General features: G+C 40.1%; 393 protein-coding genes, 5 tRNA genes, 8 pseudogenes, 3 riboswitches and 1 other annotated feature (2 of these 410 running past the window's edge). Of the genes and pseudogenes, 232 read left to right on the forward strand and 174 right to left on the reverse strand.

Annotation, left to right across the window (positions count from 1 at the left end; genetic code table 11):
• The 4 genes from AYR53_RS02185 to AYR53_RS02200 form a co-directional block, all read left to right on the forward strand.
• A protein-coding gene (locus tag AYR53_RS02185) for a glycerate kinase family protein (protein ID WP_068226064.1) crosses the window boundary here: on the forward strand, positions 1 to 218 show its 3' portion. Its footprint begins 901 nt before the window's first position; 218 of the gene's 1,119 nt are visible here — the last part of the coding sequence; its start codon lies beyond the left edge, outside the window; the stop codon is at positions 216 to 218.
• An 87-nt stretch (positions 219 to 305) separates the two neighbouring features.
• The gene (locus AYR53_RS02190) at positions 306 to 764 is read left to right on the forward strand and encodes a MarR family winged helix-turn-helix transcriptional regulator (protein ID WP_068226063.1); all 459 of its coding nucleotides are present in this window, start codon (positions 306 to 308) and stop codon (positions 762 to 764) included.
• 114 nt (positions 765 to 878) lie between these two features.
• Entirely contained in the window at positions 879 to 1,724 is an 846-nt protein-coding gene (locus AYR53_RS02195) for an alpha/beta hydrolase (RefSeq protein ID WP_068226062.1), read from the forward strand.
• Positions 1,725 to 1,968: 244 nt separating this feature from the next.
• A complete protein-coding gene (locus AYR53_RS02200; protein ID WP_068226061.1) occupies positions 1,969 to 2,460 on the forward strand; it encodes a hypothetical protein in 492 nt (163 codons plus the stop codon).
• 285 nt (positions 2,461 to 2,745) lie between these two features.
• On the opposite strand, the gene AYR53_RS02205 is transcribed toward AYR53_RS02200, so the two are convergent.
• From AYR53_RS02205 to AYR53_RS02220, 4 genes are all read right to left on the reverse strand, one after another.
• Positions 2,746 to 3,042: a cupin domain-containing protein gene (locus AYR53_RS02205; protein WP_068279610.1), complete on the reverse strand. Its 297-nt coding sequence runs from the start codon at positions 3,040 to 3,042 to the stop codon at positions 2,746 to 2,748.
• Between the two features lie 397 nt (positions 3,043 to 3,439).
• Positions 3,440 to 3,664 carry a hypothetical protein gene (locus AYR53_RS02210; protein ID WP_068226059.1) on the reverse strand — a complete coding sequence of 75 codons (225 nt, stop codon included), beginning with the start codon at positions 3,662 to 3,664 and terminating at the stop codon, positions 3,440 to 3,442.
• Positions 3,665 to 3,840: 176 nt separating this feature from the next.
• Positions 3,841 to 4,185, reverse strand: a complete 345-nt coding sequence (locus AYR53_RS02215; RefSeq protein WP_068226058.1) for a DMT family transporter — start codon at positions 4,183 to 4,185, stop codon at positions 3,841 to 3,843.
• Positions 4,186 to 4,200: 15 nt separating this feature from the next.
• Positions 4,201 to 4,515: a DMT family transporter gene (locus AYR53_RS02220; RefSeq protein WP_068226057.1), complete on the reverse strand. Its 315-nt coding sequence runs from the start codon at positions 4,513 to 4,515 to the stop codon at positions 4,201 to 4,203.
• 159 nt (positions 4,516 to 4,674) lie between these two features.
• On the opposite strand from AYR53_RS02220, the gene AYR53_RS02225 reads away from it, so the two are divergent.
• A complete protein-coding gene (locus AYR53_RS02225; RefSeq protein WP_068279608.1) occupies positions 4,675 to 5,169 on the forward strand; it encodes a GNAT family N-acetyltransferase in 495 nt (164 codons plus the stop codon).
• 193 nt (positions 5,170 to 5,362) lie between these two features.
• Positions 5,363 to 5,839 (forward strand): universal stress protein, encoded by a 477-nt coding sequence (locus AYR53_RS02230; RefSeq protein ID WP_068279605.1) that lies wholly within the window; start codon positions 5,363 to 5,365, stop codon positions 5,837 to 5,839.
• 107 nt (positions 5,840 to 5,946) lie between these two features.
• On the opposite strand, the gene AYR53_RS02235 is transcribed toward AYR53_RS02230, so the two are convergent.
• From AYR53_RS02235 to AYR53_RS02245, 3 genes are all read right to left on the reverse strand, one after another.
• Positions 5,947 to 6,837, reverse strand: coding sequence for an alpha/beta fold hydrolase (locus tag AYR53_RS02235; RefSeq protein ID WP_068226053.1), 891 nt, complete (start codon positions 6,835 to 6,837; stop codon positions 5,947 to 5,949).
• 341 nt (positions 6,838 to 7,178) lie between these two features.
• A complete protein-coding gene (locus AYR53_RS02240) occupies positions 7,179 to 8,489 on the reverse strand; it encodes an IS1380 family transposase (RefSeq protein ID WP_068279064.1) in 1,311 nt (436 codons plus the stop codon).
• 78 nt (positions 8,490 to 8,567) lie between these two features.
• Positions 8,568 to 9,527, reverse strand: a complete 960-nt coding sequence (locus AYR53_RS02245; protein ID WP_068477231.1) for an acyltransferase family protein — start codon at positions 9,525 to 9,527, stop codon at positions 8,568 to 8,570.
• Between the two features lie 868 nt (positions 9,528 to 10,395).
• Between AYR53_RS02245 and AYR53_RS02250 the strand changes: the two genes are divergently transcribed.
• Both AYR53_RS02250 and AYR53_RS02255 read left to right on the forward strand, forming a co-directional pair.
• Positions 10,396 to 11,706 carry an IS1380 family transposase gene (locus AYR53_RS02250; RefSeq protein ID WP_068279601.1) on the forward strand — a complete coding sequence of 437 codons (1,311 nt, stop codon included), beginning with the start codon at positions 10,396 to 10,398 and terminating at the stop codon, positions 11,704 to 11,706.
• Positions 11,707 to 11,894: 188 nt separating this feature from the next.
• Positions 11,895 to 12,893 carry a ketopantoate reductase family protein gene (locus AYR53_RS02255; RefSeq protein WP_068281254.1) on the forward strand — a complete coding sequence of 333 codons (999 nt, stop codon included), beginning with the start codon at positions 11,895 to 11,897 and terminating at the stop codon, positions 12,891 to 12,893.
• A 99-nt stretch (positions 12,894 to 12,992) separates the two neighbouring features.
• Here the strand turns inward: AYR53_RS02255 and AYR53_RS02260 are convergent, their stop codons facing one another.
• Both AYR53_RS02260 and AYR53_RS02265 read right to left on the reverse strand, forming a co-directional pair.
• Entirely contained in the window at positions 12,993 to 13,754 is a 762-nt protein-coding gene (locus AYR53_RS02260; protein WP_068226050.1) for an alpha/beta hydrolase, read from the reverse strand.
• Positions 13,755 to 13,789: 35 nt separating this feature from the next.
• Complete coding sequence (locus tag AYR53_RS02265) at positions 13,790 to 14,383, reverse strand: hypothetical protein (RefSeq protein ID WP_068226049.1); 594 nt, start codon at positions 14,381 to 14,383, stop codon at positions 13,790 to 13,792.
• Between the two features lie 684 nt (positions 14,384 to 15,067).
• Here AYR53_RS02265 and AYR53_RS02270 point away from each other — a divergent pair.
• From AYR53_RS02270 to AYR53_RS02285, 4 genes and pseudogenes are all read left to right on the forward strand, one after another.
• Positions 15,068 to 15,986: pseudogene (locus AYR53_RS02270) on the forward strand (metal ABC transporter solute-binding protein).
• On the forward strand, positions 15,958 to 16,653 hold the full coding sequence (locus AYR53_RS02275) for a metal ABC transporter ATP-binding protein (RefSeq protein ID WP_068226048.1): 696 nt from the start codon (positions 15,958 to 15,960) through the stop codon (positions 16,651 to 16,653). Before AYR53_RS02270 ends, AYR53_RS02275 begins: the two are co-directional and overlap by 29 nt.
• Entirely contained in the window at positions 16,646 to 17,437 is a 792-nt protein-coding gene (locus AYR53_RS02280) for a metal ABC transporter permease (protein ID WP_068226047.1), read from the forward strand. The genes AYR53_RS02275 and AYR53_RS02280 overlap by 8 nt, the downstream gene beginning before the upstream one ends.
• Positions 17,438 to 17,533: 96 nt before the next feature.
• Positions 17,534 to 18,724: a multidrug effflux MFS transporter gene (locus tag AYR53_RS02285; protein ID WP_068279598.1), complete on the forward strand. Its 1,191-nt coding sequence runs from the start codon at positions 17,534 to 17,536 to the stop codon at positions 18,722 to 18,724.
• Positions 18,725 to 18,844: 120 nt separating this feature from the next.
• Here AYR53_RS02285 and AYR53_RS02290 read toward each other — a convergent pair whose 3' ends face one another.
• From AYR53_RS02290 to AYR53_RS02300, 3 genes are all read right to left on the reverse strand, one after another.
• Positions 18,845 to 19,225 carry a DUF1694 domain-containing protein gene (locus AYR53_RS02290; RefSeq protein ID WP_068226045.1) on the reverse strand — a complete coding sequence of 127 codons (381 nt, stop codon included), beginning with the start codon at positions 19,223 to 19,225 and terminating at the stop codon, positions 18,845 to 18,847.
• Between the two features lie 170 nt (positions 19,226 to 19,395).
• On the reverse strand, positions 19,396 to 23,367 hold the full coding sequence (locus AYR53_RS02295) for an MMPL family transporter (RefSeq protein WP_068226044.1): 3,972 nt from the start codon (positions 23,365 to 23,367) through the stop codon (positions 19,396 to 19,398).
• A 28-nt stretch (positions 23,368 to 23,395) separates the two neighbouring features.
• The gene (locus AYR53_RS02300; protein WP_068226043.1) at positions 23,396 to 23,980 is read right to left on the reverse strand and encodes a TetR/AcrR family transcriptional regulator; all 585 of its coding nucleotides are present in this window, start codon (positions 23,978 to 23,980) and stop codon (positions 23,396 to 23,398) included.
• Positions 23,981 to 24,980: 1,000 nt separating this feature from the next.
• Here AYR53_RS02300 and hflX point away from each other — a divergent pair.
• Entirely contained in the window at positions 24,981 to 26,258 is a 1,278-nt protein-coding gene (hflX, locus tag AYR53_RS02305) for a GTPase HflX (RefSeq protein ID WP_068279596.1), read from the forward strand.
• Between the two features lie 512 nt (positions 26,259 to 26,770).
• On the opposite strand, the gene AYR53_RS02310 is transcribed toward hflX, so the two are convergent.
• From AYR53_RS02310 to AYR53_RS02325, 4 genes are all read right to left on the reverse strand, one after another.
• The gene (locus AYR53_RS02310; protein WP_068226041.1) at positions 26,771 to 27,295 is read right to left on the reverse strand and encodes a shikimate kinase; all 525 of its coding nucleotides are present in this window, start codon (positions 27,293 to 27,295) and stop codon (positions 26,771 to 26,773) included.
• 15 nt (positions 27,296 to 27,310) lie between these two features.
• Positions 27,311 to 28,408 carry a prephenate dehydrogenase gene (locus AYR53_RS02315; protein ID WP_068226040.1) on the reverse strand — a complete coding sequence of 366 codons (1,098 nt, stop codon included), beginning with the start codon at positions 28,406 to 28,408 and terminating at the stop codon, positions 27,311 to 27,313.
• Between the two features lie 482 nt (positions 28,409 to 28,890).
• A complete protein-coding gene (locus AYR53_RS02320) occupies positions 28,891 to 31,668 on the reverse strand; it encodes a cation-translocating P-type ATPase (protein ID WP_404802799.1) in 2,778 nt (925 codons plus the stop codon).
• Between the two features lie 531 nt (positions 31,669 to 32,199).
• A complete protein-coding gene (locus tag AYR53_RS02325) occupies positions 32,200 to 32,541 on the reverse strand; it encodes a hypothetical protein (RefSeq protein WP_068226038.1) in 342 nt (113 codons plus the stop codon).
• Positions 32,542 to 32,758: 217 nt separating this feature from the next.
• Here AYR53_RS02325 and AYR53_RS02330 point away from each other — a divergent pair, with 217 nt between their 5' ends.
• Complete coding sequence (locus AYR53_RS02330; RefSeq protein WP_068226037.1) at positions 32,759 to 33,040, forward strand: hypothetical protein; 282 nt, start codon at positions 32,759 to 32,761, stop codon at positions 33,038 to 33,040.
• A 146-nt stretch (positions 33,041 to 33,186) separates the two neighbouring features.
• Here the strand turns inward: AYR53_RS02330 and AYR53_RS02335 are convergent, their stop codons facing one another.
• From AYR53_RS02335 to AYR53_RS02360, 6 genes are all read right to left on the reverse strand, one after another.
• Positions 33,187 to 34,104: a YihY/virulence factor BrkB family protein gene (locus AYR53_RS02335; protein WP_082920423.1), complete on the reverse strand. Its 918-nt coding sequence runs from the start codon at positions 34,102 to 34,104 to the stop codon at positions 33,187 to 33,189.
• A 204-nt stretch (positions 34,105 to 34,308) separates the two neighbouring features.
• Positions 34,309 to 35,343 carry an SMI1/KNR4 family protein gene (locus AYR53_RS02340; protein WP_068279587.1) on the reverse strand — a complete coding sequence of 345 codons (1,035 nt, stop codon included), beginning with the start codon at positions 35,341 to 35,343 and terminating at the stop codon, positions 34,309 to 34,311.
• A 279-nt stretch (positions 35,344 to 35,622) separates the two neighbouring features.
• Positions 35,623 to 37,110, reverse strand: coding sequence for an IMP dehydrogenase (guaB, locus tag AYR53_RS02345; protein ID WP_068226034.1), 1,488 nt, complete (start codon positions 37,108 to 37,110; stop codon positions 35,623 to 35,625).
• Between the two features lie 257 nt (positions 37,111 to 37,367).
• Positions 37,368 to 37,997, reverse strand: a complete 630-nt coding sequence (locus tag AYR53_RS02350; protein ID WP_068226033.1) for a pentapeptide repeat-containing protein — start codon at positions 37,995 to 37,997, stop codon at positions 37,368 to 37,370.
• Between the two features lie 149 nt (positions 37,998 to 38,146).
• Positions 38,147 to 38,527, reverse strand: coding sequence for an iron-sulfur cluster biosynthesis family protein (locus AYR53_RS02355; protein ID WP_068226032.1), 381 nt, complete (start codon positions 38,525 to 38,527; stop codon positions 38,147 to 38,149).
• Between the two features lie 85 nt (positions 38,528 to 38,612).
• Complete coding sequence (locus AYR53_RS02360) at positions 38,613 to 40,133, reverse strand: glycosyltransferase (RefSeq protein ID WP_068279583.1); 1,521 nt, start codon at positions 40,131 to 40,133, stop codon at positions 38,613 to 38,615.
• A gap of 354 nt (positions 40,134 to 40,487) precedes the next feature.
• Here AYR53_RS02360 and AYR53_RS02365 point away from each other — a divergent pair, with 354 nt between their 5' ends.
• Positions 40,488 to 41,711, forward strand: a complete 1,224-nt coding sequence (locus AYR53_RS02365) for an IS110 family RNA-guided transposase (RefSeq protein WP_068222268.1) — start codon at positions 40,488 to 40,490, stop codon at positions 41,709 to 41,711.
• 110 nt (positions 41,712 to 41,821) lie between these two features.
• On the opposite strand, the gene AYR53_RS02370 is transcribed toward AYR53_RS02365, so the two are convergent.
• The gene (locus tag AYR53_RS02370) at positions 41,822 to 43,378 is read right to left on the reverse strand and encodes a glycosyltransferase (protein ID WP_068279580.1); all 1,557 of its coding nucleotides are present in this window, start codon (positions 43,376 to 43,378) and stop codon (positions 41,822 to 41,824) included.
• Positions 43,379 to 43,834: 456 nt separating this feature from the next.
• On the opposite strand from AYR53_RS02370, the gene AYR53_RS02375 reads away from it, so the two are divergent.
• From AYR53_RS02375 to AYR53_RS02385, 3 genes are all read left to right on the forward strand, one after another.
• The gene (locus AYR53_RS02375) at positions 43,835 to 44,530 is read left to right on the forward strand and encodes a type 1 glutamine amidotransferase (RefSeq protein ID WP_068226029.1); all 696 of its coding nucleotides are present in this window, start codon (positions 43,835 to 43,837) and stop codon (positions 44,528 to 44,530) included.
• 195 nt (positions 44,531 to 44,725) lie between these two features.
• Positions 44,726 to 45,142 (forward strand): zinc ribbon domain-containing protein, encoded by a 417-nt coding sequence (locus tag AYR53_RS02380; protein WP_068226028.1) that lies wholly within the window; start codon positions 44,726 to 44,728, stop codon positions 45,140 to 45,142.
• Between the two features lie 321 nt (positions 45,143 to 45,463).
• The gene (locus tag AYR53_RS02385; protein WP_068279578.1) at positions 45,464 to 46,177 is read left to right on the forward strand and encodes a zinc metallopeptidase; all 714 of its coding nucleotides are present in this window, start codon (positions 45,464 to 45,466) and stop codon (positions 46,175 to 46,177) included.
• A gap of 355 nt (positions 46,178 to 46,532) precedes the next feature.
• Here the strand turns inward: AYR53_RS02385 and AYR53_RS02390 are convergent, their stop codons facing one another.
• From AYR53_RS02390 to AYR53_RS02400, 3 genes are all read right to left on the reverse strand, one after another.
• Positions 46,533 to 46,949, reverse strand: coding sequence for a helix-turn-helix domain-containing protein (locus AYR53_RS02390; RefSeq protein WP_068226026.1), 417 nt, complete (start codon positions 46,947 to 46,949; stop codon positions 46,533 to 46,535).
• Between the two features lie 381 nt (positions 46,950 to 47,330).
• Positions 47,331 to 48,653, reverse strand: a complete 1,323-nt coding sequence (locus AYR53_RS02395; protein WP_068226290.1) for a replication-associated recombination protein A — start codon at positions 48,651 to 48,653, stop codon at positions 47,331 to 47,333.
• A 228-nt stretch (positions 48,654 to 48,881) separates the two neighbouring features.
• Positions 48,882 to 49,901 carry a YeiH family protein gene (locus AYR53_RS02400; RefSeq protein WP_068226025.1) on the reverse strand — a complete coding sequence of 340 codons (1,020 nt, stop codon included), beginning with the start codon at positions 49,899 to 49,901 and terminating at the stop codon, positions 48,882 to 48,884.
• 126 nt (positions 49,902 to 50,027) lie between these two features.
• Here AYR53_RS02400 and AYR53_RS02405 point away from each other — a divergent pair, with 126 nt between their 5' ends.
• On the forward strand, positions 50,028 to 50,900 hold the full coding sequence (locus AYR53_RS02405; protein ID WP_068226024.1) for a LysR family transcriptional regulator: 873 nt from the start codon (positions 50,028 to 50,030) through the stop codon (positions 50,898 to 50,900).
• A gap of 171 nt (positions 50,901 to 51,071) precedes the next feature.
• On the opposite strand, the gene spx is transcribed toward AYR53_RS02405, so the two are convergent.
• The gene (gene spx, locus AYR53_RS02410) at positions 51,072 to 51,473 is read right to left on the reverse strand and encodes a transcriptional regulator Spx (RefSeq protein ID WP_068226023.1); all 402 of its coding nucleotides are present in this window, start codon (positions 51,471 to 51,473) and stop codon (positions 51,072 to 51,074) included.
• Positions 51,474 to 51,912: 439 nt separating this feature from the next.
• Between spx and AYR53_RS02415 the strand changes: the two genes are divergently transcribed.
• From AYR53_RS02415 to AYR53_RS13750, 4 genes and pseudogenes are all read left to right on the forward strand, one after another.
• A complete protein-coding gene (locus AYR53_RS02415) occupies positions 51,913 to 52,497 on the forward strand; it encodes a TetR/AcrR family transcriptional regulator (RefSeq protein WP_068226022.1) in 585 nt (194 codons plus the stop codon).
• Positions 52,498 to 52,934: 437 nt separating this feature from the next.
• Complete coding sequence (locus AYR53_RS02420) at positions 52,935 to 53,813, forward strand: LicD family protein (RefSeq protein WP_068279575.1); 879 nt, start codon at positions 52,935 to 52,937, stop codon at positions 53,811 to 53,813.
• 15 nt (positions 53,814 to 53,828) lie between these two features.
• Positions 53,829 to 55,259 carry an oligosaccharide flippase family protein gene (locus AYR53_RS02425; RefSeq protein ID WP_068226019.1) on the forward strand — a complete coding sequence of 477 codons (1,431 nt, stop codon included), beginning with the start codon at positions 53,829 to 53,831 and terminating at the stop codon, positions 55,257 to 55,259.
• 93 nt (positions 55,260 to 55,352) lie between these two features.
• Positions 55,353 to 55,478, forward strand: a riboswitch (FMN riboswitch).
• A gap of 142 nt (positions 55,479 to 55,620) precedes the next feature.
• Positions 55,621 to 55,875 (forward strand): annotated as a pseudogene (locus AYR53_RS13750) (ECF transporter S component); the annotation flags it as partial.
• Between the two features lie 271 nt (positions 55,876 to 56,146).
• On the opposite strand, the gene AYR53_RS02430 reads toward AYR53_RS13750, so the two are convergent.
• From AYR53_RS02430 to AYR53_RS02445, 3 genes are all read right to left on the reverse strand, one after another.
• Complete coding sequence (locus tag AYR53_RS02430) at positions 56,147 to 57,457, reverse strand: IS1380 family transposase (protein ID WP_068279064.1); 1,311 nt, start codon at positions 57,455 to 57,457, stop codon at positions 56,147 to 56,149.
• A gap of 722 nt (positions 57,458 to 58,179) precedes the next feature.
• Positions 58,180 to 58,683 (reverse strand): methylated-DNA--[protein]-cysteine S-methyltransferase, encoded by a 504-nt coding sequence (locus AYR53_RS02440; RefSeq protein ID WP_068226017.1) that lies wholly within the window; start codon positions 58,681 to 58,683, stop codon positions 58,180 to 58,182.
• A gap of 221 nt (positions 58,684 to 58,904) precedes the next feature.
• Complete coding sequence (locus AYR53_RS02445) at positions 58,905 to 60,128, reverse strand: IS110 family RNA-guided transposase (RefSeq protein ID WP_068222268.1); 1,224 nt, start codon at positions 60,126 to 60,128, stop codon at positions 58,905 to 58,907.
• Between the two features lie 354 nt (positions 60,129 to 60,482).
• Between AYR53_RS02445 and AYR53_RS02450 the strand changes: the two genes are divergently transcribed.
• Positions 60,483 to 61,343, forward strand: coding sequence for an aldo/keto reductase (locus tag AYR53_RS02450; RefSeq protein ID WP_068279574.1), 861 nt, complete (start codon positions 60,483 to 60,485; stop codon positions 61,341 to 61,343).
• Between the two features lie 84 nt (positions 61,344 to 61,427).
• Here the strand turns inward: AYR53_RS02450 and AYR53_RS02455 are convergent, their stop codons facing one another.
• From AYR53_RS02455 to AYR53_RS02475, 5 genes are all read right to left on the reverse strand, one after another.
• A complete protein-coding gene (locus AYR53_RS02455) occupies positions 61,428 to 61,718 on the reverse strand; it encodes an LSm family protein (protein ID WP_068226015.1) in 291 nt (96 codons plus the stop codon).
• Between the two features lie 107 nt (positions 61,719 to 61,825).
• Positions 61,826 to 62,206, reverse strand: coding sequence for a hypothetical protein (locus tag AYR53_RS02460; protein WP_068226014.1), 381 nt, complete (start codon positions 62,204 to 62,206; stop codon positions 61,826 to 61,828).
• Positions 62,203 to 62,538 (reverse strand): hypothetical protein, encoded by a 336-nt coding sequence (locus AYR53_RS02465; RefSeq protein ID WP_068226013.1) that lies wholly within the window; start codon positions 62,536 to 62,538, stop codon positions 62,203 to 62,205. The genes AYR53_RS02460 and AYR53_RS02465 overlap by 4 nt, the downstream gene beginning before the upstream one ends.
• Positions 62,531 to 63,829, reverse strand: coding sequence for a Y-family DNA polymerase (locus AYR53_RS02470; RefSeq protein WP_068226012.1), 1,299 nt, complete (start codon positions 63,827 to 63,829; stop codon positions 62,531 to 62,533). Before AYR53_RS02470 ends, AYR53_RS02465 begins: the two co-directional genes overlap by 8 nt.
• Positions 63,830 to 64,181: 352 nt before the next feature.
• Positions 64,182 to 64,721, reverse strand: coding sequence for a GNAT family N-acetyltransferase (locus tag AYR53_RS02475; protein ID WP_068279572.1), 540 nt, complete (start codon positions 64,719 to 64,721; stop codon positions 64,182 to 64,184).
• 311 nt (positions 64,722 to 65,032) lie between these two features.
• Here AYR53_RS02475 and AYR53_RS02480 point away from each other — a divergent pair, with 311 nt between their 5' ends.
• Both AYR53_RS02480 and tpx read left to right on the forward strand, forming a co-directional pair.
• Positions 65,033 to 65,623 (forward strand): hypothetical protein, encoded by a 591-nt coding sequence (locus AYR53_RS02480; protein WP_068226010.1) that lies wholly within the window; start codon positions 65,033 to 65,035, stop codon positions 65,621 to 65,623.
• A 114-nt stretch (positions 65,624 to 65,737) separates the two neighbouring features.
• Entirely contained in the window at positions 65,738 to 66,223 is a 486-nt protein-coding gene (tpx, locus tag AYR53_RS02485) for a thiol peroxidase (RefSeq protein WP_068226009.1), read from the forward strand.
• Between the two features lie 76 nt (positions 66,224 to 66,299).
• Here tpx and AYR53_RS02490 read toward each other — a convergent pair whose 3' ends face one another.
• The 9 genes from AYR53_RS02490 to AYR53_RS02525 form a co-directional block, all read right to left on the reverse strand.
• A complete protein-coding gene (locus AYR53_RS02490) occupies positions 66,300 to 67,370 on the reverse strand; it encodes an LCP family protein (protein WP_068226008.1) in 1,071 nt (356 codons plus the stop codon).
• 207 nt (positions 67,371 to 67,577) lie between these two features.
• Positions 67,578 to 67,739, reverse strand: a complete 162-nt coding sequence (locus AYR53_RS13490; protein ID WP_156520006.1) for a hypothetical protein — start codon at positions 67,737 to 67,739, stop codon at positions 67,578 to 67,580.
• Between the two features lie 291 nt (positions 67,740 to 68,030).
• Positions 68,031 to 68,909: a ribonuclease H family protein gene (locus AYR53_RS02495; RefSeq protein WP_068226007.1), complete on the reverse strand. Its 879-nt coding sequence runs from the start codon at positions 68,907 to 68,909 to the stop codon at positions 68,031 to 68,033.
• A 251-nt stretch (positions 68,910 to 69,160) separates the two neighbouring features.
• Complete coding sequence (locus AYR53_RS02500; RefSeq protein WP_068226006.1) at positions 69,161 to 69,799, reverse strand: CBS domain-containing protein; 639 nt, start codon at positions 69,797 to 69,799, stop codon at positions 69,161 to 69,163.
• Between the two features lie 4 nt (positions 69,800 to 69,803).
• Positions 69,804 to 70,511 (reverse strand): ABC transporter ATP-binding protein, encoded by a 708-nt coding sequence (locus tag AYR53_RS02505; protein WP_068279568.1) that lies wholly within the window; start codon positions 70,509 to 70,511, stop codon positions 69,804 to 69,806.
• Positions 70,511 to 71,287, reverse strand: coding sequence for an ABC transporter ATP-binding protein (locus AYR53_RS02510; protein ID WP_068226004.1), 777 nt, complete (start codon positions 71,285 to 71,287; stop codon positions 70,511 to 70,513). Before AYR53_RS02510 ends, AYR53_RS02505 begins: the two co-directional genes overlap by 1 nt.
• 1 nt (position 71,288) lies before the next feature.
• Positions 71,289 to 72,242 (reverse strand): branched-chain amino acid ABC transporter permease, encoded by a 954-nt coding sequence (locus tag AYR53_RS02515; RefSeq protein ID WP_068279566.1) that lies wholly within the window; start codon positions 72,240 to 72,242, stop codon positions 71,289 to 71,291.
• A gap of 9 nt (positions 72,243 to 72,251) precedes the next feature.
• On the reverse strand, positions 72,252 to 73,130 hold the full coding sequence (locus AYR53_RS02520; RefSeq protein WP_068226003.1) for a branched-chain amino acid ABC transporter permease: 879 nt from the start codon (positions 73,128 to 73,130) through the stop codon (positions 72,252 to 72,254).
• A 281-nt stretch (positions 73,131 to 73,411) separates the two neighbouring features.
• The gene (locus tag AYR53_RS02525) at positions 73,412 to 74,599 is read right to left on the reverse strand and encodes an ABC transporter substrate-binding protein (RefSeq protein WP_068226002.1); all 1,188 of its coding nucleotides are present in this window, start codon (positions 74,597 to 74,599) and stop codon (positions 73,412 to 73,414) included.
• A 707-nt stretch (positions 74,600 to 75,306) separates the two neighbouring features.
• Between AYR53_RS02525 and AYR53_RS02530 the strand changes: the two genes are divergently transcribed.
• Entirely contained in the window at positions 75,307 to 75,822 is a 516-nt protein-coding gene (locus tag AYR53_RS02530; RefSeq protein WP_068226001.1) for a peroxiredoxin, read from the forward strand.
• A 141-nt stretch (positions 75,823 to 75,963) separates the two neighbouring features.
• Here AYR53_RS02530 and AYR53_RS02535 read toward each other — a convergent pair whose 3' ends face one another.
• From AYR53_RS02535 to AYR53_RS02545, 3 genes are read right to left on the reverse strand one after another with little or no spacing between them, the layout of a single operon-like run.
• Complete coding sequence (locus AYR53_RS02535) at positions 75,964 to 78,051, reverse strand: glycosyltransferase family 39 protein (protein ID WP_156520033.1); 2,088 nt, start codon at positions 78,049 to 78,051, stop codon at positions 75,964 to 75,966.
• 4 nt (positions 78,052 to 78,055) lie between these two features.
• Positions 78,056 to 79,171 (reverse strand): acyltransferase, encoded by a 1,116-nt coding sequence (locus tag AYR53_RS02540; protein ID WP_068279550.1) that lies wholly within the window; start codon positions 79,169 to 79,171, stop codon positions 78,056 to 78,058.
• Positions 79,168 to 80,421 carry a glycosyltransferase 87 family protein gene (locus tag AYR53_RS02545; RefSeq protein ID WP_068279548.1) on the reverse strand — a complete coding sequence of 418 codons (1,254 nt, stop codon included), beginning with the start codon at positions 80,419 to 80,421 and terminating at the stop codon, positions 79,168 to 79,170. The genes AYR53_RS02540 and AYR53_RS02545 overlap by 4 nt, the downstream gene beginning before the upstream one ends.
• Positions 80,422 to 80,659: 238 nt before the next feature.
• Between AYR53_RS02545 and AYR53_RS02550 the strand changes: the two genes are divergently transcribed.
• Positions 80,660 to 82,708, forward strand: coding sequence for a glycosyltransferase family protein (locus AYR53_RS02550; protein ID WP_068279545.1), 2,049 nt, complete (start codon positions 80,660 to 80,662; stop codon positions 82,706 to 82,708).
• Positions 82,709 to 82,821: 113 nt separating this feature from the next.
• Here AYR53_RS02550 and AYR53_RS02555 read toward each other — a convergent pair whose 3' ends face one another.
• The 16 genes from AYR53_RS02555 to AYR53_RS02630 form a co-directional block, all read right to left on the reverse strand.
• Positions 82,822 to 83,271: a hypothetical protein gene (locus AYR53_RS02555; protein WP_068279542.1), complete on the reverse strand. Its 450-nt coding sequence runs from the start codon at positions 83,269 to 83,271 to the stop codon at positions 82,822 to 82,824.
• A gap of 462 nt (positions 83,272 to 83,733) precedes the next feature.
• Entirely contained in the window at positions 83,734 to 84,990 is a 1,257-nt protein-coding gene (purD, locus tag AYR53_RS02560) for a phosphoribosylamine--glycine ligase (protein ID WP_068281253.1), read from the reverse strand.
• Positions 84,991 to 85,007: 17 nt separating this feature from the next.
• Complete coding sequence (gene purH / locus AYR53_RS02565; protein ID WP_068279540.1) at positions 85,008 to 86,537, reverse strand: bifunctional phosphoribosylaminoimidazolecarboxamide formyltransferase/IMP cyclohydrolase; 1,530 nt, start codon at positions 86,535 to 86,537, stop codon at positions 85,008 to 85,010.
• A 1-nt stretch (position 86,538) separates the two neighbouring features.
• On the reverse strand, positions 86,539 to 87,126 hold the full coding sequence (purN, locus tag AYR53_RS02570; RefSeq protein ID WP_068279536.1) for a phosphoribosylglycinamide formyltransferase: 588 nt from the start codon (positions 87,124 to 87,126) through the stop codon (positions 86,539 to 86,541).
• The gene (gene purM / locus AYR53_RS02575; RefSeq protein WP_068279533.1) at positions 87,127 to 88,140 is read right to left on the reverse strand and encodes a phosphoribosylformylglycinamidine cyclo-ligase; all 1,014 of its coding nucleotides are present in this window, start codon (positions 88,138 to 88,140) and stop codon (positions 87,127 to 87,129) included.
• Positions 88,127 to 89,587 (reverse strand): amidophosphoribosyltransferase, encoded by a 1,461-nt coding sequence (gene purF, locus AYR53_RS02580; protein WP_068281252.1) that lies wholly within the window; start codon positions 89,585 to 89,587, stop codon positions 88,127 to 88,129. Before purF ends, purM begins: the two co-directional genes overlap by 14 nt.
• Positions 89,572 to 91,791 (reverse strand): phosphoribosylformylglycinamidine synthase subunit PurL, encoded by a 2,220-nt coding sequence (purL, locus tag AYR53_RS02585; protein ID WP_068279530.1) that lies wholly within the window; start codon positions 91,789 to 91,791, stop codon positions 89,572 to 89,574. Before purL ends, purF begins: the two co-directional genes overlap by 16 nt.
• Complete coding sequence (gene purQ / locus AYR53_RS02590; RefSeq protein WP_068279528.1) at positions 91,784 to 92,467, reverse strand: phosphoribosylformylglycinamidine synthase subunit PurQ; 684 nt, start codon at positions 92,465 to 92,467, stop codon at positions 91,784 to 91,786. Before purQ ends, purL begins: the two co-directional genes overlap by 8 nt.
• Complete coding sequence (gene purS / locus AYR53_RS02595; RefSeq protein ID WP_068279526.1) at positions 92,464 to 92,727, reverse strand: phosphoribosylformylglycinamidine synthase subunit PurS; 264 nt, start codon at positions 92,725 to 92,727, stop codon at positions 92,464 to 92,466. The genes purQ and purS overlap by 4 nt, the downstream gene beginning before the upstream one ends.
• Positions 92,727 to 93,458: a phosphoribosylaminoimidazolesuccinocarboxamide synthase gene (gene purC / locus AYR53_RS02600; protein ID WP_068279523.1), complete on the reverse strand. Its 732-nt coding sequence runs from the start codon at positions 93,456 to 93,458 to the stop codon at positions 92,727 to 92,729. Before purC ends, purS begins: the two co-directional genes overlap by 1 nt.
• A gap of 1 nt (position 93,459) precedes the next feature.
• On the reverse strand, positions 93,460 to 94,593 hold the full coding sequence (gene purK, locus AYR53_RS02605) for a 5-(carboxyamino)imidazole ribonucleotide synthase (protein WP_068279519.1): 1,134 nt from the start codon (positions 94,591 to 94,593) through the stop codon (positions 93,460 to 93,462).
• Positions 94,574 to 95,062: a 5-(carboxyamino)imidazole ribonucleotide mutase gene (gene purE, locus AYR53_RS02610; RefSeq protein ID WP_068279516.1), complete on the reverse strand. Its 489-nt coding sequence runs from the start codon at positions 95,060 to 95,062 to the stop codon at positions 94,574 to 94,576. Before purE ends, purK begins: the two co-directional genes overlap by 20 nt.
• A 713-nt stretch (positions 95,063 to 95,775) precedes the next feature.
• Positions 95,776 to 96,438, reverse strand: a complete 663-nt coding sequence (locus tag AYR53_RS02615; RefSeq protein WP_068279514.1) for an ABC transporter permease — start codon at positions 96,436 to 96,438, stop codon at positions 95,776 to 95,778.
• Entirely contained in the window at positions 96,438 to 97,373 is a 936-nt protein-coding gene (locus tag AYR53_RS02620) for an osmoprotectant ABC transporter substrate-binding protein (protein WP_068225984.1), read from the reverse strand. Before AYR53_RS02620 ends, AYR53_RS02615 begins: the two co-directional genes overlap by 1 nt.
• A 1-nt stretch (position 97,374) precedes the next feature.
• Complete coding sequence (locus AYR53_RS02625; RefSeq protein WP_068225983.1) at positions 97,375 to 98,007, reverse strand: ABC transporter permease; 633 nt, start codon at positions 98,005 to 98,007, stop codon at positions 97,375 to 97,377.
• Positions 98,004 to 99,242 carry a betaine/proline/choline family ABC transporter ATP-binding protein gene (locus tag AYR53_RS02630; RefSeq protein ID WP_068281251.1) on the reverse strand — a complete coding sequence of 413 codons (1,239 nt, stop codon included), beginning with the start codon at positions 99,240 to 99,242 and terminating at the stop codon, positions 98,004 to 98,006. Before AYR53_RS02630 ends, AYR53_RS02625 begins: the two co-directional genes overlap by 4 nt.
• Positions 99,243 to 99,783: 541 nt before the next feature.
• On the opposite strand from AYR53_RS02630, the gene AYR53_RS02635 reads away from it, so the two are divergent.
• Positions 99,784 to 100,230: an Hsp20/alpha crystallin family protein gene (locus tag AYR53_RS02635; RefSeq protein WP_068225982.1), complete on the forward strand. Its 447-nt coding sequence runs from the start codon at positions 99,784 to 99,786 to the stop codon at positions 100,228 to 100,230.
• Between the two features lie 98 nt (positions 100,231 to 100,328).
• On the opposite strand, the gene AYR53_RS02640 is transcribed toward AYR53_RS02635, so the two are convergent.
• The 5 genes from AYR53_RS02640 to AYR53_RS02660 all read right to left on the reverse strand — a co-directional run bounded on the left by AYR53_RS02640 (position 100,329) and on the right by AYR53_RS02660 (position 105,167).
• Complete coding sequence (locus AYR53_RS02640; RefSeq protein WP_068225981.1) at positions 100,329 to 101,321, reverse strand: aldo/keto reductase; 993 nt, start codon at positions 101,319 to 101,321, stop codon at positions 100,329 to 100,331.
• Between the two features lie 605 nt (positions 101,322 to 101,926).
• Complete coding sequence (locus tag AYR53_RS02645) at positions 101,927 to 102,325, reverse strand: Spx/MgsR family RNA polymerase-binding regulatory protein (protein ID WP_068225980.1); 399 nt, start codon at positions 102,323 to 102,325, stop codon at positions 101,927 to 101,929.
• A gap of 494 nt (positions 102,326 to 102,819) precedes the next feature.
• Positions 102,820 to 103,152, reverse strand: coding sequence for a PTS lactose/cellobiose transporter subunit IIA (locus AYR53_RS02650; RefSeq protein ID WP_068225979.1), 333 nt, complete (start codon positions 103,150 to 103,152; stop codon positions 102,820 to 102,822).
• A gap of 307 nt (positions 103,153 to 103,459) precedes the next feature.
• On the reverse strand, positions 103,460 to 104,074 hold the full coding sequence (locus AYR53_RS02655) for a histidine phosphatase family protein (protein WP_068225978.1): 615 nt from the start codon (positions 104,072 to 104,074) through the stop codon (positions 103,460 to 103,462).
• Positions 104,075 to 104,153: 79 nt separating this feature from the next.
• Positions 104,154 to 105,167, reverse strand: coding sequence for a lipoate--protein ligase (locus AYR53_RS02660; RefSeq protein ID WP_068225977.1), 1,014 nt, complete (start codon positions 105,165 to 105,167; stop codon positions 104,154 to 104,156).
• Positions 105,168 to 105,789: 622 nt separating this feature from the next.
• Between AYR53_RS02660 and AYR53_RS02665 the strand changes: the two genes are divergently transcribed.
• Positions 105,790 to 112,560 (forward strand): MBG domain-containing protein, encoded by a 6,771-nt coding sequence (locus AYR53_RS02665; protein WP_068279511.1) that lies wholly within the window; start codon positions 105,790 to 105,792, stop codon positions 112,558 to 112,560.
• A gap of 459 nt (positions 112,561 to 113,019) precedes the next feature.
• On the opposite strand, the gene AYR53_RS02670 is transcribed toward AYR53_RS02665, so the two are convergent.
• A complete protein-coding gene (locus AYR53_RS02670) occupies positions 113,020 to 113,421 on the reverse strand; it encodes an organic hydroperoxide resistance protein (RefSeq protein WP_068279509.1) in 402 nt (133 codons plus the stop codon).
• 103 nt (positions 113,422 to 113,524) lie between these two features.
• Here AYR53_RS02670 and lpdA point away from each other — a divergent pair, with 103 nt between their 5' ends.
• Together lpdA and AYR53_RS02680 are read left to right on the forward strand one after the other, a co-directional pair.
• A complete protein-coding gene (gene lpdA / locus AYR53_RS02675) occupies positions 113,525 to 115,417 on the forward strand; it encodes a dihydrolipoyl dehydrogenase (RefSeq protein ID WP_082918555.1) in 1,893 nt (630 codons plus the stop codon).
• A gap of 72 nt (positions 115,418 to 115,489) precedes the next feature.
• Positions 115,490 to 116,017 carry a GNAT family N-acetyltransferase gene (locus AYR53_RS02680; protein WP_068225974.1) on the forward strand — a complete coding sequence of 176 codons (528 nt, stop codon included), beginning with the start codon at positions 115,490 to 115,492 and terminating at the stop codon, positions 116,015 to 116,017.
• Here AYR53_RS02680 and hemH read toward each other — a convergent pair.
• Together hemH and AYR53_RS02690 are read right to left on the reverse strand one after the other, a co-directional pair.
• On the reverse strand, positions 115,959 to 116,921 hold the full coding sequence (gene hemH / locus AYR53_RS02685) for a ferrochelatase (RefSeq protein ID WP_068279506.1): 963 nt from the start codon (positions 116,919 to 116,921) through the stop codon (positions 115,959 to 115,961). The two genes, AYR53_RS02680 and hemH, sit on opposite strands and share 59 nt — an antisense overlap.
• Before the next feature lie 312 nt (positions 116,922 to 117,233).
• Positions 117,234 to 118,913, reverse strand: coding sequence for an oleate hydratase (locus tag AYR53_RS02690; RefSeq protein ID WP_068279503.1), 1,680 nt, complete (start codon positions 118,911 to 118,913; stop codon positions 117,234 to 117,236).
• A 498-nt stretch (positions 118,914 to 119,411) separates the two neighbouring features.
• On the opposite strand from AYR53_RS02690, the gene AYR53_RS02695 reads away from it, so the two are divergent.
• The 4 genes from AYR53_RS02695 (at position 119,412) to AYR53_RS02710 (ending at position 123,921) form a co-directional block, all read left to right on the forward strand.
• On the forward strand, positions 119,412 to 120,473 hold the full coding sequence (locus tag AYR53_RS02695; RefSeq protein ID WP_075168962.1) for an aspartate-semialdehyde dehydrogenase: 1,062 nt from the start codon (positions 119,412 to 119,414) through the stop codon (positions 120,471 to 120,473).
• A 518-nt stretch (positions 120,474 to 120,991) separates the two neighbouring features.
• Positions 120,992 to 121,972 carry a FecCD family ABC transporter permease gene (locus AYR53_RS02700; protein ID WP_068225972.1) on the forward strand — a complete coding sequence of 327 codons (981 nt, stop codon included), beginning with the start codon at positions 120,992 to 120,994 and terminating at the stop codon, positions 121,970 to 121,972.
• Complete coding sequence (locus tag AYR53_RS02705) at positions 121,969 to 122,970, forward strand: FecCD family ABC transporter permease (RefSeq protein ID WP_068225971.1); 1,002 nt, start codon at positions 121,969 to 121,971, stop codon at positions 122,968 to 122,970. The genes AYR53_RS02700 and AYR53_RS02705 overlap by 4 nt, the downstream gene beginning before the upstream one ends.
• A 27-nt stretch (positions 122,971 to 122,997) precedes the next feature.
• Positions 122,998 to 123,921 carry an ABC transporter substrate-binding protein gene (locus tag AYR53_RS02710; protein ID WP_075168963.1) on the forward strand — a complete coding sequence of 308 codons (924 nt, stop codon included), beginning with the start codon at positions 122,998 to 123,000 and terminating at the stop codon, positions 123,919 to 123,921.
• A gap of 633 nt (positions 123,922 to 124,554) precedes the next feature.
• On the opposite strand, the gene AYR53_RS02715 is transcribed toward AYR53_RS02710, so the two are convergent.
• From AYR53_RS02715 to AYR53_RS02745, 7 genes are all read right to left on the reverse strand, one after another.
• Entirely contained in the window at positions 124,555 to 125,643 is a 1,089-nt protein-coding gene (locus AYR53_RS02715) for a DUF871 domain-containing protein (protein ID WP_068225969.1), read from the reverse strand.
• Positions 125,644 to 126,008: 365 nt separating this feature from the next.
• Entirely contained in the window at positions 126,009 to 126,383 is a 375-nt protein-coding gene (locus tag AYR53_RS02720) for a hypothetical protein (protein WP_068225968.1), read from the reverse strand.
• Between the two features lie 231 nt (positions 126,384 to 126,614).
• Positions 126,615 to 127,385: a YibE/F family protein gene (locus tag AYR53_RS02725; RefSeq protein ID WP_068279500.1), complete on the reverse strand. Its 771-nt coding sequence runs from the start codon at positions 127,383 to 127,385 to the stop codon at positions 126,615 to 126,617.
• Positions 127,382 to 128,482, reverse strand: coding sequence for a YibE/F family protein (locus tag AYR53_RS02730; RefSeq protein ID WP_068225966.1), 1,101 nt, complete (start codon positions 128,480 to 128,482; stop codon positions 127,382 to 127,384). The genes AYR53_RS02725 and AYR53_RS02730 overlap by 4 nt, the downstream gene beginning before the upstream one ends.
• 131 nt (positions 128,483 to 128,613) lie before the next feature.
• A complete protein-coding gene (locus AYR53_RS02735) occupies positions 128,614 to 129,309 on the reverse strand; it encodes a YczE/YyaS/YitT family protein (protein ID WP_178378345.1) in 696 nt (231 codons plus the stop codon).
• Position 129,310: 1 nt separating this feature from the next.
• On the reverse strand, positions 129,311 to 129,733 hold the full coding sequence (locus tag AYR53_RS02740) for a MarR family winged helix-turn-helix transcriptional regulator (RefSeq protein WP_068225965.1): 423 nt from the start codon (positions 129,731 to 129,733) through the stop codon (positions 129,311 to 129,313).
• A gap of 298 nt (positions 129,734 to 130,031) precedes the next feature.
• A complete protein-coding gene (locus AYR53_RS02745; RefSeq protein ID WP_068225964.1) occupies positions 130,032 to 130,556 on the reverse strand; it encodes a GNAT family N-acetyltransferase in 525 nt (174 codons plus the stop codon).
• Between the two features lie 506 nt (positions 130,557 to 131,062).
• Here AYR53_RS02745 and AYR53_RS02750 point away from each other — a divergent pair.
• From AYR53_RS02750 to pgmB, 4 genes are all read left to right on the forward strand, one after another.
• Complete coding sequence (locus AYR53_RS02750) at positions 131,063 to 131,953, forward strand: alpha/beta hydrolase (RefSeq protein ID WP_068225963.1); 891 nt, start codon at positions 131,063 to 131,065, stop codon at positions 131,951 to 131,953.
• 160 nt (positions 131,954 to 132,113) lie between these two features.
• Positions 132,114 to 134,426: a glycoside hydrolase family 65 protein gene (locus AYR53_RS02755; protein WP_068225962.1), complete on the forward strand. Its 2,313-nt coding sequence runs from the start codon at positions 132,114 to 132,116 to the stop codon at positions 134,424 to 134,426.
• A gap of 192 nt (positions 134,427 to 134,618) precedes the next feature.
• Complete coding sequence (locus tag AYR53_RS02760; RefSeq protein ID WP_068279495.1) at positions 134,619 to 137,348, forward strand: glycoside hydrolase family 65 protein; 2,730 nt, start codon at positions 134,619 to 134,621, stop codon at positions 137,346 to 137,348.
• 40 nt (positions 137,349 to 137,388) lie between these two features.
• Positions 137,389 to 138,057, forward strand: coding sequence for a beta-phosphoglucomutase (gene pgmB, locus AYR53_RS02765; RefSeq protein ID WP_068225960.1), 669 nt, complete (start codon positions 137,389 to 137,391; stop codon positions 138,055 to 138,057).
• Positions 138,058 to 138,447: 390 nt separating this feature from the next.
• Here pgmB and nagE read toward each other — a convergent pair whose 3' ends face one another.
• Positions 138,448 to 140,433, reverse strand: a complete 1,986-nt coding sequence (gene nagE / locus AYR53_RS02770) for an N-acetylglucosamine-specific PTS transporter subunit IIBC (protein WP_068279492.1) — start codon at positions 140,431 to 140,433, stop codon at positions 138,448 to 138,450.
• A 641-nt stretch (positions 140,434 to 141,074) separates the two neighbouring features.
• Here nagE and AYR53_RS02775 point away from each other — a divergent pair.
• Both AYR53_RS02775 and AYR53_RS02780 read left to right on the forward strand, forming a co-directional pair.
• The gene (locus AYR53_RS02775) at positions 141,075 to 142,385 is read left to right on the forward strand and encodes an IS1380 family transposase (RefSeq protein ID WP_068279064.1); all 1,311 of its coding nucleotides are present in this window, start codon (positions 141,075 to 141,077) and stop codon (positions 142,383 to 142,385) included.
• A gap of 215 nt (positions 142,386 to 142,600) precedes the next feature.
• A pseudogene (locus tag AYR53_RS02780) lies at positions 142,601 to 143,558 on the forward strand (aldo/keto reductase).
• Positions 143,559 to 143,639: 81 nt separating this feature from the next.
• Here AYR53_RS02780 and AYR53_RS02785 read toward each other — a convergent pair.
• Complete coding sequence (locus AYR53_RS02785) at positions 143,640 to 144,416, reverse strand: Cof-type HAD-IIB family hydrolase (RefSeq protein ID WP_068225958.1); 777 nt, start codon at positions 144,414 to 144,416, stop codon at positions 143,640 to 143,642.
• A gap of 406 nt (positions 144,417 to 144,822) precedes the next feature.
• Positions 144,823 to 145,070 (forward strand) — a binding site (T-box leader).
• Between the two features lie 200 nt (positions 145,071 to 145,270).
• Between AYR53_RS02785 and brnQ the strand changes: the two are divergent.
• Positions 145,271 to 146,667: pseudogene (gene brnQ / locus AYR53_RS02790) on the forward strand (branched-chain amino acid transport system II carrier protein).
• Positions 146,668 to 146,920: 253 nt separating this feature from the next.
• The gene (locus AYR53_RS02795; protein WP_068225956.1) at positions 146,921 to 147,451 is read left to right on the forward strand and encodes a hypothetical protein; all 531 of its coding nucleotides are present in this window, start codon (positions 146,921 to 146,923) and stop codon (positions 147,449 to 147,451) included.
• A gap of 266 nt (positions 147,452 to 147,717) precedes the next feature.
• Here AYR53_RS02795 and AYR53_RS02800 read toward each other — a convergent pair whose 3' ends face one another.
• Positions 147,718 to 149,028, reverse strand: coding sequence for an IS1380 family transposase (locus tag AYR53_RS02800; RefSeq protein ID WP_068279064.1), 1,311 nt, complete (start codon positions 149,026 to 149,028; stop codon positions 147,718 to 147,720).
• A gap of 321 nt (positions 149,029 to 149,349) precedes the next feature.
• Between AYR53_RS02800 and AYR53_RS02805 the strand changes: the two genes are divergently transcribed.
• The 9 genes from AYR53_RS02805 (at position 149,350) to AYR53_RS02845 (ending at position 159,552) form a co-directional block, all read left to right on the forward strand.
• Positions 149,350 to 150,048 (forward strand): response regulator transcription factor, encoded by a 699-nt coding sequence (locus tag AYR53_RS02805; protein WP_068225955.1) that lies wholly within the window; start codon positions 149,350 to 149,352, stop codon positions 150,046 to 150,048.
• Positions 150,049 to 150,063: 15 nt separating this feature from the next.
• Complete coding sequence (locus tag AYR53_RS02810) at positions 150,064 to 151,413, forward strand: sensor histidine kinase (RefSeq protein WP_068225954.1); 1,350 nt, start codon at positions 150,064 to 150,066, stop codon at positions 151,411 to 151,413.
• Positions 151,414 to 151,805: 392 nt separating this feature from the next.
• Entirely contained in the window at positions 151,806 to 152,459 is a 654-nt protein-coding gene (locus tag AYR53_RS02815) for a VTT domain-containing protein (protein ID WP_082918554.1), read from the forward strand.
• Between the two features lie 191 nt (positions 152,460 to 152,650).
• A complete protein-coding gene (locus AYR53_RS02820) occupies positions 152,651 to 154,009 on the forward strand; it encodes an IS4 family transposase (protein WP_056973869.1) in 1,359 nt (452 codons plus the stop codon).
• A 90-nt stretch (positions 154,010 to 154,099) separates the two neighbouring features.
• Positions 154,100 to 154,687: a phosphatase PAP2 family protein gene (locus AYR53_RS02825; RefSeq protein WP_068225953.1), complete on the forward strand. Its 588-nt coding sequence runs from the start codon at positions 154,100 to 154,102 to the stop codon at positions 154,685 to 154,687.
• A 1-nt stretch (position 154,688) separates the two neighbouring features.
• Positions 154,689 to 155,633: a glycosyltransferase family 2 protein gene (locus AYR53_RS02830; RefSeq protein ID WP_068225952.1), complete on the forward strand. Its 945-nt coding sequence runs from the start codon at positions 154,689 to 154,691 to the stop codon at positions 155,631 to 155,633.
• A gap of 2 nt (positions 155,634 to 155,635) precedes the next feature.
• Positions 155,636 to 157,606: a hypothetical protein gene (locus AYR53_RS02835; RefSeq protein WP_082918553.1), complete on the forward strand. Its 1,971-nt coding sequence runs from the start codon at positions 155,636 to 155,638 to the stop codon at positions 157,604 to 157,606.
• Positions 157,607 to 157,691: 85 nt separating this feature from the next.
• Positions 157,692 to 158,081: a GtrA family protein gene (locus AYR53_RS02840; protein ID WP_068477238.1), complete on the forward strand. Its 390-nt coding sequence runs from the start codon at positions 157,692 to 157,694 to the stop codon at positions 158,079 to 158,081.
• Between the two features lie 160 nt (positions 158,082 to 158,241).
• Positions 158,242 to 159,552: an IS1380 family transposase gene (locus tag AYR53_RS02845; RefSeq protein WP_068279064.1), complete on the forward strand. Its 1,311-nt coding sequence runs from the start codon at positions 158,242 to 158,244 to the stop codon at positions 159,550 to 159,552.
• Positions 159,553 to 160,126: 574 nt separating this feature from the next.
• Here AYR53_RS02845 and AYR53_RS02850 read toward each other — a convergent pair.
• The 11 genes from AYR53_RS02850 to ribD all read right to left on the reverse strand — a co-directional run bounded on the left by AYR53_RS02850 (position 160,127) and on the right by ribD (position 171,929).
• A complete protein-coding gene (locus AYR53_RS02850; RefSeq protein ID WP_082920425.1) occupies positions 160,127 to 161,329 on the reverse strand; it encodes an MFS transporter in 1,203 nt (400 codons plus the stop codon).
• A 162-nt stretch (positions 161,330 to 161,491) separates the two neighbouring features.
• Positions 161,492 to 162,835, reverse strand: a complete 1,344-nt coding sequence (locus tag AYR53_RS02855) for a PFL family protein (protein ID WP_068225950.1) — start codon at positions 162,833 to 162,835, stop codon at positions 161,492 to 161,494.
• A gap of 15 nt (positions 162,836 to 162,850) precedes the next feature.
• Positions 162,851 to 163,117: an ACT domain-containing protein gene (locus tag AYR53_RS02860; protein WP_068226280.1), complete on the reverse strand. Its 267-nt coding sequence runs from the start codon at positions 163,115 to 163,117 to the stop codon at positions 162,851 to 162,853.
• Positions 163,118 to 163,391: 274 nt separating this feature from the next.
• Positions 163,392 to 164,375, reverse strand: a complete 984-nt coding sequence (locus tag AYR53_RS02865; protein WP_068225949.1) for a ribose-phosphate diphosphokinase — start codon at positions 164,373 to 164,375, stop codon at positions 163,392 to 163,394.
• 431 nt (positions 164,376 to 164,806) lie between these two features.
• A complete protein-coding gene (locus AYR53_RS02870; RefSeq protein WP_416361154.1) occupies positions 164,807 to 166,222 on the reverse strand; it encodes an MFS transporter in 1,416 nt (471 codons plus the stop codon).
• Between the two features lie 56 nt (positions 166,223 to 166,278).
• Positions 166,279 to 167,256, reverse strand: coding sequence for a Gfo/Idh/MocA family protein (locus AYR53_RS02875; protein WP_068225947.1), 978 nt, complete (start codon positions 167,254 to 167,256; stop codon positions 166,279 to 166,281).
• A 259-nt stretch (positions 167,257 to 167,515) separates the two neighbouring features.
• The gene (locus AYR53_RS02880) at positions 167,516 to 168,151 is read right to left on the reverse strand and encodes an LVIS_2131 family protein (RefSeq protein ID WP_068225946.1); all 636 of its coding nucleotides are present in this window, start codon (positions 168,149 to 168,151) and stop codon (positions 167,516 to 167,518) included.
• Positions 168,152 to 168,459: 308 nt separating this feature from the next.
• Entirely contained in the window at positions 168,460 to 168,936 is a 477-nt protein-coding gene (gene ribH / locus AYR53_RS02885) for a 6,7-dimethyl-8-ribityllumazine synthase (protein ID WP_068225945.1), read from the reverse strand.
• 31 nt (positions 168,937 to 168,967) lie between these two features.
• Entirely contained in the window at positions 168,968 to 170,173 is a 1,206-nt protein-coding gene (locus AYR53_RS02890) for a bifunctional 3,4-dihydroxy-2-butanone-4-phosphate synthase/GTP cyclohydrolase II (protein ID WP_068225944.1), read from the reverse strand.
• A 67-nt stretch (positions 170,174 to 170,240) separates the two neighbouring features.
• Positions 170,241 to 170,861, reverse strand: a complete 621-nt coding sequence (locus AYR53_RS02895) for a riboflavin synthase (protein ID WP_068225943.1) — start codon at positions 170,859 to 170,861, stop codon at positions 170,241 to 170,243.
• The gene (gene ribD / locus AYR53_RS02900) at positions 170,862 to 171,929 is read right to left on the reverse strand and encodes a bifunctional diaminohydroxyphosphoribosylaminopyrimidine deaminase/5-amino-6-(5-phosphoribosylamino)uracil reductase RibD (protein ID WP_125636171.1); all 1,068 of its coding nucleotides are present in this window, start codon (positions 171,927 to 171,929) and stop codon (positions 170,862 to 170,864) included. It lies immediately after the preceding gene.
• Between the two features lie 203 nt (positions 171,930 to 172,132).
• Positions 172,133 to 172,268, reverse strand: a riboswitch (FMN riboswitch).
• Positions 172,269 to 172,440: 172 nt separating this feature from the next.
• On the opposite strand from ribD, the gene AYR53_RS02905 reads away from it, so the two are divergent.
• Positions 172,441 to 172,920, forward strand: coding sequence for a GtrA family protein (locus AYR53_RS02905; RefSeq protein ID WP_068225941.1), 480 nt, complete (start codon positions 172,441 to 172,443; stop codon positions 172,918 to 172,920).
• 354 nt (positions 172,921 to 173,274) lie between these two features.
• On the opposite strand, the gene AYR53_RS02910 is transcribed toward AYR53_RS02905, so the two are convergent.
• From AYR53_RS02910 to AYR53_RS02975, 14 genes are all read right to left on the reverse strand, one after another.
• A complete protein-coding gene (locus tag AYR53_RS02910; protein ID WP_068225940.1) occupies positions 173,275 to 174,228 on the reverse strand; it encodes an aldo/keto reductase in 954 nt (317 codons plus the stop codon).
• Between the two features lie 147 nt (positions 174,229 to 174,375).
• A complete protein-coding gene (gene gloA2 / locus AYR53_RS02915; protein ID WP_068225939.1) occupies positions 174,376 to 174,750 on the reverse strand; it encodes an SMU1112c/YaeR family gloxylase I-like metalloprotein in 375 nt (124 codons plus the stop codon).
• 104 nt (positions 174,751 to 174,854) lie between these two features.
• On the reverse strand, positions 174,855 to 176,159 hold the full coding sequence (locus AYR53_RS02920; RefSeq protein ID WP_068225938.1) for an ammonium transporter: 1,305 nt from the start codon (positions 176,157 to 176,159) through the stop codon (positions 174,855 to 174,857).
• A 408-nt stretch (positions 176,160 to 176,567) separates the two neighbouring features.
• Entirely contained in the window at positions 176,568 to 177,776 is a 1,209-nt protein-coding gene (locus AYR53_RS02925; RefSeq protein ID WP_068279491.1) for an acetate/propionate family kinase, read from the reverse strand.
• A gap of 205 nt (positions 177,777 to 177,981) precedes the next feature.
• Positions 177,982 to 179,370, reverse strand: coding sequence for a C69 family dipeptidase (locus tag AYR53_RS02930; RefSeq protein WP_068226279.1), 1,389 nt, complete (start codon positions 179,368 to 179,370; stop codon positions 177,982 to 177,984).
• A gap of 283 nt (positions 179,371 to 179,653) precedes the next feature.
• Complete coding sequence (locus AYR53_RS02935) at positions 179,654 to 179,908, reverse strand: hypothetical protein (protein ID WP_068225936.1); 255 nt, start codon at positions 179,906 to 179,908, stop codon at positions 179,654 to 179,656.
• A 151-nt stretch (positions 179,909 to 180,059) separates the two neighbouring features.
• The gene (locus AYR53_RS02940) at positions 180,060 to 180,887 is read right to left on the reverse strand and encodes an undecaprenyl-diphosphate phosphatase (protein ID WP_068225935.1); all 828 of its coding nucleotides are present in this window, start codon (positions 180,885 to 180,887) and stop codon (positions 180,060 to 180,062) included.
• Between the two features lie 98 nt (positions 180,888 to 180,985).
• On the reverse strand, positions 180,986 to 182,140 hold the full coding sequence (locus AYR53_RS02945) for a hypothetical protein (protein ID WP_068279489.1): 1,155 nt from the start codon (positions 182,138 to 182,140) through the stop codon (positions 180,986 to 180,988).
• 119 nt (positions 182,141 to 182,259) lie between these two features.
• Positions 182,260 to 184,635, reverse strand: coding sequence for an ATP-dependent DNA helicase (locus AYR53_RS02950; RefSeq protein WP_068225933.1), 2,376 nt, complete (start codon positions 184,633 to 184,635; stop codon positions 182,260 to 182,262).
• Between the two features lie 222 nt (positions 184,636 to 184,857).
• The gene (locus AYR53_RS02955; RefSeq protein ID WP_068225932.1) at positions 184,858 to 185,586 is read right to left on the reverse strand and encodes an MIP/aquaporin family protein; all 729 of its coding nucleotides are present in this window, start codon (positions 185,584 to 185,586) and stop codon (positions 184,858 to 184,860) included.
• 4 nt (positions 185,587 to 185,590) lie between these two features.
• A complete protein-coding gene (gene glpO, locus AYR53_RS02960) occupies positions 185,591 to 187,423 on the reverse strand; it encodes a type 1 glycerol-3-phosphate oxidase (protein WP_068279487.1) in 1,833 nt (610 codons plus the stop codon).
• A 22-nt stretch (positions 187,424 to 187,445) separates the two neighbouring features.
• Positions 187,446 to 188,969 (reverse strand): glycerol kinase GlpK, encoded by a 1,524-nt coding sequence (gene glpK / locus AYR53_RS02965; protein ID WP_263850799.1) that lies wholly within the window; start codon positions 188,967 to 188,969, stop codon positions 187,446 to 187,448.
• Positions 188,970 to 189,333: 364 nt separating this feature from the next.
• Entirely contained in the window at positions 189,334 to 190,056 is a 723-nt protein-coding gene (locus AYR53_RS02970) for a DUF4811 domain-containing protein (protein ID WP_068279486.1), read from the reverse strand.
• Entirely contained in the window at positions 190,056 to 191,525 is a 1,470-nt protein-coding gene (locus AYR53_RS02975; RefSeq protein ID WP_068279484.1) for an MDR family MFS transporter, read from the reverse strand. Before AYR53_RS02975 ends, AYR53_RS02970 begins: the two co-directional genes overlap by 1 nt.
• A 184-nt stretch (positions 191,526 to 191,709) precedes the next feature.
• On the opposite strand from AYR53_RS02975, the gene AYR53_RS02980 reads away from it, so the two are divergent.
• Entirely contained in the window at positions 191,710 to 192,165 is a 456-nt protein-coding gene (locus tag AYR53_RS02980; RefSeq protein ID WP_068225928.1) for a MerR family transcriptional regulator, read from the forward strand.
• A 147-nt stretch (positions 192,166 to 192,312) separates the two neighbouring features.
• Here the strand turns inward: AYR53_RS02980 and mnmG are convergent, their stop codons facing one another.
• The 6 genes from mnmG to rpmH all read right to left on the reverse strand — a co-directional run bounded on the left by mnmG (position 192,313) and on the right by rpmH (position 198,524).
• The gene (gene mnmG, locus AYR53_RS02985; RefSeq protein WP_068279483.1) at positions 192,313 to 194,220 is read right to left on the reverse strand and encodes a tRNA uridine-5-carboxymethylaminomethyl(34) synthesis enzyme MnmG; all 1,908 of its coding nucleotides are present in this window, start codon (positions 194,218 to 194,220) and stop codon (positions 192,313 to 192,315) included.
• Between the two features lie 152 nt (positions 194,221 to 194,372).
• Complete coding sequence (mnmE, locus tag AYR53_RS02990; protein WP_068279482.1) at positions 194,373 to 195,764, reverse strand: tRNA uridine-5-carboxymethylaminomethyl(34) synthesis GTPase MnmE; 1,392 nt, start codon at positions 195,762 to 195,764, stop codon at positions 194,373 to 194,375.
• Positions 195,765 to 196,017: 253 nt separating this feature from the next.
• The gene (gene jag / locus AYR53_RS02995) at positions 196,018 to 196,815 is read right to left on the reverse strand and encodes an RNA-binding cell elongation regulator Jag/EloR (protein WP_068225925.1); all 798 of its coding nucleotides are present in this window, start codon (positions 196,813 to 196,815) and stop codon (positions 196,018 to 196,020) included.
• A 247-nt stretch (positions 196,816 to 197,062) separates the two neighbouring features.
• On the reverse strand, positions 197,063 to 197,893 hold the full coding sequence (gene yidC, locus AYR53_RS03000) for a membrane protein insertase YidC (RefSeq protein WP_068279477.1): 831 nt from the start codon (positions 197,891 to 197,893) through the stop codon (positions 197,063 to 197,065).
• A gap of 3 nt (positions 197,894 to 197,896) precedes the next feature.
• On the reverse strand, positions 197,897 to 198,250 hold the full coding sequence (gene rnpA / locus AYR53_RS03005; protein ID WP_068225923.1) for a ribonuclease P protein component: 354 nt from the start codon (positions 198,248 to 198,250) through the stop codon (positions 197,897 to 197,899).
• Positions 198,251 to 198,383: 133 nt separating this feature from the next.
• Positions 198,384 to 198,524: a 50S ribosomal protein L34 gene (rpmH, locus tag AYR53_RS13260; protein WP_075168934.1), complete on the reverse strand. Its 141-nt coding sequence runs from the start codon at positions 198,522 to 198,524 to the stop codon at positions 198,384 to 198,386.
• A 529-nt stretch (positions 198,525 to 199,053) separates the two neighbouring features.
• Here rpmH and dnaA point away from each other — a divergent pair.
• The 18 genes from dnaA to cytX all read left to right on the forward strand — a co-directional run bounded on the left by dnaA (position 199,054) and on the right by cytX (position 219,968).
• On the forward strand, positions 199,054 to 200,418 hold the full coding sequence (gene dnaA, locus AYR53_RS03010; RefSeq protein WP_068279475.1) for a chromosomal replication initiator protein DnaA: 1,365 nt from the start codon (positions 199,054 to 199,056) through the stop codon (positions 200,416 to 200,418).
• Positions 200,419 to 200,588: 170 nt separating this feature from the next.
• The gene (dnaN, locus tag AYR53_RS03015; protein ID WP_068225921.1) at positions 200,589 to 201,728 is read left to right on the forward strand and encodes a DNA polymerase III subunit beta; all 1,140 of its coding nucleotides are present in this window, start codon (positions 200,589 to 200,591) and stop codon (positions 201,726 to 201,728) included.
• A gap of 296 nt (positions 201,729 to 202,024) precedes the next feature.
• Complete coding sequence (gene yaaA, locus AYR53_RS03020) at positions 202,025 to 202,261, forward strand: S4 domain-containing protein YaaA (protein WP_068226277.1); 237 nt, start codon at positions 202,025 to 202,027, stop codon at positions 202,259 to 202,261.
• Positions 202,261 to 203,385 (forward strand): DNA replication/repair protein RecF, encoded by a 1,125-nt coding sequence (recF, locus tag AYR53_RS03025; protein WP_068225920.1) that lies wholly within the window; start codon positions 202,261 to 202,263, stop codon positions 203,383 to 203,385. Before yaaA ends, recF begins: the two co-directional genes overlap by 1 nt.
• A 30-nt stretch (positions 203,386 to 203,415) precedes the next feature.
• Entirely contained in the window at positions 203,416 to 205,368 is a 1,953-nt protein-coding gene (gene gyrB, locus AYR53_RS03030) for a DNA topoisomerase (ATP-hydrolyzing) subunit B (RefSeq protein WP_068225919.1), read from the forward strand.
• A gap of 54 nt (positions 205,369 to 205,422) precedes the next feature.
• Positions 205,423 to 207,897 (forward strand): DNA gyrase subunit A, encoded by a 2,475-nt coding sequence (gyrA, locus tag AYR53_RS03035; protein ID WP_068279473.1) that lies wholly within the window; start codon positions 205,423 to 205,425, stop codon positions 207,895 to 207,897.
• Between the two features lie 242 nt (positions 207,898 to 208,139).
• A complete protein-coding gene (rpsF, locus tag AYR53_RS03040) occupies positions 208,140 to 208,439 on the forward strand; it encodes a 30S ribosomal protein S6 (RefSeq protein WP_068225917.1) in 300 nt (99 codons plus the stop codon).
• Positions 208,440 to 208,517: 78 nt separating this feature from the next.
• Entirely contained in the window at positions 208,518 to 209,069 is a 552-nt protein-coding gene (ssb, locus tag AYR53_RS03045) for a single-stranded DNA-binding protein (RefSeq protein ID WP_068225916.1), read from the forward strand.
• 48 nt (positions 209,070 to 209,117) lie between these two features.
• Entirely contained in the window at positions 209,118 to 209,357 is a 240-nt protein-coding gene (rpsR, locus tag AYR53_RS03050) for a 30S ribosomal protein S18 (RefSeq protein ID WP_068225915.1), read from the forward strand.
• Between the two features lie 276 nt (positions 209,358 to 209,633).
• Positions 209,634 to 211,667, forward strand: a complete 2,034-nt coding sequence (locus AYR53_RS03055; RefSeq protein WP_068225914.1) for a DHH family phosphoesterase — start codon at positions 209,634 to 209,636, stop codon at positions 211,665 to 211,667.
• 48 nt (positions 211,668 to 211,715) lie between these two features.
• A complete protein-coding gene (gene rplI / locus AYR53_RS03060; RefSeq protein ID WP_068225913.1) occupies positions 211,716 to 212,168 on the forward strand; it encodes a 50S ribosomal protein L9 in 453 nt (150 codons plus the stop codon).
• A 266-nt stretch (positions 212,169 to 212,434) separates the two neighbouring features.
• Positions 212,435 to 213,844 carry a replicative DNA helicase gene (dnaB, locus tag AYR53_RS03065; RefSeq protein WP_068225912.1) on the forward strand — a complete coding sequence of 470 codons (1,410 nt, stop codon included), beginning with the start codon at positions 212,435 to 212,437 and terminating at the stop codon, positions 213,842 to 213,844.
• Positions 213,845 to 214,093: 249 nt separating this feature from the next.
• Positions 214,094 to 214,477 carry a hypothetical protein gene (locus AYR53_RS03070; RefSeq protein WP_068225911.1) on the forward strand — a complete coding sequence of 128 codons (384 nt, stop codon included), beginning with the start codon at positions 214,094 to 214,096 and terminating at the stop codon, positions 214,475 to 214,477.
• A 515-nt stretch (positions 214,478 to 214,992) separates the two neighbouring features.
• The gene (locus AYR53_RS03075; RefSeq protein WP_068225910.1) at positions 214,993 to 216,285 is read left to right on the forward strand and encodes an adenylosuccinate synthase; all 1,293 of its coding nucleotides are present in this window, start codon (positions 214,993 to 214,995) and stop codon (positions 216,283 to 216,285) included.
• Between the two features lie 41 nt (positions 216,286 to 216,326).
• Positions 216,327 to 216,431: riboswitch (TPP riboswitch) on the forward strand.
• Between the two features lie 75 nt (positions 216,432 to 216,506).
• A complete protein-coding gene (gene thiM, locus AYR53_RS03080; protein ID WP_068225909.1) occupies positions 216,507 to 217,313 on the forward strand; it encodes a hydroxyethylthiazole kinase in 807 nt (268 codons plus the stop codon).
• A 16-nt stretch (positions 217,314 to 217,329) separates the two neighbouring features.
• Positions 217,330 to 218,154, forward strand: a complete 825-nt coding sequence (gene thiD, locus AYR53_RS03085) for a bifunctional hydroxymethylpyrimidine kinase/phosphomethylpyrimidine kinase (RefSeq protein ID WP_068225908.1) — start codon at positions 217,330 to 217,332, stop codon at positions 218,152 to 218,154.
• Entirely contained in the window at positions 218,141 to 218,806 is a 666-nt protein-coding gene (gene thiE / locus AYR53_RS03090) for a thiamine phosphate synthase (RefSeq protein WP_068225907.1), read from the forward strand. The genes thiD and thiE overlap by 14 nt, the downstream gene beginning before the upstream one ends.
• Positions 218,793 to 219,968, forward strand: coding sequence for a putative hydroxymethylpyrimidine transporter CytX (gene cytX, locus AYR53_RS03095; RefSeq protein WP_068225906.1), 1,176 nt, complete (start codon positions 218,793 to 218,795; stop codon positions 219,966 to 219,968). The genes thiE and cytX overlap by 14 nt, the downstream gene beginning before the upstream one ends.
• An 82-nt stretch (positions 219,969 to 220,050) precedes the next feature.
• Here cytX and AYR53_RS03100 read toward each other — a convergent pair whose 3' ends face one another.
• Entirely contained in the window at positions 220,051 to 220,815 is a 765-nt protein-coding gene (locus AYR53_RS03100) for a gamma-glutamyl-gamma-aminobutyrate hydrolase family protein (RefSeq protein WP_068225905.1), read from the reverse strand.
• 403 nt (positions 220,816 to 221,218) lie between these two features.
• On the opposite strand from AYR53_RS03100, the gene AYR53_RS03105 reads away from it, so the two are divergent.
• On the forward strand, positions 221,219 to 222,490 hold the full coding sequence (locus AYR53_RS03105; protein WP_068279055.1) for an ISL3 family transposase: 1,272 nt from the start codon (positions 221,219 to 221,221) through the stop codon (positions 222,488 to 222,490).
• 95 nt (positions 222,491 to 222,585) lie between these two features.
• On the opposite strand, the gene AYR53_RS03110 is transcribed toward AYR53_RS03105, so the two are convergent.
• A tRNA-Lys gene (locus tag AYR53_RS03110) sits at positions 222,586 to 222,658 on the reverse strand.
• A gap of 256 nt (positions 222,659 to 222,914) precedes the next feature.
• Here AYR53_RS03110 and yycF point away from each other — a divergent pair.
• From yycF to AYR53_RS03155, 9 genes are all read left to right on the forward strand, one after another.
• Positions 222,915 to 223,628: a response regulator YycF gene (gene yycF / locus AYR53_RS03115; RefSeq protein ID WP_068279467.1), complete on the forward strand. Its 714-nt coding sequence runs from the start codon at positions 222,915 to 222,917 to the stop codon at positions 223,626 to 223,628.
• A gap of 191 nt (positions 223,629 to 223,819) precedes the next feature.
• A complete protein-coding gene (walK, locus tag AYR53_RS03120; protein ID WP_068225903.1) occupies positions 223,820 to 225,712 on the forward strand; it encodes a cell wall metabolism sensor histidine kinase WalK in 1,893 nt (630 codons plus the stop codon).
• Positions 225,702 to 227,030 carry a YycH family regulatory protein gene (locus AYR53_RS03125; protein ID WP_068279461.1) on the forward strand — a complete coding sequence of 443 codons (1,329 nt, stop codon included), beginning with the start codon at positions 225,702 to 225,704 and terminating at the stop codon, positions 227,028 to 227,030. Before walK ends, AYR53_RS03125 begins: the two co-directional genes overlap by 11 nt.
• Complete coding sequence (locus tag AYR53_RS03130) at positions 227,031 to 227,858, forward strand: two-component system regulatory protein YycI (protein ID WP_068279459.1); 828 nt, start codon at positions 227,031 to 227,033, stop codon at positions 227,856 to 227,858.
• Positions 227,859 to 227,948: 90 nt separating this feature from the next.
• On the forward strand, positions 227,949 to 228,761 hold the full coding sequence (locus AYR53_RS03135; RefSeq protein WP_068225900.1) for an MBL fold metallo-hydrolase: 813 nt from the start codon (positions 227,949 to 227,951) through the stop codon (positions 228,759 to 228,761).
• Between the two features lie 302 nt (positions 228,762 to 229,063).
• Positions 229,064 to 230,341, forward strand: coding sequence for a S1C family serine protease (locus tag AYR53_RS03140; RefSeq protein ID WP_068279457.1), 1,278 nt, complete (start codon positions 229,064 to 229,066; stop codon positions 230,339 to 230,341).
• A gap of 1,313 nt (positions 230,342 to 231,654) precedes the next feature.
• Positions 231,655 to 232,134 (forward strand): 23S rRNA (pseudouridine(1915)-N(3))-methyltransferase RlmH, encoded by a 480-nt coding sequence (rlmH, locus tag AYR53_RS03145; RefSeq protein WP_068279454.1) that lies wholly within the window; start codon positions 231,655 to 231,657, stop codon positions 232,132 to 232,134.
• Between the two features lie 70 nt (positions 232,135 to 232,204).
• Positions 232,205 to 233,443, forward strand: coding sequence for an AAA family ATPase (locus AYR53_RS03150; protein ID WP_068279451.1), 1,239 nt, complete (start codon positions 232,205 to 232,207; stop codon positions 233,441 to 233,443).
• Positions 233,419 to 234,534, forward strand: coding sequence for a hypothetical protein (locus AYR53_RS03155; RefSeq protein WP_068279448.1), 1,116 nt, complete (start codon positions 233,419 to 233,421; stop codon positions 234,532 to 234,534). The genes AYR53_RS03150 and AYR53_RS03155 overlap by 25 nt, the downstream gene beginning before the upstream one ends.
• Positions 234,535 to 234,615: 81 nt before the next feature.
• Here AYR53_RS03155 and AYR53_RS13495 read toward each other — a convergent pair whose 3' ends face one another.
• The 5 genes and pseudogenes from AYR53_RS13495 to AYR53_RS03175 all read right to left on the reverse strand — a co-directional run.
• A complete protein-coding gene (locus AYR53_RS13495) occupies positions 234,616 to 234,753 on the reverse strand; it encodes a hypothetical protein (RefSeq protein ID WP_156520034.1) in 138 nt (45 codons plus the stop codon).
• A gap of 9 nt (positions 234,754 to 234,762) precedes the next feature.
• Positions 234,763 to 235,484, reverse strand: a pseudogene (locus tag AYR53_RS03160) (IS256 family transposase).
• A gap of 139 nt (positions 235,485 to 235,623) precedes the next feature.
• Positions 235,624 to 236,373, reverse strand: a complete 750-nt coding sequence (istB, locus tag AYR53_RS03165) for an IS21-like element helper ATPase IstB (protein WP_068279444.1) — start codon at positions 236,371 to 236,373, stop codon at positions 235,624 to 235,626.
• The gene (gene istA / locus AYR53_RS03170; RefSeq protein ID WP_068279442.1) at positions 236,360 to 237,925 is read right to left on the reverse strand and encodes an IS21 family transposase; all 1,566 of its coding nucleotides are present in this window, start codon (positions 237,923 to 237,925) and stop codon (positions 236,360 to 236,362) included. Before istA ends, istB begins: the two co-directional genes overlap by 14 nt.
• Positions 237,926 to 238,063: 138 nt before the next feature.
• Positions 238,064 to 238,354, reverse strand: a pseudogene (locus AYR53_RS03175) (transposase); the annotation flags it as partial.
• A gap of 130 nt (positions 238,355 to 238,484) precedes the next feature.
• Between AYR53_RS03175 and AYR53_RS13930 the strand changes: the two are divergent.
• The 5 genes from AYR53_RS13930 (at position 238,485) to AYR53_RS03200 (ending at position 246,312) form a co-directional block, all read left to right on the forward strand.
• Entirely contained in the window at positions 238,485 to 238,694 is a 210-nt protein-coding gene (locus AYR53_RS13930; protein WP_068279438.1) for an LbetaH domain-containing protein, read from the forward strand.
• Between the two features lie 598 nt (positions 238,695 to 239,292).
• Positions 239,293 to 240,864 carry a hypothetical protein gene (locus AYR53_RS03185; RefSeq protein ID WP_068279436.1) on the forward strand — a complete coding sequence of 524 codons (1,572 nt, stop codon included), beginning with the start codon at positions 239,293 to 239,295 and terminating at the stop codon, positions 240,862 to 240,864.
• Between the two features lie 592 nt (positions 240,865 to 241,456).
• Positions 241,457 to 242,512: a DUF6933 domain-containing protein gene (locus AYR53_RS03190; RefSeq protein ID WP_068279434.1), complete on the forward strand. Its 1,056-nt coding sequence runs from the start codon at positions 241,457 to 241,459 to the stop codon at positions 242,510 to 242,512.
• A gap of 233 nt (positions 242,513 to 242,745) precedes the next feature.
• Complete coding sequence (locus AYR53_RS03195; protein ID WP_068279432.1) at positions 242,746 to 243,699, forward strand: aldo/keto reductase; 954 nt, start codon at positions 242,746 to 242,748, stop codon at positions 243,697 to 243,699.
• A gap of 624 nt (positions 243,700 to 244,323) precedes the next feature.
• The gene (locus tag AYR53_RS03200; protein WP_068225892.1) at positions 244,324 to 246,312 is read left to right on the forward strand and encodes an elongation factor G; all 1,989 of its coding nucleotides are present in this window, start codon (positions 244,324 to 244,326) and stop codon (positions 246,310 to 246,312) included.
• 274 nt (positions 246,313 to 246,586) lie between these two features.
• Here AYR53_RS03200 and AYR53_RS03205 read toward each other — a convergent pair whose 3' ends face one another.
• Positions 246,587 to 247,426 carry an SDR family NAD(P)-dependent oxidoreductase gene (locus AYR53_RS03205; RefSeq protein WP_068225891.1) on the reverse strand — a complete coding sequence of 280 codons (840 nt, stop codon included), beginning with the start codon at positions 247,424 to 247,426 and terminating at the stop codon, positions 246,587 to 246,589.
• 143 nt (positions 247,427 to 247,569) lie between these two features.
• Between AYR53_RS03205 and AYR53_RS03210 the strand changes: the two genes are divergently transcribed.
• The 4 genes from AYR53_RS03210 (at position 247,570) to AYR53_RS03225 (ending at position 250,544) form a co-directional block, all read left to right on the forward strand.
• Positions 247,570 to 248,103 carry a TetR/AcrR family transcriptional regulator gene (locus AYR53_RS03210; protein WP_068279429.1) on the forward strand — a complete coding sequence of 178 codons (534 nt, stop codon included), beginning with the start codon at positions 247,570 to 247,572 and terminating at the stop codon, positions 248,101 to 248,103.
• Between the two features lie 117 nt (positions 248,104 to 248,220).
• Complete coding sequence (locus tag AYR53_RS03215; RefSeq protein ID WP_068225889.1) at positions 248,221 to 248,835, forward strand: TetR/AcrR family transcriptional regulator C-terminal domain-containing protein; 615 nt, start codon at positions 248,221 to 248,223, stop codon at positions 248,833 to 248,835.
• A 129-nt stretch (positions 248,836 to 248,964) separates the two neighbouring features.
• Complete coding sequence (locus AYR53_RS03220; RefSeq protein ID WP_068225888.1) at positions 248,965 to 249,858, forward strand: SDR family NAD(P)-dependent oxidoreductase; 894 nt, start codon at positions 248,965 to 248,967, stop codon at positions 249,856 to 249,858.
• Positions 249,859 to 249,878: 20 nt separating this feature from the next.
• Positions 249,879 to 250,544: a nitroreductase family protein gene (locus AYR53_RS03225; RefSeq protein ID WP_068225887.1), complete on the forward strand. Its 666-nt coding sequence runs from the start codon at positions 249,879 to 249,881 to the stop codon at positions 250,542 to 250,544.
• A 280-nt stretch (positions 250,545 to 250,824) separates the two neighbouring features.
• Here the strand turns inward: AYR53_RS03225 and AYR53_RS03230 are convergent, their stop codons facing one another.
• Positions 250,825 to 251,196, reverse strand: a complete 372-nt coding sequence (locus AYR53_RS03230) for an FMN-binding protein (RefSeq protein WP_068225886.1) — start codon at positions 251,194 to 251,196, stop codon at positions 250,825 to 250,827.
• 240 nt (positions 251,197 to 251,436) lie between these two features.
• Between AYR53_RS03230 and AYR53_RS03235 the strand changes: the two genes are divergently transcribed.
• Positions 251,437 to 252,909 (forward strand): MFS transporter, encoded by a 1,473-nt coding sequence (locus tag AYR53_RS03235; RefSeq protein WP_075168935.1) that lies wholly within the window; start codon positions 251,437 to 251,439, stop codon positions 252,907 to 252,909.
• A gap of 155 nt (positions 252,910 to 253,064) precedes the next feature.
• Positions 253,065 to 253,655 carry a uracil-DNA glycosylase family protein gene (locus tag AYR53_RS03240; RefSeq protein WP_068226275.1) on the forward strand — a complete coding sequence of 197 codons (591 nt, stop codon included), beginning with the start codon at positions 253,065 to 253,067 and terminating at the stop codon, positions 253,653 to 253,655.
• 20 nt (positions 253,656 to 253,675) lie between these two features.
• Here the strand turns inward: AYR53_RS03240 and AYR53_RS03245 are convergent, their stop codons facing one another.
• A complete protein-coding gene (locus tag AYR53_RS03245; protein WP_068225885.1) occupies positions 253,676 to 254,395 on the reverse strand; it encodes a MerR family transcriptional regulator in 720 nt (239 codons plus the stop codon).
• Positions 254,396 to 254,630: 235 nt separating this feature from the next.
• Between AYR53_RS03245 and AYR53_RS03250 the strand changes: the two genes are divergently transcribed.
• Positions 254,631 to 255,596, forward strand: a complete 966-nt coding sequence (locus AYR53_RS03250) for a zinc ribbon domain-containing protein (protein ID WP_082918548.1) — start codon at positions 254,631 to 254,633, stop codon at positions 255,594 to 255,596.
• A gap of 393 nt (positions 255,597 to 255,989) precedes the next feature.
• On the opposite strand, the gene AYR53_RS03255 is transcribed toward AYR53_RS03250, so the two are convergent.
• Entirely contained in the window at positions 255,990 to 256,442 is a 453-nt protein-coding gene (locus tag AYR53_RS03255) for a DUF2188 domain-containing protein (protein WP_068225884.1), read from the reverse strand.
• A gap of 169 nt (positions 256,443 to 256,611) precedes the next feature.
• On the opposite strand from AYR53_RS03255, the gene AYR53_RS03260 reads away from it, so the two are divergent.
• Positions 256,612 to 257,343 carry a sulfite exporter TauE/SafE family protein gene (locus AYR53_RS03260; RefSeq protein ID WP_068225883.1) on the forward strand — a complete coding sequence of 244 codons (732 nt, stop codon included), beginning with the start codon at positions 256,612 to 256,614 and terminating at the stop codon, positions 257,341 to 257,343.
• A gap of 60 nt (positions 257,344 to 257,403) precedes the next feature.
• On the opposite strand, the gene nrdG is transcribed toward AYR53_RS03260, so the two are convergent.
• The 4 genes from nrdG to AYR53_RS03280 form a co-directional block, all read right to left on the reverse strand.
• Complete coding sequence (nrdG, locus tag AYR53_RS03265) at positions 257,404 to 257,982, reverse strand: anaerobic ribonucleoside-triphosphate reductase activating protein (RefSeq protein WP_068225882.1); 579 nt, start codon at positions 257,980 to 257,982, stop codon at positions 257,404 to 257,406.
• Positions 257,983 to 257,998: 16 nt separating this feature from the next.
• Positions 257,999 to 260,194, reverse strand: a complete 2,196-nt coding sequence (gene nrdD / locus AYR53_RS03270) for an anaerobic ribonucleoside-triphosphate reductase (RefSeq protein WP_068225881.1) — start codon at positions 260,192 to 260,194, stop codon at positions 257,999 to 258,001.
• Positions 260,195 to 260,547: 353 nt separating this feature from the next.
• Complete coding sequence (locus AYR53_RS03275; protein ID WP_068226273.1) at positions 260,548 to 261,927, reverse strand: MDR family MFS transporter; 1,380 nt, start codon at positions 261,925 to 261,927, stop codon at positions 260,548 to 260,550.
• A 35-nt stretch (positions 261,928 to 261,962) separates the two neighbouring features.
• On the reverse strand, positions 261,963 to 262,400 hold the full coding sequence (locus AYR53_RS03280; protein WP_068225880.1) for a MarR family winged helix-turn-helix transcriptional regulator: 438 nt from the start codon (positions 262,398 to 262,400) through the stop codon (positions 261,963 to 261,965).
• Between the two features lie 325 nt (positions 262,401 to 262,725).
• On the opposite strand from AYR53_RS03280, the gene rbsK reads away from it, so the two are divergent.
• On the forward strand, positions 262,726 to 263,652 hold the full coding sequence (gene rbsK / locus AYR53_RS03285) for a ribokinase (protein ID WP_068225879.1): 927 nt from the start codon (positions 262,726 to 262,728) through the stop codon (positions 263,650 to 263,652).
• Positions 263,653 to 263,836: 184 nt separating this feature from the next.
• The gene (locus AYR53_RS03290) at positions 263,837 to 265,309 is read left to right on the forward strand and encodes an ABC transporter substrate-binding protein/permease (protein WP_068225878.1); all 1,473 of its coding nucleotides are present in this window, start codon (positions 263,837 to 263,839) and stop codon (positions 265,307 to 265,309) included.
• A gap of 132 nt (positions 265,310 to 265,441) precedes the next feature.
• On the opposite strand, the gene AYR53_RS03295 is transcribed toward AYR53_RS03290, so the two are convergent.
• Together AYR53_RS03295 and AYR53_RS03300 are read right to left on the reverse strand one after the other, a co-directional pair.
• Positions 265,442 to 266,470: an amidohydrolase family protein gene (locus AYR53_RS03295; RefSeq protein WP_068279426.1), complete on the reverse strand. Its 1,029-nt coding sequence runs from the start codon at positions 266,468 to 266,470 to the stop codon at positions 265,442 to 265,444.
• 84 nt (positions 266,471 to 266,554) lie between these two features.
• Positions 266,555 to 267,088 carry a TetR/AcrR family transcriptional regulator gene (locus AYR53_RS03300; RefSeq protein ID WP_068225875.1) on the reverse strand — a complete coding sequence of 178 codons (534 nt, stop codon included), beginning with the start codon at positions 267,086 to 267,088 and terminating at the stop codon, positions 266,555 to 266,557.
• Positions 267,089 to 267,427: 339 nt separating this feature from the next.
• Between AYR53_RS03300 and AYR53_RS03305 the strand changes: the two genes are divergently transcribed.
• Positions 267,428 to 268,084, forward strand: a complete 657-nt coding sequence (locus AYR53_RS03305; RefSeq protein WP_068279423.1) for a DUF6198 family protein — start codon at positions 267,428 to 267,430, stop codon at positions 268,082 to 268,084.
• Positions 268,085 to 268,226: 142 nt separating this feature from the next.
• Here the strand turns inward: AYR53_RS03305 and AYR53_RS03310 are convergent, their stop codons facing one another.
• From AYR53_RS03310 to AYR53_RS03330, 5 genes and pseudogenes are all read right to left on the reverse strand, one after another.
• Positions 268,227 to 268,463 carry a hypothetical protein gene (locus AYR53_RS03310; RefSeq protein WP_068225873.1) on the reverse strand — a complete coding sequence of 79 codons (237 nt, stop codon included), beginning with the start codon at positions 268,461 to 268,463 and terminating at the stop codon, positions 268,227 to 268,229.
• A gap of 23 nt (positions 268,464 to 268,486) precedes the next feature.
• A complete protein-coding gene (locus AYR53_RS03315; protein ID WP_068225872.1) occupies positions 268,487 to 269,212 on the reverse strand; it encodes an energy-coupling factor ABC transporter ATP-binding protein in 726 nt (241 codons plus the stop codon).
• A gap of 5 nt (positions 269,213 to 269,217) precedes the next feature.
• Positions 269,218 to 270,039, reverse strand: coding sequence for an energy-coupling factor transporter transmembrane component T (locus AYR53_RS03320; protein WP_068279420.1), 822 nt, complete (start codon positions 270,037 to 270,039; stop codon positions 269,218 to 269,220).
• Positions 270,017 to 270,999, reverse strand: a pseudogene (cbiM, locus tag AYR53_RS03325) (cobalt transporter CbiM). Before cbiM ends, AYR53_RS03320 begins: the two are co-directional and overlap by 23 nt.
• Positions 271,000 to 271,032: 33 nt before the next feature.
• The gene (locus tag AYR53_RS03330) at positions 271,033 to 271,698 is read right to left on the reverse strand and encodes a Crp/Fnr family transcriptional regulator (protein ID WP_068225869.1); all 666 of its coding nucleotides are present in this window, start codon (positions 271,696 to 271,698) and stop codon (positions 271,033 to 271,035) included.
• Positions 271,699 to 271,933: 235 nt separating this feature from the next.
• Here AYR53_RS03330 and larA point away from each other — a divergent pair, with 235 nt between their 5' ends.
• From larA to AYR53_RS03405, 15 genes are all read left to right on the forward strand, one after another.
• Positions 271,934 to 273,208 (forward strand): nickel-dependent lactate racemase, encoded by a 1,275-nt coding sequence (larA, locus tag AYR53_RS03335; protein ID WP_068225868.1) that lies wholly within the window; start codon positions 271,934 to 271,936, stop codon positions 273,206 to 273,208.
• Positions 273,209 to 273,219: 11 nt separating this feature from the next.
• Entirely contained in the window at positions 273,220 to 273,963 is a 744-nt protein-coding gene (gene larB, locus AYR53_RS03340; protein ID WP_068225867.1) for a nickel pincer cofactor biosynthesis protein LarB, read from the forward strand.
• A gap of 15 nt (positions 273,964 to 273,978) precedes the next feature.
• The gene (gene larC, locus AYR53_RS13845) at positions 273,979 to 274,755 is read left to right on the forward strand and encodes a nickel pincer cofactor biosynthesis protein LarC (protein ID WP_068279418.1); all 777 of its coding nucleotides are present in this window, start codon (positions 273,979 to 273,981) and stop codon (positions 274,753 to 274,755) included.
• A 41-nt stretch (positions 274,756 to 274,796) separates the two neighbouring features.
• Positions 274,797 to 275,207, forward strand: a complete 411-nt coding sequence (larC2, locus tag AYR53_RS13850; protein WP_272481867.1) for a nickel pincer cofactor biosynthesis protein LarC2 — start codon at positions 274,797 to 274,799, stop codon at positions 275,205 to 275,207.
• Positions 275,208 to 275,389: 182 nt separating this feature from the next.
• Positions 275,390 to 276,106: a D/L-lactic acid transporter LarD gene (larD, locus tag AYR53_RS03355; RefSeq protein ID WP_068225864.1), complete on the forward strand. Its 717-nt coding sequence runs from the start codon at positions 275,390 to 275,392 to the stop codon at positions 276,104 to 276,106.
• 24 nt (positions 276,107 to 276,130) lie between these two features.
• Entirely contained in the window at positions 276,131 to 276,961 is an 831-nt protein-coding gene (gene larE, locus AYR53_RS03360; protein WP_068279415.1) for an ATP-dependent sacrificial sulfur transferase LarE, read from the forward strand.
• A 317-nt stretch (positions 276,962 to 277,278) separates the two neighbouring features.
• Positions 277,279 to 278,190, forward strand: coding sequence for a PLP-dependent cysteine synthase family protein (locus tag AYR53_RS03365; protein WP_068477241.1), 912 nt, complete (start codon positions 277,279 to 277,281; stop codon positions 278,188 to 278,190).
• 19 nt (positions 278,191 to 278,209) lie between these two features.
• Positions 278,210 to 279,349, forward strand: coding sequence for a trans-sulfuration enzyme family protein (locus AYR53_RS03370; RefSeq protein ID WP_068225862.1), 1,140 nt, complete (start codon positions 278,210 to 278,212; stop codon positions 279,347 to 279,349).
• Positions 279,350 to 279,364: 15 nt separating this feature from the next.
• Positions 279,365 to 279,892 carry a serine O-acetyltransferase EpsC gene (gene epsC, locus AYR53_RS03375; protein WP_068225861.1) on the forward strand — a complete coding sequence of 176 codons (528 nt, stop codon included), beginning with the start codon at positions 279,365 to 279,367 and terminating at the stop codon, positions 279,890 to 279,892.
• Between the two features lie 522 nt (positions 279,893 to 280,414).
• Positions 280,415 to 281,218 (forward strand): SDR family oxidoreductase, encoded by an 804-nt coding sequence (locus tag AYR53_RS03380; RefSeq protein WP_068225860.1) that lies wholly within the window; start codon positions 280,415 to 280,417, stop codon positions 281,216 to 281,218.
• 21 nt (positions 281,219 to 281,239) lie between these two features.
• Positions 281,240 to 283,090: a BglG family transcription antiterminator gene (locus AYR53_RS03385; protein WP_068225859.1), complete on the forward strand. Its 1,851-nt coding sequence runs from the start codon at positions 281,240 to 281,242 to the stop codon at positions 283,088 to 283,090.
• Positions 283,091 to 283,594, forward strand: coding sequence for a transcriptional regulator GutM (locus AYR53_RS03390; RefSeq protein WP_068225858.1), 504 nt, complete (start codon positions 283,091 to 283,093; stop codon positions 283,592 to 283,594).
• Positions 283,591 to 284,169 (forward strand): PTS glucitol/sorbitol transporter subunit IIC, encoded by a 579-nt coding sequence (gene srlA, locus AYR53_RS03395; RefSeq protein ID WP_068225857.1) that lies wholly within the window; start codon positions 283,591 to 283,593, stop codon positions 284,167 to 284,169. Before AYR53_RS03390 ends, srlA begins: the two co-directional genes overlap by 4 nt.
• A gap of 33 nt (positions 284,170 to 284,202) precedes the next feature.
• Positions 284,203 to 285,216, forward strand: a complete 1,014-nt coding sequence (srlE, locus tag AYR53_RS03400; RefSeq protein WP_068225856.1) for a PTS glucitol/sorbitol transporter subunit IIB — start codon at positions 284,203 to 284,205, stop codon at positions 285,214 to 285,216.
• Positions 285,217 to 285,232: 16 nt separating this feature from the next.
• Complete coding sequence (locus AYR53_RS03405) at positions 285,233 to 285,607, forward strand: PTS glucitol/sorbitol transporter subunit IIA (protein WP_068279412.1); 375 nt, start codon at positions 285,233 to 285,235, stop codon at positions 285,605 to 285,607.
• A gap of 317 nt (positions 285,608 to 285,924) precedes the next feature.
• On the opposite strand, the gene AYR53_RS03410 is transcribed toward AYR53_RS03405, so the two are convergent.
• Positions 285,925 to 287,073, reverse strand: a complete 1,149-nt coding sequence (locus AYR53_RS03410; protein ID WP_068279410.1) for a helix-turn-helix domain-containing protein — start codon at positions 287,071 to 287,073, stop codon at positions 285,925 to 285,927.
• A 211-nt stretch (positions 287,074 to 287,284) separates the two neighbouring features.
• On the opposite strand from AYR53_RS03410, the gene AYR53_RS03415 reads away from it, so the two are divergent.
• Positions 287,285 to 287,707: an ArsC/Spx/MgsR family protein gene (locus AYR53_RS03415; protein ID WP_068225853.1), complete on the forward strand. Its 423-nt coding sequence runs from the start codon at positions 287,285 to 287,287 to the stop codon at positions 287,705 to 287,707.
• 99 nt (positions 287,708 to 287,806) lie between these two features.
• On the opposite strand, the gene AYR53_RS03420 is transcribed toward AYR53_RS03415, so the two are convergent.
• Positions 287,807 to 290,203: an NAD(P)H-dependent oxidoreductase gene (locus AYR53_RS03420; RefSeq protein WP_068279407.1), complete on the reverse strand. Its 2,397-nt coding sequence runs from the start codon at positions 290,201 to 290,203 to the stop codon at positions 287,807 to 287,809.
• Between the two features lie 209 nt (positions 290,204 to 290,412).
• Here AYR53_RS03420 and AYR53_RS03425 point away from each other — a divergent pair, with 209 nt between their 5' ends.
• From AYR53_RS03425 to AYR53_RS03435, 3 genes are all read left to right on the forward strand, one after another.
• Positions 290,413 to 291,351, forward strand: a complete 939-nt coding sequence (locus tag AYR53_RS03425) for a LysR family transcriptional regulator (RefSeq protein ID WP_068279404.1) — start codon at positions 290,413 to 290,415, stop codon at positions 291,349 to 291,351.
• A 106-nt stretch (positions 291,352 to 291,457) separates the two neighbouring features.
• Positions 291,458 to 292,636 carry an MFS transporter gene (locus AYR53_RS03430; RefSeq protein WP_068225850.1) on the forward strand — a complete coding sequence of 393 codons (1,179 nt, stop codon included), beginning with the start codon at positions 291,458 to 291,460 and terminating at the stop codon, positions 292,634 to 292,636.
• A gap of 498 nt (positions 292,637 to 293,134) precedes the next feature.
• Positions 293,135 to 294,001, forward strand: a complete 867-nt coding sequence (locus tag AYR53_RS03435; protein ID WP_082920426.1) for a glycosyltransferase — start codon at positions 293,135 to 293,137, stop codon at positions 293,999 to 294,001.
• Here AYR53_RS03435 and AYR53_RS03440 read toward each other — a convergent pair.
• On the reverse strand, positions 293,959 to 295,728 hold the full coding sequence (locus AYR53_RS03440) for an ABC transporter ATP-binding protein (RefSeq protein WP_068279398.1): 1,770 nt from the start codon (positions 295,726 to 295,728) through the stop codon (positions 293,959 to 293,961). The two genes, AYR53_RS03435 and AYR53_RS03440, sit on opposite strands and share 43 nt — an antisense overlap.
• Positions 295,729 to 295,898: 170 nt before the next feature.
• A complete protein-coding gene (locus AYR53_RS03445; protein WP_068279396.1) occupies positions 295,899 to 297,092 on the reverse strand; it encodes an MFS transporter in 1,194 nt (397 codons plus the stop codon).
• Positions 297,093 to 297,354: 262 nt separating this feature from the next.
• On the opposite strand from AYR53_RS03445, the gene AYR53_RS03450 reads away from it, so the two are divergent.
• From AYR53_RS03450 to AYR53_RS03465, 4 genes are all read left to right on the forward strand, one after another.
• Complete coding sequence (locus AYR53_RS03450; protein WP_068279393.1) at positions 297,355 to 297,921, forward strand: hypothetical protein; 567 nt, start codon at positions 297,355 to 297,357, stop codon at positions 297,919 to 297,921.
• 495 nt (positions 297,922 to 298,416) lie between these two features.
• A complete protein-coding gene (locus AYR53_RS03455) occupies positions 298,417 to 298,959 on the forward strand; it encodes a TetR/AcrR family transcriptional regulator (RefSeq protein ID WP_068279390.1) in 543 nt (180 codons plus the stop codon).
• Positions 298,960 to 298,994: 35 nt separating this feature from the next.
• Positions 298,995 to 299,612, forward strand: coding sequence for a TetR/AcrR family transcriptional regulator (locus tag AYR53_RS03460; RefSeq protein WP_068279386.1), 618 nt, complete (start codon positions 298,995 to 298,997; stop codon positions 299,610 to 299,612).
• Positions 299,605 to 302,613, forward strand: a complete 3,009-nt coding sequence (locus tag AYR53_RS03465; RefSeq protein WP_068281248.1) for a YhgE/Pip domain-containing protein — start codon at positions 299,605 to 299,607, stop codon at positions 302,611 to 302,613. The genes AYR53_RS03460 and AYR53_RS03465 overlap by 8 nt, the downstream gene beginning before the upstream one ends.
• Positions 302,614 to 302,710: 97 nt before the next feature.
• Here AYR53_RS03465 and AYR53_RS03470 read toward each other — a convergent pair whose 3' ends face one another.
• Positions 302,711 to 304,051 carry an amino acid permease gene (locus AYR53_RS03470; protein ID WP_068279383.1) on the reverse strand — a complete coding sequence of 447 codons (1,341 nt, stop codon included), beginning with the start codon at positions 304,049 to 304,051 and terminating at the stop codon, positions 302,711 to 302,713.
• 491 nt (positions 304,052 to 304,542) lie between these two features.
• On the opposite strand from AYR53_RS03470, the gene AYR53_RS03475 reads away from it, so the two are divergent.
• Positions 304,543 to 304,893 carry a hypothetical protein gene (locus AYR53_RS03475; RefSeq protein WP_068279380.1) on the forward strand — a complete coding sequence of 117 codons (351 nt, stop codon included), beginning with the start codon at positions 304,543 to 304,545 and terminating at the stop codon, positions 304,891 to 304,893.
• 209 nt (positions 304,894 to 305,102) lie between these two features.
• On the opposite strand, the gene greA is transcribed toward AYR53_RS03475, so the two are convergent.
• Entirely contained in the window at positions 305,103 to 305,579 is a 477-nt protein-coding gene (gene greA / locus AYR53_RS03480; RefSeq protein ID WP_068279378.1) for a transcription elongation factor GreA, read from the reverse strand.
• 315 nt (positions 305,580 to 305,894) lie between these two features.
• Here greA and AYR53_RS03485 point away from each other — a divergent pair, with 315 nt between their 5' ends.
• The 3 genes from AYR53_RS03485 (at position 305,895) to AYR53_RS03490 (ending at position 307,711) form a co-directional block, all read left to right on the forward strand.
• Positions 305,895 to 306,569: an NAD(P)H-dependent oxidoreductase gene (locus AYR53_RS03485; RefSeq protein ID WP_068225838.1), complete on the forward strand. Its 675-nt coding sequence runs from the start codon at positions 305,895 to 305,897 to the stop codon at positions 306,567 to 306,569.
• A complete protein-coding gene (locus tag AYR53_RS13625) occupies positions 306,556 to 306,732 on the forward strand; it encodes a hypothetical protein (protein WP_167574655.1) in 177 nt (58 codons plus the stop codon). The genes AYR53_RS03485 and AYR53_RS13625 overlap by 14 nt, the downstream gene beginning before the upstream one ends.
• A gap of 181 nt (positions 306,733 to 306,913) precedes the next feature.
• Positions 306,914 to 307,711 carry a C39 family peptidase gene (locus AYR53_RS03490; protein ID WP_100077727.1) on the forward strand — a complete coding sequence of 266 codons (798 nt, stop codon included), beginning with the start codon at positions 306,914 to 306,916 and terminating at the stop codon, positions 307,709 to 307,711.
• Between the two features lie 189 nt (positions 307,712 to 307,900).
• Here AYR53_RS03490 and AYR53_RS03495 read toward each other — a convergent pair whose 3' ends face one another.
• Positions 307,901 to 308,866: a glycosyltransferase gene (locus AYR53_RS03495; RefSeq protein WP_068225809.1), complete on the reverse strand. Its 966-nt coding sequence runs from the start codon at positions 308,864 to 308,866 to the stop codon at positions 307,901 to 307,903.
• A 301-nt stretch (positions 308,867 to 309,167) separates the two neighbouring features.
• Between AYR53_RS03495 and AYR53_RS03500 the strand changes: the two genes are divergently transcribed.
• Complete coding sequence (locus AYR53_RS03500) at positions 309,168 to 309,878, forward strand: N-acetylmannosamine-6-phosphate 2-epimerase (protein WP_068225810.1); 711 nt, start codon at positions 309,168 to 309,170, stop codon at positions 309,876 to 309,878.
• Between the two features lie 129 nt (positions 309,879 to 310,007).
• A complete protein-coding gene (locus AYR53_RS03505) occupies positions 310,008 to 310,403 on the forward strand; it encodes a Spx/MgsR family RNA polymerase-binding regulatory protein (protein WP_068225811.1) in 396 nt (131 codons plus the stop codon).
• 105 nt (positions 310,404 to 310,508) lie between these two features.
• On the opposite strand, the gene AYR53_RS03510 is transcribed toward AYR53_RS03505, so the two are convergent.
• Entirely contained in the window at positions 310,509 to 311,153 is a 645-nt protein-coding gene (locus AYR53_RS03510; protein WP_068225812.1) for an endonuclease III domain-containing protein, read from the reverse strand.
• A gap of 288 nt (positions 311,154 to 311,441) precedes the next feature.
• Between AYR53_RS03510 and AYR53_RS03515 the strand changes: the two genes are divergently transcribed.
• On the forward strand, positions 311,442 to 312,632 hold the full coding sequence (locus AYR53_RS03515) for an MFS transporter (RefSeq protein WP_068225813.1): 1,191 nt from the start codon (positions 311,442 to 311,444) through the stop codon (positions 312,630 to 312,632).
• Positions 312,633 to 313,106: 474 nt separating this feature from the next.
• Positions 313,107 to 315,440 carry an HAD-IC family P-type ATPase gene (locus tag AYR53_RS03520; RefSeq protein ID WP_068279375.1) on the forward strand — a complete coding sequence of 778 codons (2,334 nt, stop codon included), beginning with the start codon at positions 313,107 to 313,109 and terminating at the stop codon, positions 315,438 to 315,440.
• 27 nt (positions 315,441 to 315,467) lie between these two features.
• Here the strand turns inward: AYR53_RS03520 and AYR53_RS13270 are convergent.
• Positions 315,468 to 316,846, reverse strand: a protein-coding gene (locus AYR53_RS13270) for an IS3 family transposase (RefSeq protein ID WP_156520035.1) whose coding sequence is annotated in 2 segments (ribosomal slippage) — positions 315,468 to 316,357 and positions 316,357 to 316,846 — 1,380 coding nt in all. Because the reading frame shifts where the segments join, the coding sequence is not laid out codon by codon here.
• A 102-nt stretch (positions 316,847 to 316,948) separates the two neighbouring features.
• Between AYR53_RS13270 and AYR53_RS03535 the strand changes: the two genes are divergently transcribed.
• From AYR53_RS03535 to abc-f, 13 genes are all read left to right on the forward strand, one after another.
• Positions 316,949 to 317,608 carry a histidine phosphatase family protein gene (locus AYR53_RS03535; protein WP_068279366.1) on the forward strand — a complete coding sequence of 220 codons (660 nt, stop codon included), beginning with the start codon at positions 316,949 to 316,951 and terminating at the stop codon, positions 317,606 to 317,608.
• A gap of 597 nt (positions 317,609 to 318,205) precedes the next feature.
• Positions 318,206 to 319,573, forward strand: a complete 1,368-nt coding sequence (locus AYR53_RS03540; protein ID WP_068279363.1) for an IS4 family transposase — start codon at positions 318,206 to 318,208, stop codon at positions 319,571 to 319,573.
• A 209-nt stretch (positions 319,574 to 319,782) separates the two neighbouring features.
• Positions 319,783 to 321,141, forward strand: coding sequence for an IS4 family transposase (locus tag AYR53_RS03545; protein WP_056973869.1), 1,359 nt, complete (start codon positions 319,783 to 319,785; stop codon positions 321,139 to 321,141).
• A gap of 154 nt (positions 321,142 to 321,295) precedes the next feature.
• A complete protein-coding gene (locus tag AYR53_RS03550) occupies positions 321,296 to 322,426 on the forward strand; it encodes a glycosyltransferase family 2 protein (protein WP_068225816.1) in 1,131 nt (376 codons plus the stop codon).
• 485 nt (positions 322,427 to 322,911) lie between these two features.
• A complete protein-coding gene (locus tag AYR53_RS03555) occupies positions 322,912 to 324,036 on the forward strand; it encodes a DegT/DnrJ/EryC1/StrS family aminotransferase (protein WP_068279360.1) in 1,125 nt (374 codons plus the stop codon).
• 12 nt (positions 324,037 to 324,048) lie between these two features.
• Complete coding sequence (locus AYR53_RS03560; protein ID WP_068225818.1) at positions 324,049 to 325,560, forward strand: lipopolysaccharide biosynthesis protein; 1,512 nt, start codon at positions 324,049 to 324,051, stop codon at positions 325,558 to 325,560.
• Positions 325,544 to 326,143, forward strand: coding sequence for a YveK family protein (locus AYR53_RS03565; protein ID WP_068279356.1), 600 nt, complete (start codon positions 325,544 to 325,546; stop codon positions 326,141 to 326,143). The genes AYR53_RS03560 and AYR53_RS03565 overlap by 17 nt, the downstream gene beginning before the upstream one ends.
• 45 nt (positions 326,144 to 326,188) lie before the next feature.
• Positions 326,189 to 326,884, forward strand: a complete 696-nt coding sequence (locus AYR53_RS03570) for a sugar transferase (RefSeq protein WP_082918546.1) — start codon at positions 326,189 to 326,191, stop codon at positions 326,882 to 326,884.
• Positions 326,885 to 326,951: 67 nt separating this feature from the next.
• On the forward strand, positions 326,952 to 328,016 hold the full coding sequence (locus AYR53_RS03575; protein ID WP_167574656.1) for a glycosyltransferase: 1,065 nt from the start codon (positions 326,952 to 326,954) through the stop codon (positions 328,014 to 328,016).
• Positions 328,017 to 328,037: 21 nt separating this feature from the next.
• A complete protein-coding gene (locus AYR53_RS03580; RefSeq protein ID WP_068279353.1) occupies positions 328,038 to 329,171 on the forward strand; it encodes a glycosyltransferase in 1,134 nt (377 codons plus the stop codon).
• Between the two features lie 17 nt (positions 329,172 to 329,188).
• Positions 329,189 to 330,154, forward strand: a complete 966-nt coding sequence (locus tag AYR53_RS03585; protein WP_068225822.1) for a glycosyltransferase family 2 protein — start codon at positions 329,189 to 329,191, stop codon at positions 330,152 to 330,154.
• Positions 330,147 to 331,511, forward strand: a complete 1,365-nt coding sequence (locus AYR53_RS03590) for a hypothetical protein (RefSeq protein WP_068225823.1) — start codon at positions 330,147 to 330,149, stop codon at positions 331,509 to 331,511. The genes AYR53_RS03585 and AYR53_RS03590 overlap by 8 nt, the downstream gene beginning before the upstream one ends.
• A gap of 673 nt (positions 331,512 to 332,184) precedes the next feature.
• Complete coding sequence (abc-f, locus tag AYR53_RS03595) at positions 332,185 to 333,687, forward strand: ribosomal protection-like ABC-F family protein (RefSeq protein WP_068279350.1); 1,503 nt, start codon at positions 332,185 to 332,187, stop codon at positions 333,685 to 333,687.
• Positions 333,688 to 333,837: 150 nt separating this feature from the next.
• Here abc-f and AYR53_RS03600 read toward each other — a convergent pair whose 3' ends face one another.
• The 3 genes from AYR53_RS03600 to AYR53_RS03610 form a co-directional block, all read right to left on the reverse strand.
• The gene (locus tag AYR53_RS03600; protein ID WP_068279347.1) at positions 333,838 to 334,254 is read right to left on the reverse strand and encodes a hypothetical protein; all 417 of its coding nucleotides are present in this window, start codon (positions 334,252 to 334,254) and stop codon (positions 333,838 to 333,840) included.
• A gap of 81 nt (positions 334,255 to 334,335) precedes the next feature.
• The gene (locus AYR53_RS03605) at positions 334,336 to 334,998 is read right to left on the reverse strand and encodes a potassium channel family protein (RefSeq protein ID WP_068279345.1); all 663 of its coding nucleotides are present in this window, start codon (positions 334,996 to 334,998) and stop codon (positions 334,336 to 334,338) included.
• A 112-nt stretch (positions 334,999 to 335,110) separates the two neighbouring features.
• Complete coding sequence (locus AYR53_RS03610) at positions 335,111 to 336,460, reverse strand: TrkH family potassium uptake protein (RefSeq protein WP_068279342.1); 1,350 nt, start codon at positions 336,458 to 336,460, stop codon at positions 335,111 to 335,113.
• A gap of 547 nt (positions 336,461 to 337,007) precedes the next feature.
• Here AYR53_RS03610 and AYR53_RS03615 point away from each other — a divergent pair.
• From AYR53_RS03615 to pbp4, 3 genes are all read left to right on the forward strand, one after another.
• Positions 337,008 to 340,574, forward strand: coding sequence for a YhgE/Pip family protein (locus AYR53_RS03615; RefSeq protein WP_068279340.1), 3,567 nt, complete (start codon positions 337,008 to 337,010; stop codon positions 340,572 to 340,574).
• A gap of 45 nt (positions 340,575 to 340,619) precedes the next feature.
• Positions 340,620 to 341,078, forward strand: a complete 459-nt coding sequence (locus tag AYR53_RS03620) for a MarR family winged helix-turn-helix transcriptional regulator (protein ID WP_068279337.1) — start codon at positions 340,620 to 340,622, stop codon at positions 341,076 to 341,078.
• Between the two features lie 574 nt (positions 341,079 to 341,652).
• Positions 341,653 to 343,629: a penicillin-binding protein PBP4(5) gene (gene pbp4, locus AYR53_RS03625; protein WP_068279335.1), complete on the forward strand. Its 1,977-nt coding sequence runs from the start codon at positions 341,653 to 341,655 to the stop codon at positions 343,627 to 343,629.
• A gap of 279 nt (positions 343,630 to 343,908) precedes the next feature.
• Here the strand turns inward: pbp4 and AYR53_RS03630 are convergent, their stop codons facing one another.
• Positions 343,909 to 344,352 (reverse strand): nucleoside 2-deoxyribosyltransferase, encoded by a 444-nt coding sequence (locus tag AYR53_RS03630; protein WP_068279332.1) that lies wholly within the window; start codon positions 344,350 to 344,352, stop codon positions 343,909 to 343,911.
• Positions 344,353 to 344,765: 413 nt separating this feature from the next.
• Here AYR53_RS03630 and AYR53_RS03635 point away from each other — a divergent pair, with 413 nt between their 5' ends.
• The gene (locus AYR53_RS03635) at positions 344,766 to 346,241 is read left to right on the forward strand and encodes a UbiD family decarboxylase (protein WP_068279329.1); all 1,476 of its coding nucleotides are present in this window, start codon (positions 344,766 to 344,768) and stop codon (positions 346,239 to 346,241) included.
• Positions 346,242 to 346,366: 125 nt separating this feature from the next.
• Here the strand turns inward: AYR53_RS03635 and lpdD are convergent, their stop codons facing one another.
• The gene (lpdD, locus tag AYR53_RS03640; RefSeq protein ID WP_068279326.1) at positions 346,367 to 346,777 is read right to left on the reverse strand and encodes a prenylated flavin chaperone LpdD; all 411 of its coding nucleotides are present in this window, start codon (positions 346,775 to 346,777) and stop codon (positions 346,367 to 346,369) included.
• Positions 346,778 to 346,816: 39 nt separating this feature from the next.
• On the reverse strand, positions 346,817 to 347,380 hold the full coding sequence (locus AYR53_RS03645) for a UbiX family flavin prenyltransferase (RefSeq protein ID WP_068279323.1): 564 nt from the start codon (positions 347,378 to 347,380) through the stop codon (positions 346,817 to 346,819).
• A 118-nt stretch (positions 347,381 to 347,498) separates the two neighbouring features.
• Here AYR53_RS03645 and AYR53_RS03650 point away from each other — a divergent pair, with 118 nt between their 5' ends.
• Positions 347,499 to 348,371 carry a LysR family transcriptional regulator gene (locus tag AYR53_RS03650; RefSeq protein ID WP_068279320.1) on the forward strand — a complete coding sequence of 291 codons (873 nt, stop codon included), beginning with the start codon at positions 347,499 to 347,501 and terminating at the stop codon, positions 348,369 to 348,371.
• Here AYR53_RS03650 and AYR53_RS03655 read toward each other — a convergent pair.
• Positions 348,363 to 349,274 (reverse strand): LysR family transcriptional regulator, encoded by a 912-nt coding sequence (locus AYR53_RS03655; RefSeq protein WP_068279317.1) that lies wholly within the window; start codon positions 349,272 to 349,274, stop codon positions 348,363 to 348,365. The two genes, AYR53_RS03650 and AYR53_RS03655, sit on opposite strands and share 9 nt — an antisense overlap.
• A 197-nt stretch (positions 349,275 to 349,471) precedes the next feature.
• Between AYR53_RS03655 and AYR53_RS03660 the strand changes: the two genes are divergently transcribed.
• Positions 349,472 to 351,877, forward strand: a complete 2,406-nt coding sequence (locus tag AYR53_RS03660) for an NAD(P)H-dependent oxidoreductase (RefSeq protein WP_068279314.1) — start codon at positions 349,472 to 349,474, stop codon at positions 351,875 to 351,877.
• A 440-nt stretch (positions 351,878 to 352,317) separates the two neighbouring features.
• Here AYR53_RS03660 and AYR53_RS03665 read toward each other — a convergent pair whose 3' ends face one another.
• Positions 352,318 to 353,493, reverse strand: coding sequence for an IS256 family transposase (locus AYR53_RS03665; RefSeq protein WP_068223443.1), 1,176 nt, complete (start codon positions 353,491 to 353,493; stop codon positions 352,318 to 352,320).
• A 142-nt stretch (positions 353,494 to 353,635) separates the two neighbouring features.
• Between AYR53_RS03665 and AYR53_RS03670 the strand changes: the two genes are divergently transcribed.
• From AYR53_RS03670 to AYR53_RS03685, 4 genes are all read left to right on the forward strand, one after another.
• Positions 353,636 to 354,082 (forward strand): PTS fructose transporter subunit IIA, encoded by a 447-nt coding sequence (locus AYR53_RS03670; RefSeq protein ID WP_068279311.1) that lies wholly within the window; start codon positions 353,636 to 353,638, stop codon positions 354,080 to 354,082.
• Positions 354,083 to 354,100: 18 nt separating this feature from the next.
• Entirely contained in the window at positions 354,101 to 355,645 is a 1,545-nt protein-coding gene (locus AYR53_RS03675; protein WP_082918544.1) for a PTS fructose-like transporter subunit IIBC, read from the forward strand.
• A 75-nt stretch (positions 355,646 to 355,720) separates the two neighbouring features.
• Positions 355,721 to 356,884, forward strand: coding sequence for a MalY/PatB family protein (locus AYR53_RS03680; protein WP_068279308.1), 1,164 nt, complete (start codon positions 355,721 to 355,723; stop codon positions 356,882 to 356,884).
• A gap of 17 nt (positions 356,885 to 356,901) precedes the next feature.
• On the forward strand, positions 356,902 to 358,662 hold the full coding sequence (locus AYR53_RS03685; RefSeq protein WP_068279305.1) for an HTH domain-containing protein: 1,761 nt from the start codon (positions 356,902 to 356,904) through the stop codon (positions 358,660 to 358,662).
• Between the two features lie 154 nt (positions 358,663 to 358,816).
• On the opposite strand, the gene AYR53_RS03690 is transcribed toward AYR53_RS03685, so the two are convergent.
• Positions 358,817 to 359,698 (reverse strand): LysR family transcriptional regulator, encoded by an 882-nt coding sequence (locus AYR53_RS03690; protein ID WP_068279302.1) that lies wholly within the window; start codon positions 359,696 to 359,698, stop codon positions 358,817 to 358,819.
• 505 nt (positions 359,699 to 360,203) lie between these two features.
• Between AYR53_RS03690 and AYR53_RS03695 the strand changes: the two genes are divergently transcribed.
• The 8 genes and pseudogenes from AYR53_RS03695 to AYR53_RS03730 all read left to right on the forward strand — a co-directional run bounded on the left by AYR53_RS03695 (position 360,204) and on the right by AYR53_RS03730 (position 369,248).
• Positions 360,204 to 361,040, forward strand: coding sequence for a sugar phosphate isomerase/epimerase family protein (locus AYR53_RS03695; RefSeq protein ID WP_068279299.1), 837 nt, complete (start codon positions 360,204 to 360,206; stop codon positions 361,038 to 361,040).
• Positions 361,041 to 361,103: 63 nt separating this feature from the next.
• Positions 361,104 to 361,943: an SDR family NAD(P)-dependent oxidoreductase gene (locus AYR53_RS03700; RefSeq protein ID WP_068279295.1), complete on the forward strand. Its 840-nt coding sequence runs from the start codon at positions 361,104 to 361,106 to the stop codon at positions 361,941 to 361,943.
• A gap of 135 nt (positions 361,944 to 362,078) precedes the next feature.
• Positions 362,079 to 362,963, forward strand: coding sequence for a shikimate dehydrogenase (locus AYR53_RS03705; RefSeq protein ID WP_068279292.1), 885 nt, complete (start codon positions 362,079 to 362,081; stop codon positions 362,961 to 362,963).
• Between the two features lie 36 nt (positions 362,964 to 362,999).
• The gene (gene aroE / locus AYR53_RS03710; protein ID WP_068279289.1) at positions 363,000 to 363,875 is read left to right on the forward strand and encodes a shikimate dehydrogenase; all 876 of its coding nucleotides are present in this window, start codon (positions 363,000 to 363,002) and stop codon (positions 363,873 to 363,875) included.
• Between the two features lie 5 nt (positions 363,876 to 363,880).
• Entirely contained in the window at positions 363,881 to 365,101 is a 1,221-nt protein-coding gene (locus AYR53_RS03715) for an MFS transporter (protein ID WP_068279285.1), read from the forward strand.
• 42 nt (positions 365,102 to 365,143) lie between these two features.
• Positions 365,144 to 366,337, forward strand: coding sequence for an MFS transporter (locus AYR53_RS03720; protein ID WP_068279282.1), 1,194 nt, complete (start codon positions 365,144 to 365,146; stop codon positions 366,335 to 366,337).
• 283 nt (positions 366,338 to 366,620) lie between these two features.
• Complete coding sequence (locus AYR53_RS03725) at positions 366,621 to 367,520, forward strand: FAD:protein FMN transferase (protein WP_068279279.1); 900 nt, start codon at positions 366,621 to 366,623, stop codon at positions 367,518 to 367,520.
• Between the two features lie 60 nt (positions 367,521 to 367,580).
• A pseudogene (locus tag AYR53_RS03730) lies at positions 367,581 to 369,248 on the forward strand (FAD-dependent oxidoreductase).
• Between the two features lie 208 nt (positions 369,249 to 369,456).
• Here AYR53_RS03730 and AYR53_RS03735 read toward each other — a convergent pair.
• Complete coding sequence (locus tag AYR53_RS03735) at positions 369,457 to 370,107, reverse strand: SAP domain-containing protein (protein ID WP_068279275.1); 651 nt, start codon at positions 370,105 to 370,107, stop codon at positions 369,457 to 369,459.
• A 103-nt stretch (positions 370,108 to 370,210) separates the two neighbouring features.
• A complete protein-coding gene (locus AYR53_RS03740; RefSeq protein ID WP_068279271.1) occupies positions 370,211 to 371,140 on the reverse strand; it encodes a LysR family transcriptional regulator in 930 nt (309 codons plus the stop codon).
• 174 nt (positions 371,141 to 371,314) lie between these two features.
• Here AYR53_RS03740 and AYR53_RS03745 point away from each other — a divergent pair, with 174 nt between their 5' ends.
• The 3 genes from AYR53_RS03745 to AYR53_RS03755 all read left to right on the forward strand — a co-directional run bounded on the left by AYR53_RS03745 (position 371,315) and on the right by AYR53_RS03755 (position 374,757).
• On the forward strand, positions 371,315 to 372,196 hold the full coding sequence (locus AYR53_RS03745; protein WP_068279268.1) for a shikimate dehydrogenase: 882 nt from the start codon (positions 371,315 to 371,317) through the stop codon (positions 372,194 to 372,196).
• A 144-nt stretch (positions 372,197 to 372,340) separates the two neighbouring features.
• Positions 372,341 to 373,102, forward strand: coding sequence for a type I 3-dehydroquinate dehydratase (gene aroD, locus AYR53_RS03750; RefSeq protein ID WP_068279265.1), 762 nt, complete (start codon positions 372,341 to 372,343; stop codon positions 373,100 to 373,102).
• 383 nt (positions 373,103 to 373,485) lie between these two features.
• Positions 373,486 to 374,757 carry an ISL3 family transposase gene (locus tag AYR53_RS03755; protein WP_068279055.1) on the forward strand — a complete coding sequence of 424 codons (1,272 nt, stop codon included), beginning with the start codon at positions 373,486 to 373,488 and terminating at the stop codon, positions 374,755 to 374,757.
• A gap of 176 nt (positions 374,758 to 374,933) precedes the next feature.
• Here the strand turns inward: AYR53_RS03755 and AYR53_RS03760 are convergent, their stop codons facing one another.
• Together AYR53_RS03760 and AYR53_RS03765 are read right to left on the reverse strand one after the other, a co-directional pair.
• On the reverse strand, positions 374,934 to 376,376 hold the full coding sequence (locus AYR53_RS03760) for a C69 family dipeptidase (protein ID WP_068279262.1): 1,443 nt from the start codon (positions 376,374 to 376,376) through the stop codon (positions 374,934 to 374,936).
• Positions 376,377 to 376,455: 79 nt separating this feature from the next.
• On the reverse strand, positions 376,456 to 377,526 hold the full coding sequence (locus AYR53_RS03765) for a M24 family metallopeptidase (RefSeq protein ID WP_068279259.1): 1,071 nt from the start codon (positions 377,524 to 377,526) through the stop codon (positions 376,456 to 376,458).
• A gap of 675 nt (positions 377,527 to 378,201) precedes the next feature.
• Here AYR53_RS03765 and AYR53_RS03770 point away from each other — a divergent pair.
• The 8 genes from AYR53_RS03770 (at position 378,202) to AYR53_RS03800 (ending at position 386,239) form a co-directional block, all read left to right on the forward strand.
• Complete coding sequence (locus tag AYR53_RS03770) at positions 378,202 to 379,566, forward strand: peptide MFS transporter (protein WP_068279256.1); 1,365 nt, start codon at positions 378,202 to 378,204, stop codon at positions 379,564 to 379,566.
• 335 nt (positions 379,567 to 379,901) lie between these two features.
• Entirely contained in the window at positions 379,902 to 381,242 is a 1,341-nt protein-coding gene (prdC, locus tag AYR53_RS03775; RefSeq protein ID WP_239691369.1) for a proline reductase-associated electron transfer protein PrdC, read from the forward strand.
• Positions 381,243 to 381,605: 363 nt separating this feature from the next.
• Positions 381,606 to 383,066, forward strand: coding sequence for a peptide MFS transporter (locus AYR53_RS03780; protein ID WP_068279253.1), 1,461 nt, complete (start codon positions 381,606 to 381,608; stop codon positions 383,064 to 383,066).
• Positions 383,067 to 383,109: 43 nt separating this feature from the next.
• A tRNA-Sec gene (locus AYR53_RS13500) sits at positions 383,110 to 383,206 on the forward strand.
• A gap of 343 nt (positions 383,207 to 383,549) precedes the next feature.
• A complete protein-coding gene (locus tag AYR53_RS03785) occupies positions 383,550 to 384,308 on the forward strand; it encodes a threonine/serine exporter family protein (RefSeq protein ID WP_068279249.1) in 759 nt (252 codons plus the stop codon).
• Between the two features lie 29 nt (positions 384,309 to 384,337).
• Positions 384,338 to 384,781 carry a threonine/serine exporter family protein gene (locus AYR53_RS03790; RefSeq protein ID WP_271290861.1) on the forward strand — a complete coding sequence of 148 codons (444 nt, stop codon included), beginning with the start codon at positions 384,338 to 384,340 and terminating at the stop codon, positions 384,779 to 384,781.
• A 69-nt stretch (positions 384,782 to 384,850) separates the two neighbouring features.
• The gene (gene pepI, locus AYR53_RS03795) at positions 384,851 to 385,732 is read left to right on the forward strand and encodes a proline iminopeptidase (protein ID WP_068279243.1); all 882 of its coding nucleotides are present in this window, start codon (positions 384,851 to 384,853) and stop codon (positions 385,730 to 385,732) included.
• A 279-nt stretch (positions 385,733 to 386,011) separates the two neighbouring features.
• Positions 386,012 to 386,239 (forward strand): hypothetical protein, encoded by a 228-nt coding sequence (locus AYR53_RS03800; protein ID WP_068279240.1) that lies wholly within the window; start codon positions 386,012 to 386,014, stop codon positions 386,237 to 386,239.
• On the opposite strand, the gene AYR53_RS03805 is transcribed toward AYR53_RS03800, so the two are convergent.
• On the reverse strand, positions 386,240 to 387,511 hold the full coding sequence (locus AYR53_RS03805; RefSeq protein WP_068279055.1) for an ISL3 family transposase: 1,272 nt from the start codon (positions 387,509 to 387,511) through the stop codon (positions 386,240 to 386,242).
• A gap of 189 nt (positions 387,512 to 387,700) precedes the next feature.
• Here AYR53_RS03805 and AYR53_RS03810 point away from each other — a divergent pair, with 189 nt between their 5' ends.
• The 37 genes from AYR53_RS03810 (at position 387,701) to AYR53_RS13505 (ending at position 419,542) form a co-directional block, all read left to right on the forward strand.
• Positions 387,701 to 388,531, forward strand: coding sequence for a sulfurtransferase (locus tag AYR53_RS03810; RefSeq protein ID WP_272481868.1), 831 nt, complete (start codon positions 387,701 to 387,703; stop codon positions 388,529 to 388,531).
• A gap of 117 nt (positions 388,532 to 388,648) precedes the next feature.
• Entirely contained in the window at positions 388,649 to 389,128 is a 480-nt protein-coding gene (locus AYR53_RS03815; protein WP_068279237.1) for a CD3072 family TudS-related putative desulfidase, read from the forward strand.
• Between the two features lies 1 nt (position 389,129).
• Positions 389,130 to 389,681 carry a CD3073 family putative ECF transporter S component gene (locus tag AYR53_RS03820; RefSeq protein WP_068279236.1) on the forward strand — a complete coding sequence of 184 codons (552 nt, stop codon included), beginning with the start codon at positions 389,130 to 389,132 and terminating at the stop codon, positions 389,679 to 389,681.
• Positions 389,682 to 390,123: 442 nt separating this feature from the next.
• Positions 390,124 to 392,040 carry a D-proline reductase (dithiol) proprotein PrdA gene (prdA, locus tag AYR53_RS03825; RefSeq protein ID WP_068279234.1) on the forward strand — a complete coding sequence of 639 codons (1,917 nt, stop codon included), beginning with the start codon at positions 390,124 to 390,126 and terminating at the stop codon, positions 392,038 to 392,040.
• Positions 392,040 to 392,381 carry a CBO2463/CBO2479 domain-containing protein gene (locus AYR53_RS03830; protein WP_068279232.1) on the forward strand — a complete coding sequence of 114 codons (342 nt, stop codon included), beginning with the start codon at positions 392,040 to 392,042 and terminating at the stop codon, positions 392,379 to 392,381. Before prdA ends, AYR53_RS03830 begins: the two co-directional genes overlap by 1 nt.
• Positions 392,378 to 392,830, forward strand: coding sequence for a glycine/sarcosine/betaine reductase selenoprotein B family protein (locus tag AYR53_RS13990; RefSeq protein ID WP_068279229.1), 453 nt, complete (start codon positions 392,378 to 392,380; stop codon positions 392,828 to 392,830). The genes AYR53_RS03830 and AYR53_RS13990 overlap by 4 nt, the downstream gene beginning before the upstream one ends.
• Positions 392,831 to 392,857: 27 nt before the next feature.
• Positions 392,858 to 393,103 carry a hypothetical protein gene (locus AYR53_RS13995; protein WP_239690510.1) on the forward strand — a complete coding sequence of 82 codons (246 nt, stop codon included), beginning with the start codon at positions 392,858 to 392,860 and terminating at the stop codon, positions 393,101 to 393,103.
• Positions 393,104 to 393,176: 73 nt separating this feature from the next.
• On the forward strand, positions 393,177 to 393,917 hold the full coding sequence (prdD, locus tag AYR53_RS03845; protein WP_068279223.1) for a proline reductase cluster protein PrdD: 741 nt from the start codon (positions 393,177 to 393,179) through the stop codon (positions 393,915 to 393,917).
• A 22-nt stretch (positions 393,918 to 393,939) separates the two neighbouring features.
• Positions 393,940 to 394,416, forward strand: a complete 477-nt coding sequence (locus AYR53_RS03850; protein ID WP_068279220.1) for a glycine/sarcosine/betaine reductase component B subunit — start codon at positions 393,940 to 393,942, stop codon at positions 394,414 to 394,416.
• Between the two features lie 46 nt (positions 394,417 to 394,462).
• Entirely contained in the window at positions 394,463 to 395,479 is a 1,017-nt protein-coding gene (locus AYR53_RS03855; protein ID WP_068279217.1) for a proline racemase family protein, read from the forward strand.
• 15 nt (positions 395,480 to 395,494) lie between these two features.
• Positions 395,495 to 396,397, forward strand: coding sequence for a sulfite exporter TauE/SafE family protein (locus AYR53_RS03860; RefSeq protein WP_068279215.1), 903 nt, complete (start codon positions 395,495 to 395,497; stop codon positions 396,395 to 396,397).
• A gap of 121 nt (positions 396,398 to 396,518) precedes the next feature.
• Positions 396,519 to 397,166: a YdjY domain-containing protein gene (locus AYR53_RS03865; RefSeq protein ID WP_068279212.1), complete on the forward strand. Its 648-nt coding sequence runs from the start codon at positions 396,519 to 396,521 to the stop codon at positions 397,164 to 397,166.
• A gap of 27 nt (positions 397,167 to 397,193) precedes the next feature.
• Complete coding sequence (locus AYR53_RS13775; RefSeq protein ID WP_239690509.1) at positions 397,194 to 398,345, forward strand: TVP38/TMEM64 family protein; 1,152 nt, start codon at positions 397,194 to 397,196, stop codon at positions 398,343 to 398,345.
• Positions 398,332 to 398,697, forward strand: a complete 366-nt coding sequence (locus AYR53_RS03875; RefSeq protein ID WP_225418559.1) for a 4Fe-4S dicluster domain-containing protein — start codon at positions 398,332 to 398,334, stop codon at positions 398,695 to 398,697. The genes AYR53_RS13775 and AYR53_RS03875 overlap by 14 nt, the downstream gene beginning before the upstream one ends.
• Positions 398,698 to 398,702: 5 nt before the next feature.
• Positions 398,703 to 399,458: a heterodisulfide reductase-related iron-sulfur binding cluster gene (locus AYR53_RS03880; protein ID WP_068279209.1), complete on the forward strand. Its 756-nt coding sequence runs from the start codon at positions 398,703 to 398,705 to the stop codon at positions 399,456 to 399,458.
• A 36-nt stretch (positions 399,459 to 399,494) separates the two neighbouring features.
• Complete coding sequence (locus AYR53_RS03885) at positions 399,495 to 400,148, forward strand: TVP38/TMEM64 family protein (RefSeq protein WP_068279206.1); 654 nt, start codon at positions 399,495 to 399,497, stop codon at positions 400,146 to 400,148.
• A 15-nt stretch (positions 400,149 to 400,163) separates the two neighbouring features.
• Positions 400,164 to 401,411 (forward strand): ABC transporter substrate-binding protein, encoded by a 1,248-nt coding sequence (locus AYR53_RS03890; RefSeq protein ID WP_068279203.1) that lies wholly within the window; start codon positions 400,164 to 400,166, stop codon positions 401,409 to 401,411.
• The gene (locus AYR53_RS03895; protein ID WP_068279200.1) at positions 401,401 to 402,279 is read left to right on the forward strand and encodes an ABC transporter permease; all 879 of its coding nucleotides are present in this window, start codon (positions 401,401 to 401,403) and stop codon (positions 402,277 to 402,279) included. Before AYR53_RS03890 ends, AYR53_RS03895 begins: the two co-directional genes overlap by 11 nt.
• Positions 402,276 to 403,070: an ABC transporter permease gene (locus AYR53_RS03900; protein ID WP_068279197.1), complete on the forward strand. Its 795-nt coding sequence runs from the start codon at positions 402,276 to 402,278 to the stop codon at positions 403,068 to 403,070. Before AYR53_RS03895 ends, AYR53_RS03900 begins: the two co-directional genes overlap by 4 nt.
• Positions 403,067 to 404,065 (forward strand): ABC transporter ATP-binding protein, encoded by a 999-nt coding sequence (locus tag AYR53_RS03905; RefSeq protein ID WP_068279194.1) that lies wholly within the window; start codon positions 403,067 to 403,069, stop codon positions 404,063 to 404,065. Before AYR53_RS03900 ends, AYR53_RS03905 begins: the two co-directional genes overlap by 4 nt.
• On the forward strand, positions 404,066 to 404,740 hold the full coding sequence (locus tag AYR53_RS03910; RefSeq protein ID WP_068279191.1) for a TIGR04283 family arsenosugar biosynthesis glycosyltransferase: 675 nt from the start codon (positions 404,066 to 404,068) through the stop codon (positions 404,738 to 404,740).
• 4 nt (positions 404,741 to 404,744) lie between these two features.
• On the forward strand, positions 404,745 to 405,746 hold the full coding sequence (locus AYR53_RS03915; protein WP_082918541.1) for a phosphotransferase family protein: 1,002 nt from the start codon (positions 404,745 to 404,747) through the stop codon (positions 405,744 to 405,746).
• Positions 405,743 to 406,369 carry a TIGR04282 family arsenosugar biosynthesis glycosyltransferase gene (locus AYR53_RS03920; protein WP_068279188.1) on the forward strand — a complete coding sequence of 209 codons (627 nt, stop codon included), beginning with the start codon at positions 405,743 to 405,745 and terminating at the stop codon, positions 406,367 to 406,369. The genes AYR53_RS03915 and AYR53_RS03920 overlap by 4 nt, the downstream gene beginning before the upstream one ends.
• A 2-nt stretch (positions 406,370 to 406,371) precedes the next feature.
• Positions 406,372 to 407,238 carry a nucleoside hydrolase gene (locus tag AYR53_RS03925; protein WP_068279185.1) on the forward strand — a complete coding sequence of 289 codons (867 nt, stop codon included), beginning with the start codon at positions 406,372 to 406,374 and terminating at the stop codon, positions 407,236 to 407,238.
• A 20-nt stretch (positions 407,239 to 407,258) separates the two neighbouring features.
• On the forward strand, positions 407,259 to 408,302 hold the full coding sequence (selD, locus tag AYR53_RS03930; protein WP_068279182.1) for a selenide, water dikinase SelD: 1,044 nt from the start codon (positions 407,259 to 407,261) through the stop codon (positions 408,300 to 408,302).
• A 21-nt stretch (positions 408,303 to 408,323) separates the two neighbouring features.
• Entirely contained in the window at positions 408,324 to 408,983 is a 660-nt protein-coding gene (gene yedF, locus AYR53_RS03935) for a sulfurtransferase-like selenium metabolism protein YedF (protein ID WP_068279177.1), read from the forward strand.
• Between the two features lie 16 nt (positions 408,984 to 408,999).
• On the forward strand, positions 409,000 to 409,278 hold the full coding sequence (locus AYR53_RS03940) for a putative Se/S carrier protein (RefSeq protein WP_068279174.1): 279 nt from the start codon (positions 409,000 to 409,002) through the stop codon (positions 409,276 to 409,278).
• Between the two features lie 8 nt (positions 409,279 to 409,286).
• The gene (gene selB, locus AYR53_RS03945) at positions 409,287 to 411,164 is read left to right on the forward strand and encodes a selenocysteine-specific translation elongation factor (protein ID WP_068279171.1); all 1,878 of its coding nucleotides are present in this window, start codon (positions 409,287 to 409,289) and stop codon (positions 411,162 to 411,164) included.
• 9 nt (positions 411,165 to 411,173) lie between these two features.
• Complete coding sequence (locus AYR53_RS03950) at positions 411,174 to 412,322, forward strand: aminotransferase class V-fold PLP-dependent enzyme (RefSeq protein WP_068279168.1); 1,149 nt, start codon at positions 411,174 to 411,176, stop codon at positions 412,320 to 412,322.
• A 5-nt stretch (positions 412,323 to 412,327) separates the two neighbouring features.
• The gene (gene selA / locus AYR53_RS03955) at positions 412,328 to 413,710 is read left to right on the forward strand and encodes an L-seryl-tRNA(Sec) selenium transferase (protein ID WP_068279165.1); all 1,383 of its coding nucleotides are present in this window, start codon (positions 412,328 to 412,330) and stop codon (positions 413,708 to 413,710) included.
• Positions 413,707 to 414,108, forward strand: a complete 402-nt coding sequence (locus AYR53_RS03960) for a hypothetical protein (protein WP_068279162.1) — start codon at positions 413,707 to 413,709, stop codon at positions 414,106 to 414,108. The genes selA and AYR53_RS03960 overlap by 4 nt, the downstream gene beginning before the upstream one ends.
• Positions 414,109 to 414,132: 24 nt before the next feature.
• The gene (locus AYR53_RS03965) at positions 414,133 to 414,441 is read left to right on the forward strand and encodes a rhodanese-like domain-containing protein (RefSeq protein WP_068279159.1); all 309 of its coding nucleotides are present in this window, start codon (positions 414,133 to 414,135) and stop codon (positions 414,439 to 414,441) included.
• A gap of 30 nt (positions 414,442 to 414,471) precedes the next feature.
• The gene (gene proS / locus AYR53_RS03970; protein WP_068279156.1) at positions 414,472 to 415,905 is read left to right on the forward strand and encodes a proline--tRNA ligase; all 1,434 of its coding nucleotides are present in this window, start codon (positions 414,472 to 414,474) and stop codon (positions 415,903 to 415,905) included.
• 310 nt (positions 415,906 to 416,215) lie between these two features.
• The gene (locus AYR53_RS03975; RefSeq protein ID WP_068279153.1) at positions 416,216 to 417,919 is read left to right on the forward strand and encodes an FAD-dependent oxidoreductase; all 1,704 of its coding nucleotides are present in this window, start codon (positions 416,216 to 416,218) and stop codon (positions 417,917 to 417,919) included.
• A gap of 249 nt (positions 417,920 to 418,168) precedes the next feature.
• Complete coding sequence (locus tag AYR53_RS03980) at positions 418,169 to 418,984, forward strand: MurR/RpiR family transcriptional regulator (protein ID WP_100077729.1); 816 nt, start codon at positions 418,169 to 418,171, stop codon at positions 418,982 to 418,984.
• A gap of 54 nt (positions 418,985 to 419,038) precedes the next feature.
• On the forward strand, positions 419,039 to 419,257 hold the full coding sequence (locus AYR53_RS03985) for a hypothetical protein (protein ID WP_068225824.1): 219 nt from the start codon (positions 419,039 to 419,041) through the stop codon (positions 419,255 to 419,257).
• Between the two features lie 108 nt (positions 419,258 to 419,365).
• Entirely contained in the window at positions 419,366 to 419,542 is a 177-nt protein-coding gene (locus tag AYR53_RS13505; protein ID WP_156520002.1) for a hypothetical protein, read from the forward strand.
• Positions 419,543 to 419,942: 400 nt separating this feature from the next.
• Here the strand turns inward: AYR53_RS13505 and AYR53_RS03990 are convergent.
• The 3 genes from AYR53_RS03990 to AYR53_RS04000 all read right to left on the reverse strand — a co-directional run bounded on the left by AYR53_RS03990 (position 419,943) and on the right by AYR53_RS04000 (position 423,273).
• Positions 419,943 to 420,015, reverse strand: a tRNA-Ala gene (locus AYR53_RS03990).
• An 80-nt stretch (positions 420,016 to 420,095) separates the two neighbouring features.
• Positions 420,096 to 420,608 carry a hypothetical protein gene (locus tag AYR53_RS03995; protein WP_068279147.1) on the reverse strand — a complete coding sequence of 171 codons (513 nt, stop codon included), beginning with the start codon at positions 420,606 to 420,608 and terminating at the stop codon, positions 420,096 to 420,098.
• A 244-nt stretch (positions 420,609 to 420,852) separates the two neighbouring features.
• Entirely contained in the window at positions 420,853 to 423,273 is a 2,421-nt protein-coding gene (locus AYR53_RS04000; protein WP_068279136.1) for a LysM peptidoglycan-binding domain-containing protein, read from the reverse strand.
• A gap of 423 nt (positions 423,274 to 423,696) precedes the next feature.
• Here AYR53_RS04000 and AYR53_RS04005 point away from each other — a divergent pair.
• The 3 genes from AYR53_RS04005 (at position 423,697) to AYR53_RS04015 (ending at position 427,292) form a co-directional block, all read left to right on the forward strand.
• A tRNA-Val gene (locus tag AYR53_RS04005) sits at positions 423,697 to 423,768 on the forward strand.
• 403 nt (positions 423,769 to 424,171) lie between these two features.
• Positions 424,172 to 425,023 (forward strand): glycosyltransferase family 8 protein, encoded by an 852-nt coding sequence (locus AYR53_RS04010; RefSeq protein WP_068225827.1) that lies wholly within the window; start codon positions 424,172 to 424,174, stop codon positions 425,021 to 425,023.
• Entirely contained in the window at positions 424,998 to 427,292 is a 2,295-nt protein-coding gene (locus tag AYR53_RS04015; protein ID WP_225359772.1) for a glycoside hydrolase family 31 protein, read from the forward strand. The genes AYR53_RS04010 and AYR53_RS04015 overlap by 26 nt, the downstream gene beginning before the upstream one ends.
• Before the next feature lie 57 nt (positions 427,293 to 427,349).
• On the opposite strand, the gene AYR53_RS04020 is transcribed toward AYR53_RS04015, so the two are convergent.
• The 3 genes from AYR53_RS04020 to AYR53_RS04030 all read right to left on the reverse strand — a co-directional run bounded on the left by AYR53_RS04020 (position 427,350) and on the right by AYR53_RS04030 (position 429,611).
• A complete protein-coding gene (locus AYR53_RS04020) occupies positions 427,350 to 427,994 on the reverse strand; it encodes a VTT domain-containing protein (RefSeq protein ID WP_068279133.1) in 645 nt (214 codons plus the stop codon).
• A 227-nt stretch (positions 427,995 to 428,221) separates the two neighbouring features.
• Positions 428,222 to 429,082, reverse strand: coding sequence for a DegV family protein (locus AYR53_RS04025; RefSeq protein ID WP_068225829.1), 861 nt, complete (start codon positions 429,080 to 429,082; stop codon positions 428,222 to 428,224).
• On the reverse strand, positions 429,066 to 429,611 hold the full coding sequence (locus tag AYR53_RS04030) for a DUF1836 domain-containing protein (RefSeq protein ID WP_068225830.1): 546 nt from the start codon (positions 429,609 to 429,611) through the stop codon (positions 429,066 to 429,068). The genes AYR53_RS04025 and AYR53_RS04030 overlap by 17 nt, the downstream gene beginning before the upstream one ends.
• 669 nt (positions 429,612 to 430,280) lie before the next feature.
• On the opposite strand from AYR53_RS04030, the gene AYR53_RS04035 reads away from it, so the two are divergent.
• The 5 genes from AYR53_RS04035 (at position 430,281) to AYR53_RS04055 (ending at position 435,515) form a co-directional block, all read left to right on the forward strand.
• Positions 430,281 to 431,054 (forward strand): MetQ/NlpA family ABC transporter substrate-binding protein, encoded by a 774-nt coding sequence (locus AYR53_RS04035; RefSeq protein WP_100077728.1) that lies wholly within the window; start codon positions 430,281 to 430,283, stop codon positions 431,052 to 431,054.
• Between the two features lie 85 nt (positions 431,055 to 431,139).
• Positions 431,140 to 432,180 (forward strand): methionine ABC transporter ATP-binding protein, encoded by a 1,041-nt coding sequence (locus tag AYR53_RS04040; protein ID WP_082920431.1) that lies wholly within the window; start codon positions 431,140 to 431,142, stop codon positions 432,178 to 432,180.
• Entirely contained in the window at positions 432,174 to 432,854 is a 681-nt protein-coding gene (locus AYR53_RS04045) for a methionine ABC transporter permease (RefSeq protein ID WP_404802827.1), read from the forward strand. Before AYR53_RS04040 ends, AYR53_RS04045 begins: the two co-directional genes overlap by 7 nt.
• Positions 432,855 to 433,009: 155 nt before the next feature.
• Positions 433,010 to 434,158 (forward strand): amidohydrolase, encoded by a 1,149-nt coding sequence (locus AYR53_RS04050; RefSeq protein WP_068225833.1) that lies wholly within the window; start codon positions 433,010 to 433,012, stop codon positions 434,156 to 434,158.
• Positions 434,159 to 434,216: 58 nt separating this feature from the next.
• On the forward strand, positions 434,217 to 435,515 hold the full coding sequence (locus AYR53_RS04055; protein ID WP_068225834.1) for an O-acetylhomoserine aminocarboxypropyltransferase/cysteine synthase family protein: 1,299 nt from the start codon (positions 434,217 to 434,219) through the stop codon (positions 435,513 to 435,515).
• A 377-nt stretch (positions 435,516 to 435,892) separates the two neighbouring features.
• On the opposite strand, the gene AYR53_RS04060 is transcribed toward AYR53_RS04055, so the two are convergent.
• The 3 genes from AYR53_RS04060 to thrC all read right to left on the reverse strand — a co-directional run bounded on the left by AYR53_RS04060 (position 435,893) and on the right by thrC (position 439,025).
• Entirely contained in the window at positions 435,893 to 436,144 is a 252-nt protein-coding gene (locus tag AYR53_RS04060) for a hypothetical protein (RefSeq protein ID WP_068225835.1), read from the reverse strand.
• Positions 436,145 to 436,409: 265 nt separating this feature from the next.
• Entirely contained in the window at positions 436,410 to 437,348 is a 939-nt protein-coding gene (locus tag AYR53_RS04065; RefSeq protein ID WP_068279126.1) for an alpha/beta hydrolase, read from the reverse strand.
• Positions 437,349 to 437,534: 186 nt separating this feature from the next.
• Positions 437,535 to 439,025 (reverse strand): threonine synthase, encoded by a 1,491-nt coding sequence (gene thrC / locus AYR53_RS04070; protein WP_068225808.1) that lies wholly within the window; start codon positions 439,023 to 439,025, stop codon positions 437,535 to 437,537.
• 724 nt (positions 439,026 to 439,749) lie between these two features.
• Here thrC and AYR53_RS04075 point away from each other — a divergent pair.
• From AYR53_RS04075 to AYR53_RS04100, 6 genes are all read left to right on the forward strand, one after another.
• A complete protein-coding gene (locus AYR53_RS04075) occupies positions 439,750 to 440,946 on the forward strand; it encodes a 2-isopropylmalate synthase (RefSeq protein ID WP_068279123.1) in 1,197 nt (398 codons plus the stop codon).
• Complete coding sequence (gene leuB / locus AYR53_RS04080; protein ID WP_068225806.1) at positions 440,943 to 441,983, forward strand: 3-isopropylmalate dehydrogenase; 1,041 nt, start codon at positions 440,943 to 440,945, stop codon at positions 441,981 to 441,983. Before AYR53_RS04075 ends, leuB begins: the two co-directional genes overlap by 4 nt.
• A gap of 19 nt (positions 441,984 to 442,002) precedes the next feature.
• Positions 442,003 to 443,382, forward strand: coding sequence for a 3-isopropylmalate dehydratase large subunit (leuC, locus tag AYR53_RS04085; RefSeq protein WP_068279119.1), 1,380 nt, complete (start codon positions 442,003 to 442,005; stop codon positions 443,380 to 443,382).
• Between the two features lie 20 nt (positions 443,383 to 443,402).
• A complete protein-coding gene (gene leuD, locus AYR53_RS04090; protein WP_068225804.1) occupies positions 443,403 to 443,987 on the forward strand; it encodes a 3-isopropylmalate dehydratase small subunit in 585 nt (194 codons plus the stop codon).
• 151 nt (positions 443,988 to 444,138) lie between these two features.
• Positions 444,139 to 445,431, forward strand: a complete 1,293-nt coding sequence (locus AYR53_RS04095; protein WP_068279118.1) for an MFS transporter — start codon at positions 444,139 to 444,141, stop codon at positions 445,429 to 445,431.
• A gap of 227 nt (positions 445,432 to 445,658) precedes the next feature.
• Complete coding sequence (locus AYR53_RS04100) at positions 445,659 to 446,369, forward strand: class I SAM-dependent methyltransferase (protein WP_225359724.1); 711 nt, start codon at positions 445,659 to 445,661, stop codon at positions 446,367 to 446,369.
• 97 nt (positions 446,370 to 446,466) lie between these two features.
• Here AYR53_RS04100 and AYR53_RS04105 read toward each other — a convergent pair whose 3' ends face one another.
• Both AYR53_RS04105 and AYR53_RS04110 read right to left on the reverse strand, forming a co-directional pair.
• The gene (locus tag AYR53_RS04105) at positions 446,467 to 447,414 is read right to left on the reverse strand and encodes an SPFH domain-containing protein (protein ID WP_068225802.1); all 948 of its coding nucleotides are present in this window, start codon (positions 447,412 to 447,414) and stop codon (positions 446,467 to 446,469) included.
• A gap of 591 nt (positions 447,415 to 448,005) precedes the next feature.
• Complete coding sequence (locus tag AYR53_RS04110) at positions 448,006 to 448,200, reverse strand: hypothetical protein (RefSeq protein WP_068225801.1); 195 nt, start codon at positions 448,198 to 448,200, stop codon at positions 448,006 to 448,008.
• Between the two features lie 209 nt (positions 448,201 to 448,409).
• Between AYR53_RS04110 and AYR53_RS04115 the strand changes: the two genes are divergently transcribed.
• Positions 448,410 to 449,753, forward strand: coding sequence for an FAD-dependent oxidoreductase (locus AYR53_RS04115; RefSeq protein WP_082918537.1), 1,344 nt, complete (start codon positions 448,410 to 448,412; stop codon positions 449,751 to 449,753).
• Between the two features lie 119 nt (positions 449,754 to 449,872).
• Here AYR53_RS04115 and AYR53_RS04120 read toward each other — a convergent pair whose 3' ends face one another.
• Complete coding sequence (locus tag AYR53_RS04120; RefSeq protein WP_082918536.1) at positions 449,873 to 450,478, reverse strand: DNA-3-methyladenine glycosylase I; 606 nt, start codon at positions 450,476 to 450,478, stop codon at positions 449,873 to 449,875.
• Positions 450,479 to 450,596: 118 nt separating this feature from the next.
• Between AYR53_RS04120 and AYR53_RS04125 the strand changes: the two genes are divergently transcribed.
• From AYR53_RS04125 to AYR53_RS04135, 3 genes are all read left to right on the forward strand, one after another.
• Positions 450,597 to 450,668: transfer RNA gene (locus tag AYR53_RS04125), tRNA-Arg, on the forward strand.
• A gap of 213 nt (positions 450,669 to 450,881) precedes the next feature.
• A complete protein-coding gene (locus AYR53_RS04130) occupies positions 450,882 to 451,778 on the forward strand; it encodes an ABC transporter ATP-binding protein (protein WP_068225800.1) in 897 nt (298 codons plus the stop codon).
• The gene (locus tag AYR53_RS04135) at positions 451,771 to 452,991 is read left to right on the forward strand and encodes an ABC transporter permease (RefSeq protein ID WP_068279115.1); all 1,221 of its coding nucleotides are present in this window, start codon (positions 451,771 to 451,773) and stop codon (positions 452,989 to 452,991) included. The genes AYR53_RS04130 and AYR53_RS04135 overlap by 8 nt, the downstream gene beginning before the upstream one ends.
• Before the next feature lie 27 nt (positions 452,992 to 453,018).
• Here the strand turns inward: AYR53_RS04135 and AYR53_RS04140 are convergent, their stop codons facing one another.
• Positions 453,019 to 453,486, reverse strand: coding sequence for a GNAT family N-acetyltransferase (locus tag AYR53_RS04140; RefSeq protein ID WP_068225798.1), 468 nt, complete (start codon positions 453,484 to 453,486; stop codon positions 453,019 to 453,021).
• Between the two features lie 131 nt (positions 453,487 to 453,617).
• Here AYR53_RS04140 and AYR53_RS04145 point away from each other — a divergent pair, with 131 nt between their 5' ends.
• Positions 453,618 to 453,881 carry a YdeI/OmpD-associated family protein gene (locus AYR53_RS04145; protein ID WP_068225797.1) on the forward strand — a complete coding sequence of 88 codons (264 nt, stop codon included), beginning with the start codon at positions 453,618 to 453,620 and terminating at the stop codon, positions 453,879 to 453,881.
• Positions 453,882 to 454,437: 556 nt separating this feature from the next.
• Here AYR53_RS04145 and AYR53_RS04150 read toward each other — a convergent pair.
• The 3 genes from AYR53_RS04150 to map all read right to left on the reverse strand — a co-directional run bounded on the left by AYR53_RS04150 (position 454,438) and on the right by map (position 457,025).
• A complete protein-coding gene (locus AYR53_RS04150; RefSeq protein ID WP_068225796.1) occupies positions 454,438 to 455,652 on the reverse strand; it encodes a DUF2075 domain-containing protein in 1,215 nt (404 codons plus the stop codon).
• Positions 455,653 to 455,737: 85 nt separating this feature from the next.
• Positions 455,738 to 455,992: a hypothetical protein gene (locus AYR53_RS04155; protein ID WP_068225795.1), complete on the reverse strand. Its 255-nt coding sequence runs from the start codon at positions 455,990 to 455,992 to the stop codon at positions 455,738 to 455,740.
• 241 nt (positions 455,993 to 456,233) lie between these two features.
• On the reverse strand, positions 456,234 to 457,025 hold the full coding sequence (gene map / locus AYR53_RS04160; protein WP_068225794.1) for a type I methionyl aminopeptidase: 792 nt from the start codon (positions 457,023 to 457,025) through the stop codon (positions 456,234 to 456,236).
• 371 nt (positions 457,026 to 457,396) lie between these two features.
• Here map and AYR53_RS04165 point away from each other — a divergent pair, with 371 nt between their 5' ends.
• The gene (locus AYR53_RS04165) at positions 457,397 to 457,753 is read left to right on the forward strand and encodes a DUF1827 family protein (protein ID WP_068225793.1); all 357 of its coding nucleotides are present in this window, start codon (positions 457,397 to 457,399) and stop codon (positions 457,751 to 457,753) included.
• 219 nt (positions 457,754 to 457,972) lie between these two features.
• On the opposite strand, the gene AYR53_RS04170 is transcribed toward AYR53_RS04165, so the two are convergent.
• Positions 457,973 to 459,283, reverse strand: coding sequence for an NCS2 family permease (locus tag AYR53_RS04170; RefSeq protein ID WP_068225792.1), 1,311 nt, complete (start codon positions 459,281 to 459,283; stop codon positions 457,973 to 457,975).
• Between the two features lie 245 nt (positions 459,284 to 459,528).
• Between AYR53_RS04170 and AYR53_RS04175 the strand changes: the two genes are divergently transcribed.
• From AYR53_RS04175 to AYR53_RS04185, 3 genes are all read left to right on the forward strand, one after another.
• Positions 459,529 to 460,218 (forward strand): carbonic anhydrase family protein, encoded by a 690-nt coding sequence (locus AYR53_RS04175; RefSeq protein WP_225359725.1) that lies wholly within the window; start codon positions 459,529 to 459,531, stop codon positions 460,216 to 460,218.
• A gap of 168 nt (positions 460,219 to 460,386) precedes the next feature.
• Positions 460,387 to 460,716, forward strand: coding sequence for a hypothetical protein (locus AYR53_RS04180; RefSeq protein ID WP_068225791.1), 330 nt, complete (start codon positions 460,387 to 460,389; stop codon positions 460,714 to 460,716).
• 321 nt (positions 460,717 to 461,037) lie between these two features.
• On the forward strand, positions 461,038 to 461,373 hold the 5' end (the start) of the coding sequence (locus AYR53_RS04185; RefSeq protein WP_068225790.1) for a glutamate--cysteine ligase. It continues 1,029 nt past the right edge of the window; the window shows 336 of its 1,365 coding nt (coding positions 1-336); it begins with the start codon at positions 461,038 to 461,040; its stop codon lies beyond the right edge, outside the window.

Genomic DNA, 461,373 nt, shown 5'->3' on the forward strand with positions numbered 1-461,373 from the left:
AGTTACCACTAATTGTTAGTCAAATCGCTAAAGAGTTCCAAAAGCCAGTCATCGCAATTGTCGGTAGTCGTGCGTTCGACCTCAAACAACCAACAACCATTGATTTGATCATTAGCACTGTTATTGAACCACAAAGCTTAGAAAAAACGATTGCGCAAACAAAGTCGCTTGTGACTTTGGCCGGTGAAAACGCCTGGCGTGCTTTTAATCTTAAGTAACATCTTTAGGTTAATTTACTTGAACTCACAATTAAATTGTGTAAAATTGACTTTAAGTATAATTTATTTAAAAAGGAGCTTCGGCTAATGACTGAACCAATCTTGCTTGATGAACAACTGTGCTTTGCTGTTTACCGAGCCCAAAAACAATTCAATAAATATTACACGTTCGCGTTGGCTCCATTTCAGTTAACTTACCCCCAGTACATTGTGCTACTAACACTTTGGGAGCATAAAACGTTAACGGTTAACGATCTTGGCCACTACCTTCATCTTGATAGTGGTACACTAACGCCACTTCTAAAACGTTTAGAAAAGGATGGTTGGGTCAACCGCAAACGTGATAAAGTTGATGAACGGCGGGTTATTATCACGTTAACTGCTAAGGCGCAACAACAACGTAATGTTATTTTTGACCGTGTTAATAGCTGCCAAGAAAAATTAGGCTTTAGTTACGATGAATATAAACAACTCATGACTGCTGCTAACCAAATTACCGAGCACTTGACTAACTTCACTAATAAGGCGACAACTTTACAGCATTAAATTTAATCAAATACGGGATAGCCAATGGAACAAGCCATTGCTGTCCCGTATTTGAATTACTTGCCGTGTTACATTTTAAGATGCTTATATTCGTTTCACCAAAGAAGGCCGATTATGTTCAAAAAAATTTTTGCCGGGCTGTTTATTGTTTGCTTATTAACCTTGACGGGCTACTCACTTTACGTTGATCATACAGCGACCAACCAACCGCAAACACCAACCACGATTAATAAGGACTTCCAAGCATCCGCAACCCCCACGCTTTTCGTTCACGGCTGGTTAGGTGGTGGCTTCACCTTTAATCCAATGATCAACCAATTGGCCGCCAAGCATGCTGGTGGTAAAGTCATGACTGTAACTGTTAGTACAACCGGCCCAATTAATTATTACGGTCATTTAAATAAAAAAATGGCTAACCCAATTATTCAGATCGTTTTTAAGCGCAATTCCAGCTTCTACCGTCAAGAAGCACATTGGCTGCAGCAAATCCTTGTGACGTTACACAAACGCTATGGTGTCACTAGCTATAATGCTGTTGGCCATTCTTGGGGTGGCAACGCACTTGTCAACCAGCTTTTATTGGATTCCAACGCAAGTACACCAAAATTGCACACCTTAGTTTTACTTGGTGCACCAATTGATGGCGCCATGCACGAAGGGACTCCTTTCGCAACCAATAATCGGCCAACGCGCCAATCCAAAAACTACCGCCGTTTAGTGGCTCGCAAATCCGTGTTGAAACGTAATCGAGCAATTCGGATTTTCAACGTTTACAGTACTTTAGACGGTAAATTAACAGATGGTGCCGGTGCCAATACTCAAGCTCAAGCAATGCGCTATCTCGTGCAAGGCCAGGTTGAACACTATCAAGAACAAAAGTTAGCCGATCTAACCCACAGTCAGTTGCACTCAAAAGGTACCGTGACCAATCTTATTGCTCACGACTTGTGGCAGCATTGATCAACGTCGTAAAAATTAATTAACTTGTAAAATCTAAATAACTACATTAAGTGTGCCTGCAGCTGTAAAATCTGGGCACTTTATTTTGGTACGCGCTAGTCTACTGCTGTAATATTCGGCCGCCAATTCGTAAAGTAGGCCGTTATTTTTCGCATTAATTTAACAATTAATCCAAAATCAGGTAAACTATTAGAAAAGCCGAACTTAAAAGGCTAAAAATAAACATAAAAATGAGGTGGCAAAGGTGGCAGAATTAACGATCAGCCAACTAGCAGATTATTTAGAAGAAAACAGTGACGCAATCAAGGCCGGTGATGAGTCATTTAACGCCGCACAAATTTATCAAGCAATTGATAGTCTTGCTATTTTACAAAAACCCATTCAAGATTATTTTGCAATGAGCGAAGATAGTTATTACGACAGTGAATCCGACCACTTATTAACCTTACAAAATGGGCAACAACCATTAGGTGACTTAAGTGATCGCGTTATCGTAACCCATACAGATGGCGCAGTAACAGACGGTGAATTGAACTATACGTACGCACACGAAAATGTGGTTGCAACTGACTACGATGTTCAAACCGACTTGCACATTTTAACTTACGGCTTTGAAGTTGTTGGTGCAACTGATCAGTTAGATCATAAGTTAGTTCAAAAAACTTTGGCTAAAGATGCTGTTTTAAGTTTTGGTCTTGCTGCTCACGCCATTGAAAAATGGGCGGCTACTAAATAAGTGTTCATTTCTAGTGAAAATAAAAAATGAGGGGTTACCGACAAGTTGATTGTCCGTGGCCCCTCATTTTAATTTTACGGATACTAAAAAATCTAAGCCGACTTGAACCAAACTGCTCTAATGGGAGTAGGGCCAAAGTCGGTTTTAAGTTTACTGCGTAACGTAAGCTAATTTAATAACTGTACTATAAATTAGCTGTAGTTAGGCACGTGAACCCAGACTTTTGGCCCATGTTCTAGAGTAATGATCAAAAATAATAAGAGACCAGGATTTTTATCCCGGCCTCTATTCTGCCAATTTATAATGAATCATGATTACATCACTATCTTCTAAAGCCTCTAAGCGGTGGGCCTCATTAGGTAACATGACAACAACTTTTCCAGGGTAAATTTCAGTTTTATCGTTGGCCGTCGCAAAGACCACCCGCCCGTGAACAGGAACAACCGTCACAGTCATAGCCGATTTTTGCATTGGGATAACTGTTTGCCCTGCCAAGTGTAAGTGAGTAATCACCTGCTTTTTCTCTTTTAATAAAGGTTCTGCTTGCGTGTCTAACCGGTCATTTGCCAGTAAGATTTTCATGATGCTAGGCTCCTCGTTAATTGATTTAAAAGCTATCTTCATTTATTTAGAATGAAATCACCCTTATCATACGCTTTCAAAACATAATTTTCACCTTTAGTTTTAAAAGCACGGGCCAAAAATTATTGTTGCAAATACCTTCATACAACTGCAAAATATTAATCAACTAGAAAGTTATCCGTAAATTAACTTTTACTAATATTTTCTGATTACTTTGGCCTAAATGTGCTTGAAAAAGCAATCTTTCAACCATTCTCTAGCCTTACTTAAGCTTACTTTATTGAAGAACGGCATAAACTTATTTTTCTGGTAAACCTTTGGTAACCTATAAGCACCCTTATAAAATAGAATTAGAACACTTTTTCGAACCGTACCCGGTCACTTTTTTGGTATTAAATTAAGAAACGCCTACACGCTCTAATAAATGTTTGGTTTTCAAAAATAAGCGTTTAATTCGAATCGCTATCTGCAGTAGAAGAGTCAGAAAATTACCAATAAATGTGATTATGATCCCACCTAAAAAAATAATAGCAGAAATAAACCATTCAAATAAAATACCCGCCGAAACGTAAACTACTCCGGCTGCTATAAGAATCAATAGTACAAGTGCAATCGTATCCATTTTAAGTTGACCCCCTATCTGCATTAACAAATTCAGTATAACGCGAAATTAACTAATAGTAACATAAAGCGCTTATTCTGACTACTACCTCTAATCTAAAACTAATCAGAATAACGTGTGATCAGTAAGAATTTTTAATTGTAAAGTAGCATTTAACCACTTTTTTCAAACGTACATTAACTACTTTTAACTGGCTTTTTAACTAGCGGTCGTAAGTTTAAAACGACAACACCTGCAATCACTAACAAAAAGCCAGCCAACTTAATTAAGGTCACTGATTCATGAAGAAACACAACGCCAATAATGGCAGTTAAGGCCGTCCCGCCGCCGGACCAAATTGCATAACCAGTGCTTAAGGCAATTTTTTCCAAGGCTAGCGATAAACTATAAAGTGAAATAAAATAAGCTACGATGCCAAGGACAGAAGGCACCAATACTGTAAATCCCTGTGCATATTTCATCATGGCCGTTCCAAAGATTTCGCCAAAAATAGAAACAACTAAAGCCAAATAAGAGCGCACTTAAATCACCCCTTTTTATAAATTAAGAAGTATGGCACCAGCAATAATTAAAAGAACACCGATAATTTTATTGCGTGTTACTGCTTCTTTGTAAAGAACAACGCCTAATACTGAAGTAAACAGTGTGCCAATGCCGGCCCATAACGCGTAAGCCACACCCAATTGCAATTGCTCTAGCGCAACTGATAACAAGAAAAAGGTTATCCCGTAACCAACAATAACTATTAGAGTTGGCCCTAACCGTTTAAAACCATCCGTCATTTTCAAAAGTGAGCTACTCACAATCTCAGCCAAAATGGCAACGGCCAAATAACCGTATGCTAAAAGCATTAAGCCACCTCCCAACATAAATTTGGCTCACTCATCGTTTGGTCAATAAATTTACCCAATGTCTGGTATACCACAAAATAATCCCAATACTCAAGCTTGTCACCACTAAACTTAATGATCATAATAGTGATACAAAACAAAAAGGAATGACACAATATAATGCAAATTAATTTTCGAATTGCCCAACAAAAAGATCTCCCTTTTATTGTACAAACTTACAATCAAACAATTCCTGGACGCCAGGCCACCGCAGATGTTGAACCCGTTACCGTGGAAGAACGGCAAACTTGGTTTGATAGCTACAATGAGCGGCGACCAATTTGGCTAATAGAAAGTAATTCTCAACCTGCTGGCTGGATTGCACTTGAGGATTTTTATGGTCGTCCGGCTTACCGACACACAGTTGAACTAAGCCTTTACATTGCCGATGGGTTTCGCGGCCAGCACTTAGGCCAAAAATCCCTAGAATTTGTGGAAGGCCAATGTCCCGCATTAAAGATTAACACGATTGTTACTTTCATTTTTGGGCACAACAAACCAAGTTTGAGCCTTTTTAAGAAAAACGGTTTCGTTACTTGGGGGCACTTACCGCGCGTTGCTGAGATGGATAAGATTGAGCGCGATTTGGATATTCTTGGCAAACGAATTTACTAGTCACTAAAATGGCGACCTAAAAACTATTCATTGTACGCGTTCTGTAACAAAATTAGTTTTAAACGTGCTACAAATTACACATCTTCATAGATAATCGCGGACTACTAATCATTAAATTGAATTATTTTAAAGAAATAAGTTATAATTAGATCGTAAGTTAGATGAATTCGATCCAGAAAGTGAGGTTTTCATGATGCTACAAGAATATCAAAATATCTTGGTTCCAGTCGATGGTTCAACTGAGGCCGAGTTGGCCCTCGACAAGGCAGTCGCCGTTGCTCAACGAAATAACGCACACTTGGATCTTTTAAATGTGCTTGATACTAAACAGTACAGCTATAACTACGCTGGGCTTGTTGACGGTGATGTTATTTACAGAATGTCAGAGGACGCACAAAATTATTTAAAGAAATTAACTGACAAGATTAGCACCGACCAGCACTTTGATGACATTGATATTCACGTTCGTTTTGGTAATCCTAAAAATGTTATTTCAAAGGATTTTCCGGAAGAACACCATAATGATCTCATTATGATTGGTGCTACAGGCCTCAATGCAGTCGAACGAATGCTGGTGGGCTCAGTAACTGAGTACGTTAATCGCAATGCACTGACTGACGTTTTAGTCGTTAAAACGAAGCTAGATAATGTCACTGCACTCGAAAAGTAATAAATAAAGGCGGCTGAAATCTGAAAGTAATACTCAGATTCCAGACGCCTTTTTGCCGCACATTAATTAATGCGACCTAATCACCGTTGAACTAGTTAATTATTTTATCAATTGGATTTACCCCACAAAAATTTTAATAGTGCTTGATCAACTACCGGATTATCTTCGTGTAATCGACTGTGTTCCGCCTGTGGCCCCGTAACTCGTTTTGTTTGGTAGCTGGCCGCACGTGCTTTAATGAGGTGTGCTAGCGACGTTGCAGAGACCACGGTCACTACTTTGTCCGAGTGACTACCATCTTTTAGATCGCCATAGATATTAAGTACTTTAGTTTGTTTAGGAAAATGATTAGCCAAGCGCTCTAAACGTAGGTACTCCGGGTGGATAATTAATGGCTGGCCACCTTCTAGAAAATGATTAACGTTTGGGCGATCAGTCCAAGTCGTGCCATCACGTGGGTGAAATTTTTCAGTATGCCCAACAATCCCATCGAAGGGTCCAGCAATCGTCACCAACTTTTTTAACCGCGGCACATCCGCCTGATTACCATGATTCATGGCGTAATAAGTTGCGGCGTAAGCGCCCATCGAATGCCCAACAATATTAACCGTCTTAATCCCGTAACGTTTTTTTAGTTGCTGCATTAAAATGGTCAACCATTTTTCGTATTGTACTTCCCCAGCACGATTCCCCGTAAAAATAACCTGAATCAGAGGATTTTTCCGCCGATTTGACCAATAGCCACTGTAGCTAAACTGCCCACTAGGACTTACCGTAACGGTCAGACGCTTACGACCGACGTGGGCGCTTTCAATCGCGGCAATCATTTGGTTACTGGAATAGGCACTACCACGCCAACCGTGAACAAAAACGGTTGGTGTCGTTGTGTAATTATAAATAGAACGTGTTTGTTGGCGCTGCTGTACGTAGCCGAAAACCCCTAAAATAACCAATAAACTCCCAATTAACGAAATACCCCAAAGCCATTTTTGTTTCATTATCCTCCATCAATTCCTTAAATAGAATGTGGCACCAAAAATAACCGTCGTCCAAGTGCCTTAACTCTTCGACCAACAAACATCAAAGCAATTGGTATTATGATACCAGCAAAACTTAGGATCAACCACCCATTAATATCCCGAATTATTCATACGAGGTTTAATATCGGCATACCGCACAATTTTGGACCAATTCTCGTGCTGCTATGGCGTAGTCAAACCAAGATGTACTGTTTTTGCTAAAGGCTACCAAATTATGGGGCTGGATAAATTTTTGATCCTCAATTTTGAGCATACTTGCCCCTTGGCCGAACCGACTTTTTTTGATTTTTTGCACCAGTTTAGCCCCACTGTAGCGCTTGGATTCGAGCTAACAGTTGATAAAACAAATCCTGATAGACGTGGTGGCGGCTTAATTTTAGATAAAGTTGCCGGCCGCTGGTCACCAGCTTACCCGCTACTTTAAACAGCCATAAGCGCAAGGTTGTAACCTGTAATCGCTGATGTTGTACAGGCAACAATTGGCGCATCAAGCTGACTAAATTATAAGCGAGGACACTGAGCATCATGCGGGCATAATTTGGTATAAATTGCGAGCTAGTCATTTTATCCAGGTAAAAGCCAGCCTTGGCTTCCTTGATATAGTTTTCCATTTGACCCCGTTGGTGATAGGCGTGAAATGCATCTTCGGCGACAAAACTCGTTAAATTGGACACGAGGTATTCATGTTGAAATAACAATTCACCAGCTGGTCGAGTTGATTTAATATAGATCTGGCGCGGCTTAGACCATGATCGGGCTTGATAAGACGCGCGATAATAATGGACCTCGGTCTCAGTCCAATTCTGCTCATCACTGATCTGAACAAAACGTTCAGCCAGTTGGTTCAGCCGCCGATTGGCTTTCAGGCGGATCAAGTAAAAAGTGTCGTTGGCTTCACAAGTTTCGTATAATTCTGGAGTCGCAAAGCCACTATCCCCGCGGACCAAGATATCAGCGTTCGGTTTGACTTGATGATAGTGCTGTAGTAGTGGTGTGATAAAGGGGGCAATATCCGTACTGGTATAAACATTACCTGGGCGCAATTGAGCCTTTAAACAGTGGCCCGTTTGCCCGTCAAAAGCGACCAGCGGATGGTAACCCGTGGTACCGTAATGCGCATTAAAGGCCGTTTTTTCCTGATGACCATGAGTATCGGCGTGAGTCGAGTCAATATCGAGGATCAGCTGTTGTTGCTTGGCGCCAGTCCACGCTTGGTCAAGCAATGCTTGATTCAACGTTTGTAATGAGGTGATGGTCTGCTCGTCACAGCGTTGCCAAAAACGGGATAATGACGGTTGTGAGGCCAATTGCGGTTGTGCCAATAGTAATTTAAATGTGGGGTCATTGCGCAAACTGGTGGCAGCTAGATCGGCCGGGTAACCGGCGATCAACTGCAGCACGACCTGTTCTAGTAGACTAACGTTGCTGTAACGAGCGTAATGGCGCTGGTCATCAAAATGGACTAATTGATACGCTAAGGTCGTGAAATTGAGTTGCGCCATTAATTCTTTGACCAACACTAGCCCAGCATCAGTGGAAAGTTCACCACCAGTGTGCGAAATATGTAATTTAGGATTGAAATTAACTCGTTTTCCCGGTAAAGTTGCCATGAGAAGGACCTCTTTCTTTGGGTGGATAGCTGACTTGTGGTGAATCAACTATACCAAATCGGAGGTTCTTTTTCTGCACTAAAAAGGTGAAAAATAAAAAACACAGTACCGCCCATGATACCGGGGTGACACTGTACTTGGAGAACTTATGGTGAATAATTCAGGAATATGAATTTGTTCTAAAATTGCGAAAACCAATTTGTGGGCGTACATAATAGTTAGCGTATGGCGGCCAATTAAAAGAAACAGATGCAATGCTGGTGTATATTGCAGCCAGTAAGCAAACATGAAGATCAATAAACAAAAGACTAACGGCACAGCAATCGTTAACCATTTTTCAGTAATTGTGTGTGACTTTAAATAGAATTTAAAATCAAAAATTCCTTGTTGCTGGGCAATGATAAGCCCGCTGGCAAGAGTTGCAACCCCAATTAACAAGGGCCGATTGCTAATCCTTCGCTTAAGCAGTCGAAAACCACGATAACCAACGTAAGTGTAAAGCAAGGCGCATAACGCAACGTCGGCATCACCTGGTAAAGGAAAGCCAAAAACTGCCTGCGCATTTTTATAGGTTACACCAATTACAAAAATGATTATTACAAGCAACCATTGCTGCCAACCAGTTTTAATAAACGAAATAATCGCCACCGCGGCTGCAACTGCTAGTAAGTAAACTGTCATGTACCAAAAAGCACTCAGCGTCCCATTCAGTAACGTACCACCATAAAATAGATCACCAATTGCTTGTAAGAAATTATTGACTGACATTTGTTCCATTACAGCATTAATAAGTGTTAATACAAAACCCACGAATAGGTATTGCAGGTATAAGGGCAATAACTTCTCTTTCAAGAAGTTTAAATAATCTTTTTTAGCAACTGGTTTTAAAAAGAAGCCAGCCATAACGAAAAATAACGGCATGTGCCACCAGTACAAAACCTTAAAGAAAGTACCGTGAACTGGCGCAGCGTGACCGATGACTACTGCGATGATTCCTAATGCCTTTGCGATATCAATCCAATCAATCCTTCGCCGCATAATCCATCTCCTTCACCGTTTGACTTCTACTTTTAAGCCTAAACGGGAAATGTGAAGATAAAGTGGTTAAACTTTTGGTGTTTTCCGAAAATGTTGCTGTAAAATGCGACAGTTTCATTTCAAGCGCGCCAAATAACGCGCTTAATTTAATTTTACGTCACATTTAATCGTCTATTTTAAACAAATACTAACTTGTCTTTCGTTATCAATTGAGCAACTAAAACGCCATACACTACAGATTAGTATGTTTAAACATAGCTTGCTAAAATATGACTAAATTATTTCAGAAAAGGTATTGACGTTGTCCAAATTTACGTGTAAAGTGAGAAACATTAAATATAAATGATAAAAGCACATAACAATTTAATCGGAATTAGCAAGCGTGTTTATCAACAGAAAATACCACCGCTGAGAAGGTATTAGGCCACTTGCAAAAAGGATAGATTGGTGTTACTTCTTGGCTTCAAGAAGTAGGTGTGGTCCGCCTTAACGGCTACGTTTATTGGTGTAGCGTCTGCTGCGTCCGGAATCAATAAACGAACTGAGGCTATTGTTGTGAAACAGTAGCGAAATTTAGGTGGTAACACGTGAAAACGTCCTACAGAGTATTTGCTCTGCAGGGCGTTTTTTATTTTTATCATTAATATCACATTTATTTTTAATTAAAACTGAAAGGATGATTTTTTATGAAATATACAATTATCCTGAATTATTCACCATAAGTTCTCCAAGTACAGTGTCACCCCGGTATCATGGGCGGTACTGTGTTTTTTATTTTTCACCTTTTTAGTGCAGAAAAAGAACCTCCGATTTGGTATAGTTGATTCACCACAAGTCAGCTATCCACCCAAAGAAAGAGGTCCTTCTCATGGCAACTTTACCGGGAAAACGAGTTAATTTCAATCCTAAATTACATATTTCGCACACTGGTGGTGAACTTTCCACTGATGCTGGGCTAGTGTTGGTCAAAGAATTAATGGCGCAACTCAATTTCACGACCTTAGCGTATCAATTAGTCCATTTTGATGACCAGCGCCATTACGCTCGTTACAGCAACGTTAGTCTACTAGAACAGGTCGTGCTGCAGTTGATCGCCGGTTACCCGGCCGATCTAGCTGCCACCAGTTTGCGCAATGACCCCACATTTAAATTACTATTGGCACAACCGCAATTGGCCTCACAACCGTCATTATCCCGTTTTTGGCAACGCTGTGACGAGCAGACCATCACCTCATTACAAACGTTGAATCAAGCATTGCTTGACCAAGCGTGGACTGGCGCCAAGCAACAACAGCTGATCCCCGATATTGACTCGACTCACGCCGATACTCATGGTCATCAGGAAAAAACGGCCTTTAATGCGCATTACGGTACCACGGGTTACCATCCGCTGGTCGCTTTTGACGGGCAAACGGGCCACTGTTTAAAGGCTCAATTGCGCCCAGGTAATGTTTATACCAGTACGGATATTGCCCCCTTTATCACACCACTACTACAGCACTATCATCAAGTCAAACCGAACGCTGATATCTTGGTCCGCGGGGATAGTGGCTTTGCGACTCCAGAATTATACGAAACTTGTGAAGCCAACGACACTTTTTACTTGATCCGCCTGAAAGCCAATCGGCGGCTGAACCAACTGGCTGAACGTTTTGTTCAGATCAGTGATGAGCAGAATTGGACTGAGACCGAGGTCCATTATTATCGCGCGTCTTATCAAGCCCGATCATGGTCTAAGCCGCGCCAGATCTATATTAAATCAACTCGACCAGCTGGTGAATTGTTATTTCAACATGAATACCTCGTGTCCAATTTAACGAGTTTTGTCGCCGAAGATGCATTTCACGCCTATCACCAACGGGGTCAAATGGAAAACTATATCAAGGAAGCCAAGGCTGGCTTTTACCTGGATAAAATGACTAGCTCGCAATTTATACCAAATTATGCCCGCATGATGCTCAGTGTCCTCGCTTATAATTTAGTCAGCTTGATGCGCCAATTGTTGCCTGTACAACATCAGCGATTACAGGTTACAACCTTGCGCTTATGGCTGTTTAAAGTAGCGGGTAAGCTGGTGACCAGCGGCCGGCAACTTTATCTAAAATTAAGCCGCCACCACGTCTATCAGGATTTGTTTTATCAACTGTTAGCTCGAATCCAAGCGCTACAGTGGGGCTAAACTGGTGCAAAAAATCAAAAAAAGTCGGTTCGGCCAAGGGGCAAGTATGCTCAAAATTGAGGATCAAAAATTTATCCAGCCCCATAATTTGGTAGCCTTTAGCAAAAACAGTACATCTTGGTTTGACTACGCCATAGCAGCACGAGAATTGGTCCAAAATTGTGCGGTATGCCGATATTAAACCTCGTATGAATAATTCGGGAATTATTGGTGCAGGCGCTATGGGGTATCGTTATGGTGTTTTATTACAAGAAAACGCTGGGGTTGATGTTGATTTTATCGATACTTGGCAACCGAATGTTGAAAAAGTTCGCGAGCAAGGCGGCGTAACAGTTTCCCGGAATCATCAAAATCGACATATTGTCCCAATTAACATTTATTACCCTGAAGAATATCAAGGCAAACCTGATGTTTGGATCGTTTTCATGAAACAAATGCAGCTTGCTGACATGTTAAAACGTTGTGCCCCTCTATTTAACGATCACCAAATCGTCTTTTCCGCGATGAACGGTATGGGCCATATCGATAAATTACGCAACTACTTTAATGATGATCAAATCATTGGTGGTACCGCTATGATTGCGACTGTCCTTAACGGGCCAGCTGATGTTGACTTCATGGGTGAGTCTGGCGCCGGTGAAATGCATATGGCTAACTACACTGAAGAAATCAACGATAACATCAAAGCCGTCGAAAAGGATTTCAAAGCGGCCAATCTAAATCCGATCATTACAACAAACTTTATGGGAACATTAATGTCGAAAGTGGTTTTCAACGCTGTCGTCAACACACTTTGCACGATGTTTGAACTTACAATGGGCCAATTCATCGAATATCCTGGTGCTAAGGAAATGTCCACCCAATTGATGAACGAATCTTATGATGCTTGTGAGCGCGCTGGAATTCAAATGATTGAAACCCGGCAACAAGAAATTGAATCCGTAGATTACGTTAGTCGTGTTAGTAACCCACTGCATTACCCGTCTATGTACCAGGACTTTTCTAAAGGACGGCCAACAGAAGTGGATTACATCAATGGTTATATTGCCAAAATAGGCCGTGAACATGATTATATTTGCCGAACACATGAATTTATCACCCACGAAGTACATTTGGCCGAAATGATGCGTAAATATAAACAGGCACCTGCTAAGCAGATGGCCACTGAGGAAAATAGTATCGCTTAAAACAATTAACTTACTTTTGTAGCAATAAATAAACTAAAAAACACAATCTAAGCCCGCTCACTGAACAAATCAGTCGTGTTGGACCTAAATTGTGCTTTTTTATTGGTATAAATAGTTTGCAATTAATTTATCAACATCTGGATTTTCGTGCAGCATACTATGAAAAGTATGCAAAATATTACCGTGAATGGTCCGTGCCTGATAACTAGCCACGTATGGCTCAACTAACTTACCCATCGCTAAATCATCGGCCACCGAAACGGCACCATCTGAGTGGTAATGATCAATTTCACCAGCAATATTCAAAATCTTTAAATTGGCGGGCAACTGTTTAGCCTGTTGTTTCCGATTAGGATAGGTTGTCGCGATACTAACAAATTTTTCCGGTGTTGGTAAATCTGGCCGCCCGTTGGTAGCGGTTAGATAATCAAAAATGATATTACCACCACTAGAATGACCAACTAAATTAATTTTTTGAATATGGTAATCACGTTTTAGTGTTTGCATAACAGCCACTAACTGTTTGGCCTCTTTTTTGGGTTCGGCGTCAGCACTAAAGAGAATTTTAATCGTTGGATTATCCTTTAGCGGTGCCAGCTTATGAACCTTGATCTTTCCCTTTTTACTGACATTTACCGTTAGCGCGTGCTGTGCAATGTCGTAATGATTTAAACGGTGGATCATTCCCGTAAAAGAATAACGCCCATGTAAACCCGGCACAAAAATAGTGGCCGTTTGTTCTTGTTTAACTGAAACACCCTTTAAGACCTGTGCCCGTTGGTTGAAATAAACGTTCCAGCTTAACACACCAACAAAAATAACCGCCAAAACGCTGACAATAGCCTTACTAATCTTACGCATTTTTACCCACCAGATCTCCTTTAAACACAACTACCTCAACGCTTTTTATTAGTTGAATTACTGCGTAACGCTATCCAAGCATTCGTTGCCAAACCCATTGCAAAACCTAATATTAGTCCAAGTAACAGCATAATCCAAAAAATCATCCCTACAACTTGATCCTCATACCAAATTTCACCAAAGATTCCTAAAATTCCACCAATAACAAGGCCAAACAGCATTCGACTTAAATAAAGTAACCAGATTGCCTGCTTGGTTTGATTATCAATTTCGCGATAATAAGCCTGCCACTGATTGTAGCGCTCGTCGACAACTAATGGATTATCTGGACTATGTCGGGTAAAAACCTTTTTTGCCTGCTCCAGCGCAGCCTGCTCGGTCATCTGTTTCTTTTCCACACAATCCTGAACATAATCAGTCATGTAGCCAGCCAGCTCCTCCGCCTCTTCCAAGTGCGCTTGTGGTGCAATCCGCAAACCGCCAATTTGGTGATGGTGTCGGTTAATTTCAACGTTAGCCCGCTCGCCCATTCGCTCAAAATAGGTAGGCTCATCAGCGGTTAATGGTAATTTGGTGCACACTTTCGCGTATTTTTGAATTTGCGCCTGTATTTGTTTACTGACAGTCAATTTAGTTCACATCCTACTAAACGTTTTATGATTTTTATGATTAACTTCCCTTAATCTGGTAAAAGTTAGCGCGCCAAAAATCTGGTCCACGTGCCACGAGTGTTTGAAAAAGTGGTCAGATTTTACTCTACAATTGGGGATTATTACTGGCCTCGCTGACGCTGTCGATCGGACTAAGTTCACCTCGATCACCACAGGAAACTGCTTTTTCAAGCACAACTTCAGCTAATCCAAAATCGGCCTTTGTTCCACTCCCTAACTAATTTAGTGGAAACGTGTTTGGTAGCCAAGCATCTTTTAAACACGCCTGTATTAGCGCCCATTAACTCAAAAGGAGCGCATCAAGTAACCAATTTTCAGAAATTTTCTTGACAAAATAAAATACACCGGTAAACTGGGTGAAGTGATCTAAATAGTAATAGCTACTTTTTAGATCACTTTACTGACAACATCTAATTTTCAGTATAACAATCTTAGTGTACACTTGAAATAATTTTGAGTGAAGCCGCAATATTACTAAATCCAAATAACATTATTTAAAGTATGCTTGCTATTTTACGCTAAAACATGTTTGAAAATTGAATCTCTGGCTAAGTTTACGCCAGTACAGTCAGTAATACTTAGAATTCAAATTTTTTAATACTTCCTATACTAACACTTGATTTTCCGGAGGCTCTTATTCAAATGAAGAAACGAAATTTAGGCTTATTATTTTTAATAACGGTACTTTTCTTAGCCGGCTGTCAGGCAACGCAGCCAGTTAAACAAAAGGGGATCACTGTGATTAGCTCGCTTGATTTTTATGGTGAAATTGCAAAGGCAGTCCTTGGCAACCATGGTCACGTACAATCAATCATTACAAACCCAGCAATTTGATCCCCATGACTTTGAACCGACAACACAAACAGCTAAAGACGTTGCTAAGGGCCAAATCATTCTATCAAATGGTCTTGGCTATGATAGCTGGATGCAAAAGCTCGTTGAGGCCAACAATCAGAAAGGAGTGACCGATCTCCGTGTTGGCGAGGATATCATGAAAAAACAAGACGGCGATAATGAACATCTCTGGTATAATAAAAAAACGGTGCCCAAATTGGCTAATCGTCTAGCCGCTTTATACGCCAAACGTGATCCAAAGCATAAAGCGGCTTACCATAAGAATGCCCAACGTTACATAAAATCATTAGCAACGCTTGATAATAAAATCACGACAATCCGCCAACACAGTAACGGTGAAAAAGTAGATGTTAGCGAGCCAGTGTTTGATTATGCATTAGCCGAAACTGGCTACAAGGTTAATAATACTCATTTTGCCAAATCAGTAGAGGATGGCACGGATCCTTCACCAGCGGATATAAAGGCCATGCAGGCAGACATTAAAGGCCATAAGATTGCATTTTTTGTTGAAAACACGCAAGCCAACGACAAAATTATTAATAATCTTATTAAGTTAGCTAAAGATAATAACGTCCCCATTTTAAAAGTCACTGAGACTTTGCCTAAGGGACTGACCTATAAAGAATGGATGCTAAAGCAGTACAATCAACTTGAAACTATTCAAAAGGGGCTAAACAATGACCGATCCAATTCTACGCGTAAATAACTTAAAAGTAGCTTTTCCCAATCACCGTGTTTTTGAAAATTTAAACTTTAGTCTTCATAAAGGTGAATTTCTAAGTGTTGTTGGTGAAAATGGTGTTGGTAAAACGACTTTAATTCGAACAATTCTACAACAACTAAAGCCTGCCGCAGGTAACGTGCAGTTCTTTCCTAATCGCAAAGCAGTCACGTTTGGTTATGTTCCGCAGTTTCGCAACATTGATGAGGAATACCCCTTATCAATTCGCGATTTCATCAGCCTTAATTTAAGTGGCATTAAGTTGCCGTGGTTATCCCGTAAGGAACGGCAGCAAGTTGACCAGATTATTGCACAAACTAATCTCCAAAGAATCCAGAATCGGCCATTAGGAATGGCCTCTGGCGGTGAAAAGCAAAAGGCCTATCTTGCTCAAGCCTTAGTTGAACAACCTAATCTGTTAATCTTGGATGAATCAACGGCTAGTTTAGATAACGTTATGAAATATGAATTGTTGGACCTGGTTAAACATTTCAACCAAGTAACGCAACTAAGTGTTATCTTTGTTACCCATGATTTACCATTAGCACAAAAATACGCGGATAATTTTTTACTTTTACGGCCGACTAGTTTTAAGTACGGTCCGATTGGTGAATTAAGTGAGGCTGATGTCAAGGAGGTCAGTGATGTTTAGTTTAGAGTTTATGCGCAATGCCTTTGTCGCCAGCACCTTTATCGCAATCATTAGCGGCATTATTGGCGTCTTCGTCAGTGCACGAAATATGTCTTTTTTAACCCATACTTTATCCGAAATTGGTTTTTCCGGTGCAGCATTTGGTGTCTTCATGAGCTGGCCACCGCTAAATGGTATGCTTTTATTTACCATGGTTAGTTCGGTCATTGTAGGCCAACTAAGTGTTAAACAAGCCCGCCGTGAAGCATCAATTAGCGCGATTTCGAGTCTTTTCTTAGGTCTTGGTATTTTATTTCTTTCCTTATCCAATAAAAATGCTAGCTATGCCACCAATATTTTATTCGGCAGTATCATTGGTATCAATCACACAAACGTGATTCAAGTAATCGAGTTGTCAGCCTTAGTCTTAATTATTATTGCCTTTGTTTACCGCGATTTAAAGTTTGATTCTTTTGACGCAATTGGCGCTCAGGTTAAGGGACTTTGGACCAACGCTTTATCAATTATTTTCCTAGTCCTACTAGCACTTTCTGTCAGTGTTGCTGCCCAAATCGTCGGCTCACTTCTAATCTTTGTTTTATTAACCTTACCAGCTGCCAGTGCAAAATACTTTGTGCACACGGTTAGTGGAATGATGGTTGTCGCTATCCTAATGGCTCTGGTCGGCGTTTGGGGCGGTCTTTGCCTCGGTTACATTACCAACTGGCCAGTAAGTTTCTTCATTGCTTCGATTGAATGCTTGTTTTATTTTGCGGCTCTGAGTTATAATCGTTTGCGCCAGTAAATGGTTGGCAAGGCCAGAGATGTTTGGAAAAGCGCCCAGGCTCCTTACCTCAGAATTTAAGCGCTAGTCAGTCCACTTTAACTTGGAGGCAATAAGATGTCGAAACGGCGGGAAATTTGGTTAATCGTTTTATTGGGAACTTTGAGCGCTTTTGGACCCTTGTCCATGGATATGTACTTGCCATCGTTACCCGAATTACAGCAACAATTGCACACTACAACGTCATTAACCCAGTTATCAATCACTACTTGTTTAATCGGTTTAGCCATTGGGCAGATTTTTATCGGTCCTTACAGTGACAAGGTTGGCCGTAAAAAACCAACTTTAATGGGCCTCATTTTTTTCACGTTGGCCTCACTCTTGGCCAGTCTTGCAACTAATATTTGGTGGCTAATCATTCTACGTTTTATTCAAGGTTTGGCCGGTTCTGCGGGTTTAGTAACCTCACGGGCAATTGCCAGCGATCTTTTTTCCGGAAAAAAGCTGACCAAATTTTACGCACTGCTTATGGCAGTTAACGGTATTTTCCCGGTGATTGCCCCGATTATTGGCGGTTTTGTTTTAACGTTCACCAATTGGCGTGGTATTTTTTACATCTTAACGGCCATTGGGATTGGCCTTTTTTTTCTCGTATTATTTGGCTTGCAAGAAACATTACCCGCACCAACCACTAACGAACGGACTAAAACTGGTCTCGTCTTAAAACAGCTTCTGCACGATAAAATATTCATGGGTTACACGTTAGTTAATGGTCTTGTTTCTGGTGGCCTATTTGCTTATATATCTGGCTCTAGTTTTATGTTACAAAATATTTTTGGCCTTTCATCACAAGGCTTTAGCCTACTCTACGCAGTAAACGGCCTCGGTATCGTCGTAATGTCCCAGCTTGCTGGCAGCTTAGCAACTCGTTATGATGAACGTCACGTACTAAAAGGTGGCGTTTTGGTCGCGTTATTAGGCGCAATTTTATTATTTATAACGCTATTTTTGCCCCATCACTTAAGTTATGTCGTTGCACCATTATTCTTAATCGTCTCGATGGTTGGCATTGTCAGTACAGTTGCGTCATCACTAGCTATGCAACATGAGAAAAAGAATTCCGGTAGCGCCTCGGCCGTATTGGGGCTTAGTCAGAATTTAATTGGTGGCCTACTATCGCCCTTTGTCGGTATCATGGGAAGAGATACTTATTTACCAATGGCGGCCTTAATTCTAATGTGTGAAGTTGCAGCCCTCATGACTTATCAGCTAACCATCGGCAAAACGGACCACCCAACTACTAAATAATCAGAGATTTAGTAATAGCTTCAAACAGTAAAAGGCCGGGACAAAAGTCCTGGCCTCTTATTGTTTCCGATCATTATTCTAGAACGTGCACCAAAACCGACCTTTGTCTCACTCCGCTGGCTACAACACCACTGGCCGCTTAATCTTGCCATCTGGAGAGGCAATCACTAGACCAAAATCACGATCCGTTACGTCACGCTGAACGCGGACACCCATTTGCGCTAAGATCGTGAACGGATAATCCAACGCGACTGCTAGCCGCATATAGCGGTTAATCAACGTTTTCCCCATTCGGCCGTTGAGATATATTCGGTACTGCGGATAACGCGTGAGTACCGTTTTAATAACGGACTCGGCCTTGGGCGTACGTAGTTGACCAACAGTTACCGCCATTGCCACTCGTTCGCGAAAGTTGCCTAGAAAGGCCCGCTTTTCATCTGGCTTTAACTGTGGTGTTCCAAACAAATGTGTTCTAAGGTATTCTTGCATTTCGTTAGCCATTTTTATTCACCTAACCTGTCTCTTACTACTGTTTAAACTTTCGGGTAATTTTCCAACTAAGCGTAGCACGAAAACAAATTTTTAGCACTCAATTAAAACAACCCAAATTCTACTGAATACACAAAAAAGGTACTACACCATAAAAAACATGGTCTAGTACCTTTTTTACACTACTTACGCTTCTTTTCATTTTCATTCAACTTATCCGAAATTGGGTAAGTCAAACGAATTAAACTTGAAATAACGACTGGAATCATGAATACCAAGATTACGAGTCCAATGATAACGGCTAACGCAACCTGAATTAAGGTTAAGACACCAGACGGCATTAAGGCCGCAAACGTACCACTCAAGATAATTGCAGCCGATAAGACAACTGCTCCAATAATTCCGGAAGCCGAAACAATTCGCGTACTTGGTGTACCACCTTCAAGTCCAAATTCACGGTACTTCATCATTAAGAAGATACTGTAGTCAACACCTAAAGCGATTAACATAACGAAGGAGAAGAATGGTGTGTTCCAAGTCAGCATACTCTGACCTAAGAATACATTACTAACCCACCGTGTTAGGCCTAAGGAGGTAACATAGGCTAACAGTAACGTGCCCAAGATGTAGAATGGTTGTAAAACAGAGCGCGTAATGAACATCAAGGCTATCAGAATACCACCTAACATAATTGCTGCCGTCCGAACAAAGTCCTGACTAGCAATCTTATGCGTATCTGAAGTTACGGCAGTTTGCCCGCCAATTGCAACTTTGGCGTTTGCTAAAGGTGTCCCTTTCAATTCATTTTGAACCTCTGTTTGTAAATGATCAATCCGTGCCATTGAAGTTGCTGAGCTTGGATTAGTGTTCAAAACAATTGTAAACTTAGTTGCCTTATTATCCGCAGACATATAAGTATTAATTGATTGTTTAAACGTCTTCCCCTTCAAAGCACTCTTCGGAATATAGAACGTCTTAGCAGCTTCTGACTTCTGCAAACCAGTCAAGTAACTATCCGCCGAACCAACACCCTTATTAATGGTGTGGATTCCATTACCAGCAGTAACTAGGCCGTCATGTAAGGTTTGCATCTGTCCAACTAAGCCTTGCAACGTCGTGTACATCGTCTTTTGTCCATTATTTACCTGGATTAAGCCAGCCGTTAATTGCGGTGCATTTTGACCTAATTGATTTGCCCCGCTGGCCAACTGATTAGCACCAGACTGCAGTGTACTTGAGTTACCCGTTAATTGTTGAGCACCACTATTTAGTTGACTGATACCACTAGTCAACTGTGGTACTTGGCCATTTAATTGACCTAGGCCACCAGCTAACTGATTAGCACCGCTAGTCAAAGCTGTCGAATTAGCAGTTAACTGATTAGCACCTGTTGCTGCCTGGTTAACGGCGCCAGTGTATTGCTGCAAACCAGAAGATAACTGACTCACTTGACTTAACATCGTAGAATTACCAATCGTTGCCGCGATAGTATTGGCATCAGTTGTATCCACACCAGCACCGTTAACTCCTGTGTTGAGTTGATCAGCAATTTGCTTCGAACTCTGGGCCGTGGTTTCTAATTGGCCAAGTCCATTAGTTAATTTCGTCATCTGACTCGATAAACCTTGTAAGCTTGCCGCTGAAGGAATTTTATTAGTTTCATTTAATAAGTTTTGTGCATCAGTGGTCATCTTAGTTAACCCTGAAAGTGAGTTATTTAATTGATTCAAGGTGTCTGCATCAGGCATTGATTTAGTCAAATTAGATAACGAATCCAGACTGGAATTAAGTTGGCTTAACGTTGTCATTTCTTTGCCAACAGATTGGACTGTTGTTACGTTTTTACCGGCTGATGATTCAATTTGGCCTAATTTAGCCTGGTCATCACTAGACAACTTTGTTTTATCAATTGAACCGGCTAGGCTGGCAATCGTACCGTCGTTTTGACCAACCGTATTTAATTGGCCACTAACTTGCGTTTGTAGACTACCTAATTGATTAGCACTTTGTTGCAACGCCGTAATTTGTTGTTGGGCGCTTTGCATTGATTTAATCATTGGCTGTAACTGATTTAGGGTTCCTTCCAACTGCTTTAACTGATTTAATTCAGTTTGAACAGTGGCCGCTTGACTCTTAATCGTGCCAAGGCTGTTGGCAGCCGTTGATAATTGCTGTAATTGACCCTGTTGTTGCCCAAGTGTGTTATTTATTTTTGTAATACCTGAATAAACACCATTGTTGTACGCAGTTAATCCAGCGACAGCCTGTGGTAATTGCTGCGTTTGACTAACTAACTGACTAACACCGGAATTAACCGTACCCGATGAAGCGGATAATTGGTTCAGGCCATTACTCAATGTGCCAACACCATTCGTATACTGACCTAAGCCACCATCAAGCGTATAAGCACCACTAGTTAATTGACTAACACCACCTGCTAGGGTACCTGTACTGCTATTTAGCTGCGAAATACCACTGCCTAGTGCTGCGACACCAGTTGTATACTGACCGATACCGCCACTCAAGGTATTGGCCCCTGTAGCAAGTTGGCCCGCACCGCTAGCCAATTGTTGACTGCCATCGGTTAGCTTACCGGTGCCATCAATTAATTGCTGAACGCTAGATAATCCGCTAGTCATGTTGCTAGAACCGAGCTGATCACTAGCCGAAGTAAGTCCTTTGTTGATCTTAGTTAGACCCTTACCGGCGGATTTCATACCCTTAGTAACTGTTCCAACCTGATTATCAACGTATAATTCATTAATCGCTGAACCACCTGGTTGCGTGACGGAGGCTACGGTTTTAACGCCTTTAGCCTTCTGCAACTTTTTGGTTACTTGATCGATTAATTTAAGTGACTGTTCATTGTTTAATTTTTTGTCTGATTTAATGTACAGTGTTGAAGGCTCCGCGGTTCCCTTTGAAAAATGATCCTGAACGACGTGGAAGCCCTCTTTTGCCGGTAAACTATCGCTTAATTCATCTAAGTTATCGTAATCTAAATGATTATTGTACGTAAACAAAAACGGTAACGTAACGACTAAAACAATTCCCAACGCAATAAATGGGTGTAAAACGGAACGGCTGGATAAACCGTGCCAAAGCTTACTGGTACTATGACCATCAAAGTTTTTGGTTGGCCAAAACATCCGCTTGCCGAGAACCGACATAAAGAATGGATTTAACGTCAATAAAACTGCGAGTAAGACCGCAACCCCAATGGCAACACCCACTGCCGACTGATAGATTGAAAATTTAGCTAAGCCTAACGCTGTAAATCCAATTAAAACGGAAGTCCCACTAAATAAAATCGTCCGTCCAGCCACTTTTCGGGCAGCCATCGTCGCTTTTTCATTGGAAACACCACGACTGAGTTCTTCCTTAAACTGATCGAACAGTAGAATATTATAATCCGTCCCAATCCCAAAGAGCACAACCACCATGAAAACTTCAGTGAAGTTAGATAGCGGAAAGTTGAAACGAGAAACCAAGTTCATAACGATACTTAAAGACGTAATGAACGACACGCCAACCGTTAGTAATGAAATCAACGGAACGATCGGTGAGCGGAAGACAATGACTAAAACAATGAAAATGAAGATTGCCGCAATCACTTCAGTTTTCTTGAGGCCTTCTTCAGTAGCCTGCGTAAAGTCATCGTTTAAAATATCACTACCAGTAACATAGCTCTTAACTCCTGGCGTTTTGGCACCTTTAGTGATTTTTGCGTTCATATCACGAACGGTTGCCTTCTTAGAAACCATAAACTGAACCAACTCAGTAGATTTATCTTTTGAAATCAACTGTTTTTTTGCTTCGGCATTATCACTGGCAGCAGTTACTGCCTTAATACCGTAATGTTTTTTATTATCACGAAAATTTTTAATGGTTTGGTCAATATTATCTTTCTGATTGGCCGTTAACTTCTTATTACCATTATTAAAAACAACAACTACTTGTCGCGTATTTCCTTGTCCCCGTCCCCAATGATTCTGAATTACATTGGCAACTTGACTCTGTGCAGAAGCCGGAATTTTGGTTTGCCCCTTATCCCGTACTAACTGTGAAGTGTTCGGCAAAGCCACAATTGCAATAATGACAATAACTATCCAAGCAATCAGTGCGCCAATATGCCGATCAACAAATCGTTTCATTTTACAAGTCATCTCTTTCTACCCAAATTTATTTCTTTGCAAATGCATCCCAGCAGCTTTCCTGCAGTTCAGCAAAAATTTTTTCTAGATCTACATTTTTGAGTTGGCGGGTACTTAGTAAAAACTCAATTGTGAAGATTAGCGAACCATACAAAATTGATATTAGAACGTCAGGATCACTTTTTTTAAATGTCCCATCGGCCTGCCCATCTAAAATAAATTGACGAATAAAATGGGCTAGGTCCTCCCTAGCAGTAACACTCGTTTGATCAAGGGCGTCATTAAAAACGTGATTGTTAATGAAGTAAACTTCTTGCACGTGGTGGCGAATAAGGCGAATGCCAGTCGTATAAATAGCGTCAAAGCGCATTTTGGCCGTACCATCAACTGGATAATATTTTCGCAAGGCCAACGTTAAAGTTGTAATAATGTTTTGATATAATTCATTAAAAATTGCATTCTTACTTTTAAAATAGCGATAAATCGTTCCTACACCAACATCCGCCGCCGTCGCAATTTCAGGAACAGTTGTGACTTCATATCCTTTTTTGGCAAATAATGTTAATGCTCTTTTCAAAATCAAACGGCGTTTTTCAAGCGGTTTTGCCGTCACAACTTCACCTTCTTCATAGTTTCTGTTTTTTGCTTAACTGTTTTTTCCAACCAAAACAACATAACGTAATTGGAAAACCACTTATGTAAGTAGCAAATTTATCGATCGAAATCCGTTTAGGAATGAACGTTCATTCCGTTATTTACAAAAGTATATCCTACTCGCATTTTTTAGAATGTCAAGGATAGAATATATCCATAATGGAGCTTTGATACCGATAAGTTTGGCCAACACTAACTAATCGATTTCAGAAGTCTGCTTTAAGCGCGCTTAATGTTGCGCTCGATCATTGCCAAACGCTTAATTGGCAAACAATCGGCAACATGGTACAATTCAGTTGTTAGTAAATCGGCTTAAAATAACGGCAGCAATCGTGCCAGTTATTTTTTTAAAGGAGTATCCCAACCATGAAATATAGTGCATTTTATATTAAGTAATCTCCCTAGTGTGTGTTTGAAAATAATTACTTCTACTAATTTTTTCTGACCACTTTGGCCTAATTTTGCTTAAAGGCGGCCTTCTGTGCTTTTCCAAACACTCCCTAGATCGCTTTTGGCAAATACCTTTACTAGTATTTACCTAACTTATTTGGTGTAAACGTCTTTGAAAAGGCAGATTCCTGCGGTTGCCATGTTTCAACTTGGCGGTTTTTGCCGTAGTTGAATGGACAACGGATGAAGCATCTAGATTATTAGCGTTTTGTGCTAATAATCCTCAATTGCGGAATAGCAGCTACAACGGCCAAATCACCTTTTTCAAAGGTAATTCGTCTGTTTAGGCTGCGATTCGGACTTTGGTTCATCTTAGTCCGATCGACATCGTTAGTAATCCTCAGAATCTAACCACCTTTTCAAACACCCCTAAACGTAAATTTTGCTTAGATAATTAAGCAGCAAATTACCTATGACTTGTTATTAAGTTCAATCATTTTTAATAAAGTCACACTTTAATTTGTGGGCAATGAGATTTCGAACAATGAGAAATTTCAGGAAGGAATTTTATGCAAGAAATGAATTTGACTAAAGTCATTGTTGGTGGTGTTAGCCAACAACAGGATAGTTTTGATTACGACATGGCGGAACTCACGGAATTGGCTAAGGCCAACAACATGACCGTTGTTGCCACAGTGAACCAAAATCTTGATAAGCCAATCGCTGCAACGTATTTTGGTATTGGTAAAATTGATGAAATCCGTCAACTTGCTGAAGAAAATGAGGCAACCGTTCTCGTATTAAATGATGAATTGACCCCCTCTCAGATTCGTAATTTAGAAAAGGGATTAGGTAAATTAATCCTTATGGATCGGACGCGGCTAATTTTGGCTATTTTCGCCAATCGGGCAAAATCCAAAGAAGCCAAAATGCAGGTGCAGATCGCTCGTCTACGCTATGAGTTGCCGCGCTTACGAGCTGGTGAACAAGCTAACCTCATGCAGCAAGGTGGTGGCCCAGGCTTCGCTAACCGTGGTAGTGGTGAAACTAAACTGGAATTAAACCAACGAACAATTAAGAATCAAATTACGCACCTCAATCACGAATTAAAAACGATGGAAACCGCGCAACAAACAATGCGCAAACAACGGGATAAAACAACGATTCCAACGGTTGCGCTTGTTGGCTACACTAACGCTGGTAAGTCGACTACCTTAAATGGTTTACTTCGCTTGTTTGACGAACAAGAAACCAAACAAGTTTTTGAAAAGGACATGCTTTTTGCTACTCTGGACACTAGTGTTCGTGAAATCAATCTGCCAGACAAAAAGAAGTTTCTCTTGAGCGATACAGTTGGTTTCATTAATAAATTACCAACTCAGTTAATCAAGGCCTTTCGTTCAACGTTGGCTGAGGCCGCTCAGGCTGATTTGCTCATTCAGGTCATCGATTTTTCTGATCCTCACTATGAAGAAATGATCAAAGTAACTGAAAAAAACCTGAATGAAATGGGTGTCACTGATATTCCAATGATCTACGCCTACAATAAGGCCGATTTACGAAAGGATACGCGCTACCCACTGCAAAATGGTGAACATAACCTAGTTTACGCGGCAAATGATCCAGCTTCCTTAAAATTATTGACTAAGATGATCACTGCCACCCTCTTTGCTGATATGCAGCAAGTCACGTTTTTAATTCCATTTGCTGCCGGTAAATGGGTCGACTACCTTAATGAGAATACTAGTATCGTTGAACAAACCTACACTGAAACAGGTACAAAAATTAAGGCCAATGTTCTACCAATTGATCATGAACGCCTATCACAGTTTGAAATTACCGACTAGTACTACTATATTTAAAAAATTCAAAAAGCAAGCGGCTAGGACAAAAATCCTAGCCGCTTGCTTTTCTCTGGGCGTTACTCTAGAACGTGCTTCAAATTCGACTTTTGTCCTAGCCTCTCATTGTTTCTGAACGTTACTCTAGAACGTGCGCCAAAAGTCTGGGTTCACGTGCCTAACGGAAGTGTTTGAAAAAACGATTAGATTCTGAGGATTAGCCTAAACAGACGAATTACCTTTGAAAAAGGTGATTTGGCCGTTGTAGCTACTATTCCGCAATTGAGGATTATTAGCACAAAACGCTAATAATCTAGATGCTTCATCCGTTGTCCATTCAACTACGGCAAAAACCGCCAAGTTGAAACATGGCAACCGCAGGAATCTGTTTTTTCAAACACGACTACAGCCAATTCAATAACCATAGTACGGTTATTGAATTGGCTTACGTTACGCAGTAAACCCAAAAGCGACTTTTGTCCCATTCCTCCTCCTTTTTATGGTGTCGATAAAATCACTTAGTTCACTGCCGACTTCTGTACAAGGAAAGTTTCAATTCTTTCACTAACTTCTTCAGGTGTAAGCTCATCGGTTAATATTGTTAAATCAGAAATACGTTCATATAATGGTTCACGTTTTTTCCATAGCCTAGTCAATCCGGCTGGCCCTAATTGCCCTACAAGTGGGCGAACGGCCGCATCTTCACCGGTTAATCGTTCAAGAATTACAGTTGGTAAAGTTTTAAGAAAAATAATTGGAATTTCAGTTGCCTCGAGAACGGCCCGATTAGTCTCCGATTCAATCACACCGCCACCTGTTGATAAAATTCCGTTACGCTTGAACGCTGTTTTTAAAACCGTTGTTTCTAATTGACGAAAAGCAGCTTCGCCATCTTCGGCAAAAACTTGCTTAATTGATTTTCCCGCGGCCGAAACAATCTCGTCATCTAAATCAATCTGTTGTTGTTGCGTGTTAATTGCTAAAACATTCCCCACTGTTGTTTTCCCCGTACCCATGAAACCAATTAAAATTGCTGTTAACATTATTTTCGCTCCCCTTTACGCTCGGACTTCCGCAATCGAAATTGCTGCCAAAATTATTGTCGCTTTTTCTTTTGCCGCTTCACTTGCAAAGGTTAATTGTAAAATACCATTAATCTCTTCACGCGTTTCTAAAATTTGTAAGTTAACTAATTGCAGTCCACCTGCCGCTAGCTGCCCAGTTACTTGTGCAATGGCACCGGCGCGATCAGGAATATTAACAAATAAGTCGTAAAAACCTGGAATTGCTCCTGCCCTTTGTGGTGTTATTGAATCACGCGTCACTTTTGCCGCTTGAAAATAAGTTAATAAGGCCGCTTTGTCCTGAACTGCAATTGCCTGATCCAATTGTTTTAGCCGCATTACGTAATCGGCCAATAAATCACGCACCGTTTGATCGTTCGTCAGCAAGATATCAGACCACATTTCAGGATCCGACGAGGCAATTCGCGTCATGTCCTTAAAGCCACCAGCTGCTAAGCGTAAGGCGGTCGGTGAATCCTTAAACTGACTAGTTGTTTCGTTAACCAAGGTTGCCGCCAGCATATGCGGTAAATGACTTAGCACTCCAACAACATGATCGTGCTCGGCCGGGGTAATTTGAAGAAATTTAGCGTGTGTCGGCGCCAATATTTTTTTTAAGTATTGCAGTGGCACTTCAAGATTTGCACGTGCCGGAACTAAAAAATAATAGGCGCTACGGAATAAATCCCGGTCGGCCGCTCTAACACCAGATTTATGTGAACCAGCCATCGGATGTCCACCAATCACAGTTACTCCCTGCTCGCAAAGGACCTCCGCCGCCTGGATAACCTGCAGCTTAGTACTACCTGTATCAGTAACAATGACCCCTGATTTTAATTGACACTTGGCCAAGATTTTAAACGCGGCTTCAATTGCAGTTACTGGCGTGGCCAAAATAATAACATCAGCACGTGGCGCGTCCGTGGCCAAATCCGTTCCAATTTCATCAATCACGCCAGTATTTTTGGCGTAGGTTAGACTTGTCTGATTTTTATCCAAACCAATTAGATAGGCCCCCGCCACCCCTTCTTTAATATTTAACGCAAGCGAACCGCCGATAAGTCCTAAACCGCTAATAACGATCGTTACCACAACTGTCACCCCTTTCTAAAATTTAGCTAAGTTGCCCACTTAAATAGTTTTGAAAAAAATCCGCAATACTTTCTAAACCACTAGTTAAACTAAAAAGCGTCCCCATTATCAATTACGATAACAGGGACGCTTTTGCGTGGTACCACCCAATTTCAACAAAATAACTTGCTGCACTCAAACTATTAATGACTAAAAGCCAATTGATTCTGAACGTATAATTCACAAAGTTACCCTGCTTGACTTGCACCATTCGTCAATTCTCTAAACACCGAGATAAATTGCTACTAACCTAATCACGTTCACATCAGATATTATTAAATTATGATGAGAATAGCATAGATTAAGGTAACCGTCAATTATTTTCTGTAAAATGGTAAAAAATCATGTACGTTTAATCGTTAATTGATACAGCACAAGCCACAGCCTTAAGCGCATTAAAATGTGCTAACTAGCAGTAAATAGGCTCCTTTTACCTTCCTAAATCATGCTCTAGCCCTTCGACGACGTACCACCCATTTACGAATTTCCTCAACTAAAATTAACGGTATTGGAATGATAACCAAGAAAATCCATTCATGTACTTGTAATGGCGCTGTATTAAAAATACCTTGTAAAAATGGTACGTAAATTAAGCAAGCTAATAGGACAATCTCAAAAACAATCCCAAAAAGCACCCGGTGATTACTAAAGATTCCAACCTTAAAGACTGATTCGTTGATTGTTCGACAATTAATTGCCGCCGCAATCTGGCAGAAAACAATTGCCGCTAACGTCATGGTAGTCGCTTCTTGATAAACAACACCGTGAGTTGCCAAATTGGTCAGACTATAACCATAAGCAAAATTAACGTATAGGTAGGCCCCAAAAGAAATAATTGCGGCAACTAAGCCGTACCAGAAGAATGCCTTAAAAATAATTCCCTTGTTAAGTAGCTTCTCGTTCTGCGAGCGTGGCGGCTGATCCATTATACCGGATTCAGCTTGTTCAGTCCCAAGACCCAACGCCGGTAACATATCCGTGCCTAAATCGACGGACAAAATCTGCATAACCGTTAACGGCAGCGGAATTCCACCACGAGAAAATAGAAAGACAGCGGATGGCGTTGCTTCTGGCATATTGCTGTTTAAAATATACAATAAAAACTTCTTGATATTATTGAAGACTGTCCGTCCTTCTTCAATTGCACGAACAATTGATGCAAAATTATCATCGGTTAAAATCATATCCGCTGCTTCTTTAGCAACGTCAGTACCAGTCACACCCATTGCAATCCCGATATCAGCCTTCTTCAAAGCCGGTGCATCGTTAACGCCATCACCGGTTACGGCAACAATTTTGTTCATTGTTTGTAACATTGAAACTACCCGGAATTTTTGTTCAGGCGCCATTCGGGCAAAAATGATTTGGCCACTTAAGGCCTTTTTCAACTCTTGGTCGGTCATCGTTTTTAACTCTTGGCCAGTCACAACACGAACATCATCCCCCTGGACAATGCCAATTTTCTGAGCAATGCTTTTGGCAGTTAATCCATAGTCACCTGTGACCATGATAATTTGAATATTTGCCCGGTGACATTCTTCAACGGCCGCCTTAACCTCTGGTCGTGGCGGATCAAGCATCACGGTCAAGCCAACAAAAGTTAAATCCTTTTCAACAGTTTCAATCGTGGCAGCATCTAAATCTTGATCGGCAGGTAAATCACTATAAGCAATTGCTAGAACACGTAACCCTTCTTTAGCATAATTGTCATTTGCCTGCATAATCCTTTCACGATCTTCTGCCGTTAACGGAACAACCTTGCCGTTAACTTGCATTTTCTGACACAAGGCAACAACTTCATTAGGTGCACCCTTTGTGTAAGTTAAATCTTGGGCCCCATTACTATGAATGGTCGTCATTCGTTTTCGAACTGAATCAAAGGGTAATTCCTTTATTCGGGGCGTCTTTTTTGCTTCCATGGTCAGATCCAGCCCTGCCTTTTCAGCAACAACCGTCAAACAAGCTTCTGTAGGGTCCCCTAAAACCGTATAATTATCGTTTTTTGGTGACGGCGGCACTACACGTGCATTACTTGCTAGAGCCGCACCACGTAAAAGTTGCTGTGCATCTGGATCTTTTGTTGCATCAAATTGTGCATCTGACTTAGAAATAATCTTACCTTTTGGCGCGTACCCAAGCCCAGTAACTTCCAGTTCTTCTTTAGGCAACCACAAATGGCTAACCGTCATCTGATTTTGCGTTAGCGTACCAGTTTTATCTGAACAAATTACCGAAGTCTCACCCAATGTTTCAACACTAGACAATTGTTTAACCAATGCGTGCTTCTTAGCCATTCGGTTAACCGCCATCGCTAACGACAAGGTAACAGTAGGCAGCAGCCCCTCAGGAATAAAGGCAACAATCATTCCAAGTGCAAATATAAATGCTTGCGCCCACGGATAATGAACAAAAAAGACGGCCGCAATGAAGAAAAAGACCCCTAACGAAATTGCAATGAGTGAGATTTGCCGCGTTAAACGATCTAGTTCCTTTTCCAATGGGCTTTCAACATTACCCACTGACTGAGTTAAACGAGCAATTTTACCAAAATCGGTTTTCATTCCCGTGGAAAGGACAACGGCTGTAGCGCTGCCGCTAGAGACTGAAGTCCCGGCAAAAATCATATTACTTAATTCTGCGTGACCAACATTTAATTTACTAACGGAATCAGCGCGCTTGGAAACTGCTGCTGATTCGCCCGTTAAGGTTGATTGGTCAACTTTCATATTGGTTGTTTGAATTAAGCGCGCATCAGCGGAGATATTATCGCCCTCTTCAACGTAGATCGTATCGCCCGGGACCAAATCTTCCGCCAAAATTTCACTTTGTTTGCCATCACGCAAAACACGAGCGTGCGCCGGTAGCATTTGGCTTAAGGCCTCCGTTGCTTTGCCGGCCTGAAATTCTTGCCAAAAGCTAAAAACACCATTGATTACATTAACTAACCAAATAGCAATTCCAAGCTCAAGCATATGGGCAATAATTGCAATGAAACCACCCACCCACAGTAAAATGGCCATTACGCTAGTAAAATTACTCAAAAAGATTTTTATCAATGGTTCCTTCGCGGATTTTTCAATTAAATTTTTACCGTATTTTTGTTGTCGCTTGGTCGCCGCCGCACTAGTTAAACCAGTTTGATCAACACCCAGTTTCTTATAAACAGCGCTTGGCTCAACGGCCGCCAATTGATTCATCGTGTCTGGCGCTGTCGTTTTAATCTCTTTTGCCATATTTCCCAGATCCCTCTATTACGAACGCCTTTAAAATTTTATTCGCACACGCTCTTAATTAAACACCAAAAAAGCCATATCGAAACAGAAAGTATTCTCAAGACACCAACTACTGAAACACATTTTTACTAACTTACTAGTAAAAAAAGGTTCAAAATAGTTTGAAATACAATCTAATCAAAATGAACTATTTGTCATCAATATAGCGCTTTTGTAGAACAAGTCAATCTCTTCTTAAACGTTCCTGTGAACCCAGTTGAACTGAAAGATTGGATCGTTAAAAAATACCAATTAGTGAGTTGATTTTAAACCATCTTAAGGACCGTTTTAAAGAATAATTCGAATTTTGAACAATAATTCTGGAAAAGTCCCCAGACTTCTAGCATCGACCTACTGTTTGCATAGCAGAGGGCCTTTTGATCATAATCAAACACAAAAATTGGTTTTTTGAGTACAACTTATTCAACAATTTAAACATTAATATCAGGTAGTCACTCGCCATTGACGAGTAAATGGTATCTATTTTGTTTTTTTATTCTGCTTATTTGCTTCACTAATCGTCATCGAAATTGTTTTAGCTTTATCGCTGACGATTAAGATTGTTCCCTTACCCAGAAAATCTTTATTACCCGAATAATCTAGTTTTACTTCTTCGGCCAACCCAGCATTATTTTGTAAAATAAGGATGTAGATGGTTGTTGCATCAAAATCATCGCTAAAGGCAACGGCCAAGGGAGATTGTACTAACTTCTTTTGTTTACGAAAATCACTTAACGTATTCCAAATTAAATTAATAACCTCTTTAGGTAATAATTCCGCTACTTCCTTTGCTGTTCGATGCTTTTTTGTTGGTTCAAACATAGTAATCCCCTTTTCCAATTCGTTAATAATATCGTTACCTTAACATAATTTAATGCTGGAACAAAATTGATCACTAACAGGATTAGGAAATTCGTTTTTAATCTAATTTTGTTAATAAGATTTGACTTTTAAATTAATTCTTAAATTTTAAGTAAAATGCTCGTCTAAAGTGATTGATAAGGGTTACAATAGAGTTAAAGAAAGCGAGGTCTTGATAATGATGACGCAATGTACAAGTTTGGTGACTGGCGGTTTTGGGCATATGATGAGTAATGGTACGGGTGCTTTCGGCTGGCTCACACTTTTGGTAGTGCTTGGCGCCATCATCACTGTCATCGCCTTCAATCGTAAACGTGAAACTGTTCGCCAAGAAATTCACCAAGAACGGCCAACAACGGCCCGTGAAATTCTTGAGCAGGAATTTGCTGCTGGCCATATTTCCCAACAAGAATATTTTCAACGCCTAGAAGTTCTGCAAGAAACACAAAAACGTTACTAAAAATAGATTGACGATAGCTTATTAATGAAACTAGAGTGTGATTCGAAATCATTTTTTTAAGTATTCTACCACTAACTAGTCTGCATATATTTGAAAAAGTTTTGAAACACACTCTAATTTTAGATTAAAAATAAAAGATTCTGCCATTAATCATTAGCTGATGGCTTAGAATCTTTTTTTTGTTGCCTATTTTCAATAAAATCACGTACTTTTCCTTTACTAGGTTTAATTTCGCCATAGAAATGTTCTTCCGTTAAACGGTTAACAAACGAACTAAGTAGTAAAATCTCTGCAATAAAATCTAACCAAAACATCAGAATAATAAAGGCCCCAATTGCACCATAACTAGTAACTGAACTTGCAAAGTAGCGCACATAAATGGCGAAAACCTGCGCCAAAATTAACCAGCCGGCAGCAGTCAAGATTGCCCCTGGCAAAATACAGCGAAAATGTAATTTAGCGTTTGGTATCATGTATAAAAGTAACATCAACAGAATTAATAACATTATTCCTGCTACAGGTAACCTTAACTGTGCAAAAAGTTGCAAAATCAATGGCGGTAACTGCAAACGTGGGACTACATAATTTAAAATATCCTGACCAAAACCAAAGGCCAAAACAAGTGCCATCATGATCAAAATAAAAACTAACGTTAATAAAACAGAAATTATTCGACTAATTAAAGCATTTTGTGGTGTTTTAATTCCGTAAACATCATTAACACTTTTCCGTAAATTAACGATTCCCTTACTGGCAGACCATAATGTCACCAGTGCACCAATCGACAACAAGCCACCATTACCGTTCGTCAAAAAAGATTTAATTAGGGGTAATAAATTATGGTAGATGCTAGCTGGCACCAACACTTTGATGTACTTCAGGACATCATCAACTTTGAGATCAAGTAAGGGCAATAAATTACCCAAAAAAATCATCAAGGGAAAAATAGATAGTAAGGCATAATACGCAACAACAACAGCATTACGACTAATGTTAGCTGCTTGATATTGTTCAATTATGGGTTGTAACTTAGTTTGCCAACGTTTTATTTTTTTCTTATTAATAGCACTCGCCTCCCATCTATTTCAGTATACCAAGCGGCAGTTAACGGAGGTAGCTATAACCTTTGGCCAATCCTAATTAGCACACACTAGTCAGATAATTGGCCCATTTTAGTTTTAAAACTAGGTCGTGTTTGAAAAACACATAAAAAGCAGCCTCAATAAAAATTAATCAGACTTTTATTGCTACTGCTTCTATCTTAAAAATCATTTTTCCAACATTTGTGTTAATAGATCATTGAAATCAATCGCCACTTGCCGTAGCTCCGGGCCAGAACCGGCAACAATAATGGGTTCACCGGCAATCTCCTCACGATAATCATACGCTAAAAATCCTTGTTCACTGGCTGCAAAAACCAATAAGCGCGGAGCCGTTGCTTCTGGTAACAAACTATTTGCCACCGCCTTGTTTAAATAAGTAAGATCGGCCGCTGGGTTTGTACTTTTTCCGGCAAAGAAATAGCCAAATGCGTCAACTGCGCCAAATTCAGTCAAAAATTGCTGATAACTTTTAGGTAACCTATGGGGTAAATTTTGGTTCAAATCTACTAATAAAGCAGGGGTAATTGGCAACTGAGGTAAGCGTGTAATTTCTCCCTGTACAAGCCATTGTTGTAACTGTTGAGTGATCATTTCCCAGTAAATACCCCTTCTATTTCCCTTTTTGTCCATAATTTTCTCGCTAGTTTTAGCCTGGGCCGTTAAATCAACTGGCTCAGATTCAGTGTTTGATACCTGATTGGCCGGTTCATTTACTGTCCTTTCAGCCACTAGATTAGATGTTGCTGGATCTGCGGTGGAAGCCACTTGAGGACTTTTAACTAAATCCGCCGCTTGCCCTGCCGATTTTAATAACGTTGCTGTAGCAGTTGGTTTCGCAGCAACTATTGGCGTAATCACTTTTTGCTCTTCTTTGATTACTTTTGGTACTGTTTTAACTGATTGCGAAACCTCTTTCTCAGATTCTTGAGTCACATGGGTGGAGGTTTCTGTATCCGCTATAGGTACCTTTGAATTTGAGTTTACTCTATCGGCAGCTAAACTAGTGTTTGTTGTGGTGTGTGAGTCTATTGGCTGGCTAGGCTCATCCTCATCTGACAGCAATGCAAGATTCTTTGCCATCGCCTGTTGTTGCTCTTCAATCTGTGCTTTAGCTTTGGCCTGTTGCTTGTGTTCACTAACCTGCTGCAAATGTTTTAATTTATTTTTTAACAATTTTTGTCGATTAGGTCGTTTTGCCAATAGGCTCACCTTCTTCTATTTATTTATTTTTTACATACCTGAAAAACACCCTAGTGGCATTTATTTTTCTCTCTAATAAGAATTGTCATCTAAAGTGTACATTTTTGCTTCAAAAATGTACATTCCTGATCAATTATAGTTTTTTTAATCACTGAATTTCTATGCCATTTAATTCAAAAAAGGCCGGGACAAAAGTCCCAGCCTCTTACTATTTCTGATCATTACTCTAGAACGTACGCCAAAAACCGACTTTTGTCCCACGCTTAATTATCATTTCAATTATTGGACTGAATAATTCGGCGCCTCTTTAGTAATTTGAACATCATGGGGGTGTGATTCCCGTAAACCAGCACCAGAGATTCGAACAAATTGGGCGTCATCAGCCAAATGCTGTAAATTGGACGCACCAACGTAGCCCATCCCAGCACGTAAGCCACCAACCATTTGGTAAACAATATCGGCCAAACTACCTTTATAGGCAACCCGACCCTCAATACCCTCAGGGACTAACTTATTGGCCTCATTAACGTCCCCTTGGAAATAGCGGTCAGATGACCCATGAGTACTGTCCATTGCGGCCATACTACCCATGCCACGATAAGTTTTAAAGCGGCGACCCTGATAAATTTCAAATTCGCCGGGTGCTTCATCAGTGCCGGCTAACATTGAACCTAACATAACCGCATTACCGCCTGCCGCCAAGGCCTTAACGATGTCACCGGAATATTTAATTCCACCATCCGCGATGATTGTCTTTCCATACTCACGAGCAACACTTGCAGCATCATAAATGGCAGTTAATTGTGGAACACCGACGCCAGCAACGATTCGCGTTGTACAAATCGATCCTGGGCCAATTCCTACTTTAACGACATCGACACCAACGTCATAAAGTGCTCGTGTAGCTTCTGCAGTGGCGACATTTCCAGCAATCAAAGTTACATCAGGAAATTGTTCACGAATCTCTTTAATCTTACGAATAACACCAGCAGAATGACCGTGGGCTGTATCAATGATAATCGCATCAACCCCTGCATCTAATAAGGCCTGAGCACGGTCAAAGGTATCACTAGTTACACCCACTGCTGCAGCGACTAGCAAACGACCTTGTTTATCCTTTGCTGCGTTAGGAAACTCCACTACTTTTTCAATATCTTTAATCGTAATCAAACCACTTAGACGACCATCTTCGTCAACTAATGGTAATTTTTCAACTTTATGTTCTTGTAAAATTTGTTCCGCTGCAGCTAGTGGCGTTCCTTCTGGTGCAGTCACTAACTGTTGCTTGGTCATAACACTGTCAATCCGTCCAGTATAATCCGTCACAAAACGAATATCCCGGAAAGTAATAATACCAACTAAATGCCGCGCTTCCATCGAATCAACAATCGGCACCCCACTAATATGATAACGTTGCATCAGGTTTTCGGCATCTTGAATGGGCCGATCAGGCGTTAAGAAGAACGGATCAACAATAACCCCACTCTCGGATCGCTTAACCTTCCGAACCTCATCCGCCTGACGCTCAATTGTCATATTTTTATGAATAACCCCAAGTCCACCTTGACGTGCCATGGCAATTGCCATTTTAGATTCTGTAACAGTATCCATACTGGCACTCATAATTGGTACATTAAGCTTCAAATTCTTTGCTAATTGAACGCTCACATCGACATCGTGTGGTAAAACGTGACTTTCAGCTGGAATTAATAGTACATCATCAAATGTGTAGCCCTGTTTAGCAAACTTTGTGTCCCAATTAGACATAATGGTTATCCACTCCTTATAATTTTATTACCGACTAACTTAACAGATAAAAGTTGATCCGTCAATTGCTTTTTAGCGAATTTTCATAAACAAAAGTGAATGTTACTTAATTTAAGTTCGGATTATCCGGATCGTTATATTAATATATTCTTTAATTGATCGTTTTTTGCTATGTTTTCAAAAAAGCTATTCTTTGCTATTCGGACCAACGTAAGCTCATCATTAACTCCTAGTTAAAAACTAGTTGCCTGCGGAATTCAATCCACTTTAACTCCAATCGCCAGCAACAAATCAACTGCTTGTTCTGGCGCCACAATCAGACCCGCCAACGACTGCGCCGTTACCTTAACGCTATCAATTTGATTCGATTTGAGCTTCAGTTTAGTAAGTCGCGTTGATAAAAAATTAGCCGCCATTAACTGACAGTCAGTAAATTCTAGCTGCTGCCAATTTAGAAAACTAAAATCAGCACTCATCAAATTACTGCTCAGGAAGTTTAGTCGTTTAAACTTTGCACCAGAAAAGCTTGTGTAGTCGGCCTTACAGTTATCGAAAAGGCAATCCTGCAAAACACTGTCGGCAAAATTACTGCCCGTTAATTTACAGTTTTGAAACTCAACCCGCTGCATTCCTGCACCAATCAATTCACTATTCAGTAGCTCACAGTGATCAAAGATAACGTTGTGCAAACTCAAGCGAACAAAATTGATTTCGTTAAAAACACAATTTTTAAAAATAACTTCCTTAAAGTAACTTCCTACAAATTCTTCTTGCTCTAATTGCTGCGTATCAAAGCATTGATTTTGACTGAAGGCCTCTTCTGGTTCTATCTGATTCAATTGTGCATCGGTTTCATTAACGGTTACGTTTGCTGGCATTCGCTTCATTTTGTCACCTTTTCAAATTTTTTTAGTGACTCTATTATAGTATTTTAAAAGGTGAATACACCAGCAGTTAATAAAAAAACAGTTTACCGTTGGCTTCATAATTAAAGCTTTCAACGACAAACTGGCTTTCACTGTTTAAATTATAGTAATTAACGTGCTGGATTCTTTTTTACCCCATCAGCAGTTGTAAAATCAATAAAGCCCATATTATCATCGATTGAACCAATATCGCCAGACAATAACATGGTATCCAGCGTTTGATTCAAATGTACCGCCATATTTTCATCCAAACTATCCATTGAATAGCCTTTAACTAAAATGTCGCCTAAATTGCTACTAATCGTTTGGTCATAGCCCTCTGTCGCCATACCCTCACTAATAACGTTTAACGTGAACTGAACCTGCATATGAATCATCGCGTGCTGTGAATAGGGCCCGACACCATCTTCAAAAGTTAATAATAACTTCTTCCCTGTTCCCAAATGTGGTTGAAGTTTAGTCAATGAAGCTTCGTCAAACTTAATCTGCATAACAAGCACCTCCAGTTGATTGGTTAATCCTAATTTCACAGTTATCATGCTTTCAAAACACAAAAAATGCAACAATTTTTACTTATTATTTAGAAATAAATTGCCACTTGGCCATGACGTTAGTTTCAGTATAGGCAGCCATGCTAATATAAGCATTATGACTCAGTGTTTGCCAACGTGAATCATCCGTTAATACATGTAACATCTGCTGGGCCAACTTAGAAATATCATCATTTTCGATTAAATAACCATTAACACCATTTTGAATTAAATCCGCGGGCCCATAATTAAATCGATAAGCAATTGCCGGTACGCCGTGACTTAAAGCCTCACCCAATGCTAGTGGTTGCGAGTCACCACTAGAAGTATTGATATAAAGCCAGGCCTGGTCATAAACTTGCCGTAAATCTGGTTGATAGCCCTTTAAAAAAACAACATCTTCCAGACCAGCCTGTTTAATTTGTTCAGTTAGTGCTTTTTGCTGATCACCATAACCGTAAATCAATAATCGTGCGTCAGGTACTAGCTCATAAATTTGTTGAAATGCCGTTATAACCTGATCAGTTTGCCGTTCTTTAGTTAAATGGCCAACAACAATAACCTCATGGTAGTGCCGCTTAGCCAGTAGTACCGGTGCTGCCTGCGCAATCTGATCCGGCACCACAATTTGCGAAATAACAAACACCGACACCGGTGAATGTTTGCCCCCAAACCAACTGAGTAAATCTTGTTTTTGCGCCTCCGTGGCTACAATTATCCCAGTTAGCTGATTAACCTGTTTAACTAGTGCATTGGCATAAATTCCGGCCAAATCAGCACTGACTTGGTCCTTTGGATTGACCGTGTGGGTGGTTGGAATACTAACGTACTTGGGCGCCTTAGTTTGCATCGCCAAAACAGCATCGTAAGCAATCCCTGGCCGATCCGCAATAAATGCTGCCTGATCACCACCTTGACGATTAAGCTCGTCCAAAAAGAAACTAAATAACGAAGTATGGCTAGTAAAATAAAGCGTCTGCTGCCGATAATTCACTAACTGAAGTGAACTTAGATAAAGTTGATTATCTTTATTAAGCGCAAAATACTCTTCAACTATTCGTTTTCCAGCCGGATTATACGTAATTCGGCCAACTAGATCACCATTTCCACTATAGAATTCTTCCCGTGATTTAAAACCGCGATAATCCCAAAGTACCCGCAATACTTTTTTCCCAAACTGATCAAAAAGATCCACGTACCCCAATTGACCAACCGTTCCGTCTATAAAGTGAACGTCCATCACCAAGCGATCACCATCATAAACACGGCTCACATTATTGCCTGGTAGAACATTGTAATCGGCGGCCAAATTCAGCGTTGCAATCGTTGGTCGTTTATTGGCCTTAGGTATTAAATCAACTATTCCTTGAAAATAATCATACATATTAATGACTTGATCTTGACTTAGTCCAAAGCGCATTTTATTGGCGTACTGCATTGAATTATAACTTTGGGTAACAATTTTGGCCGCGATCCCTTGGTGTTTAAATAATTGAGCGCGCTTGATTTCTGCGTGCTCAATTCCTGAATTTAGAGCAACAAAATAATCATTAACAAAATAAAGCACACTCACGCCTCCTCGTATTATTAAAAATGTATTCAAGTATTGACCAGCTTCGCTGTTTGGATGCTGTGTGATATTCTCTAATTGTTCATTGGATTCGGATCCAACTGGTATAGGCTTTCGCCTCCTGTAGTTTATCTACATTTTAAGAATGCCGCCCAGATGAATTGTTTAAGTTCAAACCACAAGCTGTAGTGTTAGCTGATGATTTTGATAGCTCGCGTTCTATCAAGCAGCTAGTCATTGGATGACTTGTCTACTCATAAATTGCGAGGATGTTCTGAAGATTCATAATTAGGGAGTATCACACAGCACCCAAGCCTATCCAAAATAAGAACGGAAAGGAGGTCTGAATCAATGAACTTGAATGTTGGTATTGATGTTTCAAAATTGAAGCTTGATTATTGTGGAATGGATTCAAATAAGCAAGTGTGTTTCCAAGGTGAAGTAACAAACACCCCGAAGGGGGCCGGTCATATTCGTGATGAGATTTTAAAGCGGTCTCAGCAAGCTGACCAAATTATTATCGGCATGGAAGCAACCTCAGTTTATAATTTCCACCCAACCTTGTTCTTTGAACAAGATGATCGCCTTAATCAGTTAAACGTGACTGTGGTCACCTTGAATCCTAAAGTGACGCACCGTTACAGTAAGTTATTTGATGATGATAAGACCGATACCGTTGATGCCTTTCACATTGCCGATTTCTTACGGATCGGCCGGTATCAAGTTCCGGTTACCCGCGATGAAAAGCACATCGCTTTACAACGCTTGACCCGGGAACGATACCACTTAGTCCATCAGATCAATGATTGTAAAAATCACTTTTTAAATAACCTGTACTACAAGGTGAACACCATCGATACGGTCTTGCCTACCTCAGTCTTTGGGTCAACCATGCTTAGCATTCTGAGTGATGAGAAGTATTCCCTAGATGACCTGGTTCAGATACCCTTGTCAGCCTTAACTGATGAGCTAAATCATTTATCTCATGGCCGGTTTGGCGATGCCAAAAGTGTTGCCAAAGCACTGAAGAAAGCCATTAGAAGTTCTTATCGGCTTAGCAAGACGGTTGCCGATTCCGTTGATCAAGTATTGGCCATGTACGCTAATCAGTTGCGGATGCTTAATCAACAGCTAAAGCTGTTAAATAAAAGCATTTCTGATCTGTGCTCGGTCATTTCAGGTGCAGACTCACTCCAAAGTATTCCGGGAATTGGACCAGTGTATGCGGCCGGATTACTGGCTGAAATCGGCCAAATTGACCGTTTCCCCAATGATGCTAGTCTCGCCGGCTACGCTGGCTTATCATGGCAACGCAGTCAATCAGGAAATCATGAGCGACAATTAACGCCGCGAACCAAAAGTGGTAACCAATACCTACGTTATTACTTAGTTGAAGCTGCCAACTCAGTAAGGCGCTATGATCCCACTTATGCCAGGTACTACCAGAAGAAGTTCCGGGAGGTACCAAAGTATCAACATCGTCGAGCTTGTGTGTTGACCGCTAGGAAGCTGGTTCGGTTAATTATTAATCTACTAACTGAACATAAACTGTACACGCCTCCTAAATTGGTCTAGCGCGACGAACATCGCTAACATTGCAAGTTTCTAACCAGTGAATTTTTGTACTTCACTGGGCTGGGGGAAGTATACTCTCCTCACAATTAGAACTATCAATATTTTACGTATCACCTACTTGACTTCTGACCACAAGTCTTGTAGAATCGTTGAACCGCTTGAAAAACAACCTGCCATTTTGTCCAAACGGTATCTTCAGAAAAACGTTTTGCTGCCAAATAGGCGTTATGACTAAATTGTTGCATTTTATCATCGTCATTAAGTAATCTAACCACGGTATTCGCCAGCGCGCTAATGTCATTAACTGGCACTAAATAGCCATCAACCCCATCGCTAATTAAATCCTGCGGTCCATACTTTGCAGCAAAAGAAACGCAAGGTAAGCCGTGGGACTGTGCCTCTAATATTGCCAATGAAAAGCCTTCCGAACGGGATGCTAAAACTAAAATCTGCGCTTGATTATAAACCGCAGCAATATCACGCGTATAATCGTGGAAGGTTACTAAATTACGAAGCTTTTTTTTCGTCACTAATTTTTTTAAACGTGTTCCTTCTTGGCCGTTGGCGTATCCCCAAAATGCTAAGCGCGCTTGAGGTGCGCGCTGGTGAATCTGTTCAAAGGCCGCAATAACCTTTTCTTGCTGTTTTTCCGGTGATAGTCGCGCTACCATAATAATTTGGCCAACGTGGCGTGTGTTCCAAGGTACTGGTGGTGCCGCTAACGTTTGCCGACTAACAACGCCAACCGGCAAAGTGTAAATTGGCACTTGGTCACCCCAACGTGTGATGAGATCCTCCCGTTGCTGTTGCGTGGGCACAATGATTCCCTGCCAACTATGTCGATTTTTAATCGCGTACTCGTAATTATAATTTAGATTAGCAGTCACGGGATTATTGGGGTTATTTAAGTGATTAGCGTGTAAATGTAATAGTTTAAAGGCCCGCGTTTTCATATTTAGCAGTGACCAAGATAGCTCAAAGGCACGGTCGGCCACAAAAACGTTTTTCTGCCGGTTGGCTTTATTCAACTCGTCCAAGAAAAAACGCATTAGCGCCTGTTCTCCAGTGAAGGAATACTCATGACCGTGCCAATCATTAATCCGGTATAACGAATTTACCAGTTTACCGTGCTGATCCTTAGTGTGAAATGTTTGGTAAATTTGCTTACCACTAGGCGCAAATACCAGCTCAACCGTAACTTGACCATCAACGTCATACCATTGTTCTAACGCCATAAAACCACGCCAATCCCACCACTGTGATTTAACCAATTTATTGTAGCGGTCAAAGGTCCAAATGGTTTCAACGTCCGTGTACTCTGGGGCCCGCAGCCGAATACGCTGCACAAGCCGGGCGCCATCCTTGACGAGGTAACTATGACCATCATCATTAGGTATAACCTGTAAATTAGCATTAAGTGCAAGGTCGGCAAGCTTAAACGAACGCTTTTTAAAAGTTAAGCTATCCTGAAAAAAATCAAACAAGTTAACCATGTCTGTATCTACTAATCCAGCATCTTGCAGTGTTTTGTGGAGGGTCAACGAAAAAAAACGCGTAACAATTTGCGCGGCGGCACCATGATTCTTAAACAAGGCCAATCGCTTCATTTGTGCGTGTTCAATTCCTGATTTTTTTTGATTAAAGCTTGTGTTGATAAAATAATACATTAATTTTCTCCAAACTAACTCGCTTATTTAGATTCATTTTACCCCACTTAGCAGTTAAACAGGAAAAAGCTTTCGGACAAATTAATTAGTGCCTGAAAAAGCACTTAGCTTCTACTCTGCGATTGAGAGTTATTGCCAGCTACGTACTAGACCAAAATTTGTAGGCTCGTGGTGCAACTAGAAAGGTTATTTGTGCGTCTTACAAATAATTCACAACTAACATAAAATAATAGTTCAATTAACAACGTGAGGTGCACTATAACGCTTCTAGAAAGAAGTAATTTGCAAACACCCTCAAAGTGACATTCAAAAATCCACCATTTAAAACACGTTAAGACTGTGCCACTGATAAAAAGCACGTTCAGATTATGGTCATCACTTCACTAATCACGTGACTAGGAGCGGCCCTATGTGCTATGATTTTAGCAGGTTAGATAATTGGAATAAGGTGAAAAAATGACTGAAAATATTAATAAAGAAGCAATTAAAATTGCCTATCTTTATGAAGATCTCATGAATACGTATGGTGATTCTGGTGATGTTAAGGTCTTACGTTACTTACTCAATCAACAAGGTTTTAATGTCCAAGTAGATAATGTTAGTATCGATACCAAGACCTTTGACGCCAAAAATTATGATTTTCTGTTTTTTGGCGGCGGTCAGGACTTTGAACAAACCGTTGTTGCTAAGGACTTACCTCGCCACGGTGAAACAATTCGTAATTACATTGAAGCCGGCAAACCAATGTTGGCTATTTGTGGCGGCTACCAGCTACTCGGTGACTACTATAAAACCAGTGATGGAACGACCATCAAGGGGTTAGGTATCCTACCGCTGCATACTGTTTTCAAGGCCGATGCACGCATGATTGGTGACACTAAATACGAGACTGAGTGGGGAACCGTTGCGGCCTTTGAAAATCACAGCGGCCGAACTTACTTTGACGATAAAAATAAGTTAAAGCCACTTGGTAAAATGATCGAAGGCTTTGGTAACAATCCAGAAGATCACGTTGAGGGAATGCGGTATAAAAATACGATTGGCAGTTACTCTCACGGCCCAATTTTAAAAAATATCAATGTTGCTGACGCAATCGCTAAAATGATTATTCAGAATTATCAAGCAAGAACACAAGTAACAATGACTGAATAATAGTGTTCAATGAAACATTGAGTTAACTATCTATGCTAACGGTGCGAAAACTGATCACTATCTTCATCAGCTTTTAAGGTTGTTACAAAATAATCCCAGTTACCATTTTTCCCACTCTCCTTCTTTCGCCCGATGACTTTTCAATTTTTATTTGGCATAGTGTCACTATTAAGCAAAAAGGGGAGGCTGATTATATTGAAACAACCACCAAAATGGCTCTACAAAGTCGCTCAATTTATGCGCGGTCGTTACGGTATTATGGATAGTTTGAATAAATTTTTAATTGCTTGTGGTCTGATATTAATTCTATTGACCATGTTTGTTCACACAATTTGGCTGAACTTGCTTGGCCTTTTAGTGCTGATTGTCGCCTATTGGCGGATTTTCTCACGCAATATTTATAAGCGCGCTCATGAAAACACTAAATTTCAACAACGAACGGCTTGGTTAACCAAACCAACTCGCCGGCGCTACCACGAATGGCAACAACGCAAGCAATACCGCTTTTTCACTTGTAAAAATTGCCACCAGAGAATTCGCGTTCCCCGGGGCAAAGGTAAAATTAAGATAACTTGTCCCAAGTGTCGCAACCAGTTTCGCGCGCGAACGTAAACTAGATTATATTTAGAAAATACTTTTACTAGTATTTTCTTGAGTAATTTAGTGTAAACGTGCTTGAAAAAGCAGTTTTCTGCGGTGACCAAGACGGACTTAGTCACGGGCAGTTATGAAACTTGTCCCTGTGCTCCCTTGCTAATTTTGCCGTAGTCAAATGGAAACCGGATGGTGCATCAGGATACTTAGCGGTCTAGGTTGCAATTACTTCGGATTATCCTAGTTCAATCGACAGCGGCAGCGAAGCTAGTAATTATCCGCAATTGCAAAGTAGAGGCTGAACGCTTTTTCAAACACACCCTAATAACTGATTAACGAATGGAGCTGATTAGATGTTTCCTTTTTTTTTGGGACCCAACCCACTTTTTAGTAATTATTGGCCTTATCATTTCAATGGTCGCTTCGAGCTACGTTAACCGAACCTTTAAACATTATGATCAATATCGCAGTCAAAGTGGCGTTACCGGTACTGATGCCGCTAACTATATCCTACAACAATCAGGTATTAGTGACGTCGGTGTCCAAAAAATCAGTGGTAATTTAACCGATAATTATAATGGTAAAACTAAGGTACTCAGCCTTTCCGAAGCAACCGCCGATTCAACCTCAGTCGCCGCGATTGGCGTTGCGGCCCATGAATGTGGTCATGCTGTCCAAGATAAGAAAAATTATTGGCCAATGCGCATTAGAACTGCAATTGTCCCGTTGGCCAATATTGGTTCAACGGCTGCATTCCCAATTATTTTAATTGGCGTTTTACTGAGTTGGAACCAAACACTGATTAATCTAGGTATTGCAGCTTTTTCTTTAGCATTGCTCTTTCAATTAGTGACGTTACCAGTTGAATTTAACGCTTCCCATCGTGCTTTGACCATTCTTTCTGAAGGTGGCGTTCTATCCAGTGAGGAAGTCCCAATGGTTCGGAAGGTCCTTACAGCTGCAGCATTGACTTATGTGGCGGCTGCACTATCGACCTTCCTCCAATTATTACGTTTGGTTCTATTGTTTGGCGGTAACCGCAACGATAATTAACCTATCTTTAAACACATCTAGTGGGAGTGGGACAAAAGTCAGTTTTGGGTTCACGTGCGTAATGTAAGCCCAGACTTTTGACGCACGTTCTAGAGTAATGTTCGGAAACAAAAGAGGCTAGGATTTTTGTCCCAGCCTTTTTTTGTTCTAATATTTTTCAAAACATTGTTAATTTAACTTTTTATATAGCGATAAATTCCACCACCTATAAAGAGTGGCCAAAAACTTTTATTTTTTCTGGTACTGAAAGACCAATTAAACTAACGTGCTGAAGGATTATTTATCTTCAAAATAATTGGATTCACCAGCGTAATTATTTCGAAAGGTGTTGAATACCCATCGAATCTCGCTCAACTTACCGCATGGCCTTGAAAACTTCGCGCACAATTATCGGGAGAAACCAAGTTAACCAACCACCAATCGCAAAAATCACCCACCAATAACTGGCCATAAATTCCCAAAAATTAGTTGGTCGCTTATGTTTATAAACACCAGTAGTCGGATTAACAACGTAATCATTATTACTGGCCTCAACTTTCTCTGAATTCACGTTCTTTTTGGATTGTTCTTGTCCCAAAATTAATTCATCTAATCCAACATCTAAGATATCGGCCAACAAAACTAAATTGGTTAAATCAGGTGTGGCATCCTTACTCTCCCAGCGTGAAACTGCTTGCCGAGAAATATAGAGCTTTGCCGCAATATTATCCTGTGATAGTCCCTTTTCTTTCCGTAACTTTCTAAGCTGTTGCGCAAATACGACTGTTGTCATAAGATCCTCCCTGCCTTCTTTGAATTACATTTAGTATGCCAACAGAATTCACCAATAACAAGAAAATATTCCGTGCTTTAGGGCAACTAGAAACTGGAAATTGCGCAATTATTAGTTGCGTTTCCTGTTATAACAGTGTTCTTAACTGATCACTAAAGGGTAAATTATGTAGGCCATTAAACTAGATCACTAAAATGAGTCCACTTTAAAACACAAAAAACTGGAAACAAAAAATTCTGTCTCCAGTAGTTGGCCTATTCTAAATAGATATTTAGTAACAATGAATGACATAACTAGGCCGTGTTTGGGAAATACTTTTAGTAGTATTACTAATTTAATGTAAACGCGCCTAGCCACTGCCATTCAATATTAAATTACGCTTTATTCATCATGTTCGGCGTGCCAAGCCTTAATTTGTTCTAGGCGCTGTTTTACTTTTGCCTCAGAACCCTCGGTCGTCGGCTGATAATAATGGCGATCACGCAATGAATCAGGCATTGTACGCATAGTGGTTAATTTATCCTTGGCATCATGGGCGTACTGATAACCGGCGCCATAATCCAGGTCTTTCATGAGCTTCGTTGGTGCATTCCGAATTTGTAGCGGCACCGGCTCACTTAAATGATGTAAAGCATCGTCCTTTGCGGCCTCATACGCCGTGTACAGTGCATTCGATTTCGGCGCTAGTGCTAAATAAGTAACAGCATGGGTTAAATGAACTGTACATTCAGGCATTCCAATAAACTGGCACGCCTGAAAGGCCGCAACAGTGATCTCTAAGGCCCGACTATCAGCCATCCCTACATCTTCACTAGCAAACCGAACTAGCCGTCTTGCAACGTATAATGGATCTTCACCGGCTTCCAACATTCGAGCCAGCCAGTAAATTGCTGCGTCAACATCACTATTGCGCATTGACTTATGCAAGGCTGAAATTAAATTATAGTGTTCCTCGCCATGTTTATCGTAAAGTAACGATTTTTTGGCAGTAATCTGCACAACGGCCTCTTTAGTCAGTACAATTTTATCATCAGTTTGCTCACCGTTTAGAACGGCCATTTCCAAAGTATTCAGTGCCATTCGGGCATCGCCGTTAGCAAAATCCGCAATCATTGTCAGCACTTCATCACTAAGTTCAATCTGCTGTTTGCCAAAACCACGAGGATCATTAAGTGCATTTTGCAATAGCTGCTTAATATCGGCTGTCGTCAAAGCTTTTAGCACAAAAACTTTCGTGCGCGACAGCAAGGCCGAATTAATTTCAAATGACGGATTTTCTGTTGTGGCACCAATTAAAGTGATGCTCCCCTTTTCAACGTAAGGTAAAAAAGCGTCCTGCTGCGCCTTATTAAAACGGTGAATTTCATCTAAGAATAAGATTGTCTTTTCGCCGTATTGCTGGTTTTCGTCTGCCTGTTTCATCACTTTTTTTATATCCTTAATGCCGGTTGTCACTGCACTAAAAGTAATAAAAGTGGCTTTGGTCCGCCGCGCAATAATTCGTGCCAACGTCGTTTTTCCAACACCTGGTGGTCCCCAAAAAATCATTGAGGTCACTTGATCATGGTCAATCAACTGGCGAAGAACCTTCCCTGGGCCAAGCAATTGCTGCTGACCAACAAAGTTATCTAAATTAGTCGGTCGGACACGATTAGCTAGCGGTTGATTTTTTTCATTTTGATTAAATAATGATTCTTGTTCGATCTTGCTCAGATCCTTTCTCACTTTTACCAGTCAACCTAACTATTAACGAACAAATCACGATCACCCTTATCATACCAACTATTGGCCGCGACAGATAGTCATAGGTAGCGTAGCCGAAAAATAGGTATAAAAAATAAGCTACTCGGCCCTGGGCATAGCAACAGTATTCGAAAGACAAATAAAGGCCGCAACATAAATTACCTACGTTACGGCTTGAAATAATATTATTTAAAATAGTGACTTACTGACAACAATCATGAGGGTTAACAAAATAACGGAAGTGCACGTAGCCGAAATTAGTGCGTTGCGACCACGATGTAAGATGACGTTGAAATTAACACTCATTCCCAGAGCAGCCATTGCCATTCCTAAAACTAGATAGGCCAGTTTAACCAACCAGGCCAATGCAGTTGCACCAAGTGGTACGAAAGTTCCAAGCACACTAGCGATAATAAAACCAAGCATAAACCACGGAATAGGTAATTTTTGAGAGCCCGAATTTTGGCGCCGATTAATCTTTTTTTGATACCAAATTCCGATAATTAATGCCGCTGGAGCTAACATTAGCACCCGTGATAACTTGGTAATAATTGCCGTGTCCAAACTAACTGGACCATTAGACCCACCCGCTGCAACTGCATGGGCAATCTCATGTAGTGAACCGCCTGTCAACACACCAAATTGAGTTGGCGTCATCTGGAGCAATGGTCGAATACCGATTTCAATTAAAGTGAAGACTGTTCCCAAGATAGCAACGATCGCTACTGCTAAAACTTCATCTTCTCGTTTCTTTTCTTCTTGACCGGCCGGAACTTGAATTTGTGGTGAGATTCCCATTATTGCGGCCGCTCCACAGATGCCAGTCCCACTGGCCGCTAAGATTGCAAGTTGCGGTTCAACGCCCATCTTACGAGCAATATTATAACCGATGGTGATGGTACAAGTCACAATAATGGCTGCTAATAAAATAGTTTTGACTCCTGCATGTGCCAAGTCAATTAGGTTTAATTTAAACCCTAACAAAATAATACCAAGTCGTAAAAATTTATTTGAAATAAAACCAATTCCCGACTTGGCCCGGATGATCGTCGGTTGATGAAGCTGCATTAACATTCCCAAAATTAATGCGATCACTAACGCACCAATCACATTTAAGTAAGGCAATCCACCTAATAGCGTTCCCAAAATTGAACAGATCAACGTTAATAACGCCGCTAAATAAAAACTACGTGTTTTCAATATAGTCATTTTTCTCTCCCCCTGATGTCGTCGTTTGTGCGTTATTAGCGTATCATGCTAATCAGATAAGTAAAAATTAGTATTTATTGTTGTTAGATAAATTTTACTTATAATAAACGCAGGGGGAATTTTAATATGCTTGATCGCCGTTATAAAACACTGGCCGTTTTGGCCAAAACGCTTTCCTATACTAAAACAGCACAACACCTATTTATTACCCAACCGGCCGTCTCACAGCAAATCAGCAATTTAGAACAAGAATTAGAAGTTAAATTGGTTGCCAAAAATGGCGTCCATATTCATTTAACCAGCGCCGGTGAACAATTAGTTCAATATGTTGATAGAATTTTGCTGGAAAATGAACACGTCTTGCAGCAGATTAGGACTAACTCTGAAGAACCAATAATCAAAATTGGCGCGACGTATTCCCTCAGCACGTTCTTGTTGCCACGACTGATTAAAAATTTACTGCCCACAACGACAAAAATTCACACACTGATTGATAATACTGCTGAAATTCTAACTGCCTTGCGCCAAGGTGAGGTTGAGTTGGGTCTTGTTGAGGGTAATTTTGATAAAAACGAGTTTGATGCAATTACTATTCAAAACGAAGAATTTATCGGTGTTACCAGTCAAAAGAATCCACTCTTGGATAAAACGACAATCACAATCGCCGACTTATTACCTGAAGTACTTTTAATTAGAGAAAGTGGTTCCGGCACAAGAGCCATTTTTGCTAATTGGCTGGCAACCCAAAATTATCAAATTAATGAGTTTAATCAACAGATTGAGATTGCCAATCCAACAACAATCATTGAGTTACTAAAAAGTGACGTTGGGATTAGTTTTATGTACAAATCGCTTATCAAGTCAGAATTAGATAAAAGCACACTGGTGGAATTACCCCTAGACGGTTTTAAAATTACTCATCCAATTAATTTAATCTTTTTAAAAGAGAGCTATTTTGCAAAATATTATACGGAAATTGCAAAAAAATTAAGTAACTAACATTAAGCACTTACCCAACGAATCTCGGCACGTTAACGACTTAATATTCCAATAAAAAAAGTGGGCTAAAAGGTAGCAACTTGTCAGAAGCACTCCGCTCACCAAATCAATCAACGATCTGGTCAGTGTGTCATTCATAAAGTCTACCTTTTAGCCCGCTTTTGGTTTGTTTTAAATCGCCAAGCGTGAACGTACTTTTAACATTTCCATTTTTCGGGTTTCCCGCGGTAAGAACCGACGAATTTCTTCATCATTATAGCCAACTTGCAATCGTTTCTCATCAAACATAATCGGCCGTTTGAGTAAATCCGGGTGCTGCGAAATGAGCTCAATCAACTTACTAGTTGAGATCTCATCTAGATCAACGTTAAGTTTCTTGAAGATCTTAGCACGTGTTGATACAATATCTTCCGACCCATTTTCGGTCAGACGCAGCAGACGTTTCACTTCATCCTGAGTTAACGGTTGCGCAATAATATTACGTTCCGTAAAAGGAATCTTGTGATCAGTAAACCATGCACGCGCTTTACGGCTAGATGCATTGCTTGATGACGTATAAAGTTGAACAGTCATTTTAAACGCCCCTTTGTCAGTTTAGATTAACAAACTAAAACTACTTTATGAATTAGATAAAGCCTGTTTTAGCCTGCTTACTATATGTAAGTATAACATTTACTTACTAAAAAGCAATAGATTTCGGTAAGTTTGTTTTTAATTTTTCATTAAATAACTTATTTTGAAAGTGGCCCTAATTATTGTGCCAAGCCGACATTATAATTTTACTTCAGGATAAATAAAAACGATACCGGCCTGACCCGCTGGTTATTTCTCAACAACAAATAAGCGATATAACCTTAAATAGTTTGTTCGTGCTCCTGGCAATCTGGCCTGCAGAACAAGGTCCGTATGAACACTAAATGAAACAACTCTCATTTAAATTTGACTTAAAAATGTCATCAGCTTACTATTTTAGCAGTTGGGTTTCGAATAAAAATAATTATGGGGGAAACAAATGGGTTTACGTGAACGGAAAAAGGCAGAAAAGCGACAAGAAATCGCAGAGAATGGCCTAAAATTATTTAAAGAAAACGGCTTTGCCAACGTTACAGTGGCGCAAATTGCTGCAACGGCTAGTATTGCACCAAAAACACTTTTTACCTATTTTAAGACCAAGGACGACATCGTTTTTTATAATGAGGACGAATTGCTTTCACTAATCAGACACCTTATTCAGCAGCAAACCTCAATTGGTAATATTTGGCCGGCCTACCAAACGACGCTGATCCATCTAGCATCTCAAGGTGATCTTTGGCGTGATATGAACCAACTAATTAAATTAGTGGTAACCAATGAAACCTTGCAAGGACGCCTACTTAAAATGTGGTCAGCTTATGAACAAACTATCGCTGATACTATTTTGGCCAAACACTTAACTGACCACGTTACTGCCTATATTTTTGCCAATCAGCTCGTTATGCCGCTGCGGTTTTTATTTACGCAGGACATCCCCACCGCTCAAGAATGGCAAACATCAACTATTCAACTACTAAACAACATTAATCATACCCAATCGTTGTTAGTTAACGAATTTAACTAGGAAATATTTGGGAAAGAATAAAGGAAGAAGGGAGTGGACAAAAGTCTGTTTTGGGGTTCACTGTGTAACGCAAGCCAATCCAATACCCGTACTATGGTTATTGGATTGGCGGTAGTAGTTAGGCATGTGAACTCAGACTTTTGGCGCACGTTCTAGAATAACGTTCGGAAACAATAAGAGGCTAGGACTTTTGTCCCGGCTTTTTCCTTTATTTTATGGTCGAATAATTTACATAACTATTTACGGATACTCCCCTTGTGTACTTAATTTCATTAAATAGTTTAACGCAATACTGGATTGTAAACCCTTTATTTTTCAGATAAATATAAAATAAGAATATATCGGTCTTGTTCGACTACAATGTGTAGCCGAACGTACTGTTTGGTGCTAAAATATAAAATAAAGTAGTAAGAGTAGACAAGAAGATTGAGGGATTAATGTTGGATTTAAAATTATTACATCAACGTGAGCTAAACTTGTTGCGTCAGATTATAGATATTTGTGAAGAAGAAAACATAGATTATTGGTTATCCGGCGGCTCGCTCCTTGGTGCCGTTAAGTATCATGGAATAATTCCTTGGGATGATGATGTTGATGTTGCAATGAAACGACCTGAGTATGATCGCTTTATTGCTGCCGCAACGAATCGATTTAACGCGGACGGCCAATACGGTATTATTAATGACCATTTAGACCCTGATTATGGTGTCACTTGGAGTAAGGTCATTGATAAGGAAACTGAGATTAAAGAAGATTTTACGTTTAGTAGCCAGACTGTTTTTGTCGATATTATTCCGTTCGATAAATTGGCCAATAATTCACTACTACGACTTTGGGATAAGTATGCTTTTCATTTAATTGATCAAATAGTTCGTGAGCGTTATTACCACATCTACCATTCATGGTTTGGTAAGATTGCTTATGCGCCAATTCACTTTGTAACCCGCTGGTTTTCACTCAAATCATTAAAGCAGATTCGCTATCGCGTAATGACTAGACGCCAAAACAATCAGGCAGCCACCGTTACTAATTACGCTTCTTGGTATTGGTTTGGCCGCGAATGGGCTTCAGCTGAAGAGGTTCAGGCAGTAAGACCCACAAAATTTAGCGGTTTACAGGCGAAAATCCCCGTTGGAACTACAACTATTTTAGAACGAATGTACGGTGATATTACTAAAACTCCTGCGGCTTCGGAGCAATACCCTAGTCACGTTAAATCCTTTCACGTTGTTCCGGCCAATGGTAAGCAAAAATCTTGTACTTCTGAAAGAACAAAAATGACGCCTGAACAAATTGCAATTTTAGCGCACAACTAGAAAGGCGCCCGTACAATGAAGGTTATCCGGAATTATTTTTATAATATGTCCTATCAGCTACTAGTGTTGATTGCCCCATTAATAACAGTACCGTACGTAGCACGTGTAATTGGTCCAGTTGGTGCTGGGATTAATGCCTATACAAACTCAATAGTGGCTTATTTTTATTTAGTTGGCTCTTTAGGCATTACTTTATACGGAAATCGGGAAATTGCCTTCCACCGGGATAATCTGGAGGAACGCTCACGTATTTTCTGGGAAGTTGAACTATTACAAATTATCACTATCTTTGCTGCCTACCTAGCATTTCTCGTTTTTTTACACTTTGATCATCACTACCGGCTCTTCTTTTTGATGCAGTCATTAAGTTTAATCGCCGGTGCTATTGATATCTCTTGGTATTTTATGGGCCTAGAAGATTTTAAAAAAACGACTTTGCGTAACTCGGTCGTTCGTATAATTACGATTATTATGATTTTTACTTTTATCCATCAACCTAGTGATCTATGGTTATACATTATGATTTTATCCGCCAGTTCTTTAGTTGGTAACGCAATGCTTTGGCCCTACCTACCAAAATTAGTAAAGAAAGTGCCGTTTTCTTCTTTGCATATTTGGCGTCACGTTGGACCTTCATTCATTCTGTTTATTCCGACCATTTCAATGCAACTTTATATTATGGTTAATAAAACTATGTTAAAGGCCATGGTTTCCGTTCAGGCTGCTGGTTATATGGATTATTCTGACAAGTTTATTAATATGGCAATGGTTGCCGTTACCTCACTAAGTGTCGTTTTGTTACCGCATATTGCTAATCTTTTTGCAAATAATAAGCTTGAGGCCGTGCACCGTAGTCTATACCGTTCTTTTCAATTTGTGACGGCGCTGGCGATTCCTTTAATGTTTGGTATGTCGGCCATTGCACCTAAATTCATTGTTTGGTTCTTATCACCAAAATTTACGACTACCGGTATCCTGTTGATTATTCAGACACCAATAATTCTGCTGATAGCCTGGAACAACACAATTGGTCGGCAGTACTTGCTGCCAGTTAAGCGTGTTCGTGACTATACCTTATCAGTTTCAATTGGCGCTGGTGTTAACATTATTGCGAATTACATTTGTATTAAACTTTTTAGTGTTTATGGTGCCGCCGTTGCAACGGTAATTACCGAAATTTTTGTGACTGGCTACCAGATAATTGTTGTTCGAAAGAATTTAGACCTTAAACAAATGTTCCATGACTTGTGGAAATTTTTTGTTGCCGGTGGAATTATGGGTATTATTGTTTGGCAAGTTGCGAGCCACCTACCGAGCCATTTGATTTGGTTCCTTATCGAAATTGCCCTTGGCGCACTTATTTATGTGGTCGTTGCCTTACTGCTCAAAACCGATATTTTCTTAGAGGCTCTAGGCTACCTTAAACACAAGCCAAAGAAAAATTAAATTAATACGTGAATATCCAAATAATTTTAAAGCATACTGGTTGCGTTTACAAAAATATGTGTTACAATTACCATTGTAAATTGAATATTAGTTATGTGTCTTCAGAGGCAGGGTGTAATTCCCGACCGGTGGTTATAGTCCACGACCCATTAGTTATTAATGGCTGAAGCGGTGAAACCCCGCTACCGATAGTTAAAGTCTAGATAAAAGAAGATTGGGCTTATTTATTTGTGACTATAAAATAAAGCGCACACTATTCTTGTCTCTGTTTGACATGGGTGGTGTGTTTTTTAGTGTTTAAAAAGGAGAGGTTTTCAATATGGAAAGAACAAACGTCCGTAAGCTTGTTATGATCGCAATGATGTCGGCTATCTCATATTTACTACTTTTAATTGCTTTTCCAATTTTACCAGCTTTTTCGTATTTAAAAGTAGATTTTAGTAACTTACCAGTCTTCATCACAATGTTCTTATATGGCCCTGCTGCTGGGATTGCAACGGCCTTCATCAGTGGTGTATTAGATTTTCTAACCCATGGTGGCGTTCCTTACTTAATTGGTGATGTTGCTTACTTTTTTGCCACCTTGTGTTTCACTTTACCCGTTTATTATTTCTTCAAACGAGGTCAAAAGCACAACACCCTAGCTAGACCAAGCACCGGCAATATGTTGGCTGGTTTTACTTCTCCCGAATTATTCATACGAGGTTTAATATCGGCATACCGCACAATTTTGGACCAATTCTCGTGCTGCTATGGCGTAGTCAAACCAAGATGTACTGTTTTTGCTAAAGGCTACCAAATTATGGGGCTGGATAAATTTTTGATCCTCAATTTTGAGCATACTTGCCCCTTGGCCGAACCGACTTTTTTTGATTTTTTGCACCAGTTTAGCCCCACTGTAGCGCTTGGATTCGAGCTAACAGTTGATAAAACAAATCCTGATAGACGTGGTGGCGGCTTAATTTTAGATAAAGTTGCCGGCCGCTGGTCACCAGCTTACCCGCTACTTTAAACAGCCATAAGCGCAAGGTTGTAACCTGTAATCGCTGATGTTGTACAGGCAACAATTGGCGCATCAAGCTGACTAAATTATAAGCGAGGACACTGAGCATCATGCGGGCATAATTTGGTATAAATTGCGAGCTAGTCATTTTATCCAGGTAAAAGCCAGCCTTGGCTTCCTTGATATAGTTTTCCATTTGACCCCGTTGGTGATAGGCGTGAAATGCATCTTCGGCGACAAAACTCGTTAAATTGGACACGAGGTATTCATGTTGAAATAACAATTCACCAGCTGGTCGAGTTGATTTAATATAGATCTGGCGCGGCTTAGACCATGATCGGGCTTGATAAGACGCGCGATAATAATGGACCTCGGTCTCAGTCCAATTCTGCTCATCACTGATCTGAACAAAACGTTCAGCCAGTTGGTTCAGCCGCCGATTGGCTTTCAGGCGGATCAAGTAAAAAGTGTCGTTGGCTTCACAAGTTTCGTATAATTCTGGAGTCGCAAAGCCACTATCCCCGCGGACCAAGATATCAGCGTTCGGTTTGACTTGATGATAGTGCTGTAGTAGTGGTGTGATAAAGGGGGCAATATCCGTACTGGTATAAACATTACCTGGGCGCAATTGAGCCTTTAAACAGTGGCCCGTTTGCCCGTCAAAAGCGACCAGCGGATGGTAACCCGTGGTACCGTAATGCGCATTAAAGGCCGTTTTTTCCTGATGACCATGAGTATCGGCGTGAGTCGAGTCAATATCGAGGATCAGCTGTTGTTGCTTGGCGCCAGTCCACGCTTGGTCAAGCAATGCTTGATTCAACGTTTGTAATGAGGTGATGGTCTGCTCGTCACAGCGTTGCCAAAAACGGGATAATGACGGTTGTGAGGCCAATTGCGGTTGTGCCAATAGTAATTTAAATGTGGGGTCATTGCGCAAACTGGTGGCAGCTAGATCGGCCGGGTAACCGGCGATCAACTGCAGCACGACCTGTTCTAGTAGACTAACGTTGCTGTAACGAGCGTAATGGCGCTGGTCATCAAAATGGACTAATTGATACGCTAAGGTCGTGAAATTGAGTTGCGCCATTAATTCTTTGACCAACACTAGCCCAGCATCAGTGGAAAGTTCACCACCAGTGTGCGAAATATGTAATTTAGGATTGAAATTAACTCGTTTTCCCGGTAAAGTTGCCATGAGAAGGACCTCTTTCTTTGGGTGGATAGCTGACTTGTGGTGAATCAACTATACCAAATCGGAGGTTCTTTTTCTGCACTAAAAAGGTGAAAAATAAAAAACACAGTACCGCCCATGATACCGGGGTGACACTGTACTTGGAGAACTTATGGTGAATAATTCAGGCTTCTGGTATCTTATTGCTAACTGTCTTCATGTGCTTCGCCAATTTATTTGTCCTACTACCAATGTACTTTAAATTCTCAGGCATTAAATTTACTGCTCCGGTCATGCAAATGGTCTTTGCTGGAATTTTACCTTTTAATTTAATTAAGGGTGTTATTGTTAGTATTGTCTTCATGATCGCCTATGCTAAGTTACTACCTTGGTTATCGCGTAAGGTAGTGACGCCCGTAGCCAAAAGTTAGAGTAACAAATAGGCGCTGTTTCTGGCTAGCGAGTGCGTGAAAGGGTACAGGAACCTGCTTTTTCAAACACGTTTACACCAAATTAGTCAAAAAGTGGGCCAAAAGTTGGTTCTAGCTTACTTACTTTAAAATAGTAGTGGGCTAGATTTTTGTCCTAGCTCCAAACATGACTTAGTTTGGACTAAACGCGTATAAAATTTATTGTGACAAGTCAGGAGAGGCCGGGACAAAAGTCCTGGTCTCTTATTGTTTCCGATTACGATAGAACGTGGGCCAAAAGTTTAGTATAAGAGCGACATTATTACCGCACTCTTTTTAGCACCGTTGTGCCTCTAGCGATAACAGCTGCTGTTTCATTGCTAAACCACCACGATAGCCGCCAAGCCTTCCGTCCTTACGTATCACTCGATGACAAGGAATCACAACTAATAGTGGATTGGCCCCCACCGCGCTAGCAACCGCACGAACTGCCGTAGGATAACCACTAGCAGTGGCCAATTCGGTGTAGGACCACGTCTGTCCGTATGGTATTTTTAATAGTGTTTGCCAAACCTGTTGTTGTAATTTTGTGCCCCTTCGAATATCAAGTGGAATGTTCAACAACGAGCGTTTACCGGTAAAATAGTCATTCAATTGTTGCTTATAGTTTGCCAAGGATTTCTCTTTGGCGTTCGCTACTTCAGAATTTGGCAAATAGTGTTTGGCCTCATCAATTGAAGCATCTGGACTACCAACAAAAACTAAACCCTGATCGGAAGCCAACAAGTAGTAATGTTTGCCCTGACAATTTAGAGTTGCTCGGTATAACTGATTATCCATAATACAATCACTCACTTTCACTTAGCTAAACGCTTGACAATTCACTAATATTAATCGATTCTTACTATGTAGTAAATTATTAAGACTTGTGGTCAGAAGTCAAGTAGGTGATACGTAAAATATTGATAGTTCTAATTGTGAGGAGAGTATACTTCCCCCAGCCCAGTGAAGTACAAAAATTCACTGGTTAGAAACTTGCAATGTTAGCGATGTTCGTCGCGCTAGACCAATTTAGGAGGCGTGTACAGTTTATGTTCAGTTAGTAGATTAATAATTAACCGAACCAGCTTCCTAGCGGTCAACACACAAGCTCGACGATGTTGATACTTTGGTACCTCCCGGAACTTCTTCTGGTAGTACCTGGCATAAGTGGGATCATAGCGCCTTACTGAGTTGGCAGCTTCAACTAAGTAATAACGTAGGTATTGGTTACCACTTTTGGTTCGCGGCGTTAATTGTCGCTCATGATTTCCTGATTGACTGCGTTGCCATGATAAGCCAGCGTAGCCGGCGAGACTAGCATCATTGGGGAAACGGTCAATTTGGCCGATTTCAGCCAGTAATCCGGCCGCATACACTGGTCCAATTCCCGGAATACTTTGGAGTGAGTCTGCACCTGAAATGACCGAGCACAGATCAGAAATGCTTTTATTTAACAGCTTTAGCTGTTGATTAAGCATCCGCAACTGATTAGCGTACATGGCCAATACTTGATCAACGGAATCGGCAACCGTCTTGCTAAGCCGATAAGAACTTCTAATGGCTTTCTTCAGTGCTTTGGCAACACTTTTGGCATCGCCAAACCGGCCATGAGATAAATGATTTAGCTCATCAGTTAAGGCTGACAAGGGTATCTGAACCAGGTCATCTAGGGAATACTTCTCATCACTCAGAATGCTAAGCATGGTTGACCCAAAGACTGAGGTAGGCAAGACCGTATCGATGGTGTTCACCTTGTAGTACAGGTTATTTAAAAAGTGATTTTTACAATCATTGATCTGATGGACTAAGTGGTATCGTTCCCGGGTCAAGCGTTGTAAAGCGATGTGCTTTTCATCGCGGGTAACCGGAACTTGATACCGGCCGATCCGTAAGAAATCGGCAATGTGAAAGGCATCAACGGTATCGGTCTTATCATCATCAAATAACTTACTGTAACGGTGCGTCACTTTAGGATTCAAGGTGACCACAGTCACGTTTAACTGATTAAGGCGATCATCTTGTTCAAAGAACAAGGTTGGGTGGAAATTATAAACTGAGGTTGCTTCCATGCCGATAATAATTTGGTCAGCTTGCTGAGACCGCTTTAAAATCTCATCACGAATATGACCGGCCCCCTTCGGGGTGTTTGTTACTTCACCTTGGAAACACACTTGCTTATTTGAATCCATTCCACAATAATCAAGCTTCAATTTTGAAACATCAATACCAACATTCAAGTTCATTGATTCAGACCTCCTTTCCGTTCTTATTTTGGATAGGCTTGGGTGCTGTGTGATACTCCCTAATTATGAATCTTCAGAACATCCTCGCAATTTATGAGTAGACAAGTCATCCAATGACTAGCTGCTTGATAGAACGCGAGCTATCAAAATCATCAGCTAACACTACAGCTTGTGGTTTGAACTTAAACAATTCATCTGGGCGGCATTCTTAAAATGTAGATAAACTACAGGAGGCGAAAGCCTATACCAGTTGGATCCGAATCCAATGAACAATTAGAGAATATCACACAGCATCCAAACAGCGAAGCTGGTCAATACTTGAATACATTTTTAATAATACGAGGAGGCTTTTTTATGACAACAACTACTGCTGCTGGTACTCTAACACTTGGCGATAAGACGTTTAATCGCCTCGGCTACGGTACAATGCAATTACCTGGTTCTGGTGTTTGGGGACCATCTGCAGACCCAGAAAATGCGCGCCGCGTTTTGGCTAAAGCGGTCGACCTAGGAATCAACTTTTTTGATACCGCTGATGCCTACGGTCCTTTCACCTCTAACTTGCTTATGCGTGACACGTTTGCACCTTACCAAGGTAACTATAAAAATATTTTCATTTCGACTAAAGTTGGTCAAACTCGGCAAGGTCCAAATCTCTGGACCCCTGATGGTCGACCAGATTATTTACGCCAACAAGTTGAACTTAACTTACGTACTTTAGGTGTTGATAGCATCGATCTTCTTTTTCTGCACCGAATTGATCCTAAGATTCCGCTAGAAGATCAATTAGGTGAACTGAAAAAAATGCAAGATGAAGGAAAAATTAAGCACCTTGGTTTAAGTCAAGTTAAAATTCCTGAACTACAGGCCGCAGAAAAGATCGCTCACACTGATGCTGTGCAAAATTTGTACAACGTTACAGATCGCAGTGATGAGGACGTTTTGGATTACGCTGAACAACACAAAATTGTCTTTGTACCTTGGTTCCCATTAGCAACTGGTAAATTAGCTAATGAAGGTAGCGTGCTTAAAAAAATTGCGGATAAATATCAGGCAAGTCCCGCACAAATCGCCCTTGCTTGGTTACTAAAACGCTCACCAATGATGTTGCCAATTCCGGGAACTGCTAACTTAGATCACCTAGCCCAAAACGTTGCCGCAACTGCAATCAAATTATCTGATAATGACTTTCAAGCAATTGCCAATCTAAAATAATCAAAAAATAGTCGCTGGATTAATCGGTAAATAGTCGTATTTATCAAGTAATCCTCAGGCTATTTTTTATTGAAAAATTTGCAATCAATAAGCTAATCGCCATTGTCTATTAACTGGTCGAACGTAATTCATCGCCTTAAATGGCAATTGAATTTGCTTACCAGCCCGTTCAATAATCAAAAATCCTTGTGAATCAAAATCAACTAGGTATCCTTGACACTTTTTTCCGGACCAGGCGGCCGACAACCATACTGTCACCAAATAGTGTTCTTCCATTGCCTGTTCTAGTATCGCTATTGATTCATTTGAACTTTGTTTTGGCACAATATTATAAAACCAATTAAAAAAATCTCCCGGTACAACTTTTATTTGCATTACCCTACTCCTTTACCCCATACCTAACACTAACAAAGTATACGAACATACGTTTCTAAAAACAAGCGAACAAGACACTAAATTTTTTTAGCGTGGCCCAGAATTCTTTACGGTCGAAATGATACGTTTCTGATATCCATAACTGCCACTGTCTGTGTCGACTGACCAATTTTCAAGAAAATATTGGCTTCATCATAGCCGACAACAACGCCAACCACATCGGGTAGATAAGTCCCATTTTGCACAACTTTTTGTTGGATATAGATTAAACACTGCTTGCACCAGCCTTTTTCAAGCCGACTAGCTATTTCAGCAGGCAATTGTTCAGGCTTAGGTTGAATTTCTCGCTCGGCAAGGGCCAGACGTTTAAGCGCCTTGGTATGATCAGATAGAAAAAATCCCCCCCACTTAAGCATGCCCCGATCATGGTAGTCGAAATCAAAGAAGTGTTGCACGACCTTATCTGAAAACTGATAATTTACTCTCATTCGGCTTGATTCCTTCTTTTTTGAATTGGCCGCTGCGCATTAGGCCATAAGAAATGATAAAAACCTTCATATTCAATGTTGAATTCCGTTAATCGTTGAATTTCCTGAATCAATAATTCCAACCACTGCAGATCAGATTCGGTAATTGTTCGCACTGGCACTGATCGTTCAACCTGGTGTAAGCGCTGATAATTAAAGAAGAAATTATACGTATGATCATAGTGGTCATTGACAACTTTTATCCAGTAATGCGTTTGTCGCTTCTGCTTAAATTGATCCTGACAGCGCTGAACAATTAATTTTGCTTCCCGCTTTAAAATTTGTTCATTCAAAGCTATTACCTCCATTATGGCCGCCTACCAATGCGCTTCGCCGAATAAGTGTCCCCCCTTGCAACAAACTACTAGCCATAACAAGCGATGTTGTTCCAAACTTGGCTCTAACCTGATCAACCACGTGGTTAAATTGTTGTTGCTTTATTTGCCGGCAAAGGGGCGTGAATAAATCTAACTGTTCCCCTGTGTTGGCACATAATTGGGAACAATAAACAGCAATATTTCGAACCGCCTCACCCTGCCAAAACTGGCGAAATAAGCGTAATAACTGACTGGTAATTAGGCGACTATCATCTGTTGGTTCCAATTTACACTCATGGGAAAACCCACTGCGTTTAGCAGCAGCACTTGCGGCATAGGCAAAACCAATACTCAAACTAAGACAACTTGTTAATTGGTGGTGGTGTCGAACCCGAGCGGCCACTTGCTGACCAATCTCCTTAATCACTAATTCAATCTCGATCTGTTGACTGTAATCACGCGGCAAAACTTGCGAGTTGCCCAGACTTTTATCCTTAGGTTTAATTCGTTGGGAAAGCTTGCTTCGATCAATTCCCCAAGCTAACGCAAATAACTGAGCACCAATAACACCCATTTCTTGTACCAGCATGTACGGATTGCTATGAGCCAATTCAAATAAATTCGTAATCCCAAGTCGCGTTAGATGATGGGCCGTTCTTTTACCAATACTCCAAACATCGACTAAATTTGAAATTGTCCAAAGTTTCGTTGGTACCGTTGCATAAGTAATTTGACCGATAAAATTCTGATCATGCTTAGCATAAACATCTAGTGCAATCTTTGCCTGCAGTGGATTTTCACCAATGCCAACGGTCAGTCGTAAACCCAGCTCTTTATGGACGGTGTCCTGAATTAGTTGGGCCACTTGTTGCGGCGATGAACCAAACAGGCGCCATGAATGTGTTAGATCGAGAATTGATTCATCAATTGAATAGGGATAAAGATCTTCATCAGCAACAAAACGCTGAAAGATTGTATTAATTTGTAAATTTTTTTTAATGTATAAGTTCATTCGTGGAGGCACAATTATTAAACGGGGATCATCAGGTAGATCACGCCTGCGACTAACGTTAGTAATATGAAATAGTTGTTTGGCCATAGGCGATGTCGCTAAAATCAAACCACCATTTGTATTATCGGTTTCTGACATCACAACAAGGCAGGTTTTAAGTGGCTCTAATCCGCGACTAACGCACTCAACACTAGCGTAGAAAGACTTATTATCAATTAAAAAATAAACACCATGCGGTTCACGTGAATAATCCACTTTCTCCACCACCCTTAAAACTAAAAACGCTTAAGTCGCTAGGGAACATATGTTCTAATTGCATTCATCATACGCTGAACAAGTATTAAGTGCAAGTCAAAATAAAAAAATCAAACGGTATGTTAGTAAAATACACTAAAATATCGTTTGATTCATCACTGACTGAGTAGAGTTTCACGTGAAACCAGACAGCATTTAAATTTACCGCAAATAAATTTTGCTTTAAACTATTAACAAAATGTACTTGATACTCGACTTACCAATATTAATCTGCCTAGTCCCAAGCCGTTTTAGTAGCTACGCCCACCTCGTCAATAAAAATGGTACGCCTAGGCACCTTTTAAACTATGCTTTAGCCCAGCGCACTCAATTGTTCGGCCTGCCACTGCTCTTTAGTCAAATCGTAAGCCTTGACACTGATAATTTCACCAGTCTGCGAACGAAAATCTTGTATTTTTCCACGATCAATCATCCCTAATTTTGCCATCACGCGCGCCGATTTATGATTTATCGCTGCATAATGAGCCTCTAAGCGTTGAAAATTTAACGTTTCAAATCCATAACGTACTAACGCCTGGCCGGCCTCGGGAACGATTCCCTTACCCCAATCGGCCTGTGCCAACGCATAAGTTAGAATACCGCTATTTCCATTCGGATGAAATTCAAAAAAAACAACTAGTCTGTTACTGGATTTTAGTTCAATTCCAAAAACTGTACTAGTATCACGACCAAAGTGCTCCGTAATTTCCTGTTGGATAGCAGCCAAATCAGTTGCCTGTTGATAACGTAAATACCTAACAACATCTGCATCCCGCAATACTTGGAATAGATCAACTGCGTCCGCCTGAGCGATCGGACGTAACCGCAAACGCGAGGTTTCGATAACTGCCATAACAAAATCACTCCATTTCAATTCAATAATGACTAGATTAGGCGTCGTCACGTCAGATTGCAAGCGACTTGCTTGTCAGTTTTTTGGCCAAACAGGGTTTAATTATTATAAGATTATCGTCAACTTTTAAAGATTGTCTGAATTTCCTAAATTTAAACTAAGTAAAAGATAAATTTAAAATTTATTCAACTAAGCATGGTAAACTAAGTGTTTAGAAACAGACTTCACTATTTCGCAAAAAAGGTGTTATTCCAAATATAAACTATCATCGTTATTACAGTATTTGATCAAGCAGTAAGGGAGTTTTTGTTATGAAAAATCCAAATGAACCAAATAGTCGAATGGCCCGCCGCCACGCTAACCGCAGTGACCAGCGTAAGCAAGAAAAGAAACCAGCTAAACCAAACAAAAGAGTGCCTCAAAAACAGCCTGGTGGACCTTCATTCTTTTCACGAAACAAGTGGTGGTTGGTTGTCATTGTCATCCTGATCGTCATTTTTGGTATTTACGCTGAATTTTCTAGTATTACGACTGAAAACAACGCTGATTCCACAACAACCAGTACAAGTAGTTCCAGTCAAAATACAAGTAGTCGCTCCTCTGAGCCCAAAAAGGCAACCACTAAATCCGAAACAACTGATAATACCAGTGATACAACTAGCGACACTACCGCTAATGATGACACTGCTGATTCACAATCAGCAGCAGCCGCTAGTCAGGCCACCGCTGAAAGCAACTCGGCGGCTAGCAGCGATACTAGTTCAACAGGTACAAGTAGTGGCCAAACTTTTTCTAACGTTACTGATGCCGTTAATTGGGCACGACAAAACATGGGCAATTTCAGTAACTTCCACGTCTCGTCAGATGGCCAAGGTCAATACGTCGTTGAGTTTACTAAATAAACTGGCCTGTTTGGAAAATTAATTTGGACTAAACGTGTTCGAGTAATATTATTTCCCACATTAACCATTTTCTATTAGTATAAAGATAGACTAAATTTTATGAGGTGAACTTTAATGGAAATTACACGTCACGGTAACACACTATTAACTAACGGACAGCCACCAAAGATTGGTGCTAAGCTGCCAACATTTGTCGTTCAAGATAAAAATAACCGCACAGTGACCAATACTGATTTAACTGGCCAGACAACTCTTATTAGCATTGTGCCGGATATCAATACTCGCGTTTGTAGTATTCAAACAAAACACTTTAACGCTGATGCCGACAAAATTCCTAACATTCGTTTCGTCACAGTTTCAACTAATACACCAGCACAACAAGCTACTTGGTGCGCTGCAGCAGGTGTTACCCGGATGGAAATGTTGGCCGATGAAAAACACGTTTTAGGGGATGCTTTTGGTATCTATGTCGCTAGCAATAATACCTTAGCGCGCTCAATCTTTATTATTGACGCCGCGGGAACGATTCAATACTCTGAAATTGTTACAGAACAGACCAACGAGCCCAATTATCAGGCAGCCTTAGATTTTCTTAATTAACTAGTTTATTATTTAATTGCGCGTAAAAATGCTCCGCACGATAACCATCGTGCGGAGCATTTTTAGATACCGAATTTTAATAGGTATTATACGTATAGTAGACGGTATCGAGCCCAAAAGTATTATAGGTTTGATTACTTGTGCCATTAAAGGTTGGATTCAAAGCGTTTAAGCGCGTTTCATCATTATCAAGTTGCTTTTTTGGTAAAGCCATTTCTGCACGCATTTTGTTCGAAGCCTTGGTTAATTGACTAGTTGACGCGATCTGGTAGGAACTACCATTAATCCACGCGGACTGTCCCTGTAAATGCTGTGAAGAAATATGATCAGCGTTTTTGTGGTATTTAAGCCCCAACCGAATAATATTATTAAACGGTAAATCCGTGCGTACGTTAGGTTGCAGTGATTTTAAAAGGGCATCATAATGACTAATTCCCTTAGGTGAAGCCAACTTTTTCATAACTGCCCGAATAACCTCTTGTTGCCGCATTTGGCGGCCATAATCACCACGGGGATCCTCATAACGCATTCGTGCGTAGGTTAGCGCCTGCTTACCATTCAAATGCTGTTTGCCCTTTGGAATCGTTATGCCGTTAAGGGAAACCACCATTGGGCTGTTAACCGTCACGCCACCAACGGCATCCACGACTTTTTGCAGACCACCCATATTAACGGTCACGTAATAATCAATCGGGATACCTAATAGCCTGCTAACGGTCTTTTTGGCCATCGTTGAACTTCCAATATTGTAAGCCGCGTTAATTTTTTGCATATTACGCTTCTTATCACCGGACATTTCAGCAAGTGTGTCTCGAGGAATACTGTACATCATTGTTTTGTGAGTCTTCGGGTTCAAAGTTGCCACGATCAAAGTATCCGAGTTTCCCCGGTCAACTCGCCCATCGGCACCAGTATCAACCCCTAAAAATAGAATTGAAACCGGCTTGCCCTGTTCAATTGCCTGGGGCGCCTTTGTCGTTGCTGGCGAATACATTTTATCAAACGATGCTTGTGTTTTGTGCAGGATGCTGTAGGCAAAGCCGCCGCCAGCAAGAAGTAAAACTACTAATACTCCCAACAGTGTCCATAAAATCCAATGATGCTTTTTACGCGTTGGTCTCTGCTGTCGTCGTGATGTCCCATTCATAAAAATTGAGCTCCTCCAAAAAATATTTACGTCTTTTAGCGTACCACAAAAATAAATACTCTCCCGGTAAATTCAATGAACTTAACGATAAATTTACAACTTAACTATTAAATCCACTTTTAAAAAATGTCCAGTTCCTACTGTAAAATATCGGTGTACCCCACTAATATTTATAACACCCCAAACGGATGGCCCTTGTACCACTTTTCATTTTTTTCGCCTATTTTGAAAATAGACCCCTAACTGGCGACTAAACAGCATTAAGCCGATACAAATTAACGTCCAAAACCAGCCACCGTAACGAAATAGGCTCCCCGCAATAACAAATAAAACCAGTAAATAAAGACCACTCTGAAGAAGCCGCTTCATTAATTTACCCCCTTAGCCAAAGATTGATCGCAATTCCGAGCACTAAGATGGCCAACACAATGTATAACCCGCATAGAAAATACCGACTGATTCTCAATGCTCGAAGCGCGAATAAAACAAAAACCAACGCCCCAGCTATTCCTAAAGACAATTCTAATGGTTGATGATAAACACTAAAGAAACGCCACATATTAACCACATCCTGATCTTTTCTTCAGTATAGCAGGAGCTTGGATCAAGAAGACAGCATTAACCACCCCTCTTTTATTCACCAATAGTGGCCGGCAAAATTTAATTATTCTCTGATTCACTTTTATGTTGTAGATAACCCATTTCTTTCAGTGTTTTACGAATTGACGCCATTGACTCCGGTGAAGGTCGTTGCGATTTGGCAACTGACTTAACTGGTTTGGCCGATTTAGCTATTTGTTCACCAGACACACTCTCTTGCCGACCACTTGGGTTATTAGCTGCCATAGCGTCCATCGTTTGATTGAGTGCATGATCAACAAAAACGTTGCCATGATTGGTGGCATGACCTTTAGTCCAACGATAACTAATTTGACTAAAACGCGGCAACAGTTGTGCTAGGGCCTGCCATAATTCTTTATTGGCCAATGGTTTACCTGGTCCCCGCGTCCACCCTTTTCGCTGCCAACCTGCCAGCCAGTGCTTAGTAATGGCATTAAGGACGTATTGTGAGTCGGCTATGACAACGATCGGTGTTGTCACTGGCCAAGTTTGCGCTATATAACGCAATCCTTCTAGCAGCGCCGTAATTTCCATTTTATTATTTGTTGCCCCAAATTCACCAGCCGAATCACTCATCTCTTGATCATTATACTGAATCAAGTAGGCCCAGGCCGCCTTGTCTCCGACTTTGACGTGCTGGCCGTTAACGTTTCCTGTGTTACGCGAACCGCCGTCCGTGTACAAATAAATGGTATCCGCTTGATGCCGGACTGGCGCCGTTGAGCTAGTTTTAGCACCCGTTTTTGGCCTCGTCGTTTGCTGCTCCGCTAACCATGCCTGGGCCTCCGTTTGACTTTTGAAACCCTTATAGCGAGCACCATTAAAGCCTTCAACCAGCGTCTTTGCCTGTGCCCAGGTTGTTTTAAACACGCCTTGTTTACGCCCGCGGGCAATTGCATAGAATTTTTCTGCTGCCAAGATCAACACTCCATTCCGTTAAAAAGCTATCTACTAATTTTAGCATAGCGCGTGCCCTTTTAAACACATTCCACTTGTATGGCTCAACAACATAAAAATGGATTAAAGCACACCTTGCAAGCAGTGTGCTTTAATCCATTAATTTAAATCAGATTTAGAAAATACTTTTATGCTTATTTTTCTGACTAATTTAGGGTAAGCGTGTTTAAAAAAGTAACGTCCTGTATTTTTCTAAACATTCCCTAAGCCTTTTAAGCCGAAGTGACGGCCGTAACGTCAAAGTTAGCGTCCTGCAAAACCTTAGTCACGCTAGCAGCGTCCTTAGTATCAACGTGTAACTCCACTTCTTTTTCGTTATCTCGGCTAGTCACCATTAAAGTAAGGATATTGTAATTCTTAGTGGCTAACGCGTTGCCCACACGCGCGAGAAAGCCCGCTTCATCCTTAGCAACTCGCACCGAAACACTGGTACCACCCTCGTTATACCCAGCAACATTCAAGAAGGCATCGAAAATATCGTTATTCGTAATAATACCCACTAAAGCACCGTCATCAACAACTGGCAACACGCCTACGTTATGTTTACGCATTGTGTAGATTGCGTCTTCTAAAACAACATTGGACGGCGTCGTCAATACATCCTTTTCCATAATATCAGCGACAGTTGTTTTAGTCAGTAAGTAGTTAACCTCATAAACTGATAAACTAGTTGCTTGTGATGGCAACGCCCGCTGAATAATTCCTTCAGTGACAAGCCCAACTAGTTTGCCACCGTCAAGTACCGGTAAACGGTGAATATCGTGCTCTTTCATTAGATCAACGGCATCATTAATTCGCGTCGTTGGTTGTGCCGTAATTAACTTTTTTGTCATAAAATCTGCAACACTCATACTTTTATCCCCCTAAATATGCTTTCTGGACTTCATCATTGGCTAATAATTCCTTACCAGTTCCGGACAAGATAATATTACCCGTGGATAAAACGTAGCCACGATCAGCAATGGATAAGGCTTTAGAAGCATTCTGTTCAATTAATAATACTGTGGTCCCTTGTTTTTTGATTGCCTGAATAATATCAAAGATTTCATTGATAAAAATTGGTGCTAGGCCCATTGAAGGTTCGTCCATCAACAACAACTTCGGTTTGGCCATTAACGCACGGCCCATGGCTAACATTTGCTGCTCACCACCAGATAGCGTTGCGGCGTCCTGATCACGGCGCTCCTTTAGAACAGGGAAACGTTCAAAAACCATAGCGTAATCCGCCTTGACTCCATCGCGATCTTTTCGTAAAAAGGCGCCCATTTGTAAGTTTTCTAAAACGGATAATCCTGGGAAAATATGGCGGCCTTCAGGGACTTGTGAAATTCCATCGGCCACAATTTTTTGTGACTTTTTGTTTTGAATTTCTTTACCTTCATAGATTATTTTACCGCTGGCTGGGCGCATTAAACCAGAGATTGTTTTTAAAATCGTTGTTTTACCAGCACCATTAGCACCGATCAGTGAAACGATTTCGCCTTCATTAACGTCAAAGCTGACGCCCTTAACTGCGTGAATAACGCCATAATTAACGGCCAAATCGCTAACTTGTAGCAGCATTACGCTTCACCTCCCAAGTATGCCTTGATAACCTTTGGATCCTTCTGTACCTCTTCTGGTGTCCCTTCAGCGATCAATTGGCCGTATTCCAAAACGTAAATTCGTTCGGCAACGTTCATAACCAATGACATATCGTGTTCAATTAGTAAAATAGTGATGTGGAATTCTTCTTGAATTTGGCGAATTAGACGCGTTAGGTCCGCAGTTTCCTCAGGATTCATCCCGGCAGCAGGTTCGTCTAAAAAGAGAATCTTCGGCTTGGTTGCTAGTGCACGGACAATTTCCAACCGTCGTTGTGCACCATAAGGCAAGTTTTTTGCTAATTTATCAGCGTCATCTTGCATATCAAAAATTTTCAACAAATCTAACACTTGTTGGTGTAACTCGTCTTCCTTTTTATAGAAAGAAGGCAGGCGAAAGATACTTTCGAAAAAACCCTCTTTATTTTTACTGGTCATGGCAATCAACACGTTATCTTCAACTGACAAACCCTTGAATAAGCGAATATTTTGAAAAGTCCGCGCTAATCCTGCTTGCGCGATCGTATAAGGCTTCTTTTTATTCAAAACCTCTAGCCCAGAATCGGCCTGTAAGGTTACGGTTCCTTCAGTGGGGACAATAACACCAGTTAATAAATTAAACAGCGTCGTTTTACCGGCACCATTTGGTCCAATTAGAGCAACTAACTCGTTATCATCCAAATGCAACGAAACATCGGAGACAGCCGTCAAGCCACCGAAACTTTTCGTTAAGCCCTTAACATCTAGTAAAGTCATTTTAAGCGTCCCCCTTTGCCTTAAGTTTCGTAAAGATGCGGCGAACTGAGAACTCCCACGTACCTAACAATCCAGAAGGCTTAAAGACCATGATTAAAATCAAGGCTAACGAATAAAGTACCATTCTTAAAGTCCCAAAATTTTGTAAAACCATGTCCAATAATCCTAAAACGATCGCGGCTACATAGGTTCCGGTAATACTACCAATACCACCCATAACAACAATGATTAAAATGTTAATTGACTCCATAATACCGAAATCATTAGGTGCAATTGTTTGGATATAGCTGGCGTGTAAGGCACCACCAATTGCGGCAGTTGCTGCACCAAGAACAAAGGCAATAACTTTCCATTTGGTAATATTAACGCCCATGGATTCAGCGGCAATTTCATCTTCACGGACGGACATTACCGCACGACCATCACGACTATGGATAAAGTTAACAATCAGAATTGTCGTTAAACAAACAAAGAGGTAAACTACTGACCAGTTGGCCAGTTGGGGAATGTTGTACAAACCCGCTGGCCCATTTGTGATCTTCAAGTTATTCATAATAATCCGAATAATTTCGGCAACTCCCATTGTTGCAATCGCCAAATAGTCCCCATTTAAACGTAACGTTGGAATCCCAACGATAAGGGCAACTAAGGCGGAAAGTGCCATTCCGGCGATTAAGCCAAGTACCATGCCCCCACTATTTGGTATTGCCTGCGTGATTAGTGCCGATGTATAAGCACCAATCGCCATAAAACCAGCGTGACCTAATGAAAATTGCCCCGAAAAACCAATAATCAAATTAAGGCCAGTCGCCAAAATAATATTAATGCCGATTAAAACTAAAGTAGTTTCAGCAAATTGATCAATGACACCTACCAATTCAAGGACATCAATTAAAATGTAGCCGACAACCATGATGGCAAGCCAGGTCAAATTATATTTCAAATTTTTCTTCATGTTCGGCACCTACACTTTCTCTTTGACGTTCTTGCCCAAAATACCAGCTGGTCGAACTAATAGAATTAAAATCAGAACGGCGTACACAACTGCATCTTTAAAGGCAGAGAACCCAAGTGCTTGAACAGCAGTTTCAATTAAGCCAATTACAAAACCACCAAGAGCAGCACCAGGAATTAGACCAATCCCACCAAGAACTGCGGCAACAAAGGCCTTGATCCCAGGTGTCATGCCCATCAACGGATCAATAGAATTGTAATATAAACCAATCAAAACACCTGCGGCACCAGCCAAGGCTGAACCTAAAGCAAAGGTAAAGGAGATTGTCCGGTCAATATTAATTCCAATTAATTGAGCAGCGTCAGCGTCAACAGAAACGGCGCGCATTGCTTTGCCCATCTTGGTTTCCTTAATAATTAACTGTAATAAAATCATTAAAACAATTGAAACAACCAAAATTAATAACTGAATGTTTGAAATCGTTACTGAACCTAGATGGTACTGTTTAACCGCAATGACTTGCGGAAAACTACGTACATTTGAACTAAATAAGTACGACATTCCATTTTCCAATAAGAATGACACCCCAATTGCAGTGATCAATGCCGCAATTCGTGGTGAATTTCGTAGTGGTCGGTAGGCCAAATATTCAATGATAACCCCTGCTAACGCACAGAATACCATCGCTGAAATTAACGCCGGCCAAAAACTAAAGTGCCACTGATTAATCACGTAATAGCCCCAAAAGGCCCCTAACATATAAATATCGCCATGAGCAAAGTTAATTAACTTGATAATCCCATAAACCATGGTGTAACCAAGTGCTAACAGTGCATAGATACTACCCAGCGATAATCCATTAACTAATTGTTGCAAAACTGTATGCACAGCGCTTCACTTCCATTTCTTTATACTTCCAAAACTAACATAACTTTTAAATTGAGAATGGGCCAAAAGGAGGTTAAATTTCGAGCTTAATTCAACTACTAACTTGGTTATCAAGTAACTAAATTAGCAGTTGAGGTTAAACGGGAAATTTGCCTTTTGGCCCACATCTCAAAGGAAAATTTCAGTACTTTGTTACACTGAACAATCGAATCGTTATTGCTGTATAAAACCAAAACTCAAGTTATTTCTATTTGAAACCTAAACTATCTTTACGCTCCGCTTTATTTAACGGAGGTAGCCTGAACTTCTTCACCATTTTCAACTTTTGCAATGATAACTGGCTTTTGTGGATTATGTTTCTTATCCATCGTAATCGTGCCCGTAACACCCTTAAAGTTCTTTAAGTTAGATAATCCAGTGGCAATCTTCGTCGAATCAGCTGACTTTTCATTTTCAATTGCATCTTTAATCATGTAAGTTGCATCGTAAGCTAAAGCATCAAATGTACCGGCCTGTTCATTATACTTAGCCTTGTATGCTTTCATATAAGCCGTTGCTTTAGCATTATTGGTAGCCTTAGGATCAAAATGTGTTGTGTAGTAAATATTGCTTGCATTCTTCTTACCCGCAATTTGAACTAATTTAGGATCGGCGAAACCATCAGCACCAACAATTGGTTGAGTGATTCCCATTTGCCGAGCCTGTTTAACAATTAAACCAGCTTCAGAGTAATAACCTGGAACGAACAATGCATCAAACTTCTTACCCTTCAGCTTAGTCAACAAGGTATTGAAATCTTTGTCACCGGCCTGATAATACTGAACTTGAACAACTTGGCCCTTAAATTCTTTCTTGAAGGCCTTCGTTAATCCCTGAGCGTAATCAGTCGACTTATCGGCTAAAATGGCAACTCGCTTTAATTTCATATTACTGTAAACGTATTTAGCTAATGCCTTACCTTGATAACTATCCTCGAAACATGAACGGAACATATACGGTTGGACTTTGCCGTTCTTTTGGACTGTCAAGGAGTCTTGCGTACCACCTGGTGTAATTAACGGAACCTTTGCCTTAGTGTAATTAGGTAAGGCAGCCAAATCGGCACCGGAAGTGATCGGGCCAACTGAGGCAACCACTTTACTTTGTGTTGCCAGATTGGAAGCAACTGACGCAACTTGCGAATTATCGGACTTATTATCCTTTTGAACTAATTGAAGTTTTAACTTTTTACCGTTAACTTTGACCCCACCATCTTTGTTAATCTGTGAGACGGCAAGTTCGGTCCCACGCTGCATTGCTTGCCCATAAGCCGCAGCAGCGCCAGAAAGCTCAAAGTTACCACCAATCTTAATTGTATTACCGGACTGTTTGTTGCCACCATTAGTGGCGCTACTGCTACATCCGGCCAATAATAATGACCCAGCCAACATGACTGTTCCCAGTACAGTTGCTAATTTCTTCCCGCGCATAAGCCCATCTCCTAAGTAAATTTAATTCTAATCTGTTTTTAATAAACTAACATAACAAATTAGAGGCGTCAACGTTTTCTAGGCAAAAAAGCGGCCTGGTAACGGATACATTTAGCTGTAAATGCTATTATTACAGGACTTATTATAGCAATCGAGGCCGGCATAACAGTAATCTGTTGTTTACAAAATAAGAATTTACACTTTTTTCACATTTTAAACTCATTTAAAACTAATTTAATTCCAATTTTGCGTTTTCCCTTGTTCTTAATTATTTTTAAGCCAAGCTTATTAATTGCTCATTTTATTTCGAATAGGCTATGCTTGCGTAAAAGGTTTAATAACTATCGAGTTTTAGAAAGGCGGTTAGATTCTATTCCGCAATTGAGGATTATTACTGACTTCGCTGACGATCGGACTAAGATGAACCAAAATCCGAATTGCAGCCAAGTACGCAAATAGGCCTAATGCGCCATCCGTTGACCATTCAACTGCTAATTCGCAATTATGGTTAATTATTTGTCAAGTACGCAAATAATTTTTGCTGCTGCGAATGTTGTCCGTGCTTGTGGCAAAAAGTTAAGGATCCCAGTTATGAAGCCCGTAACGCAATTCGTCTCGGTCTCCGCAAGTAGCTGCTTTTCAACCATGTTTATACTAAATTAGCCAGGTAAAGGTATTTTCCAAATACGAACTTAGGAGGGCTTACAATGCAAATTAACCGTTACGGCAAACCCTATGCTACTATTGGGACACCACCAGAAGTGGGTGAGCCACTACCAAACTTCACGTTAAAAAGTGCAAACGAAAAAACGCGGATAACGACAAAGGATTTATTGGGAAAACCATTACTAATAAGCGTGGTCCCAAATATTAATACCCGGGTTTGTACAACACAAACCATCCAATTTAATCGTGCCAGTGATCTAGTCACGGCGGCACGCTTTGTCACTATCTCAACAAACACTTGTGCCGAACAACTTGATTGGTGCGGAATTAAGGGCGTTACTAGTATGGAAATGCTGTCTGATGCTGATGCTTCGTTTGGCGAGGCAATGGCACTTTACATGCCCACCAACGCAACGCTTGCACGTGCCGTCTTCATCGTTGCTCCTAGTGGAAAAATTATCTACCGTGAATTTATGACCGAACAAACTAACGAACCAGACTATTTGGCGGCGTTAAATTTCATTCGCAAATTTTGCGCGCTTAATCATTTAAGGTAAAAAATAACGACCTAAGGCTTTTGCTAGCCTTTAGATCGTTATTTTTTAGGTCGAATTTGGAAACTATTTTTACTAAGGGAGTGAGACAAAAATCGATTTTGGATTTAATGCGTAACGTAAGCTAGTAATAATCCTTAAAATCTAATCTTTTTTTCGATTACTTTTAGGTAACCAGATAAAGCTAACATCTACCAATGTAATTAAAATAATTAATAGCGCTAATTTTTTTGCGCTGAAAAGTGGTTGTTGCCATTTATTTTCTGCCTTAAACAGCAAGTACTGGTGATGCCACTTATTTTGATTAAGTGGTTTGGCAGCGGGCACCGCATTATAGCTACGACTATCTAAAATTGCTAATTTAATTGTTTTGTGACTGCGATTGTATAAAGTTAGTTTATAAGTACCTGCCTTAAACTTGTGTTGACTGCTCCAGCTAGTTGCTTTGGCCTTAAGTCGCCAACTAGTTGTCCCGCGAGCCACGTGAGCACTGATATTTTTAGTGCCATTTTTACGCGGATTTTGAATACTAATTGCATTAGCCGCCTTAGATAGCCAAATCCGTTGTGTCACTTGGTGCCCCGGCTTAAGAACATAATTACCGTAATCTTTTGTTTGCTGAACTACCGGCTCACTCTGTGTTACTGGCGCTTCGACGAATCGGCGCGCACTTAACATACCGATTGCCGCAACCGCAACGAGTAAGAGGCTTAAACCTGTTTTAAATAATCTCTTCTGCCGAATAAGTTTCGGTCCAACCAAATCTTCAAACGACAATGCTGCTAATTGTTTCAAGCCGAAGGTAGCCAGCACTAGTAATAACGGGAAAACTAGTAAGACATAGCGAGCCTCGGCCTCCCAAAACAATAAATGAAAACTAAATACACCCAAAATAGTTAGAATAATAAATTTCATTTCTAAATCTAATTGTTTGGGTAGCACACTAAAACCAATAACAGCAATCACGCTGAGTCCTAAAATAGCAACGTAAATAACTTGGTTTAACGAACTAATTAATAGCTTATTAGAGCCGTACAGATACTGGAATAATTTGCTGTAGGAGTGGGCCTGATTAATTGTCTCGGTGGCATCCAAATTGCCATCTGACCACATCAAATTAAGTTTATTTAGTAAGTGACCGGCAAGTCCGGCTACCCCTTTACTCCGGACACGCGCTTTAATTGTTGTCACTGCTAATGTCTGCTTCTTGGCGTACGTTGACTGTTTTTGAATCATCCCTGTATCAGCATGGCTACTTGAGCCCTGTGTCCCGTAATTCAGGCCCATCATTGTCCAAGTGAGTAAAGGCATTTTTTTGCTTTGTGGCTGCTCATAGCCAACGCTGGCCTCCAAATGTGGTGTTGCCACAACGCCAACGCCAAAAAGAACTAAAAGTAGCGCAATGGCGGCAAAAGTTTTTCGCCAGCCTTGTCGATAATGATCACCAAGTAAGACTAAGAGCGTTGCAATAAGTAACACACCATTATTACCTTTTAACCAAAACCCAAGCCAAAGTTCAATTCCTAATATAATCAGTAAAATCCAACCACGCTTATCCGCTTTAAAATAACGCTCCAAAAGCCATAAGGTTAATACTGGAAATAAAAGAGCAACCCCATCTGTATAGAAAAATAACGCGTAACCATAAAATGGAAAATACATTGCCGCAAGTACTAATAAAATTAGTGCATAGGTCTGACCCCACCGGTGGCTAACCCACGACCAAAGTAAACCAATTGTCAGATCAATCCAGGCAAACATTACTAAATTCAACCCAAGCCAACCATTAATATGTAACACCTTAAATACTGCTAATAAACCATGTTCCACCATTGTAATTGGCACATTATTTTGAGCCAACTCATGAAAATAGGGAATCCAGTGGCGTGAACCATTAAGTAGATTAACTGCCTGGAAGCGAATATCCATGCCATCATAGATATTGTCACCAATAATCCGAAAGGCCAAAAAGAGCTGCACACCAATGCTAATTAATACCACAAACCAACCAATCAACTGAATTAGTCGTTGATTTTGCTGGTTTAGCCACCGAATTAATCGAACCAAAACACCAATCAATGCCACTACACTTAACAAAATTAACAGTGGTCCAAAACGCAGCACGTGATGGAACGCATCAGGGATTTCCGCTAAGGCAACTACACTAATCATGGTGAGCAAAAATCCAGTTAAACCTAACAAAAATGGCCAAACTATTTTTTTATCTTTCAATTTTTCACCGTCCCAACAATAACCACCGATCAACAAAGCTCAATTTACTTAAAAGATACGTCAATAAATAACTGATAACGATTAGACAACCCCAAAGAGCAAACGTCTGTTGTGTTAACGTCATACCAGCAAACCAACCTAACTTTTCAATCACTAATTGGACCATTCGGTGAATCAGAAAGACGCCTAGAGAAAGCTGTGCCGTTGTGTAAAAACAGCGCCGCAACCAAATTGGTGCGATTTTCCAGCGACTACCCCAAGCAACTATAGCAGCAGCACACGGCAACAAAAGAATGTATTCATAGGGCATGTTTAGCTGACCACCATTAAAGCGGGTATAATCCGTAAATTGAAAAGCATACTGCGTATACATAATTAACCCAGTCGTTATTACCGTAAAGAGTCCTAGCAGACTAGTTCGCCATTTTTGAAATGCACCAGTACGGATCAAATAACCGGCAAAAAAATAGGTTGCGCTACGAGCGCCAAAATAGGAAAGATCAAGCTGCGATGCAGAGAATCCCACCTTACCAGCCGCATTTAAAAATAAGTTAATTGTTGGAATCAACATTGTCTGACTGATTACTAACAAATAAATTGCCCACAGTCCCCGCCGCGGAAATTGATGAATTGCCCGGGAAATAAATGGGATTGCCAAGTATAACCCAAGAATTGCCGGCATAAACCAAGCATTCCACATGAAATTACCTAAATTATTAGGATTACCATTTTGCCGGAAAATGAACGTTAAATCTTCCAACACTTGCAGAATACCTGTTGGTCGTTTCAGTAAAAGTTTGAGAAATACATCATAGATCAACACCCAAGCAGTAAAGGCAATAGCCATCGGCAACACTTTTTGGCGGTAGAATCGCTGAATAGCTTGCTTATCTGAGTAAGTTCGGTCTAACAACAAATAACCCGATAAAATGAAGAAAATTGGCACACCAATATGCCCTAACGCAACTAACATTGAATTAATTATTTGTCCCGTTGGTGAAAAACGTTGAAACGAAATATGTGCGGGAACTGCGTGACTAAAAACGGCCAACAATATTGCTAAGGTACGCACGGCATCCAGACCTGGATTACGTTTTAAAATTTTTGCTTCGGTTATCACGCTAACCGCCTCTTTTCGCCGTCACGATATTCTTTAAAGCAAAACAAACCTACCATAAGTAAGAAAATTAACGTGTTAATAATACCACCTAATCGGATAAGATGAACGTAACGAAGCGGTTGCATATTCAAATAAACAGCTAAGTAAAAGCCAGCCTGATTAATAAACGTCGCTAACGTCAAAACAGCGTACCAACTTAAATCTCGATTCGTCAAAGTCGCCTTATTCGCTGAAGTTAGTAAAAGTAAAATAATAAAGGCCAACATGCTTAATTGGTAGCGTTCATGCTGCAACATGGTGAAAAAGAAAATTAGACCACTATAAATTGCACCTACATACTCTAGGCCAATTGCACGAACACGCTTTGTTGCCACTAGCCAATACCAAACACATAAAGCAAGTACAATCAAAACAAGAATTAGCGTATTTAGATGGCCGTACGTTAACCAACCAACAAGGTGGTCAGTTGTTCGTAACTGCTTATTCCAAATTCGCGCCTTTAACGCCCCTGCCCAAAAATTAAAGCCATTTTCCACAATATCTGCATACTGTGTTGTACCGCTGCCAAATACCTTCAACGGTAAAAAGATCGTTTTCATATTAATCATAAAAGGTAGCCAGCCAACTAAATTAATTCCGATAATAGTGCCAACTAATTTTAAAACTTTCTGCCACTTAACATGACTTAGAAGTTCTAATCCAAAAATTGGAACTAAGTAGATAAATTGAAGCTTTGTTAGGCAGCCTAGCGCAAACCAGATACTAGCCAAATAATAACGTTCCTGTTTTAAATAATAGAAACTAACGACAATAAAAAAGATCAACGCAGAATCCAGCTGCCCCCAAAAAGCAGCATTAAACCACATGCTAGGATTTAATAAGATTAAACCACTTAAAAGTAAGCCCCAAACTGGCCGCTTACTTTTCCAGTAAATAAAACCAGCGGTCAACCACTGAAACAGCATTCCCAATCCTTTAATCAATAAAAAGGATATTGCTAAACGCAAACTGGATCCGGCCGAGATACTCAGGCCAAAATGATTGATCAGCTTACCCACTGGCCATAGCAGAGTTGGCATTAATGGCGGGTAGTTAACCTGATAGGTACCCGCAAACTGTGGCCGGTACATTCCCGCCCACTGATGTGCCGAAATTTGTGCCCAAGGAAAGTTATACGTTAAAATATCCAGCTTGCCCCAAAACACCGCCGCACAAACTGACTCAATAATAATTGCGCTAAACAACATCATAATAAATATCGCGTTAGCGTGAGTTTTTTACGTTCCACAACTATGTACCTCACTTCACAACAATTTTTATCAAGCATACCACAATCACACTATTGATAGAATTTCATTAACAAATTAATTTGGCCATAGATTGATAAATAATTTCATTCACGCGTATAATAAATTTTATTAAGTGTTAACCACTTTTTTCTGCTTAAGCACCTTTACTTAACCATTAAACTATAAGAAGGATCATCCTATGCAACTTACGCTACGTCGTTGTGTCGCCGGTATTACAACACTTTCACTTATTATAATAATAGTTACTGCTCTAACTTCGCCAATCGACCGGCAGGTACACTTGACCTGGCTACCAGCCTTAGCGTTACTCATTTTAACGTTAAGTTTGGGGCTACTTTTTCTGGCTTATTTAAAATTGAATCTAGTTAGGCCCCGAATAATCCATATTTTATTAATCGTTAGTACATTGATTGCACTGCTAATCCAGGTCTGGTTAAGCTTACACATTGTGGCCATGGGGTCGTTGGATCCGGCAGCAATTCGTTTACAGGCCGCCGCTCTTGCACAAGGTGGGCAGCACTGGTTCCGCTATTTTTCTTGGTACCCCAATAACGTCAATATTACTTTAATTTTGGCCGATTTAATGAAATTAGCTGGCCAAGTTCAAGGTAATGGATTTGGTCATTTTTTAAATTTGATCGGTTTCATTCACATCGATGGCACAATTCTATTAATCTGGTGGTTCTTAAAGCGCCACCGTGGTCAGCTTTCTGCCAACACGTTTCTGGCGCTCAGTCTTCTTTTCGTTCCTTTTTATTGGTACGCCTTAGACTTTTATACAGATATTATTGTCATTATCTACCCGGCACTACTGTTAACTTGCGTAGACTTGGCCGCTAGCAGTCGAACAAAAAAACGACAGCTTATTTGGCTGGCTTTAGGACTTCTTTTCTTTACCATCGGTTACTTAATTAAGGGCAACACCATTGTTTTCGGTCTTGCCGCTTTGTTTGCTTGGGGACTCAGCCGACCAACTAGTCGCCGTCTAATTGGTCAATTGATTTTAACGGCACTTATTGGCGGCTTACTTTTAATCGCTGGTGGCCGTGTTAGCCAGCAATTGGCCAAAACAATGGGTTACGCGCCAAATCCGGCTAGTGAATTTCCAACCACTTCATGGACTTTAATGGGTTTGAATCCACAATCCTTTGGTGCTTATTCACAAACAGATATTGATCAAACAACCAGACTTGGTTCTGCATCTGCAAATCAGCGGGCAGTTAATCAGGCGCTTAAAGCGCGCTTGAAACAATTAGGCTTTGTTGGTCTAGTCAAACAATTTCGCCAAAAAATAATCACGATGTGGTCTACAGGTACCGTGGGCGCTTTTCTTTGGCCAGATCATTTTAAGCAGGTCCCGAAAACTTACCTTAAACATCAGGCCGCCTTTCAAACGCTAGTCGCTAATTTCACACAAGTATTGTACCTATTTAGTTTAACTACTGCTTTGATTGCGACACTGTTGGAAATCCGTAATCCCCACTTTGATCAACTACTATTACAGTTAGGCTTCCTCAGCATACTTTTTCTCCACCTTTTCTTCTGGGAAGTTGAAGCGCGCTACGCTTTACTAGTCATTCCATTTTTGCTGGCATTGGCGGCCAGCGGCGCACCAAAATTGGTTACCCAAGTTGCACTGCTTAAACCACAAAAGAAAGTTACTTTTAGTTTGCTTATTTTCCTGCTGGTCGCTAATCTTGGGCCATTCTTAGTAACTCGATCGTGGTCACGGCCACAATCGATCAGCACTCCCGTTACCAACCAATCAGTACCAGGTTATTTTCAAATGAGCCAACTTACACTAAAACCCGGGCAACACCTAACGCAGCCACTGCAGATTCCAGAACGTTTTAATACCATTAACTGCTCTGATATTGCCAAAACAGGCACGAAAGTCCGGTTAACCTTAATCAAAAATTCACACGAAGTTGGCCAAGCGCGCTATCCGGGATTAATCACTAGTCCTGCGTACTTGGCAGCTGGACAGTATCAACTAAAACTAAAGAATATCAGTCAACAATCAGTAACCGTGTCAGTGGCTCACAGCCCAATTATTCGTTTGACCACTAATCCAATAGAACAGGCGCCCAATTATTACTTTAAGTTCTCAGTGACTTCACAGCAAAATCAGCCGCTAATCAATCGTTCAGCGCGCTTAATTATTTTATTAACTATAGAAATTTTGTTGATCGGTTCTGGCTACTACTTATATTATTCAAAAAAATAGAACCCTAAAATAGGGATTACGCCAAAATTCAAATTTTGACGTAATCCCTATTTAGACTTAGAACTATTTTAATGATCACGATAATTTCTTCCGGTCAATTATAGCCTGATCCTTTATTCCAAAACAAACATTTGGTCAATCAAGTGTTTGAGTTCTTTTTTAATAAAACCGGCATCCTTGTATGAAAGCTGGAATAAAGTAGCATCAGGTTGCTCCCCTGACCCAAATTCTTTTTGTAGTTCAACGGCATTTCGGTATTCATTTTCAATCATTTGCTGTTGTGCTTCCAGCTTGGCCGGAACCAAGTCATTCATGTGTTCTGCATCAAAGCCCACAATCAAATTGCCCTTGCTGTAACTAACATATGTCACCCCACCATGAACGTCAAAATTAGCCCAGTCGGCCAACCGCGATTTTTCGTAGTGACTATTGGTTTCCAGAATCGTGACGTAGCCGTACATGGCACCTAATTTATTTTGGCGAATTGTGGCCTTATAACCGTGATAGATAAATGTTTTTTCTTTTGGTTGCTGATTCCAGATTCCTTCAGGCAATTTTGGCATAACTCATCCTCCTCATCCAAGTGACAAAAAGAACCGCGAACCAGATCGATTCGCGGATTGATAATTGCGGAAGACTGCTTCCGAGACCAATTTTATAGTGTAATCCTTACTACACAAAACTTTCGGAACAACCTAGTTCTGCAACTAGCGCCGTTACACTACCTCAAGTAGTACGATACGTTTGTTATTCCTATTCGCCAGAGCTAACTTGAGCACAACGCTGATCGTTACTAACCTACCAATCTCACGTTGGCGCCTTGAAGTGATGATAATCATCACCGTTAATTAGTCTCTCCGTCTTCCTTAACTGTAATATAGCACGCATTGGAACCGGATACAACTAATATGCTACCACAAATTTTATTAAAGCTTAGAGTCCAATAATAACTAATAAATTAGCCAATTAATGAGATGGGCCTACCTCAATTATCGTTGGAACTGTCACACCACAATGCTCCTCACTTATTTACCAAGTAAACTCTGAGCAGTTCTCAAGCCTCTAAATCCGATATCTTTGCGGTAGTAAAATTTAGCTAGCTTTAACTGTTCAAGTTGGTGGTAGGCCTTTTCTTGGGCGCTTGCTAAATTTTTTCCGTGCACCACTAATGTAAAAATACGGCCACCCGCATTATATAATTGGCCGTCTTTAGCCGTTACATTTGCGTAATAGCCATTTTGGGGTAATGGTGGCAACATTAACCCCACTTGTGGTTTGTGTGGGTAACCTGGTGCGGCAACAACCACACCTAAATAGGTTTCTGATTTTTGCCACTCAATCTGAGGTGTCCTACCAGCAATTAAGGCCATAATTAATTGATAAAAATCACTGCGTAATTGCGGCAAAATGACCTGGGTTTCAGGATCACCTAACCGTAAATTATATTCAATTACTTTGGGCCCTTCAGCAGTGACCACGCAGCCAATATAAATTACCCCCGCAAAGGTCAGTTTTTTTGCTACTAAACCGGCCATCGTTGGTTGCACAATTTGCGCTAATGCCTGCTGATACACTGTGCTTGTCATCTGCGGCAGTGGTGAGTACGCCCCCATACCACCAGTGTTGGGCCCTTCATCACCTGCACAAAGTTTCTTATGGTCCTGGGAAAGCGGTAAGAGAACCATTTGGGTGCCACCGACAAGTAGCATTAACGAAAACTCTTCCCCGCTTAAATAATCCTCAATTAATATTTCGGTGGCGTGTTGTAACCCCTCATGGATAACCGCGGCAAGGTCAGCACTAGCCCTAACAATTGTTACCCCTTTACCACCGGCCAAACCATTTTCCTTAACCACTAACGGCAGCGAACGGTCTTGCGCATAACTTAACGCCTGTGCTTCATCATTAAAGGCACGGTAATTTGCCGTTGGAATCTGTTGTTGCTGCATAAATTGTTTCGCAAACTTTTTTGAACTTTCCAATTGAGCCGCGGCCTTGTGTGGACCAAAGATAGTTAATTGGTGCGTCTGAAAATAATCAACAATCCCAGCGGCCAATGGTTCTTCTGACCCAACAAACGTTAAATGAATCGCCTGCGTTTTTGCAAACTGTGCCAAATTGGCGAAGGCAAGCATTGCAATGTTGACACAGTTAATACCATCCCGCTGCATTCCAGGATTGCCCGGTGCACAGTAAACCGCCGTCACCTGCGAACTCTTTAGAAAGGCCACACAAACTGCGTGTTCCCGCGCTCCCGAACCAATCACAAGTACCTTTGCCATCTGCATCCCCGCCTTTACTAATGTCTAAAGTGCCGAATGCCAGTCGTTACTAAAACAATTCCCCATTTATCGGCCATATCAATTGAATCTTGATCACGAATACTGCCACCTGGCTGAACAATCGCCTTTATACCATGTTTGGCAGCGTATGCCACACAGTCATCCATTGGGAAAAAGGCGTCAGAGGCCATAATTGCGTTTTCATAACCAGCCTTAGACATTGCCTTTTGAACAGCAATTTTAGTGGAATCAATTCGGTTTGGTTGCCCAGAACCAATGCCTAAAGTTTGCGTGTCCGTGGTCACAACAATGGCGTTACTTTTAACGTGTTTCACAATGTGTTGTCCAAAGGCCAAGGCCGCCAACTGTTGTTTAGTTGGTTGCTTTTTGCTAACAACCGTGAAATCGGCTGGGGTATCAACCTTTTTATCAACTTCTTGCATTAAAAGACCACCGCTAACGGAAATAGTTTCAAATTGATCGGCTTGGTCCTTGCGACTAAAATCGGCCTGCAATAAACGAACATTTTTCTTTTTGGCTAAAATAGCGTAGGCTTCATCGCTAAATGAAGGCGCAATAATGATTTCCAAAAAGAGTTCGTGCATTTTGCTAGCAGTTGCTGCGTCTACTTCACGATTAACTGCAATAATTCCGCCAAAAATCGACATAGTATCCGATTCATAGGCCTTATCCCAGGCCACACTCAATGTAGCGGCAACACCAACACCACAGGGATTCATGTGCTTCATCGCAACCACGGTCGGCTGTTCAAACTCACGAATCATTTTCATTGCTGCATCGGCGTCTTTAATATTGTTGTAGGATAATTCTTTACCGTGAAGCTGCTTAGTAACCACTGAATAGGCCGACGGAATAGCATTTTGATAAAAGGCGGCCTTTTGATGACTGTTCTCACCGTAACGTAATGCCTGCTGTTTTTCGTACGTCAGCGTCAGTTGTTGGGGAAACTCTTCAGTTGTGAGGTAATTAGCGATTAACGCATCGTAGGCCGCAGTATGGCGAAAAACTTTGGCCGCTAACTGTTTACGGAAATCCTGGTCAACAACTCCTGCTTGTAAAGCCGCAATGACTTTAGTGTAATCGGTCGGATCAACGACGGGGATAACGCCAGCAAAGTTTTTTGCCGCGGCTCGCAACATTGATGGTCCACCGATATCAATTTGTTCAATTGCCTGCGCCTGAGTTGTTGTTGGTTTTTCAATTGTTGCTTTAAATGGGTAAAGGTTAACAACAACGAGGTCAATTGGCACAATCTGTGCTTCTTTTAATTGTTGCATGTGGCTGGCGTTATCACGTTTGGCCAAAATACCAGCGTGAATGTTGGGGTGCAATGTTTTTACCCGCCCATCTAACATTTCGGGGAAGCCCGTTACGGTTTCAACGCCGGTAACCACGATTTCGGCCGCTTCTAGCACTTTTTTAGTGCCCCCAGTTGAAACTAATTCATAGCCTAACTGTTGTAACTGCTTAGCAAAATCCACCAAACCTGTTTTATCCGAAACACTTAAAAGAGCTCTCTTCGTCAATTTAAATCTCTCCTTCATTCAATAATTGTTCAACCACTTGCGGGTATAGCCGGTGCTCAGTTGCGTGAATTCGTTTAGCCAACGAGGCAAGATCATCTTGGGGTAAAATCGTAACGGTTCGTTGGGCAATAATCTTACCAGTATCAATTCCAGAATCAACCCAGTGAATTGTCACCCCAGTTGTTGCAACGCCTGCAGCAAAAGCATCTTCAATGCCATGACGCCCAGAAAAGTGCGGTAATAAGGCGGGATGAATATTGATGATTTTATGTGGGTAGGCGGCAAGCAAGGTGGGGCCAATAATCCGCATATATCCGGCTAACAAAATAAAATCGATCTGTTTAGCCTGTAATTGTTTAATGATTTGCTGCTCAGCGACCGCCTTGTTTGGGTACGCTTTAAAATCAACCACCAAACTAGGGACTTTTTCTTCTGCTGCTCGGCGTAAGACGTTAACTGCTGGGTGGTCACAAATAAGTAATTTAACCTTTAAGGGCAAGTTTTGCTGGCGAAAAGCCGTTACTAAAGCCGTAAAATTAGTACCTTCACCAGATGCAAAAATTGCAATATTTTTTTCTTCTTGTCCCATTTACTTTTGCTCCTGTAAGATAACCTTTTGCTGCCCGGTGGTAACTTGCCCAATCTGTAAAACTGGCTGTTGTCGTTCCGCTAGTGCCTGCTTAACTTGTCCCAAATTTTTAGGGTGAACGGCTAACACCATTCCAATTCCTAAGTTAAAAGTATTAGCAAGATCGGTAAATGAAAGTTGACCCAAACTAGCTAAGTCCTGCATAATTCCAGGAAGTGTCCAGGTTGAGCAATCAATCACTGCATCAAGGTCAGTCGGTAAAATACGCGCAACGTTTTCCAACAAACCACCCCCAGTAATGTGGGCAATGCCACTGACTAAGTTTTGTTGAACTAAGGGTAATAACGCCTTAACGTAAATTTTAGTGGGCCGTAATAATTCGTGGGCTAAATCCATTTTGCAGTGCGGTAATTGGGCACTCAGTTCAAAGTGATGTTGCTTAAATAAAATCTGCCGAACGAGACTAAATCCATTTGAATGAAGCCCCTGGGCCGGCAAGCCTAGCAAAATATCACCTAATGCCATTTTTTCAGGCTGCATCAATTGTTGCGCCTCGGCGATTCCCACCGCAAAACCGGCTAGATCATAATGGCCAGCTTGGTACATGTCGGGCATCTCGGCGGTTTCGCCACCAACTAACTGAACTTGTGCGTCTTGGCAACCAGCAACAATTCCCTTTAAAATCGCCTGGGTTTGTGCCCGCTGCAAATGACCAACACCCAAGTAGTCTAAGAAAAATAGTGGTTGCGCACCCTGGGCCACAATATCATTCACACACATTGCAACTAAATCAATCCCAATCGTGGCGTGTTCTTGGGCCTTTTGGGCAACTAATAATTTAGTCCCCACCCCATCCGCACCGGAAACCAAAACCGGCCGTTTGTACCCAGCCAAGTCTAATGGAAAAAGTCCGCCGAATGAACCTAGTGCTTGATTGCCAGATAATTTTTTTAAATCGGTGACAACTTGATTGCCTGCCGCAATATCAACGCCGGCCTTTTTATACGCATCCATTGAGTTCACCTCGTTCGTGTGCCAATTGTTGTTGTTCCGTATCGTATTCTTCTTGATAATCGTAAAGTGGTGTTGGGTAATCACCGTTAAAATAGGCAACGCACAAACCATGATAGGGCGCAGCAGACTTTAAATTAATCGCCTTGATTAAATTGGCGGTACTTAAGAAGGCTAAAGAGTCACAACCAAAGGTGGCGGCCATTTCGGCAACACTTTGATTGGCGGCAATTAATTCACGCGCACTTTGAATATCAATTCCGTAAAAACAGGGAAAGCGTAACGGTGGTGATGCAATTCGCAAATGAACTTCCTTGGCGCCGGCATCCTTTAATAATTTCACAATTCGGCGGCTAGTTGTTCCCCGAACAATCGAATCATCTACCAGCACAACTCGTTTTCCGGCAACAACTCCTTTAACCGCGGATAACTTTAAAAAAACACCCTGTTCGCGTAATTCTTGCGTTGGTTCAATGAAAGTTCGGGCCGAATATTGATTCTTAACCAAACCAATTTCATAGGGCAGGCCACTTTCCTCAGAGTAACCACTGGCCGCTGAAAGGGATGAGTTCGGGACGCCGATAACCATATCCGCATCTGCTGGGTGCTCGCGAGCTAACAATTTACCCATTCGCTTACGGGCGGAATGAACGTTAACCCCGTAGATTTCCGAATCGGGACGAGCAAAATAAATGAATTCCATTGAACAAATGGCCAGCTTCGTTTTATTAGTGTACTGTTCAATTCTCAAGCCAGCCGCGTCAATAATTAAGAGCTCACCAGGATGAACATCACACTTAAACGTGGCACCCACAACGTTCAGCGCACAAGTTTCGCTGCAAACAACGTAGGCGCCATTGGCCAATTGACCAACGACTAACGGCCGAAAGCCATTGGGATCAAGTGCTGCGTATAACCGATCCTTCGTGAGTAACAAGTAGGCAAAACCACCTTTAATTTTACGTAAGGCAGCCTTGACCTGTTCATCTAAAGTAGCCGCCTTACTACAGCGAATTAGGTGCATCAAAATCTCACTATCTGAACTAGAATGAAAAATTGCCCCACTTGCCTCAAGGTCTTTTCTTAAAGAAATTGCGTTAGTCAAATTACCATTGTGTGCCAGGGCAAACTGTGTATCACTAAAGTTAAACGGCAACGGTTGAACATTTTCCAATGTGTTGGCCCCTGCAGTCGAGTAACGGACATGGCCAATGGCGGCAGTCCCGCGCAAATCGTTAAGCTTTTGCTGTGACGAAAACACATCCGTTAACAAACCTAAGCCACGTTCAGTCCGTAGCCTTCCTTGCTCATTAACGGTAATACCCGCACCTTCTTGACCACGATGTTGTAGTGCAAACAGGCCAAAATAGGTTAATTTAGCCGCATCCGGCGTTCCCCAGATACCAAAAACGCCACACTCTTCATTAAGGCTCTTCACTTCAGACTGCATGCCAAAGCTCCTTCCCATAATCTTTTGGCCTCAGGAAGTGCCAGCTTAAATTCGCCATCAAATGCTGCAACTAAAAGTTGCTGCTGGTTGGTTACCTTTCCTAGAAGTGTTGCGTCACGGCCCATTAGTTGTTCAAAAATCAATTGGTTTTCTGGTTTAACTGAAATTAAGAAGCGACCTTGTGTCTCGGCAAAAAACTGTGCCGTAGTTAACGTACTGCTTAATGCCACACCTAAATCTTTACCAAAACAGCTTTCAGCAACCGCCACAATCAGACCACCCTCAGAAATATCGTGGGCACTAGCAATTAAGCCTTGCCGGTTTGCGCGTAGAATTAATTGCTGAATTCGCTGTTCTTCAGCTAAATTGAAAGAAAAAAGTTTTCCACCAATTTTACCAGTCAGTAATTTTTGAATTTCCGTACCATTAAAATCATTACCAGTTTGACCAACAACGTAAACTTTATCGTTGATCTGTTTAAAATCCTGGGTCGTAATCTGGTTTAATCCTTTGATTAGACCAACCATGCCAACCATCGGCGTTGGGTAAATAGCAACATCATTAAATTCATTATTTAACGAAACATTCCCGGAAATAACTGGGGTATTAAACACTTTACAGGCGGCCGTCATCCCCATAACTGCTTCATCTAATTCATAGAATTGATCAGGTTTTGTTGGATTACCAAAATTTAGACAATCAGTAATGCCCAACGGAACGCCACCAGTCGCCACAATATTACGTGCAGCTTCAGCAACCGCCATTTCACCGCCCACATACGGATCTAAGTAAAGGTAACGCCCGTTAACATCGGTGGTCATTGCCAAGGCCTTGTCAGTGTGGCGAATTCGCACCACCGCTGCATCAGAACCTGGCCGAACAACTGTATTCGTTTGAACCTGAGTATCATAAGTTTCGTAAATCATTTTTTTAGACGCAATCGTCAGTTGTTGGAGCATTTGCTTTAAAATTTGTGTTGGTTCTGTAATCTTTGGTGAAAACTGAGTGGTTGCTTGCCGTAAAATATGCTCCGGAACGGCCTTTTCACGGTGGTAAACTGGCGCCGCGGTTGCCGGTGAGTCCACTGGTACATCCGCTACTATTTGGCCGTGGTGACTCAATTGGTATTGATGGCCCGTTGTGACCTGCCCAATAACGGCAGCAGTAAGTCCGTAGTCAGTAAATAGATCTAAAATTTCATTTTCACTACCGGCATTGATACAAAGCAGCATCCGTTCCTGTGATTCAGACAACATTAATTCAAAAGCAGTCATATTAGCTTCACGTTGTGGGACTAAATCTAGGTTTAAGGTCATACCACTACCGGCCTTGGAAGCCATTTCGGCGGATGAAGAAACTAGTCCGGCAGCACCCATGTCTTGAATACCAACTAATGTATCCTGATGCTTATGAATAACGTCCAAACAAGCTTCCATCACCAATTTTTCCGTAAACGGATCACCCACTTGAACGGCGGAACGTTGGCTTTTATGTTTAGAATCAAATTGCGCCGAAGCAAAGGAGGCCCCGTTAATCCCGTCACGACCAGTTTTTGCGCCAACGTAGATAATACTGTTACCTACGCCGGTTGCTTGGCCTTTTTCACGATTAGTTAAATCCATTAAGCCCACACACATAACGTTTACTAAGGGATTGGTGGCGTAGGTCGCATCAAAGGCTGTATCACCCCCAACCGTTGGTACCCCAATACAATTTCCGTAGGCAGCGATTCCGGCAACAATCTGGTTAATCAGATATTTATCGTGAGCGGTTTTAGGCTCACTGAAACGCAAGCTATCCAACAAAGCAATTGGCCGAGCCCCCATTGAAAAGATATCTCGTAAAATACCACCAACGCCAGTAGTTGCACCCTGAAATGGTTCAACTGCCGAAGGATGATTGTGACTTTCGGCCTTGAATACAATTCCCTGATTGTCACCAATATCAATAATTCCTGCGCCTTCACCAGGTCCTTCAACCACTTGTTTAGCCTTAGTCCAAAATTTCTTCAAAACTGGTTTTGAATTTTTATAAGAGCAGTGTTCACTCCACATTCCAGAATACAAACCAATTTCAGTGTAAGTTGGTAAGCGTTGTAAAATTTTCGTCGTAATTAATTGATATTCAGCATCCGTCAGACCTAAACCCTGATAATACTTCGTGGTCTGAATTGTTTCTGGTGTAAGTTCTGCTGTTTCACTCATGAATTAGCCCACGCTTTCTTACCGAATTGACTAACGAACTGAAAAGTTCGCGGCCTGAAGTTGAACCAAGAATTGCTTCTACCGCACGCTCTGGATGGGGCATCATGCCCAAAACATTGCCCTGTCGATTGGAAATTCCAGCAATAGCAGCAACACTGCCGTTGGGATTATTTTGATAGGTGAAAATAATCTGGTTATTTTTTCTTAATTCCGCCAAAGTGATCGGATCACAATAATAATTACCATCGCCGTGCGCAATCGGTAGTTGAATTGTTTGTTGTGCCTGATAATTAGTTGTAAACAGCGTTTGATTATTCGTAACGACTAAGTCGGCGACCTTACAAACAAACTTAGATTCCTGATTCCGTTGTAAACTACCAGGTAGTAACCTGGCCTCAGTTAGTATCTGGAAACCGTTGCAAATACCCAAAACAGGTTTCCCGGCGGCCGCAAATCTTTTAACGGCCGGCATAATCGGCGCCAACTGCGCAATTGCCCCACTACGTAGATAATCGCCGTATGAAAACCCACCGGGAAGCAATACAGCACTGTAGTCATTCAAATAGGTGGCAGTAGATGGAACTAATTCTGCTTGTTCCTTAACCACGTCCTCGATTGCGTAAACTAAATCCATTTCGCAATTGGAACCTGGGAAGGCAACAACTGCGAATTTCATTCTGCCACCACCAATTCTTCAAGTTGATAGTAGTAGCTTTCCATGTTCACATTAGCGAGTAGTCGATCGCAAATTTCGTCTACTTCCTTTGCAGCCTGTTCCTTGGATTGCGCATTGGTCAGTTTCAATTCAAAGTACTTACCCAACTTGACGGAGGCAACATCCTGATAACCTAAACGCAACAAAGCCGTTTGAACTGCCTGTGCCTCAGGATTCAAGATTGAACGCTTATAATTAACGTGGATTTTCGCTAAATACATTAGTTATGGCCCTCCACTTTCTGCAGACGTTGCAAAACGGTTTTATAAACGGGAACCAATTCACCTAGCCCTTTACGAAAAACGTCTTTGTCTAAAGATTCTTTGGTTTTTTGATCGACTAAACGACAACTATCTGGCGAAATTTCATCCGCTAAAATGATTTCACCAGTTTGATCTAAACCAAATTCAACTTTAAAATCAATTAACTCAATTTGCATTGCGGCAAAGATAGTTCGTAAACGCTGGTTAATTTTAAGTGCCAAGTCGCGCATTTGGTCTAATTGTTGCTGTGTCGCAATATTTAGTGCCTTAATTTGCGAATCATTAATAAATGGATCATCTAATTTATCACTTTTATAGAAGAATTCTTTGACCGGTTGTTCAAATTTCAGCAAATGATCAACCGCAAATTTGCGTTCGAAACTGCTAGAAGCAAAATTGCGAATGACTACTTCTAGCGGAATTATTTGTACTTTTTTGACTAGTTGATTATTGGCGTCAATTTGTTTGATGAAGTCATTGGGGATACCATTTGCCGTTAGATCAGAGAAAATCAAACTGGAAATTTGGTTATTCGTTGTCCCTTTATCAGTCATTTGGACTTTCTTTTTACCATTTAAAGCCGTAACTTGATCCATGTAATGGACCCAAACAACATCCGAAACGTTCGTGGCAAACATTTCTTTGGCCTTACCGCGATACAACAATTCCTTTTTCTCGTAATCTACCATATTAATCGTCTCCCTTTAATGCCTGCGTACTTGCCAACAATTGTTCAACGTTATCGCCTAAAACAGTGATGTGACCTAATTTTCGTTGTGGCCGAACCGCATCTTTACCGTAATCGTGAAAGTGCCATTCAGGGTGATCGACCAAAAGTTGCCGGGCCTTGGTCAAATCAGACCCCAAAAGGTTAGTCATTACGGCCGTTTTTTCTTGTTTAATAGCCGGAATAGGTAGCCCACAAATGCTACGAATATGGGCCTCAAACTGAGAAATATTACAAGCTTCAATACTGTAGTGCCCAGAATTATGGGGGCGTGGCGCCAACTCATTAATTAACAGATGTTGCTCATCAAGAATGAAAAATTCGATGCCTAGAACGCCACGTAAATTTAATTCGGCCGCAATCTTAACCGCAGCCGCCTTGGCCAGTTCCTCGATGGTCCCACCAAATCGTGCTGGAGCAATCGTAGTGTGTAAAATATGGTGCTTATGGAAATCTTCTACCAGTGGAAAAGTAATAATTTTACCGGCCGCAGTTCGCGTGACCATCATGGCCGCTTCACCAATAAACTTTTGCCGCGCTTCAAGAATACAGCCCGCTTGTTGATAAAGCTTTGCAGCAGCAGGTAAATTCGCGGCTCCATTAAGATCAAGCTGGCCGTGGCCATCGTAGCCACCTGCGGCCGTTTTTAAAATTGCTGGATAACCAATTTGATTAATGGCGGCCGTCAAACTTGCGCTATCAGTGACGGCGGCAAAATTAGTTACCGGTAAACCGGCCGAACGTAGAAAATTTTTCTCATTCAATCGATCACCGGTGATATGTAATAATTCAGTTCCTTGTGGCAGTTCGGTTACCGTTTGGGCCCTAATTAAAGCCTGTTCATCAACATTTTCAAATTCATAAGTTAAGACTGCACTGCGTTGTGCCAATTCCATTAGAGCAGTTGTATCAGTATAAGCCGCAGTAATTTGAAAATCGGCTACCTGACCGGCTGGTGCGTGGGGAGTTGGATCGAGGACACCAACTTTATAGCCCATTGTCTTGGCACTTAAAGCCATCATCTGGCCTAATTGACCGCCACCAACAATTCCGATCGTAGCTGGCGGTAAAATTACTTTAGTTGAATTGTTGCTCACTGGTAATCGCCTCCTGCCGCTGCTGCTCCTTAAATGCCATCAATTTGGCCGTTAGCTTGGAATCATTGATCGCTAAAATTTGTATGGCTAACAAGGCCGCATTTTTGGCCCCCGCTTCACCAATACTGACAGTTGCAACTGGAGCACCAAATGGCATCTGAACAATTGATAATAACGAATCAACACCATTTAATGTTCGTGTTTTTATTGGAACGCCAATTACCGGTAATGTTGTATTTGCCGCTAACATACCTGGTAAGTGGGCGGCGCCACCTGCTCCAGCAACGATAACCTTTAGGCCCTTAGTTACGGCATTACTACCGTAAGTGTACAGTTCATTTGGCATTCGATGAGCAGAAATAACGTGCTTTTCGTAGCTAATTCCAAACTTATCCAACCAATCGCAGGTCAATTTCATCGTTGGCCAGTCCGAAATCGATCCCATAATAACACCAACATTATTCGCCATTAGTTTATCTTCCTTTCTAACTAAAAGCCCTAACAGTTTTATAGTTCAAATAATACTTAACATTTTTACTTTGTCAACGCTAAATTGTTCGTATTTTACAAATTGTGATTTTATTTATTATAAAGCAATTCAAATTCACCTAGTTAGACGTTGAATTAGGCCCTAATCCGAACATTAGGATAATGAAAAATTTATTTTTTTATATTAGCTAATCTACTTTCAATATCAAAACAACTTTATATCGAACCCAAAAAGAGGCCAGGACAAAAGTCCTGGCCTCTTACTATTTTCGATCATTACTCTAGAACGTGCGCCAAAAGTTTGGGTTCACGTGCCTAACGGAAGTGTTTGAAAAAACGATTAGATTCTGAGGATTACTGACGTTGTCGATCGGACTAGGATAAAACAAAGTCCGAGTCGCAGCCTGAACAGACGAATTACCTTTGAAAAAGGTGATTTGGCTGTTGTAGCTACTATTCCGCAATTGAGGATTATTAGCACAAAACGCTAATAATCTAGATGCTTCATCCGTTGTCCATTCAACTACGGCAAAAACCGCCAAGTTGAAACATGGCAACCGCAGGAATCTGTTTTTTCAAACACGACTACAGCCAATCCAATAACCATAGTACGGTTATTGGATTGGCTTACGTTACGCAGTAAACCCAAAACCGACTTTTGGACCACTCCCTTAAATTTAAACATTCATTCATTTATTGACTAGTTTTGTTTGTTGGATCAAATTTCCGTTCAAAAAATCCAAGCACACTATCGGAAATAATCGCCATTAATGCAGTTGGTAACGCACCTGCTAAAATAATTGCACCACCATTTGTAGCGTTCGTTCCACGAATAATAATATCACCTAACCCACCAGCACCAACGAAGGAACCAATGGCCGTAATCCCAATGGCTAATACTAACGCATTTCGAATGCCAGCCATGATAACTGATAAAGATAGCGGTATTTCAATTAATCGTAAAATCTGAACCCGAGTCATGCCCATACCTTTACCGGCGTCTAAAACATCAGCGTTGACGTTTAACATACCCGTATAAGTATTTTTGATAATCGGCAATAATGCGTAGAGGAAGACCGTCACGATAACTGTATTAACCCCAAGGCCAAGTGCCAGCATTATGAGCGACAACATTGCTAACGACGGCACGGTTTGAATCACGTTAGCAATTCCAATCACCCAACCACTGAGTTTACGGTGTTTAGCAATAAAAATACCAATTGGAATACCAACAATCGCCGCAAAAACAACCCCATAAATTGAGATTAAAAAGTGCCGATCAAATTGACTGAGGACGTACATACCGTTATGGGCAAAGTAATAGAATAGTTGTTGAACAATATTCATATTTTGCATTAATTTTGTCCCCCTTCAAAATAATTGTTGTCTTTCAAGAACTTATTGGCCACTGTTGCTGGTTCCTGTAAATTATTATCAACTTGATAATTTAAACGTTGCATTGTCTTCAACGGAATTTTACCGTCTAAGCGTTTTAAAATTGGTCGTAATTGTGGATTTCGCTTTAACGCTTTATCGTTGGCAACTACACTAGCTTGATAAGGTGGGAAAAATTGTTTATCGTCTTTTAACAACTTCAAATTATAGCTACCAATTCGACCATCCGTAGAATAACCTAAGATAGCATCCATCTTATTGCTGGCCAAAGCATTGTAAACCAACCCAATTTGCATGGGGTAGACATGACCAAAACTGAAGCCATACGTCTTTTGGAAAGCACCGTAACCATCAGCCTTACGATTCATCCAAATCTGATCAATCCCAACTTGCATTTGTGGTGCAGTCTTTTTCAGATCACTAACAGTATTTAGATTATGCTCTTTAGCGTACTTTTGCGTCACCATAAATTGATAAGTATCCGCAAAACCATAACTTGGGAAATAAGTCATGTGGTACTTCTTTTGAAAATCTCGTTTTACAGTAGCCGCGATTACCTTAGGATCTTTAGTTGCCGATTTTTTCAAAATTGTCTGGTAATCTGTCCCGTTAAATCGAATCGCAGTTAAATCGGCCTCATCATTTTTCTGAGCCTGAAAGCTTACGGTAGCTGAACCAAGGTTATTAATAACGGTTGTATCCAAATTAGAATAGTGTTTAATCATCCCTTGAATAATTGCCGCCATAATTTGTTGCTCCGTTGTATTTTGAGCAGCAATCCGCACCGTATCATCAGAGGTACCACCTAAACCAGGCAAACTACAGCCACTGAGGGTAACCACTAAGGCCACGAGGGGTAAAAATAGCTTGATAACACGTTTCATTTTCTTTGTCATCTTAACCCTCCTCTGTTGTTTTTGGCGTTAGTAACAGCTCCAAACGGCCTAATAGAAAGTCAACGATTAAGGCCAAAATGATAACTGGAATTGAACCACCAAGAATTAGATCAGAACGGTATAGATTTAAACCATTAAAAATGAAATCCCCAAGGCCACCAGCACCAATATAAGAAGCCAACGCTGTCCACGCTATAACGTAGGTTGCTGATAAGCGAACACCTGCCATGATCACCGGCGCGGCTAAAGGCAACTCAACGCGCATAATTGACTGAAAGTTACTCATTCCCATTCCCTTAGCGGCGTCCCGTAAAGTTGGATCAACATTCTCCATCCCTAAATAAGTATTCCGTAGAATTGGTAATAATGAATAAATAAACAGCGCAACGATCGCTGGTTTGGCACCAATCCCAAAGATAGGGATCATCATCGCTAGTAGTGCCATTGCAGGAATTGTCTGCAAAACACTAGCCAAGCCAATAACAAAACCAGAGATTCGTTTGTAACGCGTTAAAATAACCCCTAATGGAATTGCAACAATCACACCAAGGCCCAATGAGATTCCTGAAATGTAGATATGCTGCCAAGTCTTAAATACAAGTTGACCACCAAATTCATTAAAGAAGTTGATCATTTCTGATCACCATCCTCCGTTGTTTGCGTTACCTCAGCCTGTGGTTTACCTGTTTCTTTATCCGTAGTATCTTTTGTTTCTTTTGCTTGGCCACTATCGTTAGAGCTACTCTTATCAGCCTCGCCCCATAAAGCATCGTAAACTATATCCACTAAAGTGGCTCGCGTTACAATTCCGATTAATTTCCCGTCATCATCGATAACTGGAACATTGCGGAAACCACGTTTCAAAATCCGGTCAACAGTATCGCGAATAACGGAATCCTTCCTAACATAAAAAACATTGCTATCCATGATGTCACCAATTCGTTTACCGGAACCATAGTAATGGTTCAAGCGTTCAATACCAACAAATCCAGTCAGCTTGCCCTCATTATTAGTCACTAACAAGGTATCAACACGTTTCGTATGCATTTCACCTAAGGCTTGCTTCAAGGTTTGATCTTCCCGCGCAGAAATAGCCTTTGTGGCCACCTGACCAACCGTCGTGATACTTGGCCGTGCCTGAATTAAACGATCCTGACCAATTAAATCGGCAACAAATTTATTGGCTGGATGCCGCAAAATGTTGTCCGGCGTATCTACCTGAACTTGCTTACCATAAGACATAATTACAACTCTCGTTGCCAAACTTAGTGCCTCATCCATGTCATGGGTTACAAAAATAAAAGTTTTACCTGATTTTTCTTGCAAATCCTTAACTAAATCTTGTAGTGATTCACGCGTAATCGGGTCTAAGGCACCAAATGGTTCATCCATTAAAATAATGTCCTGATCAGCCGCTAAAGCACGTATAACACCAATCCGCTGTTGTTGTCCACCAGATAATTCGGAAGGATAACGATCCAAGAATTCTTCTGGTAATTCAACGAGCTTAATCATCTCTTTAGCACGTTCATTCCGCTTTTCAACGGGCCATTTAAGTAGTTTTGGAACTAACGTAATGTTGTCTTGAATGGTCATGTGGGGCATCAGACCAACGTTCTGAATAACGTATCCAATTTTACGCCGTAATTTAACTGGGTTCATTTGTGCAATATCTTCACCATTAATTTTAATTGTGCCCGAAGATTGTTCCAGCATTCGATTAATCATTCGCATCGTTGTTGTTTTACCTGAACCGGAAGTCCCAATAAAACAAATAAACTCTCCCTTTTCGACCTCAAGATTGAAATCGTCAACGGCAGTTTTGCCACCCGAATAAACTTTAGTTAAGTGTTCCATTGATAGTAACATACCTTTACCATCGCCTTCGCTTAGAATTTGAATCATGTTTAAATGCTAACAATAGTAGACCCTTTATTGCAAAAGAATATGAAGATCACATGAGAATTACACTATAAAATTGTCTAATTATCTAGCGCGTATCCTATGGCCTTTTTAAACCTACTACATAAAAAGTTACCTAAACGTGCTTAAAAAAGAATTCCCTACTATTTTCCCGCAACTAGATGAAAAAGTACAATACTCATTAAATAGTCTACCACTATAATAAATTCATATAAGCTATTAACTATAATACCCATGACAATTTAATTCAAATAGAAAAATTGTGTTATCACTTAATATTTTTTGTGCTAACTAGTTTACATTTGACCAATACTGACTATAATAGAATTTGTAAGCTGATAAGGAAAACAACAGCTTAACAGTAGGCGGCGTGGGACAAAAGTCGGTTTTGGGTTTACGTTCTAGAGTAATGTTCGAGAACAATCAGAAGCTAGGCCATTTGTTTCAGCCTCCGCATAATCAAATTTTGAAAAGGGGAGTCTTTTTTATGGCAAATGATATGATGGATCGTCAGTATGATTTAATGGATACAGGTGCAGATCGTTTCTTCGATCGTTTGGCGCATAACTTCTTTGGCAACGCACTTTCATTTCCAAGCGAAGCGGCCAACGCTATGAAAACAGATATCGCTGAAACTCCAAAGGCCTACACAGTCACAATTGATTTACCTGGCCTAAAGAAAGAGAATATCAATATTAATTATGATCATGACGTCTTAACCGTAAGTGGCAAATTAGAACATGGCAAGGACGACACTGACAAAGACGGTGCTATTATTCGCAGCGAACGTCAATATGGTCAATCCAGTCGCCAATACCGCTTACCAAATATTGATCAAAAAAAGATCACTGCTAACTACGATGGTGGTGTTTTAAAGATTAACTTACCAAAATCTAGTGATCAAAACAGCGAACACAAAATCGAAATTAATTAGCAGGTGTCTCAAAAAACGTTTAGGTTCTGAATATTAACTAAAAAATCGGTACGGCGAAAATAAAAATTTCGTCGTACCGATTTTTTTGTCTAAAACAGTTAAGCCCGTAAAATTCGTTCAATTTCTGCTAGTTCATCTGCCGAAAAATCTAGATGTTTTGCAGCAGCCAGATTAGCGGCCAAATGCTCTTCACTGGTTGTGCCAATAATAACACTCGTCACTGTCTTGTGCCGTAGTAACCAAGCTAAAGCCATCTGGGACAAGGTTTGGTCACGATTTTTAGCCAAATTGTTTAGTGCGTTCAGCTTTTTAACGACAACATCTTTTCCTTGGGCCAAAGTTGCCTTATTAGTTGGATGAATCGCAAAATCATTAGGAATACCATTTAGATAACGCTGACTAAGTAAGCCTTCTGATAATGGCCCGTAAGCTACCAGACCGGCACCGTCTTTCTCAAGCTCCGTTAACAAACCACTAGTTTCGACTGTCCGGTTAAACAAATTGTAAGAAGCCTGGTTAACCGTAAACGGCGTACCCATATCCTTGAATAACTTAACCATCGTCGCAGTTTGTTTTGGATCATAGTTAGAGATTCCAATGTAAAGTGCCTTGCCTTCGCGGACAACTTGATCAAGAGCCTGTGCAGTTTCTTGCATGTCAGTTTCAGGATCAACTCGGTGTGCGTAATAGATATCAACGTAATCTGTTCCTAAACGCTGTAAGCTGGCATCAATACCCTGCAAAATTGCCTTACGAGACAACATCTCACCATATGGACCAGCAAACATCTTGTAGCCCACTTTAGTTGCGATAACTAATTCATGCCGGTAAGGTTTTAAATCAGATTGCAAAATACTGCCGAGCAATTCTTCCGCGGAACCAAAATCTGGTGCACCGTAATGGTCAGCAACATCAAAACTGAAAACACCTGAATCAAAAGCCTTCAGTAATACTTTTTTACGATCCGCAATTGGGTCTGTACTACTGTAGTGATGCCAAAGCCCTAAAGTAATAATTGGTAATTGTAAACCAGTCCGCCCTACACGACGAGAAGGTAATTGTGTGTAGCGCTCATTATTTGCTAAATACACGTTATTTTCCCCTTTCAAGAAATCACTTACATTTCAATTCTAGAAAAAGAGACTGCTTTGGTCAAGCCATTCGGCCAATTTAGTGAAATATTTAGCAATCTTACAACAGGTAAATATTTGGCGACTGCTTTTATTAGTGTTTTTTTTGACTAATTTAGTGTAAACGTGCTTGAAAAAGCAGATTATTGCGATGACCGAGACGAACTGAGTCGCGAGCAGTTATGGACTTTATAACTGTGCTCCTTAGCCTTTGCCACAAGAATGGCCATCGTTCGTAGCATCAAGATTATTAGTGTACTTGGCCGCGACTCGGACTTTGGTTCATCCTAGTCCGTGTTTGGTAAATGCCATTACTAGTATTTACCTGACTAATTTAGTGTAAACGTGCTTGGAAAAGCAGATTATTGCGTATAGCTACGCCAGTCGAACGATCAGCTGCGCGTCTCTTTTCGCCTAGCTGCCATGTTTCTTGCGGCAAGGTTTTCGCCACAAGAATGGACAACGTTCGTAGCATCAAAGAATATTAGTGTTTTTTTCTAATATTCCTTCTGCATTGCGGAGTAGTAGGCTATACTCCATAATCTAACCGCTTTTCAAGCACTCTCTTACATTCCACTATTCAACAGTGCAACCATTCGATCAAAATGACGACGTTCCCGCGGGATAAATGTACGAATTGCGTCTGAATTGTAGCCAATATTAACTTTTCGTTCACTTAATATAATTGGTCGTCTGAGTAATTCAGGTTCTTCATGAAGTCGTTGAAAAATTTGACTAGTTGTCATTTCTCCCATCTCACGCGCAAAGGCCGGATACCCTTTATAACGTGTCGCTAGGATATCATCAATCCCGTTATCAACGTATTGCATGATTTGTTTAATTTCGTTGACTGTTGGCGGTGCCTTCTTGATGTAACGCTTAACAAAGGGAATTTGTTGTTGTTCCAGCCATTTTAAGGCCTTCCGTGATGATGTGCAGTTTGAGCTGTAGAATAATGTAATCATAAATTTACTCCTCCTAAAATTTCTTTGTGTATTTTTAAACTTAGTAACTTGTTTTTGTCGATGAATTCAATATATCACCATAATCTTATGTGATCCATAACTTATACAGAATTTACCTTTTTTCTTCAATCTTATTTCACAATTAGAACTGATTGGAGCGGCCCACTTCCCATAAAGCGCCTTTTATTAGGCTTCTTACGCGATAATATATTTGAAAAGCAGCTTTACTATCATTCTTGTGCCTAATTCGGCCTAAATATATTTAGAAAAACACCGCTGCTTGGACTCACAAACACTATCCTGGCCAGTAGCAAAATTCAGGCGTTCCAAATAAGAAATGCTTCCCAATTGTTAATTGAACTAACACTCAAGGCCTAAACACTTCCTATATTTTCTGAATTTGAGCAACAAAAAAACGACATTTCCAATCGTCAGGTGAGAAAATAAATAAATTTATCTCACACTAACGACTATTAATGTCGTTTACTATAATTTTACTTGGTCTCAGCTAAACGCCGGTATAAGTCAATAATTTCACTTGCTAACTCTCGATAAGTTGACACACTCATAATATGATCCTGCGCGTGCACTAGTAGTAAGGTCACTTGAACTTTCTGGCCGGCTGCTTCTTGGGATAACAAATGCGTTTGGATTTCATGGGCCGCTATTAATTTTTTATCGGCTTCTTCTAATTTTGTTGTGGCAGCGGTAAACTGACTTTTCTTTGCATCTTCAATTGCCGCTAGAATAATAGTCTTAATTGTTGCCGCGTCATTAATTAATGCCATTACGCTCTCAATGACACTATTTTTCTTAGTCTCCATCATTACAAACCCCAACCTTTTTTAGATAACTACAACAGTCAGTACGCCACGTTCATTAAGTAGCATACCCGGATAATGTTAACCTGACAAGCCATTATACCACTCACCGAAATGAAGTGGCCATTGTTGCTCACTCTAGAATCGTTACTTAAAAATTATCCCCATCCGGTAAAAATATCGGCGTAATTAAAAAGCATAATTTCTATTGTTGCTAAAAATTATGCCGTAAGTAATTATCAGTACTAATGTACAAACACGGGAGTGGGACAAAAGTCGGTTTTGGCGCACGCCAGTTCCAATTCAAATCACGTTAAAAAAGACGGTTATAGTAAATTAACGCTAATTGTTTCGTTTTTGCGTCACCAGTTATTTTGGTCACACTAGCATTGTCCGGTTCAAGGATTGCCAGTGGATCGCTGGCCTGAACAGCATTGTAGGCAAAACTGCGAACGGTAAATCCATGCGTAACAATAATAAGGCGTTGCGTTGGATAACGCGTCGCCATTTCCGCCATAAAGTCCGCCGTCCGCTGCTCAACCGCCGCAAACGTCTCACCATTGGCAAGAACGGCATAACTAGGTAAAACATCTCCGGTGGCCAAAGAAAAGGCTGCTGGAAACTGTTTTTGTAAAGTGGCATTCGGCAGGCCATCCCATTCACCGTAGGAAATTTCCGTCAAGCGTTCATCATAACTCACCGGTAATTTGGCTGTAGCGTTTAAAATTGCTGCGGTTTGCTTAGTCCGTTCTAACGGGCTACTAAGCAAACGATCGGCAAAACTAATATCAAAATGTTCGTGCAGCCTCGTTACTTGGGCCTTCCCCGTTTTGTTCAAATAAGTCGCCGGTGTATTTGTGGTGCCCTGCTTCACACCTTGCGTATTAGCAAGCGTTTGGCCGTGGCGAATAAAATAAAATTCAGTCAAGATGAACCTCCTATAAAAAGCGATCGTATCCGTTTAACTTTAGGTTTCAATATACCACATAACACCAGTTAAAAAAGCCCTATTGCGCTAATAAATCAATAATCGCCGCTGGTTTAATTCCTTTGAAGTAGTTTGCTAAATCTAGCTTGGCAAGGACCTGACTAATATGTTGGCGATCATAAATAACACCGTTTAAAACGGTCGCAACAGCTTTAACATCTTCTGAACCAAAGAAATCACCGTAGAAAGTCACTTCATTAATCCTACCCTGTTGAATTAACAAGCGTGCATCAATTGTGCCCATTGTAAAATGTTGTCTTTTTTGCAACGTAAAGTCCGGTGATTTACCATAAATCCAATTCCAATTATTATAAGTACTTGTATAAATTTGGTTAATTTGTTTTTGATCTGCGGCCGTAATTTGATATTCTTTTTCCTTTATTGCAGCCAAGTTTGGCGCGGCAAACAATTGAAGTAACAGTTTATCGCGAAATTCCTCAGTGGTTAAATCTTGAAATTCTGGCGCTAAATAAGGACGTAAATTAGTGACCCGACTACGAATTGACTTGATGCCCTTTGACGCAATTTTATCGGCCGGTACATTCAACGCGTGCGTGACCACATTTAGGTCAACGTTTAACATTAAAGTTCCGTGGGAAAATATTTTGCCATTTTTAGTGTACATTGCACTACCAGAGAATTTTTTCCCAGCAACTAAAATATCATTTCGCCCAGAAACCTCAATATCTTGCACCCCCATTTTTTGCAAGGCCGTTACAATTGGTTGCGTAAAAGTTTTAAAATCACCAAATTTTTCGTCGGCAGCATCGACCACAAAACTAAAACAAAGATTCCCTAGGTCATGGTAAACAGCCCCACCACCTGACAGCCGCCGCGTCACCACAATTTTCTGTTCCGCAACATATTTCTGGTTGATCTCCGCCAACGTATTTTGATTGCGTCCAACAATAATTGATGGCCCTTCACTATAAAAAAGCACCAGTGGCTCAGTAAAGTTTTTCTGATTCATTAAATACTGCTCAGTTGCCAAATTTTGGCGAATATCGTGAGATTTCATTAAAACGTAATACATAGAATCGCCCTTTTCTACAAAAGATAGCTACTTACATTCAAACAACATAGCATTTTCGAAATCACACCCAAGTGAACTATAAAGTCACCTTAATTTTGATAAAAGTCATTAAATAAATCATGTGGACCCCAATCTTGATTATATTTTAACCTGCAAATGACGGCAAAAATTAAATGACATAGTGAAATAGCGGTTAAAAATTGACATAAAAAATATCTATTTTTAATAAAATTTCTTTGATATTTGACTTTTTTATTTATTTAATTATCGTTAATATAACATAATATATAAATTATAAGTAAGAGTTTATACTGCTTACAGGTGCTGCTAATTATTCAGGTTGAATAATATTAAAGTATTTAACGTTAATACTTAATTATAGTGCCCGCAAAGCCGGCTTGACACGATTTTATTAATTTAGTATAAGTAAGTTGTGATTAGATTCATATGCTAATTTGATGAGTTTATTTTAATGAAAGCTTCTAATGTGCTTTATTGCTGCGGAAGCAAGTAAATTTAAGCCGCTTATTTCAAGTTTTCCGTCCACTATATAAACGACCCGTAATGAATAACATCTCATTAAGTTGGAATTTGGGTAGATTAATATTTGGAGGGATTTTTATTGAATAATAAATTTAGTCAATTAGACACTAAACAACATTACAAAATGTACAAGGCGGGGAAACGCTGGTTAGTTGCCGGCATTTCTGTAGTTGCTTTAGGATCATTTTTAGCAGTCGATCAGGTTAACGCGGCTACGACTGATGCTGCAACGGCGGCCACAACGAGTAACGCTACGGCAACATTGCAACCAGCAAGTACAGTTTTGCCTGTTGCTAAATCCACGGCAACTAGTGCAAGTACAGCAAATTCCAATGCTAATTCGCTGGCTAAGACCAGTACCGCAAGTGCCGCTAGTACCACTGCAAGTTCAGCCGCTACTGCGAGTCAGGCCAGTAGTGCAGCTACCAGTACCACTGCAGCAACTAGTAACACAACCAATAAGTCAACAGCGGTTAGCAGCACAGCGACCGCAACGGCTTCCAACGATATTTCCTCGACAAGCACCGCAGCAACTGGTAATACAACGACAACTAGTACTGCTAGCACCACAGTTAGTGCCAGTAGTAATACTTCAACAACGGCCAGTTCGGCTAGCACAGACACTGCTTCAACTGCAACAACTGATTCAGTGCCCGCCACCACTAGCACGGCCGCAACTAACACACCAAATAAAATTAGCACTAATCCTTCAGCTAGTGCCACTACAAATCCACAAAAAACTGCAGCAAATACTTCAACCGCAGCAACTAACATTGATAGCAAAATAACGGCTAACGTTAATGCCGCTGCCACTTACGCAACAACAATTCAAAATAAATTGCCAGCCGGCGTCAACGTCACAACCAGTGATAATCAGTTAGTCGTTAATTTAAATAGCGGCGTTTCTGAGGAAGAATTACAGCGATTAGAAACCTTGCTTTCCACTTCACCAGTGGCCGTTACGCTGAATGCTACTTCCGCAACCGCACCAACAACTAATCTGGCCAGCACTAGTGCCGTCGGAATTACGCTCAATGGCAGCAGTACCAGCGCGGCAATTAACTTACTAACTAGTGATACAGCTAATGGTGAGGCGCACATTGTTATCTCTGGTCACGTAGCAGCCGGTGATTCCTTCCAGCTTGTCCTACCCTATGGCCTACACGTCGTCGGTTATGATCATAATCTATTTACAGTAACGCCATCTGGTAGTGCTACTAGTAAAACCAATCCAGAAACACTAACTTTTACCGCCACTGATTCGTCTGGTAGTTTTGGCCTTAACGTTTTCGTTGAAGCCGCAAATGATTACCTCCAAATTGCTGACCAATCACAGGCCAGCCTAAATCTAGTCAGCGGCGCAACAACATTAGCTACCATTCCAATTACGTTTACTAATCCAACGGCCTATACAACAACTCAAGAAATTACGCGAGTACAACCAACTACTTCTGATACACCAACCGTAACTACTGGTGAAGAATATGGCTATCAGGTTCGCTTTTCCGCCGGCACTTACAACATTAACGGAGGTGAATCTAATGACAGCTATCGAACCCAGCTAGCCAACATTGTCGTAACAATTCCAGTACCAGCTGGCTTCCAGTTAGATGCGGCTAATTCAACCTTGTTAACAACTAACGGACTTTCTGATACAGACAATAAGGCAACCTTCACGCAGGATGGCGTTGGGAGTGATGTGATTGTAACTTATCCGGCTACGACATTGAAAAGTGATATCTTCGTTAAAATTTTAGGCTCATACGTTACTGGTACCCCTACTGATGGTGATATCGAGGCGGCCAGCACACCTAGTGTTACTGGCACTTTTCTAGGCACACCACTAACCGTGACGGCTACGACACCTTTGACTGACAACTTAACTGAACCAACGTATAGTTCATATTTTAGTATCTTAAACTCTAACGAAAGTAATTCTCTGTTATTAGGTCAAACTGCTTATGCTAACCACGATAAAGAGCAAACTGGTAAGGACAACAACCTGCTTTTCATGACCAATTTTAAGAATCTAAGTAATCACACCGTCACCAACGATACATTAGTGACGGTGCCAAACGGCCTGTACGTTACAAGTATGCGCACACCAACTACTGGCAACAACTCAGACAGCTATCCTGCTGGGACAACCTTTACCATTACTGCAATTGCTTGGGATGGCACTCCAGAAACAAAAACAATTGGTTTAGGTGAGCTATTTAAACCCGACTTTGCAGCCAATCAAGGTGTGGCTAGTTTTGAAGTCAAGACTAATCTAGCACCGGGTATTGGCTATACTGGGACCTATGTTAGCAGCAACGATGGCACTCAAAATTTCCATTATTATGGCTATGTAATTCAAAATTATCAAAATGGCACGGCAGTTACTTCTGGCACCAAGTTAGTGATCAATGAAAAGGATCTGACCTCAGGAGCTACGGCTAAGGGTACAGTTACAGCCACCGATGTTCCAGTTTCTGCAATTAGTAATGTAAATACCTATACGGCGCAGAATAATGATAGTGTCATAAATACTGGTGATACAATTACGGCTCTCTATAATTCGGTCACTAATGTCGCTGACACGTACGAAGGCCCAGAAAATGAGACTTTACCGTTTGAACCAATTGTCTACATTGTGGCCCCGGCAGGTACTTCTTTCGCTGGTAATGGCGATTTATCCAAAGCACTTACTATGAGTACCGCTGATTTACAGGCCGCCAAAGTAACACAATTGGCGGATACTGCCGATGGACGGCAGGTAATCGAACTTAATTGGACTGGTACAGGCATTTCACCAGTAATCAATGGTAATTTAAAAGCAAATTTTGTTGTTAACGCGGATGAGCTACCTGGCGATAAGATCACAGTTAGCAGTGATAATGATGGTGGCACATTCTTCATCACCTCAAAGATGAATTTAATCCAATATACGTACAACGGTCATGACTATGCGATCAACGTGGCCGGTAATGCTGACTCACAAGTGGTTGGTAGTGATTGGACCGTTGAAAACAATCAGTTATACATGGACAATAATGACTTTACTTGGTTAATCAGTGCACCATCTGAATTAGTAACTCAAGATGGATTAAAAAATACTACAGATACTCCCTATAGCGTATACGATACCGCTGATCCAACCAATACATCGGCTACCTTTACTTTAGGTGGCTCAACCACTGGTGATTACCGTTTTACTTTATATAACGGAACGGATAATGCCTTGGCCACTGCCGCAGAATATGTCGCCTTACCTAGCACTGCAAACGGTGATGCCTACGGGCTTGAATTAACTGGTCCCGTAACCACACCTGCCAGTGGCGAGACGGTTCTTTATAGTACTGGTTATGGTGACAGTACGACGGATAATATTGATAGTGCCGGCTACCTTCCTGCTAGTTCAATTAAAAATTGGTCACAAGTACGTTCATTTATTATAACGACGACTAATCTTGGTGCCAAAGATATGATTGAGTTATATGCGCCAATGCAAGTAGCCACTGATGCAACACCAGCCGATGTAGGTGAAATTGACTTAACCCAGACCAACACAGTAGCAACCGATAGTACAGGCAACAAAATTACAGCGACAAACACGATTGGTGCCCAACTTGCCTTGGCAACAGAAAATTTACCGGTTAACTATTATTTAGTTGGCACTACAACTAAATTAGCTGCCAGTACAACTTTGACTGGTAACTACAGCACAGCCTATACGGCTACTGCTGCCGATATTGCCAACTATACTTTAGTCGGTGCCGCTACACAAAAGGGTACCTTCGCTCCTAATGGGGTCGTTAATTTCTACTATCAATTAAACGCAACTGGTAATGTTCCAAATAACACAAAAGTTTACGCTAATACGCCAGTTTTCACCACCGCACCAGTTTTGACATTAACCGCCGCAGATGGGACTACTACAACCTATCAGTTGCAGACTGGCGACTATGTCTTCACACAACCAGGACAATCTAAAGTAACCCCAATTACAGTGGGTACCTATACATTGGCCTTAACTGCACAAGGATTGAAGCACCTTGCTGCCGCTGAACCAACACTGAATTTACAAAATGCAACGGCATTGGAAAGTAATGCGGCAACAGACACTATTACGCCAGCGAAGGCTAGTTTAACGGCGGACTCGGCCAGTTACGTTTACGATGGTCAGGCGCATAGCCTGACCATCACACCGAATGGCCTGCTCAATGGCGATACATTAACTTATAGTGTTACGGGCAATAGTCGAACCAACGCTGGTAGTAATGCTGTTACTTTGACGTTGGCCGAAAATAACACGACCAATAGTAACTACACTGTTACTTTACAGAATGGGACTTTAACCGTCACACCGTTAACCTTAACTACACCGGCCAACCCAAATGATCCAAGTGCACCGATTAATCCGACTAATCCTAGTGATAATCCACAGTTGACCACTAGCTTAGTGGTTCAAGGTGCGACCAAGGTTTACGATGGTACTGCCAATACCGATCCAACAACCTACACTGTTTTAGCACCAAGTGCGGATAAGGACTTTGTCGTACCCAAGTTGACTGCGAGTGACTTTGATTTAAGTGGTATTACAAGCCAGAATGTTGGCAGTTACTCCGTTAAATTAAGTGCGGCTGGCATAACTAAACTACAAAACGCCAATTCAAACTACGACTTCACAGCCGCTGATGTCCAAAGTGGGCTATTTACCATTACGCCCGCAAAGGCTAGTTTAACGGCAGACTCAGCCAGTTACGTTTATGATGGGCAGGCGCATAGCCTAACCATCACACCGAATGGCCTGCTCAATGGCGATACCTTGACTTATAGTGTTACGGGCAATAGTCGAACCAACGCTGGTAGTAATGCTGTTACTTTGACGTTGGCCGAAAATAACACGACCAATAGTAACTACACTGTTACTTTACAGAATGGAACCTTAACCGTTACACCAGCTAAAGCCACGTTAACGGCGGACTCGGCCAGTTACGTTTACGATGGTCAGGCACACAGCCTAACCATCACACCGAATGGCCTGCTCAATGGCGATACATTAACTTATAGTGTTGCGGGCAACAGTCGCACTAACGCTGGTAGTAATGCTGTTACTTTGACGTTGGCCGAAAATAACACGACCAATAGTAACTACACTGTTACTTTACAGAATGGGACTTTAACCGTCACACCGTTAGCCTTAACTACACCAACCAATCCGAATGATCCTAGTGCACCGGTTAATCCGACTAAGCCTAGTGATAATCCACAGTTGGCCACTAGCTTAGTGGTCCAAGGCGCGACCAAGGTTTACGATGGTACTGCCAGTACGGATCCAACGACCTACACTGTTTTGGCGCCAAGTGCTGATAAGGACTTTGTCGTACCCCAGTTGACTGCGAGTGACTTTGATTTAAGTGGCATTACAAGCCAAAACGTTGGCCACTACACCGTCAAATTAAGCGTGGCCGGCATAACTAAGTTGCAAAAAGCCAATTCAAACTACGACTTCACGGCCGCTGACGTCCAAAGTGGGCTATTTACCATTACACCAGCTAAAGCTACTTTAACGGCAGACTCGGCCAGTTATGTTTACGATGGTCAGGCACACAGCCTAACCATTACACCGAATGGCCTGCTCAATGGCGATACATTAACTTATAGTGTTGCGGGCAACAGTCGCACTAACGCTGGTAGTAATACCGTGATTTTGACATTGGCCGAAAATAACACGACCAATAGTAACTACACTGTTACTTTACAGAATGGGACTTTAACCGTCACACCGTTAGCCTTAACTACACCGGCCAACCCAAATGATCCAAGTGCGCCAGTTAATCCGACTAAACCTAGTGATAATCCACAGTTGGCCACTAGCTTGGTAGTTCAAGGCGCAACTAAAGTTTACGATGGTACTGCCAGTACCGATCCAACAACCTACACTGTTTTAGCACCAAGTGCCGATAAGAGCTTTGTCGTACCCCAGTTGACTGCAAGTGACTTTGATTTAAGTGGCATTACAAGTCAAAATGTGGGTAGTTACACCGTCAAATTAAGTACGGCTGGCATAACTAAACTACAAAATGCCAATCCAAACTACGACTTCACAGCCGCTGATGTCCAAAGTGGACTACTTACTATCATACCAGCGAAGGCTACTTTAACGGCAGACTCGGCCAGTTACGTTTACGATGGCCAGGCGCATAGTTTAACCATCACACCAACTGGTCTGCTTAATGGTGACACATTGGCCTATAGCGTTACTGGCAACAGTCGAACTAATGTTGGTAGTAATACTGTTACCTTGACGTTAACAGCAAATAACGCAACGAACAGTAACTACACTGTTACTTTACAAAATGGAATCTTAACCGTCACACCAGCAAAAACTACTGGTGACAACAATACTGGCGGTAACACTGACACAACTACTGGTAATAACACGACCGGTAATAATGTTGGTACTGGCACAACTACCAGCAATAATACCCCTGCTAATAACGGTGGCACGGTTACTGGTAATAAAACTACTGGCAGTGCTGGTACGGTTACTAGCAACAATACTCACAACACCACTGGTACAGCCACTGACAATAACACTCCTGCTAACAACATGAGCAAAACAACTAATAACAATACTACCAGCACAATTAATTTGGCCAAAAAACAAACTGGTAATACTACTTTGACTAAGGAAAAATCAACTAAGAAAACAAACACAACCGTTGCTGGTTCGGTACTTAGTAAATTACCACAAACTGGTGAGGCTACAGGTGAGAGAACACTTTTGGCTACAATCGGTGTTATGTTATTGACAGGCATACTAGGTATATTTGATCAAAAACGTAAGCATGAAAAAGAATAGAAACCAGACTTTTGGCACATATTCTAGAGTAGCCATCGGAAATAGTAAGGAGGCTAGGGCTTTTGTCCTAGCCTCCTTACTATTTTTTATCTGGACACTCAATCTTGAAATCAAGGATACGCTACTAAACTCACAAAATTGCTTAACATTAGTGATGAAACCAGCAATTAATACATTTCTGACGTCAAACAAACTGACGATTTTATGTGATTTAACCGATCTCCGTATTTCAAATCAAAGAAAAAAGCAAGCCTCTCGTCTAAAAAGCTGCCTGAATAATAACTGACGAGTCACTTGCTAAGGTGCACACTTAATTATTTAAAAAGAGCAAGTTTTCTTAATAGGATAGTCGAAAATAATCAAATGCTAATCTGCCATACTACACGTCAGAATTTTAATCAAGCAAAAAGCGTGCACCAAAGTTATGTTACCAAAACTTCGATACACGCCAAGCTAAAATTATTCAGTTACTAATTCAACGTCAACATTACCACTAGTTGCCTTTGAATAAGGACAAATTTGGTGGGCAATTTGCATATACTTTGCTGCCTCTTCTTTGTCTAAACCATCAATGTGGCCGGTTAATTTAACTGCAATCTTAAAATCAGGGCCATCACCTTGGAATAATGAAACTTCAGCACGAATTGTGCTCTTACCGGAAACGTTGCCTTGTTCTAAAGCGACACTCAGTGCACTATTAAAACAAGAAGCATAGCCTGCAGCAAAGAGCTGTTCTGGGTTCGTACCTTCCTTACCTTCGCCTGGGGCCGTAATCTTTAAGTCTAATTTCTTGTCATTGGACCATACTTGACCTTCACGGCCACCTTCGTTCGTCATAACTGTTGTGTAAAGTTTGTTCAAAATTGAATTCCCCCTTTAGTTATCGTATAATTATATTGTACACAATTTATATCAAATTATCAATGATAGCCTTTACATTTTATTAAAAAAAGGAGTGCTTTTTATGCGTTCATTACGTTTGGCCGATCTTTATACTAAATCCGTTGATGGTACTGTTATCGCTTGGCGAATTAAGGCCGGCGAGCATCTAGATTTTAATCAGGACATGTTGGAATTAGAGGGCCACAAATTGGTCCTCGATCTAAAGGCACCCTTAGCCGGTACAGTAAAAAAAATAAATATCCAGGAAGGTGAACCCTTCAGTTACACTGATGTTCTATTTGAAATTGACGAGGAACCTGGTCAAAACCTGGCTGCTAACTTAAAGAAACAAACGCAATTAGCGCAAAAGGCCCGGGATGACGCCGCAAAGGCAGAGGCAAAAACTCTAGCCGGCGTTAACATAACACCAGCGTTACGCTGTTATGCACTTCATAATAATGTTGATCTTAGTAAAATTGTGTTAGGTAACACCGCAAAAATGATTAAAAAGACGGATATTGATAACCAAATTAATTTTCGTAATCTCTTCAGCAAACAACCGGCCAAAGAAAAAGACTATCCTGAAGCCGAGAATATCGACACCGTTATTATCGGGGCTGGCCCTGGTGGTTATACGGCAGCAATCCGCGCCAGTGAGTTAGGTGAACAAGTAACCCTCATTGAAAAAAATAAAGTTGGCGGAACTTGCCTAAACATTGGCTGTATTCCCTCAAAGGCTTTAATTAACGCTGGTCATCGTTTTGCCGCTATGGCTAGTGATGAGCAATTAGGTATGACGCAGGGTGGTAAAAAGAATCTGGACTACACTAAAACCCAACAGTGGAAACAAAGTATTGTTGATAAATTAGTCGGTGGCGTTCAGGATTTAATTAAAGAACATCAGGTTGATTTACGTTATGGTAACGCAGATTTTCTTGATTTGCATCATTTACGCTTAGTTAGTGGAACTAAAACGACTATTCTAGCTTTTAAGCGCGCTGTAATTGCAACAGGCTCGCGACCGCGACCATTAGCAGATTTTCCGTTTGAAAAGCGCGTTATTGATTCAACGAGCGCGCTTAGTTTGCCTAAGATTCCAGAACATTTATTGGTTGACGGTGGTGGCTACATCGGTACCGAGCTAGCCTCGGCCTATGCAGATCTAGGCGCTAAGGTCACAATTATTCAACACTCCAAGCGACTCTTATCTAAATTTGACGAAAGTCTTGTTAAAGTAGTTACGGCTAACCTGCAACGTAAAGGCGTGGAAATAATTACTGAGGCACCAATTAAAAAGGTCGAAAACACAAAAACAGCGGTCACAGTCACTTATGAAAAGAATGGGGAGCAACAAATAATTAATGGCGACTATTTACTAGTCACTGTTGGTCGTTTGCCCAATACTGAAGATCTTGGTTTAGAAAACCTAGGGCTTAACCTAACTAAACAAAACAAAATTATAATTAATGACCAGTGCCAAACTAACCGCGAACACATTTTTGCAATTGGTGATGTTACGCCGGGAATTATGCTAGAACACCGGGCAACAAATCAGGCTCGTGTTTTGGGGGCCATTTTGGCCGGTAAGGAAACTCACGTTAACTACAAGGCACTACCTGAAATTGTTTATAGCGATCCTGAAATGGCCGTTACTGGTTTATCGAAAAAAGCGGCTATCGAGGCTGGCTATCACGCCGCAACCGCACAATTCCCATTTGGCGCTAATGGCCGGGCCTTAACGTTAAATGTCACCACAGGCTTTTTACGACTTATTTTTGACGATAAAACTAACCAAATTATTGGCGCGCAAATTGTTGGTCCCAACGCCAGTGAATTAATTGCCGAGCTCACTACAGTGATTGAAAACGAACTGACCTTAGATGACGTTGCTAACACAATTCACGCTCACCCAACGCTTGCCGAAACAATTGTTGATGCGGCCGAGGTCGGTCTCGACCTTCCAATAAATATCTAAATGTTTATTTACACTATAATCTGCGGTAGCATAAACACAATTAGACTACCTGAAGAAAGAGCTGAATAACCAATGACAATATTTGAAAAGTACCACCCAATTATGACCGCGCACTACACGCTTGACTGGTTGACTGGGAGTAACATCAAAGAGATTTTCGCATTGCGTCACGACAAATCCATTGCTCAGGCAGCGGATCGTCAACCTGACTCGACAATTATGGACACGGCCCGTTACGTTAATTCTGCAATGGGCCGCGTTATGCGCAATGAAATGTTGATCTGGGCAATTCAAGATCGCAAAAGTAATACTTTTCTAGGTACTTTTGAATTAGGACCCTTTAGTGAAACAACCACATCGGCCAGTGTCCACTATGAACTATTAGCTCAATTTCAACGGCAAGGCGTCATGACGGAAGTTTTACAGCACATCGTTCAATTTAGTTTTGAAGAACTTAAATTAACTGAATTAACCGCAATTACAACGAAAAAAAATAAACCCGCTCAAAAATTACTTGAGCGAGTTGGGTTTAAGTCACTAATTAATGAGTCTGCTGAACACGTTCATTATTCACTGCAAGCTTTGCCAATATCGCGGTAAAGTCTGTACTACCGTTAAGTGGGTGTAAATAGGTAAAGCGTTGCCCACCACTTTCCATAAAGTACTGCCGGTTTTCGCGGTTAATCTCTTGTAGTGTCTCCAAACAGTCCGCTACGAAACTTGGTGTAATAACTAAAACACTTTTACAGCCATTACTGGCCAAATTTTTTAACGTCTGATCCGTTGCCGGTAATAGCCACTGACTAGGACCAAATTTAGATTGATAGCTTTGCTGGTATGGCTGATCGCCGACCAATTGCATAATTTGCTGCGTTGTTTCAGTGCATTGTTGTGGGTATGGATCCCCGTTATCAGCATATTTTTGCGGAATACCGTGATAAGAGAAAATCAGTTGATCATACGACTGATTTTTTAATTCTAGTTTGATTTGATTGGCCAAGGCTGCTATATAGAGTGGTTCATGGAAAAAACTTTGTTGAAAATATAACTGCGGAATATTGGAACTATTTTGAAAATAAGTCATTACCTGATCAAAAACCGAACCAGTTGTCGTCCCTGAATATTGCGGGTATAGCGGAATAACCGTTAACTCATCAACGCCCTGATTAGCTAGTTCACTGAGCGCTGTGGGTACGGATGGTGCACTATAACACATAGCAAAACGAACAACATAGTTAGGCAGTAATTCTTGTAATTGCTGTGTTTGCTGCTGCGTGTATAGTAATAATGGTGATCCCTCCGCCGACCAAATTTTTTTATAAAGCGCCGCCGAATGTCGCGGTCGAAAACGCAAAATAATACCATGTAAAATCGGCCACCATAAAAAACGTGGTGTATCAATGACCCGCTGATCGGCTAAGAAGCGACTTAAATAAACACGGACTGGCTTCGCTTCTGGTGCAGTGGGTGTTCCCAAGTTAACTAATAAAATTCCCTTTTTCACAATTCACAACTCCTTAGGTATTCAATTATCCCATAAATTAAACTGGCCCGGTATTAGTGAATGACCTACTTCGGATAAAGAAAGTGGGACAAAAGTCGGTTTTGGGTTTACTGCGTAACTACAGCTAAATCCAGACTTTTGGCGCACGTTCTAGTGCAATGATCAAACAAATAAGAGGCCAGGATTTTTGTCCCGACCTCTTTAGTGTCACAATTTCTGCAACAAATAATTTCAAACCACGCGCTAATTAGAACGTAATTCGTTAGGTAGTTTCCGTATAAAATTAACTACCTAACATCACTTTACCCATTTTTAACGGAACATTGTCTTGGTTGCTCGTGCCATTACTTTTGGATCTTTTTCATAATGGTGTAATGGTGTTAACTCACTAGCAGGAATGCCCAAGAAATGGTAAACGGCGCGCTGGGCACAACGGAATGAATATTGTTCAGTAAAGACCATATCAAATGGCATTTCCGCAAATTGACCAATGAAAGCTAAGTTCTTGGAATGCTTCGGTACAACGGCTGGTCGGTCACCAACTGCCCGGCGATTAAAGAGGGCACTGGCATACGGCATGTAAACTGGAATAACGTTAATAATACTGGCCATAATTTTATCCGTGTGTTGCCGAATATTATCTTTACTGCTATCGACTTCTGCTAGGTGACCCAGTAATTCCTGCAACATTTCACGGCCAGTCATCTCGATAAATGGTTTCTTAACGTAATCCCCTTGCCGCCGTGGATACATTGCGTAGCCCCAAAAGACAGTTTCATTCTCTTTTTGCGCCTTAAAATGAGGCTGATGATGAACAACAATTGAGATCAAGTTGTTACTATCAATCCAAGTATTTAGGGCATTGCCAGGTTGTTGCTGCGTAATCCGCGTTACCTGGTTCAGCAAGTAGTGATCACTGGTTGTGATTGTAAAACTCATCCACTCACTTTGCGATCGGTCGTTAAAGAACTTGTCAGGATGACCTAAATCGTAAAAGTGTTCGGTGGCCTGTTTCCACAATTGAGCACTCGGCGCATACTCCATATTTTCCTTAATTGGCGTATCTAGATCACCAATTGAAGTACTGTCAGTAATGGCACCGTTAGTATCAAAGACAAGATCATTTTCTTCAATCGAGACACTGCCCTTTTGGTTGTCATTATCAACTTCTTCGTATTCTAAACCGGTCACGATGATATCGTCACGAAGTGGTGTGTCTTTAAATTGGAACGCCGTGATTTTACGGTTATTCACAAACTGAACACCACGATCAGTTAGATACTTGCGCATTGGTAATATAATACTTTCATACTGGTTGTAAGGCGTTCTGGTGACTCCGGCAAGTGTATTAATCCGACTAAATTCAAGAATCATCCGGTTCATATAACGGCGTAATTCCATCGCAGAACTTTCCTTCTTAAACGCAAAGGTAGTTTGCCACATATACCAGAAATTAGTCTGAAAAATATGCTGACTAGTTTTGAACCATTGCTTAATACTCACGTCATTTAATTCTTGCTCTTTGCTTTCAGGTAACAACATTAATTTGCTTAACAAATAACGATCGTGATTATTAAACTGCATATGATTATAATCCTGGCGGTCACCTTTATTCCGAATACCGTTAAACTTATCCATTAAACGGGCAACATCATGCGTTGGGTGTGCGTGATCGAAATCTAAAATATCATCCGTTACTGATTGACCAGGATTATCTAATGACGGAACTTCCCGCAATAGATCCCAAAGATTTTCGTACGTCTCCTCATTTAACATTCGACCACCCTCGGCCAAATAGCCCTGGCTGTTTCCAAGTGGTGTAATCCCGTACTCATCCTCATAGGCAGCGACCGTATCACCATCGTTAGCACCATGTTTATTCAGGCCAAACATAGTAATCTGATCACCACGCCAACCACCATCACGAATCAAATAGATACCTGCAGCTAAATTACCGATTCCAGTACCGATCATATAAGCTTTTTGGGTCATTCTAATTACCTCCGATTCTGTTTAAGGACATTTGATATCTACATTATAAACGTTCTCGTACCTGTTTTGTATAATAATTAGAAAACGCTTAACTACAAAATAACACAGAAAACTGTAAACGTCCGAATTACTCACCACAACTTTTACTTATTTTAATTAATTAGTAAAATTTAATCCGCCAAAATTAATAAATTTATGCATAAATCCATTACTTAGCCACACTCACTACTTGATTGTTTTCCAGATAAAAATATGACCCTGACTATTTAAATTAATCTAAGTGCTCATTTACGGACCACAAGACTTTTCATCCAGGGCCTCATCCTGTAAAAAGAATAAATTATTAAGCAATTAGAATATTTATTGGAATAACGATTAGCACTAGTCTAAAGCACGTCACTAAACATTTTAATAAAACAATGTGAGGTTTCATTGTTTTCTAATTTTATATTTTGTGCTAAACTATAGGCTAACTTATAAAAAGCGAGGTCTTTTACTGTGAGTGGTTATAATGTTGCAGTGGTTGGCGCAACTGGCGCTGTTGGTACCCGAATGATTCAGATGTTAGAGGAGACAACTTTACCAATTAATTCTGTAAAATTGCTAGCATCTAGTCGTTCTGCTGGTAAACAATTAAAGTTTAAAGACCAGACAATTACTGTTGAAGAAACTGTGCCTGATTCTTTTAAGGGCGTTGATCTAGCCCTTTTCTCTGCTGGTGGCGGTGTTTCCAAAAAATTTGCTCCTGAAGCTGTTAAACGTGGCGCTGTCGTTGTTGATAATACAAGTGCTTTCCGCATGGATCCTGAAGTACCTTTAGTTGTTCCTGAAGTTAATGAAAAGGCACTTTATGCGCATCATGGTATCATTGCTAATCCAAATTGCTCGACGATTCAAATGGTTGTTTCACTAGAACCAATTCGCCAAAAATTTGGTCTAAAAAAAGTGATTGTTTCAACTTACCAGGCCGTTAGTGGTGCCGGTAACCGTGCTTTACAAGAGCTACGAACTGAAACGCAAGATTACTTAGATGGCAAAGAAATGCACGCTGATATTTTACCAACTGCTGGTGATAAAAAGCACTATCCAATTGCTTTTAATGTTTTACCGCAAATCGACGTGTTTGAAGAAGATGGCTACTCCCATGAAGAATGGAAAATGATCCACGAAACCAAAAAGATCATGGCTGGTGACATGAACAGTAAGGCTATCAAGGTAACCGCAACTTGTGCTCGCGTCCCCGTTCCAGTCAGTCATTCTGAAGAAGTTTACTTTGAAGTTGAAGACGCTAAAAATGCTAATGTTGCGGGCATTCAAGCTGCTCTACGCAACGCCCCTGGTGTCGTTTTACAAGATGATCCTGATCATCAAATCTACCCAATGCCAATCAACGCGGAAGGTAGTCGCGATACCTTTGTTGGTCGTGTTCGACCTGATCAAGAAGAAGATAACGCCTATCATTTATGGAACGTTTCCGATAATTTATTGAAAGGTGCCGCGTGGAATTCAGTTCAAATTGCGGAACATCTAGATAAATTAAATCTACTACACATGCAATAATGGGCTAGTTATTAGCGTTAGAAAATTTGGTTTGAAGCAAACTAAACTTTCTAGCGCTTTTTTGGTACAGTAAAAGAGAATTTTAAATTAAGGTGTGGGACAAAAGTCTGGGTTCACTTCACGGCCTTGCTTTTTTAAATCGGTTAGTCCGTAATTGAGAATAGTTTTCAATTAGTCTAGATATAAACTATTTCTTCTGCTAAAATTAAAACTTAAATGAGATCTTTTTCATTTTAATCATTATTGGCCTTAGATCGTGTTTGAAAAATACTTTTACTAGTATTCACCTGACTAATTTAGTGTAAACGTGTTTGAAAAAGCAGCTTCCTGCGGTGACCGAGACGAATTGAGTCGCGAGCAGTTACGGACTTTGTAACTGTGACCTTTAAACTTTGCCACAAGAATCGACAACATTCGAGGCGTCCTAAGCTATTTGCGATCTTTGTAAATAACTCACTATAATTGCAGAGTAGAATCTAACCGCTTTTCCAAACACTCTCTCGGTAAGGGGGAAAAGGATGCAACATAAAATAGCCCATTTGAATTTTATCTTAATTTGCCTGTTATTATTAGGCTTTACTATCGACCTCTGCAGTGGACCAACTTGGTACAGCCCACTAACATTGCTTCACCCACACACTGGCTTAGAACAGCAAATAATTCTACAAGTTCGGCTACCTCGTGCGTTGGCCAGTGTGTTAATTGGTAGCTTGTTAGCTGTTGCGGGTCAATTACTACAAACCATTTCACGTAATCCAATTGCTGATCCAGCGATTTTAGGCGTCAATAGTGGCGCAAATCTGGCTCTAATCATTGGTACGGTGGTTGGTATTCCATTTACCATCGCTGCCCGTTTTGGACTTGCATTGTTAGGCGCTTTAATTGCTTTTTGTATTGTGCTTGGCCTATCAGTAACGCGCAGTGGTATGCAACCACTGCGATTAATTTTAGGCGGTACAATTTTTTCAGGCTTTCTTGTCAGCGTGGCTTACGCTGTCAGTTTACTCACCCAGTCAACTGCAAAATACCGAACATTGTTAGTCGGTGGATTCTCCGGTGTAACGTATCAGGCGGTTACTCTGCTTGCCATTACTTTTTTCATTTTAGTTATTGGCCTATTTTGTCTTCGCCAAGAATTGACGCTGCTTGCGCTCAATGATCAATTGGCCCAAGGGTTAGGGACAAAACGAAATTGGACACGTTTATGGGCAGCCTGCCTAATTGTACTTGCCGCCGGTGCCAGTGTTGCCGTGGCCGGTAACATTGCTTTTGTTGGTTTGGGAATTCCCCAATGTATCGCTTTACTCAGCGGCCACAATTTCAAGCATACAGTTGGCCAAGTATTACTTGCTGGGGGCGCCTTTCTCAGCTTTGGCGACGCATTGGCTAAGTCTGCCCATCCACCCTTTGAATTGCCCTTAGGTGCGCTGACTGCTATCTTAGGCGGCTTATTTCTATTCATTTTCCTCTGGCGTAATCAAGAGGAGGCCTTGAATTGACTAATCTAAAAAGAAAACACCGCTTTGGTGCATGGTTTGCTGGTCTATTAGTCCTTTTTGTTCTATTAAGTTTCTTTCAAATGACCCACGGCAGCATTCACCTCTCTTTACATAACGTTCTTACAACCTTAGTTGGCCAAGGTGATGCACAGTCACAACTTATTTTACTGCAATTTCGTTTACCACAAATTATGTTAAGTGTTATCTGTGGCGGTTGTCTGGCCCTTAGTGGTGCAATTTTGCAATTAGTTACTGAAAACCCTTTGGCCGATACTAGCGTCATGGGCATTAATGCCGGTGCCAGCTTAGGCGCAGTAATCTTTCTAGCGCTTAGTCACTACATCAACTTAACACAAACGATTGGTTTACCACTTTTTGCTGTACTTGGCAGTCTTTTAGGTGCTGCAATTGTCTTTATACAGCGGCGTTTGCAACAACCGCTGCAACTTTTATTAATTGGTATCGCCAGCGGTACTTTATTAAATGGCATTATTTTATTGATTGAACTGCAACTTAATCAGTTTGATTTTGACAAATTAATTATCTGGATCAGTGGTGACTTTTGGAATCAAGACTGGAGCTACATTTTTGTTCTAACTTGTGCCATTCTAGTCATTTTGCCATTCATGGTTCGCCAATTATGGGGTAGTGATCTACTAACCCTCGGGCAGCAGTCTGCTAGCAGCCTTGGATTGGCAGTTAGAAACAAACGCCGAAATTTACTATTGCTGGCCGTACTATTAGCCGGGATCGCAGTGGCCGGCGGCGGTGCCATTAGCTTCGTTGGTTTAATGGCGCCACACATTGCACATTCATTAGTTGGTCACAAAAGTCGCTACTATCTCCCCTTAACGGTACTAATTGGCATCGACCTCGTTTTATTTGCTGCAATTGTTGCCGAGGTCGCCTTCGCTCCAAGTCAATTACCAGTCGGACTTGTCGTCGCCGTAATTACCATGCCTTACTTTGTAATTTTGTTACTACACCAGACAAATTAAATTTATAACTTAAAAGGAGTTGTCTTTATGCTTAAGAAAAGATTCTGGATATTCGCTTTATTAGCAGTCACTTTTTTATGTAGCACTGTACGGCCAGTAAACGCGGCCGCTACTCACGCCTTTAAGGCCGAAAATGGCACGGTCCAAGTTCCCAATCACCCAAAACGTGTTGTCGCCGGCCTATATTTAGGCCAAGTAATGTCCTTAGGTGTTAATACTGTCGGTTCTACCAAGTTAGAATTGGCCAACCCTTACCTCAATCAGGCTAAGGTTAAAAAAATTAAAGATGTCGGAACGCCAATGAATCCTGAATCGGTTCTAAAATTAAAACCAGATTTGATCATCACTAGCAATGAGGCCGACACCAAAAAAATGGAAAAAATTGCGCCAACTGTTCAAATTTCTTATACCAAAACTCAAGACTTTTATAAGTCATTAAATTATTTTGCCAAATTATTGAATCGCGATAAACAGGCCGCGGCGTTTAAACAATCATTTAAAAAGACTGCCAAACAACAGTCCAAACGTTTAGACAAGGCCGGAATTAGTCGGAAAAAGACAGTTGGTATTTATGAAATGCAAAACGGTAAATTTTACGCTTATGGTGCCGGATTTAGTCGCGGTGCCCAGGCCTTAACTCATGGTTTAGGCTTTAAATTAGCACCAGCCTTAGCTAAGGTTAATTCCGGCGCTGGTTTCAAAGAAATTTCGATTGAATCAGTACCAAAATATAAGGCCGATTACATGTTTGTCACCAGTTCTAGTGGTAAAGGTACTAAGGACCCTGATTTAGTTGCAATGCAAAAAAATCCAATTTGGAAATCATTACCAGCCGTTAAGGCAAAACACGTCATTGAATTACCATTCAATAAAATGTATTATTACGATCCCTATGCCACTAGAGGACAATTAAAGATTGTGACTGATGCTTTAATTAAGGCCGGTAATTAGTTCCCCTAAAAATATATCCATTAACAAAAAGGCCAACTTAGTCGCTTAAAACAGCGCTATGTTAGCCTTTTTGAATAAGTCACACTATCATAAGTTAGATTGTGTTTATAAAGTACTTTTGCTAATAATTTGCAATTGCGGAATAGTAGTTAAGATTGACGCATACTCGGAACCTAAGTGCTTTTTCAAACACTCCCTAGCTTAAGTAATCCTTAAACTATCCTTCAAATTTATTGATCTGTTTCGTCACAATTTCTTCATATTTAGCCGTTATTCTATATTCATAGTTAATAAGAACCAACTTATTAACCATACCCAAACAACCTAACAACCCTAACAGTTTTAAGCGAGAGCTTAAAACTAACATTTTTCATTTTACTCCTCCAAAGTAAAAGAAAAGTAGTCCTGACCTCCCAATCAGGGCTACACCCTTACTCCTTTTTAGCCGTCACTGTATGTGGCGGTTTTTATTTTGCATTATTTTAGTCTTCCGTTTTTTGTTGTGCGTTTCATTACTGCACAACCTTTTTAATAATTCAGAGGGAGTAGGAAAAAAGCTAGTCGCTTACTGTTTTCGAGTATTACTCTAGAACGTGTACCAAAACCGACTTTTCGCACACTTCTCCTCTTTATTTATTCAATTAATTTAAAAGTACTCCACGGACGAATGTAATCCAATAGTAATCGTTCACTCGGTACAAGGTGCCCAACAACGTTTCGCCGACCATCATTTTCAAGTGGCTGCAACGCAATCTGCAGTTCGGCCTTGTACTGACCGTAATCACTATTCACAATAATCACGTCACCAGGCTGAATCATTCCCTGATTGTCGTGTGCAGGAATAGCTTCATCGCGGTATTTAGTTCGTGGCTGTGTATCTCGTACCAGATAGGCAGATTGATCACCGCGGTACAAGTGCTCATCAGTTAACACAATTTTTCGTTCCAATTCTGAAACGTCCCCAGTTAATTCAACTTGATAAGTTAATTGTTTAGCAAAAAATGCAGTGGCAGCAGCTTTTAGTTCTGTTTCTGAAGCATAAGCATTACCAATAAGCACATCATTAATCATACCCGTTAATACTAAATGCTTAACCTGAACCGCGATTGGTAGGTCACGGTCTTCTTCTAGCGTTGGTAGACCATCTTGAACGGGCCACGGTCCAAAACTAGCCGTCTGAGAACTAACAAAGGCAGCAGTATTTAAATTTCGATCCGTAAAAAATTTCGACCATTTATTAAAGAACGGACGACTCAAACCTGTATAGCGCTGTGGGTAAAAATTGTGACACCCTAATAGATTATTTTTTTCTGGCGAATAATCTAGGATACTATTTAAATAATGAGTTCCGCCACTCATATTGATTTCAATTTTTAAACCATAAGGATTACGCGTCATTCGTGCCTCTTCCATTCCTGAAAAGCCTTCGTCAAGCCGGACACCCCAGGCACCTAAATCATGAAAGAAACTAAGATCGTCGTAGCTGATTCCTAGCTGTTTAAAAAGTCGTGGGTTCATATCAACCATCACAACAAATCCTAATTGATTAGCATACGCAATTGTTTGCTTAAACCGATTAACAACCTCGTCTTGGTTACCAGTAATCTCTAGCAGCGAAGTAAAAACACGTGTATAACCGAATATATGCGCCAAATCCAAATATTCTTTATCTTTTGCAAGTGTTGAATGTTCTGGGTATAACGAAACTCCTAATCGTCTCACTACGAAAAACCTCCGTTATTAAATAAGATTAAAGAAATTATCGATTCATTCCTTTAACCTTATTCTCGCTTATTAGGACATTTTTAACAACCAGAGAATGTCTCAAAAAGCGCCTGGGTTCCGAGCATTACTGACGATGTCGATCGGACTAGGCTAAACCGAAGTCCAAGTCGCAGCCTAGCTTGCCGAATTATTCGCGCAGTGGATAATTTGGCGAGCGTAGCTAAGCACAGGAATCTGCCTTTTTAGACACGTTTCTACTAAATTAGTCGGAAAATACTAATAAGCGTATTTTCTAAACCCGGCCCAGGCCCAAAAATTAATCAGAACATAGTAACCAGTACCTCCACCGATACGCCAATCAATTAATGGTGCATCGTCTTGCGCATTGTTACTTGCTTGCCGCCACCTTTATTCCGTCGAGCTTTAAATCGAACGTGTTGGTTGCCCGATACAATCTTAAAGTGTTTCATCTTACCAGTGAATGGTTTACCTAAGGCCTTAATTCGCACCCATTCATCCATCGCAGCCGCCATTTGTTGTGCGGCCTTAGCGCGATCTGGGTGCCCTTCACGGGTGGCCTCATCAACAATATTCCCGCTTAAATAACGGACTAACTTTTGATTATAGCGTAATAGCTCATCCGTTAATGGTGCATCCTTATATTGATTGAATAAATTTTCAACGTAGCGCATTGCATCCTTACTATCTTTAGGTTGATAAAATCTGTCTTCCGCCATAATCAAAAATCTCCTTGTTTAGATATAATATCTTTAGTTTAGCATAGGCCATATTTGAGAATTACCGTCCAATATTTTTCTGATTGATTCGAACCAAACGAACTTAAAAAACTAGCTCTTATGATTTTTAAACAATTTTTTAGTCAGTTAAGCGCGCTTGACAACGCGCTTAACCTCATAATTAAGTAACCATTTTAAGCTTATTTGGACATTGATTCAATCATAATTAGATCAATTTGCGCGTTTATTTTTACGTACACGGTGAATTCGCCGTGTCATGACCCAGGTCGTCATTGGCACGGTTAGGATGACACTGATTAAAGAAAACAGCACCATTAAAATTTCGGCATCAAAAATTTTGTTGTTTAAAAATTGCCCTAATGAGTAATGTAAATCGACGTACCAGATAAACAACCCTAAAAAGCCACCAAAAAAGCCAAAGAATAGCGTATTAAACGTTGTCCCAATAATCTGTTTACCAACCGTGATCCCATCATAAAATAACTGCTTGGTCGCAATTTTTGGTTGCTGCTGAACGATCTCGGCCAAACCGGCAGAAATTGCCATCGCGGCCTCAGCGATCGCTCCCAATGTACTAAATACGGCCGTCACAATTGAAACTTGCATAAACTTAATACCAATTAACAGCGACATTCCTTCTAAATCATCACTATCTTCCATGCCAAAACCTTGAACGGAGGCCCAATGCTCTACTGGTAAAATTAAGGCCAACAGTACCAGCATAACCAAAATTGAGGCAAAAAAGGCCGTTTGCGTCGTCACTTCATCGTCATTACCTAAGAAGATTGTAACGGCTAAAATAACGATACCAAATATTAACGTGACAACTATTGGCGAAAAGTGTAGCGAAACTAAAACAATTGCAGCAAATAAGAAAACAAAGTTTAATAGTAGGCTCAAAAAAGATAATGCCCCTTGCTTTCCGCCAACCAGTACCATAACTACTAGTAGAAGTAGCCCTAAAGCTGGAATTGTACTCATTTTGCCTTCCCCCTAGTCATTAATAGACTAGCCAAGAAACTGGCCATCGGTACTGCTAAAACAATCCCAACCCCACTGATTAGACTTTGCGTAACACCTAATGACATATTCATTGAGAAGGTGTACCCCCAGGTATTCCCGTTCTTCAAAAAAAGAATGGCCATTGGAAAAGTCTCAGCCACAAAAATTAAGAATAAAACATTTACCAATGGTCCCATAATTGAACGGCCAATTTGCCGACCAGAATTAAATAATGTTTTGGCCGAGATATCTGGTTGTTCCTCACGTAATTGGAAAAGTGTCGCAACGATATCCGTTGATTCGTCCATCACAGCCCCTAAGGAACCAAGCAGTGTTTCCGCAAAGAATAAGGGTCGTGGGGCCACCTGAGTCACGTATTGCATTGATTCATAATAAATTCCCTTTTCACCAGTGAGTTGCATTACAATCAGACTCAATAGCAAGGCAACGGAAGTCCCAACTAAGGTGGCGCCAAAAGTCACTAACATCTGTCTGGTTGGACCTAAAACCAGCCAGAGCGTTAAGGCCGCAAAAATGACGGCCAAGCTTGCAAAAATTAACAAAAAATAACTGCTGTGCAGCATTAGATTTAACGTAATTGCCAAAAAGAATAGCACCATGTTGAGACAGACACTTAGTAAAGCTAACATACCACTAGTGCGCATAATAACGAATAGTAAACTAACCGCTAACCAAACTAGAAATGCCAGAGTCACATCTCGCTTTAAGCCTTGAATTAAACTAACTGTACCGTCTTTTCGTAAAGTAACGAAGACTTCTTGACCAACCTTATACTGTTGGTCATAGGCGCCTGATGTTGTATAAGTATTATGCAGCTTAACGTGCTTACCCTGATAATGCCCATTTAGCAGCTTACCTTCTAATATTTGATTAGTTTGGTGGTCAACATTTTTAAATTGGTCAACTTGCTTGATTGGCTTTCCATTAGCTACCTTCGTAATTTGTACAATTGGTGTTTGGTAAAGTGCTTGATCAAAGTGCGTTCCAATAACCAATAAAAAACCAATTAAAATAATACCGGCGGGCAATAACCAGCGCCGGACTTGTTTCGTCATCTCTATCATCTCATTCAATAGTATATGAACGAGTTTAACACGTTTATTGTTTTAATTTGCCGTAGCATTACCAAATTAATAAAAGTGTAATTTCATAATAACCTAGCTCACCCATAGCAACTTCAAAAAAACTATTCACGTACCTGATTTTTGAGACGGCTTTGTTCGTCCGTACCCTGCACCCAGTTAGTTAGTCTGGGAAAATACCGTTCAATTAGACCAACGAGTCGGCCAGATAAAAGTGCCGACAACACCGTACCTTCCCGAACGCCAATTAATTGATGACTAAAAACTAAACTGATGAGTAGCGCGGCAATTACCATGGCAATATCAGTACGAATCTTCATGCGTGAGAAGGCCATTTTTTTAGCAAACGCAAATGCAACCGCAATCCCCTCGCCAGCCATCGTTAGCGTCCGTGAATTAACCTCAAAAAAGACTCCAATTGCCAATAATATAATACTAAGCAGTGTAATCCCAAGTTGTACCCAGTAATTTGGTAATTTGATAAAACTAAAGAACTTTACAAACCAGTCGATCATAACACCAAAGAAAAGTGAAGGAATTATTTGAATAACATTCAACCAACTAAAATACTGCCGTAAAGCGACCCATTCTAGTCCAATCAATACGATCATGAAAATAATCGTCCACTGCCCAATCGTCAAATTTGTCAATTCACTTAGTACGTTAGGGACACTGGAAATTGGGGACGTACCAAGTAACGCGATTTTGGCTAAAGCCACGCTAGCCGACATCAGGCCAATTCCAAATATTAAACAAGCAAAATGCTTGAAAATATCAATGATTCCCCATTTTTTAATCAATTTATCTCTCCTCCAATGCTTTCCGTACCAACTCAAGTTGCTGTCCTAAGACCACACTATCAATCTCCGGATTACTACGAAACAAATCAGCCCACCAATTTCCCATCGTTGTTTGTAGCCGCTGCGCAAGGGCAGTACCCGCAGTAGTTAATGTAATCACTCGTGCCCGCCGATCTTTGGCGTGAACTTCTCGTTGTACCCAGCCGTGATCAATCAAGATCTTTATATCTTTGGTCAGAAGACTAGCATCAAGCGTCATATTATGGGCAATTTGCCGCTGCGTAAGGCCAGGATGATCTTGGATAAACATCAACAGATCACTTTGAGTTGCCCGAACATCCAGTTCCGTAATTTGTTGTTTAAAATCATTTTTTGATTGCCGATAAACTGAAGCAATGTATTTGCTAAATTCAAATAATTCCACGTTAATCTCTCCTCGTTCGTTCTTTAAAAAAAGTTTTTTTAATAATTAGTGGACTTATCCATTAAATTGCTTTTTTCTAAAAATGTCAAGACCGTAAACTAGATCGTGTTTGAAAAATACTTTTAATCGTGTTTATCCGGTTAATTTAGTGCAAACGTGTTTGAAAAAGCAGCTTCTCGTACTTCGTTTATTAAAAAAAGACCTATGACATGTTCCGTCATAGGTCCTAACCATTTTTTTCGAGTATTACTCTAGAACGTGCACCAAAACCAACTTTTGGTCCACTCCTAACTTAAATTTATTTCAATAATAATTGGTAAGCGTACCGTTCTTCTTTTGGTTCATGCATGTAAATAATACCGCGGTACGTAAAACCATTTTGTACAATCACGTGTTGCATGCCCTTATTCTCTGGGTGCGTATCAATTCGAACGTCGGTATAACCAAGTTCCAGCGAAACGGTCAATAGGTTGGTAATCATGGTTTCCGATAAATGTTGGCCACGATAGTTGGCCGACACTGCTATTCGGTGAATTGACGTATACTGTGCATCCGCTGCCCCTTGCCAACTGCCATGATCAATAACTTTATAGTTATCATCCCTACCCTGCTGCAAAGTGGCCGTCCCAACGATATCATCGTCACGAATCAAAACATAGTTCAATCCTGCTTTAACATCATTAATCATATCTTCTTCATAAGGATAGCCATGTTGCCACTGATCGACACCCTGTTCCTTTAAATAGGCCTTTGCCTCGTTAATAATTGTCATAATTGCTGGTAAATCAGCTTCACGTGAACGCCGTAAGTAAGTCGTTGTCACGTTATCACTTCCTTCTTTAAAATTGGAAAGGCTGGGACAAAAGTTTACTATTCTGAACACCACTCTAGAACGTACACCAAAACCAACTTTTGTCCCACTCCTATCTTTTGAAATTATTTTTCTAATATTCTAGATTTGTACATTTTGCTATTATCGCCACTTGGCTTTAATTTTGCAAGTAAAAAATGAAATTTTTTATCAATTAAATAAGCCATAATTAATATATGATATTATCATTAATAATGTACTAAACTAAGGAGTAGGGTAAAAGTCGGTTTTGGGTTTACTGTGTAACGTAAGTCGATCCAGCTTTTCGGCGCACATTCTAGAGTAATGCTCGGAATTAGTGCGGCTAGGACTTTTTTCTCAACCTCTTCCCCGACTAAGTTCATCTCAATCGCCGCAAGAAGCCGTTTTTTCAAACCCAGTTATACTAAGTTAGTTAGATAAATACGATTAAATGTAGTTTCCAAACACAACTCAGTTTATATGATTGGAGGGCAATTTTGAAAAAAATAATACGCAGCGGCTATGTCGAATCCATTTACCGACTGCCAGCATTACCCGGTATGCCGTTACAAGAATTACCCTGGAATTGTTTCTATCCTGCCCTCCAGCAAGGTCACCCAATTAAAATAGCGCCACTTTTGGCGCCCAGTCCCGCAAGTCAACACATTGCTAAGCAGATTAGCGAAAATGTGCCCGTTCATCCCGGTCAATTTCCACTTATTTTATTACAGCCATCACTGGGCCAATCGCTTTTTACCAATTTACACTTAATCGATCAATTGGTAAAAGCAGGTTACATTGTTTTCCAACTTGGCCATCCAAAGACGACAACTTATTTACTTAACAAAACATTAAAACAACCAGACGCTGCCCTGATATCCAAAATTCAACAAGAACTTACCCCGATTGCACCAACAAAATCACATTATCAAGAATTGCTCGATAAAACACCTATAACACGATACTGGACGAAACAATGGACAAAGGAGACATTAAGCGCGCTTGATTTGCTTAAACAGCCACAACAACTTAATAGCACAATTTTGCGCCAACACATCAATTTTTCTAAGGTAATTACTTTAGGTATGGGCTTCGCTGGTTCTGTCGCCTTGGAGCTTGCACAACGTTCACACTTTATAACGGCAGCGATTGATTTAAATGGCGCTTATGTCAGTACCAAGGGTATCCAATTACTTACCAAACCACTGTTACTTATTCAAGATAGTAAACAGCGCCTAAACTGGTTGGCACAGTCAACTCCGCAAACCAAATTAATTACTAGTGCTCTTCCGCTAATTACTGACAGTAACGCCGCTGATGAGCAACTATCGCCGTTAGCAACAAAAATTGACCGCGCGATAATTCAATTTTTAAACAAAAACACTTAACCCTTAGCAAACAATCTATTTTATTTGAATAATTTTGCTAGATTAGTGATAATTTAAAGTGTAGACCTCACCGAATAACAACGATTTCTATCTTGTAATTTTTGTTATAAAATAGAGACGTTTTACTTCTTAATTTAGGTCATGATTGGAGAATAATGACATGGCAATTGACGATCAATACCAAATCCATTTGCAAAAATTAACAAATAAAGAACAACCCGTTACGGAGACTATTTACGCATTAGGAAATGGTCACATGGGGGTTCGGGCAAGTAACCCCCTACAGGGCAACAGTGACCATTATGAGGGCAATCCTGGCTTATTTGTTAATGGTTTCTATGATCTAAGTCCGATTACTTACGGTGAGCGTTACTTTGGTTACCCCAGAAACAACCAAACCATTGCCCAATTACCTGATCCGCGCTTTTTAATCCTTGAAATTGATGGCGTTCGTTCAGACCAAACACCTTTTCGGGTTGAAACAATCGATAAAAATTTGGACATGGAAACGGGACTTTTAGTTGAAACCTTTCGAATTACAACGCCAAAACAAAAGATGCTGACTTTAACTTTGCAGTCTTTCATGTCGCAAAGTGATTATCACCTATACGTTGTTCGCTATGAAATTCGAGCATTAAACTTTAGTGGTAAAGTTACGCTCCTAAAGCAGCACAATTACGTCAACCAAAGCATTCCCAATAGTAATGAAGACGTTCGCCGGGCGCAACGCCACAATCCTTTGGGCCAAGTCTACATGCCTGCCGACTCACCTACGATGCTCATTGAAACCCAAAAGAGTCAGTTAGGTATTTTAATGATGTTTCATTATCTAGGTAGCGATCCTCGTATGAAAATGGTTTCCCGAAATAACATTCCCTGTTATGAGGTTCAATTGGATCTTACACCTGGTAAGTTGGAACAGTTTGCGTTCGGTTATTCCCTAGGAAATATTCACGCATTAATGACCGTCGAAATGGGTCCTGATTTTTACATTAAGAAAACTTTAGAACGATTCCATGAACAAAATTTTGCGAAACTATTTGAAGCTTCAGCTAATCATATGCGTCATTTTTGGCAAGACAGTGATATCGTCATTGATGGCGATCCGACACTTCAACGGGGAATTCGTTTCAATTTATTTCACCTTTACCAGGCGGCCGGGCGGGACAGTGTTACTGATGTTCCGGCTAAGGGTGTTACTGGACCTGGTTATGAGGGCCATTATTTTTGGGATACTGAAATGTACATGCTCCCCTTTTTCATCTACACGCAACCAGAGATTGCGAAGGCCTTGCTGACCTATCGTTTTTCAATTTTAGATGAGGCACGGCAACACGCTCGAGAAATGGGAATTGAAAATGGCGTGCTTTATCCTTGGCGCACGATTAATGGTGAGGAAGCCAGCGCCTATTACCCTGCTGGCACCGCCCAAGTTCACATCAACGCCGATATTGCCTACGCGACTGACTTATACATTCAGGTTACACAAGATATGGACTTTCTTGAAAATTATGGTTTTGAAATGATTGTTAGTACTGCCCGTTTCTGGTTGGCATTTGGCAACTACGGTGAGCAGGGTAAACAGAAGAATAAATTCGTGATTAACGCCGTCACTGGTCCGGATGAATATACGGCTTTGGTAGATAATAATTATTACACCAACCGAATGGCGCAAAATAATTTATTTATCGCTGTTAAGTACGCTAAGCAACTACAAAAAGAAAATCCGACCAAATTAGCCGATTTAGGGGTCAATGAGGAAGAAATCGTCGCCTTTCAAACGGCCGCTAATAAAATGTACTTACCCTACGATGATGACCTACAAATTAAGATGCAAGATGACAGTTCACCGAACCGACCAGTGTTTGACATTGCCAATGAACCCCGGGAAAATTTCCCACTATTACTGCATTACCACCCACTCGTTTTATACCGCTACCGGGTTAATAAACAGGCAGATACACTGATGAGTGATTTTCTATTTCCGTTTGACCAGGATGAGCCACAATTGCAACGTGATTATGATTACTACGAAAAAATCACAACGCACGATTCTTCTTTATCACGGGCAATTTTTAGTGTTCTTGCTAATCGAATTCATAATCCAGAAAAGGCCTACAACTACTTTATGGATACGGCATTAATGGATTTAACCGATCTTCAGGGTAACTCAGCGGACGGCATTCATGCAGCCAACATGGGGGGAACGTGGTTATCACTCATTTACGGTTTTGCTGGAATGCACGCTGGAATTAACGGTCTAACGTTTGACCCCCAATTTCCTTCTGAATGGCTCTTTCTTAGCTTCAAGGTGAAATACCACAAACGGCAGATTAAAGTGGCCATTCAACGGCAAGAAGTTACCTTTACGTTGTTGGTTGGCAAACCAATTAATATTTTTTACCGGGAACAAGAGGTTGAATTAGTTAATTCAACACCAGTAATAATTCACTTAACTGGACTACAGGTTTAAAAATATGATAACCCACTCAGAGTTTGAATACTTTTTCAACTAGCCACTACCTTTTTGTAATCTAACTGCTTCGTATTAGTTGCCAAACAATCCCACACAACCTAATATAGAAGTATAGTGTATTAGTGTTACCATGAATATGGAACGCTTGCACATTTCGTTTAGTAGAAGCGGGGAGGAGCTTGTCACATTATGAAAGTTATTTCATTACGAATTACGGACGACGCAATTATCTTGACCTATACGCGCAATAATCAAAGTCTGCAGGCCATCATTACCTACGACCCGAAACAGGCCATTGGTGAAAATCTCGAAAAAATTCGTGAACGCTTAGTTGGAATTTCATTTGACGCTGCTGTTATTGAAAATCCCTTAGAGTACGAATTTTCGGACACTATCGTTGGTATCAATCACCAACGAATCGATATTGGCCTGGCGCTGACAAATATGCTGAACATTCCGGTTGTCAGCCAACAAACTGTTAAATCAGTCGGCTTAGAAAAGGCCGTTGCGCGTAAACAGGACTACAACCAATGGCACCTTGATTATTACGGCCAGTATACTAGTAAGCGTAATTATGGCCAAGAATCAATGTTAACCATTGGTAATGGCTTCTTTGGCTTACGTGGCAGTTACGTTGAGGCCACGGCCGATCAAGACAACTATCCTGGTACTTACATTGCCGGATTCTACAATCAAAATACAACTAAAATTAATGACCGTGACGTTGTTAATGAAGATCTAGTTAACCTTCCTAACGCTCAATTTTTAACTTTTGGCGTTGACCAACAGCGTCCTTTCACGGTAACCAAAGAAAACGTCCAGGACATCTACCGCAGCTTAGATCTACATACTGGCGAGCTACGTACAACTATGTTGATCCAATTAGCAACTGGCCATGTTTTACGCATTGTGACCACCAAGGTAGCTGATATGAAAAACTGGCATCAATACGCTATTCGGTATCAACTAACACCGATTAACTTTTCTGGAAGTCTGCAGGTCTATTCGAAAATTGACGGTAGTGTTACTAATGACAACGTTGAACGCTACCAAAATTTTGATCAACATCACATTGATATTTCAGAAATGAGTACGGCTGGAGCAGAAGCTTATCTGGCTGGCCATACAAAAACCTCAAACATTGATTTTATCGTTGGTACTAAATTTACCAGCTCTAGTGTTGATACAAACCGGCATTTAGCAGTGACCAATACGGATGATGCCATCACCCAAACAATCACCCTAGACGTCGAGCAGAATAAAACGTATACTTTTGAAAAAAATGTCGCTATGTTCACTAGTCAGGAAACCCAAGGCTCATTAATGGATCACGCAACTAAGGAGCTCCAAAACGCCGGCTTTGATTCGTCTGAACAAAACAGCAATCAATTTTGGCAGGGTTTATGGAGTAACGCCGATATTCAAATCGAAGGCGACCTTACTAGTCAGAAATTAACCCGGGTTAATACCTTCCACATGTTTGTTTCTGCTTCAAGTACCGCTAATCCAAATTTGGATGCCTCTGTTGGTGCCCGCGGACTACATGGTGAGGCTTACCGTGGTCACGTTTTTTGGGACGAAATGTTTGTTATTCCTTACTACACGCAACACTACCCAAAGCTTGCTCGCCAATTACTAATGTACCGTTACAATCGACTTGGTGCTGCTAAAAAGTATGCTGCAAGTGAAGGCTATAAGGGTGCAATGTATCCTTGGCAATCAGGGATGTACGGTGATGAACAATCTCAATTTGTTCATCTAAATCCAATTACCAAATCTTGGGATCCTGATAATAGTCGCTTACAGCGTCACGTTTCGCTGTCCGTTGCTTACAACATTTGGACGTATTACCACATGACTAATGACGTGGACTTCATGAACCAATATGGCCTAGAAATGTTACTTGAAATTTCACGCTTTTGGATTAGTAAGGCTATTTATAACGAAAAAACTAAGCGGTACACAATCAAGAAAGTCATGGGACCTGATGAATTTCATGAAGGTTACCCTAACAGTGACGAAGAAGGATTAACCAATAACGCCTACACTAACATCATGGTAGCCTGGCTGTTTAAAACCGTTGAAGAGTTACGAAAAGATACGATTAGCGCGGCCACATTTAAGGAAGTGACGACTAAGGTTGGTTTTGACGAAAAACTTTTTGCCAAAATGGACAAGATTAGTCATCACCTCAAACTTGATATTAACGAAGACGGTATTATTGGTCAATTTGAAGGTTACTTCAAGTTGCCAACCTTAAACTTTGAGAATTACCGCAAGAAGTACGGCGATATTTCGCGAATGGATCGGATTCTAAAGGCTGAGGGCCGCAATCCTGATGCTTACCAAGTTGCCAAACAGGCTGACACACTAATGGCCTTTTATAACTTTGATTTCAATAGTGTAAATGAACTCATTAAGGGCCTTGGTTACAAATTACCAAAAGAATACCTCACTAAGAATATTGAGTATTACCTTGACCGAACAACTCACGGATCAACTTTATCACGGATCGTGTACGCTGTTTTAAGCCTAGTCGACGGTAATATGGATCAGTCTTGGAAGCTATTCTCACAGGCGTTGCTATCCGATTATTATGATATCCAGGGTGGAACTACGGCCGAAGGAATTCACTTGGGCGTTATGGGTGCCACTTTACTGCTGGAGACGCGTAACTACGCTGGTGTTGATCAATTAACTGATCAGGTTAAGGTCAATCCACACCTACCTTCCCACTGGCAGTCAATTGCCTTTAAACAGTTCTTCAGGGGAACACAATATAGTTTCAAAATCACTCATGATTTAATTAACGTCACGGCTGATCACGATACTAAAATCTACGTCGCTGGTAAAGAAATTGCAGTACCGGCGGGTAAGGCAACAACAGTTACTTACCAAAAACCAGTTAACGACAACTAAATTTCGGTATTCTTTAATTTCAAATCTAGGAGGTAATAATATGGTTAAATTTTCTGACATTAAAGGTTTTGTTTTTGATCTAGATGGTGTTGTAACGGATACTTCTAAGTACCACGCTGAAGCTTGGGGTCAACTAGCTACCAAGCTTAACATCGACTATCCCGGAATCGGTGACGCAGTTAAAGGTATTGGCCGGATGGATGCCCTTGAATTGATTTTGAAAAAAGGTGGTGTAGAAAATGACTACACTCCTGAACAAAAAGAAGCCCTAGCAACCGAAAAAAATACTAACTACGTTCAACTCATTCAGAATATGACAGCCAAAGATATTTTACCTGGTATGGCTGATTTTCTAAAGAGCTTACGGGATAATGGTTACGGTATTTCACTTGCCTCAGCATCACGTAATGCACCAACAATTTTGGCTAAAATTGGTTTAAGCGACTACTTTACCAAAACGGTCGATCCAGCTAACTTGAAGAACGGTAAACCAGATCCAGAAATTTTCATTAAGGGTGCACAATTACTGAACCTTGATCCAAGTCAGTGTATTGGTTTAGAAGATGCTGTGGCTGGTATCCAAGGAATCAACGCTGCTGGTGAAGTCTCTGTTGGTATTGGCGATCCGCAAATGCTAAATAAGGCGGCTATTAACTTCATCGATACTACTCAAGTAACACTGGATAATATCAAAAAAGCAATGGCTTAAAATAGATTCCAAAAAATCATTTTTTAACCCAAAACTAATAATTAAACTTTAAAACACAAAAAAGAGGCCGGGACAAAAAGTCCTGGCCTCTTATTGTTTTCGAACATTGCTCTAGAACGTGCGCCAAAAGTCTGGATTTACGTGCCTAATGGAAGTGTTTGAAAAAACGATTAGATTCTGAGGATTACTGACGTTGTCGATCGGACTAGGATGAACCAAAGTCCGAATCGCAGCCTAAACAGCCAAATCACCTTTGACAAAGGTGATTTGGCTGTTGTAGCTAACCGCAGGAATCTGTTTTTTCAAACACGACTATAGCTAATCCAAAACCGACTTCTGTCCCACTCCATTTCCTATCTCTAAAAATTTTTGATGATAACATCTAAGCTATTATTTAACGGTCACTTTAACTACTTCGTTATTGGCCGCTATGGACCGATCTAATTCGGCAAACTTCATGTAAGCAACATTCGGCATATTAGTGACAATGACGATCATCGTTGACTTCTTACCAGCATCTTTAATGGCTTGCAAATCAGCGTTGGCTAAAACATCACCATGTTTTACCTTCTGTCCCTGCTTAACTTTAATATCAAACGGTGCACCCTTTAATTCAACAGTGTCTAAGCCCATGTGAACTAGGACTTCTAAACCATCTGTTGTTTTAAGTCCAATCGCGTGTTTTGTAGGGAAAATTGTAAGTATTTCGCCATCAATCGGTGAAACAACTTCGCCATTAACTGGTTCAATCGCGTAGCCATCCCCGAGCATCTTTTGCGCAAAAGTTGGGTCACTAACTTGTTCAATATCCAATAATTGTCCTTGAGCAACACTATAGAAAGTATCAACAGCACCTGAATTAATGTTAGGGTCAACTATAGGTTTTGCTGGTGCTGCCGGACTATTAGCAACGTTACTAATTGGTGCTCCTGTTTCAAACAATTTCGTTAAGGCATCGGCAACGAATTGAACTTCGGTCCCAATAACAATCTGAATATTTGTTTTGTCTAACACATTCATACCAACGGCACCTGCACCACGAATAGCGGCCTTATTTACTTTATCAGTATCCTTTAGCTGAAGGCGTAAGCGCGTTGTACAATTCTCAATATCCGTAATATTATCTTTACCGCCAATAGCAGCGTAAACTTTTTTGGCCGTAACTGTATATTTATCATCGCTTGAATCAGTAGCAACTTCAATATCTGTATCGGCATCAGTAGTTTCCTCAACGGGTTCGCGACCAGGAGTCATTAAGTTGAATTTCTTAATGGCAAAATCAAAACCAAAGTAGTAAATAACTGCCATTACTAAACCTTGAACTAATAACATGTACGGCATATTAGCAATTGGTAAATGCGAACTTAACACAAAGTCAACTAGCCCCGCACTAAACGTAAAGCCGGCCGTCCAGTGCATAAAGGCAGCAAAAGCTAATGAGATCCCAGTGAAAACCGCGTGAATAACGTATAATGGCCAAGCAACAAACATAAACGAGAATTCAAGTGGCTCAGTAACGCCGGTAAAGAATGAAGCAAAAGCACCTGCCAGCATCAAAGAAGCAGTTTCACGTTTACGTTCTGGACGTGCATTCTTATAAATAGCGTAAGCACCTGCTGGTAAGCCAAACATCATTACTGGGAAGAAGCCAGCCTGATACATACCGGTGACCCCTTTAACCCCTTCACCAGCCCAGAATTTACCGATATCATTAATACCAGCAACGTTAAACCAGAAAACTGAGTTCAAAGCCTGATGTAATCCAGTTGGAATTAATAAACGGTTAAAGAAACCGTAAAGTCCGGCACCAACTGCACCTAAACCAACAATAAACTTAGCAAAAGAAACTAAAGCCTCGTATAATGGTGGCCAAACAAACAATAAAACAAGTGAAACAACTAGCATTACTAGTGAAGCAAGAATTGGAACTAAACGTTTTCCACTAAAAAATGATAATGCCATTGGTAATTTTGTTTCGTGAAAACGATTATATAATGCCGCCGCAACCAAACCTGCAATGATACCGATTAAGACGTTTCCCTTAATCGCTGCAAATGCTGGATCAACTGCGGAAAGTTTGATTCCTAACAATGTAGAAACTTGTGCGGGATCTAAAACGTAAACTGGAACAATGAAGGCGACCAAGCCAGCAAGTGCCGAAGCACCATCCTTGTCCTTGGACATCCCTAAAGCAAGACCACCCGCGAATAAAAGTGCTAGGTTGGTTAAAATTGCGTTACCACCTGATTGTAAAAATTGTGCTGCTGCCCACTTTTGCGGTAGCCAGTGCCCAATACCAACAAGCAAGGCTGCAGCCGGTAAAACGGCAACGGGTAGTTGTAATGAACGACCCATTCGTTGAAGATATGCTTTCATACCTATACCCCTCCTTGGATAATAATTAATAGGTTATGTTAATATAATATACACAGTTTAACCGCTTACACAAGACAATTTAATCACGTTCACATTGGTCTATACCTATGAAAATAAAGCAGCTATCAGCTTATCCTGTAAAAAAAATAATTGGTCTAAATTTTCAATTCACAGCACATTATCATTTTAGGTCATCAAACTGACCTTCTGTGACTAATAGCCTGAGCGTATTTGGAAAGGTAGCTTCCTACATTACCATGTTTTCACCAGCGAACTTGATCAACTGTCCCAGAGTAAATCCGAACACTTTTAAAAAATATTTGTTAAAATGAAGACATCTTAATCACCCACTATAGTTAACTTACGTAAATAAAAACAACTATTTTTCGTTACCAACATTTTTTATAAGCTGGTTCAATTTATATTTAATGAAAGCTTTACAACTTGGACAATAAATCTTAATAAGTTAAGGAAGGCCTGAATTATTCACCATAAGTTCTCCAAGTACAGTGTCACCCCGGTATCATGGGCGGTACTGTGTTTTTTATTTTTCACCTTTTTAGTGCAGAAAAAGAACCTCCGATTTGGTATAGTTGATTCACCACAAGTCAGCTATCCACCCAAAGAAAGAGGTCCTTCTCATGGCAACTTTACCGGGAAAACGAGTTAATTTCAATCCTAAATTACATATTTCGCACACTGGTGGTGAACTTTCCACTGATGCTGGGCTAGTGTTGGTCAAAGAATTAATGGCGCAACTCAATTTCACGACCTTAGCGTATCAATTAGTCCATTTTGATGACCAGCGCCATTACGCTCGTTACAGCAACGTTAGTCTACTAGAACAGGTCGTGCTGCAGTTGATCGCCGGTTACCCGGCCGATCTAGCTGCCACCAGTTTGCGCAATGACCCCACATTTAAATTACTATTGGCACAACCGCAATTGGCCTCACAACCGTCATTATCCCGTTTTTGGCAACGCTGTGACGAGCAGACCATCACCTCATTACAAACGTTGAATCAAGCATTGCTTGACCAAGCGTGGACTGGCGCCAAGCAACAACAGCTGATCCTCGATATTGACTCGACTCACGCCGATACTCATGGTCATCAGGAAAAAACGGCCTTTAATGCGCATTACGGTACCACGGGTTACCATCCGCTGGTCGCTTTTGACGGGCAAACGGGCCACTGTTTAAAGGCTCAATTGCGCCCAGGTAATGTTTATACCAGTACGGATATTGCCCCCTTTATCACACCACTACTACAGCACTATCATCAAGTCAAACCGAACGCTGATATCTTGGTCCGCGGGGATAGTGGCTTTGCGACTCCAGAATTATACGAAACTTGTGAAGCCAACGACACTTTTTACTTGATCCGCCTGAAAGCCAATCGGCGGCTGAACCAACTGGCTGAACGTTTTGTTCAGATCAGTGATGAGCAGAATTGGACTGAGACCGAGGTCCATTATTATCGCGCGTCTTATCAAGCCCGATCATGGTCTAAGCCGCGCCAGATCTATATTAAATCAACTCGACCAGCTGGTGAATTGTTATTTCAACATGAATACCTCGTGTCCAATTTAACGAGTTTTGTCGCCGAAGATGCATTTCACGCCTATCACCAACGGGGTCAAATGGAAAACTATATCAAGGAAGCCAAGGCTGGCTTTTACCTGGATAAAATGACTAGCTCGCAATTTATACCAAATTATGCCCGCATGATGCTCAGTGTCCTCGCTTATAATTTAGTCAGCTTGATGCGCCAATTGTTGCCTGTACAACATCAGCGATTACAGGTTACAACCTTGCGCTTATGGCTGTTTAAAGTAGCGGGTAAGCTGGTGACCAGCGGCCGGCAACTTTATCTAAAATTAAGCCGCCACCACGTCTATCAGGATTTGTTTTATCAACTGTTAGCTCGAATCCAAGCGCTACAGTGGGGCTAAACTGGTGCAAAAAATCAAAAAAAGTCGGTTCGGCCAAGGGGCAAGTATGCTCAAAATTGAGGATCAAAAATTTATCCAGCCCCATAATTTGGTAGCCTTTAGCAAAAACAGTACATCTTGGTTTGACTACGCCATAGCAGCACGAGAATTGGTCCAAAATTGTGCGGTATGCCGATATTAAACCTCGTATGAATAATTCGGGGAAGGCTATTTTTATGACAAATAATATGATTACAATTGGTAAATCAAAGGTAACTTCAACGTTACTAGGTTTAGGCACTAACGCAGTTGGTGGTTACAATTTATTTCCAGGTCTTATTTCCAGGTCTAAATGATGATGTTGGTCGCAGGATTGTTAGGGCTGGTCTAGATAATGGTATTAAAATGCTAGATACCGCCTTCGCCTATGGTATGGGACATTCCGAAGAATTGATCGGCACTGTTATTCAAGATTACCAACGTGAGCAAATTGTCATTGCAACTAAGGCGGCGCAAGATATTTCTAGTGGTGAAGTTGTTATTAATAATTCACCCCAGTTCTTAAAGCAGGCCGTTGATGCCAGCTTAGAACGCTTAAAAACTGATTACATCGATATTTTTTACATTCATTTTCCAGATAAGCACACTGAAAAAGCGGCGGCAATTAATGCATTAATGGAAATGAAACAGGCCGGCAAAATCCGAGCCGTCGGTGTTTCAAATTTTTCATTGGCGCAGATTAAGGCGGCCAATCAGGACGGTGGCATTGATGTCGTCGAAAATCAATTTAGTCTCCTACACCGAGATGCCGAAACTGAGTTACTACCCTACTTGCATAAACAAGAAATTTCGTTTGTTCCTTTCTTTCCGTTAGCCTCAGGTTTATTAACTGGTAAATATTCCCGTAATGTCGCCTTTCCAAAAGATGATATTCGCCACAGTAATCCAGATTTTAACGGCCAGCGCTTCGACCAAATTTTAACGCATGTGGCCGAACTTAAACCGTTAGCAGAAACCTATGCTGCAACTATCGCACAACTTGTTTTGGCCTGGTACATCAAAAATCCTAATATTAGCGTCGTTATTCCAGGCGCAAAAAAGCCAGAACAAGTTACCGCAAACGCCAAAGCACTTCAACTCGAATTAGCGGATAACGATTATCAAAAAATCGCTACTATATTTAAAGACTTCTAAATTAGATTGACTATTAACCAAAAAACACCTGAGTTAGCGTCGCATAAGCTAACCCAGGTGTTTTTTGCATATTTATTCATATTAAATTAGATTAAAGTGTTTCAAACCGTTTACGATACCGTTATCCATATTCGAAGTCGTCACGTAGGCGGCCTTATCTTTAATTGCCTGAACACCATTTTTCATTGCAATAGGTGTATCAACAGCATCAAACATCGGTAAATCATTATAGAAATCACCGAATCCATAAGTTGGCACATCCGTTAAATTGTTGTTAACCAGTAAATTATCAATCCCAGATTTCTTTGACACACCATATTTAACAACGTCGAGACCACGTTGATTATTTCGGTAAAAACTAAAAGTTCCTTTAAAATGTTCGCGGTAAATATCATCTTGTTTATCTGTTTCAGGTGTGAAAACAAACAGCATATTCATTGGTGTTGTTAAGTACTGACCAGGATCCACCGTAACCGTCTCTTTTAATTCGTTATAGTTTTCCCGAACTAGCCGTGAGGCGTGGTTTACGACAAAACCATTTGGATTATAGTAGGCTACTGGATAGCTTTTTTTTGCTGCGTACTCAGTGATATCATCAATATCGGATTTTTTTAAGAAATCGGCGTGGACCATCTTTCCGTTCACTTGAATATAGCTACCATCCGCGCAGACGCAAGAATTGATTCCTGAATGTGTCATTGTGTCCTTAATTTCAAAAACACTCCGACCCGTTGCGATTACAGGTAAAATATTATTAGCCTTTAACTGTGCAATCGCCGCTACGCTTGCAGGTGTTACATTTTTATCATTATCAAATAAAGTTCCGTCTAAATCAAAGAAAACAACTGCCTTATACATAAAAAAGCCCCCATATCTTGGTCTAATTCAAGTATACTACAAATAATAAGACCCATACATTGATAAGCGAGCGTGTTTTGAAAAGCTTCCCGATTCTACTCTACAATTTTAGATCGTGTTTGGAAAAGCAGGTCCGAGTCGCAGCCTAAATCACTAATTCGCTTGCTGCTACGGACGATTAACATTTAATTCAAGTAAGGATAATTTTCAAAGACGTCTTATTTTTACACTTAAAATTAGTAGTGCGTCATTTCATTTTTATCAAAATCTAATTTTAAAAGAATGCCTTCACTTTGCCTAATTTAGTAGTAGCGGGTATCTATTCACTTAAATAAATAAAAAAATTAGGTTGACAAATAAAGGCTGACGGTTTAAATTAAAGTCACATTATAGATCAATGAGTAATTTAAACGCTGTGATAAGAAAAGTACACGAAACACACTTACAAAGAGAGCGTCGCTTGGTGAAATGACGTGAAGTGGATTTCTTGGAAAATCATCTTTGAGCGATGAATGCGAAATTTGAGCGTTCATTGGGTGCTCCCATTATAGAGCTAGGGTATTTCAAAAAGAATATTTTTTGCGTACCTGAAAAGGTTATTCGTGTGAGCGAATAACAAACTAAGGTGGTAACACGTTTATTAACGTCCTTATCTGAAATTAATTTCGGATTTGGACGTTTTTTTGTGTCTTTGCCTCCGTTTAGATATTGGTTACGCGCAAACCAATACCGGCTGGCAATAGATAATTAGCAGGTCGACCTACTAATTACAACATCAACTCATTGATCATAAGTCATTCTAGGGAATGACTAGATTTCATCATTCTCTTAATCATAAAAGGAGCGGTTATATTATGTTAAATGAAGAACGTAAACTTACAAAACGCGATTATGTTGTTGTCAGTTCCATGTTATTTGCCCTATTCTTTGGTGCCGGCAATTTAATTTTCCCCTTACATTTAGGTCAACTGGCTGGCGGTCACTGGGTTACGGCCGCTGTAGGTTTCTTAGTTACTGGGGTTTTACTGCCACTTCTTTCCGTACTTGCAATCAACATCACTCGTTCGGAAGGTGTTTATGACATTGGCCGGCCACTAGGTACTGGTTCGCCCTTGTCTTCATGGTTCTTATTCATGGAACAATCGGACCTCTTTTCGGAACACCACGGACTGCCACTGTTTCTTATACAGTTGGTTTAGCCCCACTTGTTCCCGCTAAATTTCAAACGTTAGGTTTATTAGTTTTCTCCGCCGTCTTCTTTGGCTTAGCTTTATTCTTTGCTCTAGAACAAAATAAAATTGTCTCTAACGTTGGTAAATTACTAAACCCATTATTCCTATTGTTGCTGGCCTTTGTTTTCTTCTTAGCCTTCAGTAATCCTATGGGTCACGCGGCTACGCAACACGTCACTGCCGCTTATACTTCTGGTGCCTTCACAAACGGCTTTTTGCAGGGCTACAACACAATGGACGCCTTGGCCGGCTTAGCATTTGGGGTTACAGTTGTCACTGCCGTTCGTTCTTTAGGTAAAAAGAGTCCTAATGGTATCGCACTTGTAACTGCACGTGCTGGTGTCTTTTCAATGGGACTTGAGGCCTTAATCTACATTGGTCTAATCTTTGTTGGTGCAATGTCACTTGGTAAATTCAAAGTTTCTGCAAATGGTGGGGTTGCCTTTGATCAAGTCGTTAATCATTATTTAGGTGTAGCTGGTCAGGCTGTCTTAGCCGCCTTGATCACTGTTACTTGTTTAACCACTGCCATTGGCTTAGTTGCTGCCTTTGCTCAAGACTTCCATAAACACTTTCCAAAGGTTAGTTACCGTGCCTGGTTAACTTTTACAACCTTGGCTTCTTTCTTGGTTGCTAACGTCGGCCTCAATCAAATCATCGCTTGGTCAACGCCAATGTTGATGTTCCTGTACCCACTAGCAATGGTTTTAATCTTACTATCCGTTTTCTCGCCATTATTCAAACGCGATTCCGTCGTTTATGCTTTCGTCGTTATCTTCACCTGTGTCCCCGCCGTTTTCGATATGGTAGCTGCCTTCCCAGCCATTGTTAGCCAAAGTAGCTTTGGTAAAGCAATGACGAGTTTCCAACAAGGCTTTTTCCCACTTGCTAAATACGGTATGGACTGGTTAGTACCAGCCTTGGTTGGTGCCGTTCTAGGGCTTGCAGTTCACGCCTATAAGCGCTATGAAGCTCGTTCTAGCGAACACGTCACTAATGTAGCACAACAAAATAAATAATGTGCTTATAAAAAGTATTTGCCAAGTGTATAATTTTCGAAATTTACCGCTCATTACACGATGTCGTTAAACCGTAAAAAACTAAAGCTGTGCCAAAAGCAACTTTTGCCACAACGAGAATCCCTTCATAGTTGGTAGACGAAATGATCTAATTCATCTATCTATCATGAAGGGATTTTTCTGTGGAATTAATACGCCTAGTCACGAATGATTGTTATACTGAAATTAATCATTTATATAAGGAGTGCTGCTCATGTTGAAAATTACACATTTAGAAAAACAGCAATTTCCACCACTTGAATTCATTGGTCGTCCTTATGATAATCACGATCGGCAAAATGGTACCTTTGATCATTTATGGCAACAGTGGTTTGCAAATGATTTATTTGCTCAACTACGAAAGGAAAATGATCCTTACAGTGGCGGTAGTGCCTATGGTTTCATAAATGAAAGTGCGGGCCACTTTTCTTATTGGATCGGTGATCTATTTGATATTGGTACGCCCATTCCCCAAGGTTTTGAGAGCTTCATTCTGGGACAGTCCAGTGTTGGTGTCGCTTGGGTCAGTGGTCGGACGGATAATAACGAACTCTTTGGTGATCAGCCAATGAAAACGGCCTTTAATGCACTGAAGAAGGCCAAAATTGCACAACAAACCGACTGGGAACACCTGACCTATTTCTTTGAACGGTACGATGACCGCCGCTTCGATGTCCACGCTAAAGAAACGATTCTTGATTACGGCTTCTACCTTCAAGATCCAGATGGCCCGGTAAATAATTAAAGACACGGAATTTATGATTTGGTTCAGCAATGATTGACTGACATATTTTCCTTCTTTACTTAATCCCGAATTATTCATACGAGGTTTAATATCGGCATACCGCACAATTTTGGACCAATTCTCGTGCTGCTATGGCGTAGTCAAACCAAGATGTACTGTTTTTGCTAAAGGCTACCAAATTATGGGGCTGGATAAATTTTTGATCCTCAATTTTGAGCATACTTGCCCCTTGGCCGAACCGACTTTTTTTGATTTTTTGCACCAGTTTAGCCCCACTGTAGCGCTTGGATTCGAGCTAACAGTTGATAAAACAAATCCTGATAGACGTGGTGGCGGCTTAATTTTAGATAAAGTTGCCGGCCGCTGGTCACCAGCTTACCCGCTACTTTAAACAGCCATAAGCGCAAGGTTGTAACCTGTAATCGCTGATGTTGTACAGGCAACAATTGGCGCATCAAGCTGACTAAATTATAAGCGAGGACACTGAGCATCATGCGGGCATAATTTGGTATAAATTGCGAGCTAGTCATTTTATCCAGGTAAAAGCCAGCCTTGGCTTCCTTGATATAGTTTTCCATTTGACCCCGTTGGTGATAGGCGTGAAATGCATCTTCGGCGACAAAACTCGTTAAATTGGACACGAGGTATTCATGTTGAAATAACAATTCACCAGCTGGTCGAGTTGATTTAATATAGATCTGGCGCGGCTTAGACCATGATCGGGCTTGATAAGACGCGCGATAATAATGGACCTCGGTCTCAGTCCAATTCTGCTCATCACTGATCTGAACAAAACGTTCAGCCAGTTGGTTCAGCCGCCGATTGGCTTTCAGGCGGATCAAGTAAAAAGTGTCGTTGGCTTCACAAGTTTCGTATAATTCTGGAGTCGCAAAGCCACTATCCCCGCGGACCAAGATATCAGCGTTCGGTTTGACTTGATGATAGTGCTGTAGTAGTGGTGTGATAAAGGGGGCAATATCCGTACTGGTATAAACATTACCTGGGCGCAATTGAGCCTTTAAACAGTGGCCCGTTTGCCCGTCAAAAGCGACCAGCGGATGGTAACCCGTGGTACCGTAATGCGCATTAAAGGCCGTTTTTTCCTGATGACCATGAGTATCGGCGTGAGTCGAGTCAATATCGAGGATCAGCTGTTGTTGCTTGGCGCCAGTCCACGCTTGGTCAAGCAATGCTTGATTCAACGTTTGTAATGAGGTGATGGTCTGCTCGTCACAGCGTTGCCAAAAACGGGATAATGACGGTTGTGAGGCCAATTGCGGTTGTGCCAATAGTAATTTAAATGTGGGGTCATTGCGCAAACTGGTGGCAGCTAGATCGGCCGGGTAACCGGCGATCAACTGCAGCACGACCTGTTCTAGTAGACTAACGTTGCTGTAACGAGCGTAATGGCGCTGGTCATCAAAATGGACTAATTGATACGCTAAGGTCGTGAAATTGAGTTGCGCCATTAATTCTTTGACCAACACTAGCCCAGCATCAGTGGAAAGTTCACCACCAGTGTGCGAAATATGTAATTTAGGATTGAAATTAACTCGTTTTCCCGGTAAAGTTGCCATGAGAAGGACCTCTTTCTTTGGGTGGATAGCTGACTTGTGGTGAATCAACTATACCAAATCGGAGGTTCTTTTTCTGCACTAAAAAGGTGAAAAATAAAAAACACAGTACCGCCCATGATACCGGGGTGACACTGTACTTGGAGAACTTATGGTGAATAATTCAGGTTAATGCTCATATTATTTTGGTTTGGAAAAATATAAGTTAAATTTAAACCGCTGCTATTTATTTTGATCAAAGACTTGCAGTAAACTACAAGCAGGTACAAAGTTGAGTGCAAATGAAAATTATCTTTTTGAAAACACTGTGGAGGTTGCTTTACGATGGGTAAGACCGTGTTATTAGTTGAAGACGAAAAGGGATTGGTTGCTTCATTGAAAACAGAGTTCCAATTTGAGGATTATCAAGTTTTGACGGCCTTTGATGGGCTTAGCGCTGTTACTATTTTTAACCAAAAACAAACTGAAATTGATCTGCTTATTTTGGATTGGATGTTGCCTAAACTAGATGGCCTCGGAGTATTACGTAGAATTAGGCGCGAAAGTGACGTCCCAATCATCATGCTAACGGCTCGTGATTACACTGGTGATAAGGTTGCCGGGCTAACTAGTGGCGCCGATGACTACGTGACCAAGCCGTTTGATACAGAAGAATTATTAGCGCGGATGCAAACTGTGCTCAGACGACCACGACAAATGCAGGCAAAAGAAACGACCTCAATTTATAAGCTTGACGACTTAACTTTGAATATTGATAAGCGCCAGGTAATGCGCGGTGAACATAATATCCAGTTAACTCAACGGGAGTTTAGATTGCTGTTAGCGCTGTTCAAAGATGCTGGCAAAACCTTTACGCGTGATGAACTACTTAATCTAGTCTGGGGCGTTGATTTCGATGGTCAACCAAACATTGTTGATGTTTATATTCGCTACCTGAGAAATAAAATTGATCGTTTTGCCGATAAGAAAAAATTAATTCACACCGTCCGTGGTATTGGTTACGTACTATCAGTTAATGATTAGGTAGGAGCTAAAGGTATGAAATTTAAAGTTAAACAAAATAGTGCCTCAATTATGTTACGTAGCTTTATTTTAATGATCACGGTTATTATCCTGCTTTCCAGTATGACAACTGTATTTGCAGTCGGTCATCAATTACTAGAAACCAGCCAAATCAATTCGTTTAATATTATTGGTAGTCTTAAAAAGGCCGTTATTGATGGTAACGACGATTGGAAAAATTGGCGCTTAAACAGCACACTTGATACAAGTACAAGTTATGTACAAGTGAATAATAGGCGAAAAGATGCAACAATTAAAAATTATTATTCCCCGGGTACCAAAAAATTATTAAGCGTTAAGCCCCAAAAAATTCCGTTTATTAAACGCCTTTACTACCGGAAAGATGTCGGTCCCCTTTATTATAATACGGGGCACGCTCGCGGAATTGATTACGAACTTTGGACTAATTTAAATTCTCAATTAGAAACATTAGAACGAGTCGTATTAGTCGCCATCATTATTTTAATTTTAACTTTAATGATTAGTCCGTTATACATCCACGCTATCGCTGACCGATTGACTAATTCTCTAACTAAGCTGACTGCAAGTGCAGAATCAATTTCGACAAAACCAAGTCAACAGGCCACACAGCTTCCCGTCCCTGATCGACCAACAGAGGTCACCAATCTGGCGAATAGTTTTAACCGCCTACTTAATCGGTTATATCAGCAATCTGAAAAGGAAAAACTATTCGTTTCAAATGCGGCGCATGAACTACGAACGCCAATTGCGACGATCAGAAGTCACGCCCAGCTAATCCAACGCCGGGGAGAAGAACACCCGGAAATCATTCGTAAATCAGTCAATTATATTAACGACGAATCACACCAAATGCAAGCGTTAGTAGATAGCCTACTAACGCTTTCCAGAGCAGATCGTCTGGTTTTAGATTTTTCCGAATTCGATCTTAGTCAAGCGTTAGCCAAAGTGGTTAATAAAATGACCCCCTTGGTTCAGCAGAAAATAATTACTGAAATCCCGCCTAACATTAAAATTACTGCTCACGAAGCAAGTATTAATCAAATTGTTGTGAATCTTTTAAACAACGCTAACAAATATTCGGCTAAAGATAGCGAAATTCGATTAATTTTAAAAAAGTCCGCAAATACGGTTCTGATTCAAGTAATTGATCAAGGAATTGGTATTAGCACCGTAGATAAAGAACATATTTTTGAGCGTTTTTACCGCAATGCTGAAATTCGCGGATCAATTCCCGGTACTGGTCTTGGCCTAGCGATTGTAAAACAATTGGCTGATTTGAATCATATCAAACTTAAAATTAGCGATAACCATCCACAAGGCACGATTTTTTCGCTAACCTTGTAATAACGAACTACTCGCTTAGGTAAAATTAGGAAACTACTTTTACGAGTGCCTTCCTAACCGATTTGCGTAAACGCACTAAATCTAAGGCACACCCTGAATCTCTTGTTTTTTTGCAAGAGATTTTTTTATTGCCCAAATTTAGCTCTTTGAGAATTTCTCAGATTAAGGCCACTAGCAATCAACTTAAAAGCTATTTGGTCTTTCTTTCTGAAAAATTCTCATTTTCGTTTTATTTAAAGGCTCTTTTTAGGCCAGCGTAAACCTAATATGCTGAATAAGAACTAAAAACCAGTCGTTAATTTCGAATGACTTCAAAAATATTAGATCAGAATAACTAACCTAAGAAATATTTGGTTTTTACCCGTACTTTAATCAAGAAAAGAGGAATTGATATGGTTACCGAAATTCTCGTCTCCATTTTAAACATGAACCACTTACTCCCCAGTCTCATCGCCCAATATGGTGGTTTAGTATACGGCGGCCTATTCATCATTATTTTCGTTGAGACTGGGCTAGTAGTTTTCCCGTTTTTACCTGGTGATTCATTACTTTTTCTCAGTGGCTCAATTGCGGCGATGACGGCACATTCATTAAACCACATCACTTTAATTATCTTACTTTCAATTGCAGCCATTGCCGGTGATAGTCTGAACTTTGAAATCGGTCACCACTTTGGTCAACATCTGACCAAGCCAAAATGGCAGAGGTGGATTAAGCCAAAATATTTAAAGGAAGCAGGACAATTTTTCCATAATCACGGTAACAGTGCCATCTTTTTAGGCCGTTTCATGCCGGTAATTCGCACCCTTATTCCGTTTACGGCTGGTGTTAGTAAAATGCACTACCGCAAATTTATTCTTTTCAATGTTTTAGGCGGTATCGCCTGGGTTAGCGTTGCAGTTCTGGCCGGATACTTCTTCGGCAACATTACGATCGTTAAAACACATTTTGAGTTAATTATGCTAGCAATCATTGTAATCTCACTTCTACCAGCAATTTTAATAAGTTTAAAAAGAAAATCTAAAGGGACTGATGTAAATGCATAAAAATAAAAATTGGCTGACCGTTGGGATCGTCGCTTTCATTCTCTTTTTAGGCCTAACAGCTGAAACTTGAAAGCTAATAATCACGCCAAAGGCGTGTGGTTATTGGCTTTTTTGGCAAAAAAATAAACGCAAGCTCTCCTGCGTTGTATACTTTAGTCGACCAAAACCAAGATACAAAGGAGACTTACGTCATGAATATTATAAGACAAAAAAATACAGAAAACGAGCTTCACAATATTGTTCATCAATTTACTTCCCTCATTGGTCTATCTAAACTCACCAAGTTGGTGAATTATCGCCGGCATTCAGAAATCAGCTTGATGAAGGTCATTGAATGGCTGCTCACGACAAAGTTCCTGGGACGCTCGCTTTATCGAGCCCATGAAACACCTAACTTTACCAGTCGCACCGTCAGAAATAATTTGAACGATGGCCGGATCAATTGGCAACGCTTGATTTGTCAAGTTGGGAGTCATTTAATCAAGCATTTACGACCGTTTATTGACCGCCGGCGGCGGTTAGCATTGATCATTGACGATACACTCTTTTCCCGTGAGTACGCCACCCAAACCGAATTACTAGCGCGAGTCTTTGACCATGACAAACAGTTATATATTAAGGGATACCGGGCTTTAACTTTGGGTTGGAGTGACGCCAATACATTCTTACCGATCAACTTTGCATTAATGTCTTCCAAGAAGCCACAAAACGTCCTTGGAAAATCAGCTAAAACAACCGATCAACGAACAATTGCTGGCCGGAGACGTCGCCAAGCACAGCAAAAAATGAACCTCGTTTCATTGCAACTTGTCAAGCAAGCCCTCGCAAATGGCGTTCTAGCTGACTATGTGTTATTTGATAGCTGGTATAGCTCACCAAAAATGTTCTATGAATTAACCAAGTTGGGATTAAACGGCGTGGGCATGCTTAAACGGTCCAGCAAAATTTACTATCAATATCGCGGACGGCAATATTCAGTTAAAGCATTATACAAGCGACTGCAGGCCTCAAAATATCAACCCAAGCAAGCTTATCAATACAGCTGCTTTGTCGAAGCGCACGTCGGGAACCAAAAATTCAAGCTTCGCTTGGTATTTGTGGCTAATCGGGCCCGTCAAGATGACTACCTAGTACTGGCAACGACTCAGTTAGGCCTTCAGCCACAAGAGATCATTCAACTATACGCCCGAAGATGGCAAATTGAGAATTACTTTAAAGTTGCCAAGCAATACTTGCGGCTCGACAAATCACAAGTTCAAAATTATGACGGGCTTTGTGGGCATTTAGCAATTGTCATGATGACTTATGACCTATTAGCTTGGCAGGAACGGCAAAATCAGGATGATCGCACCATTGGGGATTTATTCTTTATAATGAACGAAGCCATGCCAGATATTGAGTTGTCTCAAGCACTGGTATGGCTTCTAAATTCGTTAAAAACGATTATTAATCATGAAGTTTATGCAAGAAGAGCCCAAATTATTCAGATGATGAATCAGTTCTTCACATTTTTGCCGAAACGGTTAGTTTCGCTGTTAACAGCAAGCTAAATGGTTAAATTAATTAAAATATGCCCTGTGATACCAAGGGATCAGTCTGTCTTCATACTTTCAAGTTTCAGCCTAACAGTAGCTGTTCACTTGGAACCATTCTGGTTAACAAACTTTGATACGAACATTCAACAATTACTAGCCGGCCTAGTAAATCCAACCCGCACGCAAATTTTTTCCACCCTAGCCTTTTTTGGCAGTCCTGCAGTAGATGTCGTTTTAACACTCTTACTTGCCGGTGCCTTTTGGATAAGGCGTGATTGGCTCATTGCTGTTTGGATCGCACTAGCGCAATTAGGCGGTGACGCAGTTACGTTCGTAGTTAAAGAGTTGGTCCGCCGCCCACGACCACTAGGACAGCTAATCAAGGATACCGGCTTTGGCTATCCCAGCGGTCACACGTTTAGTACGGCTATTTTAGTATTAACGATCCTTTTTATTATTGTGCCCTTACTGGAAGACCAAGAAGTCCAACTCCTAGTCTCGTTACTAGCAATTGTTTGGTTTGGCGTAGTTGCCTTTTCCCGAGTCTACTTACGGGATCATTTTCCAAGCGACGTCCTGGCCAGCCTATTACTAGCAATCGCTTGGTGGGAAGTAGCTCGCGTGGCGTATATTTATTATCTTGAATCCGACTTTAAATTTTTAAAAACTAACCTGATGAAAGGGGAAAATTAAAATGGAAAAACTAACAATCGTTGTTCCCGCATTTAATGAGGAAGAAGTACTGCCTTCAACAATTAAACGGCTACTTCAAGTCGAGAACGATCTAATAAAAGATTTACTGTTTGATCAAAAATCAGATATTTTAATTGTCGATGATGGCTCAACTGATAAAACCTGGGACATTATTAAAACAGAACACCAAAATAATGATCGCGTTGCCGGAATTAAATTTAGTCGTAATTTTGGCCACCAAAATGCCCTAATTGCAGGCATGCAGACAGCCGTTAAGACGGCCGCAGTTATCGTCACAATTGATGCAGACTTACAAGATGATCCAACAGCCATCGCAAAAATGGCCGCTAAGTTTGCTAACGGAACGGATATTGTCTATGGTGTTCGGAATAATCGGGCCACTGACACGTGGTTTAAACGCAATACTGCACTAATGTTTTATAAAACGCTTAATCTATTAGGGGTTAAATTGATTCAAAATCACGCCGACTTCCGCCTAATGTCCAAACGGGCTATTCAAACACTTTTACAGTACAAGGAACGTAATTTGTTTATTCGTGGAATTATTCCTATGTTGGGCTTTAAAACCGATAAAGTTTATTACAAACGAACGCCAAGATTGGCCGGTGAATCAAAGTATCCACTTAAAAAGATGATTGCCTTTGCTTGGGACGGACTAACTTCCTTTTCAATTGCGCCAGTCCGCGCTATTTTATTACTTGGTGTGCTGGCAAGTTCATTAGGCGTCATCGCCCTATTTTATTCTGTAATTACTAAATGGTTGGGTTTGACTGTGCACGGTTGGTCATCATTAATGATTTCAATTTGGATTTTAGGTGGTCTACAAATGTTTAGCCTTGGCATTATTGGCGAGTACATCGGTAAATTAACGACCGAATCTAAACAACGACCGCGCTTTACAATTGAAACAACGATCGGAGAATAGCTATGGCAAAGAAACTTAATCTAATGAAATTATTCCCACTACTCTTGGCCAGTGGTTTATTAATTGGTATTATTTCAAATATTGTTTATCCCCAAAACATTAAGTTAAGTAGTCTCGTTATCATTATTGGTGCAATACTTTGGTACATCTGGCCTTATTTTAAAATAAAAACGAATCAATTGAATAAAACAACTGTTAGCTGGACTCTTGGTATTGGGCTTACGTTGATATTTATTATTCAACTCATTATTTTACGTTACCTGCCAGTAACGATTTACCACGATCCCTTTAGAGTGCTCTATCAAGCGGAACATTTAAGCCAGGGCCAACATGTCTGGAGTTCTTCAACTTATTTTTGGCGCTATCCTAACAACGTGCCGTTGGCCTTTTTACTATCACAATGGTTCAAACTGACGCTAATTTTTCACCTATCAACCAACACCGCCTTACATTTATTATCTTTGGGCCTGCTTGATGGTTTTATTCTAGTGGCCTTAACCAGTATTCGCCGCCTTAGTCAGCAAAATAGTAGCACACTCGCTGCCTTACTTTTTTTCTTGATTAGTCCGTTTGCCTACACCTATTATTTACAAGTGTTTTACTCAGATCTACCAATCCTATTTTGTTTAATTCTCTGTTTTACGATTTTGGCTCAATGGAATAAACTCTCTAAAAAAAGTAAAGTGTTCAATGGTATTTTGTTGTTCCTATTGATCTTGCTTGGACAACTGCTTAAACCCAACTTAATTGTTTTCGCAGTTGCAATCGCCATTTTACTAATTGCCCTATTTCTAGAGGATCGTAAGACATTGCTTAAGTATTTATTGCCTTTAATGGTTATACTACTTGGCTTTGCGGCAACCGTACCAGCCAGAATGGCCATTACCCGTACCGTTGATTTTACAAATAATTCTAAATACCAATTACCAACAACTCATTGGATTTGGATGAGCTACAATCCAAAGGGTAACGGAACTTACGTTGGTGCTGACGTCAAAAAAATGACACAATTGCCAACTAAGACAGCGCGCCAAAATTATACAAAACGAGCATTACCTAAGCGAATTGAAACTTTAGGTGTCCGTGGCGTTGTTAAACGGTGGCTTTTAAAGGCCGGGATTTTATTAAATGTCAGTCATATTCAACGATCCTACAGTGGTGGCTATATTGAAGCACCCGCAATCTACCAAAAGTACGAAGTTCAACTAAGCCTGCTGGGTTCTTTACTAATGCGCGTTGGTTTCATTTCTATTTATGGCTTGGCCTTTATAAAATATTTAGCCTTAATTACTAAAAGAAACTATGAAGTAAAATCTATCAGAGATTTAGCAATTGTGTTGGCTGTTGGCTATTTAGCCTTTCACGTATTAATTTGGGAAGCAGAAAGTAGGTACGGTCAGCCACTTTTACCATTACTACTTTTAATTAATGCCTTTACGGCTCAGGAAACAGAACCTAATTTAGCCATTTACCACCAAAAAAATCGTAATTTATTTTTTGGCGGTGTACTTCTAATCACTGCTTTTATTTTCGCGACGGAAACTAAACCGCTGATAACCGGCAAACCAATGATTGTAGCCGGACAGCGAAGTCAACTTTCACTGCAATATAAAGCAAAACCAACCTTGATTCAGCAAAACACAACAATCGCGCAAAGAATCACCCTTAATCATACTGCTACTAAGCTATCAATTTCAGTACCACACCAGACACACTTAGAGGCAAAGCTTGTATCAATTGACCGGCATAAGCGTTATTCCCTAAATCACGTGGCAACAACTTTTGGTATTAAGCAGAAATTATTGCCCGGGAAATATGAAATTGTTTTAAAAAACACCTTGCCTTCTCCACAAAAAGTAGAATTGGTAAGAACTCAAAGTTATAAATTGGCGCCACACCCACTTTTAATTAACAATCAGCCTTTCAAAGATAGTTCTTTAATTTATCAATTTACAACACCAATTCATAACTAGTGTGGTTAAAAATACAGTAGAATCACAATTTACGTCATCTTTTTTCGAAAATAAAAAAGCAATATCTTACTTGTGAGGTGTAAAAATGAAGAAAATCAAATTAATTTACGCTCGCTACGCAAATCTCACCAACTATTTATTTTTCGGCGGCCTAACAACATTGATCAATATTATTGTTTTTACAACTTTAAATCATTTTACAGGCCTTAATTATCAACTAGCTAACGTTATTGCGTGGTTTTTATCCGTTCTTTTTGCTTATATAACTAATAAACGCTGGGTTTTTAATTCGAAAACAAACACTAATACAGCGCTAGTACGCGAACTTGGTAGTTTTTTCTTTTTCCGAATTCTGTCGCTTTTGCTAGATGTCAGTATGATGTGGCTTGGTATTTCAATTTTGAAGGGCAATCCTTTGTTAGTTAAAGTCATTGATAATATTGTTATTATTGCTGCCAACTACGTATTTACCTGAATTATTCACCATAAGTTCTCCAAGTACAGTGTCACCCCGGTATCATGGGCGGTACTGTGTTTTTTATTTTTCACCTTTTTAGTGCAGAAAAAGAACCTCCGATTTGGTATAGTTGATTCACCACAAGTCAGCTATCCACCCAAAGAAAGAGGTCCTTCTCATGGCAACTTTACCGGGAAAACGAGTTAATTTCAATCCTAAATTACATATTTCGCACACTGGTGGTGAACTTTCCACTGATGCTGGGCTAGTGTTGGTCAAAGAATTAATGGCGCAACTCAATTTCACGACCTTAGCGTATCAATTAGTCCATTTTGATGACCAGCGCCATTACGCTCGTTACAGCAACGTTAGTCTACTAGAACAGGTCGTGCTGCAGTTGATCGCCGGTTACCCGGCCGATCTAGCTGCCACCAGTTTGCGCAATGACCCCACATTTAAATTACTATTGGCACAACCGCAATTGGCCTCACAACCGTCATTATCCCGTTTTTGGCAACGCTGTGACGAGCAGACCATCACCTCATTACAAACGTTGAATCAAGCATTGCTTGACCAAGCGTGGACTGGCGCCAAGCAACAACAGCTGATCCTCGATATTGACTCGACTCACGCCGATACTCATGGTCATCAGGAAAAAACGGCCTTTAATGCGCATTACGGTACCACGGGTTACCATCCGCTGGTCGCTTTTGACGGGCAAACGGGCCACTGTTTAAAGGCTCAATTGCGCCCAGGTAATGTTTATACCAGTACGGATATTGCCCCCTTTATCACACCACTACTACAGCACTATCATCAAGTCAAACCGAACGCTGATATCTTGGTCCGCGGGGATAGTGGCTTTGCGACTCCAGAATTATACGAAACTTGTGAAGCCAACGACACTTTTTACTTGATCCGCCTGAAAGCCAATCGGCGGCTGAACCAACTGGCTGAACGTTTTGTTCAGATCAGTGATGAGCAGAATTGGACTGAGACCGAGGTCCATTATTATCGCGCGTCTTATCAAGCCCGATCATGGTCTAAGCCGCGCCAGATCTATATTAAATCAACTCGACCAGCTGGTGAATTGTTATTTCAACATGAATACCTCGTGTCCAATTTAACGAGTTTTGTCGCCGAAGATGCATTTCACGCCTATCACCAACGGGGTCAAATGGAAAACTATATCAAGGAAGCCAAGGCTGGCTTTTACCTGGATAAAATGACTAGCTCGCAATTTATACCAAATTATGCCCGCATGATGCTCAGTGTCCTCGCTTATAATTTAGTCAGCTTGATGCGCCAATTGTTGCCTGTACAACATCAGCGATTACAGGTTACAACCTTGCGCTTATGGCTGTTTAAAGTAGCGGGTAAGCTGGTGACCAGCGGCCGGCAACTTTATCTAAAATTAAGCCGCCACCACGTCTATCAGGATTTGTTTTATCAACTGTTAGCTCGAATCCAAGCGCTACAGTGGGGCTAAACTGGTGCAAAAAATCAAAAAAAGTCGGTTCGGCCAAGGGGCAAGTATGCTCAAAATTGAGGATCAAAAATTTATCCAGCCCCATAATTTGGTAGCCTTTAGCAAAAACAGTACATCTTGGTTTGACTACGCCATAGCAGCACGAGAATTGGTCCAAAATTGTGCGGTATGCCGATATTAAACCTCGTATGAATAATTCGGGTATTTAGTAAGTTATTTATCTTTAAACCAGGAAAAAGCGTATTAACGAAATAATTTAGATTAGCACGTGTCTCGTTTAGATTCTAAGGCGTGTTGGGAAAAGCACTAGGTTCCAAGCGTTACCGATGATGTCGATCGGACTAAGATGAATCAAAACCCGAATCGCAGTCTAGATCGTTAAGTTGAAACATGGCAAGCACAGGAAACTGTTTTTTTAAACACGATCTACCTTGTCCCTTTAGCTACTACTGCGCAATATAATTTCAAGGCATATCCTAATTATCGATAACGTCATTAACTATTTAATTTCGGGTATAAAAAGAGCAGGATTAGATTGAATAATTGGCCAACTTTATTGACCGATTTTTCAAACCTACCTGCTCTTTTTTTGTTTCACGTGAAACGCTCTTCGAACTAAAAGTAGTAATAACAACATTAAACCGCCAATCAAACTAAATGTTTGGTGCTTCAGCCAATCAATAATAAAACCGAAAATAAAATTACCAACTGGGTGTAAAGCATCAACTGATAAGAACCAAATAGCGAAAACACGACCTAAATAATTTACTGATGTTTCGTTTTGAACAAGGGTAATCATTTGAACGCCTAAACGTGACATGAAAAAGCCATAAACAGTTGCTGCCGCCAACAATACCCAATAATGGACAAAAAGACCGCTTAAAATCAGCAAACAACTGAAAGTAATTACGTCGCGGTACACACTATTCATGTGCAGTACACGTTTTTGCCCCGCCAGACTCAAACCACCAACTAAGCCGCCAATGGCCATTAGGCTTAGCGCGTAACTATAAAGTTTTTCGTTGCCACCAAAGTAATGATTAACTTCATAGGGCATTAATAAATTGAGCGCGGCATAAAAAATATTCAGTAACCCATCAACAACAATCATCTGAACCAAAACAGTGTGTTGTAAGCAATAATTAATGCCATCACGTAAACTAGTCAATATTGATAATTGTTTGTGCTGTGAGCCTCGAAAGTGATAACGCAGCATCAACCCCAAAAATAAAGATAGTAAAAATGACCCAGCATTAATAACCAAAAAAGCACGAAAATTTAACCATTTGAAAGTTAACAAAACACCACCCAACAATGGTGCAAAGATATCAGCAAAATTAAAAGCAGTGTTAATCCAAGCATTAAAGCGCGTTAGGTTACTCTGTTTAATAAGCTCGGGAATAATTGCCTTCGCGGCCGGAAAATTGAAAGCTAACCCAATATCGAGAATACTAGTTAATAAAATAAGCTGGTAAAAAACGGGGTGGCGAATATCAATGAGCAGCGCCAAAATAAGGCAGGCGATAGCACTAATTAAATCCGATAAAATCATGACCCACTTGCGATTATAATTGTCTACTAATGGTCCGGCAAAAAGGTCCCCTAAAACTAAAACTAATCCCCCAATTCCCTGAACAATGCCAAGCTGCGCGGCGGCACCAGTTGCCTTTACAATAAACCAATTTAAACCAAAGATATAAAGTCCATCGCCGAGACGTGAAATAAAGGGGCTTAAAAATAGCGGCCAACTAAAACGCTTTTTATTAATTTCTTGCAAAAGTTTCCCTCCTTCACTGGGACTGTTCTACTACTAGCATTCTTCCACCTAAAATGAGCACCTTCAAAAATATAATTCTTTTACGCCACAAAAAAGCGTTTATTAGGCAGCCGAGTTAGCTATCTAATAAACGCTACTTACTTTACTAGTTTACCACGATAATCAGTTCTTAAAAGAATGAATTGGTGCTGGAATATGGCCGCCACGACCAATAAAATCAGCCGAAGAAGCTGGATTAACGGCCATGACGGGTGACGTTCCTAGCAGACCGCCAAATTCGACTTGGTCACCTACTTTTTTACCTTTAGCAGGAATCACGCGAACGGCCGTTGTTTTGTTATTAATCATCCCGATTGCGGCCTCATCCGCAATCATAGCAGCAATTGTTGTGGCCGGCGTATCACCCGGAATTGCGATCATATCTAAGCCAACCGAACAAACGGCCGTCATTGCCTCTAATTTTTCCAAATTTAGCGATCCGCTGCGGACACCGGCAATCATCCCTTCGTCTTCAGACACTGGAATAAAGGCCCCGGATAATCCACCAACTTGATTACAGGCCATAACACCACCTTTTTTCACTGCATCATTCAACAACGCTAAGGCCGCCGTTGTTCCGTGGGTACCAACTTGCTCCAAACCCATTTCCTCTAGAATACGAGCAACCGAGTCCCCCACTTTTGGCGTTGGTGCTAATGATAAATCAACAATCCCAAATGGTACCTGAAGCTGTTCTGAGGCCAATTTACCAACCATTTGGCCAACCCGGGTAATTTTAAAGGCCGTCTTTTTGACAGTTTCGGCAACAACGTCAAAAGGTTGCCCTTTAACTTTTTCCAAGGCCCGTTTAACGACACCAGGACCACTAATGCCAACATTAATCACAACATCTGCCTCACCGACACCATGGAATGCACCCGCCATAAACGGATTGTCTTCAACTGCGTTCGCAAAAACAACCAACTTGGCCGGACCCAAAGTTGATTTGGCCGCCGTTTGTTTAACTATTTCACCCATGTCCCGAACAGCATCCATATTAATTCCGGCTTTACTAGAGCCAACATTAACTGATGAGCAAACATAGTCCGTCACGGCAAGCGCCTCAGGAATAGAATTAATCAGAATTCGATCACCTTTTTGATAGCCCTTTTGCGCCAAGGCTGTAAAACCACCAATAAAATTAACCCCGACAGCTCGTGCCGCCTTATCCAATACTTGAGCAAATTTAACGTAATCCGTATCCGGTGTTGCGGCCGCAATAATACTAATTGGAGTGACTGAAATTCGCTTATGAATAATTGGAATACCGTATTCTGTTTCAATCGTTTCTGCAATTTTTACCAGATCTTTTGCTTTCGTTGTTACCTTGTTATAAATCTTAGTGCACGCACGATCACTGTCAGCATCAATACAATCCAGCAACGAAATGCCCATCGTAATCGTTCGAATATCTAAGTTTTCTTCGTCAATCATTCGCATTGTCTCTAATATTTGGTTAGTTTGCATGGCCTGCTCCCTTCTCTAAATTTCATGCATTGCAGTAAAAATATCTTCGCGTTGAATTCGGATCTGAACTCCCAAAGTTTCACCAACACTATTGAGACTTTCTTTAATTCCCGCAAAGTCCGCTTTTTCCGGAAGATCACACATCATCATCATCGTAAAATTTTCTTGCATAATCGTCTGCGTTACATCCACAATATTTACCTGCAAGGCCGCCAATTTTTGGCTGACCCCCGCAATAATTCCGACTCGATCTTTACCAATTACCGTTAATACAGCACGCATTATCATCCACTCACTTTCTTATAGTTATTAAATTACAATTACATTAATCTTTTTATCATTATTTTATAATGTAACAAAAATTCAAAGAAAAAACTATCTTTCTGGCCAATTTTACTTAATTTTCATGAAAATGACTGTTATTTAGATAAAGCGGCCAACCAGTTTTATTACTTTTAATCCCATAGAAAAATAGGAACCGTGGTAAGAAGTGTTCTTTACCATAGCTCCTATTTATTTTTCTAAATATTTTATTTGCTTAGCTGTAACTATCTTTTTAATCTTCGTTCTTTTCAGAAATTGTTTTAAATAAATGATCAATGGGTTGATCAGCGTGAATTAAACTAATCGCCTTACCAATCAAAGTACCAACGGATAGTTCCACTAATTTAGGGAATTGTTTACCTTCAGGAATTTGAACCGAATCGGTCACGATAACTTTCTTTAAAGCCGAGGCCTGTAATTTTTGCGTTGCGTGATCGGAAAAAACGGCATGAGTAGCAGCCGCATAAATATCCTTAGCCCCACCATTCTTCAAAGCCTCAACAGAAGTTGTCACTCGACTACCAGTATCGATCATATCATCAACAATGATGGCCGTCTTACCCTTAACGTCCCCGATAATTTCTAAATTTTCGGTTTGCTCAGCCTTTGAGTAGCGCCGATCAATAATTGCAATTGGTGCGCCACCAAGTAGCGTTCCCATTTGGCGAGCACGTGCAACGCTGCTGTGATCAGGCGAAACAATGACAACGTCCTCAGTTAAGTTGTGCTGAATGAAATAATTGGCAAGTAATGGCGCTGCTTGTAAATGATCCACCGGAATATCGAAGAATCCTTGTAACTGTGCTGCGTGTAAATCTAAAGCAATGATCCGCGTTGCACCGTCCATCTCTAACATATTGGCAACTAACTTGGCCGTAATTGGCTCCCGGGCACGTGCTTTACGATCCTGCCGGGAATAACCATAGTAAGGAATGACAACGTTAATAAGCTTAGCACTGGCACGTCGTAGCGCATCAATCATAATCATCAATTCCATCAAACTTTGATTAATTGGATCAGAAACTGATTGAATAACGAAAACTTCATCACCACGAATACTTTCTTCCAAATTAACTTGAATTTCACCATCACTAAATTGATTGACTGATGCCTTACCTAGTGAGACACCGACTTCCTTCGCGATCTTCTCCGCTAATGGTTTATTAGCATTAAGCGTGATCAACTTTAACTTTGGGTCAAAGTATTCTTCTGACATGAGCAACCTCCATTTTAGGTTTTTTGCTTTCATAGAAATAGTAAGCATTTTCTTGCTTAAAAGCAAGTCATTCAGGAATTTTCAAGAAACTTTCAAGAATTATTTTTATAATCCTAGTATCGGAAGTGTTTGGAAAAGCGTTCAGGTTCTACTCAGTAATTGCGGATTATTACTGGCTCGCTGACGATCAGACTAGGATAAACCAAAATTCAAATTGCAGCCTAGAGCACTAATAATCTTGATGCTACGAATGTTATCTATTCTTGTAGCAAAGAGCGCCAAGTTGAAGTATGGCAAGCACGAGGGCCTGCTTTCCCAAACACAACCTAGGAAAAGCACTTAAATTTTTACTATCAGACTATATTAATAATGCTTTGACTCAATTATGAGCTTAACTCACTCTATTTTGCAAGCGCTATCTTAGCCCATAATTAAACTGGCCACGGTCCCTTTGTTTTCAAGACCCAACCAACCAAAGCTATTGCAATTAAAATTAAACCTAGAGCTAGACCGTACGAAAAATGCATTCCGACCATAAAATACGCTGGATGGCCTACTGGGTAAGTTGTTAGCTTATACCCCGCCTTCATGCTCATTCCGGCGTAAAGACTCGTCGTAGCGACGCTTAATCCAATAGTCATCCCGATATTACGCGCCAATGCTGCCAGGCTACCAGCAACTCCTTGATACGCTTGTGGTGCACTGGCCATAATCATTGGATTGTTTTGAAACATACCATTTCCAATCCCCAAAAATAAAATAACGATAAAGACTAAACCAACGGCCCAGGTAATTTGGATTAGCTGGAAGTAGACGAGCGGTATGACAAAAATAAATAACGCGAAAAATGAAATTAAGACAGCTCCGTATTTATCCGTTAAATAACCACCAATTGGTGCTGCAATAACGTTGGCCAACGGAATACCCATTAATAATAAGCCTGCTGCCTTGGGGGCCATATTTAGCGTTCGTTCTAAATAAAAAGGCATAATAACGTTAGAAAAATAGCCAACGATGTAAACGAGCATGGCACTTATTAGACCAATCGTAAAATTAGCCTTTCGAAATACTTTTAATTGAATAATTGGGTTAGCCACATGCCGCTCGGTCCAAATAAAACTAACCAGTAATCCAATTGCCACCGCAAGTAATAGAAGACTAATTGGATTAGTGAATCCCACAACTTGGGCATAAAAAATCATTCCAAAGAATAAAATAATCATTATTGCGTACAAACCAAAGCCCTGCCAGTCAACCGAAATATCAGTCCAAACAATGGTTTCATGCTTAAAAATGGCCCAATCAAGTACGAATACAGCAACGCCAATTGGCAGGTTAATGAAAAATATCCAGTGCCAATTTAAATACGACAAAATAATCCCGCCAACCCCAGGACCAGCAACGTTGCCAACTTGTAATACTAAACTATTTAATCCGAAAGCACGCCCCTGCATATTTTTTGGAAAAATAGCAGTAATAATACCAAAGTTGGTTGCCATCGTCATGCTGGCTCCAAAAGCCTGGATAACTCGACCAATCAGAAGCCAAATTAAGCTCGAGCTAAAACCAGAAATTGCTGACCCAAGAATGAAAATTAGTGTCCCAACCTGAAAAATATTCACGCGGCCAATCTGATCAGATAATTTACCCCAAAAAAGTAACAAGACACAGATTGTCACTAAATAAACTGATGCAACCCATTCCACGACGTTCATCGGAATATGTAATGTTGCCGCAATATCTGGCATCGCAATATTAACAACACTAGCATCTAAAGTTCCCATAAACGAAACTAAACTTGTTCCAAAAAGTAATAGCCATTCAGTATGTTTCTTCACTAAGCTCAAGTCCTGTACTTAGCAATCAAGCGCGCTTAATTATGCGCTTGATTACACCAATTTTTCTATCTCATAAGTTGATCATAATTTATGTACCATTTTCGGTAAAGCGTCTCAATAATCTGACACGTTTGAATTGTGATTTCCGGCGTCATTATTGGACTCACCAATTCCCCTTTTTGTAAACAGGTTGCGACGTGGTCAACTTCAAAACTAAATTCACTTTGTTGCTTAACAGCTAACCTTTTAGTGGGTTGATCATTTAGCGTAACAAATGCATGATCCGTTTTCCAAAAATTAGGAATAATAATTTTACCTTTTGTACCATGAATAACCATCTGACTAGCCAGGTCAAACGTACTGGTTATAAAAATACTGGCCAAAGTCGAGTCAAAACTTATCAGCGCGCTGGCCTGACGATCACTTTCATTACCAACGTGAATACTTTGCCCCGTTACACCAGTGATACCAGCGGAACCGAGCAAAACCTGAAGATAATCTAGTGGGTAAGCGGCGCTGCCATAAAAAGCGCCACCGCCACTGGCCAGATCATTAAACCAAGGAATGGTAGCTGCACCGGCGTGGCTACTCTGGGAATCAAGATAGTGAATCTTACCTAATTTACCAGAAGTCACTAGTGCCTTAACTTGCTGTGTAATTGGCAAAAAAGCTGCCTTTTGTGCTTCCATCAAAAAAACGTGTTTCTGTGCGGCCAATTTAAATAACGACCTGGCCTGGTCAGCAAACAGCGTGAATGGTTTTTCTAACAGTACATTTTTACCATTTTCCAACGCTAATTTGGCACCGTTAAAATGCGCACGATTGTACAGCGGAATATAAATCACGTCAATTTCAGGTGCCGCACATAATGTTTGGTAATCCGGATAAACCGTTGCAATTTGCCAGTCATTTGCCATTTTCTGCGCTCGTTTTTCATTTCGCGCCGCAATCGCAACAACTTTACTTGATTTACTAGCAGCAACACCAGCAATGAAGCGCGGTACAATTGATGCTGCCCCCATAATGCCATAATGTAATGTCATTTAAACCTCCTTAGAGCGTGTCTGAAAAGTGTTCAGGAAGCTGCTTTTTTCAAACACGACTACAGCTAATCTAGTAATCATAGTGTGGCTATTAGGTTAGCCCACGTTATGCAGTGAACCCAAACCAACTGTTGTTCCACTCCCATCGCAACCATTAGACTTATCTTAGCACGCTTTTTTAGTAAAGCGACATCCATTAAACGTCTAAATAGAAAAAAACCGCTACATGCGGAATTCTCCTGCAATAGCGGCTTTTTTTCTATTTAGAATTATCTTTTTTAATGTAAATAACCGATGAGTTAGGTACACGAATCATTGAAAAGGTTGTTGCTTTGCGCCCAGCTCGAATACCCAATCCATTCATAAAATTCGACTTATAAGTTGCCGTCATTGTTGCAACAAAAGTCCGCTCAGTTTTCTTTTCCTGCTTAGCCAACTCATCATGCTTCCATGGATAATTACCAGCACTAACATTCATGGGGTGTGCACCTGAAACAATCGTTGCGTTGTTACTTGAAATTTGGTAACGAGCCCCATCAACCCAATAAGTGTAATATTGCGTTGGTTGCTTACCGTTGCCATTTTCAACCTTAACATCGTAAAAGCGACCGTTAATAGAAGACATCACTAATGGCTTATACTTATAACTTAAACTGATTTCCTGTTTATCAGTCAAATCAACATTTCTAAAGAATGTTGCGTAACTCGCTAACCATAGACCAGCAAAAGCAATGACAATCAACAAGCCAGACAGTAAGAATCCTGGCCAATAAAAGCCCTTTTCTCCGGCAACAATCCGCTTTAAACGGCGCACACGGATATTATGAAATGTAAAGAAGATAAAGATTAAGACAATAAGCCAAAAGGCAATCCCAATGTAGTTAACAGCGTCCAAAACGTTTCCTCCGTTTTCCTTTAAAATCTGTGACGTCCAGTTAAACTTGCAAGTTTAATCGGCCACCATTTTTCCTTAAATCTATGATCAATAGCCGGCCACACGGATCTAGAAAATGATGGCTTAGCAAACTCAAGGCTATTATTCTAACTTCCATCATAATTCTTTTAATTTAAAGATCACGTTCAGATTGATTAAATCGCTTATTTTCTGAATCGAAAATTCCTTATAATCAGTTTACAACATTCACTTCAATTTGCCACGCGATTTTATGCCTAAACCAGGAAACGTAATAATTTTCTGTTAACTTATTTTGTTGCCGTGACTAATTGCCGCTTTAAATTAATAATTTCCAAAATACTAGTTGCAACATCACTACCTTTATTACCTGACTTAGCTCCTGAACGTTGAATAGCCTGCTCAACATTCTCCGTTGTCAATACACCGAAGACAATCGGTGTTTTCCCATTTAAAGCTAAACTACCAATTCCTTTAGATACTTCGTTACAAACATAGTCATAATGACTAGTTTCGCCGCGAATGACAGCGCCAAGCGTAATAATGCCATCGTACTTACCGGACGCATCCAATAGTTTGGCAATCGCCGGAATTTCAAATGCACCTGGAACCCAAATAGTATCAATATCCGTGGCTGCTACTTCGTGCCGTCCCAAAACGTCCAGTGCGCCACCTAATAATTTACTCGTTACAAATTCATTAAAACGTGCAACAACAATTGCAATTTTGACATCTTTTGAAGTTAAGTTACCTGAATAAATAGTCATTTTTAATTTCCTCCTAAAATACTCATTTATTTTATTGTGCTAAATGTAAAATGTGGTGAAATTTGGCTTGCTTGGTCTTTAAATAGTTAATATTTTCTGGACGAGGTTTAACCTCAACTGGTACTCGCTCCACAACTTCAATTCCGTATTTCTCTAAGGCCGCCACTTTAGCGGGATTGTTAGTCATCAGGCGAACTCGTGTAATTTTTTGGACGTGAAGAATGGCTGCCGCCAATCCGTACTCTCGTTCATCTGGCGCAAAACCAAGCTCAATATTCGCGTCATAAGTATCATAGCCAGACTCCTGTAACTTATAAGCGTGCAATTTATTTAGTAATCCAATTCCCCGCCCTTCTTGGCGTAAATACAATAAAGCACCGTTCCCAGCGCGCTGAATTTGTGCCATTGAAGCGTGGAGTTGTTCACCACAATCGCAGCGTTCTGAACCAAAAATATCACCAGTAAAACATTCCGAATGCAGCCGTAATAGCACTGGCTGCATTGTATCCAGTTTACCTTTAGTCAGAAATAATTGAACTTGGCTATCCTTTTCGGATGTATAGCCCGTTAAATCAAATTCACCGTAACGTGTTGGCAATTTGACCTTTTCAGCCGCCGTCACAACGGATTGGTTCAAACTATAACGATAGGCGGTCAACTCTTCAATTGTGATCAAGGTCAGACCTAACTGCTGGGACAACTTCTCTAATTGCGGTAAGCGCGCCATTGTTCCGTCAGGATTAAGTGTTTCACAAATGTAGGCAACTGGCTCAACCCCAGCAATTTGGGCTAAATCAACGGCGGCCTCTGTGTGCCCGCGTCGACTTAAAACCCCGCCCGCCTTAGCAACGAGTGGAAAAACGTGACCCGGATGTTCAAAAGCATCAGGCCGTGCCGTCGGATCACTGAGAGCCTTAATTGTAGTTGCGCGATCAAACGCTGAAATACCAGTGCTTGTCGTCTTATGATCTGTACTAACCGTAAACGCCGTACCGTAAGTTTCAGTATTATGCTGCGTCATTGGCTCAAGTTGTAACCGTTTAGCAACCGTGGCCGTCATCGGTGCGCAAACAAGTCCCCGGCCATGAGTAACCATTGTGTTCAACGTTGCCCCAGTAGCAAATTGTGCTAAACCAACAAAATCTCCTTCGGCTTCTCGATTACGATCATCAGCAACTAAAATCAACTTACCATTTTTTAAATCAGTAATTGCTTGTTCTATTTTTTCATTATCCATTACTTTCACCTCAGTTTAATTGTTAAAAACTAATCGTTCATTTTGGATTAAGTGCAATTGACTATTTCTACAGTGTGCCTACCAGATGCCCTTTTGCAGTACTTTTTAAGTGCTGCATCACATATTTTCCTAAAATATCCGTTTCAAGATTAACCAGATTACCTACTTTTTTAGCCGCTAATGTTGCCTCTTGCTGCGAATGTGGGATCAAACCTATTTTAAAAGTTTGCCTATTGGCCTCAACAATAGTTAGACTAATGCCATCAATGGCGATTGATCCCTTCGTCACGATTTGTTGAATCAACGCGGCCGGTGTTTTAAAAGTGACCACGATCGCGGATTGATCTTGCTGGCGTTGCACAATAGTAGTTGTTTGATCTACGTGTCCTAAGACGATGTGCCCTTCAAAACGCCCGTTAACTGGTAGTGCTCGCTCCAAATTAACTTGATCATTAATAATCAATTTGGCTAAATTAGTGACGCGAAAGGTCTCTGGCATTACATCAGCAACAAATCGTTGTCCTTGCCGACTTACGATTGTCAAACAGACACCGTTAACCGCAATACTGGCTCCAATTTGTGTGGTCGCTAAATCTAAATTAGTAACTGTAATTCCTAATTTGATTGTCTCCCGTTGCCTTCTAACCTGATAAATTCGACCAATATCTTCAATAATTCCGGTAAACATTCACGCCATCTCCCCGGTAATTTTTATTGCGTTACCAATTTTCTTAACGGATCTAATTTCAAGTGTCGTTAATTCTGTACTCTGCCGTCGTGATTGAAACGCGGCCAAACTAGTACCGCCAGCTAATTGATTGGTTTGATAAACAATTAAGCGCTGCCAATTATTGGCAAGTAAAAAAGCATCATGAAGCTGGGGACCACCCTCAACCAAAACAGATTGAATTCCGGCCTGGGCCAATTCTTGAATAACTAGTTTAATTGTCCATTTAGGCCTATAAAAGACCTTGACGGCTGTATCGGCTAATTTTGCCGTACTTTTTTGATTTTCAGTAAAGAGCCAAGTTGGTGCCGCATCATCAGTAACTTGCTGCACTGGTGTTACCCGGCCCCGGCGATCAAGTACAACTCGAACTGGTGGGTATTTAAGCTGGTGGCGCACAGTTAATTTAGGGTCATCTGCTAAAACAGTTCCACTGCCAACGAGAATAGCCTGATAATCTCCGCGCAATTTTTGAACATCCTGATTGGCAACTTCATCAGTTAAATAAGTACGCTGCTCACCATCTAAACTGACACGACCATCCAAGGTTTGTGCCACTTTCAACGTGATAAACGGCCTTTGTTGCCGGTAAAAGAAATTATAAAATTGATTAAGTTGTTCGGCCGCGGCCTGTTCTAAACCAAGATGAATCTCAACACCATGTTCCCGTAAATAACTAATTCCCTTATCACCGACTAAAGGATTTGGATCTTTCTGGGCAATATAGACCCTCTTTACTCCCCAAGCAACAAGTTGCCGACAGCAAGGTGGCGTTTTACCAAAATGTGAACATGGCTCTAACGTGACGTACAGGGTTGAATTATTAACTTCTTCGGGGGATTGAACATTGTGAAACGCGTTAACTTCAGCGTGTTCATAACCAAAACCAAGGTGGTGCCCAACACCAATAATCTTGTTATTTTTAACAAAAACGGCGCCTACCATTGGATTGGTGTAGGTAAGATAACGTCCTTTTAGCGCCTCGTGAAGCGCCAGACGCATGTAACTAGTTGAATTGATTCCGATCACCTTCTCTTTTCTGCATAAAAAAATGCCCCACAAAAATGTGGGGCACACCTAAAATACGTTAAGGAGCTTCAGCCATAACAACCAAAGTCTAAAAAAGTGTGATAATAACAAATAATTCTAGTAGTCAAAACTTATAACTACAAAATCTAACTATTCATTACTAAACGGAAGCTAGCTAAATAAAACGCCAAGCAGCCGTAAACTTTTTTCTTCTCCCATCCAGACTTTAACTGTCGGTTGCAGATTCACACTGCATCCACCGCAAACGCGGGTCACGGACTTAAACGTAAAAACGTTATCACCGTCGGTCGGGAATTTCACCCTGCCCCGAAGAAATCTATTCAACTTGCCTACAGTATGCAAAGGTATTTGCCAAATGTCAAGTCTATTATTTTTTGTATAAAGATTCATTTAACTAATCATGATAGATTTTACTAAAATTACTTTTCATCAGGTTCACAAACTGCTATTGTTTATTAAGTCTAAAATTCTTCCAACAGGAGCCCAAAAGATGCTTAAAAAGTTACTTTATCGTTACCATAATTTCTTTAGCTATATGGTTTTTGGCTTCCTTGCTTCAATCATCAATATTCTAGCTTACTGGCTCTTCCGCCATTTTTTTCTAATTCAATACCTGCTGGCAAATGCATTAGCGTGGTTAATTGCCACTTTATTTGGCTTCTTTACAAATAAATCGCTCGTTTTTCGTTCAAAATACACTAGCTGGCGGGCGTTACAGCGTGAATTAGTTTCCTTTTTATCACTTCGGATATTTTCACTGGGTATTGATTCGCTGATTATGTTTAGTGGCATTAGTTTACTGAAACTGGCCAGTATGCCAACAAAAATTGCTGACCAACTTATTGTTGGCATTGTAAATTACCTTTTTAGTCGCTGGGTCTTTGAAGCGAGTAATCACACCAAATTACACCACCACCATTTAAAAAAATGGCTACGGCAAATCATTTTCCATCAACGCAAAAAAGAATAAAATTTTCTCCACGTTTCTTTGTAAAAGCTGAACGGTAATTATAACTGAATACTTTAAACGGACACAAAAACCCATAAAGATCTTCAATGCTAGTACTTTACAAAAACATTGAAAAACGACCTTTATGGGTAAATTTGTTTTGGCAATTAATGACCAGGAATGCACGGAGATAGGGTTAAAGTAGCTCATTCAGAAACGATTAAATCAAGATTTGGTAATTTTAACCAGCTTCCACTTTATAACTGAAAATATATAATTGAGGCTAGGACAAAAGTCCTGGCCACTTATTGTTTCCAAACATTACTTTAGAACGTGTGCCAAAAGTTTGGATTAACGTGCCAAAACGGTCTCATCTTATGGTAAATCATTGCCTGCAGCAAAATAAACGTCATACCATTCTTGTTTCGTTAAATCAACATCGGCGCCTGCCAAGGACTCAGTAATGTGTTGTGGATTCATTGAACCTAAAATAACTTGAATTTGAGCCGGGTGCCGTAAAATCCACGCAGTTGCAATGGCATTTTTGGTTACATTATATTTGCCCGCAATTTCTTGTAATTTAGCGTTCAGTTCCGGAAATTTAGGATTATTAATGAAAACACCAGCAAACATTCCGTATTGATAAGGTGACCATGCCTGAACGGTCATGTCGTGTAAGCGTGAATACTCTAAAACACCACCATCATGGTTGATACTTCGTGGATCAGTCATATTAACGTGCATGCCAAAATCAATCATTCCGGTATGCATAATACTAAATTGTAACTGATTAATTAACAGACGTTGCTTCGTATAGTGTTGCACCAATTCAATTTGACGGGGATTAAAGTTAGAAACGCCAAAGTGGCGCACCTTACCACTAGCCTGTAACGTATTAAACGCCGCCGCAATTTCCTCAGGTTCCATTAAAGGATCGGGACGATGTAGAAGAAACGCATCAAGATAATCGATTTTCATATGCTGTAGCTCTTGATCAACAACATCAATTAAATGTTGCTTCGAAAAATCATAGCGCTTACCAAACACTTCACTACCATGGCTGCGTTCAGGTGACACAATAATGCCGCCTTTAGACTGAATATAAATATCCTCACGCTTAACGGAAGACTGTTGCAGTGCTTCCCCAAAGACTTTTCCTGACTTACCTTGCCCATAAATATCGGCCGAATCAAAATAATTAACACCATTAGCAACCGCGGTCTCAATAACCTTAGCTGCATCAGCAGTAGTCAAGGCATCCATGCGCATAATTCCTAGTGCAACTGCAGAGGCCTGCAAGCCACTGCCACCTAAATTAATTTTCTTCAAAAGATCACACCTTTCATCAAATTAAAGCGCCCGGTAACGGTAAAAACTGGTAGCCTTACTTGTAAAGTATACGCCAACCACCAAACGAAGAACAAGTTAAGCGCGCTTGAATGGGCGCTTAAAAACTTACAACGCTCAATTAATCTGCTATTCGTGAATCTCAAGTGGCAGTCCATCGGGGTCAAAGAAGAAGGTCATTGCCTCATTAGTAAAGGCATCTTTTCGAATTGGTTCAGTTTTAATTCCCTGATCATTTAACCAGGCGCTAGTTTCAACAACGCTTGCCACTTTAAAGGCCAAATGTCGTAACCCTAAAGCCTCTGGGTAGCTGGGCCGTGTGGGACTATTAGCCTTGATAAAGATCTCTAATTCAATTTCACCATTGGTCAGATCTAATTTACGATCAGATTTTCGCTTATGATCAGCCAATACCTGAAATCCTAATTGATCAACGTAGAATTTTTTAGTTCGCGTGTAATCCGAACCGATAATCGCAATGTGGTGTATTTTTTGAAAACGCATTTTAACCCCTCCACTAAAACTAATTACCTTTATTCTAATGGAAAAGAAGGCCAATAACTAGACGGTGTTTGTAAAAGTAGCTAGCGCATTAGTCTGGCGAAGGTTTAATGATGATTTGGTTTGTGGTGAAAATTCGCCATCTGCCCTTTAAACTCATCTTCATAATTAACAAAATCATTATTTATTTTTACTGTGTAATCAACCGTCTCACCATGTTCTCCTTGATCTAGGCCAACTCGCTCTTCTGTTTCATCAACGCGCATTTTAATTACTAATCGTAATAAACTGATTACCAGCACACACATCACTGCAACGAAAAGTATGGTTAGCAATGTACCCAATAACTGTACCCCAAATAATTTAAAACCACCGCCATAAAACAACCCATTTTCTGGAATTTTTGAATTAACTGTTTTCGTCGCAAATAGGCCGGTGGCAATACTTCCCATAATTCCGCTCACGCCATGACAACCAAAAGCATCTAAGGCGTCATCAACACCAATCCGTGGCTTTAAGTAAGTAATAAAAGAGTAGCTGGCCGCGGTTGCCAGCAAACCAATCCAAAAGGCGCCGCCAATTGTAACGTAACCTGCAGCAGGTGTAATACCAACCAAGCCACAAAGTGTCCCCGTACAAACACCAACCAACGTTGGTTTGCCCACAAAATGTGTATCTAAAAATAACCAAGCAACCATTGAAGTCGCGGCGGCCACGGTTGACGTTAAGGCGGCCTGAATCGCAATATTGTTGATCGCTAAAGCACTACCAGCATTAAAACCATACCAACCAACCCATAAAATAGAGGTTCCTAACAGTACCCAGGGCAGATTGTAGTGTTTCGTTGTTTGCCCGTAATTAAAGCGATGGCCTAGAAACGCCGATAAAACAAACGCCGTAATCCCGGCAGTAATGTGAACAACTGTCCCACCTGCAAAATCAATGATCCCTAAATTGGCTAATAAACCGTGCGGGCTCCAAACCATATGAACCATCGGGTAATAAATAGCAAAGGACCACAATACAATAAACCAAAATAAAAATTTAAATCGAATTCGACCAACTATCGCACCAACAAAAAGAGCCGGCGTAATAATCGCGAACATCATTTGAAAAAATAAGTATAAACCTCTTGGAATTCCGGTCGCCGTTAACTGTTTTAAATTTAGATTGGCCAAAAAGAAATGGTGTACCGTTCCAATAAATCCGTGAATATCACCATTAAAGGATAATTCATAACCAACCGAAATCCAAAGTAAAATTGCAATCCCAATAATAAAGAAAACTGACAACATCGTATTCACAACGTTACGTTTTGAAACTAAACCACCATAAAAGAACGCCAATCCAGGTGTCATGAACAAGACTAAAATACTCGCAATAATAACGAACGTTGTGTTAGCAGTATTCATTTAATTTCCTCCAGTTAGATTATTATTAATGTTAAAAATTATAACATCAGTTGCGTCTATTGAAAGGCATATTTAATAAATAAATAAAATTTTCTAATTTTTATAACCTTCGCTGTTATAAAACCTAACTTTGATTGGTTTTCTGATTATATCCGTTTAAACGAGAGTAATACCCGCTTTAAAGCGATAACATAGCTTAATTAAAGCTACCATTACTACTTAATTGGATTAGACCAATTTAACAATTAATACATTTAGTCGCATAAAAAAAGGCCATGAAGTGAACCCCCAGTATTAGATTTTAGTCCAATACCGGGGTTCACTTCATGGCCTCTTATTCCTCTTATTATTTCCGAGCATTACTCTAGAACGTGCGTAAAAAGTCTAGGTTCACGTGCCTAACTACAGCTAATCAAGCGCCGTATAGTTATGACCTAAACGCATAACATCCCGAACAATCATTAGCTCTTCATTGGTTGGCACAACTAATGTGGTTACTGGCGCACTCTCTGGACTAATTATTTGTTCTTTTCCACGAATATGATTCCTTTCTGGATCAACTTTAACGCCAAAATAAGCAAGTTGGTCACCAATATTTTGACGTAATCCAATCCCATTTTCACCGCTACCAGCCGTAAAGACCAACACATCTAGGCCATCCATCGTTGCAACGTAAGACCCAATATATTTAACGACTCGATTAACGAATATATCTAAAGCTTGTTGCGCCAATTTGTTAGTTGGTGCGGCTTTTTCAATATCACGTTGATCCGGCGATAGCTCCGACAACCCTAATAAACCGGATTTTTGATTTAAAATTGTAATCATCTCATTGATGTTCTTCAAACCAAGCTTCTCCGTTAAAAAGGCAACTAAGGATGGATCGACATCTCCTGAACGAGTGGCCATCGTAATTCCAGCAAGCGGCGTAAAGCCCATTGACGTATCGACGGCCTTTCCATGATCAAATGCAGTTATTGATGCTCCACTGCCCAAGTGTAGTGTAATCATTTTTAACTGTTCTAAAGGCTTGCCAACTAACTCGGCCGCTCGTTCCGAAACATAACGGTGACTAGTTCCGTGGGCACCATATTTCCGTGCGCCGTACTTTTCGTAGTACTCATACGGAATACTATACAAAAAGTTTTTTTGCGGCATTGTTGCGTAAAGTGAGGTGTCAAAAACGGCAACTTGTAATACACGGGGCAATAATTTCTGGAAAACTCGAATATAATAAGCCTGCGTTGGATTATGTAGCGGTGCATATTCGGCCAAGGCCTCAATTTGTGATAATGTTTGTTCAGTAATGATAACTGAATCCTTAAATTGCTCACCACCGGCAACGACACGGTGACCAATACCACTAATTTCTTCAAAGTGATCAATAATACCTAATTCTTTGAGTTCTTCAAGCAATAAAGTCGCGGCCATATCATGAGTTGTGATATCTTTAGTCATTTTAAAGGTCTGACCATCACCATAATTAGCTGTAAAAACTGAATTTGCTAGGCCTAAACGATCAATCATCCCACTTGCGAGAACGGTCTCTGCTGGCATCACAAATAATTTCCACTTCAATGTTGAACTTCCTGCGTTAATGGCGAGAATTTTTGCCATATTCATTTCCCCTTTATTCAGTAACATTTATCTAAGCATAAATCTATTCTATCGGACTTTCATTGCTTTTTCAAACGCTTTCATAAATTAGCAATAAAAAATAAGCGGCTGGGACAAAAGTCCTAGCCGCTTATTGTCTTCGAACGTTGCTCTAGAACGTGCACCAAAAGACGATTTTGGGTTCACGTGCCTAACTACAACTAATCTATAAATTTTTATCCATATCAAAGGTAAGTTTAGATAAATCGATTCCTTGCATAACTAGTTCGCCAATCAAGGTCATCGTACGTTGACGCATATCTTCAACCATTGAATAATTTTGTTCCGTTAAGAACTTAGTCAGGGCCGTACCACTTAGCTTCTCAGCTTGACGATCAGTTTCGATTATTAAGCGGCGCTGCTGTTCTTGAGCGGCCTTAACGTAATCAAGATCAGTCTGGATAAAACTGCTGTGATGACTTTCAACTAGCATTGAAGCCGTCCGGTACATCCAGTAGGCACTCTTAGTATCCCACTTCTCTGGTGTCTCACTATAACTAGGATCAGTGTCCGTTGCGTTGGCATAAAATGGCACGTACGGTGTGAAAGTTGGGTAACCAATTGCTAACCACATAATAGCAGCCTGCGCTTCAGGAACATCATTACGCATTTGTAGGACGTGCGAATTCTGTGTTCGGTTTAAACCAATTGGTCGGTAACGGTATTTATCTACATCGTTGCCGTGACCCAACGGATCAAATTTAGTTTCGTTATAGTGTGATCCCAAGATATATTCAATATCTTCAACACTAATTTTATGGCTCGTATGGCAAATAAATGGTAACTCACTACTTTCAGGGTCTTGTTCAATTTCAGAATTGAAGTAACGCTGACCAAACCAAACACGTGGTGTATTGTAGTGCCGGTCCTTTTCATTACTAGTTCCAAAAATATGCCGGAAATTCCAGCCTTCCTTGTCTGGATTCAGATGGTGTTCAGTAACGTAGTCTTGGATACCATCGGCCCAGATAAAGTTCTCTGAATCATTAAAATCAACTTGCTGAATTGCAACTTGGTTAGCAGTAATCGCATAGGCATCATCTGGAATTCGTTGTGCAACCCAGAGGTGCCCGGTCACGATTTCCATGTACCAAACATCTTTTTTATCGCTAAACAAGACACTATTACCAGCGGGCGAACCATACTGACCAATTAAATCACCTAGGCGCTTAACGCCCTCTACAGCGGAGTTAATGTACGGCAAAACCATCTGTTGCATCGTATCCTCGTCCATACCATCAGCAATTAATGGGTCATACGCCAAAGATTTTTCATTACCATAAGTACTTTCAGTTGCACTCATCGCAACATTTTTTTCATTAAAACCACTTTCGTCATAAACGCCTTCTTTATTAAGGTCAACGTTAGGTACTGCCTGATAACGATAAGCGTTAGCCGGTGTCTCGGCTTCAAAACCATTTAAGTAAGATTTAATGTGCTGTGTTTTCTTAACCGCAGGACGCATTAAAAAGCGTTGTGGTGTTAGTGGCAGAAATGTATCGTCATTTCGGGAAATCATAGTTGAGCCATCCAAACTGGCCTCTTTACCAACCATAATTGAAGTACAAGCACGATCAATTTTTTCCAAAACAGAAGCTCCTTTACAAATTTATTAGGTACTATAACAAAGTCAGTCATATTCCTATAATTACAAAGAATAATTTTACCGCTTTTTGACTAAATTAGCCACGAAGCAGCTTAAAAATTAACTCTATTTAATCAAAAAAATACTAATGATTTTAGCGCTAACTCCCGCTGAATAATTTACAGGTATTAGGCCAAACATTAGTATTTTTTTGCAGCACTATAAAATCATTTTTTAGTACTATTCCGAAAATTTAGAGAATGTTTTCGGGATCGGCAGTATTACCGCTTTTTTCACTTGGTGTAATTTTTCCTTCTTCACCATCATTGATGAAATAATTGTCCTTTGCGTGACAGCGGGGACAAGTCATCTCAATCTGATAGCGTGTTGATTGATCATCATTTTGTCCCGCAGGGGTCTTGTCCGTTATTTCCATTCCTGGATGTTGACATTGCCAACACTGAAACTTCATAAAGCGGCGCGTTAAAAATTCATCCGTTAAAGCCATCCAATCACCTCGTTTAATAGTTTTATCATTATCCTAACCATAACAAGGTACCCTCACCAAGCCAAGAAATATACACGACCTAAAAAAATAACCCGGGAAATAATCCCGAATTATTTTTGCTGATGTTCTCTAAACCTCGGTCGTGTTTAAACTAAGCAAATAGCGTAAAGTAAGCAATTACAACTACCCCAAGAATAATTCGGTACCAACCAAAAGCCTTAAAATCATTTTTCTTAATGTAATTCAGTAAGAATTTAATTGATAGATAAGCAACAACAAAGGACACAACAACACCCGTTAACAAAACTACCGTTTGCATTCCCGTAAATGTATTACCGTGCATAAAGTACTTAGCAATTTTTAGTAACGAGGCGCCAAACATCGTCGGAATCGCCAAGAAGAATGAAAATTCAGTTGCAACGTAACGTGAAGTCCCAATTAAAATGGCACCTAAAATTGTGGCCCCTGAACGTGATGTCCCTGGAATCATTGACAATACCTGGAACAGCCCAATAAATAATGCAATGTTCATTGGCAAATGATTTAAGTCAGTATATTTAGCCGTCGTTTTTTTATTATGATTTTCGATAATAATAAATAAAATCCCGTAAACAATCAGCGTCGTTGCAATAACTTGCCAACTGGTTAAGTGTTCTTCCATCCAATCATTTAACGGCAAACCAATGATTACTGAAGGCAAAACGGCTAAAATTACTTTTCCCCAAAGTACCCACGTTTGCCGCTTTTCTTGGCTATTTTTTCGCGGTGACAGTGGATTTAACTTATGGAAATAGAGAACAACGACCGACATAATCGCGCCTAATTGAATAACCACCATAAACATGTTAATAAATGCAGTTGATTCACTTAAACGAACAAATTCATCTGCCAAGTATAAATGGCCCGTGGAACTAATTGGTAGAAATTCTGTAATTCCTTCAATAATACCTAAAATAACGGCCTTAATGATATTCAACAATGATTAAAACTCCTTTATAATTGATCAGTCAACACGCAACGCTCACGTCTGGTAACTCACCTATTATAGCAATCTCAATCGCTGATTACGAGTAATTTCTACAGATCCCCAGTCGCTTTTAATTCTTGTTCCAATAAATAAGCGTCCATGTAATCAAAAGCAATCTCGCTAATAGCCACTAACGGTACTGCAACCGTATCAAGATCTTCCTCGTCATCGCTGGCCAATATCTTAAACGTTAATTGATCTGCATTTAAATCAGTGGGAACACCAACTAAACCTTCATCTTCATTGATCAGCTTAACCCGAATAATTCGCTTAAAATACTGCGCCTGCTGTAAAACGGTCTGGAATAGATCAACCGTTGGATCAAAAAGTCGTTCATCGTTTAACACTGGCTGCTTAAAAAGCACATTACGCCGAATAAAAAAAGCAATCGTTTGTAAATAATCGGAAATTTCGGTTACTTGTTGCAGCGTCTCTAATTGCATCAGGACGTACCCACCAAATTGGCCGTTCATATCGACCAAATTAATTACCACACTGGTGTTTGTTAAGGTGTTGACCCAACCCACAAAAAATAGATCATCATCATCGCTAGTACTCAGTGAAATTAGCTGGTGCCTTTTCTGTGCTTGATGTAGTGTGGCCACTATTGCCAATGTAGTCGTTTCCTGCTTAGTTGCTTGGTGAACTAAATTAGATTTAACTAACGCTCCCTCTAAAGTCAGTTCCTTCCCCAAAAACTCAATCACTTGAATCTGTTCTGTTGTGAACGATAATATCGTTTGGTTAGTATAGTCAAATTTATCAAAAACGTGAAAATCAATGGTCACAGAGGTCTGTGCTTGAATCGTTCCTTCCAAATACATATCACGGTCTTTTAAAACCAACAGTACCATCGTTTGCCGCTTAATCGCCTGCTGAATTAATTGCGGTAGTAGATCTTGCTGCCCGGTAAACTTAAATGGTGCTTGCAATGAAGTCACAAAGTGCGCTTGTTGTGCATTTTGAATTCGGTAGGCCATGCTGTCTAGATCGTCACTATCAAACTCAACCGCCTCGATAACATTTAACGCTAAGAAGACAAGCCCATCCTGTAAGCCCGCGTCATCAAAAGTTTGCATAATTACCCCTGATTCATTCAATTCGGTAACATAGCCAGTATAAATGACATCATGCGCAGTTTGGTAAAGGTTAATCAATAAATGCTCCCGTTGCGCAGTTTGTAATTCCGTTAAAATTGAATTCATGGACTCACCTCATTTCTAGCACCGCTTAAAAAGCGCGCTTAACTTTAAATCTTTGAGCCTTTATTGTAACCGATTGTAACAAAAAACAACATCAATTGATACGAAATTTAATTAACCTTTCAGCTTTGATTATTCTGCCAGAAATCATGTAACGACTTAGATAACTGCTCTAATGTATGAACACGCTGATAGCGTTGCCAATGACTTGGAAAAAGTTTTGTATAGCGGCTACTTCCAAAACGTTGATCTAACAGCAACACTGGCCCAGCATCCTTACTTCCACGAATCAATCGCCCGGCGGCCTGCAAGACGTGGTTCATTCCTGGTAATTGATACGCATACTGAAAACCGGCACCATTTTTATGGTCAAAATAATCGCGCACTAAATTACGCTCAGTTGAGAGTCCTGGTAGCCCAACGCTCACAATCGCAACACCAATTAAGCGACTTCCTTTTAAATCAATTCCTTCTGCAAAAATTCCACCTAGTACACAAAATCCAACTAACGATTGTGTTGGCGATTCTTTAAATTGGGCCAAGAAACTTTGCCGTTCTAAATCAGTCATGGCGGACACCTGTTTGGTTAACTCTATATCTGGATAGGCCGTTTGAAAAGCAGCGTAGACAGTTTCAAGGTACGAATAAGAAGGGAAAAAGAATAAATAATTACCTTTTTTTCCTTGAATCAATTGGCCTAAGCTCATAACAATTTTAGTTAAGTTGGCCGCTCTTTTTTGATAAGTTGTTTGAACGTACTGGGCAATCATAATCGCTTGTTTAGTTGCTGAAAAAGGTGAAGGTAATTGGAAAGCTAGACTAGTTTCATCGTTACCTAGCACCTCCTGATAATAATCAACTGGCGATAAGGTTGCCGAAAATAAAACGGCACCAGCACCTTTTTTTAAGGATTGATCTAAAAAGGCACTGGGATCTAGGCATAATTGTTTAATCGTACTTAATTTAGTTGCTTCGTCATACTGCAATAACGTTTGGTAAGTCTCGTTGTATAAATCAGCAATTTTTAAATAAGTTAGGCCACTAAAATATAGATTTAAAACGGCGGTTGTAAAAGAATTGTCTGGCTGTTGTGGTAACCAATCATGAATAAATTCTAACCAATGATTAAGGCTGTTATTAAATTTATCCAGTGGCGCTTGGCTTGTTTCTTCAGCGCGCTTAGTATCACGTAATTCCTTTGTTACAGCGGTAAACGACCGCTTTAATTTACGCGTTTGCTTAACCAAATTATCTTTTTCAATTGCGAAATGATCTTCTTTCGCTAGTTGAATTAATTGACTAGTTGCGCCACTCGTTAATTCTGCCGAGTACATATCTCGGGAGCGACTAACTAAATTGTGCGCTTCATCAATCAAGAAAAAGTTATCCTTATCTGGTTCACTAAAAAAACGCTGCAAGTACACAATGGGATCAAAAAGATAATTATAATCACATATAATAACATCGGCAAATAATGACGCATCCAGCGAAAATTCAAATGGATCAAGTTGGTGTTTGCGTGCGTAGGTTTCAATCACTGTTCGTGTTAGTTGATTTTCATTTTCCAACAAATCTTGTAGTGCTGGTTTTAAACGATCATAGTAACCTAGCATATACGGATTTTTATCCGGTGCAACATCGACTTCTTCAGGGAAAATAATCTTATCCTTCGCCGTCAAAGTGATACTTTTTAACTGTAGCCCTTGTTGGCTTAGTAGTTGAACCGCCTCCTCTGCCACGTGGCGGGTACTTTGTTTAGCCGTTAAATAAAAAACGCGCTGAATTTTATCCTCACCTAGTGCTTTAACAGCCGGAAAAAGAGTTGAAATAGTTTTACCAGTCCCAGTTGGCGCCTCCACAAAAAGTCGTTTCTGCAATACGATCGTCTTGTAAACGGCCACTGCTAACTCGCGTTGGCCGGCGCGGTATTCCGGAAAAGGAAAGGTCACCTGTTTGATACTTGCATTACGCTTTTGGTGCCACTCCTCACGTAAAACTAACCAAAACTCATAATCATCGATTAAGGATTGAAAAAAATCTTTTAATTCTTTTTTCGTAAAAGTTTTATCTGTTTGCGTAATTTGTTCCGTCGTTGTTTGATAATAAATTAATTGCAGCGTAATTTCGTCCAGATTTTGATCTTCCATCAAAAAATAACCGTAAACTTTAACCTGCCCCCAATAAAGTGTCAACGTATTCGGCGTTAGTTCACCGAAATCGTTATCCGACGTTTTAATTTCCTCAATCCGGTAATTTTGTTTATCCGTTTGATAAATACCATCAGCCCGGCCATCAATCACGTAGTCTTGGCCGTTCATATGTACTGTCCTTTTTAAATAAACTTCTCGTTGGTAATTGTCGGCCGCGTGTTTTTTCTGTAATTGGCGGTGAATTCTTGCACCTTGGGCGGCCGTATTCTGGCTATTTTGGCGTGCATTTAAATCGCCAGAGCGCAAAACAAATTCTACTAGTTCACGAACACCAATTTTAGTCGTCATCAGGCCACTCCCCCATTTCAATTGTCCTATTATAAACCAATTAAGTGGCAACCAAAATAGTATGTGCTTGAAAGCTATCATTATAACTAGTGTTTATCCATTTACATAATAAAAAAAGCAAATCAAGGTAAAATAAAACTTACCGTGACTTGCTTCTATCCTTTTAACCATTTATATAAGTAGCATTTTTATCTCCTGTATTTCACGATCAATGTTCAAACATTAAGTCAGTGGAATTAAATTAAATAAAATTGCCCCAATTAGGCCACCTACTAATGGTCCTACAATTGGCACCCAACTATACGCCCAATCGGAACCACCCTTATTGGCAATCGGCAAGACTGCGTGTGCCAACCGTGGCCCTAAATCTCGAGCGGGATTAATTGCGTAACCAGTTGTTCCACCAAGCGATAAACCAATGGCGGTAATTAATACACCGACAACAAGTGGATTTAGTCCCTGAGTGAAGTCTCCTCGTGTAAAGGTCAGTAGACCAAAAACTAAAACAAAGGTCCCAATAACTTCACTAATAAAGTTTGCCGGATAATTTCGAATCGCTGGTCCAGTTGCAAAAATACCCAGCGTTGTTGCTGGATCCTTAGTTTCTTTCCAGTGCGGATAATAATGTAACCAAACAATAACCCCACCAACAAAACCACCGGCAATTTGTGCCAGACTATACGGAATAACGTGGGCCCAAGGAAATTGTCCAGCCATAGCCATTCCCACTGACACAGCCGGATTTAAATGCGCCGGGCTAAGAAAGGCTGATGCATAAACACCCAGCGTTACCGCAAATCCCCAACCTAGGGAGATTGCAATCCAACCGCTACCTTCGGCCTTAGATTTTTTTAGAGAAACACCGGCTACTACCCCGTCACCTAATAAAACTAAAATAAAGGTTCCAATAAACTCACCTAATAATTGTAAACTTAAACTATCTTTTGGCATAATGTCACCCCTCAGCTTTCAGATCGCGAAGATCAGAAGTTGCAATCGCAGTATCCAATTGTTTAATCATCCGTTCTTTTTTGGCAGTCGACCAGTTAAAGTAGCGGGCCATTTCGTTGCTAACACCAACTTTAACATCGTCTAACGTGTCACGGTGGAAAAGAATATGATTAGTCCGCCTAAGCAGATAATCAACTGGCGTTAACGTCATTTCTTCTTCTAGTGCATAGTGTAATCCAAGCGTTTCACCTAAACTCAAACCAGGTGCCGCCTTTAATTCACCGATTCGGCTAAACACACGCGCTGCATTAGAACCATAAAGATTAACGATCGTCATTGACTCTGCCTTAGATAGGCCACCATCAATACCTTGTTTGGCAAAGAATTCTAACGTCGCCACAACATTTTCTGGATCAATGTCACCACCAGAAACTGGTAAATTTTTAGAATCAATCGGATTAAATGTTTCATGTTCTTGATCCTTTAGTAACTTAGTGATTAGTGCTAATGCACCGGCGGCCATCTTGCGGTAATCAGTCAATTTACCACCGGCTAAAGTAATCAAGCCATCCGTAGCAACTGCTAATGAACTACCACGAGAAACTGAGGATGGACTTAATTTACTTTCTGAAAGTGTCACTTCTAAATCATTCAATACTTTTTCGACATCTTCTTTTGTTGCCTTAGCGTTCTCATAAGCATTAACAACCTCAATAACTTGATCAAAACTCTTTGTAGCGATTTTACCTGAATTACCACCGTTGTAATCAGAACTACCATTAGAAGCAATTAGTGGACGTAAACCGGCCCAACTAGCCTCAATATCGGCTAGCTTTAGATTAACCATGGGGTAACGTTTATTAACAATCGCAAGTAAGTAATCAACATCCTCTTTGGTGACAGTCGGCTGTGCGTAGTCCCCCTGGTAGTCCGTGTCAGTCGTTCCAAAATAGGTTTTATCCTCCCGGGGAATAACAAAAATCATTCGCCCATCCTGATCGCCTGAATCAAAGTAAGTTGGTTGTGGAACAGGGAGCCGGGTGCCATCAACAACTAAATGTACCCCTTTTGTTGGCCGCATTTGTGGAATGATTTTTTCCTGATCATCTAATTCACGAACTAAATCAGACCACGGTCCGGCGGTATTAATCACTAAGCGTGCGTGAATATCAAATTCTTGATCAGTCAGTAGATCTTTGGCGTGAACACCATTAATTTTACCATCTTCAGCGTGTAATAATTTTAAGGCCTTAACGTGGCTGGCCATTAACCCGCCATTTTCTTGAGCCTTTTTTATATTTTCAATAACAAGTCGTGAATCATTATTAATGTAATCAAGATAAACACCGCCACCCAGCAAATTTTCTGCTTTTAGGTGCGGTTCACGCTTCAAAACTTCTTCTTTTGAAATTGTGTAATTGGTATATTTAGGATCCGTAACGTTGGCTAACCGATCATATAGATCCATTGCAACTTTCACCGAAAACAAACTAAAAGTTGCACCGGCTTCATCATAAATCGGTAATAACATCGGGTCAGGCCGCGGGATATGCGGCGCAATTCGTTGAACAATCGCCCGTTCTTTAACGGTATCGGAGACAACTTCAACATCAAAAGTTTTTAAATAGCGAATCCCACCATGAACTAATTTAGTTGAGCGCGAAGAAGTCCCTTCAGCAAAATCCTGCATCTCAATCAGGCCACTTTTAATTCCCGTTGAGCTTGCCTGAATGGCAACACCAGCACCAGTAATACCACCACCAATAATCAATAAATCTAAAGCTTCACTTTGCAAATGATCGATAATTTCTTTACGCGTTGTTAATGAAAATGCCATCGTGAGCGACCTCCTTTATTATTTAGTCGTTGTGTTTCAAGGGACGGTGTTTAAACTTCCGCGTTGCTGCAACTGCTTCTTGCCAACCTTCATAAAGATTTTCTCGTTCATCGGCAGGCATTTTAGGTTGGAACATTTCACCTTCTGTATAGTGCTGCTTCAAGTCGGCGAGATCCTTCCAGTAACCAACTGCCAGCCCAGCTAAGAAAGCTGCACCTAAAGCAGTTGTTTCCAAATCATGAGCGCGCTGAATTGGAATATTTAACAGATCAGCCTGAAATTGCATCAAAATATCATTTTTAGCAGCGCCACCGTCTACTTTTAATAACGGAATATCAATCTTAGTATCTAATTTCATCGTGTCGACAACATCTCGCGTTTGGTAGGCAACGGACTGCAAAGTTGCTTTAACAAAATCCTCACGGGTCGTTCCACGCGTTAAACCAAAAACAGAGCCGCGGGCCGTTGAATCCCAGTAAGGCGCCCCTAAACCAGTAAAGGCAGGAACAACGTAAACTTCATTATCATTATGCGAGGCCGCCGCTAATTTCTCCGATTCCGGTGCTGTTTGGATCAGTTTCATTCCATCGCGCAACCATTGAATTGCCGAACCGGCCACAAAAATACTTCCTTCTAAGGCGTAATAAACTTTACCATTAATGCCGTAAGCAATCGTTGTTAATAGGTTATGGTCGGATAATTGTGGATGTTCACCAGTATTCATCACAATAAAAGCACCAGTTCCGTAAGTGTTCTTAACCGTTCCCGGTTCAAACGCCATCTGCCCAAAAAGTGCGGCCTGTTGATCCCCGGCCATCCCGGCAATCGGAACTTCACTACCATAAAAATGGTAATCCTTAGTTTTACCGTAAACTTCTGAATTTGGGTGAACCTCAGGTAACATCACCTTAGGAATATTTAAAAGTTTGAGGATTTCATCATCCCAGTGTAGCTCGTGAATGTTAAACAACATTGTTCGACTAGCGTTAGAATAATCAGTGATGTGTTTTTCACCACCAGTTAACTTCCAAAGAAGCCACGTATCAATCGTACCAAAAAGTAACTCACCTTTTTCGGCACGTTCTTGGGAACCTTTAACGTGGTCTAAGATCCAACGAATTTTTGTTGCCGAAAAATAGGCGTCGATAATTAGGCCAGTCCGTTTATGCACTAAATCAGCGTGACCATCAGCCTGTAATTTATCCGCAATTGAAGATGTTTGCCGCGATTGCCATACAATGGCGTTATAAATTGGTAAGCCCGTTTGCTTATCCCAAACAACCGTTGTTTCCCGTTGATTGGTAATCCCAATACCACTAATTTGCCGCGGCTTCACGCCAGATTCAATAAAAACATTCGCGATTGTCGATAATACTGCGTTCCAAATTTCGTTAGCATTATGTTCCACCCAACCAGGTTTAGGAAAATACTGCGGAAATTCACGCTGCGAATCCGCTACTTTATTACCTTGCTGGTCAAAAATAATTGCCCGGGTACTTGTTGTTCCCTCATCAATCGCCATAATATAAGTTGCTTCTTTTGCCAAAATAAATCACTCCAATCTTTTTTAAGTAGTAAAACGCTAACATAATATTCTTTATAAGCATAATCTCCTAACGGGTAATTGTGAATTAATATGCTGACTTATCGTATAAATTTTTACTTGTGCAAAATTTAGTTATACCTTATGGCAATTAAAATCCTTTTAAAATTAATTAATTGACTTCAAAAATTTCCGTTTGTGAATTAAAAAAGTTGTTACTAAATTACTTTTTGGTGTTAACTTATCCAATAATTCAACTAATTTTCCAACCACTATTTAGCGAAATTGAATTTTAGGCACAAAAAAAATTGCGCTAAAATTTAATTTAGCGCAATTCATTGGTCAATTTTTGCTCAGTACACGTAACTTATTTTTGCATTTGTTGTAACTTTTGCATCATTTGTTGTTGTGCTTGTTGCTGAGCCTTTTGTTCTAATTGTTGTGTTAGAGCCTTTTGTTGACTCTTAGACATACTTGGATCTTTTGTCATTGCTTCTTTGACCTGTGTTTCAATCGCAGTCTTCATCTGTTTCTGGGCTGCCGTCGCTTGTTTTTGTAATTGCTTTGCTTGTTTAGTGCTTAAAACTAACCAGTTATTGCCAACTTTAAACGTATTAGTTCGTTCTTTGTATTGATTATCAGCATCTAAACCGGCATACATTGCTTTAAAGAAATTATTTTTGAATACATAATGCGTTGTCTTAGTAACCAACTTCGCCGTTTTTGTACTTCCAGATTTGACTACCTTATTGGTTGTCTTTTCATCTGCTTGGGTTGTTGTTGGCTTCTTCTGCGTTTTATCAGTCTTATAGATATAGACTTTTTCTTTACCATTACCTAATGGTTGGTAAAGTAGCATATTGATATTAGCACCCTTCATATCAGCTGCCGAAGCAATTGATTTTTCAGTGGTCGTTGTTTTTTCTTTCATACCATAATGATTATTATCCGTTGCAGATATTGATGCAATTGGCCAAATCAAAATGGCAAGTGCCAAAACAATTAAAACATTACGTAGCCAACCACTTTTAAGTCCAATTGTGAAAACTGCAAATAAAATGGCACCAACAATAATTAATACAATTATCATTATTTGTCACCTCCTGTTACGGTAGCACCGCGCTTATCTTTCAAGAAGAAGGCAATAACTAAACCTATAACACAGAAAATTGCGGCGACTAGAAAGGCTGAATGATAGCCTGTCAAAACAGCATTAATTGCACCAGTCTTATAGTGTAACGGTGTTGCGTGTAAAACATGCTTACTTGGCATTGAATTGCTTGTTTGATTAGATAAGACACTAATTAAAATAGCAGTCCCAACTGCACTGGCAACCTGCCGAACAGTGTTATTAACGGCAGTACCTTGACTAATCATATTAAACGGTAATGCGTTCATCCCAGACGTTGTCGTTGGCATCATAACCATTGAGATACCAAACATCCGAACGGCATAGAATAATGAAACAACTAAAATAGGTGATGACTGCGTTAAGCCCATATATGGAATTGTTCCAATTGTAAGAAGCGTCATCCCAACAATTGCCAAACGTTTGGCACCGATTTTATCAAAGAGTTGGCCGGTAACAGGACTCATTACCCCCATCATAATGGCACCTGGTAATAGGATTAATCCAGAATGGAAGGCCGATTCACCACGAACCGTTTGAATATACAAAGGTAATACCATTTCTGCCCCAACCATGGCCATCATAACAACTGATGACAAAATTGTGGCAATCGTAAATTCAGATGACTTAAAAACACGTAGTTCCAAGAAAGGTTTCTTCATGGTTAATTGACGCCAGCCAAAGAGTCCAATAAACACGATCCCAATAGCTAAGCCCCAAACAACGATGGAACTACCCCAACCTTTATCGCCAACTTCGGAAAAACCGTATAATAACGATCCAAAACCGATTGTTGATAAAACTGCGGAAAGAACATCTAAGGAAGTTTTATTTGTTTCCAAAACTTTACGCATAAAGAAGAATGCGGCAATAATAACAAGAATAGAAATTGGTAAGATCATTCCGAAAAGGACCCGCCAATTGTAGGTATCAATAATCCAGCCAGAAAGCGTCGGCCCAATAGCTGGTGCTAGCCCAATTGCTAATCCAGTAGCCCCCATGGCCGCCCCACGTTTCTCTGGTGGAAAAATTGAAAGTGCCAGCGTCTGCATTAATGGCATTGAAATACCAACACCCACGGCTTCAACTAGGCGCCCTGAAAGCAGGATTGAAAAGTTAGGTGCCACGTAACACATCCAAGTTCCGATCGTAAATATCGTCATTGCACTAATATATAAGTATTTACTATTAAAACGATTAATCAACCACGCAGTAATCGGAATCATAATTCCGTTAACTAATGTAAAACCAGTTGTTAACCACTGGACGGTCGACGTTGAAACACTAAATGCCTTTTCTAAGGTTGGATAAGCAGTTGCAAGTAATGTCTGCGTTAAAACAGTTCCAAAAGTTCCGATGATGACTGTTGCAAGTAACAAGTTACGGTTATATGGCTTGCCATTTGCGTCAGTTGGTTGATTCTTTGCCATGTTTCAAGGCCTTCTTTCATAAAAAGTACTGAGAATGACTATAATACCTTTGAATTTAGTTGTCAAGTAAATTGACAATAGTTTTAATAAAGTTGACAATGACGTTAAGGTTGTTATAATCAATGTCATTGTAGGTTAATTTAACGACTTAAGGGTTCTAACACGGAAAATGTAGGTGAACAGTATGAGTTTTGATCTAAAAAAATCTATGTTATCAATGGACAATTTAATTTTTGGAATTGGTCAGATTAGTGAAATGACAGGGGTTTCGACACGCCAACTACGCTATTGGGAAAAGCGCGGTTATATTCATCCTTTAACAAAGGAAGATGGTAAGGCGCGGCAGTATGACTTTAAAACAGTAATCGCAGTTTTAAGTATTAAACACTATCTAGATGAAGGCTATACACTTCAAGCCGCCGTATCCAAAGTTTCACAGTATACCAAACAGGCTTCGTTATTTCATCGCTTTATGCGTCGTCAATTAAAGGGTATTTCCATTGTTGACGGACATGATGCCTTAGATCTTGGTTATTTTGATGGAACTAAAACAAAAAAACTTTACGGTGTCATCAATGGATCTGAAACTTACTTTAAACTTTTGAATCCAGATGAAGTTCAGGACATTCCACTAGGTTAGTGAGCAATATTAATAGGCTAGGACTTCTGTCTAGCCTATTAATATTTTCGAGCATTACTCCAGAATGTGCGCCAAAAGTCTGAGTTCACATGCCAAACTACAGCTAAGCCAAAACCGACTTTTGTCCCACTTCATTTCTTTTTTACTTTAACCAGCATCAACCTTAGCAATTTTTCCTTGTTCAATATAAACGGAAAGAATAGCGATATCGGCTGGATTAACCCCACTAATTCTTGTTGCCTGAGCAATCGTCTCAGGCTGTATTTTTTTTAATTTTTGGTGAGCTTCAGTGGCTAAACCACTAATAGCATCATAATCAATGTTGGCTGGAATCTTTTTAGCTTCCATTCGCTTAAGCTTCTCAACACGTGCTTCGGCCTTTTTAATGTAACCAGCGTACTTAACCTGTATTTCAACTTGCTCGATCACACGCCGATCAATTCCTTCTACGGCCGGTATAAATTGAACCAAATCCTTATAAGTTACTTCTGGGCGCTTAAGGAATTCACTTGCTAAAACGCCATCTTTTAATGGCGCCGCTTGATGTTCTGCTAAAAAGGCGTTAACGGCGGTACTAGGCTTAACACGAACACTATTTAAGCGCGCTAGTTCATTTTCAATCGCCGCTCGTCTTTTTAAGAATTTAGCGTAACGTTCCTCGGAGATCAGACCAAGCTCGTGGCCTTTTTCGGTTAAACGTAAATCTGCATTATCGTGACGTAAGATCAAACGGTACTCGGCACGACTAGTTAATAACCGGTAAGGCTCATTAGTTCCCTTGGTCACTAAATCATCGATCATAACACCAATATAAGCGTCACTTCGTTTTAAAATAAAGGGTTTTTCAATTCCCTTGGCACGTAAACCAGCGTTAATTCCGGCAATTAAGCCTTGGCCGGCCGCCTCTTCATAACCTGAGGTTCCATTCATTTGTCCAGCAGTGAAAAGATTCTTAACAACCTTGGTCTCCAAAGTTGGGCGTAATTGATAAGGTTCAACAACATCGTACTCAATGGCGTAACCTGGTCGCATTAGCTGAGCGTGCTCTAGGCCAGCAACTGAATGCAACATTTTCTGTTGAACTTCTTCAGGCATTGACGTCGAAAAGCCTTGGACGTACCACTCTTCCGTGTCCCGACCTTCTGGTTCAAGAAAAAGCTGGTGTCGGCTCTTGTCAGCAAAACGAACAATTTTGTCTTCAATTGACGGGCAGTAACGAGGACCGACCCCTTTAATGACACCAGAAAACATCGGCGCACGATCTAAATTCTCCCGAATAATCTGATGCGTAGTTGGATTAGTGTACGTTAACCAGCATGAAATCTGATCCTTTAAGTATACCGAATCAGGCGTATCATAACTAAAATGATTAACCTCTTTATCACCAGGTTGTTCCTTAGTTACCGAATAATCAATCGTTGTACCATCTACTCGTGGTGGTGTTCCTGTTTTAAAACGAGTCAAAGCAAAACCTTGTTTAAGTAAATCTTCGGATAACTCATTAGAAGGCTGCGAATTGTTAGGACCAGAAGCATACTGCAATTCGCCAATAATAATCTTTCCTCGTGAAGCGGTCCCTGCTGACAGGACAACACTTTTAGCGTGATAACGTGCCCCTGTATTAGTAACAATTCCTACGCAAGCACCATCTTCAACCAACAACCGATCAGCAGTTCCCTGCCGCAGAGTTAAATGTGGTGTCCGTTCAATTGTATCCTTCATTGCTCGGTGATAAGCGTGCTTATCAGCCTGAGCGCGTAAAGCTCGAACTGCCGGTCCTTTACCAGTATTTAGCATGCGCATTTGGATGTAAGTTTTATCAATATTATGCGCCATTTCACCGCCAATCGCGTCAATTTCACGAACAACGATTCCCTTGGCCGGACCACCAACTGATGGATTACAAGGCATAAAAGCAACCATATCTAAATTAATCGTTAACAATAACGTTTCATTGCCCATTCGTGCTGCAGCCAAAGCGGCCTCGCTGCCTGCGTGACCTGCACCTACAACAATGACATCATAATCTTGAGCATCGTATTCTTGAACCTTCATAACATAACTCCTTTATTCGTAAAGTCGCGTATCATTATGAATTTAATAGCAGTGAGTAGGATAAAAGTCACTCAACTATCCTTCATAATTACGACTAGTTATTTACAATAATTATCATTAAATCTTCTAATTAAGCGCCAATTCAAGCGCGCTTATTTTCCTAAACAAAATTGGCTAAACAACTGATTCAAGAGTTCATCCTGATAGGAATCACCTGTGATTTCACCGAGTAGATCCCAACAGCGCGTCATATCGATTTGAACTAGATCAACTGGCATACCATCATTAATTCCTTTTAAAACATCATCAAGTGCTTGATCGGCCTGATTAAGTAAACCAATTTGCCGGGCATTGGTTACCAGTGTATTACTCTGACTATTTTCGATGCCACCCCAGAACAAGTCTGCAATGCGCTCTTCTAATTTATCAATCCCATTTGTAGTCAGCGCCGAAATGGCGATAATATCTTCAGCCGCAACTTGTCGTTTTAATTCTTGATCATCTAATTTAACGGGTAAATCAGTTTTGTTTAAAATAATTAATCGTTTTTTATTCCTAGTTGCTGCCAATAATTCATTATCTTCATCTGTTAAAGGCTCGCTATTATTCAGGACCAACAAAACGAGATCAGCGGCCGTGATTGCTTTACGTGAACGTTCGACACCAATCTTCTCAACTTTATCTTCAGTGGCGCGAATACCAGCAGTATCAACTAACTTTAGCGGTACATCCCGAACGTTAACGTATTCTTCAATCACATCCCGCGTTGTCCCAGGAACATCCGTTACAATCGCCTTATCTTCATGTAATAAATGGTTTAGAAGACTGGATTTACCGACGTTAGGGCGACCGACAATGGCGGTGGCTAATCCTTCACGCAAAACCTTGCCCCGGTTAGCTGTGGCTAGTAAATCCTCAATTCGTTGCTTAACCATCGTTGCCTTTTCGACTAACATTTTAGTTGTTACCGTTTCAACATCATCGTATTCCGGGTAATCAATATTAACTTCTACTTGGGCCAAGGCATCTAAAATATCCTGACGAATCCCTTTGATTAAATGGGATAAACTACCATCCAATTGATCAACAGCTACCTGCATTGCGCGGTCTGTCTTAGCCCGGATTAGGTCCATTACTGATTCAGCCTGTGTCAAATCAATGCGCCCGTTCAAAAATGCACGTTTGGTAAATTCACCTGGTTCAGCCATGCGCGCACCGTAACTTAATAAAAGTTGCAGAACATGATTAGTGGCAACAATCCCGCCATGCGTATTGATCTCAATAATATCCTCACGGGTGTAAGTTTTGGGTGCTAGCATGACCGAAACCATTACTTCATCAACCACCGCATGTGTTTTAGGATCAATTATGTGCCCGTAATTAATCGTATGACTGGCAACTTTATGCAAGTCTTTTCCCTTGAAAACCTTACAAGCAACTTCAACTGCTTGCTCACCGGATAAACGAACAATCGAAATGGCTCCCTCGCCCGGTGGTGTCGAAATAGCAGCAATTGTATCAAATTCACTAGTTGTATTTGCCATACTAATACCCCTTTTTTAACTAATACCTTATTTTTGCCCATAAAAAAAGCGCCTACACCACGACCTAAATAAGCCGTGATAAAGCACTTTGACTACTTCATCTCAATAAGATAAGAATGTTTTATTAGCACTAATATAAATGCTTACTTTTAATTTGTCAACGCCTTGTTAGCATTATTCTAAGTTTAAGCGCGCTTAATTCCAAGAAATATTCGAATAGTGTCCTTTTTAAACCCATCCAACAAAAGCAGATTTAAAACGGTTCTTTCTTTGGTAAGACAACCACGTAGCGATGCGGCTCATCGCCTTCTGAGTGCGTTATTACGTAGTTATTTTCGGCTAGGTGAGCATGAATTTGTTTACGTTCAAAAGCCGGCATTGCGTCTAACATAATTGGTTTTCCGGTCGCAATCGTTTCGCGGGCCGTTTTATCGGCCAATCGTTGTAAAATTCCCGTTCGCCGTTCACGATAGTCCCCCACATCAAGTAATAACGCAAACTTGGAGTGAGCCTGATGATTTAAATATACTTGACCCAGGTACTGCAGGGCGTTAATTGTTTTACCGTGGTGTCCAATTAATAAACCTTCTTGCTTAGTAACCAGGTGAAACGTTAACTGATTGCGTGGGGCCCGCTGCATATTGATAGTAGCCGTCGCTGGAATCTGTTTAGTAATTGCCATTAAATAAGCACGCACGCCGTCTAAGGCCTTTTTATCTTGCTGCTTATGCTCTGGCGTCATCACTTGTAATTGTTGCCTACTTTTGGGTTTAGGCGTTACTGAATTCGAAGATTCAACTGTTACTTTGGGCTTTGAAACTGGTTCTTTTTTTTCAACTTTGGGTTCATTTTCTTTAGTTATTGACTGTGCAGCCTTTAATTTAGTAGTAATCAATTCTAACGAAACAATTGCGGGCTTTCGACCTAATCCAAAAAAGCCCTTCCTACCTTCAGACACAACTTCAACTGTCACAGCATCTCGGATCACTTTCATGTGTGCCAAGCCTTTTTGGATGGCATCTTGAATTGAGTTGCCTTCAAACGTCGGCATATTTGTTCCTCCTAAGTTCTCTTAATAGTGAGATTTTATGCATGCACAAAACCTTGTAGAAGTCATTCTATCCTCATTGGGCAAAATCACGACACCAAAATATGGCTTCTAGCCTACATAATACCAATTTAATTTTACCAGTTTTTAGAGTAAGGAATAAGGTTAACGAAAAAAAGAGTGAACTAATTAGGCTGAACTCTCAAAATAACAAGAAGTTACGCCCAAATAGCTCACTCTTTTATGTAATTTAACGTTTACGTTTCTTACTACGCCGGGCCTTTTCAAGTTGACGTTGTAGATCATGTTGCTTTTTTTCTTTTTCCGCGCGCTCTGCACGAATTTTAAAGGGATTCATAAACAACAACGTTTGTCCCACTGAAAAGGCATTAGTAACGACCCAGTACACTGCCAAAGCTGATGGTAAATTAATGGCAGTAACTAAAATGATGATCGGCATCCCCCAAACCATAAGCGTACTTTGGATACCACTTTGTTGAGCCTGCCCCATCATTGTTAACTTAGAAGTTCCCCAAGTCAAAATTGCAGCCAAAATTGGTAAAATAAAGTAAGGATCAGGTTTACCTAATTGCAGCCACAAGAATGTCCCGGATTTTAATGCCTGTGTTCGTTGAATTCCCTGATATAATGCGATCAAAATCGGCATTTGAACCAATAATGGCAACATACTAGCAAATGGATGAACACCTGCATCAGAATAAAGTTTTGACGTTTCTGCCTGTAGTTTTTGCTGTGTTTCTAGATCTTTGGAAGAATATTTATTCTGGATTGCCTTCATCTGTGGCTGTAAATCAGCCATTTTACGGGAACTCTTCATTTGGTATTGCATTAATGGCAAGATAATAATCCGAATAATTAAAGTGAAAACAATAATTCCGACACCATAACTACCACCAAATAATTTTGATAACCAAATAATTGCCCGGGAGAAATTCCAGATAATGTAGTGATCCCAAATACCCGTACTGTGCTGCGTAACTGGCTTAGTTGAACAACCAGCTAAGAACAATACCAGTGTAAAAAGACCCGCAACACCAAGTATTCGCTTCTTTTTCTTCAAATCCTATTCCCTCACTTCATCCGTTAATAGTCCAGCTAACGTCAACGCGTGGACCAAATTTTGTTTGGCCGCTGCTTGATCAAGCGTATCCGCATGCGGACGCGCAATAACAAGGAAGTCAACGTCGGATTTTAACATTGGTTTTAACTCCTGCAGACTTTGACGAATATGACGTTTAACTTGATTTCGGTGAACAGCATTACCAATTTTTTTACCTACCGAAATTCCAACACGGAAATGTTTCTGTTCCGGCTTATCCATTCGGTAAATAACGTAATTACGGTTGGCCTTTGAATCACCAAGCTCAAATACTTTTTGAAAGTCTGCTTCTTTTTTAACACGGTATGATTTTCTCATGACTGATGCTCCACTATTAATTAGGTTAATATCGAAAAAAGTCACGCCAGCTATTGGTCCGGCAAGATCTGCCTGCCTTAACCGCGTGACTTTACGTCAAAAATAATAAAAAAGACCACTAAGGGTCAGTGGCCTATGCAGACAATACTTTTCTACCTTTACGGCGTCTACGTTGTAATACATTACGACCGTTGCTAGTACTCATACGCTTCATGAAACCATGCACACGTTCGCGATGACGCTTCTTTGGTTGGTATGTTCTCTTTGTTGACATATTTTGACACCTCCTGCCTGCTTAATTCTCGTAAAGACACTTCTACCGATTACAAAACATTATAACGGATAAAGTAGGCCTTCGTCAAATTGCAATTACTCAGATATAATAGCACACCTCACTCATTAAGCAAATAGTACCTTAATAAAAGTTATCCACAAAATAAAAAATATACCGTCTTTTTTGTGGATAACCCAAGCAATACATTTTAGTTTTCTAAAAGAAATACACAGCGTTCTTCCTGTTATTTACACAAAATAACAGGCTGTTTAAAAACAATACACAGGCTTGCGTTTCTCTGTTGATAACTTGTGAAACAGTTGCTATATCAGCGTTTAAAAACTAGAAGCTAGCTGTGGATAACTAATGTTTCACAGACTAACTCACACTTTTTGTAAAGCTGTGGATATTGCTTTAAACAGCCTTGTGGATATCTATTTAGATATTTTCACAGTTTATTAAAAGTTGTGGAAAACTTTTTTATAGAATGCTAGAATGAAGGTACGTTTTTTGAAAAGGAGGCCTTTTTGTGCCTGATTTGGACGATTTATGGGCTAAACTAAAGGAGAAATTTCAATCCGAACTTACCCCCGTAGGGTATAACACTTGGATTGCGGACGCTACTCCCATAGCCTTAGAGAATCACCGGCTCGTTATCGAAGTCCCATCACCTTTACATAAGGACTATTGGGATAACCATCTGGCAACAAAAGTGGTTGAAGGGGTTTATGAAATCGCCGACGTAGAAATTACGCCAGTATTTCGTGTGGAGGGATCTACTGATAAGCCACAACCGACAATCACTACCGAGATGCCTAAAACGACGCAGGGAGAACAGCCAGCTAGTGTGACACCAACATTTATGCGCCCAACGCATTTAAATAGTAAGTATACGTTCAACACATTCGTCACTGGCAAGGGAAACCAGATGGCGCATGCCGCAGCGTTAGTTGTTTCAGAGGAACCCGGAACAATGTATAATCCGTTGTTTTTTTATGGTGGTGTTGGACTTGGAAAAACTCATTTAATGCACGCAATCGGTCACCAAATGTTGATTTATCGCCCAGAGGCTAAAGTTAAATACGTAACCTCTGAGGCTTTTGCAAATGATTTTATTAATTCGATCCAAACGCGACAACAAGAGCAGTTTCGCCAAGAGTACCGTAGCGTTGATTTACTATTAGTTGATGATATTCAATTCTTTGCTGATAAAGAAGGGACGCAAGAGGAGTTTTTCCATACCTTTAATGCACTCTACGATGATAAAAAACAAATTGTTCTTACTTCCGATCGTTTACCGAATGAAATTCCCAAGTTGCAAGAACGACTTGTTTCACGGTTTAAATGGGGACTATCCGTTGATATTACCCCGCCAGACCTTGAAACTCGGATTGCAATTCTAAGAAATAAAGCTGACGCCGAACAACTTAAAATTCCTGACGACACACTTAGTTATATTGCCGGTCAAATTGATTCTAATATCCGTGAACTTGAAGGAGCGTTGGTTCGTGTACAAGCATTCGCAGCAATGAAACACTCTGATATCACGACTAGCCTGGCCGCTGATGCCCTAAAAAATCTTAAGTTAAATGGTAAAGCAAGTGGTTTATCAATTCTTACTATTCAAAATGCAGTTGCTAAATACTACGATATTTCTTTAGCTGATCTTAAGGGGAAGAAACGAGTTAAATCAATTGTAATGCCCCGGCAAATAGCAATGTATTTATCCCGTGAGATGACTGATAACTCACTTCCAAAAATTGGTAAATCATTTGGCGGCAAGGATCACACAACTGTTATTCACGCGCACGAAAAAATAAGTCAAGAATTAGAAAATGAAGAACAACTTCAAAGTGATATCCGTGAACTTAAGAATATTTTGAAGCCTAAATAAATTGCCTGTGAATAACTAACAAGTTATCCGCAAAGATATTCACAAGATATCCACAGGTGAATATCTTTCGGTCTTTACGTTTCAGTTTGTTTTCCACAGAGTTAACATGCCCTACTACTATTACTTAAAATCTTTTATAATGTAAATAATAAAGAGGAGGCTCCATCTATATGCAATTCTCAATCAACCGTTCCGTTTTTATTAAACATTTAAATGACGTGCAACGTGCCATTTCGTCTAAAACAACGATTCCGATCTTAACGGGAATTAAAATCGTTTTGACAGACGCCGGTTTAATGTTAACGGGCAGTAACGCAGACATTTCTATTGAATCATTCATTTCTGCTACTGATGATAAAAATGAATTAGATATTGGTTCAACTGGCTCAATTGTTTTATCGGCTCGTTTCTTTAGCGAAATTGTCAAACGATTACCTGAAGACACTATGAATTTAGAAGTTAAGGATAATTTTCAAACGGAAATTAAATCCGGTCCAGCCGAATTCACGATTAATGGCCTAGACGCCAATAATTATCCCAACTTACCTGAAATTGATACTGAAGATCAATTAATCTTAGACGTCAGTGTTCTAAAACAATTGATTGCCCAAACTGTTATTGCTGTCTCTAATCAAGAAAGCCGGCCGATTCTAACTGGTATTCATTTAGTTCTTGATCAGGGTGAACTGATGGCTGTCGCAACGGATTCACATCGCTTATCGCAACGTAAAATTAATTTAGATCTGAACCCTAACATTCACTACGACGTTATTATTCCTGGTAAAAGTCTCGTTGAACTTTCGCGAACGTTAGACGATGATATTGATACCGTTGAAGTACGGATTGCCGAAAATCAGGTTCTCTTTATTGCGGGGGCAACTTCGTTCTATTCACGTTTGTTAGAGGGAAATTATCCAGAGACATCACGTTTAATTCCAACTAGCTCAACAACCCAAGTCGAATTTAGTGCGCCTGTACTTTTAGCAGCAATTGAACGTGCATCATTGCTGTCTCATGAAAGCCACAATAACGTAGTTAAATTAGCACTTAATCCTACAGAAAATAACGTTACTATTTACGGTAACTCGCCAGATGTTGGTAACGTTGAAGAAGCATTGGCTAGCGAGAATTTAAGCGGTGATAGTTTAGAGATTTCGTTTAATCCTGATTATATGAAAGATGCATTACGTTCTTTCGGTCAGACACAAATTCACATCGCCTTTACTTCGGCACTTCGTCCATTTACGCTTGTGCCAACGGAGGATAACGATCATTTTGTTCAATTAATTACACCAGTTCGAACTTTTTAAATATGATCAAAAATGCATCCTAGACGGTCAGAATATTGGCCATCTAGGATGCTTTTTTTTGCCATAAAATTACTTTAGAGTCAGTTTGCGCAAATTTTACGTAAACTAACGTTAAAATGACATAAATAGCCTTATTTTTTTATTTTAGCTTCTTTAAGTACTTTTAGTGTCTTTTGTCGAATTAAGCTAAAAACGCACTGAGTCGCATAATTTGGCTATTTACATTGTTTTTTTCTATTAAAACGCGTATAATATATGAGGTAAACAAATGTAATAGAGCGAAGTGAGGGATGTTATTGAAAAAAATTGTGGATCTCGATACCGCTTATATGACGCTTGGTCAATTATTAAAAGAATTAGGTTTAATTGATTCTGGTGGACAGGCCAAATGGTTCTTGCAGGAGCAGCCTGTTTTAGTGAACCAAACAGCGGAAAATCGACGCGGACGTAAGCTAGTGGCGGACGACCAAGTGACAATTCCTGACGTTGGCGATTTTATTTTACGGCAAGTAACCAATTCGGATGATAACTAATGTACGTTGATCATTTAATCTTGACAAATTATCGTAATTATAAAAAAGTTGACGTTCATTTTTCTAAGGATACGAATGTTTTACTTGGTGAAAATGCCCAGGGTAAGACTAATCTATTAGAAGCAATCTACGTTTTAGCAATGACTAAAAGTCACCGAACAAATAATGAAAAGGATTTTATTAAGTGGCAAGCCGAATTTGCTAAAATTCAAGGGACAATTCAAAAAAACAACAGTAAGTTACCTTTAGAACTGGTTATTAGTAAAAAAGGCAAACGAGCTAAAATTAATCATTTAGAGCAAGCTAAATTATCACAGTATTTGGGTCAACTAAACGTTATTTTATTTGCGCCAGAGGATCTATCGCTTGTTAAGGGCTCACCGGCAGTTCGGCGGCGCTTTATTGATATGGAATTTGGACAAATGAGTCCTCGGTATTTATATAATATTAGCCAGTATAAGACAGTTTTAAAACAACGTAACCGGTACTTGAAACAACTCAAGTACCAGCAGGCCAAGGACCAAGTTTACTTAGAGGTACTGTCCGACCAGTTGGCCCAGTACGGTGCTGCTATTATTCATCAACGAATACAATTTTTGGGTAAGCTAGAAGGTTGGGCGCAAAAATTGCATAGGAGCATTACTGACGGCGCCGAAACATTGACTTTTAGTTACATTACACAAATTGAGCAGGCTAAAGATCAATCAGTCGAAGAATTAACTGCCGCACTGCAAAAACTTTTACGTAGCGATGTTAAGCGTGAAACTGAACAGGGCACGACGTTAGTTGGACCACATCGCGATGATGTGCGTTTTTTAGTTAATCAAAAAAATGTGCAGACATTTGGTTCACAAGGACAACAGCGTACGACTGCCTTATCCGTTAAATTAGCGGAGATTGATTTGATGAAGGAACAAACCGGTGAGTACCCAGTCTTATTGTTAGATGATGTTTTATCGGAGTTGGACGATTTGCGCCAAACACACCTTTTAAAGGCTATCCAGCATAAAGTGCAGACTTTTTTAACGACAACTAGTTTAAGTGGTGTCGCCAAAACGATGATTCAGGCGCCGCGGGTTTTTCATATCACACATGGCGAATTAGTACAAAGCGACCATGATTAACTGGAAGAAAGAAAATGGAGGGAACAACACTTGACGGATTCAGAAAAAAAAGAAGAGCGTCTTGAAGAATTAGCCAAATCTTATGATGCTAGTCAAATTCAAGTTCTTGAAGGCTTAGAGGCTGTTCGGAAACGACCAGGGATGTATATTGGTACGACAACTTCTCAAGGTCTACATCATTTAGTTTGGGAAATTGTGGATAATGGGATTGATGAAGCGCTGGCTGGATTTGCGGACGAAATCAACGTCACTGTTGAAAAAGACAACTCCATCCGTGTGACTGATAATGGTCGCGGAATTCCAGTTGATTTGCAGCAAAAGACCGGCCGGCCAGCCGTTGAAACGATTTTTACTATTCTCCATGCTGGTGGTAAGTTTGGCGGCGGCGGTTATAAAGTTTCTGGTGGTTTACATGGTGTTGGTGCTTCAGTCGTTAACGCTTTGTCTAGCCAATTAAACGTTGAGGTCCTTAAAGAAGGAAAACGCTACTATATGGATTTCAAGCGCGGTAAAGTTAATACTGAGCTTAAGGTTAGCGGTACAATTCCAGAACATGAACACGGCACAATTGTTCATTTTTGGCCTGATCATGATATTTTTAGGGAAACAACCGTTTATGATATTAAAATTTTAACAACGCGAATTCGTGAGTTGGCCTTTTTGAATAAGGGTTTACGAATTAGCATTGAAGATTTACGTCCTGAGAAACCGACCAAAGAAGTTTTCCACTATGAAGGTGGCATTAAGAGTTACGTTGAGTATTTAGACAACGGTAAGCACGATCTTTTTCCAGAGCCAATTTACGTGGAAGGTGACGAAAAGGGAATTAAGGTTGAAGTTGCTTTACAATACACTGACGATTACCACACTAACTTGATGACCTTCGCCAATAATATTCATACCTATGAAGGTGGAACTCATGAGGCTGGTTTTAAGGCCGCGTTAACGCGAGTAATTAATGACTACGCGCACAAAAAGAACTTTCTTAAAGACAGTGAAGATAACCTTTCAGGCGAAGATGTTCGTGAAGGGATGACTGCTGTTGTTAGTATCAAACATCCAGATCCGCAATTTGAGGGCCAGACTAAGACAAAATTAGGTAATTCTGACGCACGAACGGTAACTGATCACACCTTTGCGGAGACATTTTCGCGTTACTTGATGGAAAACCCAGATATCGCTAAAGATGTTATGGATAAGGGATTATTAGCCTCTAAAGCACGCCTAGCAGCTAAGCGTGCCCGGGAAGTTACCCGGAAAAAATCAGGATTAGAGATCAGTAATTTACCTGGTAAGTTGGCTGATAATTCCAGTAAAGATCCTGAAATTAGTGAACTATTTATTGTTGAAGGGGATTCGGCCGGTGGTTCTGCTAAGCAAGGCCGGTCACGGTTAACGCAGGCCATTTTACCGATTCGTGGTAAGATTTTGAACGTTGAAAAAGCCAGTTTAGATCGTATTTTAGCAAATGAAGAAATTCGAACATTATTTACAGCGATGGGAACTGGTTTTGGTGATGAATTTGATTTATCAAAGGCACGTTACCATAAATTAATTATTATGACTGATGCCGATGTAGATGGTGCACATATTCGCACGTTACTTTTAACGTTATTTTACCGTTATATGCGTCCGGTTGTGGAGGCAGGTTACGTTTATATTGCTCAGCCACCGTTGTATCAGGTACGGCAAGGAAAAATGCAAAAGTACATTGATTCTGACGAGGAACTGGAAACTGTTTTAGGTAGTTTACAACCTAGTCCTAAGCCAGTTATTCAGCGTTATAAGGGCCTTGGTGAAATGGATGCTTCTCAATTATGGGAAACAACGATGGATCCAGATTATCGCCGTTTGTTGCGGGTTGACGTTTCCGATGCCATTGAGGCCGATCACGTTCTTGAAATGTTAATGGGTGACAAGGTCTTACCACGGCGTCAGTTTATTGAAGATAATGCCCATTACGTCGAAAACTTGGACGTTTAATGGATCTTTAATTTTAGGATATATAGATGATTTTGAAGGGAGTCAATGAAGTAAATGGCAGACGAACCACAAAATAGCCGGATAAAAGACGTCAATTTATCGACAACAATGCGTACCTCGTTCTTGGACTACGCGATGAGTGTTATCGTTGCACGGGCATTACCGGACGTTCGTGATGGTCTAAAACCAGTCCAACGTCGTATTTTATACGGTATGAGCGAATTAGGAGTAACACCGGACAAGCCATATAAGAAATCGGCCAGAATTGTTGGGGATGTTATGGGTAAATTCCATCCCCATGGTGATTCATCAATTTATGAAGGCATGGTACGAATGGCGCAAGACTTCAGTTATCGCTACATGTTAGTTGATGGACATGGTAACTTTGGCTCCGTCGACGGTGATGGCGCCGCTGCAATGCGGTATACCGAAGCTAAAATGAGTAAAATTGCAACGGAAATGTTGCGCGATATTAACAAAGATACAATTGATTACCAAGATAACTATGATGGTACTGAAAAAGAACCTACTGTACTACCGGCACGCTTTCCTAACCTACTAGTTAATGGTTCAACGGGGATTGCCGTTGGGATGGCAACAAATATTCCACCACATAATTTGAGTGAGGTTATTAGTGCACTGCATATTTTAATGGATAATCCAGAAGCAACTACAGCCGATTTAATGGAGGCAGTTCCTGGTCCTGATTTTCCAACTGGTGGTTTAGTCATGGGCAAATCAGGTATTCGCCGTGCTTATGAAACTGGTAAGGGAACCATTATGCTCCGTGCACGAACTGAGATTCAGGAACAAAAAAACGGTAAGGAACGCATTATTGTTACTGAACTTCCGTACATGGTTAATAAGGCCAGATTAGTTGAAAAAATTGCTGAATTGGCACGTGATAAACGAATTGATGGAATTACAGATCTAAACGATGAATCCGATCGTGAAGGTATGCGTGTTGTTATTGATATACACCGTGACGTATCAGCTTCAGTTGTTTTGAACAACTTATATAAATTAACGATGATGCAAACTTCTTTCGGCTTTAATATGTTAGCCATTGTTAACGGCACACCGCGCACGTTGAGTTTAAAAGAAATTTTGCAGTATTACTTAAAACATCAAGAAGAAGTTATTCAACGGCGGACGGCTTTTGATTTACGCAAGGCCGAAGCTCGTGCGCACATCTTGGCTGGTTTACGAATTGCGCTAGATCATATTGATGAGATTATTCGAATTATTCGTAGTTCTAAAACTGGTGAAGTTGCCAAAAATATTTTAATGGAACGCTATGAATTAGACGATAAGCAAACACAGGCTATTTTAGACATGCGTTTGGTTCGTTTAACTGGTTTGGAACGCGATAAAGTTGAGTCTGAATATGCTGATTTAATGGTCAAAATTGCCGACTATAAGGATATTTTGGCTAAACCGGAACGGATCAACCAGATTATTTATCAAGAATTGTTAGAAATTCAAACTAAATTTGGTGATAAGCGGCGGACTGAGTTGTTAGTTGGCGAAGTTCTAAGTCTTGAAGATGAGGATTTAATCGAAGAAGAAGACGTTGTGATTACTTTGACGCACAATGGCTATATCAAGCGCTTACCTGCTTCTGAATTTAAGATCCAGAATCGTGGTGGCCGTGGTATTCAAGGTATGGGCATTCACGATGATGATTTCATCGAACACCTAGTCTTTACCTCAACGCATGATATGCTATTATTCTTCACGAATACGGGTAAAGTTTACCAGGCAAAGGGCTACGAAATACCCGAATATGGACGAACTGCCAAGGGAATTCCGGTAATTAATCTGCTTGGAATTGATTCTGGCGAAAGTATTCAAACAGTAGTTAATGTAGCTTCAGATGCTGAAGATAACTATTTGATGTTCACTACGCTGAAGGGAGTTGCTAAGCGGACACCTGTTGCGGAGTTCCAAAATATTCGTAGTAATGGCTTAAAGGCAATTACCTTAAAAGAAAATGATGAGCTAATTAACGTTAGTTTGACAGATGGTAAGCAGAATATTATTATCGGAACGCACTTAGGTTATGCGGTTAGCTTTGCTGAAACGGCCGTTCGTTCAATGGGTCGTTCTGCAACCGGTGTTCGTGGTATTCGCCTACGTGAGGGTGACTATGTTGTTGGTTCAGATTTATTAACTGCTGACAGTGAAGTTCTTGTTATCTCTGAAAATGGTTACGGTAAACGTACTAGTGCCAAGCAGTACCCAATTAAGGGCCGTGGCGGTAAGGGGATTAAGACGGTTAACGTGACCGATAAAAACGGTCCATTAGCTGGTTTAACAACTGTCAATGGTAATGAGGATGTCATGCTGATTACTAATACAGGTGTTGTTATTCGTTTCCACGTTAGCGACGTTTCACAAACTGGTCGGGCAACCTTAGGTGTTCGTCTAATTCGAGTTGACGACAAGGCTAAGGTCGCAACAATGGCCAAAGTTGAACCAGAAGTGGCGGATACTGAAGCAACCACTGAAGATCCAACGACTGATTAATTGTAAAAGTTAAACGAGATCGTTTTGGCGTAAGTTATCTATAAGGTGACGAAAGCCAAAACGATTTTTGTGTTTTAATTATCAATTCCCACTTGATGACTGAGGGCCATAAAATTGGAAACTAGTTGAAAGTTCTGTCAACGCGTGCTATAATTTTTATTTGTGAGTATCTAGTTATTTAGATTCTCCTTGTTTCCAACATTGGGTTGGAGACCTTAAAGTCCATAAGGAGGTGAACAGTCATGGCTCAATCAAAGAAATATGAAATTCTCTACATTATTCGTCCAGATTTAGACGATGAAAGCAAAACAGCCTTAGTTGAACGTTTTGACGGCATTTTGCGGGATAACGGTGCAGAAGTGATTGAATCAAAGGACTGGTCGAAACGACGCTTAGCGTTCGAAATCAAAAACTACCGCGAAGGTTTATACCATTTAATTCGTGTAGCAACTGATGATGATACGCCACTAGGTGAATTCGACCGTCTTTCAAAGATTAATGACGATATTTTACGTCATATGATCACACGCGAAGAAGACTAATTAGTGCGCTGTATCTTTTCGAGTAAAAGATACAACGAGTAAATAAAATTTTAAAAAAAGAAAGGGGAGCTTTAGGATATGATTAATCGTGTCGTTCTTGTTGGTCGTTTGACCCGGGACCCTGATTTACGTTATACCTCTGGTGGTGCTGCTGTAGCAACTTTTACTGTCGCCGTTAACCGTCAATTCACTAACCGTAATGGTGATCGTGAAGCTGATTTTATCAGTTGTGTTATTTGGCGAAAGGCCGCAGAAAATTTTGCTAACTTTACCCATAAAGGATCATTAGTTGGTGTTGATGGCCGAATTCAAACGCGTAATTACGATAATGCAGAAGGTCAACGTGTTTACGTGACTGAAGTTGTTGTCGATAATTTCTCATTGTTAGAATCACGGTCTACTGACGAACGTCGTCAGCAAAATAATGCTAACCAAAACCCTGGTGGTTATCAAGATAAGCCAGCCAGTAACTTTGGTGGTAACGCTAATAATAATCCAGCTCCTCAGTCATCAAGTAGTCAAGCACCTGCGAGTGGTTCAACCAGCAATACACCTAATAGCAATCCTAATGATCCGTTTGCAAATAACGGTGATTCGATTGATATTTCCGATGATGATTTACCATTCTAATGTGTTGTAATGATTACTAATTCCATTTAAGTGGGGAGGAAATCAATTATGGCTCAACAACGTAGAGGTGGACGTCGCCGTCGTAAAGTAGATTATATCGCTGCTAATCATATTGAACACATTGATTACAAGGATACAGATTTATTACGTCGCTTCGTTTCAGAACGTGGCAAGATTTTACCACGTCGTGTAACGGGTACTAGTGCCAAGAACCAACGTAAGATTACAATTGCAATCAAGCGTGCACGGATCATGGCTTTATTACCATTCGTTTCCGAAGATATGTAGACAGTTATTAGATCGAGACAGTTTGTCTCGATCTTTTTTTATACTCAGTTGTTCCACGTGAAACGTTTCCTGATTCGACTTAAAATGAGTCTTTTCCTAGTTTGTGCTAAAATAAAAGAAGTACTTTCCATTTTGGATTGTTGAGTGAGTTAATAATGGAATGAATAAACGGGGAGAAGCTATACTAGAAGCCTAACTGACCATATTTGAATGGTCAAATAGTTAGTTGGATTTTTCTGGTACGGCTCTGAATGGTTAAGTGATAGAGGAGTTAGTATGAAAAAATTATTTTCGCAGAACCTACTGCCAGTGTTCTTGCAGAATAATCGGCTGCGTTTGGTATCAGCAAGTCTGATTATATTAGCAAGTGTTGGAATTATTCTGGCGTTCTTCATTAATTTTATTTTAGGACTCTTTTTATTTGTGCTTTTTGTTGCATTAGTAGGCACAACTTTTTATGCAATCGACACAGTTACGAAAAAAACGAATCGCTATATTTCAGATCTTTCTTACCGAATTAAACGTGGCGAACAAGAAGCATTGATTCAAATGCCAATTGGAATTTTGCTTTATAACGAAGATGCTGAAATTGAGTGGACTAATCCGTATTTACAGCAATATCTGGGTAAACAAGAAGTATTAGGCAAAAAAATTGCGACAATTGATCCTGAATTGGCCACGTTAATCAGTGAAAATGAATCCTTTGACGAGCCGCGCAATGTTCGCTGGGGCGATAACCAATTTGAAATTATCATCCAAAAAAGTATTCACGTTGTCTATTTATTAGATATCACGCGTTACGCTAAGATTGAAGACCGCTATAATGATGAACAGTTAGCCATTGGTCAAATTTTCTTAGATAATTACGATGAAATTACCCAAACAATGACTGATAAAGATATTTCTAACCTGAATAATTATGTTACCAATGAGTTAAGTAACTGGGCACGGAAATACGGTATGTTTTTAAAGCGGGTGGATGATGATCATTTCTTCGTTATTTTATACGCCAAGGCATTACAGGCGATTGAAGCGGATAATTTTAAGATTTTGGATCGAATTCGTGAGCGAACCTCTAAACAAAATTATCCGTTGACCTTATCTTTAGGAATTGCCTATAATGATACTGATCTAGCCAAATTGGCTACTCTTTCGCAAAGTAACCTTGATTTGGCTCTGGGTCGTGGTGGTGACCAGGTTGTGGTTAAATCCGAAGATGATCCTGCACGATTTTATGGTGGTAAGACTAATCCAATGGAGAAACGAACGCGTGTCCGGGCACGAATGATTAGCCAGGCCTTACAAGAAGTTATGGGTCAGGCCGATCAAGTTTTTGTTATGGGTCATTTCAAACCGGATATGGATTCATTAGGCGCTTGTCTTGGTATTCGACGTATTGCGGCAATGAATGGCAAAAAATGTTACGTGGTTGTGAATCAAGATAATTTACACAGTGATGTTCAACGATTGTTAGATGAAATTAAGCGCTATCCAGAAATTGAGCCTTTCATTGTTACACCTGAGCAAACGACAGATTTAGTGTCTGAACATAGTTTATTAATTATGGTCGATCATTCTAAGCCTTCACTTACAACTAGTCCGGCCTTATACGAAAAGTTGCATGACCGGACACTTATTATCGACCATCATCGTCGTGGTGAGGAATTCCCCGAGAATCCAATGTTGGTTTACATTGAGCCTTACGCATCATCAACGTGTGAGTTAATCACTGAGATGTTTGAGTACCAACCTAAGGATACTGAGGCAATTAGTAAGATCGAAGCAACGGCAATGTTGGCCGGCATTACGGTGGATACAAAATCCTTCTCGTTAAGAACAGGAACCCGAACGTTTGATGCCGCCAGTTACTTACGCTCGGTTGGCGCCGATGCCGTGATGGTTCAACGTATTTTGAAGGAAAACGTTAATAATTATATTCAGAAAAACCACCTAATTGAGACAATCAAATATATAAAACCCAATGTGGCTTTATGTGCTGGTGAAGAAAATAAAACTTATGATCCAGTTGTTGCGGCACAGGCGGCAGATACTTTGTTATCATTATCTGGAATTAACGCATCATACGTCATAACTAAGCGGCCTGATGGTAAAGAAATTGGTATTTCGGCCCGTAGCTTGGGTGAAGTCAATGTTCAAGTTATTATGGAGAAAATGGGTGGCGGTGGTCATTTATCTAACGCCGCTACCCAGTTAACGGGAGTCAGTATTGATGAGGCCAAGCAACAATTAATTGACGTTGTTAATGAGGTGGAAAAGCCTGCCGAAGATGCTGCCGAAAAAAGTAAGTAAGTATTAAAATTAATAAATTTAATCCGAATAAAGAGAGGTTGTTTAATCATGAAAGTTATTTTCCTAGAAGATGTTCGTGGTAAGGGTAAACGCGGCGAGGTTAAAAATGTTCCTGATGGCTACGCACAAAACTTTTTGATTAAAAATAATAAGGCAATGCTTGCAACAAAAAAAGCAATGAGCCAATTAAAAGGCCAACAAAAGGCTGAAGAAAAACGTGCTGCTGAAGAATTAGCAGTGGCTAAACAAGTAAAAGAAAAAATTGAAGACGATAAAACAGTTGTTGAAATTAAATCTAAGGCTGGTGAAGATAGCCGGCTCTTCGGTTCTGTTCCTAGCAAGCAAATTGCTCAGGCTTTGGACAAACAGTTTGGAATTAAAGTTGATAAGCGCAAAATCGAGTTACCAGAGCCAATTCGGGCACTAGGTTATCGAAATGTGACCGTGAAATTATTCGATGACGTTACGGCTAAAATTCGGGTTCACGTGGTTGAACAGTAGTCCAATTGACGATGTGAAGTATGGATTTTGATCGTTGCTAAATGGCGTTAGTGGGTTAAGTGACAGTGCCTTTTTAGATATGTCTAAATAATTCAGTCGTGAAATGCCGGTAAAATTAGGTTAAAACACGCCCAAAATAAAAATGCGGAATGAGGAGGTGCGCTACTTTAACTCTTCATTCTGCATTTTTGGGTTATTGCCATGGATCAATCCAACACGTATAATGATGGCATTGTCGTCGCGTTTGTATTTAAGGGAGTTTTAAGATGAACAATGAATTAATTGACCAAACACCACCGCAGAATATTGAGGCTGAGCAGGCCGTTCTTGGTGCGGTGTTCTTAAATCCTGAGGCGTTAGTTGAAGCAATGGAGTTTGTTGAACCAGCTGATTTTTACCGACGTGCCCATCAGCTTATTTTTCAAGCAATGGTTGATTTAAATGACGCTTCAGAAGCTATTGATGTTGTGACTTTGAAGGATCGTTTAGCAAGCCAAAATCAATTAGAGGATATTGGTGGCATGAGCTATCTAGGTGACTTAGCAGTTGCTGTGCCAACTGCTGCTAACGTGGCTTATTATGCTAAAATAGTCCAGGAAAAGGCAATTTTACGTCGTTTGATTAAGGCCGCCACAACAATTGTAACTAGTAGTTATTCCCAAGAAGAAGGTGTCTCGACCATTTTGGACGAGGCCGAGCAGGGAATTCTAAATGTTTCTGAGCAGCGTAATTCTTCTGGATTTAAGCCAATTTCAGACGTTTTAAATTCAGCAATTGAGCAAATTGATCAGTTATACCAAAATAATGATGATATCACGGGGCTACCTACTGGTTACCGCGATTTAGATAAAATGACAGCCGGTTTACAAGAAGATGAGCTAGTCATTATTGCTGCGCGGCCGGCCGTTGGTAAGACGGCCTTTGCGTTAAATATTGCCCAAAATGTTGGGACTAAGACGGATAAGACGGTAGCTATTTTTAGCTTAGAAATGAGTGCAGAGTCTTTAGTTAACCGAATGTTGTGCGCTGAAGGTAGTATTGATGCTAGCCATTTACGAACGGGACAGTTATCCGAAGAAGAGTGGCAGAATTTAATTATTGCCATGGGCAGTCTGTCTAAGGCCTCAATTTATATTGACGATACGCCAGGAAATAAAATGTCAGAAATTCGGGCTAAATGTCGCCGTCTTGCCAAAGAAAAGGGTAATCTAGGCTTAATTGTTATTGATTATCTGCAATTAATTGAAGGTAGTAATCACGAAAGTCGGCAACAAGAAGTTTCAGGAATTTCACGACAATTAAAAAAATTGGCTAAGGAATTACACGTTCCAGTTATTGCCTTATCGCAATTATCGCGTAGTGTGGAACAGCGACAAGATAAGCGACCAGTTTTATCGGATATTCGTGAATCAGGATCAATTGAACAGGATGCGGATATTGTTGCCTTTCTTTACCGGGATGATTATTATCGGGATGAGCCTGATGAGGATAGTAATGATGATAGCCAATTTGCCCAATCTAGCGCTGCTGGCGGTACTCGGGAAGAAGATCAAGAAGTCGGCGAAGTAGAAGTTATTATCGAAAAGAACCGAAGCGGCGCCCGCGGTACAGTTAAGCTGCTCTTTGTCAAACAGTACAATAAGTTTTCATCAATCGCATACGTGCCAGAAAATTAAGCACAGCAACTTACTTTGGTAAACACGTTCAAACTAAATTGGTCAGAAAAATGACTAGTAAAAGTAATCTTTAAACGTAACCCAAATCAGTGACCAATTCAGCCAACGAATTATTTTACGCGTGGCTACTATTTGGCCATTTAATACTAATCGGTTCTAAAATTAATCTGCCACTAGGTAAATACCTAAGCGGCAGATTTTTATTTTCTAAAATGGGCCTTTATAATGATGAAAAGGAGGAAATTCATAATGTCAATGAACGTTTATGATGTTTTGCGGACCGCGACAACTTCACGGGATCGTTATTTTGAATCAATTTTAGTTGAGAATCAGTACTTTCCGCTTGCTCACGCGGCCTTTATTCAAATTACGGATGCTAAAAACAATGAAGATGTTGAAGATTTAACAACGCTAGACATTGAGGAACAAGTACGTGCTTACCTTAAAATCCCGCCAAGTTTTTTTAATGACGAGGACAGTTTACGCTTTGGTGATGAATTAGATGAATATCATGAATTAGTAGAAACGGCGACTGATTTAATTGAGGGTGGCCGTTTAGCTGATGAAGTACACGTCTTTAAAGTGACCGATGACGAAACCTTAATAATTAACGGCGACTTATTTGGGGTCTAGAGACTTAAGCGCAAACTGTAGCGCGCTTAGGCCGCGGAATAGAATAAAATTTGATTTTAATATAATCGCGCTTAAAAATTATTCATCCTTTGATGGCTGAGAATGTCATCCTTTAGGTATAAGGTGTTGGGCTAGTAGATGAATGTCACTGAATGCGGCGTTATTAAAATGGCTAAAAGTGTGGTACAAACGGCATAGCGTGACCGTGATAATTTTACGTAGAACCTTAAGATTATTTTCAAACGGCAACACTCAAAATATGACGGGTTACACCGCATTAATAAATAACGGACTGATAAAAAGCTAATTTAGTTCCAATAGCACCCACAACAATAATGTTCGTATTTTAAGCATATTATTAATAATATTATTATTTTGTTCGTTTTTAATATTGATAATCCGCAATGTACGGAATTTCATTCGTCTTTTTGTTGCTAAGCTGGTCATTTACTGCTACAATGACAGCTGTTGTGTTGGTAATTTAGACACGAAAAATAAATAATTGAGGTGTTTATATGGCATCAGTTGTTGTAGTAGGATCCCAATGGGGCGATGAAGGAAAAGGGAAAATTACCGATTTCTTAGGCGAGGCTGCAGACGTCATTGCACGTTCGCAAGGTGGCGACAACGCGGGACATACAATTCACGCGCAAGGCAAAATCTTGAAGTTACGCTTAATTCCATCCGGTATTCTCTACCCAGACAAAATTTCGGTTATCGGTAACGGTGTTGTCGTTAATCCAGAGTCTTTGGTAGCAGAATTGGACTACTTAGCTGAGAACGGGGTAACGGCGGATAATCTACGGATTTCCGACCGCGCCCATGTAATTTTACCCTACCATATCGAACTAGATCGCTTGCAAGAAGCTAGTAAGGGCGATCAAAAGATTGGCACTACGAATCGCGGCATTGGTCCGGCTTATATGGATAAGGCGGCTCGGGTCGGAATTCGGATGGTCGATTTGCTCGATAAGGAAGTCTTTAAGGAAAAACTTACCGCAAATTTAGAAGCTAAGAATCGTGAGTTTACAGAAATTTATGGTGGAAAAGCATTAGCATTTGCTGATATTTTTGAACCATTCTACACGTATGGTCAACGACTTAAAAAATTCGTCACTGATACGTCAGTTGTTTTAAACGACGCTTTAGATGATGGTAAAAAAGTTCTTTTTGAAGGCGCCCAGGGTGTCATGCTAGATATTGACCAAGGAACGTATCCTTTTGTGACTTCATCAAATCCAGTTGCCGGTGGGGTAACTGTCGGTAGTGGTGTTGGGCCAACGCGGATTAATCGCGCCGTTGGTGTTTGTAAGGCCTATACTTCCCGGGTTGGTGATGGACCATTCCCAACTGAATTACATGATGAGATTGGCGACTTTATTCGCGAGGCAGGGCATGAATACGGAACTGTGACAAAGCGGCCGCGGAGAATTGGTTGGTTTGACTCTGTTGTCATGCGCCACGCTAAGCGCGTTTCTGGCCTGACTGATCTTAGTTTAAACTGTGTTGATGTCTTAACTGGACTTAAGACGGTTAAGCTTTGTACGGCTTACGAACTTGATGGTAAAATAATTTATCATTATCCCGCTAGTTTAAAGCAATTGGCCAAATGTAAGCCAGTTTATGAAGAAATGCCCGGTTGGGACGAGGACATTACCGGTGTTAAAACGTTGGCCGAATTACCAGCGGCTGCCCGCCATTACGTGGAACGAGTTCAAGAGCTGGTTGGCGTTAACATCGCAACCTTCTCTGTTGGTCCTGATCGTGATCAGACTAACGTTTTAAACAACATTTGGCAAGAAGCTTAAAGTATTTTTGACAAGTTACAATTATAACGGTTACAATTAAATAAATTCACTAGGGGTGTTCTGAAAAGAACTGAGACGTGGTTTAGGCACGGACCCTTTGAACCTGTAAGTTTATACTTGCGTAGGGAAAGTGACGAAGCTAGCAATTCAAGTCAGCGCCTACTTTATGCAAGTAAGCGGTGGCTTTTTATTTTGGTTAATTATTACTGGAGGTTTTTGAAATGAAATTAGCTTTACTGGAACAATTACGGCAGCGAAATCCATTGGTTTTTACAATTGCCAATTTTGTAACCGTTAATGATGTTGCTAATGGTTTGATTGCAATCGGTGCGGCACCGATGATGTCTTTAGAACCGGCCGAGGCCCAAGAGATGGTGACGGCCGCTGATGGTATTACGCTAAATTTAGGAACGCTGACGCAACAACAAATTGGCCAAATGCATAGTGTGGGTTATTACGCACAATTGGCTAATAAGCCAGTTGTTTTGGATCCAGTGGCGGTTGGTGCTATTGCTTTCCGTAAAAAAATTGCCCGGGAAATATTGGCTGCCTTTCCAGTTAACTTGATTCGTGGTAACGCAGGTGAAATTACGGCGCTGGTGGATGTTGCCTGGCAGGCCAAGGGAGTAGATGCAGGCCACGGAGAAGCTGATTTACAAAAAGTGGCCAAGCAAGTTGCCCAACGCTATGATTGTGTTGTTGTTATCACCGGACCAACTGATATTGTAACTGACGGCCAGCGACTAACTTTAATTGAAAACGGTAGCGCTCTTTTCCCCTTGATGACCGGCTCTGGCGATTTATTATCGAGTATTTGTGCCGCTTTCTTAGCTCTAACCACGGAGACAGTTGATGACTTTTCAGCGGTTACCGCCGCCTGCCAAATTTACGCCACAACGGGTGAGTTGGCGGCCCAGTCATTAACCGCGGAATTACCAAATAGTTTCCGGACTGCCCTGATTGATCGATTACATACTGTTACCGTTGCGGAAATTGAGAAAGTTGCTCGGTACCAAGAATTAAAATAATTTGGAGGTTTTATCAATGAATTCATACCCACAGGCAGCAACCATTGCCGGAATCGATTCTGGTGGTGGGGCAGGTGTTAATGCTGATGTCAAAACAATGCAGGAACGCCACGTTTTTTCCGCAACAATTATCGTTGCCGTAACGGCCCAAAATACGTTAGGTGTACAGGATTTTGAGCCAGTTTCCATTAAATTGATTAACGAGCAATTCAAATCATTAGCGGATGACCTCAATATTCGGGCTTGTAAAACAGGGATGTTGGCTGATGCGGCCCACGTTCACGCTGTTGCCCAGAATTTACAACGCTATGATTTTGGCCCTTACACGTTGGATCCAGTCATGGTGGCAAAGGGTGGCGCTCATTTACTAAGTGATGACGCGATTGCGACAGTTAGAGATGAATTAATTCCACTAGCAACAGTTGTAACCCCTAATTTACCAGAAACAGAAGCACTAACTGGTGGAAAGATTGAATCGGAAGCCGACATGCAGGCTGCTGGCCACACTTTACAACAATTAGGTGCTAAAAACGTGGTTGTAAAAGGTGGTCATGGCGCTAATAGCCAAACTTCCAGTGATTTTGTTTTACTGGAGAATGGCCGCTCATTTTGGTTAAGTACCCCACGAATTGCAACGAAGAATACACATGGTACTGGGGACACATTTGCATCGTGCATTACGGCCGAATTGGCTAAAGGAAAGAGTGTTGAGGCGGCTATTCGTCTGGCTAAGGCCTTTATTCAGGCGGCCATTGCTGACGGGATTGACGTTGGTCATGGTCACGGTCCAACAAATCACTGGGCCTTTAGAAAGGTGGTACAAACGGATGCAAAAGACTGATTTAGCCGTCTATTTTGTTGCCGGTAGCCAGGATATTCCAGCTGGTGAAACCTTGTTAGGTGTACTTGAAGCGGCCTTAAGTGCAGGAATTACGACTTTTCAATACCGAGAAAAAGGAAGTAATAGTTTAACCTCTGCTACTGCTAAATTGGCTTTGGCGCAACAGGCCCGCGATTTGTGTGCTAACTATAAGGTTCCCTTTATTGTGGATGACGACGTTGATCTAGCGCTTGCAGTAAAGGCTGATGGTATTCATGTTGGGCAAAAGGATGAGACCATTCAACAAGTAATTCAGCGGGTGCGGGGAAAGTTAATTGTTGGACTTTCTTGTAATACACTGGGGCAAGTTAAGCGCGCTCAAAGTATTGTTGGTATCGATTATCTCGGAATTGGCCCCATTTTTTCCACAACGTCAAAGGCTGATGCTGAACCAGAAATTGGAATTGTGGGATTAAAACGAGCACTTAGTTTTAATAAATTACCAAGTGTTGCGATTGGTGGGATTGATAGTAATACAATGGCCGCAACGGCTGCAACTGGAGTTGATGGGTTGGCGGTTATTTCACTGATAACGCACAGTCCACAACGCGCTAAAATTATTGCGGCAATGCGGCATCTCTACCCTCAGGTTTCTAAAAATGAAAGAAAATAGTCGGATTAGTGGGCAATTCTTATTATGGCTTGGTGCTGCCATTTCAATTGCGGAAATTATAACTGGGACCTTAATTGCACCACTTGGATTGGCCAAGGGATTTCTGGCAATTCTAGTTGGGCATATCCTAGGTTGCTTTGTTTTCTTGTTACCTGCAGCGATAATGGGCGGGCGCCAACGACGTACCGCAATTGCGTCAACTCATTTTGCCTTTGGTCATTTAGGCGTGCAACTGTTCTCACTTCTTAATGCACTTCAATTAATTGGTTGGACGGCGGTTATGATTGCTAACGCCATTAGTGCGCTTAATGGTGTTTCCGGCCGTTTATTTAATTTTAAAAGTGCACTATTCATGGGCCTAATCATGGCGGCCTTACTTATTTTTTGGTTATTAATTAATAACGATTGGCTTTTTCGGATTAATAATCTAGTCGTAGCTTTACTTTTCGTTGGTTCTTTAATTATGTTATGGCTTGTTTTACGAATACCACAGCATGCCTCAGTGTTAACGGGAAATTCAATAACTTTTGGTGCCGCCGTTGAATTGGGAGTTACGATGGCGTTATCCTGGTTGCCACTGATCGCGGATTACACTAGTCAAACTGAAGAACCAATAAAGGTATCTTGGGCCAGCACGGCCGGTTATTTTATCGGTAGTCTTTTTATGTTTTCAATTGGACTACTGGCCGCCGTTCGAACGGGTAAAACGGATATTACTACAATTTTAGTTAGTTCTGGTCTAGGTATTTTGGCGTTATTTATTATTATTTTTTCAACCGTCACAACGACATTCTTAGATGCCCATTCGGCCGCAGTTAATGTTCACAATATTTGGAAAAAGCTAAATTTGAAGTGGTTGGCCAGTGGCGTTGTGTTGATTGGTTTAATCATCGCTTTGGTGGTACCACTCAGTTTGTACCAGCAATTTTTATATTTAATCGGCTCGATTTTCGCACCATTGTATACAATAGTATTCGTTAATTACTTCTTATTGAAGCGACCATTAAAGATTAAACTAAACTTTATTTTTTGGCTAGTTGGCGTGGTCGGTTATTATTGGCTACAGCAATTTAACTTTATCCTCGGCACAACAACCAGCGAACTTCTTCTTTTGGGAAGTATTGTTTGGATAACTGGGTATTTTATAAATCGATCTAAATAAAAATGACCCACAATAACGTGAAATTGGTATCAACATCCTTACCAATTAACATCCTATTGTGGGCTATTTTTATTTTTCAAAATTATTTAACAACTTTTAATTGTGGTGCTGCAGTTTTGGCCAGAGCAGCAGCGCCACTACGTTGAATAAAATCACGGAATAGATCTTGCATGGCAACTGCGTGTTTGTACATGTTTTCTGGGTGCCACTGAACAGCCAAAATCTGATTATTGACTTTTGACTCAACTGCTTCAACTACTTGATCGTCACTACGAGCAACTACGTTTAAGCTAGGAGCGACAAGCTTGACCGCCTCGTGGTGACGTGAATTGACGTACGGACGTTCACCCATGATTTTGTACAAGCGACTATTTTTTTCTACGGTTACGTGGTGCGTTGGTAAATTACCGGGTGCCGTTTGCGCGTGCTTTAACTTAGCAGTGGGATCTTCAGAAAGGTCTTGATAAAGTGTCCCACCCAAGGCTACGTTAATGACTTGCATGCCCCGACAAATACCAAAAATACTTTTTCCAGCGGCGACGGCTTGTTTTACAAGTTCAATTTCAAATTCATCTCGAGGAATATAGGTTTGGCCAAGATTCATATCAGGTTCCTCGTTATAAAAAGTTGGATCAACGTCGAAACCACCAAGAAATAAAACACCATCAAAAGAATCTAAGTAATCGGCGACATTTTCCGGCGCACTATTTGGTAGAATAACGGGTAAGCCACCTGATTTTAAAACAGCGTTAACGGCCATTCGCGGTGTAAAATCGGCGTTACGCTCATTAATAATATTGGTTGCTTCAGTTAATGTATCTGCAGGCATTGCGATGCGTGGACGCATGAATCGAGCCCCTCTCATTTAAATTTAATAATTGCAAGAATGATAAGCCCATTACTTAATAAAAGCAAGCCATTATGTGTATTTTCTAGATTAAAATTTCATGTCAAAAGTTACGAATAATTCTAGCGAAGCAGATCGATGTGTGGCAGTCACTTTATTTAACGTTATGCCGTTACCAGATTTAAAGGGTCTAGTTGTTAGCTATGGGTGTGCTATAATGGGGGCACTGTTGGGAGTTACAGAAAACAAATAAGGTTCTACAATATCTGTTGTTGGTAATAGATTTTCATCTATTACTGATGACAGATTTTTTATTTATGGCTAGAATAAAAAAGCGGACATTTCCTGTCCGTTCATCCAAGTCAACCACCACGAAGATTTTTCAGAAAGAAGGAAATGCCCTATGTGTCATGATACTACAAAATTATTATTAGGAATAGCTGACGAGAACCTAAAAATTACTGACGGTGAAACTGGAGAAGACGGGGTTATTCGCTTAACTGGCCACTTGGATTACACGCCGAAGGCTTGTCCCAAGTGCGGGATTATCAATGATCAAAAGATTATTAACTACGGCTGGCGCAATACCACTATCAGATTCTCGAAGGTTCTGAGCAACACCGTCATCTTAGCCTTAAAGCGCCGCTATTTCCACTGTAAAGAATGTCACGGCAACTTTCTTGCACAAACATTGGCAGTTCCGAAACACTGTACAATTTCAAACACCAGCCGCAAAGAATGCCTAGAGAAGCTCGGTGAACCGGTCTCTTTGAAGCACATTGCCAATGAAGTATCGGCATCAGATTCATTTGTGGGCCGCCAGTTAATGCGCGCTGAACGAGACTTTCAAACCAATTGGCACTATTTACCAGAGATCATCTTAATGGATGAGGTGAAGAGTACCAAGAGCGCTACTGGTGCCATGAGCTTTGAGTTCATGAATGGCGAAACCCATGAATTAATCGACTTACTCCCTTATCGAACCATCAATAAACTAGAGAAGTATTTTTACCGCTTCGATCAAGCTGCCCGAGAAAACGTCAAAATTATTGTGACTGATATGAATTATACCTACCCCAAGCTTGTGCAGACCGTGTTCCCCAATGCCATGGTGGTCATGGACAAGTTTCATATTATCAACGCCCTAAATCGGGCGTTTAACAAAACCAGAATCAAGGTGATGAAGAAGTTTACCCCGTCTTCTCGCGAATTTCACGCCCTTAAGCGCTACTGGAAGCTGTTGTTAGTACCAACTGAACAGCTTAACTTTGAACAATTCAAAAAGTGGACTAATTTTCCTTACTGGATGGCTGCCACCGATGTTGTCCATCAGCTGTTATCGTTGGATTCAGAACTAGAACAAACTTATCAAGTCTTAAACAGCGTCCGGTCAGCTGTCCAACATCAAGATTGGCATAACTACAATGCGGCATTTTGGAATAACAAAACGTATTCTGAAGAAATGAAGAACACGATTAAAACACTTGAAAGCCATCATGATGAGATTCGTAACACCTTTACCACACACTATTCAAATGGTCCTTTGGAAGGTTCTAATAATAAAATCAAGGCGATCAAACGAGCCAGTTTTGGCTATCGCAGCTTCTGGAGGTTTAGAACTCGAGTACTATACGTTTTCAAAATCAAAACAAAAAGAGCCCTAATCACGAAGTGATTAGAACTCGAAATATGGATTCACCAACAACAGTTGACGAAGAGCCACAAAAAAAGACAGACGCTCTTAACGTCTGTCTTACTCAATGAAATAGATGGACCGTCGGGGGATCGAACCCCGGACCCACGGATTAAGAGTCCGTTGCTCTGCCAGCTGAGCTAACGATCCATGTCATCAACAAGAAATAGTATAGCAAATAATAATCAGTCACGCAAATCTTTTTTGTAAAAATTTTATATTTCTTTAAAGTTCAATGAAATCACGTGTTTATTTTTGTAAGAACGTGCTTTTATTATAAAATTACGTTAGCGTTTTAATTGGTAAGCGATAAGCACACAAAGGTAAAATTTAACGCCTATTTTGCCAAGACTTACCTGAATGGTTATAATTGTAACCGAAGCGCATCCAAGGAGGATACCCACACATGGCAAAAAAAATTCTAGTCGTTGACGATGAAAAACCGATTTCTGATATTGTTAAATTTAATTTGACTAAAGAAGGTTATGATGTTGTTACGGCATATGATGGTGAAGAAGCTTTAGAAAAAGTAAGTGAAGAAAATCCTGATTTAATTATACTCGATCTAATGTTACCTAAGATTGATGGCTTGGAGGTTGCGCGTGAAGTCCGGAAAGATCATGATATGCCAATTATCATGTTAACGGCCAAGGACTCTGAGATTGATAAAGTATTAGGCTTGGAGATGGGCGCCGATGATTACGTAACTAAACCCTTCTCTAATCGCGAACTTGTTGCCCGAGTTAAGGCTAATCTACGCCGTCAAGGAACGATTAATAATGCTCAACAACAAGAAAATGATGAAAATAACGAAATTCAGATTGGTGATTTAACTATTCACCCTGATGCATATATTGTTTCTAAGCGTGGGGACAAAATTGAGTTAACCCACCGTGAATTTGAGTTACTACATTATTTAGCGCAACACATTGGCCAAGTCATGACGCGTGAACATTTACTCCAAACAGTTTGGGGCTACGATTACTTTGGTGATGTTCGGACGGTTGACGTTACAGTACGACGTTTACGTGAAAAAATCGAGGATAACCCAAGTCATCCAGAATGGTTAGTTACCCGTCGTGGTGTAGGCTACTATTTGCGAAACCCAGAAGCGGAATAGAGCCATATGCACTATTAGAAATAGCATCGCACTAGCAATGTGTTGCACTAATGCTTTTTACAGTATAGCCAATAAGCAGTACAAGAAAATTGTACTGCTTATCGTATATTGTCGTGGTGTTACAGCGGCTAATTAGCGTAAAAATTATTTTATATTTATTGGGCAACAGAAAGTCAGATTAAGGATTCATTATGAATAAAAAAATCCATTTTTTTCAATCAATTAATTTTAAAATTGCACTGGTATTTATTCTGCTGCTGATGGTAACCTTGGAAATCATTGGGGCTTATTTTGTCAAACAGTTAGAACAACAGAATATTCAAACTTTTAAACAACAGGTTCAAACACCAGCTTACGTGAATAACCAATTGGCAGATGACTTATTGAAGACGGATGCAACTTCGGCCAACAAAGAGATCGGCAATGTTTTAGCGGACCTTAATAATTCCGCCGATATTCGCGTTGTTGATAGTAAAGGTATTATTCGTGGTACTAGTGATGTCAACGATCAAGGTGAAGTTGGCCAAAAAACGCCTGATAGTGACGTTAAGAACGTCCTCTATAATAATCGTTCGTACGAAACGTTGTCCTATGATAAAAAGAACCAAGCAAGCTATTACGTCACGATCGTTCCGTTAATTAATCCTAGCGGCGATAGTAATAGCGTGGTTGGTGCTATTTACGTACGCGCCAATATGGAAAGTGTGTATAAGGGGATTAATAGCATTACCATTATCTTTTTGACGGCTTCGTTAGTGGCGGCGCTTTTCTCTTCAGTAATTGCAATTGTGATTAGTCGTGCGATTACACGGCCAATTGATGAGATGAAAAAACAGGCTATTCGAATGGCCCGTGGTGATTATTCAGGGCAGGTTCGAATTTACGGGCAGGATGAATTAGGACAATTAGCTGTAGCCGTTAATAATTTGTCAGTTCGGGTTGAAGAAGCACAGGAGGCCTCAGAAGCAGAGCGTCGTCGTTTGGACTCGGTTTTATCACATATGACCGATGGTGTTATTTCAACGGATCGGCGGGGAAACGTGATCATTATTAATGAGGCGGCAGCTGATTTCCTTGATGTTGACGATAGCGCTGTGATTGGTCAATCAATTTTACAGATTTTAAAAATTGGGAACGATCACACTATTCGAGACTTATTGGAAAACCAAACGGAATTAATGTTAGATTTTTCTAGTCACGAACATGATTTAATCCTACACGCCGAATTTTCTTTGATTCAACGTGAAACTGGGTTTATTTCGGGGATCGTTTGTGTTTTACATGATGTCACGGAACAACAAAAGGATGAGCGCGAACGGCGGCAGTTTGTTTCCAACGTTTCTCATGAATTACGGACGCCGTTAACTTCAATGCGTAGCTATCTAGAGGCCTTAACGGATGGTGCCTGGAAGGATCCTAAGGTTGCGCCAGACTTCCTACACGTAACGCAGGAAGAGACAGACCGAATGATCCGGATGATTAATGATCTGTTGAGCCTGTCCCGAATGGATTCCGGGACCGTCAAAATGGATATGGAGTTAGTTAACCTTAATGAGTTATTTAATTACGTGCTCAATCGGTTTGATATGATGATTAAGGCAGATACGAGTGCCGCGGACAATAATCGAACTGAGGCTAGAAATTTACCGGCCAACAAAAAATATTCGATTAAACGTGAATTCACTAAACGTGACTTATGGGTTGAAATCGACACCGATAAATTTATGCAGGTTATCGATAATATTATGAATAATGCGATTAAATACTCACCTGATGGCGGTGTTGTGACTTGCCGTTTACTGGAAACCAACAATCACGTTATTTTGAGTATCTCTGATCAAGGTTTAGGTATTCCTAAGAAGGATTTACCACACGTCTTTGACCGCTTTTACCGGGTAGATAAGGCACGCTCTCGGGCCCAAGGTGGTACTGGTCTTGGACTAGCAATTTCTAAGGAAGTTGTTGAGGCCCTTAATGGCCGTATCTGGGTAGACAGTGAGGAAGGTAAAGGCTCAACGTTCTATATTTCTCTGTCATATCAACCTTACGATGAAGAGGAGGATGATCTCTGGGATGAAAATTAAAAATCTAATCCTGCGCGTGAGTTTGTCCGTCCTGATCGTAATCAGTATTATTCTTTCAGGGTTAATTTGGACTAATAATGCACGTTTTCAACGGAATACGACTGACGTTACGCCCCAACAAACCCAACTGGATACTAAAAATTTAGCGGCCGTTTATCTTCCAACCCAAATTATGGCCACAACTAAACAAGGGCAAAAAAATCTAATTTATAATAAAAAAGAAAATTTAATTGATACTTTACGTAGTGATGTTAAAAAATGGCGTTTTGGTCGCCCTACAACCGTTAAATTGACGGCCAAGCAGTACCTTAAGCTCATTAACCGGGGTAATATGCTTAGTATTAATTATCCAAGTAACGTTTCTTACTCAATTTTTGGCCAAACTTTTGGTCAGAAAGTTAGCCAGCAGGACCGCAATAAGAATTTTAACCGATTATTGATCCCCTTAGGCAAAAAAGGGGTTGTTTACCTCTTAAGTGACCGGCAAACGCACGGATACCGCGTTAAAGTAAGTAAACAGAATTTAGCGGTTTTGAAAAAAGCAATCAATAAGGCAACTGTAAAAATGCCAATTAATGAGCAATTAATGAATAAGCGGCCACAAATTTTTTACGAACAATCGGTTCAAGTGGCGCAGTATAGTTACTTACTCAATAAGCAAAATCCAACCGATTTTGTTACTGCTTTACTGGGTGGTAAATCGCCTAATTCAGTTGACTCTAAAGAGGTTGGCGATAGCACAATTTATAATGATGGTACTTATAAGAGTCTTCAGGTTAACCATAAAAACGGTACGATTAATTTCGAAGATTATTCCACCAGCAATACAGCTAAAAACACAACGAGTATCTTAACCGACAGTTTTCGTGAACTATCAAATTTAGGGAATACACCAGTTAACATGCGTTATTTCTATTACAATCCACAAGATCGAACCGTCGTTTACCGTAGCTATGTTGAGGGCTTTCCGGTCTTTAACCAAACCAACTTTGGCACGGTTAAGGTTCAGCTGATGGCAACTGGGAATAAGCTAGATTTTTCAGTTTATTCGTTGCAAGTACCACTGCCTTCGGACAAGCAAGCAGTAACGCTACCAACAACTCAAAATATGTTGGATCAGCTACAAAATGCCGGTTATAACTTAACGGATGTTAAAACCGTTCAACTGGGTTATCATTGGCAAGTTAATCACTCATCGGATTCGGTGATTGATCTGACTCCTACTTACTACATTAACTATAACGGTAGTTGGTTGAGTTTAAGTCAAATGCTGAATACCGATCAGAATGAAGATAGCTCTAGTGAGGAGGCGAATTAATTGGATTTCAAACGAATTGAGATTATTTTTCTAGTTGTCTTTGCTTGTTTGGATATTTTTTTATTCGTCTCTTACCAGCAAAATCAAAATATTGAGATGATTGATTCTAGCGTCTCACGTAATACAACAATTAAACGGGAAATGAGTAATGATCAAGTTACCACACCGCATTTATCGAGTAAGACCTACACGGGGTATTACTTAGCTAGTAAACCTAACCGAACGTTGCAAGAGCAAAGTGAGCGTTTAACCGGACAACGAGTGACATTTAATGACAATCGTTTATACGGTCACTTTTACAACTCAATTTCAGCGCGCTCGAATCTGCGCTTAATTAATCAATTAAAAGAAATTATGAAAAATGAACACCAGATTCTGCATGGTGATCAGTACCGTTACTCAAGGGAATTTTCAACCGCAGATCGACTTGTTTTTACACAGAAAATCTCTGAAGGGGATCTTTATGACGAGGCCGGCGAGCTGGTATTTCAGGTGAACGATAATCATCAAGTTACTAATTATCAACAAACCTATATTAATCGGCTAACAACCTTACGGGAAAAAGAACAGACGATTAGTGCTAAGCAGGCCGTTCAAGATCTCTATACGGATAATGAAATTTCTTCTGGAGCAACGATTAAGTGGACCAGTGTTGGCTATTCGCGTTTATTAGACGTTAACAATAGTAGTGTTTACATTCCGGCGTGGTTTATTGCCATTGAAAATAAAAACTCTGGTAATATTCAGATTAAACGGATTAACGCCTTTACTGGTGCTTTAATGAAGAATAACAACGATAATAGTTTGGCAACTACCGCCTCTAATTAAGCGCGCTTGATCTCTGGAAAAGTGCATTTGGCCAATTTTCATGGTAGAATGCGGTAGATGAGTTTAACGGACAAAAGGAGATCACAATAGATGGACAACAAGGATGATCAATTGAAGGTCAGTATCTTAAGTAGTGGTAGTACAGGCAATGTAACTTACATTGAGACACCACAACGTAAAATTCTGGTAGATGCTGGTTTGAGTGGTAAAAAGATCGAAAACTTGATGAAAAACATCGGTCGTGATCTAACTGAGGTCGATGATCTGTTGGTTACCCATGAACACACTGACCATATCAAGAGTGTTGGTGTGTTGGCGCGGCGCTATCATAATTTAAATATTTATGCGAATAAGCTTACTTGGCAGGCCATGTTACCCAAGATTGGTAAGGTTCCAGAAAACCAACAACAAATTTTTGATACGGGTAGCTTTAAAGAGCTTGGTGATTTAGACGTGCAAAGCTTTGGGGTTTCCCATGATGCTGTCGATCCACAGTTTTATGAATTTCAACACGCCGGCAAGACCTTTGTTATTTTAACGGATACCGGCTATGTGTCAGAACGACTCAGTGCTGAAATTAATGATGCTGACGCCTATTTGTTTGAATGTAATCATGATGTTGAAATGTTGCGCATGGGCCTGTATCCTTGGCCACTCAAGCAACGAATTCTTGGCGATAAAGGGCACCTTAGTAATGAGGCCGGTGCGGATGGTTTAATGAGCGTCATTGGCAACCGAACAAAAAAGGTTTTCCTAGGACATCGTAGTTTGCACAATAACATGAAGGAACTCTGTCACTTAACCGTTTCTTCCATGTTAAAAGAACACGATTATGGTGTTGATCATGATTTTAAATTGTATGATACCGAACCCGATGATGCTTCACCACTAATGATAATTTAAGTTAAATAATTATAGTCTTCTAAACCCCTAAATTTGCGATAAACTTTGTTTTATCATAGGTTTAAGGGTTATTTTTTACGTATTTTATCAATTATTGTGCTTATTTCTTTATTTTTGTGGAATAAATCCTAACTTTTTCAAGAATTATTCAAATGTTTGCGTTATCTTATAGGTCGTAAAGCAATTTGTGCGTTATCCGTTCTAATTTATTGGTGACGTGGTATATTTAGAAGTGTGGACTAAAAAACGTAACGTGCAAGGCTTATCTCAGGGCCTTTTAGTCCGGAAATTGGAGGAAGAGTATGCAAAATAAGCATGGTTCTAGTCTTATTCGAACGGCAGTCGTAGCTGTGGTAGCCGCTGTTATTGGTGGCGGTGTTGTTTACGGTGGTGCTAATTTCTTTAATAGTGGTAGCGATTCTAATGGTAGTGTCGTGAACACAAGTAAGGCTGGCAGTACTAAAGTCAGTAACGTTAAGGTTAGTACAAATTCACAAGTATCTAATGTTTTTAATCATACAAAAAATTCAGTTGTCTCAGTTGTAAACCTGCAAAAGCAAAGTAGTTCTGATAGTAGTGGATTATCCGAATACTTTGGTGGCAGTAATAGCTCTAGTGACAGCTCTAGTAGTAGCAGTAGTAAAGATTTGACGGAATACAGCGAAGGTTCTGGTGTGATCTACAAGAAGGCAAGCGGCAAGGCCTACATTGTTACGAATAATCACGTTGTTTCTGGCTCAGAAAAATTAGAAGTTATCCTGAGTAATGGCACTAAGTTAGATGCAAAAAAGGTCGGTACTGATTCAGTGACTGATTTAGCTGTTTTAAGCATTGATTCGGCTAAAGTCACGCAAGTTGCCAGCTTCGGAAATTCCGATTCGATTAAAGTTGGTGAACCTGCCATTGCGATTGGGTCACCATTAGGTTCGGAATACGCGACGTCAGTCACCCAAGGAATTATCTCTGCTAAGAAACGAACCGTTCCAGTTCAGGATGAAACTACTGGTCAAGAAACCGGTGAAGCAACGGTTATTCAAACCGATGCTGCCATCAACCCCGGTAATTCTGGTGGTCCGTTACTAAACATTCAAGGCCAAGTCATCGGGATTAATTCAATGAAATTAAGTGGCACTGGAACCTCGTCTAGCAGTAGTAGCAACGCAACGGTTGAAGGAATGGGCTTTGCAATTCCAAGTAATGAAGTTGTTAAGATTATTGATCAGCTCGTTTCTAACGGGAAGGTTGTGCGACCAGCACTTGGCATTTCAATGGTTGATCTGTCTAACATCTCTTCAGCACAACAGAAATCAATTTTGAAAATACCATCAAGTGTCACTGGTGGGGTTGTCGTCATGTCTGCTAAGAGTAATTCGCCAGCCAGTAACGCCGGCTTGAAGAAATACGATGTGATCACGCAATTGGCCGGTAAGAAAGTAGACAGTAGCGCCGATTTGCGTTCTGAACTATATAATCATAATGTCGGTGATACTGTTAGCGTTAAGTACTATCATGATGGACAAGAAAAATCTGGCTCAATTAAATTATCGGAGAACACTAGTCAGTTAGATATTACTGATTAACTTAGGGGAGTGTTTGAAAAAGCGTTTAGATTCTGAGGATTACTAACGATGTCGATCGGACTAGGATAAACCGAAGTCCGAGTCGCAGCCTAAACGACCGAATTACCTTTGAAAAAGGTGATTTGGCTTATTCCGCAATTGAGGATTATTAGCCTAAATCGCTAATAATCTTGATGCTTCATACGTTGTCTATTCAACTACTACTTCGTAATTACGGTAAGTTATTTGCAAAGATCGCAAATAACTTAGGATGCTTCGAATGTTGTCTATTCTTGTGGCAAAAACAAGGAACACAGTTATAAAGTCCATAACTGTGTTTCCTCGACTCAATTCGTCTCGGTCACCGCAAGAACTAGCAAGGCGAAAACCGCCAAGTTGAAACATGGCAACCGCAGGAATCTGCTTTTTCAAACACGTTTACACTAATCAGGAAAATACTAATAAAAGTGGTTAGATTCTACTCCGCAATTGAAAATTATTAGCCCAAAACGCTCATTGTAATGCCAAAACACTGATGTGGCGGTATTTAAAAAGCTAGTCGTTATTTTTACGACTAGCTTTTTTGTGCCTAAAACAGATTTTTAGAATCATTCGGATAGTCTAGCGCGCTGATATCAAAATAGTGAATTCGGATTTTTTAGCAAGATTATCTGATGCTTACGCCAAATTAGGTTTAAGCGGGTAATTGGGTAAAAATCACTAGTTTTTAGATTAGCAAATAGTAATTATTCGTTAAAGTAAAAATTGATTAGACGATTTTTCGCTAATTTAATAGTCTTTCGTAATCAATTGGGTAAAAACGAACATTAAGTAATGTTAAGAAATAGATTTGTCAATGTTCATAAGGGTTGTTAACAGCTTTGTACACAGCTGTGGATAACTAATAATTGCTAGAATACCGCTATTTTTTGTTTTTATGTTATCCACAGTTTGAATTTGTGCTTGTTGATAACTTGTAATTATTTAGATTAAGTTAGGACTTAAAGTCTGGTATAATAAGTTTTATAGAACGCAAGCGCTAACTTAACGAACGCTTTAATTTTTGGGGATAACTTTTTTACGAAAAAAATTAATTTTTTCTAAAATCAGTATTTTGTGGTCGAATTATTTTGACCCCCAACATTTTGATTTACGAGTTGTGTACATGTGGATAACTTTTGTGGATAACCTGTTATTTACGGTGGGTAACATCGCCCGCTCATCCACAGCTTGATAAAAAATAGGCTAAAATTTTTGTTTAGCGATGCTTTTTTTGAATTAGCGCGCTGGGATATTATTTGGCTAGTCATTTCTTAAATGGAGGATAAGTACGAATGAATATTAAAATAATCGGCGTGGGCAAATTGAAGGAAAAGTACCTCAAACAGGGTATTGCCGAGTACGCTAAGCGTTTAGATAGCTTCTGCAAGTTACAAATCGTTGAAGTGACCGACGAAAAGGCGCCGGAAAAATTAAGCGATGCTGAAATGATTGAGGTTAAGCGTAAGGAAGGTGAACGAATTCTTGCTAAAATTAAGGCCAAAGAATACGTTTATGCATTGGCGATTCAAGGTAAGCAGCGCGCCTCAGAACAATTTGCTGCAGAATTCGATCAATTGACAACGTACGGCCATTCGGACATTACTTTTGTTATTGGCGGTTCATTAGGCCTGTCACCAGAGGTTTTACAACGTAGTGACGATCAATTATCCTTTGGAAAGCTGACCTTACCCCACCAACTAATGCGGTTGGTTTTGATCGAGCAGATTTACCGGGCGTTTATGATTAATGAAGGTAGTCCGTATCATAAGTGATGTAAAGACTAGATTGTTTTAAGTATGGGATATGTATGCTGTTAAAAAATATTGTAGGAGCTGATAATATTTGGCAATTATAGGGGAATTTATAGGAGAATTTAAATCATATAGAAGTGTGGATTATATTAGTTTTATAAATGATGAGGCTAGTTACTATTCTACGATTCTTGGACATAATGGTGTTGGGAAAAGTGCCATTTTACAATCATTAGATTTTTTCTTTAATTCATCGGTTTCATGGATTCGTAATAATCAAACTAAGTCATATGATTCATCGTATGTTTCTGTTTTAGTTAAACTAAATAAAATTGCATGGGAGAAATTTATAAAAAAGAATTTTAAGGCTAAGGCTGATGAGTTACTTGACGCAACAGAAAAAGTGAATAAAATAGTTAATGATTTTTTAGATAATGACATCCCTGAAACATCTCAATTAACTCTAAAGAAATTAAAACAAAATCAACCTGAAGTGGGAGACGATGAGTATTGTCTTCTGATTGGTTTAACCAATGAAAGAGCGTGTACAACAAAACCATTAGAAACTGCCTTTAAGTCATCAATAAATGGAGATGAGATGGATTTATTATATAAAGCAGTGAGTTTATATCACACTTATATCTACATACCTACAGATTCAGGCACGAGAAGTATACTCAAGCTAAATGGAGAGAATATATCCAAGACTTTAACGGAGAGTACGACTACAAAGATAATAAGGGTTCTAGGTAAAGAGAAAATTCTTAGTACAAATATGACTGCAATTGAGTTTATTAATAACGAATTGGATAATTATGTGGATGAAATTAATAGAGATCTATCAATAAATGATAGTGCCTATAGCTATGCTGCTAAAAATCATGGTAAGTTGCGAACAAGCGATTTAGCTGAGCAAGTAGTAATGGCATATTTTGAAACAAGACAGTTATTAAAGAATAATGCTACGCCACTTTTGAACTTAAGCTCAGGGGAACAAAGACAGGCGGTTATTGATGTCATGAGCTCATTACTAAAGAAACGTGAATCAAAAATTGAGAAAGGAAGATTTATTTTTGCAATTGATGAACCGGAAATGTCTCAAGATATAGATAATATATTTAGACAGTTCGAGGTTTTAGAGAATTTAGCAAATATCTCTCATCATCAGGTGATAGTAACAACGCATTGGTACGGGGTACTTCCTACAACAAAAGAAGGATCTTTAATATATGTTGAATCGGATACTCATGGGTCAAAAACTACAACTATCAAACTGCAAGATTTATTTGCTCCTAGGGCAAAAAAATGCTACCAAACGATATTTTTCTGAAAAGTTACTATGATTTATCTAACAGTGTGGTGTCTTTTATAAGAGGTCATAAAGATTCTCTTGTTATATTATGTGAAGGGATTACAGATAGAATATATTTAGAAGTACTATTTAATCCAAAAAAGGTTAAAGTTATTTCGGTTGGTGGTAAAGATAGTGTACGCAAAGTTGCAAATTTATTAAGTATTTCAAGTACAATGACGAATGATGTTTTTCAGGATAAAAATATTCATGTATTAGGAATAATTGATACAGATGATAGAGGAGACAATCAACCAACTTATTCAAGCAATGCTGTAAAAACATGTAGATGGCAAATTAATTCACAAGAGGATAGAATATTAAAACTAGTTGATGTTGATCGTGATGGTGTTGGAAATTTACGTTCTGGAACGCATATTGAGGATATTTTAGATTCAAATATATTTTATAAAGCTTTAAATAGTTCTGGTATTAATTTAGATAATTTTAAGGATATTCAAATTAATAGGGGGTGGAAATTTACTAATTTGAGCAATCCAGTTAATTTTGAAAATGTTTTTATAAAATCTACAGGTAGTAATGGCGAAAGTCAGAAACAGAAAGTAAGAAATTTAATTAATAACAATAAAAAGAAAATTGCAATTAATTATGCAAAAGAATGGGTAATTAATTATACTGATCAGAAAATTGTTTCTGAGAATAATCCTATTGTGAATGCTATAGAGAATGTGATTGGGAGAAAAGATATAGGAGTAGAATTGAATAAGGAGGTAAAACAGTCAGGGTATATTAATCTGAATGAAGATATGTTCTTTTACAGAATAGGTCGCAATGGAGAATTATTTTCTATTGCTAAAGGGAGTAGATGGTCAGTAGTTGAAAATAACATGAGCGTAAGCAAAAAAATAAAGAATCAAATTAAAAAGATTGAAAGTGAACAAGTCCTAGATGCCGATGAAAATGGGGAATATTTCAATCGTAATTATGAATTAATTAGTTTTTCTAAAGAAGAAGTAGCGATGCTTTTGATGAAGCAAAGAATCCAAAAATTTGAAAAATACTTTGTTCCCAAAAACGTAAGTAATTTTGGCAAAAGCGTTAATAAATAAATTTAGGTGGATATCTAAATGAGAGTGTCAAGAATTTTGTGTAAATGAGTAACTCTTATTCGCACGATTAAATAGCTAATTTCAAAACATTGATTCTAATGTATCTTGGCATTGTTTGAAACCACGATGAGACTTACCAAAGTACTTATCGTTGTAGGCCAACATCTGTGTGACTAGGAAACGATCCAACGCAGCTTCATTTGGAAATTGTTCCTTCACTTTGGTTTTTCACTTGATTGATTTATTAAAAGATTCAATCAGATTGGTCGAGTAGATGGAAGTTCTAATACTTGTCGGAAAATAAAAGAACGTAAGCAGATTTTTGGTCTCCGCTAAGTGTTTCGTCATTCCAGAATAGTTAGGTGCCCAGTGCGTAATAAAGGTGGCCATAACCGCTTGTGCCTCAGATTTTGTCGTTGCTTGATGGATCTGCTTGAATTCAGACATAACGGCCTGCCGGTCACTAACACGTACTTTTTGAAAATATTACGACTCATATGAACGAGGCAACGCTGAAACTTTGCCTGTGGGCAACTTCTTTCAAGTGCTGATTCAAGGCCCACCATTCCGTCAGCGACGACTAGTTGAACGTTGCTGATACCTCTTTTTACAAGCCCACCTAATAATTCCGACCAAACTTCACCATTTTCAGTTGGAACGATTTGGTAATCAAGGATCTGTTTATCACCGCTTGCTGTAATGCCAATCGCGATATAGACCGCCTCACGTTCAACCGTCTTTCGTCTGAGCGGAAGATAAGTCGCATCGATGAAGAGACAAACGAAGCTTGACTCAGTAAAATGACGCTTATGAAAAGCCGCAACTTGCCCTTCGACGACCTGGGTCATGTTTGAGATTGTGGTTGCGCAGTAGTGCGATCCATACATTTTCTCAATGAGATCGGCAATTTCCCGTGTTGTGATCCCTTTTTCGTAGAGCTTGAGAACCATTTCTTCTAGGGCATCAACCCGGTGTAACCGTCAAGTTCAATTGAACCATTTTTGCTCATTAATTTTGAACCACTTTGCTTATATTTCGCTCATTAAAAATGAACCACTTATAGACTTCCTATAAATATAGATACTTAAATTATTCGTTAAAAATCGTTTGTCGATGTGTAACTCGGTAACCTTCCCCAACTAACTCAATAACCTGTGATTTTTGAATTATACGATCCAAGAAAGCTCCTGTGATGATTTCATCTCCAATTGTTTCACCCCATTGATCAGGGCTCTTATTAGAGGTGATGATAAACGATGTTTGTTCATAGAGTTTATTAATAAAATGAAAGAACAGATTTGCCTCTTGCTTATCCAAGGCCATAAACATCAAATCATCTAGAACAATTAAATCCGCTTTATATAAACGCCGTAGGCGCATCTGTGATTGTCGTGAAACTGTCTCAGTTTTTAAATTTCGTACTAAATCTCCCATTGTAATAAAGATGGCATTGTAGCCACTATCAATTGCTTCGACACATAATCCAATGGATAAAAAAGTTTTTCCCACACCAGTTGGTCCAAGCAGTATAAGATTATAGCTCTGGTCAACCCAATTTAAAGTTCTTAACTCACTCATTTGTTTCTGATTTAATGCCGGTTGGACAGTTAAATTAAATTCATTTAATGATCGTTGATAGGGCAATGTTGCCCACTTTAGGTGTCGTAAACGTGCTTTTTCAAATCGTGCTTGTTGTTCATGTTTCATAACTGATAATACAAAATCACCGTAGGTGACCTCATTAGTATTGGCAGTCTGAATCAATTCAGAGATAGCTTCCGCCGTAGCACCCAAACGTAGTTCCTGCATGATTGCTTGAATTTCTTTAGTTTGTTCCATGCTGTACTCCTTGTAAGATGTTGGTATAAATATCTAATGACCTAACTTCCGGGTTAATCTTTGCCAATTTGGCCTGAGTTGCTTGTGAAATTGGAATATCAGGTATTTTTACTTGTACTTCATCTAGATGTTTTACATATTTAGGAAGCATTTCAACGGTTGCTTTAAAATCAGTGGCACTGATTAGATGATGATCTAGACAAAATACCAAGGCTTGGTCCAATTCCTCGGTTGTGTGATCACTATTTAAACGCAATATTACTTGAAGTTGATCACGAATATATCGTGGATATTTTTCATGGAGCTGTTTGATATAATCCTGAGCGTGCTTCAAATCACTAAATTCTTTGGTGACCCGTTCCATTAGTTGAGAAATTCCCACATCTCGAATCCGGCGGTGATTGGATTGCTGAATGAGTTTTCCTTTTGCTCCGGATACTTCATGTTTGGCCAGCACCTCACCAGTTTTTTTATCAATTATAATCAGATAGTTTTCTTCAAATTTTAAAAGAATCTTATAGCCATGTGCATTGTAGGACCCAAAGGGGACACTATAACGATTGCTACGATACATAATAGTGTTGTCCTTACGTACGGTTCGTTCTGGTAATTCTTGAACCACTGCTTGATAATTTGTAATTGGCTGTAAGTATTTTTGTTCTGCTTTAAATATTTCCGTTGGAATTTGTTTGGTTCCATTATGCTGCTTGCCATTACCACGGCGTTTTAACCAGTCCATTGATTCATCATTCCAAGAATTAAGGTCTTGAAAAACACGACCACGGGCAAAACTACTTTTAACAAATTTCACGACGTTTTCAATTTTACCTTTAGTTTCAGGATCAAAACCTCGACATTCAATTGCTTCAAAATGTTTAGTCTGTTTAAATGCCTGAAAGGCCTGAGTAAAAATAATATCACCGTTATTCTCACTAACAACAATAATTCGATCTTGATCATAAACAATTTGTTTAGGCTTACCTCCAAAGAAGCTAAAAGTATGCTGTAAGCATCGAATTAGATCATCAGTTGTAAAGGGATTAAGCTGCCATTCTACATATTTGTAACGAGAATGAGCCAACACATGCGCATAGAAATATAATTTAATGCGGCTACCGAAGGTAGTCGTTTGCCAAGTTTGGCCAAAATCTACTTGGCCCTGAAGCCCCATTGGTAATTCAGGGACTGCCTCATACTGACGTCGGCGACTATGCTTATCCAATTTGTATTTTTGTCGAAGGTTACTCACAAACCGACGAACCGTACTTTCCGCAAAAATGCCGTAATTGCGTTCCTCTAGCCAGTCACATACTTGAGCTGCAGACATATCTGTATTCGCTTTTAACCAGCTAAGAATCGTATCTTCGTAATCATCTAGAACTCGCTTACGGTTACGTGTCGATGCCAGCCACTCCGACATTTCAGCTTCATCACGATCAAGGTATGCAGTAACTGTATTTCTAGAGATTCCAAGTTGCCTGGCAATACTCCTTTTAGAGAATCCATTATTTGATAACTCATTGATTTTTGAATATAGTGCCAATTTTTTCACCTTTTTCGACCTCCAGCACAAATGTTTTTCTACATTGTACTGGAATAAGATTATTATTTACTCAACTGGTTCAATCTTATCGAGCGTTTTTGGTTCAATCTTATTGATCGAAAATGGTTCACTTTAGTTTAGCAGTCACACCCGGCGCGTATAGGGTAGAATAAGTGCTGCTTTGAATTCACCATTACGGTCACGGGGTACGCAAATATTTAGTTTTCCATACTCAGAGGCTACTTGGCGAAAGTACTGTCCATTTCTGGAATTTCCGCTGTTGAAACCACTGCGATCATATGGATCGTAGCCTAAAATTGCGGTCAGTTCAGCTTGAAGCAGGCTGTTGACTGTTTTCTCCAATTGAGTACGAAAAACCTCTTTTAAATTTCCTTGAGCTAGTAGTGCTTGGGCGATTTCTTTGTTAAACTGATCCATGGGGAAGACCTCCGTTGATTATGTTTGGCGATTTAATCATACGGGGAAGGTCTTCCCTTTTCAATTACTATTTACACAAGATATTGTACACTCCCATTGTACTGGTGTTACTTTAGGTAAAGGCTGTGTGGTGGCCGCCGGAAGTATTGTGGTAAAAAATGTGCCACCTTACGCAATTATCGGTGGAAATCCAGCTAAGGTAATTAAGTACCGTTTCTTACCGGAGACAATTCAAAAATTACTATTGATCGATTTTTCTGTGTTAGAGCCGGATTTTTTTATACAGCACCGGCAGCGGCTCGCCCAAATGGATATAGATCGTGATGTTGATGATCTGTAACGGCTAATTAAAGAATATTCACAGCAAGATAAATAGGTGCTATTCCAATCAGACTCATTCGTAGCATTACGGCATACATCATTACCCATTATAAGTGATGACGTTTTTCGTGACCTTGACTGTAGCTAAATGCGATAATATCATAAGTGATGCGTTTTTAGCTATAATAAGCAGAACAGGATCAGCGAGACGGTATTTTACTAAATATCAAATAACTATTTTGACCAGCGAGCTGCTATGCTGGCAACGAAGCGTACCAACTTCAATTATAGGTATATATATAGTATTAGGGTATGTCTTCAAATTAAAAATTATTCGTTACTTATAGAAAATTTATCTATTTTTCGAGGTTAGTGACATATTTTTCTTGAATTATCTTAATAATGAATACCAAGATCCTAAGAATGAAACCGATTTATTGATTTTAAGGACACGCTTAATCTGTTAAGCTGAAAAAAAGTATATCCCTGATGTTTTGGGAAAACAATTTATTAGTTCAAAATGCTCTTAATTTTGATGGTAGTTGGTTAGCATCTTTTTTTAATGCTCATTTTCACGTATAATGAGCGATAAATAAACACTCAATGGAGGACGACTCGTGGCCAAAACTAGTAGAATTATGGCATTTTGGGATGACTTCCAAAATTCATCAGAATATAAAATTATTAATAATTATCCGCAATCGCTCGTTCAAGGTACAGTCCAATATTTTGATAAAATGATGGCTGAAATTTATCCAGGAACGTTTCGTACATGGAACAAAGACAATCTATTAGATGTTTTATACATGATGTTTGATCAAGCTGATGCCGATGCAGATCCTGATGCAGAGCATATTTTTTGGATAAATTTCGACATTATTAGTGAACTACTGAGATACTTAGCGGATACCAATAAGATCGGAATTAATAAACGAAATTTGGAAGAAATATTTGTTGAATTTCAAGAATATACCGATGCCGACGATCCAGGTGAAGAAATCAGAGAAACAGTTATGGGTGAGGCTCGTCATGTTAATACCGATCCTTGGCTACCAGAATGGAAAAGCTATATTGCGGTTAATATTGAACGCTATACTTGCGAGTGGGTAGATGCTTATACTGAAAGTTCAGACTGGCATAGCAGACCCGATGGAATTGATAAGGCGTTTATAAGTATGATTCTAAACAGTCTGGCAAAGTGGGCCTACGATGACTATCGGAAGACGCCCAAATCATGGACTAAAACGGCTATTGTCGGGGTTCTGACCGGCCCATTTGTAACTTATTTAAGTATGGAACCTGAAAGTTATGAGTTAATTGCACCTGCGCTTTCTCATTTTTTGACTTACGTTGCCAATCAAGGGTGGCTGAATGAAAAACGGGCCAGTGATTATAAACGATTCATCGCTGCTGCAGTCCCTGACATGATTGAGCTATCACGAGATCAGGCCAATTTTAGCTCTTCAAAGTTAATTGCTATGAAGATGCATGAAGACGGTGTCGATATTACGGATGAAAAGGCCATTCAAGCTTACATTACAAAGGTTAATCAAAATGGAGGAATTGATAGCCTGTATGATGATTACGAAGCTGATGATTCTATGTTGGATTTGCCACCCGAGGAATTGCGCGAAATAACTGAGCATCCCGAACAGTTAAGAAGGCTTGCTGAGATTTACGATCCAGACCCGGATCAAAATTATTTGAATAGTGCCCATCTACCAGAGTTTGAAACTCGTCGATGGCGTAAAAAGACTGCAATAGCAGTTCACGCACAGGGTGTCCGGGCAGGACTACGGTTGTGGTTGAATCGGCAAAATTACGAATTCCCTAAAAATTGGGACGCTGTCACAGTGGTTCAAAATGTCAGTGATTTTGTGGATTTACATTATGCGCAAGCATTGCTGAAACCAACTGAATGGCCAGTATCAACTTTTCGTGATTTTGGCGAGTGGGTACGAGCCGAGCGATCGGGCGAACATCTTGCCGCGACTAACCGATTTATTTCAAGCTTATTAACGGAACTGACAGATGCTGGAACCTTAACGCGGGAACAAGGTAAACAGTTAACTGCCGCGTTTTTTGGAAAATCGATTCCAAAGTTAACTAAACCAAAGAAGGTCAAAGGCAAAGTTATTTCACTGAAACAGGCCCGTAAGTTACTTAAGAATAAGAAAAAGTATCATTAAAGAATTTAAAACGAGGTACAAGTGGATTAGTCTGCTGGTACCTCGTTTTGATTAAAAAAATTTTGCTTATTACCTCTTCTCGTATTTTTGAGCAGCCTTAGTTTGTATACTGGGAAAAGGGTTGCTTCGTAAGTTACAATTGTTTAAGGGATTGAGAGTAGATACTGAAAGAAAATTTTTTCATAAAAATTAGAATTATTGGTCCCGTTGGCAGTGGTAAAACGTTACTGGCAAGTAAATTGAGTTTGAAATACAATATCCCAGTCACATCATTAGATGGTTTAAACTGGGGTAGAAGTTCTCACGGAGATATTCTTCGAATTCCAGAAGAACGGACGGCACTGTTAAATCAAGTTTTGAGCTGCAAAGATTAGATTATTGAAGGGGTTCAGTATTGTTATGGACAGGAGTCGTTTGCTGATGCTGACGTCATTTATTTTAAGGATGTTTCTCATTTCTGAAATATATACTATTTGTTGAAACACTCTCCATTTATTAGAATGAATCGCTATTCTAAGTAGTAAAGTATGTCATATCATAGATAATGAAGTCACATCAATTTATACAAAATAAACTGCAAGGAGTTAGTGTAATGATCATTAATCCAACGAAAAAGGCATTACCGATTTTTAATAAATTAGTTAAAGTGGAAGATGCCGCAATGGCTAAGTGTTTTGCCACGGTAAATCCATTATTTTCTTGGCACGCAAATTACTACTTGGTGAACCGGAAAAAGGTTGTTTTACTGGTTAATGATTTGACCTACGCCGCAGTTGCTTTATATGATATTAACGCCAAAAACAAAGTTAATTTAGAGCAATATATTAATGATGGTATTCGCGAAGCGTTCTTACTTGTTGGTGTCGCACCTGAAGATATTGCCGCGTATTTTGAATTAGCGGGAGCAGTTAGGCTAAACGCTGGGTTTAACCGTCAAGTAACAGGCGCGATGACTAATATGATTTTAATGGTTAAAGAAGGCCGCCTAATTGATCGAACCAAATTAATTCAGACTAAATTAATGGACTATTTAATGCAGATTCCATTTAGCCAGAAGGACTACGCATTTGCTAAGGACTCAGTCGCCAATGCATTTGCTAATGGGTTATCGATTACTAAGGTTAACGCTGCCGAAATGCAAGTAAGTGAATATCATGTCAATAGAACTTGGCTAGATTATCATCAATGGGATAAATATCAGGATAGTGAGGCACTGTTTGCTGGCGACGGCCACCTTTATGAGCAAATCGGGGCCAAGGTTCTGGCTAATAACGCTTTACTGTTGGCAGAGTTTAAAAATTACTTGATAAACTCGACCGGATTAACTGAAAAAACCGCTAAAAAACATGTCAAGAATATTGAATTATTTATTAATGAATTTATGTTATTTGATACGATCAAAACGCCTTTAACAACAGTTGAAGCTGTGCAACCATATTTGGCCGATTGGTTTCCGCGCAAAATTGCTTATTCAGCAAGTGAAATCAAGGCCAATGCAACCTCAATCAAGAAATTTATAAAATTCATGGAAGTTGCAGGTGAAATTAGTCAGGTTGATGCTGAACAGGCCAGAGCAGAGATAAAGGATGATATTGAATTCGGTATTGAATATTTACAACTTATGGATAGTATGACGGACTTCTGGTAATTTGCGTTGCTGCTTTTTTAGAGGATAGTGGAGTTTCGTAATCGACCACCTATCGTATTCCTTAAAATATTAACTAAATTTTTTAAAATCAGAATATGGATCAACAGAATTTCTGAAAATAAGTGTTGATGTAACACTACATTTCTAGAATTTAGGTGAGCAAATTAACTGCTTAATTTAGTGATCAGACCTATACTGTGTTTTAAATTAGTTAATATGAGGAGAATTTTGTAATGAAATTATTTCCATTGGGTTCAAGTAACATTATGGTTTCAAACATTGCGGCAGGTGGTATGAGGTATGCTAGTCTTAATTTAGCTCAAATGCAGAAGTTAATGCAGGTTGAAATCGATAATGGTATTAATTTTTTTGATTTTGCTGATGTTTATGGCGGTGGTCAATCAGAGCGCATATTTGGTCAGGCGTTAAAGCAGTCTAGCATTAAGCGCGAAGATTTGATTATCCAATCTAAGGTTGGACTGACTGACTTTGGCTATGACTTTTCCAAAGAACATATTTTGAATAGTGTGGATGGTATTTTGAGGCGTCTTCAAACGGATTATTTGGATGTTTTATTACTCCATCGACCTGATCCATTAATGGAGCCTGCCGAAATTTCATCTGCGTTTAATCAACTAAGGCAAAGTGGAAAAGTCCGCGAGTTTGGTGTTTCAAATATGAATACCTTTCAGATTGAGTTTCTACAAAGTGCCCTAAATCGGCCATTATTAGTTGATCAGGTTCAATTTAGTCTGATGCATACAGGTATGATCGATTTTGGTATTCATACAAACATGAAAGATTCACTAAGCATAGATCATGATGGTGGGTTATTACCTTATTCACAGAAGAATAAAATTACACTTCAGGCCTGGTCACCACTTCAGTATGAGGGACCAGTTAATGGCGGATTTATTAATGGTCAGTGGCAATTTCACGGTCTGATTACTGATAATCCGGAAATACCTCAGGTTAATAAGGTATTGGATCAAATTGCAAAAATTCACGGAGTGTCTAAGACTGCCATTGCGACTGCTTGGATTTTGCGTCATCCTGCACATATTCAAATGATTGCCGGCACAACTAATCCACAACATTTAAGTGATATTTTGGAAGCAAACGAAGTACAGCTTTCACGTCAAGAGTGGTATGCACTATACTTGGCTGGCGGGCACACATTGCCTTAGGTACGAAAATGTATTGATGAGATTTCTAAATGGTATCAATAAAATGATGTATAAGGATCAAATTGTTGGTCCCTATACATTTTTTGTATTAAACGTCAACGGGTTAGGGTTAATATGGCCATACCGATTAAAAAGATCAGCGAATAATAGATAATAACCGAATTTTAGGTTGTTTTATGCCTAATAGATGCCTGTCTCAGGCCATAACTGATGAATTAATTGTTTTACGAACGCAATGTCGTTTAACTATTTGGGCCTTAAAACACTATTAGAGTCTTTTATAAAAACTCAAGGACTTAGCAATATTTGCAGAATTTTTACAATCTGCCGTGTATTAAAACTATAGTTAAAAACGATAATTACATTCCAATCACAAGTGCTACAGTTTAGTTATAGAAAGCTTTAAGCGTGTGAATGTTTTATACAATAATGCGGAGCTGATGACGTTTGGCGCGTTAAGTAGCGCATAATTGAGTGATTGGACAACATGATTGATGTTAGTATAAAAAGTATTTATATGAAATTCATGCAGTCTTACGATTATGCACGAAACAGAAATTGATGATTATCCAAAAGTTGCGTAATTGAATGAATTTTTATCCTGTAGAAAAGGAGAGTCCAACCATGAAGCACATCGTTGCAGGAATTATTGCCCACGTTGATGCCGGTAAAACAACGCTTTCGGAAGCATTGCTTTACCGGGCCGGTGAGTTGCGTAAACTTGGTCGGGTTGATAAAGGTGACGCTTTTCTTGATCCAGACAAACTTGAGAAGAAACGTGGGATCACGATCTTTTCACACCAAGCCAGTCTTCAGTACAGGGACCTTAAGTTAACTTTGTTAGATACTCCTGGTCACGTAGATTTTGCGACGCAGACGGAGCAGGTTTTGAGCGTCCTTGATTGCGCAATTCTGGTGATTTCAGCGACGGATGGTATTCAGGGTTATACGCGGACGCTTTGGCGTTTGCTTGAGCATTACAGCGTTCCCACGTTTATTTTTGTTAATAAAATGGATACAAATGGCGCTGATAAAGCACAAGTACTCAACCAGTTACAAAATACTTTTTCACCAGGCTGTATTGATTTTAATTCGGATGAGCAGGGCCAAAATACTGATTTCTCGGCTGAAGCGGCCGAAGAAATTGCTGTCCGTGATGATAAAGTACTTGAAAATTTTTTAACTTCTGGCGCGCTTGATGATAGTACTGTCCGGCAAATGATTGGTCGCCGCGAGGTCTTTCCTTGTTATTTTGGCGCGGCACTTAAGGTAGCGGGCGTTGATAATTTACTTGCTGGTCTTGAACGTTGGACTAATGCAGCAACGGATAAGCAAGATTTTGGCGCCCGCGTATTTAAAATTTCATATGACGAAAAAGGTGAGCGGCTGACTTGGATTCGAGTAACTGGTGGTGCGCTTCGAACTAAGGACGTTTTATTAAATGAGCAGAAGGCCAACCAATTGCGCGTCTATAATGGGACTAAATTTACGGCCTGTCAGAAAATATCTGCGGGTGACATCTGCGCTATTGCTGGGCTAACGAATACTTATCCTGGGCAGGGACTTGGGGATGAAGTTGATGGTGCTACGCCAGTGATTCAGCCGGTTCTTAACTATGCGCTTGATCCTAAGGCGTACGACATTCACGTTTGTCTCGCTGCACTTCGCCAACTTGAGGATGAAGATCCCCAGTTACACGTTTCTTGGTCAAGTCACCTCCAGGAAATTCGGGTTCAAATCATGGGTGAAGTTCAGTTGGAAATTTTGCAGCAAATCCTACTGGAACGTTTTAATTTAGACGTTAGTTTTGGTAAAGGCAGCATTCTTTACAAAGAATCGATTACACAGGCTGCCGAGGGAGTCGGTCATTTTGAACCTTTGCGGCACTACGCAGAAGTTCATTTGCTGCTTCAGCCTGCGCCACGTGGCAGTGGGCTGACTTTCGCTGCTAACTGCAGTTTAGAAGTGCTTGGTCGTAATTGGCAGCATCAGGTGCTGGCCAATCTGCGAGCCAAAGAACAGCTGGGGGTTCTTACTGGTGCACCAATTACGGATATGCGGGTTACCCTTGTAGGTGGTAGGGCCAGTATCGTCCATTCTGTTGGGGGCGATTTCCGCGAAGCAACTTGGCGGGCAATTAGGCAAGGTTTAATGATGCTTAAAAAACGTGGCGCCTGTCAGCTGTTGGAACCTTGGTATCAATTTCGGCTGGAAATAAACCAAGATCAAATTGGTCGCGCGATGAGTGACATTGAACGAATGAGTGGTAGTTTTGCCGCGCCAGAAGTGACCGCTATTTCTGGTGTTGGGCCGACGACTCTGACTGGTTTTGCGCCGGTTTCAGAAATGCAGGACTATGCCCAGGAGGTCCACGCCTATACGCATGGTCAGGGACAGTTGGAATGTATCGTTGCGGGTTATCGGCCTTGTCATGATGTAAAAGCAGTTATGGCGGATTTGAAATATGATCCAGTTGCCGATTTGGATAATACGCCGGGGTCAGTTTTTTGTGCCCACGGAGCCGGTTATCCAGTAGCTTGGGATCAGGTGCCGCAAATGGCGCATTTTCCTTATGTTTATTCAGCGGCGGACTTAATAAAATTGATGAAATGAAAAACGGATACTGGGTTTCTCTAGGGCGTTACTTTTAATCTTTGTCTTGGCAATGTGTTCGACAAATCGATTGTCAAACAAAATTAGTGGCAGTAGTTCAGCGGCAACGTCTAGCAATTTCAGCAGTGCGCGATTGGTTATTCATCAACATAATAAGTTTAAAAAATGGTGTATTCAACCTGAGGCGGCTGGATACACCATTTTTTAAATACGGCTATTTTATGATTTTAACTTTTTTGTAATGCAAACAAAAATGCAAATGGGTATTAATACATTATCTGTGGCTGCGGCGATCTAAGTGGCGTAAGAGTGCACTGGAAGCAGCATGAAAAACTTTGGGGTGTGCCCGGGCGACGTGAACAACAAAACGATCACCGAATGAATTGAAATAACGACGCTTAGGATTACGGTCAGTTGCGGCGGCATAGAAAACTCGAGCAAGATCGGCCGAGGTTGCACTAATCATATTTGAGCTTGAGCTTAAGATATTACTTAGAGTATTTACAAGCGGTAAATAGGCCGAATCTGTTTTAAGATTTTTACGCATATTTTGTACAGCAATGTCGCCCCAAGCTGATTGGGTTCCACCAGGTTGAACGATGACGGAACGAATGCCAAATTGTTGCACTTCAAGGTCCAACGAGTCACTCCATTGCTGCAGGGCTGCTTTTGAAGCATGATAATAGGCGTTTAGCGGCATGTAAAGGTCACCGCCGATCGATGAGATATTGACGATGCGGCCAGTTTTTTGTGAGCGCATTGTGGGTAAAACTAATTTGGTTAATTCAGCGGCACCAAAGAAATTAGTTTCAAATTGTTTACGTACATTTTTCAGATCAATATCTTCAATTGGACCACCTTCACCGTAACCGGCATTGTTAATCAAGACATCGATTCGGTGTTGTTCGTTTAAAATAGTATTGATAAAGGTATGATTTGATTCTGAATCAGTCACATCTAATTTAACGGCGTGAATATTGGTGCCGGTTGGGATTTTTTCCACACGGCGTGCACCGCCATAGACAGTCCAGCCGCGTTGTGCAAATAATTGGAGAGCTGCTTTGCCCATTCCGCTACTTGCGCCGGTGATTGCAATTACTTTTTTTGTTGGCATACTCATTTTCTCCCATCTTAATTGGTTTATAGTGATAATAATGTTACAGTTGTAACAGGCTTAAGCTGAGAAGAGTATACCGCCAATCTTTTCGCAGTACAATCTTTCTAGACTAATAAGTGACAAAAGGAGTGAAATTGTCAATGGCCGATCAATCAAAAGCAATTGAAGAATATTTATTAGGGGCACTTAAACGTTTGCTTAAAAAGAAAACATTTGATGAAATTTCGATCACTGAATTAACGAAAGTGGCTGGTATTTCACGTATGACCTTTTATCGGCACTATCAGAATATAACAGATATTTTGACGAATGAAATGGCAGAAATAGTTAATGAATTGACGGATAAACTTGGTTCTAAAACGGTTGTTCAGCATGAAGGATTAGTTTTTATTATGCAATTTTTAAAAGATCATGCAAGTTTCATTCGAATTTTATTGCTTGCACAGCAACAAGATATTTTACGCGATAATATTTCTCAAGTTTTGGCGAAATTATCAGCAAATAAAAAGAAATTGCAAAATTTGAACGCCCGGGAAATCGATTATTATGTTCGGTATCATTCTACTGGTTTGACTAGTGTCATTATTGATTGGGTGACCAAAAAACAGCCAGAAACACCGGAGGAATTAGCAACATTTTTAGAAAAAATTGGTGAAGGTAGCCAGCAATCTTAAAATTATTAAAAGTTTCTCCCTAAAACATTTAGAGGTCGCCTGATGAAGCACATTTTGATTATTACGCTAGCTGCCAAGTTTAGGTCGGAAAAATCTTAAAGAAGAAGGCGCGGTCACGTGAAGAATAATGAAATTTCGTTAACAACTAAACAGACATTTGCTAAAGCCCTAAAACAACTTATGGGCAGACAACCCTTTGAAACGATTACTGTTCGGCAATTGCTTGCGCTAACAGCGTATACGCGGCCAACATTCTATTATCATTTTCATAGTACGACCGATTTACTTAAGTGGACCTTCGTGAATGAGGCACTGAGTTTATTGCAACGAAGTCCGGAATATCACACGTGGGATGAGGATATTTTTTTGTTGCTGAAATACCTGAAGGCTAATGAGAAGCAGTACCGTTCCTTTTACGCGACGATGGATTTGGAACAAATGAACCGTATCTTTCGTGAACCAATCCAAACAGTGTTAATGGGCTATATTGATTATATTTTACGGACGCACCACTTAGCTGTATCTAAGGAAGACCAGGACTTTATCGTACGGTTCTTTACCGGTGGCTTTGTTAGTATTGTCGTAGATTGGTTAAATACTGGTCTACAAACATCACCGGAATTTATCCGTCAGCAGATTTTAGACACTCAAGATAATATTATTATCTTCTCACTGGAAACCGCGAATAAAAAGAACAAGCTTAACAAAAATGGTGATCTGTTAGATATCTAACAAGTCACCATTTTTGTCTCTGTATTATCTTTTTGAAAGCGCTTATACTCTTCTCGTAAGGTAATACGTAATAAGTGAATTTACATTACTAATTTAGGTAGTTCTACTAATGAAAGTGAGTTGGTATTTATGGATAATTTTAAAGATCGAGTTATTTTGATCACTGGATCCGCCCACGGTTTTGGCGCAGCGATTGCTAAGGAAGCCGCTCAACGTGGGATGAAACTTGCTTTGGCCGATATTGATGAACCAGCATTAAAGGATATTTACGATGAGGTTACTACGTTAGGTGCCGATGCGGAAATGATCCCGACGGATGTGACTGAGGAAACTGCAGTAGATAATGCAGTTGCAACTACCATGAAGCGTTTCGGTCAAATTGATGTCTTGGTCAATAGCGCTGGTGTCGCAGTGCCAGGATCAATTTGGGAGTTGCCGACACGTGATTGGGAATGGATTTTGCACGCGGATGTTATGAGTCAAGTGTATGCCTTACAGCAGGTTATTCCCATTATGATGAAGCAACCAGATGGTGGTGACATCATCAATGTAGCGTCAATGGCAGGGTTGATCACTAGTCCGTTAATGCCTGCGTATTACGCGAGCAAATTTGCTAGTGTTGGGATGACAGAAGCCGTTGAGTATGATTTACAGGCGGCAAAGGCTAATGTACGCATGCACGTCTTTTGTCCGGCGTTTGTGCAGACTGATCTTTATCATTCTGAGCAGCACCGCCCTGCTAAATATACCAACACTAGTGATCCATATTATACGAGTAAGGTCTTTAAGGATGGGCAAAAATTTGCAGAAAATGATATCAAGACTGGGATGTCCATTAACACAATTCCGGCACTTATTTTCACAGCCTTAGAGAAGAATGAATTCTATATTCTGTCACACCCAGCGGTTAATCCGTTGATTGTGGCCCGGGCGCAAGGGATTGTTAATGGACAGGGGCCTGATCTTAACCTGATCACAAAATATTTAGATAAAACACATGGCGAAAAGCCAGCAGCCAAATAAAGAAAGGATTTGAAATTATTATGGCAACTTTAACTGAAAAAGGCACATTTGTGAATAATGATCTTGCGGATGTTATTTTAAAGCGACAGTCAATTCGTAATTACGATAAGTCCGTCAAAATTTCTCACGATGAAATGACAACGATGATTAAAGAGGCAATTACGGCACCTTCAGCGTGTAATTTACAGGCTTGGCACTTTGTCGTTGTTGATACACCAGCCGGTAAGGATAAACTGCGCTCCTTCTTTATGCACTTTAACACACCACAACTAGAAACTTCTTCGGCGATGGTAATGATTTTTGGCGACACGTTAGCGTTTAAGTCTTACCGTAATTTATGGAATAAAGCTTATGATAATGGCCAAATTTCGGCCGAAAAACGGGATGAGGTTTTCAAAACTTTCTTACCACTTTATGAAAGTGCTTCGAAAGAAATGCTGACGGCGGACGCCACGGTTGACAGTGCCCTGGCAGCGATGCAGTTTATGCTAGTTGCGCGGGGACATGGTTACGCTACAAATCCAATTGCTGGGTATGACGCAACTAAGGCGGCTGCAGCAATGGGGTTGGATCCAGACAGATACGTTCCCGTTATGGCGGTTGCAATTGGCAAGCCGGCTCCAGACGATAAGGACGAAGTTAAATCAGTTCGCTATGAGGCCGATCAAGTTGTTCAGTTCAAATAAGTTTTTAAATAGTAGTTGTTATTTAGTGCTTTTTAATGATTATGAAAGTAGAATTTTTAGCTGGATGCGTTCACGTTTAATTGTGGATGTGTCTTTTTTGGTTAAATCTATGTCTGAACAAGAAAATTTATAGTGGCCGACAAGCTTGAATTAGCACGATTAAGTGCATAAAGTAGCAAAAAAGAAGTCGCAACCTAATTGAATAGGTCGCAGACTTCTTTTGGTCATTATTTATTAGCTATAATGTGTGGTGTTTTTGAATTATTTTTTCAAAAGCACACTAAATTTTTTGAACGATGTCATCAATTTTAACTTTTAATATCTTACGAATCCACGGGAACTTAGCTTTCATTTCGTCATATTCACTTCCCGATTCTATAAATTCACCGGTTCCGTAAACGTGAAAACCAGCCCCAGGTCCCTGTGTTCCGGGGACTTCTTTGCTTCCCATAGTTAAAACAACCCGGTTGTCAGTTTGAAAATCATTTTCGATACTGTGCATCCCTGCTGCAGGGATAAGGAGGTAATTATCGGCCTGTTTTATCTCAACGTATGAGCTCCAGGTATTAACGACACTAGCAGGCTGTGCGTTAACCGTAATAATGGTAGTTGGGCCTTCATGCTGCATAACTTCAAGGAATTTTTGATTCATTAGTCTAACCTCTTTTTTACAGATTTAATGAGCTAATTATATTACTTAAGAAGAAAAAAGGCCAAACAAACGTTCAGCAAATTTTTTCTCCGGCGTTAGGGACTAATTTGAATGAAATAGTTATATTTTCAGTACTTAAAGGCGCTAGAATTAGAATATTGAATAATCAGCATTTTAAAATGGCAGCATAAGTTGTAGCATGAAAGGGATAGTTTAATTTTTTGGGAAGAAGTGTATCGTTTGTCAAAGCATAATATTATCATTGTCACTTGTGCATTGTTGTTGTCAAATGCGATGAGTGGGTTGGATAACACTATCATTAATACGGCATTACCAGCCATTATTTCTGATTTACACGGAATTGAAATGATGGGCTGGATTGTGGCGGTATTTTTGTTAGGAACAGCAGTTAGTACGCCTCTATGGAGTAAGTTAGGCGAACATGTCGGCAATAAGCACAGCTACCAACTGGCTGCGCTCTTTTTTGTAGTGGGTTCCCTTTTAGAAGGATTAGCACCTAATATCGTTTTTCTGATTATCGCACGAACCATCGCTGGAATCGGAAATGGTGGCGTGGTTTCATTACCTTACATTATTTACGCGCAGATGTTTACCAATCCTCGGAAACGGATGCAGGTTTTGGGGCTTGTGTCGGCGAGTTACAGCACGGCAACGATTATTGGACCATTGGTTGGCGGCTACATTGTGGATACGTTCAGTTGGCACTGGGTTTTCTATTTAAACGTACCAATTGGCCTAATCTCGGCTATCTTAGTGCAAATATATTATCAAACAACGCATGAATCACGGCAAAGTCAACCAGTTGATTATCGCGGAATTATTTCAATGACGATTGGTTTAGTGAGTTTGCTTGCCGGGATTGAAATGATCGGCAGCGCTAATTCACTACTTGTTGCCGGCGTGCTAGTATTCGCGGCCATTTGCCTAGGTGGCATGGTGTACCTTGAACGTGGCGTGGCCGATCCAATTATTCCTAGTCGACTCTTTAAAAATCGCTCGTTAATGATTGATTTTATTTTATTCACATTAATTTGGGGCGCCTTTGTTGGTTTCTTAATCTACAGTCCAATGTGGGCCCAAGGATTACTCGGGACAACGGCCTTGGTTGGTGGTGCCACGCAAATTCCCGGTTCATTAACTAATTTTATGGGATCTGGTTCGGTCGCGCCATTGCGCCGGTATTTAACACCGCAAAAAGTAATCGCTATGGGAATTATTACGTTAACTATTTCATTTATCCTTCTTTTAGTTATGGGAGTTAAAACACCGTACTGGATTTTATTGGTCGCTGCCGCTTTTGAAGGTTTTGGTAACGGTGCCTGCTTTAATGAACTGCAAGTAAAGGTGCAACAGGATGCCGACCCAAAAGATATTCCAGTGGCTACATCGTTTAGTTTTTTAATTCGGATGTTGAGCCAGACATTTACGGCCTCAATTTTTGGACTGATCATGAACAGTGCACTAAGAAGTGGTGTTGCCCAATCCGGTGGTAAAATTACGATGAAAATGATGAATAAGCTTAGTGATGCAACCAATCTCAAAACGTTGCCGACGCAGTTAATTCCGCAGATGCGGCTTATTTTACATAATGGCCTGCATAACATCATGTTTTTATCGTTAATACTGATGTTAATTGCGTTGGGGATTAACCTTTGGGCGCAACGATTAGAGCGGCAAAAGGCAATTGGTTAGTCAGAATAATTATGAGCTTGGTAAATTTAGCAGATGGATTCAGCTAGGCAAGTAACTTGCGCCAATGTTGATTATTTGCTCACATGATGGTGAATCAAGTTTTTAACTAATTTAAAAATAGGTTGATGGAGTAAAGGAGAGAGGTCAGCATGCACATAAAAACTGCGTCGGAAATATTTGCGGCAATTCAAAACGATACCCAAAATCAAGAATTTACTGCTCAAGGAATTCAACCACTTTATCACGTTATTCCGCAGGCAGAAATTCTTATTATTAGTCAAGCTCCCAGTCGAAAGGCGCAAGCATCAATGGTGTTTTGGGATGATCCAAGTGGCGATCGTTTGCGCGCCTGGATGGGATTAAGCAAGGATGAGTTTTACCGTTCTGGTAAAATTGCTGTGATGCCGTTAGATTTTTACTATCCAGGTAAGGGTGCGCACGGCGATCTTCCACCGCGGAAAGGTTTTGCTGATAAGTGGCACGAACCGCTATTAGAATTGATGCCCAAGGTACGTTTAACACTTTTAATTGGTCAGTACGCGCAAAAATATTATTTACAAAAACGGCGGCAGCGAACTTTGACGGAAACTGTTCGGCATTATGAAGATTATCTGCCTAACTATTTTCCATTAGTTCATCCATCACCGCTTAACTATGGTTGGTTGCATAAAAATACTTGGTTTGAAGGGACAGTTCTTCCCGTTTTACAGACGGAAATTAAACAAATTATGCTTGATGAAGCATAATCTTGGAGCCTACTAATTGATTATTCTTTGGCAAATGTTTCAATACAATACGCCTTTTTACCACAGTGCGGGCAAATTAATTTACGCGTTTTTGGTGTGTGTGCAGAGAAAAATAGTTTTTTTAGTCCAATTTTAAAAATGGTTTTGCAATTAGGACAAATATAAGCGGTATTTTGATTGTATTCTTTTGTCATATAACCAGCTATAAAAACTATAATTGGAATGCCAATGAACATTGGCCACCAAATCCCGTTAACAATGCCCAGAAATAATAATCCAATTTCAAGTAGATCTGCAAGAATACCGAATAAAATCAGTAGCTGATGTAATTGTTTCAGCTCTTTGTTTTTTTGCATTGTGCCATCTATGTCGTCTAATGTGTTTTCTAATAGTGGTTCACTATTGTGGAGCGTGTCACTAATATACTGAGCGCTCTGTTTTTGTGCCTCCAGTACTTTAATTTGTTGGTCCAGTCGTGTTATTTGCCGGTCCAATAGTAATTCCAAGACTGCATAATTTTGTTGATTTGCCATCACCTTCCTAATGTCTTTGAGCGTAAAACCCAGCTGTTTATACCCCAAAATTATACGTAAGGTTTGTAACTCTTTGTTTGAGTAAATACGTTTACCACTTTTATTAAAATGGTCTGGGCTTAGTAAATTTTTTTGATCGTAGTATTGAATGGTGCGAATAGAAACACCACAAATTTTTGCGAGCTCACCGGTTGTATAAGTCGCCATAGAATTTCACCTCCTATAAGTTATAGCATAGCTAATGACGTAGCGTTATGAGCAAGCAGTTTTTATTTTAAAATGTAAAATAACGTCTAAAATATGGTATAAATAAGGTGAAGCAATGGGTGTTTAGGTAATTTGGGAGATTATGTATCGAGATTAATGATCTGAAGTACTGGGTAAAGGTAGTAAACGGCGGGCACAACGGAATGTTATTGTGCAGCAGTGGGGGAGCGTTATTATGATAAAATGTCCAAATTGTGGTACTTTAAATGAGCCAAATTCTAAGTTCTGTATTAGTTGTGGTCAAGCATTAGAGGTCCAAACGACTAAGGTTTGCCCACGCTGTGGTACAACTAATACGGGAACAACTATGTTTTGTAGCCACTGTGGTTATACTTTTTCACAAACAGGTCGTGCACAAGATCAACCAATTAAAAAAGCGCGACGACGTTGGCCGTGGATACTTGGTGCGGTAGTAATTATATTATTTATTGGTTTTATTTTTATTTTACGACAAAGTCCCAGTCCTGCTGAAAAAACGGCGGTTGCGAGCTCTAGTTCGTCTAGTGATACTACAGAATCTGAGCGTGCTAGTTTGGCTGCAGAAAATGCTTCGTTGAAGGCTTCAACTACTCAATCGAAAAGTGAAGTCACAGCTACAAATAAACAAAAATCAGTCACACTATCTGAAGCGGAAAAGCAAACGGTTACTGAACAAATGCTGAATTGGGCCGACAGTCGTGCGCAAACGGGCAACATGGCGGTTAGTAATTACTATTTCAATCATGGGGCCGCTGGTTCTGGTGACTGGTACGCCCAAACGCCAGATGGTGAGGTTCAGGTGCAAGATAATAATAATCCCGGTACCGCTAATTTTAAAATTCACGCAATTGGTGGTTTAGTGTTTTATACGTCTAAGGATGGGACTACTGGCGTTGATGATAGCTTAGATAGTGGCTCAACGGCTGATGGTTATACGACTAATATGAACTTTGATAAACCAGTTAGTAAATACCTTTTGGCCGATAATGGGGTTGTGTATGAATTAAAATCTGGTAACGGCACAACAGTCGATCCACTTACTGGTTTTGGTGAATACAATAATAATGGAACCGAAACGACGTACAAGCCAGATCAGGACTTCACTGTTTCTAATGATTCAGCGGCCACAAATGAATTACAGGATTTATTGGAACCTTATTGATGAATTATGTATTTTAAACGTGTCGCGCAACTGTTTTTCATAAAATTAACTAATCCAAATTGTATTTAATGACTTATTTATCAAGTTGAATCGATACTCGATGATCAGTCCATTTTTGTAACCTGGTCTAAAAGAAAGTATTCGAAAACAGAGACCAGTCTCAGTTCAACAAATTTTTAAATAATCAAGCGCGCTTGAAGTTTAATAGCGCGCTATTTTTATGCTTTTCAAATACTCACTAGACTGATGCTTGGATCTGGACGTCTTTTCAAATTAGACACGTGAACCCAGAGTTTTGGCCCAGCTTTTCGTTTTTGGTGTGCCAATAAAATAGACTGCAATAAATAAACCATAACGGTGGTTTGATTTATTGCAGAAGGATAGCAACGTCATTTATTTTTTGGGCCGAATTTCATCCTGCAAACTGCCATCTCGTTTATACACTTTAATCACCGAATCCTTATTGGCAACGATTTTATGAGCACGTTTCAGCGCTTCTTCTTTAGTAGGGAACACTTCACTGGGTTGTTTACCGCCTTCAGCCATGATTGCCCAGCCATTTTCTTGGTGCTTAACTAGTTCGTTCGAGTCAATGAGTTCTGGACTACTTTTCTTTTCCGAATGTTTGTCGTGTTTGGTTGGATTTTTATCGTTACGTAACTTTTGTTTGTCGCTTGGAGTTGCATCCTGGTACCATTTTTCCGCCTGATTAATCGCAATCGGAATGGCGCGGTCATCCGGGTATCCGTCAGCCAAGAGTGCATTGCCGATATCAATTGCTTTTTTCCGTTCTTGCGCGGACATGTTTTTCATTGAATTAGGGTAATCTTGCATATTCCAGGACATACTGGGATTCCTCCTTGTAATTACAAATTTAGTTCTAATTATCATTTTAAATGATGGTTAGCAGTGAAAGAAAGAAATATGCGCGTTGTTTGATTTTCGGCGGCCTGTTATTGTTACTGGATTTCCTTTACAATGTATGAATAACCTTAAAATGAAATGGAGAGATCTAGTGACACTATTTTTAGTTGTCTTAATCGCCTTATTTGGTGCGTTAGTTCGAACAGTTTTTGGTTTTGGTGAAGCATTAGTAACAATGCCACTATTAGCATTAGTGGGTTTTAACCTTCAAATGTCAACTGCTTTAATTGGTGCATTGGGGTTACTGGTTGCAATTCCGGCAGCGGTTAAATTTCGTGCGCACATTGATTTTGCCGTCGTTCGGCGCTTAGTAACTGGCTCATTACTAGGGGTACCATTAGGAATTCTCTTGATTAAAATGGTGCCCACCAAGTTGGTTTTACATTTATTAGGTCTATTTCTAATTGTTTACGGAACGTATAGTCTGTGGAAATTATTTAGTCAGCAACCACAAAAAAAGCATCTTGCCGCTAATTATTGGGATTATTTAGCTGGTATCGTTTCAGGGGCGTTGGGAAGTGCTTATAACAGCCATGGCGTACCAGTTGTCATTTACGGGACCTTGAAAAAATGGCCGGTAGATCAATTACGCGGTATTTTGCAGGCACACTTTCTTTGCGTAGGGACAATTGTTGTCATTAATCAAGCCGCTTCAGGTTTTTGGAATATAACGGTTGTTCACTTGCTGCTGATAATTGTGCCCTTGTTATTCGTTGTTGTACCATTAGGCAACTGGCTTAGTGATCACATTGCACGAACTACTTTGGTCAAGTACATTTATATTTTACTAATTGTCTTTGGTGGCTTGTTATTGCTTAAATGAAAATAGACGCTAAAAGTAAGGTTGATCACCAATACTTTTAGCGTCTATTTTAATGTTCGTTTAATGGACTAAATCTTTCCAAATCACCACTTTATTTGTGGCAAGTGAAGCTGGGACGTCAATAATACGTTGGTTAGAGCTGCCACGAAATTGAAGTGTTAGGTCTTTTTTAGCTTGAATAAAGCGACCATCCACTAGAATATCTAACAAACTCAATAGTTCTTTTTTATCCGCTGATTCCTGTTGTAGCTCGTCCCAAGTATAGCCAGTCCACGACCAGATATCCTTATCGTGCCCAAATTCTTGCCGAACCCGCTTAACTAGTGCGAGGCAGACTTGAGTATTAAGGAAAGGCTCACCACCAAGTAAGGTCAGTCCTTGAACGTAAGACTGCGCCAGATCAGCGATGATTTGGTCTTCCAATTCTTTTGTATACGGATGCCCATAATGAAAATTCTGGGCAATTTTATTATAGCAACCTGGACAAGCAAAACGGCAACCAGAAACGTAGAGACTGTTACGAACGCCTTCGCCATCAACAAAGTTAAAGGGCTTGTAGTCAGCAATGTATTGCTGGCTTAAATCGTCCGCTAACCATTCTTTTGGCTTAGGATTATTGGGTAATTCATTTTTTATCATTAATTATAACCACCATTTATTGTCTTGCTTGCGTTGTTTGATCATTTCCCAGTGTCATGTGCTTAACCCGGTGAATAATCTCTTCGTGTCGGCCGTGAACCATTGGGCGTTGTTGCGGATTACCTAAATAACCACAAGTTCGTTTAACCACATCACAAGTCGTTGGGTCAGTGTTACCACATTTAGGACACTTGAAACCCCGTTCAGTTGGTTTAAATTCGCCTTTAAAACCACACTTGAAGCATTGATCGATTGGTGTATTGGTGCCTAAATAGCCAATTCGATCATAACCATAGTCCCAAACGGCCTCTAATGCCTTTGGATTTTGTTTCAAATTTGGGTATTCACAATAATGAATAAAACCACCAGCACAATATTTAGGGTAAGCTTTTTCAAAGTCAATCTTCTCAAATGGTGTTGGCGCCTTACGAACATCGTAGTGAAAACTATTTGTGTAGTATTCCTTATCAGTGACGTCCTTAACCTTACCAAATTTCTTTAAATCGGCTTGGCAGAAGGTATTTGTTAAGCTTTCTGCAGGCGTGCTGTAAACACTGAAGTGATAACCGTATTCTTTTTCCCACGCTAAGCAATGCTTGTAGAGATCCTTTACGACGTCAACCGTGAATGCCTTGGCCGTCGGGTCATTTTCCCAAGCGTGACCAAAGAAGACCGCACCTACCTCGTATAAGCCAATATAGCCTAGTGAAACAGTTGCGCGGTTATTTTTAAATAACTCATCGACCGAGTCAGTTGGTTTTAGGCGCTTACCAAATGCACCAAATTCGTACAAAATTGGTGCGTTATTTGGTTTGGCTTCCTTGGCCCGATTTACCTTGAAAACAAGAGCTTCTTTACAAACTTGCAAACGTTGTTCCAGGATTTCCCAGAACTTAGCCTGATCGCCTTGTGATTCTAAAGCGATTCGCGGCAAATTAACCGTAACGACGCCTAAATTCATTCGGCCTGAGTTAACTTCTTTGCCGTTTTCATCTTTCCAGCCTTGTAAAAAGCTGCGGCAACCCATTGGTGCTTTGAACGATCCAGTTAATTCAACAATCTTGTCGTAAGATAAAATGTCAGGGTACATCCGTTTTGTGGCACATTCAATCGCAATTTGTTTAATATCATAATTAGGGTCAGTTTTGTCTAAATTCAAACCACGTTTCAAGGTAAAGACTAATTTAGGAAAAATTGCTGTTCGGTGTTCTTTACCAAGGCCCTTAATTCGTACCTGTAGAATTGCTTTTTGAATATCGCGTTCAATCCAACTTGAGCCTAAACCAAAGCCAAGTGTCGTAAATGGTGTCTGGCCCTGTGAAGAATACAAGGTGTTGATTTCGTATTCCAAGGCCTGCATAGCATCATAGATATCCTTGGTTGTCTTAGTTTTCGCAAAATCCTGTTGCTTTTGGTCGCCATCAATCCACTGTTTAGCATCCGTTAAGTGTTTTTGGTAATTTTTTTCTGCAAAGGGTGCCAATAATTCGTCGACTCGATCGGCGGAGCACCCACCATATTGACTAGAAGCAACGTTAGCGATAATTTGGCTCATTTGGGCAGTAGCCGTCTGAATCGAATGTGGTGGTTCTACTTCAGCGTTACCAATTTTAAAGCCGTGGGTTAGCATTTCTTTGAAATCAATCAAACAGCAATTTGTCATGGGGCTGTAAGGTTGATAATCGAGATCATGCCAGTGAATTTCACCCTTTAAATGCGCGTTGGCCACTTTTGCAGGAAGCATTTTTAGCCCAATTGCTTTGGCAACTGTGCCGGCAGTCAGGTCTCGTTGTGTATTGAAAACTTCACTGTCTTTGTTGGCATTTTCGTTAATAACGTTACGATCTTTATTTAATAATTTTTTGATTGTAAAGTTAATATCAGTTGCCTGATTGCGGGAAAAGTCACGTTTTGTTCGGTAATTAATGTATTCTTGAGCAATATCGTATTGGTGGTGATTTAACAGTGTTTGTTCAACAATATTCTGAATTTCGTAAATCTTTATATTTTTTGTAAAACGTTGGTTAATTTCGTTAATGGCGTCAGTCGTGACTTCTTCTAATGCTTGATTAATGATTGGATCAATTTCCTGATCAACTTGCGTGGCAGCCTTTACTAGTGCATTTTGAATTTTGTTGCCGTCAAACTGCATTAAACGACCGTCGCGCTTGATCACTTTAATTTGTAAAACTTTAGGTTGAATATCTAACATAATGAACACCTTTTTCTTTGTTAATACATCATATATTAAAGCATTCACCGCCAAATCGCAATTGATATCAATCAATATATAGGGGATTATTTCGCAAAATCAACTAAAATTTAACAATATATTGTGTATAAGACTGGCCGTTAAAAATAAATTCTGGGTTAATTAGGGTAGCTACAAGCTTAGGTGTGTCAAGGCAAATAAAATTACAATGGACAAAATTTTACCAATATTGGTGAATTAGATTGTTCCGCGTTAGCACTAAAAATAATTGAAAAGGCCGCAGTAAAATTTATTTTCGGCGCAGTCTTCTATAATCGGTGCAAGTTCAGAGTCTAACCCACCTTTCCGATGTGCTAGATATAGTCACGTTTTCTAAAGTTTAGGGTGAGCAAACAACTAATTAACACACAGACGGCGGCTACAAGGTAAGTTGTTTTAATTGCTTGTAAGGAACCTAATTGGGTAGCGACTTTTAGGCTATGCTGGGCCATTAATTGTGCAATGTTATTTTTTTGCAAAACGCTCATGATTCCAATTAATAACGCTGTCCCAAATGAACCTGATACTTGACGGATGGTTGTATACATCGCTGAGCCATCAGGAATGATTGCTTGAGGTAACGAATTAAAGGCCTCCGTTTGAATGGGCATGGTAACGACTGAAAGGCCTAACTGGCGAACGGCTTGGGCGGCAGTCACCCAGGCAAAGCTTGAATGCAGGCTTACGCGACTCAGCATAAGAGTACCAATCAGTAAAATAATGGTACCACCAAATGATAAATATTTGGCACCCCATTGATCGTACATCCGGCCACTAATTGGTGACATAACCGCAATTATCAAGGCGCCGGGCAACATAGCTAGACCAGAATAGATTGCGCTATAATGCATAACATTTTGCATATATAAAGGAAGTAACAGCATTCCGCCGTAAAGTGCCATCATTAAAAAGACGTTCACGATCACCGCAATGATGAAGTTATGACTTTTAAAAACGTTGAAGTTTAGTAATTTGTTACTGATATGTGTTTGTTGATAGACAAAGGCAATGACAATCAGTAGGCCAAGCAAACTAAAACCAAGAACGTTTTTAGACAGTATTGGCATTGTACCGGCATTACTGAAACCAAGTAACAGTGAGCCAAGACCAATACTTGAAAGGGCAACGCCACTCCAGTTAAGTTTTAATTTTTTATTCGTGCCCAGGTTACGTAGCATGATTGCTGCAAAAATAATATCCAAGATAATTAGAGGTGCAATCAGATAGAAAAGCGAACGCCAATTATACTGTTCAACTAAATAACCAGAAATGGTTGGACCAAGGGCTGGCGCAAAATTTAGTGCCAGACCAACCCAACCCATAGCAGTTCCACGTTTGTTAGCCGCGTACATATTCATGATGGAGACGTTCATTAGTGAGGCAATAACGCCGGCACCACCGGCCTGAATCATGCGTCCGGTGATTAATATCAGATAGCTAGGCGCCATTCCGGCAATAATTGTACCAAAAGCAAACACACACATTGCGGCCAAATAAAGTTGCCGGGTGGTGAAGCGTTGGATTAAATAGGCCGTTAGCGGGACCATAATACCATTAACTAACATGTAACCATTTGATAACCACTGTCCTTGTGCAGCAGTGATGTTAAATGACCGCATGATACTAGGTAGCGCCACGTTCATTAAAGTTTGATTTAAGAAGGCCAAGAAAGTTCCCATAACTAGGATCAACATAATTCCCCGATTATGTTTTATTTGTGCAGCGCTCACTATTTAATACCTTCTAACTTTTTTAGTAGTTCTGTTTGGGTTGCTAATAGTTCCGTTAATTTTGGCGTGGACATATCGTTAATTGGTGCTAGTTTTTTCCAAAAATCGGCGTAAGTTACTGCATATTTTTGTTGTCCTTTCGCAGTTGGACTAATATTGATTTTGCGCTTATTTGTTTGATCACGATCTTTAGTGACTAAGCCCTCCGCCACCATTCGGTCAACAATACCGGAAGTTGTGCTGTTACCTAGTCGTAAGGCGTTGGCAAGTTCCTCGAGTGAGCTAGGGTTTTTAGTTGCAAGGGCACCCAAAGCAATAATCCAAGTTTCAGTGAGCTGTTGTTCATTAGCTTGGTAATAAAAAATCCGGCGTGTTTCTTTTCTAAGCGAGCGCAGTGATAAAATTAAATCTTTAATTTCTATTTCGGCGTTATTCATTAGTACTCCTCATAATAATTATTCGTATACGAACTGTTCGTGCACGAAATATATTACGCGTTTTTCAGTGACTTTTCAAGGATACCTTGATGGCGCCTGCTTTAAATTAATCAAAGTAAGCGTATAAATTTAGTCCACTTTTAATGAAACGGATGAAAATATTGAGTCCTTAGATTAAAAAGCATAAACTTTATGTAGATGCATAGTGTCGTGATGGAATTGATAAAGTGAATAATCGCGGATGTGGCGTTAGGCGTTCAGAGGCCGTATTCTGGGGTACGTTTCGGCTAAACGTGCGCAATCAACCCAAAAGGAGAACGTAATTATGGCAAAGAATATTACAGTTATTGGCAGTTTGAATTTGGATATTCATATTCCGGTTGAACATATTCCGACTCAAGGAGAAACGCTTGGTTTGTTAAGGGCTAGTACGCAGGCGGCCGGTGGTAAGGGAGCAAATCAGGCCGTTGCTGCAGCGCGATTAGGTGCTCAGGTTCATTTTATTGGCGCAACGGGTAACGATGCTGCCGGGAGAATGTTGATTAGTAAATGCAAGGCTGAAGGTATTGATGTCAGTGCAATCAGCGCGCTTGATGGTAAAAATACTGGCCAGGCTTTTATTATTTTGGAGCCTGATGGTCATAATACGATTATGGTTGAAGGCGGCGCCAACAAGTTAGTTAGTAATGCGGCCATCGAAACTGCTGCGGACAAGATTAGGCAATCCGATATTGTGATCGCTCAACTAGAGACTAATTTTGAGCCCATTATCGCAACCTTTAAAATTGCTAAAGAAGCTGGTGTGCCGACAATTTTAAACCCGGCGCCTGCTAATAAACCAGTACCAGATGAGTTATTGCAACTGACTGATATCGTCACACCTAATGAAACCGAGGCCGCAACTTTAACCGGACATAAGGCAGTGACAGGGGCTGATTTCGCGGCAATTACTACCGCTTTTCAGACTAAAAGTATTCCTAATACATTGATTACCTTAGGTTCTAAGGGTGTCTATTATAATGTCGCCGCTCAAACTGGAGTCGTTGCGGCACATAAAGTTGCCCGGCCAGTCGATACAACGGCTGCTGGTGATACCTTTATCGGAGCGATGGCGGCCGTTTTAAATAAAGATCTTAGTAATGTTAAGGCCGCCATCGATTTTGCTAACGCGGCCTCCTCCTTGACCATTCAACGAGCTGGAGCGATGGATTCAATTCCAACTAAGGCTGAGGTTGATGCGTTGTTGTTTTAATTAATAAGTGACCAACGACAAAAACTAATTTTGTTGTCGTCCTTTTTATGATCAAAAATAATGTCTTGGCGTCCTTTAATTAGACTGAATTTAAATTTACATGCTTGCTAATTTATGAATAATAATTGAATAAATAATTAATCGGACGTATAATGATGATATTCTGATTGATGGAGCGAATGAGATGAAAAAAGGGCTGCAGTTATTTTTGGTTATTTGTTTAGTATTTATGGGGCTAGGGGGAATTGTGCAACAACCGGCACAGGCCGCAACGGATGATTCTTTGGCCCGAATCCAAAGAAAAGGAACGTTGGTGATGGGTAACTCGCCGAACTACCCACCATATGAATTTCAGGTAAACAAAAACGGTAAAGAGAAAATTGTTGGGATGGATATTGAGATTGGTAAAAAAATTGCGCATGATTTGGGCGTAAAATTAGTGATCAAGAAGATGTCCTTTGATTCGTTGTTGGTTGCGCTGGAAACGGGCAAGGTTGATATGATTTTGTCTGGTATGAGTCCGACACCAGAACGGCGAAAGAACGTTGATTTTAGTAATGTTTATTATTCTGGTGGGCAAGATATTTTGATTAATAAGGCGGACAAAGGCCTTTACCATAATAAGGATTCTTTTCGGAGTAAAAAAATTGGTGCCGAAACGGGGACTTTACAGTACGATCAGGCCAAAAAGCAGATGCCAGGTATCAAGGTTGTTGGAATGGACAATGCTTCTGATCTCATTTTGGCGTTAAAGACCCATAAAGTCGACGGTGTTGCCAAGGATGAAGCTTCAGCAACCGCTTACGCTAAAAATGATCCTGACTTAATCGCTTTGAAAGGACACTTTAAGACCAGTAAGGCAGAAGCTGGTAACGCAATTGCTTTGCCAAAGGGATCCACTTCACTGCGTTTAGCAATTAATAAATCGCTTAATACGATTAAACAGAAAAATTTGATTCAAAAAGAGTACTTAGTTACCGCTGGTAGTTACATGAAAGTTAATACACAAAATACATCGATGCTGCATTACTGGAGCTATTTTGCAAAAGGGGTTCTGTACACATTAGGAATTTCATTAGTTGCAGTGATCATTGGCGTTTTACTAGGTATTTTACTAGCCTTAATTCGATTGGGGCACATTAAAATATTGCGGGCACTGGCAACGGCTTACGTCGAATTTGTTCGTGGTACACCGCTAATGGTACAGATTATGTTTGTCTACTTTGGGATTGGCGTTTTTGTTAACATACCAGCTTTAATCGCCGGAACAATTGCGGTTGCCTTAAATAGTGGCGCATACGTTAGTGAAATAATTCGTGGTGGTATTAATTCTGTTGCTAAAGGGCAAGTAGAGGCGGCGCGGAGCTTGGGATTAAGTCAAAGCTCAACTATGCGTTACGTTGTTTTTCCACAAGCCTTAGCGAATATCTGGCCGGCCCTTGGGAACGAATTTATTTCGCTAATTAAGGAAACTTCAATTGTTTCAATAATTGGTGTTACCGATTTAATCTATCAATTACGAATTGTGCAAGCCGATACCTATAAAGGGGTTATTCCGATTGTGATCGCCATGATTCTCTATTTCATCATGACCTTCAGCTTATCAAGGGTGCTTCGGCATTACGAAAATCGTTTACGGCACCCGGCAACGGAATAAATGATCAAAAACAGGACAAATAGTAGCTGTTGAAAGCTACCCCATTGGAAATGGGTAACTTTCAAGACAACAGACTATTTGTCCTGTTTTTTAGTAAAACTTAATAGCATTTTTTAATTGTGTGGTGCAACATTACTTTAGTTTCAATAATTTCTCGATATTTCCGTGGGCAATTTTTTCTTTGTCATCTGCTGAAATTGCTGTGTTGGCAAGAAAATCTTCGGCGTTACCCTTAACGTAAGGATAATCCTGCGCCCATAAAACGTGATCCGTACCCATTTCAGTGAGAACTAACTGCATTTGTGGCCAAGTAAACATACCACTAGGTGTCACGTAGACGTTCTTTTTGTAATAATAAGAGACTGGGTGCGCTAATGGATTACCAACAACTGGCGTAGTTGCGTCGTCTAGACGTTCCAAGAAGTAAGGTACAAATTCACCCCAGTGGCCAGAAATTAATTTTAGATTTGGAAATTTATCGAATAATCCAGATAAAATTAGGCGCGTAACGTGCAGGCCAGCTTCCATGTGCCAACCCCAGCCTGGCGTTGCCATGATGGCATTAAAGCCAATTGGATTCATGTCACTATAATAGGCTTTACGAATGGTTTCTGAAGGCATTGAAGGATGAATATAGAGTGGTACGTCAAGTTCGGCCGCCATTTCAAAGATTGGTAAAAATTGTGGTTCATCCAAAAAGTGACCACCTCTAGCAGTACCTAATAGTAAGGCGCCTTGTAAGCCTAATTCAGTAACGGAACGTTTCAGTTCTTGAGCGGCCGCCTTGGGATCAGAAACAGGTAAAGTTGCAAAGCCAAGGTAACGATCTGGATGGCGTTTTACATTGGCTGCAATGTTATCATTAATTCTTTTCGTTAATGGAATAGACTGTTCTGCTGGTAACATATCTGGATTGGTACTAGCGTCACCATACGAAAGAATTTGCATATCAATGCCATTTTTATCCATATACTGAAGTCGGTTTGTATCTAGATCCTGCATTTCCTCTGGTGTTACGGCATAAGCGACAAGACCTTCAGCAAACGAACGACCAAATTCTTGTAAGGCCTTAGGATCGGAAGGCTGGGTCTTCATGTAGTCCATGATTGCCTTATTTGCGTAAGCCGTACTGATGTGTTCTTCGGTTGTAATTAATTTCATAACATCACCTCATTTAAGATTTAAGTACAGTATAGCGAGATTAAAACGGAAGTTATGGACCGAATTGGCCAATAAGTTGTGTAACTAAAAAATTTTATCTAAATTATTGGTAAGGTGTAGAAATAAGTCAGTTGCTTCACTTTCAGACCACGTATGATCCAATACGTAAGCGCGTAAAAACATATAAGTTGCCGCGGCGTAAACATTACAAATGGCTGCTTCGTCGATTAACGAGATTTTATTTTGGTGAGCAATATTTTGATTGAAGAGCGATAAGCGTTGAATAAATTCTTGGCGGGTGTTTGACCACTCAACTAATTCGAAGACCGCGGCACGCTGTTGCCAAGTTTTCATGAGTTGGGCGGTCATGCTCCGGGCGGTTAAGCCTTGGAGCCGAAAATCCTTTTGAAATTCACTGAGGTGTTTGTCAATCATTGTAACGATTACTTGTTTCGGTGATAAGTAGTAACGATAGAAAGTTTGGCGAGAAATTCCGGCCAATTTGGCTAATTTAGGTGCACTAAGGGTTTCAAAATTAACTTTCCTTTTACAGAGGGTAAATAAGGTGGTATCGATCTGGGTTTTAGTTTTTAAAATACGTTTATCAACTTGTTTCATGACGGCCTCCATTTAAATCTCGGGAGTGTTTGGAAAAGCGTTGCATCATCCAAGGATATTTTACTTAGTTTTTAAGAAATATTCAATTTTGAAGATTGCGGTAAAATACAATATTTCCTGGGAAATTAATTTTGCTATGGGATTGTAGTGTTCCGCGGCAATTTAAGCAATCATTTTGAATGATGCCGTAGCTTCGCTTAATTCAAATTTCGGTTCTTAAAAGTAGGGCGGTCGCGAAGTATTAGAAGGTGTTTAGAAATTTGATTATTTTGTCATTATTTCTAAATAGCTTTATAGTTAATAAAGTAAGTTAAATTAATTAGTAGAGGGGTGACCAGCGTGGCTAAAATGAAAGATTTTCACCAAAGAATGGATTTTTTAGTTCTTTCAATTTTAATGAATGCTACTGGCAACGCCTTAACAATTTCTACTAATTTAGGGAGTGCAGTTTGGACAGGGTCCTCGGTTAATTTGGCCAATTGGATTCATGTCTCATTGGGCACAACTTTATTTATTTACGGGATCGTTATTACGTTGGTTAATCAACTTTTGCTGGGTCACTTTGATCGGCGCCGCTTTTTTTCCAATTTACTTTACATTGTACCTTTCAGCTATTTAGTCCAAATAATGACGACTGCATGGGATTGGCTAGGTGTCCCTCATCTAGGACTTGGTGCTCGAATCATTTTAGATATTGTTGGTATTCTAACTGTGGCGGCGGCCGTATCGATCTACCAACGTTCGAATATCCTAATGCACCCCAATGACGATTTGTCCTATATTCTTAGATTCAAGTACCTTAATGGCTCAGCAATTTTAGGACAATGGGCAAGTTACACGCCACCAATTATTATTACGATAATTTCATTTATTGCGACCGGCCAACTTAAAGCGATTGGTTTTGGTACAATTTTGGCATTAGTAGCTCAAGATGCAATCATGAATTGGTCTGATCACCACGTTTTTCCAAGCCTTAAACACCACGTGGATATTTGATAATAAATAAAATTTACCAGTGTATAAAGTTAAGCGCGCTTAATCAATCACAACAAAATAGACGCATAAGGTTGTTTACTAGCCTTATGCGTCTATTTTGTTGGTTATTTTAATTTAACCACTTTTCTAACCATTCGCTAATTTAAAGGCGGCTATTATAAATCAAAAAGCTGATGTAACAAAGATCGCCGTCTGGTAGTGGGTAACCAGAGTTTTGGTTGGTTCCATCATTTTCATGTAGAACAACAAATTCGCCACTACCATAATCCTGTTTATTCAAATACGTGACTAATTTTTCATCGCATTCAGCTAATGTTTTGCCGGTTACAATCCGTTTGTTCCAACCACGATGAATTTCGTTGTTTATGTTCATATTCATAATTAATTCCCCCAAATGTAAATTTATATTAAAGTAAGTTGTTGACCTAATTCTGGCATAGCCATTAAATCAGTGGCACTCAAATCATGAACGATTTTATGTTGTTCGTTAAAGATAACAAACCGACTGGCACACTGTTTGATTTGATTGTAATCATGGCTGGCAATCAAGATTGTTTTTCCAGCCTGATTGAGTTGGGTTAGTAAATCTAAGATTTGTTGTTGCGCAATTGGTGTTAGGCCGCTCAATGGCTCGTCTAAGATTAAAACACTGGGATTTAGAGCCAAGACACTGGCCAAAGCGACACGTTTTTTTTCACCTCCAGAAAGATGGTAGGGAACACGATCGCGAAACTCACTACAACCAGTTAGTGTTAGGCAATCCGTAACCCGTTGTTCAATTTCAGCCGCTGACAGGGCTAATTGTTTAGGGCCAAAAGCGACTTCATCGGCTACAGTTAGATTAAATAATTGGACGTCACTATTTTGAAAGACAAAACCAACCTGTTGGTGGAACGTTTGCCGTCTTTTAGCGTTTTTTAAGAAAGTCGTATCGATTAGTGCATTGTTGAAATAATAAGTACCACTACTAGCTGTTTTTAAACCACTTAGAATGTTAAACAGTGTTGATTTACCAGAACCATTGGGGCCCATGAAACAAACAAATTCACCAGCTTTGATTTGTAGATTAATATCATTTAGGCCACAAGTAGCTGGATAATTATAGTTTAAGTGCTGCACAGTTAACATTAAAATTAGCTCCCCAAAAAGAATAGTAGACCGAATAAAGTGGCGCCCAGTAACAAAACGAGATTATCGCGCCAGTGGTGAGTAGATCCAGCTTCTTTTTGATAGTCACCTGTGAAACCACGTGCCTCCATTGCGGCATATAAGGCCAAAGCATAATCGTGGGTCTTTAGGTAAAGTATACCAAAAAGTTGGCCGATCGTTTGGTACGGGTGGGCCGTTTTACCCACCGATCGCAAGGTGACGGCCTCCAGTAGGCCTAATAAATATTCGGCCAGTAGTTTTAAGTAGGTGATGGTGATAGCAACAGTAAAGATTAGACCATTAGGGCAGTGTAGTTGTTTAAGGGCAGTTATAAGCGCCGTAAAGGTTGTCGTTGTCCGGTAGTAACTAAGATTTAATAGAATTAGACAAGTTCGGCCAAAGAAAAATAGTGCGTTTTGGTCGGGAAGTAGCAGAAAGCTTGGTAAAACGAGTAGGCCAGCAAATAAACTACTAATGACTGTTTGTCGAATAATCTTTTTTAAGTAAACAGGCGGTAGCGCTAATAGAAGGCTCAAGTTGCAAACTAAAATTAACCACGCTATAAATGGATTCTGGTTTAAAGAAATTAACAAAACAGTGCTCAAAGTGATTAATAATTTAACCTGCGGCGCCAACCATCCTTTAAGGGGTTGGTGTTTGGTATCGGCCTCTTGAGCAAACCGCCGTAATAGCTGGCTTAGCCGCTGACTATTTTGCTGTAGAAAGGAGCGACCGCCACGTTTAGGGGCGATAACGCGCGTTTCCTGTAGCCAACTTGGTAGCTCAACTTTCTTTGTTTTGATCATAATGAATCACCCGAACAAATAGGAAAAAGATAAGTAAGACGGTTACGGCAGATAAAATATACCCAATTGGCAGCGGAACACCCCTAATAGTGTAATTATTAAAGAGTGCATTGAAATGAAGGCCATGACTGATACCACTTGGCGCGTGAGTGGCCAGGTGGGCAGTCTGCAAGCGTTGCTGTAATTCTGTTTTATTCCACTCACCCCAGGCCGTTCCAGAGGCGATTAAACCAAGTGGCGAAAGGATGGCCAGGCCGGCTAATAGGCCGTAAATTGCTTTAGTGTGTACTTTAGTATTTTTAGTTGCTGCATGATAAATACTGTCTGGCGCTGCCTTCTTGATAAATTGGAAGACCAAGACAGTGAAAGCTGCCTCAACCCAACCAACAATAAGTAAATGGGCCGTTAGCATGGCAGGGACTGCAATATTCAATCCATAGGGACAGTAAAGCGGTATTCCCTGCTGATTGTGAAATAGAAGTGGCTGTAAACCGAGCTCAATTCCGGCAACTAAAGCCGCGAGATTGATACCAACGTAAGCACCAACGGCTAGACCTATTTTTTCATGGTGTAATCGGCGGCCAATTAAATAGCAGGCATAACCGACAAAAGGCATGATGAAAGCCATATTAAAGGCGTTAGCACCAAAAGCTAAAATCCCACCGTCACCAAATAATAGTGCTTGTAGGAGGAAAGTGCTAAACAGGCCGCCCAGGGTCCCAAAAGCACCGCGAGTAAAGTTCCCCCAACAGCGTGGGCGGTGGTTCCGCCTGGAATCGGTAAATTAAACATCATGATCAAAAAGGCCAATGAAGCCGCCACGCCTAGCAGTGGAATGGTTTCTTTTTTTTCTTTAATTTGGGCTTTCACTTTTAAAACTGAAACTGTCCAAATTGGTGTCATAACGGCGATTAGTGTACCGCACGTTGTTGGACTCAAATAATTATCGGGAATATGCAATTTAGTAAGCTCCTTATCCAATAGTACTAAGGTTTAATTAGCAATATGATCGATGAGGTAGCTGATATCGGTAATAATAAATTTATGATTTTTGGTGGTAAGAGCGCCATCGTTTTTGAGTTCATTTAACATTCGGTTAACACTACTACGCGAACTAATACCGCAAAAGCCGGCAATGTCATCGTTTGTGACGATAAAATCAATCAGGATTCCTTCCGGGACTTGGCGGCCAAATAAATCAATTAAACTGTAGATAAAAGCACAAACAGCTCCCTTTTTTCCGTTCATAACCATTCGTTGTGAGCGGAAAATATTTTCGGAGAGCTTTTTTCGATAATAGTTTTTAACGTAATTCTGTAATTCCAAATTTGCGTTGACGTAATTCCAAAAAGTGACGCGGTCAACTTGATAAAACGTTGCTTCGTCGGATTCTATTCGTACATTAAATGGTTGATCGGTGTATTTTGAAACTTCATCGCGCAATAATGAAATGACATCTGGTTTGACGATGTAAGAAAGATTAAATTCACGACCATCCTGCAAGATAATACTATTTTTAATAATACCTTGTTTCAAAATGTAGGTGTAGTGCTCGGCAAGTCCATGGTAAGTGAGATACGTATGTCGTTTTTTGTTAATTATCGGAACGTGGTGTTCATCTAAATAATTCATTAAGTACTCAATATCAGTTAATACCATTCGTCGTCATTCTTTCATGTAAGTTTTGGTTAGTCAGGAACAATTCGTTTATTACTGCACCGCCAAAACTACAATTACTTCTGTATCATACCCGTTTCAGTAAATTTGGCGACAGCATTTAAAGTATACATTTGTTAACCAGTTTTGAAAACGCCAAAGGTAGCAGACAAACTAAAAAAAGATGAGTATAACAAAGCTTGCATGTAAATTTTATAGAGGAAGAGGATGTCATTTCATGGTAGCAATTGATTTGCCATATGATAAGACGACAATTACTGCAAAAATTGCGGATGAAAATTTTGCGGGAAAACTTGTCTCAAAAGCGGCTACTTATAAAAATAAATTATCAGAAAATGAAACCGTTGACCGTTCATTAGATAATCCGATCGGTTCAGAAAGCCTAGAAACTTTAGCGACCGGTAAGAAGAACATTGTCATTATTAGTTCGGATCATACGCGCCCAGTTCCATCACATATTATTACGCCAATTTTATTGCGTCGTTTACGAAGTGTGGCGCCAGATGCTCGAATTCGTATTTTAGTAGCAACTGGTTTTCACCGACCTTCAACCCATGAGGAATTAGTTAATAAATACGGTGCAGAGATTGTTGCTAACGAAGAGATTGTGATGCATGTTTCCACTGATGATAGTTCGATGGTTAAAATTGGCCAACTACCCTCTGGCGGAGATTGCATTATTAACCGGGTAGCTGCCGAGGCTGATTTGTTAATTTCTGAAGGCTTTATTGAATCGCACTTTTTTGCCGGTTTTTCTGGTGGCAGAAAGTCCGTTTTACCAGGTGTTGCATCGTATAAAACAATTATGGCGAACCATTCTGGTGAATTTATTAATTCTAATAAGGCCCGAACGGGTAATTTAATGCATAATCCGATTCATAAAGATATGGTTTACGCTGCACGAACCGCTAAATTGGCCTTTATTATCAACGTTGTGTTGGATGAAGATAAAAAAATTATTGGTTCTTTTGCCGGTGATATGGAGGCCGCACATAAAGTGGGTTGTGAATTTGTTCGCGATTTATCTAGTGTGAAAAAGATTCCTAGTGATATTACGATCTCTACCAATGGTGGTTTTCCATTGGATCAGAATATTTATCAGGCCGTTAAAGGAATGACGGCCGCGGAAGCAACCAACAAAGAAAACGGCACGATTATTATGGTGGCCGGTGCTCGTGATGGTCATGGTGGCGATGGTTTTTACCATAATTTAGCTGACGTAGATGATCCAAAAGATTTTTTGGACCAAGCAATTAATACACCACGTCTAAAGACTATCCCTGACCAATGGACTGCCCAAATTTTTGCCCGAATTCTGGTTCATCATCACGTTATATTTGTCTCTGACCTAGTTGATCCGGAATTAATTACTTCAATGCACATGGATTTGGCGACTTCTTTGGATCAAGCTTTAGAAATGGCGTATCAACGTGAAGGCCAGGATTCAAAAGTTGTTGTTATTCCGGATGGCTTAGGCGTTATTGTTCGTTAGTTGGTGTAATTATGGATAAAAAGGCTTTACAAGAATTACTACAACAAGTTGCCAATGGAAAAACGAGCGCAGAAGTCGCTGCGGCGAGTTTAGAAAAACAATCTTTTACCGATATTGGTTTTGCCAACGTTGATTTGGCACGCCAGAAACGTAATGGCTATCCAGAAGTTATTTATGGAGAAGGAAAGACTGCCGAACAGATAGTTGAAATTGCAAAGGTGCTTCAACAACAGACTGCACCGATTTTAGCAACTCGTGTCTCGCCAGAAAAGTTTGGTGCCGTAAAAATTGCCTTGCCTGAGGCAATCTATTATAAAGAAGCACGTTGTACCGTGATTGGAACGGCGCTGCCACAAACGAAAAGCTACATTGCAATCGTAACTGCCGGCACTTCAGACGTGCCAGTTGCCGAAGAGGCGGCAATTACCGCGGAAACGTTTGGTAATCAGGTGGAGCGTGTCTACGATGTCGGCGTGGCTGGAATTCAGCGCCTGTTTGCCCGGTTAGACGTTATTCGTGGTGCGAAGGTCGTGATTGTGATTGCGGGAATGGAAGGCGCCTTGGCCAGTGTTGTTGGTGGTTTGATTAATAAACCATTAATTGCGGTTCCTACTAGTATCGGCTATGGAACTAACTTTGGTGGTTTGACAGCACTCATGACGATGCTTAATAGCTGTGCGTCGGGAATTACAGTTGTTAACGTTGATAATGGCTTTGGTGCGGCCTATTCGGCTAGTATGATCAATCATTTATGATGAGGGAGATTTAGAATGCGAATACTTTATTTAGACGCTTTTTCCGGTATTAGCGGTGATATGTTTATTGGTGCGTTACTTGATTTAGGTGTTGACTTTGAGCAATTTAAGCAAGAATTAGCCAAGTTGGGTGTTCATGGCTACACTTTGAAAAAACAAGAATTAGCTAAGAGTAGTATTTATGGAACGGACTTTGACGTTATTCTTGATCACGAAAAGGATCATGGTTTTGTTGAACGGCATCAAGCAGGCCAGCACCACCAGCATGGGCGGCATTTAGACGAAATTCTTGAATTGATTAAAAATAGTGATTTATCAAAACGTGTTAAAGAACAAGCCAGTGCGGTTTTTTCTGAAATTGCTAAGGCCGAAGCAACCGTTCATCATTTACCGCTCACTGAAGTCCATTTTCACGAAGTTGGCGCGCTTGATTCTATTGTTGATATCGTTGGCTGTTGTATTGCCTTGGAGCTATTAAATGTTGATCAAATTAAGGCCTCTGAATTAGCTGATGGCACTGGCCTTATCCAAGTCGCTCATGGGCAAATGCCCGTTCCAGTGCCGGCGGTTATGCAAATGCGCGTTGGCACCGCTATTCCGATTAAACAGCGGTTGGATGTTAATACGGAGCTGATTACACCGACTGGCATGGGGTTGGTTAAAACACTGGTCACTGATTTTGGACCACTACCAACTGATTTAACGGCGGAAAAAATTGGTTACGGCTTTGGCAAACGTGATACAGGTGGTTTTAATGCCTTACGTGCCATTATTTTTGAAAAAAAAAACTAAGTCAGCAGGAAATTAGTAAAACAGGCGATGAGATTTTACTAATTGAGGCCAACCTCGATGATCAGACCGGTGAGGCGTTAGGTTACGTGATGAATCTACTGCTGGATGCAGGCGCACTTGATGTTTTTTTCACACCGATTCAAATGAAGAAAAATCGGCCAGCCGTTAAACTATCGGTATTAATTAGGCCAATCGAGCGCGCTAAATTTGCGCGCTTGATCCTACAAGAAACAAGCACGATCGGTGTTCGTTATCAGAAATGGCAGCGCACAGTTATGACGCGAAGCTTTGAAAAAGTTACGACAGAATATGGTCAAGTTCGCGTTAAAGTCGCCACCTATGATGATTTAGTTAAACGGACACCTGAATATGAAGATTGCTTAAAATTGGCCCAGAAGCAGCACGTTACGCTAACTGCAGTTTATCAGGCGGCAATTCAGCAATTTCAGTAACTGTATTTTTGAATTTTAAGATAGGATTGGAAATTATTTTTTTAGCAAGCTAGTGGAGCTGTGTTTGGACAACCTTTTTTTAGTATTTACTTGACTAATTTAGTGAAAACAGGGTAACCACAGTAATCTAAACGCTTTTCCAACACTCTTGGGTACACATTAAATTTACGGGAGGAGATCACTTGTTTCATCAATTAGTTGCAGAATTTATGGGGACCGCCTTAATGATTATTTTTGGGGTTGGCGTTCATTGTAGCGAGGTTTTAAAAGGGACTAAGTATCGTGGTTCAGGCCACATTTTTGCTATTACGACTTGGGGATTTGGGATTACGATTTCACTATTTATCTTTGGAAATGTTTGTATTAACCCAGCCATGGTATTAGCGCAGTGTTTGCTAGGCAATCTAAAATGGTCATTATTGCTACCTTATTCACTTGCCGAAGTATTTGGTGGAGTTGTCGGTGCCATGATCGTTTGGGTTATGTACGCCGATCACTTTAAGGCCTCAGAAAACGAAATCTCACCGATTACGATTCGAAACCTCTTCTCTACTGCACCTGCCGTTCGTAATTTACCACGTAATTTCTTTGTGGAATTTTTCGACACGTTTATTTTCATTTCTGGTATCTTGGCCATTTCGCAAATTAAGACGCCGGGTATTGTTCCAATTGGTGTTGGTTTATTAGTTTGGGCGATTGGTATGGGGCTCGGCGGACCAACTGGTTTCGCAATGAACTTGGCCCGCGACATGGGCCCAAGAATTGCGCACGCGTTATTGCCAATTAAAAACAAGGCTAATAGTGACTGGCAGTATGGTATTTTGGTACCTGGTATTGCACCATTTGTTGGCGCGGCCTGTGCTGCTTTATTCATGCACGGATTTTTTAATATTCAATAATTTGATTAAAGGAGAACTTCAAATATGCAAACATTAAACGAAAAAAAACAAACACTAACGACAACTTTAAAGAGCTTAAACCAGGTAACTGTTGCTTTTTCTGGTGGGATTGATAGTACCTTGATTTTAAAAATGGCGCTAGATACACTTGGCAGTGAGAATGTTGTTGCGGTTGTTGCTAACTCAGAATTATTTACGAACGAAGAATTTGATAGGGCCATTTCATTGGCAAAGGAGTTAGGTGCTAACGTCCAAGCAACAACGCTTGACTACTTGGCTAATGATCACATCAAACAGAATCTGGCCGATAGCTGGTACTACGCTAAGCAAATGTTTTATTCACGGTTAACTGAAATTGCTGCTGAAAATGGTTCGACGGCCGTGCTTGATGGCATGATTATGGATGATAAGAATGACTATCGACCAGGTTTACGGGCACGGGATGAAGCAGGTGCTCGTAGCCTTTTACAAGAGGCAGGATTGTACAAAAAGGATGTTCGTGAATTGGCCCAAGAATTAGATTTAACTAACTGGAATAAAGTTGCTTCTTGCTCAGTTTCATCTCGTTTTCCATACGGGACAACGTTAACTTCTGCGACTATTCAACAAGTTATGAAAGCCGAAAAGTACATTCGTGATCTTGGCTTTCCAACTGTTCGCGTTCGTTTTCATGATGACGTTGCTCGAATCGAGATTCCAGAAGCGCGAATTGGTGATTTCTTAGTCTTTAACGAACGAGTTAATAAAGAGTTAATCAAGGATGGTTTTAAGTACGTCGCACTTGATCTCGGTGGCTTCCGCAGCGGTCGAATGAACGATGTTTTATCAAAGAAACAATTAACTCAATTTGCTTAAACTATAATTTGTAATTAAGTTACTTACAGAAAGTGACCTGTTGACAGGTTTTATTTATTCAGGTATGCTCAAGCCATAAAGTAATTTGGAGGTAGTCATTTATGCTATTAGCACACACGCAATTAAACAATTGTTGCTGTGGATCGCGTCTTACGCGACCCACTGATTGGTGTGCCTAAAAATAGTGACTTCCTTTAGGTTAACGTAAAATCAGATAATCGTGTAAGGCGCAGATTCGGTAACTTTGAATCTGCGCCTTTTTGTATCCAATTTTACGAAATACATACTTGAGCAGTTTAGAAAGTGAGGAAATAACGATGTTGGTTAACAGTATTTACCAGACGATTGGGCAGACGCCATTACTACGATTAAAAATGGCCGTTCCCAATGGTAGTCGGATTTACGCGAAGTTAGAGATGTTTAATCCAGGCGGCAGTGTTAAAGATCGTTTAGGAATGGCACTGATTGCTCACGGCCGCGAGATTGGAAAGATTAGTGAAGGGACAACCATCATTGAGCCAACGGCGGGAAACACGGGAATTGGTGTTGCGCTAGCTGCACAGCAGTATCAGCTGCCAGTTAAGCTGGTGGTTCCCGCGAAATTTAGTTTTGAAAAGCAGACACTAATGCGGGCGTTGGGAGCCGAAGTAATCAATACACCAGCAGAGGCCGGTATTAAAGGGGCAATTGCGAAAGCACAAGCATTGGCTAAAGAAATTCCTAATGCTTACGTTCCGCTACAATTTCAAAATCCGGCCAATCCTGATGCTTATTACCAGACACTTGGACCAGAGATTCTAGCTGATTTAGCACAACGGCCAATTAATGCTTTTGTGGCCGGAGCTGGCAGTGGGGGGACCTTTGTTGGAACGGCACGTGCGCTACAGGAACGATATCCTGCAATGCAGGCAATTACTGTGGAACCTGAGGGCTCAATCTTAAACGGTGGTCCTGAGCACGCGCATCGAACTGAAGGAATTGGCGTTGAATTTATCCCACCATTTTTTAAACAAATTCAGGTTGACCAGGTTCAGACAATTAGTGATGTTGCGGCTTTTAAATACGTTAAATGGTTAGCAAAGAACCTTGGTCTATTTGTTGGTAGTTCAAGTGGCGCAGCCTTGGCGGCCAGTTTAAAAGTTGCGGCGGAATTACCAGCCCAATCTACCATCGTGACCGTTTTTCCGGATTCAAGTGAACGTTATTTAAGTAAAAAAATTTACGATTAAAATAGAAGGGGTCATAATTATGAAATTTAATACTAAATTGATTCATGGTGGTATTAGCGAAGATTCAACTACAGGGGCGGTTTCAATTCCGATTTACCGCTCATCAACGTTTCACCAGCATAAAGTTGGCGGTGCACCAAAATGGGAATACGCACGGACGGGTAACCCCACCCGGGCAGCGTTAGAACAATTGATCGCGGATCTGGAACAAGGAACGGCCGGCTTTGCCTTTTCATCTGGATCAGCAGCAATTCACGTGGTTTTCTCACTATTTTCAGCCGGTGATCACATTGTTGTTGGTAATGATGTCTATGGCGGAACCTTTCGTCTAATTAATCAGGTGCTAAAACGTTTTGGTCTAACCTTTACGGTAGTTGATACGCGGGATTTGGCGGCCACTAGTGCTGCAATTCAGAGTAATACTAAAGCAATTTATTTGGAAACACCGACTAATCCGTTGCTACGAATCAGCGATATTCAAGCAATTGCCAGGCTCGCTCAGAAACAAGGCGTGCGCACAATCGTTGATAATACGTTTGCGACACCCTATAATCAAAATCCGCTGGTGCTGGGTGCAGATATTGTGGTCCATAGCGCAACAAAGTACCTTGGCGGGCATAGCGATGTAGTTGCTGGACTAGCGGTCACTAATGATAATCAAATTGCGGAACAGTTGGCCTTTTTACAAAATTCAATCGGCAGTGTGTTAGGGCCGGATGATAGTTGGTTATTGCAGCGTGGTATTAAAACCTTAGGCGTTCGGATGCGTGTTCACCAAGAAAATGCACAAATTATTTATCAGTACCTTGCTAATAACGCTAAGGTGGCAAAAGTTTATTATCCAGGTAATCCGGCTGGAGATGGTTACGCCATTGCAAAAAAACAGATGAACGGCTTTGGCGCAATGCTTTCGTTTGAATTACGGCCTGGGCTGGATCCGAAAAAGTTTGTTGAAAGCCTGCAAATCGTTGACCTTGCAGAAAGTCTTGGTGGTGTGGAAAGCCTAATTGAAATTCCGGCAGTCATGACCCACGGCGCAATTCCCCGGGAAATACGTCTGGAAAATGGTATTCAGGATGAGTTGATTCGCCTATCAGTTGGTTTAGAGGATAGTGCAGATTTACTGGCCGATCTGCAGCAAGCCTTCGCACAGATTTAAAAAGGAGACGAGTGCATGTTTACGGCAGCAAAAGCGATTCAACAACGCGATCCAGCAGCTCATAGCGTGTGGGAAGTTATTTTGACTTATTCTGGCTTTCACGCCTTGGCCTTTTACCGATTGGCACATTGGTTTCAACAGCATAGTCATCACTTATTGGCCGCATTAATTGCACACTGGGGAAAACGAGTAACCGGCGTTGAAATTCACCCCGCCGCTCAAATTGGCCGGCAAGTTTTTATTGATCACGGGACAGGTGTTGTTATTGGTGAAACGGCGGTGATTGGTGATCGGGTGACAATTTTACATAATGTCACGTTGGGTTCACGGCACCTTCAAGCCGGCCGGCGCCACCCAGTTGTTGCTAATGATGTTCTGATTGGTGCAGGTGCACAATTACTAGGTGCAATCCAAATTGGTGCGCACGTAAAGATTGGTGCCGGAACGATTGTTTTAACGGATGTGCCAGCCTATACGACAATTGTGGGTAATCCCGGGAAGCCAGTTGAGCAGCAACGGTTAAAATTAGCGCGGTTAAACTAATTAATTGACCGATATAATTGAATAAAAATGATAGATCTTAAAAGAAATGGTGACTTAAAAGAAAAATGCTTGGCTCATTAAATATTTAAATGAGCTATTAGTGTTTCTAATTGTCACTTTTGAGGTCTATTTTTTTCGTGAATTTAGTTGCTACATGTATTGGGAAGAGTCAGTGGTATAAGGGCTAACCGACAGTGGCTCATTTTTGCAACATTTTTAATCGCGATGCTTGCAGCGTAATAATGAAATGATCTTTGAAAGACTATTTGATCAAATTTGTTCTATTTTAAGCCAATTTATCCTATTAGCTAGCCCGCCCACTCCGTATAATTTAGTTATTAGATTGATAGACCAATTTTATATAAATCGATATTAATCCCTCTAAAATAGACTAGTTAAGCAAAACCAATAGTTATTTTATGATTCTTGTATTGTTTTATCCCAACCTGAGAATTTTACTGACTTAATAAATGTTAGCGGTTTCGTTATGCTTTGGACATAGAAATTAAGGAGGAAATTCAAATGGCAATTGATTGGTTAAAATTACAAGGTAAAACAATTATCGTGACAGGTGGTTCATCGGGTATCGGGGACGCAATTGTTCAGGAATTGATTAATCAAGGAGTTAGCGTGATTAACGCTGATTTAAGAGAAGGACAGTTTAAGGCGGATAACTTAACTTTTATTCAAACTGATGTAACCGATAAGGCGGCGGTTAATGCACTGGTTAAACAAGTTGTGGCTAAATTTAAAACAATTGACGGTTTAGTTAATAACGCCGGAATTAATTTACCTCGTTTGCTAGTCGATGCCAAACAGGCAGATGGACAATATGAGTTAAATGAAGCCGCATTTAATAAAATGTTTACGGTTAACGTTAAGAGTGTCTTCTTGATGTCCCAAGCAGTCGGCCGTATTTTAGCCGCGAAACATGAAGGCGTTATCGTTAATATGTCTTCCGAAGCCGGGTTAGAAGGTTCACAAGGCCAAAGTGTTTATTCGGCCACAAAAGGTGCAATTAATGGATTTACACGCTCATGGGCTAAGGAATTAGGCGAATTTAACGTGCGCGTTGTTGGTATTGCGCCAGGCATCATGGAAGCAACTGGTTTACGGACACCTTCATACGAAGAGGCGCTGGCTTATACAAGACATAAAACAGTTGAACAATTACGGGCTGGTTACAAGAGTACAACTACGACACCATTAGGACGTAGTGGACGTTTATCAGAAGTTGCTGATGTAGTTTGTTACTATCTTTCTGACAAGGCAAGCTATATTACCGGTGTTACAACAAATGTGGCGGGAGGTAAGTCTCGCGGATAAAAAGATGTGGAGGGAAACTAGGTGGATAATCAAGATTATCGGTTGTTAAAACGATTTATTACGCATGATTCGGTTTCCCTTGCCGAATTAATTACGCTTGAGAATATTTCCCAAAAGACATTACAAAAACGAATTACCCGGTTAAATACGATTTTGATTGGAATTGCTCAAATTAAAGAGCGGCATGGGCGTTACTACCTTCAGATTATTGATTATCACGCACTTAGTCATTTACAAGTTAATTATTTACGCGAATCACTGGACTTCAATGATAGTGAAAAGCGCCAGGCCTTTATTCTTCGCCAATTAGTTGAAACCAAGGGCTACCTAATTCAGGATGATTTGGCGGATAAATTAACAATCAGTAAGGGTACGCTGAGTAAGGATTTAGTTAAGCTGAAACAAACGTTGCAATATTATGAAGCCACGATTGTATCGGTATCCAATCACGGTATTAAATTGCGACTAGGACAACAATACCAACTACCAATTATTTTACTAAATGAAACTTACGATTATTTTTCTTCCGAATATCGATTGGATGAAAAGATAAAATCACTGATCGATCGAATTGGAAAAACAACAGAAACGGTTCGCTTGAAAAAATTTACGGCAGTACTTTGCTATTTGTGGCAATTGGGTTATCGTTTTGACGAAACAATTCCACACTACACTAATTTAGTTAGACTAACGCCGGCAGTACAACAGCTAACAATGGCATTAGGCAAATTGCGGCAAGAACCATTAACTGAAAATGAAAAGGATTTATTGTATTATCCCTTAAATCTTAAATATTCGGATTTACTGGATAAGAAATTAGTTGAATGTGCGGTCAAAGAGAACTGGGCCTTAATCGAGATCATTCAACAGCAAATTGAAACACACATTCAGGTCAATTTAGACTATCAACACTTTCATGAGCAAATTAAGTATCACCTATTATTCTTGTGTAATCGCGCTATTTTCACGACGCCGGCAAGTGATATTTTTACTAACGAAATTGTTAAAAATTATCCAGTGGCGGCCGAGTTAGCACTGATTTCACTTACGACACTAGAACAGCAATTAGGCGTCATCATTAATTCAGTCGAGGCTAATTATTTAGCAATTTATTTTCAATTAGCGCTGGATGATACACAAGATTTTTTACCAGCAGTTCAAACAGTCGGTCTAGTCGGAAATATCGGGATTGGTGCTCAACAATTTTTAAAGAAGCAATTGGCCGAAGTTTTTGCGGATCAAATTAAAGTAGTGGCAATTCATGATTTGGCCAAGCTAAAGCAACCTGATTTGAATTTTTTACTAATATTCTCCGATCGACCACTGGATTTAGGTGGAAATTACACGCCAGTTGTTCGGGTAGATGAACTATTTAGAACCGAAGAACTCAGTACTAAGATTACGATTTCGTTAGTTCAGCGGGCAATTCAGGCCAAATCGTGTACTTTTGCAGTTAATTATTTGGCCCCAGCAACGACGACTTACCGCGAGTTGGTTGATCAAATGATTGATCAAGAGACGGAAAAGGGTCATTTAGCGGCTAGTTTTAAACGAATTTGGCATAAGCGTGAGTTGTTGGGCAGTAGTATTTTTGAAAACGGTGTTGCCATTCCCCACGCGATTAATGAGGTAAAAAAACAGCAAATTTGTTTAAGTGTTGGTATTTTGAAGGAGCCATTTAAGGCTGGTAAACGTGAAGTTCGGTTTATCTTTTTGATTGGCATTCCCCAAAATTTAAATCAACAACTAAATCGTGTACTAGATATTATTTATGATTTTATTTTCAATTTAGTTCACCAAAAGGATATCCTGCAAAATTTATTACACTACCAAATCGATCAACCGATTGACCAGTTAATGGAGGGAATTTAGATGTCAAACTTAGTTATACTTATTATCTTTATCTTTTTAGCATTCTTGTTTCAAGCGGCATTGGGTTTCCTCCAGGTTCGTAATTTTGCCAAACATTACGGCCAGTTACGACGGCGTGGTCGGGTTCTGATCGGACGTAATCCAAAAAGATTACAGGCAGGAACGTTACTTTTAATTGCGCTAGATGGCAACAACGTAATTAAAAGTTGCCAAGTAATGAAAGGGATTACAATATTTGCTCACTTTAAAGAAATTAAACGTTTTAATGGGCAGTCATTTATTGAATTAGTTACGGATTATACGCAACTTCATCAAGAAAACCGTTTAATTCGCCAGTGTCTTTTGAACGCTTATCAAACATTGATTAAGTACCAGAATGGCACTTTGGCCGAACGTGATTTTTCAGGTCAAACGAATTTCTTTGAGTTACCACTGGTGACCTATTTCAGAAGTAAAATCAATCATTTTCAGGGTAGATTAAAGAAAGAAGGAATTATGAAATGAAATATATTACTGGTTTTGCTTCCGGTTTTATGAACCTATTTCAAACTGGTGGTAAAACGTTTATTACTTGGATGTCGACGATCATTCCAGTTGTCTTGCTATTATTAGTTCTGATGAATACCATTATTTCCTTTTTAGGCGAAGAGCGAATGGAAAAATTGGCCAAGGCTTCATCAAGAAATCCCATCACACGCTACATGATTTTACCGTTTTTGGCAGCGTTCATGTTAGGTAATCCCATGTCATTTTCATTAGGCCGTTTTATGCCAGAATTCTATAAGCCTAGCTATTACGCGGCTTTAGCTCAGTTTAACCACACAAGTAACGGGGTTTTTCCACACATCAATCCAGGTGAATTATTTATTTGGTTAGGAATTGCGCAGGGTGTCCAAAAATTAGGCTTAAACACGATGGATTTGGCCGTTCGTTATTTGCTTGTTGGTTTAGTGATGAACTTCATTGGTGGCTGGGTTACTGATTTTACGACCGCTTATGTTTGTAAGACAAGCGGGGTAATCCTTTCTAAAGAAGTTAAGTTGTCGGTTAAAGAACAGGGAGAAACGGATGCTGCGTAGATTAGGTTAAAAACACGTTAGGAGAAATTAATTATGGCTTGGAAAAGTATAAAAATCACTAAAGGCAGTGGCGGTTATGGTGGGCCACTAATTATTACACCGACTGAACAAAAACATCAATTTATCTATGTTACAGGTGGTGAACGACCGAGTATTGTTGACCGCATCGAAAAATTGACCGGTATGAAGGCCGTTGATGGTTTCAAAACATCGATTCCAGATGAAGAAACGGCACTGGCAATTATTGATTGTGGCGGTACGTTACGTTGTGGTATTTACCCTAAAAAGGGAATTTTAACGGTCAACGTTTTGCCAACTGGTAAAAGTGGCCCATTACAGAAATTTATTCACCCGGAAATTTATGTTTCTGCTGTTACCGATAAACAAGTTGCCTTGGTTGATGATAGTACAGAGACGATCGCAACAACTGCAGTTACGGCGCCAATTTCGGAAACTGAGGAAACCACAGCGCCTAAATATGATTCCAGTAAGAAGCTTACTGAGCAGCTACACCACACTAGCTTTATTGCCAAGATTGGTACTGGCGCCGGTAAAGTTGTGGCAACTTTTAATCAAGCTGCTAAGGAATCAGTTCAAACGGTTATCAATACAATTATTCCCTTTATGGCTTTTGTGGCATTACTAATCGGGATTATTCAAGGATCGGGAATTGGTAAAATTTTTGCGAAATTAATGTCGCCACTGGCCGGTAACGTAGTTGGGCTTTGTGTCATCGGGTTTGTTTGTTCGCTGCCATTTCTATCACCGTTGCTTGGGCCAGGAGCAGTTATTGGCCAAGTTATCGGAACGTTAATTGGTTTAGAAATCGGTAAGGGCACAATTCCACCACAGTATGCTTTACCAGCATTATTTGCCATTAATACACAAAATGGCTGTGACTTTATTCCAGTTGGTTTAGGTTTAGAAGAAGCAGATTCTAAAACCGTTGAAGTGGGGGTTCCATCGGTACTTTATTCACGCTTTATTAACGGGGTTCCGCGAGTTTTAGTTGCTTGGGTAGCTAGCTTTGGTTTGTACGCAAAATAAAAGGAGGTAGGTTAAAATGGAAAGTGTTAAGACGACAATTTTTGAAACGACAGTTACTGAAATTGGTGCTGAAGCAAAGGGCTTTAAAGAAATCAATATGGTGATTTTCTTTGGTAAAGAGGCTCCGGACGCGTTACGTTCTTCTTGTTACTTGATTAATGTTACGCCGGTTAAGGAAACACCGAAGCCAGGAATGACACTCTTAATTGATGATCAAGCGTATACAATTACGGCCGTCGGTAATGAGGTCATGACCAATTTAAGTAATCTTGGGCACATTTCAATTGTATTTGACGGTTCAACCAAGCCTGAATTGGCCGGAACGATGTACGTTGAACAGAAGGCCTACCCGGAAATTAACGAAGGGTCGAGTATTCAAATTTTAAAATGAAAATAAAATTAAGGTTTTACGTACGTTCTAGTGAAGTGCAGCGTTCATATCTAAATTATATCGCTATTAAAAATAATATTTATGCCGCTTGGCCACTGAATGACACGTGAACAGACTCAGTTAGGTTCCATTCCGTCTTGTTCCAGTTAAGTTTTGGCGTTCTGAAAATTAGCTAATAGTTTTAAATATGGTTGCTACGATGCACTAGAGTAATGTTCGGAGATAGTAAAAGGCCGAGACGAAAGTCCTGGCCTTTTACTATTTCTGATCATTATTCTAGAGCGTGCGCCAAAACTGACTTTTGCCCCACTTCCTTGCTACTTCCTTTGTTTGCGGTATTCAGAAGGTGTTTTACCGGTATATTGGCGAAAGACGCGGGTTAGGTGGCTAGGATCAGAGAAATTTAACATCAGAGAAATTTCTTGCACTGAGCGAGTTGAAAATTGTAGTAGGTAGCGTGCCTCAGTGATTTTATGCTTTAAAATATATTGTTTTAAGGTTAATCCAGTCTTACTCTTTGTTAATCGAGATAAGTAAGTTGCGTTAACATTGAGCTTTTGGGCAATAGTTGCGACAGTGATTGGTTGATAGATGTGTTGTTGCAAGTATTGCTCAATATTGAAAATATAAGGTGACTCTTGTTGACGATAACGAATCGTCAATTTGGTGTAATAGGCAACGATTTGACGGGTGAAGTCTTTATAATTGGTTAAATCAACTTGCTTTTCGGCCTCCCGAATTAATTTATCCCCTTTAAAATAGGATTCACCAGAAGGAACACCAGCGGCATTAGCGGCTCGAGAACTAATAACGACCGTTACAATGATGAATTCTTTAACACGTTTTATCGGATCAGAGCTAAGCATACCGACGTATTCAGGTACTTGAAGCAGGTAGTCAATCAATGCTTCAGCACGTTGTAAATTTCCGGCGGTGATTGCTTCTAACATTAGTAATTCATGTTTGTAGAGCTCATCCATGTCGTAGTAATGCGTTGTTTCGTCAGTTTTAAGTTCTTCCAGCAAAAGATCACGCATTGCGTAGTGCGTAACAAGCGAATCAAGTCGCTGGGTTAAATTCAATTTAACTGGTGAAGGAACGTGGTAGAGTGCTAGGTAAAGTGTGGCCGCCAGATTGTTTGCATCGGATTTGTCCGTTACTGTATGAACAAAATTTGCTGAATCAAGGGGAATGAAACAGAGCCAAGTGCCGCTTAGTTTGTTTTTTTCTAATTTTGGAATTGCTAAAATTAAAGCGTTAGTGCGCTGTAGTCTAAATATTTGTGGTTGCTTTGACGTAAGTACTTTGCCGTAGTTCTTAATTTCTTGTTGATTTAAAGTAATCGCAGTGTTTCGCTGCATTTGCGATGTCAGCTGCCAGCCAGGAATACTAAATTCAAAAAATGAAAAATTGAATAAGCGACTGAATTGTTGCATAAGTAGTAATTTATTAGTTGCTTGGGACATTTATTTCTCCATAGTAATAACTTGTGAGTTAGTGACAGAATGAAATCACTTTCATTATACTAGAAATCTAAGACTAGTTGGGGGCCGATTTAATTTAGTAGAATACGTTCTATTTTAAATAATTAATTATAAATTATTTAAAAATCCCTTGCATTTGGTTGATATTAGTCTATTCTTGGGTGTAACAATCTGTAATTAAGGGGGCACCTGCATGATTACAATGTATTTTCACACTAGTGATCCGGCAAAAAATAAATTAATGAAGTGGTTTAAGCAACAGCACTTAGAATTTAAACTACGTAACATTATTCAAAAACCGTTAACTAAAGCAGAGTTAACCCATTTATTTTTAATGGCAACGGGTGGAACAGATGATTTAATTGCCAAAAAGTCTAAGGTAGCAAAGTCGACACAACTTGACAATAATTTAACCTTTAATGAATTAATCGATACTGTTTTAGCGACGCCACAGCTTTTAAAGAATCCAGTTGTTTTTGATGATAAGAACATTGTTGCTGGCTATAGCTTGGAAAAAATTGGTGTCTTTATTCCAAAATCACAACGAAAACTAGAATTAATGGCTTTATTTAACCGAATTTATCCAAAAGGACCTACACAGTCGCTGTCATTTTAATGATTGAACGAGTTTAATTTGACATAACTCTGTTGCAAGCAACAATTATATAAGTTATTTAGACCGCTTTTTATTTGGTACATTAGTTAATCGAGTAAATTAATTGGTTGCTTTTGCTTTGGTTAGCGCATTTTTAACAGCACTTTTAATGGCGTTACTAGAAGCGGAGGCGCCTGAAATAGCATCCACTGTATAACTATTTGCGGCAACTATTTTGGCGGGTAACTGTTCTACGGCCGCTTTACCAACATCTTCACTTTCACTTTGTTTGACAACTTCAACATTTTTGATTTGCTGGTCGGCATAGGTCACGCGGACTACCACCTGACCACCAATTCCGGTATCGCTGACACCCAAATATTGATTTACGCCAACACTAATGTCTTTTAGCGAATCTTCAGGAGCTAGGTCGTTACTGCCTAAATCAACTTTAGTGTTAAGAGTCGTTGGTGCGCTGACCGCTGTCGTTTTTTCTTTAGCTGCATTTTCACCAGCAATTTTACCGAAAATTAAACATTCGGCAAGATTACTACCACCGGCATATTGATTGGCATTAGCGCCGCCGAGTTCACCGGCTCCGTATAAGTGGGGAATGGGTTGGAGTTGGGTGTTTAAAATTTCAGCGTTAGCGTTTCGCCGTGGTCCACCCTGGGTATTGAGCATTCCCGATTCCAGTTTAACTGCGTAATATGGACCGGTAGTTAAAGCCCGCATCATTTTAGCGGCACGGTGTTGACTGTAATCGTGGCCAGTTTTGGCAAAAGTATTAAAGTCAGCGACTGTTTGTTGCAAGGTTGCCGCATTGAGATTTGTCTTTTGGGCCAATTCAGGTAAATTAGCGGCCTGAATGACACGTTCAAAGAAATCTTGTTCAGGTAACTGTTTGGCGGCCTTAAATTGGTCAAATTGAACTTGGTCAAAAATCAGGTAAGGGTGGTCTTGGGCGGTTGGAATACGCCAAGTACCGTGACTGTACAAACGACCGTGACGATTTGCTTCGTCCTCACGGAAGTAGCGACTACCATCATCACCAACAACAAAAATACTACCAGTATAAAGATCTTTCCATGGCGCTAAAATTAATTTACCACGTTCACCAGGGTGAGTTGCAAAGGTCATTCCTGAAAGTAGGCCTAATCCTTCGTAACTCTTCATGTGCCACATATCGGCACCAATTTCTTCGGCCATTTTAATGCCATCGCCTTGATTATAAAGTGTTCCGATTGGTGCCAAATGTGGAGCACCTAAATAGTCTTGGATTGCTTGTTTATCCGTTTCAAAGCCACCACAAGCTAGTACAACACCATTTTTAGCCTGAATATTAACACTTTGGCCATTGCGCTTAATGGTAACGCCAGTGATTGTTTTAGTCAGCGGGTCCTGAACCAAGTGCTGTGCAGGAGAAGACAGCCAAACATCAATATTATTAGTGCGATCAACAACGTGTTTGCGGAGATTTTTCCATAAAGCAGCGTCAAAAAAGCCTTCGTGAACCATGCTGAGATCAAAAGTATCAGAACCGGGGAATTCAGGGTATTCTGGAGCCAAACCCTTTGCGACTTCACCGTGACTTCCATTTTTATAGGTGTCATTGTAGCTGACTGGTTCCACGTCTAGATAATTCTTAAAGTAACTACGCATATTAATCATGCCCTGAACGTAGGTTTGTAGCAGCGTATCATCTAGATCAATTGAACCTAACATTGCCTTATAATAACTAAGCATTTTAGTATAATCCGTTCCGGTTGCAACGACTTGGCCGGCGTAGCGAACGTTACCACCTTCGTGTCCTTCTGGAGCAACATCGGTTAAAAGTACCTTGGCGCCGTTATCTGCGGCAAAACGTGCAGCTGTAGCACCGGCGGCACCGAAACCAACAACAATGACATCATAGGCACCATTCCATGTAATTTGTGATTTTTGTGGTAATTGTGTGACCTTCTTTTGGTATTTCTGATTAATTAAAGTTGTGAAATCTAAGTAATTGTTAAAGCAGCTTTCTAAAAAGCTAATTGTTTGTTGATCCTTTAATTGATGTTGCTCATCAAAGGCAGCCTTAACGTAATTTAATAGAAATTCGTTACCCGGTTGCACAAAGGCACCTAAACCAGGTGAATCCAAAATTTGGCGTAAATGTTGTTGCGCACGGGAAGCACCTTGGGGTCCATAAGAGGCACCAACAATCATAACTGGCTTCTGGTTAAAAGGATGCAACTCGCAAGACAACCATTCTAAGACACTCTTCAAAGCGGCTGGAATTGAATGATCGTATTCCGGTGTTGCAATGATGACACCATCTGCAGAGCTGATTTTAGCGGCCAATTGAGTGATACTAACAGGTGGTTGCTTGACGATATTTTCATTAAAAAGTGGCAGATGATTAATTTCACAAATTTCAATTTCTTGCTTAGGACCAAAGTGAGTCTGCATGTACTGTAGTAACTGCCGGTTATACGAAAAATCAGCGTTAGTACCAACGATACCGATAAATTTCATTAGAAGAACTCCCTTACATTTAATATGCGATTATTGGTATGACAATTATTTGTTGACTAAACATTAATTTTAAAAGTGCTTATTTATTAAGCAAGTAAGCATTTTACAACTTCATTATTAAACAAATAAACTAATTTGTGAAATAATTATTTTATACTAAAAGTATGCTATTATTGGCATAAGTTGAGATTAAAAAAGGAGTGCCCGCTATGACACCACTTGAAAAAGATAAACAGTTTATTTCAATTCTGGAAGCAGTTCCCAAACTCGGTAACATTACTGCCGCTGCGGAAATGTTATTTATGACGCAACCAGCATTGAGTAAATTAATTCACCAGCGAGAGGAACAACTAGGTGTTAAGTTGATCGATCGGCGGCATCATCCGTTACGGTTAACTTATTCGGGGGAGTATTATTTACACCGTTTACGACATATTGTGGCCCAGTATGATTCTTTATACCATGGCCTAGCAGTCTTGAATGAAGCTGGGCACGGGCGTCTAACGATTGGCGTTACCCAATCGTTAGGTGAGCAAATTTTGCCCCAGTTATTACCTGAATATCACGCTACTTACCCTAACGTTGATCTGCGGCTTGTTGAATACCCCAGCAGTGAGGTTGAAACTGAGTTGATTAATGATAATTTGGATCTTTACATTGGTGTCTTACCAATTGATAACAGTCAGATTCATTATCAGCTATTATACCGGGAGCCAGTTTGTCTAGTCCTGTCACCTAGCCATCCAGCTTATCAAGTAAAACTTAAAAAGTTGTGTTTGATTAATAGTAGCCATGATTTGATTGATAATCAGCCGATGATTATGGAAAATAAAAATTCGGGGTTCCAACGATTTATTGATCAATATTTAACTAAGAATAATATTTATCCCAAAGTGATTTTACGAACGGCCAGTCTCAATACGGCAATAAAACTAGTACAACATAATTTTGCCGCCGCAACTTTGGTACCACGGTCCGTCTGGCAAAGTCACCCAAACAAGGCGCCATTAAATACATTTCAATTAGCAACTGAAGAATTACAGAGTGAGACGTTTATTGCTTATAAGCGTGATCGATTATTAACTAGCCAGGAAAGGGCCTTGATTGATTTGGCAATTAAATGGGGCCAGCGCGCTAGGTTAGGCTAATGTTTCGTAGGTCTACTGTATTTTATAGCGCCAATTGGTGGACAACAGCACGCTATTATCGGTATACTGGCAAGTATTGTTTTTTTATGTTGAAGGAGTGGGTGACGTGACAAAAAAGGTGAAACGCGCTATTTTTATTTTAATTTTTAGCGAGTTTTTGGTGTGTTTGGGAATTAGTTTGGTTATTCCAGTTATGCCGTTTATTAAAAATGAACTTCATTTATCGGCCACTGATATTGGAATTATGAGTGCGCTGTTTGCCTTAGCGCAGTTCATTGCTTCGCCGGTGATTGGTCGTTTATCCGACCGAATCGGGCGTAAACCAGTTTTAGTCAGCGGATTATTCTTATACATGGTTTCGGAAGTTTTATTTGCGTTAACCAATCATCTCTACATGTTTAATCTATCACGCATTGTTGGTGGTTTGTCAGCGGCAATGGTTGTACCGACTGCGATGGCAATGGCCGCCGATATTACGACGCGAAGTCAGCGGGCGCGGGTTGTGGGCTGGTTATCAGCCGCTTTTAGTGGCGGATTAATTTTGGGGCCCGGAATTGGTGGTCTGCTTGCCAAAATTGATTATAAGGCGCCTTTTTGGAGTGCTGGATTTTTAGGTCTGCTGAGTATGATTGCGCTAATTACTTTATTACCCAAAGAAGATGACCTACTAGCGCCGGATATTGTGGCAGCCCGGAAAACTAAGAGTACAAAAACGGGAGTTAAGTCATTTTTGACTAAACCAATTATTTTATTGTTTATTATGATCTTAGTTTCATCATTTGGGTTACAGGGGTTCGAAAGTATCTATAGTATTTACGTTAATGAAGTTTTTCACTTTACGTTAAACAATATTGCCTTAGTGTTGACTCTAAATGGGGCAATTTCGTTGATTATGCAAGTGGCACTGTTTGACCGGTTAGTCGTGCTTTTTCGGGAGACCAAACTGATTCGTTACTGCTTCTTTTTTAGTTTTGCGGGTACGATTTGGATTATTTTGGCCCATTCTAAATGGGAAGTTGTTGTGGCAACTTTGATTGTCTTTTCGTCTTTTGATTTATTGCGACCGGCAATTACGACCCTGTTAACTAAGGCCAGCACAACTAGTCAGGGTCTGATTAACGGGTTAAATATGTCGCTGACTAGCGTTGGTAATGTGATCGGGCCAATAATGTCAGGGATGTTATTGGATATGAATTATCATTATCCTTACTTAGTGGTCACGGTATTCTTGGCAGCATCATTCTTGTTAACTTTTCAAATTCACATGACAACGCAGCGTGATTAAACATAGCGGTCAAATTAGTTAGTGGGTAAGGCCTGTTCCCACTAGCTGATTTGGTCGTTATTTTAGTTAGACTGTGTTTTTGGAAAATATTAAGCAAACATGTGCTATTCTTGAAGCGGCGTTTGACGAGCCTAAATATTGTTTCACGTGAAACAAAAATAAAACTTGTGAATGCCGGCCTCAATTTAATACTAATTAATTTGTATTTATCCTTATTGCTACGACAGATTAAAAAGATAATCTTTTTTATACTTGGATTGTGGTTTGGCTGTTGAATCAAAAAGTAAGCAAGTGTTATTTGGTTGAAAAATCAGAAATTAATAGCCTATCAGTAATGTCTAGAACCTAGGTGCTTTTCCAAACATTCCCTAGCCTGATTTTAATCCTCCCCTAAGTTAAATTTGCGCCATATCTGCTATACTAACAATCGGGATCGACTCACGTAGGAAAAAATTATCATGAACGTGAGTCATTATTGACTGGAGGGGGCTGTTTGTTATCCAAATTCTTTACTGTGGCAACGACCAAATGTTTCGAGGCGTTTTACTTTCCGTATTGTCGCTTTTGAAGAACACATCTGAGCCTCTTGAAATTTATATATTAACGGCTGAATTACAAAATAAACATCACCAATCGATTGAGTTTACGGAGAAACACGCCAATTTTATCAACGAAATTGTGACGCGGCATAACGAGAAAAATGGTGTGACCAGAATTGATATTACCGACCTCTATAATGCCTATTTACCAACCGCTAACACGAGCACAATGTTTACGCCATATAGCATGTTACGACTTTATGCGGATCAGATTCCAGAACTTTCTGGTCGAATTCTGTATTTGGATGCGGATGTACTTTGTCGGCAACCATTCGCTGATTTTTACCATCAATCTTTGGTCAATACTGAAATCGTGGGCACGTTGGATTATTATGGGCGCTGGTTCTTTCATCACCAATGGCGTAAATTTGATTACCTCAATTCGGGCGTTTTACTGTTGAATTTGAATTTAATCAGGCAAACTCATCTATTTGAAAAATGTCGCAAATTGTGTAAAAAAAGACCGATGATCATGCCTGATCAATCGGCCATTAACAAATATTCAAAATTAAAACGAATTACGGACCGGCGGTATAATGAACAGCACGGCAGAGTCAAGGATACCGTTTTTCAACATTTTTCCGCGAAATGGAAATTTTGGCCCGTTATTCATACTGAGTCAATTAAGCCCTGGGAAATTGATAAAGTGCATCAGCGGATGAAGATTCACGACTATGACGATCTTTATGAAGTGTACCAAGGTTTACTCAATCAGTTGCCAGATTATTCTGTAACTGGTTCGACTTCTTCTGATTTTGCAAATTGATTGTTAAAATACTGCCGGTAGAGTGGGTGACTTTTTATTAGTTCGTTGTGGGAACCATGACCGCTAACACGGCCATTTTCGATAAAATAGATCTCGTCTGCATCGATAATGGTATTAATTCGGTGGGCGATGATTAGCGTTGTCCGTCCGGCCATGAGGTCTTGTAGCGCTCGTTGAACCATGACTTCTGATTCAGGATCTAGGCTAGCGGTTGCTTCATCAAGCATGAGTAACTGGGGGTCCCTTAAGAAAGCGCGGGCAATTGATAAACGTTGTCGTTGCCCGCCAGAAATATTAACGCCATTTTCACCAATTTCGGTTTCAAGTTGTGCTGGCATTTCTAATACAAAATCTTTTGCGTACGCTAATTCTAAAGCTCGCCACTGTTCTTCATCGGTGGTGGGCTTTTTTAGTCCGTAAGTTAGGTTATAGCGGATGGTGCCAGTCATGGTGTCCGCGTTTTGGCCAACTAAACCAATTTGATCGCGCCAATTGGCCAGATTTAAATCAGTTAAGTCGGTGTCACCAATGGTAATGGAACCGGTATTAGGACGGTAGAAACGTTCTAATAAACTAAAAATAGTTGTTTTCCCGCTGCCAGAAGGGCCGACAAAAGCGACGACAGAATTTGGTGCCGCCTTAAATGAAACATCGTGTAAAATTTCTTGATCAGTTTGATAAGAGAAAGAAACGTGATTCATTTCTAGGATCCTATCATTAGCATTAACTTTAACGCCAACATTGGTCCTTTCTTCGGCCACATCAAGTAATTCTTGAATTTTACTAGTCGAGCCGCCTGTTTTAGCAACGTCGGATAAGAACTGGCCAAGTGTGGTAAAAGGAACAACTAACTGAACTAGATACATTAGAAAGGCCATTAAAGTTCCACTAGTCATCGTGCCGTGACTAATGCGGAAGACACCGTATGAAAGCACGCCAACTATGAGGGCGAGCATAAGCACTCCGGTGGTTGGCCCCACAATTGAGTCATAAATTGCTTCACGAACGCCTAATTTGTAAAGTTTAGACATTTGCTTTTCACCACTCAATTTTTCGGTTGCCATTGCGTCTGATGATTTTACTAAACGCATTTTGGTCAATACTTCACTGACCTTGGCGTTTAATGAAGCTATGGCGTTCTGACGTTTATGGGCTACACTGTAAGATCGGCGGAATACAGGCAATAAACAAAATAAAATGAGTGGGACAACAACAAACATGATAAGTGTCATTCGCCAGTCCATGAACAACATTAAAAGCATGGCGCCTACAAGTTGGAGTATGGAAGTGATCATTCGGGGTAATGAGTTCGCTAACAGGTCTTTAACTTGAGTTGAATCGTTAGTCAACCGTGATGCGATTTGGCCGGATTGATGTTGATCTAAATAATTGATCGGTAGAACCAAAATCTTATTCCATAGTCGGTTGCGTAATCGATAAACAACATCTTCACCAAAAACGCCAAGCGAGGTTCCGGAAAAAGCACCTAAAATAATACTAAAAACAAACAATAAAATAACCGCAATCAAAAAACCAGTATTTAGATGATGCGGAATTTGGTTGAGAATGTTTCGTGCTAGAAGTGGAACTGCAAGCTGTAGGGCCGCAGCAAATGCGCCTAGTAGTATGCCGCAAATAAACAACCAGTAGCGTGGTTGAATCAGCTGAATTAGCTTTAAAAAATCCTTAATGTGAAGCCTTGAAGTTGTTTTTGAACGTGAGTGCATGAGTGCGTCTCCTAAAATAGATTTGCAGAACTAAAATAACGCATTGTTAGTGGTTTTACAATAGCTTTAAAATTATATAGTTCACTTTAGCAGTTTCATGGAAAATAACGGTGCTTTAAAAATCCAGAAACTTTGGCAAATTAGTAAGCACCGCTATTTTTGCTTACTATTTACGATAACGTTTCCGATTTAAATAAAGTTTGCTGGGTTAAAATAATAACGCCAACGCCGGTTAATAAAGCTGCTAGAGCGATAACCAGCCAAATAATGGGTAGCCAACTGCCTAACTGTGTTTTTAGAAAACCAAATGCAATTGGACCAGTGGCGGCTAGCAAGTAGCCAAAAGATTGGGCCATCCCTGATAAATTTGCGGTATCTGTAGCGTTAGTGGTTTTCTTTTGAAAAAAGATAATTGCAATACTGAACGCCGCACCAGAACTAGCACCCATTAATAAGGAAAATAGCGCGGACCAGCCAAAGGATTGACTACCGGCCAAAAGCCCGCAGGCCCCACCAATAAAGCCAAAACCAACAAAAGCTACAACAACGGCCATTCCGTGCGGCCTTTCGGAAACTAAAGGGACCACTAAGGACAAAGGTAGGAGACTGATTTGAAAAATGGTCGCCAGATTACCGGCCTGAATAGTGCTAAAACCAACGCTGGTAAATAAGGTTGGTAGCCAGGTCAATAAAGAATAATAAAGTAAAGATTGTAGGCCAAAGAATAACGTAATCCACCAAGCCAACCCTGCCCGCCACACTGATTTATGGGTCGTGGTTTGCAGTTTGGTAGTCGTATTTTGATTTGGCATTTTTTTCAAATTAAATAGCCAAACGAACAGGCCGGCCAAGCCAACTAATGAAAGTATGGCCATCGAACCCATGAGTGAAATTTTATTAGCTAAATAGCCAGAAAAGCCGGTACCTAAAGAAGCAATCAGCCCCATCGCAACCGTATATTCAGTCGTTTTAATCGCAATTTTTGCTGGAAATTGTTCCTTAATAATTGCCGGGAGTAGGACGTTGCCACCAGCAATACCAATTCCAATCAGGCTAGTTCCAATCATTAACGCCCAAATGGTTGGAATAACGCGCAAATAACTACCAGCGGCCAATAAAATGAGAAAGCCAAAGAGAACTTTTTCGTTACCAAGGCGTTGACTGAGTCGTGGCGCAAACGGGGAAATAAGGGCAAACATAAGTAATGGAATAGTTGTCAGAAAACCCGCCAGTGAGGCCGGTAACCCTAAAGTCTGTTTTAAGTTAGTGAGTAAGGGTGGCAGCATCGTAATTGGTAGCCGCAGATTGGCGCCAACTAGAATCAGACCAAGTGTGAGCCAGCGGTTAGTAATTTTAGTATTCATACTAATAGTTTCTCCTTTATTGCGTCTATCTATATGAGTACATCATAAATTAAGTGGCGGGTTTTAACAAAGTTAATTGTTTGTAGCGGATTAGCAAAATGTTTTTAAGTACGTTTCCACTAAATTAGTCAGGAAAATACTAACGGAGGTAACTTCCAAATATTTCTGCGGATACGAAAAAAATAGTTGCTTGTAAATTAAAGCACAAGCGTTTAAGATTTAAAATGAAAGCGTATTTTTAATCGGAAAGGATTGACAATAAATGGCAATCGACAAGGTTGTTTATGAAGCGGAGTTAACCGCGCTGAATAGTGATAAATTGGGTATTAAGCCAAAAGGTCACGCAACACTGACCATTATGAACAATCAATTAATAATTGAAGTTAACATGACTGACGTTCCCGCCAATACAGAACACTGGATGCATTTCCATGGATTTGCTGATGGTTCAGATGCACAAATTGCAACCATTAAGCAGGATAAAAATCATGATGGTTTTATTGATTTACCAGAGACCGAGGAAGTTTCCGGAACAACAATGGTACCATTTAATAACCGACCACAAGATATTAATATTCCAACGGATACTTACCCAGTTGCTGGTAGTGCAGGTAATTTTAATTACAAAGTGGCTGTACCGCTAATTGAGATGCAGCAAAAATTCAGTGAGGTTTTCCACGATCAACAGTTGGCGTTGGATAAGCGCGTTATTTATGTTCACGGTGTGCCGGATAGCATGGCATTGCCAGCTAGTGTTAAAGGCGCAGTTGGGACTTATGATGCGCACACAACGCTGCCCATTGCGGTTGGTAAAATTAAGCGTGTTTAAAGACCGTGAATTTTAGATAAAAAAGTGAAAAATACTTTTTAACTGATTTAGTGGAAACATGTTGGAAAAAGCAGGTTCCTGCGGTGACCGAGACGAACTTAGTCGAGGAAACACAGTTATGGACTTTATAACTGTGCTCCGTAGCTTTCGCCACAAGAATGGCCATCGTTCGTAGCATCAAGATTATTAGCGAACTAGGCTGCGTCTCGGACTTTGGTTCATCTTAGTCCGATCGACAACGGCAGTAATCCTCAGAACCTAACCGCTTTTTCAAACACTCTAAGAGCTCGTCACAATTTTAATTGTTTGTCTGCAATTAAGATTGTGGTGCGCTTTTTTGTTGTAAAGGGTTAATTAAGACACTTTTGGTTATCTGTTCCGTTGTAAGATAAAAACACCAATTTAAATCTTTTGTTTCATAGTCGGACTGGTATGATAAACAGCGTTAATTAATTATGCTAAGTCCAGCAACAGGGTAGTTATGGAGGAAAGCAGATGCGAGTTACACGAACTGTTAGGGATTTTGAAAATGCACTAATTAAGGTACTGGAAACGACATCGTTTGATGCAGTGACCGTAGAGCAAATTTGTGCGGAAGCATTGTTGCACCGCAGCAGTTTTTACCGTTATTTTAATGATAAATACGACTTATTACAGCAAACGATGTCAATGATGCTCAATCAGCTACTAAAGGATCAAGGACACAATGACGATATTATTGAACAAATCGTTAATTTTGTGGACACGCACAAGGAAGTATTTCGGAACATTTCAGTTAATAACGGGCGAAATTATCTTGATATGGAAGTTTTAACTGTCATCAGTCGGATTATGTTGGCGCGGCGTGATACAAAATCGCAGGATGCATTAATCGAGACCTTGCGGCGAACTGATCAACCGGAGATGTTGGCCTACGTACTGAGTGGCGCTATTATGGGTGCTTTTGTTTGGTGGCGTAAAAGTAATTACGATTTACCAAAGGAACAGATCATTTCTTTTATTAAGGTTGCCGTTAACGGCGTTAAATCTTTCTACTAGAGTGTTTATAAAGGTGTGGAATAAGGGTGAAAAGAATGCCAGATGGGAACTGGTTGTTAATGGATAATGGGTTAGATGAACTTTATCGCCAAATTTTAGATGCGGCATTTACTATTTTTGCACGGGATGGCTATGATGGCACGCGTTTACCGGCGATAGCGTTTGAAGCCAAGGTGAGTATTGGGACGATTTACCGGCATTTTCCCAGTAAGCAAGCGCTATTTAATCAAATCTGCCAGCAGCTTATTATGGCCGTTAAATACAAGCTGATGATTAATTTTCCACAACAGGCATCTTGTGAAGTTCAGTTTGATTTTCTGTTCAACAAAACGTTGCAGCTATTTCAACACGATCCGCGCAGTGCGACTTTCATTATGCGTAATCAGTTTGCCACTATTTTGGATTCAGTAACTCTGGCCAAACAGGCTGCATTGATTGCCTTTTTAAAAAAAACTATTCAGAAAGGCCAGCAGTGTGGTGTCTTGCGGGCTGGTCTTCCAGAGCTTTTATTGGTCACAGTCGTTAACCAAATGACAAGCTCGGTTATTTTTATGGTTGGACGAATGCCATGGCCGGAATTAGTGCAGACATTACGAGATTGTTGTTGGGGTAGCTTAAGTGAGGGAGCAGTAAACTATGTGGGAAATGATTAAAAATGAGTGGCGTTTTGTACGTAAAAATCGGCTAATTTTACTTTCTGTCATTGTAATGGCGTTTATTCCGTTACTTTACAGTGTGTTTTTTTTGAAGTCGGTTTGGGATCCTTATGGCAACACGCAGAATTTACCAGTTGCTGTGGTTAATCAGGATCAACCGGTTCATTATAATGGTGCGACATTGAACGTTGGTAAGCAGACGGTAACCAAATTGAAAAATAATAAACAACTTGGCTGGCGTTTTGTGTCGGCAAAAAAAGCCGCGCAAGGAATGAAAGATAAAAAGTATTATACTGTTGTGACATTACCAAAGAATTTTTCTAAAAATGCCGCCACACTTTTAGATAAAAATCCTAAAAAGATGCGGTTAACTTATAAAACAAATGATTCCTTAAACTATATCGGTGAGGTCATTAGTCAGATTGGCGCGACTTCCTTAGATAAGGAAATTCGTGCGGCCGTCACTAACGCGTATGCTAGCGCCGTGTTTGATCAATTACACGTTGTTGGCAAAGGGATGCATACTGCTGCTGGTGGGGCAACCCAACTGGATACTGGTTTAGTCACAATGAATGACGGTTTAAAGCAGTATACCGTTGCGGTTTCGCAAGTTAATGATGGTGTTCAAACGTTGGATATGAGCGTTAAACCATTAGCTAGTGGTGCTGGGCAATTGGCAACAGGCTCGGCCACTTTGGCAAAAGGGCTAAACAAATACACGGCTGGAGTTTTGCAACTGGGTACAGGGGCCGGCCAATTAAATGCCAATTCAAGTAAACTGACTAGTGGTGCAACCCAATTGGCCGGTGGGACGGCCTTACTAAATGGTAAAACCGGCGCGCTCACTGGTGGTGTTAATCAGTTGGCAACTGGCTCACAAAAACTTTCTGGTGGCGTCCAAGCGTATACCGCTGGTGTTGGCTCACTTTCTGGAGGTTTGGGGCAACTCGCGACGAACTCACAGCAATTGCGTAGTGGTACAAGTGAGCTAAAGAATTCATTAAAAGATTTACCAGCAGGTGTGACTGCCGTAAATGATGGCAATACTGAATTGGCGACCCAAGTAGCCCAGCTTAATCAACAACTCGCTACAAGTGGTCTACTTAATTTGGCTAAAAATCCACAGCAGTTAACGACGTTGCAGCAACAAAGTTCCAATTTGGAGCAAAGTTTAGCCAGTTCACAAACCCAAGATCTGTTAAACGGTATGAATCAGTTGGCCAAGGTTAATTTAACTGGATTGAGTGATTCAGTAGCAAAACTCCAAACAGCGGCAACTGAAGCGCAAACAACAATGACGGGTAGTCTTGGTCAAATTGCTGTCAATGCAAACGAATCTGCACAGGATGCTCAGGCCGTCCTAGTGGCTAATCCTGATCTAGATCAAGCCTCAAAGGCCAAATTAACCGCAATTATTGCTCGTGAGGCTGGTACTAGTCCAACTAGCACGGCTAGTGAACTAAAGACAACGCAAGCGACGATGACTGGCCTTGCGCAGCAACTCACAACTGCTGAAAATACACTGACAACGTTAGCACCAACTTTGACAAAGGTCAGCAGTCTCGGCCAGCAGTTGCCTGAATTACAAGAAAAGTTACAGGCCGCCAAGTCGTTACTGGCCAGTACCAATACATTGATGAGTCAGCTTAATACGAAAGAAAATCAAACTTTATTGGCTGCGATGCCGGCCAAATTAAATGACTTACAAAAAGCAACGCAGCAATTAGCGGCTGGAACACAGCAATTAGATACTCAGGTTAATGCAAAAGTTCCGGGTAGTCAGCAGTCATTATTATTGGCTAGTCTCAATCAATTAGAGGCAGGCACAACCACCTACACTAAGGGCGTTGATGCTGCTAACGCGGGTGCTACTCAGCTTAAGCAAAATTCTGGGAGTTTGGCCTCTGGTGCAACCCAATTGGCCGGTGGTATTGGTAGTATGCAGCAACAGTTACCAACACTAGTCACTGGTATTAGTACTTTAAATGGTGGCGCACAACAGCTTTCTAGTGGCGTTCAACAATATACGGGTGGCGTTCAGGCATTAAACAGTGGTGCCAGTCAATTAAACGCTAACTCAGCTACCTTAAATAGCGGCGCGCAACAACTGGCTTCTGGACTGGGGCAATTAAACCAGCAGGTACCACAACTGGTTACGGGTGTTGGTCAGTTAGCCTCAGGAACAGGGCAGTTAAACGCCAAATCAACTGATTTAATTGATGGGAGTATTAAACTGAACACAGGAGCTGCCCAGTTGGCTACTGCGCTTAAATCAGGTAGTAAGAAGGTCAATGGGATTAAAACAACGCCAAAAACGACGGCCATGTTTGCTAGTCCAACCAGTTTAAAGCACCAAAATTATAGTTATGTTCCAAACTACGGTCACGCCTTAGCACCGTACGTACTTTCTTTAGCACTTTATGTGGGCGCCTTGGTCTTTAATTTTGCTTACCCAATTCGCAAAATTTCGATGGCCGGTAAATCGGCTACCGCTTGGTTCTTCAGCAAGGTATCGCTTGGCGCTGTAGTTGCCGTTGCAATGGCCATTATTGAAGCGACACTAATTATGGCGTTTGGACTACAAGTTGACCACGTTGGGGCCTTTTATCTGATAGCGATTATTTTTGCACTGGCTTCAATGTTTACCATCATGTTTCTTTCAATGGCACTAGATAATCCTGGTCGTTTCTTGGCAATGATTTTACTGATGCTTCAACTAGGTGGTTCTGGTGGTACGTTCCCAATGGAAGTCACCAATGGTTTCTTTAACGCCATTCATAGGTTCTTGCCAATGACGTACTCAATTTTGGGCTTCCGGGAGGCGATTACTTCTGGGCTTGGTGGTCGAACCATTGGGCAAGTTACGTTAATTTTAGCAACCTTTACGTTAGTGGCACTAATTTTATTGTGGGCCGTTATGGTATTATTGCAGCGAATTCATTTAGCAGGTACGTCACAGTTAGACGAGAACCAAAAATTACAGAAAATTGAAAAATAAGCTTGAAATATTTCAAAAATAAAACAGCCTAAGATTATTCTAAGAAAGAATGAGCAAAAGTCTTTCTTAAAATAAATCCTAGGCTGTTTTTAGACCGTTATTTTCGTTTAAGTACGTGGTAGGCGACGAACATTAAGACAAACCAGATTAGAGAAATTAATAACGAAATTCGTGTATCAGGAATGAATAAAAGAAAAATCAACACGCAGATGAAAAACAGCAAACTCAGGTAGTCGGTAAAAGGATAGCCAGGCATTTTAAAATTACTACTGCCTTCAGGGTGTTGTTTCCGATATTTAAGGTGGCACCAAAGTAAGATCAACCAAACGAAAACAAAATTAATGGTTGAGACACCAGAGACTAAGTTGAAAACCTTGGCCGGCATAAAATAGTTTAAAATGACAATGATAAATAGAATCAGCGATGAAAATTGTAATGCCTGATTTGGTACGCTGCGTCGATCTAATTTGCCAAAACGTTCTGGTGCGTTATGCCCCCGTGCTAGTGCGTGTAGCGTCCGGCTAGTACTGAATAAGGCACTATTGGTTGCGGACATGGCAGCAGTCAAAACGACGAAATTTAAAATTCCAGCGGCGCCAACAATACCAATGCCGGAGAATACCTGAACGAAGGGACTAGAAGTGGTTGTGATTTTATTCCACGGGTAGACGCTCATAATGGCAATCATTGAACCGATGTAAAAGAGTCCAATTCGGATCGGTAGGCTATTGATGGCCTTTGGTAAATTAACTTCTGGATTGGTTGTTTCACCGGCAGTTAGGCCAACCATTTCAATACCAACAAAGGCAAAAACTACCATTTGAAATGACATTAGAAAACCAATTGGACCAGTGGGAAAGAAACCGCCGTGACTAACTAAATTAGAAAAACCAGCTACGGAATTACCAACGTGATAGTGAATGATGGCCAGAAAAACGCCGACAACAACTAAGGCCAAGATGGCAACGACTTTAATCAGCGAGAACCAAGATTCTAGTTCGCCAAATAGGCCAACGTTCACTAAATTAACTAATAACAACAGGAGAATGATGACAAACGGTGTGATCCATTGGGGAACGTTAGGAAACCAATACTTAACGTAAATTCCGGTGGCAGTTAAATCTGCCATTGCTAGGCTGATCCAGCAAAACCAGTAGGTCCAGCCAGTAATGAACTCCATGCGGTCGCCGAGATATTCTTTAACGAAATCAATGAATGAATTTTTACTAGTATCAGAAAGCAACAGCTCACCAATTGCGCGCATTAAAAAGAAACAGAAAATACCGACGATGAGGTAGGATAAAATGATTGATGGCCCAGCGGCACGAATGGCACTCCCTGAACCAAGAAATAGTCCGGTACCAATCGCACCGCCAATTGCAATCATTTGAATATGGCGGCTTTTTAGTGATCGTGATAATTTCTGTTCTTCTTTCATTTATACTTCCTCCTAATATTTTACGATCTTACCCGTAGCTATTAAATCTTTTTACGTTTTGTAATAAAAAAGCGCCCCTAGTACAGAGGTCTGCACTAGGGGCGCTTTGCAACGCTGTTCCACCCAAATTCACAATCCATAAGAATTGCCTTTAACGGCCGTTAACGTAGCCAAACGATATAAAACAACCACCATAAAAGTTGAATGGATTTCAGCCTCGCCCACTCTCTCTGAATTTAATCATTCGATTAAAATTATTGTTATTCAGTGTATAAAAATATTAAGGAATTGTCAAGTCGATTTGAACTCGCTTATGGTCTGAAACTAAGGAGTATTTGGAAAAGCACCCAGGTTTCTACGTTTATCCACGATCGGTATACGTATCTTATTGCTAAACTTGTCCAATGCTCAAAAAGGATTATTGCATTTCTTAGTTTCATTTTTTCGGTGGCTTGCTTATACTAAAAGAAAAGATAAAGAAGGTAAAAGTAATGCTACATAGTAGTAGAATGGCAATCGGCGCTTGGGTTAATACTTTAATTATTCTACTTGTCGGCGCAATTAAGCCCCAACAACTAACAAACTCAGGGATGTGGTCGTCATTATTTGCGGTCTCATTCTTTTATTTGATTGTTATTATCGCCAATCAAAAAAAGTGGGGCCATTGGTTATTAATGCTAATGGAAGTTATTTCCGGTCTTATTATTTTAGAATTTATGTTCACGAGTTTAACGCAGTACGCGGGCTTTTGGCGCGTTTGTAGTATCTTGTTAGGGGTTTTACTTTTAGGACATTTATACGCCGCATTTCGCGCGCTGCGTCAAGATATGAAGGCAAAATAGACAAAAGTGACTCAATCTACTTAGTGATTTTAGCTTATAGATTAAGTCACTTTTCTTTTATTGTAAAAAAGCACTTTTCCTTTGTTTAACGTCGTAATAGGCTACTTTCGATTGCCATTACTATACTAGTGCATCGTGGCGACTCTATTTAAGCGTTATTTGTGTAGCGGAACAGAGGCTAATTGAATGCTATGTTGGCGTTGTTGTTCTCAATCAACCTTGATGATTTTGACCTGGTAACTGCTGGCCGGTGCCTGAACAGTAACAGTTGTCCCGGCGGATTTGTTCAATAAGGCTTTGCCAATTGGTGAGGCAAAGGAAAGTTTATTTTGGGTAACTTCGGCCATTTCGGCCTCTTGTTTGCCGACAATTAGGAAGGTTTCTTCACTATTATCATCGAGAAATTGAATAGTAACGGATTTACCTAACTCGATTTTGTCGGTCGATTTTGGCGCCACAATTTCGGCGTACTGTAATTGTTTATCTAAAAAACGAAGCTGACTTTCCAGGTGACGTAAATCACGCTTAGCGGCACTGTATTCAGCGTTTTCTGACAAATCCCCCAGTGCACGTGCCGCTTGTAAGATCCGAATACGTTCTGGTCGTTGCTTTTTTAACGTCTCGATTTTATCTTCGATTTGTTGGTAGCCATTTTGAGTCATTTGGTTAAGGTAAGGTTGGGGCATAACTGATTCTCCTTTGCAAAGGGTACTTGTAGCGTATATTGTAAAGCAAAATTAGTTAGGTTACCACTTAGTATCAGTGCGGCAGGGCCTTTACATTTTGAGTAATGTAGTTTGAATTAAGGTAGCCACACCTTCGTTTAAAATTATTGAACTAATCTATCTATAGATGCTACAGTATTTTAGAAATGATCAGAAGGGTAGTTGGCCGCCATTTTGTACGCTAATTATATTTAAAAAAGATGTGTTATACTCACAAAAAAGTTTACCAAATACGCAGGATCATTACTTTAAATCTTTTGAAAGAAGCTACTTATTTTGAAAACACTAATTATCGTTGCTCACCCCCAATTAGCAGATTCAGCTACCCAGGCCTTTTTAAAGGCAGGCGCGCAATTGCCTGACGTCACTTGGCACTATTTAGATGAGCGGCAATCAATTAACGTGGCGGCGGAACGCCAATTATTATTAGTTGCCAATCGTGTTATTTTGCAATTTCCACTTTACTGGTATTCCGCACCGGCTATTTTACAAATCTGGGAAGAGCAGGTTTTACAGGTGAAAGGCTCCTTGGCCGGTAAAGAATTAGGTGTCGTTGTCAGTACTGGCGTTAAAGCCGAGGCCTATCAGGCAGGTGGCGCCGAACAATTCACAATTTCTGAATTGTTGCGGCCATTTCAAGCACTTACCCACAAACTACAGATGACTTATTTGCAACCTTTTGTGCTATCTCAATTTGCCCATTTAAGCGAGTCGGCCAAGCAACGACTGTTTATTGCTTATCAACAATACCTGACCTTATCAGTTTCGGCGGCCTTTAGTGAACGCGAGAGCTGGTTTGTCGAACGATTAAAGCGAATGATTGCGGCAAAACCAGAACTGAAAGATCGAGTAACGCTAATTTTAGAGCAGTTAGAGACGCAGCAGGAACAACTTGATGAATTACAATGGACACTTCAAATGATGAAAGCAAGTGAAAATGATGACGAATGACTGGTTGCAGCAGCAAATTAATGCATTAGCGGTTAACAGTGAACATTACGAGGAACAGGCCTTGTTTAGGGCACTTGCCGAACTGGTTACTGAACAAGAAAAAAGAATTGAGCAAACGCAAGGCGAAATTGATGGTCGAACTTGGGATGAACGTCAATGGTGAAATCACGAGAAAAATTTTAAGCTATTATTTATGGCGCTTTAAGAAGGCACTGCTCTTTCAAGCACTCCTAGTAAAATTACCTTTCATCACGATTAAATGAGATTTTTTTGTGACGTTTTACGCCTTTAGCTTGTTTTCATAAATTTATTTTACTAAGCTAAATAAAACGGAAGGAATAGGGATGCTTAATTTGATGACTCGAAAACAACATAATTTTATGCGTAGACGACGGTATCGTTTATTTAAAGCAGGCCTTATTTTTAGTCTGGTTATCATTGTTTCTTTGATTACAGGTGCTTTTTCTATCACGCACGCAACGGATCAAAAACGGGCCCAGAACTCGCAAAGTTCTACTTCAGGAGTAATTACTAGTAAGCAAAAGACTGATGCCAAGACAGCCAAGCAAGCTGCTATTGATCGCGCAAGAAAAAAGGCTGGTGTGAATCAGGCCATTAGTGATGCTCAACAGACCGCTAAAACAAAAGCAGGAGCGACTCAAGTTCAGTTAAAGGCACCGGCACTTGATCAGTTTCCTGAATTACCCACTGGTTGTGAGATCACTGCGGTTGCGATGCTAATGCAATACAAGAAGGTTAATATTTCTCCTAGTGAAATTGCTCAAGAAATTCCCTATACGGATGATCCAAATACTGGTTTTTGGGGAAATCCTTACGACGATACAGGCTATACAATGTATCCACCAGCGTGGCAAAGCTTTTTTGAAAGTAAGGTAGGACACTTCAAAAACTTGTCAGGTGCCAGTATTAAGACACTTAAGCAGACATTACATTCAGGAAAGCCAGTTGTGGCTTGGCTATATTTACACGATTTTCCGGCCCATGCTATTTTATTAACCGGCTACGATCAAAATGATTTTTATTATAATGATCCTTTTGATGGTTCTGGTAACAACAAAATTAAAACTAAAACTTTTTGGAAGTTGGCGGCAACACAAAATAACGCGGCAATGACCTATTAATTGAAAAATGGTGGGAGTGGGCCAAAAGTCGGTTTTGGATTAGCTGTAGTTAGGCACGTAAATCCAGACTTTTGGCGCACGTTCTAGAGCAATGTTCGGAAACAGTAAGCGGCCAGGACTTTTGTCCTGGCCGCTTACTTATTTTTGGGGTTACATCGTTGTTTTTATTTGGCTACAGCAAGCATGCGCTTAAACCAGTTTTTTATGCGTAAATTTTTGTTCATTGGTCAAATTAACTTGATAGCTGGTTATAGTAGGTGAATAGCGATCATTTGGACCAGTTTTACCTAAAAGACCATCACGCAGACTGTCCCAGTAAAGATGCCAAATTGTGCTCTTATCTAGCCAGTCAGTTTTGCGCTTTAACAAAATGCCGAGTCCTTTTTTTAAACTAGAGCCCAATAAAATAGTTAGGTAGAATAGTTTAGAACTTGAATATTGTTTACAGACTAAAATTTGGTTACGTACAAAATAGTAGTTTTTCCAATCATTAGGTTCGGCTATATTGGTGTGGTGGACAATTGCCTTAGAAACATTAAGAATTTTTGTTCGCTTACGAATTCGAAGTGCGTATTCAGTGTCAGTATGTTGGGTGAAGTACGCTTGATTGGGTAAGCCGATATCTTGGATAAGTTCACGCTTAAGTAGGATCCCACGGAAGGTGAACAAGTCTAAATAGAACTCATTCGAATATCTTTTAGCAGCAATATCTTTTTGGGTTAGCGTTGCATGATTCAATAACTTTCGCCGCTGACTAGTTTCAACGGTGCCATCACTTTGATAAACGCTACCACTAAAACATTGAACAGTTGGATTTTTATGTACTGCTTGTGCTAGTAGATTAAAGAAATCCGACTGGTAGGTAATATCATCCGTTGATAATGCAATCCATTTAAAGTTCTGTTGTTGAGCAAGTCTGAGTCCTTTATGAAAACCACCTGCACAACCGCGATTTGTGGCCAGGCGAACGTACTGGATTTGTTCGGGATATTTTTGAACGAGATTTAGCATTGCAACACCAGTATCATCAGTTGAGCCATTATCAACAACAATAATTCTTTTTGCTGGGCAATTTTGGTGTTGAAGTGATTCTAAACAAGCTAGTAATTTTTCTTGTTGATTATAGGTAACAAGGACAACGGCGTAGTTTAGCATAAGAGTCTCCTTTTAATGAGCATAATTTTTGCCTTTTTATTAGCATAATTTTTTTGGATAAGGAAAGATAGAAATATACATTAGTTATCACTAAAATAAATTTTTAATGAAGGTAAGACTAGAATGCTTATGAATTCGTTTACAATATTAAGGGAACATGCTAACTTTGAAGTAAGTTAGGAAGTGTTTGGAAAGGCCAATTTTGTGTTTGCCATGATTATGGAAATTATTCAGTAATTTACGCTGATACGCAAAATCGGAGTGCTTTTTGTGGTGTTCTAGGATAAAGGAGTGAAATTTAATGAACAAGAATAAGTTTATTGCCCAAGTAAAAGATGGCTTGATTGTTTCCTGTCAAGCACTGCCCGGGGAGCCGTTGTATTCTGAAAAGGGTGGCATTATGCCATTAATGGCCAAGGCAGCAGAGGAAGGCGGCGCGGCTGGCATTCGGGCAAATTCAGTGCGGGATATTAAAGAAATTCAGGCGGTGACCAGTTTACCGATTATTGGCATTATTAAGCGCCGTTATCCGCCGGAAGAGCAAGTAATAACGGCAACTTTAAAAGAAGTGGCAGAATTAGAAGCACTTGGAGTAGATGTGATTGCTTTTGATGCGACTGATCGGCCCCGGCACGATGAACTGACTGTTGCGGAATTCATTAGTGACATTCATGAAGAATTTCCGCAGCAAATGTTAATGGCCGATTGTTCTAATCTGCAGGAAGCCCTAGCAGCCTATGAAGTTGGGGTTGATTTTATTGGCACGACCTTAAGTGGTTATACCCAGGAGAGCCTGCAGCAGGAAGGACCAGATTTTGAACTCGTTAAAATTTTGTGTGCACGGCACGTTCCGGTAATTGCGGAAGGAAAAATTTATTCACCAGAGGACGCAAAAAAAATGTTGAAACTAGGTGCAGTAGCCGTTGTAGTCGGTAGCGCAATAACACGACCTAAGGAGACAACTGCAAGGTTTGCGAAGGCATTAGTTAATCAAAAATTTGCCAGTGAATAGATGTAACCGTTAACTTATAGGGCTATCTGATAAAACTTGGGTTTACAAAATCTCGTTTTGTAGTATGGTTATCATAAGAAATAATCATAAAAAGAAACTATTTTCTGCGATATTAAGGGGGTATCATCAATGATAACTGTCTATACATTACCAAATTGTCATTCCGCAAAGGCGGCGCAAGAGTGGTTAGAAAAACAACAATTACCATATACGACACAAGACATGAGTAAAATACCACTGACAATTGACGAGTTTAAGCGGATCTTGACGTTAACCACGGATGGGCTAAACGAATTGTTGGCCACGCGGGCATTTGATTATCAGACGTATGCTAGTAAATTAGAAAGTTTACCGTTATCTGATGCTTTGCGCCTTATTCAGGAACGACCTAAGTTACTAAAGGCACCATTAATTGTTAGTGATTCAAAATTAGTAATTGGTTTTAATCGGAACGAAATTCGTCAATTTTTACCACGTTCAGTGCGTAGATTGAATTTATATAGTGCTTTATTAAAGGCCGATTGATGGGCCGACAATTTAAACAACTAAAAAGAAGTCCTTGCCTTAAGTTTGATTATCAGAGTTGGTTGAAAGCTGTTTTCAACTACACTTAAGGCAAGGACTTTTTTATTATTCAGTTAGTTTAAAATCGCCCATAAAGCTTTCGTTCCACTGTAATTGGTTTTTAATTTGTTTACCGAATGTATCAATTAAGGCGTGGAGCTCTTGGGCCTGTTGCCAGTTAAGCTGCCAATCGTTCTCAACGACTTTTTGAAAGGGACGGTACTTAGTGGGCATGGTCAAGCCAAGCCACTTGAATTGGCGCTTGGCGTAGGCATCGACAATGAATACGGGTTTACGGAATCCGTAAAGAAGAATATCGTCGGCAGTTTCATTGCCAATCCCCTTAACGGCAAGCAATTGATTTTGTAATTGTTCTCGTGATAGTTGTTCAATTTTTTGCGGATCATCCTGATAGGTGGCCAGCCAATCGGCGGCCGCCTTAATGTAACCAGCCTTGGTTTTGTATAAACCAGCACGCTGGATGATGGTGGCCAGTTGTTCAATTGTTAATTGGCGAATGACTTGGGGATCATTATTGGTTGCAGCTAATAAATCAACGGCGGCAGCACCAGCGTTATTGGAGTTAGCGTTTTGGATTAAAATTGCGGACCAAATAACTTGAAAAGGTGTTTGCGCCCAGGTTTCAATTTGCATCCAGTTTTGTGGTCCTAAGTGTTCCTCCAATGTATTATATAGTGGTTTTAAATTCATTTTGTGCGACCTTTCGTTGTTTGAACAATAATTATTCTTAGTTTACTTGATTTTGGCCAACTTATTAAGTGATTTGACTTATTGAAATTTTCATGAAATTGGTGTTAAGCCGGGACGAGTTCTTTAATAATAGCTACTTTTAGGTTATACTAGCAACACAAATGGAGGTTGCAACATGTTAAACGATCGTTTATTTCATTGGTTAATTATGCGAATTGAAAATCCTTTCTCGGCTTCAACAAAATTCCGGTAATCTTTATAAATTTTGTTGAAAAGAAGGATTAAATTTTGAATTCAGAAAAAGAATTATCCGGCAAAACTGTTTTATTAATGGCTATTGCCGCTGGTGTTATTGTTGCTAATTTAAACTATATTCAACCAATCGAGGGGCTGATTGCAACTAGCTTTCAAGTCTCAAAGGCGACAGTTGGCGTTGTCGCAATGCTTACTCAGCTTGGTTATGCCTTTGGGCTCCTACTAATTGTACCTCTAGGGGACATCTTTAATCGTTATCATTTAATTCAGGTGATGTTAATTTTATCAATAGTCGCGTTGCTGCTTGCCTTTTGGGCGCCATCCGTGACAATCTTTGGGGCGGCTTCACTGTTAGTTGGAATTACGTCCGTGGCACCGCAAATTATTATTCCCTATGCAGCCTACTTAGCGCCAGATTTACATCAGGGGAAGGTTCTTGGTAATGTTTTGAGTGGTTTGTTAACGGGGATTCTTTTATCCCGTTCAGTTAGTGGATTGCTCGGCAGTATTATGAACTGGCAGTACGTTTACCTGATCGCGGCCTTGGCCTGTGCTATTTTACTAGTTATCTTACACGTTTATCTACCACGTGATCCACGGGCGCACCAAAACTTAAGCTACATTCACGTTTTAGGATCATTACCTAAATTATTACTAAAAGAAAAACATTTACAGGGTTCCGCCATTAATGGTTTTTGCTTATTTGGTGTTTCCAACGTTTTGTGGTCAACCTTGGCCTTTTATTTGGCCGCCCAGTACCACATGGGAAGTGATGTTGCCGGATTACTTGGCCTATTGGGTATTACAGGTGTACTATTTGCTTCTATTATTGGCCGACTCGTTGATCGTTATTCTCCACGAATGACAGTTGGCTTGGGCATTCTTTTTTCGGCGTTAGCTTTTCTTATTTTTGCTAGTCTGGGACACTTCTTTATCGGGTTAATGATTGGAATTGTTTTGTTAGATTTAGGCACGCAGTTTGGCCAGGTTTCTAACCAAGCAATTGTTCAATCGCTGAATCGTGAAGCAAGCAGTCGCAATAACTCAATTTTTATGTTCAGTTATTTTCTTGGCGGTGCGCTAGGAACCTTCTTTAGTACATTTGCTTGGAGTCATTTTGGCTGGGCGGGTGTCTGTAGTGTTGCGGCCATCTTTTTGGTGATTGCACTTGCTGGTCACCTTATTATGAAGGAGCCTAAGCAACTGCGCCAAGTGCAGGAATAAGTTAGCAATGAGTTGTTTTTATTTTACTCTGTGCTAAATAAGTGGTAATTTATAGTTGAATATTCAGCGATGACGTTCGCAAATTTATTACAATCTGTAATTGATGACGTCTACTTAAGAGGGGTGATTCCCTTTTAGGTAGGCGTCTTTTCTTTTTGGAACGTTATGGCAAGGAATAGGTGTTGCTAAATATAATCAGTTCTTACGAATTGAAGAAGAACTTGGCAGCAGTGTTCAGAACTTGAACGTTTTTCAAACATTCTCTAGATTGAAAAATTTTATCGTAATTAAATGGCCAACGTCAGGAGTATTCGAATTATCAGCGGTCTTGGTATGGTTTGGATTGATTTTAATTCGGTTATTGGCGGCAGTAAGGTCACTAAATAAGTAGCAGTTAAATACTTTTAAAATGCGCGTTAAATTTCAGATGTAGGCATACTTTGCTAAAATTCTGTATAAAAAGGAGTGAGCAAAATGATAATAAAAACTAATGTTGATCACCTAGAAGCAAGTTATTCTGGAAGAGGTTTGGATAAGCAAACTGCGCAGAAGTACCAAGCTGCTCACGGGTACAATGCGATTCCAGAAACTAGTGAAAATCCGTTAGTTGGAATCTTGAAGGGGATGTGGGGGTCAACACCATGGTTGCTGGAAGCCGCAATGATTCTTGAGTTACTGTTAGGCAAGGGAACACAGGCATTCTTTGTTTTCGCACTATTGTTATTTTCGGCCGTTGATGGTGAAATTCAAGAATCGCGTGCTAAAAAGGCAGTGGGAACACTGCACCGCCAATTATCAGTTACAGCAAGGCTGCTACGAGATGGTGAATGGCAGTATCAGTCGGCTAAGTGGTTGGTGCCAGATGATATTGTCCGTGTTCACGCAGGCGATATTATTCCGGCCGATTTAGAAATTATTGCCGGAACTGTGGAAGTAGATGAGGCGACACTTACAGGCGAAAGTAAGGCAATTCTGAAAGAAAAAGGTGCTGCACTCTACTCTGCTGCAACGGTTATTCATGGTGAGGCAATTGGCAAGGTAACGAAAATTGGTGTTAATAGCACTTATGGAAAGACTGCTGAATTGTCTAGAACTGAGGAAGCACCTGGTCGTCTTCAAAAACTGCTATTTAATATTGTTCGCTACCTCGCCTACGTTGATGTCGTTTTAGCGGTAATTTTAGTTATTGCGGCAGTATTTCGTGGGACGGCTTGGCAGGAATTACTGCCTTTCTTGGTTATTTTATTTATCGCAACTATTCCAATTTCAATGCCGTCTAGTTTCACTGTTGCCAATTCACTAGAGGCTAAAAATTTAACGCAAGAAAAAGTATTGGTAACTGGTTTAACCGGGATTCAGGAAGCAGCCAGTATGGATGTTTTGCTAATTGATAAAACAGGTACGATCACAAATAATCAACCAAAGGTCGGCCAAATTAAGGTGTTTGGTCAATTTTCGGCCCAGCAAATACTTCAACTTGCTTTAACTGCAACCGACGAAACAGCAGTCGACACTGTTAGCGTGGCACTGGTTAAAGCGGCCGCCACCAATCATTTGGTACCATTTAAACGAACTAAATTCACTGTCTTTGATCCGGCCACCAAAACAGCCAAGGCTAGTTTTGTAGATAATGGTCAAACTCAGGTGGTAATTCTAGGTTCGCCGAATATTATTGCCGCAAGTGTGGTTTTGCAACCCAATTTGGAACACGAAGTAACAACTTTGGCCAGTCGCGGCGCTCGAGTTCTTGCGGTTGCTTTACAAACAGCAAAACAAGCAGAGATCGTTGGGTTAATTGAGTTAGTTGATCAACCACGTGCTGATGCGATTACATCTATTAAGGCGGTTCAAGACCGTGGTGTGCGGGTTATGATGTTGACGGGTGATACATCTTATACCGCGCAAACGATTGCCGAACAGGTTGGAATTGGTTCCCGAATTGGCACGTTAACGGATGCCAAATCCGATCCACTTTCATTTGATGGTTTTGCGGATGTCTACCCACAGGATAAATTAGCAATCGTGAAAAAGTTACAAGAATTAGGCATGGTCGTTGGTATGACTGGTGATGGCGTTAATGATGCGCCGGCGCTACAACGGGCAGATGTCGGGATTGCAGTTGCCAGTGCAACCGATATTGCTAAATCGGCCGCGAAAATTATTTTAACGCGTTCAACGTTGGCCGATATTGTTAAAGTAATCGATGGGGGCCACCGAGTTTATCGGCGAATGATGACTTGGACAATCACTAAACTGTCGCGGACGGCGCAATTAGCGGCACTACTTACCCTAGGTTTTGTGTTTGCTGGTTTCTTCCCTGTATCGTTAAATTTAATTGTTTTTATTGTTATTATGAATGATTGCGTTACTCTGACCTTAGGAACTGATCGTGCCTGGCCAACCAGCATTCCGGAACACTGGGACCTTGGTCAGTTAGGTAAGATTGCTGGTATTTTTGCCGTTTCTTGGGTTGTCGTCGGTTTGGCAATGTTTTGGTACTATTTAGAAGTGGCGCAATTAAGTAATGGCAGGATTAGTACATTAATGTTTGTCTATTTAATTTATAGTGCCATGACAACGATTATTATGACTAGAACTCGTGACCATTTTTGGGAGTACGCACCAAGTAAATCAGTTGGTTGGGTTGTTTTACTGGATATCATTTTGGCAACCATTATGGCCATAACGGGTTTTGTCACGCCCCAAGTTAGCTGGCTATGGGTTTTGACGGTAGTTATAATCGTGATTGTTGCAACTTTAATTTTAGATTGGGTTAAAATGCAATACTATAAAAAAACGGGCATTTGAAGTGAACCCCAAATATTGGACGAAACTTTAAGCGACTTTCTGGGTGGTAAGAACACGGTATTTAACCGGGCTCTTACCACCCAGTTTTGTTTTGATTCGTGTGACATTATAATATTGAATCCAGTTCGATACGGCTAAAGTTAATTCTGCCAAGGTGTCAAACTGTTTTTGGTCATAAACTTCTGCTTTCATGATGTGAAAGAAACTTTCCATCGCTGCGTTATCTAGACAAGTTGCTTTGCGTGACATACTTTGGAAAATACGCTGTTGCTTTAAAATGCGGACCCAACGTGGATTCTGATACTGAAAGCCTTGATCAGAATGAATTGTTGTCCGATAGTTGAGTTGCTTGGGTAGCTTATCGATTGCCATCGTTAAAACATTAGTTGTGAATGCGACCGTTGGGTTAAGCGAGATCTCATAACTCAGGATCTCACTGGAAAATAGATCATAAATACACGTAAAGTAAGCCCGTTCTCCAATTGTTTTATTGCCCCAGCGAAGTTCAGTGATATCAGTTGTTAGCTTTTGATAGGGGCGGTTAGTCATAAAACGGCGATTAAGCCGATTCTTAGCAAGCTTACCAACCGTTCCTTTGTACGAGTTGTACTTGCGGGTTTGCTTATTATACGCCGTTGATAATAGGCCTAGTTCGCGCATTAAACGCAAGACTTTCTTATGGTTGACTACGAGCCCCATGGCCCGTAATTGGCCAGTCACTTGGCGATAACCGGCCGCAGTTGCTTTAGCTTTAATATCCGTAATGGTCTGCTTAAGGACCGCATCAGAATCGCTCTCAACTGGCACATGCTTTATTGCATAGCTATAGGTGCTTTTGGCCATACCCACTACTTTAAGAATCTTACCGAGCTGATAATTGGGCCTTAGTTCTTGGATGATTTGCGCTCGTTGTCTGATTGTGATTGAGCCAAGGCCTTTAATTTTTTTAGATACTCGTTCTCGATCTTTAGTAATTCGTTTTCGTCACGCAAGCGCGCTAATTCGGTTGGTTGTTTCGTCTTCTTGCCTTGTTTATCAGCTGACATGATTTTTGACCGTCCTCGATTACGATACAGGGCATCAAGTCCTTCATTTTCGAAAGTTCGTTGCCATTGCCAGATGGTTGATGGCGCAGAGATATCGAAATTAAGGGCCGTTTCCATTAAGGATGCCTGATTCGTTTTCATCCAGTTTAAAACATTCACCTTAAAAGTGCCATCATAAACTTTCTCTGGTCGCCGTACTTCAAGCCCAGCGGTGCCGAAGCGCTGGTATTGTCGGACCCACTTATTAACGGTCATGTCACTTTTGATCTGGTACTTTCTAGCAATCAATACAATCCCTAACGAAGAAGTGAGATAGTCTTGAACCACCTGCAGTTTAAACTGCTTAGTATATTTAGTCATAGTAAAACCCCCGGTATTGGATTCTGGTCCAATACCGGGGGTTCACTTCAATTTTAGGAACCGAACGGCAGAAATAGTAAAAGAAAGTAGCGGTGATAACGAATGAAGTCGATTGCAATTTATTTGGTTCGACACGGTGAAACTTATTTTAATGTTTTTGGTTACTTTCAAGGCTGGAGCGATACGCCCTTAACGTCAAAAGGAATTCAACAAGCGACGGGGACTGGCCAGCAATTAAGCGGCCAAACGTTTGCTTTGGCCTTTTCCAGCGATGTTGGTCGTGCAATCCAAACTGGGCAAATTATTGCGCAACAGTTCCAGCAGAAGGCCCCAGTTATTACGCCACTTTTACGGGAACATTTTTATGGCTCCTTTGAAGGTCAGGAGATCACACGTACGTGGCAGAAGATAGCAGGCCAGCATCGTTGTCAAAATTATTCGGATTTAGTTCAAACTTATTCTGTCGACAAGGCGCAAGATTTTTTAAGTCAAGCGGACCCAACCAATTTAGCAGAAAGTAGCCAACAATTTTGGCTACGTTTTAATCAAGGGCTAGAATTGATTTTTAAGCAGGCTGTGTCTGGTGCTCAGGTTTTGTTAATCTCGCATAGTTCAGTGATTCGCGCCTTAGTTGCAAAGTACGCGCCAACTTTATTGACCCAACTAACACCAGCAAATGCGGCCGTAACAAAGTTGGTGTTAACTGGTGAAGTGGAAATTCAGATGTTGCAAGTTTGCTACTATAATCGAGCGGTGGATTAACGTTCTTAGATATGAGGAGCATTATTAAAATGAAAAGAATCGCTAAAAGCTAGGACCATTAGGCCGACTTTTAGCGATTCTTTTTTAACGTTCTTTCGTGTTCATTCTGAGGATTTATAGTGTACTTAGTTTGTATTGGGAAATTATTTGTCCCAGTATTTTTGGGCTAATCTAGGGAGTGTTTGAGAAAGTAGATTCCTGTGGTGACCAAGACGAACTTAGTCGAGGAAACACAGTTATGGATTTAATAACTATGCTTTTTGGCGACCTATGTCTTAGTTGAATGGAACACCGGATGGAGAATCAAGATTATTAGCGCATTTGACAGGATATGACGTCGAATTCCGAAAAGTAAGGTTGCATTATTTAGAAAGAAAATAATTATTTAAAATACGCTATTTTAATTAAAGCTCAACATAAAACTAGTTTGGCAGCCAACTAAAATGGCATAATTTAAATAATGAACTAAACCGTGAAAGTTCAAAACCCAGCTAAACCCTGATTGCACTAGGTTATTTTAGCCCAAAATTAAACACAAGCAGCTCCTTGAAGTATACTTGAGTCGTCTAAACCACGATACAAAGGAGTGCTTGTGCTATGGCTAGTATACCGCAAAATAAAATTGAAAAATCAAGTTTTAAAATAATTACCCAATTTTGTGCCTTGGCGCACCTACCAGCTTTGGTCCGCTTGCTCAATGATCACCGCCATTCTAACGTTTCACTAACTGCAATCTTGATTTGGTTACTCAAGGTTATTTTCCAGCGGCGGACACTTTACCGAGCAGAAGCACCAGGCATGTGTACCAAACGCACGGTCTACAATATCTTGAATGACGGTCGGATCAATTGGCAACGGCTTAGTTGTTTATTGGCACAACGGGTGATTACTGGCCTAGCACAGTGGCTCGACGCCCGCAAAAGTGGTGCGCTGATCATTGATGACACCCTGATCTCACGACTGAATGCGAAACAAACCGAGCTTTTAGCCAACACCTTCGATCATGATCGGCAACGCTACTTAAAAGGTTACCGTGGTTTGACCTTGGCTTGGAGTAACGGCCAGCTCGTGTTGCCAGTCACGACGGCAGTTTTGTCGTCACAGAAAGCACGTAATCGGGTGGGCACACCAGCTAAAACTTTAGATCAACGCACCTTAGCCGGACAACGGCGGGCCCAAGCGATGCGGCCAATGCCAGCGGTCGCACTAGAACTGATCAAGCAAGCGCGGGCAAATAGGCTCAAAGCTAAATATGTGCTATTCGATAGTTGGTTTACCTCGCCTAAAATGTTTGCGGCGTTAAACGACCAAAAGTTGATCGGTATTGGCATGCTTAAACGGACCAAGAAGATCTATTACCGCTATCGTGGCCGCCAATACACCGTCAAAACGCTCTATCAGTACTTACGTCAGTCGCATCGTCAACCACGAGCCGACTATTTATATAGTTGCGTGGTTCAGGCCGCTACCGCAAAGTTACCGTTACGCTTAGTTTTTGTCGCTAAACGCCATTGCGCCAACGACTACCTGGTGTTAGCGACCACAAAAACCAATCTGACCCCGGCAGCGATCATTCAACTTTATAGTCGCCGTTGGCAGATTGAGAACTATTTTAAGGCCGCCAAACAATATTTACGCCTTGATCAGACTCAGATCCAGGATTATGACGGGCTTTGTGCGCATATGGCTGTGACCATGATGACCTATGATCTGTTGGCTTGGCAACAGCGGCGCCAACCAGGCGACCCAACGATTGGCGATATTTTCTATCAATTGGATACCTTACTGCCGATCATTGATCTGGCGACTGCAATCGGCCAGTTACTAGGTGAGTTGACTAACCTAAAGGTGACTAAATCACCTGCAAACATGACTGCGCAGATCAAGACACTGATTGACCAATTTTTAAATGGCTTATCGATTCAAACTTCGGCGCTGATCACGCTGAGCATGAGCAATAGTTGAAGGTTAATTTTTAGGCTGTAAAGCTTGGTGGACTAAGGGATTACTCGAATTGGAACTTTCACGACTTAGATAATGAACTGAAACTTGAAAGCTAATAATCACGCCAAAGGCGTGTGGTTATTGGCTTTTTTGGCAAAAAAATAAACGCAAGCTCTCCTGCGTTGTATACTTTAGTCGACCAAAACCAAGATACAAAGGAGACTTACGTCATGAATATTATAAGACAAAAAAATACAGAAAACGAGCTTCACAATATTGTTCATCAATTTACTTCCCTCATTGGTCTATCTAAACTCACCAAGTTGGTGAATTATCGCCGGCATTCAGAAATCAGCTTGATGAAGGTCATTGAATGGCTGCTCACGACAAAGTTCCTGGGACGCTCGCTTTATCGAGCCCATGAAACACCTAACTTTACCAGTCGCACCGTCAGAAATAATTTGAACGATGGCCGGATCAATTGGCAACGCTTGATTTGTCAAGTTGGGAGTCATTTAATCAAGCATTTACGACCGTTTATTGACCGCCGGCGGCGGTTAGCATTGATCATTGACGATACACTCTTTTCCCGTGAGTACGCCACCCAAACCGAATTACTAGCGCGAGTCTTTGACCATGACAAACAGTTATATATTAAGGGATACCGGGCTTTAACTTTGGGTTGGAGTGACGCCAATACATTCTTACCGATCAACTTTGCATTAATGTCTTCCAAGAAGCCACAAAACGTCCTTGGAAAATCAGCTAAAACAACCGATCAACGAACAATTGCTGGCCGGAGACGTCGCCAAGCACAGCAAAAAATGAACCTCGTTTCATTGCAACTTGTCAAGCAAGCCCTCGCAAATGGCGTTCTAGCTGACTATGTGTTATTTGATAGCTGGTATAGCTCACCAAAAATGTTCTATGAATTAACCAAGTTGGGATTAAACGGCGTGGGCATGCTTAAACGGTCCAGCAAAATTTACTATCAATATCGCGGACGGCAATATTCAGTTAAAGCATTATACAAGCGACTGCAGGCCTCAAAATATCAACCCAAGCAAGCTTATCAATACAGCTGCTTTGTCGAAGCGCACGTCGGGAACCAAAAATTCAAGCTTCGCTTGGTATTTGTGGCTAATCGGGCCCGTCAAGATGACTACCTAGTACTGGCAACGACTCAGTTAGGCCTTCAGCCACAAGAGATCATTCAACTATACGCCCGAAGATGGCAAATTGAGAATTACTTTAAAGTTGCCAAGCAATACTTGCGGCTCGACAAATCACAAGTTCAAAATTATGACGGGCTTTGTGGGCATTTAGCAATTGTCATGATGACTTATGACCTATTAGCTTGGCAGGAACGGCAAAATCAGGATGATCGCACCATTGGGGATTTATTCTTTATAATGAACGAAGCCATGCCAGATATTGAGTTGTCTCAAGCACTGGTATGGCTTCTAAATTCGTTAAAAACGATTATTAATCATGAAGTTTATGCAAGAAGAGCCCAAATTATTCAGATGATGAATCAGTTCTTCACATTTTTGCCGAAACGGTTAGTTTCGCTGTTAACAGCAAGCTAAATGGTTAAATTAATTAAAATATGCCCTGTGATACCAAGGGATCAGTCTGTCTTCATACTTTCAAGTTTCAGTAATGAATTTAACTTACACTGTACTTAGTAATAGAGGCAAGTTTCAAAAACAACCGTTTTTTATAACGTAAGGGGGAAGTATAATGGCGATCAATATTATTGCTGGAGAAATCTTAAAGCGAATGAAACTTAATCAGTTAATTTATAAAAATCAGTTATTTAATGCGGCACTAACTAATGGCATTACTAATGAGTTACCTGATGAGCAAATGGCTACTGCCCATTTATCAAAAGCCAGTCCTAAGCCAGTTGGAAAAAGTTACAGTTCAAAGGGGCGTTTCCCGGTTAAATACGATTTAGAGATTATTGTGGCCGCGTATAATGCCGAACCTTACATTGATGACTGTATTGGATCGATTGTAAATCAAAAAACGGATTACTCCTTTTCAGTTACGATAGTTAATGACGGCTCGACTGATAATACGCTCCAATTTTTAAAAAAATATGAAACAATTTCAAACGTTAAGGTTATTGATCAGGCCAATCGAGGGTTTGCCGGTTCCCGTAACCGTGGATTGGACGCTACAGAAGGTCGCTATTTAATGCTGATCGATTCGGATGATAAATTAGCAGAAAATGCCGTTCAAAGGCTTTTAGAGGCCGCCTTTTCCACCGATTCTGATATTGTGGAAGGTAGTTATCTTCGGTTCCATAAGGATAATAATATTTTGACCCGTAACATTCATAATGATGGAGAAAATGTTGCTGCCCTAGAAAACCTGAACGGATTTCCGTGGGGTAAGGTAATTAAAAGTAACTTATTTGAGAATGTTAGATTTCCCAAAGACTATTGGTTTGACGATACGATTTTTCGTTATTTAATTTTCACTCGGTGTCAAAAGGCAACAACGATTAGCGACATCGTCTACTGGTACCGGCGTAATAAAAATGGTATTAGCCGGCAATCGCGCAAAAGTTCCAAGAGTATTGATACTTTCTGGGTTACTGAGCAAATGTTTGCTGATATGAAAACACTAGGAATAGTCAAGAAACAGGAACTCTATGATGCAACGTTAAACCAAATTCAACTTAATTTCCGACGAACTAGTGACCTTCCAGTAGAAGTACGTAAAAGTATTTTTGTTCTTTCTACTAAACTACTTAAACAAAATTTTCCGAATTTTAGAACTAAGAATTCTGTGTACCAGGATTTAGAAAATGCGTTGTTAGAGCGAGATTATCAAAGTTACCATTTATTTTGTACCTTAGTTTAAAAAATTATCAGTTTAATTATGGAGAAGGCTACTAGACTTAGTCCCACAATATTGTGGGACTAAACCTAGTAGTCTTCTTTTGCAGCAGTATATGCAAGCAAACTAACGATTCGCTAAATTTCTAGCGAATTTTGCTGTTCTAGATGCTATTTAATTTCATACGTACTAGCTAAAAAAGGCCACTGGATTAACGTTTATAAGGTAATCTCTAATCAAAGTAGCATTTTTACCACTCTATTTAAATGAATAACTTATAGGTAAGATAGATTTATAGCTGACTGTTATCCGCTAAAAATAATAGTTTCTATAAGGTGTATATTTATTGTTTGGCTATATTTTTCCCACTATAATGAGTGAAACGCTAAATATAGGAAAAAATGAAAATCATTTATTCCTTAGTGAATCAGGAAGTTGTTAATCGCCAAAGCTTAACACTAATAAAAAAATTGATATTACTTAATTTTATGTGAAGGAAGGCCAAAAAAATGAGCAAAAAAATTTTAGTAACGGAATCTACAATGCCATCACTTACAGAATACATCGAGGAAATTACTGATTTGTGGCAAAGCAAATGGTTAACCAATGAAGGTGTAAAAGTTCAGAAGCTTACCAAACAACTTAAAAATTATTTGGAAGTAGACAGCCTTTCGTTGGTAACTAATGGTCACACGGCTTTAGAACTGGCCTTAGCAGCATTTGACCTACATGGTGGCGAAGTCATCACGACGCCGTTCACTTTTATTTCCACAACTAACGCAATCTGCCGGGCAGGACTGACACCAGTTTTTGCGGATATAGATCCCGAAACGTTTACGCTTGATCCCGCTAAAGTAGAGGCCTTGATTACACCTAGAACCAAGGCAATTTTGCCCGTTCACATTTACGGTAATGCTTGTGATGTTGAGGCGTTCGCCGATCTTGCTACTAAATATAACCTTAAATTAATTTATGATGGTGCCCATAGTTTTGGAACCAAATATTTTGGCAAGAGTCTTGGTCAGTTTGGCGATATTACAACCTACAGTTTTCACGCCACTAAATTGTTTAATACGATTGAAGGTGGTGCAATCGTTGCCAACGATGAGCAAATCCATAATCGACTCACACAATTAAAAAACTTTGGTTTAAAAAATGGTGAGCCAGTAGAAATTGGTTTAAATGGTAAAATGAATGAATTTTCCGCAGCAATGGGACTTTGTAATTTACGGCAAAACGACGCCATGATTGAGCAGCGTAAAATGCGGTATCAGTACTATTATGAACGATTACAGAATATCCCTGGGATTCAATTAAATCCGCAGCAGAATGGAATAGAAAGTAACGCCGCCTATTTCCCAGTTTTATTCCATGATACGTTTGGCTGTTGCCGGGAAACGATTATTGATCGTTTGATGAAACAAAATATTTTCCCACGTAAATATTTTTACCCATTAACAAGCGAATCACCTAGTATTCAAAATAATTATCCAATTCAGGCAACACCAATCGCACACGATTATGCACAGCGCGTTTTAACCTTACCACTTTACCCCAACCTTGAGTTTGAAATAATTGATCAGATTTGTCAGATCATTATCGATAGCGGCCAATTGGAAGCAAATGCTTCGTAAGGATGTGATGATATGGCACAACCAACTAGTTTACGGTTAAAGGCAATTAACGGCTTTTTATGGACTGGTGTAGAGCTATTAGGAAATCAAGGATTAAAGTTAGTCATTCAAATATTTCTGGCCCGCTTATTAATTCCAGCGGATTTTGGTGTTATTGGGATGATTAACATTTTTATCGCACTTTCTCAATCTCTAATCGATAGCGGGTTTCAAAATGCGTTGATTCGAGAGAAGAAAATCACAATGCGAGCCTGCACAACAGTGTTTGTTTTCAATATTCTCTGCGCAGCATTACTTTATGGGCTACTATTTGCCAGCGCACCACTAATTGCTGATTTTTATAAAACGGGGATTTTAGTACCGGTTATTCGAGTAGTTAGTAGCATCTTATTGATTAATTCATTAAGTCTAATTAGTCGTACCATCTTAGCACGGGAGTTAAATTTTAAAGTGCAAATGAAAATCACACTAACTGGATCCGTCGTTTCAGGTGGATTAGCTATCGGTCTAGCATTAGCGGGCTTTGGTGTTTGGAGTATTGTTTGGCAAATGGTTGTGACACAAATTTGGCAGACCATTGGATTTATGATCGCTGCAAAATGGTGGCCTAAATGGGAATTTGATTTTAAAGCATTAAAAAAAATGTACAGCTTTGGCTGGAAATTAACCGCCGCGGGATTAATTAACACAACCTATAATAACTTACTTTACGTTGTGATTGGTCGTTTCTTTTCAGTTACCACACTTGGTTACTTTACAAACGCTGAAAAAATTAGTCAGATGACGACTGATTCGACGACCGTAGCTATTCAAAAGGTGAGTTATCCGGCCTTGAGTAAAATTCAATCCGATAAGGTGGCCCTACACAATGGTTATCGCCGGGTGATTCTGCATACAATTTACTTTATTTTTCCACTGATGATCGGAATTGGTGCATTAAGTAAACCGATTTTAGTACTTGTTTTTGGACAACAGTGGGCACCAGCGGCTCCGTTCCTATTGCCGCTTTGTCTGGCAGGGATATTTTTCCCCTTACAGGCGATTAACTTAAATATATTACAGATATTTGGTCGTTCGGATCTTTTCTTACGATTAGAAGTGATTAAAAAAGGTGTCGGCCTGGGATTGTTTGGCCTAGTTTACCTCCTACAACTAAATATTATGGTACTAATTTGGTTGTTAGTTGTTCACGCACTGTTTTCTTTCGTACTTGACTCATTTTATTCTGGGCGCTTTGTGTCCTATACAACTTTTCAGCAAATTAAAGATAGTCTGGTAATTTTAGGATTAAGCGGCTTTATGGGAGTTAGTGTGGCGGGATTGCATTACTTCCTCGGGCAAATCACCTGGATTAATCTAATGATTGAAGTGACGTTTGGTGTAGGAATCTATCTAGTAGGTAGCCATTTACTACGCATCAATGAATTTAAATCTTATTTGGCCATTTTTGGCCGATTATTCCAAACAGGTTTTAAGGACCGTTTCATGAAGAAGGGAGCAATTAGCGATGACGAAGATAGTTGATAAAAATGGCCTTTTTAAGGTTATAAAACGTTGGTGGTGGTTAGTAATAGTCGTTACTGGTGACGGAATTTTTGCCGGTTGGGCCGCAACTAATTATTTAATTAAACCCCAGTTTCAATCGGTCAGCGAGTTAGTTTTACGACCTAAAAAAAGTGCACCTCAAGATATGAGTGGTGAGCAAATTAACACGACTGTAGCCGGTTATCAAGATTTGGTAAAAAGTAATTTTGTACTTAATCCATCTAGACAACAATTACGTGAAAATGGAATTTCGGTTAATGCTAATTCGTTAGCTAATAATGTCAGTATTCAACACCAAGAAAATTCTAATTTATTTAGACTAATTGTTACTGCTGATACTGCGCGGAAGGCCCAGCAAATAAACCAAACACTTAGCAAAGTTTTTGCTAAAAGGGCAAATACACTTTCAGTTACATTACGGCCAATCAGAATCTCGCAGGCCCAATATAGTGGTGAATCGATTGCACCCAGCAGCTCATTTAATATGATGGTTGGTGGCCTAATTGGACTAATGATTAGTAGCCTGCTTCTGGTAGTAGTTGCTTGGCGGCGATCAAGTTAGTAGTGAAATCGGTAGTCGTTCAAGGTTAAGGAAGGAAGTTACGGTATGAAAAAGGCAGATGAGAAATATACGTCCTCAGTTTCTAAAAATATCGAAGCTATGACGACTAATAACCGTAAAGAATCGCAGGTTTATCAATTTAGTAAGCGGGGGCTAGACATTATTTTGGCAGGCGGCGGATTGGTTGTTGGCCTACCATTGATCTTAATTATCAGTGCTTTTAGCAAAATCAGCGACCCCAGAAGTCCCGTTTTCTTTTCACATGTCCGCCAAGGGAAGAATCAACGCGGTTTTAATGTTTATAAATTTCGCACAATGATTTGTAACGCCGAACAGACATTAAAGCAAGACGAAAAGTTATACGCCGAATTTATTCGTAATGGGCATAAGTTTCCTGAAGGCAAAGATCCGCGCATTACCCGCTTAGGTCGTTTTTTACGAAAAACAAGTTTGGATGAGCTACCTCAATTATTTAATGTTTTAAAAGGTGATATGAGTGTTGTTGGGCCACGGCCAATTACTTCTGAAGAGTTAAAACATTATGGGAATAAAACGGCGCTATTACTAGCAGTTCGGCCTGGTTTGACCGGTTACTGGCAAGTTAATGGTCGTAGCGATGTTCAGTATCCAGAGCGTTGTGAATTAGAGTTATTTTATGTCCGTCATCGCAGTATGCCGTTTGATCTTAAAATTATTGGCCAAACTGCCTTAACGGTTGTAACGAGGAAAGGAGCGCATTGATATGGACGAAAAGAAGAAATTATTACTTATTGCCGAAACAATGAGTGGCGGTGTTTGAAGGCATTTGGTGGATCTTATTCAGGCTTTAGACCAAAATACTTTTGACATTACTTTATTTTATGGAACGCGCCGAGTTGATGCGGCCTTTACGAAAGTAAAATCTCAACTGGAGTCTGTTGCAACGCTAATTCCCTGTGAAGCGCTTGGTCGTGATATTGATTTGTATCAAGATGGGGTTGCTTTTTACCAATTATTAAAAGTAATTCGAAAATTACGACCAGATATTGTTCACTGTCATTCTTCTAAGGCAGGAATTTTAGGCCGTTTAGCGGCCAAGACTTGCCGGGTAGACAAAGTCTTCTATACACCACATGCATTTTCATTTCTTGCTCCAGAATTTAGTAAGCAGAAAAGATTTGTTTTTATCCAAATTGAACGCTTTTTAAGCAGAGCCGCAACAACTCGAATTTTTGCCGTCTCTAACGGAGAACGCACACGAGCGGTGTTGGCTAAGATTGATCATCAAAAAAAATTCAAGGTTATCTATAATGGATTACCCAAAAGCGAACAACGATACCGCGGCTATATCCGGCGTGAATTGAATATCCCTGCTGATGCAATCGTGATTGGAAACAATTCGCGCTTGTGTGAACAAAAAGATCCCTTCACTTTTGTCAAAATTGCAGAGAAAATCACGCAAAAATATCCTCAAATTCATTTTGTTTATGTGGGAGATGGTCCCTTGTTCAAAGAGGTTTCAGACTACGTAGCTAAAAATAATTTAGGTGGTCAAGTACATCTAATGGGTTACCGATCGGATAGTGAACGTTTGGTTACGGGTTATGATTATTTTCTATTACCTTCCCTTTATGAAGGTTTACCATACGCACCGTTAGAGGCACTGCGCGCCCATATTCCTGTTATTGCTTCACGAGTTGTTGGCAATACCGAAGTTGTTCAAGAAGGCGTTAACGGCTACCTATTCGATGCAACGGACATTAAACAAGCAGTTTTGATGGTAGAAAAAGCAATCCAACAGGAATTATGCAAGGAAACAATTCAAAAGGATTTTCAAAAGCGCTTTTCTTTAGAACAGATGGTTGCTCAAATTTCCGAAGCCTATGGGACCTAATTATTAAGACGGAGGTGCGTTATGCAGACCATTGAATTACTTTATTTTGTTGATACACTAGCGCTTGGCGGTATTCAATCGTTGTTAAAAGAGTATATTGACCATTTTCCAAAAGGACAAATCAATGTCACTATCTTGACCCTTGATGAAGATCCGCCAAGTCCACTAGAAATAGAACTCCAAAAAAAAATAACTATTCAGCGCTTGGTGGGGGTAAAACTTAAAACACCCCTAGATTTTTTGAAATTTGAAACTAAGCTTAAGCAATATTTTAAACAACATTCGAATTTTGATATTGTTCACGCCCACGCTTCGAGCAAAAGTTTTCAATTGTTACGCCAGGCAAAAATAGCTGGAATACCAGTTAGAATTATTCATTCACATAGTACAGAATTTACAAGTCAGAATTTTGCCAAACGGGCTGTGGGCAATCTTTTGAAACAGCCTGTCAAACAGGCCGCAAACACATATTTTGCCTGTTCACAGCTTGCAGGTAGTTGGTTGTTTGGTGATAAAAGCTCATTTGAAGTTATTCCTAACGCTATTTCATTAAAGGCATTTCAATTTTCACCGGCCACGCGTAAACACGAGCGGGCTAAGCATCAGTTAACTGGAAAAAAAGTTTTTGCTCACTTTGGCCGCTTTACGGCTTCTAAAAATCACCGGCAGTTGTTGACCTTGTTTGCAGCATTTTGCCAAAAGGAAGCCAATGCATACTTACTACTTGTGGGGAATGGTGAATTAATGGCCCAAGTAAGAGAGCAAGTACAGCAGTTAGAGCTGCAATCTAAGGTTTCCTTTCTAGGTTACCGAACGGATGTGGCCGAACTATTGCAGGCCTGCGATGTCGTTTTACTACCGTCGTTTTACGAAGGGCTACCAATTATCTTATTAGAGGCCCAGGCTGCAGGGGTTCCCTGTGTCGTTTCCGATAGAGTAACGACCGAAGTTTCACTAGCCCCAAACTATGAGGCTATTTCATTAGATGCACCGACTGTTGCCTGGACCCAAGCAATGCGGCGTGCATTAACTCAGCCATTAATTCAGCGAAAAAGTGGGCTTAATTACGTTCGCGCCGCTGGCTATGATATTAATGAAGCTGCTCCCCAAATGTTGCAACTTTACCGGCAATTGATAACTGAAAATAATTCCTAAATAAAGAAGGTGAATGTATGTTAATTAGTGTGATTGTCCCGTTTTTTAATGCCAGACAATATGTTCAAGGTTTTGTACGGGATATGGCCGCGCAGACGTGTCAAAATTATGAATTAATTTTGATTGATGATGGCTCGACTGATGGTAGCCAAAAGCACCTTTTAAAGTTATTGCAACGAAAAAAAATACCAACTAAAATGTTGCAACAGTCACAAAATCAGGGTGTCTCTGCCGCAAGAAACCTAGGCCTAGAACATGCCCAGGGCGATTACGTTATCTTCAGTGACATTGATGATCACCTACGTTCTAATTACTTAGCGCGATTAAGTGAAACGGCAATGAAAACCCAACAAGATTTGGTCGGCTGTTGTGCTTTAAAAGTAAACCAAAAAGGCCAGTCAGAAAAAATCGGTCAGGCCGCAGAATATGCCACGCAAAAGGCACTTTTAACTGCATTCTTAGATGATCAGTTACCAATTAATCTGTGGACTAAGTTAATCAAACGTAAAGTTGCTAAACAAGTTAGATTTTTAGAAGATATCAAAATTAACGAAGATAAGCTATATCTTTATCAAATCTGTCGGTTAATTACAAAAGCAACTTTCATAGATGATATTTTATATGAATATCATTCTAATCAGGGCTTTAATTCACGAAATCCGAATGAGAATTTTAACCCAATCGTATTTGATATCGGCCGTGTCTCCCGCCTAATTTATTCAGATAGTCCTCACTACGCGCAAGAGCTGGCAAACAAACATTTTTATAGAAGTCAAATGATTCTCTTACGTTCATTAATACGGGCAAAAGATGGGCCAACTAATTTTTCTACCCAATTGCACGAGCTACATCAAGAGCTCACACAAAGTACTTACCGTAAACTTGAATTGGCAAGAATGGAACGAATTGAGGGCTGGTTATTTAACAATTTCTGGTCCATATATCAAATAATCATTAGATCGGGTGTGCGTGCCTATGGCTAAAATTAAAGGTAACATCATTTCTATACTGGCTTTTCTTATCGGCCTATTTGCTTGTTGTGACTCAATTTATTTCTTACTAGTTGGGATTACGCCTATTCTTTGGGTATATGTTTTTAGTTTCTTATTATTATTTTACCTTTGTATTAGTGATCGAAAGCGACTCATTTCTGGGTTTAAACGCGTCAGTGGTTGGTATTGGCTCTTTCTAGCTTCTTGTTTTCTTTCAATCATACCAACGGCAATCACCTTTGTTTATAAACCAGTTGTTTTTAAAAGCTTTTTTACCGGTCAATTTATGTTAATCTTGGCAACCTTCGTCTACTTAGCAGTTTTATGTCTACTCGATCGCTTAAGCATCGTGTATAAGGGCGTTTGGTTTGGCATTATCGCCAATGTTATTATGGCAGTTTTACAGTACATTGGTTTTACTACCGGCCGCTTTATAACACTTTATAACCTATTTCCACAGAAAGATTACTACGTTTCACTGCCATGGAACGCACAATTGAGAGAAATTACGGATATTAATTTCTTAACAACGTACCGTGCTTCGGGGCTTTACTTGGAAACGTCCTACTACGCAGTCTTTTTAATCGCTGCATTGTTAGTTGCGTTATATTTTCAAAAGATGGGCTTCTTCCATTGGCTTATACTCCTTCTATTATTTAGCTTTTTGATTATTTCTTCATCGGCAAATACTGCTTTACTGATTATTTTATTCATTGCCTTTCTGATTATTCAACGTAAATATATTATTCAGTCGTTAACGTATAGCAGTTTATCGCTTTTGATTATTGGGGGGACAGCAATATTCGGCCTTTTATTTATAAATTTTGCGAGTATTATTGATTTCTTCCAATCAAATCACGTAATGACTTCATTAATTGAGTCAGTAAGAACAATGAATTTGCAGGATCAAGGTAATCAGGAACGTTATCAAAATATGATGACTGTCCTGGGCCTGTATCAGAAAAATTGGTTTGGTGTTGGCTTTAACATGTTACCTAGTTATATCGAACAAACAATTGGGTCACAATTACGGTATAACACCGCCTTTAATTGGTTTATTAATCTGTTATTAGAAGTTGGTCCGTTGGGTGTCAGTCTTTATTGCTTAATGGTATTTAGTTGGATTAGAAAAAATTTGCTGGCCGGCCGGTTAGGCTTACTAATTAGTATCAGCCTAATTGGGGTTACTGCAGTACAGTTTGCCAATGGGGTTAAACTTTTCCCAATTTTCCTAATCTTATTTGGTGCCGCAACCTTGAATGCTGAAACTGCTAAGTCCACTCAAAAGAAATTGAAGTCAACGTCTGACAAAGGTGAGTACTTGCTGCCACAGACTTTAGGATACTAGGGAGCAATTCAAAAGGGGATGTGATCATAACCTTGCAATTTAGAATTACATCCAATGCGATCAGATTAGAATAGATTGAGACAGAACCAGGGGCTCAAAGCACGTCACTAATTCAAGTTGTGTTCTCGGCCAGGACGTGCTAAACTAATTTTAATTTAAAACGAAGGGATGTTGATGGGATTGAAGAATACAAGTTGTCGCTAATTGAAATTCGGCCGGTGCAGGGAACTATTCCTGAAGGCTATTTTCGGTGCAACTTGGACTTACTTTGATCACAATAACATCAAGTTTAGGTACTAGAGAGTGTTTGAAAAAGCAGATTCCTGCGGTTGCCATGTTTCAACTTGGCGTCTTTCGCCGTAGTTGAATGGATAACGGATGAAGCATCAAGATTATTAGCGTACTTGGCTAATAATCCTCAATTGCGGAATAGTAGCTACAACAGCCAAATCACCCTTTTCAAAGGTAATTCGTCTGTTTAGGCTGCGATTCGGACTTGGGTTCATCCTAGTCCGATCGACAACGTCAGTAATCCTCGGAATCTAAACGCTTGTCCCAACACTCTCCTAGGACATAATTTGTTAGTTGATCAAAGGACACAGCACTGTGTCCTTTTTTGTGTACCAGAAAATGGGTTTTAGCCGGTCATCACAAGATAATGAGGTGATCAGATATGGGAACAATTCAAATTCAAAATTTAAATTTTCACTATCCAGATATGGCAACAGCAATTTTTAAAAATACAACTTTAAAACTAGATGCCAGCTGGAAACTAGGCCTAATTGGACGTAATGGACGAGGAAAAACGACTTTATTACGCTTATTGTTAGGCCAACTAACTTATGATGGTCAAATTATAACGGATCAAGTCTTTACCTATTTTCCACAAAAAGTCATTGATACTAGCTTGCCTTTTATGACAATTTTACAAACCGATGGTCAAATTGATCTCGGCGAGGAATGGCAAGTTGAGCGCGAATGTGAATTATTGGCTGCTGATCCAGAAATACTTTACCGCCCGTACCGGACGTTAAGTCCAGGCGAGCAGACCAAAGTTGGACTGGCCGCGTTATTTGCGGATAATACACATTTCCAACTGATTGACGAGCCAACTAATCACCTAGACCAATCTGGGCGGGAGATTGTTGCCAAATATCTTCAAAAGAAACAGGGTTTCATTGTGATTAGCCATGATCGATTATTTCTAAACCAAGTGATTGACCATACTTTGGCAATTGAGCGCGCACAAATAACCGTTCAACAGGGTAACTACAGTACTTGGCAACAGGCCAAAAAAGAGCAGGAGCAGTTTGAACAACGAACAGAACATAAATTGCGCCACGACATTAAACGTTTGGAACAAACGTCCGCGCAAAAAAAGCAGTGGTCTAAACAGGCCGAACGCGGTAAGTACGTTAGTCATAAAAGTGAGGAGCACGCTAACCTTGATCGTGGTTTTGTGGGCCACCGTGCGGCCAAAGTAATGAAGCGATCACTGGCAATTCAGAAGCGGTCCACTGCAGCCGTCAAGGCCAAAAAGCAATTATTGCAAAACGTTGAGGAAACAGATGAATTGCCACTTAACTACCAGCCTGAACGAACTAAGCAGGCATTATTGACTATTGAACAGTTAGTTGTTAAGCAGCAACAACCATTAAATCAACCGTTGACTTTCAGTATTTCGCCAGGTGAACGTTTAGTTTTGTCCGGTGCTAATGGAACTGGGAAATCAACTATTCTTAAGGCCATTTTAGGTGAGCAGCGATTAATTGCTAGTGGAAATGTTAATTTGGCGACTAGTCATTACTCATATTTGGCCCAAAGATTTTCTGAACTAACTGGTAGCTTATCTGAATTTGCCGCAGAAAAGCAAGTTGATTTAACGCAGTTATTAACGGTTCTGCGAAAATTAGGTTTTGAACGGCAATTATTTAGTAAACGAATTGAGCAATTCAGTATGGGGCAGAAGCGTAAAGTGGCACTGGCCCGCTCGCTGTGTGAACCGGCAGAACTTTACGTTTGGGATGAACCGCTAAATTACTTAGACGTTTTAACGCGGGAGCAGATTCAACAATTGGTTTTAGATTACCAGCCAGCAATGTTACTGGTCGATCATGACCGAATGTTCACTGCGGCTGTTGCCACACAAAAAATCGAACTGAAAAGTATAAGTTGAGTAAATAAAAATAGTAGGCGGCTGGGACAAAAGTCCTGACTGCCTACTATTTTTGGGCATTACTCTAGAACGTGCGCCAAAAGTCTGGGCTCACGTTACGCAGTGAACCCAAAACCGACTTTTGTCCCACTCCTAAATATTTTTAGTGGATTAGAAAGTTAAACGATTAGTGCCATTACCTAGGCCAAGGTCAACCTCAGTCGAGTGAATGTGGATTTCATAGACAGCTAATTGATCGCCAATTAGGTTAAGTACCTTATCAAAACCGGGAATTTGTTTAAGGAAAGTTTCGCGCATTTCGGCCAAAGTTCGTTTTGATGCAATCCCCGTCGCATCGTTGGTTGCTACGTGAGCGTTACCGGAGTCAGGAATCGTTGAAAAGGCGATTCTTTTACTACTTAAAAACTCCTGAACACCTTGTGAATCATGAACTGAAGCAAAATAGACAACTGCGGGTGTTTCTTTTTCCCAAACAAAATTTACAATTCTTAGATTAGGAATATTTTCCAAACTAGTGGCGTACGCTAATTTGTTGGCACCAAGCATTACTTTTTCTAAATCAGTCATTGTTAGATCCTCCCTAAAATTCAGCTAATTTCACCTTTATAATACCAGTTTTTTGGCTAAAACAGCATTACTTTGGCCAAATTAGTTCTTCATTTGCGCGTCTAGTCGGTCCACGGCAGTTGTTGGGCCAACGACTGACAATTCGTCATTTAGCTGAACCAGTGCGTCGCCCGCGGGTGAAACAGTCACTTTATTGCCGTGTTGAATGGCAATAACCGTTAGTCCAAACTGCTGGTGAAAGTTAATTGCCTGAAGTGTTTTACCAGTAAATTTAGGATTCGTAATTTTAATTTCTGCCATCGTTACATCATCATTTAGCGCCAAATAATTTAGAATATTTGGGGACAGCAAGTGATGAGCTACACGTTCGCCCATGTCACGTTCAGGGTGAACAACATGATCGGCACCAATTCGGGTCAAAACACGAGCGTGGGTATTATTTTCTGCCTTGGCAGTGATGTCAGGAACACCTAATTCCTTAACGATTAACGTCACTAGAATATTTGCCTGAATATTTTTACCGATCGATACGATGACGTGATCAAAATTACCAATTCCAAGTGATTTTAAAGTTTCTTCATCCTGACCATCGGCAACAACAACCTGAGTTGCAATATTTGCCAAGCTATTCACGCGTTCTTCATTAATGTCAATTGCCAAAACATCTTGGTGCTCTTGGGCCAACACACGGCAAATGCTGGTACCAAAACGACCTAGGCCGATGACAGCAAAATTTTGTTTCATAAGGTTGGTCCTTTCTGGAAAATATTTTTGGTGCACACTTAAGTTAAGTTAGGTAATTAATGGTCATTTTTATAGCAGTAGACCAATGATTATTACCACATCCTAAAAGGTTCTAACCGATAAGAATATTTTCGGTAGGGTAGCGGTAACCTTTTTTTGTGCGGTTCGTGTTTAGGGCAGTGAACATCACGGTGTAAATTCCAACACGGCCTAGAAACATTAACAACATGATAATCAGCTTGCCAATTACGCTTAGGTGAGGTGTTAAACCAAGTGACATGCCGGTGGTACTAAAGGCCGAAACCACCTCAAACGTGACGTACTCTAACCCGTAGCGTGCCGGTGTTGCTTCCGTTGCCGTTAAAATCATGATGGCAGTGACGACAAGCGCTATGCTGGCGAAAACTAGCATGAGTGCGCGCAGAATATTTTGGTCACTGAAACGTCGTTTGCTAAATTCGACATCGTGGTGGCCACGTAAAACTGCCCAACTCTGTAAAGTTAACAAACCAAACGTGGTTGTCTTGATTCCGCCGGCCGTTGAGCCAGAGGTCCCACCAATAAACATGAGAACGATCGTCAGGACAATTCCGGCAATTGAAAGTTGGTGGTAAGGCAGTGTTGTTAAGCCGGCCGTTCGTGGCGTTACCGCTAGAAAGAAGGTGTTAATCAAACGATTAAACGGGCTAACGTTAGGCGTCAATACGGCCAAATTATTTTCAGTCAAACTAAAAATAAGCGTGCCACCAACTAATAAAATGGCACTGGTGCTCAAAGCTAACTTAGTATGTAAGGACAGTCGTTTTCGTTTTCGGAGCAGAAGTAGATCCCGCCAGACTAGAAAACCCAGTCCACCAGCAATGATTAACGCACTAATCACTAAAAGTAAATAGGGATCATTTTGGTAGCTTTCTAAACTATTGCCAAATAAATCGAAACCGGCATTACAAAAAGCCATGATTGATTGAAAGACGCTGATAAATAATCCGCGGCCTAATCCATAGCGCGGGTAAAAATCGATAAATAATAGACCAGCACCAATGCTTTGGATAAGTGCGGATAGACCAATGACGTACTTCATAACACTACTAACATCTGAGAGATTTTCGAAGTTAAGTGATTCTTTGACCAGTAGCCGTGTTGTTAGATCGACATGGCGGCGGAACAGGATAAATGGCAGAACTGTAAATGACATGAAGCCCAGTCCACCAATTTCAACGAGCAGCATAATAATGCTTTGACCAAAGACCGACCAGTGCGCCGCTGTATTAACGGTGGTCAGTCCAGTGATACAAATGGCCGAAGTTGCAGTGAATAGTGCATCTATAAACGAAGTTGCGTGGCCATTGCGCGTGGCCATTGGTAATGATAGAAGCAAGCCACCTAGAATGATCAAAATAAAGAAACCAAAAGTTAATATTCTAGGCAGTGGTATCCGATGTTTGAAACCAGGCAGTTCCACTAGCTTACCCCCTTATTGTTAATGCCTTCATTATGCCATATTTGAGTGACAGTCACAAAAAGAGGCCAATAGGCAGTAAGTACATTTACTTTTTCAAGCTATGGTTGAAGACAAAAAAAACCTTCTAATTAGGGTTAGAAGGTTTGATTTAGAGGTAGCTATAGTTAGGGCTATAGCTGCTTATCATTAAATTAGGAGTTTTTAGGGTAGATTGATAAGGTAGGAAAGTACCTCATCTCTATGTAATTAGCATACTAATGGTTTTTGAAGAAAGCATGAAGACCTGGTAATCATTTTATGAAATAAATACTATTATTAGTATTTTTCAAGTACGCTTTAGTTCTGATTTTATAAAAATAAAATTGACAAGCGATCAATTTTGCGCGATAGTTTTATATTGTTAATGGCATATACGATATAGCCCATTAACAAGAATCAAAAGTGGCATTAAATTCTTCAGAAGGTCATATTTTTCGTGCTATCTGGTAATAAGATTTTGTACCAAGCACAGAATAGACCTTAAACTATTTAGGAGGTTGCTAGGGAGATGCAAACCATCAAGAATCATTCACGCCAGTTGCTACTCGTCGGGCTCATTATTATTATTCCGCTATTATTATTATTTATTGCGTTAAATTTTGTTGCCTACGAACAACGAACGAACACTAGCCGCATTAATGTGGCAGTTGTTAATCAAGACCAAAATGCCAAATTCCAGGGAAAGACGGTGGCATTGGGAACAGGTGTTGAAAAGGCATTACGGCATAATCATCAGGTCACGTGGCATTTTGTTTCCAAACAAACGGCCAACGAAAAATTAAAAGATGGTAGCTATTTGATGAAGTTAACGTTACCAACTAATTTTTCTAAAAACGCAACGACTGTTTTAAACAAGCGGCCAAAGGTCAGTCAAATTAAGGTTGATCTATCCGATCACAATAATTTTGCTTCACATTTGATTACTGATACGGTGGCCCAGAAGCTACGGTCACAAGTTGTTGCCAATGTGCAACGTGCTTACGATCAAGCAATGCTGGGTTCAATTAACCAGTTAGGACAGGGCGTTGAGCAGGCGCACAATGGGACCAAAAAATTAAAGAAGGGTACCAGTCAGCTTGTTAGTGGGAACAAACAGATCGCTAGTAATTTGGATATATTAGCGGATAAGATGGTCACCTTTAAGGATGGCGAAGCGAAATATACCGCTGGGGTTGATCAGCTAGCGGCCGGCGTTAAACAATTACAATCGGCTAGCAAACCCTTAGCAAGTGGTGTATTCCAATTGTATACAGGTAGTACACAATTAAGCGCTGGTTTGAACCAATTGCAAACCAAAACGCAACCCTTAGCAAGTGGTGTCTCACAGTTGGCCAGTGGTAGCAATCAATTAAATACTGGCGTTACTGCTTATACAAATGGCGCTAGTCAAATTGCGACTGCCAATCAACAATTGGCCAGTGGTAGCCAGCAACTAGCAACGGGCAATCAGCAAGTTGCAACTGGGCTTAATCAGCTGCAAACAAAAATTCAACCGCTAGCTAGTGCTGTTTTTCAATTATATGATGGCAGTCAGCAGGTAAATAGTGGCGTTACTGCTTATACAAACGGTGCTAGTCAGGTGGCAACGGGTAATCAGCAGCTAGCAACTGGTTTAACCCAATTACAATTGGCCAGCCAGCCCTTATCTAACGCAGTCTTTCAGTTAAATGATGGCGGTAGTAGCTTAAGCACAGGCGTTACGGCTTATACGTTGGCCGCTAACAAATTGAATTCAGGCCTAGGCCAACTAACGAGTTCCAGCGCGACTTTAAATAGTGGTGGTCAACAAATTAATGGTGGTGTTGGTCAGTTAGTCCAAGGCAGCAGCCAGTTACAACAATCATTAACCCAGGCCGCGCAGGAAATTGATAGTCAAGTTAGTACTAGCCAACCGGATATTCAAAAGTTAAACGCCGGTTTTGATCAACTGAGTAAAGGGATCGATCAGCTTAGTGCCGGTATCAGTGGGCCAGTAACTTCAATTGATAGTGGTAAAATAACGACCGATTTAAACGCGGTCAGTACAGCAGCGACAACTAGTGGTACTGCTGCAACGGCCGCTGGTAGTAATTTAAGTGACCTTAGTGCCAAAGTTTTTGCTAATAATCAAAGCTCGGCGAGTGGTCAATTGGCGACTGCTACAACCAGTTTGAATGATACCAAGGCCGCTGTAGCAAGTTTAGCCGCGGATGCTACACTCAAACAAAATCCTAATTTAGTTAAACAAGTGAGTGCCATTCAGGCTAAATTAGATACGAGCACTACTTCAGTCGCTGCTGCAGGCAGTCAGCTACAAAGTGCTGGTGGTGACGCAACAGCTTTACAAGCCAATTTAGGCAAAGTAGGGACGGCATTAGGTACTGTCAAACCTGCATTAGAAGATACCCAAACGCAATTACAACAATTAAACGCGTTACAGCCTAAGTTAACGGCTTTGAAGAACGGCATTAATCAATTGGCCGATCAACAAACTGGCGCGCCAGCAGTAATTAGTGGTGCTAAAACGGCCATTAATCAGCTTCAAGCAGGATTAGTTAAAGTTAGTTCTGGTTTAAAACAACAAGGTAATACGGCAACGACAATGGGTGCCATTCAAGCAACCGAACAATTACACACTGGCCTGCAACAGGTAGCCAGCGGATTAAACGGTGGCAATGGCCAAGTTGGGTTACTGCCAGGAATTCAGGCCTATACAAATGGTGTGGACACAGCTGCAGCAGGTAGCAAACAGTTGGTTGCTCAAAATGATAAATTAACTGGTGGTGCTACTGCATTAGCGGGTGGTTTAAATCAATTAAATGGGCAAGTTCCAAGTTTAACGGGCGGCATTACCCAATTGTCTGCAGGGGCCAATAAGGCCGCAACTGGCAGTCAGCAATTAGTCGCGCAAAACGGTAAATTAACTAGTGGAACGCAGCAGTTAGCTAACGGTTTAGGCCAATTAAACGGTCAAGTTCCAAGCCTAGCAAATGGCGTTAACCAACTAGCTACTGGGGCCAATCAAACTGTTACCGGCGCTAACCAATTAGCTAACGGTGCTAGTAAAGTAAACGCTGGTAGCCAGCAGTTAGTCGCCCAAAACGGGCAATTAATTAGTGGAACCCAGCAATTGGCCGGTGGTTTAGGTCAATTAAATGGGCAAGTACCAACTTTAATTAGTGGTGTTAATCAGTTGGCTGGTGGTTCTAACCAGTTAACAACGGGCTTGAATCAGTTAAATAGTCAAGTGCCAACACTAATTAGTGGAATTAATCAGTTAAATTCAGGTGGGCAACAATTAACAAGTAACAGTGGTACGTTAAATGATGGTACCAGTCAATTGGCTGATGGCGCACAACAATTGGCCACTGGCGATCATAAGGTTGATTCCGGCATTAGCAAAGTGGATGACGGAATGGGCACGCTCAATAAAAAATTGGCTGCCGGTAGCGCCCAAGTCGGTCATTTAAATACTGAACCGGCTAACGTTAATCATTTTGTCACGCCAGTTTCAAACAAGGTTCAGGCCGATAATTTGGCCAAACCATTAATGAATGTTTTGGCGCCATTAGTTGTATTGATGGTTTCATTTGTAGGTGCCATTTTAATCGAATTAGGTTTTAATCGTTATAGTTCACGTTGGCGCGCACAATCGCGGCGGCAAAAGGCATTGTTATTAGGTAGTGTATTAGGGCTATCAGCACTTTTGATGACCATCGTTATCATGTTAATGGGCATTACAGTTGCCCATCCAGTCAGCTTATTCGGCTTCTTATTGTTGGGTGGCGGAATATTCACACTGATTGTCTTTGCTTTTGATCGCTGGTGGGGAACGTTAGGAGTTCTCGCAACCTTAGCCTTGCTTTTCGTTCAATTAATTGTCTCAGGCGGTCTGTTGCCTAACGCGATGTTATCAACCGTTTACCGCGGAATAAGCCTGATTTTACCAGGTACGTACTTGTTAAATGGTTTGAATTACGCAATGAACGGATTAGCAACCAGTCCAATCGCAAGTCTCATAGCGCTACTTGTATTCGCGGTTATTTTCAGTTTACCTTTATTAAAGGCCAAAAGAATTTCCAAGCAAGCAGCATAGTATGCTATTATGGAGGTATAAAATCGCTAATAAGGGGTGTGTCAAATGGCAAAAGAAAATAATGATTTACTAGAGAAATACATTAATGTTTATTTGACTTCCTTTAAGTACGTTGGCGATCTGGTTTCTGAACCGACCAAACGTTATCATTTATCCTTTGAACAATTTTTGATCATGCGTGATATTGATAACGGCCAGCAGATGGGTATGTCAGAAATTGCGGCCAAGCGGGGTGTGACTCGCGCCGCAATTTCCCGGCAGATTCGCGTCATGCTAGAACAAAATTACATCGTTCAAGAACGCGATATAAATGATCGCCGTCGCCTATACCTTCTTTTAACAACTAAGGGCCAAGAAGTTACCGAAAGAATTAACCAGGCCATTCACAAACGGTTTTACGCCTGGGTTGATTTATTAGGTGAAGATGAGGCTAACGATTTATTACGGATTATGCAAGATGTTAGTAAGAAGATCATTAGCAGAGATAAAGCAACAAAAGAATAGTGATTTTGAATTTAGCTGAGCCAAAAGGTAATTAGATGTTGTAATTACCTTTTGACTCATTTTTGTTGCCAGCTAATGAAAAAGCTTACCATTCAGGAAAAATACTCATCTTTTATTACAAATAACGTGGACTAATCTCAAAATTTAAAAAAAACGGTGCGTTTTGTGTACGTGAAGGTAATTCGTTGTAGAATTCACTTGCTTAATTAGTGTAATCTAGAGAGTGTTTGAAAAAGCGGTTAGATTATGGCGTATAGCCTACTACTCCGCAATGCAGGAGGAATATCAGCAAAGAACGCTAATATTCTTTGATGCTACGAACGTTGTCCATTCTTGTGGCGAAAATTAGGGAGCACAGTTATAAAGTCCATAACTGTGTTTCCTCGACTAAGCCCGTCTCAGTCACCGCAAGAAACATGGCAGCCAGGCGAAAAGAGTCGCGCAGCAGATCGTTCGACCGGCGTAGCTATCCGTAATAATCTGCTTTTTCAAACACGTTTCCGTCAACTTAGTCAGGAAAATACTAACGAGCGTATTTTCCAAACACGATCTAGAGTCATTGGAGGTGGCATAAATGAAAAAATGGTTATGGGGTCTGCTTGCTGGGATATTACTTCTATTAGTGGGAGCCAGCGGAATTATGTGGTATCAACAAAGGCAGCAACAGCAGCAAGCTGAACGAACGGTACGTCAGTTTACCAGCTATTTTAGTAAACAAGATTTTGTCGGGATGGTGAATTACATCGATAAGCGGCAGTTAAAGGGGATGGATTACCATTATACGACGAAAAAAGTTGTTCAAAGGAGTGTCAACGTTTTTGGGCAAATTAGTGCCAAACAAATGAACGTTAAAAATATAAAATTAAAACGCCAAACTAAGCAGCGTTATCAATTTAGTTATGAATTACATTTAGTAACGGCGTTAGGACCGCTTACTGTTCGTAATTATCGTGGTGAAGTGGTTAAGCGGCAGGGAAAATGGCGGGTTATTTGGACACCTGCGCTACTTTTCCCGAAAATGTCTGGCACTGAAACAATTGATGTTGTTTGGGATCAAGGCCACCGCGGAAAAATTTTGGATCGGAAAGACCGGCCATTGGCGGAAGACGGCCAGTTAATGCAGGCAGGAATGGTTCCACAAAAAATAACTGAGCAAAATTTAACTAAGATTAGCCAAACGTTTGCCGTTTCTAAGAAAACGTTACAACAAAGTTTAAAACAATCTTGGGTTCAGCCGGATAGTTTTGTTCCCGTGAAGACGTTAGCCGATGGTGCTGCACAACCACAATTGGCGGGTATTACTTACCGAGCAGTTGCTGCGCGAAAATACCCCAGCAAAGAAGCCAGCGCTCAATTAGTGGGCTATGTTGGCCAAGTAACGGCGGAAGATTTAAAGAAACACCCAACTTTACAAAGCGGCGATCAAATTGGTAAGACGGGTTTAGAACGAACTTATAATCAAAAGTTAAGTGGCCATGATGGCGGTCGAATCGCTATTTATGATGGCGATCAGTTAATACGCGTCATTCAAAAAGAACGTAAAAAGAATGGGCATAATCTAAAGTTAACGATTGATCGAACGCAGCAAGAAAAAGCCTACCAGAGTTTAGCGGGGCAACCTGGTGCTGTGGTAACAATGGCTCCAAAAACGGGACAACTGACAACCTTGGTTAGTAGCCCAAGTTATGATCCAAATTTGTTTGCTAATGGTATAACGCAAAAAGATTATCAGAAGTACCTTGATAATTCCAATAATCCATTTCTGGCTCGTTATTTAACCCGCTATGCGCCTGGTTCGACCTTTAAGGCTGTAACTGCAGGAATTGCGCTTGATAACGGGACCATCACTACCAATACGACCCGGAAAATAAGTGGTTTAAAGTGGCAGCCAAATCATAGCTGGGGAAATTATCAAATTACACGGGTTACAAATACACCAGAGGAAAACATGGCCCAGGCCCTGATTAATTCGGATAATATTTGGTTCGCTCAAACCACTTTGGCAATGGGCCAATCCGCCTTTTATAAAGGCCTGAAACCATTTATTTTTGGTAAAAAGTTGGCCATACCACTAACAATGCCAACTGCACAGGTTGCCAATCAACAACATTTGTCGGCCCAATTATTGGCCGATTCCGGCTACGGTCAAGGCCAGTTACTGATGACACCAATTCAGCAGGCGGTAACCTATAGTGTTTTCGCCAACCAAGGACGTATTCAATTACCAACTTTGCTGAGCAAACAGTCGGCGAAAAAAGGGCAACAAGTAATTAAACCGCAAAATACTGCGGCGGTAGTTCAAGCATTAGAACAAGTGGTCAGTGATCCGGCTGGCACGGCGCATGATTTACAAATTGATGGTCACCAAATGGCGGCAAAAACCGGAACGGCCGAATTAAAGCAGCAACAGGATATTCAAGGTAAACAAAATGGTTTTGTCTTTGCCTTTGATCCTGAGCAGGGCCGTTACTTAACGGTGGCAATGATGGAAGGCAAAGGCAGTGAGCCAGTTGTTCAAATGATTAAACCCTATTTAGAAGATTTCTATTAATGAATGTTGCGAAAAACGATCTGTTTTTTATAGCCGTTTAAATACTTAGCCGGCCAAGTAAATCTTTAAAGTTTTCTGGCTAATTAGGTTGTTAGCAGTTTAATGTTTTAAATCAAAAATGAGGCTGTGAAGTGAACCCCAAATATTGGACGAAACTTTAAGCAACTTTCTGGGTGGTAAGAACACGGTATTTAACCGGACGCTTACCACCCAGTTTTGTTTTGGTTCACGTGAAACGGTCTATTGGTACCTCGTTAAGTCAACGATTAAGCGTTAATCCTAAAAAACGTCACCTTGGTAAGCAATTTTCGGTAGGTTAGTAAAATTCAAGGTTGCAAGTTGTTTAGCTTCAGTAACGTAAGTTGTTAGACCTTGGCTAATCATTAGGTTCAGTGGCTCAGGGCCTTCGTGATAGAGGACTACTGGAATTTTTTTAGCAGTGGCGTAACCAATTTCGAACATTGTGCCGGGATCAGTGTAGCCAGGTATATAATCATAAATGGCAACAACAACATCAGCGGTTGTTAAGCCAGCCATGTCCTCTTGGTAGACTAAGGCTTGCCATTTTTTTGTGCCTTCTTCAAGTCCGGCGTGATTGGTATCCATCATGGGCGAAAAATAATTTTCGACAGTTGGATTCTGTTGTAATTTGACGGCAACTTTTTTTAAGCGTTTGATTTGTTCAGTTGAAAAAAAGGGGCCTGCTAAGTAAATTTGGGTCATAGCCGTTCACCTCACTGTTAGATTAGTTTTTATTATAACGATTTTTTATTAAGTTGCCTAGAAGCGCGTTTGGAAACACGCCGTTCTTCTTAGACCATTCCGAAATTATAGCACGTAGCAGAAAAAAACGCGGCGTAAGGCATTCAGTTTTTAAGTAGGGCTTCTTTGGTGGACTTTAATCGGCAGTATTTATTCTAAATTAGTGGAGCAACTAATATTATTATTCTAATTTGGAATGGATTGCTAATAAATTTGAATTGATGCCAGTAAATTTTAGCTATACTATAAGTTTGCTGGAAGTATTTTGTTTTGAATAGCGATCTAAAAATATTAAATGAGAGCAGTTTAGAACGCGTTTTTGAGATAATTAATTTTTCATTCACGCAGAAATCAAATATTAAGGAGGAAATAAATTGAGCAAACAACCTTATGATTTACGTAGTGTTTTGGCTGAATTAAAAGAAGAACCAACCCAGTACCACGAAACTGATGAAGCAGTTGATCCCAATGCTGAATTAGCCGGTGTTTATCGCTATATTGGTGCCGGGGGAACGGTCCAGCGGCCAACACAGGAAGGGCCCGCCATGATGTTTAATAACGTGATCGGTTTTCCCGAAACTCGGGTGCTAATTGGTCTATTGGCCAGCCGTAAACGGGTTGGACAACTATTTCACCATGATTACCACACGTTGGGTCAACTGTTAAACCAGGCAGTGGAACACCCCGTTGCACCGGTAACCGTTAGTGAGGAGCAAGCACCTGCCCATGAAGTAGTTCACCGCGTGAGTGATCCTGATTTTGATATTCGAAAATTAATTGCGGCACCAACTAACACTGAATACGATGCCGGACCTTACATCACGATGGGGTTAGTCGCCGGGTCCAATCCTGAAAAAACGATGAGCGATGTAACCATTCACCGGATGGTTTTGGAAGATAAGGATACAATCGGTATTTACATTATGCCAGGTGGCCGGCACATTGGCGCCTTCTTGAAAGATTATCAAAAGATTGATAAGCCGATGCCAGTCACAATTAACATCGGTCTCGATCCGGCAATCACGGTGGGAGCAACTTTTGAGCCACCGACGACACCACTTGGCTACAATGAATTAGGTGTTGCTGGCGCGCTGCGTCAAGAGCCTGTTCAATTAGTAGCCGGTCTAACCGTTAATGAAAAGGCGTTGGCCCGTGCTGAATTTACGATTGAGGGGGAAATTTTGCCGCAAACGACAATTCAGGAAGATATTAATACTAATACAGGCAAAGCAATGCCTGAATTTCCAGGCTATGATGGTGATGCAAATCCTGCGGTTAACGTTATTAAAGTAAAGGCCGTTACGCACCGGAAGAACCGGCCAATTATGCAGACGGTAATTGGTCCTAGTGAAGAACACGTTAGTTTGGCTGGGATTCCGACTGAGGCCAGTATTTTGTCGTTGGTTAATCGCGCTTTACCCGGCAAAGTTTTGAACGTCTACAATCCTCCTGCTGGTGGCGGTAAGTTAATGACCATTATGCAAATTCATAAAGAGGACGAGGCTGACGAAGGAATTCAGCGGCAGGCCGCACTATTGGCTTTTGCCTCGTTTAAAGAACTGAAGACGGTCATCTTAGTTGATGAGGATGTTGATATTTTTGATATGAATGATGTGATGTGGACGATTAATACACGTTTTCAAGCCGATGAAGACATTGTTGTACTACCAGGAATGCGTAATCACCCGTTAGATCCCTCAGAACGGCCAGAATATGATCCTAAATCAATTCGTACTCGCGGGATGTCTTCCAAATTGATATTGGATGGTACAGTACCAGTTGATATGAAAAAACAATTTACCCGGGCACAGTTTAAAAAAGTGTCGGATTGGCGGAAATATTTGAAATAATGGTATTAATGAAATGAAAGACGACCAAAAAGTAAACTAACTTTTTGGTCGTCTTTTATTTTTGTAGTAATTAAATTAGTAAAAAAGAGATGGCGGTAAGTGAATTCATTAGCTCAGTGACCCGTTTACTTAGTTGGTTTAGACAGTTTGGCGTAGGAAATGGCTACTTGTTTGGCTGGGTGTAAATTAAGCCAGTTCAGGGCCTGATTAGCAAGCGTATCAACCATGGTAAAAGAGGCATCGATCTGTGCCTGGGTAATCTGATTGACGTGTACGCCACCAATAATTGTACAAGTCCCAGTCAATTGAGATTGCAACTTATTGGCCAACCGTTCCGTTAGTACGTTTTCTTTGTGTAATCGACCGGCGTGGCTTGGAAAGCGGACAGTAGCTGGCGTTGTCGTCTTCGTTAGTGTAGTTACAACACCGAAATGAGGAACGTCGCCGCCAGTTAAAATTAATAGTAAATCCTGGTTCTCACGTTTTAAGTCAAGTCGCATTTCATAGGCTGCTTGTTTAACCGTAAACTTAGGCATTAATAGACCTCCTTAATGTATCTATATTAGCGGTAGGTTCTAATCACCTTGCCACCGGGGACTGATGTCAGTTGAAATGCCAACTGCGTCTAATAATTTCATCGTTGTGTGGTTGACGATATCATTAATTGTCTTTGGTTGATTGTAAAAGGCGGGAATTGGTGGGATGATTTGAGCACCTAAACGAGATAATTTTAGTAAATTTTCTAAGTGGATCGTGCTAAGGGGTGTTTCACGTGGAACAATAATTAATTTACGCCGTTCCTTCAGTGCAACGTCAGCCGCCCGACCAATTAAATTATCCGCAAAGCCACAAGCTATACCGGCAACGGTTTTCATGCTAGCCGGGACAACAATCATACCGTCATTTAGAAAAGAACCTGATGCAATCTTTGCACCTTGATCACGTTCGGAATAATTGAAGTCGGCTAAGGATTTAACATCCGTTAGGGTTAAAGTTGTTTCTAACGCTAAATTTTTCTGGGCCCAGGCGCTTAAAACTAAGTGAGTTTCAACATCAGAACGTGCCTGTAGCGCTTGAAGCAGCGCAATTGCGTAGATAGTCCCTGAAGCACCGGTAACGCCGACAATAATCTTTTTCATAGGTTTAGCCTGCCTTTCAAGACAATTCATTTAATTCATTGTAAAGTTTGCTAGGCAGGCGAACAAGTCGACTTTCAAAGCGACTTATTCTATGATGGCATAATAGGAAGGTGACGTAATGAATTTCGATCAGTTAAAGGCATTCGAACAAGTTGTTAAAAGTAAAAGCTTCTCTGCGGCCGCGGTAAGCCTGAATATTTCACAGTCGGCCCTTTCAAAGCAGATCAAGCGCTTAGAGGCCGAATTAGATATTCAGTTAATTGATCGGCATAATCGGCGCCGCGTCATCATTACTGATGCTGGTGAAAGTCTCGCTCGTTATGTTGCAACTATTTTAACGCAACAGCAGCTTTTGTTGAATGAAGTTGGTGGTTACCAAACTTTGCAGCGGGGCAAAATTCGAATTGCAGCCGTTCCGGTTATGGCACAATACGGTTTAACGGCACGGCTGGCCGCTTTTTTACGAAAATATCCCCAAATTGATGTTGATTTAGAAGAAGCTGAAAATGACCAAGTATTGCAGCAATTAACTGCTGGTGAACGTGACTTAGCAATAGTGCGCGATACGCAATTACCCGCTAATTTCAAACGTGTAGATGTACTTGCCAAAGATGAGTTAGTTGCCGTTATTCCTAAAAGGAGTCTCTGGGCCGACAATAAGCGGTTAGCGATTAATCAATTGCGAACGGCCAGTTTCGTTACTTTACCGGCAGATTCAGGTGTTCAACAGCCAATTTTAGATTTATGTCAGGCGGCCGGATTTACGCCCAACATTCATTTTGTTAGTTCCCACATTGAAACCGTTATTGCTATGGTTCGGGATGCCCAGCAGGTCGCAATTTTATTTCGGCGGGCCGCACAGCCATTTTTGGATGATCAAGTTCAATTGGTACCATTAAAGCAGACACTTCACAGTCAGTTATTATTGGTTCTACCAGAGGGACACGTAAAGGCACCGGTGAAACAGTTGCGGCGAATGTTGCTAAAATAATTTTGTTTGCTGGATTTGCCGGACGATCTCGCGAATAACAGTGGCGGTCGCATTAGATTTTCGGTAGGAAATACCAAAATTTAAAGAAAGTAGATCAGCGGGAATTTCCAGTAAATTAATCCCATCTGCGTTCGTTAAATGTAATTGTTCAATAATCTGTCCGGTTGTAATTGTGCAGCCTAGGCCACTAGCAGCTAGTGCCGTCGTAATTTGCGAATTTGGTGCCTCAATTCTATTTTCGATAGTGACGCCGCTATCGCGCAAGAAATGATCAACCATTTCTTGAAATCGTGACTCTCCGCCTAAGCTGATAAAAGGTTCGCTGTTTAGTTTTTGGATATCGGCAGCAGTAATTTCCCGATAGTATTGATTAGAGTGGTATAACTTTGATGTGCTTGGCACTAGTAAAAGTAGCTTAACGTTACCTAATTCATGACAAATGATTCGTTTATCAAAGATGGTTTTGCCAATAAAAATATCAATCTTACCGGAAGGAAGTTGCTGTTCGGCTAGGCTAGTTGTTAATTCAACAATATTAATGTGCAGTTGGGGGTATTGTGCAGAAATGGCCGGCAAAAACTTAGGTAGCCAGCGATCAGATAGAGGCTGGTTCAGCGCTAAGGTGACCGATCCAAATTTGTGCTGGGCCAAATGACTGAGTTCTTCCGTCATTTCCTGCTGCATTTGATCTTGTTTTTGTAAATAGGTTAGCATCCGTTCGCCAGCGTAGGTGAGTGTGATTGGTTTTGCATCGCGATTAACTAATTTAAGGTTAAAGTGCTTCTCAGTTTGGGCCAGTAGCCGACTAATATACGGTTGGGTCACGAAGCAAGCTTGTGCAACTTTTGTTATTGTTGGATATTTTTTCACACCAATGAGGATTGAGTGCAATTGGTTGTTCATTAAATCGCCTCTAAATGTAAATAGTTATAAATAAATTGATTATAACAGTATTTATACTATTACTAAATAGTTATAAAATTAATCTTGAAAAGTAATTTTACTTTTCAAGCAACCGATTACATAATGAAGATGTTCTATTTTAGGCTTCTTTTTAGACAATATTGTTAAAAAATATACAAATTAAGTGGTGATTGTTAATGAAATTAGTTGGCATTGTAGGGACTAACGCTGATTTTTCCTATAATCGATTTTTACTGCAATTTATGAAACGACATTTTGCATCCAGAGCAACGATTGATCTTTTAGAAATTCAGGATATTCCGTTGTTTAACGAAAATAATAGTGATTGCATACCAGCGGTTGTGACTGAATTTTCGCAAAAAGTTGCTCAGGCCGATGGCGTAATTATTGCAACTCCGGAATATGATCATGCAATTCCGGCCGCGTTAAAGAGTTTAATTGAATGGCTTTCTTGTGCCGATCATCCATTTGCGCATAAGCCGGTTATGATTGTGGGTGCCTCTTATGGTCCCCAAGGAACTTCCCGGGCCCAAATGAATTTACGGCAGATTTTGGATTCACCAGGTGTCGATGCGTCAGTTTTGCCGGGAAATGAATTTTTATTGAATTACTGTAAGGATGCTTTTGACGAACGGCATAATTTAAAGGCCGCCCAGACGATTTCATTTTTAGAGCAATGTTTTGCTAATTATATCGATTACGTAAAGAAATTGAATCCAACTGTTAAGGAAGGAGTAGATAATATGGCTTATACTGATCAAATTAATTGGAGTGCGACCTATGATACACTTGTTCTTGGTTTTGGTGGTGCCGGTGCAACGGCAGCCCGGTTTGCTGCAGATAATGACGCAAAAGTTTTATTAGTTGATGCGGCCCCTGCAGGTAAGGAGGGTGGTAATACACGTTATTCGGCTCAATTAATTGGAACGGGTGATAATTTTGAGGATGCAAAAGCGTACTATAAGATTTTAACGGCGCCAATGGCTCTTCCAGAAGATATGATTGATGTTTACGTTGATGGAATGGTCCATATGCGTGATTACGTCAAAAAATATTTAAATGTTGAACCATTTAGTTTTAAAAATGAGTTTGATTTGAGCCAAACTAATATTCCGATTAAAGACGCAATTTTTGAATATCCAGAGTACAAGGGTGTCGAAGCGTATGATTTCACAACTGTGCACGCAGGCATGTTTGATGCGGCCTTGTGGAAAATTTTACGGCAAAAAGTTCTGGATCGGACGGATAAGATCGATGTTTGGTTGAACTCACGGGCGACGCATTTAATTCAAGATCCAGAAACAAAGGTTATTTTAGGTGCGACAATTAAACGAGCAGGCAAACTTTATAATATTCGTGCTAAAAATGGTGTTGTACTGACTGTGGGTGGTTTTGAAAATAATAAGCAGCAAATTCAGAATTACTTAGGTGCAGAACATTTGGCACCACTAGGCTCACTTTATAATCGCGGCGATGGCCTGAATATGGCCGCAGAAGTTGGCGCCAAAATGTGGCATATGAATAATTATGAAGCTCTAGGAATGTTGCACGGAATGGCCTTTGATGTTCCAGAAGGCCAACGAGCACGCTTAATTATCGATCAATGGCCGGATCTTTATACAGGAAGCATCATAACCGTTGCCGATGATGGCAGTCGTTACTTTAAAGAGGATGAAACAAATCGCCACGGCCACATTTACGATCATGGTACTTGGCGTATTCCACGAACAAACGTCCACCCCTATTTAATTTTTGATCAGTCCCAATTAGACCAATTTAAGCAGAATAAAAAGATTCCGTACGCTGCCTTCTTGGAAAACTTAGTTAAAGCGGATTCCTTAAATGAATTGGCGAACAAGATCGAGGCTAATCCAGAAAAATTACAACAAACCGTAACTGATTTTAATGAATTTGCTAAAAACGGTCGTGATTACGCTTATAATCGTGATCCTAAAACACTACGGGCATTTGACGCAGGTCCATTTTATGCCGCTGCATTAACGCATGATGTTTTGAATACGCAAGGTGGACCACAGCGAAACGTTGATGCAGAAATTTTGGATATCAATAACCAGCCAATCCCACATCTCTATGGTGCTGGTGAGTTGGGCGGTATTAATGCTAATCAATATCAAGGCGGCGGAAATTTGGCCGAGTGTTTAATCTTTGGTAAAATTGCTGGTGAAAATGCCGCAAAACCAAAAGAAGATACTGAAGTTGTGGCCGATCCAGTTGCGGGTGCTGCCGCAATTGTTGGTCAAAATGATCTGGCTCAAAAGACTGATCTTACTGACATTAAGATTGAACCTAATCAATACTTAGGTGTAAGTGATGCTGGTATTGGCGGGCAGGTTGTTGCGCGCGTCACTTACGCGAATGATAAAATCAAAAAAGTTGAAATTGTTCAACAAAGTGAAAGTGCTGATGTCGGCCAGGCAGCTGTTGAAAAATTACCTACTGAGATGGTTGCTAAGAACACCTATGACGTTGATGCCATTTCAGGTGCCTCAGCCTCTAGCAGAGCAATTAAAAGTGCTGTTAAAAATGCCGTTGCTAAGGCACAGAATTCAGTTACTAACTAAAGCCGTTTTAAGGCAGCCTTAGTTTGGGCGTATGTTCTAGAAAAACGATTGGAAATAGCAATAGGCCAGGACTTTTGTCCCGGCCTATTTTTGCTGGGAATTATTAGAGGCCCATTCAGATTCTATTTTACAGAGGAGCTTTAGAGCATTTTTTAGTAGTGGGTAATTATAATGTAAAAGTTATTATAATGGACAGAAATAAATAAAAAATTGGGCCAAATTACAGTGCTGGACTGCCTTTTGATCACCTTGTCACTTTGTTAGTGACAAATAGCATATTAATAAAGTAAGCGCTGACAGATATAATAAAATTATGCTAAATAAAGGATAGCTACTTCAAGGACAGATTATGCTTATCATTAAGCAGGGCGTTCTTGTCGAGAGTGTCAATAATTTTGTGTAAATGAGTAACTCTTATTCGCACGATTAAATAACCAATTTCAAAACATTGATTCTAATGTATCTTGGCATTGTTTGAAACCACGATGAGACTTACCAAAGTTCTTATCGTTGTAGGCCAACATCTGTGTGACTAGGAAACGATCCAACGCAGCTTCATTTGGAAATTGTTCTTTCACTTTGGTTTTTCGCTTAATTGATTTGTTGAAAGATTCAATAAGATTGGTTGAGTAGATCGAGGCTCTAATACTTGTCGGGAAATCAAAGAAAGTAAGCAGATTTTTGGTCTCCGCTAAGTGCTTCGTCATTCTAGAATAGCTAGGTGCCCAGTGTGTAATAAAGGTGGCCAGAATCGCTTGTGCCTCAGATTTGGTCGTTGCTTGATGGATCTGCTTGAATTCAGACATAACGGCCTGTCGGTCACTAACACGTACTTTTTTGAAAATATTACGACTCATATGAACGAGGCAACGCTGAAACTTTGCCTGTGGGTAGCTTCTTTCAAGTGCTGATTCAAGGCCCACCATTCCGTCAGCGATGACTAGTTGGACGTTGCTGATACCTCTTTTTACAAGTCCACCTAATAATTCTGACCAAACTTCACCATTCTCAGTTGGAGCGATTTGGTAATCAAGGATCTGTTTCTCACCGCTTGCTGTAATGCCAATCGCGATATGGACCGCCTCACGTTCAACCGTCTTTCGTCTGAGCGGAAGATAAGTCGCATCGATGAAGAGACAAACGAAGCTTGACTCAGTAAAATGACGCTTATGAAAAGCCGCAACTTGCCCTTCGACGACCTGGGTCATGTTTGAGATTGTGGTTGCGCAGTAGTGCGATCCATACATTTTCTCAATGAGATCGGCAATTTCACGTGTTGTGATCCCTTTTTCGTAGAGCTTGAGAACCATTTCTTCTAGGGCATCAACCCGGCGCGTATAGGATGGAATAAGTGCTGCTTTGAATTCACCATTACGGTCACGGGGCACACAAATATTTAGTTTTCCATACTCGGAAGCTATTTGGCGAAAGTACTGTCCGTTTCTGGAATTACCGCTGTTGAAGCCACTGCGATCATATGGATCGTAGCCTAAAATTGCGGTCAGTTCAGCTTGAAGCAGGCTGTTGACTGTTTTCTCCAATTGAGTACGAAAAACCTCCTTTAAATTTCCTTGAGCTAGTAGTGTTTGGGCGATTTCTTTGTTAAACTGATCCATGGGGAAGGCCTCCGTTGATTATGTTTGGCGATTTAATCATACGGGGAAGGTCTTCCCTTTTCAATTACTATTTACACAAAATATTGTACACTCCCTTCTTGTCAAATAAAAATTGTAATAAGCAAATGAAGGGGGAAATTCTATGAGTTTATTTTCAAAAGATAATATGATTATGGATTTAAAAGCCACGACACAAAAAGAGGTTATGCAGGAATTTGCTGAACTTGCGCAAAAGAACGGTCACGCTAAGGATGCCGACAATTTGTACAAGGACTTATTGGCCAGAGAAGAAGAATCAACAACAGGTTTTGGTAACGGTGTTGCGATTCCACATACAAAATCCAAAGAAATTTTGGAGGCCGGCGTTTTCTTTGCACGTAGTTCTAACCTAATCGAATGGCAATCATTGGATGATAAACCCGTTAATACCTGGATTTCCCTGATGATTCCAGTAGATCAGGCAGATGTTCATTTGAAATTATTAGCAAAATTAAGTCGTCAATTAATGCACCAAGATTTTATTGCTATTCTAAAAAATGGTACTCAAGAAGAAGTGTTTGAAGCAATTCAAAATATTCTAATTTCCTAAAGTGAAGGAGGTCATCATATGACAAAATTAAAAATTGTTGCTGTGACAAACTGTCCTGCTGGTATCGCTCATACTTACATGGTAGCCGAAGCGTTGGAACAAAAAGCCAAATCGCTAGGTTACGAAATTCACGTTGAAACACAAGGCGCTAGTGGGGTTGAAGATAAATTAACGTCAGCGGATATTGCGAAGGCCGATTACGTTATTCTGGCGTTAGGAAAAGGAATGACGGATGAAGATAAGGCACGTTTTGACAACAAAAAAGTTGTTGAGCTACCAGTATCTGAGGCCTTAAAACATATTGAAACTATTTTTGATAACATCGATGAAAAGGCTAAACTATTTAATGCCTCTAAGGTTAAACTTGGCGACAGTGCAGTTGCCCAAGATGGCATCATGAGCCATTTGATGGCCGGGGTTTCTGCGGCTTTACCATTCGTTATCGGTGGTGGACTGCTTGTTGCTATTGGTAGCATGATGGTTCAATTCGGGATGCCCGACACAGCGTTGGCAAATGGGGTGCAGCCATCCTTAGCCTGGGTGGTTCAACAAATTGGTAATTTAGGCTTCACCTTCATGATTCCAATCATGGGGGCCTACATTGCAATGTCGATTGGTGATAAACCAGCCTTTGCGCCGGCCTTTATTGCAACGTATTTGGCCAATGATAGTACATTGTTGGGAACTGAATCAGGTGCCGGATTCTTAGGAGCGATTGTTCTTGGACTTAGCATTGGTTATTTTGTAAAATACTTCAAGAAAATAAAATTACCTAAGAGCATTGCGTCGTTGATGGGTTATCTAATTATCCCGTTTGTTACGCTCACAATATTTGGACTATTAACTTATTACTTAATCGGACCTTTCATGGCCTTTATCATGAAAAACATGCTCTTGTTCCTTAATAATATGCCGCCTTCAGCTAAAATTGCTGGTGGGTTCCTTGTAGGTTGTATGCTGGCCTTTGATATGGGTGGCCCAGTTAATAAAACGGCTTGGTTCTTCGGTTTCTCGCTGTTAAGTTCACACGTTTACACTTGGTACGGCATTGTGGGTGTTGTTACGTTATTACCACCTATGGCCGCAGCAATTGCAAGCTGGATCAGACCTTCAATGTTCAGTAAGGCAGAAAAAGATTCAAGTGTTTCAGCCTTTATCGTTGGAATGACCGTTGCCACTGAGCCTGCTATTCCGTTTGCCTTAGCAGCGCCGTTGCCAATGATTGCGGCTAATACGTTGGCTGGTGGGATTACGGGGTCATTATCGATGGCGTTTGGGCTGGAACGACTTGCTCCTGGGATCGGTATCTTTGATCCATTAATTGGCTTGATGAAACCCTGGTATTGGTTCTACCTAGTTCTTGCAATTGGTCTGTTCCTGAATGTAACTTTCATCCTTGTCTTTAAAGGCGCATGGCTGAAGCATAAGGCGAAAAAGCAGTTGGAAAAATTACAGGCGGCTGGTAATGATGAATCAGCTAGCACAGAAATTAACGCTAAAGTTGGTGTAGAGGCCAGTACAGAAACTGATACAAGTGCAAGTGTTAAACATACAATTAATTAGCGTTTAATTACAGGTGTGCTGAAGTCGGCGCATCTGTTTTTGTTTCGAAGCGGATTTAAAATGGAGGTTACTAATATGAAAATTGATTTTGATAAAGTAATTGATCGGCACCATACTTTTAGTACACAATGGGATTATATTTCCGATCGTTTTGGCAGAGAAGATATCTTACCGTTTTCGATTTCGGATACTGATTTTCCCGTTCCAGAGGAAGTACAGGCAGCGTTGACCAAAAGAATGGCACACCCAATTTACGGTTACACCCGGTGGAACCACGCAGAATACAAGGATAGTATTGTTAACTGGTTTAAAAACAGACATCAAACAAAAATTGCGGCCGATTGGATTTCCTATAGTCCAAGCGTGGGATTTTCAATTGCTAGCTTTATTCGAATGAAAAGTGAAGAAAATGATGGCGTTATTGTTTTTGCACCAATGTACGACGCCTTTTACAATATTATTCAGAGTAACCACAGACGTTTGCTACCGGTTAAATTAACTGGTGCGGACCAGAATTACCAAATTGATTGGGACACCTTGCGGCTATTGCTAGAAGAAGAACATAATAAGATATTGTTATTAACTAATCCGCATAATCCAACCGGAAAGGTATTTTCCAAAAAAGAACTGCAGAAAATAGTCCAGTTATGCCAGCAGAATCATGTTTTTATTATTTCTGATGATATTCATAGTGATATCGTTTATGGGACTAACAGCTACACGCCAATTACCGAGCTTACGCATAAAGATATCGTTTTGTGTAGCTCGGCGAGTAAAACGTTTAATATTCCCGGATTAGTTGGATCATACCTTCTTTGCCCCGATGATGATTTATTGGTACAATTTTTACATGAGCTAAAGCAAAAGAACGCCTTATCCTCAGCAAGTATTTTTGGCATTACTGCCCAAATTGCCGCTTACAATCAATCGGTTACTTACGTTGATGAGTTAAAAGCTTATTTGGCACAAAATATGCAGTTGGTTCAAGATTTTATAGCCAAGAATATTCCGGAGCTCATTTTTGTTAAACCAGAAGCGACTTATCTTGCCTGGATAAACGTTAGCAAATTAAATTTAACTAGCGCAAAATTGCAAGATAAACTGGTTAATACTGGTCGTGTAGGCATCATGGCGGGAGCAACGTACGGGGATAGCCACTATATCCGAATGAATATTGCTTGCCCAAGGAAAAAGCTTGAAGATGGCCTGAATCGGCTGGCATTGGCTATCCACGCATAAAAGGAGTCAATGTTGCTATGCTTAATGATCGCCAAATCAAAATAATTACTATATTGGAACAGCACGATTTATCCGGGGATGAGCTGGCAAATATTTTAGATGCATCACGGCGGACAATTATTCGCGATGTTGCGGCAATTAATTATTGGTTAAAAGCAGAGAACCTAGGTGAAGTTACGAATTTTAAGGGCTATCACCTTAAAATAACTAATCAGGCCGTCCTAAATCAACATTTACAACAGATAAAACAAACGAGTAATCAAATTCTTTATTTGCTGCTAGCCAATAAATATATAACAGCAGCAACGTTAGAGGAAACCACCTTTTTGTCTAAGGTTGCAATTCAAAGCGAGTTGGCTTATTTAAGGGAAGAATATGTCAGAATATTAAACATTAAATCACAAACTGGTAAGGGTTACTTCGTAGAAATACCTTTTGAGCGGCGGTTGGATTTTATGGCAAACCTTATTTTTGAAAACTCGGAATTAGTTGAATTTTCTTACCCGCAAGAAAAGCAATTGCTGGAATTAAAAATCAATTTACAAAAAAGTAATTCCGCTAACGAATTTATTTTAAAAAATGAGAATGCCAAGCAGTTTAAGGCGCAGCTTTTAGCGGTGGAGCAGTACGCGACTACCTATTTAGGCATTAAAGTTAGTAATGATATTTTTACTCGAGCTGATTTAGCTGATGAAAAAGGCTATTCACTTTTAACCACTTTCTTTGATCTAAAGACTGCCAATTTAGCTAAGTTAGATATTGACGGTATTCGCCAAATAGTTGACACGATTAATCAAAAGTACCACTTTGATTTTAGTGACCGGCTGTTCTACCAGAAAATCTTAAAGCACCTATCTAGAAGCATTGCTTTTCCAATCTATCAAATTAACGATCTTGATGGTCAAATGGACTTACTGCGAATTAGAAATCCGTTTCTCTTCGATTTTGGATTGGAATTAAAGAATATTCTGTCTGTAAAATTCAAAAATAGTTACATTGATGGAAATTTATTAGCACTTTATTTAATTTATGCAGTTCAAAATCACAAGGAAGCACGTGTAAAAATTCTACTACACGCTACTAGACCGTCATTTGGTGATATTAATAAATTAATTATTGAAGAGAATACGATGAATGTCGACGTCACACTGGTCACATCGCCGAAAGAAGCAAGCCGGTTGGCGGCAACCAACAAGTTTGCTTTACTTCTTTATAATGGTGAATTGCAGGCGGCGGATGAGAAAAATGAATTGCAGTATAATTTGACGTTTACTGGTGTAGTGAATCAGGATGTGATCGCGCGTTTACATGAACTGGCCGCTAAAAATTATTTTCAACAAAATTTAATTAACTTTTTCCCGGAAATTAATTGGGTACATGTACCTGGTAAAAAGAATATTGATTCATTGTTAGAAACCGGGTTGAAGGATTTTGTAAAAAGAACGGTGATGACCGAAAAACAAAAAGAAAGTCTAATTAGTCGTGAGCAGGAGGGCAATCGCCTAGTGTTAAACCACATATCAATCCCCCACGCAACGACTAGTTTAACTAGTTCATTTCGATTGTTTGCAATTAGCTTTGATGGTAATCGGAAACTTGAACGAACATCGGTAAATATGATCTTAATCGTTTTGGTTGATAAAGATAGTGAACAAGAGAGTAATATTTTCGGCTACCTTTATCGGCAATTAAAGCAGCAAGATATTAATCTATTAAGTCAAAAAAAGGACTACCCGACAGTACTTAAATTGCTAGGGAGTGGTTCAAAAAGTGGTTAGATTCTACTTTGCAATTGATGATTATTACGGGTGTTGTCGATCAGATTAGGGTGGAACGAAGTCCGAATAGAAACAAAAAACTGTGACGAAGTATTTTCGCCACAGTTTTTTTGTCGTTTAGAGATATTTTGCCTAATCATTTTATGAACGGATCTTAGTTTTGCTCCTTTATAAAATCAACAAAGTGCTTAACTGCAGGGGTTTTATAGTGCTGCTTCAATGTTGCCATATAAAAGACACGCTTCCATTTTGGAAAAGTCAGTGGAATTATTTTAATTGGCATTGATTTTAGAATAGTCATGTTAGGGACGACCGCGATACCAAAATTATTGGCAACTAGGCCGGCCACTGCTTGGTCTTCTTCAATCGAGTAGACGCTTGTTGGATGACCGCCGCACTCTGCAAATAGTTGCCGCATTATGGAATAGAGCCCACTTCGCGGGGAAAAGGTAATTTGTTTATACGGCAGTGTTTCTGCCAGATTGATCTCTTTTTTGGCCGCTAGTGGGTGATTATTTGGCGTAATGACCACCAATTCCTGTTCGGCAATTGGAAAATAGTCAATGTCTTCTTGATCGTCAACTTTGGAGCAAAAACAAATATCGTATTTTTCGGTGCGGAGACCATGGATAATATCTGGTGAGAGCCCGGTATCAGTTGAAAATTCAAAATGAATCTGTGTTTTTTGATTGGTTGCTAAAAAATCATGAACGGTGTTTGGTAACCATTGGGTGCTAAGTGTTCTTAAAGTAGCAATGCGGATCAATGTATCGTGCTGGTTACTCTTTTGAACTTCGGAGATCCCTTGATCCAGCGTTGTGAGTGCCTTATTAACTTCGGTAACAAATAGTTTGCCGGATTTTGTCAAATAAATATTGCGGCCTTTCTTTGCGAATAATTTAACTTTAATTTCTTGTTCTAATGAATGAATTGCATTGCTAAGGCTGGGTTGTGTAATACTTAACAGTTTTGCCGCTTTGGTGTAGTTTTCGGTTTCGGCTAAAACTGAAAAGTAACGCAAATGGTATAGATTCAATCGTTAGGCCCCTTTTCTAATGCCATAATCAAGTTAAGTATAGCCTTTAACTATAGATTAGTCGATGATAATCAATTAGACGTTGTTTTGATGAGCGCTTACAATGAATTTGTGAATTAGTTCATTTGAAATAAAAGCAAAGTATTTAGAGGAACTATCTTTCGTGTTGACGAAGTTTACGCTAGAAAAATGATTAACACTTAGGTCGTGTTTGGAAAATGCCTTTACTAGTTTCTTTCTGGCTAGTTTAGTGTAAACGTGTTTGAAAAAGCAGATTCCTGTGGTGGCCGAGACGAACTTAGTTGTGAGCAGTTATGGACTTTATAACTGTGCTCCTTAGTTTTGGCCACAAGAATGGCCATCGGAGAAACACCAAGATTATTAGCAGGTTATGCTAATAATTCTCAATTGCGGAGTAGAATCTAACCACTTTTCCAAACACGCTCTAGCAATGAATTTCATCTTCACGAAAAATAGATCCTACATAATTAAGGGGGTATTTAAAATGGCAGAATCACATCCAATTACAGTTAGTTCGTGGACACTCGGTGATAAATGTACGTTTGAACAACGTTGTAAGGCTGCTCATGAGGCGGGTTATGATGGGATCGGTTTACGGGCAGAAACTTATGTAGATGCAGTAAATGAAGGTTTGTCAGATGATGATATTTTGGCATTACTTAGAAAGTACCAAATTCGTTGTACAGAAGTTGAGTATATTGTTCAGTGGTGTGAGGAATCGCGTTCGTACGAGCAAAAGTATAAGGAACAGGCCTGTTTCCATATGTGTGAACTATTCGGTGTTAAGCACATTAATACTGGATTGATGGAAACTTATTCAGTTGAATATACTGCAAAGAAATTACAGGAATTATGCAGTCGTGCGGGTGATTTGATTATTGCCTTGGAACCAATGCCTTATAGCGGTTTACCAAATCTTGATAAGACTTGGAAGATTTTACAGGCGGCAAATTGTGACAACGCCATGATGTTGCTTGATACTTGGCACTGGGTACGTGCAAATCAGCCCTACGATTTATTAACTAAGGAACAGGCCAAAAAGGTAATTTCAATTCAATTAGATGATGCCTACGAACGACCTTACGCAGAAACAATTTTACGTGATGAATCAATGCACGATCGGTTGGCTCCTGGCGTTGGCAAGGCGGATACGGTTGCTTTCGTTAAGATGGTTAAAGATGCAGGCGTTGATCCAAAGGTTGTCGGTGTTGAAGTCATTTCTGATGGCTACATGAATAAAGGAATCAATTGGGTTGCTAAGTATACTTACGATAATACCGTTAAAGTATTACAAGCAGCCTGGCCAGAAATTTTGAAATAGTAGTCATCGATTTTTATTTGTAAGGCAAATAAACACTAAATTAATTATATGGAGGTTCAATTTATGAGCGATAGTTGGTTAGGATTAGAAGGCAAAGTTGTTGTTGTAACTGGTGCTGTTGGTGGTATGGGGACTAAATTTACCGAAGAATACGCTAAACAAGGTGCTAATATTGCTTTAGTTGATCTACTTGAAGAAAAAACGGAAGAACGTGCCAAAGCATTACACGATAAATATGGGGTTGATACATTAGCTGTTAAATGTAATACAACTAGTGAAAAAGAAGTTGATGCGGCGGTTAAAAAGGTTGTCGATCATTTTGGCCAAGTAGATGTCTTGGTTAATACGGCCGCAATTTTACGCTTTTCACCATTAGAAGATCTCCGCCTAGATGAATGGAATATGGCCTTAAACGTTAATTTGACGGGCTACTTCTTAATGTCACAACGTTTTGGTCGTGTGATGATTAAGCAACACAAGGGCATAATGATTCATATTTCAACGATTGCTTCACGTTTCCCAGAAACTTATAGTGGGACTTACAGTACAACTAAAGCTGGCGTAAATATGATGTCCCGGCAAATAGCAGCTGAATGGGGCCAGTTTGGTGTACGAAGTAATTGTGTTCTTCCTTGCTTAGTTAAAACACCGTTATCACAGGACTTTTATTCAGACCCTAAAGTTGAAGAGGGTCGCAAGAATTTAACCGCTAGCAAGCGGATTGGGACACTTGATGATATTGCGAATGCAGTTATTTATCTATCTAGTGACCGTTCCGACTATACAAACGGTGGCGAATTAACGGTTGAAGGTGGATTCGGAATCATGATGGGTGACCAAATTCCTAAGCCAGGTGGCCGTCGTGAATACGCAGTTGAGCACCACCAACCTGCCAAGAAATAATAGAGAAAGCAAAGTGTTTTCAAATAGTCACTAAATCAGTTGGAGCTATTGATGCAAATTGGTAGTTCCAATTTTTTAGGATGATTAGTGATAAATTGAGCTTGTAAAATTGATTAAGAAAGGTTCGTTATGATAATGGAAAAACGAATTTCAGGGACAACAGGGTTATTTTGTTTAGTTGGTTCACCCGTTGGTCATTCCGGCTCGCCAGCAATGTATAATTACAGTTTTCAAAAGCAAGGTCTAGATTACGCATATATGGCCTTTGATGTAAAAAAGGAACAAATGGCCGCGGCAATGAAAACAATTAAGTTGTTTAATATTCGTGGTGGCAACATTACGATGCCGTGTAAAAACATTGCGGCAACTTTAGTTGATGAGTTGTCACCAGCGGCCAGAATTATTGGGGCAATCAATGTTTTCGTCAATGATAATGGTAAAATTACGGGTCATATTACTGATGGAATTGGCTTTGTTCGTAATTTGAAAGAGCATGGGATTGACGTTGCGGGTAAAAAATTAGTGGTTATTGGTGCTGGTGGTGCGGCCACAGCGCTTCAAGTTCAAAGCGCGTTAGATGGTGCCAAAGAACTATCAATTTTCAATCGCGACGATGAATTTTATGCCCGTGCCGAAGAAACCGTTAAAAAAATTCAAAAAGAGGCCCCAACTGTAACGGCTAATGCTTTCCATTTAGAAGATAATGATAAACTTAAAGAAGAAATTGCTTCAGCTGATATTTTAGTTAACGCCACGATCATCGGCATGAAACCACAAGACGGTCAATCCTTGGTTGATCCAAGTTTTCTACGCAAAGATTTAGTGGTCGCTGATACTGTCTATAATCCGCTGAAGACCAAATTAATTTTAGATGCTGAAAAGATTGGTTGCCAGACAGCCCCAGGTAAGGGAATGTTATTGTGGCAAGGTGCAGCAGCCTATAAATTATTTGTTGGCAAAGAGATGCCAGCGAAAGAGTACCAAGAATATGAGCAGCAACAGGCCAAAGCTAACAAATAGCGCTACCTGAATTTTATTTAATAACGGGTGATTTTTATGGAAAAAAGAATTGATGGACGTACAGTATTATTGGGATTGTTTGGGACACCAGTGAAACATTCTGGTTCACCAGCAATGTATAATTATAGTTTTGCCGATAAGAAAATTAATTATGCTTACTTGGCTTTTGATATTAAAGCAGAAGAAATGGCAACAGCACTTGATTCCATGCGGCTTTTTGGTATGCGGGGAGCTAACGTGACAATGCCCTGTAAACAAAAAGCGGCCGAATTGGTCGATAAATTGTCACCGGCCGCTAAATTGGTTGGTGCCGTCAATACAATCGTCAATGATAACGGCATTTTGACTGGCTATAATACAGATGGTGCTGGCTATGTTCAAAATCTAAAGCATAATGGTGTTGACGTTAAGGATAAAGTCATTACGTTGATTGGTGCCGGTGGGGCCGGAACCGCAATTGCCGTTCAGGTTGCATTAGATGGCGCTAAGCAGATTAACATTTTTAATCCAAAAGATGTTTTCTTCCAAAATGCTGAAAAGACAGCCGCTAAGATTATGAAGAGTGTTCCTAATTGCCAAGTAACGGTCAATGACATTCAAGATAAGGCCAACTTGTACCAAATGATTGCTAATAGTGATATTTTTGGGAACGCAACTAAAGTTGGGATGACTCCGAATATTGCAACAACTAACATTGAGGATCCAAGTGTTTTTCGACCCGGATTAGTAGTGACTGATACAGTTTATAGTCCTGATAAAACAAAAATGCTTCAAGATGCTGAAAAACAGGGTGCAACTGTAATTGGTGGCCGGGGAATGCTCATTTGGCAAGGCGCAGCGGCTTTTCAACTTTATACGGGGCAGGAAATGCCTGTTGATGAAGTTAAGGCTCTGTTTTTCAGTAAGGAGTAGTGATTATGGAAAATAATACAAAGAAGTTTCTTCCCACTGCCTTTGCGCTTTATTTTGCTTACGCGATGTTGGGGATTGCCTCATCAATTCTCAGTCAGTATAAAAGTGAATTTGCCAAAGCCTGGGGCGCACAAACCTTATCTTCGGGAATGGTCGACGTTAGTATGGTCGTATCCGTGGTGGCTGCTTTTGGACTTGGTCGCTTGATTGCTTACCCATTTTCTGGTCCGGTATCGGATAAATTCGGTCGCCGGGTTAGCGGGTTAATTGGGGTTTTACTTTACGCACTGTTCTTTTTTGGAATCACGATCGTGCAAAACTTCTGGTTTGCTTACGCAATTGGGATTCTAAATGGGATCGCTAACTCGTTTTTAGATACTTGTGTTTCACCAAGCTTAATGGAAATGTTTCCGAAATCAGCATCAATTGCAAACTTATTTACTAAATTTTCCATTGTAATTGCCCAATTTTTACTTCCTTTCTTTATCGGTTGGGTCACAATGGCCAATTTTTCCTACCACACCATCTTTGTGATTTGCGGAATTGCCATGTTAATTGATGCTGTTTTAGTAATGACCTTACCTTTTCCAGTTCAAAACAAAGTCGTTACGGATAAGAAGGAAGCTAAGCCAGCTGAGAAAAAACATATGCATTTCACGCCCGCTTCTATAGCAGCGATTCTAATTGGTTTCACAAGCTCGACAACTTTTATGCTCTGGCTGAACTGTAATCAAGAATTAGGAAGCAGTTATGGAATTAAAGATCCAAGTGTTCTTCAATCTTTCTATGCTGCCGGGGCTGCTGTTGCAGTTTTGGCAACGGCCCAATTTATTCATATGGGAATTAAAGAAACAACTATCTTGGTTCTTTACCCAAGTATTGCCGTTGTCATGTTATTATTGTGTTACTTTATTCAACAACCGATTATTTTGTACATTGGTAGTTTTGTAATTGGTTATTCGGCCGCTGGTGGTGTTCTTCAATTAGCTACTTCAACGACGATTAATTTCTTCCCACTTAATAAGGGAACTGCGACATCGTTAGTGATGATCGCGTCAAGTATTGCTAACTATGCTGTCTTATCATTGGCGGCATTCATTACAGGTTCATTCAGTGGCAACGCGCCACGTTTGATTATTTTATTAAATGTAGTGATCACAGTAATTGGAATCTGCCTCGCGTTATTTGTTAAACGAAGTAAGCAACAAGTAGTTAGTGCTAAGTAAACAAGTTTGACGCATACACTCTCTAGATTGAGGTTGTTAAAAATGAAGAAAAAGCAATTTATACCATTAGCATCCGGAATATACATCAACTATGCCATTTTAGGGATGGCAACGATTATTATTTCTCAATATAGTTCGAATTTTCAAAAAATGTGGAACACAAACTTAGCGGGAATTTCGACAGTTATTTCAATGATTGGAATTGGTCGTCTAATTACGGTACTGTTTGCTGGCGATTTATCTGATCGAATTGGGCGTAAACCAACGATGATTGTCGGGATGGTCGCTACTATTATATTTTTAATTGGCTTGGCCCTAAGTACCAGTATGATTATGGCGGCAATTTTTGCCTTGTTCCTCGGCGTGACAAATTCTTTTGATGATGCTTCTAGCTATCCAGCATTAACGGATGCTTTTGAATCTCGAGCCGCGAGCATGAATTCGTTAGTTAAAGCAGCAATGTCACTAGCACAGTTTGTGCTACCATTTATTGTTGCTGTGGCACCTGATGCTAAAATTACGCTAATTTTGATGGCAATTATTATTGCTGTAGATATTATTTTAATAGCCAGTAGTACATTTGCCGCGCAGACTACAAAACCGGCAGCAACAAAGCAAAAGATTGCAGCGGCAGCAACAAAGCAAACCAATAATCGACCAAAAATGGCAATTGATGGTATGGCGTTAATTATTCTTGGGTTTACGATTTCATTTACCTTTTACGTCTATTCACAGTATCTGCCAAATTTTGGGAGCACTGTTTTGGGACTCAGTGCTGGTACCGCAAAAGGATTAATCTCTTGGTACGCAATTTCTTCACTATGCTCAGTATTTATAACCTCAGTGCTAGTTACTAAAATACGACCAATGTATTTAGTTACGATTTATTCTGCGATTTCTTTATTGTTCTTAATCCTTTTGGTTAGTGCGCCTAGCCTTTTGATGATTAGAATAACCAGTATTGTTATCGGCTTTTTTGCCGCTGGCGGAATCTGGCAGCTAGGATTAACCGTATTGACCCAGTACTTTCCACTGAAAAAGGGAAAGGTGACTGGCTACTATAGTTTTGCAACGGCGCTAACCTATTTTGTTGGTCCGTTTGTATCAAGCTTTATTATTAACGACACGGCCGTTAGTGTGCTCCGAGTTTTTCAGATCGACGTTGGTGTCACACTAATTGGTGTTGCAATAATTTTAGTTGTACTATTAAGAAATCTAAAATACCATTTCATTTAAGGTTAGGGAATAATACGTGCCTGCACCTCATAACAGGAACGTTCTAGAGCAAAGTTCGGAAACAATAAGAGGCCAGGACTTTTGTCTTGGCCTCTTATTGTTGACCAAGCAAGTTAGTGAAATTTATTCATAGATAATATTTATTGATTAAACTAATTATTATTATTTATTTAATCAGTTTGAACGGCTATCATTTAATGTGAATAAGGTAACAATGTGATTTTTGAATGGTCCGAGGTGACTAACAATAGCTAGTAAAAAGTTCATTTCACAATTTTCATTAATGGGAACAATCATTTCACTCACGTTATTTCAGAATCGGCCGCAAGTTGTCACAACAGTCTACCAATATTTGGTTGATGCTGAGAAAAAGTTTTCGGCGAATAATGATAACTCTGAAATAATGCGAATTAATCAAAGTGCTGGGATTAGGCCAGTTAGTGTTAGTCCCGCCGTTTTTGATTTAATCAAGCGTGCAGTGATGTATTCAAAAAAATTTCCAAACAGTTTTAACGTAGCTATTGGTCCACTAGTTAAGCTCTGGGATATTGGATTTTCCGGGCAACGAGTGCCAAGTGCTACGGAAATAAGGCAAAAATTAAAAGCAGTGGCGATTACGGGAATTGAATTAAATGAAAGTCAGTTGCAAGTGTATCTGAAATATCCAGGAATGGCCATAGATTTAGGTGCGATTGCCAAAGGCTACTTTGCCGATCAAATCGCGTTTCAACTTAAACGTTGGGGAATCAAGGATGCCATTATCGATTTAGGTGGCAACGTGGTTACTTTAGGGCACAATCAGTTAGCAAAGAATAGTGACTGGCAAATTGGTATTCAGGATCCAAAAAAAACGCGCGGCGAAATTCTTGGCAAAGTTCAATTGCCGGCCTGTTCTGCAGTGACGTCGGGAATTGGCGAACGAAATTTTAAAGTTAGGGATAAATTCTATCATCATATTATTAGTCCGCGAACTGGTTATCCTGTAGAAAACGATGTTGCCCAAGTCACTATTTTTTCTCCTAGTTCTATTCAGGGTGAAGTGCTGGCAACGGTCGCCTTTTTCGCCGGAATTACTGCTGGGCAACAATTGGTTAAACAAACGCCCAACGTTGCGGCGATTTTTGTAACGCGTGCTGGTGAAATCAAATTGACATCAGGTTTAAATTTTAAAAAGATTGCTTAGGAGGCTATTAATTTGAAAACAGTTGATAAAATTGAAGCACAAGCAAAGGGTCATAACGGTATGATTACGTTTGAAGTTGATGTTGCCGATAATCAAATTGATGATGTTAAAGTTATTAAACATTCAGAAACACCGGGTATTTTTAACCAGGCTTTTGATAAGCTAAAGGCTAATATTCTTAAGCAACAAAGTTTTGCGGTTGATACAATTAGTGGCGCAACAGTTATGACGAAGGCAATTCTCGATTCGGCCCAGGCAGCAGTTGCTACTGATGGAATCCAGATTACCACAAAGCCACAAGTAAAAATTCCCCACGAAACGATTGACTTAACCGCGGACGTTGCGGTAATCGGTGGTGGTGAAGCTGGTTTAGTAGCTGCGTGCCGTGCGTTAAGTTTAGGGAAGAAAGTTATTTTAGTTGAAAAGAATGGCTACTTAGGTGGCGCAACGATTTTAAATGGGTCTAATGTCACTGGGACGGGCTCAAAGGTTAGCTAAAGAATTTTCGGTGCCAAAGCTAAACAGGACTCACCACAGCGCCTATTTGATGATGTTTCCCGGGAGTGTGCACATACGAATTATCCAGAATTAACCCATTTAATGACCGATAATATTGGTCGGGCCATCGATTTTATTAGCCAGTTTGCCAACTTGAACTATCAAGCAGCACAAACGCAAACGCCTGAGCACTCCGTTGAGCGTCAAATTGAATTACCTAGTGCCAGTAGTTATGAGCTCATTAAAAAAGTAGCTAAGGCGTTTGCGGCCAAAGGTGGCCAAATTTTATTGGATACGCGCGTTGAGAATTTACTAAAAGATAAGGGTCAATTAACTGGTTTTGTTGCGGAGGGACAGCACGCAACAATTAACGTGAAGGCAACTTCTGTCGTCCTAGCTTCTGGTGGGTACGGTGCCAATACAGCGATGCGCAGTAGTAAGAGTAAGCAAATCGATTATTACGGGCCGATGACCTCTACCGGTGACGCATATCAGTTTATGAAATCAATGGATTTAAAGGCACACGATTTGGATTGGTACAAAGTCTACCCACATGGCTTGGAAGTCGAGCCTGGAATTGCTAAATTAACAACGTATGCTTCAAAAAAGGCAACGGATATGGGTGCAATTTACGTCAATAAAAATGGTAAACGGATTGTAAATGAATCTGACGTCTACGTTACGTTCCGCGACGCTATTTTGAAGCAACCAGATCAAATTGCCTTCTTAGTGATGGACGCACGTACTTGGCGGGAATTTTATAATTTATTGATTCTACACGATTTTACTGCTGAAGAAATTCAGGGTTATTTCAACAATAATGGTGCTAAAAGCCCAATTTTAGTAAAAGGAACATTGGAAAAGGCGGCCGAACTTGCCGGGATTGATGCGGACATGTTAGCATCAACCGTTAAAAAATATGATGGTTACGCTCAGGCCAAACAGGATCCTGAATTTGATCGTGATGCACAATATCTGCACGGCCTTGATGGTGACACGTATTATATTATTGAGCAACGTGCGCGGTTTGCCACAACCTTAGGCGGCTATATGGCACAAGCAACTGATATGGCCTTGGAAGATAGTCACGAACGGCCAGTTGCCCATTTATATGGTGCCGGGGAGGTAGTCGGCGGAGCTAACGGCCACGATTCAATGCCAAGCATGATGAATACGTGGGGGATTGCCTCAGGTTATGTTGCTGGCAGTAGCGCCAGTCAAGTTAAGTAAAAAACGGTTTAATTTTGAAATGAGCGATTGAAAGGTATTGAAATTGTTTTTTTAAACAACTGTTAATTATCATAGTAATCGAATCAGAAAAGCAATAAGAGGCTGGGACAAAAATCCTAGCCTCCTTTTGTCCCCCACTTTTCCTACGCTTAGTCAGGCACTAGAGACAAAGCGTTTGACTAAGCGTAGATTGTTTGAATTCTAGTATTTATTTACTGGGTAACAGATAGTTTTGAATTGCGGTACTATAACGGTGAATTAAAATTGGCTTATATTGCTTGGTACCGCGACCTAGTTTAACCTTCTGCCATAGAATTGCCGCGACTTTAAGTTTATTTGAATAATTAGCGGACTGTGGATCCTTACAAAAATCTTTGCCAAAATTATTCCATTGATAAGTACCTTCCTCGGCGTTATTAAAGCTTTTTTTGTGATTCTGGACATCTAAATAAAGGTTAATTAGATCGGCAACATCCGCAGTCACATCTTTTGTTCGTTGGACTTCACGGAGTTTAATTGCCATGACTTTTTTAAAGGAAAATTGAGCGGTGTGAAAATAATTAGAAAAAAATTGTCTTGCTTCATTATTTAATGAGAAACCTGAATCAAGCAGCCTAGTTTTGGGAGTAATTTCGCAAGCTTTTAACGATTTTTGTCTAGTGACTTTACGTGCTATTTTTATTTTACTCAGGGGGACACCATTTAAAAACGCCACTAGGTAGCTGGTCAATTCGGCCTTAGTACCAAATGTTGGCAGTTTATTTTGCCGGCAAATGGTCTGTAATTCTGTTTTGTACCAATAGTGTTCTAGAAATTCATGAGCCGACATGGTATTGGAAAATTTAGGATGTTCATTCATTGTTTAGGACGCACCTTTATTAGCTACTGGCTACAAGATTACCAAAAAATTAAAATAGTAGAAAAATCAAATCATAACTTAGACCATTAATAACCCAAGATTTCTAAATTAGCCGCTTTTTAGCGGTAAAATTTTTCTGGCAGTAGTTTTCGACAAAATTTTGAAAACGTGAAGAAGATGGTGGAGAAAAATGATTATTTTTTAAAACTAAGTAAATTTGGTGAGTGGCGCTACTTTCTTTAATGTGCACAATATGAACTAACGAGTGATCTAATTGTGGCAAATTCGGAACTAAAGCAATTCCGTAACCATACTGAACAAAGCCGATTATCGTGTGATCTTCCTCAATTTCGCAACGAATATTCGGTTTAACGTTCGCCGTTTTCAGCAAATTATCTAACAGGGATCGTAAGCCACTATTCTTAGAAAAATAAATTAGGGGGTAATTTTGAATTTCATTTAGAGAGACAGTGGTGCGGCTAGCCAGAGGATGATCGTTAGGAACCGCCAAAACAATCTCTTGCTGGACAATTGGGGTGAAAGTTAATTTATTGCGCAAGTTTTGATCGCCGATAGCGGCAACGTAGGAAGATAGAACAAAATCATATTGTTCATCCAACAGATCAGTTAATAACTGCACAGTATTGCCTTGTGCAAAAGAAAAAGTGATTTGTTGGTTGGCCTGATCCTTTTGAAATTCGGTTACTAATTCAGGAACTAAGCGTTGGCCAAGCGTATAGGTGAATCCTAAGTGGATGTGGCCTTCATTTACATTTAAAAGTTGACCAATCAGGGCTTGACCATGGTCTAATTCGGTTAGGCCTCGTTGAACAAATTCTAAATAAATCTTGCCAAAAGAAGTTAGCTTAATATTACGACCATCTTTTTCAAATAACGGCGCCCCTAATTCTTGTTCCAAATGACTGATGGCGTAACTTAATGAGGGTTGTGAAATATTTAGATTTTCGGCGGCTTTCGCCATGTATTGAGTGTGTGCTAATTCCCGGAAAAAGATTAAATGGCGTAAATTCATAATGATCACCTCTAAACTAAATAATAGATACATTCTATTATTTAATCAAATTAACATTATTTATTTCATCAATTGAAAGCACTATCATTATAAGTGAACTATGTAACAAGTAAATATTTGACTAAAGCTAGCTCAATATATTGTAAAATGAACTATGAAAGAGGGATTTTTATTATGGTAGAAAGACTTGATGGACACACTATTTTGATTGGATTAATGGCCTATCCCATTCGCCATTCAATGTCACCGACAATGCACAATAATGCTTTTGCAAAGTTAGGGTTAAATTACGCTTACCTTGCGTTTGACGTTACAAATAAAGAGTTACCAGGTGCGATTGATGCTATTCGGACATTAGGCATGCGTGGTTCAAATATTTCAATGCCAAACAAGCAAAAAGTTATTCCTCTATTGGATAAATTGGACCCTGCGGCAGAAATGGTGGGCGCGGTTAACACAATTGTTAACGATAATGGCGTTTTAACTGGCTACACAACTGACGGCACTGGTTTCATGCAGTCCTTAGATGATGAAAATTTGGATATTCGGGGTAAAAAAATGACCTTGGCCGGGGCTGGTGGCGCAGGTACGGCAATTGCAATTCAGGCAGCTCTTGATGGGGTTAAAGAAATTTCAATTTTTAATTTAAAAGATGCTCACTGGGAACAAGCGAAAAAGAACGTTGCGACCATTAATGCCCAAACTAAGTGTAAGGCAACTTTACACTCACTAGATGAACAAGATAAGTACCGTTCTGAAATTGCTGCTTCTGCTATTTATTGTGATGCAACTGGTGTTGGTATGAAACCACTACAAGATCAGAGTTTAATCACAGACCCTAGCTTTTTCCGACAGGATATGATCGTTTTTGATACAGTTTACGCGCCACGAGAAACTAAGTTAATGCAGATTGCAAAAAAGGCCGGAGTTAAACACGTGTTTAATGGTTTGGGTATGATGCTTGAGCAGGGCGCCCAAGCATTCAAACTTTGGACTGGCGAGGATATGCCGGTGGATTATATTCATGAACTGCTTTTTGCAGACGCCAGTAAATAGCATCAAGTGTAGTAAGTTTGATGAAGAATTGTTAGTTATCATCACTAGTCCTTAGTTTTGTTAGCAGTTTTCGCAGTTGTAGGTACGTTACCGGCATTTTCAGTGGGCCTATTTTATTCAGGTTAAGAAGGGAATTGATCTTCATTGACAGTTACAACGGTTAAATTAAAACAAGTGGTGTTGGGTAGTGGCCGACCAAAGATTGCCGTACCAATCACGGGTAAGGATCGATCAACTATTTTGGAACAAGCTAAAAAGATTGTTGCTGCTAGGCCGGATTTAATTGAATGGCGGCTGGATTATTATCAGGACATTCTTGATTTTGAAAATTACCGAGAAACGGCGATTCAATTAAATAAACTACTTGGTGAAATTCCACTGCTGACAACTTTCCGTACGCAAAAAGAAGGTGGTGAAATGCCACTTAGTACAGATAACTATGTTGCCGTTTATCAACAGATTATTAATAATCAGCTAACTGATGCACTAGATGTTGAGTTGTTTTTACCCTCAGAAATTGTTAGTGATTTAATTACTGCCGCACATGCTTCAAACATTGCGATTATTATGAGCAATCATGATTTTCAGCAAACACCGACTAAAACCGAAATTATCAGTCGGTTAACTCGGATGGCCAAATTGAAGGCCGACGTTGCCAAGATAGCCGTAATGCCGCAATCCGCCGCAGACGTTTCAGTACTGTTGACGGCAACAGAGGTGGCACATCGCCAATTAACAATTCCATTGATTACGATGGCAATGGGCGATCTTGGTAAAATTAGCCGAATTAGTGGGGAAGTATTTGGTTCGGCATTGACGTTTGGAACGGTTGGCGCCGCCTCTGCTCCAGGTCAAATTGAACTTGGAATGTTGCGCCAGAATTTAGCTGAATTAGCACTTAACTGATGATCAATGATTGTAAAATAGATAAAGTGCTATTTGTAGCGCGCACCATTAGATTAAAGTTTACCGGGTAATAATAGAATGAATATCAGTTTATATTAATGGAATTATTAATCCTTCTCATTAATGCAAATTTTATCTAGTTAACAGGCTTAAAAAGTACCATGGTTTTTACTTGGCAGAACATAATTTGTACAGAAAAAGCGGCTAGGACAAAGGTCCTAGCCGCTTTTTCTGGTTCTACAATATCTGTTGTTGGTAATAGATTTTCATCTATTACTGATGACAGATTTTTTATTTATGGCTAGAATAAAAAAGCGGACATTTCCTGTCCGTTCATCCAAGTCAACCACCACGAAGATTTTTCAGAAAGAAGGAAATGCCCTATGTGTCATGATACTACAAAATTATTATTAGGAATAGCTGACGAGAACCTAAAAATTACTGACGGTGAAACTGGAGAAGACGGGGTTATTCGCTTAACTGGCCACTTGGATTACACGCCGAAGGCTTGTCCCAAGTGCGGGATTATCAATGATCAAAAGATTATTAACTACGGCTGGCGCAATACCACTATCAGATTCTCGAAGGTTCTGAGCAACACCGTCATCTTAGCCTTAAAGCGCCGCTATTTCCACTGTAAAGAATGTCACGGCAACTTTCTTGCACAAACATTGGCAGTTCCGAAACACTGTACAATTTCAAACACCAGCCGCAAAGAATGCCTAGAGAAGCTCGGTGAACCGGTCTCTTTGAAGCACATTGCCAATGAAGTATCGGCATCAGATTCATTTGTGGGCCGCCAGTTAATGCGCGCTGAACGAGACTTTCAAACCAATTGGCACTATTTACCAGAGATCATCTTAATGGATGAGGTGAAGAGTACCAAGAGCGCTACTGGTGCCATGAGCTTTGAGTTCATGAATGGCGAAACCCATGAATTAATCGACTTACTCCCTTATCGAACCATCAATAAACTAGAGAAGTATTTTTACCGCTTCGATCAAGCTGCCCGAGAAAACGTCAAAATTATTGTGACTGATATGAATTATACCTACCCCAAGCTTGTGCAGACCGTGTTCCCCAATGCCATGGTGGTCATGGACAAGTTTCATATTATCAACGCCCTAAATCGGGCGTTTAACAAAACCAGAATCAAGGTGATGAAGAAGTTTACCCCGTCTTCTCGCGAATTTCACGCCCTTAAGCGCTACTGGAAGCTGTTGTTAGTACCAACTGAACAGCTTAACTTTGAACAATTCAAAAAGTGGACTAATTTTCCTTACTGGATGGCTGCCACCGATGTTGTCCATCAGCTGTTATCGTTGGATTCAGAACTAGAACAAACTTATCAAGTCTTAAACAGCGTCCGGTCAGCTGTCCAACATCAAGATTGGCATAACTACAATGCGGCATTTTGGAATAACAAAACGTATTCTGAAGAAATGAAGAACACGATTAAAACACTTGAAAGCCATCATGATGAGATTCGTAACACCTTTACCACACACTATTCAAATGGTCCTTTGGAAGGTTCTAATAATAAAATCAAGGCGATCAAACGAGCCAGTTTTGGCTATCGCAGCTTCTGGAGGTTTAGAACTCGAGTACTATACGTTTTCAAAATCAAAACAAAAAGAGCCCTAATCACGAAGTGATTAGAACTCGAAATATGGATTCACCAACAACAGTTGACGAAGAGCCCTTTTTCTGTACATTACTCTTGAACGTGCACCAATCCAATATCATAGTACGGTTATTAGATTAGCTTACATTACGCAGTGAACTCAACAATGATTTTTGTCCCACGCCCTTATTCCTAGTAGTGAGGGTGTTATAAGTTCTGACCACGATCAAAGAAATACTTTGAAGATAACAACGATTGTTTGAATAAATCACTTAATAATTCCTCAGTTTTATTTGTAATATTTCCTGCAGTATCATTATTAGCCTTTGTCAGATAGCCTGTGATTTTGTCATTTGATAGTTTAGCAGCATCAGCATCAATCTTTTTTAAACGCCCTAAAACATAACTTTGGCTTGTATCACGATAATCATTAACCTGGTTAATAAATTGATGATAGTGCGGTTCAACGACTACTTGCAACGCCTTGTACAGCCAATACGCACTATTTAGCGAAACTTTATTATCCGCAACTTGATAATTTTTAGGGGTATCGGTGACATTTGTATAAAATGGAACAAACGGGCTATAGCAGTAGAAACCTAGATTAATCCATTGTACTGCGGCCAGTTGCTCGGCCACATGATTACGGATTTGAAGTATGCAGGAACAGTGATTACGATCTAACGCAACTGAACGGAATTTTTTCTGTTCATCTTTTGTTCCAGAGGCATAGGTATCAAAGGGATCATAAGGGGTGCCATTATAATGTGAAGACAAAAAGAATTCGACATCTTCAACTGCAATTTTACGATTTGCTCTTTGAATAAAAGGAATATCTTGACTAGTTGGTTCTTGCTCCAAGTCTGGTGTAAATAATTTCTGGCCATACCATGAGCGGGGCGTGTTATAGTACGCATCTGCCTCATCCTTTGTCCCAAATATATTTCTAAAATTAAAGGTTTGTGGATTTGGATTTAAATGATTCACTTCGACAAAGGTTTGGATATTGCTTGAGGTCATAAAAAAGTCTGGATTGTTAAAATCGATTTCTTCGATACACATAATATTTGGTGCAACAGCGTACGCATCGTCTGGAATACGTTGGGCAACCCATTGATGGCCACCACCCGTTTCGAAGTACCAAATCTCATTTTTATCATTAAAAGCAATACCGTTAGTCTCCCCAGTACCGTATTTTTCAATAAGGCCACCCAGCCGAACGACACCTTCACGAGCTGTCTTAATATAAGGTAACACTAAGGTAACCATTGAATCTTCATCAATCCCATCTTCAACTAACGGATCATAGCCCAAGACACGCGGGTTGGTAAATTCAGTTTCTGTGGCGCTCATTCCAACATTATATTCATTAATTCCCTGTTCGTCCCAAATACCTTCACTTTGATCGGCATTTGGAGTTGCTGTGTAACGGCAACCTTTTTCAGTTAAGGGAACTTTAACGCCATTATAAGTTGAAATAAATGTTTCACCGTTATGATCTTTTGCCGGGTAAGTGACAAATAATTTTGGCTTAACGCCATCATGGCCATCTTCATCACGTGCAATCATAGTAGAACCATCCATACTGGCATTTTTTCCAACTAGTATTGCTGTACAATCTGAATTGACATTCTTTTTATCTTTTGTCATGAGTATTACTCCTTAAGGTTGGTTTTATTTTAAAAACGACATCTTAATAAGTTAATCCTTTGAAAATAAAAAGCGAGAATTATAATTCAATTAGATCATGGGGGGTACTGATCATATTTTCAAAGCCACCTTTTTTAACAAGCACTTGATCTTCGATGCGAATTCCACCCCAGTTAGGTAAGTAAATACCTGGTTCAATGGTTATAACTGTATTTTCCTCCAGAATATCGTTAAACTGAGTAGAAAGGTAAGGCAATTCGTGAACAAATAAACCAATACTATGGCCAATATTAGCGTAAGTGTAGTCGGCGTAATTCGTTCCCTTAAGCGGTTCCAATGATTTTGGATAGAATTCTTTAGCCGATACACCGGCCTGCATGATTTCTTCGCAGGCTTCTAACGAGCGTTTTTCGTACTCGTAAACTTCACGTTGTTTTGCAGTTGCTTTACCAACCACAACAGTTCTCGTCATATCAGATAAATAACCATTATATTGACAACCATAATCCATTAACACAAAATCACCGTATTCAATGGCCTTTTTTGAGGGAATACCGTGAAGTAAAGAGGTGCGGGCGCCTGAAATTAAGATATTACCGTAAGGCTGAGTATCGGCACCTTCTTCGACCATGTATAAAGAAAGCTTTGCGGCCAATTCTTTTTCTGTGACACCGACATGGATATCCTTTAAAATACGCTCGAACGCACGACAAGAAATATCACAGGCAATGCGCATATTTTGAATTTCTGCTGGTGTTTTAATGATACGCATTTTATCAATAATACCGCCAGCCTTAATTAATTCAACGTTACTTTTTTCACGGAAATCATCGTACATATCAAAATTCAGATAATCTGATTCAAATGCTATTGTTTTAAGATTGTTTTCCTGCACCAGTTGAGCAACAGTATCGCCAACCGTTTTTCCAGGTAAACGCCAGTTAATAATGTTATAGTCTGGAATCTCAAGGTTTGCTTGTTCAGTATACCGGGGATCAGTTAAGAAATATTGATTTTTTTGAGTCAACAAAATATAAGAGTCATCACCAGTCCAACCACTCGCAAAACGGACATTCACTCTTTTGGCAATAAAAAAGGCATCTAAATGTTGTTCTGCTAAAAAAGTTTGAATCTTTGTTTCGTTTTTCAAAAGTTTCACTTCCTTAGATATAATTGAATTCACAGTAAGTATAGTCTAAAGTTCCATCAACTAAAACCGGTTTAGAATCATTTCACAAATATATGTACAATTTTGTTTACATTAGGCTAATTCATTTCTTTAAAAATGAATTTTTTGATATTTTTATGAAAGCGCTTATTTAAGTGGCTGCTATTCAGTATTTAATTAGATCTAATTTGAAATAAGCTTTTATTTTCTTTATTAATATAGAATTATTTTTTATTAATAATTCTATAAGCACTGCTATATCAGTATAATCAATAAAATAGTTTGTTTTAAAAAAATGATAAATAGGACTAATTAATACTAATTTAAATTTAATACAACTATTAATAATTTTAAAGATGCTATAATTACCACGATAAACGTAAAATTATTAAGTGGATTTTTAATAAATTTTTATTCTTGTAAGTGAAAAAGTGATCAGAATTTGACTGCCAGCAAACTTATTAGAGTAGTTGGGAGGTAGAATCGAAAAAACTATCTATTTGGCAGATTATTATTTTTTACCTGGTTTAAATATTATTATTCGAGGCGAAGATCAGTAATATGCACTCGGACATGGTTCTTAATTTTTTTAGAAGGCGGGCTTACATTAACATGATTAGTAGTTAAAAATAGATTCGGTTGAAAGAAGGTAAAATTATGAATACACCGGTAAAGAAAAAGAAACCATTTGGTTTTTATGTCTGTTCCATTGGCTTTACACTAGAACGGGCCGCTTTTTATACAGTTAAGTATATGCTGGCGATTTGGATTGCTACTTCCGTCGGTAATGGTGGATTGGGGCTTAGTGATGTAAAAGCGGCTTCAATGGCAGCAACTTTCATTGCAATGACGTATATCGCCCCCGTTATTGGCGGGTATATTGCGGATTATTGGCTGAGTCCGCGAATTTGTGTCACTTTGGGCATGTTTTTAATGGGTGCCGGGTATCTAGTTACATGGCAGGCACATTCAATACCAATGGTTTGGATTATGATTATCCTAGTGGCCGTAGGTACAGGTCTATTTAAGGGTAATCTATCGGGCGTTAATGGCCTTTTATTTACCGATGAAAAGGATCTTAATGAAGCTTTTTCAGTGCAATATTCGTTTGTAAACGTCGGTTCCTTCATTGGAACGACATTTATTGTGTTATTAATTGCCTCATACGGCTTTAATTTTGTTTTCTTGATTTGTGGGTTATTGCTTTTTGCCGATGCTATTTGGTTTACGGTTAACGGAAAGTCACTGGGTGATGCTGGTAAAAAGCCATTTAAGGTTGATCAGCGTAAATTTAAAATTAGCGATGAAGAACAGGCAACTAAAGAAGCAAATAAGAACAAGCCGTTAACTTCAGGCGATAAAAAGAGAGTTATGGCAATTATTCTGGTAACGTTATTCTCTGTGGTATTTTGGATGGTCTGGTATTTGGCCTATATGCCAACTTACTACTATTTTGGTTACGGGGATGGTGCCGCCTTCTTAAATCGTGCTAACTGGGTAATTGGTAGCTTTAAGGTACCAACCTCTTATTTTGATTCAATGAACGCATTAGCTTGCATTGCTTTAGGTCCAATTATTGGTAAATTGTGGACCAAGTTGTCACGACGGCCACAAGGTGATTTGAGTATGTTCAAAAAGACGTCCTTAGGTATAATTTTCATTGGTGTCGCCTACGTTGTTATGGTAGTGGCCGATATTGTTGGTCATGGAAGTACTTCGATACTATGGATCGTGTTAATTAGTATTTTAATGTCAGTGGGGGAAATGGTCTTCTCGCCGGTTGGTAATTCCTTTATTACAAAATTAGCACCATCTAAGTTAATGGGGGTTTTACTAGGTTTTTGGCCAATTGCCGTCTTTTTCGCAACCTTAATTTACCCTAAAGTTTATGCGCTACTTAAAACGGACGTTCCCAGTCAATTCCAAAAGGGTTACGGTATTTTGGCACTTATTGTGATTGTTTTGGGTCTTATTCTCTGGTTTTCGAGTAGTAAGCTTGATGATCTCGAAAAAACAGAATAGGCAAACAGAATTTATGGCAAGTACACTTATTTTGATCATTTCGAAAAATGTGGGTAAAGTAACTTTTAATCCGATGTGAATTGAAATGATGGCCTACTAAATATAATCGAATAAAGATTTTAAATACGTAAGAAACGGCACCAACTAGGCCCGTGTTTGGATCTAGTTGGTGCTAGTTTTTTGTGTTTTAATCACACAAAGATAGTGATTTTTTTAAAAAGATTAGTCCTTAAATTATTTATGATTAATAGGGAAGGGGTGGTTTCTTTTTTGGAAAAGGGTTACATTCATTTTTATTTCTGCTATTATAAACTTGTGCTATGTGTTTTTCATTTGTGAAAAAACATAAGGGAATGATTGAAGTGCAACAAATCACTTTGTTATTAAAGCAAAATGTTGGCGGACCTGCAAAACCAACTATTAAAGTCGGTGAAGTGGTTAAACGCGGACAATTAATTGGAATTCCAGAAGGTTTAGGTGCTTACCTGCATGCCAGTGTTAGTGGCAAAGTCAGTGATATTACTGATTCTGCTATTGTAATTGATGCGGACAATGAGCAGCCTAAAGATTTTGTACCAATAGAAGCAACAGATTCTAATGTAGAAGCAATTAAATTGGCCGGCATTGTTGGTGCTGGTGGTGCCGGTTTTCCAACGTATGCTAAATTAGCAAAACCAATTACTAATGGTCATTTGTTAATTAACGCCGCTGAATGTGAGCCAATTTTAGGCCATAATATTTCTAGAATTCAGACCGATGCTGAAAAGATTATTCGGGGTATTGAATACGTAAAAGAAATTGTTGACGCTGCTGATGTTCAGATCGCCATCAAACGTAAACATACTAATGCCGTAGCTCTTTTAGAAGAAGCCATTCGTGGACATGACGATATTTCCTTAGAGATCTTGCGTAACCGTTATCCAGAAGGCGAAGAAAGAGCAATTATTCGTGATTCTAATATTAATAAGCTTTTGAAGACGGATGAGCTACCATATGCGGCCAATGCGATTGTTATTAATTTAGAAACTGTTTTTCGGGTTGCACAAGCAATTGAAGATCGTCAACCAGTTATTACTAAGGATATTACCATTGCTGGCCGGCTACAAGGCGACAACGAAATTGTTTCTGTTCATAAAGATGTACCAGTTGGAACACCAGTTGGGACATTGTTAGATCAGTATCCCGAAATGGCCGATTACGGCGAATTAATTATGGGCGGTCCTTTCACTGGTAAACACACTGAACGAGATCAACCAATTACCAAAACTACTGGCGGAATTATTGCTACTATTCCATTTCCACAGTTGAATGGTGAAAAAGTTGGTTTATTAGCTTGCGCTTGCAGTGCGACACCAGAACGAATGAAAGAAATTGCTGGTAAAATGGGTGCCGATGTTGTCGGAGTGCAATGGTGTAAAAATGCTGTTGTTAATCCTAAGACGGGAACTGCCAAATGTATTAATCCAGGCATTTGCCCCGGACAGGCTGAAAAAGTTTTGAATTTACGTAAAATGGGAGCAGAGACCTTATTAATTGGTAACTGTACTGATTGTACAAATACCGTTATGGGAATTGCACCAAAACTGAATTTACCGGTTTTCCATACAACTGATTTTGCTCGTCGTGCTACTGGAGAACGAATTATGCGTCATATGTTGCCAGAGAACGACCAATAATTTTTAAATTAGGAGAGTGTGACTACTTGCGTTGATAAGTATGAGCGCTCTTTTTTTATAAAGATACATGTGAAAAAGTTTCAATTAATTTTGATATATACTTGTAGCCTATAAAATGGTTGAAAAAGTATAGAAGGTCGCTTCTCCAAGCATTTTTAAACAAACTTGATCAGGAAAGTACTAGTAAAATAATTTTCAAACACATCCTAGCTCACTAATATCATTAAGCGTTATCGAGCAAAATCCAAGTAACTTATAAAACAGTTTTGAGAAAATAACTAAAATAAATCAATAATTTTCATTTTTAAGTTTAATAAAGTACTTTTTGGATTTGTTCTGTACTCAAATTACTGGAGGGATATTATGGATAAATATGATCATCAATTTTTCGGCCATCCCAGAGGGCTTTCAACCCTATTTTTCACTGAATTATGGGAAAGATTTAGTTATTATGGTATGCGTGCTATTTTACTTTTTTATATGTTGGATAAGATTCAAAATGGTGGTCTAGCAATTAATGCAACTTTAGGTGCATCGATTATGGCAATTTATGGTGCCCTTGTATTCATGTCTAGCGTTGTTGGTGGTTTTGTTAGTGATCGAATTTTGGGACCACGGCGAACGGTGCTTTATGGTGGTATTCTGATTATGTTTGGCCATATTGTTCTTTCAACCCCAATGGGAATGATTGGATTACTTTTATCAATTCTTTTAATTACTATGGGTACTGGGTTATTAAAGCCTAACGTATCGGACATGGTTGGTGGTCTATATAGTAAAACAGATTCCCGGCGTGATGCAGGTTTCACAATTTATTATATGGGCATTAATATTGGGGCGTTGATTGCACCTTGGATTGTGGGTTGGTTAGGCCAAAGTTATAATTATCATCTTGGTTTTTCAATTGCTGCAATTGGTATGTTTGTAGGATTGCTTCAGTATTATTTCAATGGTCGTAAGTATTTAAGCGATGATGGCTTAAAACCCACTGATCCGCTTAATAGTGACAGTGTCAAAAATGTTATTAAGGGAATCGTTTTGGGACTAATTGCACTAGCCATTATTTTAAGTATTATGGGGATCACTGGTGAATTTTCGATCACTAATATTATTTTACTGATCACAATTGTAGGGGTTGTTTTACCAATTGTTTATTTTACGGTTATTATCAGAAGCAGTAAGGTAACTGACCCAGAACGAAAGCGAATTTATGCTTATATCTTTCTGTTCATTGCAAGTATTGTTTTTTGGTCGATTTATGAGCAAGGTTCAGTTGTTTTAGCATTATTTGCTTCTTCACAAACGGATTTACATATACTGGGTATGCACATTGAACCTAGTCAACTTCAAAGTGTTAATGCCTTATTTGTTATTATGTACACCCCAATGTTTGCCTTTCTTTGGACTAAATTAGGTAAACGGCAACCGTCTTCACCAAACAAATTTGCTATCGGGATGGTTTTTGCCGGGATTTCGTTCTTGGTTATGGTTATTCCCGTAGCATTATTCGGTACATCCGCCAAAGTCAGTCCGTTTTGGTTAATTCTTTGTTGGGGACTAGTAGAAGTTGGTGAAATGTTGATTTCACCAGTTGGTTTGTCGCTAACCACCAAACTGGCACCAAAGGCATTTCAAGCACAAATGATGAGCGTTTGGTTTTTGGGCGATGCCGCGGCGCAATCAATCAATGCACAAATTGTCCGTTTTTATCAACCAGAAACAGAAATTGCCTATTTTAGCACTTTCGGGATTATTGCAATTTTAGTTGGCTTATTACTATTTGCTTTTAGAAATAGACTGCAAAGATTAATTCAGGTAGCTTAAAAGAATATTGACAACTATTTCGGTTCTGTGTAATATGTTTGGTGGGAGTGGATGGGTTCTGGTGTTCCCTCTGGTCTTCAAAACCAGTATGAGGAGTTAAGAGCTTCTTAGGTGGGTTCGATTCCCACACATTCCCGCCAATAGCAAATTAATGCCATTTAAGGCAAAAGTGTGAAACTGATTTGGTTTCACGCTTTTTTTATAGGTTTAGATTGTGTTTGGAAAATACCTTTACTAGTATTTACCTGACTAATTTGGCGCAAACGTGCTGGAAAAAAGCAGCCTTTTGTACTTACCATAATTGCGGAATAGTGCCTGAGCGCTTTTTCCAATATTCCTTGGTTTAAAATAAATTGTTTTATAGTACACTAAGCATGTAAGCGCATTTTTAATCAATATAAAAAGGAGGAGGCCGTGGCAGTTAGGGCAAAGTGTTAAAGGGTATAAAAATTTTTCAAGCTTGGTAAGCAGGAGGCGCAACTAGTGAATGAGCGTGAACGGTTTGATTTAGTTTATGATATCGGGGAGTCACTGTTAAAAAATGGTGCGGAGATTAAACGAGTTGAACTGACAATTCGGCATGTGGCCGTTTCTTTAAAATTAAAGGAGTTTGATAGTTTTGTTTTAATAAACGGCATTTTTATGACGGCCTACTGTGATAATGGCATGGTTCAAGCACGTGTCCGGGTTATTCCGATTTCACCAATTTCGTTAGGGCGAATTGAAGGTATCAATACATTATCACGACAAATGTCTGAAGGTACAGTGACCGCTGAGGAGGCTATGGCTCAGCTGAAAGAAATTAAAAAGCAGAATTTTACTTCGACCAGATTAAAAATAGTTGCTTACGCCTTTGGAAGTGCCAGTTTCTGTTATATCTTTGGTGGAACCATTTGGGATTCGTTAGGAGCACTGATTTTAGGGATTGTTTTATCCTTGTACAGTATTTTTATTTTACCGCGAGTCAACATGTCGAAAATTGTTATCAATGTTACAAGCAGTATGCTGGTCAGTATTTTAGCCTGTATTGCCGTTAAATTATTTCCTGTTATACGGTTAAATAGTTTAATAATTGGCGGTATTATTTCGTTAGTTCCAGGAGTGCCACTGGTAAATGGCATTCGTTATTTGTTTAACGAAGATTATAGTTCTGGCTGGGGCCAAATGATTGATGCAGTGGTGACTTCACTCTGTATTTCAGTTGGTGTTGGTATCGTTTTGCAGTTGTTTAATATACTTTAGGGAGGTGCCAAATTATTCTACTTCAATTAATTGCTGGTTTTTTAGGGACAGTGTCTTTTGCCATTTTATTTGAATCGCCAAAAAGATATTATCTTTATTGCGGGGGTATTGATGCCTTTGGTTGGTTTATCTACCTAGTTATTATGCATTATTGGACCGTTCCAGTTACCGCAACGTTTGTGTCTGCATTAGTTCTAACTTTTTTATCCCGCGAGGCCGCTTATGCTCTGCGCGCGCCAGTAACGATCTTTCTGATTTGTGGTATTTTTTGTTTAGTCCCAGGAATTGGTATTTATAATTTTACGTATAATTTTTTTATTGGTGATTCAGTAAAGGCCGCACAAACAGGCGTACAAGTTTTGAAGATTGCAATTGCGATTTCTTTAGGAATAAGTGTGGCCTATGAGTTTTCACCAAAGTGGTTCTATGCTTACCGAAGGCGTCAAAAATTGTTAGAACAAAAGAATAAGTAAGCTTTAGAATTTTACAATTAATTTTATTTTAACGAGTTTAATAACAATGAATTATGGAGGCGGATATCAATGAAGATCAAAGAAGGTTATATGCCGTATTTGGGTTATAAAACTTATTACCGAATAGTTGGTGAACAAAAAGGTAACAAAAAGCCATTACTTTTACTTCATGGCGGCCCTGGTTCAACGCATAATTATTTTGAAATATTAGATAAAATGGCCGTAGATGGCCGGCAATTAATTATGTACGACCAATTAGGTTGCGGTCTTTCAGCTGTTCCATCTAATCCTGCGTTATGGCGATCGGAAACCTGGGTAAATGAGTTGATTGCCTTAAGAAAATATCTTAATTTAGATCAGGTTCATTTATTGGGCCAGTCTTGGGGTGGAATGCTGGAATTGATTTATACTTGCGATTATGCGCCTACGGGTATCAAAAGTATGATTCTAGCAAGTACTTTACCATCGGCCAAACTTTGGGCACAAGAGCAGCACCGAATGATTAAATTTTTATCAAAAGAGGATCAAGAAGCGATCGCGCATGCTGAAGCAACTGACGATTATACGGCTCCGGCCTACTTAGCGGCAAATGATCGTTATATGGTGCAACATGCAGCGGCGACTCCAACGGCCAGTTCACCAGAACCGTTGCGGCGGAAAAAGGTTAGTGGAACTGAATCCTACGTGACAGCGTGGGGCCCTAACGAATATAATCCACTGGGGACGTTGAAAAATTATGATTATACTGCCCAGCTAAAGGATATCAAGCTACCAACTCTAGTAACTAGTGGCACTAACGATTTGTGTACGCCACTCATTGCAAAGACAATGTATGACGGAATTCCAGGAGCACGCTGGGAGTTGTTTGCCCATAGTCGCCACATGTCGTTTGTGGAAGAAACCGATAAATATATCGAGATTCTCGAAAAATGGCTTACTGAACATGATTGATCTGGCCATTTTGAAGAGTTGATCACCCTTGCAAAAGTTGGCTGGTCCCAACCACAGAAAATATGACTAAGAATAGTTAATCTTAAATCCGCGAACAAACTTAATTGTTGTTGCGGATTTTTTTGTGGACCAAGGTTCTTAATTTTAGGATAGATACAATTTTGATTGTGAACTAGTATACGATTTATTAAAAGCTGATTATAAAAGATAAAAAGTTCACAAAATTTGATTGCAATCGATTTCGCGATAGCATATGATTTATTTTGAGGAGGAATTTATATGAAGACAAAGGGTAGAATCTGGCATTATTTATTAATATTCGGTATTTTTGCTACAGCTTTAGGTATTAGTGCACCATCGGCTAATGCTGCTAAAACATATTATGCTCAGCATGATGACACACAAAAGACGGCTGGGCCACGGGTTTTTGTTAGCCCACACTGGGTGAACCAAGTTATACAGGCTCTTCGTCAACTGTTGTTGGTGAATCCATATTTCGAGTTCTAATCACTTCGTGATTAGGGCTCTTTTTGTTTTGATTTTGAAAACGTATAGTACTCGAGTTCTAAACCTCCAGAAGCTGCGATAGCCAAAACTGGCTCGTTTGATCGCCTTGATTTTATTATTAGAACCTTCCAAAGGACCATTTGAATAGTGTGTGGTAAAGGTGTTACGAATCTCATCATGATGGCTTTCAAGTGTTTTAATCGTGTTCTTCATTTCTTCAGAATACGTTTTGTTATTCCAAAATGCCGCATTGTAGTTATGCCAATCTTGATGTTGGACAGCTGACCGGACGCTGTTTAAGACTTGATAAGTTTGTTCTAGTTCTGAATCCAACGATAACAGCTGATGGACAACATCGGTGGCAGCCATCCAGTAAGGAAAATTAGTCCACTTTTTGAATTGTTCAAAGTTAAGCTGTTCAGTTGGTACTAACAACAGCTTCCAGTAGCGCTTAAGGGCGTGAAATTCGCGAGAAGACGGGGTAAACTTCTTCATCACCTTGATTCTGGTTTTGTTAAACGCCCGATTTAGGGCGTTGATAATATGAAACTTGTCCATGACCACCATGGCATTGGGGAACACGGTCTGCACAAGCTTGGGGTAGGTATAATTCATATCAGTCACAATAATTTTGACGTTTTCTCGGGCAGCTTGATCGAAGCGGTAAAAATACTTCTCTAGTTTATTGATGGTTCGATAAGGGAGTAAGTCGATTAATTCATGGGTTTCGCCATTCATGAACTCAAAGCTCATGGCACCAGTAGCGCTCTTGGTACTCTTCACCTCATCCATTAAGATGATCTCTGGTAAATAGTGCCAATTGGTTTGAAAGTCTCGTTCAGCGCGCATTAACTGGCGGCCCACAAATGAATCTGATGCCGATACTTCATTGGCAATGTGCTTCAAAGAGACCGGTTCACCGAGCTTCTCTAGGCATTCTTTGCGGCTGGTGTTTGAAATTGTACAGTGTTTCGGAACTGCCAATGTTTGTGCAAGAAAGTTGCCGTGACATTCTTTACAGTGGAAATAGCGGCGCTTTAAGGCTAAGATGACGGTGTTGCTCAGAACCTTCGAGAATCTGATAGTGGTATTGCGCCAGCCGTAGTTAATAATCTTTTGATCATTGATAATCCCGCACTTGGGACAAGCCTTCGGCGTGTAATCCAAGTGGCCAGTTAAGCGAATAACCCCGTCTTCTCCAGTTTCACCGTCAGTAATTTTTAGGTTCTCGTCAGCTATTCCTAATAATAATTTTGTAGTATCATGACACATAGGGCATTTCCTTCTTTCTGAAAAATCTTCGTGGTGGTTGACTTGGATGAACGGACAGGAAATGTCCGCTTTTTTATTCTAGCCATAAATAAAAAATCTGTCATCAGTAATAGATGAAAATCTATTACCAACAACAGATATTGTAGAACCGTTATACATAATAAAACGGACGTTAAGGATTACAAAGTAATTGAGGCGTCTTATGGGAATGACAGTACCTTCAAGAAAGGCCATATTCCTGGATCAATGCACGTTAATACCAATTCAGTTGAATCAGAAGCCAATCAATGGAATTTGTTATCAGCAGAACACATTAAGCAGGTTTTATTGAAACGTGGTGTTACTAGTAAGACTACGTTGATTGTGTATTCAGCTGATACCAATGCTGCCTCACGCGTTGCTTTTGCGGCTCTTTGGACGGGTGTTAATAACGTCAAAGTTGTTGATGGTGGTTATAATGGCTGGAAAAAGAGCGATTTTACAGTTCAAAAAGGTGCAGCTAAATCCGTCAAAGCAGCAAGTGATTTTGGTGTAACTGTTCCGGCCAATGCTAAGTACGAAGTTAAGCTACCTGCCGAAGTTTTGAAACAGAAGAAGGCTGATCCTAACTTAATTCTAGCAAGTACAAGATCATGGCCTGAATTTACGGGTAAGATCAGTGGTTATTCTTACATTAAGGATAAAGGTGAACCTAAGGGTGCAGTCTACGCTAAAGCAAGTAAGACTAGTGCTGACGCGGCCTACTTATTGAATAAAAATGGCACCGTTAAAACGGCGGATCAGGTTTTACCTGCATGGGAAAAATGGGGTATAAAACCAACAAGCAATATTGACTTTTATTGTGGAACTGGTTGGCGTGCCGCAACGGCCTTCTTAATTACTTATCAAGCAGGCTGGAAAAACGTTCATGTTTATGATGGCGGTTGGTATTCTTGGGATAAAGCACACAAGAAGGAACCAGCCAAGTATCAGGTACAGGTTGGTGATCCACGTTCTAAGAGTGTCAAAATATTGAAATAAATAGTTTTAAATTGACGAGTGGGACAAAAGTCGATTTTGGGTTTATGTTCTAGAGTAACGATCAGTAAGAGGCCAGGACTTTTGTCCCGGCCTCTTTTTTTGAAGGGGGATCTATTTATGTGTGGACGCAGCATAGCCGTAGTTTCACATTGTGTTTTAAATCAAAACGTGGTGGTTCACGGATTAGAACGTGCGGTAGGAGCTTTTCCATTCGTGAAAGATATTCCTGGGAAAATTGGATTAGTACAACTGCCTTGTCCAGAATTTTTACTGTTAGGCCCTGATCGACCTTCAATGACCTATAAGGATTATCTTGAAATTAACAACTACCAGCAGAAGTGTACTCAGTTGTTAGCACCAACTATTTTAGAATTGAAAGGCTATCAAAAGGCTGGCGTAAGAATTATTGGTTTGATTGGCATTGCCCAGAGTCCTAACTGTGGAATTACTGGTCAGCGCGGGGTATTCATGACCGAATTTTTACAATTATGTCAAGAAAATAATATTAGAATGCCGTATATCGAAGTACCTATCGACTATCCGGACGATCGTCAGTTTGGAAAAAAAGTTAGTTTGTTTTTGAAAGGAGATCATTAAATTGCAAATTACTAAAACAAGGATTTTAGTGTTTTGTGCCTTTGCTGCCATATTAAACGTTGTGTTAGGTGAAACCGTAGAGATGTTACATATTCCATTGCTATTCTTGGACACAATTGGAACTATTTATATTGCTGCTAATTTTGGAATTCTTTATGGTAGCCTGACTGGATTAGTGACTAATTTGTTCATGGTAGCCTTTAGTGGAATTTTAGAATTTCCATTTGCCTTAGTTAATATTGCTGTAGCAATTGTTGTTGGTTTAATGGCAAAAAAGGGTTTCGGCTTAAAGACTGCCGTTATCACTGGCGTCATTTTATCGATTGTCGCGCCTGCGATTGGAACCCCAATTCGGCTGCTTTTATATGGCGGATTTACAGGATCAGGAACGGATTTATTGATTTTTACACTTAAGGCATCGGGCAAGTCACTGTTATCATCGACTTTTATTGGAACAGTAACGGGTAATTTTGTTGATAAAATTATTTCCTGTGTTTTGGTTTCTGTTTTAATGAATAGTCCACGATTTTCCAGAATGGCGAGCCTCAAATGACCTTCATAAATCTAATGAAAATTTAATTTTAAGGGCTAAGGTTATCTTTAAATAAGAATTTAATGAAAGAACGTTATGTAATCACTAAGCAGACGGCTAAAAAATTCTTGTTACTTTTTGTAAGAATTGTGAATTGTGATACTATTAGAATTCATCTAATGAAAAGCGGTTACATTGCTTTTGTTCATGAAAAAGATTTCTTTTGTTAATCTAGATAGTATGTTAATATGTAGTTGCTTAAATAAAATTATCACAACTTATTTAAGTAATTATTAATATAAAGATTAGTTAGCAGTTGACCATTTAGCGCTGATAAGTGAAATTCTTTTTGTAAGTTGATAAAATCACAAATAGATTGAACACATAGCACAGTGTATTCATAAGCTTATTAACGCTGAACTTTCCATTGCTTAATTAATCAATTTAGAGGAGGTTAAAAAGTATGTCGATTACGGTTGAAATGGCAAAGGAACATGCAGACGATCCTGCAGTACTTTGTTGCCGTCGTGAAGGAGGAAAAGTGCTTGAGGCTGCAGATTTTGAAGACCCAACACTTTTTGATGATTATGTTGATTCTGGTTTACTAACTATTCCAGAAAATGCCTTGAAATTGGGACAAGCAGTCGGTGCAAAATTATCTAAAACAACGGATGCATTAATTCCGCTAACACCTGATAATACTGAGGATATTCAAGAAATGACTGCTGACAAAGCTGATGAGGCAGATGCTACTGCAGATGACGCTGGCGAAGTAGAACAAACAGCGCAAACGGCTTCTGTAACACCAGCAGTTCAGTCGACAGCAACTTCTAACGATCAAAGTCAGATGCTTAAGTTATCTATCAGTGAAGGTAAAGGAATAGACTTACAAATCCCTTTATCATTAATGCAGGCCCAAGGAGCTAATACTAGCACAGCTAAAAATGTTGGTGCTGCTTCGACAACCGGACCTGCAGCAACAGATGATTCCGATGAAGTACCTGCAAAGGTTGTTCGTAAGTTAACCAAAAAGCACTTCAAAATTGATAAAGTTGTTTTCGGTGATGAAACAAAAGTTGACGGAACAACATTACAATTACGCAACGAGAAACAATTATGCGCTGATGCGGTTGAAACTGAAGATTTAGTTAAAGACATGGACATCGAAATTATTACGCCTGACAAATATCATGAATACAGTGATACGATCATGGACGTTCAGCCCATTGCCACTAAAGAATCAGGTGATTTAGGCTCTGGCGTTACGCGGGTACTTGATGGTGTTGTCATGGTTCTTACTGGGACTGATGAAAATGGTGTTCAAATTGGTGAATTTGGTTCTTCAGAAGGTCCACTTGATGAAAATATCATGTGGGGTCGTCCAGGTGCCGTTGACAAAGGCGAAATCATGATTAAAGTCCGTTTGACCATTGAAGCGGGCACTAATCGTGAACGTCGTGGACCTTTGGCAGCACATAAGGCAACAGACATTATTACTGAAGAAATTCGTGAAAGCTTGAAAAAAGCCGACGATAATTTAGTTACTATGGCTGAAGACTTAGTCCAAAAGCGTCATCCAAAGCAAAAGCGTGTGTTGATTGTTAAGGAAATCATGGGCCAAGGTGCAATGCATGATAACTTATTAATGCCAGTTGAACCTGTTGGTACACTTGGTGCCAAGCCTAACGTTGATCTTGGTAATTTACCAGTCGTACTTGCGCCAACTGAATTACTTGATGGTGGTATCCATGCATTAACGTGTATCGGACCGGCGTCAAAGGAAACTTCACGGCATTACTGGCGTGAACCATTAGTTGAGGAAGCAATGAAGGATGATGATATTGACCTTGTTGGTGTTGCCTTAGTTGGTTCTCCACAAGAAAATACGCAAAAATTCTATGTTTCTAAACGCTTAGGCATGATGGTAGAGGCTATGAATTTAGATGGCGCTATTGTAACAACTGAAGGCTTTGGTAATAACCATATCGATTTTGCATCACACCTTGAAGAAATTGGTAAACGTGGTGTATCAGTTGTTGGGGTAACTTATTCGGCCGTTCAAGGGCAGCTAGTTATTGGTAATAAGTTCATGGATGCAATGGTTGATAATAATAAGTCACGTCAAGGTATCGAAAATGAGGTTTTATCAAACAATACACTTTGTGAAGAAGATGCTATTCGGGCATTATCAATGCTTCAAACTAAAATGGCTGGTGGCTCAATTAAAAAGGCCGAACATCATTGGAATCCAAATGTTAAGCAAAATAATGTGGAAGCCATTGAAAAACAGACTGGTCGCACTGTTAAATTAGTAAAGAATGAACAATCATTACCAATGAGTAAAAAACGACGTGATATTTACGAAAAGGATGAAGATTAATGGCTTCTGATAACTCTTTTTCCAGTGAATATGACAAATTAAACTATCCTTCTACTGAAACTGTGTGGGAAGGGGTCATCGTTGAGGTCACTGGTGCCAGTGTCATTATGGATTTCAAAGGACGAATGGGCCGGTTGGAAGTACCGAAGCGAATGGTTATTTCACAATATGAATTAAAAGTAGGCCAAGAAGTAGGATTTTTAATGTCCTACCCAGAGGTACTATCAGAACAACCCAATGAAAAATATCTTGGGGCGTTACACGCCTATCAAGAACGAATGAAAGTCATTCAAAAAGAAACACAAGAAAGAAAAACAAAAGAAAAGGAGCAATCAAAATGAGTTTAGAAAAGATTGATGGTTTACAATCCGAAATCTTTGTACCAATCACACCTAAACCCGTATTTACAAAAGTAACTAAGCCATTAAAAGATATGTCTGTTGCTATTGTGACGGCTGCAGGTGTCCATTTGAAAACAGATACTCCTTTCAATTTAGCTGGTGATACAAGTTTCCGTGCCGTACCAGGTACAGCTAAAGATGAGGAATTAATGGTTTCACATGGTGGCTATGATAATACGGATGTAAACCGTGACATTAATTGTATGTTTCCAATTGACCGTCTTCGAGAATTAGCCGATTCAGGTTATATTAAAGCGGTCGCCCCAACAATGTATACTTGTATGGGCGGCGGTGGTGACGTAAAAGTCTTCACTGAAAAGACTGGTCCGGAAATTGCTAAAAAATTGTTGGACGAAAACGTAGATGCTGTTGTAATGACTGCTGGTTGAGGAACTTGTCATCGAACTGCCGTGATCGTGCAGCGAGCTATTGAATCTGTCGGGATTCCTACAATTATTATTGCAGCTTTACCTCCAGTAGTACGTCAACAAGGAACACCTCGTGCAGTTGCACCTCGTGTACCAATGGGCGCTAATGCGGGTGAACCACATAACGTAGAAATGCAAACTGGTATTTTGAAAGATACGTTAGAACAACTAGAGGAAATTGATCAACCGGGTAAGATCGTACCATTACCGTACGAGTATATTGCTCAGATCTAAACAATCTGGTTTGTGGGAAGAGGCTGTTTTCGAATAGCCTCTTTTTTATTTTTTCTTAAAGAAGGGATTTTGAATGTCTGAAGATACGCTTAAAATAAAGGCTTTTTCAGTAAAAGACATTGTATTCGACACTAAATATCGCTTTACGGACGGTCATTTAGCGATCCCAGAGACAATATCCACAAGCTTACCCGCTGATTTTGAATCAATCACCATTCGAATTGTTAAGCCACATCATTTAGATGTCCAAACTAATACGATTATGGATATTTGCCCAATATCGACTAAAGTTCTTGGCAAAATTGGCGATGGGATTACCCATACGCTAACTGGGGCCTACTTCCTCATTACCGGAGCAGATACAACGGGGATCCAATTACATGACTTTGGTGCATCTAATGGTTTATTGAAAGATAAAATATCGTTAGGAAAGGCGGGAACACCAAATGAAGATGACTATATGATCTTTTTTGATGTTTTGCTTAAACCTAATTTCTCATTTGATCGGCAACTGGTAACAACTATTTTTACATTGGCAGATCAGTATTTGCAGCCAATTAGGAATATTTTAAAAATGATTAATGGTCGTTACGCTGACGAGACCCATGAATATTCTAATGAGTCTCATCCGGGAAAGCCTAAAGTCGTTGTTGTTAAAGAAGTGGCTGGTCAAGGAGCGATGTACGATAATTTACTTTTTCCAGATGAGCCTAGTGGTATGACTAATGGTGTGTCAATTATTGATATGAATAATTTTCCAGTTTTGTTAACGCCAAATGAATATCGTGATGGCGCTATTCGCGCAATGGTATAGCCATTAAAAAGGTGTGATTTCTATGGGTGTTGGTCCATCAACTAAAGAAACAACTTTACATCATTTTCGTGATCCGCTAGTAGCAGTTTTTGGCGATGATCCTGATATTGATTTTCAAGGAGTTATCGTTGTTGGAACACCACAAGATAATCTTTTGAAAAATTTAGTTGGGAAAAGAGTCGCTAAATGGCTACAAGCGATGAGAACAGATGGTGCAGTAATATCCGCAGATGGCTGGGGTAATTCTGATGTGGATTTTATGAATACAATGTCAGAGATCGGCCATGTTGGTATTTCAGTTGTTGGTTTGAAATTTATTGGAACGCAGGCAACGTTCGTTGTCACTAATGAATATACGCCCTTTGTCTTAGACATTAATAAATCAAAAGCGGGTATTGAGACAACTGTGGTTGGAGAAAATAACCTTGATTTACGTGATGCTAATAAAGCATTGGGCTTTCTAAAATTAAAAATGCGTTCAGATTTAAAAACAAAATAAGCATGATTTAACGAATAGTTAAATTGTGACTATTGGAGGTAAGGTTATGAAGTTATCACGAATGTTATCAGGTATTGATACACATACTGCTGGTGAAGCAGCACGGATTATTACGGGTGGTATTCCTAAGTTGGTTGGTAAAACAATTGCTGAAAAAAAGCAATATTTAATTGATCATAAGGATACCTTACGTACTTCATTAATGTTAGAACCTCGCGGGCATAATGAAATGTTTGGGGCCTTCTTAATTCCGGCAATCAGTGATGAAGCCGATTTTGGTATTATTTTCATGGATACAGGTGGCTATTTAAACATGTGCGGTCATAATACAATTGCTGCTGTTACAGCAATTGTTGAGACTGGGATGGTCGATGTTAGTGAAGATGACCGTGAAAAAGAAGTTGTCCTAGAAGCACCAGCAGGTATTATCAGATGTGTTGCTCATATGAGTGAACCATTTAAGGTTGATAGTGTTTCGTTTAAGAACGTTCCTGCGTTTTTGTATAAACGTGACGTAACAATTAACGTTCCTGATATTGGTGCAGTAAAGCTTGATGTTTCATTTGGTGGCAGTTTCTTTGCAATTTTACCTATTGCAGAAATTAACCGAAAAATCGAATCAAATAATGCCTCAGAACTTGCCAATGTTGGTATGAAGATTTTACGAGCGGCTAATGAGCAAATTAAGGTTCAACATCCAACGATGAGCTACATTAATTCGATTGATTTAGTAGAAATGTATGGCGAACCAAAAGATGACGATGCAACAATGCAAAACGTCGTTGTCTTCGGTGACGGTCAAGTTGATCGCTCACCTTGTGGGACGGGAACAAGTGCAAAATTAGCTACTTTATACGCAAAAGGTGAAATTAAAATTGATGAACCCTTTGTTTATGAAAGCATTCTAAGAACGAAGTTTAGAGGGCGTGTTGTTGAAGAAGCTAAGGTTGGAGACTATGATGCTGTTATTCCAGAAGTCACTGGTTCAGCTTATATCACAGGGTTTAACACCTTCTTATTTGATCCACGTGATCCATTATCAAATGGATTTGAATTGAAATAATAAGGGGGAATTAGAATGTCGATGACTTTAGTGGTACAAATTTTACTAGGTATTTTATTAGTCTACTTCGCCATAATTTGGGTTCATGATTTGGCGAAAAATCGGGATAAATTAAATGATGGTAATGTGTTCGTGGCCGGAGGAATTGGGTTTGTTACTAATTTCTTCGATGCGCTTGGTATTGGTAGTTACGCGCCAACGACCATGTTCTTAAAATTAACAAAGTTTTTGAAATCGGACAAATTGTTACCTGGTACTTTAACAATTGCTTGTTCTATTCCGGTACTGGCCGAGGCTTTCTTATTTATTACGTCGGTTAAGGTTAGTGGCGTAACTTTGCTTTCATTGGTTATTGCTTCTACAGTGGGCTCGTTTCTTGGGTCAAAGTTCATTTCACGTTTTGATGAGAAAAAAATTCAAATCATTATGGGTTTTGCTTTAATTCTCACTGCAATTTTGATGTTTCTATCGAATACCGGCTTCTTGGCTGCTTTAGGTAGCGGTAATAAGGCGACTGCTTTAGTTGGTTGGAAACTGGTTGTTGGTATTATTGGTAACTTTATTTTAGGTGCTTTAATGACAGCAGGTATCGGTCTGTACGCGCCATGTATGGCAATGATCTATTTGTTAGGTTTAACACCAATTGCGGCATTTCCAATTATGATGGCTTCTTGTGCAGCATTAATGCCGGTCGCTAGTCGTGAGTTTATTCGTAAGGGTGATTATAATCGAATTGCAACAATTGGTATTACGATTGGTGGTGTAGTTGGGGTCTTTATCGCTGTTAAATTTGTCAAGAGCTTAAATATCAAGGTTTTAACTTGGTTGGTCATTATAGTTGTTACGTACACTGCAATTACAATGTTAGTTCAAGGCTTTAGACATGCTCCTGAGGAAAACACACCAATTGAGCATTAATTAAGTATTACTTGTTCATAGCGGAACCAGTAATTTTACTGGTTCCATACATAAGAATTTCTAGAAAAGCAGCACATATTAAAAAGGGTATTAAATAACATAATATATAGGAGTGAACAAAATGAAGAAGAAACAAATTTTTATCAGCGTAATGACGGCTTTACTATTGGTATTAGGAATCGGATTTTCACTATCATCGAATAGTCAGGCGGCTACTAAATCTGTTGCGGGGTTAACAACAAGTAAACCAATTAAGTATGATAAGCAAAAGAAGGAAATAACAATCTTGACAACCGTTAACGGAACTTATCTGACACAACCAACGCGCCATGTTATTGTCAACGTTGATGGTTCTAACGGAAATAAATCATTGTTAAAAACAGAAGCAACACCGAAAGCATTTTACCAAGATCTTAAAAAAGTTGGTGCTAAGGCCGGGAATAATTTAACTGCAAAGTCCAAGGCCGGTTCAAAAATTAAGGGAAGTAGTCTAGCCGTTTATTTCCTAATTAATGGCAAACGCGTTAAGGCTGAAAAAGCAGTACAAGTTAATGGTAAGAACGTAAAAAACCTGGACTTTAAATTTGGTGGCAATATGACAACAAATAATAAAATGAAGACTGGCTGTGTACTTTGCTTTGACAGTTGCCCGGTAGGCATTGCTTCAGGTGCTAAATATGGTTTCCAATACGGCGAACATTTTACTGGTAAATCAAGTGTCTTACCAAAGGATGGTTCACAACTTGCTGTAGTGATCAAAGTGAAATAAGTAAAATTATCAAGAGAGTAGGGTACGATGATGACGAGATTGCGAATTCTTTATAATGGTGTTGTCATTGGGATATTGTGTGCACTGTTAGCGTGGCAATCAACTTGGTTACAAATGCGAATTTCATTAGGTTGGTTGATACCGGTAATTACGGTATTGGTATATTGCTGTTATTTATTTTATGGTAAGCATCTACAACAAAATTGGGCGATTTTTCGTTTTTCGGAGACGCTCATAATTTCTGCTGTTTCCTTTCTGTTACTGTTGGCCATTTATCAGTGGCATCCGTTAAGTGTTGTTTTAGGGGAAACAGTTCGTGAGTTATTTAATGCGGACTGGTCACTTTCAGTGACCGCCGGAAGTGTATTTGTACTATTAATTATCTGGCTATTGGTCCTTGCGCTAGATAGTTATCGGCACCCGGTACCTAAATTAAACCAAGGTGACCAAATCACTAAATTAACACTACAAAGTAAAATTAGTTTAGGTGTTACTATTGGCTTCATTATTTTATTGATTGCTGGGTATTATTTTATTCCAGGGTACCGACATTTTATTGATACGGTCAGCGTCATGTTGGCCAAGTTAGATATTAAAGCACTTCGGAATTATATTGCTGGATTTGGTATTTGGGGACCGTTAATTTCAACATTTTTAATGGTTTTTCAATCGATTCTTGCTCCTTTGCCGGCGTTTGTCTTAACCTTTGCGAACGCGTATCTTTATGGTTGGCTATTTGGTGCGGCGCTTTCCTGGTCCAGTGCTATGTTAGGGGCATTGCTATGCTTTTATATTGCCCGGGGAATTGGCCGACCATTTGCCGAAAAAATAGTTACCAAAAAGGCTCTAGCCAAAATGGATGGTTTCTTTAATGAGTATGGCGACTACACGATTATTGTGTTGCGTCTATTACCGTTTGTCTCCTTTGATGAAGTTAGTTATGGTGCTGGTTTTACTGATATGAAGGTTGGTAAATTCTTAATTGCAACTGGAATTGGCCAACTGCCGGCGACGATTGTTTATTCCTTTGTTGGTGGCAGTCTGGGTGGTAGTAAATTGATGCTGTTTATGGCATTGATAGCAGTTATTTTATTGGTTGTTGTGTCGTTGTTTGTTCGTAAAATATTACAAAAACGACAGGCAAAAAAGAAAATAGGTGTCCCGAATGATCAAGTATAGTGAAGAAACGGTTGCAAAGGCCCAATATATTGCTGATACCTGCTCGTCTTGTCGTCGTTGCATGCGTGATTGCATGTTTTTACGGCAGCAAAAAAAGGCACCGGATAAGATTTTCGGCGACTTTGTTGCGACCGGCGAAATTGATCCACTTGTTCCGTACAGCTGTGAACTTTGTCATCATTGCACAATAGTTTGTCCGTATAAGCTGGAAATAGCGGATGCCTTTTTAGCGATTAGACAGGATTTAATTGTCCAAAACAAAGGCCGGTTACCGCTGGAGCAATTACGTGGTGTCCGCTTTCACCAAATTTTTTCTAATTTTAGGTTATTTACTTATACAAGGAAGGGGTAAACAGAATGCGAATGGGATTTATGGCAGGATGTTCTTTGAGTGCTTATTGCCCAGAATATGTGGGTAAAACAGTTACTTACTTAAAGAGCTTTTACCCGGATCTATCAGTTATCCAACAGTGTTGTGGTAAACCGCTTTATTATATTGGTGAGCAAAAAAAGTTTGAAAAAAAGTTCAATGCACTAGTTGATACAATTGAAGATTGCGAAGTCGATGAAATGATCATGGCTTGCCAAGGCTGTCTAAGCATGATTCGTAAGACGGATAGAGTGAAAAGTGTCTCACTTTGGACAACGCTAGACCAAATTGGTTTACCAAAAGAAGCCATTGGTAAGGCTGCTTCTAGTGACATGGTATTTACAATCCAAGATTCGTGTCCGACCCGTCATGAAACAGACATTCATCAGGCCGTAATTCATATTTTGCGTGAATTGGGATATACGGTTAAGCTTGCTAAATCATCTGGCGAAAAAACGTTATGCTGTGGTTTAGGTGGCATGTGCGGAGTTACTAATCCTAAATTAGCTAAAAAGGCAATGACGCACCGGGTTAATAGTTTACCCACTAAAAATATTGTTACTTATTGTGCTTCATGCCGGTCTGCTATGATGAATGGCGGTGGCCAATCTTGGCACTTACTGGATCTGATTTGGGGCCCCGTTATAATGCAGGGTGATCATTGCCCAGAAAATGTACTTAATTCTACGTATACGTCTTGGAAGAACCGTTATCGAACTAAAAGGATACTTGAACATGCATAATAAGGTAGTTTTTGAATTCCTACATGAGGTGCAAGTATGAAGAAAGTATTAGCATTCATCACAATAATTATTGCGGGAATTGTATTATTTTATACAACTGGGTTAACAAAAGAGTTACAAAATGTGCCAGCAATGCAGGCCTGGTTTCAGCAGCAAGGCTGGGTAGGTTATTTTGCATTTATTCTACTTTGTATTATTACGGCAGTGTTTATGTTACCTGGAGGCTTGCTTGCGATTGTTGCTGGGATTGTGTACGGTGGTTTTATTGGTGGGTTGCTGACTGTAATTGGGAGTACAGTCGGTGCTAGTGTCTCGTTTATTTTAGGAAGAACGTTATTGAAGGATGCCATCATAAAAAAATATGGCAATCAACCGACATTTCAAAAAGTTATGCGCGGTGTTGATGAGAACGGTGTATCTTTTCTGATTTTAACGCGTTTAGTACCAATTTTTCCGTACGCGTTACAAAGTTATGCTTACGCACTGACGCCGATGCGTTTTGAACGGTTTTCAATTATTTCCGGAATTACGATGCTACCGGCCTGCTTTATCTATGCATATATGGCATCTGATATCCTAACCCAGGGATTAACGTTATCATTATCAATTAAATTTACAATTTTAGGCATTGTTTTATTCTTATTAACGTATATACCTAAAAAAATTGGTCAACACAAAAAAATGATTTAAATAGGAGTGGTTCTTTTGCGCGGGGGTAAACGATTAAAGCTATTGGTCTTGTTAGTACCGTTATTAATCTTAGGTGGCTGTGCGGGAAACAGTAAGGATTCACAATCGACCAATAAATTACCAACTAACTATCAAACGGCCTTAAAACAAGCCAAGGGCCAGACAGTAACCTATTATGGGTTTGGTGGTTCGGATACACAAAATCGGTGGATTGATCAGGTTGTGACACCAATGATGAAGAAAAAAGGAATTACCGTTAAGCGAGTTCCTATGGACATTGATACAATTCTTAATAAGTTAACAACCGAAAAAGAGGCCAATAAAAAACAAGGAAATATTGATGTTGTTTGGATTAATGGCGAGAATTTTTATAACGCTAAGAAGTTAGGTTTATTAGATGGGCCGCTAAATAATAAAATGTTACCCAATATGAAACGCTATATTTCTGCTAGTGATCCCGATGTTAAACGGGATATGGCGACACCAATTGATCAACTTGAAGTTCCTTATGGTAATGCCCAATTTGTAATGATTGGAAGCAAAAAAATGTTTAATGGTAACTACCCAACCAGTGCAGCCAAGTTACTGGATTGGGCTAAAGCTAATCCAGGTAAATTAACTTACGTTGCACCACCTGATTTTACAGGTAGTGCTTTTATCCGGAACATTATTTATGAAACGGTTGGTTATCAGGCGCTCAATGATGCGCCGGCAACAAAGGCAGGTATTTATAAAGTGATTAAGCCTAGCCTTGATTATTTAAATGAATTAAAGCCTTATTTATGGGAGAACGGGAAAACCTATCCAAAGACTACGGCACAAATGGATAAGATGTTTGCTGATCACCAAATTGCCTTAGATTTTTCGTACAATCCAATGTATGCTGCAACGCAAAAGTCTACCGGGCAATTTACAAATGATGCACAAACTTTCTTATTTGATAAGGGAACAATCGGCAATTATAATTATTTGGCCGTACCAAAAACGGCCCCTGATAAGGCCGCCGCAATTGTACTTATCAATACAATGCTCAGTAAAAAGGCACAAAGTGAGCAGCTTAGTTTGAAATATGGTGCTGCCATTCCACCATATTCGGCAAATAAAATGCCACAGGAGATTACGGATAAATTAAATGATTCTGCCGCCAAGAATAATACTGTACCAGTTAAAACACTGGCGAAGAAGCGAATTCCTGAGGTGTCAGGTAAGAAAATTCCAATTATTGAACAGCTTTGGAAGGAACATGTTTTAAATGCCAACTAAAAGAAAAATAATTTTATTATTGAGCCCGTTTTATTTATTTTTCACGCTTTTCTTTTTTAGTGCCGTTTTAAAATCATTTGTAACCAGTCTTGGTTATTATCCGATTGTTGGGCTGAAAAAAATTGGTCTTCAGTATTATGGATCAGCGTTTCATAGTGCAACTTTTTTGGCAAGTTGTGAGCGAACGTTCTTATTTGCTTTATTTAGTACTGCCATGGCCTGCCTCGTTGGATTGGGGCTGGCTTTTTTATTCAATGGCCGTAAAAATAACTTTACGCGTATTTTTTTTAAAATTGCGCAATTACCCGTGATGTTACCACATATTTTTATTGTTTTAGCGTTATTACAGTTGATCAGTCAAACCGGGCTTATTCCTAGTTTATTGGTACACTTAGGAATAATGTCCTCAATTAATCATTTTCCGCTTTTAGTTAATGATCCACTGCAAATAGGAATTATTTTAACTTATTTATGGAAAGAGATTCCCTTCGTGATTGTTTCTTTGGTACTCGTATTACGACAAATGGATGATCGTTATAAAATCGTTGCTACAAATCTTGGTGCGACTAAGTGGCAAAATTTTTGGCATATTTCATTACCTTTGATTCAACCAGCATTAATCAATGCTTTTATTATTAACTTCGCCTTTAATTTTGGCTCGTATGAAGTGCCATATCTTTTGGGTAATCAACAACGCGAATTGCTGCCGGTCTACATTTATGATCTTTACGTTCAAGGGGACTTAACGCAGTTACCATTAACCATGAGCCTTAACTTAATTTTGTCCCTTTTTTCAATCTTATTTGCGGGATTGTTATTAAAAATAGGGAGGTTTTTACCAGGTGGACATACGGGAGGTAGCAAATGAAAAAATTAACTAAACTGGCCCTTTTTTTAATTTTTTCTTGTTTTGTTTTCTTACCTCTATTAGTTATTGTCCTGTTGGCGGTGGGAAAAGGTTGGAATTATCCGCAGCTTTTGCCACAAAAAATTAATTTTGGTTCTTATTTCAAATTACTGTTCACAAATCACGAACTATTAGCATCACTCACTGCAAGTATTTCTTTAGCACTGGGCACCATTGTTCTGACCATTAGTATCGCGTACCCAACGGCTATTGCTTTGGCCTATTATCAATTTCGCGGGAAAAAATTATTGAATATTCTAGTCTATTTGCCGTTAATTATTCCTGGTATCGCTTTATTAACCAATGTTGATTTCATGATGATTAAACTGGGTTTGGATGGTAGTTTTCTCGGCGTCATTAGTATTCATATGTTATTTTGTTTATCTTATGCAATTAAACTACTAGTCGATAACTTGGCCCTTTTACATAATCGCTATGAGGTTGTTAGCCGGAACTTAGGTGCCTCTAGTTGGCAGACCTTTTTTCAGGTAACCCTTCCGTTAAGTAAGAACGGGCTACAAGGGGCCGTCATGATGACTTACATTGTTTCAATGACCCAATATTTAGCAACGCTACTGGTTGGAGATGGCAAATATTTAACCTTATCAGTGCGGATGTTTCCCTTCACGCAAGCCGGAAAATATAAAATTGCGGCCGTTTATGGCGTTACTTTCATGCTGGTTACATTAATTCCACTTTATTTGATTGATACTTGGATGACGCATCGGGAAAGGAGGGTGATCAGAGCATGACTTATTATTTGAATAATATTTCGCAAAAAAAAGGTGGCCAGCAGATTTTAAAGAAGGTTAATTTATCGATCAATGATAATAGTATTTTTGCTATTTTGGGCCCATCAGGTAGTGGTAAAACATCTTTACTAAATATTTTGGCCCGAATTGATCATCCGACTGCGGGGACCTTCACCGGTGACAATGAGCAGAAACCCAAGGGGATTATGGTGTTTCAAGATTATCGTTTGTTTCCCCACATGACCGTTTTTCAAAATATTGTTTTTGGACTGAAAATAAAGAAAATCAAAAAAGCAGAAATTAGACAACGTGCCGAACGGATCATGATGACAATGGAGATTACGGAGTTGGCCAAACGGTATCCGGATGAACTATCTGGTGGGCAGCAACAACGTGTTGCATTGGCCAGGGCCCTAATCCTTAACCCTAGTCTACTTTTAATGGATGAACCTTTTTCTAGTTTGGACGAGGGCCTGCGAATGGAAATGTTGGATTTTGTAAAAAAGTTACAACAGCAATTTAAATTAACGGTTATTTTCGTAACACACTACAAAACCGAGGCCTATCTGTTATCAAATCAAGTGGCAATTTTAATTAACGGTCAGATCATGCAAATAGATACACCAAGAAAATTGGAGCAAACACCTGCTAATTTGGCAGTGGCAAAGTTTCTTGGTCAGGCTAATTTTATTCAAGGTAGTTTTCAACAACATCAATTTGTATCGTCTATTTATACCGGTGATAGTGACTTTCGGGGCACTGGGCCAGTTAAGGAAGCAACCTTATACATACCATTTGTTGGATCAATTCAGTTAGCAACCACTGCCTTTTCTGCCTTTAATGGCGAAATTATCGGAATCACTTGGATTGGTGATAGTGAACGCGTCACAATTGCAGTTGGCTCGGAGATTATTTACCTTAATTTACCCGTTGATAGTGTTCAAATTAATACAAAAAAGCAGTTCTATTTTAAACGGTTACCGGTGGTGTACTAAATGTGGTTAACAATTATTGTCCCGATTTTTCATGATGATCCAGCAGTAAAGCAACTAGTGGTGGAATTAGAACGTTGGGGATTAGAGCACGTGGCAGTTGTAATTGTTGATGGTGAGCAACGTAAGCGACCTGAATGGTTACCCCAAAATTTTCACTATAGTAATAACGGCGTGCCGAATCGGGGACAACAGCTTCGGCTAGGTGGTTCAGTAGCCCAGAGCCCAAAATTATTATTTTTACACGCGGATTCACGTTTTCCGATCGGATCGCCCTTACCAGTATTACGTGAAACAACGGCCAAAGTAGGATTCTTTACGCTTCATTTTAACGATAAATCACGTTTCTTTCGCGTAATAGCGTGGGGGTCAAATTTACGGGCACGTAAATTCAAACTAATTTTTGGTGATCAGGGCCTTTTTGTGACTAAGACAATTTATGAAAAGAGTGGTGGTTTTCCAGTTCAACCACTGATGGAAGATTTTGAGTTTAGTCGGCGGTTGGCCAAAATCGATTCAGAATTCATTCAATTTCCGTTACCAATTTTAACAAGTGCCCGTAAATACAATCGCGAAGGACGGTTTAAAACGTTCTTCAAAATGCAATGTTTGAAATTACTTTACTTACTGGGCTTTAGTCCCACAATATTAAGTCGCTTGTACTACCGAAGGAGATGAAATAGTGGCCGAACAAATAATTGAAAAAATTGGTCGTTATCTTAGCCAAGAACAAATAATGGCGCAACTTGATTTGGCTCCGATTAAAGAAATTTCATTTTTAGCGCAAGGAGAATATAATCGGAATTTTTTAATTACCGATACTACTAGTAATAAAATTGTTTTTCGCATGAATTATGGCTCACAAATTAATGTTAAGCAACAAGCACGCTATGAGTACCATGCATTACAAATTCTTTATAAGAGTCAACATACACCGGAGCCACTTTATTTAGATGATACCAAGCGTTTTTTTCAACACGATATTCTAATTGAAACTTTTTTACCTGGAGAACCATTGGTCTATCATCGTGATCTACACCGAGCAGCAGAAATCTTTGCTGCGATTCATAATTTACAATTGAAGCCGGCGGCCTACGCACAGTTGAAAAGCGAAACTAAGATTTGTTCGGCCAGATTAAACGAAGCAAATCAGCTATTGAAAGCGGTTAGAGATTCATCTAAAATAAATAGTGAGCAATCTGATTTATTATTTGCTTTAAAAGATTGGTGTACGCAGCATAATGCAGATGAACACTTCTTGGATCAACCGATGTGTTTGGTTAATACAGAGGTTAATTCAAATAATTTTCTAATTACGGCAGATTATGGGTGGCTGATTGATTGGGAAAAACCCGTTATTAGTAACGCTGTTCAGGATTTGACTCAGTTTATCGCGGAAACAACAACTTTATGGCGTACGTCAGAAAGGCTAACGACGGAACAAACTAGACTATTTCTGACCACCTACGCTAAGTTAACGGGCCAAAGGCGGCAGCTGTTAGAAACTAATATTAATTTATATATGCCGTTCTTATTATTACGCGCATTATCATGGTGTGGCATGTTAGTAGCTACTTACGCCGATAAACCAATCCAAAATGTTGAAATCTTAAAACGGTGTCAATCATTTTTGCAGTTAGATTTTTCGGTACCATTATTAAAAAAATATGGGGTGAATTTGTGAACAATAGCGCATATATCATCTTTTCCAAGGTTCCTGAACCAGGTTACGTAAAAACCAGATTGGAGCCTGATTTGACGGCAATTGAGGCGGCAAGAATTCAATCGATTATGCTGGCCCGTTTAGTTAGTCTTAGTCAAAAATTGGCTAAAACAATGACTATCTTTTTGGCTTATCAAGGCCATGATTTGACTCAAACACAGTCATTTTTAGCCAGTTTACCGGATTGGATTCAGGTCTTTCCGCAAGATGAAGGTACCTTAGGCTTGAAAATGAGTCATGCTATTCAAAGGGTTCAAGATCAGGGTTATCAAAAGGTTATTTTAACTGGTAGTGATATTCCACAATTAACTGTTGCAATGATTGAATCTGCTACACAAGCCTTAGGACAAAACGATGTCGTTTTAGGGCCAACATTTGACGGGGGATATTATCTATTTGGTACTAGTGGTTGTGATGCTGCCCCCTTTTTAAATACAGATATTTCTTGGAGCACGGCTAGTGTTTTGGAAGCAACAGTGCAATTACTACAGGAAAGTAATCAGCAATTTCAGTTAATGCCAACGCTGCTTGATGTTGATTTTAAGGCAGACGCGGATCAAGTTGCCGAATTTATTAAAGGATAATTATGAAATTAATTTATGACTGTGATAATACAATTGGATTAGCGGGGAAAGATATTGACGATGGGCTAACCTTACTTTATTTAGGTCAGCAAACTAACGTTGATCTACTAGGTGTTACGCTTACCTTTGGCAACGGTACGGTAAAACAGGCCGTAGAACAAACGAATGAATTAGGTCCATTATTTGGCTTAAAACTCAATACTTACGCTGGAAAAGAAATGAATTCTTCAAGTGCACCGATTTCGGCAGCGGGAAAATTTCTGGTTGATTCAGTTAGAAAATATCCCCACCAAATCACTATTTTAGCAACGGGAAGTTTAGCTAACCTAGCTGAGGCAGCACAATATGAAGCGGATTTTTTTAAACTGGTTGCCCGGATCGTTGTGATGGGCGGACGGTTTAAGCAACTAACTGTTAAAAATACTTTAGTTAATGAATTGAATTTTTCAATCGCACCTGAGGCGGCCCACTGTGTGCTGACTGGTGGGGCCCCACTCTTAATTGCTAGCGGCCAGTACCTTTCTAAAACACTGTTTAAGCGGGCTGAACTGAACTTACGGCAATCAAATAAGGAACGTTACCTCTGGTTGAAAAAAGCTATCTTGGATTGGATGAAGGTAAATACGGCCATGTGGCAAATTGATGGTTTTATTAATTGGGATGGCATGACAGCATTGGCCTTAATTCATCCTGAATATTTTTCATTTAAAACGGTTACTTTGACGATAAGTGCCCAAGAGTTAAAATCAGGTCTGATTAAACAAACGGATATTTCTAGTGATAATAGCGTACAAATATTGACCGCAATTAACGATTTGTCTACTTTAAATCAGCAATTCTTAGCAACATTAAACAAATATTTGGTATAAGAGAGGAGTATTTAATAATCATGGACGAAAAAACGCAAGCTGAGCAACTCATTGTATGTGGCGGTTGTAACGCCAAAATAGGGCCTGGAAATTTAGCAGAAATTCTAAAAAAACTACCAACCAGTAAACACGATAAGAATTTATTAGTTGGCTATGAATCAACTGATGATGCGGCGGTTTATCAGATTGATAGGAATACTGCTTTAATTCAAACACTAGATTTTTTTCCTTCAATGGTAAACGATCCTTACTTGTTTGGTAAAATAGCGGCGGCCAACGCCCTAAGTGATATTTTTGCCATGGGTGGGGATGTTCTTACTGCACTAAATATTGTTTGTTTTCCAGAGAATATGGATGTGAAAATCTTAGAACGGATACTTAAAGGAGGTGCTGAAAAAGTTTCTGAGGCTGGTGGAATACTAGCTGGTGGGCATTCCATTCATGATCGGTTACCAAAGTACGGTTTATCAGTTATGGGTCGAGTTGCACCAGATAAAATCTTAAAAAATAATACGGTGGCCGATGGCGATGTCCTAATTTTAACCAAACCATTGGGTGTAGGTATTGTGACCACTTCTTATGGTGCAGGTGAGGCCTCAGAGGCGGCTTTCAACCAAGCAGTTGCCTCAATGACAACTTTAAATAAGTACGCGGCCGATATTATTCGCCAGTACTCAGTTTCTAGTTGCACCGATGTTACTGGTTTTGGTCTTGCTGGTCACTTAAGTGAAATGTTACACGGTGAATTTAAAGCACAGTTGACGGCGGAGAACATTCCAATGATTCCTGAGGCTTATAATTATGCGGAAGAGTTTCTCATAACTGCTGGTGGTCAGCGAAATCGGAATTATTTAAAAGGGAAAATTAGGTTCGACCTTGACGACTATGCATTAGAAGAAATTGTTTTTGATCCACAGACCTCAGGCGGTTTACTGGTTAGTGTACCAGCGTCTGTAGCACCAAAATTATTGCAGGAATTGAATACATTAGAATTACAGTCAGCAATTATTGGTCACGTTACAAAAAAAGCTTCAACAGATGACGTCGAAATTATCGTTAATTAAATTTTAAGGAGATAAATAATTATGGAAAAAATAAATGCACTTGGTCAGGCTTGCCCAATTCCAATTATTCGGACAAAAAAGGCATTACGTAACAATGATTCAGTTCAGATTGTTGTCGATAGTGATATTTCAACACAGAATTTAGAAAAAATGGCTAAACAATTAGGTTATTCCTATAATATGCAACAACTCTCTAAGGAAAGATTCCAAGTTGATATTAAGAAGCAAGGTTCAACTGGTGAAAATAAGGAAACTGCTCAAGCGGCGCCAGTTGCTGTAGCAGAGGATTCCGATGAAGCAATGCCTCACGTTGAACAGGCAGAGTTGGCACAGGTTCGGTTGTCACAAGGGTACATCGTGGTTGTAAACACAGATATCATGGGCCGCGGAGATGATGATTTAGGTCGGACATTATTAAAAGGATTCATCAATTCAATGACTGAACAGGATGTTCTGCCAGAATATATGATCTTTTATAATGCTGGGGTCAAGTTATTAGCCAAGGATTCCGATTCAGTCGAGGACTTAAAGGTTTTGGCTGATAATGGCGTTAAAGTACTAGGTTGTGGCGCCTGCGTTAATTTCTATCATTTAGAAGATAAGCTTGGTGTTGGCGACATTACAAATATGTTTAGAATTGTTGAATTAATGCGCGGTTCACAGCGAATCGTTCGACCTTAAAGGAAAGCGATTAAAAATGGATAAAGAATTTGGTTTGGTGGTCTTTGACGCAACTCATGACGCCATAAAAAGTGAAGTCTTAACTAAGGAAAATAACTTTAAAACGCGGGCATTAACCACTCCAGGGCAAATTGTGGCTGGTTGTGGGATTAGTTTGCATTATGAACTACCAGAAACACAAGCAATCAAGCAATTGCTTGCCGATAAAGATATTCGTTACAAAGCTTTTTATAAAGGATATCGGCGGGGAGTTAAGAGCTCATACGAAAAGTTATTCGATTACGCGGGAAAGTAGGCTGAACATTGAAACACATTGTAATTGCAACGGCCGGACATGTTGATCACGGGAAAACGACTTTAATTCGGGCGTTAACCGGAATTGAAACTGATACCACCACTGAAGAAAAGAAACGTGGTTTAACTATTAATTTAGGATTTGCGTTCTTTGATCTTCCAAGTAAACAACGTGTAGGAATTGTTGATGTTCCCGGACATGAAAAATTCTTAAAGAACATGATCGCTGGGTTAGCCGGTATTGATATGGTATTACTCGTTGTCGATGCTGGTGAAGGTGTTATGCCGCAGACAATTGAACATGCTGAAATTTTAATGTTGCTTGGTATTAAAAACTTTATTATTGTGCTGACTAAGGCGGACACCGTCGATAGTGAGATGCAGGAATTGGCCATTGATGATGTTCGGACAACGTTTGCGGGTACTATTTTGGAAAAAGCACCCGTTGTTATTACCGATGCCGTTTCTGGAACTGGTTTACATGAGCTCACGCTAAAAATTGATGAAATGGCCAAGAACATTACACCGCCTAAAAGCGACGGGAATCCACGTTTGAACATAGATCGTGTATTTACCTTAAAGGGTTTTGGAACCATTGTAACCGGAACTTTATTGGGTGGCCAAGTAGCAATCAATGACGAGTTAATTGCTTACCCCAGTGAGGAGCGTGTTCGTATTCGCAATATTCAAGTGCATGATCAGGATGAGAAAATAGCATTGCCCGGTCAACGAACTGCCTTGAATTTAAACGTTAAGGCCGATCAGCTATCCCGGGGGGACGTTTTAACTTTATTAGACAATGTGGAACCCACGTGGATGCTTGATGTGCAATTACAAACGTTAGATGTTTCCGATGCTGCACTGGAACTTCAAGATCGAGTTAGGGTTTATGCTGGGGCCAAAGAAGTACTTGGCCGGATTTACCCCTTAGGAACGGAAGAAGTGCAAGTAAACGGTAAAACTTTTGTTCAAATTCGTTTAGAAGAACAGATTGCTTTAAAAAATGGCGATCGCTTTGTTGTCAGAACGTATTCGCCAATGAAAACAATTGGTGGCGGTGTAGTGTTGGATGCTAATCCCCGCCGACATCATCGCTATGATAAGGGAATATTACGTACTTTATCCATTCGGGCGACTGGCGATAAGGCGGCTATTTTAAAAGATTATTTATTAACCAGTGAAAAAATGTTTAATAGTTTGGCCGATATTGCGAATGTTTTGGATTTAAAACAGAGTGAGGCCCAAAAATTATTAGGGGTATTAAGTAAAAATGGCAAGATAAACAAACTAGGTAATGAATATACGATTAGTGAAAAACTTCAAAAATTACAGGACTGGCTGGTCAGTGAGCTACAGGACTTCCACCAACAATTTCCATTAAAGGTGGGACTAGTTTTAGCTGAAGTTCGTTCCAAGATAAATGAACAAACTAATAGTGATTACAGTAGTGATGTCATTGACTATTTATGTGCGGAAAAGGTAATCAAGCAACAAGCAGGTTTTGTTTCTTTATATGCCTTTAAGCCGATTTTTAATCCGGAACAACTAAAGCTAAAGGCGCAACTTGAAAAAGAATTAACGGCCACTGGGTTTACGCCACCAAGTTCACAAGAGTTAACTAATGGTCAGCGGCAGGCAACGCAGGTTCTGGATGCGCTAGTGGGAACAACAGTTGTGCGACTTAATGATGATGTCGTTATCTCAAGTACCTATTATCAAAAAGCCGTTAAATTGGTGACTGATTTTATTCAGAAGAACAGCCAACTTAGTTTAGCCGATTTTCGCGATATCACTGGTTCGAGTAGGCGTTACGCTATGTTAATTTTGGAAAAAATGGACAAAGATGGGATTACTAAGCGCGTTGAAAACAAACGTGAGTTAAGGTGAGGTGGCAGTATGATTTATCTTGATAATGCAGCAACAACTTTAGTTAAACCTAAGGCCGTTGGTAAGGCCGTTTTTGACGTCATTGATCGTCAAATTTATGGTAATCCATCTAGAGGGGCTCATCAGTCCGCTATCAATGCTTATGAAGTTGTTTTCAAAGCGCGGCAGAAAATTCAGCAATTATTTAATGTACCAAGTGAGTCGTTAGTTTCGTTTACAACCAATGCAACTGAAGCACTAAATATTGCGATCAAAGGCTTACTTAAGCCAGGCGATCACGTTATTGCAACAGCCTTTGATCACAATTCGGTATTACGGCCAATTTATCAATTAGAAGCGGCCGGTGTTGCGCATAGTTTTGTTGGTCTTGACGCCAAAACGGGAGAACTGCAGTTAAATCAACTAGCTAGCTTATTACAGACTAATACTAAAATGATCATTTGTACGCATGCTTCCAATGTAATTGGGGATCTAGTGGATATTAAACGAATCAGCGAGTTTTGTCAGCGCCACCACCTATTATTTGTTTTAGATGCTTCACAAACCGCTGGTGTAGTACCAATCGATATGCAGGCCAGTCACATTGATGTACTATGTTTTACTGGACACAAGTCGCTATATGGACCACAGGGGACCGGTGGGATTTGTTTTTTGAAGCCATTACAAATAACACCGTTATTGTCAGGCGGCAGTGGAATTGATTCTTTTAATCATTCACAACCACCATTCATGCCAGAAAGGCTAGAGGCAGGAACTTTGAATGTGCCGGGGATTGCTGGTTTGTCCGCTGGTGTTGATTATTGCTTAAAACAAGGTGTCAGTGAGTTAGGTTCAAAGGCTTTAAAACTAGCGGACCAATTTATTTTAGCGATGGCCGGCCTTGATAAGGTTGAAGTATACAGTCATTTAATGCAGCCGCATACTGCTACGGTAGGAATTAATATTGCTGGACTTGATTCATCCGAAGTAAGCGACCTATTAAGCGAACAAGGAATTGCAACGCGACCTGGTGCTCACTGTGCGCCATTAATCCACGAGGCTTTGGGAACCAAACAAAGGGGAATTATACGGTTTTCATTTTCTAGTTTCAATACGGCTGAAGAAACTAAACAAGTTATTGCGGCCGTTACAGAAATTACAAAATCGATGGAGGAGTAAATTAAATGAATGAGGACTTATTTCAAAGTTTACCTTCTGTGAATGAGCTGCTATCTAATCCAGCAATTGTCGAATTGCAACAACAATTTGGTAGTGGTTTAGTTAAACAGCAAATTCAACAAGTACTGAATAATAAGCGGCAGCAAATTATCCAGGGGGAAAAACCTACGTTGGCCACTACTGATTTGGTTGTTGCCGTTAAGCAGCAAATCCATGATAAAACGGTCATGTCACTACGTCCGGTAATTAATGCAACTGGGGTTGTTTTACACACTAATTTAGGCCGTTCACTATTGAGTCCTGAAATTAAACAAGCCGTTAACGAAGTAGGCTTTCAGTACTCCAATCTGGAGTATAATCTTAATGAAAAGGCTCGGGGACAACGGTATAGTCATGTTGAGGCACTTATTCGCGATTTAACGGGAGCAGAGGATGCCCTAGTAGTGAATAATAATGCTGCCGCCGTGATGTTGGTTTTGGATACACTAGTAAACCAAAAAGAAGTAATCGTTTCTCGAGGTGAACTAGTTGAAATTGGAGGCTCCTTCCGCATACCTGAAATTATTACAAGTGGTGGCGGGATACTCCACGAAATAGGCACCACAAACAAGACCCATTTAGTCGATTATCAGCGAGCGTTAAGCGATGAAACAGGTGCAATTTTAAAAGTTCACACTAGTAATTATCGAATAGTTGGCTTTACTGAAAGTGTAGCTTCACAGGATTTATCTAAGCTTGCTCATGAGGCGCAAGTACCGTTAATTTACGATCTTGGTAGTGGTTTGCTGGTTGATTTGAGTAAATTTGGTTTACCTGCAGAACCTTTAATTAAGGAAGAACTTAAATGGTATGATCTAGTTACTTTTTCTGGTGATAAGCTATTAGGTGGCCCACAGGCGGGCATTATTGCCGGCAAACGTGACTATATTGAACGGCTAAAGCATAATCAATTGTTGCGTGCATTACGAGTTGATAAACTTACGTTGGCTGCATTAGAGGCCACACTACATTTGTATGAAAATCCGGAAAAAGTTATTCAAAAAATACCAACGCTACGGATGATTACGTTACCTTTGGCCGAATTGCAGCAGCACGCCCAAAGATTGAGTAGTGCCTTAAAGCAAATTAAATCGCTTAAGGTAACGACTTTGGCTGGCACCTCACAGGTAGGCGGCGGCTCGTATCCGGGCTACCTGTTACCGACCGAATTGGTTGCCGTTACACCCACCACAATTTCGGCAACTAAGTTAGAAAGTAAACTACGTATTAGTGATTCCCCAATTATTGTGCGGCTTGAAAAGGGACAAGTACAATTTGATGTTAGAACTTTGCAAATAGGTGATGATGAAAAAATCGTTAGACGAATTAGTCAGTTGATGAGATCATGAGTAAATTAACTAAACGTTTATTAATCGTTCTTTTAGTAATTATGCAACTTATTTTCTTATGGGTGCCAGTTGAGTTGCGGACACTATACAATACGCGGCTAGGGTTTATGCGTCAAATCTTATTTATGAATGAGACCTATCCCGTTCATTTAGTAGAGTGGTTGTTTTGGCTGTTAGTGCTTCTAACACTGTATTATTTGATCACTTTAAGTTTAAAACGGCATAAAAAATGGCAGATTATTAGTTGGTTGTCCGTCGGCTGGTTATTATTGGTTTTACTGGTGATCATCATTGCCGCCTTATTAACAGCTGCAGGGGCACCGCTTCATTTTTATAATTTGGCCTGTTGGTGTGTCGTTTTGATAATGCAGTTATTAATGATTAAAGTGGCTTTATAAAATATTTAAAAAGGAGTTTTTAGGATGGCTTTTTTTACACGTGTAGAAAGTATTTCAACGGATACCTTACAGCAACTTTTAGTTAAAAAGCCACAAATTGTGGATGTTCGGCGTCCAGATGAATACGAGGCAGGACATATTCCGGGAGCGCTTAATTTTCCGTATGAACAAATTACGGAATACCACCCGACGACTAAGGTGTATCTAATCTGCCATTCTGGAGTACGCAGTAAGCGAGCGGCTAAAAAGCTTAAGGGCCGCGGCTACGATGTAGTCAACGTTTTAGGCGGTATGGTTGCTTGGAATGGAGAAATAAAAAAGGGTAACGACTAATCCATTATTATATGAAAGTGAAGGCGTAAAATGGCTAATAAGAAAGATTTCGTAAAGGAAATAACGGCACGTGATGATGATTTTGCAAAGTGGTATACCGACACTGTTTTAAAGGCTGGCATGGCTGATTATTCACCAGTTCGTGGCGCAATGATTATTTTGCCTTATGGCTATCAAATTTGGGAGAACATCAAGCAAGAATTTGATGGTATGTTGAAAAAGACCGGGCATGAAGATATGACAATGCCGTTATTAATTCCAGAAAGTTTATTGGTTAAGGAAAGTGAATTAATCAAAGGCTTTGCACCTGAAGTTGCGTGGGTAACTCAGGGTGGTACGGAAAAGCTTCAGGAACGTTTGGCCATCCGACCGACTTCCGAGGTTCTTTTTAGCGATTATTACGCCCGTGCGGTACATTCTTATCGTGATTTACCACTTAAATATAATCAGTGGGTCAGTGTTATGCGCTGGGAAAAGACAACTCGGCCATTTTTACGAACGTCAGAGTTCTACTGGCAAGAAGGCCATACTGTTCACGCAACAGCACAAGAATCCCACGATGAGACGCTTTCAGTACTAGATATGTATGAAAAAGTGATTAACCAATTCTTAGCAATTCCGACACTCAAGGGCCAAAAAACCGAAAGTGAAAAATTTGCTGGGGCTTACCAAACCTTTACCCTCGAATCAATGATGGCCGATGGTCGTGCTTTACAATCGGCAACTTCGCATGATTTTAATGATAAATTTGCTAAGGCCTTTAACATTAAATACTTAGATAATAAGGGTAAACAGCAGTATGCTTACCAGACTTCATGGGGGCTATCGACACGAATCATTGGTGGTTTAATTATGGTTCATGGTGATGATCGCGGTTTAAAACTACCCCCACGTGTGGCACCAACACAAGTCGTTATTATTCCAATCGCACCAAATGAGGAAGTTCTCCAAGCGGCAACTGAAATTATGACTGATTTACAGGCGGATGTTCGGGTCTCAATGGACCAAAGTGATAAAAAACCTGGTTGGAAATTTAATGAGTACGAAATGCGCGGTGTGCCTGTTCGATTAGAAATAGGACCACGTGATTTAAAGCAGCAACAAGTTGTACTTGTTCGCCGCGATACCGGTGAAAAGATTGTGACACCAATCGCTGACGTACATACTAAAGTAAATGAATTATTAGAAGAAATCCAAGCAAATCTTTATCAAATGGCCAAGGATCATTTAGATGCTAATATATTCACTGCAACTGATATGACTGAATTTAAAAAGCAGTTAGGGAATCATCGTGGTTTTGTTAAGGCAATGTGGTGTGGGGATCCTAAGTGTGAAGCTGCTATTCATTCAGAAACTAAAGCAACAGCACGCTGCCTTCCTTTTAAACAGGAACAATTATCTGATAAATGTGTTTATTGTGGTAAACCGGCCAAAAAATTAGTGATTTGGGCGCAGGCTTATTAAAAACTGTTTTTTATAAGTATCATTCACCAAATTAAACCAACTGTGTTAAGTGAAGAAACCCACCTTTTTAAGTATATTCGGACCAAATTAGTCAGGAAAATGCTAATAAGGGTATTTTCCAAACATGACCTAGATGTTCTTGAAATGCGTTTTAATCACAGTCAAGTTTACACAAGGTTTGTTTGGTGCTGGGAAAATTAAAAATGTAAATCAAATTTTACGTATTTAGTGTTGTAGACCAGTATGTATCTTACCCTAGAATCGATTCTTACAAGTTACTTATAAATAAAAACCATAGGAGGAAGTTAGCGTGGGAAAGAAAATAGTAATCGTCGGCGGTGTTGCCGGCGGTGCATCAGTTGCAGCGCGAGTACGTCGTTTGGATGAAACGGCCGAAATTACAATGTTCGAAAAGGGGCCTAACGTCTCATTTTCAAATTGCGCTTTACCTTATTATCTTAGTGGAACCGTTAAAAACGCGGCCGATATTGTTTTAATGACGCCAGAAAAATTTCAACAGCGCTATAATATTAACGCACGAACGGAAACTGAAGTTATCGACGTTGATCCTGAAATGCAGATTGTAACGTATATCAATCAACGTACGGGTAAGCAGGCACAACAAAGCTATGATGAACTTTTTCTTGCTCCAGGTGCAACACCTATTTTACCCCAAACAATTAAAGGTATTACAAACGCAAATGTTTTTACGGTTCGTAATGTTCCGGATATTGAAAAATTGCAGAATTATTTGGTTGATAATAGTATTCAAAAGGTAACGGTAATTGGTGGCGGCTTTATTGGTTTGGAAATCGCTGAAAATTTAATTAAGGCTGGTCGTAAGGTAGCTTTAATTGAGGCGACGTCCCACGTTATGCAGCCGCTGGACGAAGATATGGCACAGATTCTGCATAAAGAATTAGTCGATAATGGGGTCAATTTAATTGTGTCCGATGCCGTTACCGAAATTAGTAAAGATGAAGTCACTTTAAAATCAGGTAAAAAGCTTGCGACCGAAGCAGTTGTTGCGGCAATTGGCGTACAACCAGAAGTTACTTTGGCCAAGAAAATTGGTGTACATTTAGGTGAAACTGGCGCCATTGCAGTTAATCATCATTACCAGACTAATTTACCCCACGTTTATGCCGTTGGTGATGCCATTGAAGTAACCAATATGTTGACGCGTAAAAAGCAACGTCTGGATTTAGCTTTTCCTGCACAAATGGAGGCTCGACATGCCGCTGACCATATTTATGGTCGAACCACACAACAGCGCGGTGTTTTAGGATCACAAGTAATTCGATTGTTTAATTTAAATGCCGCTTCAACTGGATTAACTGAGAAACAATGTGATGAGCAAGGCATTGAATATAGTGCGGTTACTGTTATTCCAAAAGATAAAGTTGCTTTAATGCCAAATGTTCATTCGTTATTTCTGAAGTTGGTTTTCGGATATCCAACTGGGGAAATACTTGGTGCCCAGGCAATTGGGATGAGTGAAGTTGATAAGCAAATTAACGTTATTGCAACCGCAATAACGTTACACGCTCACGTTGAAGATCTACAGGATTTAGAACTTTGTTACCAACCACTTTTTAGCACAACCAAAAATGCGGTTAATTTTGCTGGTTTGGTAGCAACTAATATTCTAAATGGCGAATACAAACAGGTACCAGTCAGCGCCGTAAGACAACTAGTTAAGGATAAAGCATTTATTATTGATGCTCGTGAGCGTGATGAGTATGCTCAAGGGCACGTTAAGGGTGCTGTCAATATTCCACTAAGTGAATTTAGAGATCGTTTGAGTGAGGTTCCTAAGGATCAACCAGTATACGTGCATTGTTTAACTAGTCTTCGTAGTTACAATATGGTTAGAGCGTTAGTTAACTTAGGGTATACAAATGTGCATAATATTGTTGGCTCATTCCTTGGAATATCGGAATATAATTATTATCATGATTTAGTCGATGACCGTGAGTCAATTGTTGATCATTATAAATTTGATTTAGACTAATAGGCTTTTGTGCGATTGGTTTATTTGAAAGAAATAAAAATATAAATAGTGGCGCTTTAATTACCGCGAAAATAGCTTTAAAATAATTGTGGCTGACAGTTGTTTTAAAGCTATTTGTTCAATTTGCTTGTCATTCACAAGAAATTGTAATTAAATTTGTTTGAAAAATAAAATAGATGGGCAAAATAATTGAATTGTGCTAGGTTAAGACCATAAGCGCCACATTTCTAAATGATAGGAATGATAATGATGAAAAGTCTTGTACAACTTGTTGAATATCAATATACTACTTTTTCACGACAAGAACGAAAAGTTGCTCTAAAAGTGATTCAAGAGCCCAGAAACGTACAAAAAATGAGTATTACCCGATTGGCCCAGGCCACTGGGGTTAGTAACGCCACGATTACTAGATTTGTAAAGAAAATGAATTGCACTAATTTTTATGATTTTAAGTTGCAGTTGGCACAAGCGGATAGTGTAAATGTTGATTTACCAACGAAGGGGACAATTCCTGATGATGTTTATAACTTTTACCAGAAGGTGCTAAAGGCAACACAACAATTATTGGATCCGGCAATTCTAAAGCAAATCGTCTCGCTTATTGCACAAAGTGACCGTTTATACTTATTCGGTTTAGGAAGTTCGGGTTATACGGCCAACGAAATGACCCAACGTCTAATTCGAATGGGAATCACGGCGTTTGGGATGACGGATAGTCACATGATGTATATCACTAGTGGTATTATGAAAAAAGGCGATTTGGTATTAGTTTTGTCTAACTCAGGAAACACTCGTGAGGTAAACGAGGCAGCAAAAGTGGCCCAAAAAAATAACGCTAAACTGGTTGCTTTGACTGGATTTAGTAAAAGCCCACTAGCCGAATTATGTGATTTATCGATAATAGTTAAAAACAGTAATTTTGTTGATAACAGTCGGTTTGTTAATTCACAGTTTGCTATGACTTACGCACTTGATATTATTACGACAATGTTATTGGAAAACGATAATTATCGGGTGAAAATGGATCAGACGATTGAAATGATTATGAATAATAAACTTAAATAACTAGCTAACAAAGAGTAATTCCGTTGTCTGTGTTTGTAAACGGAGGCCGGAGAGATGCGGAGTTTTAGTTATACTGGTTTAGTGCATTTTTTAACGACCAACCAGCAAATAAGCCCAATTAAGGTTAGTGTGTTTGAATCACCAAATCAAATGCATACAATTTATATCAAATCAGTGTCTGAATTGGCAAAATTTAATCATAATGCCGTTTATAATTTTGATGATGGTGTGAATAATTGTATCACGCACTATAACGATAAAAAGAACACGTAAATGATTAAATTTTACGTGTTTTTTTATCTAAATTAGTATTAATTGAGCTTTTAGTCGTAAATCAGCTATACTGAAAATTAGATTAAAAGACTTGATTGGAGGATGATTATGCTCCCACTAAAAGTTACGGAACAACCAGGTGGCCAACTTTTTATTGTTGAGGCGATAAGTGGGCGTTATCGACCAGGAATTGCTCATTCGGTACCACGTGCCTTACAAGATTTTGTTATTGAAAATAAGCTAAAGCAAGAATCCGTAAAAATTGTGAAATGGCTTAAGAAATAAAGAATGGGCTAATAAAAATAGTTGAATCTAAATTAATATTCATGATATTTTAGCATTTAAAAATGGATTTTCTACTATGTTTTGCCGATCTGACGGAGATCGGCTTATTTTTTTGTAGCAAATAGAAACTATTTACGGTAGCAACGCTAGACGAGTATTTGCACTCTTTCTTTTCAAGATCACCGTATTATTTTACAGCCGTCTAAATAAGAATATGACCAATAAAAAGGCCGCTACTCAAACAAGTAACGACAACCGCCAGTACTTAATTCTATTTGTCAGAAATGAGCATACTTTAGTTTTGATTATTGAAAACAAAATACCGCTATCACTAGATCAGTGATATAACGGTATTTAGAGGCAAATGTTTAATCATTCACAACTCTATTAAACTACAAAATGGACCCGAACGGACTTGAACCGTCGACCTCCTACATGCGAAGCAGGCGCTCTCCCAACTGAGCTACGGGCCCGAAATGGCTACAAACAACCACTTCATTATTCTACCACAAGTTTAGCTAGGTAGAACAGTCTTTCTATGATTTTTATGCTACTAGTTAAAGGCAACCTTTACTTGCCGACTAGTTTCGTTATCATTTTTTGGTGTGATTCTAATTTGGAGATCGTCCTTGGTGTTTCGTAAGCGATAAGAAAGTTCAAAATCTTCGTTTTCATTTGGACCAACATGATCAAGAAAATCGTCATCTTGTTCCGTTAATTTTAATTTGGTACCGTTTTGATAAACTGCTACTTCACCAACGTCAGAAAATAGTCGGTCATCAGTTGTTTGGTTTAGCCAACCAATCTCTAGTTCTACTTGTTGTTTGGTTTCTGCTTCGACCTTAATTTGGCTAACATTAAAGCTTTTAAAGTTTAATGTTTTTGGGAGAACATTTACTTTGTCATCCGCACCGACATTTAATTTGGTTGAATCAGATTTTGCGGTGCTTGTACTGTGGGTGGTAGTTTGTTTCTTGTCATTAGTTGTGTCATTTTGCGTGGATTGGCTACAGCCGGCCAATCCCAGCAACGTTACCCCTAATAAAACAATGGCTTGTTTTTTCATTTAAAACAGTCCTTTCTTGTTCCATAGTTAGTCGTTACTTAAAGCATACTTAATTTAACGTGGTTTAGCTATTTTTAAGCTAGGGTATATCGGAAAAATTTCACAAAAATAAGACCTACGACAAAGGAACAAGTCGTAAGCCTTAAACTGGTTTTAGTCGTACTAGCGGCGGCCCAAGAAATTTTGGCCTAACACTAATCAGTTATAAAAGATTAACAGGAATCGTTTTGAGACACAATCTCAGTTAAAAAGTCAAAACTTGCCCAACTAAGATCATATTTGGATCGTTAATTCCGTTAATTGAAGCCAATTCTTGAACAGACATCCCATGGGCAGCAGCGATGGCGGAAAGGCTGTCGCCAGATTTAATGCGATAACTATTATTGGTAGTTACTTTAGCGGTGGTTGTCGCTGAACCAGAAATAGTTAATACTTGCCCAACATAAATAGTATTTGTGTCATTAATATTATTCTGTGTCGCTAACTTTTGAACAGATGTACTGTGGTCAATCGCAATACCATACAGTGTATCACCAGCTATAACTGTGTAACGATTACTAGTTGGCTTTTTTACTGTAGTTGGTGTTGTGCTGGCACTCGTATTACTACCGGCCACCAATAATTGTTGGCCGACGTAGATTAAGTTCGCGTTACTAAGGTTGTTCTTACTAGCTAGGCCTGCTGCAGAAGTGCCATATTTTGTTGCAATACCGGATAATGTATCCCCAGATTTAACGGTATAGTAATTGGTTACTTTAGTGGTCTGTTTATTGTTGGAAGTTGCTGTTGTTGTCGTGCTACCTGAAACCCAAAGATTCTGGCCAACGTAAATTAGATTTGCGTTACTAATGTTATTTTTACTGGCCAGGCTTTGTGCCGAGGTATTGTATTTCAAAGCGATGCCAGACAACGTGTCGCCTGATTTTACTGCGTAATAGACTTTACTATTAGTTGTCGGTTTGACCAAATTAGTAGTTGTTGTACTTTTTTTTGTGGCTTGCTTAACCAGTAAATTTTGGCCAATATTGATTAAGTTGGGGTTACTAATATTATTCCAAGATGCCAAGTTTGTGGTTGTATTATTGAATTTAGAAGCAATACCAGATAGGGTATCACCAGATTTAACTGCGTAATGAACCGAACCATCCGAGCTAGTTGTGCTAGCAACACTAACTGTACTGGTTGTACTTGTCTTATTGTTGAGATCAACAAAGTTAGCTGTGGTTCCACCGTTAAAAGCGATTTGATCCCAAGCAGTTAAATTCCAGCTACTGATAATATTTCGTAGACTAGTAGTGTAGTTAGGGTCAGTTGCGTAACCATCAGCACGAACTAAATAAGTTGCGGTATTGGCATCTTTAACACCTAGCAAATTATGGTAGCGCGAGTTATCAACAAAAAAGGCACCGTGATCCGTAACACTGGTAGAGTTATTTGGGTAGACGCGGAAATTATCATTAATGGTGGTGTAATATCCATAATATTCTTGGGTTGGTAAGGATACGGATTGACCATTATAAGAACCCTTAATGCCAAATAAGTTATGGTAGTTAGCCGCTAAACTTGATTGTCCCCAACCACTTTCAAGGATGGCCTGTGCGGCAGTTAAGGAAGGTAACACACCGTACTGTTGCCACCCAGCAATTGCCCCAGACTGAATGCTATCTAAAAAGGCCTGTTGGTAAGAGATGGAGCCACTATCCGAGCGGGTAATTGTTTGTGGTGTGCCGGTTGCTTTATAAGCAGCCAATGCTTTGGCTTTGGCTGCTGCAAGTGCTGTAGCACCATTATCATCATTGCTAAGGTTAGTCACTTGTAATCCAGAGGTACCGCCTTTAGCCATATCATTAACAGTTGTGTAGACGGCCGTATCATCTGACGCGGTACGCGTAATTGTAATGGCGGAACTTTTTACGGTTGTCGCAGCGGAACTATTTTGAGTCGCTGCTGAGCTTACTGTAGCAGTAGCAGAACTACCTTGAACTGCTGCTGAGCTTGCTGGACTAGTAGTGGCCGTTGCTGTAGAGGCTACTTCAGTTGAGTTACTTGAGGTAGCCGAATTAGCCGTTGATTGAACAGTGTCTGAAACGGCCGTGCTACTACTTTGGACCGCTGAACTTGCCTGTTTTGTTGTTAAGCTAGTTTGCTCAGCGTTCAGTGCTTGGTTTGGCTGAGCAGAGGTTTGAACTGCAGCGCTTGTAAGTTGTTGCTTGGCTGTGTTTGGCTGCTTATTGGCTGCCGTATTATTACTAGAAGCCGAACTAGCCACTGAGCTGCTGTTTTGCGTGGTCGCTTGCTTGATTGTGCTTGCTTGGGCCGCGGTACTAGAAACTTCACCGGTAGCGGCGCCTGATACAACCGTATTTGGCGCAATATTGTTAGTTGGTGCGGCGCTGTCCTTTTCTGAAGCGCTGGAACTAGCAGTGGTTGTTTTTAAAGTTGCCGTACTATCAGTGTGCTTAGCGGCCGCTGAATTTGTGGTTGTTGTGGTGCCTGTTGTTTTTTGTTGTGTTGTAGCAGCATTGGCGCCGGTCTGAATATTAAATAAACTAAACCCAAAAGTTAGGACTGAAATACCAGCGACTGTCCAATTTCTTCCTGCCTTATACATTTTGTAATGGACTTTTTTATTACTCATTTCATTATTGTGCTCGTTTTCTTGCATATGTAGAACCTCCCAAAAACTACCCCTACTTGATGACTAGTGTCGTGTGATTAAATGTTATCGAACTTAGATGCATTTCCAAACACGCTCTAAGATTACCTTTGATGAATATCTTTTCCCAAATATAAAAAATAATTATTAATAATTGACTAAAAAATGATTGTGCTTATGGACATATTAATGTCATTAGTTTAAAATTAGCACGCTAAAAATACTGTGTCAACGCGGTAAGTGTTACATTTTAGTGACAAAAAAATGATAGTGGTCATTTACAAAAATTGAAGCGACGATTAGATGGTAAATCAGTGAAAATTAGCCTTTTTGGCATATATTTTAACTGTGTAATTAAAATATAATTGAAATAAAAGATAGCTTCGGCTCAGTTTTATTAAAAGTGGTAGAATAATAGAGTAACAGTTACTTGGACCTTTAGCTCAGTGGGAGAGCACTTGGGTCACAACCAAGGGGTCGACGGTTCGAACCCGCCAAGGTCCATAATAGATACAAGAGTGAGGCAAAAGTCGGTTTTGGGTTCACTGCGTAACGTAAGCTAATAACCGTACCGTGGTTATTAGCTTAGCTGTAGTTAGGCACGTGAACCCAGACTTTTGGCGCACGTTTTAGAGTAATGATCGAAAATAGTAAGCGACTAGGACTTTTGTTCCAACCGCAATTAACCTCAATTTAGCCGATAGACGGCAAATTGGGGTCTTTTTTTGTAAAAAAGCATATTAGTTGTCTCAATTTTGGTTTGATCTTATCGTTGGAATAAGAATCGACTAGCTAATCTAAATTTTTTCGCTACCTTTGCATTAAATTAAGTAGAACACGTTTTGAAAATGATTTTTGACTGAATATGGTTAAAAATTAAGGCAAACTTGATGGGAGGTTGGCCAATATGGAAAGAATTGCGATCGTTAATGCAACTAATGATGCGTTTGTTCCCGTTTTGCAAACTCTGCATACTTCTTTATTACAAAATAATTCGACGGCCTACGTTGATTTTTTTATCGTTGATAATGATCTAAGTTTTAATGGGAAAGGGCGCTTGGCCGCCAATATTGCGCACTTTCCCAATGCGGCAATTCACTTTGAAACTGTTTCTCTGATGGCCGATACTGATTTTGTAGAAAGCAACCGTATTCCCAAAACGGCCTATTATCGGCTAATGGCTCCCTGTTTATTTCAAAATAGTAATTTTTCGCGGTTGCTTTACCTTGACTGCGATATGGTCGTTACTGGCAATATTATGAAATTATGGCAGACTGATTTGGCCGGAAATGTGATCGGGGCCGTTGAAGATGCTGGTAATCTTGACCGTTTTGCGGCCATGGGGCTAGATACTGGTGGTGCACGCTATTTTAATTCTGGTCTATTACTAATTGATTTGGAAAGGTGGCGGCAAGAAAAAATAACTTCAAAAGTAATGGCCTTTATTCGTGACCATCCAGAAAAACTGAAATATCATGATCAGGATGCGTTGAACGCCGTTTTGTATTCTAAATGGTATCAACTTCACCCACGGTTCAACGCCCAATCTGATTTAATGCTTGGTATTACGAGAACATTTGATGCCAAAACGGCACGCTTAAATCGTGAGGCCCGCCAACGGCCAACTATTATTCATTACTGTGGTCACGTCAAGCCTTGGCATTCGGATTATCAACACGCGGATTTGCAGGCAATTTATCGTTATTATGCGCAGAGAAACGGAGGAGTCGCTGATGGAGCAGAAGATCAATACCAATAGTGTTAGTAGTGAAACTTATCGTTTTACGGTTTTAACATCACGGTTAGTTCGAATTGAGTACAGTGCAGACGGCCATTTTGAAGATCACTTTACCCAAATTGTGCAAAATCGGGATTTAGGAAGAGCTCATTTTGAAGTTTACCGGCAACGTAATCACCATGAATTAGAGATTGTAACTGATTATTTTCATCTGTACTATGAAGGCGGGCCACTAACACCGGCATCACTGTACATCGACACTAAGTATGGTTATTCTGATTACGCCAATCGGTGGTATTTTGGTCAAGCAGTGGAAACCCTGAAAGGAACTGTTCGTACTTTGGACAAGGCCGATGGTGCAGTTGACTTGGATGAAGGATTGATGAGTCGTAACGGGTATAGTGTGATGGACGATAGCCGCTCGTTCATTATTGAAGGTGAAACTGTTCGGCCCCGAACGGCATTGGGGGAGGACTGGTATTATTTTGCTTACGGACACGATTATTTAGCCTGCCTACGCGATTTTTACCGTTTAACAGGATTTCCTCCGCAATTGCCACGTTATGCGTTAGGTAATTGGTGGAGTCGTTATTTGGCCTATTCGCAAAGTGAGTATAAGTCCTTATTCGAAAAATTTACGCAAAATGAGATACCCTTTTCGGTTGCCGTTTTGGACATGGACTGGCATTTAATTGATATTCCGCATCGCTTTGGTAGCGGTTGGACTGGCTATACCTGGAATAAAGAGTTGTTTCCGGATCCAGAAGCATTGCTTACTTGGCTACACGAAATTGGCAAGCGAGTTACGGTTAATTTACACCCGGCAGATGGTATTCGGGCGTATGAAGCAAGTTACTCCACAGTAGCCAAACATCTAAACCTTGATACGGCGGCCGAGGAACCGGCTCTGTTTAATCTAAGTGATTCTGCTTTTCGGGAAAGTTATTTTAATGACGTTCACCACCCCTTAGAAAAGCAGGGAATTGATTTTTGGTGGGTTGATTGGCAACAAGGTAAGAATTTAACGCCACAACTTGTCGATCCACTTTGGCTATTAAATCATTACCATTTTCGCGATCATGCTAAACGACACGAGGCCGGGCTCATCTTATCACGTTATGCCGGTTTTGGTAGCCACCGGTATCCAATCGGTTTTTCTGGAGATACCATAGTTTCGTGGAAATCATTGGCGTTTCAGCCATATTTTACGGCGACAGCTAGTAACGTTGGTTATACGTGGTGGAGTCACGATATTGGCGGTCATATGCACGGTGAACGGGATGATGAATTAGCCTTACGGTGGTTACAATTTGGTGTTTTCAGTCCGATTATGCGGCTACATGGTAGCGGAAATCCGTTTAGTGGCAAAGAGCCTTGGAATTACAAGGAACCAAATGCATCGATTATGCGCGAATATCTTCGCCTGCGCCACCAGCTAATTCCTTATTTAGAAACGGCCAATTATCGTACGCACACGCTAGGGCAACCGTTAGTACAGCCAATGTACTATCATTATGATCAACCAGAAGCCTATGAACAGCAGAACCAAGCACTTTTTGGAAGTGAATTATTAGTAGCACCGATCATTTCACCAAAAATACAGCACTTGGACCAATCCAAAGTGACGGTTTGGTTTCCACCGGGACAGTGGTTTGATTGGTTTACTGGTCTACGTTACCGCGGCGATGTTACGTTAAACGTCTACCGTGATGAACGGCGGTATCCTGTATTTGTTAAGGCTGGGGGGATCGTACCGCTGAATCCTGATTCAATGGCGGATGCAACCCAACTTCCCGAAACCTTGCTTATCCGGATCTTTCCTGAGGCAAATAATCGTTATGTTTTGGCAGAACGGCAAGGAGAACGGATCGCAACAACGACATTTATTTGGAATTGGGATCAGCGCAAGTTACAAATAGAAGTTCAAGATCCGGCCAGTATTTTGCCTAACCGACGCCGGCTGCAGTTGGAATTTAATGCCTTAGGTACTTTTAGCATCAAGGCGAATGATTCGGCGGATATTTCGGTAGAAAATAATCAGGTTACTTGGCGGCAGGGAGATAGTTTACAATTACAGCTAATTGATTGTGAGCCAGTCCAGCAGCGAGATGCCGTAACCGAGCGTTTATTTGATAAACTTAAACGGGCGCAAATTAATTTTGATTTGAAACGAACAATTTGGCAGAAATTTCTGGCCTCTAAAAATAAAGGTCAATTTGTTAGTTTCCTGAATACTTTGGACGATCAGGATTTGGCCAGAATGCTGTACGAAATTGTGTATTTATTATAAAAATGAGCGGTTAAATTCTTACGTGGCGTAGTAAGAATTTAACCGCCTTTTTCGTATTTAATTGTGTTCGGTTGCAGGCCTTTTCCAGTGATCCCATCCAGTTTTTATAAGGGAAGGTAGTGCTGAAATAATAAAGAAGCCAAGTAAAAACCAAGTTAGATTATGGTGAACAATTGGTAGGCGACCTAGGAAAAAGCCAAGTGCCGCGATAACATCTACCCACACAAGGACACCAATGGCTGTATAAAACAAATAATGAAGTGGGTTCATTTTAGTGGCGCCAGCAATTGTTGGAATTAAATTTCCTAAGATTGGAATAAAGCGGCCAAATATAACGATTTGTTCGCCATGATTATTTAAGAGCCTTTGCGCGCGACCAAAACGAGATTGCGCGTTAGATTGAATTGCCCTGTGCCGATAAAAATGTTGACCAATGTAATATTTAACGATGTTACCGAAAAATGCGGCCAGAAGAAAATCAAGTAAAAGTCGCCAAATATTAAGGCCAGAGGTGGAGGATGCGGCCAGTGTACTGGCCAAAAAGATAAATGATTGTCCAGGAATGAAAACGAAAACTAACGAGGCCGTTTCTAAAAAAATGAGAATGAATAAAATTAGGTAAACGGATTGGCCTAGATGTTCTAAAAAGGGTGACAGGTAACTTTCCAGATTAAAGATAATGTTGATTAATTGTGTAAGCACGATGAAGCCCTCCTTGATAAAAACAGAAATAGCCGTGGTTAGAAAATATTCGAAGCTTCCAAACTAGAGGGTGCTTGAAAAGGCAATTTTTTCAAATACGCTTTAGTTCTTTGCTACAGTCATATACAAAATATCCAGAAATATAAAAAGGCGTTGCGGCAAAGTTTGTTTTGTCGCAATACCTTTTATTATCCCACGATTTACCAAGAGATGAAAATTTTTAATACTTAGTCGTCTAATATTTGAATACCAACTCCAATTAGACCAGGGCCAGTATGAACACCTAGAGCCGGTGAAACATTACCACTATAGATTTTACCAACCTTAGGGTGCTCAGTTTCCAGTTGCTGCTTTATCTGGGCAGCAATTTTTGAATTAGCACCGTCAGCAACGGCGAGATTAAATTGTTGTGCCACACCGACCTGCTGCTTCACAAGTTGCAATAACTTTTGCAAGGCCTTTTTTTCACCACGAACTTTTGCAACTGGGTAATAAATCCCGTTATCATCACAAGAAATGATTGGCTTAATATTTAATAGCGCACCAGCCATGCCAGCCACGCGGCCAATTCGACCACCTTTTTGTAAATAGGTGAGGGTGGGAACGTAGAAGAAGACTTTGGTACGTTTTGCCACCGTTTGAACACGTGCCACAATTTCACCACGTTGGAGACCTTCTTCAGATAACTGTGTGGCCAAAATAGCCGAGAAGCCACTAGCAATACCAATATTTTTGGTATCAATTACACTGGCCTCTAGTCCAGAAACCCGGGCGGCCAATTGTACTTGCTGGAAAGTACCGGATAGGCCACTAGAAATACAAATAGCAATTACATCGGTGTAGCCTTCAGCTTTAATTGTTGCGAAGGCCTTTGAGATTAGATCACCAGTGGGCGAAGCAGTTTTTGGAACTTCCTGATCAAGGTTAGCGTAGACCTCTTCTGGGGTAATCGTTACTTTATCTAAATAAATTTTATCATGGTAGGTGATTGTCATTGGAACCATGAATAGATGGTGGGCCTTAATGAACTCTTCCGGAACGTCAGAACAAGAATCTACTAAAATAGCAACATTAGTCTTTTGGGTCATTTTTGTACTCCTCTCGAGCCAAGATCATAATTTTCTCACTGACCAGCTGATAAATGACGGTCGTTGCGGCCGTTTGTTGAATCGCTGCGTCCCAACTAAAGACAGTCGCTGTTTCTACTGGCTGGACTGGTTGTTCTAAGGTCAAGGCCGTTAATTTCTGGGTCATTAACCGAACAAAGCGATCATAGGCCTCTTGCGCAGTTACGGCATTTAGTTCCTGTGCAAAACCTAAACGAATCATATCCAATGGAAAAGCCGTTTTTAAAATTGAAAGCACAATGACTGCGGCCAGATGTGTGCGCTGATATTTCTTTTTAACGGGTTTAAACATAACCTTGTGCTTAACGTAATTATTAATCATTGCTGGTGTGACGGGATCCAGCTCAAAGGGGGCCAAATATTGATTAACTAAACTCACTAGTTGGTCCATATAAATATCAAATTTAGGAAAATCTTGCCACATAGGTAATTTAATTCGCCGAAAGTCGTTCAGCCAACTTTGTAATTCAGGGGGTAAATTATTTGCCATTTCAGTCACTCTCCTTTGAGACAATATAATTAGTATAGCTTTATCATCTAGTTCTGTAAACTAGATAGTATGAAGTGAAAAGATTAATTAATTTCTAGATGATCAAACCAATATAGAAAACGAATAGTTAAGAAAAGTGCTGGCCTTATACAAATCGGCTCCTTAGTCACATTAAAAAATCATCAATTTTTAAAAAAGATTGACTTTTTCTCATCATTGGTTAATACTGTTGTAAATTAATAGTTCAGATAAATGTAAAGATGAGTAAGTTATGGAACTGATCAAAGAGAGTCATCAGACGGTGAAAGATGACATTAGTTTATAACTAAAGATGGTCTTTCGATATCGTTTTTGAAGTCGAGCAGTTTTGTTAGACGACAACGGGAACTCCCGTTATAGAGAACGGGTATTTGTGTAGCAGTATTCAATTTTGGCTGTTGTGCTGTACCTAATAAGAAATGGCTCGTGAGGGTTATTTAAAATAAGGTGGTAACGCGAAAAAGCACTTTCGTCCTTTGTCTAGATTAATAATAGATAAAGTAACGAGAGTGCTTTTTCGTTTGCTAAATAAAGAGAGGGGTTTTCAAGATGATCAAAAGAATAAATTGGCATAGGTTTTTATTTTCACTATTGCTTGGGACAATTGTATTTATAGGGGGCAATGTGCTGATGACTCAGCGTAGCGAAGCACAGACAACCGCAAAGGAAACTATCAGACTAGCGACGTCACCTGGTCCATATAGTGATCTATTTTTGAAAGGTGTGAAACCGATCCTTGAGAAAGAAGGTTACAAGGTAACTAGCCAATCCTTTTCAGATTTAAATCATGCAGATGAGGCCTTGGATCAAGGGGATGCTGATTTGAATGTGGAACAGCATACCGCATGGTTAGATAATTTTAATAAGCAGAAAAAGGCACACTTTGTAGGAATTGCCTATGTACCAACTGTTCCAATGGGGATTTTTCCAGGTAGTAGTAAGTCAATTAAAAATATAAAAAAGGGCGCAAATATTGCAATTCCTAATGATCCGGCAAATAGATCACGGGCTTACCAATTATTACAGCAGGCAAAACTCATTACTTTGAAAAAATCGGCCAAGAATTCGGTAACAGTGTCACAAACTGATATTGCCAAAAATCCACACCATTTAAAATTTACGGAAATGAATTCAAGTCAAATTCCGCGCAGTATAAAGGATGTTAATTATGCAGTTTTACCAGGTAGCATAAGCTATAGTGCTAAGATTTCTGCTAAAACAAGTCTTCGTCAGGAAAAGTTAGCAAAACAATATTTGTTAGTGGCAACTGTCAATAAAAAGAATCAAAATAAGCCGTGGGCAAAAGCGGTTGTGAAGGCCTATGCATCTAAACAATTCAAGACTTACGTTAAACAACATAATCAACAGGGATATTGGTATATTCCAAAGACAGAAATTAATTAAATATCTTTACCGGAAAAATATTAGACATTTTACAAGACGACTATATCTTGCAAAGTAGAATGAATTTTTAACGCAGGGGGCAGCGATGGTGGAAGATCCTATTATTTCTTTAAAAAATGTTAGTGTTACATTTTGCGGCAATGAGAAAAATGTAACTGCTGTCGATCACGTTTCCTTTGATATTCAAAAGGGTGATGTATTTGGTATTATTGGGTATTCTGGAGCAGGTAAGAGCACTCTGGCCCGGACAATCAATTTTTTACAAAGGCCAACACAAGGACAAATTATTGTTAACGGTCAAAGTTTAATAGATTTATCGGCTGCACAATTGCGAAATTCTCGCAAGAAGATTGGTATGATTTTTCAACACTTCAATCTCATGAATACAAGAACAGTTGAAGAAAATATAACACTGCCACTTTTACATAGTGGTTTATCAAAAGTGGCACAAAGAGAAAAGGCCGAACGATTATTAAAATTGGTTGGTTTGGCCAACAAGAAAATGTCCTACCCACGGCAGTTATCAGGAGGGCAAAAGCAAAGAGTTGCAATTGCACGATCTTTGGCAAATGATCCAGAGATATTAATTAGCGATGAAGCAACGAGCGCCTTGGATCCCAAAACAACAGAAGATATTTTGACTATTTTGAAGAAACTTAATACCGAATTACATTTAACTATTATTATGATTAGTCACGAGATGGAAGTCATTAAGAGCACCTGTAATAAAGTTGTTGTTTTGAATCAAGGGAAAGTCGTTGAAAATGGTAGTATCTTAGATCTTTTTTTACATCCCAAGGAAGTATTGACACAAACCTTTATCGGTTTTGGACATCAAAATAATGATGTTATTCAGAGCCTAGATTTACGGCCTAAAGAGACGGTGATAGAAGTGACATTCATTAACAGTCCTAATGAGGATCAAGCAAAAATCGTTGAGATTATTGCGGTATTGGGAGTTCCAATGCGTATTTTTTATAGTAATTCGCAGTTTATTCAACAACGAGTAATTACCAATTTAATTCTTGGAATACAAGGGAACAAAGAACAAGTTGCCAAAGTTCTGCGACAACTTAAGAGCCATCGATATAACTACCAATTAACGGGAGGGGGCCGCTCATATTGAGCTTAATTTCCAAATTTTTTCCTAACGTTGTTGCAAATCAGGATCAATTTGTGCAGGCCATTGGACAAACGCTTTATATGACTGCCATTTCCATTATTATTGCTGGCATTTTTGGTGTTGTTTTCGGTGTTATTTTAGTGGTGACAGAGCCTAATCAGTTACTAGAAAATAAATTTGTTTATCAAATTGTTGATAAAATCATCAATATTTTTAGAGCGATTCCGTTTATTATCTTATTAGCATTATTAACGCCAGTGACCCGGGCCATTATCGGTACTTCTATCGGTACAACGGCGGCCATTGTACCGCTGGTGTTAGGCTGTTCTCCGTTCTACGCTCGCCAGATTCAAAATGCACTGGCTGAAGTTGATCCAGGTATGGTAGAGGCATCGCAGGCTATGGGACTGACACCACTTGATATTATTATTCATGTTTATCTAAAAGAGGGACTTTCGGAGATTGTGCGAGTTTCAATTGTCACTATTATTAGTTTGATCAGTCTAACGGCAATGGCCGGTGCAGTTGGGGCTGGGGGATTAGGTGATATTGCCATTACCTTGGGTTATAACCAATTTGAAAATGATGTGACTATTGCTGCAACTGCCATCATTTTAATCATGGTTTTACTGATTCAATTGATTGGTGATTTCTTTATTAGAAGATTAGAACATTAAAATAGTTGAAAGTACCGCACTAAATTAGTCAGGTAAACACTATAAAAGTGTTTTTTTAAACGTTCTCTAGTTAAAGACAATTTAGAAGATTTACAAAAAATGGTTTTAGGTTTAATTAGAAAATTAAGGTTATTTTACAGAGATGGGTGAATCAAATGAGTGAATTATTAAATGAAACTTTATCCGCACAACTAATTGCGTACCGCCACTATTTTCATGAATATCCAGAATTATCAAGTAAAGAATTTAATACAACTAAGAAAATTCGTGAAATACTAACTAGCTGGGGAATTCGATTATTGCCAACAAATTTAAAAACAGGTGTTTTCGCCGAAATAGGCCAAAATGATGGTCCAATACTTGGGTTACGAGCGGATATTGATGCATTGCCGATTGATGAGGCGGCAAATGTTACATTTCGTTCAAAAAATCCAGGAGTCATGCATGCGTGTGGTCATGATACACACATTGTTTCTTTACTAGGTGGGGCATATTTATTAAAGCAGCAGGAGCAAGTGTTGCCTGGAAGAGTGAGATTAATTTTTCAATTGGCCGAAGAGGCAGATGAAGGTGCACTTCAGGTGATTCATGATGGAAAAATTAAGGATTTGGCCGCCATTATTGGCTTTCATAACACACCTAATCAGCCCGTTGGCCAAATTGGCTTTAGAGCAGGAATCACTAGTGGAGCAATTGATAAATTTAAGGTTACATTGACTGGTATTGGTACACATGCTTCTGCACCACAAAATGGTCAGGATCCAATTGTTGCATTAGGTGCCGAGATTGGCGCCTTACAAACCGTTATAAGCCGTCAGATTGATCCCCTACAAGGTGGGGTGCTGAGCATAACACATGTAGCGGCGGGAAATACGTGGAATATTATTCCCGAGACGGCCTTTTTTGAAGGAACAGTCCGAACGACTGATAAAAAGATTCGTCAAACCATCAAGACGCATTTTTTTGATATTGTCAATAATACGGCGAAGGCCTACGGAACGACGGCCACAATCACTTGGTATACTGGTGATCCGTCTGTTGATAATGATAAAGAGTTAACACAGATCATGATTGACGAAAGCAGTCAGTTTACGACAACGTATGATTTACAACCACGATTAGGAAGTGACGATTTTTCTTGTTATCAAACTTATATTCCAGGCGTATACGCAAATATAGGGAACGGCGGTACTGTCAGTAATCACAATTCACGGTTTACGGCCGCCGATGAAACGGTTATTTATGGTACTAAGTTTTTTGAACGTAATGCGATTAGATTACTCAAAGAGTTATCAACCAATTAATATTGCAACGCCACTGTTGTTAATATCAATTTATTAGACTTTAAAGGAGGAATCATTAGTGTCTGAACAAGATTACGATACATTGAGAATTCATGCGGGTTATCGGCCTAAAGAACATTTATATGCATCTTCCGTACCAATCTACGAGACGGCGGCATTTGGTTTAGGTGATGCTCAAACCGCGGAAGAAATTGCAGCGGGGGTTAAAAAGGATCGTTATAGCTATTCTCGAGTGGGCAATCCAACCGTCAAAGTCCTTGAAGATAGAATAGCAGCTTTAGAAGGTGGAATTGGTGCAGTTGCAGTTAGTTCCGGGATGGCCGCTATTTCATACGCAATCCTGAACGTTGCTGAAGGAGGTGGCCGTATCATCGCGCCAATCAATATATATGGCGCTAGTCTTGATGAATTTAGAACTCTTTTACCTAAATTTAATATTAATTTTGATTTTTATGATGAAGTTAACGATTTAAAGCGGGTCAAACAATTGATTCGGCCGAATACCAAGGCAATTTATGTTGAAAGTATTGCCAACCCAAGTACGGAAATCGCTGATATTGAAGGGCTTGCTAAAATTGCACATGCTGCAGGAATTCCATTAATTGTTGATAATACATTGCCGACATCTTACTTGTTTAGACCATTTACTTTTGGTGCCGATGTTGTGGTATATTCGTCAACCAAGGGAATTAACGGACATGGAAATGCGATTTCTGGCTTAATTGTTGATCATGGGCAATTTGATTGGACAAATGGGCATTTTCCTCAGTTTACGGAAGATGAGTTCATTTTAACCGGCGAGTCGCAAGATACCAGTACTAGTTTTTCAACTAAATTTGGAGCAAATGCATTTATTGCGCGGATCAAAATGAAATATGCGCGCTTATTTGGTGGCACTTTAGGCCCTTTTGATGCGTATTTAGCCTTATTGGGTTTGGAAACAATCTCAGAAAGGTTAACAAAGGAAGTGCATAACGCTACAGCTATTGCACAATATTTACAGACTAATTCACATATTGAGCAAGTTTATTATTCTGGAATTGATAAAGCTGATCCATTATTAGCCAAATATTTTCCTAAGGGTATCGGGGGTATTCTGTCCTTTAAAGTGGCAGGCAATGAAGAACAAACAAAAAAGATACTTGATCAAGTAAAAATCTTCAATTATTTACCGAATATAGGGGATGTCCGTTCTTTGATTGTTAACCCAACACGGGTAACACATCGAGAAATCCCCAAAAATATGTTATTAAGGCAGCATTTAACAAACGAAGTACTCCGCTTATCGATTGGTTTAGAAAATGTGGAAAATCTTATATCTGATTTAGATCAGGCAATTACGAAGGCTTTTCAATAAAGATCACAAATATTTTTTGATGGATAGTCTTGTTAGATGCTATCAAAAATAGGTTTAAAACGTTTGAAAAAATGGGTAATACTAATTTTATAAATTAGTTATTCCTGAGAAGTATAAAATAATAAATGCTTTGAAGGATTACGCTTATTTCAATGTACTCGATTTTACGTACCTGTATTTAATTTAAATTTATGTATAGAAAAGAGATCAATTCTTAAAGAAATTGATCTCCATAAATCAGGAGGCCGGGACAAAAGTCCAGGCCTCTTACTATTTTCGGGCATTACTCTAGAACGTGCGCCAAAAGTCTGGATTAGCCTACGTTACGCAGTAAATTCAAAACCGACTCTTATTCCACGCTTTTTTTCAATAATTATCTATTCGGCAACGGGTGCTATCCAGTCAAGTGCAAGTAATTGGTGAAAGTGGCGACCAACTGGGACCCAGAGCTGCGCGTGTAAAATATTTTTTAATGATTCCCAAAATAATGGGTCATCTTGTTGTTTTTCTGAAGTATTAATTGTGATTAATTCGCCAAGTTCGTCTTGGGCAATAACTTTAGGGTAGGCCACTTTAACAATTTTTGCAGCGATAATATTTTTAATTGTTTTTCCATCATCTAAGAGCATTAAAATCATCCTTTTCTTGTGTTCAATGCGGGTGCTTTCTTGATTAGAACAACTTCAGTTTATCGATTAGAGATGATGAAAACCGGACAAAGCTATGATAAATGTGTGACGGGTTGCTTAGGAATTATTTAAGTAGTCAAAGAAAAGCTTAAGTAGAAACGTATTAGCGTGTTCCAAAACCAGCGCGGGTGTGCTTGAAACCGCTTTTGCCAATAACGGCAACTGCGAAATAGAATCTAAGGTCTTTTTAAATATTTTCTAGCAATTAATTCGTAACTAAATACTTGGTTAAAAAATGGGCAACGTGGTTCTGATAACGAACAGGGTCTAGCCAGAAGCTTTCAACGTGAGAGGCACCCTTTACAATCCACAATTCGCGTGGGCCCTGAGTTGCGTCATAGTTACGAAAAGCCATGCTATGGGGAACATAAACGTCCTTATCACCATGAATAAATAAAATCGGCAAGTGATTTTTACTTAATTGACTAGTGGATTCAACATCGCTTAAGTAGTACCCCAGCCGGCGTTTATTGATCATGCTAACTAAAGGTACAAATGGATATTTTGGCAAGTGAAATTGTTTTCTAAGCAAATAGCTCAATTCGGCCTCAATACTTGAATAGCCACTATCGGCAATCAGAGCCTTGACTTGTGGCGGTAGCTTTTCGCCGCTCATCATTTCCACCGTTGCACCACCCATACTTGCACCGTACAAAACAATGACACTGTCAGTACCAAGTTTGACGATAATTTTATTCAACCATTCTAGATAATCAAGGCGATCTAACCAACCAAAATTGATGTAGTCACCAGCACTTTCGCCGTGGCTTCGGTCATCAGGTAGTAGGACATTGTAGCCAAGGTTGTAAAAAAGTTGGGCGTAATTCGCCATTGTTTCGCCATCACCCTTGTAGCCATGTGAGATAATGACCGTCTGCTTGGATGGTTTAGGCGCCGGAATAAAATTAGCAACTAATCGATTTTCAAGATCATCAGGGTGAAGCACCCATTTTTCTTTTGGAATTTGTTTATACCAATCAACGTAATGGTAGTAGGCAGTTGCGTATTTTTGCTTATCAGCAGAAGTCTCAGGAATGTAATCAACGCGCTTAAAAGCGTAATCGAATAGTCGTAAACTAGCAGCAAGGGCGCTAGAGGCGACAACTGCCGGTGCGGCCAACTCAAGGATTGTTTTTTTCTTCATTTTTTTGGCCACCTCGTAAATTTAAAGATACAGATTGCAACAGTTATTATAAACTAATTTCCTTTCATTTGTCAGTTAACGTGCTCACGGACCGTGTGGGTGGGAAGACCCATTCTGTCGTAAAAGAAAATTGGACAATAAAAGACCGGGATAAATTTAATTTTATCCCGGTCAATTAAATGGTAATTAAACGCCTAAAATTTCTGCGATTGCCTCTTGCATCGCATTTGGTTCTACTATTTGCTTGTGCAAAACTGGTGCGCTTCGCAGTTGTTCAATTGGTTTGGGTAGTGGCAAATTAATGAAGCTAGCCAGTGTTTCATCGGCCGGAATACCATCAACTGGTGCCGCCTTGCCGGATAGAGCTTGTAATACCGGGTTAGGAAATTTAAATGGACTAGCCGTTGAAACGACAACTGTTAAGGCTTTATCGCCAGTTGCTTCGTGATATTTACGGGCTACAGCAGAGGCAACAGCAGTATGGGGGTCAATCGTATACTGATTTTCCCGGAAGACACGATTAATTTCGTTAGTTGTCTCTAATTCGCTAGCATAATCCGCGTAAAAATCATCTAAGCTACGCCGCATATTATCGTTAACTTGATAGTTGCCAGTTTCGTTAAGTAACTGCATAAAAATTCGGGTTTGCTGATCATTTTTCCCACTAAGTTGGAAAATTAAGCGTTCAAGATTACTTGAAACAAGAATATCCATTGATGGCGAGGTTGTCACGTAGAACGGACGATTTTTGTCGTAGACGCCACTATTAAAAAAGTCAGTCAGAACATTATTTTTATTTGACGCACAAATTAATTTACCAATCGGGAGGCCAATTGCTTTGGCGTAATAAGCCGCCAAAATATTGCCAAAATTACCCGTTGGAACAGAAAAATTAACTTTATCGCCATTCTTAATGGCACCTTTTTTGAGTAACTGCGCATAGGCGAAGACGTAATAGGCAATCTGTGGAACCAAACGGCCAATATTAATCGAATTAGCCGAGGAAAACTGGAAATCTTTGGCGGCTAATTGTTTCCGAAACAAGGTATCATTAAAGATTTTTTTGACGTTAGTTTGTGCTTGATCAAAATTACCATCAATTCCCACAACGTGCGTGTTGGCACCAGTTTGCGTGACCATTTGTTGCTTTTGGATGCTGCTGACACCGTCTTTAGGGTAGAAGACAATAATTGAGGTTCCGGGAACATCGGCAAAGCCAGCCATAGCGGCCTTGCCCGTATCACCAGAAGTTGCCGTTAGAATGACAATCTCCTTATCCAGATGATTCTTCTTGGCGGCGGTAGTCATTAAATACGGCAGAATTGATAATGCCATATCCTTGAAGGCTAACGTTGGACCGTGGAAAAGTTCAAGAAAATAGCCGTCTTCAGATTTTTTTAACGGCGCAATGGCTGGTGTCGTAAATTTTTTATCGTAAGCCTTATTAATACAATCGCGTAATTCCTGTTCAGTAAAGTCAGTTAAAAAGGCGTGTAAAATTTGGTAAGCAACCTCTTGGTAAGGCGCATTGATTAATTTAGCAAAGTTAAGTTCAACTTGGGGTAGGTCAACAGGTACAAATAGGCCACCATCGGGAGCGAGTCCCTGTAAAATTGCCTGCGAGGCAGTTAATGCCTTTTCTTCAGGGCCACGAGTACTTCGATACAAGATTTCCATAGGTGATACCTTCCTTTGCATTTCTATTAATGAGAAATCAGTTAGAGTGTTTACCAAAATAATACCATATAACGTCCTTAAGTTGCGCTTATAAGTGAAAACATTAAGTAATTTTAGTAACCAATTGAAGAATGCTGTAGACGGTAAAAACTTTTTTAACCGCGTTTACACTAAGGAGACCAAGGAGATCCTAGTAAAAGTATCTTCTAATCACGATTTAGTTACTAAAATGGGCCTTAGAATTGTTATGGAGCAGTGTGAAAAATTGCTTCATACCTATTATCATTTTAGTGTAAGCGCGTCAATTAACGTTTAACAAGCAAAAAAATTAGGAAAATGTCTGCACGATTATAAAAGCATTAATAGAAGATTAATTTAATATTATAAAACGAGTTGACATTTCACATTTAGACGATTAATATAAATACCAACAACAAATAAAGTGTTTAAAGGAGGTCATCAATATGAATTATTTTTCAACTGCAAAATTGAATAAATCTAACCAAGAGATGGCCACTTTAGCACTTGCCCTACTCCTCTAACCAGGACTCTACACATCATCGTGTTGAGCCCTATTCGCGTTAGGAAGTAGGGCTCACAAGCAAAGCATTCAAGCCGAGCACCCTACTTTTTAAGTAGGGTGCTCGTTTTATTTTTCAGAGGTGCGTGTACTAGCGACAATTTACACGCTAACTAATTGCAAATAGAAAAGGAGAGCTTGAATATGAAAAAAATCCAATTTTTTGATACGACGTTACGCGATGGTGAACAGACAATTGGGGTTAACTTTAGCATTCAACAAAAGGTTGCAATCGCTAAACAATTAGAGAAGTGGGGCGTTGACGTGATTGAAGCAGGCTTTCCAATTGCTTCACCGCAAGACTTTGAAGCCGTCGCGGCCGTTTCAAAGGCTGTTGATCACACGATGATTACAGGGCTGGCTCGGTGTAAAAATGCCGACATTGATTCGTGCACCAAGGCAACTAAGGACGCCGCGATTAAACAAATTCATGTTTTTATTGCAACTAGTCCAATTCATCGCGAATCTAAATTACACATGACTAAAGAACAAGTGATTGAAAGTATTAGAGCACACGTCAGTTACGCCAAACAATTTTTTGATATTGTTCAGTTTTCACCTGAAGATGCAACTCGAACCGAACTTGATTTTTTAGCCGAGGCTTGTCAAACCGCGATTGATGCTGGAGCGACCGTTATCAATATTGCCGACACGGTTGGCTACACAAATCCAATTGAATACGGGCATCTATTTCAATACTTACAACAACATATTCAACAGTTTGATGACATTATTTTTTCTTCTCATTGTCATAATGACTTGGGGATGGCCACGGCCAATACGTTAGCTGCCATCGAGAATGGTGCGACCCGGGTCGAAGGGACGATAAATGGGATTGGTGAACACGCTGGTAATGTAGCCTTAGAACAAATTGCGGCTAATTTCTACGTCCGCAAAGACTATTATCAGTGCACCGACAACATCAATATGAAGGAAACGAAGCAAACAAGTGAAATGGTCAGTAATTTTGCTCAGATGCAAGTCGCCAATAATCAACCAGTAACAGGTGTTAATTGTTTCTCGATTGAATCGGGTATTCACCAAGATGGTTATCTGAAAAATCCGCAAACTTATGAAATTTTAACGCCAGAAACCGTGGGTATGAAAGCAACGGCATTGCCATTAGGTAAATTGTCAGGTAGTCACGCAATTATGGTGAAGTTAAATGAGATGGGTTATGACGTTAATCGGGAAGAAATGCGAACTATTTTTCCAATTTTCAAACGAATTGCTGATCAAACTAAGTTGGTTTCGGAAGATGATTTACACCGGATGATGACCGCCATTGCAAAAGATGGTGCCTGTGAAGAAACAGTTGTAAAGGAAGTGGTTTCGGCATGAGTTATGAAATTGCAATTTTGCCAGGTGATTACATTGGACCAGAAATTATGGCGGCCGGGCTAAAGGTTTTTGCAGCAGCGGCTAAGGTCACAAATTTTAATTATCACACTACCACGTACCCATTTGGCGGGGCGGCAATTGATCAGGTTGGTGAGCCACTACCGGCAGCAACTATTAGCGGTACCAAGGCGGCCGACGCAATTTTATTGGCAGCAATTGGTGGGCCTAAATGGGATCAGGCGCCTAAACGACCAGAGCAAGGATTACTAGCAATTCGCAAAGCCTTGAATTTATTTGCCAATATTCGACCAACTCACGTTAATCCAGCACTAGTTCAACGCTCACCGTTAAAGGCAGAAATTGCACAGGGGACTGATTTTGTTATTGTTCGTGAACTAACCAGCGGCATTTACTTTGGTGAACCACGCTACCAACACGCTGCTGAGGCACTTGACACAATGTATTATTCTCGTAAAGAGATTCAGCGTATTTTAAAGGCGGGTTTTGAACTGGCCAAGCAGCGGCGCCAACACGTTACAGTGGTCGATAAAGCAAATGTCCTAGCAACTAGTAAATTGTGGCGAGCGATCGCAAATGAGATGGCAACAGATTATCCCGAAATTCGGTTAGATTTTGAATATGTCGATGCCGCGGCAATGAAAATTGTGCAGCAACCCACTAATTTTGATGTGATTATTACAGAAAATTTATTTGGTGACATTTTAAGTGACGAGGCGGCAACGGTTACTGGTTCACTTGGCACAATTCCTTCCGAGAGCCGGGGTGATAGCGGCCCAAGCCTTTACGAACCAATTCACGGATCAGCGCCAGATATTGCCGGCAAAGGAATTGCTGATCCACTGTCGATGATTAACTCGATTACCATGATGCTGCGGAACTCGTTTCAGGAAACTCAGACAGCAGATTTAATTGATGCTGCGGTGACCGCAACACTGCAAGAAGGAATTCTTCCACCAGATTTAGGTGGAAAGGCAACAACGCAAGTAATGACGAAAGCAATTATTCAACATATTTAAACGAAAGCAGGTTTTTAAAATGGCACAAACAATGTACGACAAAATTTGGAATAAACACGTTATTAGTGGTAAAGCGGGTGAACCGCAATTAATCTACGTTGATCTTCACCTAGTTCATGAAGTAACGTCGCCGCAGGCTTTTGAAGGATTACGGGAAAACAACCGTAAAGTTCGGCGACCAGATCGTACATTTGCAACCATGGATCATAATGTACCAACTGAAGATATTTTTAACGTTAAAGACGTTATTTCCCGTAAACAAATGGACACTTTACGAAAAAATTGTACTGATTTTGGCGTTCGTTTGGCGGCAATTGGCGAAGAACAGCAAGGAATTATCCACGCAATTGGACCGCAGCTAGGGTTGACCCAGCCTGGTGAAGTCATTGTTTGTGGGGATTCGCACACTTCCACGCATGGTGCCTTTGGGTCGATTGCCTTTGGGATTGGAACTTCAGAAGTGGAACATGTTTTCGCAACCCAGACGATTTGGCAGGCCAAACCGAAAACAATGGGAATTCACGTTCATGGTGATTTTCAAAAGGGTGTTTACGCTAAAGATTTAGTTATGGCGTTAATTGCGCAAAATGGCGTTGATTTTGGAACGGGTTATGCGATTGAATTTTACGGTAACACGATTGAAAATATGTCGATGGATGAACGGATGACTTTATGTAATATGGTGATTGAAGGTGGTGCCAAGAGCGGGATTATTCGCCCGGATCAGACGACCTTTGATTACGTAACTGGTCGCGAATACGCACCAAAAGATATGGCCGCCGCTAAAGCATACTGGCAACAATTTTATACGGATGACGAAAGTGCTTTTGATGACCGAATGGACTTTGATGTTTCTAGTCTGGCACCTTACGTTTCTTGGGGGACTAATCCGGGGATGGCCGTTCCGATTGATCAGCCATTTCCAGAGCCAAAAGATATTAATGACCAAAAGGCTTATGACTATGAGGGCCTGAAGCCAGCGCAAAAGCCAGAAGAAATTGATATTGGTTTTGTCTTTATTGGTTCTTGTACTAACGGGCGTTTATCTGATTTAAAAATTGCCGCTAATATTTTAAAAGGGCGGCACATTAACCCAAAGATTACGGCGTTAGTTGTGCCGGCTTCTCGAGCCATTCGTGAAGAGGCCGAGCGACGGGGATACGATAAAATTTTCAAGGACGCTGGTTGTGAGTGGCGTGAACCTGGGTGCTCGGCATGTCTGGGAATGAATCCAGATCAAGTGCCAGCCGGAGTACATTGTGCATCAACTTCTAACCGTAATTTCGTTGGTCGCCAGGGAGTGGGGTCAATGACCCATTTGGCAAGTCCAGCAATGGTTGCAACGGCAGCAATATACGGGCACTTTGTTGATATTCGTAAACAAACAGTTACGGCTTAATTCAGAAGGGAAGAGAAAAAATGGAACCAATTACTGTACATACAGGAAAATCAGTTGCTTTAATGCGAAATGATGTCGATACTGATCAAATTATTCCGAAACAATTTTTAAAGAATATTCTAAAAACTGGTTTTGGTATTCACCTTTTTTATGATTGGCGCTATTTGAAAAATGGTCGGCCAAATCCTGATTTTATTTTGAATCAACCAACTTCAAAGGGAGCCACAATTCTAGTAACCGGGAACAATTTTGGTTGTGGTTCTTCACGTGAACACGCTGCTTGGGCATTAAAGGATTGGGGGTTTAAAGTTATTATTGCCGGCGGTTACAGCGATATTTTTTACATGAACTGTACTAAAAATGGTCTACTACCAATTGTTTTACCCCAAACGGCCCGCGATATTTTGGCCAAGGCGACGCCGGAAGAGACAATCACGATTGATTTGGTGCACCAACGCGTAAAGTACGCTAACCATGAATTTACTTTTGAAATCAATCCAACTTGGAAAGACAAGTTTTTAAAGGGAACTGATGATATTGATTTAACGATGACTTACGAAGACCAAATCACAGCATTTGAAGCAAAGATGCCGGTATTTGACTAAAAAATAGGCCTTTGCGCAAAATGTTTCTAAAAGAATGAGGAGGACCATGTTTCGAGTGCGCAGTTTAAGCGCTAGGAGAATGGCTATCATCCGAAGATAATTAGTTTGCGTGTCAACGCAAAGTGTTCCTATAAAATGAGGAGGAGATTCAATGGCAGCTCAAGCAATGAGTTTAGAACGGCGACTGGACCATACCAGCACAACGCCACTTTTTTATAAAATTTTTGCATTAGTTTCTGGAGGTATGTTTTTGGACGCCATTGATGTTTACATGGCAAGTGGTGTTGCCAGTGTTCTCCTGAAATCTGGCTGGTCAACTTTAATGAAAAACACAGTATTTTTATCAGTTGGGTTCCTTGGCCTCTTTATTGGCTCGTTGTTGGCCGGTTTTATTGGTGATTTGCAAGGCAGGCGCAAGGCCTATCAGGTCAATCTTGTTTTATTTGGCGGATTTACTTTTATTGGGGCATTTGCACCCAATATGAGCTTCTTGATTTTTTGTCGGTTTATGAGCAGCGTTGGGCTTGGTTCAGAAATCGTAACGGGCTGTTCAATGCTAAATGAATTTGCACCGATTAAATCACGGGGACGTTGGTGTGCGGCTGCTTCCTTAATTGCTAACTGTGGTGCACCGATTACGATGTTGCTGTGTACGTTGATTATTCCTCGTTTTGGCTGGCGGATTATGTTCGTGATGGTCGGAATTTTTGCAATTGTGTTATGGATTTTACGCCGCGATATTCCGGAATCCCCACGTTGGTTAATCGCACACGGTAAGCGAGAACAGGCGGCCGCCATTATTGAAAAATTAGAAGACAATCAACCAATAATTGAGCAAGAAGAACAGGCCAAGGCACCAGCCGTTCACACCCCAAGGCTTGGAATTAGTTTACTAGTCGCAATTGTTGCCGTTTCAGCGACGATTATTTGCCAGTACACTTTTACAACCTGGGTGCCAACTTTATTGATTAAACGGGGAATTAATGTTGTTCACTCACTTGGATTTTCAACGATCATGATGTTAGGTGCGCCAGTTGGTGCCGCGATCGGTACTTTATTGGTTGATCGAATTGGTCGAAAATGGGTAATCGTTCCAAGTTTTATTCTAGTAGCAGTGTTTGGCATGCTATACGCTTACCAAACTACTTCTGTCGGTGTAATGATTGTTGGCTTCTTCTTAACCTGTTGTTTTTACGTTTTAATGGCCACCGTGGTCGCCGTCTACGTTGCTGAATTATTTCCAACTACTTTTCGTTTTCGTGGTTCCGGCATTGCTAACGGTATTGCAAAATTATTTACCGTTGCCATGCCGTACGCGGTAACTGCATTTTTGACCTGGTTTAGTCCCACGTTGATTTTTGTTATGATTAGCGGAATTGCTTTAATTGCGGCGGCTGTTGTCTGGTACTTTGGTCCAGAAACAAAACAGAAAATAATCGAATAACAAATAAGGGAGTTGGATAAAAGTCGGTTTGGAGTTTACGTTACGCAGTGAATCCAAATTTTTAGCGCATATTCTAGAAAATAGTAAGCGGCTGTGAAGTGAACCCCCGGTATTAGATTTTGGTCCAATACCGGGGGTTCACTTCACTGAGACAAAAGTCCCAGCTGCTTACTATTTTTAATTGAAACTTAAAGAGGGAATTAAGATGGAATGGAACGCACAAAAATATGATACAAAGCACGCTTTTGTGGCAAAATCTGCTGGCCGAATTACCTAAAACACCGCAGCATATTATTGATATTGGTTGTGGGACTGGCACACTAACAAATGAGATTGCTCGGGCCGGTCATCAGGTTGTTGGGATTGATCAATCGGCCAATATGATTAAACAGGCCAGAGCTAAATTTCCGCAATTGGACCTTCAAATAAAGAATGTTTTGCTGCCAGTAATGCAAACAGAAAGATATGATGTTGTATTTTCTAACGCAGTTTTTCACTGGATTAAGGATCAAGATAAACTATTACAAAATATTTTCACTTTATTGAAAGCAAATGGTCAGCTGATTTGTGAATTTGGTGCTGCCGGGAATATTGCTCGGATTCAGCAGGCTTTTCAGCATGAACTTACACAACTAGACCGGGAATACCATTCGCCGTTCTTTTTCCCGACGCGGCTTGATTACGCAACCTTATTGCGTAGCCATCAATTTAAGGTTGAGGAGATCACTGTTTATGATCGGCCAACAGTACTTGCAGGTGGCGCTGCTGGTTTGAAAAATTGGATTGAACAATTTTTTGCAACTGATTTATTTAAATTAAGTCAGGCGAAACAGACGTTGATCATCCACAATATGGTTCAAAATTTGAAGGACAGTTTGTGGAAACAAGATCATTGGGAGGCCGATTATCGCCACATTAAAGTACGGGCAAGTAAGTGATGTAGATTTTGGCGCACGTTCTAGAGTAATGATCGGAAACAGTAAGAGGCTAGGATTTTTGTCCCAGCCTCTTTGTGGATCTTATTAGCGTAATTAATTAATTTAGTTTAACGTCTTCATCGTTAGACTTAGCAACTTTACTACCCGTTAGCACCTTACCAATTGCTGGAATAGTGCCTAGGCTATCAAGTGATTTGTTAGGTAAAACAATGGTATTATTTTGTCCGGCGGCAACTTGTTCCATGGCTTCGACATTCTTATATTGAAGGAATAATTCACCGTTATTGGCTAAGGCCGAATTAATTTGGTTGATTTGATCACGGACAGATTCAGCGACCAACCGTTGACTTTCGGCCTTACCTTGAGCCTCAAGGACTTGCGTTTGTTTATTGGCTTCGGCCTCAAGAATGGTACTTTGTTTTTGACCTTCAGCTTTAGCAATTGCCGCTTGTTTGTAACCTTCAGCCTCGGTGATATTGGCCTGTTTTTCACGAGAAGCACGGAGTAATTTATTCATTGATTCTTGAATATCGCCGTCAACCTTAATCGAATCAATGTTGACCCGATCAACGTTTAGGCCGTAACCGGCTGTAGTTGACGCAATTTGTTGGAATAAAGTGGTATTAATCTTCTCGGTTCCATTTAAAACATCATTTAAATCCATGTTGCCGATGATGCCACGAAGGTTAGCCCGAGTATCCTGAACCATACTCAAAACGGAATTCTTATTTTTATAAACATAAGCATTGACGTCAGTAATGTGGTATTTCAGGGTTTCAGAAATCTTAACAACAACGTTATCCTTAGTAATAACTTCTTGTTCTTCCACTTTTAAGGGGATTTGTTTCATATTGACAATCTGTGTAATTCGGTAAATTATTGGTAAGACAACGTGGAAGCCTGGTTCTAATGTACGCACGTAAACACCAAGTCGTTCAACGATGCCAACCTCACCGGTATGAATAATAGCAAAAGTAGAAAAGAAAAGTATCCCAAATAAAATAAGTACAACTAAAACGATAACCCCAATGATCCAACCAAACATAATCAATTTCCTCCTTTTTAATACAATGAAACCTATTTATCTAAAAATCTTTCAGAATAGAGACTAGAACAAAAACCCCTAGCCGCTTACTACTTTAGACCATGCGCTAAGGTCGCGGGGTCCATGTGCCTGCTAAGCTAATGACTATAGTGCTGGTTATTGAAATTAGCCTTCGTTACGCACGTAAACCAAAAATCAATTTTTTTATCACGCTCGTGTTCTGAAATCATTTTTTACAAAAGTTCTACACCTAAAAATTGACCTAAATATTTCCTAAAAGTACTGCTGTCCGATTTGCTAGCCTGACTAGTCGACAGCTAATTTATGCTTTTTTCACCAAATAATTGATTAAAATTACGCAGTCAAATTTGAACACCTTTTAAGACATATTCTACTAACAAGGTTCCCACATAGTGTACCTTAAGTTGATTAGTTAAGATAGTGTAGTAATTAACAAATAGGCTAAAAAACGTCTAATTATTGTTTTATAATTAACGATTATAGATGGTAAATGTAAATTGGAATTTAGATTAGGTACTGGCTAAAAATTGAGCCGATAATTATTAATAACGGTAGCTTTTGAGTGACAAGCTAGTACTCTAAGTTGGTCTCCTGTTTACGAACGTACAATAATAAAGGAGTAACGCGAACAATTGTGACGGTATCACCAGCAGTGGCGGTATCTTCCACGAGATAATGGTACCAAATCCCGTAAAATTCGATAACGCCTTGTAAATCACTTGTTGTTAATTGAAAAGTTTGCCCTAATAACCGATCATCTAACATGTAATTGCCTCCTCCTATTATTTTACTCATTCTATGCGTCCGACTTCTGGATGACAATAGAAAGTAAATTTATTGTTGTAAGGTTTAGTTTACTTAGTAGCTCCCTTGTTAAGAAGGGAAACCAGTTGGTTATAGTTGACGTCTTGTTTTTATGAAGTAGAATCAAATTAGAATCAATAGTGCCAGTCAAAGGACGGGAGAAAATTTACATGAAAGTTGTTATTGTTGGCTGTACCCATGCTGGTACGGCCGCCGCTAAACAAATATTGGCTAGTTCTCCAAATACAGAAGTAACCGTTTACGAGCGCCACCAAGATATTTCATTCTTATCTTGTGGCATTTCGCTTTATCTTAGTGGCAAAGTTAAATCATTGGAAGAAATGTTTTACGCAACGCCAGAGGATTTAGAGCAGTTAGGCGCTAAAGTACGGACTAACTGTGATGTTTATGCTATTGACACTAAGCATAAAACACTTCGAGTTGAAGAGCTACAAACAGGGATTAAATACCAGGATACTTATGATAAATTAGTAATGGCAACTGGTTCGGTACCAGTTGTGCCGCCAATCGAAGGTGTTAGTTTGCCCGGAATTTTAATGTGTAAAGATTACGAGGATGCCAAGCAAATTTACCAGACGGCTAAGTCGGCTAAACGAATTGCAATTATCGGCGGAGGATACGTTGGTGTTGAGCTTGTTGAGGCCTATAGTCGGACTGGTCACGATGTTATGCTGATTAATGGGCTGCACCGACCTTTAAGTCATTACGTTGATGTACCGTTTGCTAAAGAAGTTGAAGCAGACATGAAACAGCATGGTGTTCAACTCTATTTAAATGAGGTTGCACACACTTTTGATAGTGATGATCAACATATTTACATTAAAACGAATAAGGCAGAACGTGAAGCGGATTTAGCGGTAGTTTGTGTTGGTTTTCGCCCGCAGACCGATTTATTAGAGGGCCAAGTTGAGCTGACAAAAGATGGTGCAATTCATGTTAATGATTATATGCAAACATCTGATCCAGATATCTTTGCGGCAGGTGATTCGGTTGCCGTTCACTTTAACCCAACCCAAACTGATGCGTACACACCACTGGCAACTAATGCAGTTCGGCAAGGTGCCTTAGTTGGAAGAAATATTTTTAAGCCAACACTAAAGTATTTAGGTACCCAGGCTACCTCAGCCTTACATTTGTACGGGAAAACTGTTGCATCAACTGGCCTAACCTTAGAACGGGCGCAAAAGCACGGCTTTACGGCAGCGGCGGTTGATCTAACGGATAATTATCGACCGGAATTTATGGAATCGACTACACCGGTGGAAATGCGTTTAGTTTACGATCAAAATGATCACCGAATATTAGGTGGTCAATTAGTTAGCAAATACGACATAGCTCAATCGGCCAATCTATTATCAGTTTGTATTCAAAATAAAAATACCATTGAAGATTTAGCATTTGTTGACATGCTATTTTCACCGTATGATGATCGACCATTTAATTATTTAAATTTACTAGGCCAGGCAGCAATGCAACAAGAAGAAGCACGTTAGTAACACTAAATAGCGCACAATTGCCGGATTTATTCTGGGCAATTGTGCGCTTATTTAATGGCATTGAACTGCTGCAAAGTAGAAGCTAAACTTTTTTTCAAATAGTTGCTAGCTAAAACCTAGCGATTAAATGGTAGAACTTGATCGATAATCAGGCCGCTTGCACGTAAAAACATAGTTGTGACAATTGGACCAACGTATTTAAACCCCCACTGTTTGAGATCACGGGCGACTTTCTCGGCAATTGGTGAGGTTGTTGGAATATCATCATCTTGCTGATAAGTGTTAACAATTGGTTGGTTGTTAACAAATCCCCAAAGATACGTGGCGAAGCTGCCAAATTCGGATTGGACTTGGTGGAAGGCTTGGGCGTTAGTAACCAAAGCGTATGCTTTCCGTCGATCGGGTATCATCCCGGGAGCGACTAAAGCTTTTTCAATATCAGTGCTTGTCATTTTGGCGACTTCAGTAGGTACCATTTTACAAAAATTTCGGCGAAAAACATCACGTTTCCCGGCAGCCTCCCACCAGGTTAACCCTGATTGAAACATACCAACTGCAAGTAATTGAAAGAGCAGTACATCATCGTGGGTTGCTGTCCCCCATTGTCTTTGGTAGGCCTCCACAGCAGGTCCTTGATTATAACGCAGCCGTTCAGGACTGGGCTGTTGGGGTTTTTTTGGCCGTTCAGGTTCACCAAATAGATTAATTTGTTCGTAAGCCATTTTAATACCCTCCTTGTCGATGTTTGCTTAGAAATAGCTGGTGTTAGGTCGAAATGATACGTAAGTTTTAAACTAAAACTTGAATTTGAAATCGAATATCAGTATGATAATACTATACGCGTCGGTAGTGTAATGGATAGCACGTGAGATTTCGGTCCTTACGATCGGGGTTCGATTCCCCGCTGACGCATAATTTGAGCATGGCTTAAGGATGAGGGTTAGTTCCTCATCCTTTTTTGTTGTCTAAGGCAGGATGGATGTTTAAACAATATTGGTGTGGGTTCTTTTCTGATTAATTTAACCTAAACGTGTTTAGCAAGCAGCTTTTGCGGATAAAAGATTAGCTTTCTCTAAAATGAGAGCGTAAAATTTGGCAGGTAAGGACAACTTGGAGGTGACTTTTGTGTTAGAGGTGACAAATTTAAGCAAATCATTTGGTAGTGCCCAAGTTTTAAAACAGGTCAGTTTTAAAGCTCAGGATGGTCAAATATTGGGGTTGATTGGCCAAAATGGTGCTGGTAAATCAACCACTTTTCACAGTATTCTTAATTTCATTCAATTTACTGGCACAATAAGCTGGAATGGTCAGGCACTAACTGAAAAAGACTACAATATCATCGGTTATTTACCGGAAGAGCGTAGTTTGATGCCCAAACTAACGGTTCAGCAACAGATACGTTACTTGGCTCGATTAAAAGGGTACCAGACGGCAGATATCGACCGCCAAATACCAAAGTGGCTAGAACGTTTTGCGGTTAAAGGTGATAAAAAGGATAAGATCAAAAGTTTATCTAAAGGAAATCAACAGAAAATTCAGTTGATTTGTACGTTGCTCCACCAACCTAAGTTAATTATTCTGGATGAACCTTTTAGCGGACTAGATCCAGTCAACGCTGATTTGTTGAAGCAGGCAATTCTAGAGGCCAAGCAAGCAGGTGCGACAATTATTTTTTCCGATCACGATATGAGCAACGTGGAAGATCTTTGCGATCAAGTTTTGATGTTGAAACAGGGCAAGGTGGTACTAACCGGTGATTTACAGGCTGTTCGGGAGCAGTTTGGTCGTAATCGCTTATTCGTTAAGACGGATTGGTCAACAGAAAGGTTAGCGGCGTTACCCCACGTTATTCAGGTAGCACTGACTCGGGCGGGAACTTATCGGTTGACGCTGGATACTGAAAGTGCTGGCCCGGAAATTTTTACGGCGTTAACGCAGGGGCACTATATTCAAACGTTTGATCAACAACCGCCAACTTTAGACGAAATTTTTAGAATGAAAGCAGGTGCCACTGATGACTAAAACAGGAATTGTTGCTGGTGAAACATACGCACGACAGGTTAAGTCGTGGAGCTTCTTGATTCTAGTTTTGTCACCGTTTCTTTTTATATTATTATCGTTTGGGGTTGGTTATTTATCGGCCAGTACTAGCCAAGCTAGGAATACGATTGCAGTGGTTGCCAATGATTCAAACTTACGCCAGGAATTTATTCAAAGCAATACACTTCAGACAACCGGTAAACACGCTACTTTACCAACGGCCAAGCAAGCACTACAACAAAATAAAATTCAGGGTTATTTGGTTTTGAAAACAGAAAACAATCAAATCCAAGTGACATATCATGGTACAAAACAGTTAGAAAGTTCCGCTAAGCAGGCATTGCAGCAATTTGTAATCCAGAAACAACAACATTTGAATCAACAAGCGGCTAATTTAACTAGCCGCCAATTGCACCAGCTAAATCAGTTACCGCAAATTCAAGAAAAAGTTGAAAAAGGTGAATCCACTACTGATCTAGCAAAGTTGGTTTCATTTTGGGTGTTGCTTTTCCTAATGTACTTTATTTTAGTGACGTACACGTCTACAACGGCACAGGAAATTGCTTCCGAGAAGGGTACAAAGATTATGGAAATCATTTTTTCTAGTACTACTGCCCGCAAGTATTTTTACGGAAAGATGTTAGGTGTTTTTGGTGTCATCGTTACTCAGATTGCCATCTATTTAGTTGGTGGATTTGCGCTTTACGGGTTAGCACCCCATTTAGCAATCACCAAAACGCTTTTTCAACAATACCGTGATTTAATTGATCAAGTTTTAAAGAATTTCTTTTCGGTCAATTTACTCTATGTGTTGTTAGGGGTTGTTATTTTCACTATTTTGGCGGCCTTATCTGGTGCACTGGTAACGCGACCAGAAGATGCAACTAAGGCCGCACAACCAGCGCTCTATTTAGTCATGCTGGGTTTCTTTGGGGCGCTAACTCTAAATAAACAGGCAGAGTTGCTAGTGGTTAAAATTCTATCCTACGTGCCCTTTTTATCTTCCTTCTTTATGCCATTACGCGTTATCGATGGCTCAGTTAGTGGCCTGGAGGTGCTGGGCTCCTTAATCATTTTGGTACTTAGCATTGCGGGACTAACTTATTACGTTGGCGGTATTTACTCAGGTTTAATGCTTCAAACGGATAACGTCGGTTTCTGGAAGAGTTTTAAACGAGGAATTCAAATTCGCTAAAAAAGCAGTTGTGGCCATTTAATAGAGTTAGTCGGCCGCAGCAAGACTTTTTTTAAACATTAATAGATCCAAGGTTGGGATACCATTTTCAATGCTAGGCTGTTGGTGCGTTGAAAAGTAGTCGGCTTTAATTGCGTATAGGCGCATCCCCATTTTTTGATAAAAAGCAATATTTTTAAGGCTCGAATTAGCGGTACCAACTAATAATGTTTGGTAACCATGTTGTTGGTAGTAGCTGAAAAAGTGGCGCAAAGTATATTGCCCGAAACCCTGGCCCCGTTTATTGGCAATGATAGCTAAGTTCTTTAGCTCGATTGTGTGGTCGTTTTGGGGAACAAAAAGCGCCACGCCGATTGTTAAATCATCTAATTGTAAAGCAAATAGATCACCTTGATTTAGATAGGTTGTTATAGTTGTTTCGTCCTCGACGGCTAGAATCAAGTAAGGTAAATACCGTTCTTTATTATCAGTAATTAAATTAAAAGCTAACGCCATGATTTTCCCTCTTTTTAAAATGTGTTTAATTTTATGCTACAGTTCTACGGCAGAGGGTGCAAGTTATAGCAAGTTAAATTAAATATAGATATTCAAAGCAAATTAAATTTGTTATTCTAAAACTAATCTGTATGAGGGGAGTGACTTATTTGGCTGATAAAAAAGCGTTAAGCGATTATGAAGTTGATATTCCCCGTGTTGCGGAGTTGTTAGCGGATGAGGAAAGTTTGAAAACTTTTTTTGATGATCTGACGCCAGGCTACCAACGTGAATGGGCCCGTTACATTTACGGTGCAAAGGCTGAAGCGACAAAGAAACGACACATTGCGGATATGCGTAAAATCTTGGCCGCAGGGTATAAATCTAAGCGGGGCTACGGTCAGCGCGCAAAATAAAGTACCAACTAATTTACGCATTCAGGTAACCTAAAAAGCTTCCGGTAAGTCAGCGATATTTCTGACTTACCGGAAGCTTTTTAGTGATCTAACCGTTGAATGTTGGTATCTTTTTAAATGTGCTTTAGTGGAGTGTAGCGCTCATATTTAAATTATATTGCTATTAAAAATAATGCTTGTGCTGCTTGGCTACTTAATTACACGTGAATAAATGTAGTTAGGTTCCATTCCACCTTGGCAGTGGTTGAGCTTTGATTATTGATTAATTTAATCGTTTAGTTAATCCAATTGAGTAGGTTTAATGCTGCGCAACTTAGCGGTGCCTTTAATTAGCCATCAACAATGACAAAGGCGGCCATCACCTACTTGCAACGCAATAACTGGTTGACAGTAACTGCCAGAGACACAAATAACGCTTAAATGTTCCACTGCGCCCCGGAATAGAATCTCACCTGTTCTGGCTTGTTCCAGTTAAGTTTTGGCGTTCTGAAAACTAGCTAATATTTTTAAATATAGTTGCTACGTTGTACTAGGATCAGCTCGGAAAGTCATAATATTAGGTTAATTCGGCTAAGGCCTGGTGGAGTAATGGATCACAGGCGTAAAGGTAGAGTCCGTGAACACCACGTTTCATTAAAACGTTAATTGAGTTTAAAATAATTTTTTGTTGTGTTTGCTGAATCTGTTTTTGATCAGTAAAATCCGCCCGCCGTTTAAAGGCCTCGTGATCCTGGTAGTACTCTGGCCGAATTAAAAGTTGGTTCTTGGCTGGATCAAAGGAAACAGAGGGACCTAAAATAACACCGACGTAGTTTAAATCAAAACCCTGAATGGTGTAAATCGAACCGACTTCATTAATTGTTTCGGGACGTTCGGCCCAAGGAATGATTGGGTCCATATTTTTATCCCACGGCACTTTAAAGTGCTTTGTGGCCACGTAGTAAGTTTTTCCATCTAATTTATAAGGAAAGTCGGCAGTCGCAACTAAGCGGGCCAGATGAGTTTGATGATCACGTTGCTTTAATGTTTGGTAGAGTTGATTGGCATCGGAAAAAATACGAAAATCATAATTAGGATCTTGCGGAAGTGCCAGCAATTTTTGCTGTTTTGCAAAACCATCAATCCAGCGTAAAACACTGGTATTGGCGGCCACACGAAATTGCTGATCAAGGTGGTAAATCTGGTGAGTGTGTGTTCTTAAAATTTGCTGCAACATCTGCTGATTCCAGTAACTTTTCATTTTTAAAACTTGATCAGGATCGAAGACCAAAATAACAACGTGGCTATGCTTAATGATTTCCGTTAATTGATTATTTTGCCGAAATTGATTGTAGCGATCAGGCTTAGTTAATAATAAATGGGCTTCATCTACTAAAGTGATGTCGGCCCTTTCCTGTGACTTTGCCATTTGATTGATAAAGGGAGTTGGTTTAGCAAAATCTTTTTTTCGCAAATAAGGGAAATCTGCCGCAATTTGCTTATAGATTTTTAACATTTCAGGGTGATTTACTAGTAGGTAGTTGTTAGTGCGGTACAAGTAATCTGTTGGTTGGTGACTGGCCTTTTGTAGATCATTGAACAGAGAACTAAGGACAACACTTTTACCAGTGCCAGCATCACCAGTAATTACAAATAGGGCGGTTTTATCATCGTGTAAGTGTTGCTGGCAAAAGGTCAGTGCCTGCTGTTTCAATTGTTGTTGTTTTGGTGATAATGGTTTTAATGGACTTAATTTAGTTGTTGCCTGATTATTGCGAGTTGCTGGTTTCAAAATAACGCGACCTTTCCATAACTGTCAGTTATTTAATGGCAGTTAATAAATTTAAAAAATCGCCTAACAAAGGCGATTAGTGGTATTAAGGGATAAAACGATTAATTTCTTTTTGCAAATTATGTATCTCAAGCATTGTGATGCGCGGAAATATTCTAAAAATAAATGAAGCAAAATTATCATGGTGGTATTTATAGTTCATCTTACCAATAAAACGGCTTGGCTGCTCCGTAGGTTGTTTCTCGAGCACTTCTAAGTCGTAGGTAGCGCCGGGAATTAAATTAATGTAAGTAGTGGCAGTAATGTAGATCGCGTTAGGTGTCGTTTCAGATTTCATCATTGCAATCAGGCTTCCTTTATTCAAATTAGTAGTTCCATCATACAAACATACGTTCCCGATTGTCAAGGGCCATTTTTAATGAAAAATAATGAAAGCAAGTTAGGAAAGGGATTACTGCAAAAAAGATTTAGCACTGCTTATCTTTTTTGCGGCGCGCCTAGTCGATTTAAATTTTTTAAGGTAAAACCAAAGGATTCTGTTTAAAAAACACATTTGGTTCGTCCCAGCCTTATCTGGATTGTTACAAGTATTTAACGTCGGCTTTGGAATCCTGTGAAGTTAAAATTTTAGGGCCGTCTTTAGTAATCGCCAAGGTGTGTTCATACTGCGCCGCCGGGGAACCGTCCGCTGTAACGTAGTAGCGCCAAGTGTCGTGAGGAACGACTTTGGTTGCTAGCTGCCATGATCCAGTCACAATCATTGGCTCGATTGTGATTGTCATTCCTTCACGTAAACGAAGTCCACGACCTGCCTCGCCATAGTGGGGAATTGCGGGTTCTTCGTGGATAGATGGCTGAATCCCATGACCGATGAGGGTTCGAATATCACCAAAGCCATTTTCATCCTCGGCATAAGTTTGAATGGCGTGGCCAATGTCGCCAATGCGATTACCAATCACTGCTTGATCAATCCCGAGGTAAAGGGCCTTTTTAGTCACGCCCATTAATTTTTGAATTTCGGCCGAAACTTTGCCAACGGCGTAGGTCCAGCAGGAATCACTTTGGTAACCATCGTATTCAACACACATATCAACTTTGACAATATCACCATTTTTTAGGTTCAGGCCGCGCCGGGGAATGCCATGGGCAACTTCGCTGTTAACACTAATACAAGTTGCGTATTTGTAACCATCAAAGCCAATTTGTGAAGCCACGGCGCCGTGTGATTCAATATACTGGCGCGCAAATTTTTCAATTTCCCAAGTTGATAGGCCAGGCCTAATTAAGTTACGGAGACCCAAGTGAACACCGGCAAGAATAGCGCCAGATTTACGCATACCTTCAATTTCTCGTGATGATTTTAATGTAATCAAAAAAGTTCCTCCAAATAATTAAGCTTAATTTTAAGCGGTAAATAGCAAATAACACTATTTTAATCCTTTTTAGGTGAAATAACACGCCCGTCGCTACCGAATAACCTGATCCGTAATTTATTAATTGTTAGTCTAATTTTATTTTTTTCACAAGTAAAATATAGGCAGTATTTTGCCTAAAATAAGCGTACTATAAGTTTAGTCATTTTAAAAAGTAGGCAATGATGGATGTGGTTAATTGCTTGAAATAGGCAGGCAGATTAGGGTGAGAGACCATTTTTTCAGTACGCCTTTAAGCAAAATGATCGAATTTACACTGCTTATTCGCTAAAATAATTAGTATAAAATAAAAAAGAAAGAGGTTATCGACAGTGAAATTAATTGAAGTTCCAATCAAGGTTAACGTTAGCTTGCGTAAGATGATTCCGAATACGATTTCGTACCTGTATGGAAACACAGCAATCCGTTATTTTCGTAAGTATACGCTTGGCAATACCAGTGTTTATTATGTCGATAGTTTCCGTCGAATTGACGTTATTCTAACAAACACAACACGTAATATTCGGACGGACGAAATCGATTTTGTAGTGAATCAATTATTAAATGAACAAACACTTGGCGAAGTAACGCGCCTGAGTAAAGAAAAGATTGAGGCCGCGCGGCACCATAAGATCCGTAAAATGAAGGATATTGTGATTGCCGAAGCTAAGCCGCTTGAAAAGGACTAGAAATATGTTTTGTTTATAAATATTTAAAACCGAAAAAAGCAGGCTGGAACAAAGGTCGTTTTGAGTATACTGCGCAATGTAAACTAATCTAATAACCGCACTATGATTATTAAATTTTAGGCACGTGAACCTAGACTTTTGGCGCACGCTTTAGCGTAATGTTCGGAAAAATAGGAGGCTAGGACTTTTGTCCTAGCCTCCTTTTTGTCGTTTATTCTTTTAGTTAACGTTTAAAATCCATAAGAAGATCAGAAAGACAAAGAACAGGCCGTACATTAAAGGGTGGACTTCTTTGCGGCGACCGGCGGCGATCATGGTGATGGGGTACATGATGAAGCCTAAAGCAATACCATCAGAAATACTGTAAGTGAGGGGCATGCCCAACACAATTAGAAATGCTGGAATAGCAATTTCTAATTGTTGCCAATCGATTTGTTTCAATGATTGGGCCATTAATACACCAACGATAATTAATGCTGGCGCCGTTACTTGACTAGTAACAACGGATAAGAGTGGCGAGAAGAAAAGACCAACAATGAAGAGTAAGCCAGTAACTACGGCGGTGAGACCAGAACGACCACCAACTGCAATGCCGGCCGAAGATTCTACGTAAGCTGAAGTTGGTGAAGTTCCAAGCAGGGAACCAACTAACATTGAGGATGAATCGGCCAACAAGGCACGACCAACTCGGGGCATTTTATTGTCCTTCATAAAACCAGCCTGTTCGGCTAATCCGACTAGTGTACCTGCAGTATCAAAGAAGGTTACTAGCAGGAAGGTGAGCACCACGACGACCAGTTGCAATGAATTGATTTCCCCAACGTGGGTTAAAGCAACCATGAAAGTTGGGTGCATGCTTGGTGCGCTGGAGATAATTGCACTGGGTAAATGAATTAAGCCAGTTATTAAGCCGAGCACTGACGTTAAAACCATCCCGATAAAAATGGCACCAGGAACTTTTCGCGTCATCAGAATTGCGGTAACGATTAGGCCGAAAATGGTCAGCCAAGTGGTGCTAACGTTTAGCGAGCCTAAACCAACAACTGTTGATTTGTTGGCGACAATTAGGCCACCATCGTGTAAACCAATGAAGGCAATGAAGAGACCAATACCAGCCGCAATTGCTAATTTAAGATTGTGTGGAATAGCATTAATAATCGCTTCACGCAGTTTAAAGACTGTGATAATCATAAAAATGATTGAAGCAACAAAAACTCCGGCTAGTGCAGTTTGCCAGGGGATTTTCATTCCAATAACGACTGAATAAGTGAAGAAGGCATTGACTCCAAGACCAGGAGCGATTGCGATTGGGTACTTGGCCAAAATTCCCATTAATAAACAACCAAGTGAACTGGCTAGGGCAGTAGCGGTGAATACCGCACCCTTATCCATTCCTGAGGCGCCTAGGACACTAGGATTAACAAATAATATGTAGGCCATTGAAATGAATGTTGTGAAACCTGCAAGTACTTCCCGGCGGACGTTTGTTCCCAATTCATCTAACTTGAAATAATTCGAAATGTATTGCATGCTTAATCTCCCTTTTCACTTGATTAGTTAAGAATAAAGGCGTATTAATAAATATTGTTCGTGTTTAATCGGATGAACAAGTTCTATAATACTATTAAAATGATATATTTCAAGTATTCAAGAACAATTAGCGAAAATGTTTTGTTAAACGTTCAATTTTCATTAAACGACCATAACAATAAAATTAGGGTTGTAAGTTGGCAATAATTGGGAATTCTCTTATACTAAGAGCAATGAAGGATTAAATGGTGAAAATTAAGGTGAAGAAGAGTGAGCAAATGAACAAATTAGATTATCAAGCGCAATCGCAGTGGGCTTATGGTGCGGGAAAACAACAATCACCAATTGCTCTAGAAACGGTACCCCAAAATATTTTGGAGGCCGCCGATTTTTTAGAATGGCAGGGACCTTACTATGTTCAAGATGTCTGTGATAATGGCAATAATTTATTACTACACGGGCAGGGACACGCGCGGCTAGACCAACGTTTATTTCATTTAGTTCAACTGCATTTTCACGCGCCAGCTGAACACACAATTAACGGTGAGTTACGGGCCATGGAATGGCACTTTGTCCACACCGATGCTATTGGTAAAACAGCCGTTGTTGCTGTCAGTGCTGTTATTGGCCGCCCTAATCCGCAATTTGAACAAATCCTTGCGCAATACGAAACTGGCAAATTAACAACGTTTGCAGAAACTATTTTGGTAACCTCGCTCTTACCAACAACAGGCCTGATTTATCATTACGTTGGTTCATTGACGACACCACCATTAATCGAGGGTGTGGAATGGTACGTAGCGGAAAAGCCTTTTACGATTTCACAAGAACAGTTAGAACGCTACCAACAATTTTTTCCAAAAACGAATAACCGAACTTTACAGCCGTTGAATGATCGCCAAGTAATGCAATATGATTTAGGTAGTAACGACTAAATTTTATTTGGAAGTGGGATAAAAACCGGTTTTGGCGCACCTTTTAAAGTGTTTGATTGGGAATGCTTCAAAATGGATTCAAGTTGTGAACTGGCCAGAGAACGCTTATAATACAAAGCATTATTTGGCCACTTAAGCTGCGCTAGGAGAATTAAGGAGGAAATCAGCATGCTAACTGTGTTTGATGTACTAAAAATAATTCGGATCAATCACGATCAGTTGGACACACATCAAGTTGTGATGACACAAAGAGATGGTAAGCCTAATAGTGTTCTAACGGATTTATTGACGGACGTTGTCACTAAGACGCGGATGTTTGTTGATTTAGAGCAAATTCATTCTAGTACCGAATTGATCACAACTTTACGTGAAGTAACGCCATTACCTGAAGAAGTATTAACTGAGTACGACAAAATTTTAGGTCAGCCTGTCGTTACAATTAATTTTGCACCACGAAAAAGCCTCGTTGAATTGGTTTACGATGAATACGCCTATTAAAGCGTGTTTAAATTTTACTTTGGCCCGAAAAAAATGTTGCTGGTCGGTGGAGGGAACGGGACAAGACTCCTAGCCGCGTACTGTTTCCGAGCATTAGTCTAGAACGTGGGCCAAAAGTCTGAATTAGCTTACGTTACGCAGTGAACCCAAAACCGACTTTTGTCCCACTCCTATAAATAAACGTAGTGGCAAGTAAAGTATTAGAAAAATCGACTTTATTTGGCGCTATTTTTGGACAGCAAATGATTAGGATTTTAGTATTAATCCTTGTTAAAATAGGATTTAGATAAAAATGGGCAGAACCTTTCTGGAGGTGATCAGATGTTCGACAGCGTTGGAAAAGCAATTTTTGATCAGGAGCTCGTTTCGCGATCAAGTGATTTTACAATGGGAATTGAAGTCGAAATGCACCGAATTGATGAAAATGGCCGATTGAGTAAGGAACCTTACCCAAATAATCTCGGTGATCAGGCGGAAAATCAATTTATCAAAAATGATTTCGTCCAAACACAGTCAGAAGTTATTACGCCTCCGATTGCGCATTCGGTCTCGGCAATGAATTACCTGTTGGCGTTAAATAATACACTACGTAATGCTTTACAACCGACTGAACTACTGTGGCCGTTGTCAATGCCACCAGTTTTGCCGAAGGATAAG

The organism is Loigolactobacillus backii (assembly GCF_001663675.1).
Taxonomy (GTDB): Bacteria; Bacillota; Bacilli; order Lactobacillales; family Lactobacillaceae; genus Loigolactobacillus; species Loigolactobacillus backii.

Excerpts from the sequence above, each read along its gene's own strand:
- AYR53_RS02190 (WP_068226063.1), top strand. The coding sequence starts at position 306 with ATGACTGAACCAATCTTGCTTGATGAACAACTGTGCTTTGCTGTTTAC.
- AYR53_RS02195 (WP_068226062.1), top strand. The coding sequence starts at position 879 with ATGTTCAAAAAAATTTTTGCCGGGCTGTTTATTGTTTGCTTATTAACC.
- AYR53_RS02205 (WP_068279610.1), bottom strand. The coding sequence starts at position 3,042 with ATGAAAATCTTACTGGCAAATGACCGGTTAGACACGCAAGCAGAACCT.
- AYR53_RS02210 (WP_068226059.1), bottom strand. The coding sequence starts at position 3,664 with ATGGATACGATTGCACTTGTACTATTGATTCTTATAGCAGCCGGAGTA.
- AYR53_RS02220 (WP_068226057.1), bottom strand. The coding sequence starts at position 4,515 with ATGCTTTTAGCATACGGTTATTTGGCCGTTGCCATTTTGGCTGAGATT.
- AYR53_RS02225 (WP_068279608.1), top strand. The coding sequence starts at position 4,675 with ATGCAAATTAATTTTCGAATTGCCCAACAAAAAGATCTCCCTTTTATT.
- AYR53_RS02230 (WP_068279605.1), top strand. The coding sequence starts at position 5,363 with ATGCTACAAGAATATCAAAATATCTTGGTTCCAGTCGATGGTTCAACT.
- AYR53_RS02235 (WP_068226053.1), bottom strand. The coding sequence starts at position 6,837 with ATGAAACAAAAATGGCTTTGGGGTATTTCGTTAATTGGGAGTTTATTG.
- AYR53_RS02240 (WP_068279064.1), bottom strand. The coding sequence starts at position 8,489 with ATGGCAACTTTACCGGGAAAACGAGTTAATTTCAATCCTAAATTACAT.
- AYR53_RS02245 (WP_068477231.1), bottom strand. The coding sequence starts at position 9,527 with ATGCGGCGAAGGATTGATTGGATTGATATCGCAAAGGCATTAGGAATC.
- AYR53_RS02250 (WP_068279601.1), top strand. The coding sequence starts at position 10,396 with ATGGCAACTTTACCGGGAAAACGAGTTAATTTCAATCCTAAATTACAT.
- AYR53_RS02255 (WP_068281254.1), top strand. The coding sequence starts at position 11,895 with ATGAATAATTCGGGAATTATTGGTGCAGGCGCTATGGGGTATCGTTAT.
- AYR53_RS02260 (WP_068226050.1), bottom strand. The coding sequence starts at position 13,754 with ATGCGTAAGATTAGTAAGGCTATTGTCAGCGTTTTGGCGGTTATTTTT.
- AYR53_RS02275 (WP_068226048.1), top strand. The coding sequence starts at position 15,958 with ATGACCGATCCAATTCTACGCGTAAATAACTTAAAAGTAGCTTTTCCC.
- AYR53_RS02280 (WP_068226047.1), top strand. The coding sequence starts at position 16,646 with ATGTTTAGTTTAGAGTTTATGCGCAATGCCTTTGTCGCCAGCACCTTT.
- AYR53_RS02285 (WP_068279598.1), top strand. The coding sequence starts at position 17,534 with ATGTCGAAACGGCGGGAAATTTGGTTAATCGTTTTATTGGGAACTTTG.
- AYR53_RS02290 (WP_068226045.1), bottom strand. The coding sequence starts at position 19,225 with ATGGCTAACGAAATGCAAGAATACCTTAGAACACATTTGTTTGGAACA.
- AYR53_RS02295 (WP_068226044.1), bottom strand. The coding sequence starts at position 23,367 with ATGAAACGATTTGTTGATCGGCATATTGGCGCACTGATTGCTTGGATA.
- hflX (WP_068279596.1), top strand. The coding sequence starts at position 24,981 with ATGCAAGAAATGAATTTGACTAAAGTCATTGTTGGTGGTGTTAGCCAA.
- AYR53_RS02310 (WP_068226041.1), bottom strand. The coding sequence starts at position 27,295 with ATGTTAACAGCAATTTTAATTGGTTTCATGGGTACGGGGAAAACAACA.
- AYR53_RS02325 (WP_068226038.1), bottom strand. The coding sequence starts at position 32,541 with ATGTTTGAACCAACAAAAAAGCATCGAACAGCAAAGGAAGTAGCGGAA.
- AYR53_RS02330 (WP_068226037.1), top strand. The coding sequence starts at position 32,759 with ATGATGACGCAATGTACAAGTTTGGTGACTGGCGGTTTTGGGCATATG.
- guaB (WP_068226034.1), bottom strand. The coding sequence starts at position 37,110 with ATGTCTAATTGGGACACAAAGTTTGCTAAACAGGGCTACACATTTGAT.
- AYR53_RS02350 (WP_068226033.1), bottom strand. The coding sequence starts at position 37,997 with ATGAAGCGAATGCCAGCAAACGTAACCGTTAATGAAACCGATGCACAA.
- AYR53_RS02355 (WP_068226032.1), bottom strand. The coding sequence starts at position 38,527 with ATGCAGATTAAGTTTGACGAAGCTTCATTGACTAAACTTCAACCACAT.
- AYR53_RS02365 (WP_068222268.1), top strand. The coding sequence starts at position 40,488 with ATGAACTTGAATGTTGGTATTGATGTTTCAAAATTGAAGCTTGATTAT.
- AYR53_RS02370 (WP_068279580.1), bottom strand. The coding sequence starts at position 43,378 with ATGTATTATTTTATCAACACAAGCTTTAATCAAAAAAAATCAGGAATT.
- AYR53_RS02375 (WP_068226029.1), top strand. The coding sequence starts at position 43,835 with ATGACTGAAAATATTAATAAAGAAGCAATTAAAATTGCCTATCTTTAT.
- AYR53_RS02385 (WP_068279578.1), top strand. The coding sequence starts at position 45,464 with ATGGAGCTGATTAGATGTTTCCTTTTTTTTTGGGACCCAACCCACTTT.
- AYR53_RS02390 (WP_068226026.1), bottom strand. The coding sequence starts at position 46,949 with ATGACAACAGTCGTATTTGCGCAACAGCTTAGAAAGTTACGGAAAGAA.
- AYR53_RS02400 (WP_068226025.1), bottom strand. The coding sequence starts at position 49,901 with ATGACTATATTGAAAACACGTAGTTTTTATTTAGCGGCGTTATTAACG.
- AYR53_RS02405 (WP_068226024.1), top strand. The coding sequence starts at position 50,028 with ATGCTTGATCGCCGTTATAAAACACTGGCCGTTTTGGCCAAAACGCTT.
- spx (WP_068226023.1), bottom strand. The coding sequence starts at position 51,473 with ATGACTGTTCAACTTTATACGTCATCAAGCAATGCATCTAGCCGTAAA.
- AYR53_RS02415 (WP_068226022.1), top strand. The coding sequence starts at position 51,913 with ATGGGTTTACGTGAACGGAAAAAGGCAGAAAAGCGACAAGAAATCGCA.
- AYR53_RS02420 (WP_068279575.1), top strand. The coding sequence starts at position 52,935 with ATGTTGGATTTAAAATTATTACATCAACGTGAGCTAAACTTGTTGCGT.
- AYR53_RS02425 (WP_068226019.1), top strand. The coding sequence starts at position 53,829 with ATGAAGGTTATCCGGAATTATTTTTATAATATGTCCTATCAGCTACTA.
- AYR53_RS02430 (WP_068279064.1), bottom strand. The coding sequence starts at position 57,457 with ATGGCAACTTTACCGGGAAAACGAGTTAATTTCAATCCTAAATTACAT.
- AYR53_RS02440 (WP_068226017.1), bottom strand. The coding sequence starts at position 58,683 with ATGGATAATCAGTTATACCGAGCAACTCTAAATTGTCAGGGCAAACAT.
- AYR53_RS02445 (WP_068222268.1), bottom strand. The coding sequence starts at position 60,128 with ATGAACTTGAATGTTGGTATTGATGTTTCAAAATTGAAGCTTGATTAT.
- AYR53_RS02450 (WP_068279574.1), top strand. The coding sequence starts at position 60,483 with ATGACAACAACTACTGCTGCTGGTACTCTAACACTTGGCGATAAGACG.
- AYR53_RS02455 (WP_068226015.1), bottom strand. The coding sequence starts at position 61,718 with ATGCAAATAAAAGTTGTACCGGGAGATTTTTTTAATTGGTTTTATAAT.
- AYR53_RS02460 (WP_068226014.1), bottom strand. The coding sequence starts at position 62,206 with ATGAGAGTAAATTATCAGTTTTCAGATAAGGTCGTGCAACACTTCTTT.
- AYR53_RS02475 (WP_068279572.1), bottom strand. The coding sequence starts at position 64,721 with ATGGCAGTTATCGAAACCTCGCGTTTGCGGTTACGTCCGATCGCTCAG.
- AYR53_RS02480 (WP_068226010.1), top strand. The coding sequence starts at position 65,033 with ATGAAAAATCCAAATGAACCAAATAGTCGAATGGCCCGCCGCCACGCT.
- tpx (WP_068226009.1), top strand. The coding sequence starts at position 65,738 with ATGGAAATTACACGTCACGGTAACACACTATTAACTAACGGACAGCCA.
- AYR53_RS02490 (WP_068226008.1), bottom strand. The coding sequence starts at position 67,370 with ATGAATGGGACATCACGACGACAGCAGAGACCAACGCGTAAAAAGCAT.
- AYR53_RS13490 (WP_156520006.1), bottom strand. The coding sequence starts at position 67,739 with ATGAAGCGGCTTCTTCAGAGTGGTCTTTATTTACTGGTTTTATTTGTT.
- AYR53_RS02500 (WP_068226006.1), bottom strand. The coding sequence starts at position 69,799 with ATGAGTGTTGCAGATTTTATGACAAAAAAGTTAATTACGGCACAACCA.
- AYR53_RS02505 (WP_068279568.1), bottom strand. The coding sequence starts at position 70,511 with ATGCTGCTACAAGTTAGCGATTTGGCCGTTAATTATGGCGTTATTCAC.
- AYR53_RS02510 (WP_068226004.1), bottom strand. The coding sequence starts at position 71,287 with ATGACTTTACTAGATGTTAAGGGCTTAACGAAAAGTTTCGGTGGCTTG.
- AYR53_RS02515 (WP_068279566.1), bottom strand. The coding sequence starts at position 72,242 with ATGAAGAAAAATTTGAAATATAATTTGACCTGGCTTGCCATCATGGTT.
- AYR53_RS02525 (WP_068226002.1), bottom strand. The coding sequence starts at position 74,599 with ATGCGCGGGAAGAAATTAGCAACTGTACTGGGAACAGTCATGTTGGCT.
- AYR53_RS02530 (WP_068226001.1), top strand. The coding sequence starts at position 75,307 with ATGCAAATTAACCGTTACGGCAAACCCTATGCTACTATTGGGACACCA.
- AYR53_RS02545 (WP_068279548.1), bottom strand. The coding sequence starts at position 80,421 with ATGATGTTGTTTAGCGCAATTATTATTGAGTCAGTTTGTGCGGCGGTG.
- AYR53_RS02550 (WP_068279545.1), top strand. The coding sequence starts at position 80,660 with ATGCAACTTACGCTACGTCGTTGTGTCGCCGGTATTACAACACTTTCA.
- AYR53_RS02555 (WP_068279542.1), bottom strand. The coding sequence starts at position 83,271 with ATGCCAAAATTGCCTGAAGGAATCTGGAATCAGCAACCAAAAGAAAAA.
- purD (WP_068281253.1), bottom strand. The coding sequence starts at position 84,990 with ATGGCAAAGGTACTTGTGATTGGTTCGGGAGCGCGGGAACACGCAGTT.
- purN (WP_068279536.1), bottom strand. The coding sequence starts at position 87,126 with ATGGGACAAGAAGAAAAAAATATTGCAATTTTTGCATCTGGTGAAGGT.
- purM (WP_068279533.1), bottom strand. The coding sequence starts at position 88,140 with ATGGATGCGTATAAAAAGGCCGGCGTTGATATTGCGGCAGGCAATCAA.
- purF (WP_068281252.1), bottom strand. The coding sequence starts at position 89,587 with ATGCAGTCTGAAGTGAAGAGCCTTAATGAAGAGTGTGGCGTTTTTGGT.
- purL (WP_068279530.1), bottom strand. The coding sequence starts at position 91,791 with ATGAGTGAAACAGCAGAACTTACACCAGAAACAATTCAGACCACGAAG.
- purQ (WP_068279528.1), bottom strand. The coding sequence starts at position 92,467 with ATGAAATTCGCAGTTGTTGCCTTCCCAGGTTCCAATTGCGAAATGGAT.
- purS (WP_068279526.1), bottom strand. The coding sequence starts at position 92,727 with ATGTATTTAGCGAAAATCCACGTTAATTATAAGCGTTCAATCTTGAAT.
- purC (WP_068279523.1), bottom strand. The coding sequence starts at position 93,458 with ATGGTAGATTACGAGAAAAAGGAATTGTTGTATCGCGGTAAGGCCAAA.
- purE (WP_068279516.1), bottom strand. The coding sequence starts at position 95,062 with ATGGCGAATAATGTTGGTGTTATTATGGGATCGATTTCGGACTGGCCA.
- AYR53_RS02615 (WP_068279514.1), bottom strand. The coding sequence starts at position 96,438 with ATGCAAAATATGAATATTGTTCAACAACTATTCTATTACTTTGCCCAT.
- AYR53_RS02620 (WP_068225984.1), bottom strand. The coding sequence starts at position 97,373 with ATGACAAAGAAAATGAAACGTGTTATCAAGCTATTTTTACCCCTCGTG.
- AYR53_RS02625 (WP_068225983.1), bottom strand. The coding sequence starts at position 98,007 with ATGATCAACTTCTTTAATGAATTTGGTGGTCAACTTGTATTTAAGACT.
- AYR53_RS02630 (WP_068281251.1), bottom strand. The coding sequence starts at position 99,242 with ATGTTACTATCAATGGAACACTTAACTAAAGTTTATTCGGGTGGCAAA.
- AYR53_RS02635 (WP_068225982.1), top strand. The coding sequence starts at position 99,784 with ATGGCAAATGATATGATGGATCGTCAGTATGATTTAATGGATACAGGT.
- AYR53_RS02645 (WP_068225980.1), bottom strand. The coding sequence starts at position 102,325 with ATGATTACATTATTCTACAGCTCAAACTGCACATCATCACGGAAGGCC.
- AYR53_RS02650 (WP_068225979.1), bottom strand. The coding sequence starts at position 103,152 with ATGATGGAGACTAAGAAAAATAGTGTCATTGAGAGCGTAATGGCATTA.
- AYR53_RS02660 (WP_068225977.1), bottom strand. The coding sequence starts at position 105,167 with ATGTATTACGTTTTAATGAAATCTCACGATATTCGCCAAAATTTGGCA.
- lpdA (WP_082918555.1), top strand. The coding sequence starts at position 113,525 with ATGCGTTCATTACGTTTGGCCGATCTTTATACTAAATCCGTTGATGGT.
- AYR53_RS02680 (WP_068225974.1), top strand. The coding sequence starts at position 115,490 with ATGACAATATTTGAAAAGTACCACCCAATTATGACCGCGCACTACACG.
- AYR53_RS02690 (WP_068279503.1), bottom strand. The coding sequence starts at position 118,913 with ATGACCCAAAAAGCTTATATGATCGGTACTGGAATCGGTAATTTAGCT.
- AYR53_RS02700 (WP_068225972.1), top strand. The coding sequence starts at position 120,992 with ATGCAACATAAAATAGCCCATTTGAATTTTATCTTAATTTGCCTGTTA.
- AYR53_RS02710 (WP_075168963.1), top strand. The coding sequence starts at position 122,998 with ATGCTTAAGAAAAGATTCTGGATATTCGCTTTATTAGCAGTCACTTTT.
- AYR53_RS02720 (WP_068225968.1), bottom strand. The coding sequence starts at position 126,383 with ATGGCGGAAGACAGATTTTATCAACCTAAAGATAGTAAGGATGCAATG.
- AYR53_RS02725 (WP_068279500.1), bottom strand. The coding sequence starts at position 127,385 with ATGAGTACAATTCCAGCTTTAGGGCTACTTCTACTAGTAGTTATGGTA.
- AYR53_RS02730 (WP_068225966.1), bottom strand. The coding sequence starts at position 128,482 with ATGACGAAACAAGTCCGGCGCTGGTTATTGCCCGCCGGTATTATTTTA.
- AYR53_RS02755 (WP_068225962.1), top strand. The coding sequence starts at position 132,114 with ATGGCAATTGACGATCAATACCAAATCCATTTGCAAAAATTAACAAAT.
- AYR53_RS02760 (WP_068279495.1), top strand. The coding sequence starts at position 134,619 with ATGAAAGTTATTTCATTACGAATTACGGACGACGCAATTATCTTGACC.
- pgmB (WP_068225960.1), top strand. The coding sequence starts at position 137,389 with ATGGTTAAATTTTCTGACATTAAAGGTTTTGTTTTTGATCTAGATGGT.
- nagE (WP_068279492.1), bottom strand. The coding sequence starts at position 140,433 with ATGAAAGCATATCTTCAACGAATGGGTCGTTCATTACAACTACCCGTT.
- AYR53_RS02775 (WP_068279064.1), top strand. The coding sequence starts at position 141,075 with ATGGCAACTTTACCGGGAAAACGAGTTAATTTCAATCCTAAATTACAT.
- AYR53_RS02785 (WP_068225958.1), bottom strand. The coding sequence starts at position 144,416 with ATGTATAAGGCAGTTGTTTTCTTTGATTTAGACGGAACTTTATTTGAT.
- AYR53_RS02795 (WP_068225956.1), top strand. The coding sequence starts at position 146,921 with ATGTTGAAAATTACACATTTAGAAAAACAGCAATTTCCACCACTTGAA.
- AYR53_RS02800 (WP_068279064.1), bottom strand. The coding sequence starts at position 149,028 with ATGGCAACTTTACCGGGAAAACGAGTTAATTTCAATCCTAAATTACAT.
- AYR53_RS02805 (WP_068225955.1), top strand. The coding sequence starts at position 149,350 with ATGGGTAAGACCGTGTTATTAGTTGAAGACGAAAAGGGATTGGTTGCT.
- AYR53_RS02810 (WP_068225954.1), top strand. The coding sequence starts at position 150,064 with ATGAAATTTAAAGTTAAACAAAATAGTGCCTCAATTATGTTACGTAGC.
- AYR53_RS02815 (WP_082918554.1), top strand. The coding sequence starts at position 151,806 with ATGGTTACCGAAATTCTCGTCTCCATTTTAAACATGAACCACTTACTC.
- AYR53_RS02820 (WP_056973869.1), top strand. The coding sequence starts at position 152,651 with ATGAATATTATAAGACAAAAAAATACAGAAAACGAGCTTCACAATATT.
- AYR53_RS02830 (WP_068225952.1), top strand. The coding sequence starts at position 154,689 with ATGGAAAAACTAACAATCGTTGTTCCCGCATTTAATGAGGAAGAAGTA.
- AYR53_RS02835 (WP_082918553.1), top strand. The coding sequence starts at position 155,636 with ATGGCAAAGAAACTTAATCTAATGAAATTATTCCCACTACTCTTGGCC.
- AYR53_RS02840 (WP_068477238.1), top strand. The coding sequence starts at position 157,692 with ATGAAGAAAATCAAATTAATTTACGCTCGCTACGCAAATCTCACCAAC.
- AYR53_RS02845 (WP_068279064.1), top strand. The coding sequence starts at position 158,242 with ATGGCAACTTTACCGGGAAAACGAGTTAATTTCAATCCTAAATTACAT.
- AYR53_RS02855 (WP_068225950.1), bottom strand. The coding sequence starts at position 162,835 with ATGCAAACTAACCAAATATTAGAGACAATGCGAATGATTGACGAAGAA.
- AYR53_RS02860 (WP_068226280.1), bottom strand. The coding sequence starts at position 163,117 with ATGCGTGCTGTATTAACGGTAATTGGTAAAGATCGAGTCGGAATTATT.
- AYR53_RS02865 (WP_068225949.1), bottom strand. The coding sequence starts at position 164,375 with ATGTCAGAAGAATACTTTGACCCAAAGTTAAAGTTGATCACGCTTAAT.
- AYR53_RS02875 (WP_068225947.1), bottom strand. The coding sequence starts at position 167,256 with ATGACATTACATTATGGCATTATGGGGGCAGCATCAATTGTACCGCGC.
- ribH (WP_068225945.1), bottom strand. The coding sequence starts at position 168,936 with ATGACTATTTATTCAGGTAACTTAACTTCAAAAGATGTCAAAATTGCA.
- AYR53_RS02890 (WP_068225944.1), bottom strand. The coding sequence starts at position 170,173 with ATGGATAATGAAAAAATAGAACAAGCAATTACTGATTTAAAAAATGGT.
- AYR53_RS02895 (WP_068225943.1), bottom strand. The coding sequence starts at position 170,861 with ATGTTTACCGGAATTATTGAAGATATTGGTCGAATTTATCAGGTTAGA.
- AYR53_RS02905 (WP_068225941.1), top strand. The coding sequence starts at position 172,441 with ATGCTTAAAAAGTTACTTTATCGTTACCATAATTTCTTTAGCTATATG.
- gloA2 (WP_068225939.1), bottom strand. The coding sequence starts at position 174,750 with ATGCGTTTTCAAAAAATACACCACATTGCGATTATCGGTTCGGATTAC.
- AYR53_RS02920 (WP_068225938.1), bottom strand. The coding sequence starts at position 176,159 with ATGAATACTGCTAACACAACGTTCGTTATTATTGCGAGTATTTTAGTC.
- AYR53_RS02925 (WP_068279491.1), bottom strand. The coding sequence starts at position 177,776 with ATGGCAAAAATTCTCGCCATTAACGCAGGAAGTTCAACATTGAAGTGG.
- AYR53_RS02930 (WP_068226279.1), bottom strand. The coding sequence starts at position 179,370 with ATGGTTGGTAAAGAGGCCAGTTTGGATGGCTCAACTATGATTTCCCGA.
- AYR53_RS02935 (WP_068225936.1), bottom strand. The coding sequence starts at position 179,908 with ATGGCTTTAACGGATGAATTTTTAACGCGCCGCTTTATGAAGTTTCAG.
- AYR53_RS02945 (WP_068279489.1), bottom strand. The coding sequence starts at position 182,140 with ATGAATTCAATTTTAACGGAATTACAAACTGCGCAACGGGAGCATTTA.
- AYR53_RS02950 (WP_068225933.1), bottom strand. The coding sequence starts at position 184,635 with ATGACGACTAAAATTGGTGTTCGTGAACTAGTAGAATTTGTTTTGCGC.
- AYR53_RS02955 (WP_068225932.1), bottom strand. The coding sequence starts at position 185,586 with ATGCCAAAAGATAGTTTAAGTTTACAATTATTAGGTGAGTTTATTGGA.
- glpO (WP_068279487.1), bottom strand. The coding sequence starts at position 187,423 with ATGGCATTTTCATTAACAACGCGTAAAGAAATTATCGATCATTTGCAA.
- AYR53_RS02970 (WP_068279486.1), bottom strand. The coding sequence starts at position 190,056 with ATGATAATTGTATTAATTATTGTTGGTGCCATTTTATTTGCAGTTTTC.
- AYR53_RS02975 (WP_068279484.1), bottom strand. The coding sequence starts at position 191,525 with ATGGCAAAGAATCAACCAACTGACGCAAATGGCAAGCCATATAACCGT.
- AYR53_RS02980 (WP_068225928.1), top strand. The coding sequence starts at position 191,710 with ATGAGTTTTGATCTAAAAAAATCTATGTTATCAATGGACAATTTAATT.
- mnmG (WP_068279483.1), bottom strand. The coding sequence starts at position 194,220 with ATGAAGGTTCAAGAATACGATGCTCAAGATTATGATGTCATTGTTGTA.
- mnmE (WP_068279482.1), bottom strand. The coding sequence starts at position 195,764 with ATGGCAAATACAACTAGTGAATTTGATACAATTGCTGCTATTTCGACA.
- jag (WP_068225925.1), bottom strand. The coding sequence starts at position 196,815 with ATGCCGACGTTTGAAGGCAACTCAATTCAAGATGCCATCCAAAAAGGC.
- rnpA (WP_068225923.1), bottom strand. The coding sequence starts at position 198,250 with ATGAGAAAATCATACCGTGTTAAAAAAGAAGCAGACTTTCAAAAAGTA.
- rpmH (WP_075168934.1), bottom strand. The coding sequence starts at position 198,524 with ATGTCAACAAAGAGAACATACCAACCAAAGAAGCGTCATCGCGAACGT.
- dnaN (WP_068225921.1), top strand. The coding sequence starts at position 200,589 with ATGCAATTCTCAATCAACCGTTCCGTTTTTATTAAACATTTAAATGAC.
- recF (WP_068225920.1), top strand. The coding sequence starts at position 202,261 with ATGTACGTTGATCATTTAATCTTGACAAATTATCGTAATTATAAAAAA.
- gyrA (WP_068279473.1), top strand. The coding sequence starts at position 205,423 with ATGGCAGACGAACCACAAAATAGCCGGATAAAAGACGTCAATTTATCG.
- rpsF (WP_068225917.1), top strand. The coding sequence starts at position 208,140 with ATGGCTCAATCAAAGAAATATGAAATTCTCTACATTATTCGTCCAGAT.
- ssb (WP_068225916.1), top strand. The coding sequence starts at position 208,518 with ATGATTAATCGTGTCGTTCTTGTTGGTCGTTTGACCCGGGACCCTGAT.
- rpsR (WP_068225915.1), top strand. The coding sequence starts at position 209,118 with ATGGCTCAACAACGTAGAGGTGGACGTCGCCGTCGTAAAGTAGATTAT.
- AYR53_RS03055 (WP_068225914.1), top strand. The coding sequence starts at position 209,634 with ATGAAAAAATTATTTTCGCAGAACCTACTGCCAGTGTTCTTGCAGAAT.
- rplI (WP_068225913.1), top strand. The coding sequence starts at position 211,716 with ATGAAAGTTATTTTCCTAGAAGATGTTCGTGGTAAGGGTAAACGCGGC.
- dnaB (WP_068225912.1), top strand. The coding sequence starts at position 212,435 with ATGAACAATGAATTAATTGACCAAACACCACCGCAGAATATTGAGGCT.
- AYR53_RS03070 (WP_068225911.1), top strand. The coding sequence starts at position 214,094 with ATGTCAATGAACGTTTATGATGTTTTGCGGACCGCGACAACTTCACGG.
- AYR53_RS03075 (WP_068225910.1), top strand. The coding sequence starts at position 214,993 with ATGGCATCAGTTGTTGTAGTAGGATCCCAATGGGGCGATGAAGGAAAA.
- thiM (WP_068225909.1), top strand. The coding sequence starts at position 216,507 with ATGAAATTAGCTTTACTGGAACAATTACGGCAGCGAAATCCATTGGTT.
- thiD (WP_068225908.1), top strand. The coding sequence starts at position 217,330 with ATGAATTCATACCCACAGGCAGCAACCATTGCCGGAATCGATTCTGGT.
- thiE (WP_068225907.1), top strand. The coding sequence starts at position 218,141 with ATGCAAAAGACTGATTTAGCCGTCTATTTTGTTGCCGGTAGCCAGGAT.
- cytX (WP_068225906.1), top strand. The coding sequence starts at position 218,793 with ATGAAAGAAAATAGTCGGATTAGTGGGCAATTCTTATTATGGCTTGGT.
- AYR53_RS03100 (WP_068225905.1), bottom strand. The coding sequence starts at position 220,815 with ATGCGTCCACGCATCGCAATGCCTGCAGATACATTAACTGAAGCAACC.
- AYR53_RS03105 (WP_068279055.1), top strand. The coding sequence starts at position 221,219 with ATGTGTCATGATACTACAAAATTATTATTAGGAATAGCTGACGAGAAC.
- yycF (WP_068279467.1), top strand. The coding sequence starts at position 222,915 with ATGGCAAAAAAAATTCTAGTCGTTGACGATGAAAAACCGATTTCTGAT.
- walK (WP_068225903.1), top strand. The coding sequence starts at position 223,820 with ATGAATAAAAAAATCCATTTTTTTCAATCAATTAATTTTAAAATTGCA.
- AYR53_RS03125 (WP_068279461.1), top strand. The coding sequence starts at position 225,702 with ATGAAAATTAAAAATCTAATCCTGCGCGTGAGTTTGTCCGTCCTGATC.
- AYR53_RS03135 (WP_068225900.1), top strand. The coding sequence starts at position 227,949 with ATGGACAACAAGGATGATCAATTGAAGGTCAGTATCTTAAGTAGTGGT.
- AYR53_RS03140 (WP_068279457.1), top strand. The coding sequence starts at position 229,064 with ATGCAAAATAAGCATGGTTCTAGTCTTATTCGAACGGCAGTCGTAGCT.
- rlmH (WP_068279454.1), top strand. The coding sequence starts at position 231,655 with ATGAATATTAAAATAATCGGCGTGGGCAAATTGAAGGAAAAGTACCTC.
- AYR53_RS03155 (WP_068279448.1), top strand. The coding sequence starts at position 233,419 with ATGCTACCAAACGATATTTTTCTGAAAAGTTACTATGATTTATCTAAC.
- istB (WP_068279444.1), bottom strand. The coding sequence starts at position 236,373 with ATGGAACAAACTAAAGAAATTCAAGCAATCATGCAGGAACTACGTTTG.
- AYR53_RS03190 (WP_068279434.1), top strand. The coding sequence starts at position 241,457 with ATGATCATTAATCCAACGAAAAAGGCATTACCGATTTTTAATAAATTA.
- AYR53_RS03195 (WP_068279432.1), top strand. The coding sequence starts at position 242,746 with ATGAAATTATTTCCATTGGGTTCAAGTAACATTATGGTTTCAAACATT.
- AYR53_RS03200 (WP_068225892.1), top strand. The coding sequence starts at position 244,324 with ATGAAGCACATCGTTGCAGGAATTATTGCCCACGTTGATGCCGGTAAA.
- AYR53_RS03205 (WP_068225891.1), bottom strand. The coding sequence starts at position 247,426 with ATGCCAACAAAAAAAGTAATTGCAATCACCGGCGCAAGTAGCGGAATG.
- AYR53_RS03210 (WP_068279429.1), top strand. The coding sequence starts at position 247,570 with ATGGCCGATCAATCAAAAGCAATTGAAGAATATTTATTAGGGGCACTT.
- AYR53_RS03220 (WP_068225888.1), top strand. The coding sequence starts at position 248,965 with ATGGATAATTTTAAAGATCGAGTTATTTTGATCACTGGATCCGCCCAC.
- AYR53_RS03225 (WP_068225887.1), top strand. The coding sequence starts at position 249,879 with ATGGCAACTTTAACTGAAAAAGGCACATTTGTGAATAATGATCTTGCG.
- AYR53_RS03230 (WP_068225886.1), bottom strand. The coding sequence starts at position 251,196 with ATGAATCAAAAATTCCTTGAAGTTATGCAGCATGAAGGCCCAACTACC.
- AYR53_RS03245 (WP_068225885.1), bottom strand. The coding sequence starts at position 254,395 with ATGGCGACTTATACAACCGGTGAGCTCGCAAAAATTTGTGGTGTTTCT.
- AYR53_RS03250 (WP_082918548.1), top strand. The coding sequence starts at position 254,631 with ATGATAAAATGTCCAAATTGTGGTACTTTAAATGAGCCAAATTCTAAG.
- AYR53_RS03255 (WP_068225884.1), bottom strand. The coding sequence starts at position 256,442 with ATGTCCTGGAATATGCAAGATTACCCTAATTCAATGAAAAACATGTCC.
- nrdG (WP_068225882.1), bottom strand. The coding sequence starts at position 257,982 with ATGATAAAAAATGAATTACCCAATAATCCTAAGCCAAAAGAATGGTTA.
- nrdD (WP_068225881.1), bottom strand. The coding sequence starts at position 260,194 with ATGTTAGATATTCAACCTAAAGTTTTACAAATTAAAGTGATCAAGCGC.
- AYR53_RS03275 (WP_068226273.1), bottom strand. The coding sequence starts at position 261,927 with ATGTTGATCCTAGTTATGGGAACTTTCTTGGCCTTCTTAAATCAAACT.
- AYR53_RS03280 (WP_068225880.1), bottom strand. The coding sequence starts at position 262,400 with ATGAATAACGCCGAAATAGAAATTAAAGATTTAATTTTATCACTGCGC.
- rbsK (WP_068225879.1), top strand. The coding sequence starts at position 262,726 with ATGGCAAAGAATATTACAGTTATTGGCAGTTTGAATTTGGATATTCAT.
- AYR53_RS03290 (WP_068225878.1), top strand. The coding sequence starts at position 263,837 with ATGAAAAAAGGGCTGCAGTTATTTTTGGTTATTTGTTTAGTATTTATG.
- AYR53_RS03295 (WP_068279426.1), bottom strand. The coding sequence starts at position 266,470 with ATGAAATTAATTACAACCGAAGAACACATCAGTACGGCTTACGCAAAT.
- AYR53_RS03300 (WP_068225875.1), bottom strand. The coding sequence starts at position 267,088 with ATGAAACAAGTTGATAAACGTATTTTAAAAACTAAAACCCAGATCGAT.
- AYR53_RS03310 (WP_068225873.1), bottom strand. The coding sequence starts at position 268,463 with ATGAATATGAACATAAACAACGAAATTCATCGTGGTTGGAACAAACGG.
- AYR53_RS03315 (WP_068225872.1), bottom strand. The coding sequence starts at position 269,212 with ATGTTAACTGTGCAGCACTTAAACTATAATTATCCAGCTACTTGTGGC.
- AYR53_RS03320 (WP_068279420.1), bottom strand. The coding sequence starts at position 270,039 with ATGATCAAAACAAAGAAAGTTGAGCTACCAAGTTGGCTACAGGAAACG.
- AYR53_RS03330 (WP_068225869.1), bottom strand. The coding sequence starts at position 271,698 with ATGGTATTAACTGATATTGAGTACTTAATGAATTATTTAGATGAACAC.
- larA (WP_068225868.1), top strand. The coding sequence starts at position 271,934 with ATGGTAGCAATTGATTTGCCATATGATAAGACGACAATTACTGCAAAA.
- larB (WP_068225867.1), top strand. The coding sequence starts at position 273,220 with ATGGATAAAAAGGCTTTACAAGAATTACTACAACAAGTTGCCAATGGA.
- larC (WP_068279418.1), top strand. The coding sequence starts at position 273,979 with ATGCGAATACTTTATTTAGACGCTTTTTCCGGTATTAGCGGTGATATG.
- larE (WP_068279415.1), top strand. The coding sequence starts at position 276,131 with ATGCAAACATTAAACGAAAAAAAACAAACACTAACGACAACTTTAAAG.
- AYR53_RS03365 (WP_068477241.1), top strand. The coding sequence starts at position 277,279 with ATGTTGGTTAACAGTATTTACCAGACGATTGGGCAGACGCCATTACTA.
- AYR53_RS03370 (WP_068225862.1), top strand. The coding sequence starts at position 278,210 with ATGAAATTTAATACTAAATTGATTCATGGTGGTATTAGCGAAGATTCA.
- epsC (WP_068225861.1), top strand. The coding sequence starts at position 279,365 with ATGTTTACGGCAGCAAAAGCGATTCAACAACGCGATCCAGCAGCTCAT.
- AYR53_RS03380 (WP_068225860.1), top strand. The coding sequence starts at position 280,415 with ATGGCAATTGATTGGTTAAAATTACAAGGTAAAACAATTATCGTGACA.
- AYR53_RS03390 (WP_068225858.1), top strand. The coding sequence starts at position 283,091 with ATGTCAAACTTAGTTATACTTATTATCTTTATCTTTTTAGCATTCTTG.
- srlA (WP_068225857.1), top strand. The coding sequence starts at position 283,591 with ATGAAATATATTACTGGTTTTGCTTCCGGTTTTATGAACCTATTTCAA.
- srlE (WP_068225856.1), top strand. The coding sequence starts at position 284,203 with ATGGCTTGGAAAAGTATAAAAATCACTAAAGGCAGTGGCGGTTATGGT.
- AYR53_RS03405 (WP_068279412.1), top strand. The coding sequence starts at position 285,233 with ATGGAAAGTGTTAAGACGACAATTTTTGAAACGACAGTTACTGAAATT.
- AYR53_RS03410 (WP_068279410.1), bottom strand. The coding sequence starts at position 287,073 with ATGTCCCAAGCAACTAATAAATTACTACTTATGCAACAATTCAGTCGC.
- AYR53_RS03415 (WP_068225853.1), top strand. The coding sequence starts at position 287,285 with ATGATTACAATGTATTTTCACACTAGTGATCCGGCAAAAAATAAATTA.
- AYR53_RS03420 (WP_068279407.1), bottom strand. The coding sequence starts at position 290,203 with ATGAAATTTATCGGTATCGTTGGTACTAACGCTGATTTTTCGTATAAC.
- AYR53_RS03425 (WP_068279404.1), top strand. The coding sequence starts at position 290,413 with ATGACACCACTTGAAAAAGATAAACAGTTTATTTCAATTCTGGAAGCA.
- AYR53_RS03440 (WP_068279398.1), bottom strand. The coding sequence starts at position 295,728 with ATGCACTCACGTTCAAAAACAACTTCAAGGCTTCACATTAAGGATTTT.
- AYR53_RS03445 (WP_068279396.1), bottom strand. The coding sequence starts at position 297,092 with ATGAATACTAAAATTACTAACCGCTGGCTCACACTTGGTCTGATTCTA.
- AYR53_RS03450 (WP_068279393.1), top strand. The coding sequence starts at position 297,355 with ATGGCAATCGACAAGGTTGTTTATGAAGCGGAGTTAACCGCGCTGAAT.
- AYR53_RS03455 (WP_068279390.1), top strand. The coding sequence starts at position 298,417 with ATGCGAGTTACACGAACTGTTAGGGATTTTGAAAATGCACTAATTAAG.
- AYR53_RS03460 (WP_068279386.1), top strand. The coding sequence starts at position 298,995 with ATGCCAGATGGGAACTGGTTGTTAATGGATAATGGGTTAGATGAACTT.
- AYR53_RS03465 (WP_068281248.1), top strand. The coding sequence starts at position 299,605 with ATGATTAAAAATGAGTGGCGTTTTGTACGTAAAAATCGGCTAATTTTA.
- AYR53_RS03470 (WP_068279383.1), bottom strand. The coding sequence starts at position 304,051 with ATGAAAGAAGAACAGAAATTATCACGATCACTAAAAAGCCGCCATATT.
- AYR53_RS03475 (WP_068279380.1), top strand. The coding sequence starts at position 304,543 with ATGCTACATAGTAGTAGAATGGCAATCGGCGCTTGGGTTAATACTTTA.
- greA (WP_068279378.1), bottom strand. The coding sequence starts at position 305,579 with ATGCCCCAACCTTACCTTAACCAAATGACTCAAAATGGCTACCAACAA.
- AYR53_RS13625 (WP_167574655.1), top strand. The coding sequence starts at position 306,556 with ATGATGACGAATGACTGGTTGCAGCAGCAAATTAATGCATTAGCGGTT.
- AYR53_RS03490 (WP_100077727.1), top strand. The coding sequence starts at position 306,914 with ATGCTTAATTTGATGACTCGAAAACAACATAATTTTATGCGTAGACGA.
- AYR53_RS03495 (WP_068225809.1), bottom strand. The coding sequence starts at position 308,866 with ATGCTAAACTACGCCGTTGTCCTTGTTACCTATAATCAACAAGAAAAA.
- AYR53_RS03500 (WP_068225810.1), top strand. The coding sequence starts at position 309,168 with ATGAACAAGAATAAGTTTATTGCCCAAGTAAAAGATGGCTTGATTGTT.
- AYR53_RS03505 (WP_068225811.1), top strand. The coding sequence starts at position 310,008 with ATGATAACTGTCTATACATTACCAAATTGTCATTCCGCAAAGGCGGCG.
- AYR53_RS03510 (WP_068225812.1), bottom strand. The coding sequence starts at position 311,153 with ATGAATTTAAAACCACTATATAATACATTGGAGGAACACTTAGGACCA.
- AYR53_RS03520 (WP_068279375.1), top strand. The coding sequence starts at position 313,107 with ATGATAATAAAAACTAATGTTGATCACCTAGAAGCAAGTTATTCTGGA.
- AYR53_RS03535 (WP_068279366.1), top strand. The coding sequence starts at position 316,949 with ATGAAGTCGATTGCAATTTATTTGGTTCGACACGGTGAAACTTATTTT.
- AYR53_RS03540 (WP_068279363.1), top strand. The coding sequence starts at position 318,206 with ATGGCTAGTATACCGCAAAATAAAATTGAAAAATCAAGTTTTAAAATA.
- AYR53_RS03545 (WP_056973869.1), top strand. The coding sequence starts at position 319,783 with ATGAATATTATAAGACAAAAAAATACAGAAAACGAGCTTCACAATATT.
- AYR53_RS03550 (WP_068225816.1), top strand. The coding sequence starts at position 321,296 with ATGGCGATCAATATTATTGCTGGAGAAATCTTAAAGCGAATGAAACTT.
- AYR53_RS03555 (WP_068279360.1), top strand. The coding sequence starts at position 322,912 with ATGAGCAAAAAAATTTTAGTAACGGAATCTACAATGCCATCACTTACA.
- AYR53_RS03560 (WP_068225818.1), top strand. The coding sequence starts at position 324,049 with ATGGCACAACCAACTAGTTTACGGTTAAAGGCAATTAACGGCTTTTTA.
- AYR53_RS03565 (WP_068279356.1), top strand. The coding sequence starts at position 325,544 with ATGACGAAGATAGTTGATAAAAATGGCCTTTTTAAGGTTATAAAACGT.
- AYR53_RS03570 (WP_082918546.1), top strand. The coding sequence starts at position 326,189 with ATGAAAAAGGCAGATGAGAAATATACGTCCTCAGTTTCTAAAAATATC.
- AYR53_RS03580 (WP_068279353.1), top strand. The coding sequence starts at position 328,038 with ATGCAGACCATTGAATTACTTTATTTTGTTGATACACTAGCGCTTGGC.
- AYR53_RS03585 (WP_068225822.1), top strand. The coding sequence starts at position 329,189 with ATGTTAATTAGTGTGATTGTCCCGTTTTTTAATGCCAGACAATATGTT.
- AYR53_RS03590 (WP_068225823.1), top strand. The coding sequence starts at position 330,147 with ATGGCTAAAATTAAAGGTAACATCATTTCTATACTGGCTTTTCTTATC.
- abc-f (WP_068279350.1), top strand. The coding sequence starts at position 332,185 with ATGGGAACAATTCAAATTCAAAATTTAAATTTTCACTATCCAGATATG.
- AYR53_RS03600 (WP_068279347.1), bottom strand. The coding sequence starts at position 334,254 with ATGACTGATTTAGAAAAAGTAATGCTTGGTGCCAACAAATTAGCGTAC.
- AYR53_RS03605 (WP_068279345.1), bottom strand. The coding sequence starts at position 334,998 with ATGAAACAAAATTTTGCTGTCATCGGCCTAGGTCGTTTTGGTACCAGC.
- AYR53_RS03615 (WP_068279340.1), top strand. The coding sequence starts at position 337,008 with ATGCAAACCATCAAGAATCATTCACGCCAGTTGCTACTCGTCGGGCTC.
- AYR53_RS03620 (WP_068279337.1), top strand. The coding sequence starts at position 340,620 with ATGGCAAAAGAAAATAATGATTTACTAGAGAAATACATTAATGTTTAT.
- pbp4 (WP_068279335.1), top strand. The coding sequence starts at position 341,653 with ATGAAAAAATGGTTATGGGGTCTGCTTGCTGGGATATTACTTCTATTA.
- AYR53_RS03630 (WP_068279332.1), bottom strand. The coding sequence starts at position 344,352 with ATGACCCAAATTTACTTAGCAGGCCCCTTTTTTTCAACTGAACAAATC.
- lpdD (WP_068279326.1), bottom strand. The coding sequence starts at position 346,777 with ATGCCTAAGTTTACGGTTAAACAAGCAGCCTATGAAATGCGACTTGAC.
- AYR53_RS03645 (WP_068279323.1), bottom strand. The coding sequence starts at position 347,380 with ATGAAAAAGATTATTGTCGGCGTTACCGGTGCTTCAGGGACTATCTAC.
- AYR53_RS03650 (WP_068279320.1), top strand. The coding sequence starts at position 347,499 with ATGAATTTCGATCAGTTAAAGGCATTCGAACAAGTTGTTAAAAGTAAA.
- AYR53_RS03655 (WP_068279317.1), bottom strand. The coding sequence starts at position 349,274 with ATGAACAACCAATTGCACTCAATCCTCATTGGTGTGAAAAAATATCCA.
- AYR53_RS03660 (WP_068279314.1), top strand. The coding sequence starts at position 349,472 with ATGAAATTAGTTGGCATTGTAGGGACTAACGCTGATTTTTCCTATAAT.
- AYR53_RS03665 (WP_068223443.1), bottom strand. The coding sequence starts at position 353,493 with ATGGATCAGTTTAACAAAGAAATCGCCCAAACACTACTAGCTCAAGGA.
- AYR53_RS03670 (WP_068279311.1), top strand. The coding sequence starts at position 353,636 with ATGAGTTTATTTTCAAAAGATAATATGATTATGGATTTAAAAGCCACG.
- AYR53_RS03675 (WP_082918544.1), top strand. The coding sequence starts at position 354,101 with ATGACAAAATTAAAAATTGTTGCTGTGACAAACTGTCCTGCTGGTATC.
- AYR53_RS03680 (WP_068279308.1), top strand. The coding sequence starts at position 355,721 with ATGAAAATTGATTTTGATAAAGTAATTGATCGGCACCATACTTTTAGT.
- AYR53_RS03685 (WP_068279305.1), top strand. The coding sequence starts at position 356,902 with ATGCTTAATGATCGCCAAATCAAAATAATTACTATATTGGAACAGCAC.
- AYR53_RS03695 (WP_068279299.1), top strand. The coding sequence starts at position 360,204 with ATGGCAGAATCACATCCAATTACAGTTAGTTCGTGGACACTCGGTGAT.
- AYR53_RS03700 (WP_068279295.1), top strand. The coding sequence starts at position 361,104 with ATGAGCGATAGTTGGTTAGGATTAGAAGGCAAAGTTGTTGTTGTAACT.
- AYR53_RS03705 (WP_068279292.1), top strand. The coding sequence starts at position 362,079 with ATGGAAAAACGAATTTCAGGGACAACAGGGTTATTTTGTTTAGTTGGT.
- aroE (WP_068279289.1), top strand. The coding sequence starts at position 363,000 with ATGGAAAAAAGAATTGATGGACGTACAGTATTATTGGGATTGTTTGGG.
- AYR53_RS03715 (WP_068279285.1), top strand. The coding sequence starts at position 363,881 with ATGGAAAATAATACAAAGAAGTTTCTTCCCACTGCCTTTGCGCTTTAT.
- AYR53_RS03720 (WP_068279282.1), top strand. The coding sequence starts at position 365,144 with ATGAAGAAAAAGCAATTTATACCATTAGCATCCGGAATATACATCAAC.
- AYR53_RS03725 (WP_068279279.1), top strand. The coding sequence starts at position 366,621 with ATGGGAACAATCATTTCACTCACGTTATTTCAGAATCGGCCGCAAGTT.
- AYR53_RS03735 (WP_068279275.1), bottom strand. The coding sequence starts at position 370,107 with ATGAATGAACATCCTAAATTTTCCAATACCATGTCGGCTCATGAATTT.
- AYR53_RS03740 (WP_068279271.1), bottom strand. The coding sequence starts at position 371,140 with ATGAATTTACGCCATTTAATCTTTTTCCGGGAATTAGCACACACTCAA.
- AYR53_RS03745 (WP_068279268.1), top strand. The coding sequence starts at position 371,315 with ATGGTAGAAAGACTTGATGGACACACTATTTTGATTGGATTAATGGCC.
- AYR53_RS03755 (WP_068279055.1), top strand. The coding sequence starts at position 373,486 with ATGTGTCATGATACTACAAAATTATTATTAGGAATAGCTGACGAGAAC.
- AYR53_RS03760 (WP_068279262.1), bottom strand. The coding sequence starts at position 376,376 with ATGACAAAAGATAAAAAGAATGTCAATTCAGATTGTACAGCAATACTA.
- AYR53_RS03770 (WP_068279256.1), top strand. The coding sequence starts at position 378,202 with ATGAATACACCGGTAAAGAAAAAGAAACCATTTGGTTTTTATGTCTGT.
- AYR53_RS03780 (WP_068279253.1), top strand. The coding sequence starts at position 381,606 with ATGGATAAATATGATCATCAATTTTTCGGCCATCCCAGAGGGCTTTCA.
- pepI (WP_068279243.1), top strand. The coding sequence starts at position 384,851 with ATGAAGATCAAAGAAGGTTATATGCCGTATTTGGGTTATAAAACTTAT.
- AYR53_RS03800 (WP_068279240.1), top strand. The coding sequence starts at position 386,012 with ATGAAGACAAAGGGTAGAATCTGGCATTATTTATTAATATTCGGTATT.
- AYR53_RS03805 (WP_068279055.1), bottom strand. The coding sequence starts at position 387,511 with ATGTGTCATGATACTACAAAATTATTATTAGGAATAGCTGACGAGAAC.
- AYR53_RS03815 (WP_068279237.1), top strand. The coding sequence starts at position 388,649 with ATGTGTGGACGCAGCATAGCCGTAGTTTCACATTGTGTTTTAAATCAA.
- prdA (WP_068279234.1), top strand. The coding sequence starts at position 390,124 with ATGTCGATTACGGTTGAAATGGCAAAGGAACATGCAGACGATCCTGCA.
- AYR53_RS03830 (WP_068279232.1), top strand. The coding sequence starts at position 392,040 with ATGGCTTCTGATAACTCTTTTTCCAGTGAATATGACAAATTAAACTAT.
- AYR53_RS13990 (WP_068279229.1), top strand. The coding sequence starts at position 392,378 with ATGAGTTTAGAAAAGATTGATGGTTTACAATCCGAAATCTTTGTACCA.
- prdD (WP_068279223.1), top strand. The coding sequence starts at position 393,177 with ATGTCTGAAGATACGCTTAAAATAAAGGCTTTTTCAGTAAAAGACATT.
- AYR53_RS03850 (WP_068279220.1), top strand. The coding sequence starts at position 393,940 with ATGGGTGTTGGTCCATCAACTAAAGAAACAACTTTACATCATTTTCGT.
- AYR53_RS03855 (WP_068279217.1), top strand. The coding sequence starts at position 394,463 with ATGAAGTTATCACGAATGTTATCAGGTATTGATACACATACTGCTGGT.
- AYR53_RS03860 (WP_068279215.1), top strand. The coding sequence starts at position 395,495 with ATGTCGATGACTTTAGTGGTACAAATTTTACTAGGTATTTTATTAGTC.
- AYR53_RS03865 (WP_068279212.1), top strand. The coding sequence starts at position 396,519 with ATGAAGAAGAAACAAATTTTTATCAGCGTAATGACGGCTTTACTATTG.
- AYR53_RS13775 (WP_239690509.1), top strand. The coding sequence starts at position 397,194 with ATGATGACGAGATTGCGAATTCTTTATAATGGTGTTGTCATTGGGATA.
- AYR53_RS03875 (WP_225418559.1), top strand. The coding sequence starts at position 398,332 with ATGATCAAGTATAGTGAAGAAACGGTTGCAAAGGCCCAATATATTGCT.
- AYR53_RS03880 (WP_068279209.1), top strand. The coding sequence starts at position 398,703 with ATGCGAATGGGATTTATGGCAGGATGTTCTTTGAGTGCTTATTGCCCA.
- AYR53_RS03885 (WP_068279206.1), top strand. The coding sequence starts at position 399,495 with ATGAAGAAAGTATTAGCATTCATCACAATAATTATTGCGGGAATTGTA.
- AYR53_RS03895 (WP_068279200.1), top strand. The coding sequence starts at position 401,401 with ATGCCAACTAAAAGAAAAATAATTTTATTATTGAGCCCGTTTTATTTA.
- AYR53_RS03900 (WP_068279197.1), top strand. The coding sequence starts at position 402,276 with ATGAAAAAATTAACTAAACTGGCCCTTTTTTTAATTTTTTCTTGTTTT.
- AYR53_RS03905 (WP_068279194.1), top strand. The coding sequence starts at position 403,067 with ATGACTTATTATTTGAATAATATTTCGCAAAAAAAAGGTGGCCAGCAG.
- AYR53_RS03910 (WP_068279191.1), top strand. The coding sequence starts at position 404,066 with ATGTGGTTAACAATTATTGTCCCGATTTTTCATGATGATCCAGCAGTA.
- AYR53_RS03925 (WP_068279185.1), top strand. The coding sequence starts at position 406,372 with ATGAAATTAATTTATGACTGTGATAATACAATTGGATTAGCGGGGAAA.
- selD (WP_068279182.1), top strand. The coding sequence starts at position 407,259 with ATGGACGAAAAAACGCAAGCTGAGCAACTCATTGTATGTGGCGGTTGT.
- yedF (WP_068279177.1), top strand. The coding sequence starts at position 408,324 with ATGGAAAAAATAAATGCACTTGGTCAGGCTTGCCCAATTCCAATTATT.
- AYR53_RS03940 (WP_068279174.1), top strand. The coding sequence starts at position 409,000 with ATGGATAAAGAATTTGGTTTGGTGGTCTTTGACGCAACTCATGACGCC.
- AYR53_RS03950 (WP_068279168.1), top strand. The coding sequence starts at position 411,174 with ATGATTTATCTTGATAATGCAGCAACAACTTTAGTTAAACCTAAGGCC.
- selA (WP_068279165.1), top strand. The coding sequence starts at position 412,328 with ATGAATGAGGACTTATTTCAAAGTTTACCTTCTGTGAATGAGCTGCTA.
- AYR53_RS03960 (WP_068279162.1), top strand. The coding sequence starts at position 413,707 with ATGAGTAAATTAACTAAACGTTTATTAATCGTTCTTTTAGTAATTATG.
- AYR53_RS03965 (WP_068279159.1), top strand. The coding sequence starts at position 414,133 with ATGGCTTTTTTTACACGTGTAGAAAGTATTTCAACGGATACCTTACAG.
- proS (WP_068279156.1), top strand. The coding sequence starts at position 414,472 with ATGGCTAATAAGAAAGATTTCGTAAAGGAAATAACGGCACGTGATGAT.
- AYR53_RS03980 (WP_100077729.1), top strand. The coding sequence starts at position 418,169 with ATGAAAAGTCTTGTACAACTTGTTGAATATCAATATACTACTTTTTCA.
- AYR53_RS03985 (WP_068225824.1), top strand. The coding sequence starts at position 419,039 with ATGCGGAGTTTTAGTTATACTGGTTTAGTGCATTTTTTAACGACCAAC.
- AYR53_RS13505 (WP_156520002.1), top strand. The coding sequence starts at position 419,366 with ATGCTCCCACTAAAAGTTACGGAACAACCAGGTGGCCAACTTTTTATT.
- AYR53_RS03995 (WP_068279147.1), bottom strand. The coding sequence starts at position 420,608 with ATGAAAAAACAAGCCATTGTTTTATTAGGGGTAACGTTGCTGGGATTG.
- AYR53_RS04000 (WP_068279136.1), bottom strand. The coding sequence starts at position 423,273 with ATGCAAGAAAACGAGCACAATAATGAAATGAGTAATAAAAAAGTCCAT.
- AYR53_RS04010 (WP_068225827.1), top strand. The coding sequence starts at position 424,172 with ATGGAAAGAATTGCGATCGTTAATGCAACTAATGATGCGTTTGTTCCC.
- AYR53_RS04015 (WP_225359772.1), top strand. The coding sequence starts at position 424,998 with ATGGAGCAGAAGATCAATACCAATAGTGTTAGTAGTGAAACTTATCGT.
- AYR53_RS04025 (WP_068225829.1), bottom strand. The coding sequence starts at position 429,082 with ATGACCCAAAAGACTAATGTTGCTATTTTAGTAGATTCTTGTTCTGAC.
- AYR53_RS04030 (WP_068225830.1), bottom strand. The coding sequence starts at position 429,611 with ATGGCAAATAATTTACCCCCTGAATTACAAAGTTGGCTGAACGACTTT.
- AYR53_RS04035 (WP_100077728.1), top strand. The coding sequence starts at position 430,281 with ATGACTCAGCGTAGCGAAGCACAGACAACCGCAAAGGAAACTATCAGA.
- AYR53_RS04040 (WP_082920431.1), top strand. The coding sequence starts at position 431,140 with ATGGTGGAAGATCCTATTATTTCTTTAAAAAATGTTAGTGTTACATTT.
- AYR53_RS04050 (WP_068225833.1), top strand. The coding sequence starts at position 433,010 with ATGAGTGAATTATTAAATGAAACTTTATCCGCACAACTAATTGCGTAC.
- AYR53_RS04060 (WP_068225835.1), bottom strand. The coding sequence starts at position 436,144 with ATGCTCTTAGATGATGGAAAAACAATTAAAAATATTATCGCTGCAAAA.
- AYR53_RS04065 (WP_068279126.1), bottom strand. The coding sequence starts at position 437,348 with ATGAAGAAAAAAACAATCCTTGAGTTGGCCGCACCGGCAGTTGTCGCC.
- thrC (WP_068225808.1), bottom strand. The coding sequence starts at position 439,025 with ATGGAAATCTTGTATCGAAGTACTCGTGGCCCTGAAGAAAAGGCATTA.
- AYR53_RS04075 (WP_068279123.1), top strand. The coding sequence starts at position 439,750 with ATGAAAAAAATCCAATTTTTTGATACGACGTTACGCGATGGTGAACAG.
- leuB (WP_068225806.1), top strand. The coding sequence starts at position 440,943 with ATGAGTTATGAAATTGCAATTTTGCCAGGTGATTACATTGGACCAGAA.
- leuC (WP_068279119.1), top strand. The coding sequence starts at position 442,003 with ATGGCACAAACAATGTACGACAAAATTTGGAATAAACACGTTATTAGT.
- leuD (WP_068225804.1), top strand. The coding sequence starts at position 443,403 with ATGGAACCAATTACTGTACATACAGGAAAATCAGTTGCTTTAATGCGA.
- AYR53_RS04095 (WP_068279118.1), top strand. The coding sequence starts at position 444,139 with ATGGCAGCTCAAGCAATGAGTTTAGAACGGCGACTGGACCATACCAGC.
- AYR53_RS04100 (WP_225359724.1), top strand. The coding sequence starts at position 445,659 with ATGATACAAAGCACGCTTTTGTGGCAAAATCTGCTGGCCGAATTACCT.
- AYR53_RS04105 (WP_068225802.1), bottom strand. The coding sequence starts at position 447,414 with ATGTTTGGTTGGATCATTGGGGTTATCGTTTTAGTTGTACTTATTTTA.
- AYR53_RS04110 (WP_068225801.1), bottom strand. The coding sequence starts at position 448,200 with ATGTTAGATGATCGGTTATTAGGGCAAACTTTTCAATTAACAACAAGT.
- AYR53_RS04115 (WP_082918537.1), top strand. The coding sequence starts at position 448,410 with ATGAAAGTTGTTATTGTTGGCTGTACCCATGCTGGTACGGCCGCCGCT.
- AYR53_RS04120 (WP_082918536.1), bottom strand. The coding sequence starts at position 450,478 with ATGGCTTACGAACAAATTAATCTATTTGGTGAACCTGAACGGCCAAAA.
- AYR53_RS04135 (WP_068279115.1), top strand. The coding sequence starts at position 451,771 with ATGACTAAAACAGGAATTGTTGCTGGTGAAACATACGCACGACAGGTT.
- AYR53_RS04140 (WP_068225798.1), bottom strand. The coding sequence starts at position 453,486 with ATGGCGTTAGCTTTTAATTTAATTACTGATAATAAAGAACGGTATTTA.
- AYR53_RS04145 (WP_068225797.1), top strand. The coding sequence starts at position 453,618 with ATGAGGGGAGTGACTTATTTGGCTGATAAAAAAGCGTTAAGCGATTAT.
- AYR53_RS04155 (WP_068225795.1), bottom strand. The coding sequence starts at position 455,992 with ATGATGAAATCTGAAACGACACCTAACGCGATCTACATTACTGCCACT.
- AYR53_RS04170 (WP_068225792.1), bottom strand. The coding sequence starts at position 459,283 with ATGCAATACATTTCGAATTATTTCAAGTTAGATGAATTGGGAACAAAC.
- AYR53_RS04175 (WP_225359725.1), top strand. The coding sequence starts at position 459,529 with ATGGTGAAAATTAAGGTGAAGAAGAGTGAGCAAATGAACAAATTAGAT.
- AYR53_RS04180 (WP_068225791.1), top strand. The coding sequence starts at position 460,387 with ATGCTAACTGTGTTTGATGTACTAAAAATAATTCGGATCAATCACGAT.